Source organism: Halomonas sp. DP5Y7-2, from assembly GCF_019802025.1.
Lineage (GTDB): Bacteria > Pseudomonadota > Gammaproteobacteria > Pseudomonadales > Halomonadaceae > Halomonas > Halomonas litopenaei_A.
In genome coordinates this window covers 1-460,149 of sequence record NZ_JAHVHY010000005.1, presented here as the reverse complement: position 1 = coordinate 460,149, position 460,149 = coordinate 1, and the positions used below count along the sequence as shown (strand labels likewise).

The window sequence follows — 460,149 nt, the reverse complement described above, 5'->3', positions numbered from 1 at the left end:
AGCGATGCCACCACGATGCCCTTCCAGGGCGTACTGGATACCGACGAATGCAATCTCATGATCACTCCTTTTCGTTAGCGTGTTTCAGTGCATGATGCGAGAACGGCTTGGTTACCGAGGTGGTGCTACGGTATTTCCGGGTCTTGCGACGCCTTGCCAGGCCTGGCGTCTTGAAGCGAGAAGGTAGGGTCCTTGTTTGCCATGGGAGAGGGGGGCGCGCTTTCCCTAAACGCGACGCACTGAAGCATGCGCAAGGCATGCCTCAGTGCGTAAGGCGACTGCAGATCAGCATAGTTGCTGAATATCCTGTGTCGATATGACATTTCGGCAACTCCCTGATCATTATCAATGTTATGAGATGTTTATGGCGGGCAGAGCGGCATTCAGCAGGCGTCAGCATCCGCTCGTGCGCGATCGCCGTGGATTCGCATGTCTTCCAGATGGCATTACTGCCGTCAGCAGCCGTTCGGTGGTCAGCTGGCCGTTTGAACGTGTGCTTCCAGGGATTGCCGAGGCCTGCAGCTGGAGTCTGGTGGCAGCGTCTAAGGGATGCGCTCCCTCAAGAGGGGCTGGCTGGGCGGAGCACAGGAGGGAGGTCGACTCAGGGCGTTGTACACGCCACTCAGGTGATGCAGAAGCCGTTGAGGCGATCTGCTAAGCTCGCTCTTTCGACTCCGCCGCTGTCGTCCGGCGAGCGGACCACTTGAAACGCCGCTTGATGCGGCGCTCCAGCCCACCGGATGATCTGACGTGCCCGAGCTGAACCCGCCCCCGACTTTCGCCGAGCTGCTTGACAGCATTCCCCCGCTGGACCCTCTGGCACGGCAGCGCGCCTGCGCTCGTCTTGACCGCCTGACCAAGCCGCCGGGTAGCCTGGGCAAGCTGGAACACCTGGTGGCGGACCTGGCGGCAATGACCGGGCAGGCATTGCCGCGTGTCGACCCTCCTGCCGTCATTGTCTTCGCTGCCGATCACGGGGTAGCGGCGGAGGGCGTGTCGGCGTTTCCTGCCTCCGTCACGGCGCAGATGGTGGCCAACTTTGCCCAGGGTGGGGCCGCCATCAATGTTTTCGCCAGACGCCTCAAGGCTCGCCTGGAAGTGGTCGATGTAGGTGTGTCCACATCCTGCGCGGGAGTGGCAGGCGTTGTCGTTGATCGAGTCAGAAGCGGCACCGGCAATATCGCCAGGGAAGATGCCATGAGCCAGGATGACGTGCAGGCTGCCCTGAACGTCGGTGTCCGCGCCGCGCGGCGTGCCACCGACCAGGGTGCCGGGTGCTTGATCTTGGGTGAAATGGGGATCGCCAATACCACCGCAAGCAGCGCCTTGCTGGCCGCCTTTACCGGGCTCTCGGTGGATGCCGTGACCGGACGCGGCACGGGTATCGACGATCAACGTCTACGCCATAAGCGTGAGGTCATCGGCAGGGCGCTGGCCCGTGGAACCGGGCGCACGGCACTGGATACCCTGGCGCGGTTCGGTGGGCTTGAGATTGTGGCCATGGCGGGAGCCTGCGTGTCCGCTGCGGCCAGTCGCACCCCGGTGCTGGTAGATGGTTTTATCGCCACGGTGGCGGCGCTCGCCGCGACGCGCCTGGCCCCCGGTGTGCGCGACTACCTGGTGTTTGGTCATCGCAGCGATGAAGCGGGGCATGGCGAGGCCCTGGCCGCCCTCGGCGGGGAGCCACTGCTGGCGCTCGGCCTCAGACTGGGCGAGGGCAGTGGGGCTGCCTTGGCCTATCCGCTGCTGCAAAGCGCCTGCGACATGCTCGCAGAAATGGCGACCTTCGATGATGCCGGCGTCGATGCTGGCCAATGAGTGTCGATGGCAGCGAAGGGAGTCGGTGGGCCTCGATGAATGCAGCAAGCGAGTGGCAGGCGGTCCTTGCCGATAAGGCGCCGGAGGGCTTGTCCTGGTTTGAGCCGCTGGGCCTGGCCCCCTTCAGCAGTGTTGGGCTCATCGTGGTGGTGCTGGCGCTGATCCTGGACCTGTGGCTGGGTGATCCTCGCTGGCTGCCACACCCGGTGGTGGGGATGGGACGCTTGATTGCCAAGCTGGAGAGCGTCCTCAATCGTGGCAGCCAGATAGGGCGTCGCCTCAATGGCATAGCGCTGGTGCTGATCGTGGTGGGGCTGGTGTGGGCCGCATCGGCGTTCGCCCTTGGCCTGGCAGCCTCCGTCAGCCCCTGGTGGGGCCTGGCGCTGGAACTGCTGTTGATATGGACGTGCCTGGCCTGCCGAGGATTGGTGCTGGCAGCGCGGCAGGTGGCGGTTCCTCTGATGGCCGGCGACCTGGCGAAGGCACGCCGGGCGGTGTCGGCGATCGTGGGGCGTGATACTCGCGAGCTCGATGAGTCCGGGGTGACCCGCGCCTGCGTGGAAAGCGTGGCCGAGAACACCGTCGACGGTATCACCGCTCCCCTGTTCTGGGCGCTGGTAGGCGGAGCGCCGCTGGCGCTGGCTTACAAGGCGATCAATACCCTGGATTCCATGGTCGGCCACCGCAGTGAGCGCTACCTGGCGTTTGGCTGGGCAGCGGCGCGACTCGATGACCTGGTCAACCTGGTGCCGGCACGGCTGACGGCGCTGGCCATGTGGCTGGTCATGTGGCTGTTCATGTGGCTAGTCCGGTGGATAGTGCCAGCGCCTCTGCGCGGCGACTATCAGGTGCATGGCAATGTACAGGGCGCGCTTGGTGCGACCCGCCGCCAGGCACCGTCTCACCCCAGTCCCAATGCGGGCTGGCCTGAAGCCATGGTGGCAAACCTGCTGGGGGTGCAGCTGGGAGGTATCAATCGGTATGGCGAGCAGGTCAGCCGGCGCGCCGTACTCGGCACACCGTTGCAGCCACTGAGGCCTGCACACATCGCGGCGGCGATTCACTGTCTTTACGCCGGCACTCTGGGCAGCCTGATAGTGATGTCGTTGGCGATACTGGCTCTGGGGAGTGTGGTGTGAATCAGCGAGGGACGAAGGCGGACTGGCCCGAACATGGCGGGCAGGGCCTGGTGTTACTGCAGCGGCTCGGCCTTGCGGGGACCGAACCGCGGCTCGACCTCAGTGCCAGTCTCAACCCCCTGGGGCCTCCCGATTGGCTGGCCGATTGGCTGAAGGACAGTCTGGAGAGCGCCCGGCACTATCCTGGTCCTGGCCACCCTGCGGCCTATGCGGCCTTGGCAGCCGCGTTGGGTCTCGGCGCTGATCGGTTGCTGTTGACCAATGGCGGCGCCGAAGCCATCCATCTTGTGGCCAGTGCATACCGAGGCGGGCGCGCGCTGATCGTCGAACCCACCTTTGGAGAGTATGCGCGAGCTTGCGCGCTCAACGGGATCGCCGTCGAGCGATATGAGCTGAATCCCGAGGGTGCGCCGCTGGATATCGAACGGTTGACGTCTCGCCTGGACGTCTCCGCCGACAAGGTCGATCTGATATTCCTCTGTCGGCCCAATAATCCCACCGGTGCCTGCATGGCCCGCGAGGACGTGGTGACATTGCTAGAGGCGGCAAGACGCCGTGGGGCTCTGGTGGTGGTGGACGAGGCCTTTGTCGACTTTGCCGACCCTGGAATGTCATTGACGGCGCTGGTGGACCAGGGGCTGCCGCTGATATTGCTGCGCTCATTGACCAAATTTTACGCCCTGGCTGGCCTGCGCCTTGGCTACCTGGTGGCGTCAGCGAGCTGCTGTCGACGCCTGCAGCGTCATCAGCCAGCGTGGAGCGTCAATGGACTCGCCAGTGCCCTGGTGCCGGCCCTTCTGGCGGATACCGACTTTGCCAGCAGGACGCGGGACTGGGTCATGGCCGAGCGTGCCTATCTGCCACTGGCGCTGGGCAGGCTTGGCCTGGTCGCCCTGCCGACCCAAGCCAACTTTGTCCTGTTTCGCCCGCCAGGGGCGCCATCCCGAGCAAAAGGTGAAGGCCTCGTCAGGCACCTGGCGCGTGATGGCGTCTTGGTTCGTCACACCCACACCTTCGCTGGCCTCGACGGTGCCTGGGTGCGTGTGGCATTGCAGCAACGACAGGGCAATCAGCTGCTGATACGGCGGCTGGAAGAGTGGCGCGATTCGCCACAGGCAGAGCGGTGGGGCAGCGGCGCATGATCGTCTTTATCGCGGGAGGCGTTCGCTCCGGCAAGAGTCGTGTCGCTGAACAGGCGGCCCTTGCGCTGCACGCTGACAGCCCCAGTAGCCAACTCTGGTATCTGGCGACGGCTCGCTCCAGTGACCGCGAAATGGCGGCTCGAGTGGCCCGTCACCGGGCCCGCCGTGATGGCCGCTGGCGCACCCTGGAAGCACCGCTGCAGCTGCTCGACCCCTGGCGTACCGTGGCTCCTGGCGATAGCGTCCTGCTGGATTGCCTGACCCTATGGACAAGCCAACGCCTGTTTGCCGACGGCATCGATCCCGGCTCAAGGCGCCAGGCAGCACGGCTTGCTCAGGCGGAGCTGGCGGCCGTACTGGCCGATGCGCGTCAGCGGGATATCCACCTGGTCGTGGTGTCCAACGACCTCAATGAGGAGCTACCTGCCCAGGATGCGCTGGTGCGCTGGTATGTGCGAGAACTGCAGCGGCTACATCGGCTGTTGGCACGTCGGGCCGACCGGGTGATCGAAGTGGTGGCAGGGCAGATGATTGAGTGGCCGGTGGTGGCCGGTAGTGGCCGGTAGTGGCCGGTAGTGGCTGGTAGTGGCCAAGACCAGTGATGCGACAGTGGCTCCCTGATGGCTGGGCCCGTACCTCTGACAGGACAGCGTGCAAGGAAGATGCGGCAGGAGAATCTGGTGAAAGACATGACAACACGCTGTGCGCCGATGCTGGCGGGTCTGGGGCTGGCGATCCAGTTTTTGACCCGGATACCGCTGCCGATCGCGATCGACTGGAATGACGCCAATCGGCGCTGGGCGGCACGTTGCTACCCGCTGGTGGGGCTCGCCATAGGCGGGCTAATGGCGTCGCTGGCGGCTGCCTCCAGTGCCTTGCCGGACCCGCTGAGAGCGCTGTTGCTGCTGACCCTGTGGGTCGGCGCGACCGGCGGGCTGCATCTGGATGGTGTCATGGACCTGGCCGACGCTCTTGGCAGCAACACCTCGCTGGAACGTCGCTGGGAGATCATGAAGGATCCCCAGGTGGGCAGTTTCGGCATCCTGGCACTGGTGTTTCTGCTGGCATGGAAGGGAGCACTGCTGTGGTGCTGGCTGGCGCTGGAGGCACCACTGTGGGGGCTTGTGGTACTGCCCGCCCTGTCCCGGGGGGCGGCGGTAGCGCTTCTGATCAGCGTACCCGCTGCCCGGCCCCAGGGGCTGGCCTATCAGTGGCAACAGGGGCTCTACTGGGGCGACCTCGCGCTTGCCTTGCTGCCCTGCCTGGCCTTGGTGCTGGTGGCTCCGTTGTTCGGGCTGCTGGGCATGGCGCTGGCCATGGGGGCCTTTACCTGGTGCTTTGGTCGCGGGATGATCCAGGCCTTTCGCGGTATCAACGGCGATATGCTGGGCAGCGCCATCGAAGGAGGAGAAGTATGGCTTCTGATAGTTGTCTCGAGCTGGTGGTGGTTCGCCACGGGCTGACGCAATGGAATCTCGACAAGCGGTATCAAGGTCAGCGGGATATTCCGCTGCTGATGCCCGACGCGCTTGGCGATATGGACCGCCTGCGGGATGAACTCGCCGATGAGGTCTTTGACGCGGTGGTGGCCAGCGACCTGACGCGCTGCTGTCAGACGCTCGCCCATATTGCCGAGGGGCGAGGCTGGCCCGCTCCACGGTTGGACCGGCGCCTGCGCGAGAATGACTTTGGTGAATTCGAAGGCCGCCAGTGGGAAGAGCTCAAGGATGATCCGGTGTACCGCGACTGGATCGACAGCGCCGGCGAGCTGGCCCCGCCGGGGGGCGAATCCGCTCAGGATCTGCGCGAGCGATTGGCGCTGGCGCTTGATGCGATCTTTGATGCCGCCGTCGAGGCGGGGCACCGGCGAGTGCTGGTGGTCACCCATGGCGGCGTGATCCGTGAACTGAGACGTGAGTTCGAGGGCGTCCCGTTCTGGCAGGGTGTCGTTGGCCAGGCGGCCGGGCGACGCTGGACACTGACCCGACAGGCAGGGGAGATCACATGCACGTCTTCCTCGGCGGTGCCCACAGTGGCAAGCACCAGCGAGTAGCAGAGCAGTACCCTGGCGCCCGCTGGTGTAAGGCGCATGAGTGGTTGAGCGGCAGCGTCGACGCGCTGGGTTCAGCGGAGTCGCTGGTCGTCTGCGACTGGTTGGACTGGCTGACCTGGGCGTTGCCCAGGGCTTCCGATCAGGAGTTGCAAGGCCAGTGGCGCGACGCCTTCACGCGGCTGCGCTCGGGGCCTGGTCCGCGTATCGCGATCGTGCAGGAGGTCGGGCGTGGCATCGTGCCCGTCGACCCCGAACAGCGTCGGCTGCGTGACCTGATGGGCTGGCTTGGCCAGGATGCCTGCCAACAGGCTGACTCGGTCACGTTGGTGCGCCATGGTCTAATGATGCCGCTGTCCGGTGCCCTTCCTTGATGCTGGGGGCATGCCGCTTGATCTGTGTCGTTGACGCCCGTCACCCGGGTTGCTAGCTTACGTCCACTCTCAGGTGCCCCAACCAACGTGCAGGACGGCCCCGGCGTCAGCCTTCTTACTTCGCAAGGCGCGCGGGTCACGAACGTCAATAGACACGTGGGGTGAAACGGGAAGTCGGTGTGAACCCGGCGCTGCCCCCGCAACGGTGATCGAGTCAAGCGTGCTTCATCATGCCACTGTGCTGCCTCTAGACAGGCCACGGGAAGGCAAGCGCGCCAGAGCCACAAGGGTTCTGCTCGTAAGCCCGGAGACCGGCCTGAAGAGCCATGCCAAGGGGCGGTGGGGTCCCGGTGCACGGCATCTCTTGTTGCTGGCGCGTCTCGGCTGACCTCATGCCTTGACGAGCTGCCGGGTCATCGTCGTCAGCGACCGGCGATGATTCGACGACAGGCGTGCCAGCGCCACGTCAGGTTTCCCTCCCGCTCCTCGGCCTTCAAGGGTTCATGCCGTGCGGGGACGCGCGGCACCAAGGGATACACCGATGTTGTCTTCTTGCTCTTCTGCTGTTCCGTCAGTCCAGTGTCGTCAGGGGTTGACTGCCCGCCATGCTGTCATGGTCGCTGGACTTGCTGCTGCTCCCTGGCTAATGGTGGCGCAGGCCAACGCCCAGTCGTCCACGCCTGCCATGTCAGCGGTCTCTGTCGAATCAGCGCCTGTTGAATCAGCCTCTGTCGACGCTACTTCTGCGGAAGCTGCTACGGGTAAAGCGGCAACCGCCGAGCTCGATCCTGTGGTCGTTTCTGCGACGCTGACGCCGCGCACGGCCAGTCAGTCGCTGTCCTCGGTCAGCGTCATCGATCAGCAGGCCCTCGAGCGGCGAGATCCGGTCAGCATCGTCGATGCGCTGCGTGGCCAGCCCGGAGTCGACATTTCCACCAACGGAAGCTTTGGCAAGCAGGCCAGCGTCTATCTGCGCGGTACCGGTTCCTCTTCCACCGTGATGATGATCGACGGCATTCGCCTGCGTTCGGCCACCAACGGGGGGCCTGGCTGGCAGTATCTCGAGCCGCGCATGTTCGAGCGTATCGAGGTGGTGCGTGGTCCCCGGGGCACGCTTTATGGCGCCGACGCGGTAGGTGGAGTGGTTCAGCTGTTTACCGACAGTCCCGATGAGCAAGGGCCAACGCCCAGCATCGAGGTCGGCGGTGGCTCCTTCAATACGCAGCGGGCCTCGGCCAGCCTGTCGGGCCGTGACGGTGGCACTTCCTATCAGCTCAGCGCCACCCGCCTCGACAGTGACGGCACCGAGATCCGCGATGGCGGCGACGACAAGGGCTATGACAACACCTCGGGCCTGGTCAGTCTGTCGCACACCTTCGATAGCGGTACACGCCTCGGGTTTCTTGGCCTGCGGGCCAGCGGTAACAGTGAATACGAGGGCGGCGATTCGGACTACGTTCAACAGGTGGCCGGAGTCTATGCCGAGGTGCCCATGACCGAGGACTGGTCGTCCAGGCTGACCCTGAGTGAAGCGCGGGACGAACTGGAAGATCACGCAGAGCCGACCGCCTTCGGCCCGGCCACGACGACCATGTTCGACACCGAGACCCGCACGCTGCGATGGGACAACAGTGTGCGCCTGGGCGCCCATGAAGTGGTCGCGGGGGCCGAGTACCTGGAAGACAAGGTCGACAGCACCACGGATTACGAAGAGACCAGTCGCGATAATGTGGCGGTGTTTGCCCAGGCGCTGATGGACTTTCAGCCATTCTCGGTGCAGGCGGGGCTTCGTCACGATGACAATGAGGCCTTCGGTGAAGAAGTCACTGGTCACCTGGCGCTGGGCTACGAACTGGACCCTTCGCACACCCTGCGTGCCAGCTATGGCACCGCCTTCCGCGCGCCCACCTTCAACGAGCTGTACTTTCCCGGTTACGGCAACAGTGATCTGGACCCCGAAGACTCCGAGACCTATGAGCTCGGACTGCGCGGCCAGTACGACCTGTGGTTCTGGGACCTGGCCGTCTACCAGACCAACGTTGATGACCTGATCGCCAGCGAGCAGCGTGGTACCCGCTTTGCCCCCTTTAACGTCAACGAAGCGCGTATCCGCGGGGTCGAGCTGGCCGCCGGTGTCGAGCTCGATCAATGGAGCCTGGCGGCCAGCGCGGCCTATACCGATCCAGAAGACCGAGACACCGGCAAACAGCTGATTCGCCGTGCTTCCCAGACCCTGCGTGTGGACGCCGATCGCCAGCTGGGTGACTGGAACCTGGGAGCGTCCTTTGTCGCCCAGGACCATCGCTACAACGATGTGAACAACGACCAGCGGCTGGCCGGCTACGGCACCCTGGACCTTCGCGCTGGCTGGGCCTTTGCCCCGGACTGGAAGGCCAACCTGACCCTTGAAAACGTGTTCGACCGTGAGTACGCGACGTCCCGTGCGTCTGCCTTCCAGGGTGGCTGGGACTACGAGAACCCGGGCCGTGCCGCCTACCTGAGCGTTGGCTTCAACCTGTGATCATCCGCCGCGCGCTTGTCTCGGCCAGCGCTGGCCTGGTGCTGTCGGCGCTGACCAGTGCCGCCATGGCGTCCTCCTCTCCCGACGGGGACGGCGACATCTGCGTGGTTGATGACACCGAGCGGAAGCTATGCCTGGCGTCGCCTGCCCAGCGCATCGTCGCGCTGTCGCCCAGTGTGACGGAGCTTCTGTTCGCCGCGGGAGCGGGAGAGCGGGTGGTGGGTGTCGTCAGCTTCAGCGACTATCCGGAAGCGGCCCGCGAGCTGCCTCAGGTAGGCAGCTACGACCGCCTTGATCTGGAGGCCCTGCTGGCGCTGGAGCCGGACCTGGTGGTGGCCTGGGCCGGGGGTAATCCCGGCCAGCAGGTGGATCGCCTGGAGGCATTCGGTCTGCCGGTGTTCCGCTCGGACGCCTCGGACTTCGAGCACATCGCCTCGACGCTGGAGCGCTTCGGCCGCCTGGCCGGTACCCAGGACACCGGAGATGCCGCGGCCCGCAAGCTGCGCGACTCGGTGGCGTCGCTCAGCGCGCGCTATAGTGACTCGCTGCCGGTCGAGGTCTTCTATCAGGTATGGGAGAAACCGCTGATGACCGTCAACGGCGAACACTGGATTAGTCGCGCGCTGGCACTCTGCGGCGGCGTCAATCTGTTTGCCAGCGAGGCGCCATTGGTGCCTCGCCTTTCACGGGAGGCGGTGTTGGCGGCGGACCCGGAGGTCATCATTACCGGAGGCATGGGCAAGGCCGATTCCACCTGGCTGGATGCCTGGCGAGCCTGGCCACAGATGACCGCGGTGGCTCAAGACAATCTGTTCTTCATCAATCCGGACCTGGTGCAGCGGGCCACGCCGCGGCTGGTCGAGGGAACACGCAGGCTGTGCGACCACCTGGAGACAGCACGTGAACGGCGCTAGAACGCTCAGCTCCCGCACCTCCCGACGGCGACCGCTGTGGGCTTTGCTGCTGGTGGGTGTGCTGGCTTTGCTGCTGGCCGTATCGGTGGGCAGTGTCGCGCTGTCGCCGCTGGAGTTGTGGCAGACCCTGCTCGGACACGGTAGCCCCCTGCACCACACGCTGGTGTGGGAACTGCGCCTGCCGCGTGCCCTGGCGGCCTTCGGGACTGGCGCGCTGCTGGCGCTGGCGGGTGCCTTGATGCAGGTGTTGTTGAGAAATCCGCTGGCAGACCCCTATGTGCTGGGTCTGTCGGGAGGCGCGTCAGTGGCTGCCCTTGGCGCCATGCTGGCCGGTCTTGGCGCTGCCCTGGTGTCGCTATCCGCCTTTAGCGGTGCCCTGATATCGATTCTGCTGGTGTTTGGCCTGGCCCACGGCAGCGGCAGCTGGTCGCCGGCAAGGCTGCTGTTGACGGGGGTGGTGATGGCGTCCGGCTGGGGCGCCATTATCACCTTCCTGCTGGCGGTCAGCCCAGTAGAGGAACTACCCGGCATGCTGTATTGGCTGATGGGAGACATGGCCTACGCGCGCAGTCCCTGGCCGGTATTGGTGGTGGCCGCGCTGGCTGGAGCCGTGCTGGTACCGCTGGGCAGGACCCTGAACGTGCTGGCGCGTGGTGGCCAGCAGGCGTTGGCGCTGGGTGTTGCCGTGCGACCTCTGGAATGGGGACTGTATCTGGGCGCTAGCCTGGCCACCGCCACGGCGGTGACCACGGCCGGTGCGGTGGGCTTTGTCGGCTTGATGGTGCCCCATATGTTGAGGCTGCGCTTAGGCGCCGACCAGCGGCTGATACTGCCGGCCTCGTTGCTGGCCGGTGGCGCCTTGCTGACGCTGGCAGATACCCTGGCGCGCACCCTGATCGCCCCTCAGCAACTGCCGGTCGGGGTGATCACTGCGCTGGTTGGGGTCCCGAGTTTTCTGTATCTGCTGCATCGAAGCCGCGGCTGAGGAGCGCTGATGACCACCTCGAACTCATCTGCACAGGCCCACAGGTCAGCTCCGCGACATGAGGCAGGGAGGTCTGCGGACAGCGATGTCGGCAAAGGCCTGGCCTGTTCCGACCTGGTCATCGATGTGCCGGGGCGCTCGGGCGGCCAGCCCATGTCGATGGTGTTCGAACCCGGCAGCCGCTGGGGCATCCTCGGGCCCAACGGGGCCGGCAAGAGTACCCTGCTGCATACACTGGCAGGGCTGAAATCGCCGAGAAGTGGCAGCGTGGCGCTGGCCGACAAGGCCCTCCCTCGTTGGCGCCGCCGCTCCTTGGCCCAGCGCCTGGGCGTCGTCTTTCAGGAACGCCACGACGAATTTCCCGCCACGGTGCTGGAGACCGCCTTGATGGGGCGACATCCCTTCCTGCGCGCCTGGCACAACGAGTCCGAAGACGATATCCAACGCGCCTGGCAGGCGCTGGAGCGCCTGGACATCGCTCACTTGGGGGGGCGACTGTTGTCGTCCCTGTCCGGGGGGGAGCGCCAGCGGGTCAGTCTGGCGACAGTGCTGACTCAGGACCCGGATATCTGGTTGGTGGATGAGCCCACCAACCACCTCGACCTGCATCATCAGGTCGGCACCATGTCACTGCTGCACGAGCAGGCAAGCCATGGCGCCGCGGTGGTGATGTGCTTGCATGATCTCAATCTGGCAGCACGCTGGTGTGATCACCTGTTGCTGCTCTATTCCGATGGCAGTGCCTGCTGGGGGCCAAGTGACGCCATGCTGGTGCCAGCCGCCCTGGAGCGGCTGTACCAACAGCCACTCAGCGTTGTTGAAGTCGACGGCGCCTGTGTCTTCGTGCCTCGCGTTGCCTCTGCCCCATGCTCCTTGAAACCGACACAGGGAAGGCCCCATGAGTCTGACGACACCTTCATCACGACACGTTGATCCCGAGCGCCATGCCCGGCGCATGGAAGCCAAGCAGCGCATCATGAACGAGCGCATCGCCCGCGCCGACAAGGAGCAGGGCGTGCTGCTGGTGTTGACCGGGCCTGGCAAGGGCAAGAGTTCCTCCGGCTTCGGCATGCTGGGTCGGGCCCTGGGCCACGGCATGAAGGTGGCGGTGGTGCAATTCATCAAGGGCGCCTTCTCTACCGGCGAAGAGGCCTTCTATCGTCGCCAGCCTGGCGTCACCTTTCACGTCATGGGAGAGGGCTATACCTGGGATACCCAGGACCGACGCCGTGACGTGGCCGCTGCCGAAGCCGCCTGGGACAAGGCCAGGGAATTGCTGGCGGACCCTGATATCGCGCTGGTGCTGCTCGACGAGCTGAATATCGCGCTGCGCCACGGATACCTCGATCTTGACCGGGTACTCGATGACCTGCAGGCAAGGCCACCCATGCAGCATGTGGTGGTCACGGGCAGACATGCACCGCAGCCACTGATTGAACTGGCCGATACCGTGACCGAGATGAAGGTCGTCAAGCACGCATTCAAGGAGCAGGGCATCAAGGCGCAGAAGGGCATCGAATTGTAGGGTGGCCGAACGGCAGTTCCTGGGCGTCGTGGGAAAGCTCGCGGGAGACTGCGTGGGAAAGTGCGCGGGAAAGGAGAGGGAAGGGTGTAATGGCAACGTTGATGATTCAGGGCACCACGTCGGATGCCGGCAAGACCACGGTGGTGGCGGGACTATGTCGCGCGCTGGCCCGTCGTGGCGTCAAGGTGGCTCCCTTCAAGCCTCAGAACATGGCCTTGAACAGCGCCGTGACCGTGGATGGCGGCGAAATCGGTCGCTCGACGGCGCTGCAAGCCCAGGCCGCCGGAGTGGCCGCCCACTCGGACATGAATCCGGTACTGCTGAAGCCTGAGAGCGACAAGGGCGCTCAGGTAATTCTGGCCGGCCAGGTACACGGCAGCATGGCGGCCCTGGACTACCACGCGTACAAGAGCACTGCGCGCCAGACCGTGCTGGACTGCCACCGCCGCCTGTCCGAGCGCTTCGATGTGATTATTGCCGAGGGGGCGGGCAGTCCTGCGGAGATCAATCTGCGCGAGGGAGATATCGCCAACATGGGCTTCGCTGAAGCCGTGGACTGCCCTGTCCTGTTGGTGGGGGATATCGATCGCGGCGGCGTGTTCGCGCAGCTCTGTGGCACCCTGGCGCTGGTCAGCGATACCGAGAATGCGCGTATCAAGGGGTTTGTGATCAATCGCTTTCGCGGTGATATCGGGCTGCTGGAGCCGGGGCTCGACTGGCTGTCCCAGCGTGAAGCACGGCCGGTGCTGGGCGTTTTGCCCTATCTTCAGGGGCTGTGGCTGGACGCCGAGGACAGTCTATCCCTGGAACAGGCACTCGATGAACACGAGAGGGAAGCGCTCAGGGTGGTGGTGCCTGCGCTGCCACGCATCAGCAATCACACGGACCTGGATCCGCTGCGGCTACACCCAGGCATCAAGCTGAGCCTGGTGGGTCCGGACCAACCACCGCCTCCGGCCGATGTCATCCTGTTGCCGGGCAGCAAGAACACCCGCGCCGACCTGGCTTGGCTGCGCCGCCAGGGCTGGGAGGCGCGAATTCGCCGGCATCTTCGTTACGGTGGTCGAGTGCTCGGCATCTGCGGGGGCTTTCAAATGCTGGGGGAGTGGATCGACGACCCCGACGGAGTCGAGGGCGAGCCGGGCGGTGTCGCAGGACTCGGCTGGCTTGCCATGACCACGACCATGCTACCTCGCAAGCAATTGAAACAGGTCAGCGGTCGGATTGAACACGCCGGTGGGCACCGCAGCATCCACGGCTACGAGATTCATCAGGGGGTGAGTCGAGGTCCGGCACTGTCCCGGCCCCTGCTGCGGCTGGAAGGCCGTGACGAGGGCGCCGTCAGCGAGGATGGCCAGGTCATGGGCACCTATCTGCACGGACTGTTCGATGGGCCCGATGCCTGCGAGGCGCTGCTCGCCAGGCTCGGACTTGACCCGCAGGCCCAGCGGCATGTTGACCTCAATGCCCACCGGGAACAGCAGCTCGATCGCCTGGCGGACGCCATCGAACAGCACCTGGACATGGATGCCCTGATGCGACTGCTGCAGTAATGTGGGGCCTGCCCGGATATCAGCGTGATTCGTTCACAAAGGATGTGATGATCTCCACCACCCGGTCGGGTTGCTCACGGTGGGGTACATGGCCGCATTCCTTCAGAATCTGCATCTGGCAGGGACCGGCTGGCAGTTCGGCGTAGCGGCGGGGCTGGGCTTCGGAGCCATACTCATCTTGATCACCGTGCAGAACCAGTACCGGACAGGTGATCTGGGCCAAGCGGTCATCCAGCGTCCAACCTCGGAAATCGGGATCCAGCCAGGTGTCGACCCAGGCGTCCAGCACCCAGCGGGCCTTGGCGCCATGGTACTTTTCGAGTCGTTCCATCTGGCCGGGCCGAGCGAAGGCATCGCGAGCCTCGCCAATGCCGGTAAGAGTGCGTGGTTCCACAAAGGCTTGTGCGGCCATGGTGATCAGCCCATGGCAGTCACGGTAGCGAGCCGCTATCGCCGCCGCCATGGCTCCGCCCACGCTGTGCCCGACAAGGATGAAGCCCTCCAACCCCAGCGCTTGGTGTACCGCGGCGAAGCCTTGATGCGCTTCGTCGGTGACGAAGCTGTGGGGCAACTGCCCAGGATGTGCGCTGGACTGGCCGAAGCCCAGGCGGTCGTAGGCGATGACCTCGCGACCGGTCTTCCGGCATAGCCGTTCGGGAAAGTCCCGCCACAGCGCGATACTACCCAGTGAGTCGTGCATCAGCACGAGTGGCACCCCAGTGGTGTCACCGCCGGGATGCCAACGTGCTACCTCAAGATGCGCTGACTCGGCTGAGGAGGCGAGTGTATCGAGACCCTGGTGCAAGGGGATCGTCATACGTTGGCGGCGGAAGGTCTGGGGGCTAACGGGGGCATCGCTGTTGAGCATGTCGAGGCGCTCGCTGGTGGAAGGCTGGTCCTACCATAGCGAGCATGCCCCAGGTTTGCCAAGCAAGCGCTTGGTTGAGTCGTGCTCTCGTGACGTGATCTCGCGTCGTTCTCTCGTGACGTGATCTCGCGTCTTGCTTTCATGAGTCTCAGGCGACGCTTCCGCCCGTTCAGGTGGCGACAGGAGGACTCAGAAAACGGCCGGGATCATCGGAGATGACGCTGGTCACCCCCCAGTCCCAGTAGCGCTGGAAGGCCAGGGGGTCATTGGCGGTGTAGCAAAGGAGCGCGGTGCCGCTTTCTACCACCTCCCGGGCGCGGGGTTCCTTCAATTTCTTCCAGTCGCAGTGAAGGCTGTAGGCCGTTATCGCCTCGACGTCTTGGCGCCACCCCTTGCCCACCTTGTCGGTAAGCACGCCCAGTGCCAGGTGTTCTGCTGAAGCGATGCTGCGGGCATGATCCAGCGCGGCCGGGCTGAAGGACGAAACCAGGCGCCTGTCGTAGGGCAGGGCTTCCATCAACCGGGGAATCACCGATTCGGCCAGCGCTTCGGGGTCGCGGCCGCGTGTGATCTTGAGCTCCAAGTTGACCGCCATGTCACGGCGATCCAGCAGATTGAGCATGTCGTCGAGTGTCGCCATGCGTTCCCCGCGAAAGCGCTCTGCGTACCAGGCGCCCACATCGTACTCCTGTGCCTGCTCCAGTCTTAGCTTGGCCAGCTTGCCGCGACCGTTCGAGCAGCGACGCATTCCCGGGTCATGCCAGATCACCGGGGTTCCGTCGCCGAGCAACTGCACGTCGAGCTCCACCCAGGTAATACCGGCCTCCCATGCCAGCTGCACGGCACTCAAGGTGTTCTCCGGGGCGTGGGCCGATAGTCCACGGTGGGCCATCTGGCGGGGCAGCGCCAGAGGCGGCAAGCTTCGGTGAGTCATGGGCTCTCCTTGTCTGGCGTGGCGGCAAGACCATCGCAAAAGGCAGCGCCACGCAATGGGCCGATGATCCGCTGACGGCGTTGCCATCCGGCGTCGTCGGCTTGGTGCCAGGTCATCGTGACACATAAAGATGACCGATTGAGGAAGCCACCGGCCATGATCCTCGAACGCGGTCAGGACTCCAGCGAGAGCGTCAAGAATATGCTAGTCTCGCGGCTTTCGATGTAGGCTCCAGCCGTCCAGTCTTGCACGGTTGTGGCGCCCAAGGTATCAGCAATCAGAGGTCAGTGATGAAGGTCGTCAAAATCAACCAGCCCCAGCAACGAGAGGCCTGCCTGGCTCGCCTGTGCGCAGAAGCCTACGGGCACCAGGCGGGCATCGCACCGCTGGTGACCTTCGCTGGCGTGATCGGGGTCTTGTTCAAGCAGGAAGCGGCCCGGCTGATCGCGCTGGTCGACGATCAATCTCGCCCGGTTGCGCTGGCATTGCTGGTCAGTGACGAAGCGGGCACTAGCATGAACGTGGCACAGCTGACCTCGCTGGACCCGGACGCAGATACCGCGGGAGACAAGGGCGATGCGCCCAAGAAGAAAACCCTGAATCCGGCGCTGCGCCTGGTTGCCGAGCTTGCGCTACGCGCACCGCTGAGGGTGGACGTGGTCAGCGACGCACAGAAGGCGGAATTTACCGCTGCGGGGATCCAGCGTTGGTTGCAGGGCCCGGGTGAGCTGCAGATCGGACTGGGACCGAAGCATCCGGCGACCAGTCTGGATAATCTGCCGCGGACCTTGAGTGTGGACGACGCTTCTGTGGTGGCGAACTTCAAGCAGGACAAGGCCTTGTTCGAAGACTACAAGAATCGCTTTGTGCGGGGGCTTGAGAGCTTTCCGCAGACCCTGTAGCCAACGTGTCGGCCCACCCTAAAGCGAACGCTGTAGCGGGCATCATGTCCCGCACCCTCTGACGGGCGGGTCGGCGCTCACCGGGCAAGGTGGTTGTTGATCCGCTCACTGGCACCATGAACGGAGGAAGCCCGGGTCGCGCCGGCAGAGGCTCCAGGGTGGCCCTGGAGCCGGAGGCAGGCCGCTGTCGACGTTATGTCGCAGGCGCTCGGGCTTAGCCTTCGCTCAGGCTGAAGCTGCCCTTCATGATCGAAGAGTGACCGGGGAAGGAGCAGAAGAAGGTCAGGTCCTTGTCGTCCAGCCCTTCGGTGCTGAAGGTGATTTGCGTGGACTCTCCGCCGCCGATGACATCGGTGGCAGCCACAATGCGGTCATCGTCAGGCAGGTAGTTGTTGTCGAGCCCCGCCTGCATCCCCGCGGAGGCAATCTCCTGATAGGCATCGCTAGGTGCCAGCACCCAGTTGTGGCCCATGACATTCTTGGCCATGGTTCCGGAGTGCGTCAGCGTCAGGCTGACGGTCTCGCAACTCGCCGGTACGCTCATCTCGCTCTTGTCGTACTGCATCTGGTCGGTACTGTCGATCGTCAGCTGGCACTCCTCGGCCACCTCCGACTGGGCGGCGTCGTCAGCCCAGGCTCCACCCGCGACCGTCATTAGCGCGGCAGAGCAGGACAGCAGGGCAGCAGCAGAAATCAGGCTCTTCTTCATGTTAGCAATCTCGTCAGTGGGAGACGTCAGTGCGCCTTTCTCAGTGGACTGAACAGGGCCTGGCGGTCGTCGCATGAGGTTAAGGTCCATGAACGGCGATCCATCGCGGTGGTTCTGCCTCTGTGCAGCGCGTTATTCATGTATGCATTATCATGTCGATAATGTATACAGTTTGATGAGTGTCGATAACATCTATTGTCTTGTCAAGGCGAAGTGAGAGCGGCGCTTCGCTTTGCCCACACAACCTGGTGTGGGGTGTACCCTCAAATGCCGCCCGGCAGAGGAAGATGGAAGACATTGGGCTTGACCCCACTCGCGCATAGCGCTTGACTGGGCGTACATCCCGTTAGCAGTGTAAGGAATCTTTTCCATGGCCAAGCGGATTCAGTTCGCTCGTACCGGTGGTTCAGACGTACTGGAACTGGTGGATACGCCCACGTCGGCCCCCGGACCGGGTGAAGTGCGCGTTGCCAACGAGGCGGTCGGCCTCAACTTCATCGATATCTATTTTCGTACCGGACTCTACCCGGCGCCATCGCTACCTTCTGGGCTTGGCACCGAAGGGGCAGGCGTGATCGATGCCGTGGGTGAAGGCGTCGAGCACTTGCAGGTCGGGGATCGCGTGGCCTATGCCCAGGGGCCTCTGGGCGCCTACGCTGAGTTGCATACCCTGCCGGCCGACAAGGTCGTGGCCTTGCCCGAAGGCATCAGCTGCGAGACCGCCGCCGGGGCCATGCTGAAGGGCCTGACCGTGCAGTACCTGCTGCGCCAGACCTATCCGCTGCAGGGCGGCGAAACCATTCTGTTCCATGCCGCCGCCGGTGGCGTGGGTTCCATTGCCTGCCAATGGGCGAAGGCGCTTGGGGTCAAGCTCATCGGTACGGTCAGCTCCGACGAGAAGGCTGAGCTTGCCAAGCGTAACGGCGCCTGGGCCACCATCGACTACACCAAGGAAGACGTGGTGGAGCGTGTGCGTGAGTTGACGGGCGGTGCCATGGTCGACGTGGTCTATGACAGCGTTGGCAAGGACACTTGGGAGACGTCGCTCGACTGTCTGAAACCGCGAGGCTTGATGGTCAGCTTCGGCAACGCCTCGGGGCCGGTGGAAGGCGTCAATATTGGCATCCTCAACCAGAAGGGCGCGCTGTATGTGACGCGTCCCAGCCTCAATGGCTACGCGGATACGCCTGAGCGGCTGCAGGACATGGCGGATGAGCTGTTCGATATGATCGAGAGCGGCCAGGTGAAGATTGATGTGGCCCAGCGTTTCTCGCTGGCAGAGGCGGGCAAGGCCCAGGACGCTTTGGCGTCACGCAAGACAACCGGCTCGACGGTGCTACTGCCCTGAGTATCCCCCGCGCTTGACGGCGATCGTCGGGCGCAGGCAGCGAGCCCGCGTGGCGGGCTCGCTGGTCCAGCACTATAGTGATGCCCCCAACTCTCGGATCATCTTTTCTCGTCGTCTCAGCGCGGCCAGTCCTTCATGGCCGAGTCGGTCTGCCACCTCAGTCAGTAGCCCTTGCGCCAACAGGAAGAAGGCGCCCATGGCGTTGGAAAAGAACAGGCTGTCGTTGGGTACCAGGAAGCGGTGTTCTGCGACCCGTGACAGCGGCGACGATTCGCTGTCTGTTAGCGCAATGATCCGGATACCTGCCTTCGCCGCTACCTTCGCGGTTTCCAGCACGCTGGTGGTGTAGGGAAAGCAACTGACCACGACCAGCACGTCACCCGCGTCCAGTTGAGCAAGGGCATCGGCCACTCCCTGTCGCCCCGCATCGAGCTCGGCTGCGTCGGCACGTAGCATGCCCAATCCATAGGCCATGAACTGCGCAAGCGAAGCAAACTGGCGCTGGCCGTGGATTCTTACCCTGGGTCCTGTGGCCAGCAGCTCGACGACAGCGTCATAGGTGCCCGCTTCCAGCTGGTGCAACAGCGCGGCAAAGTTCGCGCTTTCCTGGCGGCCTAGACGTGCCAGTCGCGCCACGCCCTTGCCCTCGTCCTGGTCCGTCGACAGCTTCGCAGCGAGGTCGCTGTAGAAATGCTCCCCGCCGTCGGCCACCTCGCGACGAAAGACCCCTTGCAGCTCGCCGAACCCGTCGAACCCCAGTCGCTGGGCAAGACGTGTCAGCGTGGAGGGATTCACGTCGAGGCGCTGCGCCAGTTCGCTGATCGATGCCACCGCAGTGGACTGAGGGCTCTCGATCAGTGCCGTCAATACGGCCAGTGAGCGCCGCCCAAGACGCAGCGAGGAATGCCCCTCACGGATGCTCTCGGTGAGACGTTGAAGGTCAGCAAGATGGCGAGGCACCGGCGCGTTAGCAGGGGGAGAGGACGGCATCTTGGCTCCTTGTCTGAAACATTCGGCGATAGAGGCCATGTGAAAACAGCTGCTTATCTTGCCAGCTATCTCAGAAGACGCGTAGAGAAGGCGAGCTTTTGCAAACAATGCATTGAAACAATCTGAAAAGCATTTAATATTTGCATTTGTTGTTGGCGGTAATGATGTCGATGCCGTCCAGCCACTCGACCAGCGCCTGATCCTGAGCTCGTGCTCACCAGCAGATGTCTCGGTCAGATGCCCTGGCCGCCTCGACGCACGTGATCCGCCGTACCTTCTACCTGCCATGGGCCAACCACCCCGGGAGCCAGCATGAGCCGCGTCTTTCATCGCCATCTCACTTCTACCTACCCCACCGCGGTGGCCGGGGATGGTCCCTACCTCATTGATGCCAGTGGCAAGCGTTATCTGGACGCCAGCGGCGGGGCGGCAGTGTCCTGCCTGGGCCACAGCGATACCCAGGTGCAGCAGGCCATCGCTGAACAGGTCTCCAAGATGGCCTACGCTCATTCCAGCTTTTTCACCTCAGAACCGATGGAAGCGCTGGCCGATTTTCTGGTAGAGCGAGCCCCTGAGGGTATCGCCAGCGTGTACTTTGTCTCCGGCGGTTCCGAGGCGGTAGAGGCAGCATTGAAGATGGCGCGTCAGTACTTCCTCGAGATCGGCCAGCCGGAGCGTACCCAGGTCATCGCTCGTCGACAGAGCTACCACGGCAACACCTTGGGAGCCCTGGCCACCGGGGGTAATGCCTGGCGTCGCCAACCGTTCGAACCGCTGCTCAGCGAGACGACACATGTCAGCCCCTGCTATGCCTACCGCGGCAAACAGGCGGGAGAGAGCGACATCGCCTATGGCGAGCGCCTGGCACAAGAGCTCGAGCAGACCATCGCTCAGCTCGGCGCCGAGCGTGTCATGGCGTTCGTGGCAGAGCCTGTCGTCGGGGCTACGCTCGGCGCGGTGACCGCCGTGCCTGGGTACTTCCAGCGAGTCCGCGAGATCTGTGATCGTCACGGCATCCTGTTGATTCTGGATGAGGTGATGTGTGGCATGGGACGCACAGGCTCGCTGTTTGCCTGCGAGCAGGAGGGGATCAGCCCGGATATCGTCACCATTGCCAAGGGATTGGGAGGTGGCTACCAGCCGATTGGTGCGACGCTGGCAAGCCAGCGAATTCGCGACGCCATTGCCGAGGGATCAGGCTTCTTTCAGCATGGGCATACCTACATTGGCCACGCCACGGCATGTGCCGGGGCGCTTGCTGTCCAGCGCAGTATCGAGGACCGTGGACTGCTTGAACGGGTGCGTCACCAGGGCGAAGGCTTGCAGCGCCGTCTGCTGGAGCGCTTTGGCGATCATCCCCAGGTGGGTGATGTGCGTGGCCGTGGCCTGTTCCTTGGCCTGGAGCTGGTCGCTGACCGTGAGACCCAGGCACCGTTCCCGGCAGAGCGTCGACTGAATGCACGGATCAAGTCGGCTGCGATGTCCCAGGGGTTGATGTGCTACCCGGCGGGGGGCACCCTCGACGGTCGGCGCGGTGATCATGTGCTGCTGGCCCCTCCCTATATTGTCGAAGACAGGCACCTGGATGAGATCGTCGACAAGCTTGAGGCCGCCATCGACACAGCGCTGGTCGAATGCCTTGCCGGTGGTGCCTAGGCGTCGGCTGCGCGCTGTGGTGCTCATCCACTGTACCCAAGACCCCATTTGAGGAAACCAAGATGTCCATCCGATCCCGCCTGCCGGAGCTCACCGATGCCAGCATGACCGACGAGCAACGGCGCGTGCTGTCCGACATCCTCAGCGGACCGCGCGGCAACCTGGACGGCCCGTTTCTCGCCTGGGTGCATAGCCCGGAGCTGGCCGACAACGCCCAGCGTCTTGGGGCCTTCTGCCGCTATGGGACACGCCTGCCACTGCGCTTGACGGAGCTTGCCATCCTGGCAACCGCTGCGTGGTGGAAGTCCCAGGCCGAGTGGCAGATTCATGCCCCCATCGCGCTGGAGGCCGGTCTCTCCCCGGCAGTCGTAGAGGCACTGCGCGAGGGCCGGCAGCCGCCCTTCGAGGATCCCCAGGAGGCGCTGGTGCACCGCTTGGCCTACCAGCTCTATGACACCCGCCGAGTGGATGAGTCCACCTACCGTGAGGCGGTGGAGGCGTTTGGCGAAGAGGCTGTAGTGGAGCTGGTAGGAGTGCTGGGGTACTACGCGCTGGTGGCGATGACGCTGAATGTGTTCGAGGTGCGTCGAGGCCAACAGCCCCTGCCTTTTGAGGAACCTGCTACGTAATTCACTGATGTAGGCTACTCTCAATCAGCGTTTCGATGGACACTGATGCAGTGTTTCGTAGTGCTCTGACCATGGAGGAGGCCGACATGGATGACAGTCTTCTGGTGTTTGTGGTGCTTGGGCTGACGCTGGCGGCCTTTGTATGGGGGCGCTGGCGCTTCGACCTGGTGGCTCTGGCATCACTTTTGGCGTCAGTGGTGTTGGGGCTGGTACCGGCTGACGACGCCTTTACCGGCTTCGGCCACCCGGCGGTGATTACCGTGGTGGCGGTGCTGGTGCTTTCCAGGGGCTTCGAGCACGCAGGCGTGGTCGACGTGATCTCCGCCCAGGTACTCAAGGTTGGAGATCGCCTGATCCTGCAGTTGCTGGCGTTGACCGGGCTGGTCACGCTGTTGTCCGGCTTCATGAACAATGTCGGTGCGCTGGCGCTGCTGTTGCCGGTAGCGCTGAGACTCTCCCGGGAACACGATACCTCTCCGTCCATCTTGCTGATGCCCCTGGCGTTCGGGTCACTGCTGGGCGGCCTGACCACGCTGATCGGCACGCCGCCCAACATCATCATCTCCAGCTATCGCGCCTCGCTCTCGGGTGAGCGTTTCGCCATGTTCGACTTCTTGCCCGTGGGCGGAGCCGTGGCCCTGGCCGGAGTTGCCTTCATTGTCCTGCTGGGATGGCGTCTGGTGCCACGGCGCACTGGCCAGGCTAGTCGGGATGCCATGTTCGATACCGCTCACTACCTGGTCGAAGTGCGGGTCGGGGCGGATGCCAAGGCGCTGGGCTGGTCGTTGCACAAGCTCAGGCGCAAGCTGGACGACAACGTGCCGGTGCTGGCGCTGGTACGTGATGGACGGCGCTATGCCGGCCATTCCTTTTATGGGGTACTGCGACAAGACGATATCCTGCTGCTCGAGGCCGGCCCCGACGAACTGAAGGCGCTTGAGGATCAGGCCGGATTGCGCGTTGGCCTGGCGCCGAGCGATGTGCCTACCCCAGAGGGCGACGACCTGCCAGAGGGCGCCGAAAGCGACGACCTGCCAGACGGCGGCGACGACAACCGTGAGACAGCTTCTCTGGCGCAGCGCACGCGACATCTGCTCAGCCAGGACGAGGAGGCCATCGAGCGTCGCCAGACCCTGGACCGGGCGCGGGATGATGTCGGTAGTGACGAGGAAGGGACGCATAGCGGGACTCACTCGGGCAACTCAGCACAGCAAGACGAGGCAGAAGAGGACAGCCGCAAGGAGCGCTCCGAGGACGAGGACCTTCATCTGATCGAGGCCATTGTGCGCAATGACGCCGCGATCAGCGGTCGCACCGCGGCGGAGCTGCGCCTGCACCATCAATACGGGCTACACCTGGTGGCGGTGGCCAGGGATGGTGGAAGGCTGCAGCAGCGGCTCAGGGATATCCGCTTCCGCCCCGGTGATGTGCTGTTGCTGCAGGGCGATCCGGAGGGACTGGGTGAGAGCCTGACGGTACTGGGCTGCCTGCCCTTGGCGGATCGTCGGCTGACGCTGGGGCAGCCGCGTCAGCTGGCTCTGTCCATCGGCATCTTCGTGGCGGCCATCATGGCCATGCTGTTTGATCTGCTGCCGGCGGCGGTGGCGCTGTCCCTGGCCGCCCTGGTGACCCTGGTGGTCGGGGTACTGCCCCTGCGAGAGGGCTACCGGGCCATCGATGGTCCGGTGATCGTCCTGCTGGGGGCGATGATACCGGTGGGGCAGTCGCTGGAAACCAGCGGTGGCGCTCAGTTGATTGCGGACACGCTGTTGGGGTGGGGCAGCCAATGGCCACCCTTGCTGGTGCTCGCAGGGCTGTTCATGGTCAGCACCTTGCTCTCCAACGTCATCAACAATGCCGCAGCGGCGCTGCTGATGGCGCCGATTGCCGCCAGCCTGGCCAACGGATTCGGGCTGTCACTCGACCCCTTCCTGATGATCGTGGCGATCAGCGCCTCCTGCGCCTTCCTCACTCCCATCGGTCATCAGTCGAATACTCTGGTGATGGGCCCAGCGGGATACCACTTCAGCGACTACTGGCGTCTTGGCTTGCCACTGACGCTGGTGGTGATGCTGGTCGCGATACCACTCATCATGCTGGTATGGCCGCTGAAGTAGGGGCCACAGGGAAGAAGCTCTTCACAACGACAACGCCCGGCGAGTGCCGGGCGTTGTGGTGATGCAGTGCCGATGACTCAGGCGGTCGCGTTGTGCTGGTTGACCTTGTCCTTGTCGGTGACAAAGGCATCGAAGGCAAAGTCATCCACGCTGAGCATATCCAGCACCTCGGCCTCACGCTTGCGCATGAAATCGGCGTCGTCTTCGTTGATCAATCCTTCGGCCAGTGCGGCTTCCAGACGCTCTTCCGGATGCAGGGCCTGCACCGGCAACTTGCCTTTGGCATAGGCGCGATTGATCTGGCGATACAGCGCCTCGGCGCGGTCCTGGGTCTCCAGCAGGGCGTTGTAGCGTGCCACCGGGTTGTCCTGCACCTGGTCGTTGCTGTCCCAGGCGCCCTGAAGCAGCTTCTTGCGCAGCGCCGAGCCCGTGGAAACGGACCTGGCAATGGCCCGGGCAAGATCGTCGTGAGGACGGGCCCAGCGCCGCCCCAGCGGCATGACCAGCACCTTCAATGTCTTGCCCAGGGCCTTGTTCGGCAAGTTGTCGAATACCTCGACAAAGGCGGTCTCGGCGCGGTTGAGCAGGAAGCGGCAGGCGTAGTGCATCAGCTCGGCTTCGCCTTCGACCTTGTCGCCCTCATGCCACTGCTTGATCACCATGCTGACCAGATAGAGGTTGGACAGCACGTCACCGAGTCGTGCCGACAGCATTTCTCGCTGCTTGAGTTCGGCTCCCAGGCTTGCCATGGCCGCATCCGCGCACAGGCTGAAGCCAGCGGAAAGACGGCAGACCTCCTTGGCGTAGGGCCCCGCGACGTCATCGAAGGGGTTGGCAGGCTTGCCCAGGCCAAGTCCCATGGAGAAGGCGCGCGCCGCGTTGCCGAAGATCAGGCCGGCATGGCGGAAGAAGGCGCGATCGAAGGCCTTTGCATCGTCTGCATCCTTGGCCGCCAGCTCTTCAAGCACGTAGGGATGGCAACGGATGGCACCCTGTCCAAATACCATCAGGTTGCGGGTCATGATGTTGGCGCCTTCCACCGTGATGGCCACCGGGTTTGCGCTGTAGCCAATGCCAAGATAGTTGCGCGGTCCCAGGGTGACGGCCTTGCCGCCATGAATGTCCATGGCATCGGCGAGAATGTCTCGCTGGAACTCGGTCAGCTGGCTCTTGAGGATGGTGGAGGGCACGGCCGGTGCATGACCGTGGTCGATCGTGTTGGCGGTCTGGTAGACCGCTGCCTGGGCGATGTAGGCCTTGGCAGTGAGGCGTGCCAGGGGCTCCTGGATGCCTTCCATCTCGGCCACCGGCACGTTGAACTGGCGGCGAATGCGGGCAAAGCCGCCAGCCCAGCCAATGGCGTAGCGTCCCGTGCCCGTGGCGCCGGAGGGCAGGGTGATGCAGCGACCCACCGACAGACATTCGATCAACATGCGCCAGCCTTCACCCGCCATGTCCGGGCCACCAATGATGGTATCCAGCGGGACAAACACATCCTTGCCGCGGATCGGGCCATTCATGAAGGGGCTACCGATGGGGTGGTGGCGGCGACCGATGTCCATGCCGTCCGTGTCTCGTGGCACCAGGGCACAGGTGATACCCAGATCTTCCTTGTCGCCCAGCAGGTGGTCCGGGTCGAACATGCGGAAGGCCAGGCCAACCACGGTGGCGATGGGCGCCAGGGTGATCCAGCGCTTGTTGAAGGTCAGGCGCAGGCCAAGCACCTCCTTGCCGTCGACTTCCTTCTTGCACACGATGCCGATATCCGGCAGCGACGTGGCGTCGGAGCCGGCACGGGGGCCGGTCAGGCCGAAACAGGGGATCTCGCGTCCATCGGCCAGGCGCGGCAGGTAGTGATCTTTCTGTTCCTGGGTGCCGTACTTGAGCAGCAGTTCGCCGGGGCCGAGGGAGTTGGGTACGCCCACGGTGGACATCAGCGTCTCATTGACGGCCAGCTTCTGCAGAACCGCAGACTGTGCCTTGGCAGAGAAGCCGAGGCCGCCATACTGCTTGGGAATGATCATGCCGAAGAAGCGTTCCTTCTTCAGGTAGTCCCACAGCTCCGGGGGCAGGTCGGCGCGCTCGCGGGCAATGTCCCAGGCGTTGCACATGCCGGCGGCGACGGTGCACTGATGGTCGATGAAGGCACGTTCCTCGTCGCTGAGGCCATCGTCCTTGAAGTCGAGCAGGCGCTGCCAGTCGGGGCGGCCGGAGAACAGCTCTCCATCCCAGGCCACACTGCCTGCTTCCAGCGCGGTGCGCTCGGTGTCAGAGACCTTGGGCGCGACCTTCTTGAACATGGCGAACAGGCGCGGCGAGAGCCAGTGGCGGCGCAGTGCGGGCAGGCCACAGACGGCGATCACGGCAGCGCTGATCAACAGCAGCACGCCGACGACTTCGGCATCGAGCAGTAGGCCAACGATACCCAGTACCGCAGGCAGAGTGGTCGCGGGGGCAGACCCTGCTTCACGGTGGGCGATGGCGATCAGGCCAACGACCGTGAAGACGAGCAGGAGCAGGCTGAGCATGGAGAGTCTCCTTGGCTGGCGATAGAGGCAGAGTGTTGCCGGTGATTGGAATAAAACGCCTGTTTGAATTCTTGCAGATTAGCCCATCGACTGGCAACCAGCCACTGAAAACGCCTGCTCTTGCACCATGGTCGAATCAAACGTCTCTGAGCTGCACAAAAAAGCCCTGTGATGAACACAGGGCCAGGGGGATGACGTCGACATGCTGCGTGTGGCAGCGGGCTTCGCTAGCCAGTAGGTGTCGAGCCGTCGGTGCCTGCTGCAAGGCGGCGCTCACCCTGGGTCGGGTGGGCGTCCTCGAGCCGGCGCTGCGGGGTGGCCTGGGCAGGGGCTCCGTTGGCCACGTAATAGGGCGCGTCGCTCGGCGGCAGTGTCTGCTGGCCACGAATCTTGTCGGCCATTCGCTCTGCCAGCATGATCGTCGGCGCATTGAGGTTGCCAGTGGGAATCACCGGGAACAGCGAGGCGTCTACCACGCGCAGGCGTTCCACCCCGTGCACGCGACCTGCGCCATCTACCACGCAGTCGTCGCCATCTCCCATCCGGCAGGTGCCGCAGGGGTGGTAGGCGGTCTCGGCGTGCTGGCGCACGAAGGCGTCGAGTTCCTCGTCGGTGTTGACGTCCGGTCCCGGAGAGATCTCACGACCGCGATATTCGTCCATGGCCGGCTGGGCGATGATCTCACGGGTCAGGCGAATGGCGTCGCGGAACTCTTCCCAGTCCTTCTCGGTGGACATGTAGTTGAACAGGATGGACGGCGCCGCCTTGGGATCAAGAGAGGTCAAGCGCACGCGGCCCTCGCTTTCCGAGCGCATGGAGCCGACGTGGGCCTGGAAGCCGTGGGCCTGTACCGCACTCTTGCCGTTATAGCTGATCGCGATGGGCAGGAAGTGGTACTGCAGGTTGGGCCAGGCTTCCTCCTGGCTGGTACGAATGAACCCGGCTGCCTCGAACTGATTGCTGGCGCCGATGCCGGTGCCCTTGAACATCCATTCTGCGCCGATGGCTGGCTGGTTGTACCACTTCAACGCCGGGTAGAGGGAGATCGGCTTCTTGCACTCATACTGGATGTACATCTCCAGATGGTCCTGCAGATGGGCACCGACGTTGTCATTGACCTGAACGACCTCGATACCCAGCTCCTCGAGCAGGTCGGCCGGTCCGATGCCGGAGCGCTGCAGGATCTGCGGCGAGGCGATGGCGCCGGCACACAGCAGCACTTCGCGACGGATGCGCACCTGCTGGTCCTGGCCCTTGCGCTGATAGCGTACCCCGACCGCGCGCTTGCCCTCGAACAGGATCACATCGGTGGTCGCGCGGGTTTCGATGGTCAGGTTGGGACGCTGCTTGGCTTCATCGAGATAGCCCCTGGCGGTGGAGGCGCGACGGCCATTGGGGGTGACGAAACGGTCCATGGGACCGAAGCCTTCCTGCTGGTAGCCGTTGACGTCTTCAGTGGCCGGGTAGCCCGCCTGCTGGCCTGCCTCGATAAAGGCGTGATAAAGCGGATTGTTGCCTTCTTTGGGCGTGGTCACGCTGACCGGGCCATCGCCACCATGATAGTCGTTGGGGCCGATGTCACGGGTCTCGGCCTTGCGGAAGTAGGGAAGGCAGTTGGCATAGTGCCAGTCTTCCAGCCCGGCACGCTGGGCCCAGCCGTCATAGTCCAGGGCATTGCCACGGATGTAGCACATGCCGTTGATCAGCGAGGAACCGCCCAGGCCCTTGCCGCGACCGCACTCCATGCGGCGATTGTCCATGTGCGGCTCAGGATCGGTTTCAAACGCCCAGTTGTAGCGCTTGCCCTGCAGCGGATAGGCCAGCGCGGCGGGCATCTGGGTGCGAAAGTCGAAGCGGTGATCCTTGCCACCTGCTTCGAGCAGCAGCACCTGGACGTCAGGATCTTCTGTCAGGCGAGTCGCTAGAACGTTGCCGGCTGAGCCGGCGCCAATGATGACGTAGTCGTATTCACGATGCTGTGGCATGAAACGCCTCCCGGGAGAATAAGTGAGATGTCGGGGTCAGGCGCGACGCGGTGTCGGATGGCCCGGAGGGCGAGCCATCAAGAGAAAGGGCAGGGGATTCCGCGCAAGCCTGTCACATGGGGTCGGGGTGGGGGCCCCGACCCTGGATGTGGTGAGGTTAGAAAACCGACTCGAAGGGTCCCATCTCGACCTGGACCGACTTGGTCTGGGTGTAGTGGGCCAGTGTCTCGATACCGTTTTCACGACCGACACCCGATTGCTTGTAGCCGCCGACCGGCATTTCGGCCGGCGACTCGCCCCAGGTGTTGATCCAGCAGATGCCGGCTTCAAGGCGGTGGATCATGCGGTGTGCGCGGTTGAGGCTTTCGGTAAAGACACCCGCCGCCAGGCCATAGGTGGTGGCATTGGCACGCTGGAGCACTTCTTCCTCGCTATCAAAGCCGAGCACGGACATGACCGGGCCGAAAATCTCTTCGCGGACGATGCGCATATCGTCGGTGCAGTCGGTGAACACCGTAGGCGCCGCCCAGGCACCCTTGGCCCAGTCACCCTGATCCCAGGTCTCGCCACCGGCCAACACACGAGCGCCTTCCTGCTGGCCCAGGGCGATGTAGGACAGGACCTTCTGCTGATGCTCGAAGCTGACCAGCGGGCCGAAGTTCACGGCCGGATCCATCGGATCGCCTGCCTTGATGCGCGCTACCCGAGTCGCCAGGCGCGCCTCGAAGTCCGCCTTGATGGCGTTATCGACGAAGACCCGCGTGCCGTTGGTGCAGATCTGGCCGCTGGAGTAGAAGTTGGCCATCATGGCGGCGTCGGCCGCCCGGTCCAGGTCCGCATCACGACATACGATCAACGGTGACTTGCCACCCAGCTCCATGGTCACGTCCTTGAGGCTGGAAGCCGCCGAGGCAGACATGACCTTCTTGCCGGTGCCGACCTCGCCAGTGAAGGACACCTTGGCGATGTCAGGATGGCCGGTAATCGCCTGGCCCACCTCAGCCTCGCCATGGACGACGTTGAAGACGCCATCCGGCAGGCCGGCTTCGGTGAACACCTCGGCCAGGATCATGGTGGTCAGCGGGGTGACTTCGCTGGGCTTGAAGACCACTGCGTTGCCGGCGGCGAGGGCAGGGGCTGACTTCCAGCAGGCAATCTGGATCGGGTAGTTCCATGCGCCGATGGAACCGATCACGCCAAGCGGCTCGCGACGGGTGTAGACGAAGCTGTCTTCCCGCAGCGGAATCTGGCTGCCTTCGATGGCGGCGGCCAGGCCGGCGTAGTACTCCAGCACGTCGGCACCGGTGACGATGTCGACCGTGGACGTCTCGCTGAAGGGCTTGCCCGTGTTACGGGTCTCGAGTTCCGCGATCTCATCGTTGCGCTCACGCAGCAGGGCCACGGCGCGGTTGAGAATGCGGCCTCGCTCCATGCCGGACATGGCGCCCCAGACCTTCTGGCCTTGCTGTGCGGCAGCCACGGCGGCATCCACGTCGGCGTCGCTGGCCACCTGGACGTCTGCCAGGTGGCTACCGTCGTAGGGGTTGGTGACGCTGAACGTCTCGTTGGAGGTGGCGTCTGTCAGACGGCCATTGATATAGAGCTTCTGGGTGTCGAGCGTTGCCATGACATCCTCCTATGGTGAGAGCGAGCTAGTAAGGTGATGGGGTGATCGCGGACGGCGCGGTCGAGTGTGCCCTGACGTTGAGGCGCCGCCTCGCACGGTGATGGGGCGTCCCTTGATCCAGGCTAGGCTTTCTGCAGATGGTGGCAGGCGGCCTGATCAAGTGGATGCGCTACGTTCTGGCCGCCTGGTCCAGTAGTCGATGCAGGTACTCACGCGCCAATTCACGCGCCTGGCGGGTGTCCAGCCCCTCGGGCGAGAGGGTGCCGCGAAGCCACAGGCCGTCGATCATGGCGGCCATGCCGTTGGCGGCGCGCTGTGCCTCGTCACGGGGCATCAGACGTTTGAACTGGTAGCAGAGGTTGGCGTAAAGCCGGCGATCGTTGATCTTCTGCAGGCGCTGCAGGTCGGCCTTGTGCATCGAGTTGGCCCAGAAGGCGAGCCAGGTGCCGGCCGCGCGAGCGTTGGTCTGGGATGAGTCAAAGTTGCCATCGATGATGGCTTCCAGATGCGCTCTTGGGCTGTTGTCGGAGAGGGCTTTGCGACGTGCAGCGACCGCGTCGCCCAGGTCGTGCTGAATCTGCCGCATGGTAGCTTCGAGCAGGCCATCCTTGCCGCCAAAATAGTGGCTGATGATGCCAGCAGACACGCCCGCGTGACGTGCGATACGCATCACGGTGGCATCCGCCAGGCCGACCTCATGGATAGCGGCCATGGTGGCTTGTATCAGCTGTTGCCTGCGGATTGGCTCCATTCCTACCTTGGGCATGACAGACCTCTCTACCACTGCCTCACGAGCCTTCAGGTGCTCGAGAGTTGAAACGGTGACTTGCTCCTCGAGGTGTCCCCGAGGTTAGGATGTAGAGAGTATGCCTTTTATTGATTGGACGTTCAATCAAAATCTGGTCGATTCAACGGCACCGTCGTGAACAGGCCACCATACTGCAACCGATAATCCGAATAAGGAGTGCATCATGACGACCCCGACGATTCCCGCTCTGTCCGTGCTGGCGGCTGCCATCGCCGGCCTTGCCGCCCCCCAGGCGATGGCCGCCGATGACAGCTGCCAGCCGGTGCGTTTCGCTGAAGTCGGCTGGACCGACATCACCGCGACCACCGCGCTTACCACCCAGGTGCTGCAGGCCATGGGCTACGAGACGCGCATCGATACGGTATCGGTGCCGATTGCTTATTCAGGCATGAAGAACGGTGACTTCGACGTGTTCCTGGGTAACTGGATGCCTTCCATGGCGTCCATCAGCGACCCTTACGTGGAGCAGGGTGACGTCGACCGCCTGGGTGCCAACCTGGAAGGCGCCAAGTACACCCTGGCGGTGCCTCAGTATGTGCACGACGCGGGCGTCACCTCGGTGGCGGATCTCGCCCAGCACGCCGACAAGTTCGACAGCGAGCTGCATGGCATCGAGGCCGGGAACGACGGCAATGAGTTGATCCAGCAGATGATCGACGACGACGCCTTCGGTCTCGGCGACTGGTCGCTGGTCGACTCCAGTGAAGCAGGCATGCTGGCCGAGTTGCGGGCTAGGGTCCCGGATGAGTCCTGGATGGTCTTCCTGGGGTGGGAGCCTCACCCGATGAATACCAATTTCGATATGGCCTACCTGGAGGGCGCAGACGATTACTTTGGTCCTGACCTGGGGGGCGCCACGGTCTATACCAACACACGTGCCGGCTACAGCGAGAGCTGCCCGAACGTTGGCGCACTGCTCGACAATCTGAGCTTTACCCTGGAGATGGAGAACCAGTTGATGGGATCCATCATGGACGATGGCGTGGCGCCGGAGGAGGCTGCCCAGGATTACCTGAAGGCGAATCCGGCACTTCTGGAGGCATGGCTTGAAGGCGTCAATACCGCCGACGGCGAGCCCGCGCTGCCAGCCGTCAAGGCGTCGCTGGGTATCGACTGACACCTTTTAGAGGTGGCGACAGCCCTTGTGGATCTTCGTCGCCGAAAATTTGGCGGTCAGGCTTGCCAAGTCCTTGGGGGGTGTGCATAATTCACCCCCGTCGACACGGCGATGTTATTGCCTGACGGCCAAAAGGCTACGTAGCTCAGTTGGTTAGAGCACATCACTCATAATGATGGGGTCCCCTGTTCGAGTCAGGGCGTAGCCACCAGGATATAGACAGCGCCCGCTGACTTCGGTCAGCGGGCGCTGTCGTTTCAGCATGTCCGGTTCCAGGGTGCCCGGTGTCAGCCGGTGTCGTCAGAGCGATGTCGCCGTGATGCTGTCGGCGTCAGGCGGGGACGCTATCCAAGGTTGTGAGGCGGATCAGCGAGTTAAGTCGACCTGTCCGGCAATAAACCTTCAGGTGGGCTTGACGATCTCGGCGTGATCCGTATACTACGCCCCGTGCTCAAGGCGATTCCCCGATAGCTCAGTTGGTAGAGCAAATGACTGTTAATCATTGGGTCACAGGTTCGAGTCCTGTTCGGGGAGCCAACCTCCAAGGTTGATCCCGCCTCTTGCACCGACAATTCAAGGTCATTCCCCGATAGCTCAGTTGGTAGAGCAAATGACTGTTAATCATTGGGTCACAGGTTCGAGTCCTGTTCGGGGAGCCATCTTGGCGCAATGTCACGATGCTCTGTACCTTGCAAGAATTGTCGCCCGGCTCAAGGTCGTTACCTGATGCCATTTAGCGCTGCATCATTTAGCAGTGCGCTATTCAGTACAGCACATTGTCGTTCCCCGATAGCTCAGTTGGTAGAGCAAATGACTGTTAATCATTGGGTCACAGGTTCGAGTCCTGTTCGGGGAGCCAGTGCATTCTGCGCTATCTAGCGACACTCCTGAGTTTGCTGCCTTTCTTTTCCTTCCTTGCCTTTCGTTATTGTCCTTGAAATTCTGGGCTTTCCTTGTCGGTTTTCGGTACCTGGCGTTAACGATCGCTGCGCTCGTTTCGTCCATTTTTCGTCTATGTGTTGTGTCCTGCTCGCGTTGCAGGCCTGTGGCGCTACCTCGTCTTGCTCCGCCAAACTGACTGCCTCTATCCTGTTTTGCATACGGTTATTCTGGATACCAGGTTGCTCCCTCTTGCGCTGAAACGCGACAGGGCGCCGGACAACCACTGCGAAAGGGAAGACCCCATGACAACCTCGCAACAGTCGTCGAAAACGCCCACTCTGACCCTGCATATCGGTCATGAAGAGCTGATCATTCGCCAGCGCTATGAGGTGCTCAGCATCGTCAACGACCTCTTGATCGGCACCTGGTTTATCATCGGCAGTATTCTGTTTTTCTACGAGTCGCTTGCCTATATAGGGACCTGGCTGTTTCTGATCGGCAGTATCGAGATGATGATACGCCCGCTCATTCGCCTTGCCCGGCGGGTGCACATCCAGCGCCTGCACCCTGAAGCGCCTGCCGCGGTGGATGCAGGCCATGACTATTGATCCCCCCTTGTATCGCTGCCTTTTTCGCTCGTTGGCAGCGGACCTGGTTGACGGCGGGTCTGATTGGTAGGGCGGGAGGTGTCTTGGCCCAGGGGGTGCGGTGCCCATCAGTAGAAGCAAGATCGCCCTCGCTGCCTGTGGCAGCGAGGGCGATGTCGTTTCTGCGTGGGGGGATGGGGAAGATTCGCCAGTGTGCGACTTGATCCCCTCAGCCCATCGCCGCTGCACGGGTTCTGGCCCGCTTGCGCAGGGCGATGATGATGGTGGTGCTTAGCAGCAATACGGCAATCACGATCAAGCTGGCGCTGATCGGCCGCGAGAAGAAGATGCTGAGATCCCCCTGGGACATGGCCAGCGAGCGCCGCAATTCGCTTTCCGCGATGGGGCCGAGGACCAGGCCGAGAATGATCGACACCAGCGGGAACTTGATCTTCTCGAGAAGAAAGCCGAGGACGCCGAAACCCAGCATCAGCCACACGTCGAACATCGAATTGCGCACCGAGTAGGTGCCGACGATGCAGCACATCAGGATGATCGGGCCGAGTGCCGAGTAGGGGACGTTGAGCAGGCGGGTGAACAGCTTGATGAACGGCTTGGAGAACGCCAGGATCATGAAGTTCACCACGAACAGTCCGGCGAATACCGCATAGATCAGGTCGCTTGAGGTCAGCATGAACATCGGCCCCGGCTGCAGGCCATGCATGATAAAGGCGCCAAGGATGATCGCGGTAGTGCCACTGCCCGGAATGCCCAGCGCAAACAGGGGCACCAGGGCGCCCATGGCGGCGGCGTTGTTGGCAGCCTCCGGTGCGGCGATGCCTTCCGGGGCGCCCTTGCCGAACTTTTCCGGATGCTTGGACCAGCGCACCGTCTCGCTGTAGCTGACCATGGCCGCGGTGCTGGCGCCGATGCCGGGCAGAATGCCGATGATCACCCCGAGAATCGACGAGCGCGACAGGGTCACCCCGATCTTCTTCAGGATGGGGGCGTCGAAGATCTTGATCTTGACCTTGGTCAGCGGCTGTTCTGCATCCCGGGAAAGTGAACGCTTCATCACCTCGGACACCGCAAAAAGCCCGACGATGACGGGAATCAGGCCAACCCCTTCCGCCAGGTTGAGGTTGTTGAAGGTGTAACGACTGGTGCCGGTAAGAGGGTCGATGCCGATGGTAGCGATCAACAGACCGAGGGTAGCCCCGATCAGCCCAAGGATCAGCCTGCCGCCCAGTGAGGCGACCACGGTCAGGCCAAGAATGGCCAGGGCAAAGTACTCGGGCGACGAGAACTTCAGCGCCACCGAGGCCAGCAAGGGGGTGAAGATGATCAGCGCGATGGTGCCGACCAGACCGCCGATGGCAGAACTGAGCACGCCGATACCCAGGGCCTTGCCCGCTTCCCCCTGTTGGGTCATGGGGTAGCCGTCGAAGGCCGTCATCACGGCTTCCGGGGTGCCGGGTGCGCGGTAGAGAATGGCGGTGATCAGCCCCGAGAACACGGTAGAGCCGTAGATGGCCGTCAGCAGCATGAACGCCTGGGTCGGGTCCATGCCATAGGTGACCGGCAGCAGGATGACCACCAGAATCACACCGCTGATGCCTGGCAGGGCGCCACCGATAAAGCCGATGAACACGGCCGAGGTCAGTATCAGAAGGTTCATGGGCTGGAAGACCACACCTAGCCCACTCAGAAAACTCTCCAGCATCGTCAGCTCCTGGGAAGCACGGGTAAAAGATCGTATCGACTGAGGGTCATGGCAACGGTATGCCCAGCAGGGTGGAGAACACGCCCTGTATCAGCACCGCTGCAATGACCACGGTGGCCAGCAGGGCGGCCCAGTGGCGCGCGCCGAGCAGTAGCGTGCAGGCCAGGGTGAACATGACGGTGGCCAGCAGGAATCCGGTGACGGGCATCACCAGCGTGTAGGCCACGGTAGCCCCCATCACCCACCAGTGGCGGTAGGCCGCGATAACGCCTGACGCTGAAGGGGGTGCCGAGGTGTTCAGCTCAGTTGGCGCAACCAGTGGGTCGTCTGCCGTGGCGTTGGGCACGTCAGTCGCTGACTCTGGGTCGCGTTCACGACTGAGGCCTTGCTGCGCTTCCTTCTTCTGGGTCAGTCGCGTGCTCACCAGCAGAGTGGCCGACAGGACGATCAACAGCAGCAGCAAGGACAAGGGCCACAAGCGCGGGCCGATGAAGGTCGAGACGTCCTCGGAGCTGGGGAAATTCAGGGTCGGTACCAGCGTGATGCCGGCAAGGACCAGCAGCAGGACTGCAAAGACGGTGAACTTGGTATGCATGGTGAGGCTCGGTTCACGATGGGGCAGAGCAGACCGCTGTCTCTGGCCCCGGGGTGGGAGCCGGGCATGGCCCGGCCCTCATGGGGGTGGCCGTCACGGCCCTGACGAGCCGTTGCGGCGCACACCCGGTGTACAGATCAGTTGTTTTCCAGCAGGCGCGTGTACAGCTCCAGGTTCTGCTCGAGCTTCTCGCGGTAGGCGTCGCTACCCAGCCAGCCTTCACGGTAGTGCAGGTTGACGCGCTCTTCGTACTCCTGGTACGTCTCGGAGTCGTAGACGCCCTTCAGGGTGGTCTCGAGTTTTTCGACGATGGCGTCAGGCGTGTCGGCGTGGACGAAGATGCCGCGCTCGTTGCCATCGGTCAGGTCCCAGCCGTTTTCCACCGTGGTGGGAATGTCCGGGAAGTTGCCCAGGCGCTCTTCCGCGAAGACCAGGATCGGCATCATCTCGCCGGATTCCATGTAGCTCAGGACCGAGCTGATTTCACCGAAAAGGCCATCGATGTTGCCGCCCATGACGTTGGCCGCCACGCTGCCTTCTTCGTCATAAGGGATGAAATTGATGTCCAGGCCCGTGGCGTCACGGAATGACAGGAAGGCCATGCGGTCCGGGCTTGCTGCGTGGGTGCCGCCGATGATCACTTCGCCGGGATTGGTCTTGGCGTGCTCCATGAAGGCGTCGAAATCGGCGTACTTGTCCGGGTCGACGATCAGGGTCATCACGTCGGACTGCATGCGCGCCACCGGCGTCAGCTGGTCGAGGCCAGTGGGGTTCTGACCGGCCGCCAGCGAGGTCACCAGGGTGGACGAGGCGAAGTCCAGGGTGTGGCCATCGGCGTCACCATTGGCGGTGCGCTGGTGAGCCAGTGCCCCGGATGCGGATGGCAGGTTGATCACCGTGACGCGGGTATCCATGGCCTCTTCGAGCAGCGGCTTGATGGTGCGCGCGAAGTTGTCGGTACCGCCACCGGCGCCGGCGGCAACCAGGAATTGCAGGGGCTTGGACGGAAAGTCCGCGGCGTCATCGGCGGCGAAGACAGCGGGACTGGCAGCAGCAAGGGTCAGGCCAAGGGCGCTGGCAGTTAGGACGAGATGTCGGCTAAGCATGGCGTTCTCCGGAAGGATTGTTGTGGTTAGGCGTGGGCTTTAGCCCGTTGAGTGCCAGTGGATTCGGCCCGACGTCAGGCCGGCGACGAAATGTGTTCGGCAGTCGAGAAGAACATCGCATCCTGCTCACGGCGCAGCGTCAGCAGAGTCGACTCGGGAAGCGTCACATCGGCCAGGGTAATCAGCTGTCCTGCAGCGATATCGCGCTTCAGCGTGGCGCCTGGAAGCAGGTAGAACGGCACGGGCGTCTTGGCGACCAGGGCTGAGGCCGGGTGTACCTCTGGCTGAAGGCCTGCGATGTGTCGGTGGTGGCCCTTCATTTCCAGCGCCTGGCCGCCTTCAAGCGGGGCCGTCGCCCTTGCGACCAGGTCCACTGCCGGGCGGGTCGCCTGACCGCCGCCGGAGGGCAGGCCCTTCAGCACAGCGTCAAGCAGGGAGATGGGGGCTTCGAGGCCAAGCAGGTGGCGCGGCAGATAGACCATGGCGCTCTTCTTGCTGCGACTCAGGATATGACCCTTGCCTTCCAGCACCTGCCAGGCGTGGTCATCTTCACAGCGAACGACGACAAACACGCCACCGGCAAAGCTCAACTCGTCCGGGCGGCGCAGGCAGTTGAACACCTCCAGGCGGCCACTGCCGGCGAGCACGCCACCATTGGCCTCCAGGTCCAGCAGCGTCGGCACTTCGTGAGTGCGTAGCACCAGGGCATGAAAGGCGGGGTCATCGGGCAGTAGACCCGTGGCGTTGGCTACGTTGGTCATCTCGCACAGATCCGGAGCGGAGATCTGCGGAATGGCGTTGAGGTGTTCGCCCCGTGCACGCACCACGCTGCGTTCATCGCCTTCTGGCAGTGTCCACAGGTTGGCCATGTCCGGCGCGTCATAGCGAGTGCCGTTGCACCAGATCGCCTGGTCGTCCTCATCCCAGACAAAGTCGTATTCACTGCTCTTGCCGGCAGCGATGATGTCGAATCCGAGTGTCTGCGCCCAGCTGACCAGGCCAATCAACAGGCTCGGCTGGTCACCGTCCAGTGGTGTGAACAGGCGATTGTGACGATTGCCCAGGCGGGTCAGGTAGGGACCGACCACTGATTCTGTTTCCTTGGTAGCAATACCGACATGCTTACCTGCCTTGAGTGCGCTGGCAGCGTGAGCCGCACCTGCATTTGGTATACCAGTGCTTTCCACCAGGATATCGAAATCCAGGTGCTTGACGATCTCCAGGTCACCGGTCGCCAGATAGTGGCCAGCCTGCCAGGCAGCCGAAGCCTCCTCGGCAGAATGGCATACCGCGATGCGCGAAAGCGGAATTCCCGCCTTTTCAAGGGCTTCCGCTGCTACTGCGGCGTTGATGTCGACCGCGATACGCGCATTCATGCCCGGCATCTGTTGGGCCTGACGGAGGATGCCTCGGCCAAAGTCGCCGGCACCTGCCACGCAGGCTTCGACGGTAGCGGCGGTATCAAAGTGATGTAAGTAGTTCATGTAGTGAGGCATCTCCGTGCTGGCTGGCCCATTTCGCCCCGCTGTTGAGGGGCAGCCATGCTCGCTTCAGGCGGCGGGCTGGGTGGGGCGAGTGGTTCATGGATGCTGTGAAATTTAGTGGTATACCATTTTTAAGGTCAAACATTGGGCACCTAGACCTTGGTAGTAATTCCTGTATCTTTAGGGATAACCGCATGAAAAATATACGATTAAAAGTTCGCGTCAAAACGCGGCCAAGTTTGATTGAGATTTTTTGGTATGCCATTCTTATCGCACCTCAGGATCATGATGGCGACGACGATGGATGAAGCGGCAATGGACCCACGGGAAGGGCTGGTAGAGAAGGTGGCGAACTACCTGCGCGAGCACATCGTGATGGACCATTTTCAGCCCGGGCAACGGCTGCCAGAGCGCAAGCTGGCCGAAGAGCTGGACGTCTCACGTACCCCCATGCGCGAGGCCTTCAAGATCCTCGCGGCCGAGGGCCTGGTCGTCATTTCTCCGCGGCGAGGCGCCGTGGTCGCCGACGTCAGCCCCCAGGACGTGCAGGAAAAGGCCTACGTGCTGAGCGTGCTGGAACAGTCCGCCGCAGAGCTCTGCTGCGCCAATGCCACCGACGATGACATCGCCGAACTGCAGGCTCTGCACTTCGAGATGAAGGCCGCCTTCCTGCGTCGCGACCGGCAGAACTATTTTCGTCTCAATCAGGCGATTCATAACCGCATCGTCGCGCTTTCCGGCAACAACTCCCTGATCGAGATCCACGCCACCCTGAGCCGACAGCTCTATCGCGTGCGTTACCTCTCCAACCTGAAGAACGAAAAGTGGTCGGTGGCCATGGAAGAACACGAAGCCATCATGGCCGCCCTGGAAGCCCGTGACCCCAAGCAGGTGGGTAATGAACTGCGCAACCACTTGGGCAAGACCTGGATGAAGTACGCCAATCCCGCGGCTGAGGAGAAGGGCGAAGCCAATGTGGTGGAAGACGACGCGAACCCTCAAGCCGACAGGGCGTAATAACGCTCTGGCAAGACCCATGGCGTCTGTCTGTATGCGAAAGGGCGGAGCCAATTGCCCCCCCCGGCAAGTTGATGCGCTGAATTCAGAGCGAGGTCTGCAGACGAGGTCGATGCGTACGTATGTCCGGATAAAAGCCAGAGGTGCCACGCCAGGCAAGATGTCAGTCAAAGAGCGCTATGTAATAGAGTAAGTGACTACTTGCTAGCGTTGGGCGCCTCAGTTCAACCGGATTTTATCCTCTCTCATTTCCATCTTCCGCTACGAATACAAAGAAGCGTCTAGCTGCATTATTTCTGAATTTCAACAGCTTGTAAGACCTAAACCAAAAAACTCGTAAATTCTTTCCCATTCCACGCATATTTTGTCTATTCTGCTCTTATTGGCATATACCAGGCCATAAAAGTGCCGTTTAGAGCACGACAAACGATCATGCGTAGGGATAGGAAAGCCGTCTATGGCCAAGGGATGACCAGTAAACGCTAATCTGACGTTACATTCAGCACGACGCTATCTTACTGGCGGCATGCTGCGTACCCGGTTACCCGCACTGACTTCCCCCCTTCTCGTGATCGCACAGCGGCATTCGTCGCGCTGGGTGGACATTTCCCGTGGCCGCTGTGGCGGTAGCGTGGCTGTTTGGTAGTTCGCAGGTGAAGGGAATGTAAGTGCTTCTCTTGGCGAAATATCATGGTGTTTTATCTGTATGCAGTGTTTATGCGTGTGTGAGAAGTAGAGAGCGTCGCCTCGAGAATATTCAAAAAATATCTGCATAGTGAAAGTTTTTTATGCCTAGGAAAAGGCTGTCTTCAAAAAGTAATTGAATTGGAATGGATGGAGCTGGGCTTTTTACAAGTATACTTTGCAGATTTCTATGTTTGTATTAACGAAAGATCTTGTATTAATTGCATTCATATAGAGCTCTTGAGACATTTTATTTGAGAAAGAGCATTCCTATGAGCGTAGGTCCTAGAATAGTAATATGAGAATTTGTAAGTGGTTCCAATTGGACGCAGGAGGAAGTATGAAGGTCATTATAATTGCTATCGTTCTTACTTTTGTGAGCGGCAGTGTTCTGGCTCATGGGGGAGGGTGCCGGAAAAACTCTCCACCTGGACAGTGTTGCCATATGGATAATAGTGTCGGAACGGTTCATTGTCATTAATGGCTATTTGTTAAGCACCATTGATCCAATGGGGGCAGCCGGCAGGGGAACGCCGCACGCCTGTTGTCGAACTTTGCTAGAGGCTAGGTAAGGGTTGAGCGATGTGTATCCATTTCAGCCAGGTGAACAATACACTCGGAGAGACGTGTTCCGAATTATAGGGATTGAAGCCCCAAGAGGAGGGAATTGGTATACGGGATACACGTCTCATGGGGATGACCATTTTGTTTTTTGTGGTATTGGTGCAGCTGGACGGACTGGTCATGATTATGGAAATAGATTCATTGGCGATCAGCTAGTTTGGTTCGGTAAATCTCAATCAAAGTTGCACTTACCTTCCATTCAGGGGTTGCTAAATCCGGCGGGATACGTTTATCTTTTTTTCCGTGAAGATAATCGCGAAGCATTTACATTTGCCGGCTTGGCCCATCCTAAGAGTGTCATGGACTCCTGTCCCGTCGAAATTATTTGGGAGTTTACAGGAACTGAGCTCGCTCGCCCTGAGGTCCTGCCTGAGGAGGTCATAGAGCTAGACAGGGTTAAGGAAGGAGCGAAGAAGTCTATAAGCGTAAATGTGTATGAGCGTGATCCTAGTGCACGTAGAAAGTGCCTCAATCATTGGGGGACCAGGTGTGTGATCTGCAGTTTTGATTTTGAGAATGTTTACGGGGAAATAGGTCGTGGTTTTATTCATGTTCATCATTTAAAACCAATGGCAGAAATTGGTGGAGAATATGAACTCGATCCAGTTTATGACTTGCGCCCTGTTTGCCCCAATTGTCACGCCATGCTTCATCGAAAGCGTCCTGCGTTGTCAATATCACAGTTAAAGGAGCTTATGGAACAGTCTGGATAACCTGGAAAAGGTAATAAAAAATAATATTTAAATATGATGCTATTTTCTCTCTCGTTTCTACAGAATGAGTATCTGCAATAAGATTTTTGTTGGGATGTTGGTTTCTAAAGTTATGTAGTCTTTGGAGTGTTTGTGGATCTTAAGGAAGACATCCGCTTGATTGGTGATATCATAGAGACGGCGCCGTTAGAAATACCGCAAAGGCCTGGTGTCTATGCTTTTTGGTGGCTGGGAGAGAGATCTGTTTTGCTTAGTGCAAATACGGAAATGATTCTAGTCGGCCCCGGTGGAAAAGATGTTGAGATTCAGTTCCGAGATTGGTGGCCCTCCTCATTAGCATTTCCATGTCTCTATGTGGGAAAGACCACAAATCTAAAAAAAAGATTTTCTCAGCATTTGAAACGAGGCTCCAAGGAGAGGTTGCATGAAATTCCCGAAAGTTCAAAGAAGCAGAAGGCAGTTACTACCTCTTGTCAACTTCGATATGGAATCGAACACTTCTTTCCAGATGAAGAGCTCCCTCTCCAATTAATATCGAAGAATGTCGGTTTTAGCTATGATGTCATGGGTGCTGATCAGATAGCCGAGCGCTTTTATCGAGAAGACCTTCTCATCGGAACTTGGAAGCCTTGGTTCAATGTAGACTCGGAACGATGAGGTTTATCTTGAGATCGTTGAATAATCAGCAATACTCTAGGTATTTTTGATGCTTAGCACCTTTGCGGGTAAACAGCTAGCAGACTTGAGTGTTTTAAATATACTCTGTTATAAACTTCACTATCTAGAAGTGATGCATAATGTTACGTTCTAGTGACTGTGTCTCTTTTGCACCTTCACCACCATAACACCAAACTAGGTGGAGCGCCACGGCGTCTCCAAGCCGAGTGCATAAAAGAGGGAATGGATAGCAGATGATCCAGAGCTTGGATTCTTTGGTAATAGTAGAAAATCGATTAGATAAATAGAAGAGTTAGTAAGTATAATGAATAATGTTTGTAAGTATAAGCTACCGATATTGGTTTTGGCACTGGTGTCAATCTCAGGGTGTGCAACACAGATGAGCGAAAGTGCTACTTTCGTGAAAGCCGCAGATGAAAGACGAGTGACTGGTTGTAAGTTTATTGGCGAGGTGCAGGGATCTTCAGGCTGGGGAAATATTGCGGCTTCGAGAGGCATGGATAATGCAAGAAACGAAGCTCAAGAAGAGGCCGCTAAGTTAGGAGCGACACATATTGTATGGATGAATATTTCAGGGGGCTATAGTCCATTCGCAATTGGACGTGCGTACGATTGCTCAGGCAGTGAGTCACCATCCGTCAGGCCCAGCTCCACTCAGCAACAAGGTGATGGCACATTGTCAACTAGTGCTTATGAAGGTTCAGTAACGTCGAGGCTCCAAAAACTAGACATGCTTCGTGAGCAGGACATAGTGTCAGAAGAGGAGTACAACCTACAACGGCGACGAATCCTCGATGATATCTAGCTTTCTCGAAACTTCGGCTGATAGCACGTGTGCTGCCATCCAAAGCATCATTGCGGCGAGCGCTTGAACTTTTACTTATTCTTCGGCGACAGAGCAATATTAGCGTCAAAGACCATTTGGCTCCGGCGTTAAATATCAATTTTCATTACTAGGACCCAACTATTGCGAAGTCGAGTGCGGCGACTATTTCATCTCGCATGTGGTCTAGAGTGCCGATGGGCGTCTTTAAAACGCTGATAGGCAATGATGCGATTTGTGGGATAGGGATCAACAGTTCTTCGCTGTCGAGGGTCACTGTTTGCGTAGGGCGAGTCAGTTTTCCTCCTGCGAGGAAAGGTGCTCGTCCAAGGGGCACTACAATTCGGGTGGCCTGCGCCGATAGGCTATTGCTCTGTATGTCCAGAAGGTAGGGGTACATCCTTTTCGTCGACGCGCTGGGATTAGCGTACACGTCGAACTGGGGCATTAGAATGTCCTGTACTCTTCGGCGAGGCACCCATGCTCAGAGACAGCATCGTTGTAAGCTTTGATAGCGTTGCTGTTCTCCCTCTGCCATTGCTCGGCTTCGCTCTCGGCGAGCTTTGCTTCCAGTGCTTTCTATAGCCTGGCCGATAGGTCGACATTTATATGCCGGGCCCTTTCTTGCAAGTCGCGATTTATATTGTGGTTTGTGGATTTTTGGGAGTCGCCTGATCGTATAGCATTTGCATTTGTGTCGACCTGGCTTTCAACGTCATCACTAGCATGCACAGTCGTTTATCCATTGGCCACGACATTGCCAGGTGCTGCAGGCAAACAAGGCGGGATTAACGTGAGAGTCCTACTCTGGTGTGCAGCGGTGCTGCTGCTCTTGTTGATGCTGTTGAGCGGTGCGGGTTTTTGCAGGGCTCGCTGGAGCTGTTTCCGACCGAGGCGCAGCAGCGTCAGGTTCGATTGGGCTACGGGGTGGCGTTTATTGGCTTTGCCGTGCTCGAACTCTTGGTCGTGATGTTGCTTTGGAGGGAGAGAAGAGAGAGAAGAGAGCGAAGGGCTGTTCGCCGTTAGGTTGTCGATGGCTGGCTTCAGACCGCTAGAACCGAAAAAGCCGGGGCTTGATGCCCCGGCTTTTTCGTTCTGCGTGCAGCTATATCGTTCCGTGGCTGCCTAGCCTTCTACTGCGTACCGCCACCAGCTCAGGCCTGGCTTGGTGAAGTCGAGTAGGCGTGACGAGCGACGATCTGGGATCTGCTGCAGCTCTTTACCCCCTTGTTGAGGGATAGGGGGCCGCTGGCGGTGGCCAGCGGCGTTGGGAGGGCGGTCAACACTTGCTGATGGCTGTTTTCGTATGATCGTGCAACGTCGGGGCGACTGACGTGCCGCCATGTGCTTTTAGCCAGTCGCAGGCAGTGATGATATCTCTAGCCAAGCCCTTGATGACGTTGCGGTTGAGATGGGGGCGCACCACGATGCGCAGACTGGTCACGGTTTCTGCATTCGGTGGCATGGAGTAAGCCGAGAGTACCCATCCACGTTCACGCACCTTGGCGGAGATATCAAACTCATTGAAGGTATCGAAACCATCTTTGAGCGTGAGCGCGACCACCGGAATTCGCTGTGTCTGATTCATGATGTCGAAGTAGCCGCTTTCCACCAGCAAGTTGCGCAGATATTTGGCGTTCTCGACGGTATGCAGCATGATCTCGCGGTAACCGTCGTACCCGAGGCGAATGAAGGTGTAGTACTGGTAGGCGACTTGGGCTGCGCTGCGGGAAAAGTTGAGGGTTGCCGTGGGCATCTCACCGCCAAGGTAATTGACGTAGAACACCAGATCCTCGTTGAAGGTCTCACGGTCACGGAAGATCACCCAACCCAATCCCGGAGGCACCAGCCCAAACTTATGGCCTGATGCATTGATGGACTTGACCCGTGGCAGTCGAAAGTCCCATGGGTAGTCGGGGTAGAGGAAGGGATTGACGAAACCACCAGACGCACCATCGATATGCATGGGCACGTTGTGGCCAGTGCGTCGCTCGTAGTCGTCCAGCCAGTCATGAATCGCTTCGATATCGTCATCTTCACCCGTGAAGGTCTGTCCAGCGATGGCGACGACGGCGATGGTATTCTCGTCTACCAGTGCATCAAGGTGTTCGGTGGTCAGTCGATAATTGCCGGGCTTGAGTGGCGCAATCCTTGGTTCGACATCGAAGTAGCGCAGGAATTTCTTCCACACGATCTGCACGTTGCCCCCGGTCACCAGGTTGGGCCGCGACGTCTCCTTGCCAGCGGCCTCGCGGGCCTGGCGCCAGTTCCACTTGTGAGCCAGTCCTGCCAGCATGCAGGCTTCAGAGGAGCCCACCGTCGCCGCTCCATACGGGGTGGCCTCCTTCGGCCCGTTCCACAGGTCATGCAGCCAACGGACCATTCGCTGCTCTATAGCGAACAGCTGTGGGTACATGTCATGGTCAATAAAGTTCTTCAGAAAGTGCTGTTCAAGCACCTTGAGAGCTTCGGGTTCGGTAAAGGTGGTGACGAAGGAGGAAAGGTTCATGACGGGGTGGGCGTCGGTCCAGGCCTCCGAGTTGACAATGGCCTCCGCCGCTGAGGCCGAGATGCTGCTTCTGGGGAAGTGATGCTCGGGTATGTCTTCGTTGTACTCGTTGACGAACAGGTCAAAGGGAGAGGAATGCTTCATGGTGATACTCCTATGCGGGTGATGGAACACGTCATCAATTGCCTCGGGCTGGCCTGTCCTCCATCTGACGAAGTGCCTTCCTTCCCCGTGCCAGGTGGCTGTGGGTCCTTTTCGCCGCGGCTCCCTTTGGATGTTGTTATGGCGAGCCTTCAGCAAGGCTACGCGTCGTGTATTCCTCCGATAGGCGACTATTGCTCTAAATCGCATCCTCCCGATCGCCAGATGGCGTGTGATATCGCTTCATGGTGGGCGCAGCGCAGCGCGCCGCACTACACCGCGCAGGGGCGCGTTCACCAGGCCGTAGTGGGGTGAGGTAGGTGGAATGAGGTCAGAGCTCACGTGGACAGGACGGAAGGATGAACCAATACCAGAAAGCCTTTCTAGAGCGATATCTGGCAACACTGCCGGTCACATCTTCAACTGCTGGCCGTGCCTTCAGTGCTGGTTATTACTGTGATAACCAGCAGGAGGCGAACCTGTGTGCCAGCCTGATCCTCGCCGGTAAGAAACGTGCCACGAGTAGCTTGTACGAGGGGTATGTGCGTGCTGGCCTGAGTCTGCCAAAAAAGGGCGACCTGCATGTGGTTACCGATTGGCAAGGCTGTCCTGTGTGCGTGGTAGAGGTTACCTCCGTTAACCGATGTCGCTTCATCGATGTCACGGAAGCGTTTGCGGAACAGGAGGGGGAGGGGGACGGCTCTCTAGCATGGTGGAGGGAGGCTCATTGGGACTTCTTTACCAGAGAGTGCTACTCCCTAGGCGTGCAACCATCGGAGGAAATGGCCCTTGTATTGGAGTGTTTCGAGGTGGTCTATCCAAGAAGAGAGTCGATGAATCACGACAAGGGTTAAGGGCTCGACAGCGAGTGCCATAGATCTTTCGGAAGTTCATTGATGGGGAAGGGGCAGTGTTGTGGGGGCCAGAAACCAAAAAAGCCGGGGCGTGATGCCCCGGCTTTTTCGTTCTGCGTGCAGCTATGTGGCTGTATCGCGACTTAGCCTTTTACCGCGTACTGCCAGCTCGGGCCGAGTTCGGCGAAGTCGAGCAGGATTTCCGCTGACTCTTCGACCTCGGCGCGGTCGACGGGCTGTTCCTCTTCGGCGTCTTCCTCGGCGGCCAGGTCGGCATCGTCACCGCTTTCGCGGGCATCGCCCCATTCCTCGAGGATATCGAGGCCGAGGGCTTCACGGCGCTCGTTCTCGAGCGACAGCATCTCGGCGTCCTGGGCGTCGGCTTCACGCTGACGCTGCTCCCGGTTGAGGCTGACGCTGGTGTGCTGCTCGCGCAGGCGGCTCGCCAGTTCTGCCCGCTGCTCCAGGTAATGGAAGTTGGGGTGGTCGTCGGCCCGCTGCTGGTGGCGTGTGCGCAGTTCCTTCAGGTACTGGCGCGGGGTGCCATAGCTGCGGTACTGCACGTCACGTACCGTGTCCCAGGGCAGGGCGTTGTCCAGCGCGCTCTCACCGATAATCTCTGGGTCGAGCAGGCTGGGGTACATGATGTCCGGCTTGACGCCGCGGTTCTGGGTACTCTCCCCAGAGATCCGGTAGAACTTGGCGCGGGTCAGCTTGATCTGGCCGTAGCTCAGGTCATTGAGGGTCTGCACGGTGCCCTTGCCGAAGGTGTTGGAACCCACGATCAGGCCACGGCCGTAATCCTGGATGGCACCTGCGAAGATTTCCGAGGCAGAGGCAGACAGGCGGTTGACCAGAACCACCAGCGGACCGTCGTAGAGGGTGCCGCTGTCGGTGTCGCCGTACAGGCTGATGCGCCCACGGGCATCACGAACCTGCACGGTAGGGCCGCGATCGATGAACAGGCCGATCATCGAGTTGGCTTCCTGCAGGGCACCACCACCGTTGTTGCGCAGGTCGAGGACGATGCCCTCGACGCCTTCGGCCTTGAGCTTCTCGACCTCGGCGGCGACGTCGCGGGTGGTGGAGCGGTAGTTCTCTTCTCCCGCCTGCCAGGCGTCGAAGTCCACGTAGAAGGCGGGCACCTCGATGACACCGACCTTGTGCACGCCGTCTTCGCGCTGAACCTCGATGACTTCGCTGGAAGCCGCCTGATCCTCGAGCTTGACGGTGTCGCGAGTGATGTCGACCACGGTGGAGCGGGTCATGTCGACGGCTTCACCGGGCACCACCTCGAGGCGCACCTCGGAGCCTTTGGGACCGCGAATCAGCTCGACCACGTCATCCAGGCGCATGCCGACCACGTTGACGATGTCCTCGCCTTCCTGGCCAACGCCAATGATGCGGTCGGCAGGCTTGAGTGCGCCATCCTTCTCGGCGGGGCCGCCCGGCACCAGGCTGGCCACCTTGACGTATTCGCCGTCGGCCTGAAGCAGTGCGCCGATGCCTTCCAGTGACAGTCGCATCTGAATGTCGAAGGATTCACCCTGGCGCGGCGACAGGTATTCCGTGTGGGGGTCCACGGTGCCGGTAGCGGCGGCCATGATCAGTCCGAACACATCCTCTGAGTTGGTCTGCTCAAGACGGTGCTTCTGGGTCTCGTAGCGCTCGCGCAGGGTATCGATGACCTTGTCGTCGTCCTGTCCACTGATCGACAGCGTCAGGGCGGCGTTGGCCAGGCGCTTGCGCCACAGCTCGTCCAGGCTCTCCTGAGAGGCGGCCCAGGAGGCGTCTTCGCGATCCAGCTCCAGTCGACCCTGCCCATCGAAGGACATGTCGAGGTCATCGATCTCGTCCAGCATCCAGTCAAGGCGTGCTTCGGCGCGCTCGTGATAGCGCTGGTAGAGGTCGTAGGCCCTGGCCAGGGAGCCATCAAGCAAGGCTTCATCCATGCCGGTGCGTAGATCACCGAAGTCATCTACGTCGTCTTGAAGGAAGTAGGCGCGTTGTCCATCCAACACGTCGAGGTAGCGCTGGAAGGCGCGGTTGGACCATTGGTCGTCCAGCTTCACATCCGCGTAGTGGCCGTAACGCAGCGATTCGGCCACCTCCATGGCCGCCTGACGCTGGTCGTCGCCGGGCGTGGGAGTGGCCAGCGCCGTTGGGGCCGCGATCAGCAGGGAAAGCGCCAGGGCGCGACCCGCAGACTCAATCAGGCTCATCAATGAAGCACTCCAGGATTCGTGTACACTCGTCGGTCTAACACCGACTCGGTCGGCGGGTCCCTTGGACCGGATTCGCATTGTAGCAGCTTGCTGTCAATCCTTGTCCTTTACCGTGTTAACAGAGTAAAGGACAAACCTTGAACCATTACTATCATGCATCAGAGGACGCCCATGTCACAGGAGTGCTTGCCAAAGGATGATACCGAATGCGCCAAAAGGCTCAGTCGGTTGCTCGACTTTCTTCGCCGTTCACCCAGCCCTTGGCATGCCACTGCGAACATGGCTCAGCGGCTCGAAGATGCGGGCTACCGCCATCTGTTGGAGACCGACAGCTGGGAATTGGTTCCCGGCGACCGCTTCTATGTGACTCGCAATGACTCCTCCATCATTGCGGTGAACCTGCCCAGCACGCAACCTCTGTCATCGCTGCGTATGGTCGGTGCACATACCGACAGCCCCAATCTACGACTCAAGACCCATGCTGCCCAGCGTTCGGCGGGGTGGCTGCAGCTGGGCGTTCAGGTCTATGGCGGCGCGCTGCTGTCGCCCTGGTTTGACCGGGATCTGGGCCTGGCAGGCCGCATCCACGTCAGACTGCCGGATGGCCAGGTGAAGGGTGTGCTGATCAACGTCGAGCAGGCGATTGCGATCATTCCCAGCCTGGCGATTCATCTGGACCGTGAAGCCAACGACGGGCGTGCGATGAATGCCCAGACCCAGATGGCCCCGGTCGTCATGCAGGCCGATGAGGACGCGACCCTGGAGAGCCTGCTGCAGGCATGGCTGGAGCAGCAGCACGGACTCGGCGATGCCAAGGTGCTGGACTTCGAACTGGGCTTCTACGACCTGCAGCCGCCGTCACTGGTAGGGTTGCGCCAGGAGCTGATCGCCAGTGCCCGGCTGGACAACCTGCTGTCCTGCTTCATGGGGCTTGAGGCCATGCTGGATGCCGATGGCGACCAGGGCATGGTGCTGGTGGCCAATGACCACGAGGAAGTCGGTAGTGCCAGCGCTTGCGGTGCCCAGGGCCCGTTCCTGGCGGACGTGCTGAAGCGCGTGAATGGGCAGGTCGGTGAGGGAACGGAAGAAGGCTACATTCGCCTGATTCAGTCGTCGCGCATGATCTCCTGTGACAATGCCCACGCCCTGCATCCGAACTTCAAGGACAAGCATGACGCGCAGCACGGTCCAAGTCTCAATGGCGGGCCAGTGATCAAGACCAATGCCAATCAGCGCTATGCCACCAACAGTGCCACGGCCGCCATGTTCCGTGATCTGTGCGAGCAGGCGGACGTGCCGGTGCAGACCTTTATCACCCGGGCCGACATGGGCTGCGGCAGCACCATCGGGCCGATTACCGCGACTGAGCTTGGGGTGCCTACGCTGGATGTTGGCGTTCCGCAGTGGGCCATGCACTCGATCCGCGAGACCGCAGGCAGCCAGGATGTCGAGCATCTGACTCGCGTACTGACAGCGTTTTTCAACCAGCCGACACTGGTCTGACCCCCGAGGAACCCAGCGAGATAGGGGCGCTGGGCGGGCATGTGATATCCAGCATCAGACATCCCGCATCAGCGCCCTGCAGGATGCAGAGAGACGGCACGCCCTAGACAGTCGCGTCGTCATCCTTGTTTCCAGGCCTACCGGCCCCTGAAGCTTGGGGGAAAGGTCAGGGCCCCTCGGCCTATCTCGCCACAACGAAAAAGCCCGTCGATCAGGGATCGACGGGCTTTTTCTGTATCTGGTGGCTACGCCCTGACTCGAACAGGGGACCCCATCATTATGAGTGATGTGCTCTAACCAACTGAGCTACGTAGCCTTTCAATGGCGCTGCATTCTACTTGTCTGACCTGGAATGTCAAGCTGGAAGGCGGCGGTGTGGCCGATTAGCGGCGCTGGCAAGTTGCTTGCCGCCCTGTGCTGATGTGCCGGCTGGGCCGAGAACCTGGCGCACAGCGACCGGTCGCTGGGTTACCGCCGGCAACGTGAAAATACTGCTAGCTGTCTGAAAAATATAACGAAAACGTCGTTGGCACATGTATTGCTTTTCTCTTGTGGACCGTGAGCGTCGGCGCTAACCATAAAGCCGTCCTGATCCCGCGCGATGGATACGCCATCGCCAGCAGGGCGCCAAACGCCGATTGAAGATCGATTGACGACCACGACAGGGGAGTCGTTGATGATGGAACCCATCGAGACCTTTTACGACGTGATGCGCCGACAGGGAGTCACGCGTCGCTCGTTCCTCAAGTTTTGCTCTCTGACCGCAGCAGCGCTGGGCCTGGGGCCTGCCTATACGGCCAAGATTGCCCATGCCATGGAAACCAAGCCCCGCACACCGGTGGTGTGGGTCCATGGCCTGGAATGCACATGTTGCTCAGAGTCCTTTATCCGGTCGGCTCACCCATTGGTGAAGGACGTGGTGCTGTCCATGATCTCGCTGGACTACGACGACACCTTGATGGCCGCAGCGGGGCATCAGGCTGAGGCGGCGCTTGCCGACACCATCGAACGCTACAAGGGCAACTACATCCTGGCGGTGGAGGGTAATCCACCGCTCAACGAAGACGGCATGTTCTGCATCGTGGGAGGCCGGCCGTTCGTGGATCAGCTGCGGGAGGCGGCGGCCCATGCCAAGGCGGTCATCTCGTGGGGCTCCTGCGCCAGTCACGGGTGTGTTCAGGCCGCCAGGCCCAATCCCACCCGGGCCACTCCAGTGCATAAGGTCATCACCGACAAGCCGATCATCAAGGTGCCGGGCTGTCCCCCCATCGCTGAGGTCATGACCGGCGTCATCACCTACATGCTGACCTTCGATCGCCTGCCCGAGCTGGATCGTACCGGGCGTCCGAAGATGTTCTATTCCCAGCGAATCCATGACAAATGCTATCGGCGCCCGCACTTTGATGCTGGCCAATTTGTCGAGGCCTTCGATGACGAGGGGGCGAGGCGCGGCTATTGCCTTTACAAGGTCGGCTGCAAGGGTCCGACCACCTACAACGCCTGTTCCACCGTGCGCTGGAATGAAGGCGTGAGTTTCCCCATCCAGGCGGGGCACGGCTGTATTGGCTGCTCGGAGGATGGCTTTTGGGATAAAGGATCCTGGTACGCCCGCCTGCAGGACGTTCACCAATTCGGTATCGAAGCCAATGCCGATCAGATCGGTGGTGCCGTGGCGACCGGTGTGGGCAGTGCGGTCGCCATTCATGCCGCGGTCACCGCATTGAAACGGGCGCAGGTCAAGCGCCAGTCATCCGTCAGCAAGGAGGAGGTCTGATGACACAGACGCGCACACCCAACGGGTTCGACCTGGATAGAAGCGGCCGCCGCATCGTGGTGGATCCCGTTACGCGCATCGAGGGGCACATGCGCTGCGAGGTCAATGTGGATGACAACAATATCATTCGCAATGCGGTCTCCACGGGCACCATGTGGCGCGGGCTTGAGGTCATTCTGAAAGGTCGTGATCCCCGGGATGCCTGGGCCTTTGTCGAGCGCATCTGCGGCGTCTGCACAGGCTGTCATGCGCTGGCATCGGTGAGAGCGGTGGAAAATGCCCTGGATATACGCATCCCGCGTAATGCTCACCTGATTCGGGAAATGATGGCAAAGGTGCTGCAGTGGCACGATCACGTGGTCCACTTCTATCACCTGCATGCGCTCGACTGGGTCAATCCCGTCAATGCGCTGCGCGCCGATCCCAGAGCCACATCTCGTCTGCAGCAACTGACCGGCCCCAACCATCCGCTGTCATCCCCTGGCTACTTTCGGGATGTGCAGAATCGTCTGAAGACCTTTATCGAGTCTGGCCAGCTGGGTCTGTTCAAGAACGGCTACTGGGACAACCCGGCGTACAAGCTGTCACCGGAGGCGGATCTCATGGCCACCGCCCACTATCTGGAGGCACTCGATCTGCAGAAGGAGATCGTCAAGGTCCATACGGTGTTCGGCGGCAAGAACCCGCATCCCAACTACATGGTGGGAGGGGTGCCTTGCGCCATCAATATCGACGGTGACCTGGCTGCCGGGGCCCCACTCAATATGGAGCGACTCAATTTCGTGCGGGCTCGTATGGAAGAGGCCTTTGCGTTCTCCCAGAACGTCTACCTGCCGGATGTGATCGCCATTGCCAGCTTCTACAAGGACTGGCTCCATGGCGGCGGTCTCGCCGGCAGCAATGTGATGGATTACGGCGACTACTCCAAGGTCAACTACGACAAGTCCACCGATCAATTGAAGGGCGGTACCATCGTCGGTGGTAACTGGGACGAAGTGCACGAGGTCGACCCCACCGATCCAGAGCAGATCCAGGAGTTCGTGGCCCATTCATGGTATCGCTACGCCGACGAGTCAAAGGGGCTTCACCCGTGGGACGGCGAGACGGAACACCACTACGAGCTGGGCCAGGCAACCGTAGGCACCCGTACCCACATCCGGGAATTGGATGAGTCGGCCAAGTACTCCTGGATAAAGTCGCCGCGCTGGCGCGGGCACGCCATGGAGGTGGGGCCACTGGCCCGCTATATCCTCAATTACGCCCAGGGCAACGAGTTTGTCATCGACCAGGTCGACAGCTCCCTGGCGGCCTTCAATCAGCTCGCCGGCACCCGCCTTACGCCACGCCAGGCACTGCCTTCGACGATAGGGCGCACCCTGGCGCGGGCGCTTGAGGCGCATTACTGCGCCTCCATGATGCTCGATGACTGGCACGAACTGGTGGCCAATATTCGAGCAGGTGACCTCGCCACGGCCAACATCGAGAAGTGGGATCCGGCCTCCTGGCCCAGTGAAGCCCGTGGGGTGGGTATCGTGGCGGCTCCCAGGGGCATGAACGGCCACTGGATTCGCATCAAGGACGGCAAGATCGAGAACTATCAGTGCATCGTGCCCACCACCTGGAACGGCAGCCCCAGGGATGCCGAAGGCAATATCGGAGCCTTCGAGGCCTCGTTGCTGGGGACCCCGATGGAAAGGCCGGACGAACCGGTGGAAATCCTGCGCACCCTGCACTCCTTTGATCCTTGCCTGGCGTGCTCCACCCATGTGATGAGCGAGGACGGAGAAGAGCTGTCCCGCGTAACCGTGCGATAGCGGGGGAGGAATCATGTCTCAGCAATCCAAGACGCCGGATGTTGCGCAGACGTCTGCGGCTTCTGTTGATCCAGAAGTGTCGGGCCAGCCGGGCGCATCACGCGAAGGGGGCGCCGGTACTGAGGCCGGCGTGCTACCTGATTCCGTCAGGCAGACCTCGGTCTACGTGTACGAAGCCCCATTACGGCTATGGCACTGGACCAATGCCTTGGCGATTCTCGTGCTGATCGTCACCGGCTACTTCATCGGCAAGCCGCTGCCGACCGTATCTGGTGAGGCCAGCGATCACTTCGTGATGGGCTACATCCGTTTCGCGCATTTCACCGCGGGATACGTACTGACCATTGGCTTCTTGTTCCGCTTCTACTGGTCATTGGTGGGTAACCATCATGCCAAGCAGCTGTTCAGACTGCCGCTGCATCGAGGCGAATGGTGGCGTGAAGTCTGGTTCGAGCTGCGCTGGTACCTTTTCCTTGAAAAGCGTCCGCGCAAGTACGTTGGGCACAATCCCCTGGCGCAGCTGGCAATGTTCCTTTTTATCACCCTGGGAACATTGTTCATGATCGTCACGGGGATGGCGCTGTACGCTGAGGGGGCTCTCAGGGGGAGCTGGCAGGACAGCCTGTTTGGTTGGGTTATTCCGTTGGTAGGGCAGAGCCTGGATGTTCACACCCTGCACCGGCTTGGCATGTGGGTCATGGTGGTGTTTATCATCATTCACGTATACGTCGCGATACGCGAAGACATTATGTCGAGACAGAGCATTGTCTCGACGATGATCTCGGGGGAACGTACCTTCAAGGACGATGAACCCTTCTGATGCACTGATTCATGAGGTCCCGAAGATTTAGAGGGTTCAAAAGCTTCGGAAGATCCAGAAGGGCTAGAAGCGGAGGCCTTGTCGTAAACACGCTAGCGGGCTATTTACCAACCCGCTAGCAATTCTTGTCAGTTGATAACGCCTCTAGATGTCAGGAAAAGGTGCCAGCTTTTCCGTCCCATGCAGAAATAAGTGGCCGTTGATATATCTCGCATTCGCCTGTTTAGAAACCCCTGTCTCGGTTGATATATCTCGCATTAGCCTGTTTAGAAACCCCTGTCTTGAAAGCCTCTGTCTTGATATCTCTCTCGATAGCCCCTGTCGCGAAAGCTTCTCTCTCGTTAACGAGCGACTGGGTAACTCCTGGCTTATCTTGATACACCTTATCGAGACGCATCTCACCTATGTGTGCCGTGCCAGCGATGAAGTCGCCTGTTAGTGTAAGAAAATGGACAGGGTGCTTACCCCTTTTCCTTTAAATTGTGCTGGATCAATAGAGACATTTTTTCTTGATTACAGCCCGAGCTATTCTGCGACACTGAATTCTTGTTTGGCGAAGCGCTAGTGTTCGCTCAGTAATTCACTGTTTTTACATGCCTATATGTCGATGCCGAGCACCTTTATGTTGTCTGCTGTTTACCGGTATCAGCGGCTGATATGACGAGAACCAAGCGCCTTTGAAGGTGGGAGCCGAATGCCTTTAGCCATGGATAACAATGACAGCCAAGCATCGTCGATATTGGTGTTGGGAATCGGCAATGTGCTCTGGGCCGATGAGGGGTTTGGCGTTCGGGCGGTTGAAGCCCTCCATCGACGTTTTGATGTGCCCCCTCAGGTAACGGTGCTGGATGGAGGCACCCAGGGTCTTTATCTGCTGCCCTACATCCAGGCATGCAGCGAGCTGCTGGTCATTGATGCCATCGACTACGGGCTTCCTCCCGCGACGATCCATGTCGTGCGTGACGATGAGGTTCCGAGCTTTATGGGAGCCAAGAAGATGTCACTGCATCAGACGGGCTTTCAGGAGGTGCTGGCGGCGGCGCAGTTGCTGGGGTGGCAACCTCGACATCTCACGCTGATCGGCGTGCAGCCGCAGGTCATTGATGACTACGGCGGATCGCTGTGCCCTGAGGTAGCCGCCCGTATCGATGAGGTGATCCAGCTGGCCGTGGAAGAGCTTGGCGCCTGGAAGGTGACGCTGCGTCCTCGTGAGGCGATCGCGGATCAGGTCGGCCTGGCCGCACCAGCCCTGGCACTGGATCACTACGAAGGACAGCGCCCGTCGTCGCGGGACGCTTGTCGCCTTGGTGACGCGCGATTTCTTGGCCGGTCCAGCCATACCGAGACCCTGACCGATACCGAGACCGAGACCGACCCGAGTCGCGTGGCGGAGCGACAACATCATCAGCCCTCTGCGTCCCGCTCTCCGATTCAAGGGCCCACTTGTCTGGACAGTTCTGGCTGCCCCAGTGAGGGAGGTGCGCCATGAGGATGGGGCTGGCCACAACCGCCGATAGGCTGCCACCGCACGATAGGTGGCCGCCATGTGTGTAGGCATCCCGATGCAGGTGGTGGACGTATCCGGTTCGCTCGCCCTGTGCTGCCGAGAAGCGGGAAGCGCGGCTGAACAGGTGGATATCGCGCTGATCGGTGACGTGGAGATAGGCGATTGGCTGCTGGTGTTTCTGGGGGCGGCTCGGCGTGTGCTCGACCCGGAGGAAGCGCAGCTGATACGCAGTGCCTTGGACGCCGTGGCGCTAGTCGCCAAGGGAGGCGCCATGGAAGCAGGCTACTTCGCGGACCTGGAGGCAGAAGCCCCCAGGCTACCGCCGCACCTCGAGGCAGCCCGTAGGGCCGGAAGGACCAGCGGCTGAGACGAGCTGGAGCGTTGCGGCCGCTCGGGGAAAAACTCGGGGAAAAGCTCGGGGAAGAAGTCGGGATGCGGGAGGACACTGGCGTGAGAAAAGGTGCGAGAAAGGATGTGAGAAAAGGTGCGAGAAAGGATGTGAGAAAAGATGCGAGAGTCGTTGGGAGAGAGCGATGACCGGACCCTTGGGGCGCTTGATCAATGAACTGGGCTATCCCTGCCTGGCGGGAGCTGAATTGCAGGCGTTCATCTCACAGGAGGGGTTGCACGTACTGTTGTTGAGTGGCGATCCAGAGACCAATCTCGAAACCCAGGACGTGGCTGCCATTCTCCCGGAGCTGGTGAGTGCCTTTGCCGGCAAGTTTATCCCCGCGGTTGTCCAGCGACAGGACGAGGACCTGATAAGAGGGCGCTTCCAGGTCTGGCCAGTGCCTTCTCTGGTTTTCGTTGAGCAAGGTCAGTTAAAGGGCGTGGTGTCACGGGTTCGTGACTGGCAGGACTATCTCGAAGAGGTCGGCGCTATCGTCGAGGGAACATCGCCGCACGCCCAGTTGATCGCCAGGCAGTCATAAGTCGTTGGGGTGATTGGCGGGCCTATAAAAGGAATGGACATGGCGCTGAACCACTTTTCTCCCTCCTTGGGTGGGGTAGGGCCCGGCAGTCAAGAAGGTGCCGAACTCGACTATCTTCCCATGCCGTCGGACATGCGCACCTTTCATGCCTCGTTGCCTGAAGTGGAAGACCCCGAACGTATTCGCCCGGCTCTTACGGCGTTGAAGGCCTTGGCCGCCGCCGCGTCTCGGTGGACGCCGGAAGGCGGCAATCTGGTGGTTGAGCTTCCACCGCTGGACGACGAAAACCGTCGGGTGGTGGCCGATACACTCGGGGAAGGAGAGGTCTCGGTGCGTGCGACGGGTGAGCCATCCTGCGACGTACAGGAGTCCATCTTCGCCGGGCTTTGGCGAGTGACCACGGTAGGTAGTGGCGAGGCTGACGAGCGAATCGAGATCGGCAGGGTGCCCAGCGCCGCGCTGAAGACGCCACCCAAGCGAATTTTCTGCCCGCCGGAACCGGCGGCAGGGGTCGTCAATGGCCCCTTTATCGTCACGGAGCTGGTCGAGCGCTGTCACGCTCACCGTCCCGGCGATGAGCCTTATGCCATCAATCTGTCGCTACTGCCCCATACCCCGGAGGACCTTCATTATCTTGAGCTGGCGCTGGGCCAGGGCGAGGTATCGATTCTGTCCCGGGGCTACGGCAATTGCCGTATCGACAGCACGGCGCTGGAGCATGTCTGGCGGGTACGTTATTTCAATTCCCAGGATGCGCTGATTCTCGACGTCATCGAAGTGTCCGACATCCCTGAGGTGGCCTGCGCGGCGCCTGAGGACATCGCCGACTCTGTGGTCCGGCTTGAACAGACGCTGGAGGCCATGGCGTGATCCATTCCCAGTTTGAAGGGTCCTTCCTTGGCGACGCGGCGCGTCTGGACGATAGCGCCCGTCTTGAATGCAAGATTTGCTGGTACTGCTATGACCCGGCATTGGGTGACAGCAGCAGGCAAATAGCGCCAGGCACGCCATTTTCTCGTCTTCCAGCGGATTGGCGCTGCCCCAGCTGCGATGGCGATAGGCAACAGTTTATGGTGCTGAGTGACGATAACCCGCCCGCCACCACAGCCATCATCGAGCCGAGCCTGGGTGAGCCGCCGTCCGCGGACGCTCGCGCTCAACCTGAGGACGCTCACCGGGGGACTAGCGTGTCGGGTGTGACACCCTTGGGTCCGGCAGAACCTGCGTCTGCAACGTCAATCGAGGCGTCCTTCCCTCAGGGCTCCAGCAGCACCCGTCACGGGGCCGCTAACAGGGCCAATAGTCCGGCCAGTAACGGGGCTAATAGTCAGGTCATCAGTCAGGCCAGCAGCCAGGTCCGTTCGCTGGTCGAGGCCTTCCGTGAGACCCAGGCATCGCGCATGAAAGATATGCCCTTCTGTCATCCAGGGCTTAGCGTCGCGTCGGTGGGCTTTCGGGAGTGGCAGTCCACGACATCGGAATGCCAGGGGCAGTTGGGCGTGTTGATCGCCCCCTGGCTGATGAATCTGGTGCTTATCCCTGCGACCGATGAAGTGACCGACCTGCGTTCAGGAGACAAGCGGATAGTGGCCTTTCCCTCGGGGGAGTATGAATTCATCTACAACCTGAGCGCGCCCGTAGGCGGTTTTTTTGCCTGCGCCCTGTTCTCGGACATGAGCGAGTTCACGAGCCAGGAATATGCGGTAGACGTTGCCCATGCGGTCATGGATGCCCTGTTCGATGCGACCCATCGCGCTGAGACGGATCGTCACGCGGATATCGCCGCCAGACAGCACAGCGCCCAGGATGACGAGGCCCCATCCACGGACGACTCCTCACCAGCGGGCCAGCAAGATCCTGATATTCACCAACCGCATCCGAGCGCTTCGCAGCGTCCGCGCTCACGTCGTGACGTGGTGACCATCGGCCTGTCTGGAAAGGCAGCATCCTGATGATGCCTGCTCTGGTCATCGACCATGACCCTCACCGGCCTGAAGGCGCCAACTCGCCTGTCTTTCGCGTTCGGCAGCGCGGCCGTCTGCCCACTCACTGGCTAAAGGACCGTCGTCCTGCCGAGGCTCTGGCCATGGTGGGATGTCTGTACAACCTCTGCGCCGCCGCCCAGACCGCCGCCGCAGCGTCTGCCATGGGGCTGGCGGTGCCAGCCGCCCAGCACACCGACATTCAGTGTGAAGTGCTGCGAGAGCACGCGCTGGTGATGTTGCGCGACTGGCCTGGGGCCATGGGGCATCCGGCGGCGGGCAACGAGCTGCAGGGGCTGGCCAGCATGGGGCTGGCTGACCTTGAGGAGTTTGAGCACCGGCTATTGGCCCAGCGGGCGAACCGGGTGCTCGCCGATCTCTCGGCGTGGTGGAGCGCCTCACCCAGCCTGCCTGCGCAGGTACTACGGCAGACGGCTGACTGGCCGCCCGGGGCTGGACGCATGGAGGCGGTCAATGACCCCAGCTTCGTGCGACGCGTTGCTTCTGACCCGGCCTTGGCGCCGCTCATCGCCCGGCATGGCTGGAGCCTGCATGTTCGGATGCTGGCGCGCGTCGTCGAGGTGGCGCGCCTGATCGAGGGTTTGCGTGGTGTCAGAGATGACCCAGCTGGCGGCGATGGTACGTCCCGCAGAAGCACATGCTCAGCGTCGCCAGCGCAGCGTGCCTGGTTCGGTCGATCCCGTCCCGGCGACGGCTGGGCAGAGGCCGCTCGTGGCCGGTTGTGGCATCAGGTCGATTGCCGCGATGGCCGGGTCATGGCGTACCGTATCCATACTCCTACCGATGCCATGCTCGATACACCCCTCGCAGATGACCACGACAATGATGACGGCGGGTGCCAGCCGGGATTTCTGGCGCGACTGCTCAGCTCTGCCTACGGCTCAGGCGACAGCGGCGCCCGGCAACGTGTGGCCATCGCCCTCAGCTGCGCGGACCCTTGTCTGCCGGTGGTGTGGCAGACGACGGATATGACCTGGCCTGCATCGCAGCAAGCGGGAGGAGGCGTCAACGCAGCCGGAGAGTGGGGTGGCCAGCATGCATGAGTTGAGCCTGTGCCAGGGGATCGTGGAGCTGATTGAAGAGCACGCCCGCAGCGATCCATTCACCCAGGTCACCCGAGTCTGCCTGGAGGTTGGCGCCCTGGCGTGTGTCGAGCCCGACGCGCTGCGGTTTGGGTTCGACCTGAGCGCTCGAGGAACCCTCGTCGAGGGCGCCAGGCTTGAGATCGTCGAGGTGGCTGCTGTCGCCTGGTGCTTTGGCTGCAACCAGACCGTGACGCTCAAGCAGCGGGGCGATCATTGTCCGTGCTGCGCCAGCTCGCGCCTGAGAGTCACCGGCGGAGAAGAACTTCGCATCAAGGAATTGGAGGTAATCTGATGTGTACCGTATGCGGATGCGCCGGGACCGGCGTGCAGAACCGTCCCGGTGAGGACGACCACACCCATCATGACCACGCGCATGACCATAGGCACGATCACCACGCTCATCATCACGCTCATCCATATGGACATGGCCACGGACATCATCCCGGACATAGCCACGACCATGGTCACGATCATAGCCACGATCATCACCACGATCATCACCACGATCATGGCCATAGCCATGACCTTAGCCATAGCCAGGCAGGTTCAGCGGATGAACAAGGTCCCCGGAATGCCATGGACAGCGTCATCGCCGGTGCCGAGGCGCATCTGGACTGTGGTTCGGGTCCCGCTGGCGTCGAGGTGGCGGGATTATCGCAGCGCCGGCTGATCGAGATCGAGACAGACGTGCTATCGCGCAACAACCGGATCGCCGACAGCGTACGCCAGCAGCTGGAAGCGAAAGGCGTGCTGTCGTTGAACCTGGTGTCCAGTCCAGGCTCCGGCAAGACCACGCTGCTGGTTGAGACGATTCGGCGGCTGGGGCCCGATGGGCTGGCGGTCATTGAAGGCGACCAGCAGACGGCCAACGATGCTCAGCGCATTCGTGAGACGGGAGTCCCGGCGCTTCAGGTCAATACCGGAAAGGGCTGCCATCTGGATGCATCGATGATCGAGCGAGCGCTTCCCAGGGTAATGCCGGCGGAGCTTGGGCTGCTGTTCATCGAGAACGTTGGCAACCTGGTGTGCCCTTCAGGGTTCGACCTTGGTGAAGATGCCAAGGTGGTCATCCTGTCGCTGACAGAGGGAGAGGACAAGCCGCTGAAGTATCCCCACATGTTCGCCGCAGCCTCCCTCATGCTGTTGAGCAAGATGGATCTGGCGCCCCATGTGGATGTCGATATAGAGGCCTGTGAAGCCTACGCCCGCCAGATCAACCCGGATATCGAGATCATCCGGCTGTCGGCCCGCAGTGGCGAGGGCATGGATCGCTGGCTTCAGTGGATCGCCCAGCGGCGAGAAATGCTGCGGCAGCGCGCGCTGGAGGCGGCACGCCAACGCCTCGAGAAGCTGGAGCAAGGCGAGGCGCCAGGCCTCAAGGTCCTGTGACGTGTCTTCCCTGACGGAGCGCTCGGCGCTGGGGGCGGGCCTGGTAGAAGCGGATGCGCTTCCCGGTGTGCTGGTGTTGGGCCAGTCGCTGTACGAGTCTCTGCTCAGCGGGCTGTCATCGCCTGCGCCGGAGTGTCTGGTCGCACAGGATTGGCCAGGGGCCCGGGAGCAGCTGACGCGGCAATGGGTTGGGGTGCTGGTCGTCGATACCCGGGTGCCGTTGTCGCCGGGCTGGGTCCAGGAGCTGACCCAGCGCTGGCCCGACGTGCGTGGTCTTCTCGTGCTGGATAAGGCGTCTGAGGGGGAGTCCGAGCATGCGGCAGCGATGGTCAGGGGAGGCGACAGCGACGTGGCGCTGCCCGAGGCGTTTCAGCGTCTCTTTCGTCAGCATCTGCCGTGGACGCTGGTACGCGCCGTTGAGCATGCTCAGCAGCACTACTGGCTCGAGCGAGAAACACGCCGGCTACGCGCCGAACAGGCGCTGTCACAGCCGGTCGTACAGGCGCGTCTGGCCGCGCATCGACAGCAGCTGCAACAGTCCCGCGGGTTTGAACGAATCATCCGTTTGCCGGGGTCGCCCCTTGATGGCCTCTGTCATCTGGCTGCTCGGATAGCCGGCTTCGACGTCCCGGTATTGGTGACAGGAGAAAGTGGCACCGGCAAGGAGCTGATGGCGAGGGCCATACATTCAGCCAGCCTGCGCTCCGAGATGCCCTTTCTCGCGTTGGATTGCGGCGCGGTGTCAGACGAGTTGCTGGAAAGCGAGCTGTTTGGGCATTGCAAGGGGGCCTTTACCGGCGCCAGTGCCCACCGTATCGGTATGTTGGAACGGGCGCAGCAGGGCACGCTGCTGCTCGACGAGATTGGGGATGCTTCGCCAGCCTTCCAGCTGAGATTGCTGCGCTTCCTGCAGGAGGGCGAGATACGTCCGGTGGGTACCAACACTGTGCGTCAGCTGGATGTGCGGGTGATTGCCGCCACCCACCGTGATCTGGCGGCAGAGGTGGCGGCGGGCCGCTTTCGGGAAGACTTGTACCATCGTTTGAACGTTGCCACGGTGGCCCTGCCGGCACTGCGTGAACGGCCTGAGGATATTCCTTCGCTGGCAGAAGCGCTGTTGATGCAGCTGGCCAGCCGTCACGGTGTACGTGTCTCGGGGTTTGGTCCTGGCGTACTTGACTGCCTATCGGCCCAACCCTGGAGCGGTAACGTGCGCGAGCTGGAAAATCAGATTACGCGCATGCTGATGATGACGACCGGCGCGACTATCGGTCTGGAGCTGCTGCCCGAAGCACTGCGAACACCACCCCATGCCGGCATGTTCCGTGAAGAGCAGTACCGTGAAGAGCATCGTGAAGAGTACCGTAAAGAGCCGGACCGTGAAGAGCGGGGTCGTGAAGGATGGGGTTGTGAAGAAAGGTACAAGGAGCCGGTCAGGAGGGAAGCCGGAGGTGCCGCCAGAGGTGAAGTCGGGAGTGAAATCAGAAGTGACGCCAGAAGTGACATCAGAGCAGAGCAAACAGACGGGGGGCTAGGCGCAGTCCCAGGAGAACACTGCGTTCGTGATAGCCATCGACAGAGTCACCCCGCCTCGACGACCGCTCCCGCGGCGACCCTGCGGGAGCAGATCGAACTGTTGGAGACGCGCTGCCTGCTCGATGCGTTGACCCGGCATGCCGGTAACAAGACACGTGCCGCCGAGGAGCTTGGGCTTTCGCGCATTGGACTGCGTGCCAAGCTCAAGCGCTATGGAATCGACTATGGGATTGAGGGGGGCGACGCGGCGGGACCCAGTGACGCCACCTAAGGCCGCGCTGCATACATCATCAAGCGCTTGCGGTTCAACAAATCCTGGGAAGCTGCTCACCCACCAGCATGTCGACGATTCGCTGGCCTCCAAATAAGGTGCGCAGGGTAACCCGTCCGGGTTTGCCGGAGTAGGCGTGGCCGATCACGCTGGCGTCCCGGCCCAGGGGATGGCGCTTGAGCGCGGCCAGGGCGGCATCGGCACGATCCGCCGGTACCACGGCCACCAGCTTGCCTTCGTTGGCCAGATAGAGAGGGTCCAGGCCCAGGATCTCACACATGCCCCTGACCTCTCGGCGCAGCGGCAAGGACGCATCCTGAAGTTCGATGGACAGTTGCGAGGCCTCGGCCATCTCGTTGAGCACCGTGGCGACCCCACCGCGGGTGGCATCGCGCAGGCAGCGTGTGTTCGGCACCGCCTCGAGCAGTGCTTCCACCAGGCCATTGAGAGCGGCGCAGTCGCTCTCTAGAGCCGTCTCCAGCGAGAGATCTCCACGGGCGGCCAGGATCGCTGCACCGTGATCGCCCAGCCAGCCGTTGACGATGACCACGTCTGTCGCCTGAATCTGCTCGATGCTCAGGTGGCGCTCGGCAGGGATCACCCCCACACCGGTGGTGGTGATGAAGATACCGTCACAGGCACCGCGCTCCACCACCTTGGTATCGCCGGTCACGATGGCGACCCCGGCACGGTCTGCCGCTTCCTTCATGGATCGGGCAATACGTCTCAGGTCCTCGACCGGCAGTCCTTCTTCCAGAATCACCGAGCAGGACAGATAGCGCGGAAGGGCGCCACCCACCGCCAGATCATTGACGGTGCCGCAGACCGCCAGGCTGCCGATGTCCCCACCCGGAAAGAACAGCGGTTTCACCACGAAGCCATCACTGGTCATGGCCAGCCGATCCCCGGCACGGCAGAGGGGTTCCAGCGCCAGTCGAGCCTGATCCTCGAGGGTATCCTCAGGGGCGCCGAAGGCCCTGATGAAGACATCATCTATCAGGTCCTTCATGGCCTTGCCGCCACCCCCATGGGCCTGGGTGATGGAGACTGCATTGACGGTGGCCAGAGTACGCTTGTGGCTCATGGCGAGACCTCTTCATGCTGCTCTGCGCGGGGGCCGCCATATTGGAAGTAAGCGGCGCAGGCGCCTTCACTCGAGACCATAAGGGCGCCGCAGGGGGACTCCGGGGAGCACTGGCTACCGAACAATTCACACTGCCAGGGCTTGAGATTGCCGGTCAGTACCTCGCCACAGCGCAGCGCCTCGGGGTCGGCCACCTGCTGGTTCGGGAGCGAGAACTTGCGCTCGGCATCGTAGGCGGCATATGCCTGCCTGATCTGCATGCCGGAGTCCTCGATGGGCCCCAGGCCCCGCCACTCGCAGGACTGGCGGGATTCGTACACTTCGTGGACAGCCTGCAGTGCAGCGGGATTACCGTCTCGGGAAACCAGCCGCTGGTACTGGTTTTCGACCTCGGCGCGGCCGTCGTGCAGCTGGCGCACCACCATCAGCAGAGATTGCAGCATGTCCAGAGGCTCGAAGCCGGAGATGACCACCGGGCAACGGTAATGTTCAGCGATGAAGCGGTAGGGCTCGGTGCCGATGATCATTGACACATGGCCCGGCCCGAGAAAACCGTCCAAGCGATGATCGGGATTCTCGAGAATGGCCTTCAGCGTGGGAATGATGGTGATGTGGTTGCAGAACACCGAGAAGTTGGTGATGCGCTGGCGCTGCGCCTGGGTGATGGTCAGAGCCGTGGAGGGGATCGTGGTCTCGAAGCCCAGGCCGAAGAACACCACTTCCCGTTCTGGATGGCGGATAGCGAGATCCAGTGCATCCATGGGCGAGTAGACGATGCGCACGTCGGCGCCTTCGGCCTTGGCCTGAAGCAGGCTCTTGCGAGAGCCCGGGACCCTGATGGCATCACCAAAGGTCGCCAGGATGACCTCGGGGCGTTCAGCGATCGCCAGGCAGTCATCGACGCGTCCCATGGGCAGCACGCAGACCGGACAGCCCGGGCCGTGGATCAGCTCCAGCTGCTTGGGCAGCATCGCCTCCAGTCCATAGTGAAAGATCGCGTGGGTGTGACCTCCGCAGACCTCCATGATGCGAAGGGGGGCAGGGCGATCACGACAGATCTTCTCGACCAGCGTGGTGATGTGCTCCAGGGTCTGGCGGGCTCGTGTGTGGTCGCGGAATTCATCGATAAACTTCATTGCCGCTTCTCCTGGCTGTCGATCAAGGCATCGAGTTCGTGGGTATCACCGAGCATGTCCAGCATCGCCAGGGTACGTTCAGCGGCGGCAGCGTCGATCCGGTTCAGGGCAAACCCGACGTGTACCAGCACCCAGTCTCCCACGCAGGATTCGGGCGGATGGGCATCATCGATGATGCAGGCGATGTTGATCTGGCGGCGGACGCCACTGACGTCCACGGTGGCCAGACGGTTGTCGATATCATCGATCGTGATGATCTGCCCCGGGATTCCCAGGCACATGGGTACTCTCCTGTGCGTCGTCGTCATGGCCGTCGGGCACTAGACAAGGGTGTAATGGCGAGCGTGGTGGGTGCTGGCGGCGAGCACGTGCTGCGGCAATCAGCGCCTGGCCAAGGGCAATGCCCCCGTCATTGGCCGGTACCTGGCGGTGACTCAGCACCTTGAAGCCCAGCGCACCAAGGCGCTGCTCGACCAGCGCAAGCAAGCTACGGTTGTGGAAGCAGCCACCACTCAGGGCCACGGTGTCAAAAGGGTGGTCTTGCGAGAGTGTCGAGGTGACACGAGCCAAGGCGGTGGCCAGGCCCAGATGAAAGCGCGCTGCGCAGAGGGCCGGGTCGCAGCCCCTGGCCAGATCATCAAATAGCGCCGGCCACAGGGGGGCCGGGTCCAGCAGCATGACGCCAGTGTCAGAAACGGTCATGTCGAAGGGATAGCCTGGGTCGGTGCTGAGGTCGTGCACGGACATGCGGGCCAGTGTCCTGGCAGCCAGTGTTTCCAGCGCCATGGCGGCTTCGCCTTCGTGATGCTGGTGCTCGAAGCTCAGCTCGAGTGCCGCCGCGACGGCGTCGAACAGCCTGCCGCAGGATGACGCCTTGGGGCTGTTGAGGCCTGCCTTTAGCATGGCAACCATGGCTGGCAAGGGCATGCCGCCAAGCCGCTTGACCACCTCCAGTTGGGGATAGCCTCCTAGCAAGGCGTCAATGCCAGGGCCGGCGAACCACTGGGCGACAAGATTGCGCCAGGGTTCTCGGGCGGCGGCTGCGCCTCCGGGCATCGGCACCGCCTTCAATGCTGCCACGCGCTGACACTGTTGGTAGTCCGCCAGCAGGCACTCTCCACCCCATAGCTCACCATTCAGGCCAAGGCCGAGGCCATCCAGGGCGATACCCAGTACCGGCGGTGCAGACAGTGGTCGGCCATGTTCGCCCAGGCAGGCGGCAATATGGGCATGGTGGTGGCCGACTTGGGTTATCGTCAGCCCCTCGCGAGCGGCCAGCGCTGTGGCCAGGTGGCTCGTGTGATAGTCCGGATGACGATCGCAGGCTAGCCAACCAGGACGATGATCGTAGAGCTTCAGAAAATCCTGCAGATGATGCTCGAAGTCATCCAGGGTGGCGGGATCGTCCAGGTCACCCTGATGGGGCGACAGAATGGCGCGTTCTCGATCGATCAGGCAGAACGTGGCTTTCTGTTCTGGACCCAGGGCGAGGCCAGGGCCAATATCCTCGAACCCCGGCGGCAATGGCAGCGACGTTGGCGCGAAGCCCCGAGCCCGCCGCAGGACGCGCAAGGCCCCCGCGGCGTCCTGAACCAGGCTGTCATCAACGCGCCTGGCGATACCGCGATCATGGCTCAGGGCGTGGCTGGCCATAGCCCCCAGTGCATCGCTGAGACGAGCATCATCGATCAGCTGCGGCTCGCCCGAGGCATTGCCACTGGTCAGTACCAGCGGTACGTCGATATGTCGAAACAGCAACAGGTGCAGGGGCGTGGACGGCAGCATCACCCCCAGCCGGTCGAGGCCTGGAGCCAGGTTCGGGGCGATGTCGGGAGCCGGATTCGGGGCGATGTCGGGAGCCGGATTCGGGGCGATATCTAGAACTAGGTTCGGGGCGATATCTAAAGCCAGGTTGGGGGCCTGGCTAGGCCTTTTGGGAGACATGGGCGTGCGTCGCTCCAGCAGGACGATCGGCGCCGCCGGGCTCTCTAGCGCCTCGGCCTCCCGCGGGCTGACGTGGCAGTAGCGGGAGACCATCGCGAGATCCGCCATTATCAATGCCAGGGGCCGCGTCGGTCGACGCTTCAATTGACGCAGTCGTGCGACCACATCCTCTCGAGAGGCATCACAGGCGAGCTGATAGCCGCCGAGTCCCTTGATGGCCACGATATGACCCGCGCAGATCAGCTCTGCCGCGGCCATGATCGGATCGGCATCAGGGCTGCTTTCAGGGCTGCCATAAAAGTTAGCAGCGTGGTTCTCCGGGTCGGTGGCGGGCACACCATGGTCGCGATCAAGGCTCACCAGCGAGACCCGTGGACCGCAGTCGGGGCAGGCGATGGGCTGTGCGTGGAAGCGCCGATCGGCAGGGGAACGGTACTCCTGGCAGCAGCTGGCGCAAAGCGGGAAGGCCGCCATGGTCGTGGCGGCACGGTCGTAGGGCATGGCCCGGATAATCGACAGTCGCGGGCCGCAGTGGGTGCAATTGGTCAATGCATAGCCCGAGCGGCGCTGCATCGGATCGAGAATCTCGGCTTTGCACGCGGCGCAGACAGCGGCATCTGCCGCAATATCGGTGCGAGTTAGTCCGGGCCGACTGTCGATGATGGTGAAATCGGTGATCGATTCCACTGGGGGCAACTCGGACGATGCGATGCCTGTGATGGTCGCCAGCGGTGGCGGCTCACTGTCGAGCTGTGTCAGCAGCGTCGCCAACTGCGCCGGGGACCCCTGAGCGCGAATCACGACCCCCTGGCCATCATTGCGGACATTCCCCGTCACGCCAATAGCGGTGGCGAGCTGCCATACCCAAGGGCGAAACCCGACGCCCTGAACGCAGCCCTGCACCCTGATCTCAAGCGCTGACATCATAAGGTCGGGGGAAGCGGGAAGGGGAGTGGTGGTCACTGGCGTACGCCTTCGGGCAGCAGGCAAATGTTCCGCACGACTATTCCACAGTCTTTTCCAGGCTGCGGTGAGCTGCGTCACGGTCTGTGTTCACCTTACTCCTCTTGTCCCGCCTTTCTCGGCGGAACCTATGCAGTGCTGAGCCCTGACGACAGACCCCATGTCACGCTGACTGCGTTGACGTCTTGGCGACGTCTCAAGCCGTCATCGCTTGGCATTCCTTAAATACTGTATAAAATGACAGTATTCTGTTCAGCATGACTCGCATCACTTTCAAGGAGGGGGCGCCATGACAGCAGCACACCCCGTCGACATCACTCAACTAATGCAACGGGGAACGTTATGGCGCGCGGGCCGTGATCCTGCGCGGGACTGGGAGACCTCTCAGGCGGATGCTCTGGTCGTGCCAAGCGGATTCGCGACACTGGATGAGGTGATGGGTGGTGGCTGGCCCCGTGGAGACCTGATGGAGTGGCTGCTTGACCATCCCGGTATCGGTGAAATCCGCCTGCTGGCGCCACTGATGACCCGCAGCCAGCGGATTGTCTTGCTGGATCCCCCTTGGATACCTCATGCCCTGGCACTGCAGGCGGCGGGCATCGGTATCACCAAGATCCATGTCATTCAGACAGGCACCACCAAAGAACGTCTGTGGGCCATGGAACAGGTGGTGAAAAGTGGCTGTTGTGACTTGGTGCTTGGCTGGTTTGGCGCCCTCCAGGGCAGCTGGTTGCGTCGCCTGCAACTGGCGATGGCGGGGGGCACCGGGGTCGGCGTATTGCTGCGCCCTGCATCGCTTGGCCAGCAAGGGTCTGCTGCACCCTGGCGTTTGCGCCTGGGGGGCAGCGCTAATGGTCGGCTTGAGGTGGAGGCCTTCAAGCGCAAGGGTGCCATACCGGCAAAAACGATCACGTTGGATCTGCCGACCTCGTCCCTGTCACCGGTGAACAGGGGGGCGCCATGAAGGGGTTATGGCTGTGCCTGCATGGTCCTCGCTTTGAGCTTGACGTGGTGGCTCTTGGCGAAACGCAGCCCAAGGCGCTGGTATCGGCCAATGGAGAGCGTGTCCAGCAGGTATGCAGCAAGGCCCAGCGTCAAGGAGTGCGGCCCGGCATGACCGTGAGCACGGCGCTCAGCCTGGAGCCTGAGCTGCAATTGTTCACGGCGGACACGGCCGCATGTCGACAGCGGCTGGAAGGGCTCGCCCTGTGGGTGGGGCGTTTTAGCGCGCGTGTCAGTTTCGAGCCTAGCCTCGCTGGCGAGCCTGCCCGGGGCGTGGTGCTGGAAATTGGCTCGATGCTCCATTACTTCGGCGGTCTCGCCGCGCTGTGGTCCAGGCTGGAGAGCGAGCTGGCCGGTCTGGAGCTCGAACTCGTCTGCGCCACGGGGCATACGCCCTTGGCGGCGGTGCTGCTGGCTCGTGCGGGGGGCGTCCGCCCACACGTTGAGGACAGCGCTGTTCGGGGTACTGGTGTTCGGGGCACTGATGTTCGGAGCACTGGTGTTCGGAGCACTGGTATTCGGGGCAATGGTACTCAGAGCCTTGGAGCCGATGTTGATGGCCATCATCGGCGGCTGGGGCAGCTGTCGTTGTCCCAGCTGGCGCTGCCGCGTGCCCAATTGGCGCGTTTGCAAGGGCTAGGCTTCCAGCGTGTTCGCGATCTGCTGGCTCTGCCGACGGCATCTCTGGCTTCGCGACTTGGTCCCGATCTGACCCAATGGCTCAAGCGGCTGACCGGTGCTGTGCCTGACCTGCTGCCCGTCTTTGAGCCGCCACCGCGGCTGGAGCGTGAGCTCGAGTTGAACCATGACATCGAATTGGCGCCTGCGCTGCTGTTCCCCTTGAAGCGACTGCTGATGGAAATGGAGGGCTTTCTGCATGTGCGCTGTGCCAAGGCGCTGTCGCTGCAGCTGACGCTGTATCAGCGGGATGCAGAGCAGCACATCTCGGTGGGACATGCCGGAGGAGAGCAGTCTGCCTATGCCTGGCTCGAGCTATGTCGGTTGCGGCTGGAGCGCTGTGAGCTCAATGCGCCAGTGCGCCGTCTGCGAATAGAGGTCAGTGAACTCACGCAGCAGGAGCAGCCCGCTCAGGACCTGTTCGATACGGCGCCCCCCAGAGAAACGGCCGATGCTCTGTTCAGCCGCCTGCGAACCCGGCTTGGTCAGAACAGTGTCATGCAGCCTCGCTGGCGCGAGGATCATCGCCCTGAGCGAGCCTCGACGCTTGAGCGGTGCACCCGCGCAGCGGCGCAGGTGTTGCCCCAGGGCCCGCGTCCTGCCTGGCTGCTGCCCACCCCGCTGGCCATGTCGTCGGCAGCGCTGTCACAGCTTGAGTGGCTTGCCGGACCCGAGCGCCTGGCCAGTGGCTGGTGGGACGCCGCCCCGGCCCGGCGGGATTACTACGTCGTGAGATTTGGCGATGCCCGCTGTGGCTGGATCTTCCGTGACCACACCGGGCAATGGTGGCTGCATGGCTGGTTCGGTTGAACACTGCGAGCCCTCATCGGAACACGCTGCCCCACGGATAGCGCCTGCAGCCCATACAGCCTCTGGGGCGCCGCCGCTGGCCTATGCGGAGCTCTATTGCCTGACGAACTTCACCTTTCTCAAGGGGGCCTCTCACCCCCACGAGCTGGTGGAGAAGGCGGCCTGCCTGGGCTATTGCGCGCTGGCTATCACCGATGAATGTTCCGTGTCCGGCGTGGTGCGCGCCTGGGAGGCCGCCCGCGATCTGGATATGACTCTGCTAGTCGGCGCGGAATTTCGTTTTGAGGATCAGGCGGTGGTGGTGCTGGCCGAGAATCGCCAGGGCTATGCGCAACTTTGCCGGATGATCACCCTGGCCCGACGGCGGGCCCCCAAGGGCCATTATCGGTTGGACTGGGAGGAGCTCTCAGGGCTTGAGGATTGCCTGCTGCTGTATGACCCAGCGGGCAGTGACGATCGCTGCGCCTATCGCATGGCCTGGCTGAAGCAGCATTATCCAGGGCGTAGCTGGGTCATGCTGCTGCGCCACTTTGATGCCGGTGAAGAGGTGCGTCACCACCACACCGTCACCATGGCGAAACGTCTTGGGCTGCCCGTGGTCGCTGCCGGTGGGGTGCTGATGCATCAGGCTGCGCGCAAGCGTCTGCAGGACGTGCTGACGGCGCTGCGTCATGGCACCAGCGTGCAGCAGGCGGGCTACCTGCTCGAGCCTAATGCAGAGCGCTGTCTGCGTTCGCTGCCACGCCTGGCCGAGTGCTTTAGCCGTGACATGCTCGATGAGAGCGTGCGCATTGCCGAGCGCTGCCAGTTCGATCTTGGCCAGCTGCGCTATGAATACCCCGAGGAGCTGGTGCCCGAGGGCCATACCCCCATGAGTTGGTTGGTCCACAAGGTGGAGCAGGGACAGGCCAAGCGCTTTCCGGATGGAACGCCTGTCGAGATTGCCGCGCAGATTCAGCACGAGCTGTCGCTGATCGAGCGGATGCAGTATGCCCCCTTCTTCCTGACCATCGAGGATATCGTGGCCTTTGCCCGCGGACAGGGCATCCTGTGTCAGGGCAGGGGATCCGCCGCCAACTCGGTGGTGTGCTATTGCCTGTTCATTACCGAGGTGGATCCACGCCAGGTGCAGCTGCTGTTCGAGCGCTTCATTTCCGAAGAGCGTGACGAGCCGCCGGATATTGATGTCGATTTCGAGCATGAGCGGCGTGAGGAAGTGATCCAGTACATCTATCGTCGCTATGGGCGGGAGCGAGCCGGGCTGGCCGCCACGGTGATCAGCTATCGTCCTCGCAGCGCTCTGAAGGACGTGGGTAGGGCGCTGGGGCTGCAGCCCAGCTACCTGAGCTGGCTTGCCAGCCGACTGGATCGACGTGACGGCGAACAGGCGTGGTTGGCCGGGTTGCGCATGGAGCTCGCTCAGTCCGTCGCGGTGACGGCGTCGTCTTCCCCAGGGGCCGGATCGATCGAGCTGGGCAGCGAGGATGGCGCGCGCAGCCTTCGTCAGCACCTGGTAGAGCTGGTCGAGCAACTGCTGGGCTTTCCACGCCATCTGTCACAGCATGTGGGTGGATTTGTCATTTCTAGGGGTCCGCTGCATGAATTGGTCCCGGTGGAAAATGCCGCCATGCAGGAGCGCACGCTGATTCAGTGGAACAAGGACGATCTGGAGAGCCTGGGCTTGCTGAAGGTCGACGTGCTGGCGCTGGGCATGTTGACCGCGATACGCAAGACCCTTGGCCTACTGGGCCAGCCATCAAAACAAAGCCAGGAACTTAAACAGAGCCAGCAACAGGCCCGGCGGGAAAACTGCGACTCGCCATCTGACCATGGCGGTGACCGGGTCATTACCCCCATCGAGGCGCTCGCGGCGATTCCTCGGGAAGATCCAGAGGTCTATCGCATGCTGTCCCGTGGAGACAGCATCGGTGTCTTCCAGGTCGAGAGTCGTGCCCAGATGAACATGTTGCCCAGGCTAAAGCCCCAGAATTACTACGACCTGGTGATCGAGATTGCCATCGTCAGGCCGGGGCCCATCCAGGGCGACATGGTCCACCCATATCTGCGCCGCCGGGACGGGTTGGAACAGGTCGAGTACCCCAGCGCGGATGTCAGAAAGGTGCTAGAGCGAACCCTGGGAGTCCCCATCTTCCAGGAGCAGGTCATCAAGCTCGCCATGGCGGCGGCGGGCTATAGCGGTGGCGAGGCTGACCAGCTCAGGCGCGCCATGGCGGCCTGGCGGCGGGCGGGTACCATCGCCGAGCACCAGCACAAGCTGACCGCCGGCCTGCGCGAGCGTGGTTACACCGACGAATTCGCGGCGGCCATCTGTCGCCAGATAGAAGGCTTCGGTCAGTACGGTTTCCCCGAGTCCCACGCGGCCAGCTTCGCCCATCTGGTCTATGTGTCCGCCTGGCTCAAGTGCCATCACCCCGCGGCCTTCTGCTGTGGACTGCTCAATAGTCAGCCCATGGGCTTCTATTCTCCGTCTCAACTGTTGCAGGACGCTCAGCGCCATGGGGTTCAGGTGAGGCCGGTAGACCTGCTGCGAAGCCGCTGGGAGTCGACGCTGGAGGTCGATGATGAGGCTCTCCCTGAGGCAGCGGACGCGCCAGTGCATCCCGCAGGGCCAGCGGTGCGGTTGGGGTTGCATCTGGTGAAGGGGCTCAGCAGGGAGGCAGTGCTGGCGCTTCTGGAGGAGCGTGACCGATCCCCCTTTACCCGTCTTGCCGATGTGCGCCGGCGTGTATCGATCCGCTCACAGGACTGGGAGGCGCTGGCCTCTGCGGGTGCCCTGGCTGGTCTGTCGGGACACCGCTATCAGGCCCGCTGGGATCTGCTGGCGCCTCAGCCAGGCCTGGCCCTGGGGGACACCGAGCTGCTCGATGACGACAGCACGGCGTTGATGCCGCCCCTTGAGCAAGATGACCTTGAGGCGGACTATCGCCACCTCGGGCTCAGTCTTGGGCGCCATCCCATGGCGCTGCTGCGTGAGTCCACGGCGGGGCAGCGGCAGGGGCTCGATGGCTGTCTGACCGCCCAGCAGCTGTTGACCGTGGATCACGGCTGCCTGGTTCAGGTGGCAGGGCTCGTGACCACGCGGCAGCGGCCCGGTACGGCCTCAGGTGTCACCTTTGTGACCCTCGAGGACGACAGCGGCAATATCAATGTGGTGGTGTGGCGAGACACCGCCAAGGCTCAACGTCAGGCGTTACTCAATGCGCAGATACTGAGAGTGACCGGCCACCTGGAGCGAGAGGGGAGTGTGGTGCATGTGATCGCTGGCCGCCTGGAGGATATCGGCGCCTGGTGGAAGGCGCTGAGCGTGACGTCGCGGGATTTTCGTTAGTCGCTGTTTCGCTCTGGCGCTACCAAAAACGGCACCGAGGCGTACCTCGGTGCCGTTCTGGTCATCGTGCTGGCCGGGCCTGCATTTCGACACCAGCGAGTGGTGGCGGGCCCCGCTCAGCTCAGCCCCAAGCGTGTCGCGCCTGGATCAGACGTTAAAGCGGAAGTGCACCACGTCACCATCTTTCAGCACGTAGTCCTTGCCTTCCAGGCGCCACTTGCCGGCGTCCTTCGCACCCTGCTCACCTTTGAGGCTGACAAAGTCTTCGTAGGCCACGACTTCGGCGCGGATGAAGCCTTTCTGAAAATCGGTATGAATGACGCCAGCGCCTTCCGGGGCCGTCGCGCCGACCTTGACGGTCCAGGCACGCACTTCCTTCACACCCGCCGTGAAGTAGGTCTGCAGACCCAGCAGCGCGTAGCCAGCGCGAATCACGCGATCGAGGCCGGGCTCTTCCATGCCCATCTCGGCCAGGAACATCTCACGTTCCTCGTCGTCGAGTTCGGCGATCTCTGCCTCGAGCTGGTTGCACACAGGCACCACTACCGCGCCTTCCGCCTCGGCAATCCCCTTCACCACGTCGAGGTAAGGATTGTTCTCGAAACCATCCTCGTTGACGTTGGCGATGTACATGGTGGGCTTGAGCGTCAGGAAACCAAAGCTCTTGATCTGCTTCTTCTCGTCGTCAGAGAGATCGAAGCTGCGCAGCGGCTGGCCTTCTGCCAGGTGAGGCTGGATGCGGTCGAGCACCGCCTTGGTGGCGATGGCGTCCTTGTCGCCGCCCTTGACCACGCGAACCAGGCGCTGGATGGCCTTTTCCACGGTATCCAGGTCGGCCAGGGCCAGTTCCAGGTTGATGGTCTCGATATCCGCCGCCGGATCGACCTGGTTGGCCACGTGGATGACGTTGTCGTTGTCGAAGCAGCGCACCACGTGGGCGATGGCCTGGGTCTCACGGATATTGGCGAGGAACTGGTTGCCGAGGCCTTCACCCTTGGACGCGCCGGCGACCAGGCCGGCGATATCCACGAATTCCATGGTGGTCGGTACGACCTTCTCCGGCTTGACGATCTCCGCCAGCTTATCGAGACGCGGATCCGGCATCGGCACGATGCCGACATTGGGCTCGATGGTGCAGAACGGGAAGTTCTCGGCGTCGATGCCGGACTTGGTCAGGGCGTTGAAGAGGGTGGACTTGCCGACATTGGGCAGGCCAACGATGCCGCAGTTGAATCCCATGGGTGATTCCTGAAATAAGGTGAAGGAAGTCGAGTCATCGCAGAAAGCGCATCAGTGTATGACGTCGAGTGGCAGAGTGACAGCCTGTCTCGACCCGCTGAGCGCTGCCGCAGGAGTCTGTCGTCAGGCCGAATGGCTGTGCAGGCGATTCATCGCCTTGGCCCAGTCGCCCGCCAGGGCCTGGGGCAGTGTCGCCAGGCACTCGATCAGCGCGCCGTCGATCGCCTCTCGCTCGCTCTTGCCGGGACGGCCAAGCACGTAGTTGGTGACCAGATTGGCACTGCCCGGATGGCCGATGCCGATGCGCGCACGATGGAACGACTTGTCATTGCCCAGTGCGCTGATGATGTCGCGCAGGCCGTTGTGTCCACCGTGGCCGCCGCCCTGCTTGTAGCGGGCGCTGCCAGGGGGCAGGTCGAGTTCATCATGGGCGACGAGCATCTCGTCAGGGGCCAGCTTGAAGAAATTGGCGAGGGCGGCCACGGCGGCGCCGGAGCGATTCATGTAGGTCGTCGGTACCAGCAGGTGCAGGTCTTGTCCTTCCACAAGGGCCTTGGCATAAAGCCCAAGAAACTTCTTTTCCGGGCGTAGCTCGGCAGACGCCTGGCGGGCCACTTCCTCTACCAGCCATGCGCCAGCGTTGTGGCGGGTCGCCTCATACTGGGCGCCGGGATTGGCCAGGCCAATCAGTGCCTTGATCCGTGTCATGCTCATGTCTCCGGCCGCGGTGCGGGCAAGCGCTTTGCTCAGGGCCTCGGCGGCGCGACGCTGGGCAAAGCGATCGATGAAAACGAAAAGGGCCACCGCAGTGGCCCTTGAATCAAGCGGACAGGGATTACTCCTTGTCGCCTTCTTCGCCTTCGTTCTTCGCTTCCTCGGCAGCGTCGGCGCTGGCATCAGCGGCGGCAGCTTCGTCCTCGGCAGCTTCTTCGTCGGACTGCATGGCCTTGGCCTTGGTCACGTTGACGATGGCCTGGTCATGATCTTCGCCGTAGGTCAGCTCGACGATGGTGACGCCAGCCGGCGCCTTGAGGTCGGACAGGTGCAGAGTGCTGCCCAGCTCCAGGCCGGAGATGTCGACTTCGAGGTAATCAGGCAGATCTTTCGGCAGGCAGCTGATTTCAACGTCGTTGGCCAGCTGGTGCAGTTCACCGTCCTGCTCCTTGAGCGCCTTGGACTCGTCCTGACCGACCACGTGCAGCGGTACGCGCATGGTGATCTCGTGAGTCGCATCGACACGCAGGAAGTCAGCGTGGGTCACCAGCGGCTTGTACGGGTGACGCTGGAGGTCACGCACGACAACCTGCTGGGCCTTGCCATCTACCTCAAGGGTGATGACAGAGGAGAAGAAGGCTTCTTCTTCCAAGGCCTTGTAGAAGGCGGTCTTGTCCACAGCGATGGGCTGCGGCGTCTTCTCGCCACCGTAGATGATGGCAGGCACTTGCTGGTTCGCACGACGCAGGCGGCGGCTCGCACCTTTCCCCAGGTCGTTACGAACGTTGGCGGTAAGTTTGTAGTCAGACATGGATTTGCCTCTTGGCTAAAAGTAAGGAAGCCACCGAGCCCGCGACCAGACCTCGATGGTTCCAGGTGCCCCGGAGACCGGGGCGCGTTACCCGCGCAATGTGCTGGCCTTTCGCAGGCTCAGTGGAACATCGCGCTGACGGATTCTTCATTGCTGACACGGCGAATCGCTTCCGCGATCAGGCCGGCCACGCTCAGCTGGCGAATACGCCCGCTGCGACGAGCGGTTTCGGACAGCGGGATGGTGTCTGCCACCACGACCTCGTCCAGAACCGACTCGGAAATGTTGTCCACCGCAGGGCCAGACAGGATCGGGTGGGTGGCATAGGCCACCACACGGCGCGCGCCGTGATCCTTGAGGGCCTCACCGGCCTTGCACAGGGTGCCAGCGGTGTCGATCATGTCGTCCACGACCACACAGGTGCGGTCCTGAATATCACCGATGATATGCATCACCTGGGCCTGGTTGGCCTGGGGACGACGCTTGTCGATGATCGCCAGATCAGCGTTCAGCTGCTTGGCGATGGCACGTGCGCGGACAACGCCGCCAACGTCGGGGGAGACCACTACCAGATCGTCGTAGTTCTGGCGCTCGATGTCGTCGAGCAGGATCGGTGAACCGTAGACGTTGTCGACCGGAACATCGAAGAAGCCCTGGATCTGATCGGCGTGCAGGTCCATGGTCATCACCCGGTCAACGCCCGCCTTGACCATCATGTCGGCGACGATCTTGGCCGAGATCGGTACACGGGCAGAGCGCACGCGGCGATCCTGGCGGGCGTAGCCGAAGTAGGGCACCACTGCCGTGATACGGGTAGCGGAGGCCCGGCGCAGGGCGTCAACCATCAGGATCAGTTCCATCAGGTTGTCGTTGGTCGGTGCACAGGTGGACTGCAGGACAAAGACATCCTTGCCGCGCACGTTCTCGTTGATCTCGACCGCGACCTCTCCGTCGCTGAACTGACCGACCGTGGCATTGCCAAGCCGGCTGTCCAGGCTCTCGGCGACCTTACGGGCGAGTTCGGGGTTGGCATTCCCGGCGAAAACCATCAATTTTGACACGCGCAGCCACCTTTGCTGTGTTGGGTCTTCAGTGTGAGTCTGGGGGAGTGAGTCCAGGACTCAGAAGGAAGTTGGCTGGGGTAGGAGGATTCGAACCTCCGCATGCCGATACCAAAAACCGGTGCCTTACCGCTTGGCGATACCCCAGCAATAACGTCCTGCCTCAATCATCGGGCAGGGCGTCGAGGAGAGGCGATCGATTCAGGCCCTTGGCCTTGAAGGCGTGCCAGTCCGGTTGCTGCTGCTCTATTGCTCCAAGCAGCGCCACCGCGTCGGCTTCCGACGTCAGACGGGCAAAAACACATGCCCCGGTACCCGTCAACATCGACGGCGCCCGGGTGTTCAGCCAGTCCAAGGCACGAGCCACGTCAGGATAGCGCTGCCTGACAGTGTCTTCGCAATCGTTGCGCCAGCTCGACGCTCCCCCCTTGAGTGCGCGCGCCATGGTAATGGCGGGGGTGTTCCGTGTCAATTCTGGCGCAGTGAAGACCGCGGGGGTCGATACGCTGATACCGGGGTGCACGACCACAAACCAGGGGGTATCGAGGTCCACCGGGATCAGGCGCTCACCAATGCCCTCGGCCCAGGCGGCGTGGGCGTTGACGAAGACCGGAACGTCGGCACCGAGGCTGAGCCCAAGCTCAGCCAGCTGCGGGCGAGGGATGCCCAGACCCCATAGATGGTTGAGTCCTGCCAGCACGCTGGCAGCATCGCTGCTCCCGCCGCCCAGGCCACCCCCCATGGGCAGCCGCTTGGTTACCGAGAGCGTAGCGCCGAGGTGGCAGCCGCTGGACTGTTGCAGGTGCCTGGCGGCGCGCCACACCAGGTTGTCCTGGGGAGCAACACCGTCGAGAGCGCTGTCCAGCACCAGCTGGCCATCCTCGCGCAGCTCGATGGTAATGTCGTCGCCATGGTCGAGGAACTGGAACAGCGTCTGCAGCTCGTGATAGCCGTCGGCTCGACGGCCGACGATATGCAGCATGCGGTTTAGCTTCGCCGGGGCGGGCAAGGTCAGCCGCGCTGCGGCGGTGGGTGGCTGGGGCATGGCCATGTTGCCTTTACTGGTCGTGCCGTCGAGCAGCCGCGGCTGCTCGAATGACTGCTGGAATGACTGCCCGCATGACTGCCCTGGTGACAGGCCGAGCGATGGCGTGAGTGATGGTTTGCGTCATGGCGTAAGTAAAGTGCGCGTCATTCCTCGAGGGGTTGCCACTGATTGACCACCAGGGTGGCGCGCAGGTCGTCGTAGGTCATGACCAGCCGGCGCGGCAGCCAGGTACCAGACACATCTTCCCAACCACGATAGTCAATCTCCCAGCCGTCCTGTTCCAGGGTGGCCGGAAAGCCGAGCTCATCTTCTGTCATGCGGTGGTCGCTGTTGTCGGCGGGCAGTCCTCTTACCCAGTCGGTCAGACTGGACACCGGCAGTGACCAGCCCAGGCGCTGTTCCATCAGGGCTTCGGGGCTGTCGGCCTCGAAGCGCCCTTCGCTGGTCGTCAACGAGACGCGGCCGTCACGGCCTTCCAGGGTGCTGCGACCGGCGCCCATCGGTCCCGTCACCAGCAGGCGGTAGTGGTAGGGCGTCTGGCGCCAGTCCAGGTTGGCGCTGGTGGAGTCTTCAGGGGTGCGCAGTCCCACCTTGCCGGTCAGGTTCCAGGCGGTAAAGGCTTCCACCTGGGACAGCTGCGCTTCCCAGTCGCCGGATTCGCGCTCGGTGCGCGGCTCGGTCACGCTCTGGGAGGTGGCGCAGCCAGCCAATAAAGAAAGGCTAAGGGCGATAGCGGGAAGTCGTAGAGAAGGCATCATCGCGGGGTCCTTGCGGGTCATCGGGAGACACACTATGAGAATAAAGGTAGAGCGTTGCGGGGGAGGGCGGTCACCTACCCGGCAGACGCCTGGTACTGTCAGGGGGCAATTTCAGGCCGTCGATCCAGCAGGTCGACAATCAGCGGGCGCTCCTCGAAGCGTTCCTGCGCCTGCTTGAGCAGGTCGCGGGCGCGTTCGCGCTCGCCAAGATCCCACAGCACCTCAATCAGGTGGGCCGCCACTTCCTGGTCTGGAATCTGACGCCAGGCCTGTTCAATCCAGGGTAGCGCGACCTCAGGCTTGCCTTCGCGATAGGCGATCCAGCCCAGGCTGTCGAGAATCGCCGGATTGTCCGGCGACAGGTCGTAGGCGCGCTGAATCAGTCGCCTTGCCTCGGCGAAGTCATCAGGGTCGCCTGCATCTGCCAGGGTATAGCCAAGGGCATTGAGGGCGACCGCATTGTCCGGCTGCTGTTCGACCAGAGTGCGTAGATCCTGTTCCGAGGTGTCCATGTCTCCCTCGGTCCAGGCGCGCATGGCGCGGAAGTAGCGCAGGTCACCGTCTTCCGGTGTGCGGGTCAGTTCGCGATTGAGCAATGTCTCTGCCTGGGCATTCATGCCCTGCTGGTCGAGCAGCTGGACTTCGGTGACCACCAGGCCGGTGTAGGCCTCATCGTGGCGCAGGCGTTCGACCCGCAGGAACGCGCGCGCATCCAGCAGTCGATCGGCCTCGATCAGCATGCTGGCCGCCCGCTGACGGGACAGCAGGAAGTCGGGCCCAGGGGGGACACGCCGGTAGTACAGCAGGGCGTTATCGACGTCGCCTTCCTGCTCGGCGATGCTGCCGAGTAATAAATAGAGGGCGCTGGGCGCCTGAGGGTCATCGACCAGCGGCAGCAGCAGACGTCGGGCCGGCGCGCGATGGCCTTCTTCCAGGTAGAGCTGGGCCAGGCCGACCCGCAGCAGCGGGTTATCGCCGCGGGTATCCAGCAGCGTGTCGGTGTTCCCCTCGGCCGAGGTCAGGTTGCCCAGACGGATATCGGCTCGCGCCATAAGAAGAAGGAAGCGAGGATCTTCCGGTGACTGGTCAAGGCCGCGGCGCGCGGTGCTGCGAGCCTGCTGGTAGCGGCCTGCATCCAGAGCGATGCGTGATTCCGCCAGCAGTCCCTGGGTGCTGTTACGACTGCTGGCCTCGAGTGCGGCAATTCGCCGCTGTGCCGCGTCGTGGTTGCCCGCGGCGGAATCGGTCAGGGCCAAGGCCAGCTGCAGGTCGTCCCGTTGGCGCGCGTCGCGCTGACCGGTGGTCAACGCCTCGTTCAATTCTGCCGCCAGCGCCTGAGGATCGGCGCCGCTGGACAGGGCGGTGTCGACGAAGCGAGTAATGTCGTCTTCCCCGGGGGCGATCAGCCGCTGCTGCAGCGCTTCTGTCCAGTTGCCGCGGCTGCCCGCCAGGTTGCCGAGAATCTGAGCCGCCACCGGGGCTTCTGGAGAGACCGACTGCCACTGGCGCGCTGCGCGTTCGATCAAGGCGGTATCGTCGGTAAAGCGTGCCGCCAGGGTGGCGCGCTCGACCAGGGCCGGCGAGCGATAGCGTTCGGCGGCGGCCAGATAGCCTTCGGTGGCTCGACGATAGTCGCCGCGCTGGCCAGCCATCTCCGCGATCAACAGGGTCGACAGGCCTTCGGCGTCGAGCCCCCGGGTGATCGGGGGAGCGCCCGCCATCGGGTCGTCGGATGCCATGTCATAGGCGCTGCCGCTGGGGCTATAGGAGACGCTTTGGCAGCCGGCAAGCCACGCTGTCAGCGACAGGGCAAGCAGGGTGCGGACTGGCATTCCTTGGCGCGCGTTCGAAGGCATTGAGGCATCATCTTTTCCATCAGGAATCCCAGCATAACGGCTTGGCGTCTCTTGGCAAAGGTCAATACCTTAAGGCGGCGACAAGGGAGCGAGCTCGCCACACCCTATGGTAGGATAGGGCGCCTTGCAGGAGTGGTTCACTGGACCACCCCAGACACCCGCTGATGAAGACGTCGAACGCATGACCCTGCTCGCCCTTGGCATCAATCATCGAACCGCCGCCATCGAGGTGCGCGAAAAGGTGGCTTTTGGCCCCTCGCAGCTGACGCTGGCGCTCAACGAGCTGCGCGCGCTGCCTGGTGTGCACGAAGCGGCGGTGCTGTCGACCTGTAACCGTACCGAGCTGTACTGCGTCACCGATGCTCGCGGCGAGTCCGACGTACTTGATTGGCTCAGCCGGTTTCACGCTCTACCCCGAGAAGAGCTGTTGCACTGCGCCTACCATTATCTGGATGGGGATGCCGCCCGACACCTGATGCGTGTGGCGGTAGGTCTCGATTCCATGGTGCTGGGTGAGCCTCAGATTCTGGGGCAGATCAAGGACGCCTATCAGGCGGCGCGCGAGGCGCAGGGGCTGGGGGGAGAGCTCGAGCGACTGTTTCAACATACCTTTGCCGTCGCCAAGCAGGTGCGTACCGAGACGGCCATCGGTGAGAACCCGGTGTCGGTGGCGTATGCCGCCGTCAGTCTGGCCAGTCGCATTTTCGATGATTTCGGTCGCGCCCGAGCGCTGCTGATCGGGGCGGGCGAGACCACCGAGCTGGTGGCCCGCCATCTGCATGAGGCGGGGGTGCAGCAGTTGACCGTGGCCAATCGCACCCGCGAGCGCGCCAGCGTGCTGGCCGGTGCCCTGGGTGGCACCGCCATCAGCCTCGATGAAATTCCCGAGGCGCTGGAACATGCCGACATCGTGATCTCTTCCACGGCGGCGCCGCTGCCGATACTGGGCAAGGGGATGGTGGAGCGGGCGCTGAAGCGTCGCCGTCATCGCCCCGTGTTCATGGTGGACATCGCGGTGCCGAGGGACATTGAGCCCGAGGTGGGGGACCTGTCCGATATCTTCCTTTATACCGTCGATGACCTGCAGGAGGTCATCGAGGAAAATCGCCGCCACCGGCAGGTGGCCGCGGATCAGGCAGAATCGCTGATCGAGCATGGCGTTACCCACTGGCACAAGGAGCGCCGCGTTCGTGGCGCCGGTGAAGTGATTCGTGACGTGCGTGCCAAGGGCGAGGCGCTGCGCGATGAGGCCCAGGCTCAGGCCCTGGAGCGGCTGGCCAAGGGGGAAGACCCTGAGGCCGTGGTTCGGCGGCTGGCCCACCAGTTGACCAATCGCCTGTTGCACCAGCCGACCCTGGCGCTGCGAGGCGCGGCTGCCGACGAGCGCCAGGAGCTGATGGATGCTGCTGTGGAGCTGCTGCTGGGCGAGTCCCATTCGCCGGGCTGATGCGCTCAGCACGGCCTGCGGCTGTCGGGTGTGCTGCTCCCTCTTACATGATTTCAAGGAATAACCGATGAAAGCTTCCCTGCGTGAGCGCCTCGATGCCTTCGTCGACCGCTTCGAGGAACTCTCTGCCCTGCTGGCAGAGCCCGATGTGATCAGCGACCAGGCTCGCTTTCGTGACTACTCTCGTGAATACGCTGAGCTTGAGCCTCTGGTCGAGGCCTGGCAGCGCTATCGCAGCATCGAAGAGGATGTGGCCACTGCCGAGCAGATGGCCGAAGACGCCGACGCCGATATGCGTGAGCTGGCTCAGCTGGAGCGCGAAGAAGGGCTTGAGCGACTCGAGGCGCTCGAGGTCGAGCTGAAGCAGCTGCTGGTGCCCAAGGACCCTGATGATGGACGTAACGTCTTTCTCGAGGTGCGTGCCGGCACCGGCGGTGACGAAGCGGCGCTGTTTGCCGGTGACCTGTTTCGCATGTACTCCCGCTACGCCGAAAACCAGGGGTGGAAGGTCGAAGTGGTCAGCGCCAGCCACGGTGAGCAGGGCGGTTACAAGGAAATCATTTCGCGGGTCAAGGGTGAGGGGGTCTATGCACGGCTCAAGTTTGAGTCCGGGGCCCATCGCGTTCAGCGAGTTCCCGCCACCGAATCCCAGGGGCGTATCCATACCTCGGCGTGCACCGTCGCGGTGATGCCGGAGGCGGACGAGGTCTCCGATATCGATATCAACCCTGCCGATCTTCGCGTCGACACCTTTCGTTCCAGCGGTGCGGGTGGTCAGCACGTCAACACCACCGACTCCGCCATCCGTATCACCCACCTGCCCACCGGCGTGGTCGTGGAGTGTCAGGAAGAGCGCAGTCAGCACAAGAATCGCGCCAAGGCTATGTCACTGCTGGCCGCCCGGCTCAAGCAATCCGCCCAGGACAGTCAGCGGCAGGAGCAGGCCGATGCCCGCCGTTCGCTGGTCGGGTCGGGGGATCGCAGTGAGCGCATTCGCACCTATAACTTCCCCCAGGGGCGGGTGACCGACCACCGCATCAACCTGACGCTCTACAAGCTCGGTGAGGTGGTGTCAGGTGAAGGGCTGGATGAGGTGATCCAGCCGCTGATCCATGAGTATCAGGCGGAACAGCTGGCAGCGCTGCAGCAGGAGCATTGATGCGCATCGACCTGTTGCTGGGCCGCGCGGGCGCGAGGCTAGCCTCCGCTGGCAGCCCCACTGCGCGGCTGGATGCGGAAGTGCTGGCGATGAAGGTGCTTGGGGTCGATCGCACCTGGCTCTACACCTGGGGCGACCGCCCCATGGAACCGCTGGCAAGGGCGCGCTTCGAGGCTCTGGTCGCTGCCCGCGCCCAGGGCACCCCGGTGGCCTACCTGACCGGCGAGCGAGAGTTCTGGGGACTGACGCTGGAGACGGCGCCCAGCACGCTGATCCCCCGTCCCGATACCGAAACCCTGGTCACGGCGGCGCTGGAAAAGGCGCAGGCTGACGTCGGCCGTTTTCTCGACCTGGGCACCGGTACCGGGGCTATCGCCCTGGCGGTTGCCAGCGAGCGCCCGGCCTGGCATGTCACCGCGGTAGACCTGTCTGTGGATGCCGTGGCGCTGGCGCGGCGCAATGCGCGTCGTCATGGACTGCAGGTCCGCGTTCAGCAGAGCGACTGGTTTACGGCTGTCGCGGGTGAGCGCTTTGATCTGATTGCCTCCAATCCTCCCTATATTGATCCGGATGATCCTCATCTGGACCTGGGAGACGTGCGCTATGAACCGGCTTCGGCGCTGGTGGCCGCCGACCGAGGATTAGCGGACCTCTTCACCATTGCCGACCAGGCGCGAGAGCACCTCACGGTTGGAGGCTGGTTGATGATGGAGCACGGCTTCGACCAGGCGACGGCGGTGCGCGACCAGTTGATCGCACTGGGCTATGCCAATGCCAGCAGTCTTCGGGATCTGGCGGGACACTCGCGAGTGACGCTTGGGCAGTGGTTGCCGTAGCTCTCCGCCCTGCTTGGACCCAGCGGCAGGACAGGCGCGAATGACGGCGGTTTCCACGGGGATAGTGGTGCGCTGAAGCGGCCGCTGCGTTGAACCTCGGGGTGGAGTCCGTCAGAGGGCTGTGATACTGATAATCAGAAAAATACGTTGCCACCGCGCGGCGGGGCGCGAGAGATTGTTGTGAAATGCCTCTTTGTCAGGTCTTTTTTGGTCGATCTTTCCAGCTCACTGTCCCTGCCGCTAGATCATCAGGACCACAATGAAAATCAAGAACCGTTCCCTTGATCGTATTGATCTCAAGATCCTTCGCTGCCTTCAGGACAATGCCCGTGTGTCGTATGTGGACCTCGCCGCTCAGGTAGGGCTGTCCACCACGCCCTGCCTGGAGCGGGTCAAGCGCCTGGAGCGCTCCGGCGTTATCCGCGGCTACAAGGCCATTCTCAATCCGCGCATGCTCAAGGCCAACCTGCTGGTCTTTGTGGAGATTAGTCTGGAGACGCAGTCTCCCGCCGTCTTCGATGAGTTTCGCCGGGCGGTCTCAAAGTTGCCCCAGATCCAGGAGTGCCACCTGGTCTCCGGTCAGTTCGACTACATTCTCAAGTGCCGGATTCCGGAAATGTCGGCGTATCGCCAGCTGCTGGGGGATGTGGTCCTGACGCTGCCCGGAGTCAAGGAATCCAAGAGCTACGTGGTCATGGAGGAGGTGAAGGAAGACTTCGCCCTGCATGTGCCGGACATCGCAGAATTCGAGGACAAGTGACCGCGCCATGAATGATCAGCAACTGCTGCGTTACAGCCGCCAGATCATGCTGCCTCAGGTCGATATCGAAGGGCAGGAGCGCCTGCTCGGCAGCCATGCCTTGGTCGTCGGGGCGGGAGGGCTGGGGTCTCCGGTGGCGCTGTACCTGGCCGCGGCCGGGGTCGGCGAGCTGACCATCGCCGATGCCGATAGTGTCGAGCTGTCCAATCTGCAGCGCCAGATCGCCCATCGTCAGGCAGACCTGGGACGCAACAAGGCGAGCTCTGCCGCAGAGGCTGCCACGGCGCTCAACGAGGGCTGTCAGGTGCATATCGTCGAGCAGCATCTCGATACCGCCGCCCTCGCTGCCCTGGCCAGCAAGGTCGACGTCATCGTGGACTGCACCGATCGTTTCAGCAGTCGCTATGCGGTCAATGCCGCCAGCGTGGCGGCCGGCGTCCCGCTGGTGTCCGGGGCGGCGATTCGGTTCTCTGGCCAGCTGGCGGTATTTGATCCGCGCCAGGAGCAGAGTCCCTGCTACGCCTGCCTCTACCCCCAGGACGACCAGCAGGATGAGGCACTATCCTGCGCCGAGAGTGGCGTGATTTCCCCCCTGGTAGGGGTGATCGGCTGTTTTCAGGCCCTTGAGGCGGTCAAGCTGCTGGCGGGAGCGGGGCAGTCGCACCAGGGACTTGCTACCTTTGATGGCCTGTCCGGTGAGTGGCGTCATTACCGGCTGAGCCGCGACCCTCACTGTCCTGAGTGCCGCCAGCGTCCCACCGAGTCTCAGCCGCAAGAGCAGACGCCGTGAGCCGACAGCGGCCAGTCACGGATTTTGATATCCGCCTGCTGCGGGTGTTCAAGGCAGTGGCCGAGTGCGGCGGCTTTTCCGCTGCCGAGAGCGAGCTTGGCATCAGTCGGTCGGCCATCAGTCTGCACATGGGGGATCTGGAAAAGCGTCTTGGGCTCAAACTCTGTCGCCGGGGGCGAGGCGGCTTTGCGCTGACCGAGGAGGGGCGCGAGGTTCTGGAAGGGGCTCGACGTCTGCTGTCGGGGCTCGAAGCCTTTCGCACCGAGGTGAATGCGCTGCATCACAGCCTTCGTGGTGAGCTGAATATCGGCATTACGGACACGCTGGTCAGCTCGCCTGAGATGCGCATCACCCATGCCCTGGCCAGCCTCAAGGCCCAGGGCCCCGATGTGCGCATCAATATGCATATGGATCCCCCGGGAGAGATTGCCAGGGGAGTGCTGGATGGCCGCCTGCATGTGGGGGTGGTTCCGGCGGTCAATCTTCCCACCAGTCTCGACAGTCATGCGCTCTACAGCGAGCGTTCCGGGCTCTACTGCGGTCGAGGGCACCCCTTGTTCGACGCAAAAGACGTGGCACTGGACGCACTCACCGACTGGGACGCGGTGGTGCCTTCCTACCCACTCCCGGATGACGGTCGCGAGCGCCATCAGGGGCTCAAGGCCAGTGCCACCGCATCCGATCGCGAGGGTGCGGCCTTTCTGATCCTCACCGGGGCCTACCTGGGATACTTGCCAGATCACCATGCCCAGATCTGGGTGGCCCAGGGGCGGCTGCGTGAGCTTTGCCCGGCGCAGGCCGCGTACGAGACGCCGTTCGTCGCCATCACTCGCCGTGATCGGCGTCCGCATCGCGTGCTGGAAGTCTTTCTGGAGGCGTTGGGACACGAAGCCCAATCAGCGCGAGAGCCCTGATGATGGCGTGCGTTGTGTGCTCGCGTATTTCTGCTAGTCTGCTTCGTCGCTCATCGTTGATGACGGCGATGTGAGCGTATTGGGCCTGGACCAGGTGTCGAGTTTTTTTACCTTGATGGTGCTAAGTTCTGCCAGCTGCATAACAGTATGACCGACGCGTTAACGATGTCTTTTGGTCGTCCGGGACGATATGAAGCCAGAAGCGCAAAGTCTAGGTGTCGTAGCTGGAGACATGTTCGTCAAGGCCATCAGGATGGCCATGCGTTAGGAATTACTGACCTTAGGGTTAGTAGGTTTGTGTTATTGGATACTTGACGCCAGGTGGCGAAAAAATGGCACACTGTCGTCATCACCTTGCTAAAAAGGTGTGAGATTCGATAACAACAAGCGTTTACGCAACCAACACGGATTCTCCCATGACAGATTCTTCCTCGTCCGCGGCGGCCTCCTGGTACCGTGACTCCATCAAGGTGGAGCTGGCGCCGACACCGGCACTAGAAGGCCAGGTGCATGCGGACGTCTGTGTGGTCGGTGGGGGTATTACCGGCTGCTCGACAGCACTTCATCTGGCCGAGCGTGGCTACAAGGTGGTGGTCCTGGACGCTCAGGAGGTCGGCTACGGCGCCTCTGGTCGCAGTGGCGGGCAAATCCTGCCGGGGCTTGGCACCGACATGAGTACCGTGGAGCAAGCCCTTGGGCTATCGGCTGCACGGGATATCTGGGAGATGAGTCGCGAGGCGGTTCGTCTGACCGCTGACCTCATTAAGCAGCATGACATTCCTTGCGAGCTTGCCTGGGGTTACCTGCATGCAGCGGTGAAACCGCGCCACGTTCGCGAGCTGCGCGAGCACCAGGACACCATGGCACGGAAGTACGATTACCGTGCGCTTGAATGGCGCGAGGGTGCCGCACTCAAGGAGCATGTGGTGACCGACGCCTATCCGGCCGCCCTGTGGGAGTCGGAAGCGGGCCATCTCCATCCCCTCAACTACACCTTGGGTCTCGCCCGTGCAGCGCAGCAGGCCGGGGCCGTCTTCCACGGTTTCAGTCCGGTCTCGTCGATCGAGCAGGGCACCCCAGCGCGGGTGCTCACGCCACAGGGGCAGGTCACCGCCGACAGCGTGGTGGTCGCGACCAATGCCTACGGCGACGCATTGCTGCCCCGCCTGAGCGGGCGGGTCATGCGCTGCGCCAACTACATGATTGCCACCGCGCCCATGAGTGAAGAGCAGGCCGCGTTGGTGCTGCCCCGTAACGATGCGCTGTCCGATGCCAACTTTGTGCTGGATTACTATCGGCTGTCGGCGGACCGTCGCCTGATCTATGGCGGCGAGGTCAGCTACGATGGGCGCCCTCCACGTGGGCTCGAGGCGCGCATTGATGGCAAGATTCGGCGTCTGTTTCCCGTGCTCAACGATGTTCAGATCGACTACCGTTGGGGTGGCGACGTCGCCATCACCTTCAACCGGGCGCCGGACTTCGGGCGTGTAGCGGCCAACGTCTACTACGCGCAAGGATACTCTGGACATGGCATGGCCATGGCCGGCCTCGCTGGCAAGCTGATGGCGGAAACGATTGCCGGCCAGAGCGAGCGCTTCGATGTCTTTGCTGCCATGCCCCATCGCCGCTTCCCTGGCGGTCGTCTTTTGAGGACGCCGCTGTTGTTGCTCGCCACACATTTCTACAAGCTTCGCGATCGGCTGTAGCAACGCACGGTCACGCTTCAACGACCGCAGCGTTTCACTGATGTGCCGACCATGACGAGGATCCCCCCTATGACCGAGATACCTTCCGCTCAGCGTGCGACCCAGCATGCCGGTGATTCCAGCGCTACGCCCGCGGACTCCGGCGAGGCTGAGCATGTTGCACAACCGCACGGTTCGTCACAGCACGAGCTGTCAGAGCATGGTCCTTCAGAGCACGACCGGCCCGCAGACGGCGGACCAGAGCGCAGCGCCTCGTCGATCCATATGCAGGGACTGCACAAGCGCTTCGGCAACAGCACCGTGGCCCTTGATGGCGTTGATCTCACTATTCAGGCGGGAGAGTTCTTTACCCTGCTGGGGCCGTCTGGCTGTGGCAAGACAACCCTGCTGCGGATCCTCGCGGGCCTGGAAGAAGCCGATGATGGACGTCTGACCATCGGTCAGCGTGATGTCACCGACGTGCCGCCCCACCAGCGCAGCGTCAATACGGTGTTCCAGTCCTATGCCCTGTTTCCGCACCTTTCCGTGCGCGAGAACCTGGCCTTTGGCCTCAAGATGCGGGGTGTCGATCGTCAGCAGCGGGAAGAGCGGGTGGCGCGTATTGCGCAGTTTATCCAGCTGGGGGATCTCATCGACCGGCGTATCGATCAGCTGTCGGGCGGCCAGCGTCAGCGCATTGCCCTGGCTCGAGCGCTGGTGTGCGAGCCGGATGTACTGCTGTTGGATGAGCCTCTGTCGGCGCTTGATGCGGGCTTGCGCAGCCAGCTGCAGGTGGAATTACTGAGGGTCCAGAAGCGGCTGGGCATGACCTTTGTGTTCGTGACCCACGATCAGGACGAGGCAATGGTCATGTCCGATCGTATCGCCGTGCTCAACGGAGGCACGATCCAGCAGGTGGGGCCTCCACGTGATGTCTACGAACGGCCCGTCAATGCGTTTGTGGCGCGCTTTATGGGACATGACAACCTCTATCCCATCAGCCGCCGGCAGGGGGATCGGGTGACCACCGAGCTGGGCGAACTGGTGCTCGAACCGGGCACGGCGGGCAGCGATGAGCTGCTGTTGATTCGCCCTGAAACCCTGGACGTGCTGCCGGGAACGCAGCAGGGCGCCAATCACCTGCATGGCAGGGTGGTGGAACGCCTGTATCGGGGCAGTCACGCCGAGTTTCGCCTGGCGGTCGGCGCGGCCACGATCCAGGCCACGATCAACAACCGTGGACACCGGCTGCCCGAGGTGGATGACGAGGTGACCCTGGTGGTGGCCGCTGAAGATCTTGTGACCGTTGCTGCATAGGGGACCGAGCATGAACGATACTGCTGTGCTCGGCCGTAGCCGAGCCATGGTGACCGAGACTAGGCATCTGCTGTTTACCGTCAGTCCCGGTGCTGCATGGATCATCCTTTTTCTGGTGCTGCCCAGTGCCTATCTGATGGGCGTGGCCTTCATGACCAACGGGCCCTATGGACTGCCCGAGATGCCATTGTCGCTGGAGTCCTTTCGCCAGCTGGCGGGATTCGGCTTTCTGGGCTGGAGCCCGGGCAACCTCTATACGCTGTTGAGGTCGCTGTGGCAGACCGTGGTGGCGACAGGGTTGGTGGTCGTCGTGGCCTATCCGATCGCCTACTACATCACCACCTGTCGAGCTCGCTGGCGGCCGATCATGCTGCTGCTGGTGGTCGTGCCGTCCTGGACCAATCAGGTCATCCGCACCTTTGGCTGGATGAATCTGCTGGCACCGGGGACGCCGCTGTCGGCTGCCGCCGAAACGTTGGGACTGATTGCCCCGAACATGGGCCTGTATCCGTCGAACTTCGCCGTCACCCTGGGCCTGGTCTACAACTTCCTGCCGTTTATGGTGCTGCCGCTGTACGCCGCCTTTGAAAAACTGGATACGGCGCAGGTCGAGGCGGCCCAGGATCTCTACGCCACGCCCATCAAGGCCTTCTGGCACGCGGTGTTTCCGCAGACCTTGCCGGGACTGCTGGCGGGCGTGGTGCTGGTGGCCATCCCGGCCTTTGGCATGTATGTGATCCCTGAGCTGCTGGGCGGTGGCAAGGCGTTGATGCTGGGCAACCTGGTCGCCAACCAGTTCTCGGGTGGCTCCAACTGGCCGCTCGGCGCCGCCGGCGCCATCTTGATGCTGCTGGCAACCTTTGCTGGGCTTTATGCCATGCGGCGTATTGGCAAACGCCTGGGCGGTGGAGAGGAGGTGGTGATATGAGAAAGCGCACCCTCAAGCGTGGACTGACGGGCTTCTGGTGGTTGACCCTGGTCTTCCTGTACCTGCCGCTGGCTGTGGTGGTGATGTTTTCCTTCAACGCCGCCAATAGCGCCGCCAGCATGACCGGCTTCTCCCTGCGCTGGTATCACCAGCTGTTTGCCAATGACCAGATCATGAGTGCCTTCGGCAATACCCTGGTGCTGGCGCTGGCATCGTCACTGATCGCCCTGGCGATCGGCTGTCTGATCGGGTACGGCATGTATCGCCACCGGCATCGCAAGCTGGGCTGGTTGATCGTGCTGATCTATCTGCCGATCGTGTTGCCGGATATCGTCTTCGGCATCTCCGAGATGGCCTTTTTCGTCAAGCTCCACGAGTTGACCGGCTGGTTCAAGCCTGGACTCGGGACGATGATCATCGCTCACGTGACCTTTCAGATTCCGTTTGTGGCGCTGATTGTCTACTCCCGTTTCGTGGGGCTCGACCCCACCCTGTTTGAGGCAGCCAAGGACTTGTACGCGACCCCGATCAAGCGGGTGGTGCACTTCATGCTGCCGACCATCAAACCGGCGTTGATATCTGCCTTCTTCCTTTCCTTTACCCTGTCGGTGGATGATTTCGTCATCAGCTTCTTCACCTCGGGACCGGAAAGCGCCACCTTGCCGATCTATATCTGGGGGGCCATCAAGAAGGGGGTCTCACCAGAGATCAACGCCATTGCCACCTTGATGATCGCTGCCGTGGCGCTGGCTGCTGTCGCCAGCCTTGCCATCAATCGGCGCAAGGCGTGAAGGACCGATAACCGATACCTGTTCCATGACCCAGGGCACCAGGGAGACCCACACCATGCTCTATCGCAACCGCATCGCCGCCGGCATCACCTTGGCCAGCGTCCTGTTCACGGGAGCCGCTCAGGCCGAAGAGGGCAAGCTGTACCTGTTCAATTGGACCGAGTACATGGACCCCGAGATCATCGAGGCGTTTGAGGAGAGGTACGACGTTGAGGTCGTGACCAACTACTTCAACTCGAACCCTGAAATGATCGCCAAGCTCAATGCTGGCGGCACGTCCCAGTACGACATTGTGGTGCCGTCGAACTACTACATTCCGCGGATGATCGAGACGGGCCTGGTGCAGAAGCTTGACCGTGCACTGATCCCGAATTTCGATAACCTGATGGACCAGTTCAAGGACCCCAGCTTCGACCCGGGTGCTGAGTACTCGGCGGCGTATCAGTGGGGCACCACCGGTATCGTGTATAACACCGAGACCTTCCCTGAGGCGCCGAAGAGCTGGTCATTGCTGTTTGATCCGGAGGTCAATGGCGACTATCCGTTCTCGATGATCCAGGACGGCCAGGTGGCCACCGGCAGCGCCTGCGCCTATCTGGTAGGCAACTTCCAGTGCAGCAGTCTGGATGATTTGAAGCAGGCCGCGAGACTGCTGATCGAAACCAAGAACCGCGATAACTTCTCCGGTTTTACCGATGGCACGCCGACGCTGCAGCAGCTGGCGCGGGGCGTTACCCACGTCGGCATGTCCTTCAATGGCGACTATCTGTACTTCAAGGATGAAGACCCGGAAACCTTCGAGCATCTTGCCTTCATCATTCCCGACGAGGGCGCCGAGATGTGGGTGGACTCCATGGTCATTCCCGTGGATGCCCCCAACCCGGAACTCGCGCACAAGTTCATCGACTTCATTCTGGACGCCGAAATTGGCGCTCAGCTGTCCAATTACAACTATTACGCAAGCCCCAACGAGGCCGCGCGGCCTTACCTCGATGAGGTGCTGACGCAGCCGCCGACCCAGCCGACCGAAGACGATATGGAACGCCTTCGCTTCACCCCCAGCCTGTCAGGCCAACAGCTGCAGACCTTCCAGCAGCTGTGGTCCGAGGTAAAGGCTCGGTGATGCCACTGCCGCGAGGCGTTCAGCGCCTCGCGGCGTCGGCCCGGCCACGGGCCCCGGGACGGGGCTCGGCCACCGAGTGAGACACTTACGCAACGGAACACTCTCATGAGTAACCGCCAGGAAAGCCCAGCGCTTAGCGACTGGTTCAAACAATATGGTATTACCGAGGTCGAGTGCCTGGTCACCGATCTCACCGGCATCCTCAAGGGCAAGATCATGCCCGCGGGCAAGTACCTGAACGGTGGTCGGCCGCGCTTGCCGGACTCGATCTTCATTCAGACCGTGACCGGTGGCTACCCGGACGACGAGGATATCCGCTTCTGGAATCCTGCCGAGCGGGACATGGAGCTGGTCCCTGACCCCAATGCGGTGTTTCTGGTCCCCTGGGCTGACGATCCCACCGCCCAGATCATTCACGACTGTCACTATCTTACCGGTGAGCCGGTGGAGCTGGCGCCTCGCTACGTTCTCAAGCGCGTGCTGGAGCTCTATCAAGCGCGAGGCTGGACGCCCGTCGTGGCCCCGGAGGTCGAGTTCTTCCTGGTCAAGACCAATACCGACTCGGACTACCCCCTCGAGCCCCCGGTAGGGCGCACCGGTCGACAGGAGAGCAGTCGACAGAGCTTCTCCATCGATGCGGTCAACGAGTTCGATCCTCTGTTTGAGGAAATGTACGACTACTGCGAGGCGATGGATCTGGATCTGGATACCCTGATCCATGAGGAAGGCGCCGGGCAGATGGAGGTCAACTTCCAGCACGGTGATCCGCTGGTGCTGGCGGATCAGGTCGTGATGTTCAAGCGCGTACTGCGTGAGACGGCGCTGCGTCATGGCATGTATGGCACCTTCATGGCCAAGCCGATGGCCAACGAGCCCGGCAGCTCCATGCATATCCATCAGAGCCTGGTCGACCCCGCAACGGGTCGAAACCTGTTTGCCGGTGACGACGGTCAGCCCAGTCGCCTGTTTCACCATTTCATCGGTGGGCTGCAGCGTTATCTGCCCGCCGCCATGCCGCTGCTGGCGCCCAACGTCAATTCCTACCGGCGTCTGCTGCGCACCGAGACCTCTGGTTCGGCGCCCATCAACGTCGAGTGGGGCATGGATAATCGCACGGTAGGCCTGCGTGTCCCTGTGTCAGGGCCGGAGGCGACCCGGGTCGAGAACCGGTTGGCGGGAGCCGACGCCAACCCCTACCTGGTGATGGCGGCCTCTCTGGCCTGCGGCTACCTGGGGATGCTGGGCCAGGTAGAACCGCGTCCGCCCATGGTCGGGTCTGCCTGGTCGGGCGGTAACAAGCTGCCCGACGACATCGGCCCCGCGCTGGACCTGCTGCATGGCTGTGAGGCCCTGGCGGGTATTCTGGGGGAGCGATTCACCAACAGCTATCTGGCGGTCAAGCGTGCCGAGCACCGAGAGTACTTCCAGGTGATCTCCTCCTGGGAGCGTGAGCATCTACTGCTTCGGGTGTAAGTAGATGATGGCGTGTCGGCGTTGACATCGAGCCAGGCGATTGCCTGGCTCGATGCATATAGGAAGCTTTGAGTGGTGATTATTTGATGTCGCCGGGGTTGGTTTTGACGCTTTTAACCGCGTAGAATGCGATCATATGTTGAATAAAATAACCATGTGAGAGGTTTTTATGGCCAGGTCAGCTTCTACGTCCTCTGCGGCGGCATCAGCCAACAGCGTTCATCACGCGGCCTCCTGGTATGCCGCTTCGGCCAATGAGAGTCCCCAGCGTCCGGCGTTGGCAGATGACGTGAGTTGTGATGTCTGTGTGGTAGGTGCCGGATTCACCGGTATCTCCGCCGCCCTGCATCTGGCCGAGAAGGGGCTGAAGGTCATCGTACTCGAAGCCGCACGTGTCGGTTATGGTGCCTCTGGTCGCAATGGTGGTCAGATCGTCAACAGCTATAGCCGTGACATGGATGTCATCGAGGACAAGTACGGGGCTGATACGGCTCGGGCATTGGGAGACATGGCCTTTGAAGGCAATCGCATCATTCGTGAGCGTATTGCCCAGTACGGCATCGATTGCGACCTGCGTGAGGGCAACCTGTTTGCGGCCTGCAACGACAAGCAGCTCAAGGGGCTGCGTGAACACAAGGCCTTGTGGGAGCGTTACGGCCACCATCAGCTGGAGTTGCTGGAAGGCGATAGCTATCGCCGTGAAGTCGGCAGCGACCGCTACAGCGGGGCGCTGGTCGATCATTCCGGCGGTCACCTGCATCCTTTGAATCTGGTGCTGGGGCAAGCGGCGGCGCTTGAGTCTTTGGGTGGCGTGATCTACGAGCAGAGCCCGGTGGAAGCTCTGGTGCATGGTCAGCCGGTACAGCTCAAGACCCGCCATGGGCGAGTCCACGCTGACAGGGTAGTGATGGCGGGCAACGCCTACATGAGCGGCGTCATGCCCGAGCTCGAGGCCAAGTCCATGCCCTGCGGTACTCAGATCATCACCACCGAGCCGTTGAGCGATGACCTGGCCCGCTCGCTGCTGCCGAACAACATGGCGGTGGAAGACTGCAACTACCTGCTGGACTATTTCCGGCTGACCCGCGACAACCGATTGATCTACGGTGGCGGCGTCAACTATGGCGGCGAGGACCCCGCTGACATCGAGGCTGTGATTCGTCCGAAAATGGAAAAGACCTTTCCGCAGCTCAAGTCAACCAAGGTGGACTTTGCCTGGAGCGGGACCTTCCTGATGACGTTGAACCGACTGCCGCAGTTCGGTGTCATCAATGACAATGTCTACTACGCCCAGGGCTATTCAGGACACGGGGTTACCTGCACCCATCTGGCGGGCCGGCTGATCAGTGAGGTGATGACCGGTCGCGATGAGCGCTTTGATGCCTTCGCCGGTCTCCCTCATTTGCCGTTTCCCGGTGGACGCATGCTGCGCGTGCCACTGTCCGCTATCGGCGCCTGGTACTACGAGACCCGGGACAAGCTGGGACTATAGGGCTTGTACGAAAAGTGCCTGCGCTTGGTGATACGGCGTTAAAAATCGCCTTAAAATGCTCATTTACACCTCGTAAACTGCGCTTTCTCACCGATTTTTGCCTTGTCTAACCTTCGCTCGTCGACTTTTCGGACAAAGCCTAGGTCGGCGTCCTCTAGGGCTGTCGTCTCGGCGTCGCCAATGGGGGCCACCCTTGTCGCGTCGGGACGACAGTACGACAAAAACCTTGCAAGTTGACCGAGAAGGCTTCGAACGCTGTTCGATAATGGCTAGGATGGTGTCATCAACCTACGCCAAGACGCCCATCACGGGGGACAAGTGCCCGTGAAGGAGCAAGGAGAACAGCATGAGCAAGTCGATCATTGTCGGTTCCACCCTAGCGGTCTTCGGTCTCGGTGGCTTGGCCTTTGGTGCCTGGCAGGTCCAGCAGGCGCCCCAGGGGCCTCAATTCGCCAACATTACCGCGGTGACGCCGGTCACCGAGACCGTCAGCACACCGCGCCAGGTCTGCGAAAATGTGCAGGTGTCGCGTCAGGCACCCACCCGTGACCCTCACAGTATCCTGGGCAGTGCCGCGGGTGCCGTCGTAGGCGGCCTGGTCGGTAACCAGATTGGTGGCGGTAGCGGGCGCAAGATCGCCACGGTGGCCGGCGCCATCGGCGGAGGCTTTGCTGGCCGAGAGGTTCAGCGGCACATCGAGTCCGGGCAGACGGTGACCACTACCGAGCAGCGCTGCCACACGGTCAACGATACCAGCGAGAAGACGTTGGGCTATGACGTGGCCTGGGAGTATGACGGTGTACGCCAGGTTGCTCGCCTGGAGAGCGCGCCGGATGGTGACCGGGTGTTGCTGGAACAGGGGCAGCCCCAGTGGGAGGTGGTGACGCAATCCACCGACCGCTCGTGAGGATGGCCGCCAAGGGATGATAAGATCCCTGCATCTCCAAAAGACGCCGGAGCCCGTCAGTGGCTTCCGGCGTCTTTTTTCTTTTCATGGGCTGATGCTTAGGGGCCGATATTCATGGGCCGATGTTCAGGTGCAAAGGGTAGGTTCGCAGTCAACGGCGTGACGGAGGGCGCTCACTCCGACTTGCGGCTGTCCACTTCCTTGCCCAGCGCATCAATAGGGCGACTCGAGGGGAAGGTGTACGAGGCATAGCGCACGGCCAGCACCGCCAATGCCAGCAGGAAGATGCCCCCGCACAGATAGAGCAGGCTGATATCCGGCTTGGGATGGTGGGAAATGTCCCCTATCAGGTAGCGGGTCAGGGCAGTAATGGCGACGTAGAGCAGAAAGCGAATCGGCAGGTGGTTGGTCTTGAAGTAGATGCCGACCATGGCGCCTAGCTCAAGGTAGATAAACAGCAGCAGGATGTCGTCTACGCTTGCGTGCCCAGAGCTGATCATGGCGATGAACGTCCCCACCGAGGCCCAGGCGATCATTCCACCAATCACGAACAGCCCCAGGTAGTGGAAACCTTCCACAAGCAGGTTGCCAACGTCATCGGCGTGGTGGTGCATCTTGTCGCGGCTGCTGCGGGCCCATTTCACATTCCATTCCTCATTGGCGGGGTCTGATCTCACGCTATCCCGATGGCTAAGCGCTGACAAGTCGCTACCCCTTTGGTTCAGGCTGAAGTCTTGATCCAGACGCGCAGTTCTCGCCGCTGCCTACTTGCATACTCCTGTCTGGTGAGTGTGACGAGGAGACGGCAGATGGTGACGACCTTACCGCAGGCACTATTTCGACATTTCCTGGGGACTTCCCCTGACTGGTACAAGCTCTCGCTTCTCGCCTGCCTGGTGATCAACCCGCTCGTGTTCTTCTTGCTGGGTGGCTTCGTGGCTGGCTGGCTATTGCTGGCGGAATTCATCTTTACCCTGACCATGGCGCTCAAGTGCTATCCGCTGCAGCCTGGTGGGCTGCTGGCCCTGGAGGCCGTCGGCATGGGCATGACCGATGCGCACCACGTGATGGATGAGGTCTCGGCCAATCTCGATGTAGTGCTGCTGTTGGTCTTCATGGTCGCGGGTATCACCTTCATGAAGCCGCTGCTGCTGAAGCTATTCACCCGGCTTCTGGTCGGTATTCCCTCCAAGCGTGTACTGTCGCTGTGCTTTTGCCTGACGACGGCGGCGTTGTCGGCGTTTCTCGATGCGCTGACCGTCATGGCGGTGGTCATCAGCGTATCCGTTGGTTTCTATGCCATCTATCATCGCGTCGCATCGGCCCGCGGCCAGCACGACAGTCACGATCACGCTGACGATACACGGCTGTCCGATATCAGCCGCACTGAGCTGCAGGAGTACCGTCGATTCTTGCGTTCCCTGCTGCTGCACGCCTCCATGGGTACCGCCCTGGGTGGCGTCATGACCATGGTGGGGGAGCCCCAGAACCTGATCATTGCGGACCAGGCGGGCTGGGGCTTCGGCGAGTTCTTCTTGAGACTGGCGCCGGTCACCATCCCGGTGTTGGCGGCTGGGCTGGGTACCTGCCTGTTGGTGGAGAGTCGTCATCTGTGTGGCTATGGTCAGCGACTGCCTGATTCGGTTCGGCAGATCCTGATCGCACATGACCGGCAAGACAGGGCCGAGCGAAGTGTGAGTGAACGCGCCCGGCTATGGGTCCAGCTGGGGGTGCTCACCTGGTTGATGGTGGCGCTGGCACAGCATCAGGCGTCGGTGGGCTTGATCGGGCTGGCCGTGATCGTACTGGCAAGCTCGCTGTTGGGTATTACCGAGGAGCATGCCCTGGGGCATGCCTTTGAAGAGGCGCTGCCGTTCACTGCCCTGCTGGTGGTGTTTTTTACCATTGTCGCGGTGATCGTCGAGCAGCACCTGTTTGCGCCGGTCATCGACATGGTACTCGCCCACACCGGGGGAGAGCAGTTGGGATGGGTCTATCTCAGCAACGGACTGCTGTCGATGGTGTCGGATAACGTGTTCGTTGGCACGGTCTACATCAGCGAGATTCGGGCCGCGTTCCAGCAGGCACTGATCAGCGCTGAACAGTTTGATCTGCTGTCGGTCGCCGTCGCCACAGGCACCAACCTACCCTCGGTGGCCATGCCCAACGGGCAGGCCGCATTCCTCTTCCTGCTCACGTCCACGGTGGCGCCGCTGGTGCGCCTATCGTACCGACGGATGGTGTGGATGGCCGCCCCCTATACCCTGGCGCTTAGTCTCGGCGGATTTTTGTGCGTCCGCTACGGACTTGAGCCCGCCAGTCAGGCCATGCAGACCCTGGGGTGGTTGTAGAAGGCAGTTGCAGGCGGCTCCAGGGGGGACTCAGGACCCTGGAGCGATATCTCTCTATCCTGATGACTGCTGAGTACCCTGCCACGTACAGCACTGATGTCTCGTCATGACGTGTTAAAGCGTGACTCCCTGATGGGTACAGAAAGAGCCAGGACCGGTCGCATCAGGGGGTGATGACATGGGGCAGGTACCTTGACGTATCCTGGGTGATAGCCGTGTCGTCTTCCCGAATGGAGAGCCCAGCAGGCTGGTCATCGATCAGCCAGGAGCCCACCAGAACATGGTTGTCTCCAAAGCGGGGAAGAGGGCAATACTGCTGGTAGATAAAGCCCTCATCGTCATAGGGCCCCTCGGTCTGGTCCAGCACTTGACCGTCGACGTAGATCTGAATGTTGGCTCCTTCTCTGGAAAAGAGAGGTTTGCGGGCAAACCTTCCCAGCGCCTTGGCGTTGCTGTCGCCCTCGAAGTAGGCGGGCAACAGATTGGGATGGCCAGGAAAGAGTTTCCATAACATCGGCAGCAGGGCCTTGTTCGAGAGAATGGCCTTCCAGGGAGGCTCCAGCCACTGGGTCCTGCCCTGGGGAAGATGAGCGCCATAGTCTTCTCGCAACATGAATTCCCAGGGATACAACTTGAACATCCAGCGAATGCACTGACTCTTGCTGTCAGTGAAGTCTCCCTCTTCACCAAGACCGATATCGTCGACGTAGACAAATTGAGTACGAATACCGGCCTCTTCGGCACAATCCTGCAAATACTGAACCGTGCCTCGGTCTTCCTTGCTGTCCCGGCAGCAGCTCACATGAAGCGCCTCCCCAGGGCGCTCGGAAGAGAGTTCCCGGAACCGGTTGACGAGTTTCTCCTGAACGGAGTTGAACTGATCGACCTGGCGAGAGAGGTGTCCATTGATGACCTGGTCTTCGAGCCATAGCCACTGCCAAAAGCCTGTCTCGTATAGGCTGGTGGGGGTGTCGGCGTTGTTCTCATACAGTTTGGCCGGGTTGATGCCGTCGTAGCAGAGATCCAACCTGGAGTAGAGGCTCTTGTCCCGTTGCGTCCATGATGCTCTGATCCAGTCCCTGGCGTATGTGGGAATCCTGAATACATCGAGCCAGCGTTCGCTGTCGATGACTCGGTCAACTGCTTCCAAACACATCTGGTGAAGCTCCTCGGTAGGAGCTTCGATATCAGACTCGATCTGGTCAAGGCTGAACTGGTAGTAGGCTGTCTCGTCCCAGTAGGAAGCACCATCGATGGTGTGAAATTCGAAGCCGAACTCCCGTGCGCGCGCCCGCCAACGTGGGCGCTCCTCTATGCTGACCCGGAACATGCTTGATCTCTTCATTCGTGGTGATGTTCGAGGACGGTGGCGCCAGCAGCGCGAAGCCTTGGCCGACACCTATACCCCATACATAAGCTCTACCAGGGCTAGCTGCCAAAGCTCCAGCTAGAACTAGAGCTTGAGCGTGATTTGGCGACAACGGACGAGCCAAAGCCGCCGCGTGATATAGTGCGCGTCACGGCAGGCTTGGAAGAGAACACCGACTTGGGAGTGCTGAAGCGCCCGCCGCTAGGCCGTCCCAGGTCGCTACCATCGACGGTGGTGTAGCGTCCGTAGAGGGGTGACGTTGTCGAGTGGGAGACCAGCACCGCGGTAGAAGGATGGTAGTAACTGTTGTAGTGGTCATCGTCGTCAGGGTCCTGCAAAAGAAAGCCACCCACCCTGGGCATGTAGTAAGGGGGGGTAGAATCCGATGCTATACACTGATTGACGCCAAATTCGGCAGTGCAGTCGGCCATCTGACGATACCGAGGACCACTGCGACTGACTTCATCCAGTGCGTCCTCATACGCTGACGAGCATTGGGCTGCATGAGCGGGATTGTGCTTGATGCAGCTTGCAACATCCTGATAGAAGGCGGATTCACGAGAACCGCTACAGCCGCTCATGGTGATAGAGATTGCTGCTGCAAGCGTAAGCTTTGGCGGGAGGGTGGCGCCTGTCTTCCTCATGCGCTCAAGATTAATACGTAGTGATCGCTTCATGTCGCTGGTCTCCTAGTAGGTCATGCAGGCTGCATTGACGATGCCGACCGATATGGACACGCCGCAGAGCACGATGCCAGCAGAAACCTCGTTTTCGATGATTCGCTGAACGATCTTGGGCATAAACAGGACGCGAAGAAGCGTAAAGGCGATCACCTGAGCAACGAGCGCAATAATTGCCCAGCAGAGAAAATCCACCAGTGAAATGGAATTGGCTGCAGCACCACCCAGGGCAATGGCAAAGCCAATAATGGCGCCGACAAGGCCAAGAGCGGCAGCCGCGTTTTTATTATCCTTCACGAGCTTCCATTCATCGTGAGGAGTGATGTAGGTATAGGCATACTTGAAGCCGACCAGAAAGATAAGTGATGCGGAAAAGTACAAGGCGAACTGAAGGATTGCCGTCAAACTGTTCATGTTACGTCCTGTTAGTTGATCTGTAAGTGGGCAGCGGTAAGGTCAAAGCCCGTTGCAATGACGAAGCATCGCGATAGCTGTCCATCCACTACCTTTTCCTCGGCTATTTTCAAGAGGTATTCCTGGCGTCCTGCCGTGGCCTCTCGTTCGTACATCATGGCAAACTGGTCTGTGCGGGTGGTGCTGCCGCTCTTGTGATAGGTCTCCTCTGTCATGGCGACGGGGGGACTAATGCCGCTTGTACCTGCCCAGGAGGGGTCAAAACGGTACCCGTCAAGCTCTGCTTCAGTGCGGCTGATGTTATGGTCGAGTAGCTGGTTCCACTCATCGTCGTTAGCAATAGCCATCGTCTGATAGAAATACCAAAGCCTGAGTGCCGCACTATGACTGTTGGTGTTGGCGCTTAGGTCTCCCAGCACTTCGAGAAAACCATCGTCGTCGGTATAGAAGCGGTACAGTGCTGATGATTCGTCCAGTGGCACCTTGCCGGTGGCCTCGACTATCTGAGTGGGCGACATGCCCTCGACGATAAGAGATGGCTCGATCACACGAAAGAAGGTGGCATCAAAGTGGAGGGAGGAACCCATATAGATCCCCATGATTTCATGGGGGTGGGGCTTGGTCGAATCTCCTCTTCTCTTAAAGAGTTTGCTAATCATGCGCGATGCTCCAATCAACGCCGGAAATCCGCTCATCTGCGATGTAATAGATGCGATTGCCCTTCAGCACCTTATTGTCGAAGGAGGGATTGATATGAATATCCCCATCGTCTCCTTCGATGGCAATCAACGTCGCGTCATGGACTTGTTTCAGCCAACGAAAGGCCGTGTGTACCGGTATAGCGATATCTTGATCATAGATGCATGAGTACTGAGTCATACCCTGATCGACATTCAATAGCTCATAAATTAGCCGGCTGGACCCAGGGTCTACCGCTGACTTGGCGAACATCTCCGTGACGACAGAGGGCATGGTCTCTAGGCGAGGGAAGTGGCTTTTCATCAGCTTTCCCATCACCTTGTTGTTAAAGTGTGCAATCACATGGGCATCTGGGTTGATGCTGGTGATATAGAGGGCAGCTGCGGAGGTGGCATCATCATCGTGTCCATCGATGATGATACACGCCGCATCCTTTGCGGAGGCTCTCGCCATATCCTCGTGATGACTGAAACTGCTTACCCGGACGAGATGAACGTGATCGGGTAGTGGGTTCTCTATCTCCTCCTTGACGCACAGGACGATATCAGCATGGTCTTCCTGGTGTGGACGCTCTCTAATCAGCAACTTGAGAAGACTTTCTGTTCTCTCCTGATTCCAGCCCATGACCAGGATGTGATTTTCTGTCTTGATAGGACGCAGACCCATGATGCTCCTTCTCCAGTGAGCCACCAGGCCACCGATGATTCGACCCAGAAGTACGCCGAACCCCATAAGGCCAATGGGGATGATGAATAGCGTCACGACCCATCTGCCAGCGGCGGTCTCAGGAGAGTAGTCCCCATACCCCACGGTAGATGCCGTCACCATGAGCCAATAGAAAAAGGTATCGGGCTTGGTCAGCTGTGGTTCCTGGCAGATCCACAGCAGCAGCCAGCTGATGCAGAGATAGGCAACACTGGCAATCAGAAGCCCCTTCCAACGAATTAGCCTGGCGAGGATAAGCATCCATTCTCTTGCTCGTGTGAATAGCGTCATTCCCTGAATCAACGCACTATCCCTTCAGTATTCTCGCCAGTTCGTCCTCTGCTGAACCTCCCCCTTTCTTGATGCCCGCCTCTCGTAGTTTGATTTCAAGATCGTGATCGTTCTCTTCAGCGCCAAGTTCATATGCGGCCTCAATTTCGGCCTGTCGCTGCTTCTGTTTTTCCTGAAGACGGACCAGGGATTCGGTAGCCGTCTTCATGCGATTGTTGCTACCGAGGCGGTGACTTGATACGGCCTCCTGGGCTTTCTGCACGGAGGCCGTTGCTTTCACAACATCCACCTGTTGCTCAAGGCTGCGAAGATTCTCTTTGGCCTTATAGAGATGTTGTTTTAGCTTCTGCTCCGAGTCGATAAAGAACGTGACTTGCGCTTCTTCCTGTTCTCGCTGGTCCCTGATGTCGGAGACCCGTCTCGCGCAGTCCAGGGCAAGGCTCTGGTTGCCAGAGGCATTGGCCTCCTTGGCATAGCGTTCGTACTCTTCGATAGAGGTAGCGAGGTCTGCTGCTTTCTGCTGTGCAATCTTGCGCTTGGCGACGACGCTGGTCATTGCCTGTTCAGATTTTCTGAGCCCAATTTTTGCATCTCGTATTTCCTGATCGAGAATCCGAATCGCCTGACTGTCGACGACAGTTTCTGTCGCTTCATTGACACCACCACGTAAAGCGGTAAAGAGTTTTTTCCAGTTGCTCATGCGGGCTCTCCGACGCGAATATGATCACTATAGGCACTGACAAACTTCGGGATATTGCTCATCAATACATCAATTTCATGAATAATGTCTTGTGATGACGATGTTGAGGAGAGCGCGCCGAACGCAATGTAATAATCCACTCCTCCAATGTTCTTGATGCCTACAGAAGAGAGAGGGAGTAGTTGATGGGTTCGCAGTATATGATCGTTCAGAGATGCTGAATCAATAACGGCATCGCTTTCGAACAGCAAGCTCTCGATAATGATTTGATGGCCATGATGGGCCAGGTAAACATCGATTTCATCATCATTGGTGATGCGGATGCAGTCGTGCTGTAGATCGAGGTTCCACATAACGTGTTCCGCGATGTCATTTTTGATGCTGGTAATAGACGTCATACACTGCCTGCGTTGGTGAAGGTGACTGAGGTGCATGCTTGGTGCAGTAGCCACTGAGAGTGACGCAGGATCTGGTCGACAAATGTTACGAGTCCCCTTAATCGTCCGGGAGCGATTAAATAACTTTGTCATCAGTATTTGCTGCGCTGTTTTTCACTCTTGGGTGGCTTATGCTTGGCAACTCTATAAATTCATGGCCGGTTACGTCACCCTTTTTGCAGTGGAAATGCGGATCAGTGCGCGTAGCGAGGTAATACGTCAGATATAGGAAAAATATCTGCGGGGCATGTTTCTTCCTCGCAAGCGTTCTTGCTTTCCAGAACAGAAGGCGCGATCTAGCGGTAGTGTTCGAAAGGGCGAGAAGTAAAAGGGTCGATGGCCAGATAGGGCGCAGACCGACATGCGTGAAAATGCCCTATGGTGTTTGGCGATAGGGAAGGGCGTTCGAGCAGTACACAACGTAGCGTCTCGCCTGTCAGAGAGTTCATGCAGTGCTTCCCTGGAGGCTGGCTAGTAGAGGAGGCAGGGTAGTAGAGGAGGGGGCGAGTGAGCGGGATTTGCAATGAGAACGCCTGTCCTCCCTGGCAGGCGCATGTGTCGCAGGGAGGACAGCGCGTTGAAGCGTGACGTTACGCCAGGCTATATCCCAGCACGATAAAGCCGAGGGTGGTGACGCTGGCACCGATCAGGGTGTAGGGCAGCTGCGTCAGGGCGTGCTGCATGGGCAGTACTCCGCTGCCCTGGGAGGACAGTACCGACGAGTCGGAGAAGAAGCAGGCATGGCTGCCGAAGCTCGAGGCGGACAGCAGGGCGCCGACCACCAATGGCATCGACACTCCCATATGGGCGGCCATGGGCACCACAATCGGGATCGAGATGACAAAGACACCCCAGGAGGAGCCGGTGGCAAAGACCACGACGGCCATGGAAGCAAACACGATGGCAGGCAGCAGTGCGGGGGTGATGTAAGGAGCCAGCGTATCGATCATGAACTGGGTCATACCCAGTTGATCGTTGACTTCCTTGAGCATGAAGCCGACGGCAACAATGGCCAGGGGCAGCATCATGGTACGGAAGCCGTCCATGATCGAATCCATCAAGCTCGAGAAGGTCGACAAGCGCTGCACCAGGAACAGCACGATAGTGAACAGGGTGGCGGCGATGACGCCCTTGAGCAGGTCGATCTCGAAGTAGGCACTGGCGCCGATCAATACCGCCATGGGGGCAATGAAATTGAACAGGCCAAGCCAGGGATTGCCGCGAGGGGTGTCGTCACTGAGCGGTTCGTCGGGGGCGCCATCGGGGATGGGTTGTCCGGCCTTGGCGCGACGCTCAGCGGCCTTCATCGGTCCGAGGTCGGGCATCAACCCGATCGCTACCAGAAAGACCAGGCCCATGGCCACCCAGCCATACAGCATGTACGGGATCGATTGGATATAGAGCCACATGCCAGGCCCGTCGGTCGCGCCATTGGTCTCCAGCAATTCGGCAAAATACACCGCCCAGGTGGAGATCGGCACGAGCACACATATTGGAGCGGCCGTGGAGTCGACGATGTACGCCAGCTTTTCGCGTGATACCCCGAAGCGGTCGGTAAGTCGCTTCATGGCAGCAGATGTGGCGAGAGCGTTGAGGTAGTCATCGATAAAGATCAGCAGGCCGAGAACGGCGGTACTGATCAACGATTGCCGACGAGTCTTGACCAGGCGGCTCATGAAGTGGCTGAAGCTCAGGGTGCAGCCGGACTTTTCCAGCATCGCGATAAAGCCGCCCATCAGACCGCAGACCAGAATCAGCCAGGCGATGGTCTCGTTCATCATGACGTCGAGGGAAATGTCGGCCAGGGTCCCGATGTAATCGGCCGGCTCGATCAGGATGAGGCCTGACAAGGAGCCGATGGCCAATGCTTCAAGGGTGCGGTGGGTGGCGATGGCCACGACCAGTACGATCAGCGAAGGGACCAGACTTATCCAGCCAAATGGCGTTCCCGCTTCATGGTAGAGGGTGAGACCAGCTACCAGGGCGACCAATCCTGCGACCAGAAGGAAGACTCGGCCCTTGCCTTTCTGTGCAGGTTTGCCAGGAGCAAAGGGATGCGAGGAGGTGGAAGAGGGCGTGGTCATGCGATCACCTCCTGCAGATGAGGCTGGTGAGTGGCCAGGTTGACGAAAACGTCCTGCAGGCACGACGGGCGCTTGGGGCTTTTAGGAGTTGTGCGTGTCATAAGGGGACCCGTGTTGGTGTGTTGTGTTCGGGTTGACGTCGGGACAGGGCAACGCGACGGCCCCATGGGGCCGCTGCGTAGCAGGAATATCTGTGATGCTGAGAGGGTCAGGCGTCCTTAGACGTGGCGCAGATACCAGTCATACTCAAGGCGACTGACGCTTTGCATGGCGAGCTCGCGCTCCGCTCGACGGTTGGCCACGAAGACCTTGAGAAAGTCGCGGCCCAGGGCCTCGGCAAGGACCGCTGAGTCTTCCAGCAGATCCAGCGCCTGGCTCCAGCTATTGGTCAGCGTGGGCGTGAGCTGGCGGTAGGCGTTGCCGGTGGTGGCCTCAGGGGGCGTGAGGTCTGACGCCAGCCCATGCAGCACAGACGCCAGCAGCGTGGCCAGCAACAGGTAAGGGTTGGCGTCGGCCCCCGCGACACGATGCTCGACTCGGCGCGCAGCGTTGGCACCGGAAGGGATGCGCAGGGCCACCGAGCGGTTATCGTATCCCCAGCAGGGGGTCATGGGCACGTAGAGCCCTGGTTGAAAGCGGCGGAACGAGTTGAGGTTCGGCGCGAACAGCGCCATCGACGCGGGCATCAGCTCCATCAGGCCAGCGATGGCGTTGCCCAGCAGGCGGCTGCCATGGGGATTTTCGTCGGGGTCTGCGAACACATTGTCGCCATTCTGGTCGACCAGGCTCATGTGCACGTGCATGCCATTGCCCGCTTCCCCGCCGTAAGGCTTGGCCATGAAGGTGGCTTCAAAACCGTGGCGCAGCGCGACCCCTTTGATCAGGCGCTTGAGCAGCACGGCGCTGTCACATGCCTTGAGCACATCATCGCCGTGAATCAGGTTGATCTCGAACTGCCCCGGGGCGCACTCTTTCAGTGCCGTATCGAGGGGCAGCTGCTGTGTCTTGGCCGCGGCGTGAACTTCCTCGAGAAAGTCGGCGTATTCATCCAGTTCACTGATGGAGTAGAGCTGGCTCTCCTTGGCTCGTTCGCCGCTGGCGGGGGACTTGCAGGGCTGCGCCATGCCGAGTTCATCGCGGGCACGATCGACCAGATAGAATTCCAGCTCCAGTGCCACGACCGCCTTGAAACCGCGATCCGACAGGCGCTGAACTTGGGCCGCCAGGACATTGCGTGGGTCGGCAAAGAAAGGACCATCGTCGTCGTCGCGCATGCTCATGAGCAGCTGGGCATGACGGCCGTCTCGCTGCCAGGGGGCCACCATCAGGCTGCCAGGAACGGGACGACAGATCTGGTCACGATCCCCGATGTCGAGCCCTAGCCCTGTCTCTTCCACGGTGTTTCCGGTGATATCGAGGGCGAACACAGAGCCCGGTAGCGCAATGCCGCTGACAAAGGCCTTTTCCAGGTTGTCCGTCGGAATTCGCTTGCCGCGCAGGACGCCATTGAGGTCACTGATCAGCAGGTCCACGCTGTCGATCTCGGGATGGCGCTGGAGAAAGTCGCGGGCTTCATCGACGCCGGGGGTGCTCATGCGGTCACCTTTGTTGGTTCGTTGTGATCGGCATAGTGTTTCGCTGGGCAAGCGGTGGTGTCAAATTATTTACGCGCGGCCATCACTGCACCGCACAGAAGGAAGTCCGTCTTTTTGCGTATTTTTGTATCATAAACATGAATTTATAAATTGTTGTCTGTGGTTTTCTTCAGCCAGGGTTGGCAAGAAAATGCGACCAATGTATGTTGAGCAAACCATAACAAGTGAACGTTCAAGAGGGAGAGCATGAATATCCGTCCCCTGGTAGGAGTCATCGCGTGTCGCCGTGACGTCGAAGGTCATCCGGCGCACATGGTCACGGACAAGTACGTGAGAACGCTGCGTGACTACGGTCTCGAGCCGGTCGTGCTTCCCGTCTGGGAAGAGCAACGCGACGAGGACGTGAGTGCCTTGCTGGCACGCCTTGATGGTCTTGTGCTCACCGGCAGCTACACCAATGTGTTGCCCGAGCGTTACGGGGCGCAACGGGCCCCGGAAAACACTCGCGATGACGTGGCACGGGATGCTGCTGCCATGAGCTGGATTCCCCTGGCGCTGGAGCGCTCACTGCCGCTGCTGGGGATCTGCCGGGGCTTTCAGGAAATCAATGTGGCCTTCGGTGGCAGCCTGCATCAGGCCGTACAGCGTGTCCCGGGGATGCTGGATCACCGGGAGCCCGAGGGACACAAGCAGCAGCAGTATGCTCCCGTGCACGACGTGACGATCGAACCGGGAGGCCAATTGGCGGCGCTGTTCGACGAACCGGTAGCCAAGGTCAATTCACTGCATCAACAGGGCGTCGACCGCCTGGGTGAAGGCTTGCGTGTGGAAGCCCTGGCCCCTGATGGCCTGGTGGAGGCAGTTTCTGTAGCGCAGGCACCGGGCTTTACCCTGGCTGTCCAGTGGCACCCTGAGTGGGAGTCTGCTTCCCATCCGCTTTACGACGCCATCTTCCGAGGGTTTGCCAAGGCTTGCGCAAGTCGTCGGTAATATCGTCGTTAGATGGGTGTTATTGACTCGTTTTGATGTAAGACATGGATTACATCAGAGGCGGTGACGCTGAGCTGACGCGGGTTTTCGCCAGGACAACGGTGAGTGCTGGGGTCGGTGGCGTCGATGGTGATGCCTCGACAGGCATAGAAACTACATTAAGCTGACATCGTGGTCATGCTCCCGGGGAAGTGGCCCTTCCCCATTGCAGTTCCAGGGCTGCCCGGGAGAATTCTTTTGAGAATTCGCAAGGAGAGAGCGATGGTGCTTAAGCGTGTGTCTGCGATGGGTATGCTGGCGGGCTCAATGCTGCTGTTCGGGGCGGGCCTGGCCGTGGCTGAATCGTCGTCAATGTCCGGGGAGCAGTCTACGGCAGAAGAGGAGCTGCGCCAGGCGTTGGAGGAAAGCCACGCGGAATCTCAGCCGGGCGAAGGCATGATGGAGCAAGATAATGCCACCATGCTGGAAGGCAGCGCTGCTGCCACCGAAAAGCGGCAGGAGATGCTCGAGCACGCTGATCCTGGTAGCACTGAAGGCGCCATGGACGGCTACAACAGTGACATGCTCGAGGGTAGCGAGGCAGCCAACGAAAAACGTCAGGCGATGATGAACGAAGAAGGCTAAGCCATATCGGCTCGGCGTTTTCGCCGGTCTTTTATCGCCATGTCTTTTCGCAGGTAGACCATCAGCGGCACCGTCTCAGGACGGTGCCGCTGTCGTTGGTGGATAGCGTTCGTAGCGAGTCGAGTGCAGCCAGGCAGCCGCCTGGCATGCACGGTCAGCCGTGGGAGAGCGTCGGTGTGCTTGAGGGAACCGTCGCGCGTTGGCCCAGCAGGTAGAGGCAAGCGGTCAGCGTAAGCGCGCCTGCCCCGAGCCCCAGCCACCAGGGGAGTCCCAGCCCGGTCATGCCGGCACCGAAAATCAGTGCCACCAGCCCTACCAGCAGCGCGTAGGGCAGCTGTGTGGTGACGTGTTCGATCAACTCACAGCCGCTGGCCATCGCCGCCAGCAGGGTGGTTTCGGCCAGTGGAGAGCAGTGGTCGCCCCACACTGCTCCGGCCAGCACGCCCGCCACGGACGCGTAGAGCAGTGGCATGCCTTCCGCACTACCGGCCATGTCGTGGTGGTCAAGAACCGCCCAGGCCAGCGGCACCACCAGAGGCATCATGATGCCCATGACACCCCATGACGAGCCGGTAGCAAAGGCGGTGAAACCGGCAAGACAGAAGATCACCGCCGGCAGCCACTGTGGCGACAGGCTCTCGCCCAGGACGGACACCAGGTAGTCACTGGTATGCAGCGCGTCATTCACCCCTGCCAAGGCCCAGGCCATCATCAGGATGGTGATCGGCAGCAGCATCGACTTCACGCCCTCGAACCAGTAATGAAGCGTCTCCGTCATGCGCATCAGCCCCTGGGCCAGGGTCAGCACGACGGCGCATAGGCAGGCCGCAAGGGAACCCCACATCATGGCGCTGAACGAGTCGCCTTCCCCGAAGACGTCGCGCAGCAGATGCGGTCCCTCGCCGAGCGACGCCAGTCCGGTGGTGTAAATCCCGCCGAGGGTGACCCCGACCAGGACCAGCATTGGCACAACGGCGTTCAGTGCGCGATGGGGGATACCTTCCTTGGTGGCGATGTCGGCCTCCTCGACGATCGCCTCTCGGCTGCTGAGGCCTTGGCGCTCCCTTGGGGATGCCAGGGCGAGTCGCTCGGCTTTCAGCATCGGGCCAAAGTCGCGGCCGGTCCAGGCCACCAGAAAAACGAAGACCAGCGCGAGAATGGGGTAGGCGTTGTAGGGAATGGCGTTGACGAATACCGAGTAGGCCGAGGCATCCCAGCCATCGATCCCCGCCATCGCCTCGCTGATCAGGCCCACCTGAAACCCGATCCAGGTCGTGACCAGCATGATGGCGGACACCGGCGCCGCAGTGCTGTCGACAAGGTAGGCCAGCTTGGCGCGAGAGACGCATAGCCGATCGGTGATATGTCGCATGGTGTTGCCGACGATCAGAGCATTGGCGTAGTCGTCGAAAAAGATGGCGAGCCCCAGCAGTGCGGAGGAGCTTTGGGCTTGGCGACGTCCGCGCACCACCCGGGAAATGCGCTCGGCAATGCCGCGGGTCCCGCCGTTGCGGGAGATGATCCCCACCATGCCGCCAATCAACAGGCAGAACAGTACGATGGACATGTGATCGCTGTCGCTGGCGGCGTTCAACACGTGCACATTCACCGAGTCACCGAAGGCGTTGAGCAGCGCGGTTGGATGCATGCCATGCAACACCCAGCCGCCCAGCAGCAGGCCAGTGAACAGCGCCACGATGACCTGGCGAAAGGCCAGCGCCAGCGTAATGGCGCTGAGTGCTGGCAGCAGCGATAGCCATGCAGGAATCGGGTCAAGCACAGAAGTGGCCAGGCTGACGTTGTCTGCGTCCACGAGCGAGACGGTGTATGTCTCCTGGCCGAGCACCAGCTCCAGGCTGGCCTGGCCGGCGTCGTCGGCAATCAACTGACGCTCCGGGAGCAGTCTCTCGCTGCCGGAAGGGAGAGTGTGGCGTGTCTCGATACGATAGGAGGCGCCCGGTTCCAGACCACTGGCCTCGATGTGAGTCGGGACCTCTGCAAGGATGAGTTCGGCAGTGGAAAGGTCAGGCTGTGCGTGTGCGGGTGACGCCAGGATGGCGGCAAAGGCCAGGCAGATGGCCCAGCAGCAGGCGCGCCCAAAGCACTGACGCAACAACGGGGTAAGGTGATGCATAGGGACTCCCGGCAAGTGATTGGAATGGTTGTTGGTCTGGGGAGAGTTGTGTCAATGAAAATTGGTCTATGTTGATTGGGTCGTCAAACAAAAAAATTAAGATTTACATCTAATGTCGACATTTTCTTACGGTCATGAACCATATAACAAAGGGTTAGCTTCGTGTTGGGCGAAAGGATGATCGATCTCTTGGCAAGAAAGCGTATGGTAGTTATGTTGAATAAAACATAACGTTTATCCTCTGCCGTTTTGGGAGAATCGGCCATGACCCTGAAGGACAGCACCACCCTCAAGCAGCTGGACAGTGCTCACCACCTGCATCCCTTTACCGATTTCAAGGCGCTTGGGGAGGAGGGCAGTCGCATCATCGTCGATGCCCAAGGCGTGTACATACGTGATGCCGACGGCAACCGAATACTGGATGCCATGGCGGGGCTGTGGTGCGTTAACCTGGGGTACGGTCGTAAGGAGCTGGTCGACGCCGCCACCCAGCAGCTGACTCAGCTGCCGTACTACAACAACTTCTTCAAGACCTCGCACCCACCGGCGGTGGAGCTGGCCGCGACCCTCTGCCGTCTCGCCCCGCCGCACATGAACCGGGTGTTCTTCACCGGTTCAGGCTCCGAAGCCAATGACACCGTCGTGCGTATGGTGCGGCGCTACTGGGCCTTGAAGGGGCGTCCGCAAAAGCACTGGATCATCGGTCGCGAGAACGGCTATCACGGTTCCACGGTGGCGGGGATGAGCCTTGGGGGTATGGCACCCATGCATGAGCAGGGTGGGCCCTGCGTGCCGGGGATTACCCATGTTCGTCAGCCCTACTGGTATGGCGAGGGCCTGCCTGATGCCAGCTGTGAGGACCCCGACAGCTTCGGTCGTCGCTGCGCCGAGGCGCTTGAGGCGCGCATTCAGGAGCTGGGCGCCGATCAGGTGGCGGCATTTATCGCCGAGCCGGTACAGGGTGCCGGTGGCGCCATCATCCCGCCGGACAGCTACTGGCCGGCCATCAAGGAGGTGCTGGATCGTTACGATATCCTGCTGGTGGTGGATGAGGTGATCTGTGGGTTTGGTCGCCTGGGAGAGTGGTTCGGCAGTGTTCACTACGACCTGACCCCCGACCTGATGCCGATCGCCAAGGGGCTGTCGTCAGGTTATCTGCCTATTGGCGGCGTGCTGGTCGGTGACCGTGTCGCCGAGACCCTGATCGAGGAGGGGGGCGAGTTCTATCACGGCTTCACCTACTCAGGGCATCCCGCCTGCGCCGCTGTGGCGCTGAAAAACCTGGAGCTGATGCAGGCCGAGGGGATCGTCGACAAGGTCCGCAACGAGCTGGGGCCGTACCTGGCGTCACGCTGGAAGGCCCTGGAGGCCCATCCATTGATCGGCGAGGCGCGCTCGCTGGGGTTGATCGGTGCCCTGGAGATTGTCGCAGACAAGGCCAGCGGGCAGCGCTTCGATAAGGCCCTGGCCGTGGGCAATCTGTGTCGTGACATCTGCTTTGAAACGGGGCTGGTGATGCGCTCGGTGGGTGACACCATGGTCATCTCACCCCCCTTGGTGATCAGCCGTGACGAGATCGATGAGCTGGTGCGTCTCGCCGAGCGTGCGCTGGACGAGACCTTGCGGCGGCTCGAAGCGCAGGGTGTCAGTATTGCGTCCTGCGAGCAGGTGGAGTCATGACGCGTCTCCAGCCTGTGATGAGCGTGTAACGCCCAGTGAAAGCGCCTTGCCCCGGATAAGGGGCAGGGGAAGAGGTCACGCCTGGCGTGGCCTCTTGTCGTATCAAGGGAGGGGTGGGCGAGAGGAGACGACGGCTGCTAGAACGTGCGGGCAGGGGTGGCGCAGCTGACCAGTCGGCAGGCCTCTTTGCCGGGATTGCGGAAGCGATGAGGCACATTGGTGTCGAAGTAGTACGCTTCGCCGGCAGCGAGCATACGGGTTTCAGCGCCAATGGTGATTTCGATGGCGCCCTCGAGGATGACGCCCGCTTCCTCTCCCTGATGGGTAATCATCTCGCGCCCTGTATCACTGCCTGGGGGATAGGTCTCGATCATGAACGACAGGGCCCGGCTATCACGGTTGGCGCCAACCAGCTTGAAGATGACGTCGCCACTACCCACGTCCGTCAGCTCATCGGCACTGTAGAAGACCTGATTCTTGCTCTCGAGGTCCATGGTGAAGAAGTCGCCGACGCTCATCGGAATGGCGTCCAGGATCTTCTTCAAGGAGCTGACGGAGGGACTGACCTTGCCTTGTTCGATCAACGACAGGCTGGAATGGGTGACGCCGCAGCGCTTGGCCAATTCCCGTTGAGAGATTCCGCGCAGGGTTCTCAAGGCCCGTAGTCGGGCTCCGACATCGTCAGACATGGTGACTTCCTAGGCCGCTAGTGGACGAGAGGCCCCGGGACAGCCGCTGTCCCGGGGAGGCGTGCGTCAGTTTCAGCACAGAGCGTCGAGTTTTTCCTTGAGCAAGCCGTTAACCTGCTGAGGGTTGGCGGTGCCGCGAGACGCTTTCATCACCTGGCCGACAAAGTAGCCGATCATCTTGCCGCGCTTATCAGGCTCTGCATCCCGGTACTGGGCGACCTGGGCGGGGCTTTCGCTGATGACCTGATCCACCATGGCCTCAATCGCCCCGGTGTCGGTGACCTGCTTGAGTCCCTTGGTCTCGATGATCTGGTCGGCGCTGTCACCTTCCCCATTCCACAGGGCCTGGAAGACCTGCTTGGCCGCCTTGCCGTTGATGGTCGAGTCGATGACGCGCTTGATCAGGCCACCAAGCTGTTCGGCGCTGACAGGGCTGTCGGAAATGTCGAGCCCGTCGCGGTTGAGCGCCCCGGATAGTTCTCCTTGCACCCAGTTGGCCGCCTGCTTGGCGTCGCCACAGAGGTCCTTGACCTGCTCGAAGTATTCCGCCATTTCGCGGCTGGCCGACAGCACTCCGGCGTCGTAGGCGGACAGGCCCAGTTCGTCCTGGAAGCGCGCGCGCTTCTCCGCAGGCAGCTCGGGCAGGCTCTCGCGCAGGTGGTCGACGTAGGCGCAGTCGAGCACCACGGGCAGCAGGTCGGGGCAGGGGAAGTAGCGGTAGTCGTTGGCTTCTTCCTTGGTCCGCATGCTGCGTGTCTCGTCGGCCTCCGGGTCGTACAGGCGGGTTTCCTGCACCACCTTGCCGCCGTCCTCGATCAGCTCGACCTGGCGCTCGACTTCATAGGCAATGGCGCGCTCGACGAAGCGGAACGAGTTGACGTTCTTGATCTCGGCACGGGTGCCGAACGCTTCCTGCCCCTTCGGACGTACAGAGACGTTGACGTCGCAGCGCATGGAGCCTTCGGCCATGTTGCCGTCGGAGATTCCCAGGTACGTCACGATGGAATGGATGGCCTTGAGATAGGCCGCAGCCTCCTTGGCCGAGCGCATGTCCGGCTCGGAGACGATTTCCAGAAGGGGCGTGCCCGCGCGGTTCAGGTCGATCCCGGTCATGCCGTGAAAGTCTTCGTGCAGCGACTTGCCGGCATCCTCTTCCAGATGAGCATGGTGAACCCGAATGATCTTGCTGGTGCCGTCGTCCAGCAGGATCTCCACTTCACCAGCGCCGACGATGGGGTGGTACATCTGGCTGGTCTGGTAGCCCTTGGGCAGGTCTGCGTAGAAGTAGTTCTTGCGGTCAAACACCGACACTTCGGGAATGTCGGCATGAATGCCCAGGCCGAACTTGAGCGCCATGGCCACGGCTTGCTCGTTCAATACGGGAAGCACGCCGGGCAGCCCCAGGTCGACAGCGTTGGCCTGGGTGTTGGGCTCGGCACCGAAGGCGGTGGACGAGCCGGAGAAGATCTTGGAGCGGGTCGCGAGCTGTACGTGCACCTCGAGACCGATCACGGTTTCCCATTCCATCAGCGGTTCTCCTCGGTCATCGCGGGACGCTTGGTATGCCAGTCGGTGGCCTGCTGGAACTGGTGTGCCACATTGAGCAGGCGGGTCTCGGCAAAGTGCGTACCGAGAATCTGCAGGCCAACCGGACGCTGGCCGGAGAAGCCTGCCGGAACGCTGATGCCGGGAATGCCGGCCAGGTTCACCGCGATGGTGTAGATATCCTGCAGGTACATGGACACCGGGTCTTTCTGGGCACCCAGATCAAAGGCGGGTGTCGGCGCGGCCGGCCCCATCAGCACGTCGACCTCTTCGAAGGCGTCGAGGAAGTCCTGACGGATCAGTCGGCGCACTTGCTGCGCCTTCTTGTAATAGGCATCGAAGAAGCCTTCCGACAGGGTGTGGGTGCCGATAAGGATGCGACGCTTGACCTCTTCGCCAAAGCCTTCTGCTCGAGAGCGCTTGTACAGATCGATCAGGTCGAGCGGATTGTCGCAACGGTGGCCGAAGCGCACGCCGTCGTAGCGTGACAGGTTGGACGAGGCCTCTGCCGGCGCGATCACGTAGTAGGCCGGAATGGCGTACTGAGTGTGCGGAAGGCTGACCTCGCGCACGCTGGCTCCCAGCGACTCATAGACCTTGATGGCCTCGTCAATGGCCTGACGAACACCACTGTCCAGGCCGTCTCCAAAGTACTCGCGGGGCAGGCCGATCTTGAGGCCGGACAGCGGTGCTGTCAGTTCCTCGGTGTAGTCGGGGACGCCGCGAGCCACACTGGTGGAGTCGCGCACGTCATGGCCGGCGATGGCATTCAACAGATGGGCGCAGTCCTCGGCGCTGCGGGCCATGGGGCCGCCCTGATCCAGGCTGGAGGCGTAGGCGATCATGCCGTAGCGCGACACACGGCCGTAGGTGGGCTTCAGCCCGGTGATGCCACAAAAGGCCGCCGGCTGGCGAATCGATCCGCCGGTGTCGGTGCCCAGCGCTGCAGGCACAAAGCCGGCGGCGATGGCAGCGGCGCTGCCGCCGGATGAGCCGCCGGGGACAGCGTTCAGATCCCAGGGGTTCTTGACCGGTCCGTAGAAGCTCGACTCGTTGGAGGAGCCCATGGCGAACTCGTCCATATTGGTCTTGCCAAGGCTCACGCTGCCCGCGGCCTTGAGCTTCTCGACCACGCTGGCGTCATAGGGCGCGACGAAGTTGTCGAGCATTCTGGAGCCGCAGCTGGTGCGCACGTCCTTGGTACAGAAAATATCCTTCAGCGCCAGCGGTACGCCGGTCAGCGGTCCTGCCTGGCCGTTGGCCCGCGCCTGATCTGCGGCGTCGGCGGCGCTCAGCGCCTGGTCGGCGGTCACTGTGATAAAGCTGTTGATCGTCTTGTCGTGGCGATCAATACGTCCGAGCAGATCCTGGGTCAGCTCGCGGCTGGAGATGGTGCCGGCAGCAAGTGCCTGGCTGATCTCTGTCAGCGTCTTGTCATGCATGGGCCTGGCTCCCTGTGTGCGTGAATCCAGTGTCGAGAAAAAAGGGGCGAGGCGTCATTCGACGACGCGCGGCACCAGATAGAGGCCGTTTTCGACCTGAGGTGCGCAGCGTTGAAAGTCGTCGCGTTGGTCAGTTTCGGTGACCTCGTCGGCGCGCAGGCGCTGGGTGGCATCGAGGGGATGGGCCAAGGGGGCGACGCCCTCGGTATCGACTGCCTGGAGCTGGTCAACCATCTCCAGGATCCGGCCGAGATCATCGTGGTAGTGGGCAGCGTCATTCTCTGAAAGGTCGATCCGGGCCAGGTGAGCGGCACGGAGTACCTCGGCGTGTTCAAGCGCCATGATCAATTCCTCGACGGAAGGGTCCATGAAATGACCGCAGAAGGTACCACATTCCGGGGCGCTCGGGCAGGTCTGCCCGGTCAAGTGAGACGCGCAACACGCTTGCCGCTAGGGGGGGTCAGTGATACCGTTTGCGTCCGCACAGGGTTTCCGGTCTGCACTAGGTATCTTTTCCATGTTCAAACGTTTACGAGGTGTGTTTTCCAGCGATCTGTCGATCGATCTGGGGACGGCCAATACGCTCATCTACGTGCGTCATCGCGGGATCGTCCTGGATGAACCCTCCGTGGTTGCGATCCGACAGTCTGGCAACATGCGCAGCGTGGCGGCGGTGGGTGCCGATGCCAAGCGCATGCTGGGCCGCACCCCGGGAAACATCACTGCCATTCGTCCGATGAAGGACGGCGTCATCGCCGACTTCACCGTGACCGAGCAGATGCTCCAGTATTTCATCCGCAAGGTGCATCAGAGCACCTTCCTGACGCCTAGCCCCCGGGTCCTGGTGTGCGTTCCCTGCATGTCTACCCAGGTCGAGCGCCGTGCCATCAAGGAGTCCGCCGAGGGGGCTGGTGCCCGTGAAGTCTTCCTGATCGAGGAGCCTATGGCGGCTGCTATCGGCGCCGGGCTGCCGGTGGAGGAAGCTCAGGGTTCGATGGTCGTCGATATCGGTGGTGGTACCACAGAGATCGCCATCATCTCGCTCAACGGCGTGGTCTACTCCGAGTCGATTCGTATCGGCGGCGATCGCTTCGACGAGGCGATCAGCTCCTACGTGCGTCGCCACTATGGCAGCCTGATCGGTGAGGCGACCGCCGAGCGCATCAAGGAAGAGATTGGCTGTGCCTATCCGGGTGGCGAGCTGCGCGAAATCGACGTGCGTGGCCGTAACCTGGCGGAAGGCATTCCGCGCAGCTTCACGCTGAATTCTCACGAGATTCTGGATGCGCTGCAGGAGCCGCTCGGCTCGATCGTCTCAGCGGTCAAGAGCGCCCTTGAGCAGTCTCCCCCCGAACTGGCCTCTGACATCGCCGAGCGTGGCCTGGTGTTGACCGGTGGTGGTGCACTGCTGCGCGATCTCGACAAGTTGATCGCCGAAGAGACCGGCCTGCCTGTGGTGGTCGCGGACGATCCGCTGACCTGCGTCGCCCGTGGCGGCGGCAAGGCCCTGGAAATGATTGATCAGCATACCTTCGAGCTGCTCTCCAGCGACTGACAAGGTGTGGCCCAGGATCTCCAGGGAGTCGGCCTATCAAACCGCTGTTCTCGCATGGCTCCGTCCCCGGGTATCGCATGTTGTTGTGTGCGGTGCTCGCGGGTGGGCTGATGTTTGTCGATACGCATTTCACCCGCATGGAGTCGGTGCGTGCCCAGCTGTCGACGCTGGTTGCCCCTATCCAGTGGGTCGTGAGCCTGCCCAGTGATGTGCTGAATTGGGGGGCTCTGGCATTGTCCGAGCAGCGTTCTCTGGTCGAGGAGAACGCGCGTCTACGTGAACAGCTGCTGACGCTGTCCCATCGGGTCCAGCGCATGGCCAGCCTGACCGCGGAAAACGTCCGCCTGCGCGAGCTGCTCGATGCCGCCCGAGACCATGAAGTTCCCTACCTGACTGCCGAACTGCTGTCCCTCGATCCAGACCCCTTCACCCATCAGATGGTGATTGACCGTGGCCGTCGCGATGGCGTCTATGTGGGACAGCCGGTGATGGACTCGTCGGGTATCGCCGGGCAGGTCAGTGAACTCTCCGCCTATTCCAGTCGCGTCCTGATGCTGACCGATGCCAGTCACGCGCTGCCCATCCAGGTCAATCGCAACGGTCTGCGCTTCATCATTCAGGGAACGGGCAACTACGATGCCCTGAAGGTCCTGCATGTACCGGATACCGCAGATATTCGGGTCGGCGACCTGCTGGTCAGCTCCGGCCTGGCGGGACGTTTTCCCGCCGGCTACCCGGTGGCCAGGGTCAGCGACGTGGGTCATGATCCCGGCGAGCCGTTCGCGACGGTCAGCGCGGCGCCGGTGGCACAGCTTCAGCGCTCGCGGCATTTCCTGCTGCTGTTCCCACCGGAACCGGCGCTAGAGGTGTCTCGCGGCCGCTGGCACCCTGATCTGGATCCGGTTGCCATCGAGTCGGCTCGCCGTCTTGGCGAGCTACTGCTGCCACCCGAGGACGACACCGAGGAGGACAACTGATGGCTGCCACTCCACGGGCCAGTCTGTTGCTGGTGTGGCTGACACTGGCCTTGTCGCTGTGTCTTCAGGTCATGCCAATGGCCGATGGTTGGCAGGTCTGGCGACCTGACTGGCTGGGACTGATGCTGCTGTACTGGTGCATGACGCAGCCTGATCGCGTGGGCGTGTTCCACGGCTTTGCGCTGGGGCTGTTGCTCGACCTGATCGAAGGGGCGCCGCTGGGGCAGAGTGCCTTGACCTTGTCGCTGCTGGCCTTTCTTGGCGCGCTGGTCTATCCCAGATTTCGCACGTACTCCCTGGTTCAGCAGGCGGTACTGATCTTCGTGCTGTTGGGGCTGGTGCAGCTGGTGGAACAATGGCTGCGCACGCTGTTCGGGCCTTTTTCGATGCATCTGTCGTTTCTCATGCCCTCGCTGATCGGGGCCGCCCTGTGGCCGTGGCTGGTCACGCTGTTCAAGGCCCTGGGCCGGCGTGCGGTCCGCGAGTAACCTGGTCAGGAGTCTGTGCATGCCTTCCGCTAGCGACCTTCCCTTGTCGAACACGCTGCGTCTGGCGTCGGCCTCGCCGCGTCGACGGGACTTGCTGGCGAGTATCGGTGTCGAGGTCGAGGCCTGCCCCGTGGACATCGATGAAACGCCGCATCCGGGTGAGCAGGCCGTGGACTATGTCGCGCGCCTTGCCCGGACCAAGGCGACCTTCGGTCAGCGCGCAGGACTGGCCCAGCCGGGGGCGGCGAGTGAGGACCGGGTCACGCTGGGATCTGATACCGCGGTGGTCCGCGATGGGCAGATTCTTGGCAAGCCAGCGGATGCCGCAGAGGGGTTTGCCATGCTGCGTTCGCTCTCCGGGCGTGATCATCAGGTGATGACGGCTGTGGCGGTCACCGGGCCAGCGGGTCTGCTGGAGGTCACGGTCGTCACTGACGTCACCATGCGGATGATCGAAGACGCCGAGATTCATGCGTATTGGCGCAGCGGTGAACCCCAGGACAAGGCCGGGGGATATGCCATCCAGGGGCTTGCCGCGGTGTTCGTCGAGCGCATTGCCGGCAGCCATTCGGCGGTGGTGGGACTGCCCTTGTTCGAGACGGCCGCCTTGCTTCGACAGCAGGGTATGGCGCTGTGGTGTGGGGCCCTTCCCTAGAGCACCGCGTCGCGGTGAATCGCTGTGCACGGGAGGGTGACAGGCGTCGTCGACATGGATGGCGCAGCGTTGAGGCCGGCCCATCTGGCGTCATCTATCGCTGCGCGATGGCAAGCGGGTCGAAAGCGCGTATGCTGCATCAATCCGTATGGCCAGGATGGCCGAGACAGGCATCGTCGCAACGATGGGTGGCTATGTCATAATGGCGCCAGACATCAAAGGACAAGGACAGCCGCATGAGTGGTGAAGTACTCATCAACCTGACGCCGATGGAAACCCGCGTAGCCGTGGTGGAAAATGGCGTGCTCCAGGAAGCCTTCATCGAGCGGGCCAGGCGGCGCGGTATTGTCGGCAATATCTATCAGGGCAAGGTCGTTCGAGTGTTGCCCGGCATGCAGGCCGCCTTCGTCGATATTGGTCTGTCACGGGCGGCCTTCATTCACGCCCACGACGTCGGTGATCACGCCGCCAGTGGCGAAGAGCAGCCGTCCATTTCGCATCTCCTGCACGAAGGCCAGTCACTGGTCGTCCAGGTGACCAAGGACCCCATCGGTTCCAAGGGGGCTCGCCTGACCACCCACCTGTCGGTACCCTCCCGCTACCTGGTGTACATGCCAGATTCGCCCCATAACGGGGTGTCCCAGCGTATCGAGGACGAGACCGAGCGTGAACGTCTGCGAGAGCTGGTCGAGGCGGCCCAAGCCGAGCAGCAGATCGACATCACCGGCGGCTTTATCGTGCGCACCGCTGCAGAGGGGGTGACCCTCGAGGAAATGGCGGCGGACATGCACTTTCTGCTGCGGCTATGGCGCAAGGTCAGCGAGCGCAAGATCACGGCCCCGGCCCCCAGCGTCATCTATGACGATCTGCCTTTGTTCATGCGAACCCTGCGCGATGTCATGCGTGATGACATCGAGAAGGTGCGCATCGATTCCCGCGAGAACTTCGTCAAGCTGGTCGAATTCGCCGAAGAGTTCATGCCGACCGCGGTCGGGCGGATCGAGCACTATGCCGGCGAGCGTCCCATCTTCGATCTGTACAGTGTGGAAGATGAAATCCAGAAAGCGCTGGCACGCAAGGTGCAGCTGAAATCCGGTGGCTATCTGGTGATCGACCCCACCGAGGCGATGACCACCATCGACGTCAATACCGGCGGCTACGTGGGTCATCGCAATCTGGAAGAGACGATCTTCAAGACCAATCTCGAGGCCGCTACCGCCATTGCCCGGCAGCTGCGTCTGCGTAACCTGGGTGGCATCATCATTATCGATTTCATCGATATGGTGGACCCCGAACATCAGCGGCAGGTGCTGAGAATGCTCGAGAAGTCTCTCGAGCGTGACCACGCCAAGACCAAGTGTACCGGCGTCACCGAGCTTGGGCTGGTGCAACTGACCCGCAAGCGGACCCGTGAGAGTCTTGAGCAGACGCTGTGCGAGCCCTGCCCATCCTGCCAGGGACGCGGCACGCTGAAGACGCCGGAATCCGTATGCTACGAAATCTTTCGGGAGATCCTGCGCGAGGAGCGTGCCTACAACGCGGAGACCTACGCAGTGCTGGCCTCCCAGGCCGTGGTCGATCGTCTGCTCGATGAAGAGTCGGCGGCAGTGGCTGATCTGGAAGAGTTCATCGGCAAGACGATCCGCTTCCAGGTCGAGACTCACTATTCCCAGGAGCAGTACGACATCGTGCTGATGTGATGTGATGAGGCCGATTCGCCTGCTGACTCGCTGGTTACTGACGCTGGTGGCGGTGGTGCTGGCCCTCGCCGCACTGCTGACGGTGGTCCTGCGTCTCTCCCTGGGCCAGGTGGATCGGCTGGAAAGCACGCTGATCGACATGGTCGAGTCTCGCTTCGAGGCCGAGGCCCACCTGGTCGAAATGAACGGGGCGCTGCGGGGGCTTGACCCCGAGCTGTCGCTGGATGGCCTGCGCCTGGAAGCGCGCGACGCCCTGGGCAGCTATCCGCTGCTGGAAGTCGAGCAGGGTGAGGTGCGCCTGGACACCCTGGCCAGTCTCCAGCAGGGCATTCCCGTCGCCGACAAGGCGCATTTTCAGGGCGTGACCCTGCATCTTTACCAGGACCGTGAGCGTCGCTGGCTGTGGCCCAAGCCGGCCCGGATTCCCCCCGAACTCATGCCTGATGGCGAATTCAACCTGCAGCGCCTGGACTTCTGGGTCGGCGTGATGCTGCGTCAGCGGGCCTGGGTCGATGATCTACGCGTGGTGCTCCACGGGCGGCGGGAAGTGACCACCCTGCATGCGCCCCGGCTGTTGATGACCGGGAACGAAACACGCACCCACATCGAAGGCGAGATTTTCATTGAAGACCGCTCCATGGAAGCCATGGAAGTGGTGATGGCGCTGACCCCCGGCACCCGGGACGCCGGCAACTTCAGTGCGGCGCTGCAGGGCACCATGCAGCTCGACAGCCTGACCGGACTGTCACGCTTGATCGGTATCGAAGACGTGCTCAGGCTGGATGAGGCCAGCGGTGATGCCACGATATGGGCCCGTTGGGATAACGGACGGCTGGCGGATGTGCGCCTGGATGTACGGGCGCCGCGTATCGCGCTGAACCAGGATGATCATGGCCCATCGTCGGTAGCCCCTCAGGCACCCGCGGCAGAGCATGGCGGCATCGTGATGACGGGGGCCGAGCTGAGAGGGCAGTGGCTGCGGCGTGGGGTCGATGACTGGGAAGCCTGGTTCGAAGGCGACACTGAAGACGTGCTGTGGACGGGCAACGACGGTGAACAGGCCCCTGAGGGCAGCGCGCTGCCGCGTTTCTGGCATGTGGCCAGTCGAGAGGATGGCTGGTGGGCCAACGCCAGTGACTTCGAGCTTGGGGCGCTGGCCCAGTGGCGGGAACGGGTGCGCCTGCCCGAAGGGCTGTCGCGTGCGGTATCGGCGTTGCAGCCAAGAGGGCGCGTCACCGGGCTAGGTTTTGGCAAGCGCGAAGGCGAGTGGCGGGCCCGCGTCAGCGCCGAGGGCGTCGAGGTGGATCCCTGGGAGGATGCGCCAGGTGGGGGCCCCCTCGATGTGTGGGTCGAGGCCGACGGCACTCGAGGGAAAGTCGACTTTGTCGATACCGGTGCAGCGTCCATGCACTTCCCTAACCTGTTCTCGGCACCGATGGCACTGGACTACGCCACCGGCCAGGTGCAGTGGTCCTACGATGGTCCGCGCAGCTACGTCAGTGGGCGAGATCTCCAGGTAGGCTGGCGCGGTGCCAAGGTCGACGGGGAATTTGGCCTGGCGATTGCCGGAGACCGGCGCGGAGGCTTCGGCCTGTCCCTCGATATGCGTGACGTCAACGCCCGCGATACCGCGCTCAGTGAGTGGCTGCCGATGCCGCTGCTGCGAAACGATGTCGACCCTGAGCTGGCCGAATGGCTCGCCAGCGGCCTGGCGGGGCGGGTGCCCCAGGGACAGCTGAGGTTGCACGTGCCCCTGCGTGAGCAGGACAGCCTCGACAGCGATGCCGAGGGTGGTGACAGGTTGGACACCACACTTGGGCTTGAGCTCGACATTGTCGATGGGCGTGTTCCCTACGCCGATGGCTGGCCAGCGCTTCAGCAGGTGCGCGGACATCTGTCCGTCGAAGACGATAGCCTGGAAGCCCGCGTCGATCATGCTGAAAGCCTGGGAGTGGGCACAAATGATGCTCGCGTCAGCTTGCAGGACCAGGTGCTGAGCGTAGACGGACCGCTGACTGCTTCGTTGACCGATCTACTGCGATTCCTGGGCGAGATGCCGGTGGATGGCGTCGACGCCGCCAGTGACTGGCAAGGCGAGGGGCGGGTTCAGGGTGAGCTGGCCTTGCGTATGCCGATGGATGACCCTGACGGACTGTCTCTTAGCGTCGAGGCCAATGCCGAAGCCTCGTCGGTCACCCACCAGAGCACCGGGCTTTCCTTCGAGAATGTTCGCGGGCCGCTGACGTGGCAGCAGCAGGGCGACGATGGCGGCCTGTCGGGGCGACTTGATGGTCGCGTGCTGGGCGGTGACGTGACCGCAGAGCTGGAAGGCAGCAACGACAGCGTTGCCCTGTCGGGGCGTGCCGAGGCGCCTGCGCTGCTGGACTGGGCGGGACTGCCTTCGGGGGCGTTGATGTCCGGTGCCTTTCCATGGCGCGGGCGCTTGAACCTGGAGGCTCAGCGCTTGCAGCTCGACAGTACACTGGAGGGCCTGACGATCGAGCTGCCGGCCCCCCTGGGCAAGCGTGCCGCGGAGCGTGTACCGCTTGCGCTGGATCTACGCCTGGGTGATGCCATGAGCCTGAGTGCCGAGTACGGCAACAGTGTCGGCGCCAGGTGGCGCGATGCCGGTGGTGGCCAAGGCCAGCTGTGGATCGGTCGGTCGGCGCCTGCCGCCTGGCCCAGGGAGCGAGGCGTGGCGGTGTTGGCGCATCTTCCAAGGCTGGATCTCACGGCCTGGGCGGATGCCCTCAAGCCCCTGGCCGGCAGCATGCCGGGTGGTGGTTCCGGCAGTGGCAGTGGCAGCGTGGGTCTGGCCAGGGTCGAGGCCCGCAGCGACTGCCTCAGCGACGGCGACCGCTGCCTGGGTTCCCTGGTCATCAATGCCAGTCCCGAGCAGGGTGGCGGCCAGCGCTGGAACGCCTCGCTGGACGGTAGCCTGCTCAGTGGCCAGATGCGCTATCGGCCCGGCACCCTTCAGCCACTGGTGCTGGATCTCGACCGGCTGACCTTGGATGACCTGATTCCGGCGTCTTCAGGGCAAGCGGTCGCCGGGGCCGAAGCCGGTTCACTGTTTGGTGAGCTTGAGGTGGCCGAGGAACCCGCCGAATTTCCTGCCCGCGTGCGAGATCTGCCTGACGGGCGACTCGACATCCGTACCATCCAGTACAAGGGCAATCGGATGGGCCCCTTCAGCGGTGAGTGGCGGACCCAGGATGATCGTCTGTCGGTAGACCCTGTCGCCTTGACCCTCGGCGAAGTCAGTGCCAATGGATCACTGATCTGGGAAGCCTCTGGCAGCAGCCACAGCCTCACCAGGTCCCGGCTGGCGTTGACCGGGGGGGATCCTGGTACCGCCCTGGCTGCGCTGGGCCAGGAGGTCGCGGTGCGTGCCGAGCGTCTGGATGTGGACAGTCAACTGGCCTGGCCCGGCGCGCCCTGGCAGTTCGCCCTGGCCCGTTCGAGGGGTAGCCTGGAGGTGAGCATGCTGGACGGTGCCTTCGCCAACATCAGTTCGCCATCGGCCAAGGTGGTGGGGCTTCTTAATGTCGATAACCTGCTGCGTCGACTGCGCCTGGACTTCACCGACGTCACCGGTTCAGGAACCGCCTTTGACCGTGTCAGCGGTAACGCAACCCTGTATGGTGGAGTGCTGGAAACCGATGGGCCGATCCGCATCGACGGACCGGCGACCGACTTCACGCTGGACGGCTCCGCCGACCTTGCCAGGCGTCAGCTGGACCTGATGCTCGGCGTCACGGTGCCCGTCAGCAACAACCTGCCACTGGCCGCTGTGGTCGCGGGCGCTCCCATCGTCGGTGGGGCGCTGTTCGTGGCCGACAAGCTGTTCGGTGACGTCATCGATCGGGTGACGCGAATTCACTATCTGGTGCAAGGTCCATGGACGTCGCCCCAGATCACTCTGGAAAGTGCCCAATGACATCACATCCTGCGAGCCTCGAAGAGGCGGTTGCCACTCTGTTGACCCCCGGCGGGCTTGACCTTGGCGGACTTGATGCCGGTCTGCGGCATGCCCTCGGGCCGGGCATCGACTATGCCGACCTGTATTTCCAGCGCGCCTGGCACGAAGGCTGGGTGCTGGAGGATGGCGAGGTCAAGGAAGCCAGCTACAACATCGACGGTGGTGTCGGGGTGCGCGCGATGGCCGGTGAAAAGACCGGCTTTGCCTATTCCAACCAGATTACCGCCGATGCGCTGGCGGAGACCGGACGAACTGCCGCGGGCATCGTGCGAAGCGGCGCCAGCCTCAACCAGGCGCCCCGCATCGTGGTCAGTGTAGAGCCCCGCTATGCGGGCATCGATCCCTTGTCGGGGCTGTCGGCCGAGGACAAGGTCGCGATGCTGAAGCTGGCCGACCGGGTGGCCAGAGCAGCCGACCCCAGCGTTACCCAGGTCAGTGCCTCGCTGTCCGGCGTCTATGAAGTGGTCCTGGTCACGGCCAGTGACGGCACCCTGGCGACCGATGTGCGTCCGCTGGTGCGCTTCAACGTGAGCGTGATTGCGTCTCGCAATGGGCGTCGGGAACGGGGCAGCGCGGGAGGCGGTGGTCGTTACCCGATGGCGCGCCTGCGTGACGAGGGTGTCGCCGAAACCTATGCCAAGGAGGCCGTGCGCCAGGCGCTGGTCAACCTGGAAGCCGGGGATGCGCCGGCCGGGCAGATGCCCGTTGTGCTGGGGGCCGGGTGGCCTGGAATTCTGCTGCATGAAGCGGTGGGACACGGGCTTGAAGGTGACTTCAATCGCAAGGGCAGTTCCGCGTTTGCCGGCCGTATCGGTGAACGGGTGGCGGCGCCAGGGGTCACCGTGGTCGATGACGGTACGCTGACCGATCGGCGTGGTTCGCTGTCGGTGGACGATGAAGGAACGCCGAGTCAGTGCACCACCCTGATCGAGGACGGCATCCTCAAGGGCTACATGCAGGACAAGTTGAATGCCCGCCTGATGGGCATGGCACCGACTGGCAATGCTCGCCGCGAGTCGTTCGCGCACATGCCGATGCCTCGCATGACGAACACCTACATGCGGGCCGGTCAGGACGACCCGGAAGACATCATCAAGAGCGTCTCTCGCGGTCTTTACGCGGTGAGTTTCGGTGGCGGTCAGGTCGATATCACGTCCGGCAAGTTTGTGTTCTCTGCCAGCGAGGCGTATCTGATCGAGGACGGGCGCATTACCGCGCCGGTGAAGGGGGCTACCCTGATCGGTAACGGGCCCGAAGCCATGGGCCGAGTGTCGATGATTGGACACGACATGGCGCTGGACACCGGTATTGGCGTCTGCGGCAAGGAGGGGCAAGGCGTTCCTGTCGGCGTGGGTCAGCCCACCTTGAAGCTGGATGAGCTGACGGTTGGCGGCACCCAGTCGTGAGCGCCGCCTGACACCTACCCATGGGCGCGAGGTTCAGCGCCTTGGGTGGTGCAGGTATGGATGTCTCAGGTCGCGGTTTTTTCAGTTCTGAGTTTTCAGGACTGAGTTTTCAGGTCGTGCTGTGTAAGCCGACCCGAATGGCCGCCGCAAGGCAAGATGGCACCCGGCGGGGCTAGAGTCCCGCCGTGTCGCGCAGCAGTTTATAGAGCCGTTTGGCGTTGGTCGGCGGCTTGTTCTGCTCGCGCTCCTTGCGGGCATTGCGGATGAGCTGGCGCAGTGCCTGACGGTCGGCGTGGGGGTAGTCCGCCAGGAAGGGTTCGACTGCGTCGTCGCCTTCCTCGATCATCCGGTCGCGCCACTTTTCCAGGCGCAGAAAGGCATGGTCGCGCTGCACCTGGGCCTGTTCGATTTCATCGAAGACGGCCTGAATGGCGTCGAGGTCTTCCTTGCGCATCAGTTTGCCGACGTACTGCATGTGGCGCCTTCTCGCCTCGCGGGCACGGATGCGATCGGTTTCCTCGATGGCGCGCAGCAGGTCGTCCGAGAGCGGGAAGCGTGCACGTTCGTCCGGCTTCATGGCGATGAAGCGTTCGCCCAAAGCCTGCAACTCGTGCATTTCGCGCTTGAGTTGTGACTTGCTGGGGCGGTCGTCGGGGGAGAGGTCTTGCTGGGTCATACCGGGTCCCTGATGAAGGCAGCTGGGGCAGCGAAGAGGCGAACGCCAACAGGCGGCGCCCGCCAAAGCTCAGGAGTATACCAGCCCGAGCCGACATGAGCGGCAAGGGATGACAGTCTCAAGCGGTCGATCGGGCCGCAGAAGGAGTAGAAGATGACACAGGCGTTTGATGCCACAGCCCAGCAGAGATTGCTGGAAGGGCGCGCCGAGAGCGCTGTAGCACTGGCCCGGCGGCTAGGAGCTGATGCCTGCGAGGTAGGTGCCAGTGTCGACCAGGGGATCGGTGTCAGCGTGCGTGAAGGCGATGTCGAGTCGGTTGAGCTGTCCCGTGATCAGGGCATTGCGGTGACCGTCTATCTCGGTCAACGCAAGGGCAGTGCCTCCTCCACCGACGCCAGCGATGCGTCGATCAAGAGCGTGGTCGAGAAGGCTATCGCCATCGCCCGCTACACCGGGGAAGATCCCGCTGCGGGCCTGGCCGATGCGCAGCTTATGGCGACCGAACTGCCGGATCTCGATGTCCACCATCCCTGGGCGCTGGAAACGGACGAGGCCATTCAGCGAGCCCTGGCCTGCGAAGCCGCCGGACTTGCTCGTGAGGGCATTCGCAGCTCTGACGGTGCCAGCCTGTCCAGCGGTGAGGGGGTGCGTGTCTACGCCAACAGCCACGGCTTCATGGGCAGCCAGCGCGGCAGTCGTCACTCATTGTCGTGCATGCTGATCGCGGAAGACGCCTCCGGCATGCAGCGCGACTACGATTACACCAGTGCCAGGGACCCCAGGGCCCTGCGCGATCCTGCCGAGGTCGGCGACAGCGCTGCCGAACGCACCCTGCGTCGTCTTGGTGGCCAGACGCCGCAGACCGGCCGCTTTCCGGTCATGTTCGACCCGAGTCTGGCCAGTGGCCTGGTAGGACACTTGATGTCGGCCCTCGCTGGAGGCGCGATCTACCGGGATGCATCGTTCCTGTGCGGGCGCCTGGGTGAGGCGTTGTTCCCGTCCTGGTTCGGTCTCGGTGAGCATCCGATGCTGGTGGGCGGCATGGCGAGCAGCCCGTTCGACGGTGATGGCGTGCAGACCCGTGACAATCGCTTTATCGAAGATGGCCGCATCGCCAGCTACATGCTGTCCGCCTACAGCGCGCGGCGCCTCGGCATGCAGACAACGGCCAACGCCGGTGGTGCGCGCAATCTGCGCCTGGTCGGTGCCACCACGCCCCATGGTGACATGCTGGCGCAGATGGACCGTGGGGTGCTGGTGACCGAGCTGATGGGGCAGGGGGTCAACGGCGTCACCGGCGACTACTCCCGTGGCGCTGCCGGTTTCTGGGTCGAAAATGGACGGATCCAGTATCCGGTCGAAGAGTTTACCATCGCCGGAAACCTGTCACGCATGTTCCAGGGTCTGGTGGCGCTGGGGGACGATGTCGATACCCGCGGCAGTATTCACAGCGGCAGCTGGTTGATCGATGAGATGACGATCGCTGGCAGTTGAGGCCCGAGAGCTGTGCCCATCACAGCCGATACCCTGGCCCAGGGTTGACGTAGGATGTGGAATGCGGCGCTATGCTGACAGTAATGATCGAGTCAGGCATGGGGAGCGTCATGGTGTGGAGACAGTGGGGTGGCTGCCTGGGGGCGGTGATGTTGACGCTAGCTTCCGTTCAGGCGGACGAGGGGGGCGGTACCGGCGCTGGCGATGCCGTTACCCTCGATACCTATATCAGGGCCCAGACCGACCACCATTTTCAGCGCTACGCTGATGATGGTTACTTCGGCACGCTACGCCATGATCGCGCGCCACTGCCTGCAGACGCGGACGTGCTGCGCCCCAATCGAGATGTGTTGCACAGTGTGGGTCTATTCGACCTGAGTTCTCCGGTAACGATCTCGACCCAGGCGGATCCCACCCGACTGCAGTCACTGCAGGTCGTGAGTCAGGACCATTTCACTCCACTGATGGTCTATGGGGGGCGTGAGATCACCCTGGACCAGGACACGGTGGGGTCACGCTATGCCCTGGTGATGGTCCGCACCCAGGTCGATGCAGACTCGCCCGAGGATATCGCCAAGGCCAACGCCCAGCAGGACGCCATCGAGTGGTCCCAGGCCGAACAGGGTGAGATGACACTGCCCGACTGGGATGTGCAGGCTCTGGCTGACGTGCGTGAAGCGGTATTGGGCTTGTCACCCTTCCTGTCGGGCAGTCACCGCATGTTTGGCGCCGAGGGTGACGTCGACCCTGTGCGCCATCTGTGGGGGACCGCTGCCGGTTGGCTGGGCCAGCCCATTGAAGAGGCGTACTACGTCACGATCAATCCGTTGCACAACGACGGCGATACCCCTCAGGTGCTGATGCTGCCGGTCGATGTGCCGGTCACCGGGTTCTGGTCGGTGACGGTGTATGACGACCAGGGCCGCTTGATCGACGGCGCCGACGGCGCCCAGTCGGTGACCAGCAGCACGGCGGATGCCAACGAGGATGGGTCGGTAACGCTGCATTTTGGCGGGGATCCCGACGTGCCGAACTATCTGGCGATTGAGCCTGGATGGAACTATACCCTGCGCTTCTACCGACCTACCGAGGCGTTGACGAAGGGGGAATGGCTGCCCCCTTCGCCGACTCCTGTGGGTTTGCCCGTGCCTGCTTCCGACTAGAACCATGCTCCCACGTCGGGCGTGGGAGCATCGCTCATGCTTGCGAGGCAGACAGCGCCTGGTCGAGATCGCTCAGCAGGTCATCGATGTGCTCGATGCCGATGGACAGTCGGACCATATCGGCGCTGACACCGGCGGCGGCCAATTCCTCTTCGTTCAACTGGCGGTGGGTAGTGGCGGCCGGGATGGCAGAGCAGGTCTTGGCATCGCCTATGTTGACCAGTCGAAGGATCAAACCGAGAGCGTCATAGAAGCGTGCCCCCGCATCGCGCCCGCCCTTGATACCGAAGCTAAGAATGCCTGACGCTTTGCCTTGCAGGTAGCGGATCGCGAGCCCGTGATCCTTGTGGTGTTCGAGTCCTGCGTACTTCACCCACGAGACGGCGGGATGCTGCTCCAGATATTCCGCTACCTTCTGGGTGTTATCACAGATACGCTCGATTCGAAGCGATAGCGTTTCCAGGCCCTGCAGCAGGTTCCAGGCAGCCTGGGCGCTGAGTGCCGCGCCCATGTTGCGCAGTGGCACGACGCGGGCCCTGGCGATGAAGGCGGCCTCACCAACGTCACGGGTGTAGCTGATACCGTGATAGGACGGGTCCGCTTCGTTGAGCAGGGCAAAGCGCTCGGCATGGGAGGCCCAGGGGAAGCGTCCGGAGTCGACGATGACGCCACCGACGGTGGTGCCATGGCCGCCAATGTATTTCGTCGCCGAATGCACCACGATATCGGCGCCGTGGTCGATCGGGCGACACAGGAAGGGGGTGGCCACGGTGTTATCGACAATCAGCGGTAGGCCATGGTCATGGGCCAGAGTCGCCAGCGCGCCAAGGTCGACGACGCTGCCCGAGGGGTTGCCGATGCTTTCGCAGAAAATGGCTTTGGTACGGGCATCGATGTGGCCGGCGATGGTGTCCAGGTCGTCCTTGTCGGCAAAGCGGACCTCGATGCCCTGACGAGGCAGCGTGTGGGCAAACAGGTTGTAGGTGCCCCCGTACAGCTCGCTGATCGAGACGATGTTGTCGCCGGTTTCGGCGATGGTTTGGATGGCGTAGGTGATTGCCGCCATCCCTGAGGCCACCGCGAGTCCGGCAATACCGCCTTCCAGTGCCGCTACCCGCCCCTCCAGCACGCTGCAGGTGGGATTCATGATGCGCGAGTAGATATTGCCTTCGACCTTGAGGTCGAACAGATCCGCGGCGTGTTGCGCATTATCAAATGAAAAGGACGTGGTCTGATGAATGGGCACCGCCACGGCATTCTGGTTGTCGGGCGTGTAGCCGTGATGCAGTGCGATCGTGTCCGGCTTCATGGGGGCTCCTTATTGTGGTTGGGGTGGACTCAGAATAGTGGGCCGACCGTTCGCTGTCCTCAATATATTGAAATGTTCTAATTTATGGAGGCGCCCAAGATGTCCATAGAACCCACCGATGGCCAGGTCATGGTCGAACACGCACGTGTTTTCGCGACGGCTGCCCACTGTGCCATTGGCCAACGCCGCAAGTATCTGGAGACTCCCTACATCGAGCATCCTGCCGCGGTTGCCGCCTTGGTGCGCGAACATTGTCCGAGTCGGCCGGAGCTAGAGGCCGCGGCGTGGCTGCACGACGTGCTGGAGGATACCGAGGTCAGCGAGATGACCCTGCGTGAGTTGTTTCCTGCTGACGTGGTGGAACTTGTGGTGGCCTTGAGTGACCTTGAGGGGCCAGAGGTCGGCAATCGCGCCGCGCGCAAGCGGATCTCGCTGGAACGGTTGGCACGCGCTGGTGGGGATGTACAGACCGTCAAGTATGCAGATCTGATTCACAACACCGGCTCTATTGTCGAGCACGACCCTGGCTTCGCGCGGATCTACCTCAAGGAAAAGCGAGCGCTACTGGAGGCCATGGACCAGGGGCAGGACTCGCTCAAGCGGCTAGCCTGGGCATCGTTGGAGCAGGCCGAGGCCCGTCTGGGCAGGCGATAGAACGGTCCGGTACAGGCATCAGCAGGCGTCAGCCTAGCCGCGAATCAGGCGGGCGCCTGGAGGCACTTGGTCATACAGGTCGTTGCAGTTACCGGGAGGAGGCTGGCGGTCTGGCGTCAGATCCAGGTACCAGATGCGGCAGGCACCTGGCGGGGGGAGCGCGTCTTCCGGTAACTGCAGGCTGTCGAGAGCGTCATACTGTCTGTCGCCTCGGCGCTCCGTCAGGCCGTCCGCGGGGGACGTGCTGGAGCAGCCGCTGACCAGGCAAGTGGCGAGTACGAGCACCCCCAGCAGCATGCCCGCAGATGGAGTGGTACCGGCCGCACTGCGCCGAGCGCCATAAAGGCGGAGATGTCTCATCAATGGCTCCCTCGTCAACCTCGGACCATGGCACGCGGGGTCATGGTTTAACGTAGGAGAAAGCCTAGCATGGCTGGCGCCGCAGAGGCCGGGACGCGCTTCGCTATGGCGTGCACTCTGCTCGTCTATTCGTTTGCTCTTCTGCTCTTCTGCTCGTTTGCTCGTCTGTTCGTTTCATACGGGCGTCAGTGCACGGTCACCACTCGGCAGCGGGCGTGATGACTGACCTTGCGTGACACGCTGCCTTCGATCAGGGCCTTGAACTTGCCCATACCGCGATGCCCCATGACGATGGCGTCGACGCCGTGCTCACGGGCCGCGTCGAGGATGACCTGGCCTGGGCTGCCGTGGCGCAGCAGGATCATCGGGCTGGGAACCATCAGGCTAAGCGCGTCACGCCCGGCGTTGTCGAGAATCTCTCTGCCGATGGCCTCTCGCTCATCCAGGGCAGCACCAGCGGCGATGGCGGAGACGCCCCAGACGAAGGCGGGTTCCGAACCGAGCTCTTCTGGCACGTGCAGCAAGACTAGCTGGCCGGCGCTTGCGTTTCCGGCGGGCGAAGTATCGTCGCTGCGATGGGCATTGAGCAGCGTGCAGGCCACCTTCAGCGCTTCACGGGAGTAGCAAGAGCCGTCTACCGGTACCAGAATCTTGGTGAACATCGCCGCGGTCCATGTGGTGACTGATCATGCAGGAATTGTAGGATCAGAGCGTCCGCCAAGTTCTTGATTTGGATCATGATGGTCAGCGTTTACGGGCGCCCAGGCCTGTCGTTGGTGCTTCAGTCGTCTGTGCTTCAGCCGTCTGGCCTGCAGCGGCGCAGCGCCCAGCAAAAAGCCCCGGGCGTCGGTAGGGACGCCCGGGGCTTGGCTGAGTCGTTTGGCGTCAGTGATCCAGATAGAGGTAGTGCTGCCAACCGAGCATGCGAAGGAGCACCTTGCGCATGATGGCCACGTGATGGAAGTGCTCGGTGTAGACCGCCGCCTGGGCGCTGATGCCCAACGGCAGGTCGGGCACGTCCTGGTCCGGCAGCAGCCGCAATGTCACCAGCGCCGGGGCATCCACTGTCTTGAAGGCGTCTGCGCCCAGCAGGCGATCTCCTGCCGCGACCTGAGACTCGGCGATGGCGGGAAGCACCTCGATGACCTCTGCGCTGAACACCTGGCCAGGCAAGGCCGTGAAGGTCAGCTCTGCTTCGTCACCCTGCTGAATGCGGTTCAGCGCCTGCTGACGGAAGGCGCCAGTAAAACGACCTGGCTCATCGTGCACGAAGACTCCCATCGGCTTGAGCGGCAGCGGCACCGCCATCATGCCGGGGCGTACCGCCAGCTGGGTAAGATACCCGTCTGTCGGGGCTCGGATAATGGTGTTCTCCAGGTCGTACTGGGCCTGGGCCAGTTCGGCCCGCTTGGCGATCACCAGTGGGTCCTGATCATTGGCATCGGGACGCTGTTCCGCTTGAGCTCTTTCCAGCGCTGCCTGGGCCTGGGATACCCGGGCGGCGGTGGTCTCGGCGACCTGGGCCGCTTCATCGATCTGCTGTCGACTAAAGGCCGATGAGGCCGCCTGGTAGCGTGCCAGGGTGCGCTGGGCCTGGTTGCGATCCGCCTGGGCGGCCAGCAAGTTGGCTTCCGCCTCAGCCACGCCTGCGGTGCGGCTGTCAGAGTTGCGCAAGGTGTCTTCCAGCTCGGCGGTCAGACGCTCCACCTTGGCTTCGAACTGCCGTGCATCGAGGGTGAACAGCGGGGTGCCGGCCTTGACCAGGGTGTTGGGGGATACGTTGACCGACGTGACGCGGGCTCGTACTTCCGACACCAGCGGCGTGACGGCGTAGGCCTGACGCACCTGGCGAGTGAAGGGGTGGTTGTAGTTCATCAACAGCACCAGCGTCGAGACGACAATCACGCCGCCCAGAAAGGCGGTGGGCACTGTCCACTTGTTCAGCGGGATGCGAAACACCTTGAAAATGACGATGCAGATGGCGGCGTAGGTCAGGACGATAAGCAGATCCATCAGGACTGGCCTCCCTGCTGGGTTGAGCTGACGGTTTCGGCCGTCGGGGTAGGCTGCCCTGATTCCTGCCGATCAAGCCGCTGCCTGAGCTGCTCCAGCTCCGCCCTCAGTTGATCGATCTCGTTGCGTTCCCTGGCCTGTTCCTGCTCGATCTGCTGAAAGCCCCAGCCGCGATCATCGCGATACAGGGTGGCCCAGATCCACAGGAAGGGCCACAGCACATGCAGGGTGAAGAGGCTGACCCAGCCCGCTACGTGGATAGCATCCTGATGAGGATGATTGCGCTTCTTGGCGATGCCATAGGGAATGTCGTGAATGACGATAACCCCGTAGAACAGCGTCAAGGCGACAAAAAAGAGAATGCCAAGGGCAAAGTAGTTCAGCATGCAGGGGCCTTTTTTCTTGAATGCTTTTGGAAGAACGCACATCCCGTACCGTTCGCCGCTAAAGATAGCACGAGCGGTGGTCCGATTCGTCGCGGCTTCCTGGCAGTTGTCAACGCGCCGGTGGCCACAGCGTAGCGCCGCTATGCCAGAGCGTGATATGCGACGAGAGGGGTGAGGCGAGCGGTGTCCTCAGGTATGTGAGCGCGATGGCTATCGCTGCGATAAAGCGATCAAAGAGGACGAGTGGGCGTCATCACTGAGCGCCTGGCGAGGCACGTTCCTAGCACCTTCTGGACATGTTCTGAAAGAGTGACGTCACCATTGGGTCACACCAGAACATCTAGTGCGTCGTGGCAATCTGCTGGAATTCGGGAAAAGCTGAGGGACATCAAGATGGTGCGGATGGGGAGACTCGAACTCCCACGCGCTAAGGCACTAGAACCTAAATCTAGCGTGTCTACCAATTCCACCACATCCGCATGCAGGTGAGCGGTGCACATTGTACGTTGCCTGACCGGCAAGTCAACTTTTTCAGCTGTTGGGCGACGCCGCAGCCATCAGGGCCCAGGCGGATGGCGATGGGCCCTTGGTGACAGGCCGCTCATGCCTGAGGCGAAGGGAGCATGCCCGAGGCAATGAGCACTAACGCAATGAGTGCTAATGCAATGAGAGCTAATTCGATAAGAACAAAGGCAGCGAGACAAAAGGCAACGAATCAAGCGACGCAATAAAAGCCAAGGCCTAACCGGGGGGAAGCGTCAGGTACTCGGCGGCCTGCTGCGCCAGCTCCTGGTGGTCACTGCCCTCCAGGCGGGGAATGATGCCCAGGCAAGGCCCCGGTAGCCGCGCGGTCAGATGGGCAAGGTTGTCCTGGTAAAGGGTTTCATCTGCCGCAAAGTCAGCGTCGATGAGGTTGCCAATCCAGCCAGCGCAGACCACGCCGTCACGGGCCAGCGCTTCTGCGGTCAGCAAGGCGTGATTGAGACAGCCCAGCTTGAGGCCAATGACAACAATGACCGGCAGCCTAAGGCGAGGGGCCAGGCCTGCCAGGTCTTCCTGCTCATTCAGCGGGACGCGGTAGCCGCCAGCGCCCTCGATCAGCGTCAGGTCGCGGCCCAGCGCCAGGGACGGCGCAATGGTCCGTTCCAGCCTGGCCAAGGTCAGCTCGGCGTCGGCGTAGCGCGCTGCCAGATGAGGGGCAATGGGGGGCTCGAAGGCATAGGGATTGATCGTGGCGTAGTCGACCTCAGGCCGACTCTGGGCCTGGAGCGTCAAGGCGTCGATGTTTCTCAACCCTGCAGCCGTCGCTTGGCAGCCAGACGCCACCGGTTTCAGGCCCAGGGTGCTGAGGCCCTGGCGTCTGGCGAGCGCCAAAAGCGCGGAGCTGGCGAGAGTCTTGCCGGCATCGGTGTCGGTGCCGGTCACGAAATAGCAGGTCATGGCACGGGTCCATCTTGCAGAAATCTGAGGGTCATGGGGGAGCCGGAGAGGGCTCAGCGGTTGAGTACCAACGTCAGCTGGTGGTAGGTCACGGGAAGTCCCTGTGGCGTGCGCAAGCGCTCGTAACGCTGCTTTGCCTGGGCCAGTTCCCGGCGGGTCAGGCCAGCGCCAGGCCGCGCCACCTGGGCGCCGACGCCCTTGATGGAAGCCATCACGGCGTGAATGTCCGGGTAGTGAAAGGTGACCTCGCGGGGTCGCAGGACGGCATCCTGCCAAGGGCTCTGATCGACCCGCTGCTGATGCTGAGCCAGGCTCGGGAACACCAGCACGCCGCTGGAATGGCCGGGACGCTGCCATGCGCTGGCCACCTCATGCAGGGTGCCGGGTAGCAAGGTGTTGATCACCGCCCGGCCGCCCGGGCGCAGGACGCGATGCACGTTTGCCAGTACCTGCGCCAGGTCAGGACACCATTGGATGGCCAGGTTGGATACCAGCAGATCGATGCTGGCCGTCGCCAGAGGCAGGGACTGGGCATCTGCCTTCAACCACACAGGAGACGATGCCCTGGCGCTGCAGGGGCGTGAATCGTCCGGACGGGCAGCATGACGGCGAGCTTCAGCGAGCATTGCCAGTGACAGGTCCAGTCCTATTACCTGGGCGTTGGGATAGCGGTCGCACATCTGCCAGGTGAGATCCCCTGGGCCGCAGCCCAGATCCAGGACGTTTTGGACGGGCTCGTGATCATTCACCGTACTCTGGCGAGCCTGGGCTTGCCGTGGCGGCAAATCGTCGAGCAACGACTGGGCCATGGCGAGCTGCGCGCGGGCAAGCTGCCGATAGCGTGGGGCTGCCCGCGAAAAGGCCCGATCCACCCGTTGCCGCCAGTGGCTGGCGGAGGTCTCATCACCGAGTGGCGCGTCCAGTGTCAGCATTGCCATGCTGCCTCCCTCGGATTTGGTTGATCGCGCTCGGGCCTGGAGGTCTGACGGGGGTAGCCGTGTCCTGTTGACTGGCGGTGCGCCAGCAGGCGCTGTGCCTGTCGCTCCACCGCCTCGACCAGCCGCTGCGGTTGGCTAAGCATGGGGCAGTGTCCGCTGGCGGCGATGCGCTCATCCGCGGCATGGCGCACCGCAGGCGCCATCAGCGGGTCGTCGTGTCCGCACAGGGTGGCCGTCGGGCAGGGCGGCTTGAGGAAAACGTCGTGAATATCCTCCTGGGCCAGCGTCGAGAGTCCTTGTGCGAGAGTGGCGTGATCGGCCTGTGCCTGCGGTCTCAGCAGTGCCTTGAGCGACGCCAGTGACGGGCGAGGCTCAGGCTCTGCCGATAGCTGCCAGCGTAGGAAGTGCTCGACTGCCCGGTCTGGGTCACGGTGAAAGGCGCTGTTGAAGTCGGCGAGTGCCTGTTGACTGACCCCTGCGGGGTGGCAGAAGGTCGGGCCCATGCCGATCAGCACGAGCGCATCAGGAGGCCCCATGACACGTGCCAAGGCGGCAGCCTGAAGAGCTCCCAGCGACCAGCCCACCCACACCACCGAGGTATCCTGGTCGGGCAGCAACTCAGGAGACATGGCCTCGGCAAGCTGACTGATGGAGCCCGGGTCAGCCAATGGGGACGACGACTTGGTGCCCATGCCCGGCCAGTCAATGGCATGCACATCCCAGCCCTGGGACCAATGCGGGGCGAGAGGGGCAAAGACACGGGCATCGATGGCCCAGCCTGAGAGCAGTACCAGGCGGGTCATGCGCCAACCTCTTCCATGCTGTCGGCCGGGACCAGCCGCTGACAGCTGGCCAGGGCGTCAAGCAGGCGCTGGATGTCGTCGTGGCTGTGGCCGGCGGTTAACGTGATGCGCAGTCTGGACTGGCCATTGGGCACGGTGGGCGGGCGAATCGCTCCGACCTTGATGCCACTGGCTTCCAGCAGCCGCGCCCACTCCAGGGTGCGTGACTCATCTCCCAGCAATATCGGTTGGATCGGTGTGCGCGATGGCAGCAGTGGCAGGCCCAAACGCGACGCCTCATCCCGGAACAGCTGCACCAGCGAATGCAGGTGCTGCCTGCGCTCGGGTTCCGCGTCAAGCAGCTCCAGGGCCTTGAGCGAGGCTGCGGCCACCGGGGGCGGCATGGCGGTGGTGTACACATAGGGCCGGGCGAACTGAATCAGGTGCTCGATCAAGGCATCGTCTCCGGCGACAAAGGCGCCGCCAGTGCCGAGCGCCTTGCCCAGAGTGCCGACAAGGATCGGCACCTGCTGGCTGTCGTAGCGCTGACCCACACAGCCGTCACCACGCTCGCCCAGCACGCCAACGCCATGGGCATCATCGATCATCAGCCAGGCCCCATGGCGCTGGCACAGTCGGGCCAGCGCCCCGACGTCGGCGCAGTCGCCGTCCATGCTGAACACCCCGTCGCTGATGGCCAGTGCCAGGGACTTCTCCGGCGCACGGGTCATCAGCCGGTCGAGGTCGGCCAGGTCGAGGTGGTGGTAACGGCGTGAGCGGGCGCCCGCCAGTCGTGCCCCGTCGATCAGCGAAGCATGGTTGAGACGGTCCTGATACACCTGAACATGGGGATCGCACAGGGCTTGAATGACCCCAAGGTTGGCCATGTAGCCGGTGGAGAAGAGCAATGCTCGCGGCCGGCCGGTGAGTCGTGCCAGGGCCTCCTCGAGGGCCTCATGCAGCTCACCATGGCCGGTCACCAGATGAGAGGCTCCCGCGCCGCTGCCGTAGCGACGAGCGCCGTCGCTGGCCGCTTCGGCCAGGCGTGGGTCGGTGCGCAGGCCCAGATAGTCGTTGCCCGCCATATCGAGCAGCGCGAGATCCCGCCGCTGTGTCTGGCGTTGACGCCAGCGCTGGGCCTGCCGGCGTTGGTCGGCGCGTAGCCTCAGGTAATCGTTCCAGGTCTGGCTCATGGTGTTCTCTGTGCCTTGCATTGCCCCCGCTTGGCATCGGCAATCAGCCGCAGGGGCAGGCAGGCGAAAGGCATCTGGGGCAGCGTCGTTAGACGGCGGCGTCGTAGTACTGCTCGCTTTGGGCGACGCTGGCCTGACGTTTCACCTCACGGCTGAGGGCCTCCGCCTGCTGCTCGTCGGTGGCGCAGCTCTCGCGCTGTTCCGGGTGCAGGCCGAGCTTGGCAAACAGCGCCTTGTCGCGTTCCACCTGGGGGTTGCCGGTGGTCAGCAGGGTGTCGCCGTAGAAGATCGAGTTGGCGCCTGCCATGAATGCCAGGGCCTGGGTCGACTCATCCATCTGCTCGCGCCCGGCGGACAGGCGGACATGGCTGGCCGGCATCATGATGCGGGCGACAGCGATGGCCCGCAGGTATTCGATGGGGTCGAGGTCCTCGACATTCTCGAGCGGAGTGCCGGGCACCTTGACCAGCATATTGATGGGCACCGATTCGGGGTGCGGCGACAAGTTGGCCAGCTGCCTCAGCAGGCCTGCGCGGTCCCGAGCGGACTCGCCCATGCCAAGGATCCCGCCGGAACAGATCTTCATGCCGGCATCGCGCACATTGCCGAGGGTGTCGAGGCGGTCGGCGTAGCTGCGCGTAGTGATGATCTCGCCGTAGTACTCGGGGGAGGTATCCAGGTTGTGGTTGTAGTAGTCGAGACCAGCATCCGCCAGCTGGCGCGCCTGATCCCCATCGACCATGCCGAGCGTCATGCAGGTTTCAAGACCCAGCGCCTTGACTTGCTTGACCATTTCGAGCACGACGTCCAGGTCACGCTGGCGCGGGCTGCGCCAGGCGGCTCCCATGCAGAAGCGGCTGGCGCCAGCGTCCTTGGCGGAACGGGCCTGGGCGACAACTTTCTCGATCTCGAGCAGCTTCTCCTTGTCCAGACCGGTGTTGTAGTGGCCGGACTGGGGGCAATACTTGCAGTCTTCCGGACAAGCGCCGGTCTTGATCGACAGCAGGGTGGACACCTGTACCGCATTGGCATCGAAGTGCTGGCGATGGATCGTTTGTGCCTTGAACATCAAGTCGTTGAAGGGCAGTGCGAAGAGGGCCTCGATTTCATCAAAGGACCAGTCGTGGCGCGGGGTACTGTCCAGGGCTAGGGTGGAAGAAGAGGTCACGGTGGCCGACATGGAGTGTCTCGCTTTGGTCAACTTTTTTAAAATAGGTAAGTTGACGGACAGGATAGGGCGTTTGACCCGCCTGTCAACCTGCAGGCTCGTAGAAGTTGACCACGTGCTGGCCAGGTGGTTGCCACAGCGCTGCCCCTGGTGCTTGGCGCCGCATCTGGCCGTTGAGCCAGGAGTCGGACCCCGGATGCCGTTGTGCCGACGCTGTCAGGCCTGCCTGGCGTGGAACGTGGCGCCCTGCGAGCGTTGTGCAGAACCCTTGGCGCCAGCCCTGGAGGCAAGGCCAGCCGGGACCCGCCTGTGTGGGCGCTGCTTGACCACCCCCCTCGCGCTGGACACGGTAGTAGCGCCACTGATCTATCGTGACGAGATTCGCCGGTTGGTCCAGCGCTTCAAGGCTGGGGCCCATCGGCCCAGCGCACATCAGTTGATCGCCCTGTTTCTGTGGGCCCTGGAGGCACGCGAAACGACGGTTCCGGATGTCTTGATGGGAGTGCCGAGACATCGGCAGCGGGCGCGTGAGCAGGGCTTCGACCAGAGCGAATGGTTGGCTTTCGAGCTTGGTAGGCGCTTGGGCGTGCCGGTGACCCGTGGTCAGCGGCGGCGCAATGACCCGCCTCAGCACACCCTGACGGCGAGTGCCAGACGACGTCAGGTGAAGGGCATGTTCGACGTGGCGGGTCCCATGCCTCGCCATGTGGTGCTGGTCGACGACGTGATGACGACGGGCGCCACTCTCTCGCGCCTGGCCAGTGCGTGCCGAGACGCCGGTGCCGAGCGAGTCGATGCCTGGGTAATGGCCAGGACGCCGCCACCCTGGCTCTGTTAAGCTGCCGCGGTCGTTTCCCACCTGCGCGCTGGAGTCTCCATGAGTACCTCGACCCCCTTCCATGAACTGTCGCCCCAGCGCGTCGTAGACGCGATCGAGTCCCTGGGGTTCTGGCTATCGGGTGAGCCCTTCGCGCTGAACAGCTACGAGAATCGCGTCTACCTGGTCAGAGATGAAGAGGGCGGACGCTGGGTGGCCAAATTCTACCGCCCCGGTCGTCTCTCATCGCAGGCGATACAGGAAGAGCACGCCTTTCTGGCAGAGCTCGAGGCGGCTCAGGTGAACGTCGCCGCGCCCTGGTGCGATGATGCGGGTAATAGCCTGCACGAGGTCGACGGGCAGCGGCTGGCACTGTTCCCCCACCTGCCGGGTCAGGCACCCGAGCTGGAGAATCCTGATCATCTGTTCGCGCTCGGAGAATTGATTGGCAGGGTCCACGAGGTGGGGCGCCGCGGACGCTTTATGCACCGCGCACAGCTGGTGCCATCGACCATGGCGGAGCAAGCCCGCGAGACGATTCTTGGCAGCGACTGGTTGAGCCAGCGTCAGCGCGACAGCTATGCCTCGGTAGCAAAGACGCTGGTAGCCACCCTGGCGCGCTTCGATGATGCGGCAGGGGCTGCGTTGCGCGTCCATGGCGACTGCCATGTCGGCAACATGCTGGGACGAGACGATCACTTTGCCCTGGTCGACTTCGATGATGCGCTGATGGCGCCGGCGGTACAGGATCTGTGGATGTTGTTTACTGCCCAGGCTCCCGAGGAGAGGACGCAGCAGCTGTCCGAGGTGATCGAAGGGTACGAACAGGTGTTGCCGTTTGAGCGTGGCGAACTGGCGTTGATAGAACCGCTGAGGACGCTGCGCGTGATGCGTCACAGCGCCTGGCTGGTGGGGCGTTGGGAAGACCCGGCCTTTCCCAGAGCGTTTCCCTGGGTGGCGGATCACGGCTACTGGGATGAGCATATCCGCCAGCTGGAGCAGCAGCGCCTGGCGCTGTCCGACAAGGAGCGCTGGTTGGCCGGAGGCTGACGGCGTTGTTCGGTCGGCAGGCGCGGGAGCAGTGATGCCAGCCTCCCGCGCTTTACGACGGTGGCGGAGGTGAGGTCTAGTCGCCGGTCTCGTTGTTGCCTTCGGCTTCGCCGTCGGCCTCAGTACGGGGGCCTGTGCGGCGTCGCTCGGCATTCAGCTCGGCTGAAGGGTTGGGCATCTGCTCGATGTCGAGGGCGTGGGTGAGTTCCAGCTGGAAGACGTGGTTCGCCTCAAGCTCACAGCCGTTGTCATCACAGGCATCGAGCCCGAACTGGCCGTCCGTGTCATAGGCGCCCGCCACCAATTCTCCCGAATAGATGTGGCTGTCTCCCCCCTCGGTCTCCACGCAGGTCAGCGCCTGTGTAGTGATTCTCAGGCGATCCCCGTCACGCTTGGCATCCCCCACCAGAACACAATAGTGCGGCAGATCGGTGCGGCCGCTGGCGTCGCTTGCAGGGGTCAGCATGACGTCGTGAAGCTGGTCCTGGGCGCCGTCCAGTGCGATGCCGTCGATCGTGGTGACGTCGATGCGAGATTGGGCGGGCAGGGCCAGACTGTCGGCCTGGGCGGTGGCGGCAAGCGCCATGCCGACGCAGGCGAGAGATGACAGAAGGGCAATAGACAATGATGAAGGCCGGGACTTCAGGCGGCGGCAGGACATAGGCGTTTCTCGCAGAAGATCGTACAGGGCAGGCACTGTACTCATAAGCGCACCGTGATTGATCCAGAACCGCGCTCGCTACCTAACCTTGCTCGCTAACGAGCCGCGATGGGATCAAGAACCGTGCTGACGAAAGCATCTTTCCGAAGAATGAGTCTGAGCGAAGTGGTCTCTGGACGTTGGCCTGTCCCAGCCACCCCACACGGCGGTTCGACGATAGCACAGCGCTGACAGCGGGGCAGCCACCACGACCGTTACGCGACACTGTGTCACGTTATCGGCGCCGGCAATGACGAGCATCCGGGCACCTCCACGCTAGCGGGTCGCGCAGGCCTGGGCTGTCGTTTGGCGTCTCCCCGACGTCATGCATCGTGGATATCGAACGGTAGGTTTGGCGAGCGGCCATCGCGAACTGCGACGAAGCGCCGGCTGCGGTAGACTTATGGGCACGAATCAGCAATAGTTGTATTTTAAACATTCAACGTACAGGTCTTGTATAGCTGGGAGCGACATTCCCGGCATGCCTGGGCGTCTCCCCTGAAGGGCTGGATCATGACTGAAGCACTCGCCAATCACTATCGACACATCATTGAGGAGCTGGGCGAGGACCCGGAGCGGGAGGGGCTTGTCGACACGCCGAAGCGAGCCGCCAAGGCGATGCAGTTTCTCAATCGTGGCTACACTCAGTCGCTGGAAGAGATCGTCAATGGGGCCGTGTTCTCCTCGGAGACAGATGAGATGGTGTTGGTCAAGGATATCGAGCTCTACTCGATGTGCGAGCACCACTTGCTGCCCTTCATCGGCAAGTGCCACATCGCCTACCTGCCTCAAGGCAAGGTGCTGGGGCTTTCCAAGTTTGCCCGGATCGTCGACATGTATGCTCGACGCATGCAGATTCAGGAGAACCTGACACGTCAGATTGCGGATGCGGTCCAGCAGGTGACCGGTGCCAGGGGGGTGGCAGTGGTGGTGGAGGCCCGCCATCTGTGCATGATGATGCGTGGTGTGGAAAAGCAGAATTCCAGCATGACATCCTCGGTGATGCTGGGGGCCTTCCGCGAAAAGGCCAGCACCCGCCAGGAGTTTCTGACGCTGGTCAGTGGCCGCTGATATCAGCCGCCGTCGTCAACCTGCCTCGAATACGGGAGGGGCCATGTCTCTGCACGTTCTGGGGGATCAGCATCTAGATCACGATCTCGCCACCATTCGCATCAAGAATCTGCGGTTGCGCACCTACATCGGTATCAAGGAGGAGGAGATCCTCAATCGCCAGGATGTGGTGATCAACGCCGTCATTCGCTACCGTGCGGACAAGGCCGTTGCGTTCAACCACATTGAACAGGCCTTGAACTACCGCACGATCACCAAGGAAGTCATCGCCCTGGTGGAAGGCAATCGCTTTCAATTGCTTGAGCGCATGACCCGTGAGGTACTCGACCTGATCATGAGTCACGAGCAGGTATTGACCACCCAGGTCGAGATCGACAAGCCCCATGCGCTGCGGTTTGCGGACTCTGTTTCGATCACCCTGTCAGCATCCCGCGCCGCGGATGAGACGTCGGCGTGATGCCAGTGTGATACGGGTTGGCGATCCGCCGGTGAAGCGCTTAGCATGAAAGTGATGTTCCTTTCGCCATATCGCCAGGAGGCTAAATGAAAGCCCTACAGGAAATGCCGCTGTATCGCCCCTTCGCCTACATTGATGGCAGTTGGGTGGCAGCCGACAGCGGGGATCAGATCGAGGTCGTCAATCCGGCCAATGGCGAGGTCATCGCGCAAGTGCCACGTCTTGGCCGGGCCGAGACGGAGACCGCTATCGGAGCGGCCGAGGCCGCCTTGCCGGCCTGGCGGTCGCTGACCGCACAAGAACGTGCGGACATCCTGATGAAATGGTACGAGCTGATGCTCGAGCATCAGGACGAGCTTGCGACCATCATGACCCTTGAGCAGGGCAAGCCGCTCAAGGAAGCCGCTGGTGAGATCGTCTATGCCGCTAGCTTCCTGCGCTGGTTTGCCGAGGAAGGGCGTCGCGTCTATGGCGAGACGATTCCAGCGGTGAAGTCCAGCCAGCGCATCGTGGTCACCAAGCAGCCGGTAGGCGTCTGTGGCGCGATCACCCCATGGAACTTCCCGGCCGCCATGATTACGCGCAAGGCCGGGGCTGCCTTGGCGGCGGGCTGTACCATCGTGGTCAAGCCGGCCAGTCAGACCCCCTTGTCGGCCACTGCGCTGGCGCTGCTGGCCGAGCGGGCGGGTGTGCCGCGTGGCGTGTTCAATGTGGTGCCGGGTTCGGCCAGCGAGATCGCCGCTGCGCTGACCGAGTCGCCGGTTGTGCGCAAGATCACCTTCACCGGGTCGACCGAAGTCGGCCGCACGCTGATGGCCCAGGCGGCCCAGAATATCCAGAAGGTGTCGCTGGAACTGGGCGGCAACGCGCCGTTCATCGTGTTCGAGGATGCGGATCTGGACGCTGCGGTCAGCGGTGCCATGGCGGCCAAATTCCGAAATGCCGGTCAGACCTGCGTCTGCACCAACCGCTTCCTGGTCCAGTCGAGCGTGGTGAACGCGTTCAGCGAGAAACTCGCGGTGGCAATGAACAGCGAGCTTCAGGTTGGCGACGGGACCGAGGACGGTGTCAATATTGGTCCGCTGATCGACGAAAATGCCGTCAGCAAGGTCAATGAGCATGTTCAGGATGCGGTCGACAAGGGCGCCGAGCTGTGGATTGGCGGTCACCCTCATCCCTTGGGCGGCAACTACTTCACACCGACCCTGGTCAGTGGCGCCAGCAGCGAAATGAAGGTGGCGCGAGAAGAAACTTTCGGCCCATTGGCGGCGGTGTTTCCCTTCGATGACGAGGAAGACGCGGTTGCCCTGGCCAACGATACCGAATTTGGGCTTGCCGCCTACTTCTACTCGAAGGACCTGGGCCGCGTATGGCGGGTTGCCGATGCACTCGAGTACGGTATGGTCGGCATCAACACCGGCTTGATTTCCAATGCTGCGGCCCCGTTTGGCGGAGTCAAGGCGTCAGGTCTGGGGCGCGAAGGCGGTCACCAGGGCCTGGCCGAGTTCCTCGAAACCAAGTACCTGTGCATGGACATCGGTGAGTGACGTCGATCTGAGCGGCCGTGAGCGATAGCGGCCGCTTCCCTGACGCTTAATAAAAGGGCCTCGACGCATGCGTCGAGGCCCTTTTATTGAGTGCAGGCAGGCACCGTTGCCGGTGCCCGCGTAGCGCCCGCCACCCGTTGAGGTAGCGGGTAGCTGCCTTCAGTGGCGGAAGTGACGCATGCCGGTAAATACCATGGCGATGCCGGCCTCATTGGCGGCGTCAATCACTTCCTGGTCGCGCATGGAGCCGCCGGGCTGAATGACCGCGGTAATGCCGGCACTGGCGGCGGCATCGATGCCATCCCGGAACGGGAAGAAGGCGTCTGAGGCCATGACCGAGCCGGGCACTGAGAGTCCTTCGTCGGCCGCCTTGATGCCGGCGATACGAGCGGAGTAGACGCGGCTCATCTGGCCTGCGCCCACGCCGATGGTCTGACCATCCTTGGCGTAGACGATGGCGTTGGACTTGACGTACTTGGCCACCTTCCAGGCGAAGGCCAGGTCACGCATTTCCTGCTCGCTGGGCACCCGCTCGGACACCACGGTCAAATCGTCGCGCTCGACCATGCCAAGGTCACGATCCTGGACCAGCAGACCACCGGTGACGCGCTTGAGGTCGTGGGCAGCGAGCTGCTCGCCGGGCCAGTGAGCGCTGATATCCAGCAGTCGCACGTTCTTTTTCTCGGCGACGATGGCGATGGCGTCGTCACTCACCCCTGGGGCGATGATGACTTCAACGAACTGACGATCGATGATCGCGCGGGCGGTGTCTGCATCCAGCGGCACGTTGAAGGCGATGATGCCGCCAAAGGCGCTGGTCGGGTCGGTGGCGAAGGCCTTGTCATAGGCTTCGCGCGCGCTGGCGCCTACGGCCACGCCACAGGGGTTGGCGTGCTTGACGATGACACATGCAGTGTCAGCAAAGCTCTTCACGCACTCGAGTGCGGCGTCCGTGTCAGCCACGTTGTTGAACGACAGCGGTTTGCCCTGCAGGGTCACCGCGGTGGAGACGCTCGGCTCGCTGGCGTTGTCTTCCACGTAGAAGGCCGCCTGCTGGTGAGGGTTCTCGCCGTAGCGCATCGACTGTTTCTTGGTGAGCTGCAGGTTGTAGGTGCGCGGGAAGCCGTCATCGCTACCTTCGACCAGGCGTCCCAGGTAGTCGGCAATGGCACCGTCGTAGCCTGCGGTGTGCTCGAATGCCTTGACGGCCAGGTCGAAACGCGTGGGCTGGGTGACGGCCCCTGCGTTGTCGCGCATTTCAGCAATCACTCGGTCATAGTCCGCCGCGTTGACCACGATGCTGGTATGGGCATGGTTCTTGGCGCAGGAACGCACCATGGTGGGGCCACCGATATCGATGTTCTCGATGGCATCCTCGAGACGACAGTCCGGGCGGGCGATCGTGGCAGCGAAGGGGTAGAGGTTGACGACCACCATGTCGATAGGGGCGATGTCATGCTGTTGCATGACGGCATCGTCCTGTCCGCGCCGACCCAGGATGCCACCGTGAATCTTGGGGTGCAGCGTCTTGACCCGGCCGTCCATGATCTCCGGGAAACCGGTGTGCTCCGAGACTTCCGTCACGGCAATGGCGTTGTCGGCCAGCAGGCGGTAGGTGCCGCCGGTGGAGAGCAGTTCGACCCCCATATCGGACAGGGCGCGGGCGAAATCGACGATGCCGGTCTTGTCCGACACGCTGATCAGGGCGCGGCGAACGGGGAGGGGAGAGGGCTGGGCCATGGGAAGGTCTCTATTGCGAGGAAAAACGATAGGGCGAGAAAAGGGAGCCGTCAGGCTCCCTCGAATCGGTCTAGATCAGGTCGTATTGCTTGAGCTTCTTGCGCAGCGTGCCGCGGTTGAGCCCCAGCATCTCAGCCGCCCGGGTCTGATTGCCGCGGGTATAGCTGAGTACCGAAGACAACAAGGGAGCCTCGACCTCCGCCATCACCATGGCATGCAGGTCGGTCACGGTTCCCCCATCCAGGTGATCAAAATAGCGTTCCATGGCGGCAAATACGGCTTCGCGCAGAGGGCGCTCATCGGCGGCCTGAGCCGCTGTCGGCGGGAGGCCGTCGATGGACCGCTCTGAGGTGTCGAGTGGCGAGGCAGATGCCGACTGGTCGATGGGTGGCTGGCTGGTCATGCGGCACGGGTTCCATGGTGTGCCACGGCCCTGGCCACACGCTCCGCGGCGGTAGCTGGGTCGTGACGAAAAAGTTCGTCGATAAAGTCTTGCTGGCCCTGGACCGACGTCAGGCCATTGAAGGTGGCCTTCAGCGCGCGGCGACTATCGTCCTCCAGGCGCTGATCGCTGGACAGGTACCATCCCAGGTGCTTGCGCGCGATTTTCACGCCCATATGCTCGCCGTAGAAGGCGTGCAGGGCGTTAAGATGCGCTCCCAACACCTCCCGGCGCTCATCATCGGTCGCCGGTGGCAGTAGCTCGTCATGCGCCAGATAGTGAGCGATTTCGCGGAAAATCCAGGGGTTGCCCTGGGCCCCGCGGCCAACCATCACGGCATCTGCACCAGTATAGTCGAGCACGCGGCGTGCCTTTAGCGGGTCGGTGATATCGCCATTGGCGAACACCGGGATGCGAATCCTCGATGCGACCTCGGCAATGGTGTCGTATTCCGCGTCGCCCTGGTAGCGCTGCTGACGATGGCGGCCATGCACCGCCAAGGCCTGGATCCCCGCGTTCTCGGCCAGCGTCGCAATGCGTACCGCATTGTTGCTGTCCTCGCACCAGCCGGTGCGGATCTTCAGGGTCACCGGTATGTCCACGGCAGCAACCACCGCGTCGAGAATCTCGGCCACCAGCGCTTCGTCACGAAGCAGGGCTGAGCCGGCAGCCTTGTTGCAGACCTTCTTGGCCGGGCATCCCATGTTGATGTCGATGATTTCGGCACCCTGCTCGGCATTCAGCCGAGCGGCGGTAGCGAGCATCTCGGCGTCGCCTCCAGCGATCTGCACCGCCCGTGGTCCGGGTTCGCCGCGGTGATCCATGCGAAGCCGTGACTTTCTGGTATGCCACAGGTTGGGGTCAGAGGTGACCATCTCGCCCACGACCAGGCCTGCTCCCAGCTGTCGACACAAGGCACGAAAGGGCCTGTCGGTCACGCCCGCCATCGGCGCAAGAATCACCGGGCTGGCCAGCTTGTGCGGGCCTATCCAGGTGTCCTGACGGGGCGTGGTCCGGCGAGCTGAAGGCTGGCTGACCTGTGGCTGGTGACTGGGACGTTGGTCTGACATGGGCGTTGCCGTCGTTCCGGGGCTGCATATCATACGCCTCGAAGGCGCCTTGGTGAAGGCATCAACGAGGCGTTTTCCTGATCAAACGCTGGGAGTGACCAGGGTCATCAATGTTCAGCGAGTCTCTGGGCGATAACCGGTCAGGCGTACCCAGCCGTCGCGCAGCTCAGGATCGTCCATGTAGAGCCCTTGATCGCGGTAAGCGTCGATGACCTCATCGGCCTGGGCCTCAAGGATGCCGGAGAGCGCCAGTCGGCCTCCGGGAGCGACATGGCCTGCGATGGTAGGGGCCAGTTCAACCAGAGGGCCAGCCAGGATGTTGGCCAGTACCAGCGGAAAGGTCTCACCCCCCATCTGTTCCGGGTAGCGCAGCGTCAGGCGTGAGGCCTCGATAGCGTTACGCTCGGCGTTGTCGCGGCTGGCGGTCAGCGCCTGGGGGTCGATGTCGGTGGCCACAGCACTGGCGGCACCGAGTTTCAGGGCGGCAATGGCGAGGATGCCTGAACCGCAGCCCACATCCAGCAGTTCAACGTCGTCCAGGGCGCCATCAACGGCCAGCCCGTCGAGCCATTCGAGGCACAGCGCTGTGGTGGGGTGGGTGCCGGTGCCGAAGGCCAGTCCGGGGTCGAGGTGCAGGTTCACCGCGTCATCCTCGGGTGGCTGGTGCCAGCTGGGGACGATCCACAGGCGCTGCCCCATGCGCAGAGGCTCGAAGCTGTCCATCCATTCTCTTTCCCAGTCACGATCATCGATCAGTTCGTGAGTGATCGTCGGGCAAGGCTCATCGGGCATCGTTTCCGCCCAGGCGCCGGCCAGCCGCTCCAGCATGTCGGCGAGGCCATCCAGGTCGTCGTAGAGTCCGGTCAGGACGGTGTGATCCCACAGCGGGGTCGTGCCCCTGTCGGGCTCGAACACCGGGTCGTCTTCGCCGTCCTGCAAGGTGATGGCCGTCGCACCTTCTGCGAGCAGCAGCTCCTCGAGCAGCTCGGCGTGCTGGGGAGGCACCTCGGCCTTGAGTTGGAGCCAGGGCATTGGGGTGTTCCTCGATGTCAGGTAAACGTCAGCGGGGCGGCCGAAGCCGCCCCGCTGTCGCTTGACGTGCGGCGCTAGCTGCCCGTCAAGCGATGGAAGGCCTGGAGTGCGCCGGCCTAGGCCAGCGCTCGCTTAGAGGCCCAGTTTCTTTTCCAGGTAGTGGATGTTGACCCCACCCTGCTGGAAATACCCGTCGCGCACCAGATCCTTGTGCAGATCGGTATTGGTCTTGATACCTTCCACCAGCAGCTCGTCAAGCGCGTTGCGCATGCGTGTCAGCGATGTCTCGCGGTCGGCACCCCAGGTGATCAGCTTGCCGATCAGGGAATCATAGTGCGGCGGTACGGTGTAGCCCGTGTACAGGTGCGAATCCATGCGCACCCCGAGACCACCCGGGGGATGGTACAGGGTGACCTTGCCAGGAGATGGCATGAAGGTGCGTGCATCCTCGGCATTGATCCGGCACTCGAAGGCGTGGCCGTTCAGCTCGACGTCTTCCTGACGGATCGACAGCGGCAGGCCTGAGGCAATGCGCAGCTGCTCGCGGACGATGTCCACGCCGGTGACCATCTCGGTGACCGGGTGCTCCACCTGGACGCGGGTGTTCATCTCGATAAAGAAGAACTCGCCGTCCTCGTACAGGAATTCGAAGGTACCAGCGCCGCGGTAGCCGATCTCGATGCAGGCCTCGCGACAGGCGTCGAGTACCTTGGCCCGTGCATCGGGGTCGAGGCCCGGGGCGGGGGCTTCTTCCAGGACCTTCTGATGGCGCCGCTGCAGCGAGCAGTCGCGATCGTACAGGTGGATGGCGTTACCCTGACCGTCTGCCAGTACCTGGACTTCCACGTGACGCGGCTTCTCCAGGAACTTCTCCATGTAGACCGTGCCATCACCGAAGGCGGCGTGCGCTTCGGTGCGAGTCACGGTCACGGCGGAGACCAGGTGGGCTTCGGTGTGGACGACGCGCATGCCGCGGCCACCGCCGCCAGCTGCGGCCTTGATGATCACCGGGTAGCCGATGCGGCGAGCGGTCGCGATAAGCTCGCCTTCGTCGTCGCTCAGCGGGCCATCAGAGCCCGGTACGGTGGGCACGCCGGCTTTCTTCATCGCGTTGATGGCGCTGACCTTGTCGCCCATCAGGCGGATGGTCTCGGCTTTCGGGCCGATGAAGGTAAAGCCGGAGCGTTCGACCTGTTCGGCGAAGTCGGCGTTCTCGGACAGAAAGCCGTAGCCGGGATGGATCGCGCTGGCGTCGGTGACTTCGGCCGCGCTGATCAGTGAAGGAATGTTGAGGTAAGACTGGGCCGAGGAGGCCGGGCCAATGCACACCGCCTCATCGGCGAGACGCACGTGCATCAGCTCGCGGTCCGCCTTGGAATGCACCGCGACGGTCTTGATCCCGAGCTCCTTGCAGGCGCGCAGGATGCGAAGAGCGATCTCGCCGCGGTTGGCGATTAGAACCTTGTCCAACATGGTGGTGTCCGCCGAAAGTGAATGGTCAGGGAAGGCCAGGGCCTTCTCAGGAGATGACAACCAGGGGCTGGTCGAATTCAACCGGCTCACCGTCTTCGACCAGGATGGCCTCGACGACGCCGTCACGGTCGGCTTCGATCTGGTTCATCATTTTCATCGCTTCGACGATGCAGATGGTGTCGCCCTTGCGCACGCTGGAGCCGACTTCCATGAACGGCTTGGCGCCAGGAGCGGGGGAGCGGTAGAAGGTACCGACCATCGGCGAGACGACCGCCTGGCCCTGATAGCTGGGGCCGCTGTCGGCGCTGGCGGCCGGGGCCTCGGCAGGCGCTGGCGCAGGGGCAGCTGCCGGTGCCGGAGCGGCGGCAGGCCAAGGCTGAGCCGCCGGGGCCGGCTGCCAGCTGCCACCCTGGGGATGACGGCTGATGCGGACCGACTCTTCGCCTTCCTGGATCTCGATTTCGCTGATGTTGGACTCTTCCAGCAGTTCAATCAGCTTCTTGACTTTACGAATATCCATGACGTTGTCTCGATCGTGTGAAGTGTCTGTCAGGCGCTGTAAACCTGACGCAAGTTGTTAGAGATCGCCGCACGTTACCGTTTAATGGCGCCTCTATCGTGTCAGAATTCAGAGTAGTGCGGAGTTTGCCGAAAATTGCGCGGGTTGTCCAGCGAGGCCGAACGGTGTTCGTTCATGGTCTTTCGGCGTCGCTGATGCCGACGCTGCGGGTGTCGCAGTCAGCAGTTCGGTGACCGCGTCGAGGTGCTGTGCGAGGGAGGCGGCGTCAAGCTCGCCCTGTATTCTGGCCTGCCGAATTTCTGTTCCGTTGTGGAAGAACAGCAGGCTGGGAGGGCCGAACAGGCCCAGCTGGTCCAGTAGGGCTCGGCTGTCGGCATTTGACTCGGTCACGTCCACATCGATCCAGCGATAGCCGTCGAGCGCTGCCTGTACCTGCGGATCGGGAAAGACGTCACGCTCCATGATCTTGCAGGAAATGCACCACTCTGCCGTCACGTTGACGAATACGGGCCCCTGGTCCTGGGCAAGGCCCGCCTCAAGCTGATCGAGCCCGGTCACGACCTGGTCGGCGTGGGCCACCGCTTGTGTACCTCCGGCACTACCTGCGTTGGATGGGGAGGTCAGACCCTGCAGCGGCCTGAGCGGGTCGCTTGCGCCGCCAGCAGCACCGACTACCAGGGTGATCCCCCAGACCAGCAGAATGATTCCGAGTCCCTGTCGCACCCGCGGCCAGCCCGTGGGTGAGCGCATGTCCAGAGCCCCCAGCGTCAGTGCTGTACCGGTCGCCAGGCAAGCCCACAACAGCAACGACGCGGTCGCCGGCAACAGGCGTTCCACCAGCCAGATGGCCACTCCCAGCAAGAGAATGCCGAAGGCGGTCTTGACCCCGTTCATCCAGTTGCCAGAGCGTGGCAGCAGGGACGTGCCAAAGCCACCGACCAGCAGCAGAGGAACACCCATGCCGAGGCCGAGGGCCAGCAGGGCCGCACCGCCCACCAGGGCATCGCCGGTGGAGGAAATGAAGACCAGGGCGCCGGCCAGGGGGGCTGAAACGCAGGGAGACACGACCAGCACCGAGAGAGCGCCGGCGGCGGCCAGGCCGAGCGGCCCGCTTTGCTGGGCTCGGCTCTGCCAGGCGTCGATGCGCGAGCCCAGGCGAGAGCCGACACGCAGCTCAAATACGCCGAACATGGCCAGCGCAAACAGGGTGAACAGAAGGGCAAAGACGATCAGTACCGGAGCGGACTGCAGTCTCGCCTGGAGGTTGAGCCCGGCCCCGAACAATCCCATCAGGACGCCGACCAGGGCATAGGTAAAGGCCATGCCTGCGACATAGCTGGCCGACAGCACGAAGGCCCTGCCGCGCCCCGGATTCTGGCCAACGATGATGGACGACAGAATCGGGATCATCGGCAACACGCAGGGGGTGAAGGTCAGGCCCAGCCCAGCGAGGAAGAACAGGCCAAGCATCAGGGGCAGGCTGGCGTTCTGCATCAACGCACGGAAGTGGCCGTCCTCGCTGATCGGGGCACTGGCAAAGGCATTGTCGGCTGCGGCGCTGACGTCGGCATTCAGGGCGCTGGCTGACGAAGTGCTTGTGGCCTTTACGGCGTCGGCAAAGGCCGGCGGTGGTTCGGACTCCGGGGCACTCAAGCTGAGGGTTTCGGGGGGGTAGCACAGCCCCGCATCGGCGCAGCCCTGGAAGGTCAGGGACAGCGGCAGCGGGCCCTGTTGGGGAGCGTTCAGCGGCGCGCTGAAGACGACGCTGTCATAGAAGACATTGACGTCTCCCAGAAACTCATCGGTCTTGGCTTCCCCGGGGGGGAGTGTCAGCTCGCCCAGTTCGCCCAGGCCGTCTTGCAGGGCAAGGGCAAAGCGATGGCGGTAGAGATAGTAGCCGTCGGCGTTTTCCATGCCGACATAAACCCGCTCGCCGTCATGCCATGCAGTGGCGCTGAATGCCTCGTGGACGGGCAGGAACTCGTCGGAAGAAGAAGAGAAGAACTGTGCTTGTGCGGTCCAGGGAACCACTGACAAGCAGATCACGATGAGTAGGCGTGTAGCGAGGAACACGTCGAATCCTTGTTGACGGTGAGGGTGTCGGGCGCACGTGACGAATGATCAACTATGGGAGAGAGGCAGCCTGCGCGGTCTGCTCATTCACCCGGCCCAGTGACGGTGCTCGCGAACTGGCCTGCGATGTGTGCTGGTGCACATACGTGGTCCCCGCGGCTTATCGTGGCCACGCGCTCCGCTTCAGACCGTGGAAGCACAGCAGGGTTCCCGATACTGTCGCGCTATGGTCTGATGCATGTCTGGGGTAGGGGCTATTCTACCACTGGGGCGATGACTTTCCTCCAGCGGGGAAGTCGCGAGCGGTGTTCGAGGGGCGACAAGGAGAGCAAAATGAGCAGTCGACGACAGCGTGCTGAGCAGCGCCGACAGGAGCTGGAAACACCACGCTATGGCTGGATCTGGAAACCGTTGGTGATCCTCCTGGCCATATTGGTCATGGTCGCCGTGGGTCTCTGTATATGGTGGAGCGTTGCGCCTTCCCGGTTCGACGTGGAGACCGCCACCCAGCAGCAGCGTATTTCCGCCGCGCCGGCCGCTCGCGGTACCGTCAGTGTGGCCACTCTGGCGACCTTGATCGATACCCTGCAGGACAAGCCTGGGGGCTACGTTCGTAATGACCTGCTGCCCCCTGGGCTGTGGATGGACAATATGGCGGCCTGGGAGACCGGTGTGCTGACCCAGGCGCGGATCATGGCGTCGAGCCTGTCACAATTCGATACCCAGTCGGGCGCTGCGGTCGACGAGCTGGTCGCCGCCCTCTACCAGGACGCGGATGATTGGCTGGCACCGTCCATGGAAGATCATCTGGCATTGGCGGGTCAGGCGGCTCGGGAGTACCTGGCGCGCTTTGATGATGGCGCTGGTGCGTCGTTCGGCGAACAGGCGGCAGGTGCCGCTAGCTACCTTGAGTCCGTAAGGGAGGCCTTGGCGGCATTGCGGGAGCGCCTGTCGTCGGCCGTGGCGGATACGGAGCGGCTCACCGAACTTGGCATTGAGGTGCCACGGGAGGCCGAGGTGCCCTGGTATCGAGTGGACGATGTCTTCCATGAAACGCGTGGCCAGACCTGGGCGCTGTATCAGTTATTGATGGCGCTGGAGCGAGACCAGGCCGACAGCATCGCCGCCGCGGGGCTGAGCGATGATTATGCGCGGGCCTTGGCCGAGCTGGAGCGCATGCAACGCCAGTTCTGGAGCCCGGTGGTGTTGCGCGGTAGCGGCCTCGGCATCTTTGCCAACTATCCGCTGAGCATGGCCCACCATCTCAGTCGTCTGGACAGCGTGCTGCTAAGCCTGACAGAGGGACTGGCCAGTGAGGGCGGAGGTTCAGCAGCAGCCTCGGCTTCCACCCAGGAGGCGGATGCGGCAAGCGGTGAAGCTGCTGCAATGAATGACGAGGCGGCAGATGATGAGGTAGACGAAGCCTCAGCGGACGATGCCGCTCCAGCTTCGCCGGAGGATGATGGCGAGGTGCCTGACGACGGCGCGTCGTGACCGTCGTGTTATCGCCATAACGCAAGAAGCCGCCTCAGGGGCGGCTTCTTGCATCAAGGCGCTTGGTTCTCTTCGTAAAAACCAGACTACGTAACAATCAGGCCTTGGCGTAGGCGGCGGCGGACTTTTCGATGGCCTTGCGCGCTGCCTCGACGCCTTCCCAGGACTCGACCTTCACCCACTTGCCTTTCTCGAGGTCCTTGTAGTTCTCGAAGAAGTGAGCGATCTGCTGACGCAGCAGCTCAGGCAGGTCGGTGACTTCCTGCACGTCGTCGTAGAGGCTGGACAGCTTGGGATGCGGCACGCAGACCAGCTTGGCGTCTTCGCCCGCTTCGTCGGTCATGTTGAGGATGCCGACGGGACGCGCACGCACGATGCTGCCCGGTGCTACCGGATACGGTGTCACGACCAGAGCGTCGAGGGGGTCGCCATCATCGGCCAGGGTGTGGGGGATGAAGCCGTAGTTGGCCGGGTAGAACATCGGGGTCGCCATGAAGCGATCGACGAGCAGGGCGCCCATGTCCTTATCAATTTCGTACTTCACCGGCGCGTGGTTGGCGGGAATCTCGATCGCCACGTAGAGATCGTTGGGGAGATCCTTGCCGGCGGGGATGTTGTCGAAGTTCATGCTCGTGTCCTTCGTTGGGCAGATGTCCGCCTGACTGGCGGAAAAAAATCGGTCGAATTATACGAACCCCTGAACGGGATTACCAATCGTTGGGCGGTATCTTGACGCGGTGCAATAATGGGCGCAAGTGGTCTGGCCGTCGGCGACAAGCCTGTTGTCACACATAAGCGCCACATGATGTGTATCATACCGCCCAGAATGGTGGTGGTCCCTCGTTCGCCGGAGTCGTACCGCCCATGCTGGAGCCACAGGAGGTGATCTTGGCCACTGCACGTCTTGCACTGAGTTATGGACAGGCCTTTGTTGCCCCGGAGCGGCATCGCCAGCGTAGCTCGATGTCGGTGCGCCTGCCGGAAGAGGGGGAGCCCAAGGGTGCATGCGCGTTGATCAGCGACTCAGCGTCCGGGCATGCGCTGGCCAAACAGGCCGGGGACCTCAGTGTTCGCGGGTTTCTCAATGACTACTACGCCACACCCAGCCACTGGACCGTCAAGGCGTCGGCCCAGCGCGTCATTCGATCCCTGAATGCCTGGTGTCACGGCATGACGCGACAGATGGACAGCGGCAGCTACGTGTCGTCCCTGTCTGCCGTGGTGTTCAAGGAGCGTAGTGCCCACCTTTTCCATGTTGGTGACACCCTGGTCTTTCGTCTTCGAGGGGCCGAATTCGAGCAGCTGTCGCGGGACCACGTCACTGACCTTGGCGGCTACCGCTACCCGGCCAGGGCGCTGGGCATGGATGTCGGTATCGATATCGACTATACCGAGTGGCCACTCAAGCAGGGCGATATCTTTCTGTTCACCACCCAGGGGGTGCGGGGCACCTTGCTGCCGTCGGACTACGTGCGCCTGATACGCGAAGACGCCAGTGACCTGGACGCCGCCTGTGAGCGGCTGGCTGCCGCGGCCGGGGCCAGAGCGGGGGAGCGCGGCTACGGCAGCGATCCGTTCTGTTTCCAGCTGGTCAGGGTCGATGAGCTGCCCGACGTGTCACCGGATGCCCCCAGCCGTCTGTACGGCGACCTGCCGATTCCCCCGGAGCTTGCTCCAGGCAATCAGATCGATGGTCTGCTGATCGAGGAGGTGCTGTCACGGACAGCCCACTCTCGCGTGTACCGGGTGCGTGACCTGCAGACCGATCGCATCTGTGTGCTAAAGGCACCGAGCCCTGAGTTGTCGAATCGAAACGCCTACCTGGAGCACTTTTTGCTGCAGCAGTGGGTGGTGGAGCGCGTGCATTCGCCTTTCGTGGTCAGCGTGGTGGAACCGTCCCGCCAGCGTCGTCATCTCTACTACCTGATGCGGCACGTGGAGGGCATGACCCTGTCCCAGTGGGTGGCGCGCTTTCCTCGTGCCAGCCTTGGGCAGCGGCTCGACATCGCGCTGCAACTCGGCAAGGCGATCCAGGCGCTGCACAATCGGGACCTGATTCATCAGCAGATCCATCCGGATAATGTGCTGATCGATGAGCATGGCCAGGTGGTGTTGGCCGACTTCAGCGCCTGCCATCTGCGTGACGTCGATGGTCATCGGCGCTCACGCCGTCTGGTGCAACAGGTCGGGCTCAACGAACACAGTGCGCCGGAATATGCGCTCGATGACGAGGTGGGGCGGCGCAGCGATCAGTACGCGCTGGCCTCGACGGTGTACTGGCTGCTGAGTGGGCAGCTGCCTTACGACATCCCGACCCACCAGTTACGCAGCCATACCGACCTGGAGCAGCTGAGCTACCGCAGCGTGCGCAGTCGTCGTCCGGATGTCAGTCAGGAGCTGGATGAGGCATTGAAGCGCGCGCTGGATCCGCAGCGATCATTGCGCTTCCGCCGGCTGTCCGAGTTCCTGTATAGCGTGAGGCCGAGCCGGCAGCAGCCCAAGGAACAGGCGCCGAGGTCCATCCGCGCCTGGCAGGAGCCTGCCAACCTATGGCAAGGCATTGCCGGCGTACTGTTGGTGCTGCTGGTGCTGTCGTGGTGGTTGCGCTGAGCCTAGCCAGGTGTCGGGGTGGGCGCTGTCAGGGTAGGAGCTATCGTCGTGTGGCCTGTATCCACCCCCTTTCTGTACCCGGCGGCGCCGGCAGGTTGACGGTGCAGTCATGCCCCGCCATGGACAAAGGTGGACGATAGCTCCTTGATGTTGGACCCGCCCGATGGCCGCACCACAGCCGGTACCGTTCGCAGGGCGGGGACCTCAGGTACGCTCCAACTCTCGCTTTATGTTGATGATAAATGTGTGTCAAAGAATGACGTCAGTGTATCGAAAGGTATCCTGTCGAGTTGATCGTAAAGGTCCACATGGTCTGCCTTAGGCACGATGACCAATTCCTTCGGTTCAGAAGCTACCCTGTTGACGTCTTCAGAGTAATAGCGCGAGTGAGCGTTTTCGCCGGCCACCAGAAGAATGGGGCGTGCGGACATCATGTCGATGTTTGCATATAAGGGAAAACTGAAAAATGACATGGGGGTCGTCGCTGTCCATGCCGTTGTCGAGTTGATCCCCCTGGGGTGGAAGCCTCGCGGAGTACGGTAGTAATCGAAGAATGCGGCCAGCACCGGGTCTGGATTTTCGGGCAGGGATTCAGGCAACACACGCTGGCCTTTGATGATGTTCCCGTTTTCGTCAAACGGGACTTCGTGATAGCCCAACCCATAGCTACCGTTTTCCGCATCTACCCACCGCTGTTGGCTAAGATAATCAATGACCTGATGGCGCTGCTCCCGCGTATAGCTATCTTTATAGCTGCGACTCATGCTGCGGGACATGTCATACATGGAAACGGTGGCAACCGCCTTGATGCGTGAGTCACTGGTCGCGGCAGTCAGTGCCATACCGCTGTAGCCACAAATGCCGATGGCTCCAATGCGGTTGCGGTCAACGCTCGGTAACAAGCCAAGAAAATCGACAGAAGCGCTGACATCCTCAGTGTTGATGTCCGGTGAAGCGACATTGCGCGGTTCACCACCGCTTTCTCCTGTGAAAGAGGGATCGAATGCCAGCGCGACAAAACCGCGTTCGGCCATGGTTTGCGCGTAAAGGCCAGATGACTGCTCTTTTACGGCGCCAAAGGGGCCGCTGACAGAAATCGCTGCGAGTCTGCCACTTTTGTTTTTCGGCTGGTACAGGTCTGCTGCCAAGGTGATCCCGTACCGGTTCTTGAAAGTGACCTTGCGGTGATCGACGTTTTCACTCCTGGGAAACGTCTTGTCCCATTCCTGCGTGAGTGACAGGCCGGTGGCTTCATCTGTGCCGGACGTTGCGTTGGGACGGGAAGACGCCGCTGCCGGAGCTGCCGGGTAGCCGAGCAGCGCCGCTGACCCAGCAGCCAGTACGGCGCCTTGGATGACGCTTCTACGGGTGACAACGTACTCGGCGTCTTTGGTCTTCGGGTTGGATTCGTGCATGGTGTTCTCCATTGTGAAAGCCCGGCTCACGACGCAGTCGAGAGGGTCCCGTTGTCGATGACGAATCGATATTTGACGTCGCCCCTGAGCATGCGCTCATAGGAGGCATTGATTTGGTCTGCGCTGATCAGTTCGATGTCCGCCACGATGTCGTGCTTGGCACAAAAATCGAGCATTTCCTGGGTTTCGGGAATGCCGCCGATCATCGAGCCAGCAAGAGTTCGGCGCTTCGACACGAGGTGGAATACCTGTGGTGACGGGTGAGCTTCAGCCGGTACGCCTACCAGTGTCATGGTCCCATCACGCTTCAGCAGCGCCATGAAGGCATCGAGGTCATGTGGGGCGGCAACGGTATTCAGGATGAAGTCGAGACTTGCCGTGTGCTCGGCCATCTCGCTGGCGTTGCGTGAAACGACAACGTCGTCAGCGCCCAGGGCCTTTGCCGCTTCGCGCTTGGAGTCGGATGTGGTGAATGCGACGACATGGGCACCCATCGCATGGGCAAGCTTGATACCCACGTGGCCCAGGCCGCCGATACCCACAACGCCGACCTTCTGGCCCGGTCCGATGTTCCAATGGCGCAGCGGCGAATAGGTGGTGATGCCTGCGCATAGCAGTGGCGCCACGGCAGCAAGTTGCGACTCTGGATGGCGGATGCGCAAGACATAGCGCTCGTTCACCACGATCTGTTGGGCATAGCCGCCTAGCGTCCAGCCTGGAGCATCAGGCGTGGGAAAGTTGTAGGTGCCGATCATGGCGTCGCAGTAGTTCTCCTGGCCGGCATCACATTCCTCACAGTGCTGACAGCTATCGACGATGCAACCGACGCCCACAAGGTCTCCGACCTGGACATTCGTCACCTGGGTGCCGACGCTGGCCACACGGCCAACGATTTCGTGACCCGGTACGCAGGGAAAGTGAGTGCCCGCCCATTCGGCACGTGCTTGATGCAAATCGGAATGACAGATGCCGCAGTACGCGATGTCGATCTGCACATCCTGAGCACCCGTCGCCCGCCGGGTAATGTCCATGGGTTCCAGAGGTTTGTCGCCCGCAGGCGCGCCATAGGCTTTGATCATCATGAGAACTCCTTTTGACCGATTGATGTCAGATGTCACTACCCAATTGCCATGTCGTCTTGAGCAGCCGTTGGCCAGATCCGACCAGCAGGAAGGCGATCGCCGACAAGATGGCGCTGCCAATAAAGGTCGCGCCGATACCGAAATGATCCAGAAGCGTGCCGCCGAGGGCGGCGCCCCCCAGGATGGCGGTCTGGATGGCTGCGACGATCAGACTTCCGGCGGCTTCGGGAGCGTCGTCTAGGTTCTGTGTGAGCCAGGCCATCCAGCCGATTGACATCGCGGTGTTCATGACGCCCCAGATCGCCAGCAACAGTGCCGCCACGACAACAAGCTGGCCAAACCCGAGCAGGCCGATCGTCGCCAGCCCCATCACCACCGGCAGCACTTGCAGTAGACGTATGACCTGGCCGTCGGCGAACTTGCCGCCCGCCCAGGTGCCGAGAAATCCGGCACAGCCCAGCACCAGGAACAGTTGTGACAGCTCGGTCACAGTGACGCCGGTGACGGTTTCCAGGAACGGCCGGAGATAGGTGAACATCGTGAACGCACCCGCGAAGGTGAAGATCACGGCCGCGATACCGCGGGCAAAGTAGGGGCGCCTGAGGAGAGAGATCAGCGCGCGGATGGACTGTCCCTGTGCTGCAGGCAAGGACGGCAGGGCGATGAGCTGCCAGACCAGGTTGAACGCCACTATCGGTACCAGCACCCAGAAGGCACCACGCCAGCCAATCACACCGCCGAGATAACTACCGACCGGCGCTGCGAACGCCGCGGCGAACGCCTGCCCGGTGTACATCACGGCCAGCGCAGCGGCGGTGCGTTCAGGAGGCACCAGGCGCATGATGACCGCGGTTGCCAGCGCCCAAAAGCCGCCGATACAGATGCCAAGTAACGCCCTTGCCAGCATCAGCACTGCCAGACTGGAGGCGGTGGCCACCATGATCAGCGAGACCAGCATCAGCGCGGTCATGATCACCAACACCCACTTGCGATTGAGACGGCCCGCTGCCGTGGTAATGACGAGGCTTGCGGCCACAGCGAAAAAGCCGCTGACAGAGATCGCTTGGCCGATCTTTCCCGCGCTGACACCCAGTCCATCTGCGATAGGCGTCAACAGGCTTACTGGCATGAATTCGGCGGCGATCAGCATGGCGACACATAGCGACATGGAGAACACGGCGCCCCAGGTACTGGTCTTTGTCACGGAGTCATTAGACAGGTGTTGAGCAGTCATCGGTCTCTCTATGCGATATCAACGTCGGTGTGTGGCAAGGCCAGTGACAGGTAAAGGCCCCGGTGCCCACAACGCCTGGATTGCCATATTGCGTAGCAGTACCGTCGAGACGGTAGATGGATTGGCCAAGGTTCTTGCCTGATACTCCGAGTTCATGGAGCACGGTTCGACTAGGAAGGGTGGGCGAGATATCGTCGTGGAAAGAGGCGCAGGGAGACCTTCTATGCCAGTTCAACTTCACATCGAGCGACGCGACATGGGATCGCTTGACGCTATCCACGCAGACCTGGCGGGCTTGATTGGGGGGCGTACGCTAGGGTTGGAGGATTGCGCGACCGAGCTTGAAAGCCTGGCGTTGTTCAGGCGTGAGGCCCTGACCGAGCCCTGCGCCTGTATGGTGCAGCCCAGCATTGTTATCGTCGTCCAGGGGGCCAAGCAAATGCTGGTCGGCGAGCAGGCCTATGCCTACGACACCAAGCGCTTCTTGATCAACTCGCTGGATCTCCCCGCTCGATCGCAAGTGCTGGAGGCCAGCACGGACATGCCGTGCCTGGGGCTATCCTTCAAACTCGATCTGTCTGTCATGACGGAGCTGATCTCGCAGATCCGGCTGCCGCCACCGCGTGCTCGTGCCAGCGAGGCGGGCACGTCTATCGGCACGCTCACCCCTGAGCTGTTGGAGCCCTTCAGGCGTCTGTTCGGGGTACTCGACGAGCCCGCTGACATGGCGGTGCTCGCGCCACTGATCGAGCGTGAGATCCACTACCGTCTGCTTAAAAGCGATCTGGCACCACGTCTGTGGCAGATTGCGTCGGTTGGTAGCCAAAGCCAGCGGATTGCCAGAGCCATTGATTGGTTGAAGGCGAATTACACACAGCCGCTGCGCACCGCTGAGCTCGCGACCCAAGCGCAGATGAGCACATCGAGTCTGCACCAATATTTTCGTCAGCTGACGGGGATGAGCCCCTTGCAGTATCAGAAGTGGCTACGCCTTAGCGAAGCCAGGCGTTTGATGCTGAACGACGCTTATGATGCCGCCGCCGCCGCGTTTCAGGTGGGTTACGAGAGCCCGTCGCAGTTTAGCCGCGAGTACAGTCGCCTGTTTGGCGCACCTCCCAAACGCGACATCGAGAGCTTGCGGCACCGGAGTTTTGCTGGCGCTGACAACCCCCCAGACGCGGCATTCTAGGTTGAGGCTGGCAAGGGCTAAGCTGCGATCAGACGCCGTGGCCTCACGCCACAGAACGTCACGTTTCTCTGGGGGAGAGAACGAACGGCATTGTCCAGGTGCTAGACGGCGCCCTTAGACAAAGAAGCGACTCAGGTGGCACCGAATCGTGCGCACAAAAAAAACCCGAGGCAGAGCCTCGGGTGTGTCTTGGGGCGTGGCTTAAAGGCTGAACTCTGGCAGGCGCTTGGCGACCCGGGCGAGCTTCAGCTTGGCCATTTTTGGCAGCCCATTCTCGAAAGGCGGGAAGTCTTCGCCCTGGATCAGGGGGGCCAGGTAGGTGCGACCCGCTTCACTGATGCCAAAGCCGTCCTCGCGAATATAGTCGCGTGGCATGAATTTCTCGCGGTTGGCTACGTCCGCCAGGGGCGCGGCCTCGATGTCCCAGCGGTAGGGGTTCTCGCTGACACGCTTGATGGCGGGCATCTGGGCATTGTGGCCGTCCAGCGCCAGTTCGACCGCCTTGACTCCGACAGCGTAGGCCTGCTCGACGTCAGTCTTGGCGCCAAGGTGGCGTGCTGCACGCTGCAGGTAATCTGCCACGGCCCAGTGATACTTGTAGCCCAGGTCCTGCTTGACCATGCCGGCCAGTGTCGGTGCCACACCGCCCAGTTGGCGATGCCCAAAGGCATCCGTGTTGCCGGAGTCGGCAAGGAAGGTGCCGTCTTCGTAGCGTGCTCCCTCGGAGACGACAATGACGCAGTAGCCGTAGTTCTTGACGGCGTATTCGACGCGCTCCATGACCTGGCGACGGTCAAAGGGGATCTCGGGGAAGATGATGAGGTGGGGCGGCTCGCCTTCCCCTTGTCCCGCCAGGCCGCCTGCGCCGGCGATCCAGCCCGCGTGGCGTCCCATGACCTCCAGTACGAACACCTTGGTGGAGGTGGCGCACATGGAGGCGATGTCCATGGAGGCTTCCAGGGTGGAGGTGGCGATGTACTTGGCGACGCTGCCAAAGCCCGGGCTGTTGTCGGTAATGGGCAGGTCGTTATCCACGGTCTTGGGAACGTGGATGGCGGTCAGCGGATAGCCCATTTTTTCAGAGAGCTGCGACACCTTGAGGCAGGTATCGGCACTGTCGCCGCCGCCGTTGTAGAAGAAGTAGCGGATGTCGTGGGCCTTGAATACCTCGATCAGACGCTCGTACTGGGCCCGGTGGCTCTCGATGTCCTTGAGCTTGTAACGGCAGGAGCCGAAGGCGCCGCCCGGGGTGTGGCGCAGCGCAGCAATGGTATCGTCTGACTCCTGGCTGACGTCGATCAGATCCTCGGTCAGGGCGCCGATGATGCCATTATGGCCTGCATAGACCTTTCCGATACGGTCGCTGTGGCGGCGGCAGGTCTCGATGACGCCGCAGGCGCTGGCGTTGATGACCGCGGTGACGCCACCGGACTGGGCGTAGAAAGCATTGTGCTGGGCCATGAGGCGTGGGGCTCCTGGGTTGCTAGGGTCGGAAAGAAGGATGATCCCGGGACAGGCGGAGGCCGTATAGCGTCCTTGTCGGGCCGTGGTTGGCCGCCGTCTCCGAGTGCGACATGCACAGCCTGCGGTGCAGCCGCTGTGGCGTGGGTCGCCGGCATGGTCGGCGATTTTATCCGATCACCCGGTCCCCTGCACCCTGAGTGCGTGCTGCTGTGGCAATAGGTGCCATCGGTGCCAGTCCATCTGGCTGGCCCGCAAGGGATCACCCCTGGCGTGTACCCCCTGGCGTTGTGACTGGCCAGGGCGTTGCCGGATCGAGGGCGACTGTAGATCGGCGGTGACGCGCTGCCAAGGGTGGGCGAGGGCAACACAAAGTAAATTGGTGGGTGACAGGCAACACGCCCCGCTGTCTGGGTGGCTCTGGAGGCCTTGGTCACGGCGTGCTAGTCTGCCGCCAACTTAACGTCGCCATGGCGCTCCCTGAGCCTTGTGGGCGGGGATCGGGGGAGTCAGGCGGAGCGATGGAGGCGACATGCATCTTCACATCATCGGTATCTGTGGCACCTTCATGGGTAGCCTGGCGTTGCTGGCCCGTGAGCTGGGCCATCAGGTCAGCGGCTCGGATGCCAATGTCTATCCGCCCATGAGCACCCAGTTGGAAGCAGCAGGTATCGCGCTGCAGAACGGCTTTAGCGGGGATCATCTGACGCCTGCACCGGACCTCGTGGTCATTGGCAACGCTTTGTCGCGGGGCAATCCTGAAGTCGAGGCGGTACTGAATCAGGGCTTGCCCTACGTGTCAGGGGCGCAATGGCTCGCCGAACACGTGCTGCCGGGACGTCCTGTGGTGGCCGTGGCAGGGACTCACGGCAAGACCACCACCGCCAGTCTGCTGGCCTGGTTGCTCGACAGCGCAGGGCTCGAGCCTGGGTTCCTGATCGGCGGTGTACCGCGCAACTTTGGCGTGTCCGCCAGGTTGGGCGAGGCGTCGGCCCCCTTTGTGGTGGAAGCCGATGAGTACGACACCGCCTTTTTCGACAAACGCTCTAAGTTCGTGCATTACCGCCCATTGGTCGCCGTGCTCAACAACCTGGAGTTCGATCACGCCGACATCTTTCCTGATCTGGCGGCTATCGAGCGGCAGTTTCACCATCTTGTGCGTACCGTTCCCGGTCGCGGCCTGCTGCTGGTCGGCGACGACAACGATGCACTGGAGAGAGTGCTGGCGGCAGGGTGCTGGACGCCGGTGGAGCGCATGGGGCAGGCCACGACGTCGCCTTGGCGAATCGAGCTGGAGCGCGAAGACGCCAGCCGTTTCCGGGTCATTCATCGCGACCCCCAGGGTGTCGAGGAAGACGCGGTGGTCGACTGGGGGTTGACCGGCAGCTACAACGCACACAATGCGCTGGCAGCGCTGGCCGCCGCCCGCTACTTCGATGTCGATCTTGCTCGTGGAGCGGCGGCACTGTCTCGCTTCGAAACCCCCAAGCGGCGCCAGGAAGTGCGGGGCGAGATCGCCAATATTCAGGTCATTGATGACTTCGCCCATCACCCCACCGCGATAGAAGCCACCCTGTCGGGGTTGCAGGCGTCCACCCAGCGCGGACGGCTGCTGGCGGTGATCGAGCCACGCTCCAACACCATGCGTCTGGGCACCCTGCGCGACCGCCTGGCCGCCAGCGTAGCCTCGGCCGACCAGGTCTGGTGGTATCAGCCCGCGGGGCTCGACTGGTCGCTCAACAGTGTGGTCGAGGCGTCACCGGTCACCGCCCACCTGGCGACTGACATCGAGGCTCTGGTCGCGGCACTGGTCGCCGAGGCGCGGCCTTATGATCGTATCGTTGTGATGTCGAACGGTGGGTTTGGCGGCATTCATCAGCTGTTGCTGGATGCGTTGGAGCGCGCTCATGGCTGAGGACTTCAAGTCGCCCGTCACCGTTGCCATCACGGGTGCCTCGGGTGCCCAGTACGGGCTGCGGCTGATCGATGTGCTGGTCAGCGCCGGGCATGAGGTGTGGGTCATGATCTCCAAGGCGGCGCTCCTGGTGATCGCCACCGAGACCGAGGAGTCACTGCCGCCACGTCCAGCGTTGCTGGAGGAGGCGTTGACCTCGCGCTTTGCGGCGCAAAAGGGGCAGATTCGCTGTTTCGGGCGTGAGGACTGGATGTCGCCGGTGGCCTCCGGATCTGGCGCCAGTAGTGCCATGGTGATCTGTCCCTGCTCCACCGGCACGCTGTCCGCGGTGGCCTGTGGTGCCAGCAACAACCTCATCGAGCGTGCCGCCGATGTGGCGCTGAAGGAGCGCCGCAAGCTGGTGCTGGTCCCTCGCGAGACGCCGCTGTCTGCCATTCATCTCGAGCATATGCTGAGCCTGACGCGCATGGGGGCCATCGTGCTGCCAGCGGCTCCCGGGTTCTATCACCAGCCACAGAGCATCGATGATCTGGTGGACTTTATCGTGGCGCGAATCCTGAATCAGCTAGGCATCGATCATCGCTTGATGCCGCGCTGGGGCGAGCCAACATCCGGCGATTGAAGGTCCGCCTGTTCTTTGAATCCTATGGGAAAGGAAACCCATGCCCAGCCTTTCGGTACTTTCTGTCTTCATCCCTACGTTTTTCCTGGTCTCGCTTACCCCTGGCATGTGCATGACGCTGGCGATGGTGCTGGGCATGACCCAAGGCGTCAGGCGCGCGCTCTGGATGATGCTGGGTGAGCTGGTCGGCGTCGGCCTGGTTGCGTTTTCGGCCGGTGCTGGCGTTGCAGCCCTGATGCTCAAGCTGCCGGCGCTGTTTGCGCTGTTCAAGTGGCTGGGTGGCGCTTACCTGGTCTACCTGGGGGTGCTGATGTGGCGCTCCCGCGGGCGCATGGCGATCCCCGATGAGATCGACGCGGCGGCCCCTCCGGCGCGACGGGAACTGGCGATGCAGGGCTTTGTCACTGCGGTAGCCAACCCCAAGGGCTGGGCCTTCTTCGTCGCGCTATTGCCGCCGTTCCTTGAGCCTTCACGTCCGCTGATGGGGCAGTTGGCGGGGCTTGTGGTGATTATTCTGAGCCTCGAGTTCAGCTGCCTGCTGCTCTACGCGAGTGGTGGCAAGAGCCTTCGCCACCTGCTGGCTCGGGGCGGTAGCGTCAGGCTGCTCAATCGTATTGCCGGGACCTTGATGATCGGCGTCGGCTTCTGGCTGGCGCTGGGGTAGCCGTCATCGGTGATAGACGTGCTAATGGCCAGCGGCAATGGCCAGCGCTGACACTGACGCGGTGATACCTGGCTATACGGGCGGCAGCCACAGCATCCGGGCGCTGATCAGCACAAGGGACGCCAGCCCCAGGTATGCGCCTGGGCAGCCCGCAAAGCCAGGCCTCTCGCGCCTCAGCCATGACAGCTGCACCATCGCGCACACCACCAGACCCAGCAGGGCGCCGCCGATCAGGTCGCTTAACCAGTGTACCCCCAGCACAATACGTGACAGGGCCATGGGAAAGATGATGGCAATCGCCACCCAGTAGGGCCAGAAGCGCCGATGGTGGGGGAGTCGCTGGGCAATGAAGGCAGCGGCGAGGCCGTAGAGCACGACGGCCGTGGAGGTGTGGGCGCTGGGGTAGGACAGGGAGTCCGCCAGATAGTCCGGTGCATCCGGGCGCAGTCGGCCAATGACGCTCTTGCCCAGGGTGTTGAGCAGGCCGATGCCCGCAAGCCCCGCGGCGATGTGGCTCAGCGCCGCCCAGCGGCGACGCCACAGTAGCCAGCCCAGCCAGGGCAGCGCCAGAACGATGACCCCGAGCGTGTCGCCTGCCTTGGCCAGGCTCGTAGACAGGGTGGCTAGGTGGGGGATGTCGAGACTGCTGACCAGTGCGTTGAGGCGTTCGTCCATGGGCAGTGGGCCGTCCGCCTGGAGCACCACCAGGGTCCAGGCGCACAGCGCGGTGAGGCTGCCCAGCAGCAATAGCCAGGTAGCCAGTGGTGGCTCGTCCTCGTGGGTCGGGGCGAGCCAGCGCCACAGGCGCTGGCCACCCGGCAGGCGCAGGGTCAGCCAGGAAAGGCTGCGAAAGAGGAACCCTGGCGGTGACGCATGGTGGCGGACCAAGGAGAAGATGATGGCGAGCGCGACAACCGTGATGCCCAGAGCGGTGAGCCAGGGATGCAGGTCCTGGGGCAGGGCAAGCCACTGTTGCCAGGTACGCCCCAGCAGATAGCCAGGCAGGATGTAGGCTGGCGCCCACAGTGCGGCCGAGCCTACGTTGGCCCAGGTGAAGGTGGCGGGTGGCATGTGCAGTATGCCCGCGACCAGCGGCACGATCGGCCTTACGGGACCGACGAACCTGCCCAGCAGTACCGATAGTGGGCCGTGGCGCTGGAAGAAGCGGGCGCCCCGTGATAGCCATTCCGGATGGTGGGACAGCGGCCACATGGTGGTGACCTGCTCCCGATAGCGGTAGCCAATGGTATAGCTGACCCCATCGCCAACGATCGCGCCGGCAAACGCGCACGCCATGACCCAGCCCACCGCGATTTCCTGATGGCCTGCAAGCGACGCTGCTGCGGTGATCAGAACCACGCCTGGCACCACCACCCCCACCAGGGCCAGTGATTCCACTAGCGCGATGGCGAACACGGATAGCAGTAGCAGGCCAGGCGAAGGCGCCCATTGAATCAGCCAGTCCCCGGCATTTCCCACCCTTACTCTCCTTTGCTTGGCGGCGAGGCGGCATGATGCCACAGTCGCGAGCCGCTGGGCATTGGCTGACCGGTCAGTCCGCCGTCATGGTCTGGGTGCGTCGCTGCAAGCGCTCCAGGAAGACCTGCCAGTCCTCTTCCGGCTTGAGGGCACACAATTGCGAGCGAAGGGTCAGCGGACCCAGGTCCGCCAGGCGAACCTCGGATAAGGCCTGTTCGAGTCGCTTGGTGACCAGCAAGGCGCCGCTTTCCGTGGTGTTAGGGAGGATCAGCCAGAAGGTGTCGGCGCAGTGCCTGCCCAGGATGTCGTGGTCGCGGCAGTGCAGGTGGACCGCACGACAGAGCTGATCGAGCTGTGACAGCTGTAGACGTGAGCCGTGCTGCTCGCTGGCTACCTCAAGCTGAGGCAGATGCAGAATGACCACGGCGAGACGCTGGTCCAGGTGTTGGGCGCGTTCAAGCTCTCCGGTCAGACGCTCGTGCAGGGTGGCGTGATTGAGGGCGTCGCAGTCGGCATCGCTCGGGTCGGTAGCGCGAGCGAGGTCCCGTTGGCGCAGATGCTCCCAGCTGGCCAGGGTGCAGCACGCCAGGAAGGTCAACATGGTGACGGCCTGGGCCACGTCCGGTGCCATCTGACGGTGGATCAAAAACCACAGGGGGAGAGCCAAGCATGACAGCAGCAAGGCGGGTCCCAGCGGCAGCAGCAGCAAGACCAGGGCAATCGGCAGGCTCGTCCAGATAGGATCGAGGGAGGAGTGGATCAGTGCCTGGTCGTATAGCATCAGGCAGGCGCATATCAGCAACAGGTAGTGAGTAATGCGCGAGTTGCGCCGAGCGTCGAGGTAGGCGATGACGCCGACCAGACAGCACAGCACGGCAGGCAGCAGGATGTATTCGTACTGACCGATCAGGTAGTGCCACAGCGCGACGGCGGCAAGCAGCAAGGCAGCGAGCAGGTCGGCGAGCAGACGCCAGGAGCGTCGCCAGTGCGGGTGTTCAGTCATGCGCTTTCTCCACCACCTGAGGGGAAGGGCGCTGTTGGCCGAGGGTCTCCAGGATTCGCGGTAGATTATCCAGCCGGGTCAAGGGCACTGCGCGCGACTGCGTGGGAGCGTTGATAGCATCCAGCAGCTCCTGGCGGCGCTGTCTTGCCTGATCCGCGTCGCGGCTGGTCAACAGCACGCCAAGCGTCCGCTGGTCTAGCTGGTAAGCGTTTTCAAAGGACTTGATCTGGCTGCATACCTCTTGAGCGATGCGCCACAGCTGCCGTCCCTGGACGTGGATCAGCAGCAGCTCGGCGTGGACGTCGTCACGGGCGGCACGGCTATTCTCCTTGACCAGGTCGCGTTCAAGTTGCTCCGCCGACCACAGCGCCAGGCCTGGCGCCAGCCTGGCTCGCTTGCGCACCAGGCGCTGGGAGTGGCCTCCAGGCAATGAGCGGCTGATGGCGTAAAGGCATAGGCAGGTGAGCAGCAGTCCCACCAGGATCCAGTGATGAGGACTCAGTCGGTCGATCAGGCTCCACCAGCTGAGGCCGGCAAGGCAAGCATTTAGCAGCTGCATCCAGCGCGGCTGAGGCAGCGCGAGCAGGCATGGCCAGGCCCATAGCCAGGCAGCGTTGGTATGTCCTGGCAGCATGACCAGGGCCGCCAGCAGAAGGCTGGCGACCGCGAGCCAGGGGCGGTAGGCATGCCGCCGATGGCTGAACTCAAGGGCCAGGCCGGTCAAGGCAAACCACAGGGCGGCCAGGCTCAGCAAGATGCCGTCCCAAGGTTGGTCGGACAGCAGCGCGCAGGCTGCCAGCAGCCCGGCAGCGGCAAAGATATTCAGCTTGAACAGTCCGACTTTGTACTTGATCCGCATGCTGTCTTACTATGGCCTCTTCAGTGGTTCCTGACCCGCCCCACGCTTTCCCCTGCCCCCTAGCTGGTGTCCAGTTTGGGGGGTGGAACACGTCAAGGAGAACTTCCCATCGTGTCCGACTCTGCCAGCGCCACCTCCGCCACCATCGACGATGTCAGTGCTTACATGAATGCCGTCGGCCAGCGTGCCCGGCAGGCTGCCTCTGCCATGCGCCGTGTGACTCCGGCCGCCAAGAATCATGCGCTGAAGGCCATGGCGAAGGCACTGGATGAGGCGCGACCAGAGATTCTGGCGGCTAATCGTGATGACATGGCGCGTGGTCGTGACAAGGGGCTCGATGACGCGCTGCTCGACCGCCTGGCGCTGAACGATGCACGTATCGATGCGATGATCGAAGGGCTGCATCAGGTCGCGGCTCTCCCCGACCCGGTCGGCGAGATCAGTGATCTGTCCGCCAGGCCAAGTGGTATCCAGGTGGGCAAGATGCGCGTCCCCCTTGGTGTTATCGGTATCATCTATGAATCGCGTCCCAACGTCACGCTGGAAGCGGCCAGTCTCTGCCTCAAATCGGGCAACGCCTGCATTCTTCGTGGCGGTTCCGAGGCCAGCGCCTCCAACCTTGCGTTGGCGCAGTGCATCGCCAAGGGGCTCGGCGAAGCGGGCATGCCGGACGCTGCGGTGCAGTGTGTGGCGACCACTGACCGCGCTGCGGTGGGTCATCTGATCAGCATGCCTGACTACGTTGATGTGATCATACCCCGCGGTGGAAAGTCCTTGATCGAGCGCATCAGTCGGGAGGCCAGGGTGCCGGTGATCAAGCACCTGGATGGTATCTGCCACGTCTACGTGGATGCCCATGCGGATCTCGACAAGGCCGAGGCCATTGCGGTGAATGCCAAGACCCATCGCTACGGTGTGTGTAACGCGATGGAGACCCTGCTGGTGGACGTGGCAGTGGCCGACGTTCTGCTGCCGAGGCTCGCGGGTGTCTACGCGGAAAAAGGGGTGGAAGTGCGCGGCTGCGAGCGTGCCCGCGAAGTGGTGGACAGCTGGTTGCCTGCCAGCGATGAGGACTGGGCGACCGAATATCTGGCGCCGATCCTGGCGGTCAAGGTGGTCGATGGCATCGACGCTGCGATGGCGCATATCGAGCAGTACAGCTCCGGACACACGGAAGCGATCGTCACCGAGAACTATACCCTGGCGCGGCGCTTCCTGGCCGAGGTTGACTCAAGCTCAGTGATCGTCAATGCGTCCACTCGCTTTGCCGACGGATTCGAGTACGGGTTGGGTGCCGAGATCGGCATTTCCACTGACCGCTTGCACGCCCGCGGCCCCGTCGGTCTCGAAGGCCTCACTACGCGCAAGTACGTGGTGCTGGGTGATGGTCAGATTCGCCAGTGAGTGAGCAGGTGTCGTTTTCCATCACCGATGGGCCCGCACGCATCGGCATGCTGGGGGGGACCTTCGACCCGGTGCATCACGGTCATCTACGCACGGCGGTAGAGCTGAGGGACGTGCTCGGCCTGGACGGCGTGCACATGATTCCGGCGGCGCAGCCGCCCTTGAGGGGCCGTCCACAGGTGTCGGCTCAGGAGCGCCTGGCGCTGCTGCGGTTGGGGATCGGAGACACCCCGGGTCTGCTGGCGGACCCGTGCGAGCTGGAGCGAGAAGGGCCGTCCTACAGCGCTCTGACCCTGGCATCATTGCGACAGCGCTACGGTGAAAAGGCGCGGATCGTCATGGCGCTGGGACATGATGCATTTTTGAAGCTCGCGCAGTGGCATCGGCCCGAGCAGCTGTTCGACCTGGCCCATGTGGTCGTGATCGACCGTCCAGACCATATCGGCGCGTTGCCGGCGGCTCTTGAGGAACTGATAGCCGGTCGTGAGGTCAATGACTGCCAAGCACTGATGGAAGAGGCTCAGGGCCGTTTGCTGCGGCTGTCGCTGCCATCACGCATGGCCATATCCGCCACTTTTGTGCGTGAGCGCCTGGCTCAGGGCGAGAGCGTGCGTTATCTCCTGCCCGAGCCGGTGGTGCAGCGTATCGAGTCCCGGGGACTGTATCGGAATCCAGCGATTTTCGGCGCTGAGTGAGAAATTCGTGGAAGCGCTGGAATCGCACTGCCATAAGGCGCGTCAGCGGGTACAATAGACGGTCGATGAATACCCAGTGATGAGGGGCTATGCAGATTGAAGCATTGAAAGCGCTCGTAATCGAGTCGCTAGACGATATCAAGGCGAAGGACGTCGAAGTGCTCGACGTGTCGCGATTGACCAGCGTAACGGATTGGATGGTGGTGGCCAGCGGCACCTCGACACGGCATGTGGCGGCCCTGGCCAACAGTGTGATTACCAACGCCAAGGAGCAGGGTGTTCAGCCCCTTGGCGTGGAAGGCGACAGCGGTGCTGACTGGGTGCTGGTGGATCTCGGTAGCGTGGTGGTGCATGTGATGATGCCTGACACCCGCGCGCTGTATGACCTAGAGCGCCTGTGGTCAGACTTGCCCAGCGACAGCCCGGCACCAGAGGAAGAGGCCAAGGCATGAGGGTCCGCCTGCTGGCGGTCGGTACACGCATGCCAGGCTGGGTCACTGATGGCGTCGAGGAGTACCGCAAGCGTCTCCCCAAGGACTTTCGCCTCGAGATTGAAGAGATTGCCCCGGGGCATCGTGGCAAGAATGCCGATACGGCACGCGCGATCACCCAGGAAGCAGAACGTATCGACGCGCGCCTGCGTGGAGACGAGCACCTGGTGGCGCTGGAAGTGCTGGGCAAGCCCTGGACGACGGAAGTCCTGGCAGAGCACGCCGATCAATGGCGCCACGGTGGCCGTGACGTCGTGTTGCTGGTAGGTGGTCCTGATGGTCTCGATCCCGCGCTGTCGGCGCGGGCTCATCAGCGCTGGTCATTGTCCCCCTTGACCCTGCCTCACCCTCTGGTTCGGCTGGTACTGGCCGAGCAACTCTATCGTGCCTGGACGCTGATGGTGGGGCATCCCTACCATCGGTGACGGCTTCTGAGCCAGACAAGGATTGCCCCTCGCATGCGTAAGCGTCGAGACACCCTCAAGAATCCCGAGCAAGCGCTACGCATCTTTCGCATGCGAGCAAGCCTCGCTGGCGTCGTGGTGGTACTGCTGTCGGGCCTGCTGGTTGGCCGCCTTTGCTACCTGCAGATCGTTCAGCACGAGGTCTACAGCACGCGTTCCGAGAAAAATCGCGTCAGGGTCGAGCCCCTGCCGCCCACGCGGGGCCTGATCTACGACCGCAACGGTCAGCTGCTGGCAGAAAACCGTCCCACCTATAACCTGACCCTGGTGCGCGAGCGGGTGGACGATCTCGACGCCACGCTCGAGCTGTTGGTCGACCTGCTGGATCTGCCGGCAGAAGAGGTCGAGGCGTTCAAGGTGCGCTCACGCCAGCGGCAGCGGCCCTACCAGCCGGCGCTGCTGATGAGTGATCTGACGGAAGCGCAGATTGCGCGGCTGGCGGTCAACCGCCACCGTTTGCCAGGGGTAGAGGTCCAGGCGCAGTTGCTGCGTTTCTATCCCGATGCCGAAATCATGTCCCACGCCCTGGGCTATGTCGGGCGAATCAATGCCGAGGAGCTGGAGTCTCTTGATCCGGGCAACTACGCCGGGACGCACTTCATTGGCAAGACCGGCGTGGAACGGTTCTACGAGGACCAGCTGCATGGGCGAGCGGGACTTCGCAAGGTGGAGACCAACGCCCGTGGCAGGGTGTTGCGCGAGCTTGGGCACACCGATCCTGAACCGGGGCAGGACCTGACCCTGACCCTGGACATGGACATGCAGCAGCTCGCGGTGGACCTTCTGGATGACCGCCGCGGTGCCATCGTCGCGATTGCCCCCCAGACCGGCGAGATCCTGGCCATGGCATCGGTGCCGGGCTTTGATACCAATCAGTTCGTGACCGGTATCGATGTCGCTTCCTATCGTGGCCTGCAGAACGATATCGATCTGCCGCTGTTCGACCGGGCCACTCGCGGCAGCTATCCCGCCGGCTCCACGATCAAGCCGTTCATGGCCATGGCCGGGTTGATCGAGGGCGCCGTCACGCCAGATGAAGTGATCTACGATCCTGGCTATTACCAGCTGCCCAATGATGACCGCCGCTATCGCAACTGGCTGCGCTGGGGCCACGGTCGGGTCAATCTCGAACGTGCCTTGGCGGTGTCTAACAACACCTACTTCTATTCCCTGGCACACGAGCTCGGTATCGATCGGATCGACGCCAACCTGGGCGCGTTCGGCTTCGGTACTCGCGTTGCCGCCGATGTGGCGGGCCAGGGTGATGGCCTGCTGCCGTCCCGCGACTGGAAACGTGCGCGCTTCAACCAGCCCTGGTATCCCGGGGAGACGCTGTCGGTAGGCATTGGACAGGGGTACCTGCAGATCACGCCGCTACAGCTGGCGTCGGCCACCGCGGTACTGGCCAATCGCGGGCATTGGGTACGCCCGCGCCTGGCCAAGCGCATCGGCGCGGAAGATGTGCCGGTCGACTTGCCGGACACACCAGCGGATATCGATGCTCCCGATGCCTATTGGACACGGGTCTTCAATGGCATGGAGAAGGTGCTGTCCGGTCGCGAGGGCACCGCCCGGCGCACGGGCGCAGGGCTTCAGTATCGCATGGCCGGCAAGTCCGGCACCGCCCAGGTGTTCTCGCTGGGCCAGAACCAGAAGTACAACGCCGCCGAGCTGCGCGAACGTCTGCGTGACCATGCCTTGTTCATGGCCTTCGCTCCGGTGGAAGACCCCCAGATTGCCATCGCGGTGATCGTCGAAAACGCCGGCGGTGGCTCGACCCACGCCGCTGGTCTTGCCAGAGCCATGGCGGATGCCTGGATCCTGGATCACAACGCCGGCAAGCCGGTATCCGACGCTAGCGATCCGCTGCAAGATGACCCAGAGGAGGCCGACTGATGGCCGTCGATTTCGTGCGATCATTGCGTGGTCATCCGGTACGCCCCCCCGCCAGCGGCATCGCCAGGCGCATTTCTCTGTGGCAGCGGCTGCATATCGATCCGTGGCTGCTGGCGATGCTGCTGCTGCTGATGGTCAGCGGCCTGGCGGTGCTGTATAGCGCCAGCGGCGAGAACATGCGGGTGGTCACCGCCCAGGCAATTCGCTTCGGTGTGGCCTGGACCGTGATGCTGGTGCTCGCTCAGTTCTCCCCGGCGACCTTGATGCGCTGGGCGTTGCCCGCCTACATGACCGGTGTGGTCATGCTGGTGGCGGTCGAGATTCTCGGTGACATCGGTATGGGGGCGCAGCGCTGGCTGGTGATTCCTGGCGTGGTGCGCTTCCAGCCCTCGGAAATGATGAAGATCGCCATGCCGATGATGATCGCTGCCTGGATCAGTCGGCACGAGTTGCCCCCGAACTGGAGGGTGCTGGCGGGCTGCGCATTGCTGATCGCCTTGCCGGTGGGGCTGATCGCCCGTCAGCCCGATCTTGGTACCTCGTTGCTGGTGGCTTCGGCGGCGGTGTTTGTCATCTTGCTGGCGGGCCTTTCGTGGAAGTTCATCGGTGCCATGGTGGCCCTGGCGGGGGCCGCCTTACCGCTATTGTGGATGAACATGCACAATTATCAGCGGCAGCGGGTATTGACCTTTCTGGACCCCGAGAGCGATCCGCTCGGCGCTGGTTGGAACATCATCCAGTCGACCACGGCCATCGGCAGCGGCGGTATCTGGGGCAAGGGCTGGCTAGAGGGGACCCAGTCGCAGCTCGAGTTTCTGCCTGAGCGACATACGGACTTTATCGTCGCGGTGCTGGGTGAGGAATTCGGCCTGGTAGGCATGCTGGCCTTTCTGGTGCTCTACCTGCTGATTGTTGCGCGGGGGCTGTGGCTGGCTGGCGCGGCGCAAGACACCTTTGGCCGCTTGCTGGGCGGTGGCATCATGTTGACGTTCTTCATCTATGTGTTTGTGAACATCGGCATGGTCAGCGGGATTCTTCCCGTGGTCGGCGTGCCGCTTCCTCTGGTCAGTTACGGAGGGACGTCCAGCGTGACCTTGATGGCCGGTTTCGGTATTCTCATGGCGGTCAATGCACACCGTCGACTGCTGCCTCGATAGCGTCGATGAACAGGCTTACGGGTTCATGCCAGATCGCCGCCAGAGAGCGCACATGGGCGTGCGACAGCCGTCGCCACCCTGTTCGCCATCGCATTTGCGATAGTGCTGGCAGGCGACACGGCGTGTCCCAAGGGAGAAGATTGATGACAGTACCCCTGATCCAGGGAAGGGAAGGCGTTGGTGCGACACGCCGTGGCTGGCTGGGCAGCGTGTTGGGCGGCCTGCTTGCGACGCTGTCGCTGTCGGCGGCGGCGCAGGACTTCGCGACCCCCGACGTCAACGACATGATGGGACGCCTGGAGCGGCAGGGGATCTCCCGGGAATGGCTTGAGCAGACCATGGCCAGCGCGCAGTTCCAGCCGTCGGTGCTCGAAGCCATGAGTGGTGCCGCCGAGCATCATATGACCTGGGAGCGCTATCGCAATATCTTCCTCGGAGAGGAGCGCATCAACGAGGGTGCCGCCTTTATCGAGACCCATCTTGATGCCTTCGAGCGGGCCGAGCAGCGCTACGGAGTTCCACCGGAGGTCATCGCTGCCATCATTGGCGTCGAGACCCGCTATGGCAGGATTACCGGCGACCACCGAGTGCTGGACTCCTTGTCGACGCTGGCCTTCCACCATCCGCGTCGGGGAGAGTTCTTCGAGGGCGAGCTGGAGGCCTTTCTCGATATCGCCTACGAGCAGGGCGTGGATCCTGGCAGCCTGAAAGGCTCCTATGCCGGTGCCATGGGCTATCCCCAGTTTATTCCTACCAGCTATCAAGCCTACGCCGTGGACTTTGACGGCGATGGGCATCGCAACCTGTGGACCGACCCGGTCGATGCCATCGGGAGCGTTGGCAACTACTTTGCCGAGCACCGTTGGCAGCCCGGCGGCGAGGTGTACTGGGAAGCACAGGGTCCTGCGACCACACCTGCTGCGATCAATTTCAATCGTACCCAGCGCCCTTACGTGCAGGTCTCCGCACTGGAAGCCCAGGGCATTCGCCCGCAGGAGCCACTGGCGGGCGATCGCAAGGTGATTCCGCTGGCACTCGACAGCGAAGATGGCAGCGTGCGCTATCGCCTTGCCGATACCAATTTTTACGTGATCACCCGGTACAATCATAGCCATCTGTACGCCATGGCGGTGACCGAGCTTGCCGAGGCCATCGCCCAGGTGCGTGACCTGGGAAAGCGCCAGTGGTGGAATGCGCTGGAGCTGGAGGCGACCACATGAGCCTGCGATCGCGCTTGCTGCCCACCATGTCGCTGTTGGTCGCCCTGGGCGGGTGTGCCAGCGGTGGTCCCGGCAATGCGCCAAGTGCGGACGGGGCGGCCACCCAGAGTGAGGCGCCCAGTTCCAGTGGTGGCCGCTACGCCATGAGTGGTGATGCGTATCCTCAAAGCCCACCTGATGTCAGTCAGGTGCCGGACGCGGTACCGCGCAATGAGCCGCGCTCCCGTGCAGGCAACCGGTCGACCTATGAGGTGTGGGGCAAGACCTATCACGTGATGGACGACCCGAGCGGGTATCAGCGCGAAGGCACAGCCTCCTGGTACGGCCAGAAGTTCCATGGCTATGCCACCTCAAACGGCGAAATCTATGACATGTACAAGATGACCGCCGCCCACAAGTCGTTGCCGCTGCCGACCTTTGCTCGCGTGACCAATCTGGATAACGGTCGCTCGGTCATCGTGCGGGTCAATGACCGTGGTCCGTTTCATGATGACCGCGAGATCGACCTGTCCTATGCGGCGGCAGCGCGCCTGGACATCCTCGATAATGGCACTGGCCGAGTCCGCGTCAGTGCCATCGATGCTGGTCAGTGGCAGGCCAACGGTGGGCGAGGTGCTGAGGCGTCGTCCGGGGTTGTTGCGTCCCAAGCCCAGGCTCGGCAAACATCAGCTCAGCGAACATCAGCACCGCCAGCTGCGGCGCCGTCCCAGTCTGCGGCACAGGCTCCCGCGGTAGCTCAGCGTGGTGCCCGCGCAGAGGCCCCAGCGCCGACGAGTGCGGGTGCTGCCGAGGGTGTCTACATTCAGGTGGCGGCATTGGGTTCCGCGACCAGCGCTCGAGACCTCAAGTCAGACCTCGAGCAGCGCTTGAACCAGGATGTGCGGGTGGCCAGTGACGCTGGCCTGCACAAGGTGCAGGTTGGGCCGTTGGCCAGTCGAGGCCAGGCGGAGCCGATCAGAGAACGCTTGCGCCAGGCCGGTTTTGAGCAGACCTTTGTCGTCGATGGGCGCTAGCCGTGGGCGCCATTAAGCCGGCGCCACGGTGAAGTTCGCGGGTATCGATGTGTGATTAAAATTGTGCGGCGACGTTTAACGCCGCTTTCCCCGACTGTTGTAACGAGACGTTCACCATGATTTTCAAGTCATCTCTTTCTCGCCGCTATTTGCCAGTTGCTTTTGTGTGTGCGGCCCTGGTGGCTCCCTTGACCAGTGCCCAGCAGCCTGACGCTCCCACGCCGGACATGCCCGAGCCCCAGGTCATGATTCCTGCTCCGCCGCAGCTCGCTGCAAAGTCCTGGATTCTGATCGACGCCAATAGTGGTCGCGTGTTGGCTGAACACAACTCTGATCAGCGTCTGCCGCCGGCCAGCCTGACCAAGCTGATGACCGCCTACCTGGTCGAACGTGAACTCGACCGCGGTAATATCCAGGGCGATGACATGGTGCCTATCAGCGAGAAGGCGTGGCGCACCGGCGGTTCCAAGATGTTCGTCGAGGTCGGCACCCGGGTGCCGGTAGAAGAGCTGCTGCACGGGATCGTCATCGTCTCCGGCAACGACGCCAGCGTTGCCATGGCCGAGTATCTGGCCGGCGGTGAGGAGCCATTCGCCGACCTGATGAACCAGCATGCCACCCAGTTGGGCATGGAAAATACCCACTACGAGAATGCCACCGGTCTGCCCGGCGAAAACCATTACTCGTCTGCCCGTGACCTGATGCGTCTGGCCCGTCACATCATTCTGGACTACCCGGAACACTACGCGATCTATAGCCAGAAGCACTTTACCTACAACGGTATCGAACAGCCGAACCGCAACCGCCTGCTGTGGCGCGATCCGAGCGTCGATGGCCTGAAGACGGGCTGGACCGAAGAAGCCGGCTACTGCCTGGTGTCGTCGGGCAAGCGCGATGACATGCGCCTGATTTCTGTGGTGATGGGTACCAACTCCGATGAAGCGAGGGCACAGGAAACGCAAAAGCTGTTGAGCTACGGTTTCCGCTATTACGAGACCCTGAAACTCTATGATCGTGGCGCGGTGCTCAATACCCCGCGTGTCTGGGAAGGTGCGACCAATGAGCTCAAGGTGGGCGTCGACAATGGCGTCTACATGACCGTGCCGCGTAACCGCAATGGTGAGCTGACCGCGCGCCTGGACATCGACAGCGGCCTGGTGGCGCCGATTGCTGCGGGGCAGCGGGTTGGCACCATGGAAGTGCGACTGGGCGACGAAGTGGTTGGCGAGCGCGATCTGGTGGCCCTGGAGGCGGTCGAGGAGGGTGGCTTCTTCAAGCGCATGATCGACAAGGTTCAGCGTTTCTTCAGTGACCTGGTGGGTGGCTGGTTCGACTGAAGCTGTCGCGATCGAGCAGGTGACCCGATCGGTGAGCGGGCAGAGTCCGCCGCCGACGAGGGGGCAGCCGGGTGCGATGCGCCCGGCTTAGTTAAGTCGCCCGGCTTAGCCGAGTCGCCTGGCTTGGTCGAGTCGCCAAGGTTGAGTAGAATAGTCGGGTATCCACTCAAAGGGTCATCGGATGAACGATCGAACCTTCCGTGATCTTCGCTCACAAGCTGGGCCTGATCCGACAGATGTGACCATCACGTTTCCCTGTGACTACCCGATCAAGGTGGTCGGTGATGCGTCTGAAGACTTTGCCGCGACGGTGAGTCAGATCGTGCTCAAGCATGATCCGAGTTTTACCGGGAACAGCCTCGAGGTCATCGATAGCCGCAACGGACGTTTCCAGTCTGTGCGCTTGACCCTGCGTGCCACGGGTGAAACCCAGCTCAAGGCGCTGTTCGAGGAGCTCAAGGCGACCGGTCGCGTGCACATGGTGGTGTGATGGAGCCCATCGAGGTCTATCATCTTGGGCTAGTGCCCTACCAGCCCGTATGGCAAGCAATGCGTGAGCTGACCGATCAGCGGGACGGCACGACGCCCGACCAGATCTGGGTGGTCCAGCATCCCCCGGTGTTCACTCAGGGGCAGGCCGGCAAGGCAGAGCATCTGCTGATGCCCAGCGAGATCCCCTTGGTGGAGACGGACCGTGGTGGTCAGATTACCTACCATGGACCGGGTCAGTTGGTGCTGTATCCCCTGATCGACGTCAAGCGCGCGCGACTGGGGGTCAGGGACCTGGTAAGCGCGTTGGAAGACAGCGTTGTCGATGCCCTGGGACAGCATGGCATTGAGGCTCATGCCCGGCCAGATGCACCAGGTGTCTACGTCGGGGAGCGCAAGATTGCCTCCCTGGGGTTGAGGATTCGGCGTGGCGCGAGTTTTCACGGCATTGCCGTCAATCTGGACCTGGATCTGGCGCCGTTCAGCTTCATCAATCCCTGCGGCTATGCGGGGCTAGAGATGACTCGGCTGGCCGACCTGACGTCTACTGACGTGGATGCCAGGCTTGAGGCGCAGCGTCTATTGGATGCCTTGGCCCTTCGGCTGGGGCAACGTGAACTGGTTGAGCGTTCTGGTCAGCCAGAGGCTTTCCACGGCCAACATTTTGATTGATCGCCCTGGAGTCGTCACGGCGATCTTCCACAGGATAGAGACATGACTGACAGCTCCGCCATCCAGGCGGCGGCCGCCGCCGCCAAGGCCAAGAAAAGTGCTCGCAGCGAAAGAGGTGTCAAGCTGCGTGGTGCCGAGAAGGTGGCCCGGATTCCGGTGAAGGTGATTCCCACCGAGGAGATCCCGCGCAAGCCCGACTGGCTTCGGGTGCGCATGCCGGTATCCAAGGAAGTCACCCGCATCAAGGACACGCTGCGTCGCCACGGCCTGCATACGGTCTGCGAAGAAGCGTCTTGCCCCAACCTGGGGGAGTGCTTCCACGGGGGCACCGCCACCTTCATGATCATGGGCGACATCTGCACCCGTCGTTGTCCGTTCTGTGATGTTGCCCACGGCAGGCCCAATGCCTTGAATGAGCGTGAGCCGCGAGAGCTCGCCGAGGCGATCGCCGAGATGCGACTGAAGTACGTGGTAGTGACCTCGGTTGACCGTGACGACCTGCGCGATGGCGGTGCCCAGCATTTCGCCGACTGTATTCGCGAGATTCGCCGCGACAGCCCGAGCATCGAGATCGAAGTGCTGGTGCCGGACTTCAGGGGGCGCATGGAGGTCGCGCTGGATATCCTCGAAACCACGCCGCCCAACGTCTTCAATCACAACCTGGAGACGGTGCCCAGCCTGTATCGCAAAGTGCGCCCTGGTGCCGACTACCAGTGGTCTCTGGATCTGCTCAAGGGCTACAAGGAGCGCCGTCCGGAGGTTATGACCAAGTCTGGGCTGATGCTCGGGGTGGGTGAAGCCGACGAGCAGGTGATCGAGGTCATGAAGGACCTGCGAGCCCACAATGTCGATATGCTGACGCTGGGTCAGTACATGCAGCCGTCTCGCAATCACCTGCCAGTGGACCGTTGGGTCCCGCCGGCGACCTTTGACTGGTTTGCCGAGCAAGGCCGAGCCATGGGCTTCACCCACGTGGCGTCTGGTCCTCTGGTGCGGTCGTCCTATCACGCCGACCAGCAGGCCCATGGCATCGAGGTCAAGTAACGGTTCGATGCGCAGCGTTAGATGAAAGCAATGCCCGGTAATGCCGGGCATTGTGCGTTTTAGCCTACGTGTTTTTGCGCCTACTCCTACCTTATGTGCCGTGGCATGGTGCGGGGGCTTCGCAGTCCCAGGGGGAATGCGCTATATTGCAGTGCAACAAGTGCGCAGGCGCACGGATCGCCTCCTGCGCGTCACGCAACCCCAGGAGTCCCTATGAATGCGTTGATGCCTGGCGCTGCCGCGCCGCTGTTCGCGATGGCGGAACCCTTTGCACCGTTGCTCGATCCCTTTGGTTTCGGACGCGCCGCCGCCGATTACTGGCGCGATAGCGTCGAGCGCAGCATCCTCTATTGGGATGTGATGCGGCAGCGCGGCAACGAGTACCTCGAACATATCGAAAAGACCCGTCCCTCGGTGCTCGGTTTCGATACCGACATCGTCATGCTTGGGGAAGAGCTGCCACGTCCCGTCAACTATGAGTTACTGCGCGTGCATCCCCCGGAAGGCGTCGAAACGGATGAGCTCGCACGTCCCTTCGTGGTGGTCGACCCCCGTGCAGGGCATGGCCCGGGGATCGGTGGCTTCAAGCCCGATAGCGAGATCGGTGTGGCGCTGCGGGCTGGCCATCCGTGCTACTTCATCGCCTTTATGCCGTACCCGATTCCGGGGCAGCGGGTCGAGGACGTGGTCGAGGCCGAGGTCACCTTCCTGCGCCATGTCAACGAGCTTCACCCTGACAGTGAGAAGCCGATGGTGGTCGGCAACTGCCAGGCTGGCTGGCAGATCATGATGGCCGCCGCGCTGGAGCCGGAAGTGTTTGGGCCGATCCTGATTGCCGGGGCTCCACTGTCCTACTGGGCCGGTGAGCGCGGCAAGGCGCCGATGCGCTATACCGGCGGCATGACCGGAGGCAGCTGGGCGACCCACATGCTGTCGGACATGGGGGATGGGGTGTTCGATGGTGCCTGGCTGGTACAGAATTTCGAGCGGCTCAACCCGGCCAACACCTGGTGGGACAAGCAATACCACCTATATGCCCATGTCGATACCGAAGCCGAACGCTATCTTCAGTTCGAACGCTGGTGGGGCGGACACGTGGTACTGGGGGGAGAGGAGATCCAGTACATCGTCGATAATCTGTTCGTCGGTAATCGGCTGTCGACGGCGCAGCTGGTGACGTCAGACGGTCGTCGCATTGATCTGCGCAACGTGCGCTCCCCGGTGATCGTGTTCTGCTCCCAGGGTGATGACATTACGCCGCCACCCCAGGCGTTGGGGTGGGTGCGTGATCTGTATGGCGGTGTCGACGACATCATTGCCAACGAGCAGACCATTGTCTACTGCGTGCACGACAAGACGGGTCACCTCGGCATCTTTGTCTCGGGCAGCGTGTCGCGCAAGGAGCACGCCGAGTTCACGGCCAACATGGACTACATCGACGTCTTGCCGCCGGGGCTGTATGAGACCACGGTGTCCAAGGCCAGCGACCGTCCTGATGCGGAGCTTATCGAGCGCGATTACCTGCTTGAGTTCTCTACCCGTGACCTGGATGACCTGGACGAGGTCGTCAAGCCTCAGCCTCAGGATGATCGTCGCTTTGCGACGGTGGCCAGAGTGTCCGAGATCAATCTTGGTCTGTACCGTCAGTTCCTGCAGCCGTGGATTCGGGCGCTTTCCACGCCGGAGTCTGCCCATTGGATGCGTCGGATGCATCCCAATCGCATGGGTTATCGCCTGCTGTCGGACCGCAACCCGCTGATGGCGCCACTGCCGGTGTTGGCAGAAATGGTGCGCGAACGTCGCCGTGCGCTCAGCGACGACAACGTTTTCCGGGTGTACGAAGACATCGGTTCAAGCCTGATCTCCCGTAGTCTGGATGCCTGGCGAGTGCTGCGTGACCGGTCCATCGAGAAGGCATTTCTGGATATCTATGGCCAGCCCCTGCTGCAGTCTCTGGTCGGCTTGCGCGGTGCCGTGGACGCGGATCGAAGGCTGCCGGGCGCCGAACCCGAACGCCGTCGTTTCATCCAGCGTCGTCGCGACGAAATTCGTGCTCAGGTCGCCCGTGGTGGGGCCCATGAAGCGGTCATGAGGTCGATCATCTTCGTCCTTGGCGGTGCTCCGGCCACCGACGGACGTAATTTCCGCCGGCTGCAAGCCTCCCGGAGCGAGCTGGAGCCCGAGCTTCAGCTGCAGGACTTCAAGCACTTGATGCGCGATCAGTTCTTCATTCTGAAACAGGATCGTGAAGCCGCCCTTGAGGCAGTGCCTGCGTTGCTTGAGGGCCTTGATGCCAAGGAAATTGACAGCCATATCGAGCATATGGAGCACGTTCTGGCGGCCAGCGGTGACTTGAGCGAGCACGCGGCCGCTCGCTTTGAGCGAATCAAGTCGTTGTTCCTCAAGGCGAGGCCGGCCAGCCGTCGCAGGTCAACACGGTCGTCATCCTCTGATGGCGGTGCGGGTGGGAACACCAGCGGCAGTGGCAAGGTGCCCAGCGCGTCCAAGACAACTAGCGCTCCCAAGGCATCCAGCGCTCCCAAGGCATCCAGCGCTCCCAAGGCATCCAGCGCTACCAAGGCATCCAGTGCTTCCGAGACGCCCAGCGCTTCCAAGGAGCCGAGCACGACGAAGTCATCCAGCGCTTCCAAGGCGTCCAGCGCTACCAAGGCATCCAGTGCTTCCGAGACGCCCAGCGCTTCCAAGGAGCCGAGCACGACGAAGGCATCCAGCGCTTCCGAGACGTCCAGCGACACCAAGACGTCCAGTGCTTCAGGCGCCACTACCTCGGCGTCCGGTACGAAGGCCGACAGCACGAAGGCCGACAGCACGAAGGCCGACAGCACGAAGGCGGACAGCACGAAGTCCGACAGCGCTGGAGCTGCTGCAACGACGTCAGAGCCTGCGGGGGTGGCCAAGCCCGAGGGCGCAGAGGCGACACCTGCGGCTTCGCGTCGGCGCTCGACCAGTCGCTCGCGGGGACAGACGCGGCGCTCGTGACTATGGCGCTGCGCTGATCGCCACGTTCGATCGGCCCTGTGGCGTATTCTCGCTATGTCCTTGCCCCCGCCCAGCGGGGGCAAGGTCGTTATGTGGCCGCTGCTTGTCGGACGACGGGGTTAAGGCTAGTCTCTTGCCCATGCGAGTCGGGCGCCGTACAGAAGGCGCCGCGTGATCCGTGACACGACCAGCACTGTTCCAGGGGCAACCGTCGATGTGACTGGCGCGATGTTCGGCACTGGGTTAGGGTAAGCGCATTTTTCCCCGTCAAGCTTCGGCGGGTATGTTACATACTGGCGTACGCCAAGGAGCGCGGCGCCCTGACTTTCGTGGAGTACTATGGGCAAGTCTCTGGTCATCGTCGAGTCGCCTGCCAAGGCCAAGACGATCAATAAATATCTCGGCAACGATTTCATCGTGAAGTCGAGTGTGGGCCACATCCGTGACCTGCCGACCAGCGGCTCTGGCAAGGCGGCCTCCGATCCTAAGGAGCGGGCTCGCCAGGCGGCCGCGACACGCAAGATGTCGGCGGAGGAGAAGGCGGTGTATCAGCGCCAGAAGGCGCATACGCAGCTCATCCGGCGTATGGGTATCGATCCTGACAATGGCTGGCAGGCCAATTATGAGGTGCTGCCAGGCAAGGAAAAGGTCGTTGCCGAGCTCAAGAAGCTGGCTGAGAAAGCCGATACCGTCTATCTCGCGACCGACCTTGATCGCGAAGGGGAAGCCATTGCCTGGCACCTTCGCGAGACCATCGGAGGGGATGAGCAGCGCTATCGTCGAGTGGTGTTCAACGAGATCACCAAGAATGCCATCCAGGAGGCGTTTACCGATCCGGGAAGCCTGAATATCCCGCGAGTCGAAGCCCAGCAGGCACGGCGCTTCCTCGACCGGGTGGTGGGCTTCATGCTGTCCCCGCTGCTGTGGGCCAAGGTGGCGCGAGGCCTGTCGGCAGGGCGCGTGCAATCCGTCGCCATGCGACTGATCAGCGAGCGTGAGAGCGAGATCCGGGCCTTCGTGCCGGAGGAGTTCTGGGATGTGCATGCTGATCTGGTGACGCCAGAGGGCGAGGCGATTCGCTTCGAGCTGGTGCGTCAGGACGGCAAGGCGTTTCGCCCCACCAGTGAGGCAGAGACCGAAAAGCGGATCGCTGCGCTGCGCAAGGCAACCCTTGCCATCTCGGCCCGTGAAGACAAGCCCACCCGTTCCAAGCCGAACGCGCCTTTTATCACCTCGACCCTGCAGCAGGCTGCCAGTGGTCGCCTGGGCTTCTCGGTGAAGAAGACCATGACGCTGGCTCAGCGGCTCTACGAGGCGGGCTACATCACCTATATGCGTACGGACTCGACCAACTTGTCCAGAGACGCGGTGGAAAGCGTGCGCGAGTACATCGGCAGCGAATATGGTGATCGTTACCTGCCCGAGGCGCCGAATCGCTACTCGAGCAAGGAAGGGGCCCAGGAGGCCCACGAGGCGATTCGCCCCTCCGAGGTGACTCGCAGGTCTACCGACCTTGCTGGCATGGAGCGCGATGCAGAGCGTCTGTATGAGCTGATCTGGCGTCAGTTTGTGGCCTGTCAGATGACCCCTGCCGAGTACTTGTCGTCGACGCTGACCGTGGCGGTGGACGGTTACGAGCTCAAGGCCAAGGGTCGTGTGCTCAAGTTTGACGGCTATACCCGCGTCATGACGCCCATGGGGCGCAAGGAAGACGATCAGGCCTTGCCTGACCTGGGTGAGGGTACGCCGATGGCGTTGGACGCCCTCGACCCGAAGCAGCACTTTACCAAGCCGCCGGCACGCTACACCGAGGCGAGTCTGGTCAAGGAGCTCGAGAAACGCGGCATCGGTCGTCCGTCGACCTACGCGGCGATCATCTCGACCATTCAGGATCGCGGCTACGTGAAGCTGGAGAATCGGCGCTTCTATGCCGAGAAGCTGGGTGACATTGTCACCGAGCGTCTCAAGGAGTCCTTCCCTGACCTGATGGATTACTCCTTCACCGCGCGCATGGAGGATAGTCTCGACGAGATTGCCGAGGGCGAGCGCAGCTGGCGCGAGCTGCTGGATGCGTTCTATCAGGAGTTTCGTGAGGAGTTGGCGAAGGCGGAAAGTGAGGACGGCATGCGTCCCAACCAGCCCGTGCCGACGGACATCGACTGTCCCAGCTGTGGGCGCAAGATGCAGATCCGTACCGCGTCCACCGGCGTCTTCCTTGGCTGCAGTGGGTATAACCTGCCGCCGAAGGAGCGCTGCAAGACCACGATCGACCTGCTTCCCGGTGAAGAGGCCGTAGCGGCCGACGCGGGTGAAGAGGCGGAAACCGACGCGCTGCGCGCCAAGGAGCGCTGTCCGCTGTGTGCCACCGCCATGGACAGCTACCTGATCGACGAGGGCCGCAAGCTGCATATCTGCGGTAACAGCCCGGACTGCGAAGGCTACAAGATCGAGGAAGGCAAGTTCCGGATCAAGGGCTATGATGGTCCTGTCATCGAGTGTGACAAGTGTGGCTCCGAGATGCAGCTCAAGTCGGGGCGCTTCGGCAAGTACTTCGGCTGCACCAATGACAGCTGCAAGAATACTCGCAAGCTGCTGCGCAACGGGGAAGTCGCACCGCCAAAGATGGATCCCATCCCGATGCCCGAGCTGGCGTGTCAGAAGGTCGAGGACCATTATGTGCTGCGCGATGGTGCGAGTGGCCTGTTCCTCGCGGCGAGCAAGTTTCCCAAGAATCGCGAAACGCGCCCGCCGTTGGTCAAGGAGCTGAAGCCTCACGCCGAGGAGTTGCCCGAGAAGTATCACTACCTTCTCAGCGCGCCCGAGCAGGACCCCGATGGCCGCCCCGCGCAGATCCGTTTTTCACGCAAGCTCAAGGAGCAGTTCGTGATGACGGATGGTGATAACGGCAAGGCCAGCGGATGGAAGGCAAGCTGGGACGGCTCCTCATGGCAGGTCGAGGACAAGCGCAAGTGACCCCCAGAGCGCGTACCAACCAGTTGCTGTACCAGGTGGAGTTGCTGCTTGCGACACCAGTCCGGGACGATGAGCACCAAGACGCCCACCGGCGTGCCTGCGAGGAGGGCGCGCTGGCGCTATTTGGTTTGGCGCTGGATGCGCTGCTGCGTGATGTCAGCGAGCATGCTCACTTGGTCGAGCACGACTGGCATACGATGCTGGTGGGCGATCGTTATCCCGACATAGCGGAAGTTCGTCGTTTGCGTGAGCTCGCCAATGATCGTGACAGTTGGTTAGGTCGATTGATCTCATATCTGGACGCGCTGGAGAGTGATGGGGGAGCAAGTCAGGGAACTTCCGTGGGGCCTCCTGGCGTTATTGCTGTCGGCGGTCGGCGCGATCTCCGACAGGATTTGAGAGATTGTCTAACGATGGCAAAGGCAGAGATAGCGACGCTAAGGCAGACGAGTGAGGAATGGTAAAGGCGATGTGTCGCCAAGGGGAGACGCCGGGCCTGAGATGAATAGGCAGGGGATGTCCTGGTTGGCCATGGCGCACTAGTGTCTGCCAGATAGTTGATGATGCCTCGCAGAGCGTGGTTTACACTCAGTCACCAATCATTTCTTTTACACACAGTGAGTCTTGTCATGTTCCAGCGGGGTCATCGTCGTCGTTTTATCCAAATGATACTTGGTGCCTGGCTGCTACTCCCCACCGCAGTCCTTGCCAGCTTCGATATGGTCGAGGATCAGCTTAGGCGAGCCATCGTGCCCGATTCCTCGAGTGAGGTGTGGGTGCTCATCGACAATCAGGAGTCACGTCTCACGGTCTATCGTGGTGGGGTGGAACTGGCCCGCTACTCGCCGATATCGGTGGGCAGGGGCGGTGCAAAATCACAGCGAGTGATGGGTGACAAGACGACGCCGCGTGGGGAATTCCACGTCGATCGCTTCAATTTCGACAGCAAATTCGACATCTTCATCGGGCTGGACTATCCCACCCCGACCCATGCGAGAATGGCGCTCGAGTCGGGGCTCTACTCTCAGCAAGACTACGACGAGTATTTCGACTACTATCGGCGGCATCGTAGCCCTCCGCAGCAGACGGTTCTCGGTGGCTATATCGGGATACACGGTGTCGGCGATGGAGATATGGATATTCACCGCAACTTTGACTGGACCAACGGATGTGTCGCCGTGACCAATCAGGAAATTCGAGAACTCTCTGGCCTGATTGGTGTTGGCACTCGCGTCGTCATCCGCTAGTCTTTAGGGGCGCTAGGGACGTTCAAGACTGTGGACTAGGGACGTTCAAGACTATGGACAAGCGCCGTTGTGTATTATAAAACAGCGTTTGACTCCTGTGCTTAGCAGCACAAGTCGCTGCAAGAAAGGCCTGCCTTTGCAGGAAGCCTGATGGATGCATTCCCCTAAAGGGCATGTAGACGTCATTATCGCAGTACCAAGGAAGACTCAAGGAGAACACCATGACTCTGAAGACTACCCTGAAGCTGACCGCCGCCGCCGCTTCTCTGGCCGTTCTGGCTGGCTGTGCTTCCTCCAGCGCTCTGGAAGAAGTTCGCATGACTGCTGAGTCCGCTCAGGCCGACGCTGCTGAAGCTCGCAGCATCGCCACTCAGGCTCAGAACACTGCTAACCAGGCACAGCGTGACGCTCAAGCGGCTCTGCAGCTGTCTCAGCAGAACCGTGAAGAGATGAACCGCATGTTCGAGCGCTCCATGCGCAAGTAATCGTTTCCTTGCCCCCTCGGGGGATGACCTGAACGGTGCGGACATTGTCCGTCCGCCAGGTCGTGAAGCGATAGGCTGAGGCCCAACCGAAAGGTTGGGCCTCAGTCGTTTTTGGGTCAGTGTCACGGCTCTGCATGGTGAAGGCATGCAGCAGCGGCAAATACCTTGATCGACGATGGCAATGGCCGTTTTGGGACCTGCGTGCTGGCGCAGGACCTCCTGCATCAACGTCATACCTGCAGGCGCTGGTAGGCGCGACTCGGCGCCATGTGGTGGCGTTAACGGGGGCTGCTCGATGGGCCACTGGCAGGCTGAAAGGGGCAGGTGTAACGCGCTCACTAAAGCGCCGCTGGCCTAGGTGAACGCTGACGAAAATGGCTCTGATGTCCCTGCGCGCCAGGCCTTATCCGCGTCTCAGGTGCGCAAGTCGCCGCGCCTGTTCGATCTCATGACAGATGCAATAGCAGCCGCGTGGCACCCAACTCTGTCGGTCACTTTGCTCAGATGACCGAGCCTGACAAGGGCGAAAAAAAGGCGCCACAAGGGCGCCTTTGGACGGACATCCAGGGAGCGGAGGTTTTACTCTCCCTGGCTTGCCTGGCTAAGCAGCGGGGGTTCTCCAGCGACCAGTTCGATGTGGTCGTAAAGACTGCCAGGCAGGGGAGTCGGGCGTTCCGGTGCTGTCGCCTGCATCGCTACGGGCAGTCCGCTGGGGGTCTCCATGGCGGCTCTCAGGCGTGCAAAGTCGACGCTGTAATCCTTGTCCTCGACGGCGGATTCCACTTCTTCGATGGCGGCAGTCATGTCCTCAATGGGCGCGCCTTCTTCCTCGTCCAGATAGGGATACGCCTGCACATACAGGTGCTCATCAGACCAGCCAAGCTTGAGAGGCTCGTTGACCAGGCGTACACGCGTACCGACGGAGACCTGGTCAAACAGGTTCTCGACGTCATCAGGCAGCATGCGAATGCAGCCGTGGGTGACGCGCATGCCCACGCCTTCAGGCTTGTTGGTGCCGTGGATCAGGTAGCCAGGAATACCCAGGCGCATCTTGCGGGTGCCCATGGGGTTTTCCGGGCCTGGCGGTACCACGCCGGGGAGCGGGTTGCCGGCTTCAGCGTGCTCGCGGCGAATGGAGGCGGGCGGGTACCAGGAAGGATTCTTGACCATCTCGGTGATGGTGGTAGAGCCCAGCGGCGTTTTCCAGTCCATGCGCCCGACGGCGATCGGGTAGGTCTGGACCGTGCGCGGTTCTCCCTCCTTGGCCGGAGGATAGTAGTAGAGGCGCATCTCGGCGACGTTCACCACGATGCCCGTGCGCGGTGCGTCGGGCAGGATGAACTGGGCGGGAATGACGACCTCGGTGCCTTCTCCGGGATACCAGATACTGACGTCGGGATTGGCGCGAGTGATTGCATTGAAGCCAATGCCATGGTCGTGACCAATATCGATGAGGGTGTCGTCTTCGTCCGCTTCCACGGTGTAGACCTCGCCGATAAGGTCCCCGTCTTCGGGCAGCAGGTAGTGTCCCCTGGGCAGTTCGTCCGCCGCCACCAGAGGAGTCGCCAGCACGCCGAGCAGGCCACACAGGGTGGCGGCGCGAGCTAACGGTCGGCGAAGTGAAATCGAAGTCATTGCAACAGTCTCGATGTTGTGTGAGGGCCGGGGATCACCCGGCCACAGGTGGCAGTGTGTCGATAGCTATAGATTGCCCGCTAATGCGTCTTTGCGCCAGTCTTTACAGAGCAAATGTCAGGCGGCCTGAGCCTTTCGGTTGAGCCGTTCGAGCAGGGCTTCGATCGCTTCGAAGCGTGCCTCTTCGTCAGCCATGTCGACGCTGAAGCGAAGCGTGTCAGCACCCTCGAGTCGATACCTCTGGGGGTCGCTTTGGATGAGCTCGACCAGGGTCAGGGGGTCCACGGCGGTCTGGCCGCCAAACAGGATCCTGCCGCGCTCGGCGCCGGCTTCCAGGCGAGTGATGCCCAGTCGTTCAGCGCGTTGTCGCAGGTGGGTCTGGCGCAGCAGTGTCTTGACCGGCCCCGGCAGCAGGCCAAAGCGATCGATCATTTCGACCCGCAGTTCCTTGAGTTCCGCCTCATTGCTGGCGTTGGCAATGCGCTTGTACATGACCAGGCGTTGCTGCACGTCATGCAGGTAGTCGTCGGGAATCAGCGCAGGCAAGTTGAGGCTGACTTCCACGCCGTCCTGAAGGGGTGACTCAATGTTGGGCGTGCGACCCTCGCGTATGGCCTTGACGGCGCGGTCCAGCATTTCCATGTAGAGGCTGTAGCCAACCGCTTCCATCTGACCGCTCTGCTCGTCACCCAACAACTCGCCCGCGCCACGGATTTCCATGTCGTGGCTGGCCAGGGTGAAGCCAGCGCCCAGATCCTCGGCCTGGCCAATGGCTTCCAGGCGCTTTACCGCGTCCCGTGTCATCGAACGCGGGGGAGGGGCCAGCAGGTAGGCGTAGGCCTGGTGGTGACTGCGCCCAACCCGGCCACGCAGCTGGTGGAGCTGGGCCAGGCCGAACTTGTCGGCGCGTTCGATGATGATGGTGTTGGCGCTGGGTACGTCGATGCCGGTTTCGATGATGGTCGAGCACACCAGGACGTTGAAGCGCTTGTGATAGAAGTCGGACATCACGCGCTCCAACGAACGTTCCGGCAGCTGGCCGTGAGCCACCGCGACGCGAGCCTCCGGCACCAGTTCTCGGACCTTCTCGGCGGCGGTCTCGATGGTCTTCACTTCGTTGTGCAGGTAGTAGACCTGGCCACCGCGCAGGATTTCACGCAGCAACGCTTCCTTGATGACGGCTTCCTCGCGTTGCTGGACGAAGGTCTTCACCGATAGTCGTCGGGCAGGGGGCGTCGCGATGATCGACAGATCGCGAATACCGCTCATGGCCATGTTCAGGGTGCGGGGGATGGGGGTGGCGGTCATGGTCAATACATCGACCTCGGCGCGCAGGCTCTTCAGGCGCTCCTTCTGAGCGACGCCGAAGCGGTGTTCCTCATCGATGATGACCAGACCGAGCTGAGGAAAATCGAGCTGACGGGACAGCAGTTTGTGGGTGCCGATGACGATGTCGACCTTGCCCTCTCGGATACGCTTGAAGGTCTCGGTCTGGCCGCCAGTGCTGGTAAAGCGAGACAGTAGCTCGATATCGACAGCAGTATCGGCGAAGCGGTCACGGAAGTTCTCGTAGTGCTGGCGGGCCAGTAGCGTGGTGGGCACCAGCACCACCACCTGTCGTTGTGACTGGACGGCCAGGAAGGCGGCGCGCATGGCCACCTCTGTCTTGCCGAAGCCGACGTCGCCGCAGACCACACGGTCCATGGGGCGTGGCGCGGTCATGTCTTGAATCACCGCCTGAATGGTCACCCGCTGGTCCGGCGTCTCCTCGAACGGGAAGTTGGCCACGAAGCGGACGTACTCGTCATCCGGGGGCGCGCAGGCAAAGCCTTCGCGGGCCTCTCTCCGGGCATAGATGTCGAGCAGTTCTGCCGCGGTATCGCGAATCTTCTCGGCGGCCTTGCGCTTGGCCTTGTCCCACTGCTCCGAGCCCAGGCGGTGCAGGGGGGCCAGCTCATCGTCGGCGCCGGCATAGCGGGAGATCAGATGCAGGCTGTCGACCGGCACATAGAGCTTGGCGCCGTCGGCGTATTCGAGGCTGACAAATTCGGCTGCCTGGCCGCCTGCCTCCAGGGTTTCCAGTCCACGATAGCGACCAACCCCATGGGCCTGGTGGACCACTGGCGCGCCTGCCTTGAGCTCGGACAGGTGGCGGACCGCGAGCTCATTGTCGTCCGTCGCCTTGGCCTGACGCCGGGTCTGGCGCACCACGTCACCGAACAGCTCGGTCTCGGTGATGACCGTCAGCGCCGGTTGCTCGAGCAGCAGCCCGTTGGCGAGCTGACCTTCAGCGATAGCGAGTGCCATGTCGCCATCGAGGAATTCCAGGAAGCCGGTGCTTGCCGGCAGCGAGCCGGTAACCGGCGCCAGGGTGTCTTCCAGGGCTTCTCGGCGACCGCGTGACTCGGCCACGAACAGCACGCGCTGTTGCGAGTGCTGTTCGAGAAAGTTCTTTAGTGCGGCCAGTGGCTCCTTGGCGCGCGCGTTGATGGCGACGTCGGGTGCGGCCTGTGCCTGGCAGCGATGGGCATGGGGATGATCGGTGGCGTCGGTCAGTTCGATCCGTGGGTGGGCCTTGATCAGCGCAAACAGCTCTGCCTCGGGAATAAAGGCCCGATGGGGGGGCAGCAGCGGACGGGTGGGGTCCACGCCGAGGTTTTCATAGCGACTGCTGATGGACTGCCAGTGGTGCTGAGCAGCGTCGCGGCAGCCAGCCATCATGACCACGTGGGTGCCGTCCGGCAGGTGGTCGAACAGGGAAGCCGTTGTCTCGAAGAACAACGGCAGGTATTGCTCGAGTCCCGCCGACGGAATGCCCTTGAGGGCATCGACGTATAGCGGGCACTGGCGCGGGTCGACGTCGAAAAGCGTCTCGAAGCCCTCGCGAAAACAGGCAATGGCAGAGCGCGACAGCGAATATTCGTGAGCCGGTAGAAGCTCGATGCGCTCTACCTTGTCGAGGCTGCGCTGGGTGTCTGGATCAAAGCTGCGCAGCGTGTCGATCTCATTGTCGAACAGATCGATGCGCAGGGGATGCTCCGCGCCCATGGGGAAGAGGTCGATCAAGGCACCGCGCAGGGCATACTCGCCAGGCTCGAAGACGGTCTCGACCGCGCGATAGCCTGCACGGGACAAGGTTTCTCGAAACGCCTCTCGCTCCAGAGTGGCGCCCACTTCCAGTGTCAGTACGCGGCCAGCAATGTAGTCGACCGGCGGCAGGCGCTGCATCAGCGTATTGATGGGGACCAGCACGATGCCGTGCACGCCATCCTGAAGCTGCCTCAGGGTTCGCAGTCGCGAGGAGACGATGTCCTGGTGTGGCGAGAAGCTGTCGTAGGGCAAGGTTTCCCAATCGGGAAAGGGCAGTACCGGCACGTCAGCGAAGAAGGCCAGCTCCTGTTCGAGTCTCAGCGCTTCAGCGGTGTCCTGAGTGACCACCAGTAGCGGCTCCCGAGAGGCCAGTCGCGCCAAGGCAAGCGCGGCAGCGCTGCCTGGAGGCGTCGTCAGGAACAGGGTGTCGCGAACTCCTTGAGGCAACGGCGGATCAAGCGGCGAAAAGGTAGGCATAGACGTTGTCGTTTCGCTGGCGTTCAGTGGGCGAGCAGGCATCATACCAGCCCCATCTTGGTCGTGTAGTCAAACTGGGATTTCTGTAACGAGCCTACATGGAGTGCGACCATACAGGCATTGCCCCGCCTCATGGGGGCGCAGATAATACTCGCGTTTCCCAACAGACTTAGAGGTCTCTCGTGAGCCAGCAACCCGACATCGTCTTCCAGGAGTGGCACGACAACCAGGCCGTGGCCGAGCAGATGATCCCGCTGATTGGCAGCCTGTATCGTCGCAACAACGTGGTGACGACCATGTTCGGTCGCTCCCTGTTCAACCGTAGCGTGATCAGAATTCTCAAGGATCATCGCTTCGTGCGGAAGATTGAAGGGACTGAGCTGTCGGTTCAGGACACCTTCCCGCTGGTTCAGGCGATGACCCAGCTCAACCTTGGGCCGGCGCACGTTGACGTGGGCAAGCTCGGGGTGGCGTTCAAGAAGCAGGGTGGTGGTGACGCCCTGGCCTTCATGCGCGAGCAGCTGGCCGACATCGTCGACAGCCACGACCCGGATGCGGGTAACGGCGAACCCAAGGACGTGGTGCTGTACGGCTTCGGTCGTATTGGTCGCATTCTGGCGCGCGTGCTGATCGAGAAGGCCGGCGGCGGCAACCTGCTGCGGCTCAAGGCCATCGTGGTGCGTGGGCGCGGCGATATCGCCAAGGATCTGGAGAAGCGTGCCAGCCTGCTGCGCCGCGACAGCGTCCATGGTCCGTTCGATGGCACCATCAGTGTCTGCGCCGAATCTCGCACCCTGACCGCCAATGGCAACGTCATCCAGGTGATCTACGCTGACTCACCGAGTGATGTCGACTACACCGCTTACGGTATCAACAATGCGGTCGTCGTGGACAACACCGGCATCTGGCGCGATGAGGCCGGCCTCGGCCAGCACCTGCAGTGCAAGGGGGTGTCCAAGGCGCTGCTGACCGCACCGGGCAAGGGTGACCTCAAGAACATCGTCTACGGCATCAACCACTCCGATATCACCGCCGATGATCGCATCATCTCGGCTGCTTCCTGCACCACCAATGCCATCGTGCCGGTGCTGAAGGTGATGAACGACGAGTACGGCATCGAGCATGGTCACGTGGAGACCGTTCACTCCTACACCAACGACCAGAACCTGATTGATAACTATCACAAGGGTGACCGTCGCGGGCGCAGTGCTCCGTTGAACATGGTGCTGACCGAGACCGGTGCCGCCAAGGCAGTGGCCAAGGCGCTGCCCGAGTTGGGTGGCAAGCTGACCGGCAACGCCATCCGGGTGCCGACGCCGAATGTGTCGATGGCGATTCTCAACCTGTCGCTCAAGCGCGAGACCGATGCCGCGTCGCTCAACGACTACTTGCGTCGCATGTCCATCGATTCTGCTTTCCAGAAGCAGATCGATTACGTCGACTCTCCAGAAGTCGTGTCCACAGACTTCGTCGGCAATCGCCATGCGGGCATCGTCGATGCCAAGGCCACCATCGCCCAGGGCCGTCATGCGGTGGTCTATGTGTGGTACGACAACGAGTTTGGCTATAGCTGCCAGGTCATTCGTATCCTGCAGCAGATTTCCAACGTGTCCTTCTGCAAGCTGCCGCGCAGCCACGCCTAAGCCGCGTCGCGCGGGCGGAACGGCCCGTTTTGAGGTATCTCAATACCCCCTTGCCAACCTTGTTTGGCAAGGGGTTTTTTCTTTCTGTCGGGGCTCTGATCTGCCGAAACAGTCATTTCTGCTACGTTCGATCATGTGGTCAATTCACTGGCTTGTCTTTATAATGCTGGGGATTTTTCGGGGTGGTTCGATGTCGCCTCGGCGTGACTGGTGATGCGTGGTCAATAACAAGAATTCCTCTCATTTCCACCGAACCTCCGTCCATTATCTACGATCCATCAACTGGGCGAGTCTATGATCGAAGTCAAGAAAGGCCTGGATCTCCCCATCACGGGAGCACCGGAGCAGCGTATCGAGGATGCGCGACCGGTGCGCCACGTGGCGCTCCTGGGCACCGACTATATCGGCATGAAGCCGACTATGGAGGTCAAGGAGGGGGACAAGGTCAAGCTGGGCCAACTCCTGTTTACCGACAAGAAGATCGACGGTGTACGCTTCACTTCCCCGGCGGCCGGTGAAGTGGTGGCGATCAACCGCGGTGAGAAACGCAAGCTGCTGTCGGTGGTGATCAAGGTCGACGAGAGCGAAGAAGCCGAAACCTTCACGGCCCATGGGCGTGATGCGCTGGCGTCGTTGGAACGTCAGACGGTGGTCGACCAATTGGTGGAATCCGGCCTGTGGACCGCGTTGCGAACTCGCCCGTTCTCGCGGACTCCGGCGCTGGATGCTGAGCCAACCGATATCTTTGTCACCGCGGTGGATACCCAGCCGCTGGCTGCCGATCCGGCCGTGGTCATCAACGAGCAGGCGCAAGCCTTCGAAGATGGCCTGACGGTACTGTCGCGCCTGACCAAGGGCCAGGTGTTCCTGTGCACCGCAACGGACGCGCAGATTCCTGGCACCAAGGTCAAGGGCGTCAAGCACGAGAGCTTTGCTGGTCCCCACCCGGCTGGCCTGGTCGGTACCCATATCCATTTCCTGTCCCCGGTGTCGCTGCAGCGTCGCGTCTGGCACATCGGCTATCAGGACGTGATTGCGTTCGGCAAGCTGTTTGCAGAAGGCAAGCTGGACATGAGTCGTGTGGTGGCCGTCGCAGGTCCGCGTGCAGAGCGTCCGCGTCTGGTTCGCACGCGCCTGGGCGCCAGCACCGATGAGCTGCTCGATCATGAAGTGAAGTCTCCGGACGACACCCGGGTGATCAGCGGTGGTGTGTTCTCTGGCTTCACTGCCGAGGGCAGCCTGCGCTACGTGGGCCGTTTCCACACCCAGCTGAGCCTGCTGGAAGAGGGTAACAAGCGTGCCTTCATGGGCTGGCTGTCCCCAGGTGGCAACCGTCACTCGGTGCTCGGGATCTACCTCTCCAGCCTCAAGGGGCTGAGCAACTATGCACCTACTACCTCTACCAACGGCTCCGAGCGCGCGATGGTACCGGTAGGTGCTTACGAGAAGATCATGCCGCTGGACATCATGCCCACGCAGCTGCTGCGTTCGCTGATCGTCGGTGACATCGAGACTGCCATGCAGCTGGGGTGTCTGGAGCTGGATGAAGAAGACCTGGCGCTGTGCACCTATGTGTGCCCGGGCAAGTACGAATACGGTCCCATCCTGCGTGACAACCTCACCATGATCGAGAAAGAGGCCTGATGATGGGTATTCGACAGACACTCGACAATCTCGAGCCGCACTTCCACAAGGGCGGCAAATACGAGAAGTTCTATCCGCTCTACGAGGCGGTAGACACGATTTTCTATTCTCCCCCCAGCGTGACCAAGACCACGGCTCACGTGCGCGACGGTATTGACCTCAAGCGCATCATGATCACCGTGTGGTTCTGCACCTTCCCGGCCATGTTCTTCGGCATGTGGAACGCCGGCTGGCAGGCCAACGAAGCGATCGCCGCGGGCTACGACTCCATGGGTGGCTGGCGTGAAATGATCCTGCTGACCCTGGCCGGTGGTCATGACGCAGGCAGCCTGTGGTCGAACTTCGTGCTTGGTGCGACCTACTTCCTGCCCATCTACCTGGTGACGTTTGCCATCGGTGGCTTCTGGGAAGTGCTGTTCGCGATCAAGCGCGGCCATGAGGTCAACGAAGGCTTCTTCGTCACCTCCGTGCTCTACGCCCTGATTCTTCCGGCCACCATTCCCCTGTGGCAGGTCGCACTGGGCATCACCTTCGGTGTGGTGATCGGCAAGGAAATCTTCGGCGGTACCGGCAAGAACTTCCTCAACCCGGCGCTGACAGGTCGTGCCTTCCTCTACTTCGCCTATCCGGCCCAGATCTCTGGTGACTCGGTTTGGGTCGCGGCAGACGGCTATACCGGTGCCACTGCACTGTCCACGGCCTATCAGAGCGGCATGGCAGCCCTGCAGGATCAGTACAGCTGGTGGGACGCCTTCCTCGGCTTCATCCCTGGTTCGGTGGGTGAGACCTCGACCCTGGCGATCCTGATCGGTGCCGTTGTGTTGCTGGGCATGCGAATTGCCTCCTGGCGCATCGTGCTCGGGGTGTTCCTGGGTATGGTGGCGATGAGCTCGATTCTCAACCTGATCGGCTCCGACACCAATGCCATGTTTGCGATGCCCTGGTACTGGCATCTGGTGGTGGGCGGCTTTGCCTTCGGCATGGTGTTCATGGCCACTGACCCTGTGTCTGCGTCCATGACCAACCCGGGTCGCTTCCTGTTCGGTGCCCTGATCGGTGTGATGACGGTCCTGATTCGCGTGGTCAACCCGGCCTTCCCGGAAGGCATCATGCTGGCGATTCTGTTTGCCAACCTGTTTGCCCCGCTGATCGATCACTTCTTTGTTCAGGCCAACATCAAGCGTCGCGTCAAGCGCACGGCGGTTGTGGCTGAGGAGACCACCTGATGGCACAAGGCAACAATTCCATCAAGAAGATCCTTACGGTCGCCTTCTCCCTGTGTATCGTTTGTTCGATCATCGTGTCGACGGCGGCAGTGGGGCTCAAGGCGCGTCAGGAACGCAACCAGGAGCTGGACCGCAAGTCCAACATCCTGGCCGTGGCGGACCTTTACGAGCCCGGGATGGACGTCGGTAAGGAGTTCTCCCAGGCCGTGACCGCCAAGGTCGTCGACCTGGAAACCGGTGAGTATACCGACGCGGTCGACCCCGAGACCTACGATGGCTTCCAGGCGGCCAAGGATCCTGCACAGTCGCGCACCCTGTCCGGCGAGCGTGACGTCGCAGGCATCGGTCGTCAGGAAAAGTACTCTACCGTCTACCTGGTCGGTGACGAGGAGAACCCCGAGCAGATCGTGCTGCCGATCCGCGGTCAGGGCCTGTGGGGCCTGATGCGTGGTTACCTGTCCGTGCAGGGCGATGGCAATACCATCGGTGGCATCACCTTCTATTCCCACTCCGAGACACCCGGACTGGGTGGTGAGGTCGACAACCCGCGCTGGAAAGCGCAGTGGGAAGGCAAGGAAATCTACGCCTCCAGCGACTCCATGGATCCGGCCATCGAGCTGGTGAAGGGGGGCGCCAGCGATTCCACTGAGGTCGACGCACTGTCCGGTGCTTCCCTGACCAGCCGTGGGGTGACGCATCTGGTGCAATTCTGGCTGGGCGAAGAAGGCTTTGGCCCCTACCTGGAGCACTTCCGCGAAGGTGGTGACAGCCAGGCGACTGCCAGCGCCAGCCCCTCTGACGACAGCGAAGGAGTCTGACGATGTCCGCACCGACAACCAAGGGCGTCATCCTGACGCCGATCTTCAAGAACAACCCCATCGCCCTGCAGATCCTTGGCATCTGCTCGGCGCTGGCGGTGACCTCCAGTCTCAGCGTATCTCTGGTCATGAGTCTGGCGGTTATCTTCGTGACGGCATTCTCCAGCATGTTCGTCTCGCTGATTCGGAATCATATTCCGTCCTCTATCCGTATCATCGTGCAGATGACCATCATTGCGTCGCTGGTCATCGTGGTGGACCAGATCCTCAAGGCGTTTGCCTATGAGATGTCCAAGCAGCTGTCGGTCTTTGTTGGCCTGATCATCACCAACTGCATCGTGATGGGTCGCGCTGAAGGCTTTGCCATGACCAACACGCCTGCGCTGTCGTTCCTGGATGGCGTGGGTAACGGTCTTGGTTACGGCTTCATCCTGATGACGGTCGGCTTCTTCCGTGAGCTGTTCGGTTCCGGCAGCCTGTTTGGCGTGACCATCCTCGAGACCGTGCAGAACGGTGGCTGGTACGTACCGAACGGCCTGTTGCTGCTGCCGCCGTCTGCCTTCTTCATCATTGGTCTGATCATCTGGGTGCTGCGTAGCCTCAACCCGGAGCAGGTCGAGGACAACGAGTTCGTGATGAAGGAAAACACCCAGCCGAAGGAGGCCGTGTAAGATGGAACACTATCTGAGCCTTTTCGTTGCCTCGGTCTTCGTCGAGAACATGGCCCTGGCGTTCTTCCTGGGCATGTGTACCTTCATGGCGGTATCGAAGAAGGTGTCCTCTGCCATTGGCCTGGGCATCGCGGTGGTCGCGGTTCTGACCATCACTGTTCCGGTCAACAATCTGATCCTGAAGTACCTGCTGGCGGAGGGAGCCCTGTCCTGGACCGGTATCGCCGGTGCCGAGAACATCGATCTAACCTTCCTGGGTCTGCTGTCCTACATTGGCGTTATCGCCGCTCTGGTGCAGATCCTCGAGATGTTCCTGGACAAGTTCGTGCCCTCGCTCTACAACGCGCTTGGCGTCTTCCTGCCGCTGATCACCGTGAACTGCGCCATCCTCGGTGGCACCCTGTTCATGGTCGAGCGTAGCTACAACTTCGGCGAGTCCGTGGTCTATGGCCTGGGCGCTGGTGTTGGCTGGGCACTGGCCATTACTGCGCTGGCTGGAATTCGTGAGAAGCTGAAGTACAGTGACGTGCCTGCCTCGTTGCAGGGGCTGGGCATCACCTTCATTACCGTGGGTCTGATGTCCCTGGGCTTCATGTCCTTCTCCGGCATCCAGCTCTGAGTGAGACGGGAAGGGTGCCACAGCACTCTTCTCGGTTCCGAACGCTAGCAATAGGAAACCGACATGGTTGATACAACAGTCATCGTGCTCGGCGTCGTCATGTTCACCGTCATCGTCATCAGTCTGACGGCGGTGATTCTGGCGGCCCGCTCCAAGCTCGTGAGCTCGGGCGATGTGACCATCGAGATCAACGACGATCCCGAGAACACCCTGACCACCCAGGCCGGCGGCAAGCTGCTCAACACCTTGGCAGCCAACGGCATCTTCCTTTCTTCCGCCTGCGGCGGCGGTGGCTCCTGTGCCCAGTGCAAGTGCCGCGTCGAAGAAGGGGGCGGTTCCATCCTGCCCACGGAAGAAAGTCACTTCACCCTGCGTGAGAAGAAGGTGGGCTGGCGTCTGTCCTGCCAGGTGCCGGTCAAGCAGGACATGAAGATCCAGGTCCCTGAAGAGGTCTTCGGCGTCAAGAAGTGGGAATGCGAGGTCATCGAGAACCCCAACGTCGCCACCTTCATCAAGGAGCTGAACCTCAAGCTGCCTGAGGGCGAGGAAGTTGCCTTCCGCGCTGGCGGCTATGTGCAGCTGGTGGCTCCTGCCTACGATATCAAGTTCTCCGACTTCGATATCGAGGAAGAGTACCGTGGTGACTGGGAGAAGTTTGGCCTGTTCAACGTCTCCCACAAGAACACTGAGGAGGTCATTCGCGCCTACTCAATGGCCAACTATCCGGAAGAGAAGGGCATTCTCAAGTTCAATATCCGGATCGCCACGCCGCCGCCCAATTCCAGTCACCCGCCCGGCCTGATGTCCACTTACGTGTTCAGTCTCAAGCCTGGTGACAAGGTGACGGTGATGGGGCCGTTCGGTGAGTTCTTCGCCAAGGACACTGACGCCGAGATGGTCTTCATCGGCGGTGGTGCCGGCATGGCACCGATGCGCAGCCACATCTTCGACCAGCTCAAGCGTCTTGATACCAAGCGCAAGATGACGTTCTGGTACGGTGCACGCTCCTGGCGTGAAACGTTCTACAACGAAGAATACGACAAGCTGGCTGAAGAGCACGACAACTTCGACTGGCATCTGGCATTGTCAGATCCCCAGCCCGAGGACAACTGGGAGGGGCCGACCGGCTTCATCCATAACGTGCTCTACGACATGTACCTCAAGGACCATCCGGCGCCTGAGGATTGCGAGTACTACATGTGTGGGCCGCCCATGATGAACGCTTCTGTCATCAAGATGCTGCTGGACTTGGGTGTCGAGCCCGAGAACATCATGCTGGATGACTTTGGCGGCTGATGCCTTGCCTGCCATGGCATGTCGAAAACCTCGCCCTCGTGGCGAGGTTTTCGTTTATCGGTCCCGCTGACGCTGGGAAAGTGTCTTGGAGGCGCCGTGAAAGTGCCTTGAAAGAAAGCAAAGGGCAGTAGTCGCCGTGACGGTTTCTGCCCAGAGGATAAATCTGGCATAATCCTTTGGTCGACAGGGCGTGCGACTCGACGGCGTCAGGGCGGTCGGTCGTGTTGCTGGGGCAGGGCCCGTGTGCCGAGCATGCGACGGCTGATCCCAGACCGATGCGGTGCAAGGTTCACGCAGCTGTGTGCTACTCACTTCGGCAGGCCTGTCGTTCCATCAAGAGGACACTCGTATGACCACCTACCTGATCGTATTTGGCGCCATGTTGCTGATTATCGGCGCCATGGCCATCGGCGTCATCCTTGGACGCAAGCCGATCGCCGGCTCCTGCGGCGGGCTTAACCAGCTTGGCCTCAAGGATGGCTGCGAGATTTGTGGCGGTAAGGACGACGTGTGTGAAGAGGAGTCGAAGAAGCGCGCCGCCAGCGCACGTCGCCGCTCCGATGAGAACCGCGGGCTTGATCTGGGCTACGACGCCACCCGTCGATAAGGCGTTGCAGCGAGCAGCCTGCGCCTACCGGTATGCGTGACGCATGCTTTGGTTTGCCTGACCGTGACGGCGCCCTGTGGGCGCCGTCTGCATGATGATGCTGTCCCTTGTACGGTCGAGGGACTTTTCCAGGATAAGGATGACACGATGGCAGTGCACAACTACGACGTAGTGGTGATCGGTACAGGCCCCGCCGGCGAAAGCGCCGCGATCAACGCCGCGAAGCACGGTAAGCGAGTGGCAGTGATCGAGAAGCAGGCGCGCGTGGGCGGTAACTGCACCCATTGGGGCACCATCCCGTCCAAGGCGCTGCGTCATCAGGTTCGCCAGATCATGTCGTTCAACACCAATACGATGTTTCGCGACATCGGTGAACCCCGCTGGTTTTCCTTTCCCAAGGTCCGCGAACGTTCCCGGGTGACGATCGATCAGCAGGTGGCGATGCGTACCAACTTCTACGCGCGTAACCGCATCGATCTGTATCACGGCATTGCCCGCTTCAAGGACGAGCATACCTTGACGGTGCGCGGGCAGGGAGACAACCAAGAAGAACTGATCGCCGACAAGGTGATCATCGCCACTGGGTCACGTCCTTACCGCCCGGCGGATATCGATTTTCGACACCCGCGGATCTACTGCTCGGACACCATACTCAGCCTTCAGCATACGCCGCGCACGCTGATTATCTTTGGCGCTGGTGTTATCGGCTGTGAGTACGCGTCGATCTTTTCCGGCCTTGGGCTCAAGGTGGACCTGATCAATAACCGCGGTAGCCTGCTGTCGTTTCTGGATGACGAAATCAGTGATGCGCTGTCCTACCACCTGCGCAAGCATGGTGTGTTGATTCGTCATAACGAAGAGTACGAGCGCGTCGAGGGTGACGAGCATGGGGTCACCGTTCACCTGAAGTCAGGCAAGCGGTTGCGCGCGGACGCCTTCCTGTGGGCCAACGGACGCACCGGGAATACCGACCAGCTGGGGCTTGAGAACATCGGCCTCACCGCGAATGGTCGTGGACAGTTGCAGGTCGATGAACACTATCGCACGGCGCTGCCGCACATCTATGCAGCGGGCGACGTGGTGGGCTGGCCGAGTCTGGCCAGCGCGGCTTACGACCAGGGGCTGAATGCCTGCGACGAGCTGCTGGATCGGGATTTCCGCTATGTGACCGAGGTGCCTACCGGTATCTACACCATCCCTGAAATCAGCTCCTTTGGCCGTTCCGAGCGAGAGCTGACAGAAGCCAAGGTGCCCTACGAGGTGGGACACGCCTTTTTCAAGGATACCGCTCGTGCGCAGATCACCGGAGATACGGTGGGGATGTTGAAGATCCTGTTCGATCAGGACACGCTCGAGATCTACGGCATTCATTGCTTTGGTGACCAGGCGTCGGAGATCGTGCACATTGGCCAGGCCATCATGCAGCAGGAAGGCGAGGCGAACACGCTGAAGTACTTCGTCAGCACCACGTTCAACTACCCGACGATGGCCGAGGCCTACCGGGTGGCGGCTCAGAATGGTTTGAACCGAGTCTTCTGACGCCAGCGGCCATGACCAGAAAAGGTGCCAACAGGCACCTTTTTTTGGGTCTACGGGATGCGCCTGCAGGCGGGATTCGCCCCGCATGGGCTGAGCGGGTGCCGGCTAGTCGTTGTCGCCAAGCAAGTGGGCCATGCATGGCGGCGACGCTGGCTCGAGGTCTTCCCTGTCTTCCTGCTGCAGGGCTTCCAGCAGGCGCTCGCGCAGCTGCGCCAGATAGGAAGCGTCGAGTTCACGGGTGGCCGTCAGCAGCGTCAGGCGCCCGCGGCGTGCCAGTCGCATCAGCGGCAGCAGTTTATGCGGGTGGTCCCGCAGCTCGCCGCGATAGCGGATCTCGAACACCGCACGGCTGATCTCGCCTTGATGATACTGGCGGCGCAGAGCCTGGCTGGGGGAGGCCTCTCGATACCAGTCGGTCAGCGCCAGTGACTCCCGTCGACATCCTCGAGGCCAGAGCCGGTCGACCAATACCCGCGCGCCATCGTTTTCCGCCGGGGCCTGGTAGACGCGCTTGATGACGATGTCGTAGCGCATCATGGTGTGCCCTCCAGCTCGATCAGTGCCTCCTGTGCGCTGGTCTGCCAGGGTCCAGGCAATGCTGCCGCCCGCTGCAGCGCCTGTACCGCCTCCTGAGGCTCATCTTGAGAGGCCAGGGTGAGACCCAGGTTGAGCCAGGCGGGGGCGAGCTCAGGATCGTATTGCGTCGCAGCCCTCCAGGCATCGATGGCATCTTCCAACCGGCCTTGCGCGTGATAGGCGTTCGCTTGGCCAAAGCGCGCCATGGCCGCGTCCGGAAAACGCTCCACGACGGCCTCCCAGGCCGGTAACGCATTGCCAGCGCCCTGCACCCGTTCAAAATCGGAGGTGGCCTGGATCGCCTCGCTGGCCGAGAGGGAAACCGGCAGCTGGCCTGGCGGCAGGGCAACGAAGGCCCAGCGATCGGAACGCTGCCAGGTGGCGTCAAAACGCCCAAACTCGGTACTGTCCTGGCGCGTTACGCCCGTGCGTAGTCCCAGCACCTGCTGATTTAGATCGTAGCCATTGACGATGGCGAAGTGCCACAGAGGAAAGGCGGGTAGTGACAGGTTCTGGAGCACCACTACGGGACGCCCGGCGTCGACTTCCTCAAGCAGAGACTCCAGGCGCGGTGCCAGCACAAAGGGGATGCGCCCATGGCGCCGCGTTGCGGCCAGCATTTCCGGCTGGTAGCTGCCCTTGCGAGCCGGGACGTAGATATCCGGGATCAGATCGTCGACGCTGACATCGACGCCAGTATGGTTGAGCGACATGGCCAGGGTGGCCGGCCCGCACTGGTAGTCACGCTGGGGGTGAAAGGGAACGTCGTCCAGCAGTCGCTGGGCCGACAGTGATTGCGTGCGGCTGGTATCCAGGTCGGGTGTACCGGCACAGCCTGAGAGCACAGCCAACAACGCAAGAGCGCCCGCCAGGCGGGCGCTCGACATGATCACGTGCGAGACAGACATGGGCTTACCGCGTGAACGGATAGACGTCTGTCAGGCCCAGAATGTCAGTGACCAGCAAGATCACGAAAACCGCAAACAGCACACCGATAACGCTGGCGCCGGCAGGCATCTGGTCAAGCTGGTCAGCCATTTGCTGGGCTTCCTGATCGGATAGGGCGGCGACACGCTGTTCGACATCGGCAGGATCGACACCCTGCAGCTCCAGCTGCTGGCGGACATCGTCACGGGCCAGCACGCTGTGGATGCGCTCGCGGGCATCTTGTGTCTGCTGGCTTGCCAGCACGTCGCTGGTGGAGGCCATTGAGACGGCAGTGGCGGCACTGGCGCTGGCGGTGCCAAGGGTCAGGCAGATCATCAGGGCAGTACACAGCAGTCGGCGAAGTGTAAGGGTCATAGCGGCTTCCTTGTAGGGCTGGGTGTCTTGTTGAGCGTTCTGTGATGGCGACCGATAGCGACGAACCTCCTGTGCGTCGATATCGCGCGACAGGGGGAGTATAACCAAGATGCACCAGTTTTTTCATGTGGCTAGGAGGGATGAATTCCACGCCCAGGCAACGCCAGTCTGTGCTCAGCGTGGCAAAGCGGAGTCCGTCATGCCCCCGTCAAGGTAAAGCGGTCGTCGTTGCTGACAGCGGCGGCACGCTAGCCCAGGCGAACGCAGTTTCTGCCTTCCTGTTTGGCGCTGTACAGAGCTTGATCAGCACGTCGATACAAGGTGCCGAAGTCGTCGTCGCGATGGCCAGACACCGCAATCCCGATGCTGACGGTCAGCTGCATGCGGTGGGCAGGTTCGGGCAGGGTAAATCGTTCGGTCTCGCAGCGAATGCGTTCAGCCACTACCTCGGCGCTGTGGGCATTGCTGTTGGCGAGCAGCAGGCCAAATTCCTCGCCACCAAGACGCGCCGCCAGGTCCCCGCGGCGGGCCAGGCGTTTGAGCATGATGCCAAAGGCCGCCAGAACATTGTCCCCCGTGGGGTGTCCGAAGGTATCGTTGACCTGCTTGAAGTGGTCGAGGTTAAGCAGCAGCAGCGCCACGGGGCTATCCGGTGGTTGGCGCATGGCGAGCTGCCGGTGCACCTGACCCAACCACTGGCGGCGATTGCTGAGCTGCGTTAGTTCGTCGGTCATGGCCAGCTGGCGCAGCGAGTGGCTGTAGCGTCGCAGCCGCAGGCAGGTGATGAGGAGTCCCATGCTAACCGCCAGCACCATGCAGACCAGTAAAATGACGGCCAGCGCCAGGTCGCGATTGGTTTCGATCAGGTGGGCGCCACTCTCGTGCAGGCGTTTGTCCAGCTCGGTGTAGATATCTTCCAGCGCCAGCTCCAGGCGCTCGGCCAGCATCAGGGTTTCCGGCGTCAGGGTGTGTGCCTTGAGGGTATCTGGTGTCAGCGGCTCCGGCGGATGAGACAACGCCTGGGCCAGACGTTGCTGTAGCCCATCGGCCTCGCTGAGTTGATCGCTCAAGCTCGAGATGTGGCGGGAGAAGTCGTCATCCTGGGGGGCGGCGACCATGGACATGGAGTCACCGAGTCGATGCAGCCGATGGCCAACCAGGACCACCACCTTTTGCATTTCCTCGAAGTAGCTGACGTCGTCACTATCACGAATGTTGAGCAACGCCCGTAGCCGGATCGCTTCTTCCTGGGCCCTGGCGACGTCGACCATCAAGGCATTGTGGTTGGCCCCCAGCAGCTGTCGATTTTCGCCGAGGTGCCAGATCAGCAGCAGAGCGGCCATTGCCAGGACCAGGGTGGCGGCGATGGTCAGGGGCATGATGACGGCCCGCTTGAGGGAGGGGGCGGGAGAGTTCATACGCTGGCGGACCGCTGTTCAGTGGGCAAGAGGGAAGCGGGAATTGCCTCAGTCTACGCCTTCTGTGCCACGCTGCGGGCCACTACCTCTTCTGGGCCTGAGCCTGTAGCCCCAGCGGCGACGTCAGTACCCATCACCGTCGCTACCACCAGCACTGATGCAGCGGGCAGGCCTGATGTCAGCATTGACGGCCCTGGCAACAGAACGGTCAGCAGATCTGTCAGCCTACCGGTCAGACGATCTGGCAGTCGTCTGGCAGCGTCGAGGTGCCCGCAAACGACTACTGCGCTACCCGGTAGGCCCAGGGCATTTCGGCCAGCAGGCCACGTCCGCCGGCCAGCGTCAGGGTAAGGTCCTGAATGCCTTGCTCCAGGGGCAGGTCCGCGGCGCCCTTGATGGCCAGGTCAAGGCGCTGAGCGAACATCAGCAGCTTGTGAAGACGCTTCAGCGGCAATCGTCGAATCGCTTCCTGATAGGCGGGTCGTCGACGGTCAAAGATGGGGGGCTTCTGCGCCTTGCAGGCGTGTTCGAAGCTCTGGCCCTGATCGAGGTGCTGATGCAGGGAGAGGAGCGTGCGAATTTCCCGGGTCAGGGCCCACAGGATGATGGGGGGTTCAGTGCCCTCGGCCGCCAGGCCAGCCAGGATCCGCAGCACGCGTTCACGTTCTGCCTTGAGACAGGCATCCACCAGGGTGAATACGTCGTAGCGGGCGCTGCTTTCGACCCCTCCAGCCACCTCCCGTGGCGATACCTGTGTGCCGGCGGGCAGGATCAGGGCGAGCTTCTGCAGCTCCTGGTCTGCTGCCAGCAAGTTCCCTTCGGTGCGCTCGCCCAGCAGCCGGGCGGCGTCCATTGACATGGACAGGCCGTGTCGCTGGGCGCGGTCCCTGAGCCAGAAACCTAGACGGGAGGCATCGACCGGCCACACCGGTACAAACAGACCCAGCTTGTCGAGGGCCTTGAACCAGGCGCTTTTCTGCTCTCTGGCATCGAGCTTGGCACAGCTGACCAGCAGTATGTTGTCACTGCTCTGGGCCTGCTCCGCGTACTCCTTCAGCGCCTTGCCACCTTCCTGACCGGGCTTGGCGCTGCCGAGACGCAACTCGATCAGCTTGCGCGAGGCAAACAGCGACATGCTGGCAGCAGATTCGATCAGCCGACCCCAGGCGAAATTGGCTTCCACGTGGAGCACGTCGCGTTCCTCGACGCCGCTGTCCTTGGCCTTGGCTCGTACCAGGTCACAGGCTTCCATATGTTGCAGAGGTTCATCACCGGCGACGATGATCACCGGGGGAATGGATTTTGCCAGGGCGTCAGGCAGCTTGTCGGCGAAAACCTTCATGAACGACTCAGATTTCCTGGATGGCGCGCAGGCGATCAATCATCTGACGCACGGCCTCGCGGCGGGCATCCTCGAGAGCATCGTTACGCAGTTCGTCCTGGGACAGCAGGTTGTCGTCGGTGATCGAGAATTCCTGGATCACTTCCACCGCCTGGCGGTCCGCCACGTAGGCGCCGTCGCTGGCTCGCTGGATGGAGTATGGCACTCGCAGGACAAGCTCCTGGTCCTGTGAGCCGGTATCCAGCACACCCACCTGACGGGTGATGATATCTTCCCCACCCAGGTTGAGGCGCAGCGGGGCATCGGCGTCGATGCGAGTGCCGAGGTTTTCAAGGCGCGAGGCCAACTGCTTGGCAAAGTCAGTGTCGGCACCTTCCAGCGCCAGGCTGTCGAGTGCCAGCACCTCGCCGCCGACGCCCCTGAGGTGAAAACCGCAACCGGCCAACAAAAGTCCTGCGCCTGAGGCCAGAGCCAGGCCGAGGAAGTCGCGTCGTTGCATGTGAACTCCTTGTCGCGATACGGAGAAGCCGGGGCGGATGCCCCGGCGGTCTGCATTTAGCGTTGAGCCCCGTGCAGGACGGAGCCAGTGCATTCAATTGGCAACGATATTCACCAGCTTGCCAGGCACGACGATGACCTTGCGCAACGTCTTGCCATCCACGTGACGCTGCACGTTGTCGTTGGCCAGCGCCAGGGCTTCAACCTGGGCCTTGTCGGCGTCTGCGGGCACTTCCAGGCGCGCTCGCAGCTTTCCGTTGACCTGTACCACCAGCTCGATACTGTCGCGAGTGAGGGCGCTGTCGTCCACTTCAGGCCAGCTGGCGTCGATGACGGCGCCTTCGTGGCCCAGTGTCTGCCACAGGGCGTGGCAGGCATGGGGGGTGATCGGCGCCAGCAGCAACACACAGGCCTCGATGGCCTCCCGCTCCACAGCCAGGCCGGCCGGGGAGGTGTCGTTGAACTTGGCGAGCGCGTTGCTCAGCTCCATGACCGCGGCGATGGCGGTGTTGAAGGTGGTGCGACGACCAATGTCGTCACCGGCCTTCTTGATCGTTTCGTGGGTCTTGCGACGCAGTTCGCGCTGGGTGTCATCGAGCGTCTCAAGAGTGGCCTGGTCAAGCGTGCCTGGCGCACCGGCGTCCAGGTGTTCGGAGACCTGGCGCCACAGGCGCTTGAGGAAGCGGTGTGCGCCCTCAACGCCAGAGTCGGACCACTCCAGCGACTGCTCCGGTGGTGCGGCGAACATCATGAACAGGCGCACCGTGTCGGCCCCGAAGCGATCGATCATGGCCTGGGGATCGACACCATTGTTCTTCGATTTGGACATCTTTTCGATGCCGCCCATCTCTACCGGCTGCCCGTCGCTGATCAGGGTGGCGCTAAGCGGACGGCCCTTGTCGTCACGCTTGACCTCGACGTCGGCCGGGTTGAACCATTCCTTGCCACCGTTGGACTGGGGCCGATAGAAGGTTTCTGCGATGACCATGCCCTGGGTCAGCAGGCGCTGGAATGGCTCGTCAGAATCGACCAGGCCAAAGTCGCGCATCAGCTTATGGAAGAAGCGCGCGTACAGCAGGTGCAGGATGGCGTGTTCGATGCCGCCGATGTAGAGATCGACAGGCAGCCAGTAATTGGCCCGTTCATCCAGCATGGCCTCGGTGTTGTCGGCACAGCAGAAGCGGGCGTAGTACCAGGACGACTCCATGAAGGTGTCGAAGGTGTCGGTTTCCCGGGTCCAGCCGTCGCCCAGATCGCTGAAGGCGGGCATCTTCTTGAGCGGCGAGCCTGACGCGTCCACGGTGACTTCCAGCGGCAAGGCGACCGGCAGTTCGTCATCGGTGAGCGGCACGGTCTGGCCTTCAGGACCGTACTTGACCGGAATCGGGGCGCCCCAGTAGCGCTGACGAGCGACGCCCCAGTCGCGCAGGCGGTAGTTGGTCTTGACGTTGCCACGACCCTCCTGCTCGAGGCGAGCGGCGATGGCATCGAAGGCGGCCTGGAAGTCGAGGCCGTCGAACTCACCAGAGTTGATCAGGGGGCCGTGCTCGACCCAGGCGCCTGCGGACAGGTCGGGGGCGTTGCCGTCAGCGTCGGCAATCACCGCGCGGATCGGCAGCTGGTACTTGGTCGCGAACTCCCAGTCGCGCTGGTCGTGGCCAGGCACGGCCATGACGGCGCCGGTGCCGTACTCCATCAGCACAAAGTTGGCCACGTATACCGGCACGCGATCGCCGGTCAGCGGATGAATCGCCTCGTAGCCTGTGGCCATGCCACGCTTTTCCATGGTGGCAAGCTCGGCCTCGGACGTTCCCCCTTGGGCACACTCTTCGATAAAGGCGGCCAGTTCGGGCTTGTCGCTGGCTGCCTTGATGGCCAGCGGGTGACCGGCGGCCACGGCCACGTAGGTCACCCCCATCAGCGTGTCAGGACGGGTGGTGTAGACGCGCAGCGGGTCGTCGCCAGCCACATCGAAGGCCAGCTCCACGCCGCGGGACTTGCCGATCCAGTTGCGCTGCATGGTCTTGACCTGCTCAGGCCACTCGACCTTGTCGAGGTCTGCCAGCAATTCATCTGCGTAGTCGGTGATCTTGAGGAACCACAGCGGGATTTCCTTGCGCTCGACCGGCGCGCCGGAGCGCCAACCGCAGCCATCGATGACCTGTTCGTTGGCCAGGACCGTCTGATCGACCGGATCCCAGTTGACGGTGGACATCTTCTTGTAGACCAGGCCCTTCTCGACCAGCTTGGTGAAGAACCACTGCTCCCAGCGATAGTAGTCGCTGTCGCAGGTGGCGAACTCGCGGTCCCAGTCGTAGGCGAAGCCCAGCGCCTTGAGCTGTGCCCGCATATAGTCGATGTTCTCGTAGGTCCATTTGGCGGGGGGGACCTGGTTCTTGATCGCGGCATTTTCGGCAGGCATGCCAAAGGCGTCCCAGCCCATCGGCTGCATAACATTCTTGCCTTGCATGCGCTGGAAGCGTGTTACCACGTCGCCGATGGTGTAGTTGCGTACATGCCCCATGTGCAGCTTGCCGCTGGGGTAGGGGAACATCGACAGGCAGTAGAACTTTTCCCGGTTCGCGTCCTCTAGTGCCTTGAAGCACTGATTGTCGTTCCAGAATGTCTGAGCGTCGCGTTCGATTTCGTGGGGCTTGTACTGGGCGTCCATCGCGGTCTTCGAGTACCTTGCAATCAAGGCGCGCCCAAGGCGGCGCGCAGGGTGTGGGTATCGTCCGGTGGCAGGGTTGTGCAGAATCAACAGTTAGCGCGGCGACCACCGGCGCGGCAATGATGCACGCAAGGATACCCCAGCTGCCTGGGGTCCGGCTATGGTGGGCCGCTTGTGTTGCGCCTGGTAAGCCCGGGCAGCAACGTTCATCTCAAGGAGGATACGGTCATGAGTGAACAGCATTCCAATCCAGGAGAGCATCGTCTGAGGGACGGCTATGAGCGGATGCTTGCGCGCCTCAAGGAAGGCGCCGAGGACCTGACCTGGGACAACCTGCAGAAGGACCTGGACGACGCGGTCGAGTTCGAGGCAGAGCTTGAGGAATACACCAAGGATGAGCTGGCGCTGCTGCGAGCCTGGGTCGAGCGTGACCTGAGAGACATGCGCCGCTACCTGGCCGCCGGGGGAGAGGGGGTCGCCAGCTGGTTGGGGATTGACCTGACCATTCTGTCGAGAAAGGTGGTGGACTCGCTGTTGTCCATTGCCGACCGCAGCGTCATCGAGCGCGAGAGGCTTGAAGACGACCTGGAGGCGTCCCGTGCCGACTATACGGCGGGCGAACTTGCCGCTCCGGGACGGATGTCCTGCGTGCACTGCGATGCTGCGGTCGAGCTGCACGGCGTCACGCGCATTGAACCATGCCACCAATGCGGGCATCGCTATTTCGTGCGCGCTGCCTGAGGCGTACGGGTGTCGGGTGACAATGCTTGGGCGAAGGGGCGTCGGCCCCTTCGCTGAGTGAATGCGCGCCCTTGAGACCTGGAGCGGGCTCAGGCCGCCACGGCGTGGCCGAGCCAGGCGATGGCGGCCAGCACCAGCAGTGACATGACCAGCGCGTAACGCAAGTTCTGTCGCATCATGCGGTAACCGCTGACCCCGTAGCGTCCCTGCAGCGAGAGGTTGATGCCCGACAGTGGGCCGACGCTGGTGCCCACGGCCCAGGAGGCAAGCGCGACAAAGCCAAATAGGGTCTGGTGGGGGCCGTCCAGTTCCAGCATGGAGGCCAGTACCGACACGCCAATGATCGGGTGCAGGCCAGCGATCGCGCTGATGACGATGGCCAGGTAGCTTGAGGCCGCGGCGAGCGCGCCAAACTCCGGGAATAGCGTCCAGTTGCCCGCCGTTGCCGCATCCACCAGCACCGACAGCCCCTTGGTCAACAGACCGGCACACAGAAACAGGGTGATCTCCCCGCGCATGCCCGGCAGTCGGTAGTGGAAGTGCCGGACCATGCGTTCGCGGGCCACGCTCAGACCCCGTGCAAGATTCGTCACGATAGCCAGTAGGGGCATAAGAAAGGTGATGATGCTGACGATCGTCAGTGACGGTGTCACGACGAAGTGGAACAACATGACCAGGGCGGCGATGACGGCCGGCATCAACAGGCTAGCAGGGGATAGTGAGAAGCCTGGCACCGTCGACACGTCGAAGCGACGTGACAGTTCAATCACGCTGTAGAGCCCTCCAGCGAAGGCCAGCGGAAGGCCAACGCTGAGCAGGGTGGTGTACTGGAGTGACGGCGCCAGGGACAGCACGACACCCATGGCGGCGAAGAAGGGTGACCACAGCGCTGCACTGGACAATCCACGGTTGAGCCCAAGCAGTTGAGGCTCCGACAAAGGGCCGCGCCGCTCAAGGCGATCACCGACCATGAAGACGGTGGACAGATTGAGGATGCCACCGAGCAGATGGACCCCTAGCCAGGTCCCGATCAACCCCCTGCGACCCGTGACGGGCTGACTTGTGGGCTCGCGCGTTGGCGGGCGTCCGATCAGCGCGATGAAGCTGACGCCGGTCAACATGGCCACCACGAAGGCGTTACCGTCCAGCAACGTCATCAGCGCTGGGCGCGCATCGAACAGCGTCATTGCCACGGCCAGAAAGAGGACGCCGAGTAGCGCCAGAACACCCGCCTGCCACTGGTTTCGCCGAGGGATATCCGGCCATAGCAGGGCGCTGGCGAGCCAGAACGGGAGGCTGACGCTCACGCTCGGCAGCCATGGCGCCAGCATGCTCGCAACCTGCATGGCCAAGCCGGTAAGCAGCAGTAGCGCCGCCAGGCGATGGCGCAAGGGGGGCAGCGGAGGCGTGTTCGCGGCGGATGAGCTGTGCATGCCTGAGTCCCTTTGGCGTTGGTGGTCCTGTTGGGTCGAGTGACGAAGTGGGTCGAGTGACGAGTTCGGTCTGCTGGCGAGTTAGGTCTGTTGGCAAGGTGCGCTGTCATGAAGCGAGGCACCTTACGACGACCAGGTGTCAATCGGCAGCGGCAGCAGGCGTTTCTGCATGCGTGTCGAACAGCTCCAGCAATGAGCGGGCCGCATTGGAGAGCGTCCGGTCCCGGTGGGTCAGGTAGCCGAGGGGACGATGGATAGGCTGGGCGTCTGGCATCAGTCTAACGAGCCGTCCATCGACAATCTCGCGCCTGACCATGGAGTCCGGCAAGAGGGTCCAGCCTAGCCCAGCGGTAGCCATCATTTTCAGCGTTTCCAGATAGTTGGTCGACTGTCCTACGGCAGGCACCAGGCCATGGGCGGCCAGCCGCTCGAGGATCAGCTGTCGGGTGAAGGTCAGCGGGCCCGGCAGAAGTGCGTCGTGGCGTGCCAGGGACGCCAGGTCCAGCGGGTGCTCTCGAGACAGCGGATGTTCAGGAGACGCGACAAAGCTCAGCTCGTCCGTCCACAGTTGGCGAGCATGCAGCTGGCTGTCTGGCGCGGCAGACAGCGTGACCAGTGCGACCTCGATGTCGCCGTCCAGCACGCCCTGATAGGCCTGCTCCGAGTCCAGAAAGCGCAGGTCCAGCCTCACCTTGGGAAAACGCCTGACGTAGTCCTCCAGAATAGGCGGCAAGCGGTGAAGGCCAATGTGATGGCTGGTCGCTAGAATCAGGGCGCCCGAGACATCGCCGGTAAGATTGCCAAGCGCCCGGCGACTGTCGTCTACCATGACCAGGATCTGGCGCGCCCTGGGCAATAGCAGGCGTCCCGCTTCGGTCAGGCTGACGCGCCTGCCGATACGGTCGAACAGGCGCGCACGGGTCAGGGTTTCCAGGGTGGCGATGCGCTTGCTGACAGCCGGCTGCGTCAGATGCAGCTGTTCCGCGGCGCGAGAGAAGCTGCCGCTGTCCGCCACCGCCAGGAACGCCTGCAGACTTTGCGTATCCATGACGGGCTCCAGAAAAAGATGTATTCCATACAGGAATCGTTTGAATAAATAACATGAATTGATTTTATTGGCGAGTGGCGCGAGACTCGTCCTATCGCCAGCGCGACGTGCCCGGCTAGCCCGGCAGAATGACCCGGCAGGGCACCTGGTGGCGATGACACGACCCGGTCACAGCACAAGCCACTGGGCAGTGGCACTAAAAAGATCAGCGATACCCTTACACCGTGGCAGCACGCAGAGAGGCATGACACACGGATGCCGAGCCAGCCGACATGGCGGTCCGTGGCAAGCCTCCGCAACGCTTAGACAGACCTTGACGCAAACGCTCGAGGCAGGACTTGAGGCAGGAGATTCCGCATGGCAGGCCAGACGCTTTACGACAAGTTGTGGCAGCAGCACTTGGTGAAAGAGCGCGACGACGGCACGGCGCTGATCTACATTGATCGGCAGCTGCTCCACGAGGTGACCTCGCCCCAGGCGTTCGAGGGGCTCAGGATCGCCGGTCGCCAGCCCTGGCGCCTGGATGCCAACCTGGCAACCCCCGATCACAACGTGCCAACGACCGTAAAAGAACGGGCCGAGGGCAATACCGGGATCAAGGATCCAGTGTCGTTGATCCAGGTCCAGACGCTGGATGACAACTGCGATGCGTTTGGCATCGAGGAATTCCGCATCAATGATCCGCGTCAAGGCATCGTGCATGTGGTCGGCCCTGAGCAGGGTGCAACCCTGCCCGGCATGACCGTGGTGTGTGGTGACTCTCACACTGCCACCCATGGCGCCTTCGCCGCTCTCGCCCACGGGATCGGCACCTCTGAGGTCGAGCACGTGCTGGCGACCCAGTGTCTGCTGGCGCAGAAGATGAAGAACATGCAGGTGCGTGTCGAGGGCACCTTGGGTCAGGGCGTCACCGCCAAGGACGTGGTGCTTGCCATCATCGGCGAGATCGGCACCGCTGGCGGTAACGGGTATGCGATCGAGTTTGCGGGTAGTGCGATCCAGAGCCTGACCATGGAAGGGCGCATGACGGTCTGCAACATGGCCATCGAGGCAGGAGCACGGGTTGGGCTGATTGCCGTCGACGATACCACCATCGACTATCTCGCCGGACGTCCCTTCGCACCTACCGCCGAGCAGTGGGAGGCAGCGGTGGCTGACTGGCGCCAGCTGGTGTCTGACGCCGATGCCGCCTTCGACAAGGTGGTGACCATCGCCGCCGAGAGCATCGAGCCTCAGGTCAGCTGGGGTACCAGCCCGGAAATGGTGACCGGAGTCAGTGGCGAGGTGCCGGATCCCGCTCAGGCGGCAGACGACACCGCACGCACCGGCATTACCCGTGCGCTGGAATACATGGGCCTTTCACCGCGTCAGAAGATTACCGATATCCGGCTCGACAAGGTGTTCATCGGCTCCTGCACCAACTCTCGCATCGAGGACTTGCGCGAAGCGGCCAAGGTGGCCCGTGGCCGCAAGGTAGCGGACAGCGTTCAGCTGGCCATGGTCGTGCCCGGCTCCGGTCTGGTGAAACGTCAGGCCGAACAGGAAGGTCTCGACAAGGTATTTATCGAGGCGGGATTTGAATGGCGCGAGCCCGGCTGTTCCATGTGCCTGGCGATGAATGCCGACAAGCTGGGTGCGGGAGAGCATTGTGCCTCCACCTCCAACCGTAACTTCGAAGGTCGCCAAGGGTATGGCGGTCGCACCCACCTGGTGAGCCCGGCCATGGCCGCCGCCGCTGCGATCGCCGGACACTTTGTCGACGTGCGCAGCTTTGATTCCACTACCGCTCGCCAGGAGGCCTGAGCCATGCAAAAGTTCGAACGCCTCGAAGGTCTGGTGGCGCCAATGGATCGCGCCAATGTCGACACCGACCTGATTATTCCCAAGCAGTTTCTCAAGTCGATCAAGCGCACCGGCTTTGGCGTCAACCTGTTTGACGAACTGCGCTACCTGGACGAAGGGCAGCCGGGTCAGGACGTCAGTCAGCGTCCCTTGAATCCGGACTTCGTGCTCAATCAGCCGCGCTACCAGGGGGCCAAGGTGTTGCTTGCGCGCCGTAACTTTGGTTGCGGGAGTTCGCGCGAGCATGCGCCCTGGGCGCTGGAGGACTTCGGCTTCCGCGTTGTCATCGCGCCGAGCTTTGCCGATATCTTCTACAACAATGCCTTCAAGAACGGCATCCTGTTGATCACGTTGGGTGAAGATCAGGTGGATCGTCTGTTTGCTGAAGTGCACGCCAACGAGGGGTACTGCCTCGATGTGGATCTTGAGCACCAGCGGGTGACGACACCCAGTGGCGAGATTCTCGAGTTCGAGGTAGATGCGTTCCGTAAGCACTGTCTGCTTGAAGGGCTGGATGACATTGGCATCACCCTCCAGGATGAAGACGCCATCGCGGCCTTTGAGTCTCGCCATCGGGCCGCTCGTCCGTGGCTGTTCCGCGAGCCCGCCAAGGCCTAGGCGATTTACCGCCCGGCCTGGAGCAGGCCGGGTGACTGTTTGCACTGTCTCAGGAATACATGGTTATGACCCGCAAGATTCTTGTCCTTCCCGGTGATGGCATCGGACCGGAAATTACCGCCCAGGCCACTCGCGTGCTGGACGCCCTGAAGGCGAAAGGGCTGGACGTCGAGGTCGAGCAGGGGCTGGTGGGTGGTGGTGCCTATGATGTGCATGGGGTGCCGCTGCCTGACGAGACGCTGTCCAAGGCGCGACAGGCCGACGCCATTCTGCTGGGGGCGGTGGGAGGCCCTCAGTGGGATACCATCGAGGACCTCAGCAAGCGCCCGGAGAAGGGGCTCTTGGGCCTGCGCAAGGAGCTGGGCCTGTTCGGCAACCTGCGCCCCGCGATCCTGTATCCGCAGCTGGCAGAAGCCTCAACGCTCAAGCCTGACGTTGTGTCTGGGCTCGACATCATGATCGTGCGTGAACTGACGGGCGGGATCTACTTCGGTCAGCCCCGTGGTGTCGAAGAACGTGGCGGTGAGCGGGTCGGTTTCAATACCTATGTGTACAGCGAAAGCGAGATCGAGCGCATCGGGCGTGTCGCGTTCGAGATGGCGCAGAAGCGCGGCAAGAAACTGTGCAGCGTGGACAAGGCCAACGTGCTGGAAGTCACCATTCTGTGGCGTGAGGTCATGGAACGTCTGGCACCAGAGTATCCCGATGTCGAGCTGTCCCACATGTACGTGGACAACGCGGCCATGCAGCTGGTGCGTGCGCCCAAGCAGTTTGATGTGGTGGTAACCGGCAACATGTTCGGCGATATTCTGTCGGACGCCGCCGCCATGCTGACGGGATCCATCGGCATGCTGCCTTCAGCGTCTCTCAATGAATCCGGTCAGGGCATGTATGAGCCTTGTCACGGTAGTGCCCCGGATATCGCCGGCAAGGGCATCGCCAACCCGCTGGCCACGATTCTGTCGGTGGCGATGATGTTGCGCTACTCTCTTAATGAGCCAGCCATGGCTGAGCGCATCGAGGCGGCGGTGGGCAAGGTGCTGGATCAGGGGCTTCGCACGGCGGATATCGCCTATCCGGGCACCCGCCAGGTCAGCACCGCCGAGATGGGTGACGCGGTGCTTGCCGCACTGGACTGAGCGAGAGCGGAACACAACGCTGAGCGAGGGGCCATCGGCGTCTCGCGAAGGTGAAGCGGAAAGCCTACCGGCAGCATCTGAAAGGTGCTGCCGGTTTCTGTATAATGATTGTCTCACTCGATTTCTAGAGGACTTCACATGTTGAAAGTCGGTTTCGTCGGTTGGCGTGGCATGGTGGGTTCCGTGCTCATGCAGCGGATGGTGGAAGATGGGGATTTCAACGGCATCGAGCCGGTGTTCTTCACCACCTCCCAGGTTGGTCAGGCCGGCCCCGACGTAGGTGTGGACGTGCCTCCGCTGAAAGACGCCTTCGATATCGAGGCGTTGAAGGCGCTGGACGTGATCATCACCTGTCAGGGCGGTGACTACACCAAGAAGGTCTATGAGGACCTGCGTGGCGGTGGCTGGAAGGGCTACTGGATTGACGCTGCCAGCACCCTGCGCATGAGCGACGATGCCACCATCGTGCTTGATCCGGTCAACCGCAAGGTGATTGACGCTCAGCTTGATGCTGGCGCGAAGACCTTTGTCGGCGGTAACTGCACCGTCAGCTTGATGCTGATGGGCCTTGGCGGTCTGTTCGAAGCCGATATGATCGAATGGATGACGTCCATGACCTATCAGGCGGCGTCAGGCTCCGGTGCCAAGCACATGCGCGAACTGCTCAACCAGATGGGCGGATTGCGTGACAGCGTGGCCAGCGAGCTGGCCGATCCCGCCAGCGCGATTCTGGATATCGATCGCAAGGTCACTGCGGCCATGCGCTCCGGCGAGATTCCGACGGACAACTTTGGTGCACCGCTGGCCGGTAGCCTGTTGCCGTGGATCGACTCCAAGCTCGACAACGGTCAGAGCCGCGAGGAGTGGAAGGGCTTCGTCGAGACCAACAAGATTCTCGGTCGCCAGGACACGCCGGTGCCGATCGATGGTCTGTGCGTCCGTATCGGTGCCATGCGCTCCCACAGCCAGGCGTTCACCATCAAGCTGCGCCAGGATGTGCCGCTGGATGAGATCGAAGAGCGCATTGCTGCCCACAACGAGTGGGTCAGCGTCATTCCCAATGATAAGGACGCCACCATCGACGGGCTGACGCCGACCGCGGCAACCGGCACGTTGAACATCCCGGTGGGACGTCTGCGCAAGCTGAATATGGGCGGCGAGTATCTCAGCGCCTTCAGCGTAGGGGACCAGCTGCTGTGGGGGGCCGCCGAGCCGCTCAAGCGGATGCTCAAGGTGCTGCGCGAACGCTAAGACTGGCGTCAAGGCAGTGGATAAGGTAGTGAAACGTATCGGGGCACCTCAGGGTGCCCCGATTGTTGCGAATTACTCGATGTTGAGCTGCCCGTTGGCGATCAGCTGATGAAGGAAGTCGTTGCCGTCTCCTGAGTAGTCGATCTGTCCTGTCAGAACAATCCGCTGATCAGCGTTACTCCCATCCAAGTGAATGCCGCCGTCCGTCTTGATCGCAAGCTCTACTCGGTTGTGTTCCCCGCTTGCCACAACGTAGTCTTCGACGCTGCCATTGCTGGCATCAACCAGCAGATCTGCCAGGTTAAGTCTGTCAGCATTTGCATCGACACCGAAGAGGCCCGACCGGAATCCCTTGATCTCATCCAGCGCAGGTTGATCGGTTGTCCCTTGGTTTGCGGTGCGCCACTCATAGGTGTCGGCGCCCAGCTCACCAATCAGAATGTCGTTGCCGCTTCCCCCGATAAGGGTATCGTCACCGCCACCACCTATCAGGACGTCATCGCCACTCGCACCGTCAAGGGTGTCATTGCCACCGTCGATACGGCCGATGTCCCTTAACTGTTGGTAATGCTGTCTGACGTAGTGGATGATGTCATCGTCCGTAGGAACCGCCCCGTCGTTCACGGCCCAGCGCAGATATTCGGTCAATCCCGCATAGCCTAGCCCGTCGTGGCTGCCAGCCGAAAAGGCGACGCCTGAGTCCTGATTGATCCACGACAAGTGATCTGTGTTCAGGGTATCCCCGAAGATCACATCGTTACCCTGGGTGCCATTCAGCCTGTCACTGCCTAATACCAGCGGAGCTGCCGTCGTGCTGTCGTTTTGCAGTGCTGCGTCGAGTTCGGTGACACTGGTTATTCGCTGTGGTTGTCCAACCATGCCAGAGACCTGGCCATCTTCCAGAGTCAGTGTCTCACGGCCGGTCTGGCCGGTATTGTCAAAGAACTGCAGTTGTTGCTCCTTGGCCAGGAAGCTGACGCCTATGGCGTGAACCTCAGAGAAATCCGACAATTCCTTGAAGGCGGCAATACTCTGCCCCATGACGACGCGCGTCGTGGACATGCCATCGCCAGGAGTCACTGCTTCACCCGCATTGTTCAAGTAGCTGTTGGGCCGGCCGTCGGTCAAGAAGTAGCTCAGGTTGTCGAAGCCGTTGTGACTCACTCGCTCAAAGAAGTCGCTGGCATCCGTAAAGGCGGCCTCAAAATTGGTGCCGTTCTGGGTTGCGATGTGGTTGATGAAGGAGAGGGCTCTGGAAATATCCTCTGTGCCGAGCTGGTTGATTTGAAGGGTGTCACTGAGCTCACGGTTAAAGGTGATCAGGCGCAGGTTGACGGTGCCTTCATGATCTGCGAGCTGCCGAATCAGCGAGCGGAGTGAGCGCTGAACCAGTTCAAGTCGAGTGTATCCACCCTCAGCTTCTCTCTGCATGCTCTGAGAGGCATCGATCATGATCGCGACATTGTAGTTGCCTCCGTGCACGATATGTTGCTGAGTGCCGCCGATATCCCCAATCAACACATCACTGCCCATATCGCCGGTCATGCTGTTGTCGTTGTTGCCACCGACCCGGAGGACGTCGTCCGCCGCAATGACACGGACGGCCACTTTGGCGGCGCTGCTATCGCCATCACGATCCATGAGGGTGTAGGAAAGCGTTGCAGTGCCATCGAAAGCCGGGTTGGCGGTGAAGGTCAGGCTGCCATCGGCATTGATCCTGACTTCACCGATAGCAGAACCGCCGTCGACGCTGGCGCTGGTAATGCGATTCAGGCCGTCAGCGCCGGGAGAGTCGTTGGCCAGCACATCGATGATGACGGGGACGCCTGCGTCGGCGCTGGCAATATCATCGCTCGCCTCGGGGCTATCGTCGTTGACCAGGACATTGAGAACGCCTGACGCGCTGTCGCCATCGCGGTCGGTGATGGTGTAGCCAATGGCGAAAGGGATGTCGTCCTCGGCGTCAGTCGTGGCATGGTCCAAGGGGCCGTGCAGTGTCACCGCGTAGCTGCCGCTGGCAACATCCGTCAGCTGGATCGATATCACCTGCTGCCCGCGATCGTCGGTACCCGATACAGTAAGGCCGTTGTCCTGAAGGGCCCAGGCCACGGGATGGCCTCCAGAGGTGATAGACGGAAGACCGTCAGTAGACCAGAGGAAGCTGCCGAAGCCATCGCTGCCGATGTGATAGCCAAGCTGGCCTGCGGCAACGACGGTTTGGCCAGGGATATCCCCGATACCACCAGCAAGACCATTCGCGAGCCCATCCTCATCAACGGCCGCCACGGATGCACTGGTCTCCGGGTTTGCATCTGTCTCGGGTGTAATAGGCCTGTCGTCGGGGGCACTAACCTGGATGGAGAGCTGGCCATCGACCGGGTCGCCATCCGCGTCTGTCACCGTGTAATCGACGATGGCAGTACCGTTGAAGTCCCTATTTGGGACAAACCACATGCTGCCGTCCGTCAAAGTGACGAGTGTTCCGACATCGGTGCCACCTTGAACGCTGGCGCTAACGAGCTGGCCAGGACCATCGGCACCAAAGGAAACGCCGTCGAACACGTCGATAGCGATGGATGTGCTGCTGTCCGTTGTTACATCATGATGGCGCGAGGTGGGAGTATCGTCATCGATGATGATTTGCAGCCGGCCTGTTGCGGTGTCGCCGTCTCCATCAGTGATGACGTAGTCAAGGTCGAAGGAAATATCGTCCTCGACGATGGCTCGTGGGTGATCCAGGGGGGCGAGTAGTTGAATGTCGTAGCGCCCGGCGGACACGTCGACGAGTCGTATGTGAATCACTGGGGTGTCCTGGTTTCTACTGCCAGTGATCGTTAGGCCGTCGTCACTAGTGGTCCAGGTGACTGGGTGTCCCGCGGAGGTCAGACTGGGAAGTGAGCGAGAGATCCACTGGAATCCGCCTTGGCCATCTTGTCCGAAATGATAGCCAAGCACTCCTCGGTCGATAGTGTTTTCGCCAATAACGTCGTTAAGGCCGCCGGCAATTCCGGAGGCTAATCCATCCTCGTCAACCACCGCCCGAGCGTGCTCAGTGTCGGGCTCGCAGTCGGAATAGGGCGTATTGGGACGGTCGTTGTGAGCCTCGCTTCGTGAGAGGCCTGATGTCTCGAGCTGAGTGTCCGAGGCAGCGCCTTCGAGGCCAAGCGGTTTCACTGGTAGCAATGAAGCGGTGTCAGGAGCGTCGATAGGTAACTCAGTGCTCATGAAATATCCTCGGATAGTAGGTTTTTTTCGGCGGTAGAAAACTAAACCTATATCAAGGAATAGAAAGGTGAGTACTGTACCGGTGTTCAGGGGTCGTGAGATAGCGGAGGGGAAGTGGTGTGTTGGGGCATATTTCTAACGATAGTGTGCATATTCGGCTAGTATGATTTTGCGGATTGGTCGCGCTATACGTTGGTTTATTTCGTATTTATTTCGCCGTAGTGATCGTGCTGTTCTTTAGGGAGTGATCCATGAGTAGGGCGAAAAGAAAGCTCTCGCTAAGCGAGAGCTTTCGGTCAGCGACAAGATGTATGGGTAACTTAAGGATGAAGACGAGAGTGGCTAGTGCTATTCAACCTCAAGCTGTCCTCTACTGATAAGATTCGACAAGAAGCTGGTGCTCGAATCTCCCTCCATATCGACCCCAATCAGTGTGATGATTTGATCAGCACCCTCGCCATCATCACCAATGCCGCCACGGGTCTTGACCGAAAGAACAGTATTCTCACCCTCCTGATGTGCGCGCACGTAGTCGTCGACATCTTGTGCGGTGGCATCTTGAAGAAGGTCAGAGATGTCCAGCTTGTCAGCATCCTCATCAACGCCAAAGGTCCCTAGCGTGAAATCTTTGATGACGTCTATGCTGGGTAACGTCACGGTACCTGCGTCACCTAGTTTGTACGTCACAGTGTCAGCACCGAGTCCTCCCCATATCTCATCGTTTCCGGCCCCGCCTAGCAAAATGTCGTTGCCTGCACCACCAATCAACACATCGTTGCCGAGACCGCCGCGAAGATCATCGTTTCCTCCGTCGCTGCTGTGGTCGATTAGCTCTGCATAGTGCTCCGTCAGGTAGTCGATGATCGTCTGCTTTTCGGGTGGTGTGCCCGCGCCATGGTCCGGCGACCATGTGAGAAATTCGATGAGGCCGGAGTATCCCGATCCATCATGGCTACCGGCCGCAAACATTTTTCCTGTGGCGGTATTGGTCCATGAAAGATGGTCAGTATTGATGCGATCGCCGAAGATCACGTCATTGCCTGCACCGCCTTCCAAGGTATCGTTGCCTGCGCTTGCCTGCCCAGCTGGCGTCAACGAGCCGGTCGTCAGGGCGAGATCGATTTCCTCCACCGTATCCACGTGGGTGGACTCACCCGCGGCTGCCGTGAACAGTTTTCTGTCAAAGTCTGTGCGAATCGTCTTGGTAGAGATATCGCCCGTATTATCAAAGTAATCCATGTAGTCATTGCCCTTGGTGCCTTCGGCGGCACTGGGACGAAGTGCAATGGAATGGATATCGGTCAGTCCCTTGAGAGTATTGAAGGATGCGAGGGTATCTTTCATGACGGCGCTGTGGCCTGGCTCGTCCACATAGGTCTTGACCTGCTGTCGCTTGCTATTCCAGAAGACCGTGGGGCCACCATCGCTGAACAGAAAGGTGATGTTCTCGAAGTCATTGGCAGCGACCATCTTCTTGTAGTAGTCGCTTGCCAAGGTAAAACCTGCATCGATATTGGTACCTCCTGCTGACCTGGAGTTTGTTAAAAACCCCTTGGCGGCAGCAAGTTGGGACTCATCGAAGTCGATGTAGGTGCGCTGAACCGCTCCCGTATTGAACTTCACCAGTTGCAGGTTGATGGTGCCGGCAACGTCCTTGAGCATCTCCAGCTGACGAAGGACCGCCTGTACCTGGAATTTCAACATGGAGAGTCCTGGGGCGGCGGCGTTCCTTGAACTGATGGAGGTGTCCAGGATAAAGGAGATATTGTAGTCCTTGCCGGCCTCGACCAGCCGCTCTGACCCACCGACATCACCGGTCAATACATCACCGCCACTTCCGGTGGTGGCTTCATCGTCTTCGTTGCCACCGACGAACAAATCGTCCTCTGCCGGCAGGGTAAGCACCAGGCTGCTTGTGGCAGTATCGCCATCGCCATCGCCATCGCTGGCGATGAGGTTCACGGCGAGCTCGTGACCTTCGGCGGATTCCCCAGCTACCTCTAGCGGTGCATGGGTGCTGACCTGGTAGCCAGTCCCTGCATCATTTAGCTGTATGCGGAAGACGAGCTCGCCACCGCCTGTCATGGCATCCAGGGTGGTACCTGTGTCACCGATAAGCAGAAGTAGGGGCTGGCCGTTGGAGGTGAGAGCCTCTCCTGTCGCAGTGGTGGCGGGTTGTCGGTCAAGCGCTGGATCGAAGACGAGCGAGGCTAAGCCATCAGCGCCCGCGTGATCGATGGCACTAATGGTTCCCGTGGTGCCGTCCGTCAGAAATCCTGGATCAGTGGTAAATGCGCCTGGAGCATCATCGTCGATGACGAGCGTCAGGCTACCGTCGGCGCTATCTCCATCTTCATCGGTGACCGTGTAGCCAAGTACCAGCCTGATATCATCTTCACTACTGTCATCGGGATGGTCGAGCGGGCTTAGCAGTGATGCAATATAGCTGCCGGTGTCCTGCTGAGTGAGAGAGACAACCAAAGCCGTCTGACCATTGGCGCTTCCGGTCAAGGTTCTGCCGTCTGCACTAACGCTAAAGGTCAGAGGCGCTCCACCAGCGGTAAGGTGTGACAACTGGTCGATGTTCCACCGGAAAGCGTCCTGTGAGGCCGCGCCATCGGCGCCAAAGTCATAGCCAAGTGAGCCAGTGATGGTGGTGATACGTCCCGCTGCATCATCTATGCCTCCCTCGATGCCGCCGATCAGTCCGTCTTCATCGAGAAGGGCAGTTGGGGCTGTCGTCGACGGGTCGTCATCAGAGTCGGGTGTGATGGGGTGAGCCGACTTTTCAATAGCGACGACCGCCTGCGCAACAGCTGTGTCGCCGTCATTGTCAGTGACGGTAATGGTAAAATCCAAAGCACCGGAGGCAGCTTCGTGGGCTACAAATGTCCATGACCCATCGGTGCTTACGGTGAGCGTACCCTGAGCTGTGTCAATGGCACTATTCAGTGAATATTCTGTGTCATCACCAGAGACCTTGATAACCGTACGCTGGTGGCCATCCGCTCCTCCATCCCATGTCCATTGAGAGGTAATGCTGCCACCCTGCCGTACGCTTTCCGGCGTAACGATACTTGCAAGAGGGGAGTCGTCATTGATGTCAATCAAGATGCGTGAGCTGGCGGTATCTCCGTCTTCATCGGAAATCGAAAAGCCGATGGCAAAGATCAGGCCATCTTCGACTCCCGAAAGTGTGTGATCCAAGGGAGCCATCAGTGCTAGTTCATATGCACCTGTCACAATATTGGTATTAGTGAGCCGAAGCACAGCGTCACCTTCCGATGTGATGGCGGTCAGTGTTAATCCATCGGTCGATCTCTCCCAGTGAAGGGGCCTCCCAGCTGAGGTTAGGGGCGGGAGCTGGGACGTATCCCAGGCGAAAGCACCCCGCTGCGCATCACCATCTGCGCCGAATCGATAACCCAGATAGCCGGTAGTCGTAGCGAGCTCGCCCATGACGTCCCCGGATCCACCTGCTACACCTCCGGGTAGGCCTTCTTCGTCAATCCTGGCTAAGGCGCTGATGTTTCTTCCTCCATCGGTAGAGACAAAGTCGCCAATTGAGGAAAAAATCGGTCCATCTGTTTTCGAAATAGTCATATCATTCTCCATGCTCTGTAGAGCCACTATTAAGTACGTATTCATCAAGAGGAATAGACGCTGTGAGTTTTATTATTGTCAGTGGCTCTAAAAACCCTGGTTCCTGGAACGTATCTCTTCGTTGATCTCGATGCTATCTTTTTACGTAAAGAGGATGCGTCATGTGTCTAGCTGTCCGTTATTAATAAGCTTTTCAATATAATTTTCGCTGACTCCATCAAAGTTGATGGTCTGGCCCGTCAAGGTAATAATCAAGTCGGCATTGCTTCCGTCGTCATTGATGCCACCATTCGTCTTAATCGACAGCTGGACGTTACCGTCTTCTCCAGATGCATGAACAAAGCTCAAAATATTGCCAGTGTCTGCATCCTGCAGAAGCTCGCTGAGGTCGAGCTTGTCTGCATGGGTGTCGCTACCAAACTTTCCCTCTCGAAAGCCAAGTACTTTATCCTGGTCGGGAGCATCTACGTTTCCTGCATGATGAGCGAACCAACGGTAGATATCAGCGCCGGTCTCACCTATTAGTGTATCGTGACCTGGCCCGCCTATAAGTAGGTCATCGCCACCACCTCCAACTAGAGTGTCGTTTCCGGCTCCGCCTTGAAGAGTATCTTCACCACCATCCATTCTTCCTATGTCGCGCAATGCTCTATAGTGTTTGGCGATATAGTCAGCTAGCTGTTGGTCGCTTGGACTTGAGCCATTGTTGACGCTCCACTTGATGAAATCTTCCAATCCTTGGTAACCGAGACCGTTGTGCTGGCCGGCAACAAATCGCTCGCCTGTGTTGCCGTTGGTCCATTCAAGATGATCACTGTTGATAGCATCACCGAACAGGATGTCATCCCCGAAGGATCCTGCTAGTGTGTCGTTACCCAGAGCCTTGAGTGTTGCTCCATGACTGCCGATCTGAAGGGCGGTATTGAGATCAGTTACCGTAATGGCAATATCTGGCTGGCCGACCTGAGAGGTGATGACGGTCCCATCATTGAGTGAAAGGGATGCGACATCTGTGCTGTCGGTGTTGTCAAAGAATCTCAGCTGATCTTCCCTGACGTCCTCGCTGATCCCGATCGCATGCACATCACCCACCTTCGCAAGTTTATTGAAGGAGTTCAGCGTCGCGTCCATGGTATCGCCAGTAAGTGACAGGCCATTCCCCGGCGTGGTGGGTTGTCCATTCCCTTTTATGTAGGTGTTGGGTCGGCCATCTGTGACCAGATAGGCAATGTTCTCAAAATTCGGCTTGCTGAAGTTCGTCAGATAGGTTTCTGCACTTCGGAATGCGGCATCGAAGTTAGTGTTGTTTACTGTTTCTATCGCATCGATGAAGGACTTCACCTCGGCGAGGTCTTCGGTCGAGAAGTCTCGGAATGTCTTGATGGATGAAATGTCCCTATTGAAGGTAAGGACTCGGAGGTTGACAATCCCATCGTGCTCGGAAAGATCTCGTGCAAGGGCTTTGATGGAGCGTTGCATGACTTCGAGGCGCGTGAGTCCACTGTTGGTCATCTGTTGCATGCTTTGTGAGGCATCAAGCATCAGGATGGCGTTATAGTTTGTGGCGGCCTCAATTTTGGTGTCTACGCCGCCCGTGTCTCCGATTAAGACATCGTTACCCAAGCCTGATTGGTGCTTGCTGTTGCCATTGTCGTCCACGATCAGCTCTTTGGGTGGGGGAGCGACCGAGACTGTCAACGTGGCGCTAGAGCTATCGCCATCACTATCACTAAGTTGGTACTTGATAATGGCGTCACCGGAGAAGTATGGGTTTGGTGTAAAGGTGATTGAGCCATCCTTGTTGACAGTGACCGTTCCGGTTGCAGCCCCGCCATTTACGCTGGCGGCGGCGATTGAGCTCCCATCTGCGCTCAGATTATCGTTGTCAATGACGTTCACCGTAATTGATTCACGGTGCAACGTGTGTGTGCTGTCATTCCGCGCAAGCGGAGCGTCGTCGTTGATATTGACGTGAAGTGAGCCTTGAGCGGTATCGCCATCACTATCTGTGATTTGGTAGCGGATGTTGAGTGACAGGTCGTCCTCAATACCTGGGGCGGTATGATCTAATGGCTTGAGCAATGTGACGCGATAGTTGCCGCTTTCAATATCTGATAGCTGCACGACAATGATCCGCGCGCCTGCGTCGTTGACGCCAATCAGTGCCCGTCCGTTAGGGGTTAGGGTCCAGGTGACAGGATTTCCCCCCGAGCTGAGCGTAGGTAGACCCTCCATGGACCAGCGGAATGCCTGCACCGTGCCAGCGCCATCAGTACCGAAGTCGTATCCCAGCGAACCCGTTACGGTTGTGACGACACCCGGCGCATCGCCAGGGCCACCCTCGGCTCCGCCGGGCAGCCCATCCTCGTCAACAAATGCTGAGACTGGCAGTGTCAAGGGATTGCCGTCGCTATCTGGCGTGACAGGGTGGCCGTCCTGATTGATGACGAGCTCGGCGCTGGCGATAGCGCTATCGCCGTCGGCGTCGGTAACGACAATCGTGAAATCCAGTGTACCGGTGGCATTTTCCGACGCGACGAAAGACCAGGTGCCACTGCTATCAACCGTCAACACCCCCTTGCTGGTGACAATGGCTGTATCGAGGGCGTAGTGGGTGTCGTCGCCTGAAATACGCACAGTCTTGGTGTCTGGGGCATCGGCTCCGCTGTTCGAATGCCATTGTGAGTGGACGCTACCCCCTTGATCCACGCCAGCTGGTGTGACGATGCTGGCCATTGGAGAGTCGTCGTTGATATTGATCAGAATTCGCGAGCTGGCGGTATCCCCGTCATCATCGGTGATGGTGAAGCCCACAGCGAAGACCAAGCTATCTTCGGTATTGATCAGAAGATGCTGGAGGGGCTGATACAGGGTGAGTTCGTAACTGCCATGGACGACATCCACGTTAATGAGCTCGAGCACGACGTCATCGTCGTGTGTCACCGCCTTTATCGTTTTGCCGTCAGCGGAGCTGATCCAGTTTAGCGTTTCGCCCTGTGCTGTCAGCGCGGGGAGGTGGTCGGTCTGCCAGAAGAAGCTAGTGTTATCTGCACGTCCATCAGCGCCAAAGTGGTAGCCGAGACTCCCGTTTACTGTGTAAGAGAGTTGGGCGATGTCTCCGGATTCCCCAGTAAGTCCGTTCACCAGTAATTCTTCATCGACACGGGCTAAGGCGCTGATGTTCTTGGCACCATCCGTTGCAACGAAGTCTGCTAACGAGGTGAATACGAGGCTGCTATCATGGCTTCTATTCATGAAGTTTGCTTTCCTTTTTAACAACATGTTTCTGAATGTTGTATAACGCTAATTAAGGGTGCGTGATGCCAGTATTGTACTTATGGTCGATATGAGCCTTTTTCTTGCGAAAATGATCGACTAAGCACAACAAGAGGCAAGGTTTAAAGGAAAGTCGTATCCCATCGTTAGGTTGGGGAAATGCCAGATGACGGGGAGTGTTCAAGTGAGGTTGTGCCGCAATTTTCATGTGCTTTTCTTGGTACCAAGACGAACGCATTCGTCGAGGGAGCGGCATCATGCGCGAATCCCGGGAGGCATTGCTGCGTTGTGCAGCGAGGGTGGGCGGCGACAATGGAGCGCGAGACAGCACAGTGTTCAAGGGAGTGCGGCGGGAGGATCCAGCTGCTGTACTGTCTCGGGCGTGGTTGTCCGGCGCGAGCCGCAGCCAAGGGTCGTAGGTAAGTTCAATGTTGGGGGGGGAACGGTAGACTAGAAGGGGAAGCGGATTGCAGGACGTCTATGCGGTCAGGGCTGGCAGGAGCCACGGTGACAGGCTGACCGCGAGGCTGGTCGTCACCGAGCGGTTAAGGGATAATGCACCTTTCATTCGCGCAGATTCCTGCGTGGCCACCGCTTTCTTCGGCTTGCAGGTCGTATGTCCTTCTTTCATCACCTTGACGAACGTACTCCCATGGAGGGTCGGCTCGCGCTCAGCGTTGAGTACGATGGAACCCATTACTGTGGCTGGCAGCGGCTCAAGCACGCGCCCTCTGTGCAGGGCGCAGTAGAGGCGGCGCTGGCCAAGGTGGCGGGCGCACCGATCACCTTGCACTGCAGCGGCCGCACTGATTCTGGCGTGCATGCCACGCGGCAGATCGCCCACTTTGATCCGCCTGTGCAGCGTTCGGAAAAGGCCTGGGTGTTTGGCGGTAACGCCAACCTTCCTCGCGATATCGCCATCCGCTGGATTCGTCAGGTGCCGGATGAGTTTCACTCCCGGTTCAAGGCGCTGGCCCGTCGCTACCGGTACGTGATCTTGAATCAGCCCAGTCGGCCGGTGCTGGAGCGTGCCAATGCTACCTGGTGCCGCGACCCTCTGGATGCGGACGCCATGCACGTGGCCGCTCAGGCTCTGGTGGGCGAGCATGACTTCTCAAGCTTTCGCGCGGCAGGCTGCCAATCCAAGACGCCCTGGCGGCACTTGCACTTCATAGAAGTCCATCGGCATGGCCCGCTGGTGGTGGTCGACCTGCAGGCCAATGCGTTCCTGCATCACATGGTCCGTAACATCGTTGGCGCGCTGGTCACCGTTGGACGTGGCGAGCAGGGCACCGATTATATTCAGCGGCTGTTGGCGTTGCGCGACCGCCAGAAGAGCGACGTCACCGCCCCCGGCTGCGGCTTGCACTTTGTCGACACCCTGTATGATGAGCAGTGGCAGCTGCCGGCGGAGCCTCTGGGGCCCAACCTACTGGCCTTCCTGGGTGAGTGGACCGGTGAGCGTCCCTTGCCGGACTGTCCGATGGTCGAGTTTCGACGTGGCCGCCCGATTGCCGAGACACGCCGAGCCGTTCGCGCCGAGGAGCTGGATGGAGCACCGTCCAAGACGTCTGAGGAAAGGTCATGACAGCACCAATGCAGCGTACTCGGGTCAAGTTCTGCGGCCTCACCCGGGAACAGGACGTCGACGCCGCCGTGGCGTTGGGTGCTGATGCCATCGGTTTCGTACTGTGGGCGGGCAGCAAGCGGGCCGTCGACGTGGATCAGCTGGCGCGCTTGTCGGCTCGGGTGCCGGCGTTCATTACGCGGGTGGGGCTGTTTGTCGATGCCGCCCCGGAAGAGGTGAGTCGGGCCCTGCCATGGCTGGACCTGCTGCAATTCCACGGTGATGAGTCCGCCGCCGAGTGCGAGCGCTATGATCGTGCCTATATCAAGGCCCTGAGAATGCGTGACGGGCTGGATGTACACGCCGCCGCACGCTGCTACGACAGCGCCCGGGGGCTGCTGCTCGATGCCTACCGCCCAGGTGTGCCAGGTGGTACCGGTGATACTTTCGACTGGAGCCGAATTCCACCAGCGCTGGGTAAAGCTGTTATCCTCGCGGGCGGTTTGTCCGACGACAACGTCAGCCAGGCGATCCGCCAGGTGAGGCCCCATGCGGTGGATGTGTCGGGGGGCATCGAAAGTGCTGCCGCGATCAAGGATGCTGGGCGGATGCGTGCCTTCGTCAATGCGGTGGCATTGGGCGACAGGGTCGCGAACCAGACAAGCGTCTAGGAAGGGCGCTCAAGACGGGCGCTTGCTTGGGGCAACAGTCGTCGCCGAAGGGGCGGGGGCGTTGCTACATGCCAAAGACGCAGAGCCCAATAGACAACTCTGAAGGAGTCCGACATGAGCAAGTTCAGTGAGCTGTCCCGCTGGCCAGATGCCAGGGGCCATTACGGGGCCTACGGCGGGCGTTTCGTATCCGAGACCTTGAGCTTCGCCCTGGATGAGCTGGACCGCACCTATCAGAGCCTCAAGAACGACCCTGATTTTCAGGCTGAATTCGATCATGACCTCGCCCATTACGTGGGCCGGCCGTCGCCGCTGTATCACGCTCGGCGCTGGTCGCAGCAACTGGGTGGCGCACAGATCTGGTTGAAGCGTGAAGACTTGAACCACACCGGCGCCCATAAGGTGAACAACACCATCGGCCAGGCGCTGCTGGCCAAGAAGAGCGGCAAGCCACGGGTGATTGCCGAGACCGGGGCAGGCCAGCATGGCGTGGCGACCGCTACCGTGGCGGCGCGGCTTGGGCTGCGCTGTGATGTCTATATGGGTGAGGCTGATACGGAGCGGCAAAAGCTCAACGTCTATCGCATGCGTCTGCTGGGGGCCAACGTGATCCCGGTGACGTCGGGCACGCGCACGCTCAAGGACGCCATGAACGAAGCGTTGAGAGACTGGGTCACCAACGTCGACGATACCTTCTACATCATCGGCACCGTGGCAGGCCCTCACCCTTATCCGCAGCTGGTGCGCGACTTCAACGCCGTGGTCGGACGGGAAGCCAGGCAGCAGTCGCTGGACGAATTTGGCCGTCTGCCCGACGCCCTGGTGGCCTGTGTAGGCGGTGGCTCCAATGCGATGGGCCTGTTTTATCCCTTCGTCGAGGATGATGGCGTGCAGATGTACGGCGTCGAGGCGGGTGGCGATGGCCTGGACAGCGGCCGTCATGCGGCGCCCCTGGCATCCGGCGCCCCTCGCGGCGTACTCCACGGTAATCGTACCTACCTGATGTCCGATGAAGGAGGCCAGGTCAGCGACACGCATTCGATTTCGGCAGGGCTGGATTACCCCGGTGTCGGTCCCGAGCACGCACTGTGGAAGGACGTGGGCAGGGTCAACTATGTAGCCGCCAATGACGACGCGGTGCTCGAGGCCTTTCGTGAACTGACCCATGTGGAAGGCATCATGCCAGCGCTTGAGTCGGCCCACGCCCTGGCCCATGCCAAGGTGTTGGCGCCGACCATGTCACCCGACCAGAATATTGTGGTCAACCTGTCCGGACGCGGTGACAAGGATATCCTCACTGTCGCCAAGATCGACGGTATCGACCTTTAAGGAAGCACAAGGGGATCCCATGTCTCGAATCGAACAGCGGTTTCGTTCTCTCGCCGAGCAGGGCCGCAAGGCGCTGGTGCCCTATATTACCGGGGGCGACCCGGTGCCTGGCGTGACCGTGGACTATATGCACGCACTGGTGGAGTCGGGTGCCGATGTCATTGAGCTCGGCGTCCCATTCAGCGACCCCATGGCCGATGGTCCGGTGATTCAGAAGGCCTGTGAGCGGGCGTTGAAGCATGGTACCCGCCTGGTGGACCTGCTGGAGATGGTCGCTACCTTCCGCCAGCGTGACCAGGAGACGCCGGTGGTATTGATGGGGTATCTCAATCCTATCGAGCGCCTCGGGATCGAGCGCTTCGCACGGGAGGCACGTGCCGCCGGTGTCGATGGCGTATTGGTGGTCGACATGCCTCCGGAAGAGGCAGACGAGCTTGGCCCGCTGCTGGAAGCTGAGGATTTGTCGCCAATCTTTCTCGTCGCCCCTACCACTTCACCTGAGCGTGCCGCTACAATATGCGCCCACGCGCATGGGTATCTCTACTATGTGTCGCTCAAGGGAGTGACTGGTTCGGCGCGACTCAATGCTGACGACGTAGCAGCGCATCTGGCGCCCCTGCGGCAGCTGACCGATCTGCCGCTGTGCGTCGGCTTCGGCATTCGGGATGGGGCCTCTGCAGCAGAGGTGGCCAAGGTCGCCGATGGTGTGATCGTCGGCAGCGCCCTGGTATCGCGCATTGCTGAACACTGTGACGCTCCTCATGACGCCATCGCCGAGATTAAGGCGGTGATGACAGAGATACGCCATGCCCTGGACGCCTGACAGGCATCCAGGGTAGAGATTCGACCCTGTCGTCGGCCATGGCCGGCGGCCGTTGCAACGGAAGACTTCTGACATGAGCTGGCTAGACAAGATTGTGCCCTCGGTGGGCCGCATTCAGCGCAAGGATCGTCGGGCGAGCGTGCCGGATGGCTTGTGGCGCAAGTGCCCCAAGTGCGAGTCGGTACTGTACTTGCCCGAACTCGAAAAGCATCACAATGTGTGCCCGAAGTGTGACCATCATCTGCGCCTGACGGCACGCAAGCGCCTGGACTGGTTCCTCGACAAGGAAGGTCGCGAAGAGATTGCCGCTGACCTGGAGCCGGTAGATCGTCTCAAGTTTCGTGACTCCAAGAAGTACAAGGACCGCCTGGCGGCGGCCCAGAAGGATACCGGCGAAAATGACGCCCTGATCGCCATGCGCGGTTCGTTGGATGGCATCCCGGTGGTGGCGGTGGCCTTCGAGTTCACCTTCATGGGCGGGTCCATGGGCGCCGTGGTGGGTGAAAAGTTCGTGCGTGCCGCGACCATTGCCCTGGAACAGGGCCAGCCGCTGGTATGTTTTTCTGCCTCCGGCGGTGCGCGCATGCAGGAAGCGCTGTTCTCGTTGATGCAGATGGCCAAGACCTCTGCCGCTCTGGAGCGCCTGAAGCAGGCGGGTGTGCCTTACATTTCGGTGCTGACCGATCCGGTCTTCGGTGGCGTGTCTGCCTCCCTGGCCATGCTGGGCGACCTGAACGTGGCCGAGCCGAACGCGCTGATCGGCTTTGCCGGGCCCCGCGTTATCGAACAGACCGTGCGCGAAAAGCTGCCTGAAGGCTTCCAGCGCAGCGAGTTTCTGCTCGAGCACGGCACCGTCGACATGATTATCCATCGCCATGACATGCGGGCCCGTATCGGTGGAGTACTGCGCAAGCTGACCCATCAACCGGCGGCAGGCTTGCCGGATGAGGATGCGCCCGACCTGGTGGATGCCGCCGAGGCAGCCGAGCGCAACCTGGCCATGGCCGACGCGCCACAGCCAGAGGCTCTGCGTGCAGTGGACGATGAGGATGTCGGGTCTGCGTCGGAGGACAGCCACGCTGACCGTCCCCAGGACGCTCCGCGCTGATTCATGGACGAGCACGCCCTTCCCACCACTCTGGACGCTTGGCTGGCTCGGCTGGAAGCTGCCCACCCTGTGGGCATCGACCTCGGTCTCGAGCGCGTTGCCGCGGTCGCCGGCAGGCTTGGGCTGACCGCTGAGCCCATCGCCGAGGCTGTGATCACCGTGGCCGGCACCAACGGCAAGGGGTCCACCGTGGCCATGCTGGAAGCCTTGGGGCGGGCCCACGGGATGACGACGGCGGCGTACACCTCGCCGCATCTGGTGCGGTACAACGAGCGCCTGCGCCTCGACGGGCGTGAGGCCAGCGATGCGGTGTTGATGGAGGGTTTTGCTCGGGTTGAGCAGGCCCGTCTGTCGCCAACGCCGGTCAGCCTCACCTATTTTGAAGTGGGAACCCTGGCGGCGCTGTGGACCATCGCCCAAGCCAAGCCTCAGCTGGCCGTTCTTGAGGTGGGTCTGGGAGGGCGGCTGGATGCCGTCAATGTGGTCGACCCGGATGTGGCCGTGGTCACTACCGTGGCCCAGGACCATGCGGCGTTTCTCGGCAACGATATCACCGTGATTGGCCGCGAGAAGGCCGGCATCATGCGTTCCGGCAAGCCCGCCGTGCTCGGTAGTACCGCTCTACCCGACAGCGTGCCGGGGCATGCTGCCCGCATTGGTGCGACAGTCTTCGCCCTTGGCCAGGCGTTCCAACACGCCTCGTATCCGTCGACTCCCCAGTCGCCCTCTGGTTCAGTCACCCAGCAGGACAGCGGTGCCAGCTGGTCCTGGCAGGGCACTGCCTTGGACGGCGCGACGGTTCGCGTGGGAAATCTACCCGACCCGGGCTTGCCGCGGGATAATGCCGCCAGTGCGCTACAGGCGCTGTGGCTGGCCCGGGGCAGTCTGGAGGCATCGGCCTGCCAAGCCGCGTTTGCCCAGGTATCGCTACCGGGGCGCATGCAGTGGCAGGGTCGCTGGTGCCTGGATGTCGGCCACAACCCTCATGCCGCCGCCTACCTGGCCACTCGTCTCCACAGCCGTCGACACGCCTTAGGGGGTGACGAGCCAAGCGGGCGCCTGTGGTGCCTGATCGGTATGCTGGAGGACAAGGATGCCGATGGCGTCCTGGCTGAGCTGGCGCCGGTGGTCGACGGTTGGGTCCCGGTGACTCTCGAGGGGGCGCGAGGTCGCCCCAGCCAGGACCTGGCCGCGCGCATTGAACAGCTGGGAGGCGTCGTGATGCACCAGGCTGACACGCCTGACGCAGGGGCGGACTGGCTTGAATCGCGCTTCGGCGAAGCGGATGACGTTCTGGTCACCGGTTCCTTCTTCACCGTTGCTGCCATACTGGCGAGGTGGGAACGTCAGAGGGAATGTCAGGGGGAGCGTCAGAGCGACCGACAGACCGGAACCGGCAATGCCTGCGAGGGAGCGACATGAAATACGGAATGCGCGAGCGCGTTAGCGGAATCATCATCGTGGTGGCCTTGGGTGTCATCTTTATTCCCCTGTTGTTCGATGAGCCGGAGTCAGAGCAGCAGCGGCCCGAGCCGGTGCTGACCATCGACCCTCCAGTGGACGTAGAGCGCCGTGATGTGGCGGACCCCACGCCGCCCAGCACGCTGGGGGCCAACGAGTCAGCCTCATCGGGTGAGCAGCAGAACAGCGCCAATGCGTCCACCCAGTCACAGGTTGACCCGGGGCCCGCAGAGCAGGTGACTGCCGGCACCAACGCCGACGCCGATCGCCAGAATGGGGCAGGCCAGGGCGCTTCGTCCTCTGCTTCCACGTCGTCTTCCTCCACCGACTCGCCGCGTCAGGAACCTGCTGAAGACCCCATCGCTGCCTTGGCGCGCCAGGCGGATCAGCGAGAGGGTCGCGCCGCCACGTCCGCGGTGCAGGGCGGTGAATGGGCCGTTCAGGTGGGCAGTTTCGGTGAGTCCGCCAATGCTGATCGACTGATGAACAAGCTGCGCGATCAAGGTTATCCTGCCTACTCGCGTGCCCGCAGCAACTCGCTGACAACCGTCTACGTGGGGCCTTTTGCGGCCTCGGAAGATGCCGAGGGGGTCATGGGCGAGCTCAAGTCTCGTGAGAACCTTCAGGGCTTGCTGGTCAAGGTGGATAGCTGATGCTTGCGACCTGGGTGGACTGGGTATTTGTGGCGGCACTGGCCTTGGCAGTGGGCGCGGGCTTCGTGCGAGGCTTGGTCAGGGAAGCGCTTGGCCTGGCGAGCTGGATCGTGGCCCTGTTGGCGGCGCGGATGTTTTCCGAGCCCGTTGCCGATCTATTGGGCAAGTGGATAGAGAGCCCGGACGGCCGCCTGATCGTCGCCTTCGTGTTGATCATCATCGTTACCATCCTGGTCGGGGGTATTCTGATCCGCATGGTGCAGGCAGCGGTGGAGTGGGTCGGGGCGGGGTTTCTCAACCGACTCACCGGCGCAGTGTTTGGCGGGGTGAAGGCGACAGCCGTGCTGACCCTTGTGACGCTGCTGATCGGATTTACCCCGCTGGATCAATTGAAGGCCTGGCAAGACGCCAGCGTGCGCCCCCATTTCGAGCAATTGCGTGACTGGGGGCTGGGGCAGCTGAGTGACTTTGACGGGCGCTTGCCGGATTTCCCCGAGTCTCTGCGCGAGCTTCCGCAGCCAGACATGCAGACGCCGTCTCAAGGACAGTTTGAAGGGCACTCTCAAGGACAGTCCCCGGTACCATCTTCGCCGTCTTCGGGCGGTGAGGCAGAAGGACCTGCCATCGACGATGCGAGCAGAGCAAACGGTACGGCGCTCTGACTTCGGCAGTGACAGACGACTCTTGCGCTGGCCTTGCGGCCGGCGTTTCACGGCAAATGAGGTAAGTTGAATGTGCGGTATCGTCGGCCTGATGGCCAAGCAGGCGGTTAACCAGGCAATCTACGACGCTCTGACGGTGCTACAGCATCGCGGTCAGGACGCGGCGGGCATGATGACCTGGAACGAAGGCCGTTTCCTGCTGCGCAAGAGCAATGGTCTGGTTCGTGATGTGTTTCACACTCGCCACATGGCGCGGCTCAAGGGCAATCTGGGTATTGGCCATGTCCGTTACCCTACCGCCGGTTCTTCCAGCGAGGCCGAGTCCCAGCCGTTCTACGTCAACTCTCCTTACGGGCTGGCGCTCGCTCACAACGGTAATCTGACCAACTCCGAGCAGCTCAAGAAAGAGCTGTTCTCGTCGGACCTGCGCCATATCAACACCAGCTCCGATTCCGAGGTTCTGCTCAACGTGTTCGCCCATGAGCTGGGCAAGCAGGGGCCGCACCTGGAACCTGGCGATATCTTTGACGCGGTGCGTCGCGTGCATCGGCGTTGCCGCGGTGGTTATGCCGCGGTGGCGGTCATCAACGGCGTTGGCCTGGTAGCCTTCCGTGATCCTCAAGGTATTCGCCCCGTGGTATTTGGTACCCGTGACCAGGGTGACGGCCAGGAAGTCATGATTGCGTCCGAGTCTGTTGCGTTGGACGTGGGTGGCTTTGAGCTTGAGCGTGACCTGGCGCCGGGCGAGGCCATCTTCGTGGACATGGACGGCAACTATCACACCCAGCTGTGTGCGGACCGTCCGGTGCTGGCGCCTTGTATCTTCGAGCATGTGTATCTGGCTCGCCCCGACTCTCTGCTGGACGGTGCCTACGTCTATGGCACGCGCCTGCAGATGGGCCGTAAGCTGGCCGATCGCATCAAGAGCGAATGGCCAGAGCACGATATCGACGTGGTCATTCCGATTCCCGACACCTCCCGCACCTCGGCGCTGGAGATGGCACAGCATCTGGGCGTGACGTACCGGGAAGGGTTCATGAAGAACCGCTATATCGGTCGTACCTTCATCATGCCGGGGCAGACCCAGCGCAAGAAGTCCGTGCGTCAGAAGCTCAATGCCATCGATGTCGAGTTCAAGGGCAAGAACGTACTGCTGGTCGATGACTCCATCGTGCGCGGGACCACCTGCAAGCAGATCATTCAGATGGCCCGCGACGCCGGGGCCAACAAGGTCTACTTTGCCTCTGCCGCACCGCCCGTGCGTTATCCCAACGTGTACGGCATCGATATGCCGGCGGCCAACGAGCTGATTGCCCACGGGCGCAGCGAGGCCGAAGTGGGCGAGCTGATCGGTGCCGATCGCATCGTCTACCAGGATCTCGAGGACCTCAAGGCAGCCTGCCGTGAAGTCAATCCTGCTCTGGACGAGTTCGACTGCTCGGTGTTTGATGGCAAGTACATTACTGGAGACATCGACGAGGCGTACCTGGCCGAGTTGGAAGCGTCGCGTAATGACGGTGCCAAGCAGGAACAAAGTGCCGGAGATCACGCACTGGTCGGCATGCACAATCAGGACGATATAGACTGATAGCCAGCGCAGCGGGCCGGGTCGATTCCTGACCAGGCCCGGTGTCGGGGTCGTCGGCCGTCAGTCAGGGAGAGCAAGATGCAGGATTCGACGCAGGATACGTGGAACATCGACACCCTGGCGATTCGCTCAGGGCACGATCGCACCCACGAGCAGGAGCACGGTGAGCCGATTTTCACCACCTCGAGCTTTGTCTACGGCAGTGCAGCCGAAGCGGCGCGCAAGTTTGGTGGTGAGGAGCCGGGGAATATCTACTCGCGCTTCACCAACCCCACGGTGCGCACCTTCGAGCGCCGCCTGGCCGCGATGGAAGGCGGCGAGCGCTGTGTCGCGACCAGTTCTGGCATGGCAGCCATTCTGTCCACGGCGCTGGCATTGCTGTCCTCAGGCGATGAGATCGTGGCCTCACGCTCCTTGTTCGGGTCGACGGTCAGTCTGTTCGACAAGTATCTGGGCAAGTTCGGCATCAAGACCCGCTACGTCGAGCTGTCGGATCTGGCAGCCTGGGAAGCGGCCATCACGCCGGCGACTCGCCTGCTGTTTGCCGAGACACCGTCAAACCCTCTCTCCGAGGTGGCGGACATTCGTGCACTGGCAGACCTGGCCCATCGTCACGATGCATTGCTGGCCATCGATAACTGCTTCCTGACCCCTGCGCTGCAGCGTCCACTCGCACTAGGTGCGGACTTGGTGGTGCATTCTGCTACCAAGTACCTGGACGGTCAGGGGCGAGCGATTGGTGGGGCTGTGGTGGGCCGTGACAAGGAGCTCGAGGAAGTCTTTGGCGTGGTCAGGACCTGTGGGCCGTGCCTTAGCCCCTTCAATGCCTGGATCTTTACCAAGGGCCTTGAGACCTTGAGTCTTCGCATGCAGGCCCACGCCGCTTCTGCGCTGGCGCTGGCACAGTGGCTCGAAGCCCACCCTGCAGTGGAGCGCGTGCACTACAGTGGATTGGAAAGCCATCCCCAGCATGAGGTCGCGCGTGAGCAGCAGCAGGGCTTTGGCGCGGTGCTTGGGGTCGAGGTGAAAGGGGGCCGCGAGCAGGCCTGGTCAGTGATCGATGCGACCCGCATGCTATCGATCACCGGCAACCTTGGCGATGCCAAGACCACCATCACTCACCCGGCCACCACCACGCATGGGCGGTTGTCCGATGAGCAGAAAGCCATCGCCGGGATTTCCGAGAATCTGATTCGTATTGCGGTCGGGCTCGAACATCTTGACGATATCAAGGCTGATCTGGCTCGCGGCCTGGACGCGCTTCGCTGATCGTTTTCCCTCTTGCGGGGGCCGCCTGGCCCCTGCAAGAGCAGATCCACTTCCGTCTCATGGACCGCTGATGCTTCCTTCCTGTCTGCGTCATCGTCCGTATCTTTCCAATGCTATTCGTTGAGCGGTATTCACTGCTCTGCCGTCCTTGTCCAGCCGTACTCTATCTAGCGTCGTTCTATCCAGACGAACCTAATATCGCCGTCTGGCACTCCGTCCTTACCATCTCTGGCTCCAACGTCGGAGCTGGGGCCTGGTCTGACAGCCATCGGGAGAGCCGATGGTGCTCGCGGCGTTTCTGTGTAGCTGTCCGATCTTTGCGCAAGCGATAACGCCGACGCAGCGTGAGGGCTCAGCCCCACGACAGACTCAGTTTTATTGAACCAATCATTCGGAATTTTTCCACGGATTGGCGCCTCAACATGAGTTAAGCTCGATTTCATCGATGAATCAGAGGACGCCGTCATGTGGCGCAATTCACCAAGGGGCTGGGGGCTTCTCGCCATTGTGTTGCACTGGAGCAGTGCAGTAGCCATCGTCGGGCTGTTCGCCCTGGGCTGGTGGATGACGGGGCTCGACTACTACAGTGAGTGGTATCACCTGGCACCTTGGTGGCACCGCGGCATCGGCGTTCTGGTCATGCTGATGATTCTGGGCAGGATAGCCTGGCGCCTGGCACAGCCGACGCCTGCCGCCCACGGGTCGCGGCTGGAACGTCAGGCGGCCTCCTGGGGGCATCTGGCGCTTTATGTACTGATGTTGGCGGTGCTGATCAGCGGGTACTTGATCTCTACCGCGGATGGCAAGGGCATCGAGGTGCTCGGCATGTTCACGCTTCCCGCGGTGATCAGTGACCTGCCTGAGCAGGCGTCACGGGCAGGGGTGGTGCACTGGTACAGCGCTGTGGTGCTGATCATTCTGTCGGCAGGACATGCACTGGCGGCCTTCAAGCACCACTATGTCGACCGTCAGGACACATTGCGGCGTATGCTCGATCCTCGGCTGTCACAGCAAGGACGACATGCGGCCGAATCGAAAGGTCGTTGAACGCGTTACGTCACTCACGCACGACTGACGTCATCACAAGGAGAAAGACATGCTCAAGAAGACCGCTATTGCCGCCCTGGCCGCTGGCTCTCTATTGCCCCTGGCGCAAGCTCAGGCCGCTGATTACGCCATTGATTCGGAGGGGCAGCACGCCTTTATCCAGTTCAAGATCAGCCACCTCGGCTACTCCTACATTCTCGGCAGCTTCGAGTCGTTTGACGGCACCTTCAGCTACGATGGTGAAGACACTGCCAGCGCCTCGGCGCAGCTCGAGGTCGACGTGACCAGCCTGACGACCAATCACGCTGAACGCGATAAGCATATCCTGAGCGGCGACTTCCTCAACGCCGACGAGTATCCGACGGCCACCTTCACCTCAACCGGGTTTGAGTCCACCGGCGATGGAGAAGGCGTGTTGACCGGCGACCTGACCCTGCATGGCGTGACCAATACCATCGAAATGCCGGTGACCTTGCTGGGCGAGGGCGAAGATCCCTGGGGTGGCTACCGCGCAGGTTTCGAGGGCTCGACCGAGCTCGCGCTGGGCGACTACGACATCGACATGAGCAAGTTCCCCGAAGCGATGCGCAGCCTTGAGCTTTACGTGACGTTCGAAGGCATTCGCCAGTAACACGCGGCGTCACGCAGGCTGTACGACGACCCCGGGCCCAGGCCCGGGGTCTGTGGTTGCGGGATAGGGTGAGCGCGCTGCGGCGTTGCTATACCATACGCGGCCAGACCTACCAATCGGAGATACCGTGCACCTAAGTTCCGACTCCAGCGCCTTAGGGCCAACCCTGTGGCGCAAGACCTGGCCGATGGCGATCGGGGTGCTATCGCTGCTCGGCTTTCAACTCGTCGACTCTGCATTTGTGGCGCGCCTGGGGACAGCTCCCCTGGCGGCGCAGTCCTATACCTTTCCCCTGTCGTTTCTGGTGATTGGTGTCCAGGTTGGCATGGGGATCGCCATTGCCGCCCTGATATCGCGCGCGCTGGGGGCGGGCGAGGCGGTGAGAGCACAGCGCCTGGGAAGCCTGTCGCTGATGATGGGTACGCTCGCCATCGGGGCGTTGGCGCTGCTGCTGTGGGTCCTGCAGACCCCGATCTTCAGTGCCCTGGGGGCTGACAGCGATGCGCGAGCGCTGATTCGTGCCTACTGGGCGCCACAGCTGATCGCGGCCTGGCTAGGCGCCCTGGTGTACTTTGGCTATAGCCTGTTTCGTGCCCACGGCAATACCAGCCTGCCTGGCAGCATGATGGTCCTGACCAGCCTGGTGAACCTCGCCCTCGACCCTGTGCTGATCTTTGGTATCGGTGACTGGCAGGGGCTGGGGCTGCCCGGCGCTGCCTGGGCAACGGTACTGGCCTTCGGCAGCGGCCTTGGCGTCTTGGCCTGGCAGCTGAAGGGGCGCGAGTGGCTCGCGTTAAAAGGCCTCGGCGAGGAGTGGCGAAGCTCTGGCAAGGCCTTTGCCAGTGTTGCCTGTCCCGCCATGATCAGCCAGCTAATGCCGCCGCTCGCGGCCATGCTCGCGATTTCGACCGTGTCGGGGCTGGGTGATGCGGCAGTGGCGGCCTGGGGCTTGGCCAGCCGCCTGGAAACCGTGTCGCTGATGGTGGTGCTGGCGCTGACCATGTCGCTGCCACCTTGGCTCGGACGCTGTTATGGGGCGGGGGACTGGTCTCAAGTTCACCGTCTGATGCGGCTGGCATTGAAGGTAGTCGTGGGGTGGCAACTGGCCCTTGGTATCGTCCTGGCGTTGGCCGCGCCATGGTTGGCCGGCATGCTGGCCGGGACGGAGGATGTCAGCCAATCACTGGCGACCTTGATGCATTTCATGCCACCCAGCTACGCCGCCTTGGGAGTCTGCATGCTGGTAGTGTCCGCCGGTAATGCGCTTGGCTGGCCGATGCGGGCGATGCTGCTGTCCGCGGCCAGGCTGTTTGTGTGCTATCTACCCTGTCTGTGGCTCGGGGTGATCCTGATAGGCGGGGTCAGCGGTCTCGGCATGGGAGCCGCGCTGGGTAACCTGCTGGCGGGCCTTGCCGCTTACCTGCTGTTGCGCCGCACCCTGTCGCGACCCAAGCGCTGCGGCACTGCGGTTTGAAGGGGTAGTGGATATTGCTTTTTTTGTGTCGTTAAGCGATTAATGCTTCTACTTAGTGGGTAAAAAACGTTCTCCCATCTCGTGCATATGGGCAAAAAAAGAATAAAACACTGGTTTAGCCCCTCTATACTCGCGTCATGTCGAGCCGCAGCCCGTAGCTGCGGCTCATTGCATCAACGGCTGGCATGACAGCGCCCCTGACGGGCGTGGCACCAACAATGAGAATAGAGGAGCGGCGACATGAAGGTATTGGTTCTGGGCGCAGGTGTGGTGGGTGTAACAACGGCCTACTATCTGGCACGTCAGGGTCATGAGGTCCGGGTCGTGGACCGCCAGCCTTCCGTTGCCATGGAGACCAGCTATGGCAATGCGGGCCAGGTGTCCTTCGGCTTCTCTTCTCCCTGGGCAGCGCCGGGCATTCCACAGAAGGCCGTGAAGTGGATGTTTCAGGAGCACGCTCCGCTCAAGATCCAGCCCAAGATGGACCCGACCATGGGTCGCTTCATGATGCAGATGCTCAGCAACTGCAACCCCGAGCGCTACGCCATCAACAAGGAGCGCATGGTACGCGTCGCCGAACACAGCCGTGCCTGCATCAATGCCCTGCGTGATGAGACTGGCCTTCGTTATGAAGACCGCCAGAAGGGGCTGCTGCAGCTGTTCCGCAGCGAAAAGCAGGTCGAGGCCGTCGGCAAGGACATGAAGGTACTCGAGCAGTGCGGTGTGCGTCATGAGTTGCTGGATGCCAGTCGCATCGCTGACGTCGAGCCGGCGCTGGCGCGGGTGCCCGGCAAGTTCGTGGGTGGTCTTCACCTGCCCGATGACCAGACCGGTGATTGTCACCTGTTCACCAATCGTCTGGCGGACTACTGCCGCGAGAAGCTGGGCGTCGAGTTCCTGTTCAACACCACCATTGAGCGGCTGACTCGCGTGTCTGGCAAGGTCGAGGCAGTGCACACCAGTGCCGGAGAGTTGACCGCAGATGCCTACGTCATGGCGTTGGGTAGCTACTCGCCGTTCCTGGCGCGGGACTTGGACATCCGCCTGCCCATCTATCCGGTCAAGGGCTACAGCCTGACCTTGCCAGTGCTCGATGATGGCGGTGCGCCCCAGTCCACGGTGATGGATGAGACCTTCAAGGTAGCCATTTCGCGCTTCGACAACCGTATTCGCGTTGGCGGCACCGCGGAGCTTGCCTCCTACGACCTCAGCCTGGCGGAAAAGCGTCGTGCGACGATCTCCATGGTGGTGCGCGACGTGTTCCCGGAAGGTGGTGATCTGGCCAAGGCCGAATTCTGGACGGGACTGCGTCCCATGACCCCGGACTCCACTCCGATCATCGGTGCCACCAAGTACGACAACCTGTGGCTCAATACTGGCCACGGCACCCTGGGCTGGACCATGAGTTGCGGCAGCGCTCAGCTGTTGTCTGACCTGATCGACGGTCGTGCACCCGCCATCGACCCCAACGGGCTGGCCGTGTCTCGCTACGCGGCGTGAAGCGACAACCCGCAGAGGAAAGCCAAGGCAAAGCGATAGGGTGAAAACCCAACCGATAGACCGCCAGGGCAGGCTGGTGGCGTAACACGCTACCAGGCACAACGCCAACACCACGACACCCCGACGGGCAACGCCCGCCGGGGTGTCGTAGTTTATGGGGGAAAAAAGGCCAGGGATTGTTACCCGCTGTCGTCAGGGCAAAGAAGTGGGTCTATGCTGAAAAAGCCAAGTTTACTTAGGGGGAAGAGGCCTTTGGGCGGGTGGTCAATCCGGCGATAACAGCAAGAAGAACTTGGTAGAAAGTTATTTTGAGGCAACCGGTGGGGTGATGATCCTCGGCGCTGGTGTTTGCTTTAGCACGGTGACGATGCTGCCGTTTTCGGCACTGGCACGGTGGGGCGTTTACTGCTGAGCGCGGGTAAGCTGAGGGCGTTGGCCCCTTGACGATCATCGCCTGCCTGCAATGTTTCTCGAGACAGCCGTGGCAGAGGAGCTGAGGCGCTGAGCAGGAAAGGTGGAAAGGAGCTGAGGTTGAGAGAAGAGAGAAGAGAGAAGAGAGAAGAGAGAAGAGAGAAGAGAGAAGAAGAGGAGGGAAGATGACGATGAAGGTGGTCGTGATCTGGGCCCACATCTCTGAATACCCGGACCCCATTACCTTCAAGAGCGGCGATGAGGTGCATCTGGGTGACGAGGATCTGGAATATCCGGGCTGGGTGAGAACCACCACCCGGGACGGCAAGGTCGGTTGGGCGCCTCTTGCCTATCTCGAGGCGACAGACGACCCGCAAAGGGGGATCGCCACACGGGACTATGACGCCACGGAATTGAATACCCAGGTGGGTGAGCGCCTGCACGTGCTGGATCAGCTGATGGGATGGGGCCGTGTCGAGAATGCGTTGGGGCAGGTGGGATGGGTTCCTCTGAGCACGGTGGAGGGCTTGATGGACACTGATAGCGGAGATGCAGGGAAATGACGCCCGTGGTGCAGGAAGAAATCTCCGGTTGTGGCATCGCCGCTTGCGCCACCCTTGCCGGTATCGACTACGCCCAGGCGAAGGTTGAGGCGAACGCGCTGGGGATCTTCGCCGAGGATCCCACGCTGTGGTCCGGCACGGATCATGTTCGGCGCCTGCTTAAGGCATTGGGTGTTGAAGCAGCAGCCGGGGAAGCGGCGTTCAGCGGTTGGGACCAGCTTCCCGACAGGGCCCTGCTGGCGATCAAGTGGCGCCTGGAGAGAGGCACGCCATTCTGGCATTGGGTGGTGTTTTACCGGCGGGACGGGAGTGCTGTCGTGCTGGACTCGAAGAAGTCACTGAAAAACAACGTCCGCAGAGACTTTGGGCGAATAAAGCCAAAGTGGTACATCGAGCTATGAGGCTGTTAGCCAACGCTATCGAACGATGGCGTCGGTACACGATGCTGATGAGCCATGGTGTGATGGTTGGGTGAGTCATAGCAGTGCGAGGGTCAGCGCTATGGGGTAAAGCGCTGCGAGGTAAAGCTCTGCAAGCTAAAGTACCGCGAGGTGACGTCATGTGAAGGGGTTTCTCGTTGTTGTTGTGCTGGTTGTCGGGCTTGTCAGTGTGTTTTTTGGCATCGGAAAGAGTATCAACTCGACGACAACGCTGCGTCTTTTCGAGCTCGTCACGCCCTATAAAACACAGACCATCCTCTATCGGCATGTCGATACTCCGGACCTCGTGATCGAATTGCAGATGAAAGATATTGGGGCGAGGGGGTACTTGAGGCGCACCGTGAGAGTGGCGCCAGGTCTGCTCTGGGACAGCGTCGAGGAAGTCGATCTGCAGAGCATCGATAGCAATGAATGGCGTCGCGTCGATGAGTACGTCAATGAGCATGGCTTGAAGGGAGGTTAGCCATATGGACGTTGTCGTCAGGCGGGCAGAGCCCGAAGATGCGGAAGGCCTCAGGAGCCTCTATGAACGAGCCCCTGTCTTTGCCGACACCTTGCAACTGCCATTTCCCAGCACCCGTCTGTGGAAGGAACGCCTGGCGTCGTTCGATGAGCACTTCCACTTCCTTGTGGCGACGCTCAACGATGAGCTTGTCGGTAGCCTGGGGCTCGAGCAGTGTCGTTCTCCGCGAAGACGTCACGTGGCGACCTTCGGCATGGGGGTGAGAGATGATGTCCAGGGACAGGGGGTGGGCCGCGCGCTGATGGCCAGCATGCTGGATCTATGCGACAACTGGCTGGCAGTGACACGCATCGAGCTCACGGTCTACGTCGACAATGCGCGAGCGGTTGCGCTGTACCATGGATTCGGCTTTGACATCGAGGGCGAGTCGCGACATTTTGCCTTCAGAAACGGGACCTACGTCAGCGCCTACTCCATGGCCCGAGTGAACGATCAGACAGCCCAAGGAGACCTTCCCCGGTGAGCCTTTTTGCCGCTACCCCCACGCCACCCTACTATGCGGTCGTCTTCACGTCCTTACGCACTGCCGGCGATCACGGCTACGCCGACATGGCGGACAAGATGGTCGAACTGGCTGCGCAGCAGCCGGGTTTTCTTGGCATCGAATCGGCCCGTGAGGACGGCGAAAATGGCCTCGGCATCACCGTATCCTACTGGGCCGACCTGGTGTCCATCCGCGCCTGGAAGGCCCAGCTCGACCATCGTCAAGCTCAGGCCATGGGGCGCGAGCGCTGGTATGCCAGCTACAGGGTCCGAGTCTCCCTGGTGGAGCGGGAATATGGTTTGTCACACCACTAGGTGCAGGCGCCGACGCAGGCGCTAGCACGCTGTCGGGCGCTGACAGTGAGAGGCCACGGTCCATACTCGGCCCCTGTGCTGGCAGCGTCGCTGCGGTGTCAGCATCAACGGGCGAACTGACTCAGGGGCAGGTAGTCCAGGCGTTGACCGGGCACCACCTGAAGGCCTGGTGGTACCACCAGATAGCCGTCGGCGTGGGCGGCACATTTCAGCATATTGGAGCCTTGGGCGCCGGCGATGCGTGCCACCGGGGCCACATCGCTGTGGTCGAGATATACCCTCAGCAATTGGTGGCGTGCTGGATTGGCGCGGAAGGTAAACCCTGCATGGACGGGAAAGCGGGCGAGGGGCGCCAGGTTGCGCCCTTGCAGCCGCTGCAATAGCGGAAGCCCCAGCAGGTGCCATGACACCAGCGCTGCGGTGGGGTTGCCGGGCAGTCCCAGCAATGGGGTGCCGCTAGCCTGGGATTCGCCGATGTAGCCCAGGGTGAAGGGCTTGCCCGGCTTCATCGCCACGCCACTGAGGCTGATGCCGCCAAGTTGCTCCAGGCAGGGCCTGACATGGTCTTCCTCACCCACGGATACGCCACCGGAGCAGACGATCAGGTCTGCCTGGCGGGAGGCATAGCGCAGGGCGTTCTCGAGGTCCTGACGGGTGTCTTCGATGTTACCAAGATCTACCAGTTCGACATGCTGGTCCTGGGCGAGGGCATGCAGCATCTCGGCATTGGAGTTATAGATCTGCCCGGGCGACAGCGCCTGCCCCGGGTTGACCAGCTCGGTACCGGTGCTGATGATCGCCACACGCAGGCGCGGTCGGCAGGGCACATCGGTCAAGCCCTGCGCGGCCAGCAAGGCCAGGCGAATGCCGTCCAGACGCTCACCGGCGTCCAGCAGTAGTGCGCCCTCGCGTAGCTCTTCGCCGCGACGGCGAATGTGCTGGCCTTGGCGCAGGTCCTTGGGAAAGTAGATCTGCCCCTTGTCGTCCAGTCGCACGTGTTCCTGGGGGACCACCACGTCGGCGCCATGGGGAATGGGAGCCCCGGTGAAAATCCGAGCGCAGCCGCCGAAGGGCAATGGTTCAGGCATGCTTCCGGCGGGCACTCGCAGCAGTACCGGTAGCCCCACATGGTCCTTGAGGTCGGCCAGGCGCAGCGCGTAACCGTCCATGGCGCTGTTATCGACGTTGGGTACGTCCATGCGGGCATGCAGGGACGTCGCCAGCACACGGCCTCGCGCGTGATGGCTGCGCACGCATTCTGTTCCCGTCACCGGGGTGGCCAGCGCAGTGACCTGATCCCGGGCCTGCCACAGGTCGATGAGTGGGCGCGATTCCTTGGGAGTGTCGCAGCTGCAGGTGTCGCTCATATCAGACCTCTTCCAGACGGTGGTCCATCGCCTGCGAGGACTGGCGGCTGGCGCAGCGCTGGGGGTCGTTGACGACCATGGCCACAAAGTTGCAGGGACGCGTGCGGGCATCGAGCTGGGCCGCCAGTATCTCATCCCAGGCCATGGCGCAGGCCTTGGGGGAACCGGGCATGGCGAAGACCAGGGTACGGTCGATGATGCCGGCGATGGCACGGGACTGTATCGTCGAGGTACCAATACTCTCGAACGAGCGCTGGCGGAACAGCTCGCCGTAGCCTTCGACGACCTTATCGAACAGCACCGTCAGTGCCTCCGGGGTATTGTCCCGTGCGGTAAAGCCGGTGCCGCCGTTGACCAGCACCACCTGGATGTCTTCGCGCAGGACCCAGGCGCTGACCTGGGCGCGGATGCGGTAGATGTCGTCCGGGACCAGCGCCCGTTCGGTGAGGCGATGGCCGTGGTGGGCAAGACGTTCAGCCAGCAAGTCGCCGCTGTCGTCCTCCGACAGGCCCCGACTATCCGACACGGTCAGCAGGGCAATATCCAGAGGAATGAAGACGGCGCTCGTTGACGTATGTGACATGCAAGGCCTCCGTGAAGCATGCAAAGGGTACGGGTGCGCATCCGTCCGGGAGCACGGTGCTTCGAGTTCAGCGCTTCGAGTTCAGCGCTGCGAGTTAGACGCTTTGAATTCAGCGCATCAGCGGTCCGTCGGCGTCCTCGTCGGCGAGGGTGAAGCCTTCCACGCCAATCTCGCTTTCCAGGGCCAGCAGGTAGTGGCGCAGGGCCACTCGAGTGGCCTGCTCGGTCAGTTCATGCTGAACGCTTTCCTTCACCTCGGCGTAGGGCAGTGGCTGACGATCGAGGCGGGCATCGACCCACACCACATGCCAGCCATAGCGTGAGGGCAGCGCGCGGTCATGCAGTCCCTCCGGCAAGGTGTCCAGGGCGCGATCCAACTCGCTGACGGTTTGACCCCGCGCCACCCAGCCGAGGCTGCCGCCCTGGTCCTTGGACGGGCATTGAGAATGCCGCTGGGCCAGTTCGGTGAAGCGCTCAGGGCGCTGGCGAAGGGTCTTGATCAGGGTTTCCGCCTGGGCCAGCTGGGCGTCCCTGGCCGCTACGTCATCCGGGGCGGCCGCCAGCAGGATGTGCCTGACCTTGTAGCGAGCGGGCTCGCAGAAGCGCTCAGGGTGAGCGGCGTGGTAGCGCAGGCAGGCGTCGTCATCGGGTGCCGGAATCTGCAATTCCTGCTCCAGCATGACGGCAATGGCGCGCTCGTCGGGTTCATGCAGGGTGCCCGTCTCGATCCCCAGAATCTCGGCGCGCTGTCGCAGCAGGGCCTGGATGACCAGGGCGCGGGCCGCCGCCTTGGCGGCGGCCTCGCGATCCGATGACGGATGAAACTGCATTTCCCCGGCAATATCTGCCTCATCGATGACGGCGCCGCCAACGCGGATGCTCAGGCGAGGTGTGGCCGGCAAGGTTTCCAAGGGAATGGTTTTCATCATCAGGGTCCTCAGGCGCGTCGCCGCACGATTTGATAGCGGCGGCCCAGATAGCCAAGCGGGGCGCTCCAGGCGTGCACCAGACGGGTGAACGGGAAGATCAGCACGATGGTCAGTCCCACCAGGATGTGCAGGTGGTAGATGAAGCCAATGCCTTCGAGATGGGAGGCGGCCCCCCCCTGGAAGAACACGATGGCCTGGGCCCACTCAGCCAGCTTGATCATCACGCCACCGTCCAGGTGGTGCATGGCGGCAGGGATGGTCAACAGGCCCAGGGTGACCTGGACCACCAGCAGCACGATGATCAGGTTGTCCATGACGCTGGAGGACGCCTTGACCCGGGGATCGGTGAAGCGGCGGTGAAGCAGCATGGCGCCACCGATCAGGCAGGCGATACCGGCAAGGCCCCCCACCAGAATCGCAAACACCTGCTTGGTGCCAGCGCTGATGAAGGGCGCGTAGACCCAGTGTGGTGTCAGCAGGCCGACCAGGTGGCCGAAGAAGATCACCAGGATGCCAACGTGGAACAGCGGGCTGGCCAGGCGCATGCGCTTGGACGATAGCATCTGGCTGGAACCGGTCTTCCAGGTGTACTGACCGTGGTCGAAGCGTAGCAGGCTGCCGATGAGAAAGACGCTGCCCGCCAGGTAAGGGTAGAGGCCGAACAGCAGGGTATGCAGGTAGTTCATGACAGACCTCCAGTGGGTCGAGAGGGCATGGCATCGGGAAGACGAATGGTGTCGGGCTGGACGCTGCCACGACGTTCGGCAAGACGCCTGCCTTCCGCCGAGGTCAGTGCACAGTCCTGATCCGATTCGGCCGAGAAGCGGACGGCTTCTTCTTCCCACACGGCGTCCAGGGCAGCAGGGGTGTTGTCGGGTGACTCCTGTTCGACCGCCTCGCGGTGGGTGTCCACCTGATCCTCGGCGCCGATCATGGCCAGCAGCGTGCGCGTGATGAGCGCCTGATCGCACTGCTTGCTCTCCAGGCGGGCCGTGAGCAGCGCCAGGATATGGCTGACATCGCCGATCCAGCTGGCGATGTCGTTGGCACTACGGGTAGACAGGAATTCCAGCAGCAGCGGCAGGTGGTCGGGTAGCTCGCGGCTGTCCAGGGCAAAGCCAGCCGCCTCGTACTCGCTGAGCAGGTCGACCATGGCCTGGCCGCGGTCCCGGGACTCGCCATGGACATGTTCGAACAGCAACAGCGAGGTAGCGCGGCCGCGGTCGAACTGGGCGACATAGGCCGCCTGGACGTCCAGCAGGCGGGCATCACGCAGGCGATCGCACCAGTCAAGCAAGGCCTGCCGGGGGGCTCCCCCCGGCAGTGGCATGGCGGCAATGGCGGCCTTGACCTCATCGATAGCCGCGATCAGCTCTCGGTCGGGATAGTCGAGCAGCCGGGCCAGGGCACGCAGGCCCTGGGCGAGTGGCCCTTGAGTGGCGGCATCAGTCATGCTCGACCTCCGGATGAGCGGGATCGTACTGCTCAACGTCGACCAGGGTGGTGGTCTGCTTGCGTCCGCCGAACAGACTGACATCGTCGCTTCCGCCCTGGCAGCCATTGCCGAAGGTGAAGCCGCAGCCGCCACGCTCCGGGAAGGCCTCGCGGGCCAGTTCGCGATGGCTGGTCGGGATGACAAAGCGGTCCTCGTAGTTGGCGATGGCCAGGTAGCGATACATCTCCTCGACCTGGGCCACGCTCAGCTCGACTTCGTCCAGTACGTCGAGGCGAGCCTCGCCATCCACGTGCTTGCCACGCATGTATTCGCGCATCGCCATCATCCGCTTGAGCGCTCGCAGCACAGGGGCTTCGTCACCGGCGGTCAGCATGTTGGCCAGGTATTTCACCGGGATGCGCAGGGACTCGACCTTGGGCAGCACGCCATCGCTCTCCACGTGACCGGCATCCACCGCCGACTGGATGGGAGAGAGCGGCGGCACATACCAGACCATCGGCAGGGTGCGGTATTCCGGGTGCAGCGGCAGGGCCAGCTGCCAGTCCATGGCCAGCTTGTAGACTGGGGACTCCTGGGCGGCCTTGATCACGTTGTCGTCGATGCCGTCACGCTTGGCCTGGGCGATGACCTCAGGATCGTGGGGATCGAGGAAGATCTCGCACTGGCGCTGGTAGAGGTCGCGGTCGTCCTTGGAGGCGGCGACGTCTTCGATACGATCGGCGTCGTACAGCAGCACGCCGAGGTAGCGAATGCGGCCGACACAGGTCTCGGAGCACACCGTCGGCTGGCCGGACTCGATACGCGGGTAGCAGAAGATGCACTTCTCGGACTTGCCGGTCTTCCAGTTGTAGTAGATCTTCTTGTACGGACAGCCGGACACGCACATCCGCCAGCCGCGGCACTTGTCCTGGTCGATCAGGACGATGCCGTCCTCCTCGCGCTTGTAGATGGCACCGCTTGGGCAGCTGGCCACACAGGCAGGGTTCAGGCAGTGCTCGCACAGGCGCGGCAGGTACATCATGAAGGTGTTTTCGAACTGACCGTAGATGTCCGCCTGGATCTGATCGAAGTTGACGTCCTTGCGCCGCTTGGCGAACTCAGTGCCAAGAATTTCTTCCCAGTTCGGGCCCCACTCGATCTTTTCCATGCGCTGGCCGGAGACCAGCGAGCGCGGACGGGCCACCGGCTGGTGGCGACCCCGCTTGGCCTGGTGGAGGTGCTGGTAGTCGAAGGTGAACGGCTCGTAGTAGTCGTCGATCTCCGGCAGGTCCGGGTTGGCAAAGATGTTCGCCAGTACCCGCCACTTGCCGCCGATACGCGGTTCGATGGTGCCGTCCTCGCGGCGTAGCCAACCGCCTTTCCAGCGGGCCTGGTTTTCCCATTCCTTGGGGTAGCCGATGCCCGGCTTGGTCTCGACGTTGTTGAACCAGGCGTATTCCACGCCTTCACGGCTGGTCCACACGTTCTTGCAGGTGACCGAGCAGGTGTGACAGCCGATGCACTTGTCGAGGTTGAGCACCATGCCCACTTGTGAACGGATCTTCATTTCACTGCCTCCTGAACGCTGTCCTGTCCTTCCCCGTCCAACCAGTTGACGTGCTTCATCTTGCGCACCATGACGAACTCATCGCGGTTGGAGCCGACGGTGCCGTAGTAGTTGAAGCCGTAGGCCAGCTGGGCGTATCCGCCGATCATGTGGGTCGGCTTGGGACATACCCGGGTCACCGAGTTGTGGATGCCGCCGCGGGTGCCGGTCACTTCGGAGCCGGGCACGTTCACGATGCGTTCCTGGGCGTGGTACATCATCGCCATGCCGTTCTTGACCCGCTGGCTGACGACGGCGCGGGCGGCAATGGCGCCGTTGGCGTTGTACAGCTCGATCCAGTCGTTGTCCTCGACGCCGATGGCGCGGGCGTCATCCTCGGACAGCCAGACGATGGGGCCGCCCCGGGACAGGGTCAGCATCAACAGGTTGTCGGAGTAGGTGGAGTGGATGCCCCACTTCTGGTGCGGGGTGATCCAGTTCAGCGCGATTTCCGGGTTGCCGTTGGGACGCGGCATCGCCATGGCCTTGGTGGCCTTGGTGTCGATGGGCGGACGATAGACCAGCAGGCTTTCGCCGAAGTCGCGCATCCAGGCGTGGTCCTGATAGAACTGCTGACGTCCGCTGACCGTGCGCCAAGGGATCAGCTCGTGGACGTTGGTGTAGCCCGCGTTATAGGACACGTGCTCGTCTTCCAGGCCCGACCAGGTCGGACTGGAGATGATCTTGCGCGGCTGCGCCACCACATCGCGGAAGCGGATCTTTTCCTCTTCCTTGGGAATCGCCAGATGGGTATGGTCCCGTCCGGTAATCTTCGACAGCGCGTCCCAGGCCTTGACCGCAACCTGGCCGTTGGTCTCCGGTGCCAGTGACAGGATCACCTCGGCGGCGTCGATGGCGGTCTCGATGCGCGGCTGCCCCTTGGCCGGGCCGTCCAGCTTGACGTGATTGAGGCCGCGCAGCAGTTCGACCTCCTTCTCGGTATTCCAGCTGATGCCCTTGCCACCGTTGCCGATGCTTTCGAGCAGCGGCCCCACCGAGGTGAAGCGCTCATAGGTCTCGGGGTAGTTGCGCTTGACCTCGACCAGGCTCGGCATGGTCTTGCCGGGCACCGGCTCGCACTCGCCGCGCTTCCAGTCGAGCACCTCGGGTTGGGACAGCTCGCCTGGGCTGTCGTGCTGCAGCGGCAGGGTTACCAGGTCGGTTTCCTCGCCCAGGTGGCCGGGGCAGACCTCGGAGAACTTCTTGGCGATGCCCTTGTAGATATCCCAGTCGCTACGCGCCTCCCAGGCCGGATCGGTGGCGGCGGTCAGCGGGTGGATGAAGGGATGCATGTCCGAGGTGTTGAGGTCGTCCTTCTCGTACCAGGTCGCGGTGGGCAGCACCACGTCGGAGTACAGACAGGTGGTGGACATACGGAAGTCGAGGGTGGTGAACAGGTTCACCTTGCCTTCTGGGGCTTCCTTGTGCCACGTGACTTCCTTGGGCATGGCGCCACCGGACTCGCCCAGGTCCTTGCCCTGCAAGCCGTGACGGGTGCCCAGCAGGTACTTGAGCATGTACTCGTGGCCCTTGCCGGAGCTGCCCAGCAGGTTGGAACGCCACACGAACATGTTACGCGGGAAGTTCTGGGGGTTGTCCGGGTCTTCGGCGGCAAAGGTAAGTCGTCCTGCCTTCAGCTCGTTGACCGTGTAGGCGGCGGTGGACATGCCGGCCTCAAGCGCGGGGCCCGCCAGTCGCAGCGGGTTGATCCCGAGCTGAGGAGCGGAGGGCAGCCAGCCCATGCGCTCGGCGCGCACGTTGAAGTCGATCAGGCTGCCGTCGTACTTGCTGGGGTCGGCCAGCGGTGACAGCAGCTCCTTGACCTCGAGCTTCTCGTAGCGCCACTGGCTCGAGTGGTTGTAGAAGAACGAGGTGCCGTTCATCTGGCGCGGCGGACGCTGCCAGTCCAGACCAAAGGCCAGCGGCAGCCAGCCGGTCTGGGGCCGCAGCTTTTCCTGCCCCACGTAGTGGGACCAGCCACCGCCGGACTGACCGATGCAGCCACACAGCACCAGCATGTTGATCAGACCACGGTAGTTCATGTCCATGTGGTACCAGTGGTTCATCCCGGCACCGACGATGATCATGGAGCGACCTTGGGTCTTGTCGGCATTGCTGGCGAACTCGCGGGCGATGCGAATGCACTGGCTGGCCGGCACGCCGGTGATCTTTTGCTGCCACGCGGGGGTATAGGGACGCAGCTGGTCCAGCGAGGTGGCGCCGTCGTCCTCGCCGTCAGCACCAAGGCCACGGTCGATACCGTAGTTGGCGCACATCAGGTCGAACACGGTGACGGCCAGCACTTCCTTGCCGTCTGCCAGGGCCAGCTTCTTGGCCGGCAGGCAGTGGTGCAGCACCTCGTTGCCTTCGACGTGGTCGAAGTGCTCGTGGGCGATACCGCCGAAGTAGGGGAAGGCCACCTTGGCGACGCTGTCATGGGCATCGGCCAGGGACAGGCGCAGGTCGACCTTCTGGCCGTCGGCGTCGAGTGACTCAAGGCTCCACTTGCCTTTTTCCTCGCCGCCATTTTCCCCCCAGCGGAAGCCGATGGAGCCACGGGGCACGACCAGCTGATCGCGCTTCTCGTCCCAGGCGACGGTCTTCCACTCGGGATTGTTGTCCTGGCCAAGCGAAGCATCAAAGTCGGCGGCACGCAGCTGCTTGCCGGGCGCGTAGCTGCCGTCTTCCCGGGGCTCCAGCGCCACCAGGAAGGGCATGTCGGTGTAGCGCTTGACGTAGTCGGTGAAGTAAGCGCTGGGGGAGTCGAGGTGGAATTCCTTGAGGATGACGTGGCCCATGGCCATGGCCAGAGCCGCGTCGGTACCCTGCTTGGCGGACAGCCACTCGTCGGTGAGCTTCGACACCTCGGCGTAGTCCGGGGTGATGGACACGGTCTTGGTGCCCTTGTAGCGCACCTCGGTAAAGAAGTGGGCGTCCGGCGTGCGGGTCTGGGGCACGTTGGAGCCCCAGGCGATGATATAGCCAGAGTTGTACCAGTCAGCGGACTCCGGCACGTCGGTCTGCTCGCCCCAGGTCTGGGGGGAGGCCGGCGGCAGGTCGCAGTACCAGTCATAGAAGGACAGGCAGGCTCCGCCGATCAGCGACAGGTAGCGGGCCCCGGCGGCGTAGGAGACCATCGACATGGCGGGAATCGGTGAAAAACCGATGATGCGGTCAGGTCCATAGGTCTTGGCGGTATAGACGTTGGCCGCAGCGATCAGGGTCTGGGCCTCGTCCCAGTCGGCGCGAACGAAGCCGCCCATGCCACGGGCACGCTTGTACTGGTTGGCCAGGACCGGATCTTCGACGATGGAGGCCCAGGCCTCCACCGGGTCTTCGTGCTTGTCCAGCGCCCGACGCCACAGGCTGACCAGCTCCTGACGGATCAGCGGGTACTTGAGGCGGTTGGCACTGTACAGGTACCAGGAGTAGCTGGCGCCACGCGGGCAGCCACGTGGCTCGTGATTGGGCAGGTCGGCGCGGGTGCGGGGGTAGTCGGTCTGCTGGGTTTCCCAGGTCACCAGGCCATTCTTGACGTAGATCTTCCAGCTGCATGAGCCGGTGCAATTCACCCCGTGGGTGGAGCGCACGATCTTGTCGTGCTGCCAGCGAGCGCGATAGCCATCTTCCCAGTCGCGGGTCTCTTCCCTCGTTTCGCCATGTCCATTGGCGAACTGGGGAGGACGCTTGGTCAGGTATCTCAGCCGATCGAGAAAGTGACTCATGGGGGGTCTCCTCAAAGGCCCCCTTGCGGGGGCCATGCTAGGCGGTCCTTGTGGACTCGAATGTCACGGTCTGGTGGAGTCTTGAAGCTCAGAGCTAGCTCTCAACGTCAGCCCTGAATGTCAGTGCTATGCATCGGATGCCTCTTTTGGTTGGTCCTTGCTGCGGCCCTTGCAGGCAGGCCCGGCGTCCAGATTGAGTTCGATTTCTGCGCCCTTGCGGCTGTAGTAGAACCAGGTCAGGGCGGTACACAGCAGGTAGAAGACGATGAAGCCAAGCAGGGCGGCTTCCGGTCCGCCTGTCAGCGAAATCGAGGTGCCGAAGGACTTCGGGATCAGGAAGGCGCCGTAGGCGGCGATCGCCGACGTGAAGCCAATGGTGGCGGCCGATTCGCGCTCTGCATGGACCAGCTGTTCAGCGCTGGTCAGGTTGGGCATCAGACGCGGCACTTCCTTGCGGAAGATCGACGGAATCATCTGGAAGGTGCTGGCGTTGCCGACGCCAGTGGCGAAGAACAGCAGCATGAACGAGGCGAAGAAACCGTAGAACGCCATCGGCATGGTCTTGTTCATCAGGAAGAACAGCACGCCGATGACCCCGGCGATCATGGTCAGGAAGGTCCAGAAGGTGACCCGGGCGCCGCCGAAGCGATCGGCAAGACCGCCGGTCCAGGCACGGCTGAGGGCGCCGACAAACGGGCCGAGGAAGGCATACTGCAAGGCGTCGATGGCCGGGAACTGGGTCTTCGTCAGCAGCGGGAAGCCGGCAGAGAAACCAATGAAGCTACCGAAGGTGCCGGTATAGAGGATGCACATCAGCCAGTTGTGCTTGCGCTGGAAGATGACCGACTGTTCCTTGAACGAGGACTTGGCGCTGGCGATGTCGTTCATGCCGAACCAGGCGGCAACGGTGGCGATAGCGATGAACGGCACCCACACGAAGCCGGCATTCTGCAGCCACAGCATGCCGCTGTCGGACAGCGGTTGGCCGTCTCCGGTAAACATCACGAAGCTGCCGGTAGAAATCACCACGGGCACCAGGAACTGCATCACCGATACGCCAAGGTTGCCAAGACCGGCATTCATGGCCAGTGCCTTGCCTTTCTCGCGCTTGGGATAGAAGAACGCGATGTTGGCCATGCTGGAGGCAAAGTTGCCGCCACCGAAGCCACACAGCAGGGCAATGATCGCCATCACCAGGTAGGGGGTGTCAGGGTTCTGTACCGCAAACCCGATCCACAGTGCCGGCAGAATCAGTGAGGCCGTGGAGAAAGCGGTGAAGCGACGCCCGCCGAAGATCGGCACGGTAAAGCTGTAGAAGATGCGCAGCGTAGCGCCGGACAGTCCAGGCAGGGCGGCCAGCCAGAACAGCTGGTTCGGGCTGTAGTCAAAGCCCACCTGGGGCAGTTTGGCTACCACCATGGACCACACCATCCAGATGCTGAAGGCCAGCAGCAGACAGGGGATCGAGATCCATAGGTTGCGACTGGCAATCTTGCGGCCGGTGGTCTGCCAGAACGACTCGTCTTCCGGGCGCCAGTCCTGCAGCACGAATTTGCTGGGGGTAGAAAGCTCCGGCAGATCGGTGGATTCGCAGCGGTCGCGAGCCTCGATGCGTTCGGCTTTACGGATCGCGTGATGCATCCACAGCAGCGCTGCGGCGACCACGACGAACATCAGCATGAAGCAGCTCTGCCAGATGCCGATGACATCGTTGAGCATGCCGAAGGTCAGTGGCAGGAAGAAGCCGCCGAGTCCGCCTACCATGCCTACCGCGCCGCCCACCAGACCCACGCTCTTGGGATAGTAGACCGGGATGTGCTTGTACACGGCGGCCTTGCCCAGGGACATGAAGAAGCCCAGCACCATGGTCAGCAGGATAAAGCCGACCAGGGGCATGGCGAAGGTGAATTCGACCGGGCCACGCACTCCGTCGATGGTGTATTGGGTGGGCGGATAGCTCAGCAGGAAGGTGCAGATAACCGAGGCCAGGAAGGTCCAGTACATCACCCGACGAGCGCCGTAGCGGTCCGACATCCAGCCGCCGAGGATGCGGAACAGCGAGGCTGGGATCGTGTACAGCGCCGCGACGATGCCCGCCGCGCCCAGGCTGAGGCCGTAGACTTCGATCAGGTAGTGGGGCAGCCACAGGGCGAGGGCCACAAAGCCGCCGAAGACGAAGAAGTAATACAGCGAGAAGCGCCACACGCGCAGATCGGCCAGCGGCGCAAATTGCTCGGACAGCGGCTGGCGCACGGCGTTGCGGGAGCGACTGCCGGGATCTTCCTTGGCCAGCACAATGAAGGCGACGCCCATGATGGCCATGATGGTGGCATAGACCAGCGCGGTGCTCTTCCAGCCCAGTGCCAGGAGCAGGAAAGGGGCGCCAAAATTGGTCACGGCAGCGCCCACGTTACCGGCGCCAAAGATGCCCAGAGCGGTACCCTGACGTTCCTTCTCGAACCAGGCGGAGGTGTAGGCGACGCCAACGATGAAGGAACCGCCCGCAAGGCCGATACCCAGGGCGCCGACCAGTAGCATCGTGTAACTGTTGGCAAAGGTCAGCAGATAGACGCAGGTGGCCGTGATCAGCATCAGCAGGCCGAACACCCAACGGCCACCGAAACGGTCAGTCAGTACGCCGAGGAATAGACGGCTAATGGAGCCGGTCAGCACCGGCGTGGCCATCAACAGGCCGAGTTGAGTGTCAGAAAGACCAAAGTCTTCCTTGATCTGAATGCCGAGAATCGAGAAGAGAGTCCAGACGGCGAAGCAGAGAGTGAAGGCCAGAGTGGCCAGACCTAGCGCTTGATTCTGCTGACGCCGCGGTACGGAGTCATGTTGAAGCATGTGCTTTCCTCAGTAGGGGTGCCGGTTTGTCCCCTTAAACATTGCTACAATGTATCTGCAAGGCACTTGATTGTGATCAACAGAATGGGAGGGTATATCCAGCGTGGTTGGTCTCTTACCTCCATGGGGGTATGCGGGTGTTTTTAAGAGATTCGTCACGTATCATCTGCCTCGAAACATAAATGAGACATTCTGATATTGGTTAGGTGATAACTCCCTTGATCTGGGTCAATAGAAGTGGGTGGTGGAAGACAAGACACGAGGGGCAGCCATGAACGGCGCCTTTTACCTGCGCCGCTCTCTGATGCTGCGCATGCTGGTCGCGATGGCCGCGATTGCCTGTCTGGCGCTGGTCAGCCTGCTGGGCTCGATCGTTATCGCCCAGAGCGCGGGTGGCTACGCCGATGCCATCAATCAGGCGGGGTCGCTGAGGATGCAGGCCTACCGATTGCTGTCGACCAGTGAACTGCTGCCTGCCGACCATCCCCGGCGCCGTTGGCAGCAGGAACAGATGGAAGCCACTCTTGCCAGCCCAGCCATTGTCAGTCTGATTCCTGGCGATGTGGATGACCCCCTGAGAGATTCCTATGACAGAGTGGTCGAATGCTGGCACGAAAACCTGCGACCCAATATCCATGCCTTTGACGGCGGCAATGCCTTTCGCCTCGATGACCAGGTGGCAGAGTTCGTCGATAAAGTGGATATTCTAGTTGGGAGTCTGCAAAAATATGCGGAGTCTAAGGTGGTCTTTCTGGAAGTTTTTCAGGGTGTATCGCTGACCATACTTGTTGTTTTTATGGTGATGGTGGTGTACAGAATTGTGTGTGGCGTCATGCCGCCTTTTAGAGATCTTATTCGGGTGGTAAATGGTGTGATGGTGGGTGACTTCTCCGGTAGAACGACCTACCGCGGGAATGACGAGCTTGGCCTCTTGTCGCGTACGATCAACAAGATGAATGCCAGTCTTTCGGAAATGTACGGGCAGCTCGAAAAGCGAGTGGCGGCCAAGACGCATGAGTTGAAGCGCAGCAATGATGCGCTGCGCATGCTGTACCTGACGGCGCGACGTTTGAATGGCGTGACGCCGTTGACCCGTGAGGAACTTGAAGACGTCCTGCGTCAATTGGAGGCGGTCACCGACGAGGGACCGTTCGAACTGAGGCTCACTACCGGTGGGGCCGGCAAGGAAATGATTCGCCTTGTGCCTCGGCCCGCGGCCCATCATCAAGCCGAGGCTGCGACAGCGCGATCGGAGTCGGGCAGTCGTATGACATCTTCTCCATCGCCAGGCAGCGGCAATGAGTATGCAGTGCGTGTGCGCGAGGCAGGGCGCGACTTCGGCGAACTGCGGGTCCAGCAGCCCCCTGGGCACATGTTGGCACAGTGGAAGATCGAGCTGGTCGAAACCGTGGCAGGGCTGATCGCAGCGGCCCTGTCATTGTCGGAAAAGTCCGATGAGCAGCGCAGGCTGGCGCTGATGGATGAGCGCGCCGTCATTGCCAGAGAGCTTCACGATTCCCTGGCGCAATCATTGTCCTACCTGAAGATTCAGGTGACGCGATTGCAGATGCAGCTGGACCAGCAGCGCCACGAACAGGTCGCGCAAGTGGTGGCCGAGCTGAGGCATGGGCTGAACTCGTCCTATCGTCAGCTGCGCGAACTGCTGAATACCTTCCGTCTGCGCATCCACGAGGCGGGCCTGGAGGCGGCGCTTGATGAGACGGTGCAGGAGTATTCCAAGCGGGGCGACTTCGAGCTGACCTTGAAAGGGCAATGGAGCGGGCTAGCGCTGACGCCTAACGAAGAAATTCATGTACTGCAGATTGTGCGCGAGGCGTTGTCCAACGTGGCGCGCCACGCCAGGGCCCGCCACTGTACGGTCAGTCTTGCCGCAGAAGAGACGGGGCATTATCAGCTGTCGATCAAGGACGATGGGGTCGGTATCGGACCCCAATCAGATCCATCCATTTCCCATGGGATGGCCATCATGGAAGAGCGGGCGAGGAGCCTGAGTGGAAAGCTCTCGGTCAATGGCATCAAGCCATGTGGCACCGTGGTGACCGTCCGCTTTCTGCCGCGCCTGCTGGTACAGCTACCTGTCGCGGTCAGCTGAACGTGTCGTCCGGCACAGGTCGGATGCACTCACTCAGGAGATTTGGCAATGAGCATGCTTCGATTGATGATCGTGGACGATCACCCTCTCTTTCGGCGTGGCGTTCGCCAGCTGGTGGACATGGATCCGAGCCTGGTGGTGGTGGGCGAGGCCTCCGACGGTGCGGAAGCGGTGCGCAAGGCGATTGACCTTCAGCCCAATCTGATCCTGCTGGACCTTAACATGCATCCGATCGATGGGATTGAGGTGCTGAGGCGGATGCGCGACGCGCGGGTCAAGAGTCGTATCGTGATCCTGACCGTATCCGATGCCGACGATGATGTGGTGCGGGCGCTCAAGGAAGGTGCCGACGGCTACCTGCTCAAGGACATGGATCCGGAGGAAGTGCTGCGTCTGATCCGCGAGGCCGCGCAGGGGCAGGTGGTGCTGGGGCCGCAAATGGCGTCGTTGCTGGCCAGCGTGGTCAAGGGCGAGCTGCCGGCGGGGGGTGACGATGGCATGTCCTGCCTCACCGCGCGAGAGCGAGATATCCTGCGCACCCTGGCCCGGGGGCTGTCCAACAAGATGATCGCCCGTGAACTCGACATCGCCGAGGGCACCGTCAAGGTGCACGTCAAGCACCTGTTCAAGAAGCTGGACCTGCGCTCCCGAGTGGAAGCGGCGGTGTGGGCGACCAAGCATGGCCTGGGCTGAACGGCGCTACCGGCATTGCTGCGCTGACCTTAATACGACAACGCCCGGGCTGGACCCGGGCGTTATCTCTTTCTCCAATGACGCCTCACCGCATAGCGGTAGTGGCTAGGCGTCAGTGGTGTCTCAGCTATTGACCGCGGCCACCGCCTTGGCCAGGTAGGGCAGGTTTTCCTGAGAGAAGCCCGCCACATTGGCACGGCCGGAGCGCACCATATAAATGCCAAACTCATCGCGCAGGCGATCTACCTGTTCCGGTGACAGACCGGTGTAGGAGAACATGCCACGCTGCTCGGCAATGTGCGCATATTTCTCGCTCAGCCCGTAAGGCTTCAGTGCTTCGACGAAGTCGCGACGCAGGGTGTTGATGCGGTCACGCATTTCCGTGAGTTCCTCACGCCAGACGCCTGCGAGCTCGGCCGAGTGCAGAATTTCGGCGACGATAGCTCCGCCGTGGGCGGGCGGGTTGGAATAGTTCTCGCGGGCGACAATGGCGATTTGCGAACGAACGTTTTCCATCTCTTCGTTGTTCTTCGCGACCACGATCAGCGCACCGGTACGCTCGTTGTAGATGCCGAAATTCTTCGAGCAGGAGCTGGTGATCAGCACATTGTCGAGGTTCTCGGCCAACAGGCGCACGGCGTAGGCGTCTTCATCCAGGCCTTCAGCGAAACCTTGATAGGCGAAGTCCACCAGAGGCAGCAGGTCACGTTCCTGCAGCACCTCAAGCACCTGTTGCCACTGCTCGTGGTTCAGGTCAAAGCCCGTCGGGTTGTGGCAGCAAGCGTGCAGGACCACCACGTCGCCCTGGGGAATCTGCTTCAGAGCCGCCAGCATGCCGTCGAAGTCGAGACGGTTGTCGGCATCCACGTAGGGGTACTTGTGCAGTGCGATACCGGCGGCGGTAAAGATACCGTGGTGGTTTGGCCAGGTGGGGTCGCTGACCCAGATGCCCTTGCCAGGCAGCTGGCTGGCAACGAAGTCGGCCGCCAGACGCAGAGCGCCGGTGCCACCGGGAGACTGGGTGGCACTGGCACGCCCAGCTTCCAGCACCGGTGAGTCCTGGCCCAGCACCATGGGCAAGACCACGGCACCGTACTCGGGAGCACCGTGTGAGCCGATGTAGGTCTTGGTGGTCTCGTTGTTGAGCAGCAGGGCCTCGGCCTCCTTGACCGCACGCATCACCGGAGTGTTGCCCTTTGCATCGCGGTAGACGCCGACGCCAAGATCGACCTTCTGGGGGTTGGTGTCTTTCTTGAAGGCCTCGATGAGCCCGAGGATGGCATCCCCGGGAACCCGCTCAATCTTCTCGAACATTTAACTTGCTACCTCGTCGGTTCTAGCCGCTAGGATGAAATCGTTCTTGTGCAGGCCCTTCATTTCGTGGGACCACCAGGTCACGGTGACCTTGCCCCACTCGGTCAACAGCGCCGGATGGTGACCAGCCTCTTCAGCGATCTCGCCGACGCTGTTGGTGAACGCCAGGGCCTGCTTGAAGTTGCGGAAGCGATAGCTCCGCTCCAGTTGCATGATGCCATCGCGCTCGACGATCTGCCACTCGGGCAGCTGTTTTTGCCAGCTGGCCATCTCGCTCTCGCTGGCATGAGGGGCGTCCCAGCGGCAGGCTTCGCAGGATTGTTGTGACAGGGACGATGGGTGTTCGCTCATGGGATAGCTCCAAATGCTAGTGGTAGGGCAGAAATTGCCGGTCGTCAGGCGCGGGGTGACCGCGCCTTGGGCGTGAACAGCGGGGCAAAGAGTCCTAGCGCCTTGGCCTGTTCCACCAGCGCCATCAGGTCCTGCTGGGCCAGTGTCTGGAGGTCGTCAAGACTGTCGAGAACATAGTAAAGCGGTTGCAGGATGTCGATGCGGTAGGGCGTACGCAGTGCATCGAGGGCATCGAAGCGACGCGTTACCGGTGCGTCGGAAAGCGCGTGGAGCGTCTCCCGTGGCGATGAAATGATGCCTCCCCCATAGATGCGTCGGCCCTCTGGCGTGTCCACCAGGCCGAATTCAACCGTCATCCAGTAGAGCCTGGCCAGATACACCCGATCCTTGGGCTCGGCTGCCAGGCCCAACCGCCCGTAGGTGGCGGTGAACTCAGCGAAGGCCGGATTGGTCAGCATGGGGCAGTGGCCAAAGATCTCGTGAAAGATATCCGGCTCCTTGAGGTAGTCCAGCTCTTCCGGGGTGCGGATGAAGGTGGCGACGGGGAAGCGCCGGTTGGCCAACAGCTCAAAGAAGGTATCGAAGGGGATCAGCGCCGGGACTGCGGCGGTTCGCCATCCCGTGGCGTCGTCCAGCACCCGATCTATCGCATCGAGCTGCGGGATATGATCGGTGGGCAGGGCAAGGCGCTCCAGCCCCTCCAGGTACTGGTGGCAAACACGTCCTTCGATCAGCGCCAGTTGACGCTCCATCAAGGTTTGCCAGGTGCGGTGCTCCGTCTCGCTCCAGTGGATCTTGCCATCATTGTCAGGAGTGTGAGCCTCGTAGGCCGTCGCTTTGCCAGAGACGGACGCATCCGCGGAGTGGTTCGAAGGAGAGTGAAGTGAGCCAACGAGAGGCGAGTGCGTAGACGGTGCGCTCATGGCGCCTCCAGATAATGGTGAGCGGAAAAGGCGGGTGTTGTCCTGCAACAGAGTGTCGGTCGAGTGCAGGCCATGTGCGAGGGGGTTGTGGTAGAGAAACCGGGTCGATCTGGTGACGAAGGGGAGGCGAGTGTAAGAAAAACGTGACAGCAGGGCCGCAAGGGCACTAGCCCATGGCCATAGCTCGACCAAAGGGGCAGGTCTCGTGTGCAATGACTTCGATAAGCTGTAAGGAAAACGTGACAATGGAGGTCGGACGCCGTGACAGCAAATTTCTGCCCGTGGGTCTTCTGCCTATCGATAAGGAGCGCTAAGTCAGCATGCGCCTGAGAGTACATTGCCAGAACCGCATCGGTATCCTGCGTGACATCGTGTCCCTTCTTGCTGACTACGGCGCCAACGTGGCGCGTGGCGAAGTGGGTGGCGAGCGCGGCAATGCCATCTATCTCCACGTGCCATTGCTGCTTAACGCGCAATGGGTGACGTTGAAGCCTCGTCTGGAAGACGTGTCTGGCGTCTTTGGCGTGCGCAAGGTCAGCCTGATGCCGAGTGAGCGTCACCAGCTGGAGCTCGAGGCGCTGCTTTCATCGCTGACAGACCCGGTCATGTCCATCGACATGGAGGGGCATCTGGTCGCGGCCAACCGCGCGGCGAGTCAGCTGCTGGGGGTGCGGGTAGATGAAGTGCCAGGTCTGTCCCTGGATCGATATCTGCCGGACTGTGACTTGCCCGATGTGATTCGGCGTAACAATGCCAGGGTCAACGGACTCAGAGTCCGCCTGAAGAACGCCACCTTTCTTGCCGATATCGCTCCGCTGCACCGTGAGCATCATGACGATGTCGAGTCATTGGCGGGGGCGGTGGTGACACTGCATAGCGCTGATCGCATTGGCGAGCGGATCTACCAGATACAGCGCCAGGAAATGCGTGGTTTCGAGGCAATGTTCACCGCAAGTCCCCGGCTTGCGTCGCTGATTCATGAGGCTCGGCGAATGGCGCCGCTGGATGCCCCGCTGCTGATCTTCGGTGAAACAGGCACCGGCAAGGAGTTACTGGCGCGGGCGTGTCATCTGGCCAGCCCCCGTGGGCAGGCACCCTTCATGGCCTTGAACTGCGCAGGCCTGCCGGAGTCCATGGCCGAGACGGAGCTGTTTGGCTATGCACCGGGGGCCTTCGATGGCGCCAGGCCAGAGGGCAAGTTGGGCCTGCTGGAGTTGACCTCGGGCGGTACCATCTTCCTCGATGAAGTGGGAGAGATGAGTCCGCGCCTTCAGGCCAAGCTGCTGCGGTTCTTGCAGGACGGCGGCTTCCGTCGAGTCGGCGCTGACGAAGAGACCTACCTTGATGTGCGGGTGGTGTGCGCCACTCAGCAGGACCTGCTGTCGCTGTGCGATCAGGGGCTGTTTCGCCAGGACCTTTACCATCGCCTGAACGTGCTGTCCTTGAACGTTCCGCCATTGCGAGACTGCCTGGACGGGATTGAGGCGCTGGCCGAGCATTTCGTCGACCGCGCTGCCCGTCAGATTGGCTGCCCGTTGCCTGAGCTGTCCAGCGCCGCTGTCGCGCGAATGGCCGGCTATGAATGGCCGGGCAATGTGCGGCAGTTGGAAAACGTGCTGTTCCAGGCGGTATCGCTGTGTGAAAGCGGTCGCATCGAGCCGGAGCACCTGCGCTTGCCTGAGGGGCCGGCCTCTGGCGATCTGGCTGGCATCGAGCTGGACGGCACCCTCGACGATATTCTGGCCGACGTGGAGCGCCGGGTGCTGGCCGCGCTGTATCCGCTGCATCCCTCCAGCCGGCAGTTAGCGCGACGGCTTGGCGTTTCCCACACCACCATTGCCAACAAGCTGAAGCGATACGGGCTGGGGGGCACCTGAGCAGGGCGTGTCAGGATCCGATGACCTGGATCACGGCGGCACGCACCTGGGGGTAGTGAACCTGTTCGTGACTTGCAAAGCCGGCGAGTTTACGCGCCTTTGCCTGACTTAGCGCAGGACTGACGATGCCACACAGAAAACGTGTGGCCAGGTCAGCGTCCAGCTTTCTGGGCGGTTTCGTTGCGCTCAGCGCGTCACTGAGCTCCGTCAACCAGCCATGCAAGGTTTGCTCATCGGCAGGCAGCGTCGGTGAGGCGGCGCTCAGGCTCGCCCGCTCTCCGCGGCAGGCCGAGCAATGTCCGCACGCCCTTGGCGCGTCGCTATCTCCGAACCAGTCCGCAAGGCCGGCGCTGATGCAGGTGGTGGATTCGAACAGCGCCAGCATGGCCTCCAGGCGCTGAAGCTCCATGTCGGCACGGGCCACGAACTGCTGATGGAGTTCGCTGGCCAGATGCTGGGAGTCCACGTCGGACAGGACGCTATACACCTCAGTGATCTGCTTGCTCTCGAGACGAATCCACTGTTGCTGGTCGAGATAGTCCAGTGCCTTCAGCACTCTTGCCCGGGAGGTATCCAGGCCTCGCGCCTTGCCAAGCTGGTACAGGCGTTCAAAGTCCAGGCGATACCAGCTGCGCCCCTTGTCGGACGCCTCGATGATGGCGGACAGGAAAGCCCCTCTTTCTCCAGGGAAGCGAGCGAGAAGCGCTTCCTGCTCAATCTCGAGGCGAAAACGGTACTCGGCAAAATAGCTGTGGCTGGCGCGGATGATGCCCATCAGCTCTAGCTTGACCAATAGCGTCTTCAGCGGCAGTTCGCGAATATCCGTCTGCCGCGATAATGCATTGAGCGATAGCTCCCAGGCACCCGGCGCCGCCGCCAGATCATCCAGTACCGCCTGGATGCCTGCCCGGGGTGGTACATCGCCATGGACGAAGTTCTCGAGCACAGGGAGGCTCTCTCGCCCGGCGAGCATCAGGCACTCGGCGCGGGCACCGTCGCGGCCTGCTCGACCAATTTCCTGACTGTAGTTTTCAATGGATTTGGGCAGGTCGAAGTGCACGACGCAGCGAATGTCTGACTTGTCGATGCCCATACCGAAGGCAATCGTGGCAACGATGATCGGTAACTGGCCCGACATGAACGCCGCTTGAAGCTGGGCGCGGGTGTCTGCGTCGAGGCCCGCGTGGTAGGCCGCCGCTTCCAGGCCGGCGGCCTTGAGATAGGCAGCGAGCCGCTGTGCACTTTGCTGTAGCGTGACATAGATGACGGTGCTGCCATGTTCCCCATGGGCCTGGTCGCGCTGGGCGATCAGCCAGCGGGCAAGATATCGGGGCCGTTCATCGGCGGGCACGGGAGCGATGGTGAGGTCAAGGTTCGCGCGATAAAAGCCCGTGGTGATCACGTCTTCACGGGCAATGGAAAACGCGGTCCGCATGTCGTCAATCACCTTCGGCGTGGCGGTAGCGGTCAGCAGCAGCACCTGAGGGATGCCGAATTCATGACGGTAGTGCGGCAGCTTCTGGTAGTCGGGTCTGAAGTTGTGTCCCCATTCCGACAGGCAGTGCGCTTCATCAATGACCAGTAACGATACCCGTACGTCCTGCAAGAAGTGGCGAAAGCGCTCATTCTTCAAACGCTCGACCGATACCATCAGCACACGCAGGTGGCCCGATCGAGCCGCCGACATGACCTGCTGCGTTTGCTCTGGCGATTGACTGGAGTCGATGCTGGCGGCAGCGATTCCGCGCTGTTGCAAGGACGCGAGCTGGTCTTGCATCAGCGCCAGTAGCGGCGACACGACCAGCGTCAGATGAGGAAGGTGCAGGGCGGCTAACTGATAGCACAGTGACTTGCCGGAGCCGGTAGGGAAAATGGCGGCAGCGCTGCGACCCGCGACAAGGGCGTTGATCGTCTCGCGCTGGCCGGGACGAAACTCACGATATCCAAAGACCGATGCCAAGGTGTCATCGATGCGGGGAGAGGCAGAAGGCAATATAGGTAGTCTCTAAAATGGAGCCTTGCCACCTAGCGGACAGGCTGGGGTGACGTGGCAGTATTCGCAGCGTGACAGGCTACCTTGTTGTGGGCCGGGGATGAAGTACAGGCCGGCAGCCGGCCCGCAGCAGTGACGCCGTCGAAACACGCTGGGTGACACTCGCTAGCGTACAGAAAGGGCCGAGGGTTATTCGCTACGCTGCGGGCTCCAGCGCTGGATGACCCGGTTTCGCCCCTGCTGTTTCGCCTCTACCAGATTGGCGTGCACCTGCTGCATCAGTTGGGCGCCGGTGACTCCTCGCTGATAGTCACTGACCCCCACGCTGACCGTCACCTTGTGCCGGCCGATACCGAAGTCATGGCGTGAGATGTTCTCGCGCAGGCGCTCCGCCAGCTCGCGCCCCCGGCCGGCGGGGGTCATGGGCAGCAGCAGGGCGAATTCATCGCTGCCCATGCGCGCCAGATAGTCCTCCTGACGCAGCTGGCTGGAGGCCAGCGCGGCGATCTGGCAGAGCACTCGGTCGCCCAGCCCCCGCCCCCAGGTGTCGTTGATCAGGGCGAAATGGTCCAGGTCGACGAACAGCAGGGATAACGGCACGCCGTGGCGGTTGGACATGGACGCTGCCTTATCCAGTTGGCTGACCAGCGAGCGCCGATTGGCCAGTCCTGTCAGCTCATCGGTACCAGAGAGGTAGCGCAGGCGCTGCTCTTCCGCGACTTGATCTTCGATGTCGATGAGCAGCCCATGCCACAGGATGCTGTCGTCGCAGCGCTCGGGCAGGGCCTCCAGGGAATACCAGTGGGGGTTGAGTTCGCCCACGGGCAGGCGCAGCCGAGTGGACACGGGAGACAGCCAATGGGCGGAATGCTCGATGGCGCGGATAAATTCTCCGTAGGCTTCTCCCAGCAGGTCGCCGAGCCGCTGGCGCACGTCATTGGCAGTGGCCAGGGGAGCGAGCCGTCGGGTCATCGGGTCGTCGCCGGTCAAGGCAGGAAGCTGCAGACGACCCCTGGCGTCACGTTGAAGTGTGAAGAGCACGCCGGGTACGCGCTGTAGGCAAGCAAGACGCTGCGCATCGGCATGCGTCTTGGTCGCGGAAGTGTTAGCGCAGTCATCCATGGTCAGGCAGTCCTTGGCCGCAGGAAGAGTGATCAACCCGAGGTATCGGGCTTAACTCACCATCTTAAGGGCTAGCCGAAAGGGGTATATCAGCCTTAAGGGCTAAGAAAAAACGACGTTTTTCTGCTTTTACAGGTATGCAGTATCTGGATGCTGCGGGCGCCTGTGACAAATGTGTATGTAATACATTGTGTTACAGGAACTTCTTGCGCCGATGACGCGCGCTCTAAAAAGGCTCGCCAGCGCCATGTCGGCTGTGCTGTTGCAGTAGTCACTAGGCACGTTCTCGTGCTCCGTCCTTCCTAAGGCTTAGGTAAGAGGAATGAGGTGATGGGCTGCAGCCTGTGCCAATTGATGTCCCAGGCGTTCAAGTGGATCGCCACCGTGGCGCCAGAAATGCCAGAACAGCGGCACATCGAGATACCAGCCGTCGACCACGTCGACCAGCGTTCCCTCGGCCAGCTCTCGCCGGGCTTGAATGTCCGGCACCAGACCAAAGCCCAGACCCGCCTTGGCCAGTCCTATGAATCCCTCGACGCTGGCACAGCGATGGTGAGGGAAGGGCCCGGTGACGCCCTGGGCATCCAGAAAACGGTGCTGAAGCTGATCGTTGGGGCCAAAGATGATGGCCGGGCAGTGCTGCAACGCCTCTGCGGTAGCGCCTTGAGGACAATGGCGCGCAAGAAAGTCGGGACTCGCCAGCGCTCGGTAGCGCATGGCACCGAGTGAAATGACGCGTGCTCCTTGTACAGGGGTGTCGCTGGCACATAGACAGGCGGCGACTTCCCCCTTGCGCATGCGCTCAAGCCCCACGTCCTGGTCTTCAATGACCAAATCGAGGGTGATGGCCTGATGCTTGAGATAGTCGCCCACCGCCTGGGGCCACCAGGTCGCCAGGCTATCGGCGTTGATGGCGATGCGCAGCTGTCGATAGCCGACGGTCAGTGAGGGGGCCTCCTCGATAAGCTCGGCCTCAAGTAGGCGGACCTGCTGGACGTGGTTGAGCAGTCGCCGGCCCAGCCCGGTGGGGGTAGGGGGCGTGCCGCGGATCAGTACGGGCTGTCCCAGGCGTGCTTCCAATAGCTTGACGCGCTGTGACACGGCGGACTGTGTCAGTCCCAGCGCTCGGGCGGCGCGTTCAAAACCCTGATGCTCGAGTATCGCGGCGAGGGCATTCAATAACTTGTAATCGAGCATGGGTCGCCCTGGAAGTGACGCTGCCTCATTAGAATTTCTAATGAGGCAGTCGGATAAGTTGTTTCTCTAATTCTAGCGCGCTCCTTACTCTTGTCTACCTGGGTGGCTTGCACCCGGACCTGTATGGCTTTCGTTGCCCGGCATGCCGGCCTTGTCGCGCCCCGCCTTGCTTGACGTGGCGAGAGATGAGATCAGCGGTGTTGCCCTTGATAAAGGAGTTTTCGGCATGTGGTTGTCAGTGTTGCAAGGCGTGGTAACTGGCGCGGGCTTGATCATCGCGATTGGCGCGCAGAACGCCTTTGTCCTGGCCAAGGGGCTTCGCCGCCAGCACATCTGGTGGGTTGCCGGCATCTGCGCCCTGTGCGATGCGCTATTGATCGGTCTGGGGGTTCTCGGGCTCGGCGCACTGATTGCCCAAAGCGAGGGAGCGATGTGGCTGGCGCGTATTGGAGGTGCAGGGTTCCTGGTCTGGCAGGCGTGGCTGGCCTTCAAGCGCGTCATGCACCCGCGAGGGCTGGAAGCCAGCAGGGACGCCAGCACCACGTTAGGCAGTGTGATTGTGGCCACCTTGGCAGTGACGCTGCTGAATCCCCAGGTGTATCTCGACACCCTGGTGATGCTGGGAGCCATCGGCTCACTGCAGGACAGCCCGTTGGGCTTCTACATGGGGGCGACCATGGCATCGTTCACCTGGTTTTTCGGATTGGTAGCACTGGCCCGTGCGCTGGCGCCTCGGTTGACCAGTCCACGCGCCTGGCAATGGGTCGATGGCGCTATCGCGGCGGTGATGCTGTTGGTGGCGTGGCAGATATTGATCTTGGATCCCGCCTAGTGCCAGGTCGTCAACTGTCAGCGTTTCATGACGGCCTGTCACGCTAGCGTTACGCAGGGCCTGTGCAAGGTCGAGGGCTGTCAGGCCAGCGCTACACCCGGCGGCTCTTCAGGGGAGCCTGGGCAGCCACACAGCTGGCAGCCCGCCGCTCGGAGGCATGTGGCTCGAAGGAGGGGGCGCCTAGGATAGATGCATGGGTTCGGCTCTTACGGACACCACCATGACACTATCGGAGGCACACATGACCGCAGTAGCTCCCATCGACATACATAACCCTATCGGCACCCATGGTTTCGAGTTCGTTGAGTACAGTGCTCCCGACGCGGAAGGAATAGCGGCCTTGCGTGAGCTGTTCGTGGCGATGGGATTCACGGAGACCCGGCGCCACCGCAGCAAAGGCGTCAGTCTGTTCCAGCAAGAGGGCGTCAATTTTGTACTGAACGCGGAACCTGACAGCCATGCGGCGCGCTTCGCCCAGCAGCATGGGCCCGGTGCTTGCGCCATGGCATGGAAGGTCGCTGATGCCCGACAGGCGCTGGATTACGCGGTGGAACAAGGCGCGCGTCCCGTTGATGTTCCGGTGGGGCCTGGGGAAGTGGGTATTCCTGCTGTGGAGGGAATCGGAGGTTCGCTGCTCTACTTTGTCGACGAGCGAACCGATGAGCTCAATAGAACCATCTACGACATTGACTTCGACGCCATCGAGGGGCGCTCAGCCAACGACAATAGCGTTGGTCTGCGCTACCTCGACCATCTGACTCACAATGTGGAGCGGGGGCAGATGGATCCGTGGGCAGATTTCTATACCCGGATCGCCAACTTTCGTGAGAATCGCTACTTCGATATCGAGGGCAAGAAGACCGGATTGCATTCCCGGGCCATGACAGCGCCCTGCGGCAAGATGCACATTCCGATCAATGAATCAGCCGACGATAACTCCCAGATCGCCGAGTTCATTCGCGAGTATAAGGGTGAGGGCATTCAACACCTGGCGATGGCGACAGAGGATATCTACGCCACGGTGCGAGCCCTCAGGGCCAACGGCATTCGCTTCCTGTCCACACCTGATACCTACTACGAAAAGGTCGATGTGCGCGTGCCCAATCACGAAGAGCAGGTAGAGGACCTGCGCGAACTGAGCCTGTTGATCGATGGCGGGCCTGATCAGGGCGTGCTGTTGCAGATCTTCACCGAGACAGTGATTGGCCCGATTTTCTTCGAGATCATTCAGCGCAAGGGCAACGACGGCTTCGGTGAGGGCAACTTCAAGGCGCTGTTTGAATCCATCGAGGAAGACCAGATCCGCCGAGGTGTGCTCGACGCCGATTGAGCACAAGGCAGGAGCGTTATCGTCGAGGCTGGTGTGGCGTCAACCGGGATAGACGGTGTTGGCAGCCAGCCGCGACGATGACGGGCCTGCCCAAGCGCGACAAAATCCGTCACAATGGCGCGCTGGCCTCCACCCTGATTCGGCCACAGGCTGATGTGGAGGACGCCACCGCCATGGTGGGCAAACAATAGTGCGCAAGCGATCTCTGGTGATTCATGACAACCAACGAACCCTCTCGTACTCAGTGGCTTGGCCGCTGGGGCTTCGTTCTGGCCGCTACCGGCTCTGCCGTCGGTCTGGGCAATATCTGGAAGTTCCCCTACATGACCGGAGAGTATGGCGGAGGGGCCTTCGTACTGGTCTACCTGGCCTGCATCTTGTGCGTCGGCGTGCCCATCATGATGACCGAGATTGCGCTCGGACGTCGTGGTCGAGGTAGTCCCATCGATGCCATTCGGCGCGTTGTCACCGAGTCGGGCCGTAGCTCTGGCTGGTCGTTGCTGGGCTGGATGGCGATGCTCTGTGGCTTCATGATCCTGTCGTTTTATGTGGTCGTCGCGGGCTGGTCCTTTGCCTATTTGTGGAAGATGGTCTCCGGTGGCCTGGCCGGGTCCAGCGTCGACGATATGGCGGCGATTTTTGGTGCCAATAACGCCAATCCTTTCACTCTTGGCGCCTGGAGTACGTTGGTGACGGTCGCCACGATGGTGATCGTGGGCAAGGGCGTGCAGCAAGGCATCGAAAGGAGCGTGGGTTGGATGATGCCGGGGATGGTGATCATGCTGCTGGTGATGATCATTTACGGCATGTTCTCCGGAGGTTTCGGTCAGGCCGTCAATTTCCTGTTTGCCTTCAATGCCTCCAGTCTGTCTAGCGAGGGCATGCTGGCGGCCATGGGCCATGCCTTTTTCACCCTGTCCCTGGCCTCCGGTGCCATTCTGACCTATGGCAGCTACCTGCCGCGTCGCGCCTCCATCGGCCGCACCACCCTGACGGTGGCTATTGCCGACACGCTGGTGGCGTTAATGGCTGGCCTGGCGATCTTCCCCGTCATCTTCGCCAATGGCATGGAGCCCAACAGCGGGCCGGGGCTGATCTTCATGAGCCTCCCATTGGCCTTTCAGGCGATGCCGCTCGGCACGCTCTTCGGCATACTGTTCTTTATCATGCTGTCCATGGCCGCCCTGACATCGTCCATCTCCATGGTCGAGGCAACCGTGTCATGGCTTGCCGATAACAAGGGGGTCAGCCGTAAGGCTGCCGCCTGGGGGACCGGCATTGTGCTATGGGTGATCAGTACCCTGGCGATGCTCTCTTTTAACGTTGGCGCCGACTGGACGCTAGCAGGCAAGCACTTCTTTGACTGGCTTGACTACCTGACATCGCGACTGATGATGCCGCTGGGTGGTCTTGGCATGGCGCTGCTGGCTGGCTTCGTACTCAAGAGTCAGGCGGTGAAGGACGAGTTGAATCTGCCGGCCGGCATCTACGCGCTGTGGCTGTTCATGGTGCGTTACGTGAGCCCGCTGGCCATCCTGGTGATCTTTGTGGATGCGCTGGGCCTGGTGGCCGTGGACTTCGGTGCCCACTGGCTGTGGCTGGTATTGATTCTGCTGGTCCTGACCCTGGCTGGAGAGTGGGCGAGCCCGCGACTGCGTCGCAGTTTGCAGACCAGCGACTAGACAACGCTCACACGTCGCAGCCATTTGCGGCATGAGCACAAGACGCCGTGACGTGTCAGTCGTCGCGGCGTCTTTCGTTTTAAAGGGAGTAAGGGAATAAAAACTGGATGATTGATTCCATTATGGCATAATGGCGCCTTGTCGCCGTCCGTATGTCCTGACGTTGGAGTCGCATCCCATGAGTCACAATCGCTTGCCGAATCGAAGCCCGTTCCCGGCAGGCAGCGTCAGTCTGGTAGGGGCTGGGCCCGGCGATCCCGAATTATTGACGCTGCGAGCATGGCGGCGGATCGGCGAGGCCGAGGTCGTCTTGCATGATCGTCTGGTGAGTCCGGAGATCCTCGAGCTGGTGCCGGAGACGGCTGAGCGCTACTACGTCGGCAAAGCGCGCTCGGATCACAGTCTGCCTCAGGAAGATATCAATCTGGCGCTGGTCAAGTGGGCCCGCGAGGGCAAGCGCGTGGTCAGGCTGAAGGGGGGCGATCCCTTTATCTTCGGGCGAGGCGGTGAGGAGCTTGAAACGCTGGTGGAGGCTGGGGTGACGGTGGAAGTGGTGCCCGGCATCACGGCGGCCTCCGGATGCAGCGCCTACGCAGGCATCCCGCTGACCCATCGTGACCATGCTCAGTCGGTGCGGTTCATCACCGGGCATCTCAAGGAGGGCGGCTGCGAGCTGGATTGGCGGGCCCTCGCCAGCCCCGGGCAGACGCTCGTGTTCTACATGGGACTGGGCAGTCTTGAGCATATCAGCCATGGGCTTGGGGCAGCAGGACTGGCGTCTGACACGCCGGTAGCGCTGGTAGAGCAGGGCACTACCCAACGTCAGCGCGTCCATCTGACCTGTCTGGGTGATTTGCCGACATTGAATGATCGGGATATTATTCGTCCGCCCACCTTGATTATTGTTGGTAGCGTTGTGTCGCTGCACAAACAATTAGCCTGGTTCGATAATGCGCAAGCGGGGAGTAGTGGGTGGATGCATGGCAAGCATCCGTCGCCCCGGGAACGCTCGGATTGAGCGCGCGCCTTTGCTGGAGATGTCGCACCAGGCAACGAACCCCGCGCATCGCGGGCTAGCTGAGGTCAAGATGATGTTCTCCCATTTGCGTAAACGTCGACGCTTTGCGCGATCGACCCAGGCCGCCTGGGCGGCCGCTATCCTGCTGTCGATAACGTCACTGACCAGTGACCCGGCGATGGCCAGAGATGACGGCGATGTCGCCTCCCAGCGTGGCCAAGCGTCGTTCTACAGTGATCGGTTCCAGGGACGTCGCACGGCCAGTGGCGACACCTTCGATCAGCAAGCTCTTACCGCCGCCCATCGAAGCCTGCCTTTTGGTACCAAGGTATTGGTGACTCGACGGGACACGGGACAGAGTGTGGAAGTGGAGATCAATGATCGCGGCCCCTTCGTCAAGGGACGTGTGATAGATCTCTCCAAGCAGGCAGCACGCCAGCTTGGCATGTTGAAACGCGGTACCGCGCCGGTCCTTTTGACCTACCTTCCCTGAGCGGTAACAGGGCGCTATGGCCAGCAACGCCACAGCATCTCCCAGGGGTCACAAGCGCCGGCACGTCGTTGAAGTCGCTAAGTCGTCAAATGAGAAGGCCCGCCTGTTGGATATGTGTTCAACGGGCGGGCCTTCTTGCGTTTGTGCGGGTGACGCCAGTCTAGCGACCGTGGACTGGCTTGCCGGCGATCTGGTCGTGGAATTCTCTCTGCCAGCGGCTTAGCAGGGCTCGACGCTTGAGGTCATCCAGCGTGGCCAGCAGGCCGGGGCTGAGCGGCGTAGGACGCAGGCCTTCCGGCTGTGCGCGGCGCAATGCATTGGCGGTGCCTGGGCCATCGAGCTCCGGGTGCAACGCCCCCAGATCATTGGCCTCAGCGATCACGCGTTGTCCGTGGCTGCCCAACAGGTAATCGATGAAACGCCGTGCCGCTGAGGGGTGGGGGGCCTGGCGAGGGACAAAGGCCAGTCGCCGGATCACCAACGCGTAATCGTCGGGGATCACCATGCGCAGCGACGGGCTAGCGGCGACGCTTTCTCTGGCGTAGCTGCCGAGCACGTTGTAGCCGATGTCAAAGCGCCCGTCGGCCAGGCCATCCAGCATGCTGCTGGTGGTGTCTACCAGCTGGGTGTCGGCACGCCCAAGTGCCGCGACCAGATCCCAATAGCGGGGTGACAGGCGAGACTCCTCAATGGCATAGGTATAGCCGGCACCCGCGCTGACGGGGCTGTAGGTGACGACTCGCCCTTGCAGGGCGTCGGACTGTTCCACCAGCAGGCTGAGCAGGTCGGCATGGCTGTTGATTGAGCCAACGCGCTCTTCAAGGGCCCGACTGACAACCATGACGATGGGCTCGAACGTGAAGGCGAAGAGTTCGTGGCGCCACTTGGCGTCGCTGGGCCAGCGTCGCGTGGTAGGGGTTTCGATGCTTTGCGCGTGACCCGCGTTGACCAGCAGGTATTGCCAGGGCATCGCGGACGAAATCACCACGTCGGCCTCTGCGGGCGCATCGAGAAAGCGCTGATGCACGTCCAGGGTGGAGAAGTTGCGGTAGGTAATGTCGTACTGCGGGTGACGCTGGTGGAAGTCCTCGAGCAGCGGCATGGCGTACGGAATGTCGAGTGCCGCGTGAATGATCAGGGGCACGCCTTCATCCGTCTTTGCTGCAAAATGCGCCTGCTCGTGAGGGGGCAGGGGCTGCTGGGGAGTCTCGTCCTGCTGCGCCATCGCCGAACTGACGACCCCCGCAAGGCCAAGCAGCAGCACGGCGCCTAGACGGCGCCAGGAGGATGAGGCGTAGCGGGACAGCGTCATGATAGCGAGTGCCTTGTCGTCACCGGTGGGTCGTCGGGCGTTACCGTGGCCTGGAATTCCATGCTCACGCTAAGGCCGGGAGAAGGTGCAGTGCCGCCATCGGCCAGGGTTAGCCTGGCACCATGGGTCCTGGCAATACCGTCCACAATCGCCAGGCCAAGGCCTGAGCCTTCGCCGGATTGCTGGCCGCGATGGAATGGGCGCAGCGCCAGTAGCCGCCGTTCGCTGGGGATGCCGGGGCCGTCGTCCACGACCGCCAGGGTGGGGGGGGTATCGGTAACGACGATCGTGACGTGGCGAGCGCCATAGCGGCAGGCGTTGTCGATAAGGTTGGCCAGCGCCTCGCCTAGCTGCCAGTCCAGAGCGAGCACCGTGACCTCCCCTTCAGGAGCGTCAAGGCCCAGGTCCACGCCACTGCGCTGGCAGCGTTGCCAGTGGGTCATCACGGCCTCGCGGGCTACCTGCACCAGTCCTGTGGGCGTCAGTTGGGGCTGATACTCAGGGTTGTCCAGGCGGGTCAGCGACAGCAGCTGCATGGCGAGTCGCGATGCGCCTTGGCTGGTGGCATGCATGGCGCTCAAGGCAGTCCGCCAGGCCTCCGGATCAGTCTGACGCAAGGCCAGCTCGGCGCGGGCGGAAAGGCCTGCAAGAGGGGTGCGCAGTTGATGGGAGGCGTCGCCGATGAACCGCTCCTGATTGGCCTTGACGCGGCGCATGCGAGCCAGCAGTTCGTTGACCGTGTCCCTCAACTCGGCCAGCTCTCGTGGCAACGCAAGCTCCAAGGGGGCCAGCGTGCGCGGGTCTCGGCTTCTGATCTGGCGTCGAAGCTTGGTCAGCGGTTCCAGGGCAAGGCGTATGGCAACGATCAGGGCGGCGACGGACAGCACTGCCACCGCCAGCAGGTAGGCCAGACTTTGACGGAAGAGCTCCTGGCTGAGTGCGTCACGACCCTCCAGGGTGTGGGCGACCCGGATTTCATAGGGTTCTCGCAGGCGCCAATCCTCCAGGCGCGAGCGCCGCACGCCCAGACGCATTGGCATACCATTCCAGCTGATGTTGGCATAACCCATGTCGCTGGCACGACGACCGCTGAGATCGATGCCGGGTAGGTCAGCGTTGCCGGTGACGTGATCACCGCGGGCGTCCACCAGACGGTAGAACACCCGCTCATCATGTTGGGTGGCCAGCATCTCGAGAGCCGCTGGTGGTAGGTCGAGCCACAGTCGGTCTTCCTGCCACTGGGCTTGTTCGGCGATGGCGAGGGTCGCGGCATCCAGCAGTCTGTCAAAGGCACGGTCTGCCGTCTGGCGCGCATCGAGCCAGGCGCGCCAGAGCACCACGGTACCCACCAGCAACATGGGCAACAGCAGCCAGGTCAGCAGTCGGCTGTGCAGGGAATCGCCTCTCATGAGGCTTCCAGTAGATAGCCCAGTCCTCGCACGGTACGCAGCGTCACCTGGTGGCCGTGAAGTCGCTTGCGTAGACGATGCACGTACACCTCGACGGCGTTGTCGCCAAGCTCCTCATCGCCAAAGGCTTCATGGACCAGGGTCGCCTTGTCCACCGGCTGGCCTGCATGGCGCATCAGACAGCCCAGCAGTCGCTGCTCGCGCGGCGGCAGGGCGAGCGCCTCGTCGCCCAGGGTGAAACGCTGCGCCAGGCTGTCAAAACCGAGTTCTCCCACGGTCATTAGTCCAGATGGCGCTCTGCGTCGCAGCAGCGCGCGCACTCTGGCCTCCAGCTCTTCCAGCGAGAAAGGCTTGGCAAGGTAGTCGTCCGCGCCAAGATCCAGCCCGCGAACTCGGTCTTCGACGGCCCCGCGAGCCGTGAGTATCAGCACAGGCGTGACGGTATCATGTGCCCTCAGGGCTTCGAGTACGTCGAGTCCCCCGCGCCCGGGCAGATTGAGGTCAAGCAGGATCAATTCGTAGTCGTGCTGTCGTTTCAGCAGGGTGTAGGCCGTATCACCGTTGTCCAGGTGGTGGACGTCTTGGCCGCCGATGCCCAGTGCATCGACCAATGTCTCAGCCAGCAACCTGTCGTCTTCCACCAGCAGCAGCGTCATCAGTGTCTCCCGTCATGATCATGTCCCGCGGTCAGTGCCTTGACCGCCTGATCCAGCCTGAGTGTGGCCTGATCTTCATTCACACGCCCGTTGGGGCCGGATACGGCCAGCCACATGGCTGGCTGGTCCGCCAGCTCGAGAGGGCGGCAGACCATGATTCCCCCTGGCATCTCCGCGCACGGGTCGCCGGGGGATGGCGCAGGCCATTGATGGCCTGGCAATAGATCGTGACGCAGGCTGTGGTCGGGCCGCGCCGCCAATCGACATTGGACGATGCCATCGATCATCTCGAGCAAGCTGGCGGTTTCGCCAAGCTCGAGGGATAGCTCGTCAAGCCAAGGTTGTACCTGAGCAGCGAGCTCACGGCTGGGGGCATGTCTACGGGCTAGTCGCACCGGCGCACTGCCGATCCGCCAACGACCATCGCTGCCACGTTGTGTGTAGTCGAAACGCTCAAGAGATGCCAGCAGTCGCAGCAGGGTGCTCTTGTAATAGCCCGTCGCCTCGGCGAGCTCTGCCAGGCTGAAACTCTCCTGGGGTGTATCGAAGACGTTCAGCACCGATAGGGCTCTTTCGACGGCTTCAACGCGATCCTGTGCCATGGCTGGGACATTCCTTTTGTGGCAATAACGCGATGCGTCTTGCATTCAACTTTGGTCGGAATTGTGCCTTTGCGCGTTGACCGCGGAACGGCACGGGCTTAGCTTTCCACCCAAGGGAACGGCATTCTGCCTTACAGAATTGTAAGCTAGGCGTCAGCTCCCAACAAGGATCTTTTTCAGACGTCATCCCGGCGTCAACCGTGACCAGATGTCATCAGCGGTGACATCGCTCACCCGACAACAACAGAGGGCTATCTCATGTCCATGAACACGCCAGTCAAATGGATTGCCATTGCTGCCATCACCGGCGCCGCCGGTTCTGCTGCCGCCTTTGAGCCAGAGGGCAAGGTGGAGTGTCTGGCCCCGGCGGATCCGGGTGGTGGCTGGGACTTCACCTGCCGCAGCGTCGGTACGGTGCTGGAGGAGCTGGATCTGGTGCCCCGTGGCGTCCAGACCGTCAACATGGCGGGCGCTGGCGGCGGCGTGGCTTACGCCCACACCGTGAGCAAGCGCGCAGGGGATGAGCAGCTGCTGGTGGCGGCATCGACCGCGACGACGACGCGTCTGGCCCAGGGCCAGTTCCCGGGCATGACCGCTGACATGGTCAACTGGGTGGGTGCGCTGGGTGCCGACTACGGCGTTATCGCGGTGAGTGCCGATAGCGAGTATCAGGACCTCAACGCCATCATGGAGGCGCTGAAGGAAGATCCCCGCTCGGTCAAGTTTGCAGGCGGTAGCGCCAAGGGCGGCTGGGATCATCTCAAGGTGTTGATCGCGGCCCAGGCGGCTGGGGTCGAGAGCCTGCCGCGCATTCCGTACCTGTCCTACAACAACGGTGGCGAGGCCATGACTCAGGTCGTCGGTGGCCACGTCGACGCCTTCACCGGTGATATTACCGAAGCCCAGGGCTTTATGGAGTCCGGTGACCTGCGCGTCGTGGCGGTGCTGTCCGATGAGCGGCTGCCGGGAGAGTTCAGCGATATCCCGACCGCCAAGGAGCAGGGCATCGATGCGGTGGGCCCCAACTGGCGTGGCTTCTACATGCCGGCTGATATCTCCGACGACGCCAAGCAGTATTGGGTCGATGCCATGGACACCATTTACCAGAGCCAGGAGTGGAAGGACGTGATGGAAAGCAACGGCCTGATGCCTTTCCACATGAGCGCGGCGGAATTTGAAACCTTCGTCAAGGATCAGATCGCCGACATCAACCAGCTCTCCAAAGACATCGGACTGATTCAGCAATGAGCATGTTCAACGACCGCATCTTCGGGGTCTTGATGATCGTCCTGGCCGTCGCGTACGGCTGGGGCGCTTCCCAGTTTCCCGAGCCGTTTGGTGGGGCCGAAGCGGTCGGCCCCGAGACCTTTCCCTACCTGCTGGCGGTAGTGCTGGGTCTTTCCAGCCTTTATATGGTGGTGCGCCCTGACCCGGACAATGCCTGGCCGTGGAGTCGTACGGGTGTCGAGCTGATCATCGCACTGGTTGTGCTGGTTCTTTACGCCGGCCTGCTGCAGCCGTTGGGCTTCATCCTGTCGACGTTACTGGCGGTCGGTACCTTGTGCTGGCGCATGGGCGCGCGTCCCGGCAAGGCATATCTGGTGGGTGGCATCTCCGGTGTCGCGGTGTATTTGATCTTTAATTTTGCGCTGGACCTGCCCCTGCCTCTGGGCGTGCTGTCCTTCCTGGAGGTGGGCTGATGGAAACCCTTGGCTACCTGATCGATGGTTTTGGGGTCGCTCTCGCGCCTCATAACCTGATGTTTGCTCTGCTGGGTGCCTTTCTCGGTACCCTGATCGGGGCCCTGCCTGGACTTGGTCCGGCCAACGGCGTGGCGATCCTGATTCCGCTGGCGTTCACCCTTGGCTTGAAGCCGGAAACGGCCCTGATCATGCTGACCGCGGTATACGCCGGGGCCATGTATGGCGGGCGTATTTCATCGATCCTGTTGAATATTCCCGGTGACGAGCCGGCCATGATGACCTGCCTCGATGGCTATCCCATGGCGCAGAAGGGCAAGGCGGCCGAGGCTCTGGCGATTTCTGCGGTGGCGTCCTTCATGGGCAGCCTGATCGCCACCGTGGGGCTGATCCTGCTGGCGCCGGTGCTCGCCGACTTCGCTCTGACCTTCGGACCTGCGGAGTACTTCGCCCTGTTCCTGCTGGCCTTTGCGACCCTGGGCGGCATCACCGGCAAGAATCCGATGAAAACCGTCGTGGCGGCCTGTATCGGCCTGATGATTGCGACGATCGGTATCGATAACACCGGGGTTCAGCGCTACACCTTCGGGACCTTGGAGCTGTTCGAGGGCGTCGACTTCATCATCGCCATCGTTGGCCTGTTTGCCATCTCGGAACTGCTGTTCTTTATCGAGGACCGTGTCGGTAAAGGTCAGAAGCTTATCAAGGTCAATAAGCTCAAGCTGAGCTGGGCAGACATCAAGGGCATCATGCCCTCGAGCATTCGCGGTGGCATCCTGGGCTTCATCGCTGGCGTGCTGCCAGGTGCCGGTGCCTCGTTGGGCAGCTTTATCGGCTACACCCTCGAGAAGAAGGTGGTGGGCAAGAAGGGCTACTTCGGTGAGGGCGACCCGCGCGGTGTGGCAGGCCCTGAAGCCGGTAACAATGGGGCTTCCAGCGGCGCCCTGGTGCCGATGTTGACCCTCGGTGTGCCGGGAAGCGGCACCACTGCGGTACTGCTGGCGCTGCTGATTTCCCTGAACATCACCCCTGGTCCGCTGATGTTCACCCAGAACGCCGATATCGTCTGGGGCGTCATCGCCGCGCTGCTGATCGGTAACTTCCTGCTGCTGGTGCTGAACATCCCGCTGGTGGGCATCTTCGTGAAGCTGCTGTCGGTGCCGCCGATGTACCTGCTGCCGATCGTGACCATGGTGGCCTTCGTGGGGATCTACTCGATTTCCAACACCACCTTCGATCTGTACTTCATGGTGGCCTTTGGGGTCGGTGGCTATGTCCTGCGCAAGCTCGAGATACCTTTGGTGCCGGTCATCCTGGGCTTGCTGCTGGGTCCGGAAATGGAGAAGAACCTGCGTCATGCCATGGATATCTCCGACGGTGACTGGACGATCCTGTGGGACAGCGGTCTGGCCATCGGTCTGTGGCTGTTCGCCGGTATTGGCCTGATCCTGCCGTACATCGTGGGTCCCATCCTCAGAAAGCGGATGGCGGTCAAGACGGCCCATACCACGCCGGGCGATTGAAGGGCAGAAGACATCCCGGTAGTCGGTATTGGTCGATTGACGTTGTTGGGCACCCCTAAGGGGTGCCCTTTTTCGTTGTTGGCGGGGGGCGGCGGAGCCGGTGGTTGCCGGCTTACCCCCCGCGCTGCGCTAGCCAGGCTGTTGCCAGCCAGCTCCCGGCCTGCTCTAGCTGTACCGGTGTAGATCCCGCGTAGCCAAGTACCAGCCCCGCCTTGGGTGATGCACAGAGATAGTGATCGGACAGTGCGGATAACGTAATGCCTGCCTGATCGGCACGGTGTATCAGCTGTTGCTCCTGAGCCACCGAATCGAGATGGGCCACCAGGTGCATGCCCGATTGCCCCGATGACAGTGACAGGCCTGACGCCACGGCGGGGGCCAAGGCCTGTCGCAGGCAGGCCTGGCGTTCACGGTAGCAGCGCCGCATGCGGGCAACATGGCGAGAGAAGTGCCCCTCCTTGATAAAGTCGGCCAGCGCCGCCTGGGCCACATATTGTCCTTCCCGGTGCAGTCTCGCGTTGGCCCGTCGAAAGTCATCGAACAGCGGCTCCGGCAGGACCAGATAGCCAAGCCGCAGACCTGGGTAGAGCACCTTGCTGAAGGTTCCTACATAGATGACCGGGTCTCCTCCGGCGAGCCCCTGCAGTGATGCCAGCGGAGGAGTGGTGTAGCGAAACTCGCTGTCATAGTCATCTTCGATGATGTAGGCGCCATGGCGTCGGGCGCACTCGAGCAGCGCCAGTCGCCGGGCCATGCTCATGGTCGCACCGCTGGGGTACTGATGGGACGGTGTTGCATAGATCAGGCGAGGGGGCTTGGCGCTGTCCGCCACGTCAGTCTTTAGGCCCTCATCGTCCACCGGGATGGGCGTCAGCTCGAGTCCCGATGAGGCGAAGCACGCCTTTGCCCCCGCGTAGCCGGGGTCTTCAACCCAGGCCCGGTCGCCTGGGTCTGCCAGTAGTCGTGTCACCAGCTCGAACGCTTGCTGAGCGCCCTGGGTGATCAGGATCTGATGTGGGTGACAGCGCACCGAGCGTGACAACCGCAAGTAGTCGCACAACGCCTCCCGTAGCGGCCCGTGGCCACCTCCTGTGGCGTAGCCAAAGACATCGTCATCGGCACGGTGCTGGTGTCGCTTGAGCAAGCGTTGCCACAGCTCTCGAGGAAACTGGTCGATGGCCGGCATCCCGGGGGTAAAGGCCCGGCGCTGTCCGTCCATGGCACCGCAGCTGGCCAGCAGCTGTTGACCGCGGTTGGAATAGGGGGTGGCCGTCGGTTCTGAGGTGGGGAGGGAGTCGGCAACATCGACGTCTCGTGGCCAGGCGTCGTGCAGGTCGAGACGCGCCACGTAAAGGCCCGCTCCCGGTCGAGACACCACAAAACCCTCGGCGCTGAGCCGCTCCACCGCGGCCAGAACGGTGTTGCGTCCCATCCCCAGAGTTGAAGCCAGTCGGCGCGACGATGGCAAGGCGCAGCCCTGGGGGAGGTCTCCCTGGACGATCCAGTTGCGCAGTGCCATATACAGCCGATGAGAAAGCGTACCCTCCGCATCTGTGGCAAACGTCAGTGCCAGGGCCTCGATAACCCACGAGGCATGGGACGATGAGTGGCTCACTGGTTCCGTCAATTTATTCGTAACTGGTGCTTCAAGTAGAACCACTATGCTCTCACACTCAGGGTCTGTCACCTCTGGAGGAAGTCACATGTCGATGATTCGTCCCGCCACAACGGCGGATCTTGATCGCTTGTCTGTGTTGTTCGATAGCTATCGCGTGTTCTACGACCAGCCAAGTGATCCCGCTGCCGCTCGTGACTTCCTGACCACGCGGCTGGCCTTGGCGGACTCGCGCATTCTGGTGTGCGAGGCCGACGGGGGGCTTACGGGCTTTGTCCAGCTGTATCCCACGCTGTCATCGGTTCGGTTAGGTCCACGCTGGACGCTTGCCGATCTCTTCGTGGCCCCGCAAGGGCGTGGCAAAGGGGTGGGAAGGTCGTTGATGAAGGCAGCCGTCAGATTGGCCGAGGAACACGGTGTTGGCCAATTGACCCTGCTGACGCAGACCCACAACCACACTGCCCAGCGGCTTTATGAAGCGCTCGGCTGGCAACGCAACGATGCCTTCTTTGGCTACACCCTGACCTTGGCCCCCTCGTCCGGCGCTTGATGGCATAGCTAGCGCCCCTCAGGCAGCGACCCTCAGGCAGCGACCCTCGGGCAGCAAAGAGAGAAAGGAGTGATACATGCCGATGGACGGTAGATGGGAAGGTAAAAGTGCGTTCGGTCAACCAGTGGGTGCCGAGGTGAAGGGCTGGAATGGGCCTTGTCCAATCCCCTCTGGCGCGGCCTTGCAAGGTCAGCAATGCCGGGTCGAGCGACTCGATGGCCAGCGTCACGCGCGCTCGCTGTGGGAGGTCTGGAAAGGCAACGATCCGAGCGATCCAGACGATGGCGTCGGGCGCTGGACTTACCTGGGCGGGCGTCCCTTCCATGACGCAGATGGCTGCTACCGCTGGGCAGAGCAACGGGCCAAACAGTCGGACCCCGTGTTTGTGGCCATCGTCGACCGTCACACAGGCCGGGCGCTGGGTACCGCGTCCTGGCTCAACCTGGAACCTGAGCATGGCACCATCGAGCTGGGACATATCAGCTTCTCGCGCGCTCTATCGCGCACGCGCATTGCCAGTGAAGCCCTGATACTGATGGCGGCTCATGCGTTTGCGCTGGGGTATCGCCGCCTTGAATGGAAGTGCGATGCGTTGAACGCGCCCTCGCGGCGTGCCGCAGAGCGGCTTGGCTTCACCTTTGAAGGCATCTTTCGCCAGCACCGGATAGTGGCAGGCCGCAATCGCGACACCGCCTGGTTTTCTCTGCTGGATCACGAATGGAGCCTGCTGGAGCCGCTCTATCGTGAGTGGCTGGCGGCTGACAACTTTGATCAGCACGGGCGGCAGAAGCGGTCACTGTCCGCCATGACGAAGGCGATTGTCGAGCGTGGTGCGTAGATCTGACGCGCCACCATTCACTCCACACCTGACGCCTCTATACCCCTACCAAGGAAACACGCACTATGTACCAACCCAAGCATTTCGCCATGACGGAACATGCTGCCATGGTGGCAGTGATGCAGCGCCATCCCTTCGCGACACTGGTGACCCATGGCGACGATGGAATGCATATCAACCACCTGCCGCTGCTGTACACGGAGACGTCGGGAGGCGCTGTACTGCGAGGGCACATCGCACGTGGCAATCGTCTGTGGCAGCGCCGGTTGGCGCACGCGGTGGCGGTGTTTCAGGGCCCGGATGCCTATATCTCTCCGAGCTGGTATCCCGATAAACAGGTTCATGGTCGTGTGGTGCCTACCTGGAACTATCAGGTGGTGCACGCGCAAGGCCAGCTGAGCTTTCCCGAAGATGGTGATTGGTTTGCGGCACACCTGCGTGACCTGGTGGATCGCTTTGAACAGCCCAGGGACGACCCGTGGAGCATCGACGATGCGCCGCATGATTACCTGCAAAAAATGCAGCGAGGCATCGTAGGGGTAGAGTTGGTGGTAGAGTCATTGCACGGCAAGCACAAGGCCAGCCAGAACAAGACAGAGGACGAGCGGGCGGGGATTCGCGCGGGGCTTGAGGCCCAAGGCCGAAGTGGGGGGACGGCCGTGCTGCTGAGTGGATTGTCTTAGGGCTTGTCTGAAAAGTGCCTGCGCTCGGTAATACGGCGTTAAAAATCGGATCAAAATGCTCATTTACACCCTGTAAACTGCGCTTTCTCACCGATTTTTTCCTTGTCTAACCTTCGCTCGTCGACTTTTCGTACAAACCCTAGCGATCGGCAAGCAAACACGATGTCGGTGCGAACCGTTGTCTAACCGTCGTTGGAAAGATGCTCTCCGAGCATGCCCGAATCATGCGTTATGATCGTTCTCTTGAATACAATAACCATAAGAGGACGCCACGTGAGCTATCGCATCGCAACCATTGCCGGTGATGGCATTGGCCCAGAGGTCACTGAGGCTACGGTAAGGGTGCTGGACGCCCTGCTGGGGCCGGATGTACTGACGTTTGAGTGGTTGGATGGTGGTGCAGGTCACTATCAAAAGACCGGAGAGGTGTTACCTGCAGAGACGCTGGCGGCATGCCGAGACAGCCATGCCATTCTGCACGGGGCTGCGGGGCTTCCTGGGGTGACCTATGACGATGGCACCGAAGTGGGCAACGACCTTCACTTGAAGCTGCGCTTTGGCCTTGACCTGTATGCCAACGTGCGGCCCATTCGGCTGCTGCCTGGGGTGGAGTCGCCGCTGAGGCATCACCAGCCCGGCACCATCGACTACGTGATCGTGCGTGAGAACACCGAAGGGCTGTATGCCAGCCGCGGAGCGGGGGTGGTACTCAGAGACGAGATGGCCAGCGATAGTCTGGTGATCACTCGCAAGGGGACCGAACGGGTAGCTCGCTTCGCCTGCGAGTTGTCGCGCCGACGTCAAGGTGCCCCTCGCGATGGCAAGCACCGCGTGACCGTCTGCGACAAGGCCAATATCTTGAGAAGCTATGCCTTCTTTCGACGGGTCTGTGACCAGGTCGGCACCGAATTCGATGACATTGAGCGGGACTACGCCTACGTGGACGCCATGACGGTACACCTGGTCAAACGTCCCGACTTCTATGATGTCATCGTCGCAGAGAACCTTTTCGGCGATATCATTTCCGATCTTGGCGCTGCCACCGTGGGAGGTATGGGCGTATCGCCATCGGCGGAGCTTGGTGACCGACATGGTCTGTTCCAGGGAGCCCACGGCAGCGCACCGGATATTGCCGGGCAGGATGCCGCCAACCCGATCGCGACCCTGCTGTCCGGGGCCATGATGCTCGAATGGTTGGCCACGGGCCACCATGATGAGCGGCTGTCGCTGGCGGCGGAGCGCTTGCGCCTGGCGATTGATAAGGTGCTGGAAGCTGGCCAGCACCGCCCCCGCGAGTTTGGCGGACAGGCGGGATGTCGAGACTTCACCGAAGCGGTGCTGGATCAGTTGGGGCGCACATAGGGCTTGATACAGGGGCTCGATGATATAGAGGCTCGATGATGTAGAGGCTCGGTATAGCGCTTGGCTGAGTCACCAGCAGGGAGTGCCCAGAACCGCCGGACCAATGGTCTGGCGGTTTTCTTTGCCAGTAGCATTCGTCACTCCCGAGACGAGCGGCTGTTCCAGGGTGCTGGGCTCGTGAGTAAGATCCTTTTCAACGAGCGACTGATGGGGAAAAGGTCTGGGCAGCTCTGTGCTGTTCTTTCTGCTCCCATCAATGTTAGTGATATGTGTGTATGTTGACTTAGTCATGTCTACTTAAGGTAAGTCTCTATAAAAGTTTCTCTTGAAGAGGTTATTATCCTTTGAGGTGTGAGAGAATTCATCATTCAGTAGATGGTTATCCATACATTTCTGCGTTGCGTTGGCTTTTTTTCGCCATTTTTTTCTTGATTATTGTGTGTGTTATTTGCGTTTATCTTTGTTTCTTTGCGTAGGGTGTTGGTGCGATATTTGTGCACTTGTATCCGAGCCTGTGCTTTGTCGTACCTTTTTCTGTCAGTGATTGGCTCTGGATGTCGTTCAGGGTGTTTTTGTGGGTGGTGTTGGGTTATCTATGGCGGAATAAGTCCGTTAATTGAGTGCCCAAGATCATGTCTGCTTCATTGCTCTCAGATGCATCAATAGAATCCACTATCCATCCTCTTCATCCTGTCCAGGAGGGCGTTTATGTCTCCCAGATGATCGAGCCGAAGAGCTCGAAATTCCGACTGGGATGGTACGATGAAGTTCGTTTGGGTTCTCAGAGCGAAGTGGATCGCCTGGCTGACGCCTGGACGCTGTTGGTCAAGCAACATGATTGCCTGAGGCTGGTGCTGGAGATCGCTCCTGACGGGGGCGTAGGCCAGCAGGTGCTGCCGTTTGGTGAACTGAAGACATCACTTGAATGCCTGGACTTTTCTCAGGCAGAAGATCCCCGGTCAGCCGCCAGGGAATGGATGAAACAGCAGATTGATGGGGCGCCAGACTTTACCGATAGATCGACAGGTCCTGTGTCTTTACGCTTGCTAAGGTTGGGTGATAATTCCTACTTTCTGTGCTTGATGACTCACCACGTTTTTGTCGATGGTGTTGGCCTGGCAGTGCTGCGAGAATCATTGAGAAAGGCGTATCAATGTCTTCTCGATGACGCGAGTGTCGAGTGGCTGAAGGCGTCTCCCGCCTATCTGCCACAAGTCTATTCGGCTCGCGAGTATTTGATCTCTTCAAGGTATCGCAAGGACGAGGCGTATTGGCGTGACTTTCTGTCATCCCACGAGGTGACGCGTCTGAATGCCTGGTACCGAAGCTCTACCAAGCAGCAAGGAAAGTGGCTGAACCGAGATCTACCTGCATCGGTGAACCGCTCGATCAAAGAATATTGTGAAAGCACGGGTGCCAGCCCCCTGAGCGTCTTGATTGCTGCCTGTGGCTGTCATTTTGCGACACAGACGGCGGGAGATAGCCTGGTCTTTGGTCTGGCTCTCCATGGGCGTCGCGGCAAGAGTGCAGAGCAGACCATCGGGATGCAGGCGAATGCGGCCTTGGTGCACTGTCCAGTCACAGAGATGCGAGAGGCGTCGTTCACCGACCTGGTGGCGAGAGCGGGGCGAAATACCCTCAAGGCGTTCAGGCACGGCTGCTATCCGGCCGCCGAAGTGCGGCGAATGCAGCAGGACAGCAGCCAGGATCACTGCGACATCGTCATGATGTACAACAATTTTGACGATCAGGTGGCGTCCTATACAGAAGAGCTCAACCCCACGGATGTGATCCTTCCACTGCAGATCAAGCTGCTGGACTACGGTAGTGGCAGGAGCCTGCAGATTCGCTTGATCTATTCCGATCACTACTTCAGTGAGTCGGATGCCGAGCAGATGATGAGTGCCATGATCGATCTCATGGCGCGAGGCGTGCGGGCAGCGGACCGCTCCGTCGCCAGCCTGTGTCTTCCCAGCGCAGATGATCTCGCCGCAATGCGTCAGTGGAACTCGGCTACGGCTCCCTTACCCGTGGTCACGACCCTGACCGATATGTTCGAGGCCCAGGTACGTCAGACGCCACAGGCGCCAGCGTTGACCGACGGCCAGGTCACCCTGAGCTTTGCCGAACTCGATGTGCTCTCCAACCGTGTGGCACATGGACTTCGGCTTCAGAGTGAGCAGCAGCGGGGAAGCGCGCTGGCGCCAGACTCGTTGGTCGGGCTCTATCTGGATCGCACCGTGGATCTCGTGGTTGCGATACTCGGTGTGCTGAAGGCAGGCGCCGGTTATCTCCCATTGTCGCCAGAGCACCCTGGCGAGCGCCTGGGTTTTATCGCGGCAGATGCCGCTCCTGCGTTCATCTTGTGTCATGCGCAATATCAGGAGCGACTGCGCGATGGCCTGAGCGGCATGACCGATAGCCCCGTCGCATTAACGATGACGCCGGATGCCGCCTGGTTAGGTGAAGAGACTCGCCCCCCTAAGGTGGCCAGCGATCACCATCTCGCCTACGTCATCTACACCTCGGGTACCACTGGGCAGCCCAAGGGTGTGATGGTGGAGCACCGCCATGCAGTGCATCTTGTACTTGCGCAGCAGGCACCTCTCAATGGCCTTTCCTGCGCTTCCAGCCTGCTATATGCCGATACCATTTTTGATGCCAGCGTGTCCGAATTGTTCGTCGGCATGCTGATGGGGGCGAAGAGTGTGATCTGCTCCCAGGCCGCACGACACGACCCTGCATTGCTGGATCAATTGGCCGAGCAGCAGGCGATAGAACTGGCCACCTTGCCGCCAGTACTGCTCGGCCAGCTCGATCCTGAGCGCTGGTCGTCGTTGAAGGCACTGGTGGTCGCGGGGGAGGCGCCGACCGCCAAGTTGATGGATCGTTTCTTTAAACAGGGGCGGCGCCTGTTCAATGGGTACGGACCCACCGAAGGCACCGTGTGTGCCACCGAGCACCAATACCATCCCGGTGATCCGGCGGCACTGATTGGCAGGCCATTGGTCAATGTTCAAGCGCATGTATTGGACAAGCACATGGCTGAGGTGCCGATAGGTGCCATTGGTGAGCTCTACATAGGTGGGGCTGGTGTTGCCCGGGGGTATCTTGGTCGTGATGAGCTGACCCGGGAGCGCTTCGTCGACAACCCCTTTGCCACGGATGAACAGCGTGCCCTCGGGCACACGCGACTTTACCGCACCGGAGACCTGGTGCGCTGGTTGCCTAGTGGTCACCTGCTATACCTCGGACGTAACGATACCCAGGTCAAGGTGCGGGGCTACCGCATCGAGCTCGGCGAGATCGAAGCTGCCTTGGTGGCCCAGCCTGACGTACACCAGGCGGCCGTTATTGCCTGGGGGGCGTCGCCGCATTACGCGCTGGCGGCTTATGTAGTGATGGTAGACGGCCAGAGCCTCGAGCTGGCGAGCCTGAGGCAGCGTCTGGCCGAGCGACTTCCTCCCTACATGCTGCCGACAAGCATTCAGGGAATCGACGCGATTCCGCTGACCATCAACGGCAAGGTGGACAAGGGCGCGTTGCCGGCCCCGAGCCAGACGGCGATAGGCCAGGATCAGTACGTGGCCCCTCGCACCGCGTTGGAGCAGTCGCTGTGCGAGCACTGGGCCAGTGCACTTGGGCTGGAGCGGGTGGGTATCGAGGATGACTTTTTCCAGATTGGCGGTGATTCCATCATTGCCATCCAGCTGGTGGGGCGTCTGCGGCAGGCGGGGATTCGCTTGCAGGGACGCGATCTCTTCGAAGCCTCTCGCATCTCGTCACTTGCAGCTCTGCTGCAGCAACGCATCAGCGTCGATGAAGCGGAACAGGGAACGCTGTCCGGAGCCTTCGCCGTGGCGTCGACCCAACGTCACTGGCTTTCGAGCGGTGCCGCCAAGTGCCGGGGAGACAGTGCATCACAGGAGGAGCCGGACGCGCAGCAGCTAACCGTGTTGCCACAGGACCATGACACAGCGGCGGTGGCGGAGGCGTCTACGGGCGTCTACCAGGCTGGCGCTGCCGCCAGTATCCTGACTGACGCTTTCAGACTGACACGTGCCCCTGGGCAACTCGTGCTGGTAGAAACGCCAGAGGGCGTCGGTGAACAGGAGATCAAGGTCGCCCTGGGGCGGCTTGCCGATCAGCACGATATGCTGCGTAGTCGCCCCTTGCTGGTTGACGGTGAATGGCAACAGCACTATACCGCCGACGCCCCTTTGCCTGCGCTAGCGACCCTCGAGGGGGGTGACCATGACGTGACGACCCAGGCGCTGGCCTTGGCCCGTCAATGGATGGCCTGTGACGTGGCGGTGGACCCCTTGTGGCAGTCCGCGCTGACGGCAAGAGCGGGAAAGCCTGGCGCGCTGATGCTGTTCGTTCATCCCTTGCTGGCAGATCGTACATCCCTGCAGATTCTGCGGCGGGATCTGCAAAGGCTGCTGGCGGGCGAGCCCCTACCCGCCAAGACCAGCAGTTTTCGTCAGTGGGTGGAGTCGTCAGGAAGCGCCTCTACGCTTGATTACCAGACGTTACCTGCTGCGTTGGGCGGTGAAAGGCATGCTGTTGAGGCAGACGCGCTTGTCGCGGGGGAAAGCCAGGAGTGGCAGCGTGTCACTCGGTCACTGTCGACGGAAGACACCCTGGTGCTGCTGAAGGAAGCGCCTGCCGGCTTTCATAGCCGCGTGGACGAGCTGTTGATCAGTGCACTGAGCCAGGCCCTCACTGACACCCTCGAGCGGCCGGAGGTCAGGCTGCTGCTGGAGGGAGACTATCGCCATGCTGGCCGTCATGGCGGGCGACATGGCGGCAACGCCTCCCTCGACCTTGACGCGACGGTCGGGCAATTTACCTTCCCCTACATGCTTTCCGTGTCGGCGACGGGGGAGCTGGATACCTTGGTCATGGGGGTCAAGGAGGCGGTGCGAGCACACCTGAACTGCGCACTCGCCCCGATGGTACAGGGCGGCTCGTCAGACCCATTGTCGCGACCTTCGCCAGCCCCTTTGCCAGACACTGCGCCACTCTCTGCATCACAGGGCGGGGCACATCCCCTGGCCAGCTTTTGCTTCCTGGGTGACGTGGCGGAAGACACTCAGCACCTGCTCGACGCCGAGTTGAGCGGCACGGTGGATCCAGGTCCTGCTGGCGAGCCGATGGCGATGGCGATGGCGATGGCGATGGTGCAAGTGCAGGTCGTCAGTCGGGTGGTCGGGGGTGAGCTACAGGTGGATCTGATGACCTGCCTAGGGGCTGAGACCGCCTGCACGCTGGCCGAGTCCTTTCTGACGAGACTGGCCGAAGTCGTGCAATTGGCGCTGGAATCCTCCCGTGGCAGCGGCAGGCACACGCCATCTGATTTTGCTATTCAAGGCATCTCGATGGAGAGGTGGCTGCGCCTGACAGATCGCCGCGATGTGGAGGCAGTCTACGTTGCGACGAGCTTGCAGAAGGGCATGATCTCCCATGCGCTGAACTATCCCGAGGATGATGCGTATCGTGTGCAGGTGCTGGTGGACTACACGGCGGGTGTCAACCTCGATCAGTATCGGCGAGCCTGGGAACTGTTGGTGGCCCAGTACGAGAGTCTCAGGATTGGCTTTGATTGGGATGGTGACGAGATTCTGCAGTTGGCAGAACGCCAGATTGCCTTGTCGGATCGCCATTTAAGGGTTCGAGACCTCTCGTCCGTTCGCCCGGAAGATCATGAACATATCGTCGAGGAGGCGCGCCAGGCTGATCGCGACGAAGGTTTTGACCTGTCGTTGCCTGGACTCTTCAGGGTTACCGTGTTCAGTCGAGGAGAAAGCAACGCCACGGTGCTGATTACCGTTCACCATGCCATCAGCGATGGGTGGTCGACCTCGCTACTGTGGCAGAGCCTGCATGGCTTCTACGATGCGCTGACTCAGGGACGGTGCCCCACGGTGTGTCGCGACCGTGCCTATGGTGCGGCTCAGCGTCATTATCTCAATCATCGCAGACGTTCCGCGGTCTGGTGGCAACAAAAGCGGAGTGCCTGGCAGGGTCCTACGACGCTCGACGGCTTGCTCGCGGGCCGTGGATGGCGGGAGGCGCGGGTGGTTCAGCAGCCGCTGTCGTCGGCCTTGACCGTGGATGAGGACCTTTATCGCCGCATGCAGGGCCTGTGTCACTCCTCCGGTCTGACCTTCAACACGCTGGTTCAGATGGCCTGGCACAAGCTGCTGCAAGGGTTCAGTGGCGCCACCCAGACCATTACCGGGATGACGCTGTCGGGCCGCGATCTGCCCGTAGAAGGGATCGAGCACAGCATCGGTCTCTACATCAATACCTTGCCCCTCGTCATCGACTGGGATGCCAAGGCGACGGTGCGCGATGTGCTCAACGCCGTGCAGCGTGCGACCGTCGATATGAACACCTATACCGAAGTGTCCCTGGCAGAGCTGCAGGAGGGAGGGCAGAGGCTGTTCCATAGCCTGGTGGTATTCGAGAACTATCCGGCGCCGGCAGAGGGCGGCGCCCTGGAGCAGACGCGCTCGGTGCGGGCGATCCAGGAAAAACTGGACTATCCACTTGCGCTTGTCGCTAGAGAGATGGGCGGGAAGCTGATCTTCCGCCTGGACTCGGACAGCCGCTGGTTGAGTGATGCTGATGCGGTGGCGTTGCTGCAGCGGCTGGTGAGGGTCATGGGGCAAGTGGTGGATGCTCCCGATGCGCGTCATGTAGATCTGTCGCTACTGCTGAAGGGCGAGCGGGAGTTGATCCAGCACTGGAACGCAACCAGCGCTCCCCGCCGTTCCGGTGCCACCCTGCATGGACTGTTCGAGGCCCAGGTGGCGCGCACCCCGGAGGCCACGGCGCTGGTGGATGAGCACACCTCGCTGACCTATCGAGAGCTGGACGCACGGGCCAATCAGGTCGCTCATGGGCTGCGCCACGAGTACGCCAGCGCCCATGCCGGGCAGCCGATGGCACCCGATACTCGGGTAGGCCTGTACCTGGACCGTCGTGTCGACATGATCGTGGCGATCCTTGGCATTCTCAAGGCAGGAGGCGCCTACGTCCCCCTGTCGCCCGAGCATCCGCGGGACCGGTCCGTGTTCATGGCCGACGACGCCAAGCTGGGAGTGCTGCTTTGCCAGCAGGAGTATCAGGCCCGCTGGAGCGAATGCATGGAGGAAGTGGCATCGAAGCCTGTATTGCTGACGATGGCGGCCGATGCCTACTGGCTGGGGGCGTCTGAGCCCGTGGCACCGATGGCCCAGGAAGATCACCTGGCTTATGTGATCTACACCTCGGGCACGACGGGGACCCCCAAGGGCGTGATGATCGAGCATCGTCACGCCGTCCACCTGGTCGCGGCCCAGCAAGAGCGCTTTGGCGTGCTGGATTGCACTACCAGCCTGCTCTACGCGGACATTATCTTCGATGCCAGCGTGTTCGAGCTGTTCGTCAGTCTGGCGTCGGGACTTCGCTGCGTGCTGTGTTCGCAGGAGGCCAGACGGGATGTGGCCTTGCTGAATGACCTGGCCGAGACCCACCAGATCGAGCTGACCATACTGCCGCCGGTCATGCTCGGGCAGCTGGATCCGGCCTGTTGGCGTTCGTTGAAGACGTTGGTGGTGGGAGGAGAGGCGCCGGTCAGGGACTTTCTCGACCGCTTCCATCGTGAGGACCTGAGGCTTTTCAACGCCTACGGACCTACCGAGGGCACCGTCTGCGCCACGGCTCACCGCTATCAGCCTGGGGATCCCTCCGCCAAGATCGGCAAGCCACTGACCAACGTGCAGGTGCATGTGCTTGATGAGCAGATGGCTCCGGTACCCGTCGGTGCCGTTGGAGAGCTGTATATCGGCGGTGCTGGGGTGGGCCGGGGATATCTGCATCGCGATGCGTTGACCCGGGAGCGCTTCGTGGCGGATCCCTTCGCAGGGGCAAGCACTCACGGTGAGCAAGGGGCACGTCTGTATCGCACGGGCGATATGGTGAGGTGGCTGCAGGATGGTAGCCTGATCTATCTCGGACGTAACGATGACCAGGTGAAGATACGCGGGTACCGCATCGAGCTGGGTGAGGTCGAGACCGCATTGACGTCGCAGCCGGAGATCAGCCAGGCGGTGGTCGTGGCCCACGGTCAGCCAGGGCAGCAGAGTCTGGCGGCCTATGTGATCCTGGCGCCAGAGCGAACCATCAGCATGGCGGAGCTGCGCCATCGGCTGGCGGAGCGGCTGCCGTCCTACATGATGCCGGCGAGCTGCACCTGCATCGACGCGATACCCCTGACGATCAATGGCAAGTTGGATCGTCAGGCGCTTCCCGAACCCGAGGAAGAGGATCGCCAGCAATCCTATGTGGCGCCTCGCACCACCCTGGAAGCAACACTCTGCGAGCATTGGGCGCGGGTGCTGGGACGTGAAAGGGTCGGCATCGAGGACGACTTCTTCCAGATTGGTGGCGACTCCATCATCAGCATTCAACTGGTCGCCAGACTGAGGCAGGCGGGGATTGCCTTGCAGGGTCGGGACATCTTTGACGCGCCTCGCATCTCGTCGCTGGCGGCCCGCCTGGCCCAGCGTCAGGATGGGGCCGACATCGATGCCGAGCAGGGCCGGCTTGCTGGCACGTTCTCGCTGTTGCCGATTCAATCGTGGTTTTTCGAGCAGGAGTTTGCCCAGCCGGGGCATTGGAATCAGGCCTTTATGGTGGCCATACCCGAGCGCGTGACCGTGCCCGAGCTGCAAGAGGCCCTGGTGGCACTGAGCCACCAGCACGACATGCTCTGCTGCAGGTTCGTGCGCGAGAAAACGGGGTATCGGCAGTGCTATGCACCGGACATGATGCCTGCCCCGGTGATCACCCTGTCGGTGACGGAGGGTGACGATGAGTGGCTCCAGCAGGAATTGACGCGGCATCAGAGCCAGTTTGACATCGAGCGTGGTCCGCTGTGGCAGGTGATTCACCTCAGCGGCTATGACGATGGCCGCTCGCGTCTCTGTTTTGCCCTGCATCATCTGGTGGTGGATGCAGTGTCCTGGCGGATTCTGGCACGGGATCTGGTGCAGTTGCTGGAAGGCGGCAGTCTGCCGTCCAAGACCACCAGCTATCGTCAGTGGGTGGCGGCGGTCCATCGCTACGCCCAGGAGCACACCGAGCAGGCCAGTTACTGGCGGCATGTCGTGGCCGCGGATGGCGGGGAGCAGTGGCTCGAGGAAAGGTGCCAGCAGCAGGCATTGCAAGCACCTGCCTCGGCGACGCTGGAATTTTCTCGAGATGACACCGATGCACTGCTGCATCAGGCCCCTGCCGGCTATCACACCCAGATCAATGACCTGCTGGTGAGTGCCGTGTCCCTGGCTCTGGCAGATGTGCTGAAGCAGTCAGACGTGACCCTGCTGCTGGAAGGCCATGGTCGTCAGCCCCTGGACGATCGAATCGACCTGTCGTCTACCCTGGGCTGGTTCACGGTCCAGTATCCGGTGCGGGTCAATACCGAGGGTGACACTGAAGATGTGATCATCAGGACCAAGGAAGGACTTCGTGGCATTCCCGACGGCGGTCTTGGCTTCGGTGCTCTGAAGCAGGCCGGCTGGTTGCCGGAAGCCTCGATGCCGCGGATCAGCTTCAACTATCTTGGCCAGTTCTCGGCGCCGCAGCAGGCGACCTATGGACTGGTGGTGGAGCCCTGCGGGCGGGCCATGTCTCCGGACAACCGCGATCGCTTTATCATCAACATCAACGGCGCCGTGCTCGACGATCAGCTGTTCTTCGACGTCACCACCCAGCTGGGAGAAAGCGTTTCCATCGAGGTAAGAGACCGTCTGCAGGAGCGACTTCAAGAGGTGGCCGCCACGGCCATGGGTGCGGCGCGCACTGGTGGCGTGCGCACACCTTCGGACTTCGATGTCACAGGGTTGACCCTGTCTCGTCTGAGCTCTCTGGAGCAGCGCTACGATGTCGAGGCGCTGTATGCCGCCAACAGCCTGCAGGTGGGGATGATCTTCCATGCCTTGAATCATCCCGAGGACGATGCCTACCGCGTGCAGCTGCTGGTCGACTATTCAGAGGGCTTGCGCATCGACCACTATCGCCGCGCATGGGAGCTGTTGGTGGAGCACTATCCGAGCCTGCGTATCGGCTTTGACTGGGAGGAGGGCGATATCCTGCAGGTGGTGGCGAGATCACTGACGCTGGATGAACACTGCTTCCGTCTTCGGGATATCAGCGACGTACCGCTCGAGGAGCATGAACGAACCATTGAGGAGATCCAGGCGCAGGATCGTTTGGAGAGTTTCGACCTGTCGCGCCCGGGACTGTTCCGCGTCACGCTGATTCAGCGCGGCACTCACGAAGTGACCGTGCTGGTCAACACTCATCATGCGGTGACCGACGGATGGTCGACCGCCCTGTTGTGGCAAAGCCTGCATGGCTACTTCGATGCCATCGAGCGGGGGGAGCATCCACGTCCGGGGCGCGATGATGCCTACGCCGAGGCCCAGCGCTATCAACTGCGACAAGCAGACGCTACCCGCTCGTATTGGACCGCCAAGAAGGTGACCTGGGAAGGTGAGACCAGTCTGGAGGGGCTGCTCGAGGGTCGCGAGTGGCGTGATACTCGAGTCATACGGAGCCCGGTAGCGGCAGGTCTGGTGCTGGAGGAGCGGGTGCAAGACGGCATGCAGTCTCTGTGTCACGAGCTGGGTGTCACCCTGAACACCATCGTGCAGACGGCTTGGCACAAGCTCTTGCAGGTCTACAGCGGAGCCTCCCAGACCATTACCGGCATGACGCTTTCCGGGCGCGATATCGCGGTACAAGGGATCGAGCAGAGCGCGGGTCTGTTCATCAATACGCTGCCGCTGGTCATCGACTGGCCCTCCGATGGCAGGGTACGTGATGTGCTCGCCACTGTTCAGGCCACGACCCTGGAGATGAACACCCACTGTGGGATTCCCTTGGCCGAGCTGCAGCCTGGGGCGCAGCGGCTGTTTCACAGCCTGGTGGTGTTCGAGAATTACCCGGTGGCCAAGGCCGACGGTGAAAGCGGAGACACCAAGCGTCATGTGCGCGGCGCCCAGGAAAAGGTCAACTACCCGCTGTCGCTGATCGTCTTTATGGACCAGGGGCGGCTGTCGTTCAAGCTGGAGTCTGACGCCAGCTGGTTGAGTGAAGACAACGCTCAGCGTTTGCTCGAGCGTCTGGCCCATGTGGTGGGGCAGATGGTGCATATCGCGGCGACGGGCGGTCGCCACTCTGAGATCGAGCTGTTGCTTAAAGAGGAGAAAGCGCAACTGCTGGACCAGTGGAACAGCACTCATCAGCCGCTGACCTCCGCCATGACCCTGCATGGTCTGTTTGAGTACCAGGTGGCAAGGACCCCTGACGCCATTGCCCTTGTCGATGACGCGGTCCAGCTAAGCTATGCGCAGCTGAACAGCAGAGCCAATCGCGTCGCGCATGGTCTGCGTCAGCAGCACGTCGAGCTGTTCCAGCGACCGATCACCGCGGATACGTTGATTGGCCTCTACCTGGATCGCGATGTCGACCTGGTCGTGGCCATCCTCGGGATTCTCAAGGCGGGGGCCGCCTACGTACCGATGTCGCCGGAGCATCCGAACGAGCGTTCCCGTTTTATCGTGGAGGATGCTGGCCTCGGCTTGGTGCTGTGTCATGAGCAGTACCGTTCAAGGCTACAGCAATGGTGGTCCGACATGGCGCAGATGCCCGGGCTGGTGACGCTGACCGATGACGCCGCTTGGCTTGGCTCGGAAGACGACGCGACAGCGGTCGCAACGCCGGACAGTCTGGCGTATGTGATCTACACCTCAGGCACCACGGGGGTGCCGAAAGGGGCGATGATCGAGCACCGTCACGCGGTCAATCTGGTGGCGGCCCAGCGGCAGCGGTTTGGGGTGGAAGAGTGTGCCACCAGCCTGCTGTTCGCCGACGTCATCTTTGACGCCAGCGTGTTTGAGCTGTTTGTCAGCCTTGCCTGTGGTCTTCGCTGTGTCGTGTGTTCTCACGAGGTCAGGCGAGATGTGCTCGAGCTTGACCGAGTGGCCAAAGAGCAGAAAATCGAACTGGCCATCCTGCCCCCAGTCATGCTGGGGCAGCTTGACCCGAGTCACTGGCGCTCGCTCAAGACCCTGGTGGTGGGTGGAGAGGCGCCTGTCACCGAGCTGCTTGACCGCTTTTATCGGGACAATCTGCGTCTCTACAATGCCTATGGTCCCACCGAAGCTGCGGTCTGTGCGACGGCCCATCGCTATCACCCAGGAGACGCCGCCCAGCAGATCGGTACGCCGCTGTTGAACACCCAGGTGTACGTTCTTGATCAAGGCATGCGGCCTGTCCCGGTGGGCGCCACGGGAGAACTCTACATTGGTGGAGCCGGCGTAGGACGGGGCTATCTGAACCGTGACAGCCTGACCCAGGAGCGCTTCCTCGAGAACCCGCTGGCGCCGGAGCCGGATGCACGTTGTCCCGGTAGCCATCGTCTCTACCGCACGGGTGACCTGGTCCGCTGGCTACCGGATGGTGGCCTGCTCTACCTGGGGCGTAATGATGCTCAGGTGAAAATCAGGGGTAATCGTATTGAGCTGGGTGAGATCGAAGCGGCATTGACGGCTCAGCCGGAGGTACGCCAGGCGGTAGTGGTGGCTTATGGCGACGCCGGTCAGCAAAGTCTTGCCGCCTATGTGGTGTCCGCGGAGGAACAGCAGATCGAGGTCGCCACCTTGAAGCAGCGTCTGTCGGAGCGGCTGCCGTCCTATATGGTGCCAGCCAGCTGCCAGTTCATTGACGCGATTCCGTTGACCATCAACGGCAAGCTCAACCGCAAGGCGCTTCCTGCACCGACCCTGGAAGGTTCCGCCCAAGCCTACGTGGCGCCCAGGACGTCACTCGAGGCTCAGCTGTGCCAGCAGTGGCAAGAGGTGCTGGGCCATGAGCGGGTCGGCGTCGAGGATGACTTCTTCCTGCTGGGAGGAGACTCGATCAAGCTGATCAAGTTGACCTCCCTGATGCGGGCCCAGGCAGGGCACACGGTGTCCGTATCGGCGTTCTATCGCTACACCACGGTGTCCCAGCTGGCCGAGTTCATCGCCAGCGGGGAAGGCGAGGAGCTCAGTATGCTGATGCGCTTCCTCGGCGGCGGCAGGGAGAGCGGCAGTAAGCTGTTCATGGTTCATGCAGGCTACGGCAACAGTGATGTCTACAGGACTTTGGTCGACGCCATGGGCGAGCACTACGCCTGTTACGGCATCGACAACTACAACCACACCGTGGTCCAACCGGAAGCCTCTTTGATCAATATTGCGGCGCTCTACCTCAAGGTCATGGAGGAGCATCTGGCGGTGGATGAGGAGGTGCGCCTGCTGGGTTGGTCACTGGGCGGCAATATCGCCACCGAGATGGCCTGGCAGCTGGAGCAGCGCGGCTTCACCAAGGTTCGTCTGTACCTGTTGGACACCTACTTCAACATGGGGGACGCGGACTTTCTCGGCAATGCCAAGGACGTGCGCGATGACTTCGAGAAGGAGTTGGTCAACAAGGGTATCCCGCCGGATGAATTTCTGTTGAACCGCTGGGAGGAGCTGTACGAGGTCAACCGTGACATGCTTCGCTCCGCCCATGAGCGACCGCTGACGAGCACTCAGGTCGTGCTGTTCAAGGCGCTGGAAGAGGTGGCGCCCGTCGAGGGCCGACCTGGTGGTGTCCCCGATGATCTGGTGCTGAGCTCGGTCTTTGACAACAACGTTGCCGAGTTCTCAAGTTCGGTACCCGCCCTCATTCCATGCCCGGGAGTGACCCATATGGGGATGCTGGATGCCGTTGACTGGATCGCCGAGGTGCTGGTCAACGACCTGACCGACCCCTTGAAGACGTAAGCGTATCGGCGAAGGTGATGCAGTATTTGAAATGTGACTGCCTGAGCCGTTTAGCCCCCGTCGGTCGAGAAGGGCAATGACCTTCATCTCGATCGGCGGGGCTGGCACTCCGCTCACGGGCGACCGACAGGCCTACGGCCAGCCCTTTCAGGTGAGGGCACTGCACCGGCCTGGGCTCGCTATCGCTGGCTTCTGGCTCGCTAGCAGTGGGGCGGGTCAAACGTCGTGGGCGTGCAGCAAAGAGCCTGTGCGACAAGCGCTGGCCAGGGTGCAGCTGCCGTCCGAACTGGAGGGCGCTGTGGCGAAACGGCGCGATGAGTACCGGGCCGGGCGCCTCTGCGCGGTCTATGCGCTTGGTCTGTTGGGCATCGACAGCGGGGTGCCGGGCAGGGGGGCTGACCGTCTTCCGCGGTGGCCCCCTGGCGTGCTTGGCAGCATCTCTCACTGCAGCGATCTGGCGTTATCCGCCGTGGCACCCTCTGATTTATATGCAGGGGTGGGCATTGACGTGGAGCAATGTCTGGACGCTGATGAGACCGATAGCGTGGCAGAGGTGGTCGCGAGTGGTGCTGAACTCCTGCACCTTCCAGGGTGGCTATCGAGGTCTATGGCGGTGACGCTTCTTTTCAGTGCAAAGGAGGCGATCTACAAGGCCATCTTTCCGGGCGTAAAGCGCTACGTGGACTTCGCGGAGGTCTGTCTGCATCGTGCGCTGCCTGGCCTTCTTGTCTTTCGTCCGTCGTGCGCATGGCAATCTGCTGGACCACCCCACGGGAGAGCGCCTTGGCACGAGCATATCGAGTGGCCTGTGGCCTTTCATATTGAAGGGGGCAAGGTCATCACCCTGTGCCTGCTCGGCGGTGAGTCGTTAGGCGGCTCTTAGCGGGATGGCGCGGAACGTCTTGAAGAACGTTGCCAAGGCTTTGGGATGGCAAACGTCAACGTCTGCTTTTGGTGCAAGTCGGCAAGGGTGGCTGCACCAAGAGGGTGCCTTTGCCAGCCCGAAGAGAACCGGGAGATAACACCGGGGCCCGTGAAAACATAAGTGGCATGGAACTTGCTTTGTCAGAGTGAGGCGACGATCGCGCACCGCGGCCTGTCGCCACGACTCCGATAACGACAACGTCACCCTGGAGAATTTCCCATGTCCTTAGCTTCGGCCTCTGCTGTGCTCAATCCTGCCCGCCGTTCCTTGGCGCTTTCTGCCTTTGCGCTGTCAGCACTGTCTGTGGCGATGGCGGCTCCCGCCGTTGCCGACGAGGACCCGATCAAGGTCGGCATCCTGCATTCCCTGTCCGGCACCATGGCGATCAGCGAGTCGACGCTCAAGGACACCATGCTGATGCTGATCGAGCAGCAGAATGAAGCGGGGGGGTTGCTGGGTCGCGAGCTGGAGCCGGTGGTGGTTGACCCGGCATCCAACTGGCCGCTGTTTGCCGAGAAAGCGCGTGAGCTGTTGGCCCAGGATGAGGTCGACGTGATCTTCGGCAACTGGACCTCGGTCTCTCGCAAGTCCGTGCTGCCGGTGGTGGAAGAGCTTAATGGACTGCTGTTCTACCCGGTTCAGTATGAGGGGGAAGAGTCCTCCGAGAACGTCTTCTACACGGGCGCTGCACCGAACCAGCAGGCCATTCCGGCCGTCGACTACCTGATGAACGATGTCGGCGTGGAGCGCTGGGTGCTGGCGGGCACCGACTACGTCTATCCGCGCACCACCAACAAGATCCTCGAGGCCTACCTGAAGTCCCAGGGGGTGGCCGACGAGGACATCATGGTCAACTACACCCCTTTCGGTCACTCGGATTGGCAGAACATCGTCTCCGAGATCAAGCAGTTTGGCGGAGCGGGCAAGAAAACCGCCGTGGTCTCCACGATCAACGGCGACGCCAATGTTCCCTTCTATCGTGAGCTGGCCAACCAGGGCGTTGATGCCGCTGATATTCCAGTCGTCGCCTTCTCCGTAGGTGAGCAGGAGCTTTCCGGCCTGGATACGGCTCCCTTGGTAGGCCACCTGGCAGCCTGGAACTACTTCATGAGCGTCGACGAAGACGCCAACTACGACTTTATCGACGCCTGGTACGACTACACGGGGGACGACAACGCCGTGACCAACGACCCCATGGAAGCTCACTATATTGGCTTCAACATGTGGACAGAAGCGGTGCGCAAGGCTGGTACCACCGAGGTGGACGCCGTCAAGGAAGCCATTATTGGGGTGTCGGTGCCCAACCTCACCGGTGGTTACGCCACCATGATGCCCAACCACCACATCACCAAGCCCGTGCTGATCGGTGAAATCCAGGACAACGGCCAGTTCTCGGTCGTGTGGGAAACGCCCTCCACCGTCGCTGGGGATGCCTGGTCAGACTACCTGGAAGGCTCCCGCGATCTCATCAGCGACTGGCGTGCACCGCTCGAGTGCGGCAACTACAACGTGGTGCAGGGTAGCTGCGGCGGCGGCGCCGACGTTGCTGCCACGGAGTGACATTCGCTACCAAAAACACGGCCGGGGCGCCATGACGTCCCGGCCAGGACCACGCCCATCATGATGCCCTTGACGATCTGACAAGGGCGCTCACGGAATTCCGCTATGAACACAACAGCATGGCGATACTGGTTGAAGGCGCTGCTGCTGGTCAGCCTGGTCGCTCTTGGGCCATGTGCTCTTGGACAGGACAACGCCGCAGCGCAGGACACCAGTGCAACTCCAGAGGAAGACGCTGGTCGCGAGCTGCTGCAGGCACTCGCTGAGGCCAACTTTCGCGAAAAGGAGGCGGCTATCGATGCCATTGCCGCGAGTGGTGACACGCGCGCACGCGGATGGCTCGAGAGTTTCGCCGAGGGCAAGCTGGCCCAGGTCAAGGACAGCGGCGACATCGTCGTGATTCTGGCCAACCGAGGCCGTCAATGGCCGGTGGCAGATGCCCTCACCATGGAAGAGGCGGGGGAGGTGTCGCGGCGCGAGCTTGACCGGGTCGCCATCAACAATCGTCTGCGTGGCCACCTGGACAGCACTCTGGCCCTGCTGGATCTGCGCGTCGATGATCCCGCGCAGCGGCTGATTGCAGCGAAAGCGCTGCTGGGGGACGTCGATACCGAGGTGGTGGAGTCCCTGTCGGAACTTGCCCAGAACGAGAGTGACCCGGAGGTGGCGGCGGCCCTGACCCAGGCGATTGCCATTCACCGACTGGAGCAGGGCGACAGCGCCGCTGTCGCGGATCTCGCCGGCAGTCTGAATGGACAGGTCAGGGCGGCATTGATGCAGGCCAGCCGCAGCGAAGACGCCATGGTGGCCGACGCGGCGTCCGCAGCGCTGGCTGACATTGAGCAGTCGCTGAAGCTCAATCGCGCCGCAGAGACGCTGTACTTTGGCCTTTCGCTGGGCTCTGTCCTGGTCCTGGCCGCTATTGGTCTGGCGATCACCTTCGGCGTGATGGGTGTGATCAACATGGCTCACGGCGAACTGATCATGCTGGGAGCCTACACCACCTGGGCGATGCAGCAGCTGTTGCCGGGGCAGCCGGGGCTGGCGCTGCTGCTGGCGATACCGGCAGGCTTTCTGGTGGCGGCACTGGTAGGTGTCGCGATCGAGCGGGGCGTCATCCAGTTTCTGAAGGGGCGTCCGCTGGAAACCCTGCTGGCCACCTTTGGTGTCAGCCTGATCTTGCAGCAGCTGGTACGTACGCTGATTTCTCCCCTGAATCGTACCGTGGTGACGCCGGAGTGGATGAGCGGCTCGCTGATCATCAACGATGCGCTGTCGCTGACCCTCAACCGGCTGTACGTGCTCGGGTTTGCGGTGCTGGTCTTTGCCGCGCTGATGCTGGTCATGCGCAGGACGCGATTGGGCCTGGAGGTGAGAGCTGTCACCCAGAATCGTGCCATGGCGCGTTCCATGGGGATTCGGGCGACCCGTGTCGATATCTTGACGTTTGCGTTGGGCTCCGGCGTGGCAGGCCTTGCTGGCGTGGCGCTGTCCCAGCTGACCAACGTGGGTCCCAACCTGGGTCAGAACTACATCATCGACTCGTTCATGGTGGTGGTGTTCGGTGGCGTCGGTAACCTGTGGGGCACCCTGGTCGCCGGGCTCTCGCTTGGCGTGATCAATCAGGTACTTGAGCCCTGGGCCGGGGCAGTGCTGGCCAAGATTCTGGTGCTGGTGTTCATCATTCTGTTCATTCAAAAGCGGCCGCGGGGACTGTTCCCGCAGAAAGGCCGCGCGGCGGAGGGCTGAGCATGATGACATCCCGACACTGGCTTGCTCGCCCCTTTGGCGAGCGCTCAACGCTGACCTTCCTGGCGGTGCTCTGTAGCGCCATGGCTCTGGTGGTGCTGGCCAACCTGTTGCCCGCCGATCACCCGCTTCACGTCTCTACTTATACCGTTACCTTGCTCGGCAAGTATCTGTGTTATGCCTTGCTGGCGGTCGCTGTGGACCTAGTCTGGGGGTATCTAGGCATTCTCAGCCTTGGCCACGGTGCTTTCTTCGCCCTGGGCGGCTACGCCATGGGCATGTACCTGATGCGCCAGATCGGCGACCGCGGCGTCTATGGCGACCCGTTGCTGCCCGATTTCATGGTCTTCCTCGACTGGGATAGCCTTCCCTGGTACTGGCTGGGATTCGACATGCCGGGCGTGGCCTTTGCGATGGTGCTGTTGGCGCCGGGCCTGCTGGCGCTGGTGTTCGGCTTTCTGGCGTTCCGTTCACGGGTCACCGGGGTTTACCTGTCGATCATCACCCAGGCCCTGACCTTCGCGCTGATGCTGGCGTTCTTCCGCAACGAGATGGGCTTTGGCGGCAACAATGGCCTGACCGACTTCAAGGAGCTGCTGGGCTTCGACTTGTCCGCCGACAGCACGCGCCTGGGCTTGTTCATCGCCTCAGGCGTCGCCCTGGCAATAGGGTTTCTGCTGTGCCGAGCCATTGTCGTGAGCAAGCTTGGCCGCGTCTGCGTGGCAGTACGTGACGCTGAGTCGCGCACTCGCTTTCTCGGCTACCGGGTAGAGCGCTACCAGCTGTTCGTGTTCGTCGTCTCGGCGATGCTGGCCGGGGTCGCTGGCGCCCTGTATGTGCCCCAGGTAGGGATCATCAATCCCAGCGAATTCTCCCCGCTGTTTTCCATCGAGATCGTGGTGTGGGTGGCGCTGGGTGGCCGTGCCACCCTGTATGGCGCGGTGATCGGTGCGCTGGCGGTGAACTACGCCAAGAGCGTGTTCACCGGGATCATGCCCGAGGCCTGGCTGTTTGCCCTGGGGGCGCTGTTCGTGCTGGTCACCGTGCTGCTGCCTCAGGGTATCGCCGGGCTATTGTCTCGTCGCCGTCAGCACGATGATGCACCTAACAACATGGCGGTAAAACAGGAGGCGACCCCATGAGTTTTCTCCATGGTCTGGCCGATCGCGATCGTGTCTTCGACTTTCTGGTGCCGCAGGCGTCCCCGGTCGATGTACGCCATGGCCCCATCCTCTATCTGGAGGATGTCTCCGTCAGTTTTGATGGGTTCAAGGCCATCAATGGGCTCAACCTGACCATCGACGACGGTGAGCTGCGCTGCATCATCGGGCCCAACGGTGCCGGCAAGACCACCATGATGGACATCATCACCGGCAAGACCCGCCCTGATACGGGCAGCGTGTGGTTTGGCAGCCGTCATAACCTGCTGACCAAGAACGAGCCGGAGATCGCACGCCTGGGTATTGGAAGGAAATTCCAGAAACCCACGGTGTTCGAGGCGCTCAGCGTGTTCGAGAACCTGGAGCTTGCCATGGCCACCGACAAGAGTCTGTGGCCCACCCTGGTCGCTCGACTGAATGCCGACCTGCGCAATCGTATCGAAGAGGTCATGGAAACCGTCGGCCTGTCAGCCTTGAGCCGTCGCCAGGCAGGCATCCTGTCCCATGGTCAGAAGCAGTGGCTCGAGATCGGCATGTTGTTGATGCAGCGCCCGCGGTTGCTGCTGGTGGACGAACCCGTTGCCGGTATGACCGAACAGGAAATGGAGCGCACGGCCGAGCTTTTGAAGGGACTTGCCGGCAAGCATTCCGTGGTGGTGGTTGAGCACGATATGGGCTTCGTCAGGTCCATCGCGCGCACCGTCACGGTGCTGCATCAAGGCTCCGTGCTGGCGGAAGGCAGCATGGACAAGGTGGCCAGCGACCCCAGGGTGGTCGAGGTCTATCTGGGTGGCGATGAGGAGGCTGCATGATGGGACTGGAACGCTTTCCACTGGATCCCGGTGTAAGAAGTGCCTATGTCGTCGCATGGGATCGCGTCACGGGACCCCGCATGAAAAGACGGCGATATCCGCGCTGGCTCGCTGCGCTGGCGTATCGGAGGGCCCGCCAATGCTGAACATTCGTGGGCTCAACCAGTTCTATGGCGAAAGCCATACGCTGTGGGACCTGGATCTGCAGGTGCCCAAAGCGGCCTGCACCTGCGTGCTGGGGCGCAATGGTGTCGGCAAGACGACGTTGATGAAAGCCATCATGGGCGAAGTGCCGATCCGTGGAGGAGCGCTGGAATACGCGGATGGCGTGGCTCTGGAGCGCCGTCGGCTGGAAGATCGCTCGCGCCTTGGCATCGGTTACGTGCCTCAGGGACGGCAGATTTTTCCACTGCTGACGGTGGAAGAGAACCTGCGTACCGGTCTGGCAGCGCGCGGGGATGGCTTGCGCCAGGTACCCGAGCGCATCTACGAGCTGTTTCCCGTGCTCAAGGAAATGCGCCAGCGTCGTGGCGGGGATCTTTCGGGCGGCCAGCAGCAGCAGCTGGCCATCGGGCGTGCGTTGGTACTCGAGCCCAAGCTACTGATCCTCGATGAGCCGGGGGAGGGCATCCAGCCGAACATCGTCGCCCAGATTGGCGAGGTCATTCGCCGTCTGATCGCCGATGATGGGCTGACCGTACTGCTGGTGGAGCAGAAGCTCCCCTTTGCTCGCCGTTTTGCAGATCGTTTTGCCATCCTTGATCGTGGCCGGCGCGTGGCGGAGGGCGACATAGCAGCATTGAGTGATGACGTGGTGAAGCGCTACCTGACCGTCTAGGGCGAAAGTGGCGGTCGACAGCTCGCACCAACAGCCTTGCTCGGGCTCGAGTGAAACGGGAGCCTTTAGCCGTGGGGCTCGGCGGCATCAACCAGGGTGAGCTGGACGTAGTGTCCCCCTGGCACCGGCTGGTTGTGATAGTGCCAGCCGAGCCGCTCGGTGAGCTGAGCTGTCAGCTCCAGGCCAAGGCCAAAGCCCAGGTCGTCGACAGTGTCTGGGTGTCCTGCGGGGGCATCGTGGTCGGCATCTTGGCTGTCACCGCTTCCGTCTTCCTGCCCGTCGGCGCGCTGCAGGTTGTCGATAAAGACCGTCTTGCCCTGCTGACGCAGGGTGACGTCACCCGCCCAGGTGTGCTGGAAGGCGTTGCGGATGAGATTGCCAAGGACCATGCGTAGCGCCACCTCGGACTGTTCCAAGGTGGCCGGGCTTGTGGTCACGCTGAGGGCGACGTCCTTGTCGCGCAGCAGGTAGCGGTGTTCTTCGACGATGTCCTGTACCAGCTGATCCAGTGCGATGGGACGGGTGGGCAGATCGATGGGCTCGTCGCGGCTTAGCCACAGGAGGGTTTCCGTCAGATGCTTCATGTTCAGGCTGGCGCGATCCAGGCGATCGATGATCGATGCCAGCACGGATCGGGCCGCAGGCGCCTGCTCCGGCGGTAGCGAGCGGATCAGTTCGATGCCGCTTCGCATCACACTGATCGGCGTGCGCAATTCATGGCTTGAGTGGCGCAGGAAGCGATGTTCCCGTTCGAGACTGTCTTGCTGGGAGGACAGGCTGTCGCGTACCAGCGAGGCCAGTTCGTTCAGCTCGGGGTAGCGAAAGTCCGGCAGAGGGTCCTGCAGGTTGGCGCTTTCCAGATCACGCGCCCATCGCCCGAGGCGCGCCACCGGCTTGCTTAGCTGACGCAGCAGTAGCCAGATCGCCAGTGCCAGGGCGACGGCGGTACTGAGGCTGATAAGCAGAAGGCTCGTGAGGTTGTCACGGATGGTGCGATGTACCAGGCTCGACATCTGCTGGCGTGTCAGAGTGTGGCTGACAAACAGCGTCCCCTCGTCGGTGGGAAAGCGCATGGCGAAGACCAGCCTGCCGCGGCGACCATTCGGCTTCGTCTCACGCGACGTGACCAGGCGCGTCTCCTGCTGCGGCGGCTGTGGCAACAAGCTGCGGATCTGCCTGGGCTGTTGCTGCCAGGTCGAGGTGACGGTGAAGGCGCCCAGGTCGGGTTCTGCCGTGCCTTTGGCCCGCTGGCGAATGTGCTGATGCACCGCCTGTTCCATGGCCCCCACCATGGTGCTGTCCATCCCCAGCTTGAAGTAGTGGGCCGCCAGCAGCGAGTAGCCTCCCACCAGCAGCGCACCCAAGGTGAGCAGGATCGCCGCGAGCTGTCGCTTAAGGCGTATCTGACGGATCATCCCGTGCCTCCCTCAAGGCGAACCCGCGTCCGGGGATCGTGTGTATCAGCGGCGGATCGAAGTCTCGATCCACGGCCTTGCGCAGATGGTGCATATGTACCTTGAGGCTATTGCTGTCGGGAGGTTCCTCGCCCCACACCGCCTCCTCCAGAGCGCCGCGGCTGACGACCCCGGGTGATGCGCGCAGCAGGGGTTCCAGCAGTCGCCAGCCGGTAGGTGACAGGTGCAGCGGCTGACCGTCTCTAAGCACCGTCAGGGAGACCAGATCCATCACCAGGCCAGCGTAGTGCAGCCGCTTGATCTGCCCGCTGCGTCGCTGGCCCAGGGCGCGAATGCGCAGCGCCAACTCCTTCAGTTCGAACGGCTTGACCAGGTAGTCATCGGCGCCCGCCTCGAAGCCATCGACCTTGTCGTCGAGGCGGTCGCGGGCGGTCAACATCAGGATGCTGGTGTCATCGCCCGCGTGGCGAACCTCGCGGCAGACGTTCAGGCCATCCAGTCGCGGCAGATTGAGATCCAGCAGGATGACGTCATAGCGATTGTCGCGGATGAGCGTGAGCCCGCGCTGGCCATTGCTGGCGTGATCGCACCGGATCTGCTGGATCTCCAGGTATTGCACGATGGTCATGGCCAGATCCAGGTCATCTTCCACCAGCAGCACGTTCAGCATGGAGTTTCGGCCTCGTCTTCACCGGGCGTGCGTCGCCTCCAGCGTGTGAGCCATTGCTCGAGGCTGGTCTGCAGGCTCAGCAGCACCGGTATCAGGATTAGCGTGATCAGGGTGGCGAACAGGATACCGTATGCCAGCGACACTGCGGCCGGAATCAGAAACTGGGCCTGATGGGACGTTTCTCCCAGCAGGGGATAGAGCCCGGCAAAGGTGGTGGCCGAGGTCAGCACGACGGCACGCATGCGACTGGTGGCGGAGGCGACGATGGCGTCCGGGATGGCCAGGCCTTCGTCTCGCAGCTCGTTGAAACGGGACACCAGCAAAAGGCTGTCGTTTACCACCACGCCGGACAGGGCAATGATGCCATTGAGGGACAGGATCCCGAGGGACAGGTCATTGAGCCAGTGACCGAGCAGCGCCCCGACCACGCCGAAGGGGATCGCGGTCATGATCAGCAGAGGCTGAACGTAGGATTTCAGGGGGACCGCCAGCAGCATGTAGATCAGCAGTATGGCGAAGGCGAAGACCGTGACCATCGAGGACTGGGTTTCCTGCTGCTGCTCGGCCTCGCCAGCGAAGTGGATGTCGACGCCGGGGTAGGCGCTGCGGATATCCGGGACGACCTCCTGTTCGAGCAGGGTCACCAGTTCGCTGGCCGAGATCAGCTCCTTGTCCACGTCGCCGGAAATATAGATGGCCCGCTGGTTATCGATCCGGGTGATGGTGTCGCGGGTGTAGCCGAGACTCGCTGTAGCGACGCTGGACAGCGGCAGCACGGTACCATCCGGTGCACGTACCCGCGACGACAGCACGTCGACCAGCGACTGGCGCTCGCTCTCGGGAAAGCGCACCTTCACCTCTATCTCGTCTTTGCCGCGCTGATAGCGCTGCACCACCTGACCATTGAAGCCCTGCATGACCTGTTCTGCCAGCTCGTCGGTGGTCATGCCAAGCGCGCGCCCCTGGGCGGTGAGGTCGAGCTGAAGCTGAGGTTGGCCCGGGCGGAGATTGTCTTCCAGGCCGCTGACGGCATCGATGGCTTCAAGACGCGCGCGGAACTCGTCGCCGGCCGCGCTCAGCAGGGTATCGTCGCTGGCGCGAAGCTCGACGCGAAGCGCAGAGAAGTCACTGCGCCGGCTCTGAACACTCAGCGTGCGGGTGCCTTCCGGGAGCCCGGCAAGGGCCGTCCACTGGTGTGCGAACTGGTCGAGGTCGTAGGGCGAATCATCGGCAAGCTTGACCGTGACAGTCCCTGACTGGTCATCACTCGAGGTGATCTGCAGGTGCTCGATGGCGCTGACGCCTTTGCCCTGGCGCAGCGTGGCGTCGGCCTCGATGGCACTGTCCTGCAGGCGGTCCAGCGCCCGGTGGGTCAAGCCGTAACTCGCATCGTTTTCCAGCGTGATGTTGGCGCGCGCCGTATCGCCTGCAATATCGGGGAAGAAACTCATGCGAATGCTGCCGTTGAACGGCATGGCCAGGACCAGGATCAACAGCGCCGTGAACAGCACTGTGACGCTTGCTCGATGCACCAGAGCGAGCTTGACCAGCGGACGATAGACGGCCTGGGTGAAGCGTTCCATCGCGCCAGAGGCGGCGTCCTGTAGCCGCCCCCACAGCCGGCCAAGACAATGACGGGAAGTCGAGGAGCGGGTATTCAGGTGCGCCAGGTGGGCCGGCAGAATCAGCTTCGACTCGATGATCGACAGCACCAGACACAGGCCGACCACGGCGGCGAATTGGGCGTAGAGCTTGCCCAGTCTGCCCTCTATCTGCGAGAGCGCAAAGAAGGCCACCACCGTGGTAAACACGCCAAACAGGGTGGGCACCGCGACGCGCAGGGTGCCACGAATGGTGTTGTCCAGGGTGTCACCATGGGCGCGGCGCTCGGCGTAGACGCTTTCGCCTACGACCACGGCATCGTCGACCACGATGCCCAGCGCCATGATGAAGCCAAAGGTGGTGAATTCGTTGAGGGTAAGCCCAAGCAGGGGCTCGCCCATGAAGTAGAGCGTACCGCAGAACACAAAGGGGAGGCCCATGGCCACCCACAGCGCGACCCTCAGGTTGAGAAACAGCGCCAGCAGGGTAAACACCAGCAGAATGCCGTACAGCGCATTGTCGATCAGCAGCGCCAGGCGTTCGTTGATCGAGGTGCTGCGATCGTACCAGGTGGCCAGCTGCACGTTCTGGGGCAAAAGCCCATCGTCACGCCACTGCTGAATCACTTCGCGGGCGCCAATGACCGAGTCTGAAATGTCATCGGTGCCGGTGGTGACGATCTGTAACGCGATGCTGTCCTCGCCATCAAAGCGCGACAGGCTGGAGGTGGTGTCGTCGAAGGTGTCGCGGATCCTGGCCACATCACCGAGGCGGATCTGATCGCCCTGGGTGGTGGTGATCAGTGGAATGGCGGCGAACTCATCCTTGAGGTACGCCTGGCGCGACGCCTTGAGCTGCAGGTAGAGATCGGCATTGCGCAATACGGCGCTGGAGGTGCTGGTCGAGCTCGCATTGACCGCTTCCTCCACGTCGCTGAGCGAAAGGCCGTAGGCTTCCAGGCGAGCCTCGTCGATCTCGATGGCCATCATTGGATCGAGCCAGCCACTGATCGAGACACGACTGACGTCCTGGTGGGCCAGCAGGTCTGCCTTGAGGTCGTCGGCCAATTGTTGCAGGGTGGCGCGGTCAGCGTCGCCGTAGAGCTGAATCCACAGCGAGTGCTCCTCGCGCTCAGCCTTGCTGATGACCGGATTGTCAGCGTCGGCCGGAAAGTTGGAGATGGCGTCCACCTGGGTCTTGACGTCTCTGAGCAGGGTATCCAGGTCGTAGTCGGAGGTCTTCTCCACGGTCACGGTGGTGCCACTGGTGGTGGAGGTGCTGACGATCGAATCGATACCGATGACTCCTTCCAGCGCATCCTCGATCTTTATCGCGAGTCCTTCTTCTGACTGCCTTGCCGAGCCACTGTCGTAGCTGACCGAGAGGCTCAGGCTGTCGGGTTCGGTGCTCGGGAAGGCCTCCTTCTGGAGGGTGCCAAGGGCGCTGACGCCCAGCGCGATCACTAGCAACATCAAGAGATTGGCAGCGACCGGGTTGCGGGCAAACCAAGCGATCACGCCTTGGCGATGGCTCGTGTCAGACATCCTGACGGGCCTCCACGGTGGTCACCAGCATGCCCTGGACGTAGCTGCTCAGGGGTTGCACGACCACCCGGGTTGGCTGATCAGCGATCGCCTCGGGCGGTCTTACGTATATCGTGGCACCGTCGCTGAAGACGGCCTCGGTCGAGACGCTGGCCAGAGCGTCATCGTCGGTGACGTACCAGAGCTGCCCGGACTGGCCGAGGGCGGTGGCGGGGAGCTGCCACAACCCATCGAGCGTACGTCCGCTGAGGCTCGCCTCGAGGAAAGTGCCGGGCAGCAGGGCGGGGGGCTGGTCGAACGGGGCCTGAACCCCGATCACCAGCGAGCGCTGGCGGCTGGTGGCGTCCAGATGCTGATGCGCCCGGATGACCTGTCCGGTCCATTGCTCTCCGCTCTCGATATCGGTCAGCGTGACGGGCCAGTCACCCCCGGCAAGCGTGGCCGAGTCCGGCAGTTGCGCCCATTCCGCGGCGGACAGACTCACGGTGATCTCGATGCGGTCGGTGCTGACCAGGGTGGCGATCTCGGTGCCAGACTGCACGAAACTGCCCGGGGCGATGTGGCGATCGGTGATCAGGGCATCGAAGGGGGCTGTGATGCGGGTCTGGTCGAGGTCCTGGCGAGCGGCGGCCAGCGACGCCTTGGCCTCATCGACCGCCGCCTGCGCAGCGGCGAGCTGGGGGGCGCGAAGTACCAGCGGCGAGTCGGGCTCGCCCGAGAGCCCCGACGAGCGCCACTCGATTCTGGACTGTTCTCCCTGGCGTTGTTCCTCCAGCAGGCTCACCTCGGCAGTGGCTAACGTCGATTGGGCGACGGCCAGGGCCTCCTGGTAACCACTGTCCTCCAGGGTGGCCAGCAGTTCGCCTTTACCGATACGAAGACCTCCCTCGAAGTTGTCGGCAAGGCCGTCGACGCGCCCGGACACCTCGGCGCTCAGGGTCAGCTCGAAATGCGCGCTGGCTTCTCCGTAGGCGTTGATGCGGGCAGCGTGGGCCGCGGTCTCTGCGGTGACCACCGTTACCTCGGTGCGCTGGGGGGCCTGCTGGCGGTCTGACTGACGCGCCTGCACCTGGTCTGAATCGGCCTCCGGCTGGCCACCAGGCCTGGGTGGCGAGTGCTGGCCTCGTGCCTGACCTGGTGTGACGACATGAACCACCACCGCCGCCAGTACCGCGAGGGCCAGACTCAGGGGCAGCGCTTTGCTCCAGCGACGTGTCATGGGGTCACTCCCAGTCCGAGTGCCAGGCCGAGGTCGATGCGATTGGCCAGGCGCTGATAGTTGAGGTCATCGAGTTGCGCCTCGAGGTCGTAGGTCTGTTGTTGCACCGAAAGCAGGTCGAGGATGTCGACCAGCCCCGAGCGGTAGCTCGACTGGTACTGGGCCAGGGTAGATTGCTGGCGGTCCAGGGCATTGGCGATGTGCTGCTGTTGCAGGGCGAGAGAGCGCTCGAGCCCGAGGGCATCTTCCACCTCGCCAACCGCCTCGAGCAGGGTCTCGCGGTACGCCTGGTAGGCCTGAGCGGTCTCCAGTTCGGCTTCGTCGGCGGCTGCGCGAAGCTCGCCTCCCTGGAACAGCGGAGCCGTCAGTTGACCCAGCAGTGACCACACCGGATCGGTCAGCAGCGCCTGGGATGGCGAGTCGGCCACGTCCTCGATGGCGGCCTGCAGGCTGATGCTTGGCAGCAGGTCCTTGTAGGCGGCGTGGGTGCGATAGTCGGCCGCCTGGATGGCGTGGTAGGCCGCGATCAGGTCCGGTCGGCGACGCAGCGACTGGCTTGGCAGCTCTGCCAGCGGTGTCAGTACCGCGGGATAGTCGTCGGCCACCGCCTCGCCGCTATCGGGAATCTCGCCCAGCAGGGTCTGCAGTGCACGCTGCTGCTGCGCCAGGCTCTCTTGATACTCCACCAGGCTGGCACGGGCACTGGCCGTGGAGCTTCGCGCGCTGTCCAGGTCCTCGAGGTTGCCGAGCCCGCTGCGATAGCGCTCAAGGATCAGGGACTCGTTGCTTTCAAGGGTGGCCAGGCGCTGCTGCTGGATGGTGATGGCATGACGCTGAGCGATCAGCGCAAGCCAGCTGGTCATCACGTCGGCCGCCAAGGTGTCCCGGGCGGCCTGATACAGGGCCGCCTGTTGTGCGACGTCCTGATCGGCGGCGGCGGTGCGATCGGCAATCTTCTGCCACAGATCGGCTTCCCAACTGACCGTGACCGAGCCGCTGTAGGTGCTGGCACTGTCCTCGCTGTCACTGGCGCTGAAGCCGGCTTCGACCGCGGGCAGGCGGTCAGCACCGGTCTGGCGCAGCTGTGTCTGGCGGATACGCAGCGTCAACAGGGTCTGTTGCAGGCCGGGGTTGGCCTGCAGCGCCCTTTCAACGAGCTGATCGAGCGCATCGGACGCGATCAGCTCGTTGAGTGAGCCGACGTCGCTACCGCCGACAGCTGCCGACCAGTCCGGCACCTGGGTGATCAAGGCGTCGGTCCTGTCAGGGTAGGAGGTTGGCTCGTCGATCATGGAGCAGCCAGCCAGCGTCAACAGCAGGACGCCCGCCAGCAAGCCAGGGAAAGGGGCCCGAACCATGATAATGGATCTCCTGGGTTCTCGAAGGCGCGCAGCATAGCCAAGTGGGGGGTTAAGGCAGGGTTAACGGCAGTAGCAAGCGGCGTGACAGGAAGGCGATCGAAGGACGGTGGAGGGAAGGTAGAAGAAGGGCGGCAGAAAGGGCGGCAGGAAGAGCGGCAGGAAGGGCGGGGGAGGTCTCAGGCAGACAAGTGACCACGCTGCACAGTCCTGGCGACGAGGTCCACAGCAATAGCGACATGCGCACCAAAATGATGCTGGATGCGCTTCGCGGTGCACCGAGTTGGTGCCTTAGATAGCTAAGGGGGCTTCCTGGTGCACTTTCGGTGCACTATATGTCATTGATAATAAAGTAAAAAACAGGATTTAAAGGTGAGGTGGTACGACCATTGCACCGTCATCGGGCAGTATTGTGTGGCGTGGCCAGACGGCGTCACCACGAACCATCGTCCGGGAGAGCCATGAGCGCGCAGACACTACAGGATGTGACCGATCGGCACGGCCATCGCTTTGACGCGGGACGGCGCTGGGAGGCGAGCCTGTCACTGGGCTTTCGCCATGATGGTGCAGCGACTCGATTGCACCGAGTGGACCACCGTGGCCCCTTGAGGGTGCAGCGACCCTTTTACCCCGAAGGACGCGACGGCACCTGCCACGTCTACCTGTTGCATCCACCGGGCGGGCTGGTCAGCGGTGATGCGCTGGACATTCAAGCACGGGTGGCAAGCGGTGCCAGCGCACTACTCACGACCCCTGCCGCTAACAAGCTGTATCGGGCGGACAGCAACGAGGTGAGCTGGTCCCAGCGCACCCGGCTGGTGGTCGAGCCCGGCGCCAGCCTCGAGTGGTTGCCTCAGGAAACCATTGCCTTCGATGGCTCTCGTGGGCGCCAATCTACCGAGATCGAGTTGCACGGGGACGCGCGCTGCCTGGGTTGGGAGGTGCTCGCCCTGGGCCGGCCTGCCAGTGACCTGCCGTTTGCCAGCGGCTACCTGGAACAGAGCTTCAGGTTAGCCCGAGATGGCCAGCCGCTGTGGATCGAGCGTCAGCCGCTTGATCCGCTTCACCGCCGCTTCAGCGGCGCCTGGGGCCAGCGTGGCTGCAGCGTTCAGGCCACCCTTTGGGCCGTAGGCTTGGACGATGGCGCGGCAGCGGTGGAGGTGCTGCGTGAACAGCTGGCGGGCCGACGGGGACGCACCGACGATGTCGTCGATCTGTCTTCACCCTCGATGATGCAACAGCCATGGGCGGTCACTCTGCGTGACGGCGTATTGCTGCTGCGCTATCTCGGGCACTCGCGGCATGAAGCTTGGACGCTGTGTGAGGCTGCCTGGAAACTGCTAAGACCGATGTTGCTGGAGCGCACGGCCTGTCCGCCGCGCATCTGGTTCACCTGACTCCACGCCGACCGTCGTCTAGCGAGCGTCGTGTCGTCTGACCTTGAGGAAGTAACGATGGAGCTGACACCGAGAGACAAGGACAAGCTGCTGCTGTTTACCGCGGGGTTAGTAGCAGAACGGCGAAGGGCCAAGGGCCTGAAGCTCAACTATCCCGAGGCGGTCGCGTTGATCAGCTGCGAGATCATGGAGGGGGCCCGTGAGGGGCGCAGCGTCGCCGAGATGATGAGCTACGGCAAACAGATCCTGGGCCGTGACGATGTCATGGAGGGCGTTGCCGACATGGTCGACGAAGTTCAGGTCGAAGCCACCTTTCCTGACGGCACGAAGCTGGTGACCGTCCATCATCCGATTACCTGAACGGATGCCTGCTCAGTGTCGTCTGCCGCAGCGGCTTGCAGCAGCGACATGGGAGTAGACCGTTGCCAACGGACCATCAGAGGGCGAGGCATGATACCCGGAGAATACCAACTCAAGGACGGCGAGATCGCACTGTGTGAAGGGCGCGAGCGGGTGACCATCGAGGTGGCCAACCGTGGCGACCGGCCGATCCAGGTCGGCTCGCACTACCATTTCGCCGAGACCAATCCCGCGCTCTTGTTTGACCGCGTCAAGGCGCGTGGCTTCAGGCTGGATGTTGCTGCCGGCAGCGCCGTGCGTTTCGAGCCGGGCCAGACCCGTGAGGTCACCCTGGTCAGCTTTGCTGGCACTCGTCACATCTATGGCTTTCGTGGCGAGGTCATGGGGCCTTTGGGTACTGCATCGGATGTTCAGGGAGACCCGTCATGAAGATCAGTCGTCAAGCCTACGCCGACATCTACGGGCCCACCGTGGGCGACCGGGTGCGCCTGGGGGATACCGAGCTGTGGATCGAGGTCGAGCAGGATGCGACCCACTACGGTGATGAGGTCAAGTTCGGCGGTGGCAAGGTGATCCGTGATGGCATGGGGCAAAGCCAGCGTGTCGATGACGCGGTGATGGATACGGTGATCACCAACGCGCTGATTCTCGACTGGTGGGGCATCGTCAAGGCCGACGTCGGGCTGCAGGCGGGCAGAATCGCTGCCATCGGCAAGGCCGGTAATCCGGATACCCAACCGGATGTCACCATCGTCATCGGGCCGGGGACAGAGGTCATCGCAGGGGAAGGCAAGATCCTTACGGCGGGTGCCATCGATGCCCACGTGCATTTCATTTGTCCTCAATTGGTGGATGAGGCCCTGGCCAGCGGCATCACCACCATGCTGGGAGGCGGCACCGGGCCTGCAACCGGCTCCAATGCCACCACCTGCACGCCTGGCGCCTGGCACATTCATCACATGCTCAAGGCCTGCGACAGCCTGCCGATGAACATCGGCCTGCTGGGCAAGGGCAACGCCAGCCTGCCCGAGGCGCTTGAAGCTCAGATCGAGGCAGGCGCCATGGGGCTCAAGCTGCACGAAGACTGGGGGACCACGCCTGCGTCCATCGACACCTGTCTAAGCGTTGCCGAGCGCTATGACGTGCAGATCGCGATCCACACCGACACCCTCAACGAGTCGGGGTTTGTCGAGGATACGCTGGCCGCCTTCAAGGAACGGGGCATCCACACCTATCACACCGAGGGAGCGGGTGGCGGGCACGCGCCGGATATCATCACCGCCTGCTCGAAAGAGTACGTGCTGCCATCCTCGACCAATCCCACCAGGCCCTACACGGTGAATACCGTCGATGAGCACCTGGACATGTTGATGGTGTGCCACCATCTGGACCCGAATATTCCCGAAGACGTGGCCTTTGCTGATTCGCGTATTCGTCGGGAGACCATCGCCGCCGAAGACATCCTGCAGGACATGGGGGTGATCTCGATGATCGCCTCTGACTCACAGGCCATGGGGCGTGTAGGCGAGGTGGTATGCCGTACCTGGCAGACGGCCCACAAGATGAAGGTCCAGCGCGGGTTGCTGCCCGAGGATGAGGCGTGCGGTGCAGACAATCTTCGCGCTCGGCGCTACATCGCCAAATACACCATCAATCCGGCAATCACCCATGGTATGGCCGAAGAAATCGGGTCGGTCGAGGTGGGCAAGCTGGCGGATCTGGTGCTCTGGGATCCGGCGTTCTTCGGGGTCAAGCCTGCTCTGGTTCTCAAGGGCGGAATGATCGCCATGGCGCCCATGGGGGACCCCAACGCTTCGATTCCGACGCCACAGCCGGTGCACTATCGGCCGATGTTCGGTGCGCTGGGGCAAGCGGCTGCGGCGACGCGAGTGAGCTTTGTGTCCCAGGCAGCGCTGGACTCAGGACTCAAGGAGTCACTGGGTTTGGCCAGCCGGCTGGTGGCATGTCGCAACGTGCGCGGCATCCGCAAGCGCGACATGAAACTGAATGATCGCTGCCCCGACCTCAAGGTTGACGCCCAGACCTATGAGGTGACCTGTGATGGCGAGCTTTTGACCTGCGAGCCGCTGGACGTACTGCCCCTTGCACAGCGCTACCACCTGTTCTAGGGCGTGTCTGAAAAGTGCCTGCGCTCGTCGACTTTTCGCACAAACCCTAGGGCTGCCCGTGGGGTGAGGTGGTGGAAATAGGGAGAACCGCAAGTCGCGGCCGCACTACATTTTAGGAGATATCGATGAGCACGTTGCTGTCATTGACACAGCGTCTTGGCCCGCTGGCGGAGGACCAAGCCGAAGACACGCTGACCCTGGCCTATGACGATCGTATCAAGGGACGCCTGAGGGTCACCTTGGATAGCGGGCGCGGAGCTGGACTGTTCCTGGAGCGCGGACCGGTGCTGCGCCATGGTGACGGACTGGCCAGCGACGATGGCGTGTGCGTGAGGGTAGTGGCGGCCCCAGAACCGGTAGTGAGTGCCTGGATTCTGCCTGGACCGCAATCGGACCTGGCCCTGGCGCGACTGTGCTATCACCTGGGAAACCGGCATGTGACGCTGGGCATCGGGTGCGGCGTTTTCCAGGGGCAGGAGTGCCGCTACGTGCGGATTGCCCCCGATCATGTGCTGGAAGAGCTCGCCGAGCGGCTGGGCGCCATCCTCGAGCGACACCAGGCCCCCTTCGATCCGGAGCCGGGCGCCTACACCATGGGCGGACATTCCCATGGGCACTCGCACGGGCACTCGCACGGGCACTCGCACCAGCATTCGCACGATCACTCGCACGATCACTCCCATGCGCACTCGCAGGCGCCTTCCGGCCAGTCTCAGGACCCGTCCAGGGAGCCGGTCTGATGTCCGCAATGGCGACGGCTTCCTCACCGGACCTTGCGCTAGGCGACTTGGCGCTGCTGGGCCTGTTGCAGCTCGTCAGCCCAGCCTTACCGATTGGGGCCTTCGCCTGGTCCCAGGGACTGGAAAGCGCGTTTGAGCTGGGTTGGGTCACCGACGAGTCCAGCCTGGGTGACTGGTTGGAGGGGGTACTGGAGGATGGCCTGGCGATGTGTGAACTGCCGGTGCTGATGCGCCAGATGACGGCCTGGCAGGCAGGCGATGCGTCCCTTGTTGCAGAGTGGGACCGCTGGCTCGCCGCAGTCCGCGAGACCCGTGAGCTATTGGAGGAAGATCGCCAGCTGGGGGCTTCCTTGACACGCCTGATGGGCAATCTTGGCCTGCTGCCCGAGACAGCGTTGCCTGCTGCGCCAGGCTATGTGACCGCCTTTGCGGCGCTGTCAGTGCAGCGCCGGGTGCTGCCGCACAGCGCCATGCTGGGGTTTGCCTGGGCCTGGCTTGAGAACCAGCTGGCAGCGGCCTGCAAGGCACTGCCCCTGGGGCATACCGCAGCACAGCGAATAGTAGAACGGCTGCGTCCGGCGCTGGTCCACGCGGTGGAGCGCGCCGAGGCGCTGCGAGATGACGAGCTCGGTCCGGCATTGCCTGGCGTCGCGCTTGCCAGCAGCCTGCACGAGACCCAGTACTCGCGCCTGTTTCGCAGCTAAGCAAGCCCTTGCCCAGCGCTATGGCTTGACGACATGAAAGACAAGGTATCGACGTCATGACCGAACGTCGCCCTTACCATCATCCTGGCCCCGAGCGTGGGCCAGGCACGACCGCCAGGAGAAGGCCATGACCAGCACTACGACTCCCTCCCAATGTCTACGCGTCGGTGTCGGCGGTCCAGTGGGTTCCGGCAAGACCGCATTGCTCAGGCAGCTCTGTCGAGCGCTACGAGATCATTACGATATCGCCGTGGTGACCAATGATATCTACACCAAGGAAGATGCGGACTTCCTGACCCGCAATGAGGCGCTGTCGCCCGATCGCATTCTCGGGGTCGAGACTGGTGGCTGTCCGCATACCGCGATACGTGAGGATGCCTCGATGAATCTGGCGGCCATCGATGATCTCCATAAGCGTCATCCGGGGCTCGAGCTGGTACTGGTGGAGTCCGGAGGCGATAACCTGTCGGCGACTTTCAGCCCGGAGCTGTCTGACCTCACGCTGTACGTCATCGATGTGTCGGCGGGGGACAAGATTCCGCGCAAGGGTGGTCCTGGGATTACCAAGTCCGATCTCTTGATCATCAACAAGATCGACATCGCTGAGCAGGTGCATGCTTCTCTGGACGTTATGGAGCGTGATTCTCGCAAGATGCGAGGAGATCGACCATTTGTCTTTGCCAACCTGTACGACGGGGTCGGTCTAGAGACCATTATCAGTTTTATACTCGAGCGGGGCATGCTGCCCGATCGTCGTACCGAGGCGGTCCAAGCCTGAGCGTTCCGCAAGGGAATATGGCCGCGCCTGGCGTGGCGTCTTTTGTCTGCAAGGAGTTTGTCATGACACAGCGCATCACTGCGTCTCATGTTGTTCCGGCGGTGGCCGCCCTGGGTTTGAGCCTGGCCGCGCCGGTGGTGTTTGCACATCCCGGTCATGGGGTAGAGCACGGTGGTCTTGCCAGCGGTTTGATGCATCCCTGGCTTGGGCTTGACCATTTGCTGGCCATGGCAGCCATCGGCCTGTGGAGTCTTGGGCAGGGCACCAGCATGCGTCGACTGACGCCGCTGCTGGCGCTGGTGGGTATGCTGGTGGGGGCTGGTATCGCCCTGGCCGGCTGGGTCTCTCCGTCGCTGCTTCCGGGGGTCGAGAGCGGCATCGCCATGTCGGTGCTGGTGGCTGGTGTGATGACAGCGGCGCTGCTGCGTTTACCGACAGCGTTAGGCGGCGTGCTGGTGGTGGCGGTGATGGCGCTGCACGGCATCGCCCACGGCGCCGAGATGCCGGCCGCCGCGTCTGTGGTGGGCTATGTCATCGGGTTCTCGATCTCGACGTTGGCGATTACCTTGCTGGCACGCTCGCTGGGTGGCTGGCTGGCCGCGCGCGAACAGCGCCTGCTGCGCGCGCTGGGTGCCGTTATTGCCCTGTGCGGTGGGATCCTGGCCATGAGTTGAGGCCGCCGCGGGGTACGCCCGCTGGTGTGACTCAGGGACCGCGCCCGGCTTCGTGCCGGGCGCTTCCGTTGTTGCGCGGGGTTTTACGCTATCATCGGCGCCACTCGACCAACGAAAAGGAAGCGCCATGGGATGGCTGGGTAAAGCACTGAAAGGAAGCCTGCTGGTGGTGTTGCTGGCGTGGCCAGGCATGGCCATCTGGCAAAGCGTCAAGCCGCTGCCCAGCGACGTGGGCAAGGCGTGGCCGATGCGCTCGGTCGAGCGGGTGTCGTTGCTTGCCGATCGCACCTGGTACGACCGGCGGGGACAACAGCAGCTGGATCAGCAGATCTTCGACGAGGCGGTGTCGATGATCGGCGAGGCCCGCCGCCTGATCGTGATGGACATGTTCCTGTTCAATCGCCTGGAGGGCCAGGCGGGGGCGAGAAGCGCCCGTTTCAGGCCTATCGCCGAACGTCTGACGGATGCGTTGGTAGCGGCACGACAGCGTGATCCCGCGCCGCGTATCGTGGTGATCACCGATCCTCTCAATACCCTTTACGGGGGGCAGCAGGTGGCGCTCTACCAGCGCCTGGAAGACGCCGGGGTTGAGCTGGTCATGACTCGGCTCGATAGACTGCGCGCCTCCAACCCGCTGTGGTCCGGACTCTGGCATCTCGGCCTGCATCGTCTCGGCAACGATAGTGAAGGAGGCTGGTTGCCCAATGCGTTTGGCGGCGAGCCGGTGACGCTACGAAGCTATCTGGCGCTGCTCAACTTCCGTGCCAACCATCGCAAGACACTGACGGTCGATACGCCCCAAGGCTGGTCGACGCTGATTTCCACGGCAAATCCCCATGACGCCAGTAGCCTGCATTCCAATGTAGCGCTACGTATCGATGGTGCATTGGCCGGCGATGTGATCGCCTCGGAGGCTGAGGTAGCGTCATGGTCCGGCGTTGAGGTGGCCTTGCCCGATAGTCGAGAGACAGGACCAGGCAACGCTGACCGTCGCCAGTCGTCAGGCGCCGAGGCAAGACTGCTGACTGAGGGAGCCATCCGTGACGCCGTGCTGGCGCGTATCGAAGAGGCTTCCCCAGGCGACAGGCTCGATCTTGCCGCCTTCTACCTGGCCCATCGCGAGGTGATCGCGGGACTGAAACGCGCCGCGTCACGCGGCGCCACGGTGAGGGTGCTGCTGGACCCCAACCGCGAGGCATTCGGTTTCAGCAAGGGTGGGTTGCCCAACCAGCCCGTTGCCGAGGAACTGCTGGCCTCGGGGGTTCAGGTGCGTTGGTGTCTGACGTCGGGAGAACAATGTCACAGCAAGGTCGTGCTGCTACGCAAGGAGGCGACGGCTGATCCGTCTGCACGCGATGCGGTCATTCTTGGCTCCGCCAATCTGACCCGGCGCAACCTGGATAACCTTAATCTCGAAAGCAGTGTCGAGGTAACAGGTCGGGAGCTGCCGGTGATCGATGCCCTGGGGCAATGGTTCGACCTGCGCTGGGAGTCGCCTCCCCATCACCGGGCAAGCCGCGCCTGGAGCGAGCGGGACGCCAGTGGTCGGCTGGCAGCGTGGCGCTATCGTGTGATGGAAGCCACCGGCCTGTCGACCTTCTGAGCGACGCGGAGCCGGGAGCTTGGCGGGCTAACGCGGGCGGGGTGAGACGCGTTGGCGCCGCAACTTGACAGTTTTGACCAGCGTGCCCATGTTTTGCACGGTTGGCCCGGTATGTCGCCTGTGCCTTGGGCCGCGTTCCCCCTGGAGGCTGTCTGCCACGTCCGGCCGGCGTGGCGACGATGTCATTGAGTGAAAATTGGCACAAGGAGTGCTCAAGCAATGGACAAGGTTTGGCTGGTGGTGAAGGTGGTGATTCTGGCGCTGGTGGCCATTGTGGTGGTGCAGAACATCGACATGGTGCAGGTGAATCTGCTTGGCTGGACGATCGCGATGCCGATGGCCTTGCTGGTCGTGGTGATCTATCTGCTGGGCATGGTCAGCGGCCGGGGTCTGATGGGGCTGATTCGTCGCTTGAAGGGCAAGGAGACCCATCGGCATTGACCGCTGACGCGGTGGCCAGACGCCGGCGTGGATCCTGGTGCCATGCCAGTCCTAGCCGGCAGTTGTGTTCGAGTTCGGCGATGACCTGGGCGCCCAGCAGAAGAATGACGGCGCCTATCTCCAGGCTCAAGAGGACCACGATCAGCGTGGCCAGCGGGCCATAAACGGCACTGACCAGCGACAGGTTGGCGAAATAGTAGACCAGCGCGATCCTGACGCCTTCCCACATCAAGGCGGCGGCAAACCCGCCCGCCAGCGCCCGCCTGAGCGATATTCGCACCACCGGCAGAACCTTGTAGATGGCGCTGAAGAGCAGGAAAACCCCGAGAAAGCTGGTCAGGTTGAGGGCAGTGTCCGACAGAGATGCCAGCGGCAGTTCCTTGCCATTGATCGCCATCCAGAGACCGTTCAAGGTGTTAGCCAGGCTGACTGCCATGGCCAACGCCAGCAGCGCAGCGCTGAGTACCAGCATGAACGCATAGGGCAGCAGAAAGGAGACCCACAGGCTGCGGCTATCCTTGACGTCGGGTTTGCGGAAGATCAGTGCCAACGCGTCTTCCAGCATGCGAAAGGCAAAGGAACTGAACAGCAGCAGCACCGGGATACCGTAGATCCCGATCGCATCCCGCGAGTCGAGCAGCGCACGCACGGACTCCAGCATGACCTCGGCGTGGGTCGGGGCAATGTGGCGCGCCTGCAGGGTGATGACATTGATCAGCTGATCTTCGTCCACCACCTGGGCCATGGCGACCACCATCAGAGCGAACAGTGGAATGGTCGACAGCAGGATATTGAAGCCAACACCGCCGGCCAGCAGCATCCCCCGGTTATGCAGGAACTGGCTCAAGACCCGCCACATGAACAAAGCCAGTCGGGGCAGCAGGGTGAACATGGCGTGTTGATACCAGCGTGGTGCGGTCATGGGCCCAAATCGTCCTTGAGGGATAAGGCATGATACGCTCGGACGCACCATTAGCGTCAAACGCGCGGTGAATCCACTGCCGCGACGGCACCGGCATGGACGAAGGAGGTGCAGAGCATGCAATTGAGTCGACGCCTGTCGATCCCCTACAGCGATATCGTGATGACCGCGATACGTGCCCAGGGCGCCGGTGGTCAGAACGTCAACAAGGTAGCGTCAGCGATCCATCTGAGATTCGATATCGCCAGTTCGACGCTACCTGACGACGTCAAGGAGCGACTGCTGGCGCTTAACGACCACCGCATCACCCAGGACGGCGTGGTCATCATCAAGGCGCAGTCCGAACGCACCCAGGAAGCCAATCGAGCGGCGGCACTGGCACGCCTGCAGTCGCTGTTGCAGCAAGGTCTGGTAGTGCCCAAGGCGAGGCGGCCGACCAAGCCGAGCAAGGCGGCCAAACGACGTCGGCTCGAGGGCAAGAAGCAACGCGGCAAGGTCAAGGCCCTGCGTGCCAGACCGGATAGCTAGTCGCCATGCTGGGGCGAGCCATCGCTAGAGGACGCAACAGGGGGAACCGCTGGGCCGGCCAGCAGTCAAAGCCGAGGCAGGCGGTGGCGGTTAGAGCCCGCAGGAGTCAGGCCCAGGAGTAGTGTTTGATAATGCTTGCTAAGGCCTACTTTCGCCAATGGCTGCCCCTGACGTTGTAGCCCACTGGCAGTATGCTGTGACTAGCTGGACCAGCGTTCCGGCGGGCATCGCGAAGGGCCTGGTGAAGAACATGGCGAAGGCCTGGTGAAGAACATGGCGAAGGGCATTGCGAAGGACAGCGCGACGCAAGAGTAACGGCACAAGAAAGGATCGCTGCCACGGCGCAGGCGTGTGGCGTGGCGCGATAAGATATAACGGACGCGAATCATTGCACCCCCAGGGAGACCCCGAATGGAAGAGATCAACCCCGACAAGGACAATAATACCGAGCAACATGGCCGTGGTAGCGAGACTCAGCCTGCACCCGCCTCTTCAGGTGGCTCTGGCTTGTTCTCGGATCATCGGGTGAAGGGCATTGCAGCGGTAGCGGGTGTGAGCTTGATCTGGGCCATCGGTGCCCAGTTGAGTGCCAGCTCCAATAATGAGGCTCGCACCGCGCTCTCCAAGGAGCTAGAAGCGAGCGAGTCTCGCGTTCAGACCCTGCGCGAGCAGGTAGCAGGATTGGAAGAGAGCCAAGAGACCCTGTCCGCTCAGCGTGACGAGCTGGAAAGCCAGGTGGCGCAGTGGCAGGAAGCGGAGACCTCGCTTGAGGAGTTGCGCGGACAGCTGGCGACGCTGAAGGAACAGGAGCAGGCCGCCCGCTCTGCTCGCGCCAGCGCCGAGGAACAGGCCGCCCAGGTGGAAGCGGACCTCAAGGAATTGGAAGCCACCCAAGCCGCATTGGAATCCGATCTGGTGGCCGCTCGCAACCGGCTGGAAGAAGCCCAGAGCGAGCAGCAGTCACTGATCGAACAGCGAGATACCCTCAAGGCCGAGTCAGAGTCGCTGACCAGTGACATCGATGACGCCGAAAAGCGGCTTGCCGACCTGAGCAGCAGCATCGAGGAAAAACAGACGTCTGTGGGCGATCTCGAACAGCAGGTGGCACGGCTGGAGACCGAGCAGCAGGAGGCTCAGCAGCAAGCCGAGCAGGCTCAGTCCCGCCTCGAACAGATTCTTGCCGAGAACGCCGAAGCGCGCGAGCAGTCCGAGGCCCGCGTACGTCAGGCCGAGGCCCGCGCCGAAGAGGCGGTGGCCCGTCGCGACGAACTGTTTGCCAAGGTCAAGGAGCTCGAAGCGCGAGCCGAAGAGCGCCGCCAGCGCTTGGCGCGCCTTAATGGACAGCTGGATACCTGGCGCATCGAGCTGGAAAACCTGGATCGTGCTACCGCTGAGGCGGCCGGTCACTCCAGCTCCTCCGCGCAGAACGGAGGTAGCACTGGGTCGGTCGAGGTCATCCGCAGCGGCCAGGGGGATGGCCAGCGCCCGACTTCCGTCGCTGATGGGGCCTCGGTCAATGGCGACGACAGCGCCTCACCCACCGGTTCGGCTGCCGATCCGGCCAGCCAGAGCGACACCGAGTCGTCCGGTGAGAGCGCGGCAGCCGCCAGCGAGCAAGGCTCTAATGAAAGCGCGGCGGACGACGAGGATGTGGCGTCGGCTGAAGCCACGGGCAAGCCCTCCAGCGACGAGGAGCAGTCCTCGCAGCAGAGCGCTGGTGCCGGTGCTGGTGAAGAAGGCACGGCCTCGGGTGCTGAGGAGAGCACGGCATCGGGCGCTGAAGAGAGCACGGCCTCGGGTGCAGAAGACAGCACCGCCGCGAGCGAGCAGACCTCCGAAACGGATGAAGCGTCCACCAACGGGTGGACGGATGAAGTCGCGGCAGGCGCCGCCGGTGCAGTGGAAACTGTAAAGGATGTCGCCCGCCAGGCCGCCGAGAAGGTGCGTGACGCCGCTTCCGCGGTAACAGGAGATGACGCCGCCGAGGATAGCCGTCAGTAACAACGATGGAGCGCAGTACCCGCAACGAGCGAGCCTACGGGCTCGCTCGTTGCGTAGTGGACGCCATTCATGCGTGATCCGGCTTAACCTCGCCCGTCGCTGCCTCTATACTGGCCCGGCGGGCTATCCGCACCCATCTGGTAACAGGAGCGAGACGTGATCGAAGGGGTCAAGCATATCGTCGCCGTGGCATCCGGCAAGGGTGGCGTAGGCAAGTCGACAGTGACCGTCAATCTGGCGCTGGCCATGGCCGCCGAGGGCTATCGTGTCGGCGTTCTCGATGCCGACATCTATGGACCGAGCCAGGCCCAGATGCTGGGTGTCGGTGAGGGTGTGCGGCCACAGGCGAGTGGGGAAAACCAGTTCCTGCCCCTCGAAGCTCACGGGCTCCAGGCGATGTCCATGGCCTTTATGGTGGATGTGCGCGAGCCGATGGTCTGGCGCGGACCCATGGTGGCTGGCGCCTTCCAGCAGATGCTCAACCAGACCCGCTGGAACGAACTGGATTACCTGTTCATCGACATGCCCCCGGGCACCGGCGACATCCAGCTGACACTGGCGCAGAAGGTGCCCGTCGATGGCGCCGTGATCGTTACCACGCCCCAGGACATTGCCCTGCTCGACGCGCGCAAGGGCATCGAGATGTTCCGCAAGGTCAAGGTGCCGGTGCTAGGCGTTGTCGAGAACATGAGCCTGCATACCTGCAGTCAGTGTGGCCATAGCGAGCCGGTCTTTGGTGAAGGCGGTGGCGAACGGATCGCCGCAGAGTACGACACCCGAGTGCTGGGCCGGCTGCCACTTTCCCTGACGATTCGCGAGCAGGTGGACAGTGGGCGGCCGAGCGTGGTGGCAGAGCCTGAAGGCGAGGTCGCGACGTCCTTCCGTGAGATGGCTCGCCAGGTGGCAGAGCAGGTTGGTGCCCAGGGCGGTGATGATGGCCCGAGTATCAGCTTCAGCGACTAGAGCATCAGTCCCAGCGACACGAACGTAGCCTGGTGGCGCTGACCCGGGTCAAGCACCCACAGGGCAGGCGTGACTATTGCATCGTGACGTGGCATCGGGGGGCCGCTATCATGTGGCCCCACCGAACGCGTCCACTCTTTGAGCACCCAGCAGGAAGTCCCATGAGCATCAAGTCCGACAAATGGATCCGCCGCATGGCCGAAAACGAGGGCATGATCGAGCCCTTCGAGGCCGACCAGGTTCGCTACGTCAACGAACGGCGGGTCATCTCCTATGGGACCTCGAGCTACGGCTATGACGTTCGCTGCGCCGATGAATTCAAGGTGTTTACCAATATTCACTCGGCGGTGGTCGATCCCAAGGCCTTTGACGAAAAGAGCTTTGTCGACGTCAAGGGTGACGTCTGCGTGATTCCGCCGAACTCCTTCGCGCTGGCGCGCACCGTTGAGTACTTCCGCATCCCGCGCAGCGTGTTGACCATCTGCCTGGGCAAGTCGACCTACGCCCGCTGTGGCATTATCGTCAACGTGACCCCGCTGGAGCCCGAGTGGGAAGGCCACGTGACCCTGGAATTTTCCAACACCACCAACCTGCCGGCCAAGATCTACGCCAACGAAGGCGTGGCGCAGATGCTGTTCCTCGAGTCCGACGAGGTGTGTGCCACCTCCTACGCGGATCGTGGCGGCAAGTACATGGGACAGCGCGGCGTCACCCTGCCGCGTACCTGATGGCTGAAGAGCGCTAGCCCTCGGTAGGGGGTATCAGCGCTGGGTAGCGAAAAAAGCCCGCTGACCATGTCAGCGGGCTTTTTCGACTGCAGCTCGTGGCGCCAGACAGCGTGGGCGCTGACGGAGTTGGCGTCCGGCAAGCTTATGGCGTGGCGCTGTTACTCATCCTCGTCCAGCTCTTCGGCGGCATCCTCATGAGACAGGCGCATGCCCCCTGGCGGCAGAGGCTGGCCGTCGATGGTGGCAATGTCGCCCTCGAGGCGTAGCCGTCCCTCCAGGAACCAGCGTACCGCGATTGGGAAGATCAGGTGTTCACGGCTGAGCACACGCTCTTTCAGCCTGGCTTCATCATCATCGGCCTGCACCTTGACCGCCGCCTGGATAGCCACCGGTCCACCGTCCAGCTCTTCGGTCACGAAGTGCACGCTGCAGCCGTGCTCGGCAACGCCGTCGGCCAGCGCGCGGGCATGGGTGTGCAGTCCCTGATAGGCAGGCAGCAGGGAGGGATGGATATTGAGCATCCGGCCCAGGAAGCGCTGCACAAAGCGCGGCGTCAGGATCCGCATGAAGCCTGCCAGTACCACCAGGTCAGGCTCATGCCGCTCGATCACCTTGATCAGCGCACCATCAAAGGCATCGCGGCTTTCGTACTCGCGATGGGGCAGCGCGACGGCGTCGATGCCTGCGTCCCGAGCCCGCTTGAGACCATGGGCATCGGCAACATTGGAGACGACTGCGACGATCTCGCCGCCCAGCTCATCGTGGGTCTGTGCATCGATCAGTGCCTGAAGATTGCTGCCGCCGCCGGAAATCAGCACGACGACTCTGGGCAGGGAGGCCTGCTCGGGAGTGAAACCGTTCAGCTCTCCATCGTTGACGCCGTCACTCATGACCCGGACTGCTCCAGCTGTACCTGCTCCTCATCACCCTGGCGCTCGGCGATGACACCGATACGGTGCACGCCTTCACCCTGGGCCTGCAGATGGGCTCTGATCTGGTCGGCCTGTGCCTCAGGCACCACCAGAACCATGCCAATGCCGCAGTTCAACACGCGGTGCATTTCATGTTCGTCGACGTTGCCCTGCTGCTGCAGCCAGTCAAACACGGCGGGGCGCTGCCAGCGGCTGGTGTCGACATGGGCCGTCAGGTGCTCCGGCAGCACGCGGGGCAAGTTCTCGAGCAGGCCACCGCCGGTAATATGCGACAGCGCATGGACCTGATAGTCGTCATGACGCAGCAGCTCCAGCAGCGGCTTGACGTAGATCCGGGTGGGGGCCATCAGGGCATCACCCAGCGGCTGACCGTCGATGTCGGTGTCGAGCTTGGCTCCAGAGACTTCCAGAATCTTGCGGATCAGTGAGTAACCGTTGGAGTGCGGGCCAGAGGAGGTCAAGCCAAGCAGGACATCACCCGCGCCGACCTTGGAGCCGTCGATGATCTCGTCCTTTTCCACGACGCCCACGCAGAAGCCGGCCAGGTCGTAGTCGCTGCCTTCATACATGCCTGGCATCTCTGCGGTTTCACCACCCACCAGGGCACAGCCCGCCTGCTCGCAGCCGGCGCCGATGCCCGTCACCACGTCGGCAGCAATGTCGACGTCAAGCTTGCCGGTGGCGTAATAGTCGAGAAACAGCAGGGGTTCTGCTCCCGCCACCACCAGGTCGTTGACACACATGGCGACCAGGTCAATGCCGATGGTGTCGTGGCGACCGAGGTCCATGGCCAGTCTCAGCTTGGTGCCGACGCCGTCGGTGCCGGACACAAGAACAGGCTCGCGGTAGCCGGTGGGCAGCTGGCACAGCGCGCCGAAGCCACCGAGACCGCCCATCACCTCGGGGCGAGTGGTGCGTTTGGCCACACCCTTGATGCGGTCAACCAGAGCGTTGCCAGCGTCGATATCTACGCCGGCATCCTTGTAGCTGAGCGAGGCTTTCTTGGAAGAGGAGGAGTCGGTCATGACAGATCCTGTGGAGTCGGTCGACCCGCGGGCGTGGTGCGCACCACCGGGCGAACGTGAGACAATGGGCACGTTGGGGGCGAGGATTGTAGCACTGTGCACCGTCCGTCGCAGCCATGATGCATGGCCGGCCCGTCATCACATGGAAACGTGGTCTCTTGGGGAACAGCGAATGAACAAGCAGTGGTGGATCGTCGTCGCCGTCGCAGCTGCCGTACTGTGGTTTTTTGTGAGTATCGAACCGGTGCTGGCGCCGTTCTTTGTCAGCATGGTGCTGGCCTATCTGGGGGACCCGATTGCCGATCGCCTGGAAGATCGCGGGTTGTCGCGGCAGTGGTCGGTGGCGGTCGTGTTTGTGCTGCTGACCCTGCTGGTGGGATTGACCCTGCTGCTGGTAGTGCCGCTGCTCGGGCGGCAGATTGGTCAGTTGGCCGAGGCTCTGCCGGCGATCCTGAACTGGGTTCAGAGCACGGTACTGCCTCAGCTCCAATCCTGGACCGGTCTCGACCTGAGCACCGACTTCGATCAGCTGCGCCAGGCGCTGCTGGCCAATTGGAAAGAAACCGGCACCCTGGCCGCCAGTGTGCTGGCACAGGTGTCTCGCTCCGGCTTGGTGTTGGCCGGGTGGCTGGCCAACCTGGCCTTGATACCGGTGGTGACCTTCTACCTGCTGTTGGACTGGGACGTGCTGGTAGGCAAGGTGCGGCGCCTGCTTCCGCGACAGTGGGAGCCCACCGCCGTGCGCTTGGCCAAGGAGTGTGACGAGGTGCTGGCGGCGTTTCTGCGCGGGCAGTTGATCGTCATGCTGTGCCTGGGGGTGATCTACGCGGTAGGCCTGACCCTTCTGGGTGTGCGTTTTGGCCTGTTGATCGGCCTGCTGTCGGGGCTGGCCAGTATCGTTCCGTACCTGGGCGTCATCGTCGGCATCACGGTGGCTGGCGTGGTGGCATTTTTCCAGTTCGGCGACTGGTTGATTCTGTTGGGGGTGGCGCTGGTGTTCGGTTTCGGGCAGCTGGTAGAGAGTACGCTGCTGCAGCCAAAGCTGTTGGGCGACAAGATCGGTCTACATCCTGTGGCGGTCATCTTCGCGGTGCTTGCCGGTGGCCAGCTGTTTGGCTTTACCGGGGTGCTGCTGGCCTTGCCGGTGGCCGCCATGGTGATGGTCGTGCTGCGCTACCTGCATGAAACCTACAAGAACTCGTCGTTGTACGATGCCCATCAGCAGGGACGTGACGGCGCTCGCCAGCCCGCAGCCAATGCCGACGAGGACGTGCGATGAGCCGGTCTCCTGCACAGCTGCCCCTGGGGCTTGGGCTGCGTGATGATGCCACCTTCGAGAACTATCACGCGGGGGGTAACAGCCCCGTGGTCGAATGCCTGCGTCAGCAGTTCGAGGACGATGGGGAGTCGTTTCTGTATCTGTGGGGCGGCGAGGGGGTCGGGCGCAGCCACTTGCTCCAGGCGGCGTGCCATGAGGCTTCGGGCCGGGATTTCAGGACGCTGTATCTGCCCCTGGAAGAACTCGGGCACTTTCCTCCATTGATGCTGGAGGATATCGAGCGGCTCGACCTGCTGGCCATCGACGATCTGGACAGAGTGGTCGGGCGCAAGCGCTGGGAAGAGGCGTTATTTCATGCCTTCAATCGCCTGCGTGACAGCGGCAAGCGGCTGGTGATTGCGGCGGACAGGCCCCCCCGGCAGCTTGATGTCCAGCTGCCGGATCTTGCGTCACGGCTGACCTGGGGCATGACCTTCCACCTGCGACCCTTGTCCGACGAGGACCGCATGAGCGCTCTGACATTGCGAGCCCGGGTGAGGGGCATGGAAATGCCCGGCGAAGTCGCGCGCTATATTCTGCACCGTGGTCCCCGCGAGCTTGGCGAGTTGTTTCGCTGTCTTGACGTGCTGGATAGCGCCTCTTTATCGGCGCAACGCAAGCTGACGATCCCTTTCGTCAAGCGCGCTCTGGATTGGTAGAGGCGGCAACCGGGTTGCCGCCGTCGACTTACCGACTCAACTGCACTTCACTGTGCCCGCCGTTGCTTAGCGAGACTTCCTTGATCACGATCTGGCGCATGCCGGTGGCGGGGTCCACCACCGTCCCGGAGGCGTAGAAGTCGCCAGGGGGAAGGTCTCGCAGCTGAAAGTAGCCATTGCCGTCAGTGCGCGTGGTGTGGGTGTACTCCCGCGCCCGCGGATCTGCGCGTTCCACCGCACGGCCTGCCAGCGCCTGGGCCGCCGCTTCGGCGGAATACTTGGTGATGGGAGCGAGCGAGACGGTCTCGTTGGCACCGATCACCGGTCCGGCGTCGGTGTTGAGCGTGAGGCGACCCGACAGCACCGCACTGCCGCTCTTGGGAAGCTTGGCGTAGACGTCCGCAGGGAAAGGAATCTCACGCGGGACCCGAGCCTGGTCGGCGGTGGGCTGGTCATCCCTCGGGCCTGGCTGCTCCACTGTCACATCCGGCTCGCCGATCTCGATCACGTCTGGGGCGCGAGTCGTGCCCGTCGTACTGATGCCCTGGCACCCGGTCAGCAGGGCGGCCAGCAGCATGACGGCCCATAGTGGGGTTGCGCGTGACAGCAGGGGGAATGCCTTCATGGCGAGGTCTCCTTTTCATGTCAGTAGGCCCTGTGCCCCATCAGCTTAACGCAAAGCGGCCCCCGATGGAGATCGGGGGCCGCTGATGAACGACTGGCGTCGTTCAGGCGAGTGCCGTTGCCGAATTACTTGGCGTTGGCGGTCGCCTTGGTAGCAGTGTCGGTAGACAGCGCCTTGACGCTTCCTGCAGATCCTGCAGATCCTGCAGATACAAGACGGCCCCCGATGGAGATCGGGGGCCGCTGATGAACGACTGGCGTCGTTCAGGCGAGTGCCGTTGCCGAATTACTTGGCGTTGGCGGTCGCCTTGGTAGCAGTGTCAGTGGCTGCCTTGACGTTGTCTTCGGCCAGCTTCTGGCTCTTGGAGACGAAGTCCTGCTGCAGGGCCACGACCTTCTCGGCGTCGCCTTTCATGCGCTCGGTCAGGTCCTTGGCGACCTTCTGCTGGCCTTCCATGTAGGAACGCAGGCCTTCTGCATCCTTGACGGAAGTGAAGGCGCGTGCCTGGGCCAGACCGGTCTCGGCGTAAGCCTTGGCAGCGTCCAGCTGAGCGCTGGCGAGCTTCTCGGCGAAGTCGACAGTCAGGTTGGCGTAGGCGCGAGCCGGACCGAAGAACAGAGTCTCGACTTGCTCGTTGTTGAACAGTGCTTTGGCGTCAAAAGTGCGCATCATCAGAACCTCCTGGGTTATCGAACTCACGCTAGGCCGGACCGTGGGAGTTGCCCTGTAGGTCGCTGCCTGGGTGTCTTCTGTTGCAGTGCACAATAGCAGAGCGTTTTGTGCATCGCAACATGTGTGTGGGCTGAGTCTGGCGATAGGTGCGGGAAAACGTGAAGTGGCACAGTGCATGTGTTTTAAGCCGACCGGACCGGGCATTTTGCCGCCAGCGCATGGGCACAACGATGACAGGGCACAGTGACAGCGAGATGACGCTTGCAAGCAGGCCTTGGCGCCACCATGGTGAAGGAAGGGGGAGAAGACCGTGACCCTTGCCACTATCGATCAGGAGTGATCCATGACGCAGACACGTATCGAACGCGACAGCATGGGGGAACTGGAGGTTCCCGCCGGTGCTCTCTACGGCGCCCAGACCCAGCGTGCGGTCAATAACTTTCCCGTATCCGGGCAGGCCATGCCCGTCGCCTTCATTCATGCCATTGCACGGATCAAGCGATCCGCCGCCGTGGTCAATGTGGCCCTCGGCCTGCTGGATGATGCGCGAGGGCAGGCCATTATCGAGGCGGCCGATGAGATCATCGAGGGACGCCACGACGACCAGTTTCCGATCGATGTGTTTCAGACCGGCTCTGGCACCTCCAGCAATATGAACGTCAATGAGGTCATCGCCCACCTGGCCAGTCGTGATGACCTTCAAGTGGGGCCCAACGATCACGTCAACATGGGCCAGTCGAGCAACGATGTCATCCCGACGGCGCTGCATCTATCGGCTGCCCTTGAGGTCACGGGCCGCTTGCGCCCGGCACTGGTGCACTTGCGTGACACGATTGATCGGCGTGCCAACGAGCTCGACGGTGTGGTCAAGACCGGGCGCACCCACTTGATGGACGCCATGCCGCTGCGCCTGAGTCAGGAGCTGGGGGGCTGGTCCAATCAGGTAGGCCAGGCCATCGAACGCCTCGACAGTGCCCTGATTCGGCTATGTCGCCTTGCCCAGGGGGGGACCGCCGTGGGCACGGGCATCAATGCCCATCCCGAATTTGCACAGCGCATGGCGGAAGAGTTGTCACGCCTGACCGGACTGACGCTGAGTCCCAACGACAGCTTCTTTGCCAGTCTGGGGTCACAGGATGCTGCCGTCGAACTGTCAGGACAGCTCAAGGGGTTGGCCTGTGTGGTGATGAAGATCGCCAATGATCTGCGCTGGATGAACTCCGGCCCGCTGGCGGGACTCGGCGAGATCGAGCTTGAGGCCCTGCAGCCGGGCAGTTCGATCATGCCAGGCAAGGTCAATCCAGTGATTCCCGAGTCGGCGGCCCAGGCGGCAGCCCAGGTGATTGGGCTTGATGCGGCGGTGACCGTGGCCGGGCAGAGCGGAAACTTCCAGTTGAACGTGATGCTTCCGCTGGTCGCCAACAACCTGCTGACGGCCATTACCCTGATGACCCAAACCTCGGTACTGCTGGCAGACAAGGCGATTGCCAGCTTCAAGGTGCGCGAAGACAACCTGAGCGAGCCGCTGGCGCGCAATCCCATCCTGGTGACGGCATTGAATTCGGTGATCGGCTATAACGCCGCGGCGGCGATTGCCAAGAAGGCGTACCAGGCCGGGCGCCCGATCATTGACGTCGCCGAGGAAGAAACCGAGCTGGGACGTGAGGAGCTGCAGCGCCTGCTTGATCCGGTCGCCCTTACCCAAGGGGGCATTCCCGAATAGCGTTGTCGAGTGGCGGCGACGAGACCCGTTGATGCCTTTGGCGAAGCCCTGCACGGTCAGGGCTTCGCCGCGTTGGTCGCTGACGTCAGCTAGGCTCGTCCCGCTCCTTGGCTTCTTCCACGGTATCCCGGGCATCACGAAACTCCGCCGGTGCCGCTTCGGGGGTGTCGTGTTCGTCTGCCCTGGCCGGTCGGTAGCAGAGCCGAGCAAGAATCGGAAAATGGTCCGAGCCGAAGGCGGGAAGTCGCTCCATATGCGCCAGGGTGAAATGCTCGCTGACGAAGACATGGTCCAGCGGCCAGCGCAGCAGCGGTATGTTGGCATGGAAACTGGCGAACAGCCCGCGCCCGCGGCGGGGGTCCAGCATCCCACTGACACGGCAAAACAGTCGCGTGCTGCGGGACCAGGCAACATCGTTAAGGTCACCGGCGACCAGTGTCGGAACGGGGTCCTGATGGATCAGCTTGGCCACCAGCATCAGTTCGGCGTCTCTCCATAGCGACTCTTCGCTCTCGCTGGGGGCCGGGGGGCGCGGATGCAGCGCGTGGAAGCGTATCTGCTCGCCACTGGGCAGCTCGACGCCACAGTGGATGGAGGGGATGTCATCCTGTATCAGCCATTTGACCTTGGTGTCGTGCAACGGGCGGCGAGAGTACAGGTGCATGCCGTAGAGGTTGTCCAGGGGGACGCGAACAGCGTGGGGGTAGCTGTCAGCGAGCCCCTCATCCAGTTGGCTGCCCCACCAGTCATCCGATTCTAGCGTCAGCAGCATGTCCGGCTCGTGGTCCCTGACCAGCTTGAGCAGCCCATCACTGTTGCGATTGGGTGTCAGCACGTTGGCGACCATCAGCGTCAGGCAGCGGTCAGCGACATCGTCTTCCGCCGATTTCACTTGTACCGGCCAGAGCGGTGTCCAGGGCAGCACGTATCCCGCCTGTATGATCGCCACCACCAAGGCGACGATCATCAACCAAGGCGTCAATAGCGGGCTGGCCAGGGGGCTTGCCAGGGCGCACAGCAGAGCGGCGAGGCCTAGCTGCAGGCGCGGAAATTCGCAGGCTCTAAGCCACCACCAGTGGGTGGGGATTCTGGCGATCAGGGTCGCAGCTGCGAGCACCGTCACGACAGACACCAGTATGACATCAGCGATCAACTCAACCATTCGGCGGTCCTTCGACGTGGTGGTAAACGGGAGATCGTTGATCAGACTAACGAGATGTAGCGCTGGACGATAGGGCCACGAGAGCCGTCTTTTCGCTAGGGCTTCGACAGCGCAGCGCAGATCGCGGCAGCGTAAGTGACCGGGACCACCAGCTTTCGGGCTGAGCCTCGTCGGTCTGAACCCCGGTGGTCTGAGCCCGCACCGCGGGTTGACGCCATCGTGGGCTCAGGCGAGCTTGCGGGGGGCAGGGCGGTGGGTGTGGAAGTATTCCTGTAGCTGCTGCTCGGCGTCGTCGCCGAAAAGAATGCGCGCGGCCTCTTCAAGGCCGGGGGCGTCGCGCAGGCTTTCGTGGTCCACCACTAGCGCAATCTTCGAGCGACGGCGCAGGAAATCGTCCATCCGGGTGATCATCTCCTTGCTGGCGGCATGTTCCAGCTCGCAGCGAAGGTACTCGGTGCCCGCTATCAGCAGTTCCCCTTGTCGGCGATCTCTGCGGATCTGATCAAGCATGCCAAAGGCGCTCAGGCCGTAGCGGCGCCACAGTCGCGTGCTCAGTGCCTCGCTGGATGAGGCCGGCGTCATCGTGTCCAGTTCGAGCAGGCGTGCTTGGTGCATGAACTCCCGTCGATCATCCGCGTGGGGTTCTCCATACCAGCGTGCATCCGGGTCAGGGATGGTGACGCCCAGGGCGGCGACTTCCGCGACGATTTCTTCGCCGACGTTCACACAGTCGGTGAGTTTTCCGCCAAAGATACTGATATGACGATCCTCGCTTGAGGTGTCGATGGCGTGCTTGCGTGACATTTGCAGAAAATCCCGTTGGCCGTCGGCACTGGCCTTGACCGCCAGCGGACGCACGCCACAACGGCTGGCAATGACGTCGCTGCTCGTCAGTGGACGCTCCAGCGTCAGACGCTTGTTGATGTTGTCGAGAACGAAGCTGACGTCCTGGTCAGTGACGGCGACTTCCGGGCGTTGCTCCCGAGTATCGGTGGTACCAATGCAGGTACGGGGGCCCATGGGAATAGCGAAGAATAGCCGGCCATCGTCGGCGAAGAAGGCCAGCACTCGATGGTGATCGGTCAGCCGCGGCACGATCAGGTGGATGCCCTTTGAGTAGGCGTGGTGGTGCTCGGTGACCTGGCCACTGCGTTGGTTGTGGTCATCCACCCAGGGGCCCGAGGCGTTGATCAACACGCTGGCATTGATGCGCAGTGAGGTCTGCGCCTGATGGTCCCAGCCATCGACCACCCAGTGCCCGCCCTGGCGGCTGGCACCCCTGGACTCGACATAATTGGCAGCGGCAGCACCATAGTCCAGGGCGGTGCGCACGAAGTTGAAGACAAAGCGGGCGTCATTGTCGTGTAGATAGGCGTCAGAGTACTCGAATCCACCCACGGCATTGCCGGTATCGACGATCGGCTCCCTGGCCTTGATGCCTTTGGGGTTGAGATAGCGCGGTAGCCGGGTGAAGGCATTGCCCATCAGCCAGTACAGCCAGGTGCCGAGCCATAGTGTGCGTGGGTGATGCCGGAAGCCCTTGTCGACGGTGGTCAGAAAGCGAATCTCCTGCACTGTCGAGGGAAAGCTGCGAATCAGATGGTTGCGGCTCTTGCAGAGTTTTCTGACCAGGGCAAAGTCATAGCTTTCCATGTACTTGATGCCGCCCCAGACCAGATTGGAGGAATGCTGGCTGGTTTCGCCGGAGAAGTCGCCCCGGTCGATAAGGGCGACCTTGACGCCCTTGCCTGCCAGGGCGGCCGCGCTGGCGGCACCATTGATGCCGCCCCCGACGATCACTACATCGAAGTGCTCGGTCTTGAGTCGTTGCACATGGGTATCACGCAGCTGCATGAGTCCGCCTCCCTGGAGGTGTCAGGTGTCGTCGCGCTCCCAGTTCATGGTCCGCCGCACGGCCTTCTTCCAACCCTTGTAGCGCCGCTCGCGTTCCTCTTCGGCCATCGCCGGGCAGAAGGTGCGTTCGATATCGCCACTGTGGGCCAGCTGCTCCAGGCTCCAGTGCCCGACCGCAATGCCGGCCAGATAAGCGGCGCCGAGCGCCGTGCTCTCGATGACCTGGGGACGCTCCACGTTGACCGCGAGCATGTCCGCCTGGAACTGCATCATGACGTTATTGGCCACCGCGCCTCCGTCGACCCTGAGTGCCTTCAGGGTGATGCCCGAGTCGGCCTGCATGGCATCGATGATGTCGCGGGTCTGGTAGGCCAGCGCATCGAGGGTGGCGCGAGTGATATGTTCCTTGCTCGAGCCTCTGGTCAGGCCGAAGATGGCGCCTCGGGCGTACATGTCCCAGTAGGGGGCGCCGAGACCCGCGAAGGCCGGTACCACATAGACGCCGTCGGCATCCTCGACCTTGCTGGCGTAGTACTCGGAGTCTCCCGCCGCGTCGATCATCTTGAGTTCGTCCCGCAGCCACTGAATGGCGGCGCCGGCGATGAAAATCGAGCCCTCCAGGGCATAGGTGACCTTGCCGTCCAGGCTCCAGGCCACAGTGGTCAGCAGGCCTGACGGCGACGGTACGGGGGTATCGCCGGTATTCATCAGCAAAAAGCAGCCGGTGCCGTAGGTATTCTTGACCATGCCTTTTTCGAAGCAGGCCTGGCCGAACAGCGCCGCTTGCTGATCCCCGGCAATACCGGCGATGGGGATCTGCGCCCCGCCGAACATTTCCTTGGCGGTGGTGCCATAGACCTCGCTGGATGACCTGACCTGCGGCAGCATGGCCAGCGGAATATCGAGAGCCTCCAGCAGGCGAGCATCCCATTCCAGGGAGTGAATATTGAACAGCATGGTGCGTGATGCGTTGGAGACATCGGTGACATGCTGTTCGCCACGGGTGAGATTCCACAAAAGCCAGCTGTCCATGGTACCGAACAGGAGGTCGCCGGCTTCTGCTCGCTGCTGGGCACCATCGACCTGATCGAGTATCCAGCGGATCTTGGTGCCGGAGAAGTAGGCGTCCACCACCAGCCCGGTGGTGTCACGAATATGTTGTTCAAGCCCCTTGTCCTTGAGCGCATCGCACAAGGGAGCGGTGCGCCGGTCCTGCCACACAATGGCGTTATGGATCGGCTTGCCGGTGTGTCGGTCCCAGACCAGGGTAGTTTCACGCTGGTTGGTGATGCCGATAGCCGCGACCTGACTGGGTTTGACCCCTTGGGTTTCCAGCACCTCCCGGGCCACCCCCATCTGGCAGCCCCAGATTTCCATCGCGTCGTGCTCAACACGGCCCGCCTGTGGGTAGTGTTGGGTGAACTCTTTCTGGGCGATGCCAACGATACGGGTCGCCTGGTCGAACAGGATCGCGCGACAGCTGGTGGTCCCTTGGTCGAAGGCAAGAATGTAGGGGCGTTGCATGGGCAAGGTTTCCTGAAACGCGAATGACGACTTCAGCGTGGTGGATGAACGTACGCTTGGCCAGAGGCGGTAACGGTTCAGAGGGTTTCGGATTCGAAAATAAGCATAGACAGATGTTGGCTAACGAACAAATGCATGCGCGAAAAACGACCATGGAGGCTCGCCTCAGGCCGCGGAGACAGGCGAGTCACGCGATGTGCAGGGCCACGTCATGTGTCCTGAGAAGGCGGGCAATGGGCTCTGGTGGCTGACGGTCGGTGAACAACGCATCGAGTTGTGCGACGTTGCCTTGCCGCACCACGGGGTTGCGGCGGAATTTCGAGTGGTCAGCGGCAAGAAATACCTGACGTGAATTCTGGATGATGGCCTGGGCGACGCGCACTTCCTGATAGTCGAACTCCAGCAGTGAGCCATCCTCGTCTATCCCGCTGATACCGATGAGGCCGATGTCGACCTTGAACTGATGGATGAAGTCGATGGTGGCTTCGCCGATGATTCCCCCATCCCGCGGGCGAACCTGGCCGCCAGCCACGATCACCTTGAAATCTTCCTTGGGGTGGAGGATGGACGCCACGTTCAGGTTGTTGGTGATGACTTCCAGTCCCTGATGCTCCAGCAGCGCTTCAGCGATCAGTTCGTTGCTGGTTCCGATGTTGATGAACAGCGAGGCGTGATGAGGTACCTGGCGGGCGACGCTGGCGGCGATCCGTCGCTTGGCATCCAGGTTAAGCGTCTTGCGGGTGGCGTAGGCGGTGTTGACGGTGCTGGATTCCAGGCCGGCGCCACCATGAACACGCCTGATGCGTCCCGTTTCGGCCAGTGCATTGAGATCGCGCCGGATCGTCTGCGGTGTCACGCCAAAGTGGTCGGTCAACTGCTCGATGCTGGCGTACCCCTGGCGGCTGACCAGGTCGATGATGGCATCCTGACGCTGTTGCTGATTCATCTCAGGCGTTCCCTAAGCGATATCTGGTGATCGTAAACGAACTTGGCAGTGATTGGCGATGGTCTTCACCCGGTGCTCGTGGTTCATGTTGGGGGAGGGCAAAGCGCATGGCCGAGCACGCTCCATCAGAAAAAATCATTCGGTGAACTCAAGGGCTTGCATTATTCTGACGATCCCGTAGAATTCGCATCCGTTGTCAGGGATGAGGCCCTTCAAGGCGTCGCCCAGACCGGTCCAGTAAAGGAAGGTTGCTCAAGGGTAATTCGTTCCTCTGGACAGTGTAGGACCATAGCTCAGTTGGTTAGAGCGCCACGTTGACATCGTGGAGGTCGGCGGTTCAAATCCGCCTGGTCCTACCATTATGCAGTTCTGCCACATTTCGTGCCGGTGCCTGTTGTAGTGGTACAGGTAGTAGTGGCACATGCAGTAATAGCAAGGCTGATCTTTGCAGGACCATAGCTCAGTTGGTTAGAGCGCCACGTTGACATCGTGGAGGTCGGCGGTTCAAATCCGCCTGGTCCTACCAGTCAGTAGCCGCAGTTAGCGTTATACAGCAGGACCATAGCTCAGTTGGTTAGAGCGCCACGTTGACATCGTGGAGGTCGGCGGTTCAAATCCGCCTGGTCCTACCAGATTCCAGAAAAAGGCCCCGAGCACTATTTGCTCGGGGCCTTTTTCGTTGGTGGATCATTGTGTCTTCACCGCGCCGTTCCGTAAAGCTCCAGGATGCCCTCGCTGACGAGAGGCGTGGTGACGAGGGACAGGCTGGCGAGGGGTAGGTGACGAGAGAGCAGGCGGAAGGGGTAGCGGCGGGCAGAGTAGGGCAGTACGCCCTGGAGGCGTCACTGCCCTTGAGGTGGCCGCGATGTGGTGAGGCTTAGGCCTCCGAACTTAGAACTCAGAACTCAGAACTCAGAACTCAGTCCACTGGCCTGCCGAAAGACCTCTACCAGGCGCTCGATGCCTGCCTGGTCGTCGGCGCTGAAGCGCCCTTGCTGTGGGCTGTCCAGGTCGAGGACTCCCCACAGTTGGCCTGCGGCATCGAGAATCGGGACGACCAGCTCGGAGCGGGATGCGCTGTCGCAGGCGATGTGGTCCGCTACCGCATGCACGTCGTCGACGCGCTGGGTCTCAAGGCTTCGGGCTGCCGCACCGCAAACCCCCTTGTTGAACGGAATGGGGTGGCAGGCTGGCTTGCCCTGGAAAGGGCCAAGCGACAGCACCTGTGGCGTCTTGTGAAGATAGAAGCCTGCCCAGTTCAGCGCTTCGACTTCCTGCATGATAAAGGCGCTGGTCTGAGCGGCGTTGGTCAGCCAATCATCGCTGTCGAGAAGGGCGCTGAGCTGACGCACCAGAAGGTCATAGGATGACATGAGGGTCTTGATTCCGTCCTGCAGAAGTGAAAAAGGCCGACCATGCTGATCAGCATTGGCCGGCCTCGAAGAGCCAGTATGGGTTACTTCCAGCCAGGCACCGCGGAGCCCTTGAACAGTTCCTCGGCCTTGGCAGCGACTTCGTCGCTCTGGTAGGCGTCGACCAGCTGCTGAATGGCTTCGCTGTCTTCGTCGCCGCTACGCACGGCAATGATGTTGACGTAGGGTGACTCGGGACCTTCCTTGACCAGCGCGTCCTCCAGGGTCAGGCCGGCGGGCTGAGCGAAGGTGTTATTGATGAAGGCCATGTCCACATCCGGCAGTACGCGGGGGAGCTGGGCCGCTTCGATTTCGCGGAAGTCGAAGTCGTGGGGATTTTCCACGATGTTCAGCGGTGTGGCCTCAAGGTTCTCCGGATCATCGAGGGTGATCAGGCCCTCGTTATGCAGCAGGATCAGCGAGCGGCCTTCGTTCGACGGGTCGTTGGGCAGGGCGATGGTGGCGCCCTCCGGCAGTTCGTCGATGCTGGTGTACTTCTCGGAATAGGCGCCGATGGGATACACGAAGGTGCGTCCGGCAATGGCGAAGTCATAGCCCCGATCATTGACCATGGCGTTCATGTACGGCTCATGCTGGTAGGCGTTCGCGTCCAGGCTGCCGTCGGCGAGTGCGGCATTGGGTGTCACGTAGTCGGTGAACTCAATGATCTCCACGTCCAGGCCATAACGCTCTTCTGCCAGCTCGGCGGCGACCTGCATGACGTCGGTCTCCGGGCCCGCTACGGTGCCTACCTTGATGCTGTGCTCGTCAGCGTTGGCCTGGCTGATGGCCAGTGACAGGGTAGAAAGGGCAAGGGCGCCCAGCAATGTCTTGCGCATGATCGGTGTCTCCCACAGGCGGTGATGACGTGTGCCGCGATGATAATGGAATAACAAAGGTTTTGCTAATTCGTTTTCGCTATATGTTGCTGAGGGTCATTTATGGTTGCTCTTGCGCACCAGATAGTCGCCCAGGCTCTGAAAGACTTGCACCATGACGACCAGAATAGCGACGGTGATCAGCATGATCGTTGGATTGAAGCGATTGTAGCCATAGCGGATGCCCAGGTCGCCTAATCCGCCGCCGCCAACGGCTCCGGCCATGGCGGAGTAACTGACCAGGGTGACGGCGGTGACCGTCAATGCGGTAAAGATGCCGCCACGTGCTTCTGGCAGAAGCACTTTTGAAATGATTTGCCAGGGCGTGGCGCCCATGGACTGCGCGGCTTCCACCAGGCCGGGAGAGATTTCGTTCAGTGCTCCCTCCACCAGACGTGCAATAAAGGGAATGGCCGCGATGGTCAGGGGGACGGCCGCGGCATTGGTGCCAATGGAGGAGCCGACCAGCATGCGAGTGAACGGAATGATGGCCACCATCAGGATGATAAAGGGGATCGAGCGCCCGATATTGGTCACGATGCCGAGCACCGACTGAAGGACCGGCTGTGCCAGGATCTGGCCAGGCCGAGTCACGTACAGCAGGACGCCCAGCGGGATGCCGACCAGGGCGGAGAGAATGCCCGAGACCGCCACCATGTACAGCGTGTCCAGAGTGGCTTCGAGAATCAGATTAAACATCGCGCTGGACATGGCCGAGCACCTCCACTGTCAGGTCATGGGCTTGCAGATAGTCGAGGGCGCGGCGAGTGTCGTCGGCACCTCCCATCAGTTCGGCGATCATCAGGCCGAGGGTGCGTTCCTGGATGGACTCGACCTTGGCCTGCAGAATGCTGACGTCGACTCCACACTCCCGGGCCAGGCGCGAGATCAATGGCGTTGATACTGCATCGCCGGAGAAGGCCAGGCGTACCACCGGGTGAGTGTGCTCGCCCGCCTGGGGTTCGAGTCGGTCGATCAGCTCCCGTGGCGGCTCCAGCTCGAGAAAGTCATTGAGGAAGTGGCGGCCAAGGGCCGTGCGTGGCGAGGTGAAGAAGTCACCCACATCGGCCTCCTCGACCAGCTCGCCGCCGGAAATCAGGCCGACTCGGTGGCAGATGGTCTTGACCACCTCCATCTCATGGGTAATCAGCAGGATGGTCAGTCCGAGCTTCTGGTTGATGTCCTGAAGCAGTTCCAGAATAGAGGCGGTGGTCTGCGGATCCAGCGCTGAGGTGGCTTCATCGCACAGCAGCACTTGTGGCCGGCTGGCCAGGGCCCGGGCAATCGCGACGCGCTGCTTCTGGCCGCCGGACAGCTGGGCGGGATACTGCTTGGCCTTATCCGCCAGGCCAACCAGCTCGAGCAGAGGCGTGACACGTTCCTTGATCTCCGCTCCCTTGACGCCCATCAGCTCAAGCGGCAGCGCCACGTTGTCGAACACGGTGCGCGACGTCAGCAGGTTGAAATGCTGGAAGATCATGCCGATGCGATGGCGGGCCTGATTGAGGGCCGGCCCCGCGAGCCCGGTCAGCTCCTGGCCGTCGACTTCCACGGTGCCCGTGGTAGGGCGCTCCAGCAGGTTGACGCAACGAATCAGGGTGGACTTGCCAGCGCCCGACAGGCCGATGACGCCGTGAATCTGTCCGCGAGGCACATGCAGGTTGACGTTTTTCAGCGCCTGGACCGCGCGTGGTCCGGTGCCGAAGGTCTTTGAGAGGTTGGTCAGTCGTATCATGTCAGCCACCGGGTGGGCACCGAGTGACCGGGGGCGGGCAGGACCATGGGCAGGTCAGGCAGAGGGCAGGCAAGAGCAAGGGGTGTCCAAAAAAAAGGCCACCCTGGCGGGTGGCCATCAACGCTGGACACACCCTTTTAGCTGCACTTCATGCGCTGACACCTTGTGAGTGTCATGGCACGGGCGCCCGCAATCCGGGTACAAATCGGCGCCTAAAAATGTAGCCGGCAAGAATAGGGGGCTTGCTGAGTCCTGTCAATCACTTGTCGACGTGGATGGGGGCGTCAAGATGGAGGTTCGTCTACCGCCGAGTCACCCGCCCACTTACCCACCCACGGGGAATGCCGGCAGAAGACCCATGAAGGCCAAGAGGGTGACGCTTGATCATCGCCTTTCGTGGGGCGGGGCCGTCGCTTGCATGGAACTTTAGGGCGGAGATCCATAGACTGGCCCGATCGAAGGCCGAGGCCTTTTCGCTGGCGAGGAGATGAGGATGTTTACCGGGATTGTGCAAGGCACCGCTGAAGTGGTCGACATGATCGAAGCTGAGGCGTTTCGCACCCATGTCGTGCGCCTGCCGGAGCACTTGCTGGAAGGTCTGGCACTGGGCGCGTCCGTGGCCCACAACGGGGTGTGTCTGACGGTGACTGCGGTGGACGGCGATCGGGTCAGTTTCGACCTGATGCGCGAGACCCTCAGGGTGACCAATCTAGGCGCGGTATCCATTGGCGACCGCGTCAACATCGAGCGTGCGGCGCGTTTTGGCGATGAGATCGGCGGGCACGCCATGTCAGGGCATGTCATGGCGCAGGCGGAGCTGGTGGAGCTGGACGAGGCGCCCAATAATCGGCGCCTTTGGTTTCTGTTGCCGGAGGGGCTGGACAGGTTTGTCTTCACCAAGGGCTATATCGGCGTCGATGGCATCAGTCTGACCATCGGTGCACTGCGTCAGGAAACCCGTGGCGGTGCGTTCTGCGTCGACCTGATTCCGGAAACGCTGGCCCGCACGACGCTGGCGGATCGTCGACCCGGAGACAGGGTCAATATCGAGGTGGACCCCCAGACCCAGGCGATTGTCGAGACCGTTGAGCGAGTGCTGGCGGCGAAAGGTGGCGCCTGAATCAGGGGCGGTGGCCTTGTTCGCTGTGGACGTCGGAGATCGTCTTGCTCGCTGTGCCGTAGCGCCCGTAGCAGAGGAGACGAGGGCCTTCCTCGCTTGAGGCGGTGCTAACTTAATCGGATGCCACATTCCGATTTTGCACCGACCGTGATCAGTGAGGACGACCATGAAAATGACAGCCAAGGCATTGGCGGCAGGGGCGTGCATCCTAGCGTGCGGGTTTGCCACGATGGCGACCGCCGAAAGTGATCTATCACCCTGGGTAGACGACGACGGCACCATTCACCTGCCCGAGAATTTCCGCACCGAGATGGCCCACCTGGGCTCCTGGTTTGTGCCAGAGGGAGATGCGAGCGGCTTCCACAACGTCTATACCGAGCCCGAAAGCATTGCTGCCTATCGGGAAAACGGCGTGTTCCCCGACGGTGCCGTGCTGGTGAAGGAGCTGCGCGCCCATAGCACCGGTGACTACACCACTGGCGCCGGTGTGAGCTACGAGAACGACACCATTAAACAGTGGTTTGTGATGGTCAAGGACGCGACCAACCGCTTTGCCGACAGCAATGGCAGTTGGGGGGACGGGTGGGGCTGGGCCTTGTTCAAGACTGACGACCCGGCGACCAATGTGTCGGCGGACTACCAGACGGACTGCCTGGGCTGCCATGTCCCGGCAAAGGACAAGGACTGGATCTATACCGAAGCCTACCCGATTCTGGTAGAGTAGCGCGCTTTCGAGAGTCGCCACCGTCGGGCGCAGGTGCTGTTGCATCGCGCCCGATGTGCGTTTTGGCACCGATCTGTTCGGTGGCAGACGCGGTCAAGCGTTGGCTTCATTGTGCAGTATCGTCGTGCGTCCCCCGGCGGCCTGCTATATGGTGTCTCTAGCCACCGGGTGGCGGGGCACGGTCGGTGACTCTCGTCCTGGACACCCCCTCATTGACTCCACGTGCAGGACCTAGCGCATGTCCAATCCCCAGCCTGAATCGAACCAGGGCAAGAGTCCCCTCGATCGCTTCTTCAAGCTCAGCGAACACCGTACTACCGTGAAGACAGAGGTCATCGCCGGGATCACGACCTTCCTGACCATGGCGTACATCATCTTCGTCAACCCAAGCATCCTGTCCGAAGCGGGCATGGACTACGGGGCGGTCTTCGTGGCTACCTGTGTGGCCGCGGCGGTGGGCTGTCTGATCATGGGTCTGTGGGCCAATTACCCCATCGCCCTGGCGCCGGGTATGGGCCTCAATGCCTTCTTCACCTACGGCGTCGTGCTCGGGATGGGCTATACCTGGGAGGCGGCACTGGGTGCGGTGTTCCTGTCGGGCGTTACCTTCTTTCTGCTCAGTATCTTCCGCATTCGCGAATGGATCATCAATTCCATTCCGATCACATTGAGGCTCGGGATTGCTGCCGGCATCGGCCTGTTTCTTGCCATGGTGGCCATGAAAAATGCTGGCATCATCGTGGATAACCCGGCCACTCTGGTGTCAGTCGGTGACCTTTCCGAACCTGCGCCGCTTTACGCCCTTGCCGGTTTCTTCGTTATCACCGCGCTTGCTCACCTGCGGGTCACCGGGGCGGTGATGATCGGTATTCTCGGCGTGACGCTGGTTGCCATGCTGCTTGGACACAATGAATTCAGCGGTGTGGTGTCGATGCCGCCTTCCATTGCACCGACCTTGATGTCGATGGACCTCGCTGGCGCGTTCAACGTGGCGATGATCAGCGTGGTCTTTGCCTTCCTGTTTGTTGACCTGTTCGATACCTCCGGCACGCTGGTCGGTGTGGCTCATCGCGGTGGACTGCTGGACAAGGATGGCAAGCTGCCTCGTCTGGGGCGCGCGCTGATGGCCGACTCTACTGCCTCCATGGCAGGTGCGGCGCTGGGCACCTCGACCACTACCAGCTACGTCGAAAGCACGGCAGGTATCGCTGCCGGCGGGCGGACTGGCCTGACGGCCGTGGTAGTGGCCGTACTGTTCCTGCTCAGCCTGTTCTTTGCGCCGCTGGCGGGCTCCATACCTGCCTACGCCACGGCGGGGGCGCTGCTGTACGTGGCCTCCCTGATGGCGGGCAGTCTGGCTCACGCCGACTGGGATGATGCCACCGAGGCGGCCCCGGTACTGATCGCCGCTCTGGCCATGCCGTTGACCTTCTCGATTGCCGAGGGTATTGCCTTTGGCTTTGTCAGCTATGTCGCCATCAAGGCCCTGTCAGGTCGCTTCAAGGACCTGAATGTTGCCGTGGTCATCCTGGGCGTACTGTTTGCCATCAAGATGATTTTCCTCGATTGACCGGCGCTCCTCCGCCTCTCTCCGCCGCCGGCTTTGACGCAAATGGCGGCGGGTGGCGTGACGGACCGTGCAGCGGTCAATCTGACGGGTAGCCTTGTCAGCAGGGCTACCCGATGTTGTCATTTCCTTCGTACCCGATTTCTAGCGAGAACCGCCATGAGCATTTACGGCGACTACATCAAGTCTGTCATTCGCACCGTTCCCGACTGGCCACAGCCGGGCGTCAATTTTCGTGACATCACCCCGCTTTTGCAGAATAGTGCCGCCTTCCGCAAGCTCATCGATAGCTTTGTGCACCGCTATCAGGAGATGGATCTGGACGCGATTGCGGCGATCGACGCTCGCGGTTTTATCGTCGGCGCGCCCGTCGCTTACGAGCTGGGCTGCAGCTTTGTGCCGGTGCGCAAGAAGGGCAAACTGCCGTTTCGCACCATCAGCCAGACCTATACGCTCGAGTACGGCACGGCTGAGGTTGAGCTGCACTCCGATGCCTTCCGCAATGGTGATCGTATCCTGGTCGTCGATGATCTGATCGCTACCGGAGGCACCATGCTGGCGGCAGCTGAATTGATCAGTCGCAGTGGCGGCCAGGTGGTGGAGACCTCTGCCATCGTGGACCTGCCCGACCTGGGTGGTTCGCAGAAGATTCGTGATGCAGGTCACAGCGTATTTGCCGTTTGCTCGTTCACTGAGGACGAATGATCCATGAGTAGCCATCGTTATCACCGTCATTTTGTCGTCTCCTGGGACCAGCTGCATCGCGATGTGCGCGAGCTGTGTCATCGGCTGATCGAGCGCGACACCAAGGGCATCATCGCTATCACTCGGGGCGGACTGATTCCGGCCGCCTTGATCGCCCGTGAACTCAATGTGCGCTTGATCGATACGGTCTGTATCAAGAGCTACGACCACATGGAGCAAGAGGGCCTCGAGGTGCTCAAGGGCGTCGATCACGACGGCGAAGGTTGGCTGCTTGTCGACGACCTGGTCGATACCGGCAAGACCGCCAAGGCCGTCCGCGAGATGCTGCCCAAGGCGCATTTTGTGACGATCTATGCCAAGCCTGAAGGGCGCCCCCTGGTGGATCAGTACCTGACGGAGGTGGCTCAGGACTGCTGGATCCAGTTCCCCTGGGACATGGGTGTGGCCTATGTGGAACCCCTGGCCGACCAGCGTCGGTGATGGCCATGGGGCAGGTGTTGTCGGGAGCGTGGCAGCGTCACCTGGGAGCAGAGTTCGACGCGCCTTACATGCAGCAGTTGAAGGCCTTCCTGGCTGACGAGAAGGCTGCGCGCAAGGTGATCTATCCGCATTCGTCGGATTGGTTTCGCGCCTTTGAACTGACCCCGCTCGAAGACGTCAGGGTGGTCATTCTCGGCCAGGACCCCTACCACGGTCCTGGCCAGGCCCACGGCCTGTGCTTTTCGGTACGTGCCGGCATCAAGCCGCCGCCTTCCCTGGTCAATGTCTACAAGGAACTGTCCCAGGACCTGGGTGTGGAGCCTGTGCCCCACGGGCATCTCGAGGCCTGGGCGAGGCAGGGGGTACTGCTGTTGAACACCTCCTTGACGGTGGAAGAGGGCAATGCGGGCTCCCACCGCGGCAAGGGCTGGGAGACGTTTACCGATCGCGCTATCCAGACCGTGAGCGCCGAAGCAGGGCCCTGCGTGTTCCTGCTGTGGGGCTCCCACGCGCGCCAGAAGAAAGCGCTGGTGGATCGCCAGCGTCACCTGGTGCTGGAGTCGCCGCACCCCTCGCCGCTGTCCGCCCATCGAGGCTTCTTCGGTAACCACCACTTCTCGCGGGCGAATGCGTTTCTCCAAGAGCAGGGGCGTGGGCCGATCGACTGGCAGCTGCCGTCTAGCCCCTAGCGGGCTGCCTCGCCACCGGGCCGTGCAGGCGTCGGTGGCAAGGCTCAGCGGCGATTGTTCGCAGCGGGTTAACCTGAGAGCAGGATACGGGTAGAATGGCGCGCAATTTGTCGCCCGCGTCCATGCGACGAAGGTCGTCCTAGTCCCACCCTCTCCGTCATCTAAGAGGACTCGTCATGAGCGTCCATGCCATCGATCACCCCCTGGTCCAGCACAAACTCGGTTTGATGCGTGAAGCCGGTATCAGCACCAAGAGCTTCCGTGAGCTGGCTGGCGAGGTGGCCAAACTGCTCACCTACGAGGCGACTCAGGATCTGGAGCTGGAAGATCACGCCATCGACGGCTGGAGTGGCAACACCATTACCGTCAAGCAGCTCAAGGGCAAGAAGGTGACGATCGTCCCGATCCTGCGTGCCGGTCTGGGCATGCTGGAGGGCGTGACCGACCTGATTCCCAGTGCGCGGGTCAGCGTCGTTGGCCTGTACCGTGATGAGGAAACGCTGGAGCCTGTTCCCTATTTCTCGAAGTTTACCAACGACCTCGATGAGCGCATGGCGGTAGTCATCGACCCGATGCTGGCTACCGGTGGCTCCATGGTCGCCACGCTCGACATGCTGCGTGAACGCGGCTGTCAGCTGATGCGTGTGATCGTGCTGGTCGCGGCGCCGGAGGGCATTCGCCGCGTGCAGGAGGCGTATCCGGATATCGAGATTTATACCGCATCCGTGGATGAGCGCCTGGACGAGAACGGCTATATCGTTCCCGGTCTCGGCGATGCCGGCGACAAGATCTTTGGTACTCGTTGAGACCAGCCACGCCTGCGGGGTCATGATGCGGTCGGTCACGGCCGTCGCCCCGGCGAGTTGATCAGACTGGCTGTCGAGACATGCGCCCAATGTTCTTTTACGAACATTGGGCGCGTTTTTTTTCACTAAAACAACATTGCCTGCGCACGAGAGGATGCTGCGCAGAAGTGTTCTGCATTAGACAAAAGTTGATGAATTGGTGAAAGACGTTTTATTTCAATGTGTTGTGATGGATTGTTGGTGATGTGTCGGGGTGATTGAGGGGTTTCGTTTAAAAACACCGGGGTGCCTTCGACAATCTCTACTACCGTACAGATGACGCCTTCGAAGGAGGGCGATGTTCGGTGGAATGAGACGGCCCATGACCCTGATCCTCGACGGTGTCACCCGCAGGGTGGCAAACGAGACCCACATTGACGACGTTAGTCTGACGCTGGCGCCAGGCTCGTTCAATGTTCTGCTGGGGCGAACCCTGGCGGGAAAGACGAGCCTGATGCGCTTGATGGCTGGGCTGGATCAACCCAGCCGAGGACGTATCCTGATCAACGGTGAAGACGTGACAGGAAAGGGCGTGCGCCAACGCAATGTGGCCATGGTCTATCAGCAGTTCATCAACTACCCCCACCAGAGTGTCTTCGACAACATTGCATCTCCGCTCAAGCTGGCACGGGCTCCCAAGGCAGAACTTCGGCGCCGGGTGCAGGAGGTGGCTGAGCTGCTGCATATCGAGGGACTGCTGGATCGTCAGCCGCTGGAGCTGTCTGGCGGGCAGCAGCAGCGCACCGCGATGGCACGGGCGCTGGTCAAGGACGCTGAGCTGGTGTTGTTCGATGAGCCTCTGGTCAATCTGGACTACAAGCTGCGGGAAGAGTTTCGGGAAGAGCTGCGTGAGCTGTTCGCCCGACGGGACTGCATCGCTGTCTATGCCACCACGGAGCCCGCAGAGGCACTCGCGCTGGGTGGCGACACCGCCATTCTGCATGAAGGTCGCCTGGTCCAGCATGGGCCTGCCGCGACGGTGTACCGTGAGCCGGTGTCGCTGACCGCTGCGGACATGTTCTCCGAACCCCCCATGAATGTGCTCGAAGGCGAGATCCGGGACGGCCACGTCAGTTTTGATGGCGAGCCCGCTTTCGCCGTTGACGCCGGCATGTCGCGGCTCGAAGAGGGGCGCTACCACTTTGGGGTACGTCCTGCCCACCTGGCGATTGCGCCGCAATCCGACGATGATCTGGCCTTGGATGTCTGCGTCGAGCTGGCCGAGATCAGCGGCTCCGAGACGTTTCTCCATGTGGGCAACGCTCGCATGTCGCTGGTGGCCCATCTGGAGGGTGTGCACGGCTTTCAGGTAGACGCTCCGCTGCGGCTATATGTGCCGGTGCATCGACTGTACGTGTTCGACATGCAGGGCAGGACGGTGGCCGTGCCTGCTGAGGTGGGGGCCAGTATGTCACGCAGAGCCGAACACGCCCCCGCGAGTGCAATCCATCGGGAGGAGCGCTAGATGGCAGAGATACGTCTTGAGCAACTGGCGCACAGCTATCTGCAGCAGCCGTCCGGTCCGGCTGACTTTGCGATCGAGCGCATGACGCATACCTGGGAACAGGGAGGCGCCTACGCGCTGCTTGGGCCGTCTGGCTGCGGCAAGTCGACGCTGCTGAATATTATCTCCGGTCTACTGGTGCCGTCCCAGGGCGAGGTGCTGTTCGATGGTGTTCAGGTCAATGAGCTGCCGCCGGAAGAGCGCAACATTGCCCAGGTGTTCCAGTTTCCGGTGGTCTACGACACCATGACCGTGTTCGACAACCTGGCCTTTCCTCTGCGTAACGTCGGCACTTCCGAGGAGCGTGTCAGAGAGCGGGTCGAGGAGGTGGCGGACATTCTCGACCTGACCGCGCAACTGCCGCGCAAGGCGCGCAATCTGACGGCCGATGAAAAGCAGAAAGTGTCGATGGGGCGGGGCCTGGTGCGCGACGATGTTGCGGCGATTCTGTTTGATGAGCCATTGACGGTGATCGATCCCCAGCTGAAATGGAAGCTGCGTCGCAAGCTCAAGGAGATTCATCAGCGCTTTGCGGTCACGATGATCTACGTGACCCATGATCAGCTGGAGGCCTCCACCTTTGCCGACAAGATCGCGGTGATGTACCAAGGCAGCATCGTGCAATTCGGGACGCCGCGGGAACTCTTCGAAGCCCCCGCACATACCTTTGTCGGCTACTTCATCGGTAGCCCCGGCATGAACTTCTTCACGCCACAGCTCGACGCCGATGGGGCACTCGTGGGTGGGCAGCCGCTGCCGCTGTCGCCCGGCTTTATGAGTGCCCTGCGCGATGCCATGTCCCGCAGCGACAACGTCACCCTCGGCATTCGGCCTGAATTCATCGAGGTGGTGTCCGCGGACGACGGCGGCATGCCAGCCACGGTCTCTCACCTTCAGGATCTTGGTACCTACCGCATTGTCACTGCCTCGCTGGGCAGTCTGACCTGCAAGGTACGGGTCGACGATGCCCTCGACCCAGCGACGTCGTGCATTCACCTGCACTTTCCCGAGCGTTGGTTGGGGCTCTACGTGGATGAACGGCGGGTGGAGGTGGCGTCATGAACAAGGTGCCGAATAACCGGGCCTGGTGGCTGGTGCTGCCCATGCTGTTGCTGGTGGCATTCTCCGCCATTGTGCCGTTGATGACCGTGGTCAATTACTCCGTACAGGATGTGTTCGACGCCAATACGCGGTTTTTCACCGGAACCGAATGGTTCGTGCAAATGCTCAATGACCCCGCCTTGCAGGCGGCTCTGGGTCGGCAGTTTGCCTTCTCGCTGACCATTCTGGTGATTCAAGTGCCCCTGGGGGTCGGTATCGCGTTGCTGATGCCCAAGCGGGGCTGGCGGGCCTCGCTGGTGCTGGTGCTGGTGACATTGCCACTGCTGATTCCCTGGAATGTGGTCGGCAGCATCTGGCAGATATTCACCCGCGGGGATATCGGTCTGATGGGTTTCAGCCTGCGCCAGCTGGGGTATCCCTATAACATCACCTCGAATCCGATGGATGCCTGGGTCACCATCGTGCTGATGGATGTGTGGCATTGGACATCGCTGATCGCCTTGCTGTGTTACAGCGGTCTGCAGGCGATTCCCGAGGCCTACTACCAGGCTGCCAGGATTGACCGGGCGTCACGCTGGGCGGTGTTCCGCTACATCCAATTGCCCAAGTTGACCAATGTGCTGGTGATTGGCGTGCTGCTCCGGTTCATGCACTCCTTCATGATCTATGCGGAACCCTTCGTGCTGACCGGCGGTGGGCCGGGCAGTGCCACCACCTTTCTCAGTCAGTCCCTCGCCATCATGGCCACCGCCCAGTTCGATGTGGGGCCGTCGGCGGCGTTCTCGTTGATCTACTTCCTGATCATTCTGCTGGTGTGCTGGGTGTTCTATACCGCCATCATGAATCTGCAGAAGGATCGCCAAGGAGGGTCGCGCCATGACTAGGCCATTGCCATCCAGCCCTGACCAGGTGAACGAGCACGCCGCACGGCAGGCGGCCAGGCGTCGGCGTCGCCAGCGCTCGGCCGGACGCAGGATACGACGCGGTGGGTTGATGCTGGCCTATCTGGTGTTCGTACTGCTACCCATCTACTGGTTGGTCAACATGTCACTGCAGACCAACAACGAGATCCTGGGAGAGCTGACCCTGTGGCCTCAGGCGCTGACCTTCGACAACTACACCCGGATCTTCACCGACCCCAGCTGGTACATGGGCTACGTCAACTCCATGACCTATGTGGTGATGAACATGGTCATCAGCATGGCGGTGGCCTTGCCCGCCGCCTATGCCTTCAGTCGCTATCGGTTCATCGGTGACAAGCACCTGTTCTTCTGGCTTTTGACCAACATGATGGCGCCGCCTGCCGTCTTCCTGCTGCCTTACTTTCAGCTCTACTACACGGTCGGCCTGTTCGATACGCACATCGCCGTGGCCTTGGCCCATTGCCTGTTCAACATACCGTTGGCGGTCTGGATTCTCGAGGGCTTCATGTCCAGCGTGCCCAAGGAAATTGACGAGACCGCCTTTATCGATGGCTACAGCTTCCCGCGGTTCTTTGTCCAGCTCTTCATTCCGATGATTCGCTCAGGCATCGGCGTGACCCTGTTCTTTCTGTTCATGTTTTCCTGGGTCGAGCTGCTGCTGGCCCGCACCCTCACCTCCACGGAGGCCCAGCCCATCGTGTCTGTCATGACGAGAACCTCCACCGCCTCTGGTATCGATTGGGGAACCCTGGCGGCAGCGGGAGTGCTGACCATCGTGCCGGGCATCGTGGTGGTGTTTTTCGTCCGCCATCATATCGCCAAGGGCTTTGCTCTGGGGCGCACCTAAGGAGCCGCGACATGGACTGGATGGTGTGGACCCTACCTACGGCGATGTTCTTCTCCGTCATCGCACTGCTGCTGGTGCTGATGACCACCTGGGAGCTGATCTCGCCCAGCCGCGAGCGCCGCGGTTTTCTTCCGATCAGCACAACGCGGGGAGACCGGTTCTTTATCGGCATGCTGTCGGCGGCGTATATCCACCTCGCCGTTATCGGCTTTACCAGCCTTGGTCTGTGGCTGGCATTGGCGTTATCGGTGGTGTGGATGGTGCTGCTGTTGCGCTGGGGGTAACCGACAGCATGCCTGCACCCATTGGCTGGCGACGATAGCGAGGCTGGCCTTCATCAATGATAACAATGAGGTGACCATGAACGTGAGACGCAAGCTCAGCAGGGTAGGTGTAGCCGGATTGCTGCTATTGGCAGGCGACGCCATTGCCCAGGAAGATCGTGCCGCAGTGATCGAGCGGCTGGCCGATGAAGTGTTCGCAAACTCCACCTTGACGCGGGAGCAGCGGATCGCCGAACTGGAGTGGTTTGCCGAGGCCGCGGAGCCCTTTCGTGGCATGGCAATCAACACGGTGGCGGAAGGGTTGACCACCCATACCTGGGAGCGGGACGTGCTGACGCCGGCCTTTCTCGAGCTGACCGGGATAGAGGTGACCCACAACATCATCGGCGAGGGGGATGTGGTTCAGAACATGCAGACCCAGATGCAGTCGGGTCGCAATATCTACGACGCCTATATCAATGACTCCGATTCCATTGGCACCCACATTCGCTACGGATCGACCATCAATCTCAGTGATGCCATGGCCAACGAGTGGAAGGAGCTGACGCTGCCAAGCCTGGATCTGGAGGACTTTATCGGGATTCAGTACACCACGGGGCCAGATGGCAGCCTTTACCAGCTACCGGACCAGCAGTTCGCGAACCTTTACTGGTTCCGCTACGACTGGTTCCAGAGAGAGGACTTTCAACAGCAGTTCCGTGATCTCTACGGCTATGAGCTAGGCGTGCCGACCAACTGGACGGCGTACCAGGATATCGCTGAGTTCTTCAGCGAGCACATCGGCGAGATCGACGGGCAAAAGGTCTATGGCCATATGGATTATGGACGTCGAGATCCCTCGCTGGGTTGGCGTTTCCATGACTCCTGGCTATCCATGGCCGGAATGGGCAGCCCTGGGGTGCCGTTCGGCAACCCGGTGGATGACTGGGGTATTCGCGTAGACGAGGACAGTCATCCGGTGGGAGCCAGCGTCAGCCGAGGCGGGGCCACCAATTCCCCGGCTTCGGTGTTTGCCGTCACCAAGATGGTCGACTGGCTCAGAGACTTTGCTCCTCCCGAGGCACAGGGCATGACCTTTGGTGAGGCGGGTCCCGTGCCGGCCCAGGGTAATGTGGCGCAGCAGATGTTCTGGTACACCGCCTTTACCGCCGACATGGTCAGTCCGGACGTGGCGGTGACCGATGACCAGGGCAATCCCAAATGGCGGATGGCCCCATCACCGACGGGTCCGTACTGGGAAGAAGGAATGAAGGTGGGCTATCAGGATGTTGGCGCCTGGACCTTCTTCGACTCGACGCCTGAAGACCGTCGCAGTGCTGCCTGGTTGTTCGCTCAATTCAGCGTGTCAAAGACGGTGTCTCTGGAAAAGCTGATGGCGGGGCTGACGCCGATTCGGCGGTCGGACATCTTCTCCGAGCAGATGACCGAGATGGCGCCCAAGCTGGGTGGGCTGGTGGAGTTCTACCGCAGCCCCAACGAAGCCAAGTGGACGCCAACGGGAACCAATGTGCCGGACTATCCGCGCATGGCGCCATTGTGGTGGCAGAACTTGGCACCGGCGGTGAATGGCGATATTTCCGCCCAGGAGGCGCTCGATAATCTGGCGGCAGATCTGGATAACATCATGGCGCGACTGGCTCGGGCCAAGGTGTTTGCCACCTACGAGCCGATTCTCAATGAGCCCAAGGATCCCGAGCAGTGGCTGAGCCAGCCTGGCTCGCCCAAGGCCAAGCTGGACGATGAAATGCCCCAGGGCACCACGGTGCCCTATGACCAGATGATGGAAGACTGGATGTCCGCGGGTACCCGAGAGTAATCCCGGTATAGCGGTGTGTGCCGGCCCCCCAATCCTCAGGATGGGGGGCTTTGTCTTGCAGAGCAGTTTCAGCAGCACTGAGTGAGCCATCAAGGGGAGCCATCAGGGGGAGCCAAAGGGGGACTAGCGCTTGGCAAAAAGGGGAAGGGTTGCGTGATTGCTGCGTTGGCGACCTGGGGTTGGCGCAAAATTGTGCCCTGAAGGGGCGCCGGGATTGGTAACATGGCCCGCGTTTGGAATCGGCTGTTGGCGCGATGAGCCTCTTTTCGCCCCACAGCAGACTTCCTGTTCACCACGGAGCCCCCTCATGTCTGACCCCCATTCTTCGTCAACTCAGCCACCCGAACCCTCAGCGACGGCGTCGGATTCATTGCCCAGACTCGCGCTGGTCGGCGCGCAGATGCTGTTCGTGGCCTTCGGTGCCCTGGTGCTGGTGCCTCTGCTGACCGGGCTTGATCCCAATGTCGCTATGTTCACCGCCGGTATCGGTACGCTGGTGTTTCACTTCACCACGCGGATGACGGTGCCGGTGTTCCTGGCATCCTCCTTTGCCTTCATCGCGCCAATTCAGGGCTCCATTGCGCACTTTGGGGTGTCCGCCACCCTGGGCGGGTTGATCGCGGCGGGCCTGGTGTACGTGGTGATTTCGCAGGCGGTGCGCCTGAAGGGGACCGGTTGGCTTCATCGGTTGCTGCCGCCGGTGGTGGTAGGGCCCGTCATCATGGTGATCGGCCTTGCTCTGGCGCCCGTAGCGGTCAATATGGCGACCGGTGAGAACAGCGAAGGGATCGGTTACGCTCAGGCCATGGTTCTGTCCATGTCGAGCTTGCTGGTTACCTTGATTCTGGCAGTGTTCGGACGTGGTCTGCTGCGCCTGGTGCCGATCATGGGTGGCATCGTGACGGGCTACCTGCTGGCCCTGTTGATGGGAGTCGTTGACTTTACTCCGGTGCGCGAAGCCTCTTGGCTGGCGCTGCCATCCTTTACCGCTCCTAGCTTCAACTGGTTGGCCATCGCGTTCATGATCCCTGTGGCCATTGCGCCTGCGGTCGAGCACATTGGTGACATGATTGCCATCGGTTCGGTCACGCGCCGCAACTACCTGGAAAAGCCCGGTCTTCATCGCACCTTGCTGGGCGATGGCCTCGCCACCATCTCTGCGGCCATGTTTGGCGGGCCGCCCAATACCACCTACTCCGAGGTAACCGGGGCGGTCACCCTGACCCGGGCGTTCAATCCGATGTTCATGGTGTCGGCGGCGTTGGTGGCCATCCTGCTGGCCTTCGTGGCCAAGCTGGGAGCCGTGCTCCAGACCATACCTGCGCCGGTCATGGGGGGCATCATGACGCTGCTGTTCGGTTCCATTGCGGTAGTCGGGATGAATACCCTGGTGCGCGCGGGCAAGCCGCTGACAGCGCCGCGTAACCTGGTGGTCGTGTCGTTGATTCTGGTCTTCGGTATCGGTGGCATGCAGTTTGGTGGAGGGCAGTTTGCCCTGCAGGGCGTCAGCCTTGCCGCCCTGGTGGGCATCGCGCTGAATTTGATACTGCCGCGCGCTCGGGAAGAGGCCTAGCCGAAGTGCCGGGGCGACGCCGCAGCCTGGCGGCGTCGTCCACTGCTTTGACGCTCACTCGGTGAGCGGTGAGATTGTCCCCGCGGTCCTGATCGGACAAGGGCTGAACAGCCAAGCTCTCAGTGATGGATCTGTTCGCCACCATCTGAAAAGGTGGGCGGGGTATTGGCGCTGACGATCACGCATTCTTCCTGCCCCAGATTGCGAAACCGGTGGGGCAGGCGGGAGTCAAAGTAGTAGGCATCTCCTGGGCCAAGCAGCCCCGTCTCTCCGTTGACGGTGATCTCGATCTCCCCGGCGATGACGACACCGCCTTCTTCGCCATCATGCTCCAGCATTTCCTCGCCGGTATCGGCACCAGGTGGATAGCGCTCGTGCAATACCGACATGCGCCGGTCGGGGCGTCTGGCGGCGACAAGTCGCCATGAAAGGTGGCGATCACCGATCTCGGTCAACTCCGCAGCGCGATAGAAGGGGCTCGGATGATTGGGCTCGTCGGCGGCGAAGAAGGCGCTGATGGAGACCGGTAAGGCGTCAAGTATCTTCTTAAGGGAGCTGACCGAAGGGCTGACATTATTCAGCTCGATAAGCGAGATAGTACTGTTGGTGACGCCCGCTCTTTTCGCTAGTTCGCGCTGAGATAACTGTTTTTCCTGACGTAGTTGGCGCAACCTAGCGCCGACATCGAAACCGTCGTCCATCCTGGTGTCCGCCATTCGTGAGTCGCTGTCGTGCAAAATGATGGACACATGATACCTGCTATGGCCTGGGTGGGTCACCCTCGCGCTCTCGGACTACCTCTATGCGTGCATGGCGACTACCTACGGCCTGAGGCATCATGTAGTGATGCATGACGAACATAGCAATAGGAGCTTCTTGTGGTGAAACCTCAGGCAAGCGAGGTATGTGGTGTTGTCCTGGCGGGTGGTCAGGGACGTCGCATGGGAGGCATCGACAAGGGCCTGGTGTCCTTTGCGGGTCAGCCCCTAGCCGCCCATGCGGTCGCCTGTCTGCGACCCCACGTGGGTTCTGTACTGATCAATGCCAATCGTCATCATGAGGACTATGCGGCGCTTGCCGATGGTGTCTTCAAGGACGCTGCCGAGGGCTTTCAGGGGCCGCTGATGGGCATCTACAGTGCGCTTGAGGCTGCGGACAGCCCCTGGGTCATGGTCGTGCCCTGCGACAGTCCGCTACTGCCCCATGACCTGGTGCCACGCATGTTGGCCGGCTGGCGTGAGGGGATGGACATCCTGGTGGCCCATGACGGAGAGCGCCTACACCCGGTGGTAGCGCTGCTGGCAGGTCATCTGCGCGAAGATCTGGCACAGGCGTTGGCGCAGGGAGAGCGCAAGATCGATCGCTGGTACGCGCGACATGCCTGGGCCACGGTCGATCTGAGCGACTGTGCGGACGCTTTTGCCAACCTCAACACTGAAGAAGAGCGTCAGCGTCTTGAGCCCACTCGTCCAGGGGAGGGCTCATGAGGTCCCGGCTGCAATGGCAACCGCAACAGCCGGTATTGGGCATCGCCGCCTGGAGCGGGACCGGCAAGACCACCTTGCTGGAGCGCATCGTACCGATGCTGAAGGGGAAAGGGCTGCGGGTATCGGTCATCAAGCACGCGCATCACCGTTTCGATGTCGATCAGCCTGGCAAGGACAGTCACCGCTTGCGAATGGCCGGGGCGGAGCCGGTGCTGATCGCCTCCCGGGCAAGGGTGGCGATGATGCTGGAGACCCCCGAAGCTGAGGAAGCGGACCTGCAGACGCTGCTGGCCATGGTGGCGCCACTGAAGGCGGACCTGACGCTGGTGGAGGGATTCAAGGACTGGCCAATGCCCAAGCTGGAACTGCACCGTGCCGCGTTAGGCAAGCCGCTGCTGGCGACCGAGGATCCCTGGGTGCAGGCGGTAGCCTGTGATACTCCCCTGAGCACCGCGGTCGAGACGCTGGATCTGAATGCCCACGACCAGCTGGTCGAGTGGATGTTGCGGTGGGCTGCTGACTGGAGCGGCTGGCTGGCGACGCAGGAGGGACGCTGATGATGTCCTCATTGTCTTGCTTTGACCTGGGCGAGCACATGCTGAGCGTCGACGAGGCACGTCAGGCGCTGCTTACCCTGGTGGATGGCCAGCTGGCGACGGAGTCCGTGGCGCTGGCCCAGGCTCATGGGCGCGTGCTGGCCAAGCCGGTGACGGCGCCTTTCAATGTTCCAGGCCACACCAATTCGGCGATGGATGGCATCGCTCTGAGCTGGCCCGAGGAAGGCGTCGCAGGCTCCCTGCGGCGCGTCGGTTCCGCCCTGGCCGGCCGGCCTTTTGCCGGGCGGGTGGGCAGTGGCGAGTGCGTCAGTATCACCACCGGAGCGCCGTTGCCGCCTGGCACTGACACGGTGATCATGGTCGAGCAACTTCAGCAGCATGGTGATGTGGTCGACATCCTCCAGGCTGATCGAGTCAAGCGAGGGCAGAACGTCCGCCAGGCGGGCGAGGATCTACGTCGGGGTGAGGTGGCGCTGGAATCCGGCAGGCGGCTGGAGGCAGCGGCGTTGGGGTTGCTGGCGTCGTTGGGCTGCGCGTCCGTTGAGGTGCGACGCCAGCCCCGTGTGGCGGTGTTTTCCACCGGGGACGAGGTGACCGCCCCTGGACAGCCTCGCGCTGATGCCGCGATTTATGATGCCAACCGCTTCACCTTGATGGGCATGTTGCAGGAGCATGGCGCAGAGGTGCTGGATCTGGGCATCGTACCTGATGACCCGCAGGCGCTGGAGGATGCCCTGGTACGAGCGGGGCAGCTGGCTGATCTTGTGGTGTCCAGCGGGGGAGTGTCGGTGGGGCAGGCCGACCATACTCGAGCTGCCCTGGAGCGGCTGGGGCGACTGACCCTGTGGCGAATCGCCATGCGTCCTGGCAGGCCGATGGCATGCGGTGTGATGGGGGACAGAGCGACGCCATTTCTGGGCCTGCCCGGCAATCCGGTGGCCTGCATGGTGACCTGTCTGGTTTTCGTTATTCCCCTTGTACGTAAGCTGCAGGGACGTGAGCTGCGCTCGCCTGCGTGGCAGGCGGTGGCCGACAGCGACTTCCGCAGTCGTAAAGGTCGCACCGATTACAGTCGTGGCGTGCTCAAACGGAGTGATGACGGGACCTTGCGGGTGGTCAATACAGGTAGCCAGGGTTCCGGTATCCTGTCCTCCATGGTGGCTGCCGAGTGTCTGGTGGAAATTCCTGCCGACAAGGCAGCGGTTGCCATCAATGATATGGTGACCGTATTCCCTCTCTTTCGTTTCCCCTGAGGCTTGAACATGACGCTTTCCCATCTCAATGCCCGCGGCGAAGCCAATATGGTGGACGTCGGCGACAAGGCATCCACCCGACGTGAAGCAACGGCTACAGGGGCTATCAGTATGGCGCCTGAGACCTTGGCCTTGCTCAGCGATGGGCAGCTGCCCAAGGGAGATGTGCTGGCCACCGCCAGAATTGCTGGTATCCAGGCGGCCAAGCGCACCCACGAGTTGATTCCGCTGTGTCATCAACTGGCCCTGTCCAAGGTCAGTATCGACTTCGATATCGATCGCGAGGCGAGCATGGTCAGGGTGTCCGCGACGTGCCGGCTGAGTGGCAAGACAGGCGTCGAGATGGAAGCGCTCACCGCGGTGTCAGTGGCCTGTCTGACGCTGTATGACATGTGCAAGGCGGTCGACAAGGAGATGGAGATTGGCCAGATCCATGTGGATGCCAAGCAGGGTGGCAAATCCGGAGATTATCGTCGCCGAGAGATAGCACAGGAAACCGTCGCTCCCATCGTGACGAGTCCGGAGAACAGTCCTGCATTGACCTTGGGGCTTGCCTCTGCAGAGCAGCAAAGCGTCAGGGTGAAATGCCTGGCCGAGCTGCGAGAACGCCTGGGTATCGGGGAAACCTCGGTCCCCTTGGACCGTTTACCCAGTGCCGACGTGGCAGGCCTCAAGAAGGCCTTGAAGACGCTGGACCAGCGCTTTTCCGGTTTGGAAGAAGGTCGGGTGCTGTGTGCGGTGAATCAGGTGATGGCCAGCGACAGCACACGCCTGACGTGCGATGACGAGGTGGCCTTTTTCCCGCCGGTCACTGGAGGTTGATGATGATTCGGGTGCAGCAAGAGCGCTTTGACGCAGGTGACGTACAGCAGGCGATGCTGCAAGGTCGCTCCGATGTGGGGGCTGTCGTCAGCTTCACCGGGTTGGTCAGAGATTTCAATGAACGCCCCGACGTCACAGCGTTGACGTTGGAGCATTATCCCGGCATGACCGAGGCCTCGCTGGCCGAGATCGAGGATGAGGCGCGCCGGCGCTGGACGCTCGAGGACGTGTCCATCATCCATCGGGTAGGGCGGCTTGCGCCAGGTGATCCCATCGTTCTGGTGGTGGTAGCCAGTGCTCATCGCCGCGCCGCCTACGAGGCCTGCGAATTCCTGATGGACCAGTTGAAGACGCGGGCACCCTTCTGGAAGAAGGAGCACACGGCCAGCGGCGATTATTGGGTATCCGAGCGCTGTCAGGACCATGCGGACGCTCGTCGATGGGAAGGTGGTGTGCAATGACGGACAGCATGAGCGACGGCTTGGTCGACAGCTTCGGCCGGCGCGTGAATTACGTCAGGCTATCGGTGACGGACCGCTGTGACTTCCGCTGTGTTTACTGCATGAGCGAGGAAATGACGTTCCTCCCGCGGGCACAGGTGCTGACGCTGGAAGAAATCGCCCAGGTGGCGCGAGCCTTCACCGAGCTTGGCGTCGAAAAGATACGTCTGACCGGTGGAGAACCCCTGGTGCGGCGTAATATCGGTGAACTGGTGGCGCGTATCGGTGCCTTGTCAGGGCTCAGGGATTTCGCAATGACCACCAATGGCGCCGGACTTCGGCGTCATGCTGTCGAGCTTCGTCAGGCGGGTCTGAAACGCCTGAATGTCAGCCTGGATTCGCTGGATCCTCAGCGCTTCCGCCGCCTGACCCGTACCGGTGACCTGAGTCGAGTACTCGATGGTATCGAGGCTGCGCGAGAGGCGGGGTTCGAGCGGATCAAGCTCAATGCGGTCGTGCTGAAGGGGCGCAATGAGGATGAGGTGCTGGATCTGGTGACCTTTGCCAGGAACCAGCAGCTCGATATCAGCTTCATCGAGGAAATGCCCCTCGGCGACGTCTCGGACCACTCACGCGCAGAGACATACTGTTCCAGCGATGAGGTCAGGGCGCTGATTGAGCAGCGCCATCCGCTGTTGTCCACGGCGGAAGCCACGGCGGGTCCTTCACGCTATTTCCGGATGGAGGACAGTGATACCCGCATCGGCTTTATTTCTCCCCATAGCCACAACTTCTGCGCAAGTTGCAATCGGGTTCGCGTCACCGTAGAGGGACGCCTGTTGCTGTGTCTAGGCAACGAGCACTCGGTTGACCTGAGGGCGGTGTTGGGACGTTATCCCGGCGACATCGAGCGGCTCAAGCGAGCTATCGTCGAGGCCATGCCCATGAAGCCGGAAAGGCATCATTTCACGACTGACGGGGATGTCCAGGTCGTGCGCTTCATGAACATGACAGGTGGCTAATGGCTTGGGGCTTTATTTGCCAATTGTCGAATAAGTTTTCGCGGGCGCCATGGGCGCCCGCGTTGCGTTGTGCTGCTTCTTCACTCACGGTAACCCGCTGTTGAAGCCTCCGCCATGTAAGGGAATGGCCAGGTATGCTGGGGAATGGAAGGCGATGTATGATGGGTATTGGCACGCCGGTTTTTGATAATTGACCAGGAAATATTTGCTGCATTTCTTGCCAAGAGCCAGAGGTTGCATATACTTTTCTTCAAGTGAATCACGGCGCGCGCCGTTTTATGCCAAGGCTATGGAGTGAGCTATGTCCAGCGAAACATTGGAACGCATTGCACGAAACAAGAATGTGGCACGCGCAGCGGCCCGACAGCTCAGCATGGAGCAACTGCAAAAGCTGGCGGAAGTGGTCGAGGAAGTGATCGATCAAAAGCGTGATGAAGAGCGCCAGCGCCAGCAAGAAGAGATGCAGAAAGCGCAGAAGCTGGCGGAAATCCGCGAGCAGATCACTGAGGCGGGATTGTCGCTGGACGACCTGGTGTCCGAGCAGCCCAAGCGCAAGCGTGGCCGTCCGCCCAAGAATGCCAAGTAAGCTACACCACCCAAGGCAGGTATTTCACCGCTAGCGTTGCTGGCCCTGCCTTGAGGTGTGGCACCGAGGGTGTCGTGTTAGCGATGATGCCCCTCCGTGCAAGCGGCCCCGGATACCTCCGGGGCCGCTTTCGTTTGGGGCCTAGAGATCCCCTGCAATGCCTTCCATATCGGTAGCCATCAGCTGTAATTCCAACTTCGGTCGACGCTGGAGATGGTCATGAAGCCACGCGAGAATGCGTGGATAAAGGCCATGACGCAGGGCGGATAGGGTGTCGGCTGTCAGCTCATCGAGCTGATCGTCAAGCCAGTCGCTGAAGCTATCTTCGTCGACGCCCAGTGAATGGCTGGTGTCCAGCATCAGGCGCCCAATTCTTGCCCAGCCTCGTTCAGTTGCCACCAGGCTGATGGCCAGATACAGCTCTTCCTGGCGCTGACGCGCGGAAGAGCGCGAGGTGCGCCGATCGATGCCGCCTCGCTCGATGATGCATTGGGATACCGCAAAGCGCTGCTCTACCGTCAAACCGTCCTGATCGAGACGGATCAGGTCACCATTTTGGGGTGCCAGCGGGGCATCAATGCCGAGCCGTTCCGCCAATGCCTGGTGGGCGGCCTGATGGGGAGCCTCGCCGTGCACCGGTAGCAGTCTGGCCGGCTGTATCCACTGATAGAGGCGCTCAAGTTCTTCCTGGGCGGGATGACCAGAGGCATGTAGCTGTGGGTGGCTGGCGTCGTCGAGGAGATGAACATCGAAGCGGGCAAGGCCTCTTTTCAGGCGTTCGATCAGGTGCTCGTTGCCGGGGATGGCCTTGGCCGAAAATATCACGCTGTCGCCCGCTGTCAGCTCGAAATGCGGATGTCGTCCCTGGGCCAGTCGCGACAAGGCGGCGCGGGGTTCTCCCTGGCTTCCTGTGGCGATCACCAGTACCTCTTCAGGGGGCAGATACCCGAGGTCGCTGACCGGGACCAGCGTCGGGAAATCGTCAAAATACCCGAGCTGGCGCGCATGCCCGACCATCCTCTCCATCGAGCGTCCCAGCAGGCTGACACGCCTGCCGCAGCGACGTGCTGCGCGGCCTATTGCGAGCACACGAGCGAGGTTGCTGGCGAAGCAGGAAACAACGACCCGCCCACTGCAGCCGGCAATGGTGTCCGCCATGGCCTTGGCGACGTCTCCCTCGCTGCGTGAATGCCCCGGCACGTTCGCGTTGGTGGAGTCGGCGACGACCAGGTCGAGGGGAGCCAGGGCGCGGAAGGCGTCTTCATCAACAGGTTCGCCGAGCACCGGCTGCGGGTCGAGCTTCCAGTCACCGGTGTGCAGCAGGCGCGTATTGCCCGCTTGAATGAACACCGCGCAGCTTTCTGGAATCGAGTGTGTCAGGGCGAGGAAGCGACAGGAAAAACCTGCGATGTCCCTGGCCTCTCCCGGGGTGATGACCTCGATGGCATCGCTGGACAGGCCGCGTTCGGCGAACTTGATCCTCAGCATGGCCGCCGCCAGGGGCGTGGCAATGATCGGGCAGCCCCAGCGGGGCCACAGCCAGGCAACGGCACCAATATGGTCCTCGTGGCCATGGGTGATGAGCAGCGCGCTGGGCTGAATGCCGAGGGTCTCCAGGACGGTGGTGTCCGGGACTTGAATGGGATCGCCCGGCAGGTCCTGGCGAATCATCATGCCGCAATCGACCGCCACCCAGCGTCCCTGGTGGCCATAGAGGCTCAGGTTCATCCCGATTTCGCCGCAACCGCCCAGGGGCAGGAAATGCAGGGGGGAGCGGCGGCGTGGACGAATCTGAATTCGAGGGATCGACATCGGGCTCGGCATAGTGAAGACAGGTAACGCCACTATAAGGGATGGAGGTCGGCTCACTCAACGCAGGACGCCCCTGGCAGCGCAGCAGGAGTCGTTCGCTACCTCACTTTTCGCTACAATGGCCGGTTTTCGTGGCGCGCTATCGAGCGCGTCGAGAGGTGGTGCCAAGGGCACGCCAAGGGTTGGCTTCAAGAGACAAGTGTTATGTCGCATTTCTATCGTCTGGTGGTGTCCTGTCCTGATCGACTGGGGATCGTCGCCCGTGTCTCCAACTTTATTGCTGGGCATGGTGGTTCCATTACCGAGGCCAATCAGCATTCCGACCTGGCGTCGGGACGCTTCTTCATGCGCTACGAGATTCTGGCGGATTCGATTGGCATGTCTCGGGAGGCGCTGTGTGACGCCTTTGCCCCGGTAGCCAGGGAGTTTGAAATGGATTGGGCGCTGCGTGACACTCGTCAGAAGCGCCGAGTGGTGCTCATGGTGTCCAAGGAATCCCACTGTCTGGTCGATCTGCTGTATCGCTGGACGGCGGGGGAGCTGGATTGCGACATTGCGGCGGTGATCAGCAATCACGACGATATGCGCAGCATGGTGGAGTGGCATGGCATTCCCTACCACCATGTGCCGGTCGTCGCTGGTGACAAGCAGGCGGCATTCGCTGAGGTGGAGCGTCTGGTAGAGGCGTCGGCTGCGGACAGCATCGTGCTGGCGCGCTACATGCAGATTCTTCCGCCGGACCTGTGCCAGCGCTACAGCGGTCGCGTGATCAATATCCACCATAGCTTCCTGCCATCGTTTGCCGGCGCCAAGCCGTACCATCAGGCCTACCAGCGAGGGGTGAAGCTGATTGGTGCGACCTGCCACTATGTGACAGAGGAGCTGGATGCCGGGCCGATCATCGAGCAGGACATCCACCGTGTCAGTCATTGCCACACGCCTACCGACCTGGTTCGCTTCGGCAGAGATGTGGAAAAGACGGTGCTGGCGAGGGGGCTACGCTGGCATCTGGAAGATCGGGTACTGATCCACGATAACAAGACCGTCGTCTTCGCCTGAGCGCTACGTCAGGCCTGAGCCCCTGCTGCGACGTGTCGAGCTCGCCGAGAGGAGGGGGCGGTCATGTCGTTCGCCGAGGTAGTGGTGGCGGGCTGGATGCTGTGGCTGGGTGGGGCGCTGTCAGCAGGGTGTGTGCTGCTGGTAGTGCGCCAGCGGCCCTGGCAGGCGCTGGTGGCCAGTACCGGGCTGCAGCACCGATGGCTGGCCGCCACCGTGATGATGGCCTTGCTGTGGCAGTTGCGCGCCCAGGCGGTGGACTGGCTGAGCTTGCATCTGCTCTTCACCACCCTGCTGACGCTGGTATTTCGGGCGCCGCTGGCGCTGTTGAGCTGTCTGCTGGTCAACCTGTCGCTGTGCGTGACCGGCAGGGTGGCCTGGCCGCTTATCGGCCTCAATCTTGTTGTGACAGGGGTGGTACCCATGCTGGTGACCATCGCCATATGGCGTTTGGTCGACAGGCGCCTCCCCGTCCACCCCATGGTGTTTCTGTTTGTCGGCGGTTTTGGCTGTGCCGCGCTCTCTTCGCTGGCCTCGGGGCTCGCGGTCATGGGCGTTGCGTGGTTTGCCGCGGTGAATGCCGAGGTGCTGTTTCAGGTCCGTGAATACCTACGCTTTCTGCCGCTGCTGATGCCTTCGGAAGCCTTCATCAGCGGCATGCTGCTCAGCATCCTGATGTTCTATCACCCGCACTGGGTGGCGACGTTCAACGATCGGCGCTATCTCGATGATGACCGGAAGTGAGCCCCCCGGATGTCGAGGGGCTTTGGCTGGCTGTGCTGACGGCTGGGCCAACCGTCAATGCGGGCGCCTATCGGCGGCAATGGTCAGCGGCGGCAACGGTCAGCGGCGGTTGGCGTTCCGTGTCAGTGTCTGGCGTAGCGCGAAGGCTGGGGCGCGGGGTCTGCGTGGCGCGGGCATTGGGGATTGTAGTGCAGGCCTCTTGATTCGCGGCGTGCCAGGGCGCTGGCGACGGTCAATCGCGCCAGTGTCAGGGCGTGACGGAGGGCCAGCAGGGCGGGTGTCGGGCAGGCGTCGTCGGCCAGCTCCGCATAGCGGGAGGCCAGTGTCTCGATACGGGCGGCCGCCTCCTTGAGGCCCTCGTCGAAGCGCACGATGGCCACCCTGGCGCTCATGACCCGGCGCAGTTCCTGGTGTAGTTCAGCGATGTCGGACGCCTTAGCCTGGCAGGTGCCAGCGATGATCGAGCTCGGCGGATGCTGACGTGGTGGCTCCCTCAGCGTGGCGAGATGACGAGCCGCCGAGCGGGCGTACACGAGGCACTCCAGTAGCGAATTGCTGGCCATGCGATTGGCACCATGCAAACCGGTGCAGGTCACCTCTCCAATCGCATACAGCCCTGTCACGCGGGTCGCGCCGTGTTGATCAACGCTGATCCCGCCACAGCTATAGTGGGCCGCAGGGACGACGGGGATCGGCTGCTGGGTGATATCCAGGCCACGCCCCAGACAGTGGGCATGGATCGTCGGGAAGTGGTGCCGAATCGTCGCCGCCCCCAGATGGCGGATATCCAGCATCACGCAGGGGCTGTCGGTGCGTTGCATTTCGGCGTCAATGGCCCTTGCCACCACATCGCGTGGGGCCAGCTCGGCCCGTGGGTCGATGTCTGGCATGAAGCGTTTGCCATCCGCATTCAGCAGCAGGCCGCCTTCTCCGCGTACCGCCTCGCTGATCAGGAAAGGAGGACCCTCCGGGTCATACAGGCAGGTGGGATGGAACTGCTGGAATTCCAGGTTGCTCAGCTGCGCACCGGCATCGTAGGCCATGGCCATGCCCTCGCCACTGGCGGGAGAGGGGCTGGTGGTGTGCAGATAGAGTCCGCTGGCGCCTCCGGTCGCCAGTACCGTGTCCTGGGCAATGAGTTCCTGGGCCTGATGCTGGGGATCGAGGCAGCGGGCTCCGCAGCACTGGCCCTGATCGTTGCTGATCAGCTCGTAGGCGACCAGGTCATCACGCAAGGTAATGGCTGGGTGCTGGAGGGCGCGCTCCCTCAGGGTATCAATGACCGCGCGACCGGTGGCATCTTCTGCGTGAATGATCCGTCTGGCGTTGTGCCCGCCTTCCCGAGTGAGGTGATAGGGATACCCCAGGCTAGGATCTGTCTCGGGGGTGAAGGGCACCCCGAGTTGAAGCAGCCAGTCGATGGCGTCAGGACCTTGTTCCACGGTGAAGCGCACGGCTTGCTCGTCGCATAGTCCGTCACCGGCGACCAGAGTGTCCTGTACGTGAGCCTCGACATTATCCTGGGGGGATAAAACCGCCGCGATCCCTCCCTGCGCCCAGCGGCTGGCCCCTCTATCGTCGTTGCCGGGCCGCAGCAGCGTCACCCTGCGGTGATCGGCCAGCTCCAGGGCCATGGCAAGACCGGCGACGCCGCCACCGATGATCAGGACGTCATGACTGGCGTGGGTCATGGGATCTTCCTTCCTTGCTGTCGAGAGAGGGTGCCTGGTGCAGGCCGTGACGCGGGGCTCGTCGTCGCAGTCGCTTGCTGGGGAGGCGTTCGAGTTTGCCAAGCTGCTCAGCGATGGACCCGGAGAGGCGGGCCAGCTCGCGGTTCAGCCACAGGTAGCCGCTGGGACCAAACAGCATTCTGCCATCATCACTGCGCGCGGTGGAGGCCTCTGCGGCAAAGGCTTCCAGCGAAAAAGGCGTGATGTTGGCCTGGATGGGTCGACCCGTGCGTATCTCGAACGCCAGGGTGCCGATATCCCTGGCGAGCACATGCTGTTGGGCCCGCAGCCCCTCCATGGTATCGATCTGCTCGTGTCCCTGGCGGGTGCTCCAGTGAGTCTCCAGCAGCAGCTCCAGCGTCGACAGCATGCGTCGTTGGTAGGAAATAAGACCGTCGACGTCCGTGCGAGACAGCCTGCCCTCACGGTGCACCGCGTCTGTCAGTCCGCGCTGCTTGATCAGTAGCTGGCTGGCAGCCTTGAACAGCTCTCGGGTGTCGATTCCCGGTGCCGCGGTGGATGACGTGTGGGCGTGATACAGCCGGGCCATCTGATCAAGGCAGTCGGCCAGCAGAAAGCGCTGCAGGTCCGTGGCCTTGTGGGGCAGAAAGACCAGCGTGGCGGCGATGCCCACCAGGGTGCCGACCAGCACGTCGAGGCCTCGCCAAAGGGCGACATCCAGCTGCTGGGTACCATCGCCGATAACGAGCAGCAGGCTGATGGCAAACATCAGGCCGCCGTAGGCCTGGCGGGCACCGAATACCCACCAGGTGGCGACAGCGATACCGGCCAGAGAGCCCAGCTGCACCGCCCAGGGTGGGATGGGCAGGCTGATCAGCAACAGGCCCAGGGCGGCACCAATCAGCGTACCTGCCAGGCGCTGACGGCCCTTGTCGATGACGCCGCCAACATGGGGCAGATTGCCCATGACCATAACGGTGCTCACCAGGGCCCAGCCACTATGTTGCAGCGGCAACAGCTCGACAATGGTGAAGGTCACCATCAGGGCCAGCGTGACGCGCAGCACATGGAACAGGCGCCGATGTCGGTGGTTGATAAAGGGGTCGCGCAGGCGTCCGAGTAACATGGATCAGCTCCTGGCCAGCGTGGGTGCAAGCGGCAATGTGCGCAAGGCTGGTTCCGCGCAGTGGGGTGCGGTCACGGCTGGAAGCGTCATTGATGTCTGGCGAAGGGCGGGCGGAAGCAAGCGGTTGCTCAAGGTTCGGCGGCCGTCATGAAGTGGCGTAAAGAGGCGCAGATGCTAACACGTCACGGCGACGTCGTCCTGGCCTCAGGGGCTATTCAGTACCGGACCCAGGTGTATGTCGCGGCCTGGCTAAGGGGCAGGGGCCAGGTGAAGGGGGCACGATGAAGGTGAGGCGCTGGATGCCGCCAGCTCGCGTCCTGAGATGTGAGCGTGGTGAGTCATTGATGACATTTGGCGGATACAGCTGGGGTGGATACAGATCGGGCGGATACAAGTCGCGCGGATAAAGCTAGGGCCACTACCCCGTAGTGGCCCTGATCTTTAACTAAGTAGCGTGATGGATGTCCGTGCAGTCCTCAGGAGCTATCCTTAGGAGTCATCCTCAAGAGCCACTCTTAAGAGCTATGGTCTTCCTCGGCCATCATATGGATAAGTTCCTTGAGGTCCTCCACTTGCTGCTCAAGGGCTGCGACACGATCCTCCTCACTTGCTTGCGCGGTACGCTCCTCGATCTCAGCCATCTTTTCGTTGAGCATCTCGGAGTCCATGGCGAATGCGGCACCCGCCATCATGAGAGATGATAGCGCCATGGCGCTCAGTAGCTTCAGCTTCATACGGCCTCTCCAATAAAAGTCACTGCTTGGCTGCCTCATGGTATGAGGCGCTGCGTACTTCTCGGACGACTGCGACTTGCACTGCTACCTGCACTTCTGAAGTGTAGTCTAGGCCACTTATTGAGCAAGGTCGCATAAAGCGTGATGTAGCGTTTCATTCTGATGCTTAACACATGCTGCGGGCGGGGCATTAGCCGGATTCGCGCGATCAAACTGCGACCAGAGAGGAGGGCGTCGAGAGCTGAGTAGCGTCAGGAGGTAGCGTAAGGCATTGAAACTATTGGTGCCCGGAGCCGGGCTCGAACCGGCACGGTGTTGCCACCGAGGGATTTTAAGTTCGATATGATCTAGTTTTCGGCCGCGCTTGCAATGCGGTTTCTTTTAAAATCAGAGAGTTATGTGGTCGCATTGTTTGACATATGTGCTCTCAGAGCTAGGCGCGTGCGACCAAATTGCGACCACTCAGCAGTAAAACTTGCCATGGTTCCAGCTGCCTTCGTGCTGACTACTGCGACGCCTCCATCGCAAGGTTAAAAGTTGGCAGTCGAGTCCCGGGCGACCTGCTCATTCCGGTAGGGCTGGCCGGTCGCATTGGCCAGGAGAATGCCAGGCCCAGCGTTGCCAAGGGACATGCCTTCCAACTGAAGGCGCTCGTCGCTAAAACAAAAATCTTAGCCATGCGGATCAGAATTCTCATATTGACTGCTTAGCAAGGCTCACACCTTCATAATTCAACTTAATTTTCAATAGTCTAACTGTGCCGCAGCGAGCAGGATTGTGGATCATGATCAAAGCCTATGTCAGCATTTACATCGTAAATGGCTGAAACAGGAATCGGTTTGTTAGAAAAAAAAGAAGCTGATAATTACGAGCGCGGTGAGCTGAAGGAAAGGATTGAGTTGCTCAGGGAAATTTTGGTTTCTATCGAGAATATCTCCCGATCAGACCTGTGGAGGAGTGAGAACAGCAGACAGCGTGTAGCTAGGCTGTCCCACGCCGCTGTCTACCTGGTGGATATCGTCGATGATCTTGTGGCAGACGATTGGACCCAAGCTCAAGATGATTCTGAGGCCCCTACACGAGCGTCCTGAGGCGATGACAGGCCGATCTCTTTGAGGTGTATTTGGAAAGCGATTACAGCTGCCTCATTTCTGGCTTTCGTTTCGTCTCCAAAAGTCCCGAGTACTCGCCTTCCCACTAGTGGATGATACTTCACAACATCCCAAGAGGTACGGATGCCCCGTGCGGTCTGGCGGGGCTCAACAACTACGGAAGCAGGGTAGTTCATCACGAAACCCTAATGTGACAGAAAGTAATAACAGTGTAGCTCTTTTACCTCTTTGCAGACACGAGTGTACTCGTTTGGGCAAAGGTCCGGCGCCCTGTGACCGCTAGCCTGTAAGGTTCTGACGCCCTAAGCACAGAAGTTCCGCTGCCTGGCCCCATCTCAGTGGGCTAAACTGCAACCGTGAGTCTCACGGGGAGAGCCTGTATGGGCACGCAGAAGGTCAGCTTGAAGGTCATCGATGGCGGTCTGGAAATGCGGTGCCTATCGTGCCAGAGCGCAGAATTTCTCGAGCACGGCAGGCAGCGCTGGAAGCACTTTGAAGTCACGCCCGACGGCCCCTATGGGCGCTGCTTCATCATCAAGTGCAGGGCCTGCGGCCACCAGAACCTACGTGCCTCAATGCAGCCAGACTGGTAGCGCCGGCGGTGAGCGCTCCAATGATACCTATAGAGGCTGAGCTGCTCTCAGGTATAGCGCCTGATCCGGATTGGATGCTGAGAGTGCCTAGAGGCCACCCGTTCCACTAAAGCGAGGTGGCAGCCAGAATCCACTATGCTTACCATTAGTGTGGTAGTCATTGGGAGAGCATCATCATGGTTAGGCAGGGTATCTGTTTCGAGGCCGTGGAGGGCGGCCAAGAGATCTACTGCCTGAAGTGTTATTCGGCGGAGTTCAATATCTCAGATACGTCCTCTTGGATTCAATTTGCCATTCGCGCATCCGATGAAGGCTATGTGATCAGATGTCGGTCGTGTGGTCAGGAAGCGTTTATTCAGGCGTTGCAGCCGAGCTGACGGAGCCCTCTGCAGCACTGATGTAAGCCCGTGGTTACTGGGCAGGCGTGAAGAAACGTGCTTTGCCATACACCAGGCTATACACAGTGCCGTCGGCATGGTTTGGGCGGGAGGTGGTTCTAAAGAAGATGGTAGCAGGCCATGGGCCACACTATGGCAGGCCGTATTGATGAGAGGGAAATCATGAAGCATATGACTCTGTTCGTCTCCGGCGACTACGTGACGTTGAGGTGCTCTTGTGGCAACGAAGAGACAAAGCACGAGGGCGACGATTGGCTGACCTTCAAGGTTGAAGCGGGCTGGGTAGGCGAGGGCTGCACCATGATCAACTACTGGTGCATGGGCTGCCACCGCCAAGAGAAAGAGCGATTGTTTGTAACGTAGGCAGGCAGCTTCTTGCGTATCAATGGACAGCTACCAAATCACCCAGTGGCGCAAGCGACTTGAGCGCAAAGGCTGGCTCAGCCTGAGCCGTGCGACGCCTCCGATCGACAAGCTGGTCGAATACCACGTCGTGTGGAAGGGGTGGCTGATCAGCGGGCGCTGCGTCCTGGGCAAAGAGATCAAGGACGACTGGTGGCAACCCGGCACGCCTCAGTATCTGCTGTCACGCAAACACGAGATAAGTGAGGGTGTATGGCGGCTGGCGAAGGATCAGGGGGCCGAGGTAGGTCAGGTGAGGAGAGCCGGGGTGCTCAAGAATAAGAGATCGGGGGAGTAATGAGGAAAGCGGTTCTTGGAATTTGCTTCGTTGTGTTGTTTGTGACGATAGGGTTTTCGGTGTGGTGGTTTTCGTTTGAGAACGACCAGAAGCTATCGACCGATATGGCCCTATGGGGTAGCTACGGAAGCTTTCTGGCGGGATCAATCGGCGTGACCTTTGGTTTGGCGACTGTGTGGATGCTAGCTGAGACTCTAAAAATACAGAGGCAAGAGCTCAAAGATACAAGAAGTGAACTTGAATCCACGCGGAAGGTTCATGAGCAGAGCGCTAAAAAATTGCAACAACAATATGAATTGATGCTGGCTGATTATAGAAGGAGGAATTTTAAAGAGCACATTGATAACATGCTCTCTCCTATTGATGCCATGCAGAGTGCTACTAAAATTAGTCAGAATAATACATGGACTTTTTTTGATGCGGTAAAAAATAATAGGCTTGAAAGATTTTTTGAAAATGAAATTAGGGTAATGGTTCACCAGTTCGTCATTATAGCTGATACGTATTCAGATAAAAATCTAAGCTTTGAAGACAAAGTATATTTGGAGAAAGAGATTTCAAGGTGCTACTACTTATTTGCGCATGCGAAAAAAAGCGGGTACTTCAATAAGTGTGAGAAGGGGGCTATGCATGAGTTGTGGAAGTTCTATTGTCGCGTGAACGCGAGGGTAGAAGGTACTGACTCTAAGTGAGTCCTGGGTTTTGCCATCCATGGCTATCACCTCACTCCCAGCTGACCGCCTCAACGGCTTCTACCGTCTCGGCTGCCTTCACCTGATCCTCGAGAGCCTGGCGCTTTCCTGTCGCCAGGCCGCTTGCCTGCATCCATGCATCGGCCTTGGCGATGATGCGCGTAGCCAGCTCAGTCTTGTCCATGCCCCGGCCAGTTGCCATAGCATCCAGTAAGGGCGTGGCCGTGCCAGAGTCAGCCAGAAGCGCGCGCGCCTCTCGCTCCTGCTTGTCCCAGGTCATCTGCTCTGACTCCGGATACTCGCTGCGAATGCTGGCCAGCTCGGCCTCATAGGCTGAGTTGATACGGCGCATGGCCGATTGCCGTGCATCCTCCAGCTTCTCTGCCTCTGTCTTGGGCGGGATCCAGTACACGTTACCCATCAACCATCTCCTTCTTGCGAACCGTCCAGCCCGTGTTGCCGGCAACATCCACGCCCTGCACGATCTCGTAGTCGTCTACGCCTGCCATGCCAGTTGGAATGACGTAGCAGATTTCGGGATCGTAGTCCTCTGCGTCGATGGTAGGCGATTCTCGCCAATGGGCCTTCTTGTCGGGATACTGGCTTGCGATAACAGCCTGAAGGAGCGTCACTACAAGCCTTCCACTGGGATCACGAGTGACATCCCGTACTGTTTCAGTTTGGTCAACGGTATCTGCAGTTGTGAAGATACCTTCCACCGGAAAATTTGTGAGGTCGAACTCCTCGCACATGTCACCTTTGAATGCTCTTAATATCTCGCCCGAAATTGAGTATCTAGTTGGTGCATCACTTACGGCTTTGAAAATCAGTTTCATAGTATCCCCTAATTTCTCCAGCGACCCAAGGCCGTATACTCGAAAGAGCAGCTGAGGGTCCCCCAGGTCGTGATTGATCCGATCCGATATTTAGGTCCTGAAACTGTTGATTTGTTTATGATTGAGTCTTCCCTACAGACAGGGATTACTCAGTAGTTATAAGCTGTATCTCCGCCGCTTCCGCCCTTTCTCGAGCAGTTGACAGATACCTGATAATCTGTATTAACAAAGGCTGCTGCCATCTGCGTGATGAATTCGGTGGCACCGAGGTAAATTAGACCACCGCGGTTCGCTCCGAGACCGGCTTCTTTATAATTACGACATATCTGAGTGCCGTCTGCCCATCGTGTCCAGTGTCCGTCATCATTACTATCGCTTTCGATAATAGGGCTCCCCCCAATGCTTGGCATCGTATCGAATTCGTTAGGCCCCGATAGCCGCGCATACCGCGCGTCGGCCTGCGAGGTCTTGAGAACGTCATTCGCACCGGTACCCAAATTTGCCGCCGCTGCCGTCCCTGCGTCTGAGATAGTGTTCAGAAGCTGCGTGCCGGTGTGGTGGCTGCGCTGGACGGCATAACCTTTGGCTGCCTGCTCGGCGCTTGCCGCTGATCCAGCTGCATCAAACTCAGCAGTATTGCGGCTGTAAATGTCCCCAGCCTCGTTTGGCAGCCCTGAGCCAGGCGCATGAACAAGGTCTGCAGCGTCTATGGAAGCAGCAGAAGCGGCTGCATCGGTTGCTGACTGGGCTGCATTTGACTCACTTGCTGCTGCGGCGCTGGCGGATCCTGCGGCGTTCGACTTACTTGTCGCAGCAGCGCTCGCAGAGCTGGCCGCATTGGAGGCAGAGGTGGCTGCGTTGCTCTCGCTCGTTGCCGCTGCACTTGCCGAGCCAGCCGCATTTTCCTCGCTGGTTGACGCGGCGTCGGCACTTTCGGAGGCGCTGGCTGCTGATGCGCTGGCAGCAGTGGCCGAGCCAGATGCATTCTGTTTGCTCGTTGCTGCATTCGAGGCTGATTCGCTGGCCGAAGACGCACTACTGGCAGCGTTGGATTCGCTTGCGGCCGCTGCATCGGCGGATGCTCCCGCCTCATCGCGGTATCCGCGGGCCTCATCGGTGAGTGCGCGAAACTCAATAATGATGCCAGGAGTCACATCGCTCTCACCTTGCCACTCGACCACCAGGTCGTTGAGATTGGCGGCGGTGGAGTGTGCACGCACCTCCAGATTCTTGGCGAGCTCGAGGAATGACCGTCCCTGCATCACTCGCACGTCGTAGCGACCCACCTCGACAGAGATGGAGTAGTCGCCCTGGGCGTCAGTGATCGCCTCGGCACGAATGTGGTTCAGGACGGTAGCGGATGTCCGGACAGCGTCAAAGCGAATGGTCGCCCCGGGTAGCGGCTTCCCATAGGGGTCTTTCAGTACGCCGGAAAGCGTTACTGCCATGGTGTGTCTCCCACAAAAAAGCCCGCGCTTGGCGGACTGTTAGAGTGCGTTGCGAAAGCGGGTCAAAGCCCGGTGCATATCGGCGGGTGTGCTTGATCGTCGAATATCGGCCTTGGCGGTGATGCGCGCTTTCTCAATGGTGCCGGCACGCTTTTCCCATCGGGTGCGAGCGCGCTTGATGCGCTGGCAGACGGTGGCCACGTCAGCGCCCGTGGCGTTTGCCTCAGCTTCGACCATAGGCCCCGACCCTTGTGCAGCCTCGGCCAGCTTGAGCTGGTAGACGGCCTCTTGAGCGGGTGAGACGCAGCGTGCTGCTTCAGCATCGCTGTCTACCAAGACCAGGTAATGTAGCTCCGCCTCTGCCCTCGAAGAGAATCGTCGAACGCTAAGCCTATCCATCGATTGTCACCTGCAGGGTTTCATCAAGGCGCCAGGCCGGGCCCACCAGATGAATCTCGTAGGCGCCAGGTACGTCGACTTCCAGCTGGGCGATGTCGCCGGTAATTACCATCTGGTGCCCGCCCATCGACAGCAGGGTGCCAGGCTCAAGCCCTGTGATGACCGCGGTTAAGCCGTCGGTGGTAACCTGAGCACCACGGCTCTGCTTCGGCTTGATTTGACCATCTTCCAGATCCACGAAGTGGGCTGCGTCGTCAAAGCCTCTCTCAACTTCGACGTAGTTTTGCCGCTCATCGCATTGGAGATCGATAGCGTCTTCATGGCACTCGACTATTTGCTGTATGAAGCCAGAACTCATGTCGTAGATAGCGGCTATCATCGTGCGGCTCCCAAGCCTGTGAGGATTGCGTAGTTGATGCCGGTGTTGCCGGTGTTTCGGTAACACTGAACCTTGATGTTGATGGTCCCGTTTCGAACACCTGCATCGATGACCCCGTGAATGCCTGCTTGATCTCCGGCCATTTCATAGCGGACTGAGCCGTCCACGACCCACCGCCAATACGATCCGGCGTAGCCCTGCACGCTGGCGTCAAACCACGCCAGGGCTCGCCCTCCCTTCGGGTTGACGTTGATTGAAACGACATCCGCCCAGGTGTTCTGACTGGGGATCGTGGAGGTCCTGCTGGCACTTACGGGTATGGTCACCGCCTGACCGGCGATCTGGAGTGTGTCGACCTGGGCATCCCCGATCTTGGCCCGGGTGATCGCGGCATTTGCGATCTTGGCGTTGGTGATCGCTCCATTCCGGATGTGCGCGTTCTGTACGTCGATGTTGTACAGCTTGCCGTAGTCGACATAGAGCTGGTCTGCCTGGATGTACTCGGCTCGCACCTTGCCGTTTTGAACAATGAACGAGCCATCAGACGCCTTGAGCTTGGTGAACGTCAGGTACTGGATCAGCGCTTCTTTCAGGTACAGGGTGCCATTGGTGAAAATGAACGGAATCACCTCGGCAGCGCCATCACCCGGTTGGGCGATGTAGAACCGATCCGCCAGCACGCCAAAGTCGAAGACGCCCTGATCCTCGTCATAGGCTGTCCCAAAGCCCGCCACGCGGCCGCCGCCAGTCACGTTCAGCACATAGCTGGAGTTGAGCCCGTCGATGTTCTGGCTCAGGTCTGAGAAAAGGTCGGTCTGTTTGATCTGACCGCTGATCACCGACATGATTTTGTCGGGGTCGTTCTCAGTAGTGGCCTGCACGGGATACCAGCTCGAGACGCCGTAGGCGTTGATGCCGCGCACGTAGTAGTAGTAAGTGGTATCGGGCTCGAGGTTGGTGTCGGTCAGGGTAGGCGCCACACCGACGCGCACCGCATTCGATTCGATCAGTCCTGTTGTGAGCGGGGCATTGGAACGCCAGAATTCCCACATCTGCCCAGGGTAGAGACCATTCGGGATCAGCGTGATCTCGAAGGTGCCTGTGCGGATATCGATGCTGTCTGGCGGCGTCGGCAGCAGCAGACCGGCCACATTGGTGGTCCTATATGCCCAGGGCGACGCGGAGCCCGTTCCTGTTAGGCCACGAACCCGAATCTGCCATTCACCTGGCTCTGCATCGAGGATGTCGAAGGACGTCCCTGGACCGGTGAAAGCTTCTCCCCATGACACGTCATTCGGCCCCTGCACCTCGGCAATATAGCGAACGACTCGAGCGTCCTCGCTGGGCGTCCAGCTGACGGTGATCTTCTGGTGCTCGGTGCCGCCGGCAAGGTACTTGGATGCCTCGACGGTGATGGAGTAGGGCGCCACTACCGGTCCAGTCGGGATCAGCGTGTAATCCTCGTCCGGCAGGTTGAGGCCTTGCTCGACGCGATCGTACTTCGTCGGGTCATGCTCAATGGCGGTGATTTGGTAGATCGCCGTTTCTTGCTCCGCGACGGATAGCACCCGGAACTTGCGGGGCTCTACGTCCTGGCTCGACAGCATCCAGATGGCGCCGCGGATCGGCTCTGCTGAGAGCGGGCTGACCAACTCGACATGATCTCCGGCGAACCTGTCGACCTGTCGGCGCTCAATCCCACCAGTGGGCAGCAGCACGTCCAGATACCAGTCACTGCCGTTGATCTCAGCGGGAATCTGGTCAAGCACCAAGGCAGAGACACCAGGACGGACGACGCGGCCAGAGAGCCGGGCGCCGGCTGTGGTTGGGTCGTTCACCGCGATGATGTCACCCGGACGCAGGTCGGCATGGTCGACGCTGGCCTGGTAGGTGATCGTCTCGGTTTCGGCGCGCTCACTGTAGAGCATCCACTTGCCGAGCCTGTGGGCCTGACCGCGGCTTGTACAGCCTACGGCGGTGACGTCGATCTGCTTCCAGCCAAATTGCTGGATCGCATCTGCATCCTCGATAACCTCGACCTGCAGCCGGTAGTTGTCTGCCGGATCGTTCCAGCTCACAAGAGCGACTGAATGCCGTGCCTTGAGCGCAGTGCCGCTGTACTCAAATTCACCATCGAGGACGTTGGACGGCGACACCAGCTTGACGGGGTCCGCGGGCATATCGGCGGTAGCCATCACGGTATTGGCGCCCCAGTACGTCATGCCACGGAAAGCGGAGGCCAGGGTGCTGAGCGCCTTGATGGCCTCCTCTCGGCTCGACAGCACGGTGTTGAAGGTGAAGCGCGGCTCTTGGCCGCCGAAACCGTCGGGGATCAGCTCATCGCAGTATTGGGCGATCTGGTAGAGGCCCCATTTGTCGACGTTCTCCAAGCCTGCGCCGTACCGCTCGCTGGTGGCCAGGTCGAGGAAGCACCAGGCGGGATTGTCGGTCCAAGCCAGCTTGAACGAGCCATTCCACAGGCCGGTGTACTTTCTCGTCGCTGGATTGTAGTTGGCCGGCACCCGGACGATCAGTCCCTTGACGTCGTAGCTGCGCGAGGGGATCTGGCTGCCAAAGTCTTGGGCGTCGACCTCGAGTCCGACCAGTGCCGTATCGGGATACTGTAGCTTGGCGTCGATGATCTCGGTGTAGGTGGCCCAGTACGTCGCGTTACGTAGAGTGGCGCTACCGTTGTCGGGCGTCACGCGGCGCACGCGGATATCCCAAGGGCCATCGCCCGTGAGCGGCACGCGATAGGAACGCTGGTAGGGGCTGGTGGTCTTGCCCTTGATAATGTCGTAGCGCTTCTCGGACCAGCTACCTCCATTGGGGCGAACGTCAACAGCCACCGCCACCTCGGTGGGCAGCAGATCGCCATTCTCGACGTTCTGATAGCTGAGCGCCTGCACCTGGACGGTGACGCGAGCGGCATCAGCCTCCGGATTGGTAACGGTGCGAACAACCGGTGTTGCCTTTGTCACCTCGGTGGATACGTCGTTGGCGGTCTCCACCGCTGGAAACCCTGCGATGTGCGATTGATCGGGCTCACCGGTGCGGGTGTGAACAGTCACGCCCTGGAAGTTGAAATCGCCTCCCTCGTCCTGCAGCGGCGTCTCATCCAGATAGATGCTCTTGAGCCCGTTGGTCAGGCCGACAATTGGACCCTCGCCCAGCACGTCGATGATCCTGGCCTTGGAGGTGGAGCGAAGGGTGTTGGGCGCCTCGCGGGGAGTGCGGGCTTCATCGCCGCCGCCCTTGCCGCCTTTCGCGCCATAGACAACCAGATCGGTCATTCGTCCAGCTCCTCAGCAGTCATGCCAGCCGACGCCACGACACTGCCGACCTTCACGCGGCCATAGATCACCGGCACCGGAAGTCCTTGAGTGCTGGTGTTGGTGGGTCCATCGAACAGGAAGGAAGGTCGCTCGTCGGGCCGCTCCCGCTCGCCGTAGTCGCCTGTCTGCGGGGTGGGGGATAGCATTTGTGAGACGCCGCCTAGTGTCAGCGCGACGCCAGCGTTTACCATCCAGCCTTGCTGCAAATAAACGCCAACGGCAACCAGCGCAACGCCCGCAATGGTCTGCCAGATACCATCGCCCCCAGCCCCGGCGACCGCTGGGAGTAGGTGAATCTCGGTGGCATCATCCATGCCGACCACCAAGCCTTCTTCGTCGAGGGACACACCGCCGTCGAGCGGGCCGCGCACGACATGCCAGTCGCCATCACGGATGACAGCCTCAAAGCCGGGAATCTGGATCAACAGTGCCCGGATTGCCTCGGCCGGATCACGGACGTCCAACGAAAAGGACTCGCCGAAGCGAGCCCCAAGAAAGCCATGCAGATAGAGCGTTTTCATCAGTCCCTCGACGTGTGTCGGAGCCAGTGGGTGATGTAGGGGAGCCAGCGGGTAGCAGGGTCTCGGCGCGAGAGGCGGGAGGGATCGACAGGCTGCCGGCCAGATGGGTGGTGCAGGCATAACCCATTCTCCACCAGGACGCCGCCATGGTTGGGCACGTCGCTGCGAAGTTGTGCGAACCACATATCGCCAGGCATGGCCTCGTCCGCGTCGATGATGCGGAACCCTGCCTGTTCGAAGCCCTGGCGGTAGAGGTCTTGCCCTTTGAGCCACCATTCCCACGAGCGAGGAAACTCGGGAAGATCGATCTCCAGTTCCATCGCGTAGTAGTCGCGGATCAGGGCGTAGCAGTCGGTCACGCCGTGGACGAAGCCCCTGCCGACCAGCTCAGGCCGGTCGCCGCCGCCCCACCAGCGAATGGGTGTCGTGGTGTTGCCATCGGTGGCCACGACCCCCCACGGCACGCCCGACGCAATCTGCCCGCGCATGTCGGCCTCGCTGGGACAGTCCGGGTAGTCCGGGTGTGAGTGAACAATGGCCCGCAGACCCTGGGCGGTGGCCGCTGCCATATCGCGCTTGGCTACGACGAAGGTGGATCGGGGGTCGTCTGCTACATTGGCTACCTGCCGACAGCCGTGGTCGGTGATCAACCACACAGCCTCATCGGGATAGGCGGCTAGGGCTTCGGCGCGTATTTGATGGTCACAACAACCAATGCGTCTGCCGTTGAAAATTGGCACTGATTGACCTCTCTCTAGATGCTAGAGTCGCTAGTGCGTTCCCTTTTTAACCAGCTAAGGAATCAGCCATGGATGACTGGAAGTTAGCTAGTATTGGTCTAAAGGGGCTTGACCAGGAACGCTATATTGAAGCGGTTTTCACCAATGACTCTGGAACGCATTTCATGTTCACAATGTGTTGTCCCGAGGGCATTGATAGCATGCGCTTAGATCAGATCAGTGATGCAGTTCTGGATCATAGGAGACGCTTGTTCACTGATATAGAGGTCTAGCCTCACCTAATCCTTCCCACGCCTGGAAAAGCTCGTGTGGGAAGGATGCCAGCCTCGCCGAATCTCAACCGGCAGTCGCTCAGCCGTTTGCCGCATACGTCGCGCCCCATGCCCGGCAGAGCATCGGAACCATCAGCCTCCCACTCGCCGGAGCCAGAATAGGGGCAGGTCACGCCTTCATAGCGGTACTGCGTGCCGTCCCACCAGCGATAGCGATGCGTGCACGAGTCCCGCAGGATCTGCCGATGGGGAATCATCCGGCCTTCCTGATCCATCTGCACCGACAGTTCAAACTGGATCTGCCGACGGTTCTGTGAGGCCTTGCGCTCGATCACGTAGTAGTCGATCGGAAACAGAGCCTCGGGGTCGGGCGACGTGCCGTCATCCAGGTGCCGGCGATAGGTCCTCAGGCGCTTGACCGGGGCTCCGACCAGGTCGTCTGCACTGATCACCAGCGACAGAAACGCGAGTTCCATGGCGGTGACCGATAGCGTCGGACGGGGCAGGGTGCCTTGGCCGTTCCACTCAAAGCCCTCGGCCTTGATCGGCACTGGCTGATATTCGTAGCCATTGAACCGAACCGGGCCACCATCGATCGGGCAGGGCGCGAAGCGCAGAATGCCATCACCGTAGTTACGAGCATCAAGCTCGAACATGGTGACGATCGCATCCTGCTCTAGGCGCTGGGCATAGGAAGCGATGATCTGGCTCATAGCCCGAAGTCCTCGGTGAACGTGGCTGTCAGGGTATGCCGCTTGAAGGTGTCCTCGGAGACCTTAGGGTGCTCTTTGCAGACCACGCGCCATGCCTCAGGCTCACCGGAGACCTGCCACAGGAAGGCATAAACACCCAGGCGTTGCACCAGGAAATCCCGCAAGCGCTCCATCTGCTCTTGGGTGATGAGGCTCCATGTCACGGTCCACTCTCGCCTAGACGAACTGATACCGGTAGGCCGGCGCTGCTCGTATCCATCACCAAAGCTCACCGCATCCACAGCGAACGAGCCGCCGCCGGTCAGCCCATAGTCAGGCTCCCGGCCAATATCGGGGAGGAAGTCGATCTCCATGAATTACCTCTTGGCGAGCAGCCCGCCGGGGCGCTGCTGTTCGATGATGAACTGAGCGAACTGGGCCTTGTTGGCGCGCTTGAAGGCATCAGCCTGGCGTGCTGCATCTTGCTGTGTGGCGCCTGGCTGGGCTTCAACTGTGATCTGCGGGGCGTAGGTGATCTGCGGGGCCATCGTGGACGATGCACCACCACCCACCAGGCCGCCATTCGCGTAGCCGGGCATGTTGTTGAGGCGCTCGAGCATAGGTAGGACGCCTGGCTGATCGACCACCGACTTTTTCACCACGTACTCACCGGCATGCACAATTCCCGCTGGGTCGTTCTTTGCACCGGGCCCGGTGTAGCCGCCGTCAGCGTACAAGCCGCCAACAGTGCCGCCGCTGTACGTACCGGCTGAACCTCCACCGTAAGCCGCCAGGCCCGTAGAAACGGCAGTTCCAAGCCAGTCCACCGCTGGCTCGGTGATGCTCTTGCGAACCGCAAGGCGAGCAATGTCCTCGGCAATGCCGGATAGGACCTCCCGAAAGCCTTCGCCGCCCACGATGGCGTCCTCGAACGCACTAGAAAAGGTCAGCCCAAGATCCCGAGTGAGGTCGTCAGTCTCCTTGACCTTTTCCGCCAACCCTCCAGTGGCGATCTGCTCCATAAAGCCGCCGGTCAGCTCAGCCGAATACTGTGTACGCAGTCGCTCCTGAGCTTCAGCAAGCCGGAAGGTGTTGTCTGTGGCAGCCTTGAGGTCGAGAAGCTCCATTTCTTCCCGAAACTGCCGGCGGGCAGCTTCAAGGGGGAATAGTCGATCGATCAGGCGCTGCTGGGATTCAGCGAGTTCCTTTGCAGCTTTGTCTGCTTCACTCGTGCTCTCTGCCAGCGCTCGCAGGCTGTTGGTGGGCTTTATGCTGCTTTCGCCCAACGATTCCAGGCGATTCTCAAGCTGGACAACAGCCTCGTCGTAGCTGGCAATCTCTGTTTCGATTTGCCGCACGGCTTCCACTGCCTGATTCCGCCCCGGGCCAGCGCCTGGGCCAATGCCGACATATCCTGGCCCAGGACCCTGCATCTGAATGGCGTCTCGCTCCGCTCGCGCTGTCTGCGCAGCTCGCTGCAGGTCCGCGATATCAGCCGAGAGCTTCGATATTCCGTTCTTGAGCGCTGCTTCGCTGTTCATATTGATTGAGTCGGTCAGCGCATCAACAGTGGAGGTGACTGACTCAATTTTAGGCTGCACTAGGCCCAGTTCTTCTCGGAAGTAGTAGATGCTCCCGGCCGCAATAACGGCTGCACCTACGGGACCGCCAAGGAGGGCTACAGCGCCGGAAAGGCCGCGGGCCGCAATGCTGGCTCGCCCCATTGCCGCTGTCGCTGCGTTTGTCGCAGCCGTGTGAGCTCCTGCTGCCTCTGCAGCTCGAACTCTTGACGCAGAAAGAGCGTCAAGAGCAAATCGGTGAGCTGCTGTGCCTCGAGTAGCTTGCTCTTCGATACGGTTGGAACTCAGCATGACTTTTGCGGACGCCAGTTCAGCAGCCGTGCGACGGGTCACAGACTGCGCCGCCAGTGCATCAGCCTTGGCGCTGGAGAGGGCTGCAGCCGCCTGGGTGGCCGAGGCAGCTGCTGATGCAGATAGGGCCCCGATCAGACGCCCGCCGATAACTATGGCCACGCCTCCTGCAGTATTGGCCATAACGTCCAGGTTGCTTACCAGTGCTGATACGCCTTCACCGACAGTTCCAAGGACATCACTCAGCTCGTCTCCGTAGCCAGCGATCTGGCGAGATACCGATGTTGAGATAATGCGCTCAAGCTGTTGAAACTCACCTCTCAGGTCGGCCAAGGCCTGTAGGTCGCTTTCAGAAAGAACGGCATTTAGCCGGTCGGCTTCATCAGCCATAGCCTTGAAGCCTTCGCCACCGTTGCGAAGAAGTGGGATGAGCTCTGTGGTGTCGCTGGCCAGCGCCTCCAGGTAGAAGGTTGTCTCTGACGCTGAGAGATTCGCCTTCTCAAGGCCATCGTAAATCGCTTGTAGGGCCTGGGGTCCGGACATGCGAGCCAGCTGGTCCACAGTCAGGCCGATTTTTGGCGCAATGCCTTCAAAGAAGTCCGCGAATTCGCCAGCACCAGTCTGGAGGAAATCGCCGATGCGATCCTGCGTGTCACGGAGAATATCTGCGAGCTTCTCCTGCTCCACGCCATAGGCTTCTGCGCCATAGGCTAGGCGCTGAAATTGCTCCGAGCTGGTGTCCGATATGCGTGCAAGGTTTTGGATTTGCCGAGCGGAGTCAGACGCCTGCCTTGCGACCGCTCCAAACGCAGCACCGCCAGCAGCAATGCTCGCGAGGGCTCCGCTCGCAGCGAGAGCCGCTGCTTTTACGCGAGTAGCTGATTCGGTGACATCATTTAGCGAACCGGATGCCCTGTCACCAGCCCTGTCGACATCGGCCAGTCCACGCTCCACGCGCTTCAACGAACGCTCACCGCTACGGCTATCGATCACCAACTCAAGGCGGCTGGAATAAGGCATCACAAGCTCCGGGCATTAAAAAACCCAGCGCTTGGCTGGGCTCAAAGAATCAAGATGAACATCTAGATATTCGTATAATAACTAAAGGGCGGTTGGAGATAGATCCATTGAGAATCCGGAATCGATAGAGATACGGTATCTGCGATATTCACCATCTTTCAGCGAGAATTCTCGCTCCTTAAGAACGTCAGGGCACAATGCCGAATCAGTTTCAGCGCCCAATATGTGACGCCCTTCAGCGACATAGAATTGTGCAACTTCTCCGGGCGATATCTCGCCAGCACGATTCCCATCGATGTTGATGAACGTGCTGCAAGCGCTGCCAGTAAATCCATTGTCTCGCGTTATTACTAGCTGTCCGTGTGGCACACCTGGCGGGGATTGCAGGTCAAACAATCTATTTTCCGGCACTGGCTTAGCGTTTTCCGCTGACACTGGTGATGTTGAGCAACCTGCGAGCATGGCTGAGACTGCAATTACCGAAATACAATATTTCACTTACGACCCCCTGCTTTCCATGTATGCCCAGTCCATCTCTCGAATCACAGAAATGAACTCATCCGCTGAGCAGGGTAGCACCATCATCTGGCGCAAAGCAGCCATCTCAGACAACGGTATGGGCTGAGTGGCGCCGAAGCCGGCAGGCCTTGATGGGGAGAGGAGGTCGAACAGGTGCAGCCAGAAGGCACAGCGCTCGTCGATCTCGGGCGGCTCAACCTGCTTGGTGAGATTGAGCGCCTTGGCGATCGTGGCGAGCTTGGTTTCTCGTCCGGCTGTTGTCAGGCGGTACTTGAGCGCTGCCGCGGCTTTTTTCCTTGGTCCTCAATGTCCTCACGACGAAAGTTGGACAGGTCGTTGGCCTGACTGAGAATGCGCGCCACCAGATCAGGGTTGTCCAGCATCACCTCAACCGCATTTTCGATGCTGTAGGGGATCGGTTCGCCGCTATCGTCTTCGACGCCGCTCCAGTCTCGCAGAACGCCGGTGGCAATGGCCGTGTACAGGGCGCGCTCTTTCTCAGCTGGCTCGATCTTCTTCCGATAACCGGACTCCTCCAGCGCCTGCTCGTAAATGGGGTTGCCAGCTCTGGCGACCTTGAACTGGCCGCCCATGATTGCTAGCCAAACGCCTTGAGTGAAGGCGTCAGGTGAGTATCGTTTTGCATTGAAAGCCATCGGGGATTCCTTATGCCAGCACGCGGGTGACTTTGATGGGAGTGTTCTTGGCGGTGTAGTTGAGCGACACCTGCACGATGTCCTCATTGCCACCGTCCGGCAGCTCGCCGTCGATCTCGATTTCCGGCAGGTCGAAGGTGTAGCTGTTGCCGGCGGCATCGGTCAGAGGGAAGGACACGCCGATAGCCTCGCGGGTCAGCATCTTCTTCCATTGGTTCCAGGCCGCCTTGCTCCAGGCCATGGTGAGCGAGCCGGAGACGTTGGCCGACGTGGCAATCAGAGCCCCAGGGCCAGCCTTGCCAAGGCAACGCTGTGTTTGCAGCGTGTTGTCGATGGACATGGAAAGGGCGCTGATGCAGGCCTCGCCAGCCAGCGTAGCGCCGTCGACCAGGATATCGCCCACACTGGTAGCTGAACCCATGGCAACGGTCGTCGTTTGTGGGTTCACTGTGCCAGCGGCAGTCGGATCGGTCTCGCCGTCCTCATAGCCGAGGCCCATCCCGGTGAAGCTGCAGGTCACCTTGCCTTCTTCGGGGATGTCGAGCTGCATGGCGCCAATGTGCACGCCCTTGAAGGTTGAGTAGACGCCGATGTCCTTGAATGCCTTCACGATGGTGAAGGTGTGGCGGTCAGCACCAATCTCCAGCACATCAGTCGCCCAGGTGCCGTAGAAGGCTGCCTCGAGCAGCTTGTCGAACGTGCCCGCGCTCATCTCGCCAGCCAGGTCGCCGGAGTAGTCGAGGCTGGTGATGATGCCGCCGCCCTGCATGCGCGTCTCGCGGATCTCAGCAGAGACCTCGGTGGAGACGTTGGGCGTCAGGGTATTGCCAGTGAGGCGCAGGGTGTCCCAGGTCGCCGGGTCAGGCGTTTCCCCAGGCGTGGACTCGGGAGCGAGGTAGGTTGCGATCTGAGAGCCGCTGGACATGTGTTTTCTCCAGGCATGAAAAAAGCCGCTCAAGGCGGCTCGGAGGTGGACGGTGGGGCAGTTTATCCGACGCGGAAGGGCGTCTTTACATTCAGCTGATAGTTGCCGTCAGTGGGCCCTACGCGCTGCACTGAGGAGGCGAGCGTTTCGAGGTGGCCAGTACGCCAGAACTGCAGGTGCGCAGCCAGGGAGTCGGCGACCTGATACGCCTGCCGACTGCCCTGGTTATCCTTGGTGAACACCTGGCACATGATCAGCCCAGGGCGGCGAATGCAGGGCTCGGAGCCGAGACCAGCGACGAAGCTGTCGCCGTGCTGGATGGTCAGCCGAACCCATGGCTCCTGGTTGGTGATGGCCGCATCCACGCTCGGCCCGTTGGGGTCGCCGTCGAATGCCACGGGCACACCATCCCACGCCACCATGCGCGACTCGATAGCGATGCGGATCTCGTCGAAGGTCAATTGGTATACCTCGCACGCAAGGATTCGAAGGCAATGGAATAGACGCCTAGAGGCGCCTGTTGTGAATGCCCATATTCCAGGCTCTCGCCGTAGATTATGTTTGATTGAAGGACCACAGCTTTGAAGGGCTTGCCCCGGGCGGCTGACAAAACAGCCTCGGCATCTCGCCGGACTCGGGCGCCTGACTTGTCCGGCTCGGGCACCGCTGAGTTGTCACTGCCATTCACGGTAACCAGATGACTCCCCTTGTAGGCCCCTGTATCGACAGGTGAGTGAAGAATGAGCTGCTGCAAAGCGAACAGCACCATTTCTTCTTGCCGGGCCGAGATGTCTTGCCCCACCTGCCGAGCGAAACCGGTCAGTGATTTGCTCCATCCTTGCTTGGCCATGGCTACCTCCGAAGCTGGATTTTCCAAGTGGCCCTGGCCGGGTCCTGCCCAACGGTGACCACCAGCATGCCGTCGATGGTGTCGTCGACTCTGGGCCTGGCCGGGGCCTGGTCATCGTCCATGATCAGCTCATTCTGAAGTACGCCTGAGAGCTTTACGTCGGTGCGCCGGATGTGCTGGTCATCAACCTCTTGGGTCGAGTAGTCGCCGAACACGCCGCGACCGGAGTAGGTCACCGTTGTTGTGTTGCTGCCAGTCTCTGGATCGTACTCGCCGGCTATCTCGCGGGAGCCAGTGAAGGTGCGCACGGCGTCACTCAGCTTGCCGTCGAACGCCTTGGGCAGCTTGGCGTTGATTTTGTCCTGGATGTAGCCCATCACAGCCTCCGGAGGATGGTGAAGCCGTTCGTCTTCGGCAGGTACGGGGCCAGCAAGTCGGTGATCATCGAGAGTGCGCCGGTCTGTGACTTGGCGCCGTCCTGGTACTCGGTCTCCACCTCGACGGTGTCGGCCCTTACCCGCTCGCGCTTCAGGGCGCCGTCGGTGTCGGCGTAGAGCCGGCCATTCGCCGCCTCCTGGGCCAGCAGGGCGCCGGCCATGACCACGTCATCGTCGACAGGATCGGCGAGTCGGGCCCGCTTGGCGGTGAGCCAGGTGTTGGCCTCCAGCACGGCGCGCGTCTTGTCGCCCGAGCCTTCCCAGCCGGCGCCCAGTTTGGTGTCGACATCGTCAACGGTGACGTAGGTGGCCATGGGTTACTCCTGCCCGTCTTCGTCCTGGCTGCCGGACTCGATCTCGGCCATCCGCTGTTCCAGGGTCTCGGTCTTGGTGTTGGCACCGGGGCGCTTGCCGGTGGTCTGCTCGATGGCGTCCATCAGTTCGGCGCGGCGGGCCCGCTCGTCGGACTCGGCATCGTCCGGACGCGGTCTTTCGGCGCCGATCACCTCGACCTCGATGCCGGCGGCCTCGTAGGCGGCGACCACGTCGGGGTGATGGCCCTCGACGGTGACGCTGGTGGCGGCCTTGTCGGCGCCGGCGAAGAAGCGGGGATTGCGGTACTGCGGCCCGGGCTCGAAGCCGCGGCGGCGCGTGGTGTAGATCAGGTGCATGGCTGACTCCTATCAGCTGGCCAGCGGGCGAACCGTAGGCCGCCCGCCAGGGATCACAGAGAGGTCACGATGACGCCGGCGGTGTCCTTAACATCGCTGGCGATCTGCGACCAGTTCCCGCCGGTGCCGATGGTGGCATCGTCGGGCGACTTGGTGCCGCCATAGGAGTAGCCCTTGAGGCCGAGGTTGTAGGTGTACTCGGCCTGGAAGATCCGGCGGATGTTCTCGTCGCCGGTCTTCTCCTCGACGGTGGCGTAGTAGTCGTTGTTGTCCTCGACAACCGCGGCACCTTCGGCCAGGCCAAGGGTGTGGTAGTGGTCGGTGCCAGCACCGCCACCATCGGCCTCGTACAGCGCAGGAGAGTCGGTCATCACAAACCGGCGGCCGAATCCATCCTGGGTGACGCGCACGGTGCCGAATTCGAACAGCTGATTGCCGTTGGTCAGGGCGCCGTCGAACAGGTCGGTCATCGGCTTGGAGTGGAGCACCCAGACCATGATGTCCATCATGCGATCGCCGAACTTGCCGGCACCCTTGTTGAGGGCGTTCAGATTCAGAGTGCCAGCAGTGGCGTCGTGCGCCACGGCGGAGTTGCCGATCATCGCAGTCTGCAGGGCCAGGATGGCGGTGTTCACCTCATCGGCGATGACGCCTCGAGCGACCTGCTCGCCGATCACCACACCGGCCTCTTCGGGCTGACGCTGAATCCACTGAAACTGCTGCGGCTGGAACTCCACCGGGGAGGTGCCGCCAGCGATCTTCACCGCCACATGGTCCATCTGGGCCAGAGTGGTCGGGGTGACGGCGCCGGTGCCGTAGGCGTTGCGACGACGCATCAGGTTGGCGATGGCCTTGTAGGAGGCCTCGTGAGCGAAATCGCCCACGTTGCCCGCCTGCTGGAGCTGCAGGGCACCGCCGGTTGCGGCGTTGAACAGTTCGATCTGCTGGCGGATGGTCTCGGTGGCTGCCGAGTACAGGAAGTCGTTGAAGACTTTCATATCAGAGAGTGCCATAGGGCGCTACCTCATTGGTTTTGCTTGCGTTTCAGGATTTCCACCTTTTCGGCGGTAGACTTCGCGTCCTTCCACGCCCTTGGCGCTGAGGAGCCACCTCCGCCACCCGGCGCCCCCGACCCCTTGGGCTGCGGGAACCAGTGCGGAGCTTTCTCGCGCATGGACTCAAGCCATGCGGAAGGGGTGAGAGGCTTGCCGTCTGCATCCAGACCGGCCTCCTCTCGGGGCACAACGTTGCCCTCGTCATCGACTTCGAACAGCGAACTTGCGCGGTAGACTGCGTCTTGAACAGCCGAGTCCACGATGCCGACTTCGGCGGCCGCAGTTCGGATCTCGTCGCTCATGACCCGGCCGCGGAACTTGTCGGCGAACGCCTTGGCGCTCTCTGCGGTCTGCTGAGCCTCGCTCAGCTGGCGGTCATAGCCTTCCCGCATCCGCTCTGTGCGTTTGTTCAGCACCTCGTCGAGCTTGCCGTCGGCGATTAGCTGGGCCTCCTCGTTCTCGGCCAGCTGCTGCTCGAGCCGGCGGGCCCGCTCGGGGTCCAGCCCCTCGAATTGCTTGAGCTGAGACTTGAGCGTTTTCTGTGATTCGAGCAGTTGGTCGCGCTTTGACTTAAGGCCGCTGACCTCGCTGTTGAGCGCTTCCTCATGTTTGGCGTCCAGCGCCTCCTTGAGAGCCTTGGCCTTGTCTTCTTCCAGCTCGATGCCGAGTTCAGAGAAGTCGATTTCCAGTGGCATGGTGTTGTGCTCCTTGAGCGCGTTGAGGCCGCCCGCCTGGCGAGCAGCCATTAAAAAACCCCGCTCAATGGCGGGGCTTTGAATAAAATTGTTGGTCAGTCTTCGAAATCGCCTAGGCGGCGTCGAACCTCGAAAGAGAGGTTCCAGCAGAGGCGGGCCTGGAGTTGGTCGGCGAGCGTTCCGCTGCCGGACTGCAGCAGGCGCCACAGTCGCCACCAGGTGATGAAATCGGGATCGGCCGGAGTCATGCTGTCAGCCTACCTCATGCCGCCTCGCCAAACACCTCGGCGAATGTCTCGCGGTCGCGTGCTCTCAACTCGTCTAGTGTGTACTCGCGTTGCCGAGGATCGGTGAATCGGTCCAGGCTGTAGCCGCCCTCTTTGTAGAGGCGGTAGCGCCGGTCTCCCAACCATTCGCGCTGATACCGGGCGCTCTGGCTCGCAAACCAGTCGGCGTATGTGGTGCCTGCGCTAACCTGCCCAACCTCAAGGCCGGCAGCTTCGCGCTGCTTCTTGGTCATGTTGCCGATGCTATGGAACTTCCTGCTCCCGTCGCGTCCGGCGACCTTGAGGGCGCGCACGTAGGGCCGCTGGCCCATGATGTCTCCGTCGAGGGAGGGCGCCAGGCTGCAGCGGCACCGGTGATGAAGCGGCGGTTCCGGATGTGGCTCGTCGATCTTCCAGCGCCGACCGTCCAGCGGCGCACATCGGCGGCATGTCCGTCCTTCGAGCTGGGCCACCCAAACCACATGGGTGACGCCCAGGGCGCTGTAGGTCTCCCGGTAGGCCTCGTTGCTCATGTGCTGCCGGGCCGTGCGAACCACGTTGTCGACGTTGTTGCGCGTCGTCTGCAGCACGCCGTCGCGGTACTTGAGCGCCGGTGTCCCGCGCAGGGCCCGGATGATCTGGCTGTTGCTCTGGCCCTCGCTGACGCCTTGGCGGATGGTGCTGTAGACCCGGTTGCGGGTGGCCGGTCCGATGTCGGCCAGCATGTCCTCGACAAACTCCCCCATCACCGGTCGGGAGAGAGCGGCCGATGCCACAGCAGGAGCCGGCGGGACCTCGCCCTCTACCGCCTGGGCGATGAGGTCGCGGACGTATCCCGCCTCCTGATCGGCCAGGGCCGCCAGCTCCTCGAGACTCATGGACTTGATGCGCTCGCCAAGCGTCGAGACCCAGCGGTCAATCGCGTCGCGCAGCCCCTTGAGCCGAGTCGTGTGGTAGCGGCCGCGGGCGAACGCCTGGAGCTCGGCCGGCGTCAGGTTGTCGAGGCGCTCGCCGATCTCCCGGGGAAGCTCGGCGCTCATTTCGTCGATGATCGCCAGCGCCTTATTGACGTGCGCCGTGCCGGTGCGGTGCAGGTATGAGACATGCTGCGCCAGAGCGGTGACGATCCGGCGCTGTCCGTCCTCACGATCACTCATCGTCGGTTACCTGACCATCGAGCAGGGCCAACAGGTCCTGGTCGGCGAGATTGGTGACCCCGGCTTTGCGCAACGACTCGAACAGCACCGCCTGCGGCACCTCGTCGGCCAGGCGCAGATCGCGAACGATGCCCATCATTGCGGCATCGATCTCGGCCTTGGTGAATTCGGGCTCGACCTTGAACGTGATGGCATCGATGTCGGCCTGCGGCAAGTTCAGCCAGCGGCCGAAGTAGCGAAGCAGCTGCTCAATGCCCTCGGCGGCCGTCACCACGACGCTGTACAGGCTGGTGTGCTGATCGCTCTGGCGGGCCTTGCGGGCCTCGCCGGATTCGTCGGCTCCTGCGTCGATCACCCGGGCTCCGGCCTCGAGCGCGGTGTTGCGCTGGTCCTGCATCGCCGTGCGGTTGGCTTCGATGCCCGCGCCCTGAAACTCGAGATACCCGACCTTGCCGTCCTTGCCCACATTCCAGGCGGCCATGGGGCCGCTGACACTGAATTGCTCGTCCTCGCCCAGGTCCGCGGCGATCCACGGTTGGGGATGCGAGGTGTAATGGAGACTGGTGTAGTAGTCTGCCGAGAGTTGGTAGCTCTTGAGCGCCGCCTTCGCCATGGTCAGCAGCGGAATCTCGTCGGTGTCGGCGTTGTTGTCGGTGCTGCCCAAGAAGACCAGGGGGACGAAGTCGAGCGGCGCCTGGTTAGTGCCCGGCATGTCTTCCTCGCCGACTGCTTCACCATGCTCATCCAGCAGACGCACCCGGTATCGGCCCTCGTTGAGGTCGAGCACTCGGTAGCGGGCCTCACTGTCGTGACTGAACTCGTCGCCCTTGTGCACGGCCTCGCGCAGAACAGTCAGCACTAGATCGCGACGCCCATCGACGTCAGCTTCGCGCCAGTTGATGGCGTCGAGCGCGCCGTAGAGGGCCACATAGGGCCGGCCGTCGCCATCCCAGTCTGCGAGCAGCGGCTGCCGGCCGTAGGCCAGTAAGTCCCGCACGGCGCGCAGGAACAGTGTCTTGAGCGGGAAGCCGTCGGCCGTGGCCTCGTCCTGAAGGGAGGCTAGGGAGGTCGGTAGGTTTATCTCGGGTTCCTGGCAAGACACAAGCCCCATCATCGTACGCAGTGAGTCCTTCACCCACAGCGGGTATTGGGCGCGCCGCTTGTAGGACTGGTAGATCTCCCGGGCTTCGTCGAGCGACAGCATCGCGCTTTCGTCGGTTTTCGCCTGGTGCTCGAGAGCCAGCTGACCGCTGGTCTTCGGCAGGTAGCCGATGCCAGCACCCTTGATAGCGCCTTCCCCTTCGATGCTGTCGCGCATCAGCTCCCAATCGGTGAGCTTGTCGTCGTATTGGGGGTGTGTCGTGGTGACAGGCATATCAGGCGAGTCCTCGAATGCGTTTCATGCCGACCTTCGGCTTGTTGACCAAGTAATCCTTCACAATGAAGTACCCGGCAGCGTCGTTGGGGTGATCCTTGTCGTTCTCTTTGTCAGGTTCGCCTTGTTTGTTCCATGCCTGCTGCTCTAACGCGTCGGTATAAGCTGGGCATGCATAGGGGTTTACCTTGTAGCGGCGCTCGCCCTTGGCGTTGCAAAACGCCGCATTCATCGAGTTGACGCGGTCCTTGACGGGTGGGTTACTGGCGTTCACCACCACCCGAAAGCCGGCGTCACGCAATTGAGCAATGTCCGTTGTCGACGCATTCACTGACCGGCGCGAGTCGCCCGAGGCGTCGGGGTATACGTGGATTTCGCAGGTCTTGATGTAATCGTCGCCGTCATAGCGCCAATAGCGCTCTTTGATGCGGCGGATCATGTCGGGGGTGTCGTGCCCCCCCATGATTTCGTCCACCGCGCGAGGATCGCCGTCACGCTTCACATGGGTCACTGCCGCCATCTTGCCGACGTTGAAGTCCATGCCGATAAACAGCGGTTCGCCCTGCTGCACGGTGTCCATGCAAGCATTCAGCGCCCGATCGAACTGACGGTAGACCGTGCCAGTGGTCAGGTTGACGAATAGGCCACGCAGGTAGGCATCGATCAGCTGCGGCGGATAGGCCTCCAGCAGAGCGTCGATGTAGTCATCTGGCAGGTTCGCCTCGTTGTCATAGGTCGATGCCTGAACCAGACCGTAGCGCTGAACCATGGACGGCTTGTCACGCAGCGCCTTGACGAATTGTTGATGGACGAACTTGAACCCCTCGGGCGTCGTCGTCACGTCGATGCCGTTCTTGAGCCCGTCGACTTTGTAGCGCATCCGCGCCATGATCTTGCGCCAGGCCATTTCGGCCTTGGCAGTAGCCATCAGGTCGAGCTCGTCGACCAGGGCATGCCCGATCTTGAAGCCGACGATGCTGCCAGGCTTGTCCATCGAGCGGCATATCACCGTGGAGCGGTACTGCCGGCCGCTATACAGGTGGACCTCGCGGTTTGCCTCTCGCACCTCAGCGCGCAAGGCGAGTGAGTGCGCGACCTCCTCGATGGTCGGGTAGAAGATGTCCCGGATTTGAGGGTAGGTCGGGGCGAAGTACCCCATGTTGATGCGCGGGTGCTGCCAAGCATGGGCGCCGATCCCGCTGCAGCCGACCCAGGTCTTTCCAGAGCCAAAGCCGGCAACATAGGCCCGGAACTTCTGCTGCATCGCCAGGAACTGACCTTGCGGGCGATTAAGCGTCGCCTCGGTTTCGATCGGGGTCGCTGGCATCCTGCACCTTGAAGACGACGTTGACCGGTTGAGGTGCGTCGTCCTGTCCGTCTGGTTCGGGTTTGTTGCGCCACCTGTCTGGTTTGCGGTTGTTCAGCCATATGGCGGCGGCGGTAGTGTCAGGCGGGTAGTGCTTAGTCGTCTGGTGGGTGACGATTTCGCCCTGGTTGTTGAACACTTTCTCCTCGGGGTGGCTGTAGCCGAGAGCTCTCTCATAGAGGCGAGTGGCTACCTCCGCATCTGCCATCACCTTTCCGCTTTTTATGGACTCCGAAAACCCCTTGTGATTGAGCTTCCACTTATTGATAGTGGATTCTGCCACTCCAAAAAAGTCAGCGAGTTCGGCGTCTGTGGCGCCCAGCAAGCACAGCTTGCGGGCCTGCTCGGCGAACTCCGCTTTGTACTTGGTGGGTCTGGCCATTATTGATATCCAACATTTTATTAGGCAGGAGGGGAAATGGCCCAGCTAGCTTTTAAGCAAATAAAATTGCCAAACGAACAAGCGCCTGATATTCCGCAAAATTTTTCTCTCCCCGTCGCGGAGATACTCGGCTTTACGTACGACGTAGGTTCTACAGCTGGCTATATCCACTACCGGTACATCGATGACTCGGCTAAACAGCTTTATGCCTTCGTCGTGAGACGGGCAGATAGCAAAGCATCTATGGTCGGTGAAGAGTTGATGGGCTCTTTTTACTTCGGGCGAGAAGGAATTCCATACCTTGTGTTTCGAACGAGATGAGGAGCGATGCTCCGATTTCGTCACCATCGCATAGAGGCCGCCTGAGAGTCGTCGGCGGCTACGGAGTGCAGTGCTTCACAGCGTCCGCACTTGGTAGGTGGGGACCACCTCCGGGTGCTGCAGGGGTTTAGCGCGCTGAGCTAGGGCCTGGATGCGTATGGAGCGACCACTAAGCTCAAGCGTCTTACATCGGCTTTGGGCATTGGCTTGCATCGAAACCGTTGATATACCGATGAATGTGTTTTTGCCACAGGTTCGCTCTCAGCATACTCTGCGACCGCTTAAGTCGATCTGTAGGAGCGCTGGAGGTGGATAAGTACTTGGTCGAGAGCTACCTAACCGCTAAGAGCCGGCGGGTGAGATGGGCGGTAGTAAAGCTTTCTCAGCACTACAATGAAGAATCCAGAGAGGTTGTCTCGCGGCATGTCCTCGAGGAAGAAGCTCGTGCAGAAGCTGCAGCCCTCTCTTTCAACTCACGGCCTGCCAGATAGAATCCTCGGGCAGCCCCTTCCATTGCGAGGTCGCTCCAGAATGCCCGCCAGATTTCAGGTTCGCTCAGTGCTCACCGATCCCGATAGCAAAAAGGTCGACTATTGGCAGGTTGTAGATACCCACCTGGACGATGACGTGATTGCTTCCCACCACGACTGCGAGGCCGCTGAGCGAGAAGCTGAGAAGCGTAATCGCGATTGCGATTCCGATTGATCCTAGAGCGTAGCGAACCAGCTAATTGCTCAGGGTTATGCCTGAATTTATTTCATAAAATCTTCAAGGCTCAAGCAGCCTTTGATACTAAAGTTTTACGCTTAGGTCGGCGATTGAAATAGTATTACATGCTTCATGTTGCCTACCTTTGTTGTGCAGCATGTGCTGTGATTACTAACGCAGGAGTCATGACGATGGCTAAAGTTGCTCCATTTCATGCGAAAGAAAGCCATGTGCATCATGATAATAACGCATGTACTGAGGGAAATAATATTGAGACAAGGAACCGGCAGTCAGGTACAGGTGGTAAGCCAAAGTGCAGCCATTGCAAGCGATTAAGCTGATCGACCAAGCGGGCTGCGAAATGCCGGCCCGCTTCACCGAGACCTCTCCGTGTAGTACTTATCAATTGTAACACCCTGTGGAACTTGGTTTTTCCACCACCATTCTCCTCTGAGCAAATGGGCTTCAAAGGGCTCAGTAACAAGCGCACCTGCCTCTGCCGACAGCCTGTAGTGTATCCCATCGTCTATATAGACATCTCCAGGCTTCTCTGGATGAATTGCGGCGCAGAGAATTCTGCCGTCAGGCCGAATACGAAGTGCCATTCTGACCTCATAATTGGACGAAACGAGAATTATCCCGACAGACCGCAGGCTAAAGCATTAAAGAACTACAGGCCCAGGCAGCCGGTGTGTTGCCTTCCCGCGGCGGTGGGCGCCTATCTCGTCTTGATCGCGTCCAAGAACGTGCGGGGCGCTCGGCTCTCTTGCCGCTGGCGGCTTCCGAGGAAGAACCCCATCACGCTGCTGACCAAGCCTGCGGCAATGCCCGTCACCGCAATGTCTGCATACCGCTCACCGGTGGGCGTCAGCTCCACGAACGTCACCGCGCCGATATAGGCGAACACTGCGACGATCACTAGAGTGCCGAGCAGGTACACGAAGTTGCGGGCCAGCCAACCGGCGTTGTCAGCTTGAAGCGTGGCGACCTGCATCGCCCTGGCATCCTGACGGTCATGCAGATAGAGGCGCGTCAGCTCGATGTCGAGTTCGCGCAGCTTGATCTTGGCCGCCTGTGGGTCAGCCTGCACCTTGCTCACTACCGCTTGCGGCGCGACCTCAGTGCCCAAAGCGTCAGCGACGCGCTTACCCAGAGCAGCACCGACCAGCCCACCAGCACCAGGTACAACGGCATTGCCAGCTGCTGTAGCGGCAACCTGCGCCATGCCAGGGGCAGCCTCTTTGAGCGCTTGGCCCACGCTCGGTGCGATCTCTGATAGGAATCCACCAACGTCGCTCCAATTCATCACCGGTTCTCCAGGCGCGACACCCGGGCACCCAGGGCATCGATTCGGCTGTTGATCTGATCGCGGTACATAGCCGCGTCGTTGATCGTCATGTAGTCGTTGCCGACCTCACGCAGATCTGCACGAAGCTGTTCGGTCAATGTGATCAGCTGGGATATACGCTCGTCCTGGCGCGCTGATGTCTCGATCAGGGTTAGGGTGGTGTTGCCTGACCAGGCGAGCAGGCCGACGACGAGGGCTAAGAGCACGGTTTGGACGTGTCTCTCGAGAATAGGCTTGGCCTTCAAGGCAGTATCGGGACTCGTTTGTGACATCCCGCCTCCTGGGTGGGCCTGCGTAGACAATACGGGTTTACGGCTTTGAAACTCTGACGGTCTCGTCAAGCCAGTGAAACTGGACGCTCTCAGGCGTCAGGAATAACTCGCGCTCAGCCTTGCGGCGTCGGGTCAGCCCAGCCAGTACGCGACCACCGGCCTTGTTCCAGCGCGGCAGCTCGTCCGCAGCGCCACGGTAGTCGCCGGTATTAAGCTTGCGCAGGAGGGTAGAGGTCTCGAGAGCTGTAGGGCCGACGTTGTAGGTGAACGAGACCAGGGCGTCGAACTGGTTCTGGTTGAGCGGTACAACCACCAGGCGCTCGACGTCATCTTCGAACCGGGCAACGTCATGACGGAGGAAGGCGAATGCCTCATCCTCGGTGATCGTGTCGCCGGGCTGAACGCGGGAGCCATCGGGATAACGAGTCGTGCCGCGCCCGATGGTCCAGGGATGGCCGCCAGTACCGGGATCGGGGTATGCCTCAAGCTCAAGCCCCTCGAACTCGGCGACCAGGTTCAGTCCGCGCTGGCTGGTCTTCATGGCGACACCTCGGGGGAATAAAACAGCCCGCAGGAACGGGCAAAGACACCAGGTGGCGGCGTCATCACGGAAAAGGGTGCCGCCCGACCAGGGCGAGGGAAGGCTCGCAGGGCGGCATAACGAACTACGCCCCGGCGGGAGGCCAGGGCGCAGGAAAGAACAAGTCTGTCTGAACTAACGGATCGAGTATCAAGGACGGTATGCGGTTACTAACTTCGAGGGATCATTGAGTCGAGCAACAGCCTGCTGCGCCGAATGAAGAGTTTAGAATCACACCTCATTCGAGGAGTAGACCTCCACGCGATCTCGCCCGTTTCTTTTAGCTTGATACATAGCAATATCAGCTTCTCTTAATAGTCGGGAGAGGCTCGAAGCGTCCTGTCCATTCGTGCCAGAAATTCCAAAGCTTGCAGTGACAGTAATGGAAAAATCTTTGTAATTAATAGGTGAGCTTTTGAGATTTTCTCGTAACCTATCAGCCAATAATAAAGCTTCGTCTGTAGACGCCCCAGGCACCGCAAGGGCAAATTCTTCGCCTCCAAAACGACAAATGATGTCTGACGAACGCGTTAGGCTTTTCAGGCGCTGAGCAGCAGCATGCAAGACATGGTCTCCTGCTGGGTGACCATAGGTATCATTAACAGCCTTGAAGCTATCCAGATCAATCATTACTAGAGAAAACGGAGCATTATCACAACTGGATGCAAGTGCGTTGTCGCACTCAGCTAGAAAGGATCGGCGATTAGGAAGGTGGGTCAGCTCATCCTGTAATGCGAGCCTTTGTGCAGCCTTTTTAGATACACGAAGCTTCTCCTCAAGGTCCTTCTGCGCAGTAATGTCGATGGCTATTTCGATGCGAACCAGTCGGCCGTCAGGCCACACGGTTGCAATATCTCGGCATTGATACCACCGGTTATCTCTAGTGTTTCTAAACTCCCACACAACTGGATCGAGCGAGGGCTTGCTCCCTGGCGCTATCAGAGAATTCGTGCAGAAATTGCACGGACCAGCTTGGTCTTCTTGTAAATATTGCCAGCACTTTTTACCTGAAGGCTCTCCAAATTTACTTTGGAGTGCTTTGTTGACGAAGATAAGTTCGTGGGTATCTAGATCGCTGACGTAAATGAGCGCATCAAGACTCTGGAAAATACAGCGTATCTCGTTCTCGCTGAGCTGATCTTCGTTTTTAGCAGATTCCCGCATGGCTCATCCCGGCATCAGTCTCTTTGACTTCTGTCTATATTGTACAACTTTCTTCACATTCGTATTAGTTTTTCGTGAAGAATGCAGAATAGTGTCGAGCTGGTGTATTGGCTAAGAGTACAATGCCCATGGCCTTCGGTATGAGGCAGAAGTATGTCGTTGTTTGAGCGGCCTGAGTAGCTAACCTATCGTGCAACTTAGTGAAATACGAAAAAACCCCGCCGGAGAGGGCGAGGCTTTGATATGTGCTAGCTGTTTGGGTGTACGCCGTCCAGCTTAAAGATAAGCTACAACATCGGGGCTTAGAAATCCAGCACTTTATGCAGCCTTTCTGATGTTTCTCACCATATCGCCGATCGTCTCGCTGATTGGCTCCATGGCTTCGCCCTCCCAGTGGTTGATCGACGCCTGGATCACGGACCACACCGGCATCCAGTCTTGATGCCACTTTCGGGTGTTGATTGCCACGCCGTACCAGTCGGCCATCATGGCGCCGATGCGCTCAGGAACCCATGCCGGCTGCTCGTTCGAAAGGTTGCGCTGCCGCTCAAGCAGCGCGACGTGGATCAGGTAGTGGACTCGCTCTTTCTTCGCAGGGCGCCAGGCTCGGCCATCGCCCCAGTTCGGGATACTGGCGATCACCTTGCCCTCGACGGCTTCCACAGCGTCATCCAGATAGGCATTCGCCTGCTCGGTCGAGGGATGGCACAGCACATGCCCGATGGCGGCCAGCGTGGGTTGCTCGCGCTCCAAGCGGCAGATGCGCGCATAAACAGGCCCGTACTCGATGCCGTGTGCAGCGCCGGTGCCCCCTTTCTTGGTGAACTGCACGCCGCCACCGCTTTCCAGCTCCTCGAGGATGGGGCCCATCTGAGAGCGAACACCGGTATCGAGTGCCATGGCCCATGCCAGTTTCGGATCAGTCGTAATCATGCCGCGCTCTCCCGTTTTGCTCGTGCCTTGGCTTCGCTCGCCGTGATGTGTTCGCTGATGCTTTGAAACCCTCGCCAGAGGGTGTAGCGGTCGACGCCGCTGTGAGTTGTCCTACAGATCACGAATTCGCCGCTCTGTATCGAGTAGGCGCTTTTCCGTGACCACTTCACGACCGACGCCGGGGATCGTTGTGGTAGCGCCGATCTGGCGGGCGCTCGGATTGCTTGTCGCTCATGCGGCCTCCTTGATCTCGACCAGGCACTGGCCACCAGCCAGGCGTTCGCCCCGGATGATTGTCAGGCGGTCAATCTGCTCGTCGTCTAGCCAGATGCCCGCGTGGGTCAGCGCGTCAAGAAGGGCCTTGCCGCCATGGTTATCGATGTCCCGCTTGCGGCGGTCGGGCGGCAGTAGGGTGACGACTACAGATAGCCGGGCGGCCAAGGGTTCGCCATGGTGCTGTCCGGCGACGGCAGTAGCTACGTCTTTGCGGAACTGCCGCCCCTTGCGGGACAGCAGCGTGCGGCCATGGACGTTGCGCCAGACGGTGTTGGTGCTTGGCGGCCAGGGAAGGGTGAGGGTTATCATCAGTCCTCCCCATCCATCTCGTGGAAGCCTTGGTGGATCAGCTCGTCTGCAACTGCATCCGCTGCTGCCTCGTATTCCTTAACCGCTTGCTCGCACTCCGCTAGGTGTGTCCCGCCGCGGACAATGGACTCGATGCGTTCTACCTCGGCCTTTGCTTTGGCCAGCCTGCGTCCGGCTGGGCTTGAGATGGTCATCATTTGGCATCCTCCTTGGCGGCGATGAACTCGAGGGCGTCGGCCAGGGCGCCGACGATGGGCTCGTCTGTGAAGTGGTCGAGGCCACGGTTGATGGTGTCGGTAAGCCACCCTGGCTGTCGGGCCTGCATCTCAGGGCTGGCGTGGATCGCTTGATGGCACTCCCGGCAGACGGGCATAGCGAAGCTGTCCGGGGCTGTGGTGGCCATGCCAGACAGGCCCCAGTGAAGGCCGATCACGTGATGCGCGTCAGTGGCGCGGCCACCGCACACACAGCAGGGCATGGAGCGGACGAAAACCAGGTAACGCTCACTGCGCCACCGGGTGTCGGTCGACGCCTTCCGTGCTGCCTTGCGGCGCTTCTGAATCGGCTTGCGAGCCATCGGCGCCCGGTTCAGGAGTGGCGTCTTCCGCTGGAGTGCTGAGCGCTTCATGAGCCCCTCCTATCGATCCTGCCCAACAGCTCCTGGATGGACTCGCGGGCCCGGCGCTTGTCCTCGCGCTGCGCCCATACCATGGCGGCGCAGGCGCCAAGGCAGGACACGATGGCGAAGGCGAATAGAGCGTGAGTGGCAGTCATGCCTCCCCTCCAGTCGTGATTGGCTCGTATATGGTCTCGAAGTGCCCACGGATGCTGAGGCGGCGAAGCGCGGAGTACATAACCTGCGTTTCGATGCGCTTATTGCCCTCAGAGGGCTTCTTGGTCCACCACTGGCAGTTGGTCGGCACTCCATGAGCTTTCTCAACCTTCTTGTGATGGACGTACAGCAACCCCCAGCCTGCCGGCAGTTCGTCGGGAGCAATCATCCCTGGCGGGCACATCATGAAACGCCAGTCCCCCATGCCGAGCGACGAGGCCACGCGGAAAGGCTTCTTCTTGTCTGCAAGGAAATCGCCTCGCGTCGCTTTGCACTCGACAAGGATCGACAGGCCGTCGCGCCATCCGATAGCGTCCGGCTGCTCGCCAGAGTGAGTCGCTGCGCGGAAACGGTCGTTGAAGACGACTCCGCAGCCCATGCTCTTGAGCCAGCGCTCTGCGCGAATGACTAGTTCATCGTGAGTCATGCGGCCCCCCGGTATTCGTCGTAGACCTTCAGTGCTGGCTCGCTCCATGCCACGTCGAGCTCTACGCCGGTGGAGTAGAGAAACTCGATGAAGGCGGCGGCCTCGGCCTTGCGGAACTTGGTGGTGGTCGGCCGGACGTAGACCGGTTCCTTGGTCTTCCAGTCCCAGACCCGCTCGCCCGGCTTGGCCAGCGGCGTGCCTTGCTCCTCCATCTCCTGGGCGAACTGGTTGACCAGGACCGCTTTCACGCCGTCGAACGAGTAGCCGCGGAAGGCCTGGCGATGAATGTCGGTGATCATGGCGTGGAACTTGGCGTTCTGGCTCAGGACGCGCCCGGGCCGACGCAGGACCAGCTCAACCGGACCGGCCTCGAGACCCTTGCTCGCCATCCGCCCGGCCATTCCCAGCACGCCCTGGAGGTCCCGAAGGGACTCGATACGGTAGGAGTGCTCGTTGCTCATGCCGCGCCCTCCGCGATTACGCTGTGTCCGAGTTCGATGTCGCGGTCGTGCCATCCGGCTTTGAACCAGGCGACGAGATGTGGTGATAGGTTGGCCGGCGCGTGGCAGCCTTCCTTCTGGTCGCGGGCATGCCGCCCTTTCCGGTACTGGTGCCACGGGTCTGATCGCAGCGGATGGGCCCGGTTGAACTGGCGCCGCTCGACGTCCCGTATTCCCAGGCCCGCGGCCTTGCCTTCGATCGAGGCCCGGGAGCGATTCAGCAGGGCCGCGATGACAGGCACCGGGGTGAACTCCTCGTACATTTCACGCAGCTTCTGCTCCTCATCCTCAGTCCAGGCGCGGGGGGTCATGCATCACCCCCTTCGGCGAGAATCCCTTTGATTCGAGCGATGGTTTCTTCTGTGCTCTTCGGCGGTTCTTCACCACGGGTGCGCCAGAAATCCTCCGCCTCTTGCTGAGCCTTTCGCTCGCTGGCCTCTTGGGCCTTGCGGATCACGCTTTTCATCTCATCGCTTTCGAGAAGAGCAACCCGGTCATCCAGCTCACCGCCTTCGAGGAGTCGATTGCACAGCGCCTCGTACTCGGCAAAGAACACCTTGCGCAGCCGGTATCGCTCGCCCTCGTTGGAGCAGTGGCGAAGATCCCATGAGCCGGTGGCAGTGGTGGCATCCATGACGGCCTGGTGGCTCCAGTGGTGCTCCATAATCCGGCCCGCATAGGTGCAAGCCTCGCGGAAGGCGATCTCGGGTTCCGGCAGCCCGAAGTCTTTCAGGCTCGGTTTAAAGATTCGGCAGAGCTCAGCGATGGATGGTGGCCAGTTCCCGCCTTCGAGCTTGATTTCTTCAATAGCCATGTCGAGCGATTCCATCGTCGGCAGCGATGACCACCTCGCCATCGAAAGTGCGAGTTCCCGCTTGGCCAGTTGAAGCATCTCGCTCGTCGAGAACGACATCCGCCATGTCCTCGGAAAAATCGCCTCCAGCCGAGTAAACGCCCGGTTCACCAGCCCCTGAATCTCCTGCTTTCGTTCCTCCTTCGTCGAAAAGGCCTTCCGCCCAGGAGGTGTCGTAGGGGTCTGCGAGGCTCGCTGCGACACGATCCTGCTCTGCGCGACGGTTGCCAGCTGAGATGCGGTTTTCATGACGAGACTCCTTGAGCTTCTTGACCTGGATTTCGAGCTGATCCCACTTGGCGCGCAGCTTGGCGGGGCTGAGGATGACGCCTGACCAGAACTGGTGTTGGGCAGTCCAGGTGATCAGGAAGCGGATTTGTTCGACGGTGCGCTCGTCACGGGTTCGCATTAGGCGGAACTCGTTTGCCCAGGAGCTCATGTTCGGACGCTTGGGGTTGGTCAGGTCGGCACTGATGGCGGCGAACATTTGCTCGGCCATCTCGTGGTCAACGGGGTCACCCCATTTCTTCGGCGAGGACTTCTTCGAGGTCTTTCTAGAACCTTTAGGTTCTAGAGTGTCTGTAGTGTCTGTATTTGTGTCCCCATCTTGGGGACGTTTTTCGTCCCCATTTTGGGGTCGGAGTCCCCAAGTTGGATCAGGCTTCCGTTTTGGGGACACCCGAGACTTTTGAGCCGAGAAATCCCACTCGCTGATGCGGGTATTGATACCGATCGGTGCCTGCGAGCCGCCGTCGCGACGAAGAACCTTCTTGGCTAACAGGCCGTTCACGGTTTCACTGCAACGCTTGGTCGTCAGGCCAGTCATCTTGGCCAGGACGCTTTGTGAGAGGCGCGCAGAGGATCGATCCCACCCGAAGGTGGCGCGTTCTACTGCACGGACGACACGGGCCTCTCTGCTCGTCAGAGGCGCCTTGCAAAGCGCCTCGACGATAGCGTTGGCAGTACGGACATATCCGTCTTCCAACTGCGCACCTCGCTTTTCCCTGGGCGCCTCGGGCGCGCTTGGGAACTGGAATATCTGAGCGGTATCTGTCATGATTTACCTACTGTTTGTGATGAAGCCCGGTCCTTGCTCCCCAGCACGCCGGGCTTCTTTGCATTTACTGCCCGACTGAGCGCAGGGCGGGTTTCTTCATCGACGCCAGATCGGCTTTCAGCTTGGCCGTCGCCGCCTCGATAGCGCGGAACTGCGCATCCAGGCTTGCTGCTTCGTCTTCGTCCACCTCGCCGTCGGCGATCACTTGGTGGATCAGGCCGGCCAGGCGACCGGATTCTGTTTGGCTGTCCAGCACCGAACCCAGCACGTCACCGCGGCTCACTCCCGCCTCTGTGCGTTTCACAGCGACCATCCCCATGTCTTCCAGAAACGGCTGGATCATTTCCTTGCGCGACTCTTCGTCGACGCTCCAAAAGATCGAAACGAAGTCCACGAAGCGCAGCGGCATCGCGTCGTTGTCGTCCAGACGGCGATAAAGGCTCTTGGCAGACATGCCGACATTCACCGCCAGAGCCTTGATGCAGTTGCTGAACGCCGCGTCGTGCACCGGATCGATGAAGGCGTCCATGTCGCGTACTGGTTGTTTATCCATGGGGAAATTCTCCTGATCGATGCCGTGCCGCTCGCGAGCTTCGTTGGTTAACCTGTGGGTGTGGTTAGGCGGCAGCGCCAAAGACCTGGGGGCAAAGCTGCGCTGCTTTGAACTCACCCCCTGTCAGAGCCTCGGCTCGCAGGGCGACCGCAGGAGACATGCCATGCTTGCCGCGAACCCAGTTGGAGACGGCGCCCTGATTAACCTTGAGCGCCTCGGCAGCCTTTGCCTGAGTACCGAAGTGAGCGACAAGGCGCTCGAAGATCGTGTCCATAACGCTTCCTTCTATGCGAATGCTCATATAATAGAATATGGGTAAAGCCATTTGCAAGGATATGAGTGCGCGCATAATAATCGACGCATGGAATTCAAAGACCGCATGAAAGCCGCTCGCAAAGAGGCCAAGCTCACTCAGGTGCAGCTGGCTGAACGAGTTGGTATCGACCAATCCGTTATCTCTAGTCTGGAGCGCGGGAAGTACCGTGGTTCTAGTCACACTGTGGCTATCGCTTATGCGCTCGGCGTGAGCCCTCGATGGCTTTCTAGCGGAGCGGGCGAAATGCGGGAAACCAGCAACGTTTCGAACTTACTCCCGCGCCGTCCAGCAGAAGGCAATGCCGAGCTGATTGATCACGAGGTCATCGAGGGTAGCGAGCCGCTGCGTCCTGACGAGGTGATGTTGCCAGTGTTCAGAGAGGTGGAGTTTGCCGCTGGCGATGGTTGTGCCACCCAGGTCATAGAGAATCACGGGGCGGAGGAGAGGTTTAGTCTGCCGCGCCTGTCGAGGGCTGGAGTGCAGCCTGAGAATGCCGCTCTCGCTATCGTCAAGGGTGACTCCATGTGCCCGGCCATCAACGATGGCGCCACTATCGGCATCGACAAGGGAAGCCGGAGCGTCGTCGATGGAAAGATCTACGCCCTCGACCATGACGGTATGCTGCGCGTGAAGCGTCTCTACCGCATGCCTCTGAACCGCGTGCGCGTGGTCAGCGAGAACAGCGAGGAGTACCCGGAGGAGGTGTACAGCCTTGCCGATCCGGACGCCCCTAAGATCCTAGGCAGGGTCTTCTGGTGGGAGAACTTCGATTGATCGCCATTATTTGGATGGGGACGCCCAGGGCGTCGTGAAGCGGCCTTAGACACGCTCCATAGCAGCATTCAGGCGCAAAGAGTTTTGTCCAATGGATAATATTGATAAGTATAAGGAAATTGTCGATTCCATAACGTCAGAGGATGTCGTCAAGTTCTTCGAGACGGTTCCGGGCGGTGGCTCTTGCCCCATATGCTCAGACAACCTTGTCGCATTCACTTCGATGACTCGCCGCGAGGATGGTTCGGTGTTTCAAAACAGCGCTAAGCCTGCGCTTGTGAGCAAGGTTGTGCTTGAGGCATCGCTGGAGGGGGAATCTTTCTCGCTACCTTCATTCACCGCGTGCTGTGATTCGTGCGGGTTCATGGCCGACTTCTCGGTAGTGCCTTTGGTCGAGCATATCGCAAGGCAGCGACATGACGACTTCTAACGCGAGCTGGTATGATGAAGTTGTGTCGCAAGAGCGCTCTTTCACTCTGGAGAGTGAGCAGGGGAAGGAGCTAGGGACAGTCTTCTTCGTTTGCGATGTCGATGAACAGGATTTGAAGGGTTTAGTGTTTAAGCCTACGGGCTACCACCCATCTCCAGATGATGCGCGCCAATCAGTTCAGGCAGGATTCTCCCCCCAGACTATTGGCTTCATGGGGGAACTCGGCGGTACTGGCGAGGTCAACAACAGCGAAGAGCGCGACGAGGCCTCCGGGAGTGACGGCATGGATAGACAGGATCGCTACATCGACGCACGCTTAGAGGGCATTGAAGCTAAGCTTGACGCTCGCATGGAGGCTATGCAGCGGTTTAATGAGCAAGCGGATGAGCGCAATCGCGACCTGATTTCTCGCATGGAGCGTCAAGCTGAACAGGCTGAAGGTCGCATGAGCCGGGACTTCCAAAAACTCGATGATCGCGTAAACACTCTTCATGATGACAACAGAAGCCTTCGCAGACATGTTTGGGGAGCGGTACTGACGACAGTGCTGGGGTTTGCCGGGATTGTCGCTCTTTTGCAGGCCTCGATGGGTAACACTATCTCTGAGCAAGGGGCTTGGATCCGGCAGAATATCGATCGAGCCGATCAAGAGCGCTCGGACACCAACAGTACTTTGCAGTCAATTCAGGCCACTCAGCAGTCGATCCAAGAGGCACAGGCCGCGATCCTAAACCGACTGCCGCCTCAACCGTCGGAGGCTGAAGCTCAGCCGGAGACAGTGCAGCCAAGCGGCTAGCTCGTCTTGCTCAAGACCCGCCCTTGAGGCGGGTTTTTTGTGCCCACCTGTAGGAACCCCGCCTGATAGCCGCCCTTGAGGCGGGTTTTTTATGTTCTAAATCATACCGTTGCACCATCTTGCCCATATTCTCAGGAAAAAATATGAGAACACGCATTGACAGTAAATATGCGCATAGCCATAATTTGAAGCGTGGACAGGGCAGCAGCCCACCACCGGCCACCTGGCCACGCTCTTTAACAATCTGACGTAGTAATCGCACAGCTATCCCGCATGCAGAGGCGTGAAGACCACCAGAAGAATAGGTCGGCGTCGCGGGGCATCCCCCTAAAACGGTTGGGGGCTGTAGGGCTGCTGGGGGACACCTGCCTCAGGGGCTACCGATGGCGACATCGGCGGTGCGAGAGAGACGAATTCCGGGCTTTGCCGCGGCAGAGCCCATCCGAGAGGGCTGAATGCGCAGGCTGATGCGCAAGAAGCGAGGCGGTGACGGGCTCCTAGGCCGGTGACGCGGAGCTTCTACAGTGGGCCACTAGGTAGATGGCAGGGCTCAACACCCTGTGAGTCGGGTTCGATTCCCGCACTGTATGCCGGGACCAGCTCCGGCCAGCCCTCTCGGATGACAACGGACAGGAGGAAGGCAGTGAACAATGGCACCAACTACCACCACACGATCAACCAGCTGCATGACGCACTTGATCACATAGCCCGCATGGCCAGGGCGTCAAGGACGCAGACCAAGCGGCTACGCCGAATTGCAATGCGAGCTGAAAAAGCACGCAACGGCGAGACCTTCTGCCAGGAGGAAGCGTGCAGCCTGAAGATGAAGGTCCGGTCACCAGCAAGCTACGAGGCTGAAATTCGGGTGCTCAGGCGCGAGATCACTGAGCTTAAGGGCGTGGCAACGGAGCCTACGGGCGAGGTGAAGTGATGAGTTGCTGGTCGAAACCTGAGTTGGAAAACATGCTCGAGGATGTCGTAAACGAGCTGAATCTATCTGAAAGCATGATTGAGAAGCATGGCCCGCTGGGAACTCCGCCCGCCGAATTGGTTCGCCTAGTGTTGGAAAGGAAGGATCAGGAGATCTATGCGCTAAGGCAAGGAATAGCGGTGATCTACACCGAATGAGAGCCAGCCCCGCATGAGGCCATCATGCCGCGATCCGCTGCGCAGTGCGGCCCAGCGCCCCGGCCCCGGGCCAGAGTATTGGATCATTAAAGATGGGGGCACGCTCTGAAAGTTAGGAGGTAGCTTTTTTGGTGTCATCCCTATTTGGTGTTCTGGCGGGCCATTTGTTTACAGGCCAAAGCGAAAGCCTCACAGGCTTGTTCAGCTACTTGCTCGCGATACTCGCTCGAGGTGAATGGTTTATGACACCTAACACAGATGCACAGGTGCAGGTTCGATGTGTCATGAGCATCCGGTTGAGGTTTGATTTCACCTCCGCACGCACTGCATTTGAACATTGTTTTTATCATCGCCTTAGTATCAATTTATTAATTCCCTGTGCTTCACACCATAGACCTAGATGTAAGAGGCATCAACGCGATCCGCTGCGCAGTGCGGCCCAGCGCCCCGGCAGAGGCTGACAGTATCTGCCCATCGGAGAGGGTTTGGCCGCCACACGGCTGACGAAACCCAAGCGCTTGAGGGATAACGCTTACCAACCGGCTGACTGGACGGATGCCGCGCGGATGGCGCCCTGACTGGACGCGCCGAAAATCAGCATCCGGGGCGTTGGTAGAAGTTCGCCGAGCCCTCTCCGATGCGCCCGCATCACCACCTATTCCCTGCATTGCCCGCCATCGAGCGGGCTTTTTTATTCCAGGAGGTCGCATGACCGCAGACACAGCACGACGCCGCCTCGGACTGCGGCCTCTCATCGGCGAGCACTGGGCCGACAAGATCATCACGAGCGAGCACCGCAAGCGGTGGTTGCGCAAAGAGCGCTGGCAGCGACGCAAGGCCATGGCGGCCAAGGGTGTGACGCCGCCGATTGAGATTTGGAGGGCGGTATGACCCCCAACGACAGCTGGCTCGTCATCGCGGCGGGCCTGATCACTCTGGCCATCATCGGCGCCGCTTGGTGCGGCAGGAGGTGAGCATGAGCTATCAACGCTACGTAGATTCCCGCAGTGACGCCAAGTGGCTGATTACTGCAGCTGGCCAGCCCGACTCTCAGCCAGCGACAGACGCCATTGAGGCGGCGATCACGCATGCCGTTCACACCGGCAGCCTGGGCGATCTGGCCTACGCCCTGGAGCGAGTGGCCACCAGCGAGGGCCACAGCGGCGGCGATAACGTCTATCGGTGTGTCATCGACCTGCTGGCTGATTGGCTGCACGCCACAGGCACACAGGGGAGGGCAGCGGCATGACGTTTATGACCACCGTTGCCGGTATCCCGTGCCGGTGCCAGGTGACGCTCTACAGCCCTGGGGTGCCGATGCGCGCCACTGGATTTGGATTCGGTGACGCTGATCCACCAGAGCCGGAGGAATTCGAGTTCGACATCCTCGACCGCCACGGTTATCCGGCGGCATGGCTCGAGGCCAAGCTCACCGACACTGACTATGACCGACTGCTCGAGGAGTACCGCAGAGAGCGGGACGCCTGGGCGGCATGAGGAGGGAAGCATGCGCGCAATGATTTTGATCACCGTCCTGGCCTTGTCTGGTTGCAGCAGTCAGCCGATCGACCAGGAATTCGGACACCGCCACGGCTATGACGCCATGCGGTCGATGATCCAGTCCACCGGGACGATTCATCACGGGGTTGACTGACGAGAAGCCCCAGCCGATGGCGGTCGGACTGGGGCGGATACCAACAGTATCGAGGAGAGGGTAGCAGTATGAATGCAATTACACGACCCAGGGGCGGCGGCTTTGCTTTGCAGCCTACAAGCATGCAGGAGGCCATGCAGATGGCTGAAATGCTGTCATCTAGCCAAATGGTCCCGAAGACCTACCAGAACAAGCCCCAAGACACTCTGGTCGCGATGATGATGGGCTCTGAGCTTGGCCTCAATCCCATCCAGTCACTGCAGAACATCGCGGTCATCAATGGCAAGCCAGCCATCTACGGTGATGCCTTGTTGGCTCTCGTGCAGAGCCACCCGAAATTTGGTGGTCACGAAGAATCTTTTGACGACGCCACTATGACGGCCACCTGCTCTGTCTGGCGAAAGGGCGATGACACACGCCATACCGTGTCGTTTAGCAAGGCTGATGCAGAGAAGGCCGCCCTATGGGGCAAGCAAGGCCCCTGGCAGAACTACCCCAAGCGGATGCTCATGTGGCGCGCCCGCGGCTATGCGTTGCGAGACAAGTTCGCCGACGCCCTGGGCGGCCTGATCACCGTCGAGGAGGCTCAGGACATTCCTATCGAGCGGGAAATCAATCCGGCAGCCAGCGAGTCGGCACGACCAGCGCTTGAGCATTATCCCGCCGACTCCTTTAACGCGAACTTCCCGAAGTGGCGAGACGCCATCGAAGCCGGCAAGCGCACTCCTGAGCAGATCATCAATATGGTCAGTAGCAAAGCCGAGCTGAGCGAGGAACAGAAACAGCAGATCTTGGAGGTAGCAGCATGAAGATCATCGAATTGGTTCAGGGTAGCGACGAGTGGTGCGCCTACCGTTCCCGGTATTTCACTGCCAGCGAAGCCTCAATCATGATGGCCTGCTCGAAGAACGTGAAGCGCAACGAGCTGCTGCACATGAAGGCTACCGGCTCAGAGCAGGAGTTCAGTGCGTGGTTCCAGAAGAACGTGCTCGACAAGGGCCACCGCATCGAGGCCTCGGCTCGCCCCATCGCGGAGCGCATCGTTGGCGAGGAGCTGTACCCGGTCACTGCAGTGTCTGATGACGGCGCTCTGCTGGCCTCGTTCGATGGCATCACGATGCTTGAGGACGTCGGCTGGGAGTGTAAACAGTGGAACGCTGCGAAGGCTGAGGTCGTGAGTTCGGGGGAGGTGCCGCAAGAGGACTACTGGCAGGTAATTCAGCAGCTGGTGGTGAGCGGTGCAGAAAAGTGGCTCTACATGGTCACGGACGGCACAGAGGAAAACACTGTCAGCACTTGGGTCACACTCGATGATTTCCATGCCAGTCAGCTTGTTGCTGGTTGGGAGCAGTTCAGAGCAGACCTCGAGGCCTATCAGCCTACCGAGCAGGTTGTCGCGCCCCAGGGCGAGGCGCCAAAAGCACTGCCTGCGCTCAAGATCGACCTTACCGGGGCAGTTCAGGCAAGTAACTTGCCCGACTTCAAGGCTCGGGCGATGGCCATGATCGAAGGCATCCGCACCAAGCTGACTACCGATCAGCACTTCGCTGATGCCGCCGAGACAGTGAAGTTTTTGCAGAAGGGGGAGAAACAGCTAGAGGCCAGCAAGCAGGCCGCCCTGGAACAGACGGCAAGCATCTCGGATTTGTTCAGCACCATTGATGAGTTGCGCGAGACAATGCGCCAGAAGCGCCTGCATCTCGACAAGCTGGTAAAGGCCGAGAAAGAGAACCGCCGACTAGAGATCCAGCAGAAGGCGCACCAGGCCTTTGACGACTTCTTGGCAAAACTGGATTGCCCGGTGGAGCCCCAGCACAGCCTCAATGTCGCCGGCGCCATGAAGGGCAAGAAGACCATCGCTACCCTGCAGTCTGCAGCCGATGACGAGGTTGCCCGGGCCAAGGTTGAGTGCCAGCAGCTCGCTCAGCAGCTTAATAGCAACGTCGACTTACTCAAGCAGGAGCAAGGTGAGTACGGGTTCTTGTTCGCGGATTGGAAAGAGCTGATCTCGAAGGCTCCTGATGATCTGGTGGCAACCATCAAGGCGCGCGTTGCCGAGCACAAGGAGGCGGAGGCGAAGCGGCAGCAGGTTGAGCACGAGCCAGCCATCCAGACCCACAGCCCGAGCAAGGGCGACCCTGGCTATCGGCCACCGATCGACACCAGCCGCTTGAATGCAGCAGCCGACAGCTTCAAGCGAGGCAGTGATATCGCTCAGCCAGAGACCGTCACGATCTCCCGCAAAGAGTACGAGGCGCTACTGGCTGCCCGCGACAAGCTGGACGCACTTGAGGCAGCCGGCGTCGATAACTGGAGCGGTTATGACGATGCCATGGAGCATCTTCGTGCCGCTTGAGCAAACAGGCCCCACACCAGGGCCTTTTTTGTGGGAGGCGGTATGGAACAGCACCAATGGAAGACGACGGAAAAGCAGTATGTGAAGCGCCGTCTCGATGAGGGCGCCACCTACCAGGACATCGCAACAGAGTTGGGGCTTGGGCGTGAACAGGTATGCGGTCTAGCCAGGCGCAGTGGGTTTACCGATCCCATTCGCCAAGGGGCGTGGCGTCGGCGTGACTGGACGGACATCGATCGAACGGTTCAGGACTGCATCGAGGTCCAGTGCATGTCCATTCGTCAGGTCGTCAGCTACCTGCGACTTCAGGGCATATCGACCTGTTATTCCAGCATCAATAACCGGGTCAAGCTGATGCCCGCCTCAGTCCAGTTCCAGGCCAGCATCAACGCGGCCCGTCGCCAAGCCAGCAACGCCTATCGAATGCGCCTGCGGATCAAGCGGGCGGCATGAATAAACGCGCCGTGCCCGGTGGCGCCAATGACCGGGACGAGGCCAGGCCACCGTGTCTCAAAACGGAGTCAGCCCGCTGGCCGCCGTCTCCTCAGCTCCACCCGTGCTGAGCGCGGGCGAGCTCACTGCTCAGCAGTGGGCGGCAGGGCGGGCCGGCCACCTCTCGGAGATGGGGTATCAACCAACTGGAGGATCACCATCATGGAAACCAAATTTCTTTCTGACGGCCGCGAAGTCGCCATAGTCGGTTGTCTCAATAACCAGGAGGTCATCGAGCAAGGAATCTTCATCAATGAGCAGGGCGACGAGATACCTAACGGGAGTACCTCACCGCCAAGTCGTTCTAAGATACTCCACTGAAGTCCTACAAGGCCAGTGAAAACGAGCGCTTCGAGGAGATCAATATGTCAGGATATCGTGTAGCGAAATATCCAGCTAAGATACAGACCTGTACTCATGGCAGGATATTTCAGAAAAACTTCTGTTTTAGGTAGTCAAAAAATATATAAAGACACCGATTTTCAAAAACAAATAAACTCTAGCCATATTAATAGATATCTATATAAACAAACAACAGAGCTTTGTATGTCTGTGAAAACCCCGAGCACTAAGAGGCAATAAAAAAACACAAATAGAAAAATGCTCTTTAACCCTTAGACTACAGCTAAAAATTGCGGTATAATGCAAGCCTTTTCAAAAAATAAAACCAAAGTATATAAAAATCCGCAGAACTAGGCAGGGAATGATGAACGCGAGCAGCAACAATCACTTAGATAGTATTTTTTTGAGTTGTGGGTTTAGCAAGATACAGTCTGATGGCATTCATTTCACTCTAACTGCTCAGCAAGGGGAAATAGACTGCATCTATGTATACCAGAACCTCATAGTCCTTTGCGAGGAGACAACCGGGAAAGACTCTGCAAGTAAGCACCTTCCCAAAAAGAAGCTGTTTCATCAAGCCATCAGAAAATCTTACGATGAGTTTTTAGAAGTATACGGTTCTAAAAACAAAGAATTTAAAAAATTCTTGGACGAAAGTGAATTCCACAAAGATGATCTTGAATTTAGGCACCTATATTACTCTAGCGTAAAAGATATTGATGATTCCCAATCCCTCGAACCATTTTCTTTGATGAGCAGAGAGTCATTCAGGTATTTTGAATCCACCGTGAAATCTATTGAGAAATCTGCCAGATTTGAAGTTTTCAAATTTTTGAAGATTGAATTGAAAGATATTGGAAGAAACAAAATTGCAGGCAGACCAAACAATAGGGCGCATCACTATTTTGACGCCTTCATACTTTCTGGAAAACAGTCCAATTACCCAGAAGGCTTCTACGTTGCATCTTTTTACGCAGACCCGGAATCTCTTATCTCACGATCATATGTTTTAAGGAGAGAAGGATGGGTCCATCCTGACATTTCTTATCAAAGAGTTATAAAGGGAACGAAGCTCCAAGAGATGCGCAATCACTTGTCCTCAGATAAGAAAGTGTACGTCAATAACGTTATAGTCACTCTCCCTTCCAACACTATGGTTCACAAAAGTATTGATGGGAGAGATGAGACGGTTGACTTGTCTACAATAACTGAAGTAATCAACGCCAAGATCAGCCTACCTGAAGAGCTTGGTACTGTCGGAATTATTGATGGACAGCACAGAATTTTTTCTTACTATGAAGGTAATGACGAATTCGATAAGACTGTTCGGAAAATTCGGCCCAGACAAAATCTACTAGTGACAGGTATAATTTTCCCTAAAGACTACAATGAAGAAAAAAGAGTAAGATTTGAGGCAGAGCTTTTCCTGAAAATAAATGGCACTCAGTCCCGTGTGCCCAAAGAACTAAGGCAAGATATAGAGCTAATAGTAGAGCCTCTATCACCTGCCGCAATTGCAAAATCAATTATTGAAAGGCTGGCAACTAAGGGAGCTTTGAAAAATCAGCTGCGGAAAAGTTCGTTCGATGCTTCAAACAAGGTAAGAACGTCATCAATAGTCGACTTTGGTTTGGTTCCAGTAGCTTGTCTAGAGTCGAAAGGAGCAAACAGCCTTTTTAAGCTTTGGAAAAGCTACAAACACGAAGATGTAACAGAAGAAAATCTTAACGATTATATTGAATTTTGTACTAGTGAACTAAATGAAATACTTCATGGTGTCAGAGAAAACATAGATGGAAAGCTATGGGTAGCCAAGGCTGGTCGTAATCAAGGCCTATTATCCCCCACTTTCATCAATGGGATGATAATCTGTCTAAGACATGCTATCGAAGATGGCTATGTACGTGTTAGTGCGGACGGAACGATAACAAAGCCAGACTATAACAGATCTTTTAAAGATATAGACATAGAAATGATTAGGGAACATACATCTAGCACATGGGCCAAACTTGGGAAAAGCATTTATGAATCACACATAGATGTCCCAAAAGAAGAAGACGCTGAGGAAAAATGAGCAACATCAAAAGCACGAACGCAGATGCTGTCGTATCTGAGATTTTTCATGGTGCTCAGCAAGCTGCATTATTGCAAGGAGATTGCTTTGACTTACTTGGCAAACTCCCTTCTAACTCTGTAGACCTTGTTTTTTCTTCTCCTCCTTACTGTATAGGAAAGGAGTATGAATCAACGTCTGATTTAAAAGATTTCATAATAACTCACAGCATGTTGCTACCAGAGCTGGTGAGAATACTAAAACCTGGCGGAAGTATGTGCTGGCAAGTCGGCATGCATGTTAAAAATGGAGTCAGCACTCCCTTAGATTCTTTGGTTTTCAGTGAGTCACTGAAACATGAGGACTTACTTCTTCGCAACAGAATCATTTGGACATTTGGCCATGGCCTCCATTGCTCTAACCGATTCAGTGGTAGGCACGAAACGATTATGTGGTTCACTAAAGGGAAAGAGTATTCATTCAACCTAGATGCGGTGAGGGTTCCTCAAAAGTACCCAGGAAAAACTTCTTCTAGAGGTGCAAAGAAAGGTCAACCCAGTGGAAACCCCTTGGGGAAAAACCCTGGCGATGTATGGAATATACCGAATGTCAAGTCTCGGCATGTTGAAAAAACAGAGCATCCTTGCCAATTTCCGGTAGCTCTACCACAAATTTTTATTCGAGCTTTAACTACCACTGGCGACATTGTTCTGGATCCCTTTTCAGGAAGTGGAACAACTGGCGTTGCGAGCTTGATAGAAGGAAGAAAATACATTGGATCTGAAATTGAAGAAAAGTACAACAATATTGCTGAAGAACGATTAAAACAGGCATCGGAAAAGAATGTAAAGATTCGACCTTGGGCCAAGGAAGTGCATACCCCCAAGTCAACTACCAAGGTGGCAACTGCCCCAGAAGGATATGCCACTCACGACGAAATTTCTGACTACCTAATTAATACAATGGAGTCAACTTTCATGTAAGAGATATTTCATCATACGGACACTGATTTTCTAGCCGCCCCTTGGGCGGCTTTTTCGTGGAGGCTACAGTGTAGAATACGGAACGTATCAGGCATTGCAACAAGCACTTTCCTGAGCTCGGTACCGCATGAATCACAACATTATTCGGTCCCCTGATGGAAGATAAGAACCATGCGACCCAGGCTAGAAAGCCAGTCATTTTTGATCCGCGTCAACTTGGAAACCATGTTATTTTCGGTCGTTTAACGCCACCCAAGCACTGACGAAATTAACACGATGCCGACACAATGAAAGCTTACGAGGCCGCTCTCGCGTAGCGGAATCACGCGGCCCAGGCCTGGGTCGAAAATCTCGAGGCCGCCATACGAACCTATGCCGGCGATCACCTGGTGACAGTATGATCGCAGCCATCATTCTCGGTCTGCTGGTCATGGCCGGTGGAGCGCTAGTCCTGCGAGAGGCGAGGCGGGCGTATAGAGAGCAGGAGAAACGTGCATCGAGAGAGCCAGGATGCCAGAGGGTGAGCTGGATCCAGATGGCAAGAGCGTACGAGAGCGAGTGCTGGAGCGGAAGCTTTGGCGGCTGCGCGAGGACGTCAGAGCGGCGCTGGAGTGGGCAGGCGACAACCTGCCATGACGATGGTCGGCAAACTGGAGAAAGCGCTGGAGGGTAGGTGATTGCCACATTGCAATGCAGCCGCTGCGGCGGGGCGCGATACGACACCAGCCACAGATGTGAGAAGGGGGGGGGTGATGACGACAACAAACGAGGCGACGTTGGATGGACTGAGGAAGCGGCTTGAGCAGGTGCAAGCCGTGAGGGATGCGCTGGCGGCACAATTGGATGCTGTGTTTGGGGTCGTGCTTCGGCCGTTAGTCGCCACCTTCGGCGAAGCAGAGGCTATGGCCGAAGCTCGCCGCATTGCCATGAATCAGCCGCAAGACATTCTCGCCCGCCGCGATGCGCGGATGAAGGCTGAGGCGCTGCACAGGTCGATAGTCGACCTGGAAGCAATGATCGACCCCTGTAATCCAGTAATTGAGTACCTGAATGCACAGGAGCAGGGATACCGTCAGCAGGCCGAGGGAGGTGTCAATGAGTAGGCAGGACGGGGGCGACTGGGTGAAAGAGCACTCCTATGAGAACTGTGTGGCATGGCACTGGAACGGAGTGGACTTTGCCGGGGTCGACGAAGACTGTTTTGCCGTGATCGGCCCCCGAATACCGACGCCGGACGAGCCGTGTCAGTGCGTGCCGGTCGAAGCGACCGCCGACATGTTGGACGTTCTCACCCTTGGTCACCTTGTGACGGCGACGAGGCGGTGGCGAGACGCACATGCAGTGGCGCCGAAGCCGGGAGGTGTGTGATGGGCAACAGTCAGAGCTGCGTCGTGCCCTTCAGCACGCAAAGACAGATCGAGGATATCGTGAAGCGAACATGGTCGCCGCCACTGAGAGGTCCTTGGCCACCCGGAGCAAGACGGATACTCGAACGCGAATACACACATTAACCGCCGCCCACTGAGGCGGCTTTCTTGTGCCGTAAAGGAGAGCTTGATCATGACACCTCTGATGCCGCCGAGCGAGGTGGCGGAACTCTTGGCCATCAGTGAGCGCAAGGTCTATGCGATCAAGCACCTGATTGGCTATGTCGCCCTGGGCGGCAACGTTAGGTTTGAGCGAGAGGCGGTCGACGCTTACATTGAGAGCTGCAAGCGCGGCCCCTCACGAGGGGAGCAACAAAGATGGGTATCACGGTTCGATACCGCGCATCTCGGAGAAGGTGGATCGTCACCGAGTCGGGTGAGCGCGGCAGATATCAGCGAACGTTTGTCACGGAAAAGGAAGCAAAGCAGTTCGCAACGAAGCGAGAGGCTGAACTGAACGAGGCACAATTCAATGGCCTCATGGGAAGGCAGGAGCGAAGAACCTTCATGGAGGGTCTTCTGCGCTGGGTCGAGGAGTATGACACGAACAGCCAGGGCGCGAGCATTCGTGCAGTCGCCCGCTGGTTCGACGAGAACGCACCGGACGTGCTTCTTGGTCATGAGGTGCTGGATGCCGCCCGGGCGATGCAGAAGGATATGCGTAAGAGGCGGCTCAGCCAAAGCACGATCAATAACCGAACCCAGGTGGTCAAGCGAGTGCTGAGCCTTGCGTATCGGGAGTGGGATTGGCTGGATCAGCCGCTGGACGGCAAGTTGCGCAAGCCTACTCCGAAAAACGAGCGTCATGTCTACCTGACTGCGGGAGACATTCGGCGCTTGGTTGAGGCGGTGCCAGAGGATTGCCCGGAGGAGCGGCGAATCATCACGTTGGCTGCTTTGACTGGGCTGCGCCGCGGCGAACTTCTGTCGCTGGAACCAGGCAACATCCAAGGTGGTCGCATACTGCTGCGACCAGGGCAGACCAAAAGCGGCAAGGCTCGGGTGGTGCCGCTCCCGGAAGACGGTGCGGCCTTGGTGGCCAATCTTCCGTTTGCATCTGACCCTCACCAACTGAGGAGGGCTTTTGAAGCTGCGCGACGGGCTATCAGGCGTGACGATCTGCGCTTTCATGACCTTCGCCATACCTATGCCAGCCTACTGGCTGAGGCAGGGGAAGTGATGACGACGGTGCAGGCGTTACTGGGCCACAGCAGCTTGGTGGTGACCAGTCGCTACGCGCATATGTTCGACTCGCGTCTGGATCATGTGGCGGGCAGGTTGCCGAAGCTTTGCGACCAAATTGCGACCACTGAGGAGGGCGCCGAGGGACTAGGTCGCGTAAGGCATTGATATTACTGGTGCCCGGAGCCGGGCTCGAACCGGCACGGTGTTGCCACCGAGGGATTTTAAGTCCCTTGCGTCTACCAATTTCGCCATCCGGGCAACAAGATCGCCAGCCATGTGGCAATAGAGGAGGGGTGCCGTTGTACCTGGTGCGGCAGGGCAACCATCAGACTTTCCAGAGCATGGGGGTCTGAAAAGAAAAGATGGAGGCTGGAGTCGGAATCGAACCGGCGTACACGGAGTTGCAGTCCGCTGCATAACCACTCTGCCATCCAGCCTCAAGAGTCAACCATCGTCTGTTGATGGAGCGGGAAACGAGATTCGAACTCGCGACCCCAACCTTGGCAAGGTTGTGCTCTACCACTGAGCTATTCCCGCCTGACTCGAGGACGTATTATACGGATAAGTCGGTGACTGTCAAACGCTTTTCCTCGAGTCGATGTTTTTATCAGAGCGAGCGAGCCAGATGGGGCCAAGCGGCCCGCAGGTACTGGATCATCGACCACAGGGTCAGGATGGCGGCAGCGTAGAGGGTTGCGACGCCCGCCTCTGCGATCAGGTGTCCAGGCGGGAAGGCCAGCAGCAACAGCAGCGCCACCATCTGCAGCGTGGTCTTGACCTTGCCGATCCATGAAACGGCCACTGAGCCCCGCTTGCCCATCTCCGCCATCCATTCACGCAGGGCCGAGATGACGATCTCTCGCCCGATGATCACCAGGGCGGGAAGTGTCAGCCAGGCTGCGTCATAGCGCTCGATCAGCAGGGCCAGCGCCACCGCCACCATCAGCTTGTCGGCCACGGGGTCGAGGAAGGCGCCGAAGGGCGTGGATTGATCCCACTTGCGTGCCAGATAACCGTCCAGCCAGTCGGTCACCGAGGCCAGCCCGAAGAGCGCCGCAGCGACCAGCATGCTGGATTCGAAGGGGAGGTAGAAAAGTACCACCAGCAGAGGAATGAAGACGATGCGTGCCAGGGTCAGAATGTTGGGAATGTTCATGGATACCGCTGTCCTTGCTGGAGGGTGCTGTAATAGGGGTCGGGGATGCGCGGTGCCCCGTCAGGGTGGTCCATTCTATCCGCGATACCTCAACTCATCCATGCAGAGCGCGGTGAATTGTGTCGGCCATGGTCGCGCTGATGCCAGGGACGCGAGCCAGCTCATCCTTGGTGGCCTGCTTGATGCCTTGCAGTCCGCCGAAGAAGCGCAGGAGCTCGCGGCGGCGTTTGGGCCCGACGCCGGGGATATCCTGCAGGGTTGAGGTGCGCCTGGCCTTGTCGCGTTTTGCCCGGTGACCGGCGATGGCGAAGCGATGAGATTCATCGCGGATATGCTGGATCAGATGAAGACCGGGCGAGGTGGGGGGCAGCGCCAGGCTGCGATCGACAGTATCGACGTACAGCGTTTCAAGCCCGGCCTTGCGGGTGGTGCCCTTGGCGACGCCGAGTAGCTGGACCTGGGTAACGCCGAGGTCAGCGAGCACGTCCCGTGCCATGTTGAGCTGACCCTTGCCGCCGTCCACTACCAGAATATCGGGGAGCACCCCTTCGCCTTCCGCCAGGCGCTTGAAGCGCCGGGTCAACGCCTGCTGCATCGCCGCATAGTCATCCCCTGGCGCGATGTTCTTGATGTTGAATCGGCGATAGTCGCTCTTGCGCGGTCCGTCCTGGTCGAAGACAACGCAGGAGGCCACCGTCGCTTCGCCGTGGCTGTGGCTGATGTCAAAGCACTCAAGCCGCTGGGGGGTGTGTTCAAGGTCGAGTGCCTGGCGCAAGTCTTCAAAGCGCTTGGCCAGCTGGGTCTGATTCGCTAGCTGTCCCGCCAGCTGCTGCTCAGCGTTGGTCCTGGCCAGCTCCCGCCACTGTGCGCGATGACCACGCACCTTGTCGGTCAGGCGAATGCGTCGCCCAGCATTTTCGCTGAGCGCGCTGGCGATCAGCTCCGCATCCGGTACCGGGTGACTGGTCAGCACGTCAGAAGGGATTTCCCTGGCCTGTCCGAGATAGTACTGGCTGACGAAGTCGCCCAGCAGCTGCGCTTCCCCCAGGTCCAGGTTGTTGGTGGGACTGTAGTGGCGCGCGCCCAGCAGGCGCCCCTGTCGAATAGACAGCACGGAGATGCACAGCGCGCCGGGCTGTGATGCCAGCGCAAAGGCATCAGCGTCGCCGCTGCCAGTATCCACGACCTGGCGCTGCTGCAGGCGGCGAAGGTCCTGAAGCTGGTCTCTCAGGCGCGCGGCCTCCTCGAAATTCAGTGCCTCACTGGCGGCTTCCATTTCCTCGGTCAGCTCCTTGCTGACCGCCTCGCTGCGTCCCTCCAGGCACTGAATGGCATGCTCGATATCGCGGCGATAGTCCTCTTCGCTGATGTAGTCGACACAGGGAGCACTGCAGCGCTGGATCTGGTACTGCAGACAGGGACGAGTACGGTGGGCGAAGACACTGTCCTCGCAATTGCGGATGCGAAAGACCTTCTGCATCAAGGACAAGGTATCGCGTACCGCATTGCTGCTCGGATAGGGCCCGAAATACCGCCCGTCCTCGTGGCGCGTGCGGGCGCGCTTGTATTCCAGTGCGGGATAGGGGTGTCGATCGCTGACAAACACAAAAGGATACGACTTGTCGTCACGCAGCAGGATGTTGTACGGCGGGCGCAGCTGCTTGATCAGGGTCTGCTCGAGCAGCAGGGCTTCGGTCTCGCTGTTGGTGACCGTGACCTGTATATCGTGGATGCGGCTCACCAGCGCCTGTGTCTTGGCATTCAAGGCGCCGCGGAAATAGCTGGCGAGACGAGGCTTGAGACGACGAGCCTTGCCAATGTACAGGGTGTTGGACTGGTCATCGTACATCCGGTAGATACCGGGCGATTCACTGACCGTCTCAAGAAAGCGTCGAGCGTCGAAGGTCATAGGCGAGCGTGGCGTGTTCCGTTGGCGTAGCATCGTCGAGCCATGCTACCAGAGCAATGAACATGCTGCGTCAATTGCTGCGCACCAGGTTGTCGGTGCAGGTGGGCAAGAATCCAGGTACACGCCTTAAGGAAACGAAAGGTGCTATAAGCTAGAAGGACGGCCCAAGTAACGTGGGGATGACGTGCCGCGTTGGCTGGGGGGGAGCTGGAGCAGGAAAAGAGGGGGACGTTCGACAGACCGCCACAGGGCACGCGCGCCGACATCTGATGGCAGATGAGAGGGTTCGGCGCGCCGCCATGGCGTCAGTCTTCCTTGAAGCCCTCGACCAGCCCGTGTCGCAGGCCCAGGTGAGTCAACGCGACATCGGAGTTGACCCCAAGCTTTTCGAAAATGCGATAGCGGTAGGTGTTGACCGTCTTGGGGCTTAAGAACATGCGATCCGCAATGTCGGCAACACGCTGGGCGTTGACAATCATCATGGCCACTTGTAGCTCGCGCTGGGACAGCTGATCAAAGGGGTTTTCTTCGTGATCGATGCGTGACAGCACCAGCCGCTGAGCGATCTCCGGGCTGACAAAGCGCTGGCCGGCAAATACCGCTCGGATAGCCTTTACCATTTCGTCATGCTGGGAGCCCTTGCTGATAAACCCATGGGCACCGGCTTCCAGCAGGCGCTGGGCAAAGGCCTCTTCGATAAAGGCGGTCAGCACCAGAATGCGGATATCCGAGGTCAGGCGCCGGATCTTGCGCGTCGCCTCCAAACCCCCGATGCCTGGCATGCGTATGTCCATGACCACCACATCCGGGTTGAGGCGCCGGGTCTGCGCAATGGCTTCTTCACCATCGGCAGCCTCGCCCACCACATTGATGTCTTTTTCTGCGTTCAGCAGATGAACGATACTGGTGCGAACCAGGTGATGATCGTCAGCGACGAGAACTCTGATCAATGCCGATACTCCTGGAAAAGGTGATGTCTGGGACCATGGGGTTGACCGAGTAGAGCCAATGCTCCGTCAGAGTCCTTCTCATGATGCTTTGCGGTAGGTTGTCACAGTTTGTTCCTAAGGGGAATTGGGTTGCCAGGGGGTAGCGACGTTTCCGGCATAGCAATATTGATAGTGTGCCCGTTCTTTGTTACGCGGTTAATGCTTTGCGTTTTACTTATATGCGGGCGCTTGGTCACAAGTGATACAGAGCTCGCAACATATTGGTCGAACTGGCTTACCTCTATCAACTTTGCCGCTGTAGTGTATCAGTCGTGATGATGATAAGGGTGAAAATAGGCATGCTCGATGCCCCGTTAAAGGTGAGAGTGCACACTTTATTGGTGGTTGAGGGGTATCTTCGGCGACGTACTATTCTCCGAACTGACTCAGATGGTTGACCGAGATCAATCGTGGGTGAGGTTGTCGTGCGAGTCATCGGGGTGAAGCGTATGGGACGCCTGCCACGCAGCGCCGGGACGGTATCGGTAGCAGGGTAGCGATAGCACTCTAGCGATACCTGGTCGACCAAAGTTGGTCCCTGACACGCTTGCACAGGATGTGATGCGCATCTAGATTCAGCCTGACTGGTATGACACGTATACAGTCGTCCTGTCAGGGCGGCAGATTGACTCGCGGTTTACCGGTCCCTCATCCATCCGTCCAAGAGCACGGGAGAATAACAAGATGCGCTCCAACCAACGCCAGTCGTCACACCGTCTCGCACGTCGATCCCTCCTGGCGGTCGCCGTCGGCCTGAGTATGTCCGCTGCGGCTCAGGCAGAGACCCTGACCTTTGCCCACGTCTACGAAACGTCCGAGCCCTATCACGAGTGGGCGGTGTGGGCAGGAGAAGAAATCGAGAAGCGAACCGATGGTCGCTATTCCGTTGAAGTGCACCCTGCATCTTCTCTGGGTAAGGAAGCGGACATCAATGAGGGGCTAAGTCTTGGTACCGTCGATCTGATCTTTACCGGCAATCAATTCGCTGGCCGTTCCTACGGACCGATTGGCATTGCCGGGGCTCCCTACATGTTCCGCGACGTCGACCACTGGCAGGCCTATGTCGACAGTGACCTCTTCGCCGAGATCGCCCAGGGCTACGAAGAGGCCACGGGCAACGTCCCGCTGGCCATGAACTACTATGGCAAGCGCCACACTACCTCTAATGTCGCCATCGATACTCCGGCGGACATGGAGGATCTCAAGATTCGGGTGCCCAACGCACCGATGTACATGATGTTCCCCGAGGCGGTCGGTGCCAACCCGACCCCGATTGCCTTCGCCGAAGTCTATCTGGCCCTGCAGCAGGGCGTGGTGGATGCGCAGGAAAACCCGCTGCCCACGATCAAGGCCAAGGCATTCTATGAAGTGCAGGACTACATCAACCTGACCGGCCACATTACCGACTCGCTGATCACTATCGCCGGCGGCCCGCTGTGGAATCGGCTGTCCGAGGAGGATCGGGCGATCTTCCGCGATGTCTACCAGCAAGCCGGCGAGAAGATCACCGCGGATATCCTGCAACAGGAGCAGGACTTGATTGCCTGGTTCGAAGAGCAGGGCGTCACGGTCAACGAGGTCGATACCGAACCTTTCCGTGAGGCGGTATTGCCTGCCCATAACGGTGACGTGGCGACCTGGGATCAGGAAACCTACGACCGTCTCCAGGCCATCGGCCAGTAATTGACGGCCGGGGAGGGCGCTGGACGCCCTCCCCGAAGGAGACTATCGATGACACATTCTGATGAAGGTGCTGACATCCATCATGCACCTGATGGAGCGGCGCGCCCGTCACCCGATGCCGGCCCATCTTCGGGGCAAGGCCCGAGCCAGCAAACAACCGTCGCATTTGACGTTCCCGAGGACGACGACGCCATTCGCAAGGGTGACGTTGGCCTCGAGGACTACCTGACCCTGGTGGTGTTCTGGTTACTGGCGCTGGATGTCTTTGTGCAGTTCTTCAGCCGCTATGTCCTCGGCAACTCGCTGGCCTGGACGGAAGAGATCGCTCGCTACCTGCTGGTCGCCGTCGGGTTTCTTGGCAGCGCCATGGCGGCGCGCAAGGGCTCGCATATCGCTGTGGAGTTCTTCTATCGCTATCTGTCGGAGCCGGTCGCCCGCACCATGTGGACCCTGGTCGACCTGGTGCGGATTGCCTTTCTCGGCATGCTGGCCTGGATTACCTGGCAGCTGGCGGGACGCACCAATTCGATGATGGTGTCGATAGACCTGCCCAAGAGCCTGCTTTACTACGTGGTCTTCGTCGGCGTGGTGCTGATGCTGGTGCGCTCCATTCAGCTGGCGATTCGCCACTGGAAGACGGGCGAGAGCGAACTGATGTGCCGTGAAGACGACTGACAAGGAATAACAACATGACTGAAGCTATGATCAGCGCTCGACGCGGCTCCGTCATCCCGCCCATCGTGGCGGCGATGGCGGTTGTTGGGTGCGTTGGGCTGGCGCTGTTTGACTACCATCTGTCGTTCTTGTTTGCGTCGCTGTTCACCCTGCTGGTCTGTGGCGTGCCTATCGCGATCAGTCTGGCTGGCTCGTGCCTCATGTACGTCCTGCTCACCGGGCGGGTGCCCGATGTGGTCGTGGTGCACCGGATGATCAACGGTATCGACAGCTTTCCGTTGCTGGCGATTCCCTTCTTTATCCTGGCCGGCAACCTGATGAACAACGGCGGCATTACCACACGCATCTTTGATTTCGCCAAGGCCTTGATGGGCTGGATGCGCGGTGGCCTGGGGCACGTCAACGTGGGCGCAAGCATCGTGTTCTCTGGCATGTCCGGCGCCGCCGTGGCAGATGCCGGGGGGCTGGGTACCATCGAGATCAAGGCCATGCGTGACGCGGGATACGACCAGGAGTTCGCGGTCGGTATCACCGCTGCGTCATCCACCATCGGCCCGATTATTCCGCCCAGCCTGCCGATGGTCATCTATGGTGTGATGGCGTCGGTATCCGTGGGCCAGCTGTTCGCGGCAGGGTTGGTGCCGGGCCTGCTGATGGGGCTCACCTTGATGCTGATGATTACCTGGTTGTCCCGTCGTCGTGGCTATCAGCGTGACGCGCGCTTTTCGGTGTCGGTGCTGGGCCAGACCTTTTCCAGGGCGCTGCTGTCGCTGCTGACTCCGGTCATCATCGTGGGCGGCATTGTCACCGGGGCGTTCACGCCCACGGAGGCGGCCATCGCCGCGGTGGTGTATGCCTTGATTCTTGGCGGACTGGTCTACCGGACCCTGACCTGGCGACGGCTGCTGAAGGTCAGCTTCGAGACCATCGAGACCACGGCGGTGATCCTGTTCATCGTCGCCGGCGCCTCGATCTTTGCCTGGATACTGACCAGCAACCAGGTCACCCAGCACGTGATGGGGCTGCTCGGCCCGTTCCAGGACAATCCGATCGCGGTCTTGCTGATCATCAACCTGGTGCTGATTGTGGTGGGATGTTTCATGGAAACCATCGCCGCCATCACCATCCTGGTGCCGGTACTGCTGCCGGTGGCGGTGGCCTCGGGCGTCGATCCGGTGCACTTCGGCGTCATCATGGTGCTTAACCTGATGATCGGGCTGCTGACGCCGCCGGTGGGGATGGTGCTGTACGTGCTGTCCCGGGTATCGAATATCTCCTTCGAGAAATGCATGCGGGGGACCCTGCCGTTCCTGGTGCCGCTGGTCGTGGCTTTGGCGCTGGTCACCTTCATTCCGGCGATCTCCCTATGGTTGCCGACGCTGGTCTATCGCTGAGTTACCCCATCGCGTCGGGGTGTGGCGGGTGAGTGAAGGGCTCCCCGCCATGCCGGACGGATTTCACCACACGCAAGGACACGCAAGGATCTCGACATGAGTCACAGCCAATACTTGGCCTGCAGGGTGGGCCAAGACGACCTGAGTCGCTTTATCCAGCAGGCGCTGGCGGCGGCGGGGGCCGATACCGCATCGCAGCAGGCGGTGAGCCGAGCCCTCGTCACGGCGTCACTGATGGGCACCGACAGTCACGGTCTGCGGCTGCTGCCACACTACTTGCAAGCGTTGCAGGGAGGGCGCATCAATGGCAGTCCGGAAATGCGCTTTGAACAGCGCCTCGCCGCCACAGGAGTGCTGGACGCAGACAATGGCCTGGGCCACCTGGCCGGTTACCGGGCGATGGAGCACGCTGCCGCCATGGCAAGGCAGGCCGGAATGGGTGCGGTAGCGGTCGGTCATTCTTCTCACTTCGGTGCGGCGGGATGCTATGCCCTGGCTGCGGCAGAACAGGGGCTGATCGGTATGGCGTTCTGCAATTCCGATCCGTTTGTTCTGCTGCATGGTAGTCAGGCCCCCTTCCACGGCACCAACCCCATCGCCTTTGCCGCACCGGTGGAGAACGACGACCCCTATCTGCTGGACATGGCCACCAGCGCGGTGCCCTGGAACAGGGTGCAGCAGTATGCCGCCATTGACCGTCCGCTGCCGTCCGACATTGCCGCGGATGGCAACGGCACCACGACCACTGATGCCAAGCGGGTGGAAGCGCTGCTGCCATTAGGTGGAGGCAGCTTCGGCTTCAAGGGGGCGGGGCTGGCGGGCATGGTCGAGGTGCTTAGCTCGACGCTGTCCAATATGGTCCATGGCTTCCATCTATTGCCCATGGGCGGTCCCGACATGCACACACCGAGAGGTGTCGGCCACTTCTTTCTGGTGATGCATCCAGACGCCTTTGCAGGCCAAGGCGAGTTTGCGCAGCGTATGGGTGACTACCTCAGGGATTTGCGCGGTATGGCGTCAAGCGCAGAAGCGAAGGTATTGGCGCCAGGAGACCGAGAGTGGCAGACCCGTCGCGAGCGACGTGCAGAGGGGATTCCATTGGATCATGCCCAGCGGGATGCCTATCGCCGTATCGCCGAGCAATACCGCGTTGAGCCCCTCAGCGAGGGCTGAAGAGCAAGTCACTCGTCGCGCCAACGATGTCAATGGGCCGCAGACAAGCAGCGACGCACAAGGGCATCGCGGCCCTGGCTGACGCGGGAAGTCCCACAGGGCCACCCTGTTGCAGTACCATGTGCGCCATGCCCCGCATGTCTCGGGGGCGTGATTGAGGGAGAGACGCGTCGATGAGCAGATTTCGGGTGGAGCGCAAGACGCTGTCCGAGCAGGTGGCCGAACAACTTGAGGCCGAGATTCTGGAAGGCAGGTTGGGGGAGAATGATCAGCTGCCCTCAGAGCGTGAGTTGATGGAGCAGTTCGGTGTTGGCCGCCCTGCGGTGAGGGAGGCCTTGTTCTACCTGCAGCAGCTTGGGCTGATCGCCATTAATAGTGGCACCCGCGCCAGGGTGATTCGACCTACCGCCGAGGCGGTGATGGCGCGCCTGTCGGGGGTCACTCGACAGCTGTTGGCCAAGCCCGAGGGGCAGCAGTACTTCCAGGAGGCGCGGGCCTTGTTCGAAGTGGCGCTGGCTCGCCAGGCGGCTCAGCATGCCACCGATGAAGAGGTTCAGGCCCTGAGGGATGCGCTGGAGACGCAGCGCTCCGTCATCGGTGACGAGGCCGCGGTCAAACGCGCCGACAACGACTTTCATGGGGTGCTGGCGCGGATCGGTCACAACCCCATCTACGATGCCATCCATCAGGCCCTGTCTGAATGGCTGGACGATCGTCGGGCCCAGGCGCTGCAACAACCCGGAGAGGATCTGGCGGCACTGGAGGCGCATACCGAGATTGTGGAGGCGATTGCTGCCCGTGACCCCGAAGCTGCCGAGTCAGCGATGCGACGTCATCTGGACCGCCATTACGGAACCTACATGCAGATGAAGCAACGGCTGGGGTCTCGACAGGACGCAGACTGACTCGCATTGGTGGTCGGTATGGTGAGCGCTGGTCGCCAAACGTGCAGGCCCAGGGGCATAAGCCTCTGGGCCTGCGTCGTATCTGCTGTCAGCCTATTGCGCTGATGGCGGGGTCGCTCTCGTGTCTCTCTTGTGTGGCGCAAGGGCTGCAGCGAGGCGAGGCAGCGCTCTGCCTTGGCGTCTTGCCATGGCAAGCACAGGCGCCAGTCTACGCTCCAGCTTCTGTTCATGATTCTGGGCAATATTGACCAGCTGGTGGTCCAGCCAGGGGTTGCAGAAGCGCTCGATGATGCTGTCGACGTACTCGTCGAGCGCCATCCCCGGGTACTCATGATCGAGCACCGGCACGACTTCCTCTCTCAGCAGCGCAATGAGTTCACCGCCGAGTCGCGGATCCTCCATGGCCTGGCGCACCAGCGGCAGCTGCTCCATCACACCCAGCTGCCGCGCTCGCGCCACCAGCCAGGTGTGGGCCAGGTTCAGCAGATGAAGCTTGCGACGTTCATAGGGGCCCAGGTCCTCCACCAGCAGCACATCGTCATGCCGAAAGGGAAGTGTCAGCCCGTCCACCTGCTGAATCGCCCACAGGCCATAGGGCTCAGCCACGGCGCCCACCGGCTCAAGCTCGGCGGACACGATACGATCCACCAAGGTAGGCACCCAGACGCACTCAGCGGTGAGCCATTGCTCGAAGGCTGCATCCTGATAGCTGTCCCGGGCCAGGCCCAGCACCACGTCTCTGAGCACGCCGGCATTGTCGGTCAGCAGTTCACAGGGGAGCAGCGTGACCCCGTGGCGATCAGCGTCGAAGCGTGCCTTTAGCAACTGGGTCAGCTTGGCAGGAAAGCTGACCGGGCATGGCGCCAGCGGGCTGTCTCCGGTGGCGACGAGATAACCCGATTCGCTGGTGTTGGACACCACATGGGTGACGTCGTTGCAGAAGGACCGGTGTACTTCCGCCCAGTCCTCCGCGGCCACCAGCGAGCGGGTGATGCTGTCGACAGCGAGCCGTGTGTCGATCAGCTCGCCGTGGCGTCGTCCGCGCAGCTGAACCGGATAGCTTGCTGCCTGGGCGAGGGCGCGGGCCTTGCCGCGACCGGTAGGGCGATCTGAGGTCTGTACGGCGATGATCTCGACGTCACCGCCGGCTGAGCGGGCCTGACTGGCGAACAGATCGACATGGGCGAGCAGGAAACGTCCCACGCCGAACTGCATCAGCGTCGCCGGAGGCAATGCCGCAGATGTCTCTGTCGGCACTAGCGTCACAGTGAGACACCCCGCTTCCAGGGGATGAAGTCATGTTGGGCGAGGCCTACCGCACGGGTGGTGTAGCGCCCGGAGGCGGTCTCGATGCACAGCGCCAGCAGCGCATCGGCCAGCTCGTCGATGGACGCCTCCCCGCGGATGACAGCGCCAGTGTCGAAATCGATGATATCGGACATGCGCTGTGCCAGCTCCGAGTTGCTGGCGACCTTCAAGGTAGGGGCGACCGGGTTGCCGGTCGGCGTGCCCAGTCCGGTGGTAAAGATGATCAGGTTGGCGTGGGAGCCCGCCAGGGCGGTGGTGGACTCGACATCATTGCCAGGGGAGCAGAGCAGGGCAAGCCCCGTCCGAGTGGCCGTCTCGGTGTAGTCGAGCACTTCCACCACCGGGCTGTCCCCGCCCTTCTTGGCGGCCCCTGCAGACTTCATCGCATCAGTGATCAAGCCATCGCGGATATTGCCCGGTGAGGGGTTCATGGAAAAGCTCGCGCCGACGGCTTCGGCGTGTCGCTGATAGGCCTGCATCAGGCTAGAGAAGCGTTCGGCGGTGGCATCATCGACACAGCGGGCCAGCAGCTCATGCTCCACGCCACACAGTTCGGGAAATTCGCTGAGAATCCCGCTACCCCCGAGGGTGACCAGGCGATCGATGGTGCCCCCGACCACCGGGTTGGCAGACAGGCCGGAGAATCCATCGGATCCGCCACATTCGACGCCAATGCGCAGCTTGGAAAGGGGAGCCGGCTGACGGGTCACCTGGTTGGCCTCTTTGAGGCCGTCGAAGATAGTGCCCAGCGCGCGCTCGATCAGCGCATCTTCGCTGTCACTGGCCTGCTGCTCAAGATAGTGTACCGGCCGCAGGCCGTCGGGATCCTTGGTGGCGACCGCCTGCCTGAGCATGGCGATCTGAGCCTTCTGGCAGCCCAGGCTCAACACGGTAGCGCCTGCCACATTGGGATGGGTAATGTACCCGGCGAGCAGATTGCACAATGCCTGGGCGTCGTCGTCAGTGCCGCCACAGCCCAGGGTATGGGTGAGGAAGCGCACCCCGTCGACGTTGGGGAAGGGAGACGTCAGCGGAGCCGAGAGACTGGCGGACGTGTCGCCGTGCAGCATGGTGCGCGCCAGCTGCTTGTAGTCGCGGAAAGGATCGTCACCAAGGGCGTCGGCAACGCATTGGCGCAGCACCTCGATGTTGCGGTTTTCGCAGAATACCAGGGGCACCACGAGCCACAGGTTGGCCGTGCCGACGCTGCCATCCGGGCGATGGTAGCCATCGAAGGTGGTGCCGTCGAAACGCGAGACATCCGGTCCCTGCCAGCTCTGACGACGGCTGACGGGCGTGTCCGAATGGGTAAAGTGTTCAAGGTTGTCGGTACGAATCGCACTACCCTTGGTGATGGCTCGGGTGGCTTTTCCCACGGTCACACCGTACATGGTGACGATGTCGCCCTCGGCGAGGTCCACCAGGGCAAACTTGTGCTTGCGGCGGATCGCCTCCACCAGGGTCAGCGAACCCGCTTCATCTTCGATTTGCTGCCCCACAGCAAGATCACGCAAGGCCACGCGGACGTTGTCGTCGGGGTGCACGCGCAGGCTTTCCTGCGGCAGGTCGGTGGCGATGGTCGCGGTCGAGGCGCGGTGGCTGGCTTGCGTGGTCATGATAGTGATGTCCTCATCGTCACGGTCAATACTGTCGCTATGTGTTGAGAAGCTGGGTATGGCCAGGCGCCAGAAAGAGGAGCGATAGCGCGTCTGCCTTTAGCTGGCTCATAGGTGTCCTGGCCTGTCGCGTTCTAGGACTGATCCGCTGTCCTGTCGGGCACGCTGATCATCGCCTTGATCACCCCGTTGCTGCTGTCGCACCACTGCGCCATGGTGTCCGGCAGCTCGCATAACTCGGCGCGGTGGGTAATCATCGGGGAGACCTTGAGCTGGCCAGTGGCCAGCAGGTCAATCACCTTGGCGAAGTCTTCACCGGTGGCATTGCGGCTGGCCAGCAGGGTGACTTCCTTGGCGTGGAAGTCGGGGTCATGAAAACGGATGTCGGCCTTGACCAGGCTGACCAGCACGTAGCGTCCACCGTGGCCCACCAGCTCGAACCCCGCCTCCATGGCAGCGGGATTGCCGGTGGCATCGAACACGACGTCGGCCAGGGCACCTTGGTTAAGCTGTACAAGCTGCTGCGCCGGGTCGTCCTGTCCCACCAGCAGGGTGTCATGGAAGCCAAGCGCCTCGCGGCAGAACGCCAGTCGCTCGGCATTGCTATCCAGTACCACCACCCGCGCGCCCTGGGCACGAGCGACCTGGGCCACGCCGATACCGATGGGACCGGTGCCGACAACGGCCACCAGGTCGCGCTCGGTGACGGCGGCGCGACGCACCGCGTGGGCGCCGATGGCCTGGCATTCCACCAGCGCCAGCTCATCCAGCGTCAGCGTCTGGCAAGCAACAAGATGGCCGACGGGGACCGTGAGCCACTCGGCCATACCACCGTCCTGATGGACCCCGACGACCTGCATCTGCTGGCAGCAGTTGGTGGTGCCGCGCTGGCATGCGCGGCACTGGCCACAGTGAAGGTAGGGAATCACGTAGACCTGCTGCCCCAGCAGCTGCGCCCGCAAGGCCCCCGGCACGTCATCGGCCAGGGCTTCAACGGTGCCGGCGAGCTCGTGTCCCAGAACCCTAGGGTAAGAGAAATAGGGCTGACGACCGGAGAAGGCATGGATATCGGTCCCGCAGACGCCGATACGCTGAATGCGCACCAGCGCTTCCCCGGCGTCCGGCCGGGGAAGGTGGCGCTGTTCCAGTCGCAGGTGACCGGGCTCGACGCAGACGGCGACATCCATCTGGGCAGCGGGGGTGGTCATGCCAGCGGATCCGCGATGACCTTCTGGGTCTGCTCGCCCAGCCCTTCGATACCCAGGCGCATGGTCTGGCCCGGGCGCAGGAAGACCGGTGGGTTCTGGCCAAGCCCAACGCCTGGGGGCGTGCCGGTGGAGATGACATCGCCCGGCTGCAGGCTCATGAAACGACTCAGATAGCTGACCAGGAAAGCGACCTGATACACCATGGTCTTGGTGCTGCCGTCCTGATAGCGCTTGCCGTCGACTTCAAGCCAGAGGTTGAGATCCTGGGGGTCAGCGACTTCATCCCTGGTGACCAGCCAGGGGCCCAGGGGGCCGAAGGTGTCGCAGCCCTTGCCCTTGTCCCAGGTGCCGCTGCGCTCGAGCTGAAACTCACGCTCCGACACGTCATTGACGACGCAGTAGCCGGCAACATGCTCGAGTGCCTCCGCTTCGTCGATATAGCGACCGGCCTTGCCGATGACGACACCGAGCTCCACTTCCCAGTCCGTCTTGCTGGAGTCGCGGGGAATCATGACATCGTCATCGGGGCCGCAAATAGCGCTGGTCCACTTGTTGAAGATGACCGGTTCCGGCGGGACCTCAGCTCCGCTCTCTGCGGCGTGATCGGCGTAATTCAGGCCGATACAGATAAACTTGCCGACGTTGCCGACGCAGGGGCCGATACGAGTATCGGCAGGCACCAGGGGAAGTTGCTCAAGATCCAGGCGGGCGATTTTCTCCAGGCTTTCACGACCCAGTGCTGCGCCGGAAAGATCGTCGAGGACGCCTGACAGATCGCGAATGCGGCCGGCTTGATCAAGGATGCCTGGCGCTTCTTGTCCTGGGTTGCCGAATCTCAATAGTTTCATGGGTGGTCCTTGTGCGTTGTGGTGTCAATGACAGGGCGTCGATATCAGGGCGGCGAAGTGAGGCGCCGAGACCTCACGGTCGACTGGCGTCAGGCTAGCCAGCCTCCGTCGATGATCTGACAGGTGCCGGTGGTATAGGCCGATTCGTCTGAGCCCAAGTAGACGGCCAGTGCCGCGATTTCGTCCGTCTTGCCCAGTCTGCCCATGGGCTGACGATCGAGAAAGGCTTGGCGTACCTGGGCTTCGTCCTGGCCCAGCGCGTCGGCTTGAGCGCGAATACGTTCGCTCAGGGAAGGTGATTCGACGGTCCCCGGGCAAATGGCGTTGCAGCGAATGCCATGGGTGACGTAGTCCGCCGCCACCGAGCGTGTCAGGCCGATCACGGCAGCCTTGCTGGTGCCATAGGCGAAGCGTCCCGGCACCCCCTTGAGGCTGCTGGCAACCGACGCCATGTTGATGATGCTGCCGCCGCCCGCATCCAGCATACCGGGAAGAAAGGCGCGAAGGGTGTGGTACATGGCGGTGACGTTGATCGCCATGGAGCGCTCGAAGGCGTCTTCCGAGCATTCGAGCAGACTACCGCTGTGCACGTAGCCCGCGCAGTTGAACAGAATATCCAGGCTTGGCAGTGAGTGCTTGAGGGCGTCAATGGCACTTGGCTGGGTCACGTCCAGGTGATGGCAGTGAAGACGGGGCGTGCCGGCGAGATCCTCCAGCTTGCTCACGTCGATATCGGTGGCGTGCACCTCGGCACCCTCGGCCAAGAAACGTTCGACGGTGGCGCGTCCAATACCCTGACCTGCGGCGGTGATTAAGGCGGTCTTTCCTGACAGGCGCATGGCAACTCCTGTAATCCGGGTCATCGTTGTTGTGAATCGTTGTGGACCTCGTTGCTCGGCGACAGCGACCTGCTTACCCAGCGTGTCGGCTGGCTTAGTCTGGTCGCCGGACCTGCTGATCTGCCGCAACCGCGGCGAGAGTTCAGAGGCAACCTCAGTCCTTTTCTTCACTTCTCCCGCCGGCCCGTGCCTGTGCTCTTCTGCTGTCTCGCAGCTCGGTCATTGCTCGGCCATTCCTCAGTCACGGCTCGGCTATGCCTCAGTTATGCCTCAGTTATGCCTCAGTTATGGCTCGGCGGTGTCGTCATGCAGCACCTAACAGGGCATCGCGACTTGCTTATGGTGGCCGTGACGCTGGGATTTGCCAGGGCGAGCCCTTTTGTTCGACGTTAGTCTTGGTGGTATGACAGGATGCTAGCATGATGGTAGGTGCAGTATGGCGCAGCTACGAGAGATTGCAATTGCCTGAACGGGTCGACTTTGGTCGAGCCTGATCATCGCGATACGGCGGCAACCACCCATGCGAGGCTTCACTTCAAGGGACTGGGGTGGACTGAGTCGAAGGTGAAAGGGCTGGGTTTGAAAGAGCTGAGCTTGAAAGTGCTGAGCTTGAAAGTGCTGGGCAAAGAACTGGGGTGAGAGGACGGGTGCATAAGTATCGCTCTGGCGCCGTGGCCATGGTCGCAGCAAAGCGCGGTGACCGGCGCCGTCAGAAACAAGCAGCAGGCCTCAGTAAAGAAGGGTCTTTGATGTAAAAAGAGGCGGCCGTAGGTGGCCGCCAGAAGGGCAGGGAACCGGTAAGCGTCAGGCGCTAAGGTGGAATTTGTCAGTCAGGCTATGGGGTGGTGCCCAGTTGGGACTGCGTGCCGCCGCCTGCGTCTACACCAGCACCCTTGCCCGCTGTCAGCACGGGGTAGTACTGGGTGAAGACGAAGTCGTCTGCCGCCGCTGCCGCATGGCAGGCGTTACAGGCGGCGGTGGGAAAGGGGGCCGCAGTCTCCTTGAGGCTTGAGTGATCCGGCGTCGAGAAACTGTAGTAGGCCCAGTTGCCTGGCTCGTCCGGGAAGTGCTCGCTGCTCTTGATGGTGGCCTCGAGACCGATGTACTCACCCATGAAGTAGCCGTTGCCACTGGCAGCCTGCTTGCTGCCGACGCTGATCAGCTCCTTGACCATGATCGCGCCATCGCGAAACTCGCCAGTCTCCTTCCAATGCTCCCAGCTTTCCGGATCAAGATAGACGGCATGGAATTCCGGGAAAGGGGCCTTGCCATTGTTCATGTCGTTGGGAGTCAGTGGGGTCCCCACGAACACCCACTCGCGGAAGCCGGTAGGCCGGGTCAACTCCCCATCCTTGATCTCGAAGTAGGTGTCGGCCAGGGCGCTGGTAGCCATCAGGCCTGCAGCCATGGCTGCTGAGTAGCGCAGCAAGTTTAGCATGGTAGTTCCTCCTTGATCGCCCTTGTGCAGGGGACGGCCTTGTAGGGCTGATGTCGCCTCGCTTGTGGGCTGTGCACGGTAGTCGGTCGGTCATAAGGCTCTTGGCTGGCCTTTTGGATTCGGTCCGGTTCCTTTGTCAGTAATTGCCGGTCAGTAATTGCCGGTCAGTAATTGCCGGCCGGTGATGGCCAGCCAGTGACTTTCGGTCGGTCGTTTCCGGTTTGTCGTTTCTGGTCAGGCGTTTCCGGTTGCTCTTTCAGGAGCGCGTGCGTAGGCGGCTTGCGCTGCTTGGTTATGTCGCTATGTCGCTATGTCGCCACGGGGTGCAGCGATGGCGGCCGCGGGCCGCCCGGTGTCGTGGAAGGTATACGTCAAGCTCGAAAGGGCAGCTACGGGTGGTGCTGGAACTCGCATACTGCATGCGAGATTTCTGTAGTATCCGCGCGGTTCAGCTCAGAGTTAGCGGCCGTTGGGGAGACGCGGTGTAGGCACCGCTATAACGAAAAAAGCCCCGTCGCGAGACGAGGCAAAAGGGAGTGGGAGGCGCTGTCTGTGGACCCGAAGAGCCAACCGAAGCGCCATATCAAGGGCTAGCCGCGGCGCTGATGCTTCAGCCAGGCGCGGATGCCATAGGTCCAGGGGGGCAACCGATCGGAGCGCTGGACCTGGTTGGTCAGGGCGCCGAGGCGTGGCGTCGAGATGGTGACACGATCACCCAGATGATGGGTAAAGCCCTGGCCGGGTCCATCGCGATCCTGGATGGGCGAGAACATGGTGCCAAGGAACAGCATGAAGCCATCCGGGTACTGGTGGTGGTCGCCAATGGTCTGGCTTACCAGGTCCAGCGGATCGCGACTGATCTCACGCATGTCGCTGGCGTCTTCCAGCAGGAAATCATCGTCCCCCTCGATACGCAGACTGACCATCGCCGAGCGCACGTCATCCATGGAGAAGTGTTCGTCAAACAGGCGGATGAAGGGGCCGATGGCGCAAGACGCGTTGTTGTCCTTGGCCTTGCCCAGCAACAGCGCGCTGCGTCCCTCGATGTCGCGCAGATTGACATCGTTGCCCAGCGTCGCTCCGCGAGCGTTGCCGCGGGCGTCGACTGCCAGCACGATTTCCGGTTCCGGGTTGTTCCAGTGTGACGACGGGTGCAGGCCGACGGCAGCACCGTGGCCAACGGCGGACAGCGGTTGAGCCTTGGTAAAGACCTCGGCATCGGGGCCGATGCCGACCTCCATGTATTGCGACCAGGCGCCTCGGGACTGTAGCTCTGCCTTGAGCGCCATGGCCTCGTCCGAGCCAGGACGGATCTTTGACAGGTCGCCGCCGATGACGCGCTTGAGTTCTTCTCGAAGCTCACCGGCACGGGCGGCGTCGCCGCCGGCCTGCTCTTCGATCACTCGCTCAAGCAGGCTGACCGCGAAGGTCACGCCGCAGGCCTTGATGGCCTGGACGTCGCAGGGGGCGAGCAGGTAAGGGGCGCTGGAGGAGCCAGCGTTGTCGAGTAGGCGGTCCAGAGCCCCCAGGGACTCGCCCTCGGCGTTGGCTACGATATGTGCAGCGTCATCTCGCTCCAGCAGGTCAGCCATCACGTTGACAGTGGCGGACAGGTCGATCACCTCACCATTGCGCACCGTCACGACGACAGGGCCGCGCTGATCATCACGCCAGACTCGGCCGACCAGCAGGGCGCGCTCGGCGTCTTGCGGCAGCACGTCGTGGGCAGAAGGCAGGCTATTCATAGGGGCATCCTTTGGTTCGTTTGTCAGTTCGCGTTGCTATATGTCGCGTCAGCCGCTCGAGCGTCACATGGGGCAGGGCGTGTCTCGGCCCTGACCACTTTTGGCTTAACTAGCTCTTAACTAGCTCTTAACTATGTCTGAACTATTTCTCACCTACCGCTTACCTATCGCTTAGCCCTGGCTCAACCCTGGGTACGCGGCAGGATGCGTCCAGGGCACATCAGGCCACGTGGATCGAGAAGTCGCTTGAGGCCGCGCATTATGTCGTGTTCCGGGGCGGACAGGCTCTCTAGGAAGGGAGGCTGCTTGACGCGGCCGATCCCATGCTCGGCGCTGATGCTGCCGTTGTACTCGCCGACAATGGTGAAGATCTGCTCCTCCAGCTCGTGCAGCAGGCTGCGCTTGGCGTCATCGTCCAGGTGGCCGGGAGGCAGGATGTTGAAGTGCAGGTTGCCGTCGCCGACGTGGCCATAGGCAATGACCTGGGACTCCGGTGACGACTCGAGCACCGCTGCCTCCGCCTGAGCATGAAACGCTGGCAGCTGAGAAATGGGCAGGGAAACATCCGTGCGCAGGTGTTCACCGCGGCGCTGCTGGCCCTCGAGCATGGCCTCGCGCAGCTGCCACAACTGGGCGGCCTGGGTCTCGCTGGAGGCCAGCACGCCATCGTCGAGCAGGCCGTCTTCCATACCACGTTCGAACAGCGCTTCGATCATCGCATCCAGATCTGCTGGCCCACTGGCGGCCACCTCCATCAGCACATATACCGGATGGGCACCGTCCAACGGGTCGGGTAACGTTGCATCGGCTTCGAAGGCCAGCTCCAGGCAGGCGCGGGGAATCAGTTCGAACGCCGTCAATAGATCGCAGCAGTGGCGGCGTGCCTGGGCGTAGAGCCCGAGCACGCCTTCGACGCTGGGACAGCCGATCAGGGCCGTGCGGGTGACCTGGGGGCGAGGATAGAGCTTGAGCACCGCTCCGGTGACAATGCCAAGGGTCCCTTCGGCGCCGATGAACAGCTGCTTCAGATCGTAGCCGGTGTTGTTCTTGTGCAAGGCCTTCATGTCGGTGAGCAGGCGACCGTCGGGCAGTGCCACCTCAATGCCGAGCACCAGCTGGCGCATCATGCCATAGCGCAATACGTTGAGACCGCCAGCGTTGGTCGCGATATTGCCACCGATCTGGCAGCTGCCCTGGGCGCCCAGTGACAGCGGGAAGGTCAGATCCTGTGCTTCAGCGGCTTCCTTGACGGTCTGCAGAACGCAGCCTGCATCGACGTTCATACTGAAGTTGAGGGGGTCGATCGAGCGCACGCGATTGAGGCGCTCGAGGCTGATCACCAGCTCAGGCACATGGCTGTCCGGCAGTGCACCTTCCACCAGGCCGCTGCCACCGCCCTGAGGCACCACCGGAATATCGTGACGATGGCAGTAGCCAAGCACGTCCGCCACCTGCTGGGGTGTGTCGGGCCGGGCCACGGCCAATGGCAGGCCACCGCGTGCTCCGGCCCAGTCGACCAGGTAGCGCTCCATGTCGCTCGTCTCGGTCAGTACCCCCTTGTTGCCGAGGGTCTGTACGAGGAATTGCAAAAGAGGATCGTGGGGGCTCATATGGGCCAACTCCGCTTAGTGGGCGATGGATCGTCGCCCTCCAGTGTCTTGACGAGACAGGTGCTCGGTCGCATCGCTAAAGGGGGCCAGGGCGCCGGTGTTCCGGGCGCCCTGGGTTGTTTACGCTGGCTCACTTGAACCACAGCACCAGTCCAGGGAAGAGCAGGAAGAGCACCAGCAGCGCCACCAGGGTGAAGTAGAAGGGCAGCAGGCTCTTGACCAGGCTTTCCATGCCCACCTTGCCAACGCCACAGCCGACGTAGAGCACGGTTCCCACCGGCGGCGTGATCAACCCGATGCCCAGGATGAAGGACATCAGCACGCCGAAGTACACCGGATCGATACCCAGCTTCACGACCACGGGGGTCATCAAGGGGGCCAGGATCACCATGGCGGGAGTCAGGTCCATGAAGAAGCCGACGATCAGCAGGAAACCGGAGAGGATCAACAGCAGCAGCAGCTTGTTCTCGGTGATGGCGGACAGGCTGACCACCAGTTGCTGCGGGATCATGTTGGCGGTCAGCAGCCACGCCAGCACGCTGGCAAAGGCCAGCAGCAGCATGACCACGCCGGTGAGGCGGCCGGTGGCAATGCACAGCTCGAAGAAGCGCTTGAGGGTCAGGCTGCGATAGACAAAGAATGACACCGCGAAGGCGTAGACCAGCGCAATGGCCGCGCTCTCGGTCGGTGTGAAGACGCCGGTCAGGATCCCGCCGACGATGATGACCGGCAGCAGCAGTGCCAACACCGCGTCCTTGAGCGCGCTGGCAAGCTCCGGAAAGGAAAACGCCTGTCCTTTGCCGTTCTTGCGCGACTGCACGTAGGTGGTTCCTGCCAGTGCCAGGGTGATCAAGATGCCTGGCACGATACCCGCCAGGAACAGCTGCGAGATCGAGGTATTGGTCACGACCCCGAACAGGATCATCGGAATCGACGGAGGAATGATGATACCGACCACCGACGCCGCCACCACGATGGCGGTCGCCATGGAAGCGGTGTAGCGGTGTTGCTTCATCGGCTCGATCATCATGCTGCCTACGGCGGAGGCATCCGCCACGGCAGAACCACTGATGCCGCCGAAGAACATCGAGGTCATGACCGCGACCTGTCCAAGCCCGCCTGCCACGAAGCCCACCAGGGCGCTGGCCAGACGTACCAGGCGCGTGGCAATGCCGCCTTCGCTCATGACTTCGCCCACCAGGATGAACAGCGGAATGGCGAGCAGCGGGAACGAGTCGAGACCATTGACCGCCTGGTCGACGATGGGGGACAGCGAGTAGTCCGAATAGAAGAAGATAAACAGGCTGATGGCCCCAAGACCAAACGAAATCGGCATACCGATGACGATGCAGATCGCGAGACCGATCAGGATGCTCCAGAGGATCATGGTTCAGATCTCCTGCACAGGGCCACCAGGGCGAGGGTATTGGCGATCAGGGTCAGGCCAGCCATGACCGGCATGGCGCTGTACAGCCAGGTCTTGGGAATGCCGAGCATCGGGGTCGAACTGGTGTAGCCCGAAATCAGCTCCTTGAAGCCAATCAGGATGCAGGCACAGACCAGGTAGATCACCGCGACTGCGGCAAATCCGAGCAGGCGACGCAGTCCCGCCGGGGCGAGGTCCTTGAAGTAGGTGACGGCCACGTGCTCTTTCTCGAGGCTGCCGAGACCGGCACCGAGCAGCACCAGCCAGATGAACATGACGCGCGACATCTCCTCCGCCCAGGCGTAGGAGGTGTTGAGCACGAAGCGACCGAACACGTTGGCGGTCACACAGAACACGACGCCGAGGACCAGCAGGCCAACGGCCACACGCAGCGTCGTGATGAGCCATCCCAGAATGCCCGGGGTGGTCGTGGAAGATAGGGTGGTCATGGGTCACCTCCGTGGTGACAACAGCACCGCCGCCGCGGGCGGCGGCAGGGCTTGGCGCCACAGCACGCTGCTGTGGCGCCAAGCCCTGTCATGGACGTTCGTGGGTCCGCATCCAGTGTCGTGCCGACTTACTGGGACACGGCGCGGATATCGTCGATCAGCTCGCCGCCAATCTTGTCGCGCCAGTCGTCATAGACCGGGGCCAGGGTGTCCTGGAAGGTGGCCACCTGTTCCGGCGTCAACTCGGTGATGGTCATGCCCTCATCGATCAATTCCTGCTTGATCTGCCCGTTCAGGGTGCGGCTGACATGGCGCTGGTAGTCACCCATCTCGCCAGCGGCTTCGACCAGCAGCTGCTGGTAGCTCTCTGGAAGCTTGTTCCAGAAGCGCTCCGACACCAGCGTGATGAACGGCGTATAGACGTGGTTGGACTCGGTCGCGTAGCCCTGCACTTCGTTGAACTTGGACGACTGGATCGTGATCCAGGGGTTCTCCTGGCCGTCGACCACGCCCTGCTCCAGTGCAGTAAACAGCTCGGCGAAGGACATCGGTGTGGGGTTCGCGCCCAGAGTCTTCCAGATATCCAGGTGGATCGGATTCTGCATGGTGCGGACCTTGAGGCCATCCAGATCGTCAGGCGAGTCTACCGCCGTCTGGCTGTTGGTCAGCTGGCGATAGCCGTTCTCGGCCCAGCCGATGGCCTTCAGGCCGTTGGTGCTGGCCACCTCGAGCATGCTGTCGCCGATCTCGCCGTCTAGCACCTCATCCGCCACTTCAGGGGTCGGGAACAGGAACGGCAGGTCGAACACCGCGAACTGCGGGAACATGTTGACCAGGGGAGAGGTCGACGGGGCGGTCATTTCCAGCGTGCCTGACTGCAGGGCGCTGACAGCCTGCAGGTCGTCACCCAGCTGGGCGCTGTGGAACAGCTCGACCTGGATGTGGCCGTCACTGCGGGCCTCGACGATGTCTTCGAAGTACTCGAGTCCGCGATACTGTGCACCGGACTGGGTGGTGCCGATGCTGAACTTGAGGGTGTAGTCGTCGCCGTCGCCCTCGACAGTGCTGCCGGAGACCTCGGGAATCGGCGGCATTTCCGTCGCCGCCTGGCTGGTGGCGGCGAAGCCCGCGGCCAGCGACGCGACGGTCAGGGTTGAGATCGCCAGCTTGAGTCGGCTAAGAGCGAAGGGGCCTTGGGGCATTGTGGTTGTTGTCATGGTGCTCTCCTTTCAGAGGCGGTGGTGAGTGGCATGCTGGCCCATCCGACAGGGTCGGATGGGCCGGGGTGGGCGCGATTCAGGCGTCTTGCCAGGCCGCGCCTTCGGGGAATTGGTGGGCGTCGAGGGATTCCGCCTTCATGGTGATGCTGTAGCCGGGCGCCTCGGGTACCAGGTAGCGGCCGTGGCGAATGCGCACCGGATCGATGAAGTGTTCGTGCAGGTGGTCGACGTATTCGAGCAGGCGACCTTCGAGGGAGCCAGAGACCGCAATGTAGTCGAACAGCGAAATATGCTGGGTGTATTCGCACAGGCCGACACCGCCGCCGTGGGGGCAGATCGGCACGCCGTACTTGGCTGCCAGCAGCACCACGATGATCACTTCGTTGAGCCCGCCCAGACGTGCAGCGTCCAGCTGGCAGTAATCGATGGCACCTGCCTGGAGCAGCTGCTTGAACATCACCCGGTTATGGCAGTGTTCGCCGGTGGCAACGCCAATGGCGCCCGGCTGCTTGCCCTGGGAGGGACCGAACACGCCCCCACCGAGACGTCGACGGATCTCGGCGTGGCCGAGGATATCGTCAGGACTGGTCGGCTCTTCGATCCAGTGCGGATTGAATTCGGCCAGACGGCGCATGTTGACGATGGTTTCGTCCACATCCCACATCTGATTGGCGTCCATCATCAGCGTGCGCTCTTCGCCAATCTCTTCGCGCAGAATAGCGGCCCGGCGACGATCCTCCTCGATGTCCCCGCCGACCTTCTGCTTGAAGTGCTCCCAGCCCTCGGCCAGGGCCTCGCGGCAGAGCCTGCGCATCTTTTCTTCTGAGTAGCCCAGCCAGCCAGCGGATGTGGTGTAGCCGGGATAACCGTCGGCGCGCATCTCGGCTTCGCGATCCGCCTTGGTGGCGGCATTGCGGCGGAGCAGGGCAATCGCTTCTTCCGGGGTGATGGCATCCGTGACAAAGCGGAAGTCGAGGCAGCGCACCAGCTCTTCCGGCTGCATGTCGACCAGCAGCTTCCAGATCGGCTTGCCTTCGTGCTTGGCCCACAGGTCCCACAGTGCATTGACCAGGGCAGCGCTGGCCAGGTGCATCACCCCCTTTTCCGGACCCAGCCAGCGCAGCTGGCTATCGCCGCTGGTCAGTTCTCGCCAGAAGGTGCCCATGTTCGCGGTGATGTCTTCCAGCCGACGCCCGACCAGGGTCGGCGCCAGTGCCTTTACCGCAGCGACACAGAGGTCGTTACCGCGGCCGATGGTAAAGCTCAGGCCATGGCCTTCGGTCTCCTGATCGGTGTGCAGGATGACATAGGTGGCGGAGTAGTCCGGGGCCTCGTTCATGGCATCGGAGCCATCGAGCTGGCGGGATGTGGGGAAGCGAATGTCGCGGGCGTCCACGCGGGTGATGGTGGTCATGCTGGCGGCCTTGTCATTGATGTTGTTGAAAGGCAGGGCTCGATATCGCATCCATTAAGCGCTGTGAAAACGATGAAGAGAGAGACCTGTCAGAAAAATCTGTCGTGATATGTAGTGGCGTAGGGAGAGTCTAATCAGACAGAAAAAAGACCGGCCAATGGAAGTTTTTGTCGTGCCGATAACCACAGGTTATCATGCGTGAATACCGATCCCATCGGAGGCACGCAATGGCCCATGATAGCGGCGTTCACGTCAAGACGTGGCTGCGGGTAAAACATATGATGTTGCTGGTTGCTTTGGACGAAAGTCGTAACATGCATGCCGCTGCCAGACAGCTAAATATCAGTCAGCCGGCCGCCAGCAAGATGCTCAAGGACATCGAGGGCTTTCTCGGTCTGCCGCTGTTCGAGCGTGAACCAGGGCGGATGGAGCCGACTGCCGCCGGTGAGACAGTGCTGCGCTATGCCAGAAGGCTATTGAACGATACCGATCGGCTGGTAGAAGAGCTGTCTTCCTTGCGCGAGGGCGGGCATGGCCGGTTGGCGCTGGGCTCAGTACCCGGTGCAGCACCGGTGATGCTGCCCCACGCCATGGCCGCCTTGAAACGCCAGCGACCGCGTCTGGCGATCTCGTTGATGGAAAACTCAAGCGACAGGCTGTTGGTGGACCTGGAGTACAAGTTGCTGGATGCGGTCATTGGCCGATATACCGACCCCTCCCAGCGCCACCTGTTCGATTTTCTGCCGCTGAAGGAAGAACCGGTATCGGTGGTGGCGCGTCCGGAGCATCCGCTGTGCCAAGGGGTGCCAGAGCTTGCCGAGGTGGTGCGTTGGCCCTGGGTATTGCATCCCATGGCCAGTCCCATGCGCGGCCTGTTTGAAGCGGCACTGGCCGAGGCGGGTGTCGCGTCACCGCGCAACGTCATCGAAACCACCTCAACCCAGGCGTCGCTGCAGCTGGTGGCGTCATCGGACACCCTGTCGGTGTTGCCGAGTTCGGTGGTCAAGACCGCCTTTTCTCAGGGTCGCTTTGCGGTACTGCCGCTGACCATCGGCGAGCCGCTTGGCTACTACGGCATCCTCACGCGCAAGAATGAGCCTTGGCCACAAGCGTTGAAGGAGCTGGTGCAAGAGCTGACCGGATAGACCGGACGCAATACAGCCGTCCGCTTGTTCAAGGCTTGGGAGCCGGGGCATCGGACGATGTCAGTGCGCAATTTCAGCACAATAGGCAAAGAGACACCAAGGCTGACAGGATGACCTGAGCGCATCATTCCAACGTCAATACTTTGCGGAAATTCGGTGTAAAGGGCAGGAAAAGGCACCGCTGACATAACGGATGTAAGGGGGATGCTTCAGCTTGATCGATAGCGGATGTCACCGCCTGATGTTCGTCATTCAGACGATAGCGTTCACGAAAAGGGACCGGTGAGCCTGCCAAAGGGAAAGCACAACCTGGGATAAGGGAGAAACAAGGACCAGCATGATATGCCGGTCCTTGCAGTACGACGTATTGCCGAATCATCTACCTTGCTGCTGAATGACTGGCGGCAAGTCTCACGCCTCGCGCTGGCCATCCACCAGACGACTGAGCTTGAGCGGATTGCCGTCTTTCAGCGCGTCAGGCAGCAGGCTGTCGGGCAGGTTCTGGTAGCACACCGGACGCAGGAAGCGGTGAATGGCAGCGCTGCCCACGGAGGTGGTACGCGAGTCCGAGGTCGCCGGGTAAGGGCCACCGTGAACCATGGCGTGGCATACCTCGACACCGGTCGGCCAGCCGTTGGCCATCACTCGGCCGGCACGGCGCTCGAGGATCGGCAGCAGACCACGGGCGGCATCGACGTCGCCATCGTCCATCTGCAGGGTGGCGGTCAGCTGGCCTTCCAGGCCCTCGGCCAGGGCCTTGACCTCATCGAGGTCGGCACACTGCACCACCAGGGAGGTGGAGCCAAACACTTCCGCCTGCAGGGCGTCATCCTTGAGGAAGTCCTGGGCGTCGGCCACGAACAGCCCTGCCTGACACTGGTTGGGACCGTCGCCTGCCGGCCCGCGCGCCACTTCCCGGGCACTCTGGCTATCCGCCAGGGTGTTCACGCCCTGGGTGTAGGCGTCATGAATGCCGGGGGTCAGCATGGTCTGGGCGGAGGCCGACCGGATCGTCTCGGCGGCGGCCTCGACGAAGCCGTCCAGCGCCTCGCCCTTGACCGCGATGACCAGACCCGGATTGGTGCAGAACTGGCCGGCGCCCATGGTCAATGAACCGATAAAGGCCTCGCCCAGCTCCCGGCCACGGGCCCTGAGGGCCTCGGGCAGCAGGAACACCGGATTGATCGAGCTCATCTCGGCGTAGACGGGAATCGGCTCGGGGCGTGCCTGCGCGGTCTGCATCAGCGCGGTACCGCCACTGCGGGAACCGGTGAAGCCCACGGCCTTGATCCGCGGATCGCTGACCAGGCCCTGACCCACTTCACGACCGGAGCCATAGAGCAGCGAGAACACGCCTTCGGGCAGCTCGCAGCGGGCCACCGCCTTTTGCACCGCGCGACCGACCAGCTCGGAGGTGCCGGGGTGGGCCGAGTGGGCCTTGACGATGACCGGGCAGCCAGCGGCCAGGGCCGAGGCGGTATCACCACCGGCTACCGAGAAGGCCAGCGGGAAGTTGGAGGCGCCGAATACCGCCACCGGCCCCAGCGGGATCTGGCGTTGACGCAGGTCGACCCGGGGCAGCGGCTGACGCTCGGGCAGGGCCGGATCATGGCGCACGTCCAGCCACTCGCCGGCACGCACGACGGAGGCGAACAGCCTGAGCTGGCCACAGGTGCGTCCGCGCTCGCCCTGGAGGCGGGCCTGGGGCAGGCCGGACTCCTGCATGGCGCGTTCGATCAGGGCGTCGCCGAGGGCTTCGATTTCATCGGCGACGGTCTCGAGGAAGGTCGCACGGGCCTCGAGGCTGGTCTCGCGATAGCGATCGAAGGCGGCCCAGGCCAGCTCGCAGGCCTGGTCGACTTCGGCCTTAGAGCCGGCGGCGTAGCCGGGCTCAAGGGTCTCGCCGGTGGCCGGATTGATGGCATGGATGGCCTTGCCGCTGGCCGCCACGGCCTGGCTGCCAATGAGTTGCTTGCCTTGCAGAGTCATGTTGGCTCCTTGCTGGTGGCTGATTGAGCGTAAAAAAGGTGGCTGTGTGGTGAAGCCCCTGGGCTGAAACCGCAGCCTTGAAACATCTGGGTGGTAGCCTCTGGGTCTCAGCACCAGGGTTTCTGCACCGGGTTTCCGTACTATGGTTTCCGTATCAGGGGCCTGCATTCACCTACAGCGTGATGACGGTGACGGCTCCTTCATCGGCATCCGGTGTTGCCAAGGGGTTGCGCAACGGTCGGCCGAAGGCGGGCAGGTCAATCTCGTAGCGCTCGCCGGGATTGACCTTGATGCCATCGGCAAAGCTCAGCGTCGCGGTGCCGAAGAAGTGAACGTGGACGTCGCCGGGACGGCGGAAGCCCGCGTACTTGAAGTGGTGATGTTCCAGGTTGGCCAGGCTGTGGGCCATGTTGGCCTCGCCGGTCAGGAAGGGCTTTTCCCACAGCGTTTCGCCCTGACGGGTGATGCGCGAGGTGCCTTCCAGGTGTGCCGGCAGCTCGCCGATCAGCAGCTCAGGACCAAAGCTGCACGCTCGCAGCTTGGAGTGGGCCAGCCACAGGTAGTTGTAGCGTTCGGTGATGTGATCGGAGAACTCATTGCCGATGGCAAAGCCCAGACGGTGAGGGCGGCCCTGATCGTCATTGATATAGAGTCCTGCGAGCTCAGGCTCCTCGCCGGCGTCCTCGGCAAAGGACGGCCAGGGCAGGGGGGCCTCCGGTGCGACGACGCAGTCGCCATCCCCCTTGTAGAACCATTCCGGCTGAGCCCCGATCTTACCCTCGCCGGGCTTGCCACCTTCGACCCCCAGCTTGAACATGCGCATGGAGTCGGTCATCTCGGCCTCATCGCTGTTCGATGCGGCATGCATGGCGCTGCGAGTGTCAGCGCTGCCCAGGTGGGTCAGTCCAGTGCCGGTCACCAGGCAATGCGCCGGGTCAGGATGCGTCAGCGGGGGCAACAGCTGTCCCTGTTCGACCAGCTCGCCATAGTCGAGGGTCTCGCCCGTCAGACTGTCCTGAACCACCGCGGCGAGAGGTGTGCCGCTTTCCAGGGCTCGCCTGGCCAAGCTGTAGGTGTCGGCGTCGGTCAGACGCACGCGATGCTCGTTCTCTACCAGCGCTGCCCGGGTGCTGCCCTGATGGACACACTGAATAAGGCGAAGGTGGGCTGAAGCGCTGGAATCGGCAGAGGCGTTTGTATCGTTGTGCATGGTGATGTCCTTGGGCAGGAAAGGGCGGCAGCCCGGTATCACGATTGGCCCCAGAGGCATCTTACGCCTCTGGGGGGGTGTATGGTCAACATACGAAGGTATGGGTTGACGTTATTGATGGGAGATAGCACGCGTGGGTTGAGACGGGGCGGTGCATGACCCTGCCCCTGATCTCAGTCGACCAGCCACATGGCCATCTCGGGCCACATCAGCAGGGCGGCCAGCACACACAATTGCAGTGCGATGAACGGCAGCAGTGACACAAAGATGTCTTTCAGGCTGATCTCCGGCGGCGCCACCCCTTTCAGGTAGAACGCGGCCGGGCCAAATGGCGG

The 460,149-nt window shown here is 61.4% G+C and carries 407 protein-coding genes, 13 tRNA genes, 1 pseudogene and 1 riboswitch (1 of these 422 only partly in view); of the genes and pseudogenes, 230 read left to right on the top strand and 191 right to left on the bottom strand.

Annotated elements, in window-relative coordinates; genetic code table 11:
* Positions 1-59: the start of an arylsulfatase gene (locus tag KUW18_RS11895; protein WP_206943514.1), read on the bottom strand. It extends 1,498 nt beyond the left edge of the window; only the first 59 of its 1,557 coding nucleotides appear in the window; the start codon lies at positions 57-59; its stop codon lies off the left edge, out of view.
* A 691-nt stretch (positions 60-750) separates the two neighbouring features.
* On the opposite strand from KUW18_RS11895, the gene cobT reads away from it, so the two are divergent.
* From cobT to KUW18_RS11830, 13 genes are all read left to right on the top strand, one after another.
* Complete coding sequence (gene cobT / locus KUW18_RS11890; protein WP_409995829.1) at positions 751-1,818, top strand: nicotinate-nucleotide--dimethylbenzimidazole phosphoribosyltransferase; 1,068 nt, start codon at positions 751-753, stop codon at positions 1,816-1,818.
* 35 nt (positions 1,819-1,853) lie between these two features.
* The gene (cbiB, locus tag KUW18_RS11885; RefSeq protein WP_222561485.1) at positions 1,854-2,957 is read left to right on the top strand and encodes an adenosylcobinamide-phosphate synthase CbiB; all 1,104 of its coding nucleotides are present in this window, start codon (positions 1,854-1,856) and stop codon (positions 2,955-2,957) included.
* Positions 2,954-4,099: a threonine-phosphate decarboxylase CobD gene (cobD, locus tag KUW18_RS11880; RefSeq protein ID WP_222561484.1), complete on the top strand. Its 1,146-nt coding sequence runs from the start codon at positions 2,954-2,956 to the stop codon at positions 4,097-4,099. Before cbiB ends, cobD begins: the two co-directional genes overlap by 4 nt.
* Entirely contained in the window at positions 4,096-4,665 is a 570-nt protein-coding gene (locus tag KUW18_RS11875; RefSeq protein WP_222561483.1) for a bifunctional adenosylcobinamide kinase/adenosylcobinamide-phosphate guanylyltransferase, read from the top strand. The genes cobD and KUW18_RS11875 overlap by 4 nt, the downstream gene beginning before the upstream one ends.
* Before the next feature lie 123 nt (positions 4,666-4,788).
* A complete protein-coding gene (locus KUW18_RS11870; protein WP_242520909.1) occupies positions 4,789-5,562 on the top strand; it encodes an adenosylcobinamide-GDP ribazoletransferase in 774 nt (257 codons plus the stop codon).
* Positions 5,514-6,152, top strand: a complete 639-nt coding sequence (locus KUW18_RS11865) for a histidine phosphatase family protein (protein ID WP_222163646.1) — start codon at positions 5,514-5,516, stop codon at positions 6,150-6,152. The genes KUW18_RS11870 and KUW18_RS11865 overlap by 49 nt, the downstream gene beginning before the upstream one ends.
* The gene (locus KUW18_RS11860; RefSeq protein WP_222163645.1) at positions 6,104-6,523 is read left to right on the top strand and encodes a bifunctional adenosylcobinamide kinase/adenosylcobinamide-phosphate guanylyltransferase; all 420 of its coding nucleotides are present in this window, start codon (positions 6,104-6,106) and stop codon (positions 6,521-6,523) included. Before KUW18_RS11865 ends, KUW18_RS11860 begins: the two co-directional genes overlap by 49 nt.
* Before the next feature lie 116 nt (positions 6,524-6,639).
* A riboswitch (cobalamin riboswitch) is annotated at positions 6,640-6,858 on the top strand.
* A gap of 350 nt (positions 6,859-7,208) precedes the next feature.
* Positions 7,209-9,044, top strand: coding sequence for a TonB-dependent receptor domain-containing protein (locus KUW18_RS11855; RefSeq protein ID WP_409995831.1), 1,836 nt, complete (start codon positions 7,209-7,211; stop codon positions 9,042-9,044).
* Positions 9,041-9,958: a cobalamin-binding protein gene (locus KUW18_RS11850; protein WP_224852058.1), complete on the top strand. Its 918-nt coding sequence runs from the start codon at positions 9,041-9,043 to the stop codon at positions 9,956-9,958. Before KUW18_RS11855 ends, KUW18_RS11850 begins: the two co-directional genes overlap by 4 nt.
* Positions 9,945-10,943, top strand: a complete 999-nt coding sequence (locus KUW18_RS11845) for a FecCD family ABC transporter permease (protein WP_222163644.1) — start codon at positions 9,945-9,947, stop codon at positions 10,941-10,943. The genes KUW18_RS11850 and KUW18_RS11845 overlap by 14 nt, the downstream gene beginning before the upstream one ends.
* 9 nt (positions 10,944-10,952) lie before the next feature.
* Positions 10,953-11,876: an ABC transporter ATP-binding protein gene (locus KUW18_RS11840; protein WP_222561482.1), complete on the top strand. Its 924-nt coding sequence runs from the start codon at positions 10,953-10,955 to the stop codon at positions 11,874-11,876.
* The gene (gene cobO / locus KUW18_RS11835; RefSeq protein ID WP_206943497.1) at positions 11,842-12,468 is read left to right on the top strand and encodes a cob(I)yrinic acid a,c-diamide adenosyltransferase; all 627 of its coding nucleotides are present in this window, start codon (positions 11,842-11,844) and stop codon (positions 12,466-12,468) included. Before KUW18_RS11840 ends, cobO begins: the two co-directional genes overlap by 35 nt.
* A gap of 89 nt (positions 12,469-12,557) precedes the next feature.
* Positions 12,558-14,021 carry a cobyric acid synthase gene (locus tag KUW18_RS11830; RefSeq protein WP_222561481.1) on the top strand — a complete coding sequence of 488 codons (1,464 nt, stop codon included), beginning with the start codon at positions 12,558-12,560 and terminating at the stop codon, positions 14,019-14,021.
* Positions 14,022-14,040: 19 nt separating this feature from the next.
* On the opposite strand, the gene KUW18_RS11825 is transcribed toward KUW18_RS11830, so the two are convergent.
* The gene (locus KUW18_RS11825) at positions 14,041-14,889 is read right to left on the bottom strand and encodes an alpha/beta fold hydrolase (RefSeq protein WP_222561480.1); all 849 of its coding nucleotides are present in this window, start codon (positions 14,887-14,889) and stop codon (positions 14,041-14,043) included.
* A gap of 169 nt (positions 14,890-15,058) precedes the next feature.
* Positions 15,059-15,823, bottom strand: a complete 765-nt coding sequence (locus KUW18_RS11820) for a glycerophosphodiester phosphodiesterase family protein (RefSeq protein WP_206943493.1) — start codon at positions 15,821-15,823, stop codon at positions 15,059-15,061.
* 290 nt (positions 15,824-16,113) lie between these two features.
* Here KUW18_RS11820 and KUW18_RS11815 point away from each other — a divergent pair, with 290 nt between their 5' ends.
* Entirely contained in the window at positions 16,114-16,725 is a 612-nt protein-coding gene (locus KUW18_RS11815) for a hypothetical protein (protein ID WP_206943492.1), read from the top strand.
* A gap of 214 nt (positions 16,726-16,939) precedes the next feature.
* Here the strand turns inward: KUW18_RS11815 and azu are convergent, their stop codons facing one another.
* Complete coding sequence (azu, locus tag KUW18_RS11810) at positions 16,940-17,434, bottom strand: azurin (RefSeq protein ID WP_224907462.1); 495 nt, start codon at positions 17,432-17,434, stop codon at positions 16,940-16,942.
* A gap of 370 nt (positions 17,435-17,804) precedes the next feature.
* Between azu and KUW18_RS11805 the strand changes: the two genes are divergently transcribed.
* Positions 17,805-18,782 (top strand): NADPH:quinone reductase, encoded by a 978-nt coding sequence (locus tag KUW18_RS11805; protein ID WP_206943491.1) that lies wholly within the window; start codon positions 17,805-17,807, stop codon positions 18,780-18,782.
* A 72-nt stretch (positions 18,783-18,854) separates the two neighbouring features.
* Here the strand turns inward: KUW18_RS11805 and KUW18_RS11800 are convergent, their stop codons facing one another.
* On the bottom strand, positions 18,855-19,772 hold the full coding sequence (locus KUW18_RS11800) for a MurR/RpiR family transcriptional regulator (protein ID WP_206943489.1): 918 nt from the start codon (positions 19,770-19,772) through the stop codon (positions 18,855-18,857).
* Positions 19,773-20,084: 312 nt separating this feature from the next.
* Here KUW18_RS11800 and KUW18_RS11795 point away from each other — a divergent pair, with 312 nt between their 5' ends.
* From KUW18_RS11795 to KUW18_RS11785, 3 genes are all read left to right on the top strand, one after another.
* Positions 20,085-21,428 carry an aspartate aminotransferase family protein gene (locus KUW18_RS11795; RefSeq protein ID WP_222561479.1) on the top strand — a complete coding sequence of 448 codons (1,344 nt, stop codon included), beginning with the start codon at positions 20,085-20,087 and terminating at the stop codon, positions 21,426-21,428.
* Between the two features lie 62 nt (positions 21,429-21,490).
* Positions 21,491-22,057, top strand: coding sequence for a carboxymuconolactone decarboxylase family protein (locus KUW18_RS11790; RefSeq protein ID WP_206943485.1), 567 nt, complete (start codon positions 21,491-21,493; stop codon positions 22,055-22,057).
* Positions 22,058-22,143: 86 nt separating this feature from the next.
* Complete coding sequence (locus KUW18_RS11785; protein WP_261396638.1) at positions 22,144-24,174, top strand: SLC13 family permease; 2,031 nt, start codon at positions 22,144-22,146, stop codon at positions 24,172-24,174.
* 77 nt (positions 24,175-24,251) lie between these two features.
* Here the strand turns inward: KUW18_RS11785 and KUW18_RS11780 are convergent, their stop codons facing one another.
* The 4 genes from KUW18_RS11780 to betI all read right to left on the bottom strand — a co-directional run bounded on the left by KUW18_RS11780 (position 24,252) and on the right by betI (position 31,080).
* Positions 24,252-26,702: an acyl-CoA dehydrogenase gene (locus KUW18_RS11780; RefSeq protein WP_222561478.1), complete on the bottom strand. Its 2,451-nt coding sequence runs from the start codon at positions 26,700-26,702 to the stop codon at positions 24,252-24,254.
* 227 nt (positions 26,703-26,929) lie between these two features.
* Positions 26,930-28,687, bottom strand: coding sequence for a choline dehydrogenase (betA, locus tag KUW18_RS11775; protein WP_261396637.1), 1,758 nt, complete (start codon positions 28,685-28,687; stop codon positions 26,930-26,932).
* A 157-nt stretch (positions 28,688-28,844) separates the two neighbouring features.
* Positions 28,845-30,314 carry a betaine-aldehyde dehydrogenase gene (gene betB / locus KUW18_RS11770; protein ID WP_206943479.1) on the bottom strand — a complete coding sequence of 490 codons (1,470 nt, stop codon included), beginning with the start codon at positions 30,312-30,314 and terminating at the stop codon, positions 28,845-28,847.
* A gap of 169 nt (positions 30,315-30,483) precedes the next feature.
* A complete protein-coding gene (betI, locus tag KUW18_RS11765; protein WP_206943477.1) occupies positions 30,484-31,080 on the bottom strand; it encodes a transcriptional regulator BetI in 597 nt (198 codons plus the stop codon).
* Between the two features lie 277 nt (positions 31,081-31,357).
* Between betI and KUW18_RS11760 the strand changes: the two genes are divergently transcribed.
* The 6 genes from KUW18_RS11760 (at position 31,358) to KUW18_RS11735 (ending at position 33,729) form a co-directional block, all read left to right on the top strand.
* Positions 31,358-32,239 carry a choline ABC transporter substrate-binding protein gene (locus KUW18_RS11760; RefSeq protein ID WP_261396652.1) on the top strand — a complete coding sequence of 294 codons (882 nt, stop codon included), beginning with the start codon at positions 31,358-31,360 and terminating at the stop codon, positions 32,237-32,239.
* A gap of 134 nt (positions 32,240-32,373) precedes the next feature.
* Positions 32,374-32,450 (top strand) — tRNA-Met (locus KUW18_RS11755).
* A gap of 250 nt (positions 32,451-32,700) precedes the next feature.
* Positions 32,701-32,776: transfer RNA gene (locus tag KUW18_RS11750), tRNA-Asn, on the top strand.
* 46 nt (positions 32,777-32,822) lie between these two features.
* Positions 32,823-32,898: transfer RNA gene (locus tag KUW18_RS11745), tRNA-Asn, on the top strand.
* Between the two features lie 124 nt (positions 32,899-33,022).
* Positions 33,023-33,098: transfer RNA gene (locus KUW18_RS11740), tRNA-Asn, on the top strand.
* Positions 33,099-33,423: 325 nt separating this feature from the next.
* Complete coding sequence (locus tag KUW18_RS11735; RefSeq protein WP_222238711.1) at positions 33,424-33,729, top strand: YrhK family protein; 306 nt, start codon at positions 33,424-33,426, stop codon at positions 33,727-33,729.
* Positions 33,730-33,937: 208 nt separating this feature from the next.
* Here KUW18_RS11735 and KUW18_RS11730 read toward each other — a convergent pair whose 3' ends face one another.
* The 4 genes from KUW18_RS11730 to KUW18_RS11715 all read right to left on the bottom strand — a co-directional run bounded on the left by KUW18_RS11730 (position 33,938) and on the right by KUW18_RS11715 (position 38,616).
* Positions 33,938-35,431, bottom strand: a complete 1,494-nt coding sequence (locus KUW18_RS11730; RefSeq protein WP_206943470.1) for a tripartite tricarboxylate transporter permease — start codon at positions 35,429-35,431, stop codon at positions 33,938-33,940.
* A gap of 46 nt (positions 35,432-35,477) precedes the next feature.
* The gene (locus KUW18_RS11725; protein WP_222561476.1) at positions 35,478-36,026 is read right to left on the bottom strand and encodes a tripartite tricarboxylate transporter TctB family protein; all 549 of its coding nucleotides are present in this window, start codon (positions 36,024-36,026) and stop codon (positions 35,478-35,480) included.
* 137 nt (positions 36,027-36,163) lie between these two features.
* Positions 36,164-37,132 carry a tripartite tricarboxylate transporter substrate binding protein gene (locus KUW18_RS11720; RefSeq protein ID WP_222561475.1) on the bottom strand — a complete coding sequence of 323 codons (969 nt, stop codon included), beginning with the start codon at positions 37,130-37,132 and terminating at the stop codon, positions 36,164-36,166.
* Positions 37,133-37,206: 74 nt separating this feature from the next.
* A complete protein-coding gene (locus tag KUW18_RS11715) occupies positions 37,207-38,616 on the bottom strand; it encodes a flagellar biosynthesis protein FlgA (protein WP_222163611.1) in 1,410 nt (469 codons plus the stop codon).
* A gap of 288 nt (positions 38,617-38,904) precedes the next feature.
* Between KUW18_RS11715 and KUW18_RS11710 the strand changes: the two genes are divergently transcribed.
* The 4 genes from KUW18_RS11710 to KUW18_RS19965 all read left to right on the top strand — a co-directional run bounded on the left by KUW18_RS11710 (position 38,905) and on the right by KUW18_RS19965 (position 43,137).
* Positions 38,905-39,633 (top strand): GntR family transcriptional regulator, encoded by a 729-nt coding sequence (locus KUW18_RS11710; RefSeq protein ID WP_261396636.1) that lies wholly within the window; start codon positions 38,905-38,907, stop codon positions 39,631-39,633.
* A 1,268-nt stretch (positions 39,634-40,901) separates the two neighbouring features.
* Positions 40,902-41,654: a DUF3427 domain-containing protein gene (locus KUW18_RS11705; RefSeq protein WP_315900664.1), complete on the top strand. Its 753-nt coding sequence runs from the start codon at positions 40,902-40,904 to the stop codon at positions 41,652-41,654.
* Positions 41,655-41,786: 132 nt separating this feature from the next.
* Complete coding sequence (locus KUW18_RS11700) at positions 41,787-42,311, top strand: GIY-YIG nuclease family protein (protein ID WP_222561473.1); 525 nt, start codon at positions 41,787-41,789, stop codon at positions 42,309-42,311.
* 325 nt (positions 42,312-42,636) lie between these two features.
* Entirely contained in the window at positions 42,637-43,137 is a 501-nt protein-coding gene (locus KUW18_RS19965) for a DUF4156 domain-containing protein (RefSeq protein ID WP_409995517.1), read from the top strand.
* Between the two features lie 148 nt (positions 43,138-43,285).
* On the opposite strand, the gene KUW18_RS19960 is transcribed toward KUW18_RS19965, so the two are convergent.
* From KUW18_RS19960 to KUW18_RS11680, 3 genes are all read right to left on the bottom strand, one after another.
* Positions 43,286-43,603 carry a CcdB family protein gene (locus KUW18_RS19960; protein WP_222561471.1) on the bottom strand — a complete coding sequence of 106 codons (318 nt, stop codon included), beginning with the start codon at positions 43,601-43,603 and terminating at the stop codon, positions 43,286-43,288.
* The gene (locus tag KUW18_RS19955) at positions 43,603-43,728 is read right to left on the bottom strand and encodes a type II toxin-antitoxin system CcdA family antitoxin (RefSeq protein ID WP_222238763.1); all 126 of its coding nucleotides are present in this window, start codon (positions 43,726-43,728) and stop codon (positions 43,603-43,605) included. The genes KUW18_RS19960 and KUW18_RS19955 overlap by 1 nt, the downstream gene beginning before the upstream one ends.
* A 706-nt stretch (positions 43,729-44,434) precedes the next feature.
* Entirely contained in the window at positions 44,435-45,808 is a 1,374-nt protein-coding gene (locus KUW18_RS11680; RefSeq protein ID WP_222561470.1) for a glutamate decarboxylase, read from the bottom strand.
* A gap of 356 nt (positions 45,809-46,164) precedes the next feature.
* On the opposite strand from KUW18_RS11680, the gene KUW18_RS11675 reads away from it, so the two are divergent.
* A complete protein-coding gene (locus tag KUW18_RS11675; RefSeq protein WP_222561469.1) occupies positions 46,165-46,659 on the top strand; it encodes an ASCH domain-containing protein in 495 nt (164 codons plus the stop codon).
* 143 nt (positions 46,660-46,802) lie between these two features.
* Here the strand turns inward: KUW18_RS11675 and KUW18_RS11670 are convergent, their stop codons facing one another.
* Entirely contained in the window at positions 46,803-48,881 is a 2,079-nt protein-coding gene (locus KUW18_RS11670) for a carboxy terminal-processing peptidase (RefSeq protein ID WP_206943446.1), read from the bottom strand.
* 174 nt (positions 48,882-49,055) lie between these two features.
* Between KUW18_RS11670 and KUW18_RS11665 the strand changes: the two genes are divergently transcribed.
* Entirely contained in the window at positions 49,056-50,387 is a 1,332-nt protein-coding gene (locus KUW18_RS11665; protein WP_222561468.1) for a M18 family aminopeptidase, read from the top strand.
* Positions 50,388-50,626: 239 nt separating this feature from the next.
* Here KUW18_RS11665 and KUW18_RS11660 read toward each other — a convergent pair.
* Positions 50,627-50,703 (bottom strand) — tRNA-Met (locus KUW18_RS11660).
* 360 nt (positions 50,704-51,063) lie between these two features.
* Between KUW18_RS11660 and KUW18_RS11655 the strand changes: the two genes are divergently transcribed.
* The 13 genes from KUW18_RS11655 to KUW18_RS11600 all read left to right on the top strand — a co-directional run bounded on the left by KUW18_RS11655 (position 51,064) and on the right by KUW18_RS11600 (position 63,518).
* Positions 51,064-52,161: a hydrogenase small subunit gene (locus KUW18_RS11655; protein ID WP_277987396.1), complete on the top strand. Its 1,098-nt coding sequence runs from the start codon at positions 51,064-51,066 to the stop codon at positions 52,159-52,161.
* Complete coding sequence (locus KUW18_RS11650; RefSeq protein WP_222561467.1) at positions 52,161-53,975, top strand: nickel-dependent hydrogenase large subunit; 1,815 nt, start codon at positions 52,161-52,163, stop codon at positions 53,973-53,975. The genes KUW18_RS11655 and KUW18_RS11650 overlap by 1 nt, the downstream gene beginning before the upstream one ends.
* Positions 53,976-53,988: 13 nt before the next feature.
* Entirely contained in the window at positions 53,989-54,795 is an 807-nt protein-coding gene (gene cybH, locus KUW18_RS11645; RefSeq protein WP_222561466.1) for a Ni/Fe-hydrogenase, b-type cytochrome subunit, read from the top strand.
* Between the two features lie 694 nt (positions 54,796-55,489).
* Positions 55,490-56,284, top strand: coding sequence for a HyaD/HybD family hydrogenase maturation endopeptidase (locus KUW18_RS11640; RefSeq protein ID WP_261396634.1), 795 nt, complete (start codon positions 55,490-55,492; stop codon positions 56,282-56,284).
* A 55-nt stretch (positions 56,285-56,339) separates the two neighbouring features.
* Complete coding sequence (locus KUW18_RS11635; RefSeq protein WP_222561465.1) at positions 56,340-56,669, top strand: HypC/HybG/HupF family hydrogenase formation chaperone; 330 nt, start codon at positions 56,340-56,342, stop codon at positions 56,667-56,669.
* Positions 56,670-56,835: 166 nt separating this feature from the next.
* Complete coding sequence (locus KUW18_RS11630; RefSeq protein ID WP_222561464.1) at positions 56,836-57,234, top strand: hypothetical protein; 399 nt, start codon at positions 56,836-56,838, stop codon at positions 57,232-57,234.
* 39 nt (positions 57,235-57,273) lie between these two features.
* Positions 57,274-58,104 carry a hydrogenase expression/formation protein gene (locus KUW18_RS11625; protein WP_222561463.1) on the top strand — a complete coding sequence of 277 codons (831 nt, stop codon included), beginning with the start codon at positions 57,274-57,276 and terminating at the stop codon, positions 58,102-58,104.
* Positions 58,101-59,186, top strand: a complete 1,086-nt coding sequence (locus KUW18_RS11620) for a [NiFe]-hydrogenase assembly chaperone HybE (RefSeq protein ID WP_222561462.1) — start codon at positions 58,101-58,103, stop codon at positions 59,184-59,186. The genes KUW18_RS11625 and KUW18_RS11620 overlap by 4 nt, the downstream gene beginning before the upstream one ends.
* The gene (locus KUW18_RS11615; RefSeq protein ID WP_222561461.1) at positions 59,186-60,280 is read left to right on the top strand and encodes a hypothetical protein; all 1,095 of its coding nucleotides are present in this window, start codon (positions 59,186-59,188) and stop codon (positions 60,278-60,280) included. The genes KUW18_RS11620 and KUW18_RS11615 overlap by 1 nt, the downstream gene beginning before the upstream one ends.
* Positions 60,273-60,614: a hydrogenase maturation nickel metallochaperone HypA gene (gene hypA, locus KUW18_RS11610; protein WP_206943428.1), complete on the top strand. Its 342-nt coding sequence runs from the start codon at positions 60,273-60,275 to the stop codon at positions 60,612-60,614. The genes KUW18_RS11615 and hypA overlap by 8 nt, the downstream gene beginning before the upstream one ends.
* Before the next feature lie 69 nt (positions 60,615-60,683).
* On the top strand, positions 60,684-60,992 hold the full coding sequence (locus KUW18_RS19785) for a hypothetical protein (RefSeq protein WP_261396633.1): 309 nt from the start codon (positions 60,684-60,686) through the stop codon (positions 60,990-60,992).
* The gene (gene hypB / locus KUW18_RS11605; protein ID WP_261396632.1) at positions 60,899-61,711 is read left to right on the top strand and encodes a hydrogenase nickel incorporation protein HypB; all 813 of its coding nucleotides are present in this window, start codon (positions 60,899-60,901) and stop codon (positions 61,709-61,711) included. Before KUW18_RS19785 ends, hypB begins: the two co-directional genes overlap by 94 nt.
* 1 nt (position 61,712) lies before the next feature.
* Positions 61,713-63,518 (top strand): sigma-54 dependent transcriptional regulator, encoded by a 1,806-nt coding sequence (locus KUW18_RS11600; RefSeq protein ID WP_222561459.1) that lies wholly within the window; start codon positions 61,713-61,715, stop codon positions 63,516-63,518.
* A 34-nt stretch (positions 63,519-63,552) separates the two neighbouring features.
* Here the strand turns inward: KUW18_RS11600 and hypE are convergent, their stop codons facing one another.
* Genes hypE through KUW18_RS11580 form a run of 4 tightly spaced genes read right to left on the bottom strand, consistent with a single transcriptional unit; the run spans position 63,553 to position 68,645 of the window.
* Entirely contained in the window at positions 63,553-64,602 is a 1,050-nt protein-coding gene (hypE, locus tag KUW18_RS11595; protein ID WP_222561458.1) for a hydrogenase expression/formation protein HypE, read from the bottom strand.
* The gene (gene hypD, locus KUW18_RS11590; protein WP_222163555.1) at positions 64,599-65,738 is read right to left on the bottom strand and encodes a hydrogenase formation protein HypD; all 1,140 of its coding nucleotides are present in this window, start codon (positions 65,736-65,738) and stop codon (positions 64,599-64,601) included. The genes hypE and hypD overlap by 4 nt, the downstream gene beginning before the upstream one ends.
* Positions 65,735-66,019 (bottom strand): HypC/HybG/HupF family hydrogenase formation chaperone, encoded by a 285-nt coding sequence (locus KUW18_RS11585; RefSeq protein WP_206943423.1) that lies wholly within the window; start codon positions 66,017-66,019, stop codon positions 65,735-65,737. The genes hypD and KUW18_RS11585 overlap by 4 nt, the downstream gene beginning before the upstream one ends.
* A complete protein-coding gene (locus KUW18_RS11580; protein WP_222561457.1) occupies positions 65,979-68,645 on the bottom strand; it encodes a carbamoyltransferase HypF in 2,667 nt (888 codons plus the stop codon). The genes KUW18_RS11585 and KUW18_RS11580 overlap by 41 nt, the downstream gene beginning before the upstream one ends.
* Positions 68,646-68,934: 289 nt before the next feature.
* On the opposite strand from KUW18_RS11580, the gene imuA reads away from it, so the two are divergent.
* Genes imuA through KUW18_RS11565 form a run of 3 tightly spaced genes read left to right on the top strand, consistent with a single transcriptional unit; the run spans position 68,935 to position 74,484 of the window.
* A complete protein-coding gene (gene imuA, locus KUW18_RS11575; protein ID WP_222238686.1) occupies positions 68,935-69,609 on the top strand; it encodes a translesion DNA synthesis-associated protein ImuA in 675 nt (224 codons plus the stop codon).
* Complete coding sequence (locus KUW18_RS11570; RefSeq protein WP_222561456.1) at positions 69,606-71,135, top strand: Y-family DNA polymerase; 1,530 nt, start codon at positions 69,606-69,608, stop codon at positions 71,133-71,135. Before imuA ends, KUW18_RS11570 begins: the two co-directional genes overlap by 4 nt.
* Positions 71,119-74,484, top strand: coding sequence for an error-prone DNA polymerase (locus KUW18_RS11565; protein WP_222561455.1), 3,366 nt, complete (start codon positions 71,119-71,121; stop codon positions 74,482-74,484). Before KUW18_RS11570 ends, KUW18_RS11565 begins: the two co-directional genes overlap by 17 nt.
* A gap of 147 nt (positions 74,485-74,631) precedes the next feature.
* Here the strand turns inward: KUW18_RS11565 and ychF are convergent, their stop codons facing one another.
* The 8 genes from ychF to KUW18_RS11525 all read right to left on the bottom strand — a co-directional run bounded on the left by ychF (position 74,632) and on the right by KUW18_RS11525 (position 81,947).
* Complete coding sequence (gene ychF, locus KUW18_RS11560; protein WP_222561454.1) at positions 74,632-75,723, bottom strand: redox-regulated ATPase YchF; 1,092 nt, start codon at positions 75,721-75,723, stop codon at positions 74,632-74,634.
* 123 nt (positions 75,724-75,846) lie between these two features.
* A complete protein-coding gene (pth, locus tag KUW18_RS11555; RefSeq protein ID WP_222561519.1) occupies positions 75,847-76,431 on the bottom strand; it encodes an aminoacyl-tRNA hydrolase in 585 nt (194 codons plus the stop codon).
* A 127-nt stretch (positions 76,432-76,558) separates the two neighbouring features.
* Entirely contained in the window at positions 76,559-77,248 is a 690-nt protein-coding gene (locus tag KUW18_RS11550; protein ID WP_222163545.1) for a 50S ribosomal protein L25/general stress protein Ctc, read from the bottom strand.
* 119 nt (positions 77,249-77,367) lie between these two features.
* Positions 77,368-78,309, bottom strand: coding sequence for a ribose-phosphate pyrophosphokinase (locus KUW18_RS11545; protein ID WP_206943411.1), 942 nt, complete (start codon positions 78,307-78,309; stop codon positions 77,368-77,370).
* Between the two features lie 72 nt (positions 78,310-78,381).
* Positions 78,382-78,456: transfer RNA gene (locus KUW18_RS11540), tRNA-Gln, on the bottom strand.
* Between the two features lie 16 nt (positions 78,457-78,472).
* On the bottom strand, positions 78,473-79,354 hold the full coding sequence (gene ispE / locus KUW18_RS11535; protein ID WP_222561453.1) for a 4-(cytidine 5'-diphospho)-2-C-methyl-D-erythritol kinase: 882 nt from the start codon (positions 79,352-79,354) through the stop codon (positions 78,473-78,475).
* Between the two features lie 146 nt (positions 79,355-79,500).
* On the bottom strand, positions 79,501-80,115 hold the full coding sequence (gene lolB / locus KUW18_RS11530) for a lipoprotein insertase outer membrane protein LolB (RefSeq protein WP_261396631.1): 615 nt from the start codon (positions 80,113-80,115) through the stop codon (positions 79,501-79,503).
* Between the two features lie 98 nt (positions 80,116-80,213).
* Entirely contained in the window at positions 80,214-81,947 is a 1,734-nt protein-coding gene (locus KUW18_RS11525) for a tetratricopeptide repeat protein (protein WP_222561451.1), read from the bottom strand.
* Between the two features lie 205 nt (positions 81,948-82,152).
* Here KUW18_RS11525 and hemA point away from each other — a divergent pair, with 205 nt between their 5' ends.
* The 14 genes from hemA (at position 82,153) to KUW18_RS11455 (ending at position 97,593) form a co-directional block, all read left to right on the top strand.
* Entirely contained in the window at positions 82,153-83,418 is a 1,266-nt protein-coding gene (gene hemA / locus KUW18_RS11520) for a glutamyl-tRNA reductase (RefSeq protein ID WP_222561518.1), read from the top strand.
* A gap of 67 nt (positions 83,419-83,485) precedes the next feature.
* On the top strand, positions 83,486-84,577 hold the full coding sequence (gene prfA, locus KUW18_RS11515) for a peptide chain release factor 1 (RefSeq protein ID WP_206943402.1): 1,092 nt from the start codon (positions 83,486-83,488) through the stop codon (positions 84,575-84,577).
* Positions 84,577-85,413 (top strand): peptide chain release factor N(5)-glutamine methyltransferase, encoded by an 837-nt coding sequence (gene prmC, locus KUW18_RS11510; RefSeq protein WP_222561450.1) that lies wholly within the window; start codon positions 84,577-84,579, stop codon positions 85,411-85,413. Before prfA ends, prmC begins: the two co-directional genes overlap by 1 nt.
* 259 nt (positions 85,414-85,672) lie before the next feature.
* A complete protein-coding gene (locus KUW18_RS11505; protein ID WP_222561449.1) occupies positions 85,673-86,173 on the top strand; it encodes an Lrp/AsnC ligand binding domain-containing protein in 501 nt (166 codons plus the stop codon).
* A gap of 7 nt (positions 86,174-86,180) precedes the next feature.
* On the top strand, positions 86,181-86,963 hold the full coding sequence (locus KUW18_RS11500) for a HesA/MoeB/ThiF family protein (RefSeq protein ID WP_222561448.1): 783 nt from the start codon (positions 86,181-86,183) through the stop codon (positions 86,961-86,963).
* Entirely contained in the window at positions 86,960-87,877 is a 918-nt protein-coding gene (locus tag KUW18_RS11495) for a LysR family transcriptional regulator (RefSeq protein WP_315900663.1), read from the top strand. The genes KUW18_RS11500 and KUW18_RS11495 overlap by 4 nt, the downstream gene beginning before the upstream one ends.
* 416 nt (positions 87,878-88,293) lie before the next feature.
* Positions 88,294-89,583, top strand: coding sequence for an NAD(P)/FAD-dependent oxidoreductase (locus tag KUW18_RS11490; protein ID WP_222561446.1), 1,290 nt, complete (start codon positions 88,294-88,296; stop codon positions 89,581-89,583).
* 69 nt (positions 89,584-89,652) lie between these two features.
* A complete protein-coding gene (locus KUW18_RS11485; protein ID WP_222238678.1) occupies positions 89,653-90,879 on the top strand; it encodes an ABC transporter ATP-binding protein in 1,227 nt (408 codons plus the stop codon).
* A 10-nt stretch (positions 90,880-90,889) separates the two neighbouring features.
* A complete protein-coding gene (locus KUW18_RS11480; RefSeq protein ID WP_206943388.1) occupies positions 90,890-91,807 on the top strand; it encodes an ABC transporter permease in 918 nt (305 codons plus the stop codon).
* Positions 91,804-92,598, top strand: a complete 795-nt coding sequence (locus KUW18_RS11475; protein WP_206943386.1) for an ABC transporter permease — start codon at positions 91,804-91,806, stop codon at positions 92,596-92,598. Before KUW18_RS11480 ends, KUW18_RS11475 begins: the two co-directional genes overlap by 4 nt.
* Positions 92,599-92,653: 55 nt before the next feature.
* On the top strand, positions 92,654-93,721 hold the full coding sequence (locus KUW18_RS11470; protein WP_206943385.1) for a PotD/PotF family extracellular solute-binding protein: 1,068 nt from the start codon (positions 92,654-92,656) through the stop codon (positions 93,719-93,721).
* Between the two features lie 105 nt (positions 93,722-93,826).
* Positions 93,827-95,194, top strand: a complete 1,368-nt coding sequence (locus tag KUW18_RS11465; RefSeq protein WP_206943384.1) for a glutamine synthetase family protein — start codon at positions 93,827-93,829, stop codon at positions 95,192-95,194.
* A gap of 169 nt (positions 95,195-95,363) precedes the next feature.
* On the top strand, positions 95,364-96,686 hold the full coding sequence (locus KUW18_RS11460; RefSeq protein WP_206943383.1) for an NAD(P)/FAD-dependent oxidoreductase: 1,323 nt from the start codon (positions 95,364-95,366) through the stop codon (positions 96,684-96,686).
* A 346-nt stretch (positions 96,687-97,032) separates the two neighbouring features.
* Positions 97,033-97,593 carry a glycine zipper 2TM domain-containing protein gene (locus KUW18_RS11455; RefSeq protein WP_206943382.1) on the top strand — a complete coding sequence of 187 codons (561 nt, stop codon included), beginning with the start codon at positions 97,033-97,035 and terminating at the stop codon, positions 97,591-97,593.
* Positions 97,594-97,766: 173 nt separating this feature from the next.
* Here KUW18_RS11455 and KUW18_RS11450 read toward each other — a convergent pair whose 3' ends face one another.
* Complete coding sequence (locus KUW18_RS11450; RefSeq protein ID WP_222238674.1) at positions 97,767-98,237, bottom strand: phosphate-starvation-inducible protein PsiE; 471 nt, start codon at positions 98,235-98,237, stop codon at positions 97,767-97,769.
* Positions 98,238-98,402: 165 nt separating this feature from the next.
* Between KUW18_RS11450 and nhaB the strand changes: the two genes are divergently transcribed.
* Complete coding sequence (nhaB, locus tag KUW18_RS11445) at positions 98,403-99,944, top strand: sodium/proton antiporter NhaB (protein WP_222561445.1); 1,542 nt, start codon at positions 98,403-98,405, stop codon at positions 99,942-99,944.
* Positions 99,945-100,107: 163 nt separating this feature from the next.
* On the opposite strand, the gene KUW18_RS11440 is transcribed toward nhaB, so the two are convergent.
* From KUW18_RS11440 to KUW18_RS11400, 9 genes are all read right to left on the bottom strand, one after another.
* Entirely contained in the window at positions 100,108-101,274 is a 1,167-nt protein-coding gene (locus tag KUW18_RS11440; protein WP_222238672.1) for a glutathionylspermidine synthase family protein, read from the bottom strand.
* A 98-nt stretch (positions 101,275-101,372) separates the two neighbouring features.
* Positions 101,373-101,894, bottom strand: a complete 522-nt coding sequence (locus KUW18_RS11435) for a DUF1190 domain-containing protein (RefSeq protein WP_206943379.1) — start codon at positions 101,892-101,894, stop codon at positions 101,373-101,375.
* A 108-nt stretch (positions 101,895-102,002) separates the two neighbouring features.
* A complete protein-coding gene (locus KUW18_RS11430) occupies positions 102,003-102,407 on the bottom strand; it encodes a DUF350 domain-containing protein (protein WP_222561444.1) in 405 nt (134 codons plus the stop codon).
* A gap of 11 nt (positions 102,408-102,418) precedes the next feature.
* On the bottom strand, positions 102,419-103,066 hold the full coding sequence (locus KUW18_RS11425; protein ID WP_222238669.1) for a YjfK family protein: 648 nt from the start codon (positions 103,064-103,066) through the stop codon (positions 102,419-102,421).
* A complete protein-coding gene (locus tag KUW18_RS11420; protein ID WP_222561443.1) occupies positions 103,059-104,072 on the bottom strand; it encodes a potassium channel protein in 1,014 nt (337 codons plus the stop codon). Before KUW18_RS11420 ends, KUW18_RS11425 begins: the two co-directional genes overlap by 8 nt.
* Positions 104,073-104,118: 46 nt before the next feature.
* Entirely contained in the window at positions 104,119-104,802 is a 684-nt protein-coding gene (locus KUW18_RS11415) for a PspA/IM30 family protein (RefSeq protein WP_222561442.1), read from the bottom strand.
* Positions 104,799-105,200, bottom strand: coding sequence for a DUF2170 family protein (locus KUW18_RS11410; protein WP_222561441.1), 402 nt, complete (start codon positions 105,198-105,200; stop codon positions 104,799-104,801). Before KUW18_RS11410 ends, KUW18_RS11415 begins: the two co-directional genes overlap by 4 nt.
* A 629-nt stretch (positions 105,201-105,829) precedes the next feature.
* Complete coding sequence (locus KUW18_RS11405) at positions 105,830-107,323, bottom strand: Na+/H+ antiporter NhaC family protein (protein WP_206943372.1); 1,494 nt, start codon at positions 107,321-107,323, stop codon at positions 105,830-105,832.
* Positions 107,324-107,541: 218 nt separating this feature from the next.
* Complete coding sequence (locus tag KUW18_RS11400) at positions 107,542-108,918, bottom strand: glutamine synthetase family protein (protein ID WP_222238664.1); 1,377 nt, start codon at positions 108,916-108,918, stop codon at positions 107,542-107,544.
* Between the two features lie 246 nt (positions 108,919-109,164).
* On the opposite strand from KUW18_RS11400, the gene KUW18_RS11395 reads away from it, so the two are divergent.
* Together KUW18_RS11395 and KUW18_RS11390 are read left to right on the top strand one after the other, a co-directional pair.
* Positions 109,165-109,908, top strand: coding sequence for a gamma-glutamyl-gamma-aminobutyrate hydrolase family protein (locus KUW18_RS11395; RefSeq protein ID WP_222163524.1), 744 nt, complete (start codon positions 109,165-109,167; stop codon positions 109,906-109,908).
* Between the two features lie 261 nt (positions 109,909-110,169).
* Positions 110,170-110,532 carry a hypothetical protein gene (locus KUW18_RS11390; protein ID WP_206943369.1) on the top strand — a complete coding sequence of 121 codons (363 nt, stop codon included), beginning with the start codon at positions 110,170-110,172 and terminating at the stop codon, positions 110,530-110,532.
* Between the two features lie 154 nt (positions 110,533-110,686).
* Here the strand turns inward: KUW18_RS11390 and KUW18_RS11385 are convergent, their stop codons facing one another.
* A complete protein-coding gene (locus KUW18_RS11385; RefSeq protein ID WP_222561440.1) occupies positions 110,687-112,666 on the bottom strand; it encodes a Na+/H+ antiporter NhaC family protein in 1,980 nt (659 codons plus the stop codon).
* Between the two features lie 264 nt (positions 112,667-112,930).
* Here KUW18_RS11385 and KUW18_RS11380 point away from each other — a divergent pair, with 264 nt between their 5' ends.
* Complete coding sequence (locus KUW18_RS11380; protein WP_222238662.1) at positions 112,931-114,346, top strand: aspartate aminotransferase family protein; 1,416 nt, start codon at positions 112,931-112,933, stop codon at positions 114,344-114,346.
* 137 nt (positions 114,347-114,483) lie between these two features.
* On the opposite strand, the gene KUW18_RS11375 is transcribed toward KUW18_RS11380, so the two are convergent.
* The 4 genes from KUW18_RS11375 to gatC all read right to left on the bottom strand — a co-directional run bounded on the left by KUW18_RS11375 (position 114,484) and on the right by gatC (position 118,364).
* Positions 114,484-115,035 carry a cupin domain-containing protein gene (locus tag KUW18_RS11375; RefSeq protein WP_206943364.1) on the bottom strand — a complete coding sequence of 184 codons (552 nt, stop codon included), beginning with the start codon at positions 115,033-115,035 and terminating at the stop codon, positions 114,484-114,486.
* A 72-nt stretch (positions 115,036-115,107) separates the two neighbouring features.
* Positions 115,108-116,562, bottom strand: coding sequence for an Asp-tRNA(Asn)/Glu-tRNA(Gln) amidotransferase subunit GatB (gatB, locus tag KUW18_RS11370; RefSeq protein WP_206943362.1), 1,455 nt, complete (start codon positions 116,560-116,562; stop codon positions 115,108-115,110).
* On the bottom strand, positions 116,562-118,022 hold the full coding sequence (gene gatA, locus KUW18_RS11365) for an Asp-tRNA(Asn)/Glu-tRNA(Gln) amidotransferase subunit GatA (RefSeq protein WP_222561439.1): 1,461 nt from the start codon (positions 118,020-118,022) through the stop codon (positions 116,562-116,564). Before gatA ends, gatB begins: the two co-directional genes overlap by 1 nt.
* Positions 118,023-118,076: 54 nt before the next feature.
* Positions 118,077-118,364 (bottom strand): Asp-tRNA(Asn)/Glu-tRNA(Gln) amidotransferase subunit GatC, encoded by a 288-nt coding sequence (gatC, locus tag KUW18_RS11360; protein ID WP_206943358.1) that lies wholly within the window; start codon positions 118,362-118,364, stop codon positions 118,077-118,079.
* A gap of 175 nt (positions 118,365-118,539) precedes the next feature.
* Here gatC and KUW18_RS11355 point away from each other — a divergent pair, with 175 nt between their 5' ends.
* The 7 genes from KUW18_RS11355 (at position 118,540) to tldD (ending at position 128,785) form a co-directional block, all read left to right on the top strand.
* Complete coding sequence (locus KUW18_RS11355) at positions 118,540-119,577, top strand: rod shape-determining protein (RefSeq protein WP_206943356.1); 1,038 nt, start codon at positions 118,540-118,542, stop codon at positions 119,575-119,577.
* 77 nt (positions 119,578-119,654) lie between these two features.
* Positions 119,655-120,554, top strand: a complete 900-nt coding sequence (gene mreC / locus KUW18_RS11350) for a rod shape-determining protein MreC (protein ID WP_206943355.1) — start codon at positions 119,655-119,657, stop codon at positions 120,552-120,554.
* Positions 120,554-121,042 (top strand): rod shape-determining protein MreD, encoded by a 489-nt coding sequence (gene mreD, locus KUW18_RS11345; protein ID WP_206943353.1) that lies wholly within the window; start codon positions 120,554-120,556, stop codon positions 121,040-121,042. The genes mreC and mreD overlap by 1 nt, the downstream gene beginning before the upstream one ends.
* 19 nt (positions 121,043-121,061) lie before the next feature.
* Positions 121,062-121,697 (top strand): Maf family protein, encoded by a 636-nt coding sequence (locus KUW18_RS11340; RefSeq protein WP_222561438.1) that lies wholly within the window; start codon positions 121,062-121,064, stop codon positions 121,695-121,697.
* Positions 121,698-121,933: 236 nt separating this feature from the next.
* The gene (gene rng / locus KUW18_RS11335) at positions 121,934-123,397 is read left to right on the top strand and encodes a ribonuclease G (RefSeq protein ID WP_206943351.1); all 1,464 of its coding nucleotides are present in this window, start codon (positions 121,934-121,936) and stop codon (positions 123,395-123,397) included.
* Between the two features lie 4 nt (positions 123,398-123,401).
* Positions 123,402-127,337: a YhdP family protein gene (locus tag KUW18_RS11330; RefSeq protein WP_222561437.1), complete on the top strand. Its 3,936-nt coding sequence runs from the start codon at positions 123,402-123,404 to the stop codon at positions 127,335-127,337.
* Positions 127,334-128,785, top strand: a complete 1,452-nt coding sequence (gene tldD / locus KUW18_RS11325) for a metalloprotease TldD (protein ID WP_222561436.1) — start codon at positions 127,334-127,336, stop codon at positions 128,783-128,785. The genes KUW18_RS11330 and tldD overlap by 4 nt, the downstream gene beginning before the upstream one ends.
* Positions 128,786-128,957: 172 nt before the next feature.
* On the opposite strand, the gene yjgA is transcribed toward tldD, so the two are convergent.
* Complete coding sequence (yjgA, locus tag KUW18_RS11320) at positions 128,958-129,461, bottom strand: ribosome biogenesis factor YjgA (protein ID WP_206943348.1); 504 nt, start codon at positions 129,459-129,461, stop codon at positions 128,958-128,960.
* A gap of 153 nt (positions 129,462-129,614) precedes the next feature.
* On the opposite strand from yjgA, the gene pmbA reads away from it, so the two are divergent.
* Complete coding sequence (gene pmbA / locus KUW18_RS11315) at positions 129,615-130,955, top strand: metalloprotease PmbA (RefSeq protein WP_206943347.1); 1,341 nt, start codon at positions 129,615-129,617, stop codon at positions 130,953-130,955.
* Positions 130,956-131,026: 71 nt separating this feature from the next.
* A complete protein-coding gene (locus tag KUW18_RS11310) occupies positions 131,027-132,118 on the top strand; it encodes a DUF1214 domain-containing protein (protein ID WP_222561435.1) in 1,092 nt (363 codons plus the stop codon).
* Positions 132,119-132,152: 34 nt separating this feature from the next.
* Here KUW18_RS11310 and KUW18_RS11305 read toward each other — a convergent pair whose 3' ends face one another.
* Positions 132,153-133,427 (bottom strand): O-acetylhomoserine aminocarboxypropyltransferase/cysteine synthase family protein, encoded by a 1,275-nt coding sequence (locus KUW18_RS11305; RefSeq protein WP_222561434.1) that lies wholly within the window; start codon positions 133,425-133,427, stop codon positions 132,153-132,155.
* 99 nt (positions 133,428-133,526) lie between these two features.
* Here KUW18_RS11305 and KUW18_RS11300 point away from each other — a divergent pair, with 99 nt between their 5' ends.
* Positions 133,527-134,081 (top strand): HD domain-containing protein, encoded by a 555-nt coding sequence (locus KUW18_RS11300; RefSeq protein ID WP_224907509.1) that lies wholly within the window; start codon positions 133,527-133,529, stop codon positions 134,079-134,081.
* 33 nt (positions 134,082-134,114) lie between these two features.
* Here KUW18_RS11300 and KUW18_RS11295 read toward each other — a convergent pair whose 3' ends face one another.
* From KUW18_RS11295 to bioB, 10 genes are all read right to left on the bottom strand, one after another.
* Complete coding sequence (locus KUW18_RS11295) at positions 134,115-134,441, bottom strand: hypothetical protein (RefSeq protein ID WP_222561433.1); 327 nt, start codon at positions 134,439-134,441, stop codon at positions 134,115-134,117.
* Between the two features lie 185 nt (positions 134,442-134,626).
* Entirely contained in the window at positions 134,627-135,103 is a 477-nt protein-coding gene (locus tag KUW18_RS11290) for a universal stress protein (protein ID WP_222561432.1), read from the bottom strand.
* A 223-nt stretch (positions 135,104-135,326) separates the two neighbouring features.
* Positions 135,327-136,454 (bottom strand): HlyD family secretion protein, encoded by a 1,128-nt coding sequence (locus tag KUW18_RS11285; protein ID WP_206943340.1) that lies wholly within the window; start codon positions 136,452-136,454, stop codon positions 135,327-135,329.
* Positions 136,454-136,840 (bottom strand): DUF3302 domain-containing protein, encoded by a 387-nt coding sequence (locus tag KUW18_RS19895; RefSeq protein WP_222238655.1) that lies wholly within the window; start codon positions 136,838-136,840, stop codon positions 136,454-136,456. The genes KUW18_RS11285 and KUW18_RS19895 overlap by 1 nt, the downstream gene beginning before the upstream one ends.
* A gap of 394 nt (positions 136,841-137,234) precedes the next feature.
* Positions 137,235-137,319, bottom strand: a tRNA-Leu gene (locus KUW18_RS11275).
* 262 nt (positions 137,320-137,581) lie between these two features.
* Positions 137,582-138,280, bottom strand: coding sequence for a dethiobiotin synthase (gene bioD / locus KUW18_RS11270; RefSeq protein WP_206943338.1), 699 nt, complete (start codon positions 138,278-138,280; stop codon positions 137,582-137,584).
* Positions 138,281-138,333: 53 nt separating this feature from the next.
* Positions 138,334-139,218, bottom strand: coding sequence for a methyltransferase domain-containing protein (locus KUW18_RS11265; protein WP_261396625.1), 885 nt, complete (start codon positions 139,216-139,218; stop codon positions 138,334-138,336).
* A complete protein-coding gene (locus KUW18_RS11260) occupies positions 139,206-140,021 on the bottom strand; it encodes an alpha/beta fold hydrolase (RefSeq protein WP_222561431.1) in 816 nt (271 codons plus the stop codon). The genes KUW18_RS11265 and KUW18_RS11260 overlap by 13 nt, the downstream gene beginning before the upstream one ends.
* Entirely contained in the window at positions 140,018-141,193 is a 1,176-nt protein-coding gene (gene bioF, locus KUW18_RS11255; RefSeq protein WP_222486119.1) for an 8-amino-7-oxononanoate synthase, read from the bottom strand. The genes KUW18_RS11260 and bioF overlap by 4 nt, the downstream gene beginning before the upstream one ends.
* 88 nt (positions 141,194-141,281) lie before the next feature.
* Entirely contained in the window at positions 141,282-142,373 is a 1,092-nt protein-coding gene (gene bioB, locus KUW18_RS11250; RefSeq protein WP_222238650.1) for a biotin synthase BioB, read from the bottom strand.
* A 184-nt stretch (positions 142,374-142,557) separates the two neighbouring features.
* Here bioB and KUW18_RS11245 point away from each other — a divergent pair, with 184 nt between their 5' ends.
* Positions 142,558-143,199, top strand: coding sequence for a ComF family protein (locus KUW18_RS11245; RefSeq protein WP_206943328.1), 642 nt, complete (start codon positions 142,558-142,560; stop codon positions 143,197-143,199).
* A 39-nt stretch (positions 143,200-143,238) separates the two neighbouring features.
* Positions 143,239-144,228, top strand: coding sequence for a serine/threonine protein kinase (locus KUW18_RS11240; RefSeq protein ID WP_206943326.1), 990 nt, complete (start codon positions 143,239-143,241; stop codon positions 144,226-144,228).
* A 76-nt stretch (positions 144,229-144,304) separates the two neighbouring features.
* Here KUW18_RS11240 and KUW18_RS11235 read toward each other — a convergent pair whose 3' ends face one another.
* Complete coding sequence (locus tag KUW18_RS11235; RefSeq protein ID WP_206943324.1) at positions 144,305-144,853, bottom strand: hypothetical protein; 549 nt, start codon at positions 144,851-144,853, stop codon at positions 144,305-144,307.
* A 588-nt stretch (positions 144,854-145,441) separates the two neighbouring features.
* On the opposite strand from KUW18_RS11235, the gene folE reads away from it, so the two are divergent.
* The 3 genes from folE (at position 145,442) to KUW18_RS11220 (ending at position 148,003) form a co-directional block, all read left to right on the top strand.
* Complete coding sequence (gene folE / locus KUW18_RS11230) at positions 145,442-145,999, top strand: GTP cyclohydrolase I FolE (protein WP_206943322.1); 558 nt, start codon at positions 145,442-145,444, stop codon at positions 145,997-145,999.
* A 43-nt stretch (positions 146,000-146,042) separates the two neighbouring features.
* Entirely contained in the window at positions 146,043-146,456 is a 414-nt protein-coding gene (folX, locus tag KUW18_RS11225; RefSeq protein ID WP_206943320.1) for a dihydroneopterin triphosphate 2'-epimerase, read from the top strand.
* Between the two features lie 86 nt (positions 146,457-146,542).
* Positions 146,543-148,003 carry an NAD-dependent succinate-semialdehyde dehydrogenase gene (locus KUW18_RS11220; protein WP_206943317.1) on the top strand — a complete coding sequence of 487 codons (1,461 nt, stop codon included), beginning with the start codon at positions 146,543-146,545 and terminating at the stop codon, positions 148,001-148,003.
* Between the two features lie 159 nt (positions 148,004-148,162).
* Here the strand turns inward: KUW18_RS11220 and purH are convergent, their stop codons facing one another.
* The 7 genes from purH to dsbD all read right to left on the bottom strand — a co-directional run bounded on the left by purH (position 148,163) and on the right by dsbD (position 156,353).
* Entirely contained in the window at positions 148,163-149,743 is a 1,581-nt protein-coding gene (purH, locus tag KUW18_RS11215; protein ID WP_206943316.1) for a bifunctional phosphoribosylaminoimidazolecarboxamide formyltransferase/IMP cyclohydrolase, read from the bottom strand.
* A 70-nt stretch (positions 149,744-149,813) separates the two neighbouring features.
* Positions 149,814-150,146, bottom strand: a complete 333-nt coding sequence (gene fis / locus KUW18_RS11210) for a DNA-binding transcriptional regulator Fis (protein WP_206943314.1) — start codon at positions 150,144-150,146, stop codon at positions 149,814-149,816.
* Entirely contained in the window at positions 150,143-151,255 is a 1,113-nt protein-coding gene (gene dusB, locus KUW18_RS11205; protein ID WP_206943313.1) for a tRNA dihydrouridine synthase DusB, read from the bottom strand. Before dusB ends, fis begins: the two co-directional genes overlap by 4 nt.
* Before the next feature lie 114 nt (positions 151,256-151,369).
* Entirely contained in the window at positions 151,370-152,287 is a 918-nt protein-coding gene (gene prmA, locus KUW18_RS11200; RefSeq protein WP_206943312.1) for a 50S ribosomal protein L11 methyltransferase, read from the bottom strand.
* Between the two features lie 132 nt (positions 152,288-152,419).
* Positions 152,420-153,760: an acetyl-CoA carboxylase biotin carboxylase subunit gene (gene accC, locus KUW18_RS11195; RefSeq protein WP_206943311.1), complete on the bottom strand. Its 1,341-nt coding sequence runs from the start codon at positions 153,758-153,760 to the stop codon at positions 152,420-152,422.
* Between the two features lie 46 nt (positions 153,761-153,806).
* Positions 153,807-154,280 (bottom strand): acetyl-CoA carboxylase biotin carboxyl carrier protein, encoded by a 474-nt coding sequence (gene accB / locus KUW18_RS11190; protein ID WP_206943310.1) that lies wholly within the window; start codon positions 154,278-154,280, stop codon positions 153,807-153,809.
* A gap of 108 nt (positions 154,281-154,388) precedes the next feature.
* Positions 154,389-156,353, bottom strand: a complete 1,965-nt coding sequence (gene dsbD, locus KUW18_RS11185) for a protein-disulfide reductase DsbD (protein ID WP_222561430.1) — start codon at positions 156,351-156,353, stop codon at positions 154,389-154,391.
* A 333-nt stretch (positions 156,354-156,686) separates the two neighbouring features.
* On the opposite strand from dsbD, the gene KUW18_RS11180 reads away from it, so the two are divergent.
* Positions 156,687-157,847, top strand: a complete 1,161-nt coding sequence (locus tag KUW18_RS11180) for a DUF2333 family protein (RefSeq protein ID WP_222561429.1) — start codon at positions 156,687-156,689, stop codon at positions 157,845-157,847.
* 97 nt (positions 157,848-157,944) lie between these two features.
* On the opposite strand, the gene ppa is transcribed toward KUW18_RS11180, so the two are convergent.
* Positions 157,945-158,475, bottom strand: a complete 531-nt coding sequence (gene ppa, locus KUW18_RS11175; RefSeq protein ID WP_206943306.1) for an inorganic diphosphatase — start codon at positions 158,473-158,475, stop codon at positions 157,945-157,947.
* Positions 158,476-158,735: 260 nt separating this feature from the next.
* On the opposite strand from ppa, the gene KUW18_RS11170 reads away from it, so the two are divergent.
* A complete protein-coding gene (locus KUW18_RS11170; protein WP_206943304.1) occupies positions 158,736-160,457 on the top strand; it encodes a bifunctional protein-serine/threonine kinase/phosphatase in 1,722 nt (573 codons plus the stop codon).
* A gap of 227 nt (positions 160,458-160,684) precedes the next feature.
* On the opposite strand, the gene KUW18_RS11165 is transcribed toward KUW18_RS11170, so the two are convergent.
* From KUW18_RS11165 to KUW18_RS11155, 3 genes are read right to left on the bottom strand one after another with little or no spacing between them, the layout of a single operon-like run.
* Positions 160,685-161,872, bottom strand: a complete 1,188-nt coding sequence (locus tag KUW18_RS11165) for an alpha/beta hydrolase (RefSeq protein ID WP_222561428.1) — start codon at positions 161,870-161,872, stop codon at positions 160,685-160,687.
* A gap of 26 nt (positions 161,873-161,898) precedes the next feature.
* The gene (locus KUW18_RS11160) at positions 161,899-162,990 is read right to left on the bottom strand and encodes an NAD(P)-dependent alcohol dehydrogenase (protein WP_409995828.1); all 1,092 of its coding nucleotides are present in this window, start codon (positions 162,988-162,990) and stop codon (positions 161,899-161,901) included.
* On the bottom strand, positions 162,980-164,188 hold the full coding sequence (locus KUW18_RS11155; protein WP_222561427.1) for an MFS transporter: 1,209 nt from the start codon (positions 164,186-164,188) through the stop codon (positions 162,980-162,982). The genes KUW18_RS11160 and KUW18_RS11155 overlap by 11 nt, the downstream gene beginning before the upstream one ends.
* A 223-nt stretch (positions 164,189-164,411) precedes the next feature.
* On the opposite strand from KUW18_RS11155, the gene KUW18_RS11150 reads away from it, so the two are divergent.
* Complete coding sequence (locus KUW18_RS11150) at positions 164,412-165,377, top strand: AraC family transcriptional regulator (protein ID WP_261396624.1); 966 nt, start codon at positions 164,412-164,414, stop codon at positions 165,375-165,377.
* A gap of 201 nt (positions 165,378-165,578) precedes the next feature.
* Here the strand turns inward: KUW18_RS11150 and KUW18_RS11145 are convergent, their stop codons facing one another.
* Entirely contained in the window at positions 165,579-166,838 is a 1,260-nt protein-coding gene (locus tag KUW18_RS11145; RefSeq protein ID WP_206943299.1) for a 6-phosphofructokinase, read from the bottom strand.
* 532 nt (positions 166,839-167,370) lie between these two features.
* On the opposite strand from KUW18_RS11145, the gene mpl reads away from it, so the two are divergent.
* Genes mpl through KUW18_RS11130 form a run of 3 tightly spaced genes read left to right on the top strand, consistent with a single transcriptional unit; the run spans position 167,371 to position 170,039 of the window.
* The gene (gene mpl / locus KUW18_RS11140) at positions 167,371-168,753 is read left to right on the top strand and encodes a UDP-N-acetylmuramate:L-alanyl-gamma-D-glutamyl-meso-diaminopimelate ligase (protein WP_222561426.1); all 1,383 of its coding nucleotides are present in this window, start codon (positions 167,371-167,373) and stop codon (positions 168,751-168,753) included.
* On the top strand, positions 168,746-169,375 hold the full coding sequence (locus KUW18_RS11135; RefSeq protein WP_222163475.1) for a flavin prenyltransferase UbiX: 630 nt from the start codon (positions 168,746-168,748) through the stop codon (positions 169,373-169,375). Before mpl ends, KUW18_RS11135 begins: the two co-directional genes overlap by 8 nt.
* Positions 169,376-169,415: 40 nt before the next feature.
* On the top strand, positions 169,416-170,039 hold the full coding sequence (locus KUW18_RS11130) for a LysE family translocator (protein WP_206943293.1): 624 nt from the start codon (positions 169,416-169,418) through the stop codon (positions 170,037-170,039).
* A gap of 72 nt (positions 170,040-170,111) precedes the next feature.
* Here the strand turns inward: KUW18_RS11130 and KUW18_RS11125 are convergent, their stop codons facing one another.
* From KUW18_RS11125 to KUW18_RS11115, 3 genes are all read right to left on the bottom strand, one after another.
* Entirely contained in the window at positions 170,112-171,518 is a 1,407-nt protein-coding gene (locus KUW18_RS11125; RefSeq protein ID WP_222561425.1) for a bifunctional DedA family/phosphatase PAP2 family protein, read from the bottom strand.
* Positions 171,519-171,591: 73 nt separating this feature from the next.
* Entirely contained in the window at positions 171,592-172,521 is a 930-nt protein-coding gene (locus KUW18_RS11120) for a GGDEF domain-containing protein (RefSeq protein WP_222561424.1), read from the bottom strand.
* Positions 172,514-173,380, bottom strand: a complete 867-nt coding sequence (locus KUW18_RS11115; protein ID WP_222561423.1) for a hypothetical protein — start codon at positions 173,378-173,380, stop codon at positions 172,514-172,516. Before KUW18_RS11115 ends, KUW18_RS11120 begins: the two co-directional genes overlap by 8 nt.
* A gap of 165 nt (positions 173,381-173,545) precedes the next feature.
* Here KUW18_RS11115 and KUW18_RS11110 point away from each other — a divergent pair, with 165 nt between their 5' ends.
* The 17 genes from KUW18_RS11110 (at position 173,546) to KUW18_RS11030 (ending at position 192,967) form a co-directional block, all read left to right on the top strand.
* Positions 173,546-174,784 carry a glutamate-5-semialdehyde dehydrogenase gene (locus KUW18_RS11110; protein WP_222486326.1) on the top strand — a complete coding sequence of 413 codons (1,239 nt, stop codon included), beginning with the start codon at positions 173,546-173,548 and terminating at the stop codon, positions 174,782-174,784.
* A 47-nt stretch (positions 174,785-174,831) separates the two neighbouring features.
* Positions 174,832-175,479 carry a nicotinate-nucleotide adenylyltransferase gene (gene nadD / locus KUW18_RS11105; RefSeq protein ID WP_222561514.1) on the top strand — a complete coding sequence of 216 codons (648 nt, stop codon included), beginning with the start codon at positions 174,832-174,834 and terminating at the stop codon, positions 175,477-175,479.
* Between the two features lie 89 nt (positions 175,480-175,568).
* Positions 175,569-175,931, top strand: coding sequence for a ribosome silencing factor (gene rsfS / locus KUW18_RS11100; protein WP_222561422.1), 363 nt, complete (start codon positions 175,569-175,571; stop codon positions 175,929-175,931).
* Entirely contained in the window at positions 175,928-176,395 is a 468-nt protein-coding gene (gene rlmH / locus KUW18_RS11095) for a 23S rRNA (pseudouridine(1915)-N(3))-methyltransferase RlmH (RefSeq protein WP_222163457.1), read from the top strand. Before rsfS ends, rlmH begins: the two co-directional genes overlap by 4 nt.
* Before the next feature lie 33 nt (positions 176,396-176,428).
* Positions 176,429-178,330: a penicillin-binding protein 2 gene (gene mrdA / locus KUW18_RS11090; RefSeq protein WP_222561421.1), complete on the top strand. Its 1,902-nt coding sequence runs from the start codon at positions 176,429-176,431 to the stop codon at positions 178,328-178,330.
* Entirely contained in the window at positions 178,330-179,487 is a 1,158-nt protein-coding gene (gene rodA, locus KUW18_RS11085) for a rod shape-determining protein RodA (RefSeq protein ID WP_206943277.1), read from the top strand. Before mrdA ends, rodA begins: the two co-directional genes overlap by 1 nt.
* Positions 179,488-179,630: 143 nt before the next feature.
* Positions 179,631-180,707, top strand: a complete 1,077-nt coding sequence (mltB, locus tag KUW18_RS11080) for a lytic murein transglycosylase B (RefSeq protein ID WP_222163455.1) — start codon at positions 179,631-179,633, stop codon at positions 180,705-180,707.
* Entirely contained in the window at positions 180,704-181,720 is a 1,017-nt protein-coding gene (locus tag KUW18_RS11075; RefSeq protein ID WP_222561420.1) for a septal ring lytic transglycosylase RlpA family protein, read from the top strand. Before mltB ends, KUW18_RS11075 begins: the two co-directional genes overlap by 4 nt.
* Positions 181,721-181,836: 116 nt before the next feature.
* Positions 181,837-183,057: a D-alanyl-D-alanine carboxypeptidase family protein gene (locus KUW18_RS11070; RefSeq protein ID WP_206943271.1), complete on the top strand. Its 1,221-nt coding sequence runs from the start codon at positions 181,837-181,839 to the stop codon at positions 183,055-183,057.
* A gap of 181 nt (positions 183,058-183,238) precedes the next feature.
* Positions 183,239-183,547, top strand: coding sequence for a YbeD family protein (locus KUW18_RS11065; protein ID WP_206943269.1), 309 nt, complete (start codon positions 183,239-183,241; stop codon positions 183,545-183,547).
* A complete protein-coding gene (gene lipB, locus KUW18_RS11060) occupies positions 183,547-184,218 on the top strand; it encodes a lipoyl(octanoyl) transferase LipB (protein ID WP_222486583.1) in 672 nt (223 codons plus the stop codon). Before KUW18_RS11065 ends, lipB begins: the two co-directional genes overlap by 1 nt.
* 42 nt (positions 184,219-184,260) lie before the next feature.
* The gene (gene lipA / locus KUW18_RS11055; RefSeq protein WP_206943267.1) at positions 184,261-185,262 is read left to right on the top strand and encodes a lipoyl synthase; all 1,002 of its coding nucleotides are present in this window, start codon (positions 184,261-184,263) and stop codon (positions 185,260-185,262) included.
* Positions 185,263-185,475: 213 nt separating this feature from the next.
* Positions 185,476-188,262 carry a DUF3141 domain-containing protein gene (locus tag KUW18_RS11050; protein WP_222561419.1) on the top strand — a complete coding sequence of 929 codons (2,787 nt, stop codon included), beginning with the start codon at positions 185,476-185,478 and terminating at the stop codon, positions 188,260-188,262.
* 339 nt (positions 188,263-188,601) lie between these two features.
* Positions 188,602-191,235, top strand: coding sequence for a type I DNA topoisomerase (gene topA / locus KUW18_RS11045; RefSeq protein ID WP_206943265.1), 2,634 nt, complete (start codon positions 188,602-188,604; stop codon positions 191,233-191,235).
* A complete protein-coding gene (locus KUW18_RS11040; RefSeq protein WP_224852068.1) occupies positions 191,181-191,699 on the top strand; it encodes a DUF6586 family protein in 519 nt (172 codons plus the stop codon). Before topA ends, KUW18_RS11040 begins: the two co-directional genes overlap by 55 nt.
* 165 nt (positions 191,700-191,864) lie before the next feature.
* Positions 191,865-192,482 (top strand): murein L,D-transpeptidase family protein, encoded by a 618-nt coding sequence (locus KUW18_RS11035; RefSeq protein WP_206943264.1) that lies wholly within the window; start codon positions 191,865-191,867, stop codon positions 192,480-192,482.
* 221 nt (positions 192,483-192,703) lie between these two features.
* A complete protein-coding gene (locus tag KUW18_RS11030) occupies positions 192,704-192,967 on the top strand; it encodes an Lpp/OprI family alanine-zipper lipoprotein (RefSeq protein ID WP_045992670.1) in 264 nt (87 codons plus the stop codon).
* Positions 192,968-193,546: 579 nt separating this feature from the next.
* On the opposite strand, the gene KUW18_RS11025 is transcribed toward KUW18_RS11030, so the two are convergent.
* Entirely contained in the window at positions 193,547-194,602 is a 1,056-nt protein-coding gene (locus KUW18_RS11025) for a L,D-transpeptidase family protein (protein WP_206943263.1), read from the bottom strand.
* Positions 194,603-194,719: 117 nt separating this feature from the next.
* Entirely contained in the window at positions 194,720-198,169 is a 3,450-nt protein-coding gene (gene mfd / locus KUW18_RS11020; protein ID WP_222561418.1) for a transcription-repair coupling factor, read from the bottom strand.
* Between the two features lie 182 nt (positions 198,170-198,351).
* On the opposite strand from mfd, the gene KUW18_RS11015 reads away from it, so the two are divergent.
* The 9 genes from KUW18_RS11015 (at position 198,352) to sthA (ending at position 208,232) form a co-directional block, all read left to right on the top strand.
* On the top strand, positions 198,352-199,812 hold the full coding sequence (locus KUW18_RS11015) for a glyceraldehyde-3-phosphate dehydrogenase (RefSeq protein ID WP_206943261.1): 1,461 nt from the start codon (positions 198,352-198,354) through the stop codon (positions 199,810-199,812).
* 294 nt (positions 199,813-200,106) lie between these two features.
* Positions 200,107-201,456: a Na(+)-translocating NADH-quinone reductase subunit A gene (locus tag KUW18_RS11010; RefSeq protein WP_222486090.1), complete on the top strand. Its 1,350-nt coding sequence runs from the start codon at positions 200,107-200,109 to the stop codon at positions 201,454-201,456.
* A complete protein-coding gene (locus KUW18_RS11005; RefSeq protein WP_206943258.1) occupies positions 201,456-202,682 on the top strand; it encodes an NADH:ubiquinone reductase (Na(+)-transporting) subunit B in 1,227 nt (408 codons plus the stop codon). The genes KUW18_RS11010 and KUW18_RS11005 overlap by 1 nt, the downstream gene beginning before the upstream one ends.
* Positions 202,682-203,500, top strand: a complete 819-nt coding sequence (locus tag KUW18_RS11000) for a Na(+)-translocating NADH-quinone reductase subunit C (RefSeq protein ID WP_206943257.1) — start codon at positions 202,682-202,684, stop codon at positions 203,498-203,500. The genes KUW18_RS11005 and KUW18_RS11000 overlap by 1 nt, the downstream gene beginning before the upstream one ends.
* A gap of 2 nt (positions 203,501-203,502) precedes the next feature.
* On the top strand, positions 203,503-204,171 hold the full coding sequence (locus KUW18_RS10995; RefSeq protein ID WP_206943256.1) for an NADH:ubiquinone reductase (Na(+)-transporting) subunit D: 669 nt from the start codon (positions 203,503-203,505) through the stop codon (positions 204,169-204,171).
* 1 nt (position 204,172) lies between these two features.
* A complete protein-coding gene (nqrE, locus tag KUW18_RS10990; protein ID WP_206943255.1) occupies positions 204,173-204,790 on the top strand; it encodes an NADH:ubiquinone reductase (Na(+)-transporting) subunit E in 618 nt (205 codons plus the stop codon).
* A 63-nt stretch (positions 204,791-204,853) separates the two neighbouring features.
* The gene (nqrF, locus tag KUW18_RS10985) at positions 204,854-206,086 is read left to right on the top strand and encodes an NADH:ubiquinone reductase (Na(+)-transporting) subunit F (protein WP_222163435.1); all 1,233 of its coding nucleotides are present in this window, start codon (positions 204,854-204,856) and stop codon (positions 206,084-206,086) included.
* 349 nt (positions 206,087-206,435) lie between these two features.
* A complete protein-coding gene (gene nqrM / locus KUW18_RS10980) occupies positions 206,436-206,693 on the top strand; it encodes a (Na+)-NQR maturation NqrM (RefSeq protein WP_206943253.1) in 258 nt (85 codons plus the stop codon).
* Between the two features lie 147 nt (positions 206,694-206,840).
* A complete protein-coding gene (gene sthA / locus KUW18_RS10975) occupies positions 206,841-208,232 on the top strand; it encodes a Si-specific NAD(P)(+) transhydrogenase (RefSeq protein ID WP_206943252.1) in 1,392 nt (463 codons plus the stop codon).
* A gap of 105 nt (positions 208,233-208,337) precedes the next feature.
* On the opposite strand, the gene KUW18_RS10970 is transcribed toward sthA, so the two are convergent.
* The 7 genes from KUW18_RS10970 to leuS all read right to left on the bottom strand — a co-directional run bounded on the left by KUW18_RS10970 (position 208,338) and on the right by leuS (position 216,039).
* Positions 208,338-208,769, bottom strand: a complete 432-nt coding sequence (locus KUW18_RS10970) for a DUF488 domain-containing protein (RefSeq protein ID WP_315900662.1) — start codon at positions 208,767-208,769, stop codon at positions 208,338-208,340.
* Positions 208,766-209,716, bottom strand: a complete 951-nt coding sequence (locus KUW18_RS10965) for a PA2778 family cysteine peptidase (RefSeq protein ID WP_222561417.1) — start codon at positions 209,714-209,716, stop codon at positions 208,766-208,768. The genes KUW18_RS10970 and KUW18_RS10965 overlap by 4 nt, the downstream gene beginning before the upstream one ends.
* Positions 209,717-209,720: 4 nt before the next feature.
* Positions 209,721-210,110: a PA2779 family protein gene (locus tag KUW18_RS10960; protein WP_222561416.1), complete on the bottom strand. Its 390-nt coding sequence runs from the start codon at positions 210,108-210,110 to the stop codon at positions 209,721-209,723.
* 248 nt (positions 210,111-210,358) lie between these two features.
* Positions 210,359-211,528 (bottom strand): GGDEF domain-containing protein, encoded by a 1,170-nt coding sequence (locus KUW18_RS10955; RefSeq protein WP_222561415.1) that lies wholly within the window; start codon positions 211,526-211,528, stop codon positions 210,359-210,361.
* A gap of 280 nt (positions 211,529-211,808) precedes the next feature.
* Positions 211,809-212,870 (bottom strand): DNA polymerase III subunit delta, encoded by a 1,062-nt coding sequence (holA, locus tag KUW18_RS10950; RefSeq protein WP_206943247.1) that lies wholly within the window; start codon positions 212,868-212,870, stop codon positions 211,809-211,811.
* Between the two features lie 7 nt (positions 212,871-212,877).
* Positions 212,878-213,369, bottom strand: a complete 492-nt coding sequence (lptE, locus tag KUW18_RS10945; protein WP_222163430.1) for an LPS assembly lipoprotein LptE — start codon at positions 213,367-213,369, stop codon at positions 212,878-212,880.
* A 93-nt stretch (positions 213,370-213,462) separates the two neighbouring features.
* Entirely contained in the window at positions 213,463-216,039 is a 2,577-nt protein-coding gene (gene leuS / locus KUW18_RS10940; RefSeq protein WP_222561414.1) for a leucine--tRNA ligase, read from the bottom strand.
* Between the two features lie 228 nt (positions 216,040-216,267).
* Between leuS and KUW18_RS10935 the strand changes: the two genes are divergently transcribed.
* Complete coding sequence (locus tag KUW18_RS10935) at positions 216,268-216,780, top strand: zinc ribbon-containing protein (RefSeq protein WP_206943242.1); 513 nt, start codon at positions 216,268-216,270, stop codon at positions 216,778-216,780.
* Positions 216,781-216,869: 89 nt separating this feature from the next.
* On the opposite strand, the gene KUW18_RS10930 is transcribed toward KUW18_RS10935, so the two are convergent.
* The gene (locus KUW18_RS10930; RefSeq protein ID WP_222561413.1) at positions 216,870-218,213 is read right to left on the bottom strand and encodes a hypothetical protein; all 1,344 of its coding nucleotides are present in this window, start codon (positions 218,211-218,213) and stop codon (positions 216,870-216,872) included.
* Between the two features lie 139 nt (positions 218,214-218,352).
* Positions 218,353-219,261 carry a LysR family transcriptional regulator gene (locus KUW18_RS10925; RefSeq protein WP_222561412.1) on the bottom strand — a complete coding sequence of 303 codons (909 nt, stop codon included), beginning with the start codon at positions 219,259-219,261 and terminating at the stop codon, positions 218,353-218,355.
* A 357-nt stretch (positions 219,262-219,618) separates the two neighbouring features.
* Between KUW18_RS10925 and leuC the strand changes: the two genes are divergently transcribed.
* The 4 genes from leuC to asd all read left to right on the top strand — a co-directional run bounded on the left by leuC (position 219,619) and on the right by asd (position 224,111).
* The gene (gene leuC, locus KUW18_RS10920; RefSeq protein WP_222561411.1) at positions 219,619-221,064 is read left to right on the top strand and encodes a 3-isopropylmalate dehydratase large subunit; all 1,446 of its coding nucleotides are present in this window, start codon (positions 219,619-219,621) and stop codon (positions 221,062-221,064) included.
* Positions 221,065-221,067: 3 nt separating this feature from the next.
* A complete protein-coding gene (gene leuD, locus KUW18_RS10915; RefSeq protein WP_206943234.1) occupies positions 221,068-221,721 on the top strand; it encodes a 3-isopropylmalate dehydratase small subunit in 654 nt (217 codons plus the stop codon).
* 65 nt (positions 221,722-221,786) lie between these two features.
* Positions 221,787-222,860, top strand: a complete 1,074-nt coding sequence (leuB, locus tag KUW18_RS10910) for a 3-isopropylmalate dehydrogenase (protein WP_206943232.1) — start codon at positions 221,787-221,789, stop codon at positions 222,858-222,860.
* Between the two features lie 138 nt (positions 222,861-222,998).
* Entirely contained in the window at positions 222,999-224,111 is a 1,113-nt protein-coding gene (gene asd / locus KUW18_RS10905) for an aspartate-semialdehyde dehydrogenase (RefSeq protein WP_222163425.1), read from the top strand.
* A 72-nt stretch (positions 224,112-224,183) separates the two neighbouring features.
* On the opposite strand, the gene KUW18_RS10900 is transcribed toward asd, so the two are convergent.
* From KUW18_RS10900 to KUW18_RS10890, 3 genes are all read right to left on the bottom strand, one after another.
* The gene (locus KUW18_RS10900; protein WP_222561410.1) at positions 224,184-227,336 is read right to left on the bottom strand and encodes an Ig-like domain-containing protein; all 3,153 of its coding nucleotides are present in this window, start codon (positions 227,334-227,336) and stop codon (positions 224,184-224,186) included.
* 348 nt (positions 227,337-227,684) lie between these two features.
* Complete coding sequence (locus KUW18_RS10895) at positions 227,685-230,951, bottom strand: type I secretion C-terminal target domain-containing protein (RefSeq protein WP_222561409.1); 3,267 nt, start codon at positions 230,949-230,951, stop codon at positions 227,685-227,687.
* A gap of 147 nt (positions 230,952-231,098) precedes the next feature.
* Complete coding sequence (locus KUW18_RS10890; RefSeq protein WP_222561408.1) at positions 231,099-234,194, bottom strand: Ig-like domain-containing protein; 3,096 nt, start codon at positions 234,192-234,194, stop codon at positions 231,099-231,101.
* Positions 234,195-234,831: 637 nt separating this feature from the next.
* Here KUW18_RS10890 and truA point away from each other — a divergent pair.
* The 19 genes from truA to KUW18_RS10795 all read left to right on the top strand — a co-directional run bounded on the left by truA (position 234,832) and on the right by KUW18_RS10795 (position 252,733).
* The gene (gene truA / locus KUW18_RS10885) at positions 234,832-235,803 is read left to right on the top strand and encodes a tRNA pseudouridine(38-40) synthase TruA (RefSeq protein WP_222239150.1); all 972 of its coding nucleotides are present in this window, start codon (positions 234,832-234,834) and stop codon (positions 235,801-235,803) included.
* Entirely contained in the window at positions 235,800-236,453 is a 654-nt protein-coding gene (locus KUW18_RS10880; RefSeq protein WP_222561407.1) for a phosphoribosylanthranilate isomerase, read from the top strand. The genes truA and KUW18_RS10880 overlap by 4 nt, the downstream gene beginning before the upstream one ends.
* 114 nt (positions 236,454-236,567) lie before the next feature.
* Positions 236,568-237,782: a tryptophan synthase subunit beta gene (gene trpB, locus KUW18_RS10875; RefSeq protein WP_206943225.1), complete on the top strand. Its 1,215-nt coding sequence runs from the start codon at positions 236,568-236,570 to the stop codon at positions 237,780-237,782.
* A 19-nt stretch (positions 237,783-237,801) separates the two neighbouring features.
* On the top strand, positions 237,802-238,605 hold the full coding sequence (trpA, locus tag KUW18_RS10870; RefSeq protein WP_206943223.1) for a tryptophan synthase subunit alpha: 804 nt from the start codon (positions 237,802-237,804) through the stop codon (positions 238,603-238,605).
* Positions 238,606-238,678: 73 nt separating this feature from the next.
* Complete coding sequence (accD, locus tag KUW18_RS10865; RefSeq protein ID WP_224852069.1) at positions 238,679-239,713, top strand: acetyl-CoA carboxylase, carboxyltransferase subunit beta; 1,035 nt, start codon at positions 238,679-238,681, stop codon at positions 239,711-239,713.
* Between the two features lie 3 nt (positions 239,714-239,716).
* Entirely contained in the window at positions 239,717-241,135 is a 1,419-nt protein-coding gene (locus KUW18_RS10860) for a bifunctional folylpolyglutamate synthase/dihydrofolate synthase (protein WP_222163421.1), read from the top strand.
* Positions 241,132-241,827: an SPOR domain-containing protein gene (locus tag KUW18_RS10855; protein ID WP_222163419.1), complete on the top strand. Its 696-nt coding sequence runs from the start codon at positions 241,132-241,134 to the stop codon at positions 241,825-241,827. The genes KUW18_RS10860 and KUW18_RS10855 overlap by 4 nt, the downstream gene beginning before the upstream one ends.
* The gene (locus KUW18_RS10850) at positions 241,827-242,489 is read left to right on the top strand and encodes a CvpA family protein (RefSeq protein WP_222163417.1); all 663 of its coding nucleotides are present in this window, start codon (positions 241,827-241,829) and stop codon (positions 242,487-242,489) included. The genes KUW18_RS10855 and KUW18_RS10850 overlap by 1 nt, the downstream gene beginning before the upstream one ends.
* 70 nt (positions 242,490-242,559) lie before the next feature.
* The gene (gene purF, locus KUW18_RS10845; protein WP_206943213.1) at positions 242,560-244,077 is read left to right on the top strand and encodes an amidophosphoribosyltransferase; all 1,518 of its coding nucleotides are present in this window, start codon (positions 242,560-242,562) and stop codon (positions 244,075-244,077) included.
* Between the two features lie 78 nt (positions 244,078-244,155).
* Positions 244,156-245,346 carry an O-succinylhomoserine sulfhydrylase gene (locus tag KUW18_RS10840; RefSeq protein WP_222163415.1) on the top strand — a complete coding sequence of 397 codons (1,191 nt, stop codon included), beginning with the start codon at positions 244,156-244,158 and terminating at the stop codon, positions 245,344-245,346.
* 465 nt (positions 245,347-245,811) lie between these two features.
* Positions 245,812-246,393 carry a cytochrome b gene (locus KUW18_RS10835; RefSeq protein ID WP_222163414.1) on the top strand — a complete coding sequence of 194 codons (582 nt, stop codon included), beginning with the start codon at positions 245,812-245,814 and terminating at the stop codon, positions 246,391-246,393.
* A gap of 49 nt (positions 246,394-246,442) precedes the next feature.
* Entirely contained in the window at positions 246,443-247,024 is a 582-nt protein-coding gene (locus tag KUW18_RS10830; RefSeq protein WP_222239159.1) for a YceI family protein, read from the top strand.
* A gap of 187 nt (positions 247,025-247,211) precedes the next feature.
* Positions 247,212-248,498 carry an MATE family efflux transporter gene (locus tag KUW18_RS10825; protein ID WP_222163696.1) on the top strand — a complete coding sequence of 429 codons (1,287 nt, stop codon included), beginning with the start codon at positions 247,212-247,214 and terminating at the stop codon, positions 248,496-248,498.
* Between the two features lie 240 nt (positions 248,499-248,738).
* A complete protein-coding gene (locus tag KUW18_RS10820) occupies positions 248,739-249,998 on the top strand; it encodes a D-amino acid dehydrogenase (RefSeq protein WP_222561406.1) in 1,260 nt (419 codons plus the stop codon).
* Between the two features lie 596 nt (positions 249,999-250,594).
* Complete coding sequence (locus KUW18_RS10815; protein ID WP_222561405.1) at positions 250,595-250,972, top strand: SH3 domain-containing protein; 378 nt, start codon at positions 250,595-250,597, stop codon at positions 250,970-250,972.
* Positions 250,969-251,373 carry a hypothetical protein gene (locus KUW18_RS10810; RefSeq protein WP_222163409.1) on the top strand — a complete coding sequence of 135 codons (405 nt, stop codon included), beginning with the start codon at positions 250,969-250,971 and terminating at the stop codon, positions 251,371-251,373. Before KUW18_RS10815 ends, KUW18_RS10810 begins: the two co-directional genes overlap by 4 nt.
* A gap of 160 nt (positions 251,374-251,533) precedes the next feature.
* Entirely contained in the window at positions 251,534-251,875 is a 342-nt protein-coding gene (locus tag KUW18_RS10805) for a hypothetical protein (protein ID WP_222561404.1), read from the top strand.
* A gap of 4 nt (positions 251,876-251,879) precedes the next feature.
* On the top strand, positions 251,880-252,398 hold the full coding sequence (locus KUW18_RS10800) for a GNAT family N-acetyltransferase (RefSeq protein WP_222561403.1): 519 nt from the start codon (positions 251,880-251,882) through the stop codon (positions 252,396-252,398).
* Entirely contained in the window at positions 252,395-252,733 is a 339-nt protein-coding gene (locus KUW18_RS10795; protein ID WP_222561402.1) for an antibiotic biosynthesis monooxygenase family protein, read from the top strand. The genes KUW18_RS10800 and KUW18_RS10795 overlap by 4 nt, the downstream gene beginning before the upstream one ends.
* Positions 252,734-252,837: 104 nt before the next feature.
* Here KUW18_RS10795 and glp (KUW18_RS10790) read toward each other — a convergent pair whose 3' ends face one another.
* The 8 genes from glp (KUW18_RS10790) to KUW18_RS10755 form a co-directional block, all read right to left on the bottom strand.
* Positions 252,838-254,100 (bottom strand): gephyrin-like molybdotransferase Glp, encoded by a 1,263-nt coding sequence (gene glp / locus KUW18_RS10790; protein WP_222561401.1) that lies wholly within the window; start codon positions 254,098-254,100, stop codon positions 252,838-252,840.
* A 1-nt stretch (position 254,101) separates the two neighbouring features.
* The gene (gene moaB, locus KUW18_RS10785; protein WP_222561400.1) at positions 254,102-254,683 is read right to left on the bottom strand and encodes a molybdenum cofactor biosynthesis protein B; all 582 of its coding nucleotides are present in this window, start codon (positions 254,681-254,683) and stop codon (positions 254,102-254,104) included.
* 109 nt (positions 254,684-254,792) lie between these two features.
* Positions 254,793-255,608, bottom strand: a complete 816-nt coding sequence (locus tag KUW18_RS10780; RefSeq protein ID WP_206944739.1) for a peptidylprolyl isomerase — start codon at positions 255,606-255,608, stop codon at positions 254,793-254,795.
* A gap of 11 nt (positions 255,609-255,619) precedes the next feature.
* Complete coding sequence (narI, locus tag KUW18_RS10775) at positions 255,620-256,297, bottom strand: respiratory nitrate reductase subunit gamma (protein ID WP_222486062.1); 678 nt, start codon at positions 256,295-256,297, stop codon at positions 255,620-255,622.
* Positions 256,294-257,064, bottom strand: a complete 771-nt coding sequence (gene narJ / locus KUW18_RS10770) for a nitrate reductase molybdenum cofactor assembly chaperone (protein ID WP_222163394.1) — start codon at positions 257,062-257,064, stop codon at positions 256,294-256,296. The genes narI and narJ overlap by 4 nt, the downstream gene beginning before the upstream one ends.
* On the bottom strand, positions 257,057-258,613 hold the full coding sequence (gene narH, locus KUW18_RS10765; RefSeq protein ID WP_206944733.1) for a nitrate reductase subunit beta: 1,557 nt from the start codon (positions 258,611-258,613) through the stop codon (positions 257,057-257,059). The genes narJ and narH overlap by 8 nt, the downstream gene beginning before the upstream one ends.
* A complete protein-coding gene (locus KUW18_RS10760) occupies positions 258,610-262,377 on the bottom strand; it encodes a nitrate reductase subunit alpha (RefSeq protein WP_222561399.1) in 3,768 nt (1,255 codons plus the stop codon). Before KUW18_RS10760 ends, narH begins: the two co-directional genes overlap by 4 nt.
* 126 nt (positions 262,378-262,503) lie before the next feature.
* On the bottom strand, positions 262,504-265,224 hold the full coding sequence (locus tag KUW18_RS10755) for a nitrate/nitrite transporter (protein ID WP_222561398.1): 2,721 nt from the start codon (positions 265,222-265,224) through the stop codon (positions 262,504-262,506).
* Between the two features lie 271 nt (positions 265,225-265,495).
* Here KUW18_RS10755 and KUW18_RS10750 point away from each other — a divergent pair, with 271 nt between their 5' ends.
* Positions 265,496-267,337, top strand: a complete 1,842-nt coding sequence (locus KUW18_RS10750; protein WP_222561397.1) for a histidine kinase — start codon at positions 265,496-265,498, stop codon at positions 267,335-267,337.
* Between the two features lie 48 nt (positions 267,338-267,385).
* Positions 267,386-268,030 carry a two-component system response regulator NarL gene (narL, locus tag KUW18_RS10745; protein WP_206944726.1) on the top strand — a complete coding sequence of 215 codons (645 nt, stop codon included), beginning with the start codon at positions 267,386-267,388 and terminating at the stop codon, positions 268,028-268,030.
* 123 nt (positions 268,031-268,153) lie between these two features.
* Here the strand turns inward: narL and KUW18_RS10740 are convergent, their stop codons facing one another.
* Genes KUW18_RS10740 through phhA form a run of 3 tightly spaced genes read right to left on the bottom strand, consistent with a single transcriptional unit; the run spans position 268,154 to position 270,618 of the window.
* Positions 268,154-269,344 carry an aromatic amino acid transaminase gene (locus KUW18_RS10740; RefSeq protein WP_222163385.1) on the bottom strand — a complete coding sequence of 397 codons (1,191 nt, stop codon included), beginning with the start codon at positions 269,342-269,344 and terminating at the stop codon, positions 268,154-268,156.
* Positions 269,345-269,695: a 4a-hydroxytetrahydrobiopterin dehydratase gene (locus KUW18_RS10735; protein WP_222561396.1), complete on the bottom strand. Its 351-nt coding sequence runs from the start codon at positions 269,693-269,695 to the stop codon at positions 269,345-269,347.
* Between the two features lie 44 nt (positions 269,696-269,739).
* Complete coding sequence (phhA, locus tag KUW18_RS10730; RefSeq protein ID WP_222561395.1) at positions 269,740-270,618, bottom strand: phenylalanine 4-monooxygenase; 879 nt, start codon at positions 270,616-270,618, stop codon at positions 269,740-269,742.
* Positions 270,619-270,938: 320 nt separating this feature from the next.
* Between phhA and KUW18_RS10725 the strand changes: the two genes are divergently transcribed.
* Positions 270,939-272,495, top strand: coding sequence for a sigma-54-dependent transcriptional regulator (locus KUW18_RS10725; RefSeq protein ID WP_222561394.1), 1,557 nt, complete (start codon positions 270,939-270,941; stop codon positions 272,493-272,495).
* Positions 272,496-272,505: 10 nt separating this feature from the next.
* Here KUW18_RS10725 and KUW18_RS10720 read toward each other — a convergent pair whose 3' ends face one another.
* The 3 genes from KUW18_RS10720 to KUW18_RS10710 form a co-directional block, all read right to left on the bottom strand.
* A complete protein-coding gene (locus KUW18_RS10720) occupies positions 272,506-274,488 on the bottom strand; it encodes an ATP-dependent DNA helicase RecQ (RefSeq protein WP_222561393.1) in 1,983 nt (660 codons plus the stop codon).
* A 189-nt stretch (positions 274,489-274,677) separates the two neighbouring features.
* Complete coding sequence (locus tag KUW18_RS10715; protein ID WP_222163378.1) at positions 274,678-275,610, bottom strand: GGDEF domain-containing protein; 933 nt, start codon at positions 275,608-275,610, stop codon at positions 274,678-274,680.
* 309 nt (positions 275,611-275,919) lie between these two features.
* Entirely contained in the window at positions 275,920-276,807 is an 888-nt protein-coding gene (locus tag KUW18_RS10710; protein ID WP_222163376.1) for a LysR family transcriptional regulator ArgP, read from the bottom strand.
* Positions 276,808-277,033: 226 nt separating this feature from the next.
* On the opposite strand from KUW18_RS10710, the gene KUW18_RS10705 reads away from it, so the two are divergent.
* The 5 genes from KUW18_RS10705 (at position 277,034) to KUW18_RS10685 (ending at position 282,162) form a co-directional block, all read left to right on the top strand.
* Entirely contained in the window at positions 277,034-277,639 is a 606-nt protein-coding gene (locus tag KUW18_RS10705; protein ID WP_222561392.1) for a LysE/ArgO family amino acid transporter, read from the top strand.
* Positions 277,640-277,880: 241 nt separating this feature from the next.
* A complete protein-coding gene (gene hppD, locus KUW18_RS10700; RefSeq protein ID WP_222561391.1) occupies positions 277,881-278,969 on the top strand; it encodes a 4-hydroxyphenylpyruvate dioxygenase in 1,089 nt (362 codons plus the stop codon).
* A gap of 215 nt (positions 278,970-279,184) precedes the next feature.
* Complete coding sequence (locus tag KUW18_RS10695) at positions 279,185-280,651, top strand: sodium-dependent transporter (protein WP_222561390.1); 1,467 nt, start codon at positions 279,185-279,187, stop codon at positions 280,649-280,651.
* A gap of 178 nt (positions 280,652-280,829) precedes the next feature.
* The gene (cobA, locus tag KUW18_RS10690) at positions 280,830-281,669 is read left to right on the top strand and encodes a uroporphyrinogen-III C-methyltransferase (RefSeq protein ID WP_222561389.1); all 840 of its coding nucleotides are present in this window, start codon (positions 280,830-280,832) and stop codon (positions 281,667-281,669) included.
* Positions 281,670-281,847: 178 nt separating this feature from the next.
* Positions 281,848-282,162: a septal ring lytic transglycosylase RlpA family protein gene (locus tag KUW18_RS10685; RefSeq protein WP_224852091.1), complete on the top strand. Its 315-nt coding sequence runs from the start codon at positions 281,848-281,850 to the stop codon at positions 282,160-282,162.
* A 160-nt stretch (positions 282,163-282,322) separates the two neighbouring features.
* On the opposite strand, the gene KUW18_RS10680 is transcribed toward KUW18_RS10685, so the two are convergent.
* Genes KUW18_RS10680 through KUW18_RS10665 form a run of 4 tightly spaced genes read right to left on the bottom strand, consistent with a single transcriptional unit; the run spans position 282,323 to position 286,141 of the window.
* The gene (locus KUW18_RS10680; protein WP_261396621.1) at positions 282,323-283,474 is read right to left on the bottom strand and encodes an ABC transporter substrate-binding protein; all 1,152 of its coding nucleotides are present in this window, start codon (positions 283,472-283,474) and stop codon (positions 282,323-282,325) included.
* Positions 283,471-284,883, bottom strand: coding sequence for a sensor histidine kinase (locus tag KUW18_RS10675; RefSeq protein ID WP_222561388.1), 1,413 nt, complete (start codon positions 284,881-284,883; stop codon positions 283,471-283,473). The genes KUW18_RS10680 and KUW18_RS10675 overlap by 4 nt, the downstream gene beginning before the upstream one ends.
* Positions 284,880-285,539 carry a response regulator transcription factor gene (locus KUW18_RS10670; protein WP_222239188.1) on the bottom strand — a complete coding sequence of 220 codons (660 nt, stop codon included), beginning with the start codon at positions 285,537-285,539 and terminating at the stop codon, positions 284,880-284,882. The genes KUW18_RS10675 and KUW18_RS10670 overlap by 4 nt, the downstream gene beginning before the upstream one ends.
* A complete protein-coding gene (locus KUW18_RS10665; RefSeq protein WP_222239189.1) occupies positions 285,539-286,141 on the bottom strand; it encodes a helix-turn-helix domain-containing protein in 603 nt (200 codons plus the stop codon). The genes KUW18_RS10670 and KUW18_RS10665 overlap by 1 nt, the downstream gene beginning before the upstream one ends.
* Before the next feature lie 258 nt (positions 286,142-286,399).
* Here KUW18_RS10665 and KUW18_RS10660 point away from each other — a divergent pair, with 258 nt between their 5' ends.
* The 3 genes from KUW18_RS10660 to KUW18_RS10650 are packed head-to-tail and all read left to right on the top strand — an operon-like array spanning position 286,400 to position 289,364.
* On the top strand, positions 286,400-287,389 hold the full coding sequence (locus tag KUW18_RS10660; RefSeq protein ID WP_222163368.1) for a Bug family tripartite tricarboxylate transporter substrate binding protein: 990 nt from the start codon (positions 286,400-286,402) through the stop codon (positions 287,387-287,389).
* Complete coding sequence (locus KUW18_RS10655; RefSeq protein ID WP_206944686.1) at positions 287,386-287,841, top strand: tripartite tricarboxylate transporter TctB family protein; 456 nt, start codon at positions 287,386-287,388, stop codon at positions 287,839-287,841. The genes KUW18_RS10660 and KUW18_RS10655 overlap by 4 nt, the downstream gene beginning before the upstream one ends.
* Positions 287,841-289,364: a tripartite tricarboxylate transporter permease gene (locus tag KUW18_RS10650; protein WP_206944684.1), complete on the top strand. Its 1,524-nt coding sequence runs from the start codon at positions 287,841-287,843 to the stop codon at positions 289,362-289,364. The genes KUW18_RS10655 and KUW18_RS10650 overlap by 1 nt, the downstream gene beginning before the upstream one ends.
* A 112-nt stretch (positions 289,365-289,476) precedes the next feature.
* Here the strand turns inward: KUW18_RS10650 and KUW18_RS10645 are convergent, their stop codons facing one another.
* Positions 289,477-290,979, bottom strand: a complete 1,503-nt coding sequence (locus KUW18_RS10645) for a PLP-dependent aminotransferase family protein (protein WP_222561387.1) — start codon at positions 290,977-290,979, stop codon at positions 289,477-289,479.
* An 88-nt stretch (positions 290,980-291,067) separates the two neighbouring features.
* Between KUW18_RS10645 and KUW18_RS10640 the strand changes: the two genes are divergently transcribed.
* The 11 genes from KUW18_RS10640 to urtE all read left to right on the top strand — a co-directional run bounded on the left by KUW18_RS10640 (position 291,068) and on the right by urtE (position 315,324).
* Positions 291,068-291,529: a GNAT family N-acetyltransferase gene (locus KUW18_RS10640; protein ID WP_222486105.1), complete on the top strand. Its 462-nt coding sequence runs from the start codon at positions 291,068-291,070 to the stop codon at positions 291,527-291,529.
* 76 nt (positions 291,530-291,605) lie between these two features.
* A complete protein-coding gene (locus KUW18_RS10635) occupies positions 291,606-292,367 on the top strand; it encodes a GNAT family N-acetyltransferase (protein WP_261396619.1) in 762 nt (253 codons plus the stop codon).
* A 65-nt stretch (positions 292,368-292,432) separates the two neighbouring features.
* Entirely contained in the window at positions 292,433-293,050 is a 618-nt protein-coding gene (locus KUW18_RS10630) for an FMN-binding negative transcriptional regulator (protein WP_222561386.1), read from the top strand.
* A gap of 273 nt (positions 293,051-293,323) precedes the next feature.
* The gene (locus tag KUW18_RS10625; protein WP_222561385.1) at positions 293,324-294,412 is read left to right on the top strand and encodes an isocitrate/isopropylmalate dehydrogenase family protein; all 1,089 of its coding nucleotides are present in this window, start codon (positions 293,324-293,326) and stop codon (positions 294,410-294,412) included.
* Positions 294,413-295,044: 632 nt separating this feature from the next.
* Entirely contained in the window at positions 295,045-308,280 is a 13,236-nt protein-coding gene (locus KUW18_RS10620; protein WP_222561384.1) for a non-ribosomal peptide synthetase, read from the top strand.
* 247 nt (positions 308,281-308,527) lie between these two features.
* Complete coding sequence (locus KUW18_RS10615; RefSeq protein WP_222561383.1) at positions 308,528-309,163, top strand: 4'-phosphopantetheinyl transferase; 636 nt, start codon at positions 308,528-308,530, stop codon at positions 309,161-309,163.
* A 351-nt stretch (positions 309,164-309,514) separates the two neighbouring features.
* Positions 309,515-310,765 carry an urea ABC transporter substrate-binding protein gene (urtA, locus tag KUW18_RS10610; protein ID WP_224852092.1) on the top strand — a complete coding sequence of 417 codons (1,251 nt, stop codon included), beginning with the start codon at positions 309,515-309,517 and terminating at the stop codon, positions 310,763-310,765.
* Between the two features lie 105 nt (positions 310,766-310,870).
* On the top strand, positions 310,871-312,514 hold the full coding sequence (urtB, locus tag KUW18_RS10605; RefSeq protein ID WP_222561382.1) for an urea ABC transporter permease subunit UrtB: 1,644 nt from the start codon (positions 310,871-310,873) through the stop codon (positions 312,512-312,514).
* 2 nt (positions 312,515-312,516) lie between these two features.
* Positions 312,517-313,656 carry an urea ABC transporter permease subunit UrtC gene (gene urtC, locus KUW18_RS10600; protein ID WP_222163361.1) on the top strand — a complete coding sequence of 380 codons (1,140 nt, stop codon included), beginning with the start codon at positions 312,517-312,519 and terminating at the stop codon, positions 313,654-313,656.
* Positions 313,653-314,486 (top strand): urea ABC transporter ATP-binding protein UrtD, encoded by an 834-nt coding sequence (gene urtD / locus KUW18_RS10595; protein WP_222163360.1) that lies wholly within the window; start codon positions 313,653-313,655, stop codon positions 314,484-314,486. Before urtC ends, urtD begins: the two co-directional genes overlap by 4 nt.
* A 139-nt stretch (positions 314,487-314,625) precedes the next feature.
* Positions 314,626-315,324: an urea ABC transporter ATP-binding subunit UrtE gene (gene urtE, locus KUW18_RS10590; RefSeq protein ID WP_206944661.1), complete on the top strand. Its 699-nt coding sequence runs from the start codon at positions 314,626-314,628 to the stop codon at positions 315,322-315,324.
* A 65-nt stretch (positions 315,325-315,389) separates the two neighbouring features.
* Here the strand turns inward: urtE and KUW18_RS10585 are convergent, their stop codons facing one another.
* The 5 genes from KUW18_RS10585 to KUW18_RS10565 are packed head-to-tail and all read right to left on the bottom strand — an operon-like array spanning position 315,390 to position 323,132.
* Positions 315,390-316,739: a sensor histidine kinase gene (locus tag KUW18_RS10585; RefSeq protein ID WP_222561381.1), complete on the bottom strand. Its 1,350-nt coding sequence runs from the start codon at positions 316,737-316,739 to the stop codon at positions 315,390-315,392.
* Positions 316,717-317,409: a response regulator transcription factor gene (locus tag KUW18_RS10580; RefSeq protein ID WP_222561380.1), complete on the bottom strand. Its 693-nt coding sequence runs from the start codon at positions 317,407-317,409 to the stop codon at positions 316,717-316,719. Before KUW18_RS10580 ends, KUW18_RS10585 begins: the two co-directional genes overlap by 23 nt.
* Positions 317,403-320,555, bottom strand: a complete 3,153-nt coding sequence (locus tag KUW18_RS10575; protein ID WP_222561379.1) for an efflux RND transporter permease subunit — start codon at positions 320,553-320,555, stop codon at positions 317,403-317,405. Before KUW18_RS10575 ends, KUW18_RS10580 begins: the two co-directional genes overlap by 7 nt.
* Positions 320,548-321,774, bottom strand: a complete 1,227-nt coding sequence (locus KUW18_RS10570) for an efflux RND transporter periplasmic adaptor subunit (RefSeq protein ID WP_222561378.1) — start codon at positions 321,772-321,774, stop codon at positions 320,548-320,550. The genes KUW18_RS10575 and KUW18_RS10570 overlap by 8 nt, the downstream gene beginning before the upstream one ends.
* Positions 321,771-323,132, bottom strand: a complete 1,362-nt coding sequence (locus KUW18_RS10565) for a TolC family protein (RefSeq protein ID WP_222561377.1) — start codon at positions 323,130-323,132, stop codon at positions 321,771-321,773. Before KUW18_RS10565 ends, KUW18_RS10570 begins: the two co-directional genes overlap by 4 nt.
* A 461-nt stretch (positions 323,133-323,593) precedes the next feature.
* Here KUW18_RS10565 and KUW18_RS10560 point away from each other — a divergent pair, with 461 nt between their 5' ends.
* The 10 genes from KUW18_RS10560 to KUW18_RS10515 all read left to right on the top strand — a co-directional run bounded on the left by KUW18_RS10560 (position 323,594) and on the right by KUW18_RS10515 (position 331,958).
* Positions 323,594-324,529, top strand: a complete 936-nt coding sequence (locus KUW18_RS10560) for an urease accessory protein UreD (protein WP_222561376.1) — start codon at positions 323,594-323,596, stop codon at positions 324,527-324,529.
* 57 nt (positions 324,530-324,586) lie between these two features.
* Positions 324,587-324,889, top strand: coding sequence for an urease subunit gamma (gene ureA / locus KUW18_RS10555; protein ID WP_206944647.1), 303 nt, complete (start codon positions 324,587-324,589; stop codon positions 324,887-324,889).
* Positions 324,890-324,979: 90 nt separating this feature from the next.
* Positions 324,980-325,318, top strand: coding sequence for an urease subunit beta (locus tag KUW18_RS10550; RefSeq protein WP_206944645.1), 339 nt, complete (start codon positions 324,980-324,982; stop codon positions 325,316-325,318).
* Positions 325,315-327,018, top strand: a complete 1,704-nt coding sequence (ureC, locus tag KUW18_RS10545; protein ID WP_206944636.1) for an urease subunit alpha — start codon at positions 325,315-325,317, stop codon at positions 327,016-327,018. The genes KUW18_RS10550 and ureC overlap by 4 nt, the downstream gene beginning before the upstream one ends.
* A gap of 134 nt (positions 327,019-327,152) precedes the next feature.
* A complete protein-coding gene (gene ureE, locus KUW18_RS10540; RefSeq protein WP_222561510.1) occupies positions 327,153-327,758 on the top strand; it encodes an urease accessory protein UreE in 606 nt (201 codons plus the stop codon).
* Between the two features lie 8 nt (positions 327,759-327,766).
* Positions 327,767-328,462 (top strand): urease accessory UreF family protein, encoded by a 696-nt coding sequence (locus KUW18_RS10535; RefSeq protein WP_222561509.1) that lies wholly within the window; start codon positions 327,767-327,769, stop codon positions 328,460-328,462.
* A gap of 127 nt (positions 328,463-328,589) precedes the next feature.
* Complete coding sequence (ureG, locus tag KUW18_RS10530) at positions 328,590-329,240, top strand: urease accessory protein UreG (protein WP_222561375.1); 651 nt, start codon at positions 328,590-328,592, stop codon at positions 329,238-329,240.
* Between the two features lie 62 nt (positions 329,241-329,302).
* The gene (locus tag KUW18_RS10525; protein WP_222561374.1) at positions 329,303-329,914 is read left to right on the top strand and encodes a HupE/UreJ family protein; all 612 of its coding nucleotides are present in this window, start codon (positions 329,303-329,305) and stop codon (positions 329,912-329,914) included.
* A gap of 127 nt (positions 329,915-330,041) precedes the next feature.
* Entirely contained in the window at positions 330,042-331,517 is a 1,476-nt protein-coding gene (locus KUW18_RS10520; RefSeq protein WP_222561373.1) for a phospholipase D-like domain-containing protein, read from the top strand.
* Between the two features lie 219 nt (positions 331,518-331,736).
* Positions 331,737-331,958 carry a LapA family protein gene (locus KUW18_RS10515; RefSeq protein ID WP_206944627.1) on the top strand — a complete coding sequence of 74 codons (222 nt, stop codon included), beginning with the start codon at positions 331,737-331,739 and terminating at the stop codon, positions 331,956-331,958.
* Here the strand turns inward: KUW18_RS10515 and KUW18_RS10510 are convergent.
* Positions 331,894-332,880 carry a YihY/virulence factor BrkB family protein gene (locus KUW18_RS10510; RefSeq protein WP_222561372.1) on the bottom strand — a complete coding sequence of 329 codons (987 nt, stop codon included), beginning with the start codon at positions 332,878-332,880 and terminating at the stop codon, positions 331,894-331,896. The genes KUW18_RS10515 and KUW18_RS10510 overlap by 65 nt on opposite strands.
* Positions 332,881-332,997: 117 nt before the next feature.
* Between KUW18_RS10510 and arfB the strand changes: the two genes are divergently transcribed.
* From arfB to dcd, 4 genes are all read left to right on the top strand, one after another.
* A complete protein-coding gene (gene arfB, locus KUW18_RS10505; protein WP_222163347.1) occupies positions 332,998-333,408 on the top strand; it encodes an alternative ribosome rescue aminoacyl-tRNA hydrolase ArfB in 411 nt (136 codons plus the stop codon).
* A gap of 411 nt (positions 333,409-333,819) precedes the next feature.
* The gene (locus KUW18_RS10500; RefSeq protein ID WP_222486011.1) at positions 333,820-335,409 is read left to right on the top strand and encodes a hypothetical protein; all 1,590 of its coding nucleotides are present in this window, start codon (positions 333,820-333,822) and stop codon (positions 335,407-335,409) included.
* A gap of 159 nt (positions 335,410-335,568) precedes the next feature.
* Positions 335,569-336,372 (top strand): iron-sulfur cluster carrier protein ApbC, encoded by an 804-nt coding sequence (gene apbC, locus KUW18_RS10495; protein WP_206944767.1) that lies wholly within the window; start codon positions 335,569-335,571, stop codon positions 336,370-336,372.
* 161 nt (positions 336,373-336,533) lie between these two features.
* On the top strand, positions 336,534-337,100 hold the full coding sequence (dcd, locus tag KUW18_RS10490) for a dCTP deaminase (protein ID WP_206944619.1): 567 nt from the start codon (positions 336,534-336,536) through the stop codon (positions 337,098-337,100).
* A 158-nt stretch (positions 337,101-337,258) separates the two neighbouring features.
* Here the strand turns inward: dcd and purN are convergent, their stop codons facing one another.
* A complete protein-coding gene (purN, locus tag KUW18_RS10485) occupies positions 337,259-337,990 on the bottom strand; it encodes a phosphoribosylglycinamide formyltransferase (RefSeq protein WP_222239210.1) in 732 nt (243 codons plus the stop codon).
* A complete protein-coding gene (purM, locus tag KUW18_RS10480; protein ID WP_222163344.1) occupies positions 337,987-339,057 on the bottom strand; it encodes a phosphoribosylformylglycinamidine cyclo-ligase in 1,071 nt (356 codons plus the stop codon). The genes purN and purM overlap by 4 nt, the downstream gene beginning before the upstream one ends.
* Before the next feature lie 172 nt (positions 339,058-339,229).
* Here purM and KUW18_RS10475 point away from each other — a divergent pair, with 172 nt between their 5' ends.
* Both KUW18_RS10475 and hda read left to right on the top strand, forming a co-directional pair.
* On the top strand, positions 339,230-340,336 hold the full coding sequence (locus tag KUW18_RS10475; RefSeq protein ID WP_206944613.1) for an AI-2E family transporter: 1,107 nt from the start codon (positions 339,230-339,232) through the stop codon (positions 340,334-340,336).
* Positions 340,333-341,034, top strand: a complete 702-nt coding sequence (gene hda / locus KUW18_RS10470) for a DnaA regulatory inactivator Hda (protein WP_206944611.1) — start codon at positions 340,333-340,335, stop codon at positions 341,032-341,034. Before KUW18_RS10475 ends, hda begins: the two co-directional genes overlap by 4 nt.
* A gap of 28 nt (positions 341,035-341,062) precedes the next feature.
* Here the strand turns inward: hda and KUW18_RS10465 are convergent, their stop codons facing one another.
* Complete coding sequence (locus tag KUW18_RS10465) at positions 341,063-341,659, bottom strand: carboxypeptidase-like regulatory domain-containing protein (protein ID WP_224907534.1); 597 nt, start codon at positions 341,657-341,659, stop codon at positions 341,063-341,065.
* 285 nt (positions 341,660-341,944) lie between these two features.
* Complete coding sequence (locus KUW18_RS10460; RefSeq protein ID WP_206944765.1) at positions 341,945-342,328, bottom strand: phasin family protein; 384 nt, start codon at positions 342,326-342,328, stop codon at positions 341,945-341,947.
* A gap of 346 nt (positions 342,329-342,674) precedes the next feature.
* On the opposite strand from KUW18_RS10460, the gene KUW18_RS10455 reads away from it, so the two are divergent.
* Entirely contained in the window at positions 342,675-344,054 is a 1,380-nt protein-coding gene (locus tag KUW18_RS10455; protein WP_222561371.1) for a class II fumarate hydratase, read from the top strand.
* An 85-nt stretch (positions 344,055-344,139) separates the two neighbouring features.
* Here the strand turns inward: KUW18_RS10455 and KUW18_RS10450 are convergent, their stop codons facing one another.
* The 4 genes from KUW18_RS10450 to KUW18_RS10435 form a co-directional block, all read right to left on the bottom strand.
* Positions 344,140-345,216, bottom strand: a complete 1,077-nt coding sequence (locus KUW18_RS10450) for an endonuclease/exonuclease/phosphatase family protein (protein WP_206944608.1) — start codon at positions 345,214-345,216, stop codon at positions 344,140-344,142.
* Between the two features lie 225 nt (positions 345,217-345,441).
* Positions 345,442-347,070 (bottom strand): glycerol-3-phosphate dehydrogenase/oxidase, encoded by a 1,629-nt coding sequence (locus KUW18_RS10445; RefSeq protein ID WP_222561370.1) that lies wholly within the window; start codon positions 347,068-347,070, stop codon positions 345,442-345,444.
* Positions 347,071-347,091: 21 nt separating this feature from the next.
* On the bottom strand, positions 347,092-348,594 hold the full coding sequence (gene glpK, locus KUW18_RS10440) for a glycerol kinase GlpK (RefSeq protein WP_222561369.1): 1,503 nt from the start codon (positions 348,592-348,594) through the stop codon (positions 347,092-347,094).
* A gap of 187 nt (positions 348,595-348,781) precedes the next feature.
* Positions 348,782-349,540 carry a DeoR/GlpR family transcriptional regulator gene (locus KUW18_RS10435; RefSeq protein ID WP_222163339.1) on the bottom strand — a complete coding sequence of 253 codons (759 nt, stop codon included), beginning with the start codon at positions 349,538-349,540 and terminating at the stop codon, positions 348,782-348,784.
* 282 nt (positions 349,541-349,822) lie between these two features.
* Between KUW18_RS10435 and KUW18_RS10430 the strand changes: the two genes are divergently transcribed.
* The 3 genes from KUW18_RS10430 to KUW18_RS10420 all read left to right on the top strand — a co-directional run bounded on the left by KUW18_RS10430 (position 349,823) and on the right by KUW18_RS10420 (position 350,172).
* Positions 349,823-349,899, top strand: a tRNA-Val gene (locus KUW18_RS10430).
* A gap of 90 nt (positions 349,900-349,989) precedes the next feature.
* Positions 349,990-350,066: transfer RNA gene (locus KUW18_RS10425), tRNA-Val, on the top strand.
* Positions 350,067-350,095: 29 nt separating this feature from the next.
* A tRNA-Val gene (locus tag KUW18_RS10420) sits at positions 350,096-350,172 on the top strand.
* A 273-nt stretch (positions 350,173-350,445) separates the two neighbouring features.
* Here KUW18_RS10420 and KUW18_RS10415 read toward each other — a convergent pair.
* The 4 genes from KUW18_RS10415 to KUW18_RS10400 form a co-directional block, all read right to left on the bottom strand.
* Positions 350,446-350,913, bottom strand: coding sequence for a GAF domain-containing protein (locus tag KUW18_RS10415; protein ID WP_222486003.1), 468 nt, complete (start codon positions 350,911-350,913; stop codon positions 350,446-350,448).
* Positions 350,914-350,996: 83 nt separating this feature from the next.
* Entirely contained in the window at positions 350,997-351,791 is a 795-nt protein-coding gene (locus tag KUW18_RS10410; protein ID WP_206944598.1) for a MetQ/NlpA family ABC transporter substrate-binding protein, read from the bottom strand.
* Between the two features lie 96 nt (positions 351,792-351,887).
* Positions 351,888-352,541: a methionine ABC transporter permease gene (locus tag KUW18_RS10405; RefSeq protein ID WP_206944596.1), complete on the bottom strand. Its 654-nt coding sequence runs from the start codon at positions 352,539-352,541 to the stop codon at positions 351,888-351,890.
* Complete coding sequence (locus KUW18_RS10400) at positions 352,522-353,565, bottom strand: methionine ABC transporter ATP-binding protein (RefSeq protein WP_222163336.1); 1,044 nt, start codon at positions 353,563-353,565, stop codon at positions 352,522-352,524. Before KUW18_RS10400 ends, KUW18_RS10405 begins: the two co-directional genes overlap by 20 nt.
* A gap of 493 nt (positions 353,566-354,058) precedes the next feature.
* On the opposite strand from KUW18_RS10400, the gene KUW18_RS10395 reads away from it, so the two are divergent.
* The 14 genes from KUW18_RS10395 to KUW18_RS10330 all read left to right on the top strand — a co-directional run bounded on the left by KUW18_RS10395 (position 354,059) and on the right by KUW18_RS10330 (position 367,704).
* Positions 354,059-354,685, top strand: coding sequence for a riboflavin synthase subunit alpha (locus tag KUW18_RS10395; protein ID WP_222163335.1), 627 nt, complete (start codon positions 354,059-354,061; stop codon positions 354,683-354,685).
* A 229-nt stretch (positions 354,686-354,914) separates the two neighbouring features.
* A complete protein-coding gene (locus tag KUW18_RS10390; RefSeq protein ID WP_224907536.1) occupies positions 354,915-355,409 on the top strand; it encodes a cytochrome P460 family protein in 495 nt (164 codons plus the stop codon).
* 238 nt (positions 355,410-355,647) lie between these two features.
* Positions 355,648-356,979, top strand: coding sequence for an NCS2 family permease (locus KUW18_RS10385; protein ID WP_206944588.1), 1,332 nt, complete (start codon positions 355,648-355,650; stop codon positions 356,977-356,979).
* Between the two features lie 156 nt (positions 356,980-357,135).
* Positions 357,136-357,681: an adenine phosphoribosyltransferase gene (locus KUW18_RS10380; protein ID WP_206944586.1), complete on the top strand. Its 546-nt coding sequence runs from the start codon at positions 357,136-357,138 to the stop codon at positions 357,679-357,681.
* A gap of 3 nt (positions 357,682-357,684) precedes the next feature.
* Entirely contained in the window at positions 357,685-358,161 is a 477-nt protein-coding gene (gpt, locus tag KUW18_RS10375) for a xanthine phosphoribosyltransferase (RefSeq protein ID WP_206944584.1), read from the top strand.
* Positions 358,162-358,166: 5 nt separating this feature from the next.
* A complete protein-coding gene (ung, locus tag KUW18_RS10370; RefSeq protein WP_222486137.1) occupies positions 358,167-358,850 on the top strand; it encodes a uracil-DNA glycosylase in 684 nt (227 codons plus the stop codon).
* 176 nt (positions 358,851-359,026) lie between these two features.
* On the top strand, positions 359,027-359,656 hold the full coding sequence (upp, locus tag KUW18_RS10365; RefSeq protein ID WP_206944580.1) for a uracil phosphoribosyltransferase: 630 nt from the start codon (positions 359,027-359,029) through the stop codon (positions 359,654-359,656).
* A 361-nt stretch (positions 359,657-360,017) separates the two neighbouring features.
* On the top strand, positions 360,018-361,160 hold the full coding sequence (locus tag KUW18_RS10360) for an ABC transporter ATP-binding protein (protein ID WP_222561368.1): 1,143 nt from the start codon (positions 360,018-360,020) through the stop codon (positions 361,158-361,160).
* Positions 361,161-362,261 carry an ABC transporter ATP-binding protein gene (locus KUW18_RS10355; RefSeq protein ID WP_222486139.1) on the top strand — a complete coding sequence of 367 codons (1,101 nt, stop codon included), beginning with the start codon at positions 361,161-361,163 and terminating at the stop codon, positions 362,259-362,261. It abuts the gene before it with no gap.
* The gene (locus KUW18_RS10350; RefSeq protein WP_206944575.1) at positions 362,258-363,145 is read left to right on the top strand and encodes a carbohydrate ABC transporter permease; all 888 of its coding nucleotides are present in this window, start codon (positions 362,258-362,260) and stop codon (positions 363,143-363,145) included. Before KUW18_RS10355 ends, KUW18_RS10350 begins: the two co-directional genes overlap by 4 nt.
* 109 nt (positions 363,146-363,254) lie before the next feature.
* Positions 363,255-364,031 carry a carbohydrate ABC transporter permease gene (locus KUW18_RS10345; protein WP_409995801.1) on the top strand — a complete coding sequence of 259 codons (777 nt, stop codon included), beginning with the start codon at positions 363,255-363,257 and terminating at the stop codon, positions 364,029-364,031.
* A gap of 11 nt (positions 364,032-364,042) precedes the next feature.
* A complete protein-coding gene (locus tag KUW18_RS10340) occupies positions 364,043-364,315 on the top strand; it encodes a DUF2160 domain-containing protein (protein WP_206944573.1) in 273 nt (90 codons plus the stop codon).
* Positions 364,316-364,391: 76 nt separating this feature from the next.
* Positions 364,392-366,131, top strand: a complete 1,740-nt coding sequence (locus KUW18_RS10335) for an ABC transporter substrate-binding protein (protein ID WP_222561367.1) — start codon at positions 364,392-364,394, stop codon at positions 366,129-366,131.
* Between the two features lie 307 nt (positions 366,132-366,438).
* A complete protein-coding gene (locus KUW18_RS10330) occupies positions 366,439-367,704 on the top strand; it encodes a uracil-xanthine permease family protein (protein WP_206944571.1) in 1,266 nt (421 codons plus the stop codon).
* Between the two features lie 119 nt (positions 367,705-367,823).
* Here the strand turns inward: KUW18_RS10330 and KUW18_RS10325 are convergent, their stop codons facing one another.
* On the bottom strand, positions 367,824-368,405 hold the full coding sequence (locus KUW18_RS10325; RefSeq protein ID WP_206944764.1) for a cupin domain-containing protein: 582 nt from the start codon (positions 368,403-368,405) through the stop codon (positions 367,824-367,826).
* A gap of 177 nt (positions 368,406-368,582) precedes the next feature.
* Here KUW18_RS10325 and mobA point away from each other — a divergent pair, with 177 nt between their 5' ends.
* The 7 genes from mobA to KUW18_RS10290 all read left to right on the top strand — a co-directional run bounded on the left by mobA (position 368,583) and on the right by KUW18_RS10290 (position 373,871).
* A complete protein-coding gene (gene mobA / locus KUW18_RS10320; protein WP_206944570.1) occupies positions 368,583-369,191 on the top strand; it encodes a molybdenum cofactor guanylyltransferase MobA in 609 nt (202 codons plus the stop codon).
* Positions 369,188-369,748, top strand: coding sequence for a molybdopterin-guanine dinucleotide biosynthesis protein B (mobB, locus tag KUW18_RS10315; protein ID WP_222486143.1), 561 nt, complete (start codon positions 369,188-369,190; stop codon positions 369,746-369,748). Before mobA ends, mobB begins: the two co-directional genes overlap by 4 nt.
* 2 nt (positions 369,749-369,750) lie before the next feature.
* Positions 369,751-371,001: a gephyrin-like molybdotransferase Glp gene (gene glp, locus KUW18_RS10310; protein ID WP_222561366.1), complete on the top strand. Its 1,251-nt coding sequence runs from the start codon at positions 369,751-369,753 to the stop codon at positions 370,999-371,001.
* Positions 371,002-371,010: 9 nt separating this feature from the next.
* Positions 371,011-371,823, top strand: coding sequence for a cyclic pyranopterin monophosphate synthase MoaC (gene moaC, locus KUW18_RS10305; protein ID WP_222163327.1), 813 nt, complete (start codon positions 371,011-371,013; stop codon positions 371,821-371,823).
* Between the two features lie 2 nt (positions 371,824-371,825).
* Positions 371,826-372,284 (top strand): molybdopterin synthase catalytic subunit MoaE, encoded by a 459-nt coding sequence (gene moaE, locus KUW18_RS10300; protein ID WP_206944763.1) that lies wholly within the window; start codon positions 371,826-371,828, stop codon positions 372,282-372,284.
* Positions 372,285-372,292: 8 nt separating this feature from the next.
* The gene (gene moaA / locus KUW18_RS10295) at positions 372,293-373,285 is read left to right on the top strand and encodes a GTP 3',8-cyclase MoaA (RefSeq protein ID WP_222561508.1); all 993 of its coding nucleotides are present in this window, start codon (positions 372,293-372,295) and stop codon (positions 373,283-373,285) included.
* Positions 373,286-373,586: 301 nt separating this feature from the next.
* Entirely contained in the window at positions 373,587-373,871 is a 285-nt protein-coding gene (locus tag KUW18_RS10290; protein ID WP_206944564.1) for a hypothetical protein, read from the top strand.
* A 141-nt stretch (positions 373,872-374,012) separates the two neighbouring features.
* Here the strand turns inward: KUW18_RS10290 and KUW18_RS10285 are convergent, their stop codons facing one another.
* On the bottom strand, positions 374,013-375,599 hold the full coding sequence (locus KUW18_RS10285) for a ribonuclease J (RefSeq protein ID WP_222486310.1): 1,587 nt from the start codon (positions 375,597-375,599) through the stop codon (positions 374,013-374,015).
* A 288-nt stretch (positions 375,600-375,887) separates the two neighbouring features.
* Between KUW18_RS10285 and purU the strand changes: the two genes are divergently transcribed.
* Both purU and KUW18_RS10275 read left to right on the top strand, forming a co-directional pair.
* Complete coding sequence (gene purU / locus KUW18_RS10280; RefSeq protein ID WP_206944563.1) at positions 375,888-376,742, top strand: formyltetrahydrofolate deformylase; 855 nt, start codon at positions 375,888-375,890, stop codon at positions 376,740-376,742.
* A gap of 63 nt (positions 376,743-376,805) precedes the next feature.
* Positions 376,806-377,483 (top strand): energy-coupling factor ABC transporter permease, encoded by a 678-nt coding sequence (locus KUW18_RS10275; RefSeq protein WP_222561365.1) that lies wholly within the window; start codon positions 376,806-376,808, stop codon positions 377,481-377,483.
* A 122-nt stretch (positions 377,484-377,605) separates the two neighbouring features.
* Here KUW18_RS10275 and nadB read toward each other — a convergent pair whose 3' ends face one another.
* The 3 genes from nadB to KUW18_RS10260 form a co-directional block, all read right to left on the bottom strand.
* Positions 377,606-379,174 carry an L-aspartate oxidase gene (nadB, locus tag KUW18_RS10270; protein ID WP_222561364.1) on the bottom strand — a complete coding sequence of 523 codons (1,569 nt, stop codon included), beginning with the start codon at positions 379,172-379,174 and terminating at the stop codon, positions 377,606-377,608.
* Positions 379,155-380,300: an FUSC family protein gene (locus KUW18_RS10265; protein WP_222486149.1), complete on the bottom strand. Its 1,146-nt coding sequence runs from the start codon at positions 380,298-380,300 to the stop codon at positions 379,155-379,157. The genes nadB and KUW18_RS10265 overlap by 20 nt, the downstream gene beginning before the upstream one ends.
* Before the next feature lie 515 nt (positions 380,301-380,815).
* Complete coding sequence (locus tag KUW18_RS10260) at positions 380,816-381,034, bottom strand: hypothetical protein (RefSeq protein WP_206944555.1); 219 nt, start codon at positions 381,032-381,034, stop codon at positions 380,816-380,818.
* A gap of 2,265 nt (positions 381,035-383,299) precedes the next feature.
* Here KUW18_RS10260 and KUW18_RS10255 point away from each other — a divergent pair.
* The 3 genes from KUW18_RS10255 to KUW18_RS10245 all read left to right on the top strand — a co-directional run bounded on the left by KUW18_RS10255 (position 383,300) and on the right by KUW18_RS10245 (position 384,529).
* Positions 383,300-383,500: a hypothetical protein gene (locus KUW18_RS10255; protein WP_222561363.1), complete on the top strand. Its 201-nt coding sequence runs from the start codon at positions 383,300-383,302 to the stop codon at positions 383,498-383,500.
* 22 nt (positions 383,501-383,522) lie between these two features.
* Positions 383,523-383,837: a hypothetical protein gene (locus KUW18_RS10250; RefSeq protein ID WP_222561362.1), complete on the top strand. Its 315-nt coding sequence runs from the start codon at positions 383,523-383,525 to the stop codon at positions 383,835-383,837.
* 152 nt (positions 383,838-383,989) lie between these two features.
* Positions 383,990-384,529 carry a hypothetical protein gene (locus KUW18_RS10245; RefSeq protein ID WP_222561361.1) on the top strand — a complete coding sequence of 180 codons (540 nt, stop codon included), beginning with the start codon at positions 383,990-383,992 and terminating at the stop codon, positions 384,527-384,529.
* 31 nt (positions 384,530-384,560) lie between these two features.
* Here the strand turns inward: KUW18_RS10245 and KUW18_RS10240 are convergent, their stop codons facing one another.
* The 8 genes from KUW18_RS10240 to KUW18_RS10205 all read right to left on the bottom strand — a co-directional run bounded on the left by KUW18_RS10240 (position 384,561) and on the right by KUW18_RS10205 (position 392,187).
* Positions 384,561-384,950 carry a hypothetical protein gene (locus tag KUW18_RS10240; RefSeq protein ID WP_222561360.1) on the bottom strand — a complete coding sequence of 130 codons (390 nt, stop codon included), beginning with the start codon at positions 384,948-384,950 and terminating at the stop codon, positions 384,561-384,563.
* Complete coding sequence (locus KUW18_RS10235) at positions 384,943-385,365, bottom strand: hypothetical protein (RefSeq protein WP_222561359.1); 423 nt, start codon at positions 385,363-385,365, stop codon at positions 384,943-384,945. Before KUW18_RS10235 ends, KUW18_RS10240 begins: the two co-directional genes overlap by 8 nt.
* A gap of 149 nt (positions 385,366-385,514) precedes the next feature.
* Positions 385,515-386,813 carry a prophage tail fiber N-terminal domain-containing protein gene (locus tag KUW18_RS10230; protein ID WP_222561358.1) on the bottom strand — a complete coding sequence of 433 codons (1,299 nt, stop codon included), beginning with the start codon at positions 386,811-386,813 and terminating at the stop codon, positions 385,515-385,517.
* Positions 386,814-386,852: 39 nt separating this feature from the next.
* Entirely contained in the window at positions 386,853-387,050 is a 198-nt protein-coding gene (locus tag KUW18_RS10225) for a hypothetical protein (protein WP_222561357.1), read from the bottom strand.
* Between the two features lie 154 nt (positions 387,051-387,204).
* The gene (locus tag KUW18_RS10220) at positions 387,205-387,591 is read right to left on the bottom strand and encodes a hypothetical protein (RefSeq protein WP_222561356.1); all 387 of its coding nucleotides are present in this window, start codon (positions 387,589-387,591) and stop codon (positions 387,205-387,207) included.
* Positions 387,588-390,884, bottom strand: coding sequence for a host specificity protein J (locus tag KUW18_RS10215; RefSeq protein ID WP_222561355.1), 3,297 nt, complete (start codon positions 390,882-390,884; stop codon positions 387,588-387,590). Before KUW18_RS10215 ends, KUW18_RS10220 begins: the two co-directional genes overlap by 4 nt.
* Entirely contained in the window at positions 390,881-391,447 is a 567-nt protein-coding gene (locus tag KUW18_RS10210; protein ID WP_222561354.1) for a tail assembly protein, read from the bottom strand. The genes KUW18_RS10215 and KUW18_RS10210 overlap by 4 nt, the downstream gene beginning before the upstream one ends.
* Complete coding sequence (locus KUW18_RS10205; protein ID WP_222561353.1) at positions 391,447-392,187, bottom strand: NlpC/P60 family protein; 741 nt, start codon at positions 392,185-392,187, stop codon at positions 391,447-391,449. Before KUW18_RS10205 ends, KUW18_RS10210 begins: the two co-directional genes overlap by 1 nt.
* A 68-nt stretch (positions 392,188-392,255) precedes the next feature.
* Between KUW18_RS10205 and KUW18_RS10200 the strand changes: the two genes are divergently transcribed.
* Positions 392,256-392,459, top strand: a complete 204-nt coding sequence (locus tag KUW18_RS10200) for a hypothetical protein (RefSeq protein WP_222561352.1) — start codon at positions 392,256-392,258, stop codon at positions 392,457-392,459.
* 2 nt (positions 392,460-392,461) lie between these two features.
* On the opposite strand, the gene KUW18_RS10195 is transcribed toward KUW18_RS10200, so the two are convergent.
* Genes KUW18_RS10195 through KUW18_RS10185 form a run of 3 tightly spaced genes read right to left on the bottom strand, consistent with a single transcriptional unit; the run spans position 392,462 to position 396,042 of the window.
* On the bottom strand, positions 392,462-393,172 hold the full coding sequence (locus KUW18_RS10195) for a phage minor tail protein L (protein WP_222561351.1): 711 nt from the start codon (positions 393,170-393,172) through the stop codon (positions 392,462-392,464).
* Positions 393,169-393,525: a phage tail protein gene (locus tag KUW18_RS10190; protein ID WP_222561350.1), complete on the bottom strand. Its 357-nt coding sequence runs from the start codon at positions 393,523-393,525 to the stop codon at positions 393,169-393,171. The genes KUW18_RS10195 and KUW18_RS10190 overlap by 4 nt, the downstream gene beginning before the upstream one ends.
* A 3-nt stretch (positions 393,526-393,528) precedes the next feature.
* On the bottom strand, positions 393,529-396,042 hold the full coding sequence (locus KUW18_RS10185) for a hypothetical protein (protein WP_222561349.1): 2,514 nt from the start codon (positions 396,040-396,042) through the stop codon (positions 393,529-393,531).
* A gap of 295 nt (positions 396,043-396,337) precedes the next feature.
* On the opposite strand from KUW18_RS10185, the gene KUW18_RS10180 reads away from it, so the two are divergent.
* Positions 396,338-396,667, top strand: a complete 330-nt coding sequence (locus KUW18_RS10180) for a hypothetical protein (protein WP_222561348.1) — start codon at positions 396,338-396,340, stop codon at positions 396,665-396,667.
* 154 nt (positions 396,668-396,821) lie between these two features.
* On the opposite strand, the gene KUW18_RS10175 is transcribed toward KUW18_RS10180, so the two are convergent.
* From KUW18_RS10175 to KUW18_RS10110, 14 genes are all read right to left on the bottom strand, one after another.
* Positions 396,822-397,217, bottom strand: coding sequence for a hypothetical protein (locus tag KUW18_RS10175; protein WP_222561347.1), 396 nt, complete (start codon positions 397,215-397,217; stop codon positions 396,822-396,824).
* A gap of 10 nt (positions 397,218-397,227) precedes the next feature.
* Positions 397,228-398,142 carry a phage tail tube protein gene (locus tag KUW18_RS10170; RefSeq protein WP_222561344.1) on the bottom strand — a complete coding sequence of 305 codons (915 nt, stop codon included), beginning with the start codon at positions 398,140-398,142 and terminating at the stop codon, positions 397,228-397,230.
* A 62-nt stretch (positions 398,143-398,204) separates the two neighbouring features.
* Positions 398,205-398,603 carry a phage tail terminator-like protein gene (locus tag KUW18_RS10165; protein WP_222561343.1) on the bottom strand — a complete coding sequence of 133 codons (399 nt, stop codon included), beginning with the start codon at positions 398,601-398,603 and terminating at the stop codon, positions 398,205-398,207.
* Positions 398,600-398,992: a hypothetical protein gene (locus KUW18_RS10160; RefSeq protein ID WP_222561342.1), complete on the bottom strand. Its 393-nt coding sequence runs from the start codon at positions 398,990-398,992 to the stop codon at positions 398,600-398,602. The genes KUW18_RS10165 and KUW18_RS10160 overlap by 4 nt, the downstream gene beginning before the upstream one ends.
* A gap of 2 nt (positions 398,993-398,994) precedes the next feature.
* Positions 398,995-399,369, bottom strand: a complete 375-nt coding sequence (locus tag KUW18_RS10155; RefSeq protein ID WP_222561341.1) for a hypothetical protein — start codon at positions 399,367-399,369, stop codon at positions 398,995-398,997.
* Positions 399,369-399,743 carry a DnaT-like ssDNA-binding protein gene (locus KUW18_RS10150; RefSeq protein ID WP_222561340.1) on the bottom strand — a complete coding sequence of 125 codons (375 nt, stop codon included), beginning with the start codon at positions 399,741-399,743 and terminating at the stop codon, positions 399,369-399,371. Before KUW18_RS10150 ends, KUW18_RS10155 begins: the two co-directional genes overlap by 1 nt.
* A 3-nt stretch (positions 399,744-399,746) precedes the next feature.
* The gene (locus KUW18_RS10145; protein WP_222561339.1) at positions 399,747-400,100 is read right to left on the bottom strand and encodes a hypothetical protein; all 354 of its coding nucleotides are present in this window, start codon (positions 400,098-400,100) and stop codon (positions 399,747-399,749) included.
* A gap of 53 nt (positions 400,101-400,153) precedes the next feature.
* Positions 400,154-401,113, bottom strand: coding sequence for a major capsid protein (locus tag KUW18_RS10140; RefSeq protein WP_108448748.1), 960 nt, complete (start codon positions 401,111-401,113; stop codon positions 400,154-400,156).
* 11 nt (positions 401,114-401,124) lie between these two features.
* On the bottom strand, positions 401,125-401,850 hold the full coding sequence (locus KUW18_RS10135; protein WP_045994880.1) for a hypothetical protein: 726 nt from the start codon (positions 401,848-401,850) through the stop codon (positions 401,125-401,127).
* 95 nt (positions 401,851-401,945) lie between these two features.
* A complete protein-coding gene (locus tag KUW18_RS10130) occupies positions 401,946-402,098 on the bottom strand; it encodes a hypothetical protein (protein WP_157033133.1) in 153 nt (50 codons plus the stop codon).
* 14 nt (positions 402,099-402,112) lie between these two features.
* Entirely contained in the window at positions 402,113-403,273 is a 1,161-nt protein-coding gene (locus KUW18_RS10125) for a phage minor head protein (protein WP_222561338.1), read from the bottom strand.
* On the bottom strand, positions 403,266-404,648 hold the full coding sequence (locus tag KUW18_RS10120) for a DUF4055 domain-containing protein (protein WP_222561337.1): 1,383 nt from the start codon (positions 404,646-404,648) through the stop codon (positions 403,266-403,268). Before KUW18_RS10120 ends, KUW18_RS10125 begins: the two co-directional genes overlap by 8 nt.
* A 1-nt stretch (position 404,649) precedes the next feature.
* Positions 404,650-405,975 (bottom strand): terminase large subunit domain-containing protein, encoded by a 1,326-nt coding sequence (locus KUW18_RS10115; RefSeq protein WP_213226994.1) that lies wholly within the window; start codon positions 405,973-405,975, stop codon positions 404,650-404,652.
* Positions 405,938-406,396, bottom strand: coding sequence for a hypothetical protein (locus KUW18_RS10110; RefSeq protein ID WP_222516476.1), 459 nt, complete (start codon positions 406,394-406,396; stop codon positions 405,938-405,940). Before KUW18_RS10110 ends, KUW18_RS10115 begins: the two co-directional genes overlap by 38 nt.
* Positions 406,397-406,432: 36 nt before the next feature.
* On the opposite strand from KUW18_RS10110, the gene KUW18_RS10105 reads away from it, so the two are divergent.
* On the top strand, positions 406,433-406,717 hold the full coding sequence (locus KUW18_RS10105; RefSeq protein WP_222561336.1) for a hypothetical protein: 285 nt from the start codon (positions 406,433-406,435) through the stop codon (positions 406,715-406,717).
* Between the two features lie 1,426 nt (positions 406,718-408,143).
* Here KUW18_RS10105 and KUW18_RS10100 read toward each other — a convergent pair.
* From KUW18_RS10100 to KUW18_RS10025, 16 genes are all read right to left on the bottom strand, one after another.
* Positions 408,144-408,650, bottom strand: a complete 507-nt coding sequence (locus KUW18_RS10100) for a hypothetical protein (protein WP_222561335.1) — start codon at positions 408,648-408,650, stop codon at positions 408,144-408,146.
* Between the two features lie 80 nt (positions 408,651-408,730).
* Positions 408,731-409,045, bottom strand: coding sequence for a hypothetical protein (locus tag KUW18_RS10095; protein ID WP_206937018.1), 315 nt, complete (start codon positions 409,043-409,045; stop codon positions 408,731-408,733).
* 37 nt (positions 409,046-409,082) lie between these two features.
* A complete protein-coding gene (locus KUW18_RS10090) occupies positions 409,083-409,586 on the bottom strand; it encodes a lysozyme (RefSeq protein WP_222561334.1) in 504 nt (167 codons plus the stop codon).
* 270 nt (positions 409,587-409,856) lie between these two features.
* Positions 409,857-410,789 carry a sensor domain-containing diguanylate cyclase gene (locus KUW18_RS10085; RefSeq protein WP_222561332.1) on the bottom strand — a complete coding sequence of 311 codons (933 nt, stop codon included), beginning with the start codon at positions 410,787-410,789 and terminating at the stop codon, positions 409,857-409,859.
* A 318-nt stretch (positions 410,790-411,107) separates the two neighbouring features.
* Positions 411,108-411,689, bottom strand: a complete 582-nt coding sequence (locus KUW18_RS10080; protein WP_222561331.1) for a hypothetical protein — start codon at positions 411,687-411,689, stop codon at positions 411,108-411,110.
* Between the two features lie 264 nt (positions 411,690-411,953).
* A complete protein-coding gene (locus KUW18_RS10075; protein ID WP_222561330.1) occupies positions 411,954-412,307 on the bottom strand; it encodes a RusA family crossover junction endodeoxyribonuclease in 354 nt (117 codons plus the stop codon).
* The gene (locus tag KUW18_RS10070) at positions 412,307-412,504 is read right to left on the bottom strand and encodes a hypothetical protein (RefSeq protein ID WP_222561329.1); all 198 of its coding nucleotides are present in this window, start codon (positions 412,502-412,504) and stop codon (positions 412,307-412,309) included. Before KUW18_RS10070 ends, KUW18_RS10075 begins: the two co-directional genes overlap by 1 nt.
* The gene (locus KUW18_RS10065; protein ID WP_222561328.1) at positions 412,501-412,935 is read right to left on the bottom strand and encodes a DUF968 domain-containing protein; all 435 of its coding nucleotides are present in this window, start codon (positions 412,933-412,935) and stop codon (positions 412,501-412,503) included. Before KUW18_RS10065 ends, KUW18_RS10070 begins: the two co-directional genes overlap by 4 nt.
* Positions 412,932-413,081: a hypothetical protein gene (locus KUW18_RS10060; RefSeq protein WP_222561327.1), complete on the bottom strand. Its 150-nt coding sequence runs from the start codon at positions 413,079-413,081 to the stop codon at positions 412,932-412,934. The genes KUW18_RS10065 and KUW18_RS10060 overlap by 4 nt, the downstream gene beginning before the upstream one ends.
* Positions 413,078-413,566: a hypothetical protein gene (locus KUW18_RS10055; protein ID WP_222561326.1), complete on the bottom strand. Its 489-nt coding sequence runs from the start codon at positions 413,564-413,566 to the stop codon at positions 413,078-413,080. The genes KUW18_RS10060 and KUW18_RS10055 overlap by 4 nt, the downstream gene beginning before the upstream one ends.
* Entirely contained in the window at positions 413,563-414,027 is a 465-nt protein-coding gene (locus KUW18_RS10050; protein ID WP_222561325.1) for a recombination protein NinB, read from the bottom strand. Before KUW18_RS10050 ends, KUW18_RS10055 begins: the two co-directional genes overlap by 4 nt.
* Complete coding sequence (locus KUW18_RS10045) at positions 414,024-414,377, bottom strand: hypothetical protein (RefSeq protein ID WP_222561324.1); 354 nt, start codon at positions 414,375-414,377, stop codon at positions 414,024-414,026. Before KUW18_RS10045 ends, KUW18_RS10050 begins: the two co-directional genes overlap by 4 nt.
* A complete protein-coding gene (locus KUW18_RS10040) occupies positions 414,374-414,979 on the bottom strand; it encodes a hypothetical protein (protein WP_261396613.1) in 606 nt (201 codons plus the stop codon). The genes KUW18_RS10045 and KUW18_RS10040 overlap by 4 nt, the downstream gene beginning before the upstream one ends.
* The gene (locus KUW18_RS10035) at positions 414,870-415,976 is read right to left on the bottom strand and encodes a replication protein (RefSeq protein WP_222561323.1); all 1,107 of its coding nucleotides are present in this window, start codon (positions 415,974-415,976) and stop codon (positions 414,870-414,872) included. Before KUW18_RS10035 ends, KUW18_RS10040 begins: the two co-directional genes overlap by 110 nt.
* Before the next feature lie 64 nt (positions 415,977-416,040).
* Positions 416,041-416,529 carry a phage regulatory CII family protein gene (locus tag KUW18_RS10030; RefSeq protein WP_222561322.1) on the bottom strand — a complete coding sequence of 163 codons (489 nt, stop codon included), beginning with the start codon at positions 416,527-416,529 and terminating at the stop codon, positions 416,041-416,043.
* A 64-nt stretch (positions 416,530-416,593) separates the two neighbouring features.
* On the bottom strand, positions 416,594-416,803 hold the full coding sequence (locus tag KUW18_RS10025) for a Cro/CI family transcriptional regulator (RefSeq protein ID WP_222486225.1): 210 nt from the start codon (positions 416,801-416,803) through the stop codon (positions 416,594-416,596).
* Positions 416,804-416,908: 105 nt separating this feature from the next.
* Here KUW18_RS10025 and KUW18_RS10020 point away from each other — a divergent pair, with 105 nt between their 5' ends.
* The 18 genes from KUW18_RS10020 (at position 416,909) to KUW18_RS09940 (ending at position 430,630) form a co-directional block, all read left to right on the top strand.
* Entirely contained in the window at positions 416,909-417,619 is a 711-nt protein-coding gene (locus KUW18_RS10020) for an XRE family transcriptional regulator (protein WP_222561321.1), read from the top strand.
* A 91-nt stretch (positions 417,620-417,710) separates the two neighbouring features.
* On the top strand, positions 417,711-418,049 hold the full coding sequence (locus tag KUW18_RS10015) for a hypothetical protein (protein WP_222561320.1): 339 nt from the start codon (positions 417,711-417,713) through the stop codon (positions 418,047-418,049).
* The gene (locus tag KUW18_RS10010; protein ID WP_222561319.1) at positions 418,036-418,845 is read left to right on the top strand and encodes a hypothetical protein; all 810 of its coding nucleotides are present in this window, start codon (positions 418,036-418,038) and stop codon (positions 418,843-418,845) included. The genes KUW18_RS10015 and KUW18_RS10010 overlap by 14 nt, the downstream gene beginning before the upstream one ends.
* A gap of 643 nt (positions 418,846-419,488) precedes the next feature.
* A complete protein-coding gene (locus KUW18_RS10005) occupies positions 419,489-419,776 on the top strand; it encodes a hypothetical protein (protein ID WP_222486231.1) in 288 nt (95 codons plus the stop codon).
* Positions 419,777-420,681: 905 nt separating this feature from the next.
* Positions 420,682-420,864, top strand: coding sequence for a hypothetical protein (locus tag KUW18_RS10000; RefSeq protein WP_222561318.1), 183 nt, complete (start codon positions 420,682-420,684; stop codon positions 420,862-420,864).
* Between the two features lie 85 nt (positions 420,865-420,949).
* Positions 420,950-421,222 (top strand): hypothetical protein, encoded by a 273-nt coding sequence (locus KUW18_RS09995; protein ID WP_222561317.1) that lies wholly within the window; start codon positions 420,950-420,952, stop codon positions 421,220-421,222.
* Entirely contained in the window at positions 421,219-421,470 is a 252-nt protein-coding gene (locus tag KUW18_RS09990; protein ID WP_222561316.1) for a hypothetical protein, read from the top strand. The genes KUW18_RS09995 and KUW18_RS09990 overlap by 4 nt, the downstream gene beginning before the upstream one ends.
* Positions 421,471-421,480: 10 nt before the next feature.
* The gene (locus KUW18_RS09985; protein ID WP_222561315.1) at positions 421,481-421,627 is read left to right on the top strand and encodes a hypothetical protein; all 147 of its coding nucleotides are present in this window, start codon (positions 421,481-421,483) and stop codon (positions 421,625-421,627) included.
* A 68-nt stretch (positions 421,628-421,695) separates the two neighbouring features.
* The gene (locus KUW18_RS09980) at positions 421,696-422,436 is read left to right on the top strand and encodes a recombinase RecT (RefSeq protein ID WP_222561314.1); all 741 of its coding nucleotides are present in this window, start codon (positions 421,696-421,698) and stop codon (positions 422,434-422,436) included.
* The gene (locus tag KUW18_RS09975) at positions 422,433-423,983 is read left to right on the top strand and encodes a YqaJ viral recombinase family protein (RefSeq protein ID WP_222561313.1); all 1,551 of its coding nucleotides are present in this window, start codon (positions 422,433-422,435) and stop codon (positions 423,981-423,983) included. Before KUW18_RS09980 ends, KUW18_RS09975 begins: the two co-directional genes overlap by 4 nt.
* A gap of 42 nt (positions 423,984-424,025) precedes the next feature.
* On the top strand, positions 424,026-424,436 hold the full coding sequence (locus KUW18_RS09970) for a hypothetical protein (RefSeq protein WP_222561312.1): 411 nt from the start codon (positions 424,026-424,028) through the stop codon (positions 424,434-424,436).
* A gap of 201 nt (positions 424,437-424,637) precedes the next feature.
* On the top strand, positions 424,638-424,796 hold the full coding sequence (locus KUW18_RS09965) for a hypothetical protein (RefSeq protein ID WP_222561311.1): 159 nt from the start codon (positions 424,638-424,640) through the stop codon (positions 424,794-424,796).
* Between the two features lie 385 nt (positions 424,797-425,181).
* A complete protein-coding gene (locus KUW18_RS09960) occupies positions 425,182-426,891 on the top strand; it encodes a DGQHR domain-containing protein (protein WP_222561310.1) in 1,710 nt (569 codons plus the stop codon).
* On the top strand, positions 426,888-427,853 hold the full coding sequence (locus tag KUW18_RS09955) for a DNA-methyltransferase (protein ID WP_222561309.1): 966 nt from the start codon (positions 426,888-426,890) through the stop codon (positions 427,851-427,853). The genes KUW18_RS09960 and KUW18_RS09955 overlap by 4 nt, the downstream gene beginning before the upstream one ends.
* A gap of 510 nt (positions 427,854-428,363) precedes the next feature.
* Positions 428,364-428,489 (top strand): hypothetical protein, encoded by a 126-nt coding sequence (locus tag KUW18_RS19775; RefSeq protein ID WP_261396612.1) that lies wholly within the window; start codon positions 428,364-428,366, stop codon positions 428,487-428,489.
* A 116-nt stretch (positions 428,490-428,605) separates the two neighbouring features.
* Positions 428,606-428,956 (top strand): hypothetical protein, encoded by a 351-nt coding sequence (locus KUW18_RS09950; protein ID WP_222561308.1) that lies wholly within the window; start codon positions 428,606-428,608, stop codon positions 428,954-428,956.
* 457 nt (positions 428,957-429,413) lie between these two features.
* Positions 429,414-429,737 (top strand): helix-turn-helix domain-containing protein, encoded by a 324-nt coding sequence (locus tag KUW18_RS09945; RefSeq protein ID WP_222561307.1) that lies wholly within the window; start codon positions 429,414-429,416, stop codon positions 429,735-429,737.
* Positions 429,738-429,787: 50 nt separating this feature from the next.
* Positions 429,788-430,630, top strand: coding sequence for a tyrosine-type recombinase/integrase (locus tag KUW18_RS09940; protein ID WP_222561306.1), 843 nt, complete (start codon positions 429,788-429,790; stop codon positions 430,628-430,630).
* A gap of 6 nt (positions 430,631-430,636) precedes the next feature.
* Here the strand turns inward: KUW18_RS09940 and KUW18_RS09935 are convergent.
* From KUW18_RS09935 to KUW18_RS09910, 6 genes are all read right to left on the bottom strand, one after another.
* Positions 430,637-430,723: transfer RNA gene (locus KUW18_RS09935), tRNA-Leu, on the bottom strand.
* A 105-nt stretch (positions 430,724-430,828) separates the two neighbouring features.
* Positions 430,829-430,902 (bottom strand) — tRNA-Cys (locus KUW18_RS09930).
* 25 nt (positions 430,903-430,927) lie between these two features.
* A tRNA-Gly gene (locus KUW18_RS09925) sits at positions 430,928-431,002 on the bottom strand.
* Positions 431,003-431,072: 70 nt separating this feature from the next.
* Positions 431,073-431,621: a CDP-diacylglycerol--glycerol-3-phosphate 3-phosphatidyltransferase gene (gene pgsA / locus KUW18_RS09920; protein ID WP_206944553.1), complete on the bottom strand. Its 549-nt coding sequence runs from the start codon at positions 431,619-431,621 to the stop codon at positions 431,073-431,075.
* A gap of 94 nt (positions 431,622-431,715) precedes the next feature.
* Positions 431,716-433,530, bottom strand: a complete 1,815-nt coding sequence (gene uvrC / locus KUW18_RS09915; RefSeq protein ID WP_206944760.1) for an excinuclease ABC subunit UvrC — start codon at positions 433,528-433,530, stop codon at positions 431,716-431,718.
* Between the two features lie 305 nt (positions 433,531-433,835).
* The gene (locus KUW18_RS09910) at positions 433,836-434,480 is read right to left on the bottom strand and encodes a response regulator (protein ID WP_045994188.1); all 645 of its coding nucleotides are present in this window, start codon (positions 434,478-434,480) and stop codon (positions 433,836-433,838) included.
* Between the two features lie 723 nt (positions 434,481-435,203).
* Between KUW18_RS09910 and KUW18_RS09905 the strand changes: the two genes are divergently transcribed.
* The 5 genes from KUW18_RS09905 (at position 435,204) to nanR (ending at position 440,349) form a co-directional block, all read left to right on the top strand.
* The gene (locus KUW18_RS09905; RefSeq protein ID WP_206944551.1) at positions 435,204-436,202 is read left to right on the top strand and encodes a sialic acid TRAP transporter substrate-binding protein SiaP; all 999 of its coding nucleotides are present in this window, start codon (positions 435,204-435,206) and stop codon (positions 436,200-436,202) included.
* 48 nt (positions 436,203-436,250) lie between these two features.
* Positions 436,251-436,877: a TRAP transporter small permease gene (locus tag KUW18_RS09900; RefSeq protein WP_206944549.1), complete on the top strand. Its 627-nt coding sequence runs from the start codon at positions 436,251-436,253 to the stop codon at positions 436,875-436,877.
* Between the two features lie 14 nt (positions 436,878-436,891).
* Entirely contained in the window at positions 436,892-438,271 is a 1,380-nt protein-coding gene (locus tag KUW18_RS09895; RefSeq protein WP_224852079.1) for a TRAP transporter large permease, read from the top strand.
* A gap of 96 nt (positions 438,272-438,367) precedes the next feature.
* On the top strand, positions 438,368-439,444 hold the full coding sequence (locus KUW18_RS09890; protein ID WP_206944547.1) for an Ldh family oxidoreductase: 1,077 nt from the start codon (positions 438,368-438,370) through the stop codon (positions 439,442-439,444).
* Between the two features lie 173 nt (positions 439,445-439,617).
* On the top strand, positions 439,618-440,349 hold the full coding sequence (gene nanR, locus KUW18_RS09885) for a transcriptional regulator NanR (protein ID WP_206944544.1): 732 nt from the start codon (positions 439,618-439,620) through the stop codon (positions 440,347-440,349).
* Positions 440,350-440,442: 93 nt separating this feature from the next.
* On the opposite strand, the gene KUW18_RS09880 is transcribed toward nanR, so the two are convergent.
* The 12 genes from KUW18_RS09880 to KUW18_RS09825 form a co-directional block, all read right to left on the bottom strand.
* Positions 440,443-441,615, bottom strand: coding sequence for a mannitol dehydrogenase (locus tag KUW18_RS09880; RefSeq protein ID WP_315900661.1), 1,173 nt, complete (start codon positions 441,613-441,615; stop codon positions 440,443-440,445).
* Complete coding sequence (locus KUW18_RS09875; RefSeq protein ID WP_206944541.1) at positions 441,612-443,273, bottom strand: UxaA family hydrolase; 1,662 nt, start codon at positions 443,271-443,273, stop codon at positions 441,612-441,614. Before KUW18_RS09875 ends, KUW18_RS09880 begins: the two co-directional genes overlap by 4 nt.
* Positions 443,274-443,407: 134 nt before the next feature.
* The gene (locus KUW18_RS09870; RefSeq protein WP_242520964.1) at positions 443,408-444,481 is read right to left on the bottom strand and encodes a zinc-binding alcohol dehydrogenase family protein; all 1,074 of its coding nucleotides are present in this window, start codon (positions 444,479-444,481) and stop codon (positions 443,408-443,410) included.
* Entirely contained in the window at positions 444,478-445,329 is an 852-nt protein-coding gene (locus KUW18_RS09865; protein WP_206944539.1) for a fumarylacetoacetate hydrolase family protein, read from the bottom strand. Before KUW18_RS09865 ends, KUW18_RS09870 begins: the two co-directional genes overlap by 4 nt.
* 89 nt (positions 445,330-445,418) lie before the next feature.
* A complete protein-coding gene (locus KUW18_RS09860) occupies positions 445,419-446,168 on the bottom strand; it encodes an SDR family oxidoreductase (protein ID WP_222486268.1) in 750 nt (249 codons plus the stop codon).
* Positions 446,169-447,003: 835 nt separating this feature from the next.
* A complete protein-coding gene (locus tag KUW18_RS09855; protein WP_206944536.1) occupies positions 447,004-447,606 on the bottom strand; it encodes a cytochrome P460 family protein in 603 nt (200 codons plus the stop codon).
* Between the two features lie 590 nt (positions 447,607-448,196).
* Positions 448,197-449,351, bottom strand: a complete 1,155-nt coding sequence (locus KUW18_RS09850) for a fumarylacetoacetate hydrolase family protein (protein WP_222561305.1) — start codon at positions 449,349-449,351, stop codon at positions 448,197-448,199.
* 182 nt (positions 449,352-449,533) lie between these two features.
* Positions 449,534-450,961 carry an FAD-binding oxidoreductase gene (locus tag KUW18_RS09845; protein WP_222561304.1) on the bottom strand — a complete coding sequence of 476 codons (1,428 nt, stop codon included), beginning with the start codon at positions 450,959-450,961 and terminating at the stop codon, positions 449,534-449,536.
* A gap of 130 nt (positions 450,962-451,091) precedes the next feature.
* Complete coding sequence (locus KUW18_RS09840) at positions 451,092-452,348, bottom strand: TRAP transporter large permease (protein WP_222561303.1); 1,257 nt, start codon at positions 452,346-452,348, stop codon at positions 451,092-451,094.
* Entirely contained in the window at positions 452,345-452,836 is a 492-nt protein-coding gene (locus tag KUW18_RS09835) for a TRAP transporter small permease (protein WP_206944527.1), read from the bottom strand. The genes KUW18_RS09840 and KUW18_RS09835 overlap by 4 nt, the downstream gene beginning before the upstream one ends.
* 128 nt (positions 452,837-452,964) lie before the next feature.
* Entirely contained in the window at positions 452,965-454,053 is a 1,089-nt protein-coding gene (locus tag KUW18_RS09830) for a TRAP transporter substrate-binding protein (RefSeq protein WP_224907602.1), read from the bottom strand.
* A 79-nt stretch (positions 454,054-454,132) separates the two neighbouring features.
* Positions 454,133-455,470, bottom strand: a complete 1,338-nt coding sequence (locus tag KUW18_RS09825) for an L-fuconate dehydratase (RefSeq protein WP_206944526.1) — start codon at positions 455,468-455,470, stop codon at positions 454,133-454,135.
* Between the two features lie 278 nt (positions 455,471-455,748).
* Here KUW18_RS09825 and KUW18_RS09820 point away from each other — a divergent pair, with 278 nt between their 5' ends.
* Positions 455,749-456,615, top strand: coding sequence for a LysR family transcriptional regulator (locus KUW18_RS09820; protein WP_261315982.1), 867 nt, complete (start codon positions 455,749-455,751; stop codon positions 456,613-456,615).
* A 411-nt stretch (positions 456,616-457,026) separates the two neighbouring features.
* Here KUW18_RS09820 and KUW18_RS09815 read toward each other — a convergent pair whose 3' ends face one another.
* From KUW18_RS09815 to KUW18_RS19770, 3 genes and pseudogenes are all read right to left on the bottom strand, one after another.
* On the bottom strand, positions 457,027-458,604 hold the full coding sequence (locus KUW18_RS09815; protein ID WP_222561302.1) for an aldehyde dehydrogenase (NADP(+)): 1,578 nt from the start codon (positions 458,602-458,604) through the stop codon (positions 457,027-457,029).
* A gap of 172 nt (positions 458,605-458,776) precedes the next feature.
* Positions 458,777-459,814: an AraD1 family protein gene (gene araD1, locus KUW18_RS09810; RefSeq protein ID WP_206944872.1), complete on the bottom strand. Its 1,038-nt coding sequence runs from the start codon at positions 459,812-459,814 to the stop codon at positions 458,777-458,779.
* Between the two features lie 173 nt (positions 459,815-459,987).
* A pseudogene (locus KUW18_RS19770) lies at positions 459,988-460,149 on the bottom strand (TRAP transporter large permease subunit); the annotation flags it as partial.

Coding starts and splice junctions, on each gene's coding strand:
- rodA (WP_206943277.1), top strand. CDS start 178,330: ATGGCCGTCGATTTCGTGCGATCATTGCGTGGTCATCCGGTACGCCCC.
- KUW18_RS11570 (WP_222561456.1), top strand. CDS start 69,606: ATGAAGGGGTTATGGCTGTGCCTGCATGGTCCTCGCTTTGAGCTTGAC.
- hypB (WP_261396632.1), top strand. CDS start 60,899: ATGGACAGCGTCATCGCCGGTGCCGAGGCGCATCTGGACTGTGGTTCG.
- glp (WP_222561366.1), top strand. CDS start 369,751: ATGTCCTCATTGTCTTGCTTTGACCTGGGCGAGCACATGCTGAGCGTC.
- cobO (WP_206943497.1), top strand. CDS start 11,842: ATGAGTCTGACGACACCTTCATCACGACACGTTGATCCCGAGCGCCAT.
- urtD (WP_222163360.1), top strand. CDS start 313,653: ATGAGTTTTCTCCATGGTCTGGCCGATCGCGATCGTGTCTTCGACTTT.
- KUW18_RS11505 (WP_222561449.1), top strand. CDS start 85,673: ATGAAAATCAAGAACCGTTCCCTTGATCGTATTGATCTCAAGATCCTT.
- moaC (WP_222163327.1), top strand. CDS start 371,011: ATGACGCTTTCCCATCTCAATGCCCGCGGCGAAGCCAATATGGTGGAC.
- KUW18_RS09840 (WP_222561303.1), bottom strand. CDS start 452,348: ATGATCCTCTGGAGCATCCTGATCGGTCTCGCGATCTGCATCGTCATC.
- hda (WP_206944611.1), top strand. CDS start 340,333: ATGAGCCGGTCTCCTGCACAGCTGCCCCTGGGGCTTGGGCTGCGTGAT.
- KUW18_RS10525 (WP_222561374.1), top strand. CDS start 329,303: ATGACACAGCGCATCACTGCGTCTCATGTTGTTCCGGCGGTGGCCGCC.
- KUW18_RS10750 (WP_222561397.1), top strand. CDS start 265,496: ATGAACGGCGCCTTTTACCTGCGCCGCTCTCTGATGCTGCGCATGCTG.
- KUW18_RS10415 (WP_222486003.1), bottom strand. CDS start 350,913: ATGTCATCCTATGACCTTCTGGTGCGTCAGCTCAGCGCCCTTCTCGAC.
- bioB (WP_222238650.1), bottom strand. CDS start 142,373: ATGTCGGCCACCGTGACCTCTTCTTCCACCCTAGCCCTGGACAGTACC.
- KUW18_RS10810 (WP_222163409.1), top strand. CDS start 250,969: ATGACGCCCGTGGTGCAGGAAGAAATCTCCGGTTGTGGCATCGCCGCT.
- KUW18_RS10275 (WP_222561365.1), top strand. CDS start 376,806: ATGTCGTTCGCCGAGGTAGTGGTGGCGGGCTGGATGCTGTGGCTGGGT.
- KUW18_RS10260 (WP_206944555.1), bottom strand. CDS start 381,034: ATGAAGCTGAAGCTACTGAGCGCCATGGCGCTATCATCTCTCATGATG.
- KUW18_RS10725 (WP_222561394.1), top strand. CDS start 270,939: ATGCGCCTGAGAGTACATTGCCAGAACCGCATCGGTATCCTGCGTGAC.
- KUW18_RS10585 (WP_222561381.1), bottom strand. CDS start 316,739: ATGATCCGTCAGATACGCCTTAAGCGACAGCTCGCGGCGATCCTGCTC.
- KUW18_RS10290 (WP_206944564.1), top strand. CDS start 373,587: ATGTCCAGCGAAACATTGGAACGCATTGCACGAAACAAGAATGTGGCA.
- KUW18_RS10110 (WP_222516476.1), bottom strand. CDS start 406,396: ATGGCCAGACCCACCAAGTACAAAGCGGAGTTCGCCGAGCAGGCCCGC.
- KUW18_RS10450 (WP_206944608.1), bottom strand. CDS start 345,216: ATGGTTGAGTTGATCGCTGATGTCATACTGGTGTCTGTCGTGACGGTG.
- truA (WP_222239150.1), top strand. CDS start 234,832: ATGTCCTTCTTTCATCACCTTGACGAACGTACTCCCATGGAGGGTCGG.
- sthA (WP_206943252.1), top strand. CDS start 206,841: ATGGCAGTGCACAACTACGACGTAGTGGTGATCGGTACAGGCCCCGCC.
- KUW18_RS19775 (WP_261396612.1), top strand. CDS start 428,364: ATGCCAGAGGGTGAGCTGGATCCAGATGGCAAGAGCGTACGAGAGCGA.
- pmbA (WP_206943347.1), top strand. CDS start 129,615: ATGACACAGGCGTTTGATGCCACAGCCCAGCAGAGATTGCTGGAAGGG.
- nqrM (WP_206943253.1), top strand. CDS start 206,436: ATGACCACCTACCTGATCGTATTTGGCGCCATGTTGCTGATTATCGGC.
- KUW18_RS11640 (WP_261396634.1), top strand. CDS start 55,490: ATGCCTTTAGCCATGGATAACAATGACAGCCAAGCATCGTCGATATTG.
- KUW18_RS10395 (WP_222163335.1), top strand. CDS start 354,059: ATGTTTACCGGGATTGTGCAAGGCACCGCTGAAGTGGTCGACATGATC.
- hemA (WP_222561518.1), top strand. CDS start 82,153: ATGACCCTGCTCGCCCTTGGCATCAATCATCGAACCGCCGCCATCGAG.
- KUW18_RS09960 (WP_222561310.1), top strand. CDS start 425,182: ATGAACGCGAGCAGCAACAATCACTTAGATAGTATTTTTTTGAGTTGT.
- KUW18_RS11815 (WP_206943492.1), top strand. CDS start 16,114: ATGAAGGTCGTCAAAATCAACCAGCCCCAGCAACGAGAGGCCTGCCTG.
- KUW18_RS11650 (WP_222561467.1), top strand. CDS start 52,161: ATGACACAGACGCGCACACCCAACGGGTTCGACCTGGATAGAAGCGGC.
- KUW18_RS10820 (WP_222561406.1), top strand. CDS start 248,739: ATGAAGGTATTGGTTCTGGGCGCAGGTGTGGTGGGTGTAACAACGGCC.
- KUW18_RS11405 (WP_206943372.1), bottom strand. CDS start 107,323: ATGACCACGCCCTCTTCCACCTCCTCGCATCCCTTTGCTCCTGGCAAA.
- KUW18_RS10575 (WP_222561379.1), bottom strand. CDS start 320,555: ATGTCTGACACGAGCCATCGCCAAGGCGTGATCGCTTGGTTTGCCCGC.
- bioD (WP_206943338.1), bottom strand. CDS start 138,280: ATGACCTGCTATTTCGTGACCGGCACCGACACCGATGCCGGCAAGACT.
- KUW18_RS10780 (WP_206944739.1), bottom strand. CDS start 255,608: ATGAAAACCATTCCCTTGGAAACCTTGCCGGCCACACCTCGCCTGAGC.
- KUW18_RS10340 (WP_206944573.1), top strand. CDS start 364,043: ATGGACTGGATGGTGTGGACCCTACCTACGGCGATGTTCTTCTCCGTC.
- KUW18_RS10200 (WP_222561352.1), top strand. CDS start 392,256: ATGGATGACTGGAAGTTAGCTAGTATTGGTCTAAAGGGGCTTGACCAG.
- dusB (WP_206943313.1), bottom strand. CDS start 151,255: ATGTCAGACCAACGTCCCAGTCACCAGCCACAGGTCAGCCAGCCTTCA.
- KUW18_RS09950 (WP_222561308.1), top strand. CDS start 428,606: ATGACGACAACAAACGAGGCGACGTTGGATGGACTGAGGAAGCGGCTT.
- KUW18_RS09830 (WP_224907602.1), bottom strand. CDS start 454,053: ATGACAACAACCACAATGCCCCAAGGCCCCTTCGCTCTTAGCCGACTC.
- KUW18_RS11795 (WP_222561479.1), top strand. CDS start 20,085: ATGAGCCGCGTCTTTCATCGCCATCTCACTTCTACCTACCCCACCGCG.
- KUW18_RS10140 (WP_108448748.1), bottom strand. CDS start 401,113: ATGGCACTCTCTGATATGAAAGTCTTCAACGACTTCCTGTACTCGGCA.
- KUW18_RS11040 (WP_224852068.1), top strand. CDS start 191,181: ATGGAAGGCAAGCTGGGACGGCTCCTCATGGCAGGTCGAGGACAAGCG.
- KUW18_RS09845 (WP_222561304.1), bottom strand. CDS start 450,961: ATGAGCCCCCACGATCCTCTTTTGCAATTCCTCGTACAGACCCTCGGC.
- fis (WP_206943314.1), bottom strand. CDS start 150,146: ATGACCAGCCAGCCACCCATCGACCAGTCGGCATCTGCCTCGCCACTC.
- KUW18_RS10130 (WP_157033133.1), bottom strand. CDS start 402,098: ATGACTCCGGCCGATCCCGATTTCATCACCTGGTGGCGACTGTGGCGC.
- ppa (WP_206943306.1), bottom strand. CDS start 158,475: ATGAACTTCGACAACATCCCCGCCGGCAAGGATCTCCCCAACGATCTC.
- KUW18_RS11260 (WP_222561431.1), bottom strand. CDS start 140,021: ATGACCCGCCTGGTACTGCTCTCAGGCTGGGCCATCGATGCCCGTGTC.
- KUW18_RS10995 (WP_206943256.1), top strand. CDS start 203,503: ATGTCCGCACCGACAACCAAGGGCGTCATCCTGACGCCGATCTTCAAG.
- betA (WP_261396637.1), bottom strand. CDS start 28,687: ATGCCACAGCATCGTGAATACGACTACGTCATCATTGGCGCCGGCTCA.
- KUW18_RS09825 (WP_206944526.1), bottom strand. CDS start 455,470: ATGACCACCATCACCCGCGTGGACGCCCGCGACATTCGCTTCCCCACA.
- KUW18_RS10465 (WP_224907534.1), bottom strand. CDS start 341,659: ATGAAGGCATTCCCCCTGCTGTCACGCGCAACCCCACTATGGGCCGTC.
- KUW18_RS10650 (WP_206944684.1), top strand. CDS start 287,841: ATGGAAACCCTTGGCTACCTGATCGATGGTTTTGGGGTCGCTCTCGCG.
- KUW18_RS10835 (WP_222163414.1), top strand. CDS start 245,812: ATGTGGCGCAATTCACCAAGGGGCTGGGGGCTTCTCGCCATTGTGTTG.
- KUW18_RS11310 (WP_222561435.1), top strand. CDS start 131,027: ATGCTGACAGTAATGATCGAGTCAGGCATGGGGAGCGTCATGGTGTGG.
- KUW18_RS10285 (WP_222486310.1), bottom strand. CDS start 375,599: ATGAACCTGAGCCTCTATGGCCACCAGGGACGCTGGGTGGCGGTCGAT.
- KUW18_RS11410 (WP_222561441.1), bottom strand. CDS start 105,200: ATGACGTCTATTACCAGCATCAAAAATGACATCGCGGAACACGTTATG.
- ureC (WP_206944636.1), top strand. CDS start 325,315: ATGAAGATCAGTCGTCAAGCCTACGCCGACATCTACGGGCCCACCGTG.
- lipA (WP_206943267.1), top strand. CDS start 184,261: ATGACTGACAGCTCCGCCATCCAGGCGGCGGCCGCCGCCGCCAAGGCC.
- KUW18_RS11290 (WP_222561432.1), bottom strand. CDS start 135,103: ATGTTCACCAAGATTCTGGTACCGGTAGACGGCTCTTGCTACTCCCGT.
- KUW18_RS10240 (WP_222561360.1), bottom strand. CDS start 384,950: ATGGGTAACGTGTACTGGATCCCGCCCAAGACAGAGGCAGAGAAGCTG.
- KUW18_RS10960 (WP_222561416.1), bottom strand. CDS start 210,110: ATGACCCTTACACTTCGCCGACTGCTGTGTACTGCCCTGATGATCTGC.
- KUW18_RS10740 (WP_222163385.1), bottom strand. CDS start 269,344: ATGTTCGAGAAGATTGAGCGGGTTCCCGGGGATGCCATCCTCGGGCTC.
- bioF (WP_222486119.1), bottom strand. CDS start 141,193: ATGAGCCAGACCTGGAACGATTACCTGAGGCTACGCGCCGACCAACGC.
- KUW18_RS10025 (WP_222486225.1), bottom strand. CDS start 416,803: ATGGACACGATCTTCGAGCGCCTTGTCGCTCACTTCGGTACTCAGGCA.
- KUW18_RS10895 (WP_222561409.1), bottom strand. CDS start 230,951: ATGGAGAATGATATGACTATTTCGAAAACAGATGGACCGATTTTTTCC.
- KUW18_RS11730 (WP_206943470.1), bottom strand. CDS start 35,431: ATGCTGGAGAGTTTTCTGAGTGGGCTAGGTGTGGTCTTCCAGCCCATG.
- KUW18_RS10400 (WP_222163336.1), bottom strand. CDS start 353,565: ATGATACGACTGACCAACCTCTCAAAGACCTTCGGCACCGGACCACGC.
- KUW18_RS11615 (WP_222561461.1), top strand. CDS start 59,186: ATGATGCCTGCTCTGGTCATCGACCATGACCCTCACCGGCCTGAAGGC.
- KUW18_RS11665 (WP_222561468.1), top strand. CDS start 49,056: ATGTCACAGGAGTGCTTGCCAAAGGATGATACCGAATGCGCCAAAAGG.
- KUW18_RS10335 (WP_222561367.1), top strand. CDS start 364,392: ATGAACGTGAGACGCAAGCTCAGCAGGGTAGGTGTAGCCGGATTGCTG.
- KUW18_RS11035 (WP_206943264.1), top strand. CDS start 191,865: ATGTTCCAGCGGGGTCATCGTCGTCGTTTTATCCAAATGATACTTGGT.
- KUW18_RS11635 (WP_222561465.1), top strand. CDS start 56,340: ATGTGTGTAGGCATCCCGATGCAGGTGGTGGACGTATCCGGTTCGCTC.
- KUW18_RS09975 (WP_222561313.1), top strand. CDS start 422,433: ATGAAGATCATCGAATTGGTTCAGGGTAGCGACGAGTGGTGCGCCTAC.
- upp (WP_206944580.1), top strand. CDS start 359,027: ATGAGCGTCCATGCCATCGATCACCCCCTGGTCCAGCACAAACTCGGT.
- KUW18_RS10665 (WP_222239189.1), bottom strand. CDS start 286,141: ATGGCACAGGATCGCGTTGAAGCCGTCGAAAGAGCCCTATCGGTGCTG.
- folE (WP_206943322.1), top strand. CDS start 145,442: ATGACTGAAGCACTCGCCAATCACTATCGACACATCATTGAGGAGCTG.
- KUW18_RS10015 (WP_222561320.1), top strand. CDS start 417,711: ATGGATAATATTGATAAGTATAAGGAAATTGTCGATTCCATAACGTCA.
- KUW18_RS11220 (WP_206943317.1), top strand. CDS start 146,543: ATGAAAGCCCTACAGGAAATGCCGCTGTATCGCCCCTTCGCCTACATT.
- KUW18_RS09995 (WP_222561317.1), top strand. CDS start 420,950: ATGAGCTATCAACGCTACGTAGATTCCCGCAGTGACGCCAAGTGGCTG.
- KUW18_RS10695 (WP_222561390.1), top strand. CDS start 279,185: ATGACAACCAACGAACCCTCTCGTACTCAGTGGCTTGGCCGCTGGGGC.
- KUW18_RS11425 (WP_222238669.1), bottom strand. CDS start 103,066: ATGATTAGCAAACTCTTTAAGAGAAGAGGAGATTCGACCAAGCCCCAC.
- KUW18_RS11435 (WP_206943379.1), bottom strand. CDS start 101,894: ATGAGCGGCTGTAGCGGTTCTCGTGAATCCGCCTTCTATCAGGATGTT.
- accC (WP_206943311.1), bottom strand. CDS start 153,760: ATGTTGGACAAGGTTCTAATCGCCAACCGCGGCGAGATCGCTCTTCGC.
- KUW18_RS10090 (WP_222561334.1), bottom strand. CDS start 409,586: ATGAAGACCAGCCAGCGCGGACTGAACCTGGTCGCCGAGTTCGAGGGG.
- KUW18_RS11165 (WP_222561428.1), bottom strand. CDS start 161,872: ATGCACGAATCCAACCCGAAGACCAAAGACGCCGAGTACGTTGTCACC.
- gatA (WP_222561439.1), bottom strand. CDS start 118,022: ATGCATGACAAGACGCTGACAGAGATCAGCCAGGCACTTGCTGCCGGC.
- KUW18_RS11585 (WP_206943423.1), bottom strand. CDS start 66,019: ATGTGCCTGGGAATCCCGGGGCAGATCATCACGATCGATGATATCGAC.
- KUW18_RS09875 (WP_206944541.1), bottom strand. CDS start 443,273: ATGACCACGCAAGCCAGCCACCGCGCCTCGACCGCGACCATCGCCACC.
- araD1 (WP_206944872.1), bottom strand. CDS start 459,814: ATGCACAACGATACAAACGCCTCTGCCGATTCCAGCGCTTCAGCCCAC.
- KUW18_RS10040 (WP_261396613.1), bottom strand. CDS start 414,979: ATGTCGTTCTCGACGAGCGAGATGCTTCAACTGGCCAAGCGGGAACTC.
- narH (WP_206944733.1), bottom strand. CDS start 258,613: ATGAAGATCCGTTCACAAGTGGGCATGGTGCTCAACCTCGACAAGTGC.
- KUW18_RS10925 (WP_222561412.1), bottom strand. CDS start 219,261: ATGGATACGCAAAGTCTGCAGGCGTTCCTGGCGGTGGCGGACAGCGGC.
- KUW18_RS09980 (WP_222561314.1), top strand. CDS start 421,696: ATGAATGCAATTACACGACCCAGGGGCGGCGGCTTTGCTTTGCAGCCT.
- KUW18_RS10760 (WP_222561399.1), bottom strand. CDS start 262,377: ATGAGTCACTTTCTCGATCGGCTGAGATACCTGACCAAGCGTCCTCCC.
- KUW18_RS11010 (WP_222486090.1), top strand. CDS start 200,107: ATGATCGAAGTCAAGAAAGGCCTGGATCTCCCCATCACGGGAGCACCG.
- KUW18_RS10115 (WP_213226994.1), bottom strand. CDS start 405,975: ATGCCAGCGACCCCGATCGAAACCGAGGCGACGCTTAATCGCCCGCAA.
- asd (WP_222163425.1), top strand. CDS start 222,999: ATGTTGAAAGTCGGTTTCGTCGGTTGGCGTGGCATGGTGGGTTCCGTG.
- KUW18_RS10710 (WP_222163376.1), bottom strand. CDS start 276,807: ATGCTCGATTACAAGTTATTGAATGCCCTCGCCGCGATACTCGAGCAT.
- nadB (WP_222561364.1), bottom strand. CDS start 379,174: ATGACCCACGCCAGTCATGACGTCCTGATCATCGGTGGCGGCGTCGCC.
- KUW18_RS09945 (WP_222561307.1), top strand. CDS start 429,414: ATGACACCTCTGATGCCGCCGAGCGAGGTGGCGGAACTCTTGGCCATC.
- KUW18_RS10095 (WP_206937018.1), bottom strand. CDS start 409,045: ATGTCACAAACGAGTCCCGATACTGCCTTGAAGGCCAAGCCTATTCTC.
- KUW18_RS11455 (WP_206943382.1), top strand. CDS start 97,033: ATGAGCAAGTCGATCATTGTCGGTTCCACCCTAGCGGTCTTCGGTCTC.
- KUW18_RS10970 (WP_315900662.1), bottom strand. CDS start 208,769: ATGATGCGCTACGACATCGTCATCAAGCGCGTCTACCAGGCCCCGGCG.
- KUW18_RS10880 (WP_222561407.1), top strand. CDS start 235,800: ATGACAGCACCAATGCAGCGTACTCGGGTCAAGTTCTGCGGCCTCACC.
- KUW18_RS10410 (WP_206944598.1), bottom strand. CDS start 351,791: ATGCGCAAGACATTGCTGGGCGCCCTTGCCCTTTCTACCCTGTCACTG.
- KUW18_RS10900 (WP_222561410.1), bottom strand. CDS start 227,336: ATGAGCACTGAGTTACCTATCGACGCTCCTGACACCGCTTCATTGCTA.
- KUW18_RS11355 (WP_206943356.1), top strand. CDS start 118,540: ATGTTCAAACGTTTACGAGGTGTGTTTTCCAGCGATCTGTCGATCGAT.
- cybH (WP_222561466.1), top strand. CDS start 53,989: ATGTCTCAGCAATCCAAGACGCCGGATGTTGCGCAGACGTCTGCGGCT.
- KUW18_RS09895 (WP_224852079.1), top strand. CDS start 436,892: ATGACTGAAGCTATGATCAGCGCTCGACGCGGCTCCGTCATCCCGCCC.
- KUW18_RS10815 (WP_222561405.1), top strand. CDS start 250,595: ATGACGATGAAGGTGGTCGTGATCTGGGCCCACATCTCTGAATACCCG.
- urtC (WP_222163361.1), top strand. CDS start 312,517: ATGATGACATCCCGACACTGGCTTGCTCGCCCCTTTGGCGAGCGCTCA.
- azu (WP_224907462.1), bottom strand. CDS start 17,434: ATGAAGAAGAGCCTGATTTCTGCTGCTGCCCTGCTGTCCTGCTCTGCC.
- KUW18_RS10630 (WP_222561386.1), top strand. CDS start 292,433: ATGTACCAACCCAAGCATTTCGCCATGACGGAACATGCTGCCATGGTG.
- KUW18_RS11245 (WP_206943328.1), top strand. CDS start 142,558: ATGCCGTTGTGCCGACGCTGTCAGGCCTGCCTGGCGTGGAACGTGGCG.
- KUW18_RS11150 (WP_261396624.1), top strand. CDS start 164,412: ATGCCAGTTCAACTTCACATCGAGCGACGCGACATGGGATCGCTTGAC.
- KUW18_RS10675 (WP_222561388.1), bottom strand. CDS start 284,883: ATGAGAGGCGATTCCCTGCACAGCCGACTGCTGACCTGGCTGCTGTTG.
- KUW18_RS10070 (WP_222561329.1), bottom strand. CDS start 412,504: ATGATGACCATCTCAAGCCCAGCCGGACGCAGGCTGGCCAAAGCAAAG.
- purN (WP_222239210.1), bottom strand. CDS start 337,990: ATGAGTGACGGCGTCAACGATGGAGAGCTGAACGGTTTCACTCCCGAG.
- mobB (WP_222486143.1), top strand. CDS start 369,188: ATGAGGTCCCGGCTGCAATGGCAACCGCAACAGCCGGTATTGGGCATC.
- mreD (WP_206943353.1), top strand. CDS start 120,554: ATGGCTGCCACTCCACGGGCCAGTCTGTTGCTGGTGTGGCTGACACTG.
- moaB (WP_222561400.1), bottom strand. CDS start 254,683: ATGTCACATACGTCAACGAGCGCCGTCTTCATTCCTCTGGATATTGCC.
- KUW18_RS10510 (WP_222561372.1), bottom strand. CDS start 332,880: ATGACCGCACCACGCTGGTATCAACACGCCATGTTCACCCTGCTGCCC.
- KUW18_RS11285 (WP_206943340.1), bottom strand. CDS start 136,454: ATGGATCTGCTTATCGTCCTGACCTACGCCGCCATCTGCATCGTCATT.
- hypD (WP_222163555.1), bottom strand. CDS start 65,738: ATGAAGTTTATCGATGAATTCCGCGACCACACACGAGCCCGCCAGACC.
- cobA (WP_222561389.1), top strand. CDS start 280,830: ATGAGTCACAATCGCTTGCCGAATCGAAGCCCGTTCCCGGCAGGCAGC.
- rsfS (WP_222561422.1), top strand. CDS start 175,569: ATGCAGATTGAAGCATTGAAAGCGCTCGTAATCGAGTCGCTAGACGAT.
- folX (WP_206943320.1), top strand. CDS start 146,043: ATGTCTCTGCACGTTCTGGGGGATCAGCATCTAGATCACGATCTCGCC.
- KUW18_RS10825 (WP_222163696.1), top strand. CDS start 247,212: ATGGCGATCGGGGTGCTATCGCTGCTCGGCTTTCAACTCGTCGACTCT.
- KUW18_RS11680 (WP_222561470.1), bottom strand. CDS start 45,808: ATGAAGCATTCCTCTCCCTTTGACCTGTTCGTCAACGAGTACAACGAA.
- mrdA (WP_222561421.1), top strand. CDS start 176,429: ATGCGTAAGCGTCGAGACACCCTCAAGAATCCCGAGCAAGCGCTACGC.
- KUW18_RS11130 (WP_206943293.1), top strand. CDS start 169,416: ATGCCCAGCCTTTCGGTACTTTCTGTCTTCATCCCTACGTTTTTCCTG.
- KUW18_RS10930 (WP_222561413.1), bottom strand. CDS start 218,213: ATGCACAGCTCATCCGCCGCGAACACGCCTCCGCTGCCCCCCTTGCGC.
- KUW18_RS09990 (WP_222561316.1), top strand. CDS start 421,219: ATGACGTTTATGACCACCGTTGCCGGTATCCCGTGCCGGTGCCAGGTG.
- KUW18_RS11820 (WP_206943493.1), bottom strand. CDS start 15,823: ATGACTCACCGAAGCTTGCCGCCTCTGGCGCTGCCCCGCCAGATGGCC.
- cbiB (WP_222561485.1), top strand. CDS start 1,854: ATGAATGCAGCAAGCGAGTGGCAGGCGGTCCTTGCCGATAAGGCGCCG.
- accB (WP_206943310.1), bottom strand. CDS start 154,280: ATGGATATTCGTAAAGTCAAGAAGCTGATTGAACTGCTGGAAGAGTCC.
- KUW18_RS09870 (WP_242520964.1), bottom strand. CDS start 444,481: ATGACCACCCCCGCTGCCCAGATGGATGTCGCCGTCTGCGTCGAGCCC.
- KUW18_RS10220 (WP_222561356.1), bottom strand. CDS start 387,591: ATGATAGCCGCTATCTACGACATGAGTTCTGGCTTCATACAGCAAATA.
- topA (WP_206943265.1), top strand. CDS start 188,602: ATGGGCAAGTCTCTGGTCATCGTCGAGTCGCCTGCCAAGGCCAAGACG.
- KUW18_RS11715 (WP_222163611.1), bottom strand. CDS start 38,616: ATGAACTACTTACATCACTTTGATACCGCCGCTACCGTCGAAGCCTGC.
- KUW18_RS11670 (WP_206943446.1), bottom strand. CDS start 48,881: ATGAGCCTGATTGAGTCTGCGGGTCGCGCCCTGGCGCTTTCCCTGCTG.
- KUW18_RS09965 (WP_222561311.1), top strand. CDS start 424,638: ATGGAAACCAAATTTCTTTCTGACGGCCGCGAAGTCGCCATAGTCGGT.
- KUW18_RS11340 (WP_222561438.1), top strand. CDS start 121,062: ATGCCTTCCGCTAGCGACCTTCCCTTGTCGAACACGCTGCGTCTGGCG.
- pgsA (WP_206944553.1), bottom strand. CDS start 431,621: ATGAACATTCCCAACATTCTGACCCTGGCACGCATCGTCTTCATTCCT.
- KUW18_RS10085 (WP_222561332.1), bottom strand. CDS start 410,789: ATGCGGGAATCTGCTAAAAACGAAGATCAGCTCAGCGAGAACGAGATA.
- leuD (WP_206943234.1), top strand. CDS start 221,068: ATGCAAAAGTTCGAACGCCTCGAAGGTCTGGTGGCGCCAATGGATCGC.
- KUW18_RS11840 (WP_222561482.1), top strand. CDS start 10,953: ATGACCACCTCGAACTCATCTGCACAGGCCCACAGGTCAGCTCCGCGA.
- pth (WP_222561519.1), bottom strand. CDS start 76,431: ATGACACGGATCAAGGCACTGATTGGCCTGGCCAATCCCGGCGCCCAG.
- nhaB (WP_222561445.1), top strand. CDS start 98,403: ATGGTGACGACCTTACCGCAGGCACTATTTCGACATTTCCTGGGGACT.
- moaE (WP_206944763.1), top strand. CDS start 371,826: ATGATTCGGGTGCAGCAAGAGCGCTTTGACGCAGGTGACGTACAGCAG.
- prmC (WP_222561450.1), top strand. CDS start 84,577: ATGCGCATCGACCTGTTGCTGGGCCGCGCGGGCGCGAGGCTAGCCTCC.
- gatC (WP_206943358.1), bottom strand. CDS start 118,364: ATGGCGCTTGAACACGCCGAGGTACTCCGTGCCGCTCACCTGGCCCGG.
- KUW18_RS11395 (WP_222163524.1), top strand. CDS start 109,165: ATGAATATCCGTCCCCTGGTAGGAGTCATCGCGTGTCGCCGTGACGTC.
- KUW18_RS10160 (WP_222561342.1), bottom strand. CDS start 398,992: ATGGCCAAGCAAGGATGGAGCAAATCACTGACCGGTTTCGCTCGGCAG.
- urtE (WP_206944661.1), top strand. CDS start 314,626: ATGCTGAACATTCGTGGGCTCAACCAGTTCTATGGCGAAAGCCATACG.
- KUW18_RS09905 (WP_206944551.1), top strand. CDS start 435,204: ATGCGCTCCAACCAACGCCAGTCGTCACACCGTCTCGCACGTCGATCC.
- rng (WP_206943351.1), top strand. CDS start 121,934: ATGAGTGGTGAAGTACTCATCAACCTGACGCCGATGGAAACCCGCGTA.
- KUW18_RS11135 (WP_222163475.1), top strand. CDS start 168,746: ATGGCTGAGGACTTCAAGTCGCCCGTCACCGTTGCCATCACGGGTGCC.
- KUW18_RS10965 (WP_222561417.1), bottom strand. CDS start 209,716: ATGTCTGTCTCGCACGTGATCATGTCGAGCGCCCGCCTGGCGGGCGCT.
- lolB (WP_261396631.1), bottom strand. CDS start 80,115: ATGATGCCTTCTCTACGACTTCCCGCTATCGCCCTTAGCCTTTCTTTA.
- KUW18_RS09850 (WP_222561305.1), bottom strand. CDS start 449,351: ATGAATAGCCTGCCTTCTGCCCACGACGTGCTGCCGCAAGACGCCGAG.
- KUW18_RS10800 (WP_222561403.1), top strand. CDS start 251,880: ATGGACGTTGTCGTCAGGCGGGCAGAGCCCGAAGATGCGGAAGGCCTC.
- nadD (WP_222561514.1), top strand. CDS start 174,832: ATGCTGGGGGGGACCTTCGACCCGGTGCATCACGGTCATCTACGCACG.
- phhA (WP_222561395.1), bottom strand. CDS start 270,618: ATGAGCGCACCGTCTACGCACTCGCCTCTCGTTGGCTCACTTCACTCT.
- KUW18_RS10145 (WP_222561339.1), bottom strand. CDS start 400,100: ATGCACCTGATCTACACCACGCGCCGCCGCGGCTTCGAGCCCGGGCCG.
- KUW18_RS11525 (WP_222561451.1), bottom strand. CDS start 81,947: ATGCCAGTCCGCACCCTGCTTGCCCTGTCGCTGACAGCGTGGCTTGCC.
- urtA (WP_224852092.1), top strand. CDS start 309,515: ATGGCGGCTCCCGCCGTTGCCGACGAGGACCCGATCAAGGTCGGCATC.
- KUW18_RS11470 (WP_206943385.1), top strand. CDS start 92,654: ATGCTCTATCGCAACCGCATCGCCGCCGGCATCACCTTGGCCAGCGTC.
- KUW18_RS11145 (WP_206943299.1), bottom strand. CDS start 166,838: ATGGCCCAGCACAATGCTTTCTACGCCCAGTCCGGTGGCGTCACCGCG.
- KUW18_RS10955 (WP_222561415.1), bottom strand. CDS start 211,528: ATGAACTCTCCCGCCCCCTCCCTCAAGCGGGCCGTCATCATGCCCCTG.
- KUW18_RS09855 (WP_206944536.1), bottom strand. CDS start 447,606: ATGCTAAACTTGCTGCGCTACTCAGCAGCCATGGCTGCAGGCCTGATG.
- KUW18_RS10500 (WP_222486011.1), top strand. CDS start 333,820: ATGGAAGAGATCAACCCCGACAAGGACAATAATACCGAGCAACATGGC.
- KUW18_RS10120 (WP_222561337.1), bottom strand. CDS start 404,648: ATGCCTGTCACCACGACACACCCCCAATACGACGACAAGCTCACCGAT.
- nqrE (WP_206943255.1), top strand. CDS start 204,173: ATGGAACACTATCTGAGCCTTTTCGTTGCCTCGGTCTTCGTCGAGAAC.
- arfB (WP_222163347.1), top strand. CDS start 332,998: ATGCAATTGAGTCGACGCCTGTCGATCCCCTACAGCGATATCGTGATG.
- KUW18_RS10560 (WP_222561376.1), top strand. CDS start 323,594: ATGAGCGCGCAGACACTACAGGATGTGACCGATCGGCACGGCCATCGC.
- mreC (WP_206943355.1), top strand. CDS start 119,655: ATGTTGTTGTGTGCGGTGCTCGCGGGTGGGCTGATGTTTGTCGATACG.
- KUW18_RS10350 (WP_206944575.1), top strand. CDS start 362,258: ATGAACAAGGTGCCGAATAACCGGGCCTGGTGGCTGGTGCTGCCCATG.
- trpA (WP_206943223.1), top strand. CDS start 237,802: ATGTCTCGAATCGAACAGCGGTTTCGTTCTCTCGCCGAGCAGGGCCGC.
- KUW18_RS09970 (WP_222561312.1), top strand. CDS start 424,026: ATGGAACAGCACCAATGGAAGACGACGGAAAAGCAGTATGTGAAGCGC.
- KUW18_RS10325 (WP_206944764.1), bottom strand. CDS start 368,405: ATGGACGACGGTTTCGATGTCGGCGCTAGGTTGCGCCAACTACGTCAG.
- KUW18_RS10640 (WP_222486105.1), top strand. CDS start 291,068: ATGTCGATGATTCGTCCCGCCACAACGGCGGATCTTGATCGCTTGTCT.
- KUW18_RS10150 (WP_222561340.1), bottom strand. CDS start 399,743: ATGGCCACCTACGTCACCGTTGACGATGTCGACACCAAACTGGGCGCC.
- hppD (WP_222561391.1), top strand. CDS start 277,881: ATGACCGCAGTAGCTCCCATCGACATACATAACCCTATCGGCACCCAT.
- KUW18_RS10125 (WP_222561338.1), bottom strand. CDS start 403,273: ATGAGTGATCGTGAGGACGGACAGCGCCGGATCGTCACCGCTCTGGCG.
- KUW18_RS10520 (WP_222561373.1), top strand. CDS start 330,042: ATGGGATGGCTGGGTAAAGCACTGAAAGGAAGCCTGCTGGTGGTGTTG.
- KUW18_RS10565 (WP_222561377.1), bottom strand. CDS start 323,132: ATGGTTCGGGCCCCTTTCCCTGGCTTGCTGGCGGGCGTCCTGCTGTTG.
- lptE (WP_222163430.1), bottom strand. CDS start 213,369: ATGCAACGACGCGACTTCCTCGGCCTGGCTCTGGCCTCAGGCGCAGGA.
- purM (WP_222163344.1), bottom strand. CDS start 339,057: ATGACCGACTCCTCCTCTTCCAAGAAAGCCTCGCTCAGCTACAAGGAT.
- KUW18_RS11240 (WP_206943326.1), top strand. CDS start 143,239: ATGAGTACCTCGACCCCCTTCCATGAACTGTCGCCCCAGCGCGTCGTA.
- KUW18_RS10020 (WP_222561321.1), top strand. CDS start 416,909: ATGAAAGCCGCTCGCAAAGAGGCCAAGCTCACTCAGGTGCAGCTGGCT.
- KUW18_RS10855 (WP_222163419.1), top strand. CDS start 241,132: ATGAAATACGGAATGCGCGAGCGCGTTAGCGGAATCATCATCGTGGTG.
- KUW18_RS10680 (WP_261396621.1), bottom strand. CDS start 283,474: ATGACGCTGTCCCGCTACGCCTCATCCTCCTGGCGCCGTCTAGGCGCC.
- purF (WP_206943213.1), top strand. CDS start 242,560: ATGTGCGGTATCGTCGGCCTGATGGCCAAGCAGGCGGTTAACCAGGCA.
- hypE (WP_222561458.1), bottom strand. CDS start 64,602: ATGAGCCACAAGCGTACTCTGGCCACCGTCAATGCAGTCTCCATCACC.
- KUW18_RS11385 (WP_222561440.1), bottom strand. CDS start 112,666: ATGCATCACCTTACCCCGTTGTTGCGTCAGTGCTTTGGGCGCGCCTGC.
- KUW18_RS11855 (WP_409995831.1), top strand. CDS start 7,209: ATGTCAGCGGTCTCTGTCGAATCAGCGCCTGTTGAATCAGCCTCTGTC.
- KUW18_RS11180 (WP_222561429.1), top strand. CDS start 156,687: ATGAGCAGTCGACGACAGCGTGCTGAGCAGCGCCGACAGGAGCTGGAA.
- KUW18_RS11760 (WP_261396652.1), top strand. CDS start 31,358: ATGGCCGCCGATGACAGCTGCCAGCCGGTGCGTTTCGCTGAAGTCGGC.
- KUW18_RS10010 (WP_222561319.1), top strand. CDS start 418,036: ATGACGACTTCTAACGCGAGCTGGTATGATGAAGTTGTGTCGCAAGAG.
- KUW18_RS10230 (WP_222561358.1), bottom strand. CDS start 386,813: ATGGCAGTAACGCTTTCCGGCGTACTGAAAGACCCCTATGGGAAGCCG.
- gatB (WP_206943362.1), bottom strand. CDS start 116,562: ATGGAATGGGAAACCGTGATCGGTCTCGAGGTGCACGTACAGCTCGCG.
- KUW18_RS10435 (WP_222163339.1), bottom strand. CDS start 349,540: ATGAATCAGCAACAGCGTCAGGATGCCATCATCGACCTGGTCAGCCGC.
- KUW18_RS10535 (WP_222561509.1), top strand. CDS start 327,767: ATGGCGACGGCTTCCTCACCGGACCTTGCGCTAGGCGACTTGGCGCTG.
- tldD (WP_222561436.1), top strand. CDS start 127,334: ATGACATCACATCCTGCGAGCCTCGAAGAGGCGGTTGCCACTCTGTTG.
- KUW18_RS11475 (WP_206943386.1), top strand. CDS start 91,804: ATGAGAAAGCGCACCCTCAAGCGTGGACTGACGGGCTTCTGGTGGTTG.
- KUW18_RS10660 (WP_222163368.1), top strand. CDS start 286,400: ATGTCCATGAACACGCCAGTCAAATGGATTGCCATTGCTGCCATCACC.
- KUW18_RS11330 (WP_222561437.1), top strand. CDS start 123,402: ATGAGGCCGATTCGCCTGCTGACTCGCTGGTTACTGACGCTGGTGGCG.
- KUW18_RS11460 (WP_206943383.1), top strand. CDS start 95,364: ATGGCCAGGTCAGCTTCTACGTCCTCTGCGGCGGCATCAGCCAACAGC.
- KUW18_RS11565 (WP_222561455.1), top strand. CDS start 71,119: ATGGCTGGTTCGGTTGAACACTGCGAGCCCTCATCGGAACACGCTGCC.
- KUW18_RS10620 (WP_222561384.1), top strand. CDS start 295,045: ATGTCTGCTTCATTGCTCTCAGATGCATCAATAGAATCCACTATCCAT.
- KUW18_RS10345 (WP_409995801.1), top strand. CDS start 363,255: ATGCTGGCCTATCTGGTGTTCGTACTGCTACCCATCTACTGGTTGGTC.
- KUW18_RS10755 (WP_222561398.1), bottom strand. CDS start 265,224: ATGCTTCAACATGACTCCGTACCGCGGCGTCAGCAGAATCAAGCGCTA.
- KUW18_RS09820 (WP_261315982.1), top strand. CDS start 455,749: ATGATGTTGCTGGTTGCTTTGGACGAAAGTCGTAACATGCATGCCGCT.
- KUW18_RS10705 (WP_222561392.1), top strand. CDS start 277,034: ATGTGGTTGTCAGTGTTGCAAGGCGTGGTAACTGGCGCGGGCTTGATC.
- KUW18_RS09835 (WP_206944527.1), bottom strand. CDS start 452,836: ATGACCACCCTATCTTCCACGACCACCCCGGGCATTCTGGGATGGCTC.
- prmA (WP_206943312.1), bottom strand. CDS start 152,287: ATGCCCTGGCTCCAACTCAAGGCCGAGGTGCCTCCCCAGCACGCCGAG.
- KUW18_RS09865 (WP_206944539.1), bottom strand. CDS start 445,329: ATGAAACTATTGAGATTCGGCAACCCAGGACAAGAAGCGCCAGGCATC.
- KUW18_RS10175 (WP_222561347.1), bottom strand. CDS start 397,217: ATGGCTTTCAATGCAAAACGATACTCACCTGACGCCTTCACTCAAGGC.
- KUW18_RS10570 (WP_222561378.1), bottom strand. CDS start 321,774: ATGACACGTCGCTGGAGCAAAGCGCTGCCCCTGAGTCTGGCCCTCGCG.
- KUW18_RS10170 (WP_222561344.1), bottom strand. CDS start 398,142: ATGTCCAGCGGCTCTCAGATCGCAACCTACCTCGCTCCCGAGTCCACG.
- KUW18_RS11030 (WP_045992670.1), top strand. CDS start 192,704: ATGACTCTGAAGACTACCCTGAAGCTGACCGCCGCCGCCGCTTCTCTG.
- accD (WP_224852069.1), top strand. CDS start 238,679: ATGAGCTGGCTAGACAAGATTGTGCCCTCGGTGGGCCGCATTCAGCGC.
- KUW18_RS10250 (WP_222561362.1), top strand. CDS start 383,523: ATGGACAGCTACCAAATCACCCAGTGGCGCAAGCGACTTGAGCGCAAA.
- KUW18_RS10185 (WP_222561349.1), bottom strand. CDS start 396,042: ATGCCTTATTCCAGCCGCCTTGAGTTGGTGATCGATAGCCGTAGCGGT.
- KUW18_RS11655 (WP_277987396.1), top strand. CDS start 51,064: ATGATGGAACCCATCGAGACCTTTTACGACGTGATGCGCCGACAGGGA.
- KUW18_RS09940 (WP_222561306.1), top strand. CDS start 429,788: ATGGAGGGTCTTCTGCGCTGGGTCGAGGAGTATGACACGAACAGCCAG.
- KUW18_RS10735 (WP_222561396.1), bottom strand. CDS start 269,695: ATGAGCGAACACCCATCGTCCCTGTCACAACAATCCTGCGAAGCCTGC.
- KUW18_RS10860 (WP_222163421.1), top strand. CDS start 239,717: ATGGACGAGCACGCCCTTCCCACCACTCTGGACGCTTGGCTGGCTCGG.
- KUW18_RS11420 (WP_222561443.1), bottom strand. CDS start 104,072: ATGCTTATCCTCGCCAGGCTAATTCGTTGGAAGGGGCTTCTGATTGCC.
- KUW18_RS09985 (WP_222561315.1), top strand. CDS start 421,481: ATGCGCGCAATGATTTTGATCACCGTCCTGGCCTTGTCTGGTTGCAGC.
- lipB (WP_222486583.1), top strand. CDS start 183,547: ATGGAGCCCATCGAGGTCTATCATCTTGGGCTAGTGCCCTACCAGCCC.
- KUW18_RS10515 (WP_206944627.1), top strand. CDS start 331,737: ATGGACAAGGTTTGGCTGGTGGTGAAGGTGGTGATTCTGGCGCTGGTG.
- KUW18_RS10215 (WP_222561355.1), bottom strand. CDS start 390,884: ATGACCGATCTGGTTGTCTATGGCGCGAAAGGCGGCAAGGGCGGCGGC.
- KUW18_RS10830 (WP_222239159.1), top strand. CDS start 246,443: ATGCTCAAGAAGACCGCTATTGCCGCCCTGGCCGCTGGCTCTCTATTG.
- purH (WP_206943316.1), bottom strand. CDS start 149,743: ATGGCCCAGCCCTCTCCCCTCCCCGTTCGCCGCGCCCTGATCAGCGTG.
- mfd (WP_222561418.1), bottom strand. CDS start 198,169: ATGCCTACCTTTTCGCCGCTTGATCCGCCGTTGCCTCAAGGAGTTCGC.
- KUW18_RS10405 (WP_206944596.1), bottom strand. CDS start 352,541: ATGTCCAGCGCGATGTTTAATCTGATTCTCGAAGCCACTCTGGACACG.
- imuA (WP_222238686.1), top strand. CDS start 68,935: ATGACAGCAGCACACCCCGTCGACATCACTCAACTAATGCAACGGGGA.
- KUW18_RS10210 (WP_222561354.1), bottom strand. CDS start 391,447: ATGAAAACGCTCTATCTGCATGGCTTTCTTGGGGCTCGCTTCGGCGAG.
- KUW18_RS11120 (WP_222561424.1), bottom strand. CDS start 172,521: ATGACTGAACACCCGCACTGGCGACGCTCCTGGCGTCTGCTCGCCGAC.
- KUW18_RS11400 (WP_222238664.1), bottom strand. CDS start 108,918: ATGAGCACCCCCGGCGTCGATGAAGCCCGCGACTTTCTCCAGCGCCAT.
- KUW18_RS11430 (WP_222561444.1), bottom strand. CDS start 102,407: ATGAACAGTTTGACGGCAATCCTTCAGTTCGCCTTGTACTTTTCCGCA.
- KUW18_RS11115 (WP_222561423.1), bottom strand. CDS start 173,380: ATGCGGATCAAGTACAAAGTCGGACTGTTCAAGCTGAATATCTTTGCC.
- KUW18_RS11480 (WP_206943388.1), top strand. CDS start 90,890: ATGAACGATACTGCTGTGCTCGGCCGTAGCCGAGCCATGGTGACCGAG.
- holA (WP_206943247.1), bottom strand. CDS start 212,870: ATGAAGGTTTTCGCCGACAAGCTGCCTGACGCCCTGGCAAAATCCATT.
- KUW18_RS11025 (WP_206943263.1), bottom strand. CDS start 194,602: ATGACTTCGATTTCACTTCGCCGACCGTTAGCTCGCGCCGCCACCCTG.
- ispE (WP_222561453.1), bottom strand. CDS start 79,354: ATGCCCCAGCCACCCACCGCCGCAGCGCGGCTGACCTTGCCCGCCCCG.
- KUW18_RS11500 (WP_222561448.1), top strand. CDS start 86,181: ATGAATGATCAGCAACTGCTGCGTTACAGCCGCCAGATCATGCTGCCT.
- KUW18_RS10330 (WP_206944571.1), top strand. CDS start 366,439: ATGTCTGACCCCCATTCTTCGTCAACTCAGCCACCCGAACCCTCAGCG.
- KUW18_RS10035 (WP_222561323.1), bottom strand. CDS start 415,976: ATGACAGATACCGCTCAGATATTCCAGTTCCCAAGCGCGCCCGAGGCG.
- KUW18_RS11065 (WP_206943269.1), top strand. CDS start 183,239: ATGAACGATCGAACCTTCCGTGATCTTCGCTCACAAGCTGGGCCTGAT.
- KUW18_RS19965 (WP_409995517.1), top strand. CDS start 42,637: ATGAATAATGTTTGTAAGTATAAGCTACCGATATTGGTTTTGGCACTG.
- narI (WP_222486062.1), bottom strand. CDS start 256,297: ATGAACTACCTGCATACCCTGCTGTTCGGCCTCTACCCTTACCTGGCG.
- KUW18_RS10550 (WP_206944645.1), top strand. CDS start 324,980: ATGATACCCGGAGAATACCAACTCAAGGACGGCGAGATCGCACTGTGT.
- KUW18_RS10080 (WP_222561331.1), bottom strand. CDS start 411,689: ATGGCACTCGATACCGGTGTTCGCTCTCAGATGGGCCCCATCCTCGAG.
- KUW18_RS10050 (WP_222561325.1), bottom strand. CDS start 414,027: ATGAGCAACGAGCACTCCTACCGTATCGAGTCCCTTCGGGACCTCCAG.
- KUW18_RS09860 (WP_222486268.1), bottom strand. CDS start 446,168: ATGCGCCTGTCAGGAAAGACCGCCTTAATCACCGCCGCAGGTCAGGGT.
- KUW18_RS10580 (WP_222561380.1), bottom strand. CDS start 317,409: ATGCTGAACGTGCTGCTGGTGGAAGATGACCTGGATCTGGCCATGACC.
- nanR (WP_206944544.1), top strand. CDS start 439,618: ATGAGCAGATTTCGGGTGGAGCGCAAGACGCTGTCCGAGCAGGTGGCC.
- KUW18_RS11050 (WP_222561419.1), top strand. CDS start 185,476: ATGAATGCGTTGATGCCTGGCGCTGCCGCGCCGCTGTTCGCGATGGCG.
- KUW18_RS19895 (WP_222238655.1), bottom strand. CDS start 136,840: ATGCTGAACTACTTTGCCCTTGGCATTCTCTTTTTTGTCGCCTTGACG.
- KUW18_RS10190 (WP_222561350.1), bottom strand. CDS start 393,525: ATGGAGATCGACTTCCTCCCCGATATTGGCCGGGAGCCTGACTATGGG.
- leuC (WP_222561411.1), top strand. CDS start 219,619: ATGGCAGGCCAGACGCTTTACGACAAGTTGTGGCAGCAGCACTTGGTG.
- KUW18_RS10060 (WP_222561327.1), bottom strand. CDS start 413,081: ATGACTGCCACTCACGCTCTATTCGCCTTCGCCATCGTGTCCTGCCTT.
- KUW18_RS11785 (WP_261396638.1), top strand. CDS start 22,144: ATGGATGACAGTCTTCTGGTGTTTGTGGTGCTTGGGCTGACGCTGGCG.
- KUW18_RS11000 (WP_206943257.1), top strand. CDS start 202,682: ATGGCACAAGGCAACAATTCCATCAAGAAGATCCTTACGGTCGCCTTC.
- KUW18_RS10380 (WP_206944586.1), top strand. CDS start 357,136: ATGAGCATTTACGGCGACTACATCAAGTCTGTCATTCGCACCGTTCCC.
- KUW18_RS10135 (WP_045994880.1), bottom strand. CDS start 401,850: ATGCCACTGGAAATCGACTTCTCTGAACTCGGCATCGAGCTGGAAGAA.
- KUW18_RS11005 (WP_206943258.1), top strand. CDS start 201,456: ATGATGGGTATTCGACAGACACTCGACAATCTCGAGCCGCACTTCCAC.
- KUW18_RS11550 (WP_222163545.1), bottom strand. CDS start 77,248: ATGTCTGACTACAAACTTACCGCCAACGTTCGTAACGACCTGGGGAAA.
- moaA (WP_222561508.1), top strand. CDS start 372,293: ATGAGCGACGGCTTGGTCGACAGCTTCGGCCGGCGCGTGAATTACGTC.
- KUW18_RS11485 (WP_222238678.1), top strand. CDS start 89,653: ATGACCGAGATACCTTCCGCTCAGCGTGCGACCCAGCATGCCGGTGAT.
- KUW18_RS09815 (WP_222561302.1), bottom strand. CDS start 458,604: ATGACTCTGCAAGGCAAGCAACTCATTGGCAGCCAGGCCGTGGCGGCC.
- dcd (WP_206944619.1), top strand. CDS start 336,534: ATGAGCATCAAGTCCGACAAATGGATCCGCCGCATGGCCGAAAACGAG.
- ureG (WP_222561375.1), top strand. CDS start 328,590: ATGACCAGCACTACGACTCCCTCCCAATGTCTACGCGTCGGTGTCGGC.
- KUW18_RS10445 (WP_222561370.1), bottom strand. CDS start 347,070: ATGCAGCTGCGTGATACCCATGTGCAACGACTCAAGACCGAGCACTTC.
- KUW18_RS10075 (WP_222561330.1), bottom strand. CDS start 412,307: ATGATAACCCTCACCCTTCCCTGGCCGCCAAGCACCAACACCGTCTGG.
- KUW18_RS10045 (WP_222561324.1), bottom strand. CDS start 414,377: ATGACCCCCCGCGCCTGGACTGAGGATGAGGAGCAGAAGCTGCGTGAA.
- KUW18_RS10655 (WP_206944686.1), top strand. CDS start 287,386: ATGAGCATGTTCAACGACCGCATCTTCGGGGTCTTGATGATCGTCCTG.
- trpB (WP_206943225.1), top strand. CDS start 236,568: ATGAGCAAGTTCAGTGAGCTGTCCCGCTGGCCAGATGCCAGGGGCCAT.
- KUW18_RS11860 (WP_222163645.1), top strand. CDS start 6,104: ATGCACGTCTTCCTCGGCGGTGCCCACAGTGGCAAGCACCAGCGAGTA.
- KUW18_RS11440 (WP_222238672.1), bottom strand. CDS start 101,274: ATGTTCCGGGTCAGCATAGAGGAGCGCCCACGTTGGCGGGCGCGCGCA.
- KUW18_RS11390 (WP_206943369.1), top strand. CDS start 110,170: ATGGTGCTTAAGCGTGTGTCTGCGATGGGTATGCTGGCGGGCTCAATG.
- KUW18_RS10360 (WP_222561368.1), top strand. CDS start 360,018: ATGACCCTGATCCTCGACGGTGTCACCCGCAGGGTGGCAAACGAGACC.
- KUW18_RS11805 (WP_206943491.1), top strand. CDS start 17,805: ATGGCCAAGCGGATTCAGTTCGCTCGTACCGGTGGTTCAGACGTACTG.
- KUW18_RS19785 (WP_261396633.1), top strand. CDS start 60,684: ATGACCACGCGCATGACCATAGGCACGATCACCACGCTCATCATCACG.
- KUW18_RS11070 (WP_206943271.1), top strand. CDS start 181,837: ATGATTTTCAAGTCATCTCTTTCTCGCCGCTATTTGCCAGTTGCTTTT.
- KUW18_RS11710 (WP_261396636.1), top strand. CDS start 38,905: ATGGCGACGACGATGGATGAAGCGGCAATGGACCCACGGGAAGGGCTG.
- KUW18_RS11465 (WP_206943384.1), top strand. CDS start 93,827: ATGAGTAACCGCCAGGAAAGCCCAGCGCTTAGCGACTGGTTCAAACAA.
- KUW18_RS10235 (WP_222561359.1), bottom strand. CDS start 385,365: ATGAAACTGATTTTCAAAGCCGTAAGTGATGCACCAACTAGATACTCA.
- narJ (WP_222163394.1), bottom strand. CDS start 257,064: ATGACTGATGCCGCCACTCAAGGGCCACTCGCCCAGGGCCTGCGTGCC.
- KUW18_RS09955 (WP_222561309.1), top strand. CDS start 426,888: ATGAGCAACATCAAAAGCACGAACGCAGATGCTGTCGTATCTGAGATT.
- KUW18_RS10635 (WP_261396619.1), top strand. CDS start 291,606: ATGCCGATGGACGGTAGATGGGAAGGTAAAAGTGCGTTCGGTCAACCA.
- glp (WP_222561401.1), bottom strand. CDS start 254,100: ATGAGCGACACCTGCAGCTGCGACACTCCCAAGGAATCGCGCCCACTC.
- ureA (WP_206944647.1), top strand. CDS start 324,587: ATGGAGCTGACACCGAGAGACAAGGACAAGCTGCTGCTGTTTACCGCG.
- KUW18_RS10890 (WP_222561408.1), bottom strand. CDS start 234,194: ATGAATAGAAGCCATGATAGCAGCCTCGTATTCACCTCGTTAGCAGAC.
- KUW18_RS11110 (WP_222486326.1), top strand. CDS start 173,546: ATGAATGCCGTCGGCCAGCGTGCCCGGCAGGCTGCCTCTGCCATGCGC.
- KUW18_RS11305 (WP_222561434.1), bottom strand. CDS start 133,427: ATGAAGCCGGACACGATCGCACTGCATCACGGCTACACGCCCGACAAC.
- KUW18_RS11490 (WP_222561446.1), top strand. CDS start 88,294: ATGACAGATTCTTCCTCGTCCGCGGCGGCCTCCTGGTACCGTGACTCC.
- KUW18_RS11300 (WP_224907509.1), top strand. CDS start 133,527: ATGTCCATAGAACCCACCGATGGCCAGGTCATGGTCGAACACGCACGT.
- KUW18_RS11725 (WP_222561476.1), bottom strand. CDS start 36,026: ATGCATACCAAGTTCACCGTCTTTGCAGTCCTGCTGCTGGTCCTTGCC.
- KUW18_RS11720 (WP_222561475.1), bottom strand. CDS start 37,132: ATGCTTAGCCGACATCTCGTCCTAACTGCCAGCGCCCTTGGCCTGACC.
- urtB (WP_222561382.1), top strand. CDS start 310,871: ATGAACACAACAGCATGGCGATACTGGTTGAAGGCGCTGCTGCTGGTC.
- KUW18_RS11630 (WP_222561464.1), top strand. CDS start 56,836: ATGACCGGACCCTTGGGGCGCTTGATCAATGAACTGGGCTATCCCTGC.
- KUW18_RS11780 (WP_222561478.1), bottom strand. CDS start 26,702: ATGCTCAGCCTGCTCCTGCTCGTCTTCACGGTCGTTGGCCTGATCGCC.
- KUW18_RS10935 (WP_206943242.1), top strand. CDS start 216,268: ATGAGTGAACAGCATTCCAATCCAGGAGAGCATCGTCTGAGGGACGGC.
- KUW18_RS10355 (WP_222486139.1), top strand. CDS start 361,161: ATGGCAGAGATACGTCTTGAGCAACTGGCGCACAGCTATCTGCAGCAG.
- leuS (WP_222561414.1), bottom strand. CDS start 216,039: ATGGACGCCCAGTACAAGCCCCACGAAATCGAACGCGACGCTCAGACA.
- KUW18_RS11675 (WP_222561469.1), top strand. CDS start 46,165: ATGAACCAATACCAGAAAGCCTTTCTAGAGCGATATCTGGCAACACTG.
- KUW18_RS11075 (WP_222561420.1), top strand. CDS start 180,704: ATGAGCCTGCGATCGCGCTTGCTGCCCACCATGTCGCTGTTGGTCGCC.
- KUW18_RS10030 (WP_222561322.1), bottom strand. CDS start 416,529: ATGGATAAACAACCAGTACGCGACATGGACGCCTTCATCGATCCGGTG.
- KUW18_RS11735 (WP_222238711.1), top strand. CDS start 33,424: ATGACAACCTCGCAACAGTCGTCGAAAACGCCCACTCTGACCCTGCAT.
- prfA (WP_206943402.1), top strand. CDS start 83,486: ATGAAAGCTTCCCTGCGTGAGCGCCTCGATGCCTTCGTCGACCGCTTC.
- KUW18_RS10265 (WP_222486149.1), bottom strand. CDS start 380,300: ATGTTACTCGGACGCCTGCGCGACCCCTTTATCAACCACCGACATCGG.
- KUW18_RS09900 (WP_206944549.1), top strand. CDS start 436,251: ATGACACATTCTGATGAAGGTGCTGACATCCATCATGCACCTGATGGA.
- gpt (WP_206944584.1), top strand. CDS start 357,685: ATGAGTAGCCATCGTTATCACCGTCATTTTGTCGTCTCCTGGGACCAG.
- nqrF (WP_222163435.1), top strand. CDS start 204,854: ATGGTTGATACAACAGTCATCGTGCTCGGCGTCGTCATGTTCACCGTC.
- KUW18_RS11155 (WP_222561427.1), bottom strand. CDS start 164,188: ATGACTGCTCAACACCTGTCTAATGACTCCGTGACAAAGACCAGTACC.
- mpl (WP_222561426.1), top strand. CDS start 167,371: ATGCATCTTCACATCATCGGTATCTGTGGCACCTTCATGGGTAGCCTG.
- ychF (WP_222561454.1), bottom strand. CDS start 75,723: ATGGGATTCAACTGCGGCATCGTTGGCCTGCCCAATGTCGGCAAGTCC.
- KUW18_RS10055 (WP_222561326.1), bottom strand. CDS start 413,566: ATGACTCACGATGAACTAGTCATTCGCGCAGAGCGCTGGCTCAAGAGC.
- KUW18_RS11625 (WP_222561463.1), top strand. CDS start 57,274: ATGGCGCTGAACCACTTTTCTCCCTCCTTGGGTGGGGTAGGGCCCGGC.
- KUW18_RS11800 (WP_206943489.1), bottom strand. CDS start 19,772: ATGCCGTCCTCTCCCCCTGCTAACGCGCCGGTGCCTCGCCATCTTGCT.
- KUW18_RS10460 (WP_206944765.1), bottom strand. CDS start 342,328: ATGCGCACTTTTGACGCCAAAGCACTGTTCAACAACGAGCAAGTCGAG.
- KUW18_RS10000 (WP_222561318.1), top strand. CDS start 420,682: ATGACCGCAGACACAGCACGACGCCGCCTCGGACTGCGGCCTCTCATC.
- KUW18_RS11295 (WP_222561433.1), bottom strand. CDS start 134,441: ATGAGACATCTCCGCCTTTATGGCGCTCGGCGCAGTGCGGCCGGTACC.
- leuB (WP_206943232.1), top strand. CDS start 221,787: ATGACCCGCAAGATTCTTGTCCTTCCCGGTGATGGCATCGGACCGGAA.
- KUW18_RS10255 (WP_222561363.1), top strand. CDS start 383,300: ATGAAGCATATGACTCTGTTCGTCTCCGGCGACTACGTGACGTTGAGG.
- KUW18_RS10065 (WP_222561328.1), bottom strand. CDS start 412,935: ATGAAGCGCTCAGCACTCCAGCGGAAGACGCCACTCCTGAACCGGGCG.
- KUW18_RS09890 (WP_206944547.1), top strand. CDS start 438,368: ATGAGTCACAGCCAATACTTGGCCTGCAGGGTGGGCCAAGACGACCTG.
- KUW18_RS11865 (WP_222163646.1), top strand. CDS start 5,514: ATGGCTTCTGATAGTTGTCTCGAGCTGGTGGTGGTTCGCCACGGGCTG.
- rlmH (WP_222163457.1), top strand. CDS start 175,928: ATGAGGGTCCGCCTGCTGGCGGTCGGTACACGCATGCCAGGCTGGGTC.
- purU (WP_206944563.1), top strand. CDS start 375,888: ATGTCGCATTTCTATCGTCTGGTGGTGTCCTGTCCTGATCGACTGGGG.
- ung (WP_222486137.1), top strand. CDS start 358,167: ATGGGGCAGGTGTTGTCGGGAGCGTGGCAGCGTCACCTGGGAGCAGAG.
- KUW18_RS10390 (WP_224907536.1), top strand. CDS start 354,915: ATGGCGACCGCCGAAAGTGATCTATCACCCTGGGTAGACGACGACGGC.
- KUW18_RS10670 (WP_222239188.1), bottom strand. CDS start 285,539: ATGACGCTGCTGCTGGTGGAAGACGACAGGTTGCTGGCTGAGACATTG.
- KUW18_RS11380 (WP_222238662.1), top strand. CDS start 112,931: ATGACCCTGAAGGACAGCACCACCCTCAAGCAGCTGGACAGTGCTCAC.
- betB (WP_206943479.1), bottom strand. CDS start 30,314: ATGGCAACGCTCGACACCCAGAAGCTCTATATCAATGGCCGTCTGACA.
- KUW18_RS11875 (WP_222561483.1), top strand. CDS start 4,096: ATGATCGTCTTTATCGCGGGAGGCGTTCGCTCCGGCAAGAGTCGTGTC.
- KUW18_RS11265 (WP_261396625.1), bottom strand. CDS start 139,218: ATGGCAATGCTGACACTGGACGCGCCACTCGGTGATGAGACCTCCGCC.
- KUW18_RS10715 (WP_222163378.1), bottom strand. CDS start 275,610: ATGGATGACTGCGCTAACACTTCCGCGACCAAGACGCATGCCGATGCG.
- KUW18_RS11825 (WP_222561480.1), bottom strand. CDS start 14,889: ATGCTCAACAGCGATGCCCCCGTTAGCCCCCAGACCTTCCGCCGCCAA.
- mltB (WP_222163455.1), top strand. CDS start 179,631: ATGACAGTACCCCTGATCCAGGGAAGGGAAGGCGTTGGTGCGACACGC.
- glpK (WP_222561369.1), bottom strand. CDS start 348,594: ATGCAACGCCCCTACATTCTTGCCTTCGACCAAGGGACCACCAGCTGT.
- betI (WP_206943477.1), bottom strand. CDS start 31,080: ATGCCCAAGGTAGGAATGGAGCCAATCCGCAGGCAACAGCTGATACAA.
- KUW18_RS11870 (WP_242520909.1), top strand. CDS start 4,789: ATGACAACACGCTGTGCGCCGATGCTGGCGGGTCTGGGGCTGGCGATC.
- KUW18_RS11830 (WP_222561481.1), top strand. CDS start 12,558: ATGGCAACGTTGATGATTCAGGGCACCACGTCGGATGCCGGCAAGACC.
- KUW18_RS10155 (WP_222561341.1), bottom strand. CDS start 399,369: ATGGGCTACATCCAGGACAAAATCAACGCCAAGCTGCCCAAGGCGTTC.
- KUW18_RS11415 (WP_222561442.1), bottom strand. CDS start 104,802: ATGAGCAACTGGAAAAAACTCTTTACCGCTTTACGTGGTGGTGTCAAT.
- KUW18_RS10105 (WP_222561336.1), top strand. CDS start 406,433: ATGGCCCAGCTAGCTTTTAAGCAAATAAAATTGCCAAACGAACAAGCG.
- KUW18_RS10385 (WP_206944588.1), top strand. CDS start 355,648: ATGTCCAATCCCCAGCCTGAATCGAACCAGGGCAAGAGTCCCCTCGAT.
- narL (WP_206944726.1), top strand. CDS start 267,386: ATGAGCATGCTTCGATTGATGATCGTGGACGATCACCCTCTCTTTCGG.
- hypA (WP_206943428.1), top strand. CDS start 60,273: ATGCATGAGTTGAGCCTGTGCCAGGGGATCGTGGAGCTGATTGAAGAG.
- yjgA (WP_206943348.1), bottom strand. CDS start 129,461: ATGACCCAGCAAGACCTCTCCCCCGACGACCGCCCCAGCAAGTCACAA.
- KUW18_RS19960 (WP_222561471.1), bottom strand. CDS start 43,603: ATGCCCCAGTTCGACGTGTACGCTAATCCCAGCGCGTCGACGAAAAGG.
- KUW18_RS10100 (WP_222561335.1), bottom strand. CDS start 408,650: ATGGCGCAGGTTGCCGCTACAGCAGCTGGCAATGCCGTTGTACCTGGT.
- KUW18_RS11375 (WP_206943364.1), bottom strand. CDS start 115,035: ATGTCTGACGATGTCGGAGCCCGACTACGGGCCTTGAGAACCCTGCGC.
- KUW18_RS10475 (WP_206944613.1), top strand. CDS start 339,230: ATGAACAAGCAGTGGTGGATCGTCGTCGCCGTCGCAGCTGCCGTACTG.
- KUW18_RS11790 (WP_206943485.1), top strand. CDS start 21,491: ATGTCCATCCGATCCCGCCTGCCGGAGCTCACCGATGCCAGCATGACC.
- uvrC (WP_206944760.1), bottom strand. CDS start 433,530: ATGACCTTCGACGCTCGACGCTTTCTTGAGACGGTCAGTGAATCGCCC.
- KUW18_RS10840 (WP_222163415.1), top strand. CDS start 244,156: ATGCAGGATTCGACGCAGGATACGTGGAACATCGACACCCTGGCGATT.
- KUW18_RS10195 (WP_222561351.1), bottom strand. CDS start 393,172: ATGAGCCAGATCATCGCTTCCTATGCCCAGCGCCTAGAGCAGGATGCG.
- KUW18_RS10455 (WP_222561371.1), top strand. CDS start 342,675: ATGACGCAGACACGTATCGAACGCGACAGCATGGGGGAACTGGAGGTT.
- KUW18_RS10685 (WP_224852091.1), top strand. CDS start 281,848: ATGGCCAGAGATGACGGCGATGTCGCCTCCCAGCGTGGCCAAGCGTCG.
- KUW18_RS10225 (WP_222561357.1), bottom strand. CDS start 387,050: ATGGTCGAAGCTGAGGCAAACGCCACGGGCGCTGACGTGGCCACCGTC.
- KUW18_RS10850 (WP_222163417.1), top strand. CDS start 241,827: ATGCTTGCGACCTGGGTGGACTGGGTATTTGTGGCGGCACTGGCCTTG.
- KUW18_RS10180 (WP_222561348.1), top strand. CDS start 396,338: ATGTTGATGAACGTGCTGCAAGCGCTGCCAGTAAATCCATTGTCTCGC.